The following is a 455,911-nucleotide window of genomic DNA, read 5'->3' as shown; positions in this document are numbered from 1 at the left end:
TCCAGTTTCAGGTCCGGTAATTTAGGGAGTTCTGGCTTCATGGTGGGGTGCTCCAAACGGTTTCGAGTGCAGCCTCGTTTAAGGATAGTTGTATTCCCCGGGGAATACCTCAGCACCCGGAAAAGAACCCTTGAGCAGGCTGTGGATTGGGCTAGTCTTTGAAGATCCCCTTTGCCTCGGAGCATCCCACCATGCCTATCACCGATTCTGCTGACTGCGATCTCATTTTCTACACCAACCCCATGTCTCGAGGGCGCATTGTGCGCTGGATGCTGGAAGAGGTCGGCGCCGACTATCGCCAGGTTTTGCTCGCCTATGAAACCGATATGAAAGCCGATGACTATCTCGCCATCAATCCCATGGGTAAAGTGCCTGCCTTGATGCACCGTGGCCAGGTGGTAACCGAATCTGCCGCCATTTGTGCCTATCTTGCCGATGCCTTCCCGAACGCGGGCCTGGCGCCTGACCTGGCTGATCGGGCGGCCTATTACCGGTGGCTGTTCTTTGCAGCAGGCCCTCTGGAGGCGGCGGTAATGGATCGGGTACTCAAGGCCGAAGTCACCAGCGACCTGGAGAAAATGGTGGGCTACGGCACCTACGATCACACCATTGATACCCTGGTGCAGGCGGTATCAAACAAACCCTACATCGCCGGCTCCCGGTTCACCGCGGCTGACGTCTATGTGGGCTCCCACATCATGTGGGGTATGGAGTTCGGCTCGATTCCCAAACGACCGGAATTCGAGGCCTATGTGGAAAAGCTGGCAAACCGGCCTGCACTGGCAGCGGCAAAGGCTTTGGACGACAATCTTATCCCCCAGTGATTGAGTACGGTCATTTAGTGTCCAAGAATCGTCAGCGCCCTGTTCTCGTGGGCTGGGGCGCTCTGTCCTTGCTCTGCTAACACAGTTATCCACAGTTTTTGTGGGTAATCATGGCGCTGTTGAAAAGGCCTCTTCGGGGAGTGGTCTCGGGCTCCGGAAACTGGCACAGTTCACCACTCCTATCGAACAATCACAGTAAGAGGAAAAGCCGGTGACAGATCTTGTCGATTACCAACTAAATGACGGCGTTGCGACCATTACCATTACCAATGGCAAGGCCAATGCCCTGAGCCATGAGGTGTTTGAAGCGCTGAATGCGGCCCTGGACCGGGCGGAATCGGACGAGGCCGTGGTTATCCTGACCGGTCAGCCGGGCATTTTCTCTGGTGGGTATGACCTGAAGGAGATGCAGAAGAGCGCCAGCGAGGCCTCTGCGCTGGTGACGGTGGGTTCCAAGCTGACCCGTCGGCTGTCGGCTTTCCCGTTTCCGGTGATTGGCGCCTGCAGCGGCCACGCCATTGCCAAGGGTGCCTTTATCCTGTTGTCAGTGGATCACCGCATCGGCGTTGAGGGAGACTTCAAGCTGGGCCTTAATGAAGTGGCCATTGGCATGACCATGCACCGCGCGGGCATCGAAATTGCCCGGCACCGCCTGACGCCTGCCCACTTCCAACGTTCCGTAGTGAACGCGGAAATATACGGGCCCCAGGGCGCGGTGGACGCAGGTTTCCTGGATGAGATTGTGGCCCCGTCTGAACTCAGTACTCGCGCCAATGAGCTGGCACAACAGTTCAAAAAGCTGAACATGCGGGCGCACAAGGAAACCAAGCGCAAAGCCAAGGCCGAGTACCTAGCGCTGATGGATCGCTGCATTGAGCAGGATTCCGAGCACCTTGGGCTGGCGGGCTAAGCTTTTTGCGGCCATTGATGATTGGAATCTGATCGGGCATGGAGACCCGCAATGCGCAGACTTGCAGATCATGTTGACTGGCAGTATGTCTTTCGGGAGTACTGGAACCTTTACCGTTTCGGATCGGCCGGCGGTAACAGTGTTATTCGTTCGCACCTGAAAGACGTCCGCAATCGCCTGAATGCGGAGCTTGAAATCAATCCTGAAGTTGCGTTTGATCAACCCAACAGTTTGCCGGTGTGTGCCTGGTTGGGAAGGGCCATGGATCAGGGGCTCAATGAACCCACAGCACCACTGGTGCGTTCACTTGCCCGGGTTATCGATCAACTGACCTGGCGCTATGGCTACGAACGCATGCGAAAGGGTCTGGCGCGCAAATACGCCTACTCGGAGCTGATGGGGCCAAATGGTCCCGTGATTAGCAAGAAGCTTATTCTCGGCCTTGTCCTTTTTGCCCCCCGATGCACCTATCCTGAGCACAGCCACGACGGTATCAGCGAATCGTATATCTGCCTCAGTGGGTCGGTGTCGGACAGCAACTACAGCGTGTTCACGCCGGGGTCGTTGCTGTTCAATCCACCGAAACGCGCCCATCGAATGACCACGGGTGATTTCGAGCCAACCTTGTTGGCTTATGCCTGGACCGGTGATGAAGACAAGTTGGCCCACCAGAAGATGGATTTCTCGATCAAAAAGTAAAGCAGTACATCGGGCAAACAGCCGGGTTCCGAGCGGGCCCTAGTAAGCACCTTCGCTGTAGATCAGCTCGTAGCTGTGGCTGTAGATCTCGAGGATGTTGCCGAACGGATCTTCCATGTAGATCATGCGGTACGGCTTCTCACCCGGGTAGTAGTAGCGCGGCTTTTCCATGCGTTTCTTACCACCTGCAGCAACGATACGCTCTGCCAGCCCTTCAACGTCCGGATCCTGAACGCAGAAGTGGAATACACCGGTCTTCCAGTACTCGAAGTTGTTCTCCGGATTTTCCTGGTTTTTGAACTGAAACAGCTCAACGCCGATCCGGTCGCCGGTGGACATGTGGGCAATGCGGAAGTTGCCCCAGCCCGGACCAAACACGTCGGTGCACATTTCGCCGATGGCACTGTCGTCTTCTTCGATGTCGGTCGGCTTCATGATCAGGTACCAACCCATGACTTCGGTGTAGAACTTCACCGCTGCTTCCAGGTCGGGTACGGAAATGCCAATGTGTGAAAAGTTTCTTGGGTAAACGTTGCTCATTTGCTGTTACCTCTTGCCTCTGTGACTGTGCAACTAGGTTACAAAGCCTGATTGATCACGTAAAATTATCATTTTTAATGTGTTCGAGTATGAATCGTAATGATGAATCCCGTCTGGTTACGTAGCTTCTGCACTCTGGTGGAGGTTGGCCATTTCACGCGCACCGCAGAGCGCCTGCACATGACGCAATCGGGTGTCAGTCAGCATGTGCGAAAGTTGGAAGAGCAGCTTGAACTGTCTCTGCTGGTTCGTCAGGGCAAGCAGTTCACCCTGACCGATGCCGGTGAGCGGCTGTACCGCGAGGCCAATGTGATAGTCGAGTCGCTGTCCGATCTTGAACGGCGGGTTGGCGCGGATCCGGCCTTCGAAGGCCTGGTCAGAATCATGTCGCCCGGCAGTGTGGGGCTGAAGCTGTATCCGCACCTGCTGACTTTGCAAACGCAGCATCCGGGTCTGGTCATCGATTACCGCTTTGCGCCCAACTCTGACGTTGAGCGGGCCATTGCCGAATACCGGGTGGATGTGGGTATCATGACAAAGCCCGCAGCCCTGGATGAGGTTGGTTTCAAGCCAGTGGGCGAAGAGGCCTTGTTGCTGGTGACACCTGAGGGGATGGATGAACCCAGCTGGGACCAGTTAATGGCGCTCGGGTTCATCAATCATCCGGACGGGGCTCACCATGCGGGCTTGCTGCTGGGGGCTAACTACAGCGAGTTCCATCATAGCAATCAGTTCCCGTCGGCCGGTTTTTCCAACCAGATCAGCCTGATTCTCGAGCCGGTCAGCCGGGGCTTGGGGTTTACCGTATTGCCGGCTTACGCCATCGAAGCGTTCCAGCAGCCAGAGACAGTAAAAACCCACCGGTTGGCAACACCAGCCAGTGAAACCCTGTTTCTGGGCTTTCGTCGCAACCAGCCTCTGCCCAATCGGGTCAGCACCGTTATCGATGCTATGCGCGAAGGGCTGGATCTGAGTGCTGGCGATTCGCCCGGAATGGTGTAGTTTGGAAAGATTCAGAAGGTGTGCAGTTTTCAGAAAGTAATCAGTTCTTTATTACAAAATCCGGAGGTCCAGCGTGTCCCAGTACGAGCAGTTTGCCAGTGATAACTACAGCGGTGTATGTCCCGAAGCCTGGGAGGCTATGGCCGCGGCAAACCGCATGGACGAAGCCGCCTATGGTGAAGACAGCTGGACCCAGCGGGCCGCTGATGACATTCGGGCGCTGTTTGATACCGACTGCGATGTCTTTTTTGTGTTCAACGGCACCGCGGCCAACTCCTTGGCCCTGGCCTCTATTGGGCAATCCTTTCACAGTGTCATCTGCCACGAGCTGGCGCACATCGAGACCGACGAATGCGGAGGGCCGGAATACGCTTCCAACGGCGCGAAGCTGCTGTTGGGGCAGGGGCCGGATGGCAAGCTCACGCCTGAGAGTATCGAGCACCTGGTCACCAAGCGCACCGACATCCATTACCCGAAACCGAAAGCCCTGAGCCTGACTCAGGCCACAGAAGTTGGCACCCTCTACACCCCTGAAGAATTACGCGCGATCCGGGCCATGGCGGATAAGTACAACCTGAGCATCCATATGGATGGCGCCCGGTTTGCCAACGCAGTGGCGGCGCTGGACGTGCACCCATCGGAGATCACCTGGAAAGCCGGCGTGGATGTTCTGTGTTTCTCTGGCACCAAGAATGGCCTGGCTCTCGGTGAGGCCGTGGTGTTTTTCAATCGACAGCTGGCCGAAGATTTCGAATGGCGTTGTAAGCAAGCCGGTCAGTTGGCGTCCAAGATGCGCTACATTTCGGCGCCCTGGTGTGGACTGCTGGACAACGATGTCTGGTTGCACAATGCCCGGCACGCCAACGCCTGCGCCGCACGGCTGGCCAGCGGGCTGGAAGGCCTGCCCGGCGTTTCGCTGCGCTATCCCCGGCAGGTGAATGGCGTGTTCGTGGAAATGCCCGAACCGGTGCAGGCGGCGCTGCGGGCCAAAGGCTGGCGGTTCTATAATTTCATCGGTGGCTCGGCCCGCCTGATGTGTTCCTGGGCAACCACAACCGAACGCGTGGATCAGTTTGTAGCTGATGTTCGTGAACTGGTGCGTTAACACAAACTTCCGCCGGCGATGACCTCGGGGACGGACAGCGCGGTTCTTTCTTTTGCCGGTGTCTGAGCTAGACTTTAATTAGGTTTTTGGCACCGGGGCTTTGCCCATGGAAACCGACCCAGACCGCGCCCATCAACCCAGTGTTGAGTTTCTGCCGCAACGCCTTTGTTGTCTCCTGTCTTTGTGCGTCGCTATTCTGCTGACGCCTTTTGCCCAACCCGTTTTCGCCGACTCGTCCACAGATCTCCATGCGGTTTTAGATGGGAAAACATTCCAAAGTCAGCTTGGTGTTAAAGGCGCGCCTGGGGACATTGACGACCTGCTGGTGTTCGATGACGGTGAATTCGTTTCGGAGGAGTGTGAGCGCAGGTGCGGTTACGCCAAGGTGGAGTACTGGGTCAGAGCAGAGGGTGATGCTGTCCAGATGCGGGCCGATGTTCCCTGTACCGAGTCTGGTGCGGTTATGTATTGGCGTGGCACTGTCAGGGGAGACGAAATCGAAGGGTCGATTATCTGGGTCAATAAACGCTGGTACTGGACCTTTGAAAAAGAGCTCTGGTTCAAGGGCCGGCTAGTCAAGGGACAGCAGCCATGATGTTGCCGACGGTGCCGGAACACCGGCGGTTGGTCGGTTTTCTGAAGCTCGGCGTGTTCGTCGCCATCGTTGTGGTTGGCAATCTGATGACGCGGGGTGTCATCGATGGGCTCGATCTCAATATTCGACCCTCCAACGAGCCGGCGTTGCACCGTATCATCATGATATCCATGGCAGCTTATATCTTGCTGATGGCGATTCCCTTCGTACCAGGGGTTGAGATAGGTCTGGCCTTGATGATGATTCTTGGCCCAAAAATTGTGCCTCTTGTGTTTATCTGCACGCTCACTTCGTTATGTCTGGCTTACCTGATTGGTCGACTGGTACCGGAGTCGAGCATTGCTCAGTTTCTTCGGGAGGTGCGGTTGGAAAGAGCGGCGAAATTTCTTGCCGGGTTTGAGGGGCTCACGCCCGAGCAGCGTATTGTCAGGTTGACGGAACGCACTCCCCGAAAGTGGTTACCCTGGCTGGTTCGGCATCGCTATGTCACGCTGCTGGTTGCGATCAATCTGCCCGGTAACATGGTCGTGGGCGGTGGGGGAGGGCTGGCGATGATGGCTGGTATGAGCCGGCTTTTTTCGCCGTTCGCTTTTGTGCTTCTGGTTGCCGTGGCTATTTCGCCGATCCCAATTTTACTGCTGTTGTTCGGAGATGCGATTGCCAGTTGGCCTATCTAGATTGCGTTGCTCCAAATTTTCCTCCGCCTGTTTCGTTTCACCCCGTTCCATCTGCAAGTTACGGTCGCTAGTTTTCGCTCTTCGTGGTATATCAGCTAACCTGTTTAGCTCAACATTTTTGGGAACCTAGCAATGCCAAGAGCAAGTGAAATCAAAAAGAATTCTGCAGTGGATTACGATGGCCGGGTGTATTTCGTGAAGGATATCGAGCGCTCGGTGCCTCAGGGGCGGGCTGGAGGCAGCCTGTATCGCATGCGCATGTACGACGTTGTAACCGGCAGCAAGATTGACGAAACCTTCAAGGATTCAGATATGCTGAATCTGGCGGATCTTACCCGCCGGCCGGCCACCTTCTCCTACGCCGACGGCGAAGAGGTCGTGTTCATGGACAACGAGGACTTCACCCAGTACAGCCTGAACCGTGAGGCCATCGCCGATGAGCTTCTGTTCATCAGCGAAGACACCCAGGGCCTGATGGTGGTTCTGGTCAGCGACGCGCCGGTATCCCTGGCCTTGCCGCCGACGGTGGAGTTAGACATCAGCGAGACCGATCCTTCGATCAAGGGCGGCTCCGCGACCGCGCGTACCAAGCCGGCCACCTTGTCGACCGGACTGGTAGTGCAGGTGCCGGAGCACATCTCCACGGGCGATCGGATCAAGGTGAATGTGGAGGAACGCAAATTCCTGAGCCGTGCCTGAGCTTGTTCTAGGAGGCTGAATGACCAATTCGAATGCCAAGCTGGTGGTTTTTTACGACGGCTCCTGCCCGGCCTGTATCAAGGACCGGCGCTGGTACGAAAAGCTGGCGGGTAAAACCGGCGAATCGGTTGAGTGGCTGGATATTACCGGTCGTGATGATGAGCTGCGCAGTGAAGGTATCGATCCCTACCGGGCCCTGAGAGAATTGCACGTGAAAGACGCCCAGGGCCGGATTCATCGCGAGATGGATGCCTACATTTTGTTGATGTCCCGCGTGCCGGTGCTGAGACCCCTGGCCTGGCTAATTGGCCTGCCTTTGATACGACCGGGCCTCGCCCGGCTCTACCACGCCTGGGTCAGCCGGCGGCTTGATGCCGGTGCCGACTAAGATCTAATCCCCTGCGGGTGCATAAGAGACTATCGTTACAGTGAAAATTAGAGAACGCCAGCTCATCCGCCCCGGCATTCGGGGTTGGGATCGGTTGGCGTTTTTGCGTTAACACCAATAACAATACCGCGAGGACATTCTATGTTGCAGAGACTGACCAACGGCTCAGTGAAACTGGTCGAGCGTTACCTGCCCGATCCCTACGTACTGGTCCTGCTGCTATCGCTAGTGGTGTTCGTAGCCGCTATCGTTTTTGAAGGCCAATCGCCGCTGCAAATGGTGCAGTACTGGGGCGATGGCTTCTGGAACCTGCTGACTTTCGCCATGCAGATGGTCCTGGTTCTGGTCACCGGCTTTGTTCTGGCCAGCACCCCATTTTTCCGCACAATCCTCAAGGCCCTGGCCCGGTTGGCTAAATCTCCCGGCCAGGCGGTTATCCTGGTCACACTGGTGTCGCTGGCGGCAGCCTGGATCAACTGGGGCTTTGGCCTGGTGATCGGGGCGCTGTTTGCTCGTCAGGTGGCGCGGACAGTGCCTAACGTGAACTATCCGCTGCTGATTGCCAGCGCGTACAGTGGCTTCATGGTGTGGCACGGCGGCCTGGCCGGTTCGGTGCCCCTGGTGATTGCCACCGAAGGCCACTTTACTGCCGACATGATCGGCGTGATTCCCACCAGTGAGACCATTTTTGCGCCGTTTAACCTGCTGCTGGTGCTGGCCATGTTCATTGTCATACCGGTGGTGAACCGGATGATGATGGGTAACGATGACAAGCACGTTGACGCCACCAAGCTGGGTGACGAAGCCCCACTGCCACCGCTGCAGAACGATCGCCCGGCCGAAAAGCTGGAAAACAGCCTCATCCTGGCCCAGGCCATTGGGGTAATGGGGGTGATTTTTGCTGGTTACTACTTCCTGGCGCGCAGTGGTTCCCTGAATCTGAACATCGTCAATTTCATGTTCCTGATCCTGGGTATCATCCTGCACGGTCGGCCGTCACGCTTCATCGCAAGTGCCAGCGAGGCGGTTAAAGGCTCTACCGGTATCATCATCCAGTTTCCGTTTTACGCGGGAATCATGGCGATGATGGTGGATTCCGGGCTGGCCAGCAGTCTGTCCAACTGGTTTGCCAGTGTTGCCAACCCGACCACCTTCCCGCTGTTTACCTTCCTGAGTGCCGGTATTGTGAATATCTTCGTGCCGTCTGGTGGTGGTCAGTGGGCGGTGCAAGCACCGATCATGCTGGAAGCTGGCGCCGCACTGGGTGTCGAGCCCGCCCGCACGGCCATGGCCGTGGCCTGGGGTGACGCCTGGACCAACATGATTCAGCCGTTCTGGGCATTGCCGGCGCTGGCGATTGCCGGTCTGTCTGCCAAGGATGTTATGGGCTACTGTCTGATCGTGTTGCTGGTTACCGGCGTGGTGCTGGGTTTCGGGCTGATGTTTTTGCCCTGATCACCGCCCACCAGAGCGGGCAGCCGGGCGTTGACGCGCCCGGATGCCCGCAAATGCGGTAAGGTGTGGGCTAGTCTCCGAAAGATCGTTCCCGATAGACAGGCCCAGCAAGAAGGAAGTACCTGAATGACCGCAAAGCACTCCCAAGGCTCGAAGCCCGTATCGGCCTCGGCCATCGAACAACACGTCTACAAAGTGTTCCCGAACGATATGAACGCCCACAACACGGTGTTCGGGGGCATGATCATGGCCAAATGTGATCGTCTCGCTCTGGTAGTTGCCGAAAGGCATTCTGCCCACGTGTGCGTGACCGCGGCGGTGGATTCCATTCATTTTCGTGCGCCTGCCAAAGGCAACGACACCCTGCTGTTCAGCCTGTCGTTGAATCGCAGCTGGGGCTCGTCCATGGAGATTGGTGCGCGGGTGGAGGCCGAGAACAGCTACACCGGCGATACCCGTCATATCCTGTCAGCGTTCTTTACCTTTGTAGCCCTGGATGAAAACGACAAGCCGGTGGATGTGCCCGAGGTGATGCCTGAGACGGATGAACAAACGCGGCGATTCGCGAACGCCCAAGTGCGTCGCGACGGTCGCCTGAAAACGCGTGAGAAACTCGCCAGCCGCTGATCCGGGCGCCAATCGCACATTTCCAGCTACTGGAATGCGGTCTACACTGATAACTGAAGTCGTAGTTATGAGCAGCCAGCAGGTTTCAGTTTGGATCAGATCAAGCCCCTGCCCATAGGCGCCCAACACTACATCCTCATGCTGATCCCGAGGCTAATCCGGGACATTGAGGAGTTGGGGTTGCCGCACATCATTCGGACTTCCAGCTTTACCGAGCGGGAAGTCACTACCCTCTACTTCGAATTCGTTTCCGTAAACCGGGTGCTCCCAACCGAGCCGAAAAACATTGCGCCTGGGCTGTGGCCGCACCTGATTTATTGCGTGCAGGTGATGACTGAGATGGTGAATTCCGCCTCCATGGAGGAGCTGGCGCAGGCCCGGGAACAGGCCATCCAGAAATTCCTCCCTCACGCCCGACAGTCGGTGGAGAAGGAATACCGGGATCAGTGCCGGGATGGAACTGTGGACCTGCACCTGGCGGGAGTGTTGCGACAAGACAGCTCGCCCGATCATTCTCGTGAACTGTGCATGGAGGCAATACGGCTGGAGCGCGAGCGGCGAATAGCGTCAGTAAAGGGGCTCTCCACCGCGCACCTGAATGTTCACTCGGCGTGTATCGTTGAAGCCGCTAAAGCCTTCGTTGAACAGGCCCGTGCGGACGCACCTGAGAACTTCGGGGTGTTGGACCTGGTGGTCCGGTTACTGGACCTGCTCCGCCTGGTGCACGTGCTTGAGACGTCGCCGTCGGCGCAGGCGGCCATTCCGGCTGATTTTTCCGTCGACAACATCGTGCTGGGCATTGGCAATGCGCTTTACCGCGAAGAGCTGGGTTTGCGCTTCACCCAGGTTAAAGCTCCGCGTCCTTAACGTTTTCCATCACCACAAAAGTACTGGTCTGCAGCACATGGGGCAGAGCAGAGATCTGCTCGCCCAGCACCTGCCGGTATTCCGCCATGTTCCGGGTGCGCACTTTCAGCAGGTAGTCGAAGTTGCCGGCAATCATGTGACATTGCTCCACCGCGGAAATCTGCTTAACTGAATGGTTGAAGGCGGCCAGGGCATTGCTGCTGGTGTCGTCGAGGGTAACCTGGGCAAAGGCGATGTGAGACAGGCCGAGTTTGGTCTGATTGACCAGCGCCGTGTAGCCGGTGATATAGCCCTGCTCCTCAAGCCGCCGCATGCGCACCTGACAGGGCGTCTTGGAGAGGCCTACGCGGGATGCCAGCTCAGTTACTGTTATCCGGGAGTTTTTCTGGAGTTCGCGAATAATGGAGTGATCGATTCTATCCAGTTCGACCATAGGGTCCGTTCCTGAGTGTGTAAATGGCCTGTTTTGCGCCTGAATATAATCAAAAAACCTGTGTATGGAAACTTCTTAGCCAATTCGGCTGTCTGGTTTTGTAGGCGAAATGATCTTCTGACGTTCTCAGGACGTAGGCGTGTTTATGGCACTGGAAATTTTCATCGGTAACAGCCTCAAGTCACAATCCATTGCGAACGTGACGTCATTCTGTACTGGCCAGGAACGCGTGGGCGAAGGAAGTTTGGCTAGAACATCGAAATCTTAAAGCAAATTAATAAATTTTTCCCGCGAAAAAAAGACAGAACGCCTCGTGAGTTTCGTTTTTAAAGAGAAAATGTCTTTGTCGTTCTCGGTAGAATGCCGGTAAGACAATTAATGAAGAGGGTGTAGCAATGAGACCGCAGCAATCAGAGACGCCGACATTGGTCGACAGCCGGCTGGCCATTCGTGATTACTACCTTGCTGACGAGCATAAGGTCGTCCATGAGATGATTGCGGGCGCACAGTTGTCGCCGAGTGAGCGCGAAGCGATTTCGGCCCGCGCCGCTGATCTGGTGCGTAGTGTGCGTAAAAACGCCAAGCCCACCATTATGGAAAAATTCCTCGCCGAGTATGGTCTGACTACCAAAGAAGGCGTAGCGCTGATGTGTCTGGCCGAAGCCCTGTTGCGGGTTCCCGACAGCATGACCATCAACGATCTGATCGAGGACAAGGTTACGTCCGGCGCTTGGGGCACCCACCTGGGTAAAGCTTCGTCCCAGTTGATCAACACCGCCACCATCGCCCTGTTGATGACCAGCAACCTGCTGAAGGAATCCGAGCGCAACAGCATCGGCGATACCCTGCGTAAGCTGCTCAAGCGTTTTGGCGAGCCGGTTATCCGCACCGTGGCTGGCCAGGCCATGAAGGAAATGGGTCGTCAGTTCGTGCTTGGTCGCGACATCGAAGAAGCCCAGGACGAAGCCAAAGAGTACATGGCCAAAGGCTACACCTATTCCTACGACATGCTGGGTGAAGCCGCGCGTACCGACGATGACGCCAAGCGCTATTTCGACTCCTATTCCAACGCGATCGACAGCATTGCCAAGGCGTGCAAGGGCGATGTGCGCAAGAACCCGGGCATTTCGGTGAAGCTGTCCGCGTTACTGGCCCGCTACGAGTTTGGCAACAAAGAGCGGGTGATGAATGAATTGCTGCCCCGCGCCCGTACCCTGGTCAAGAAAGCCGCCGCTGCCAACATGGGCTTTAACATCGATGCCGAGGAGCAGGACCGCCTGGATCTGTCCCTGGACGTCATTGAGGAGCTGGTGGCCGATCCTGAGCTGGCCGGCTGGGATGGCTTTGGCGTGGTGGTGCAGGCCTACGGCAAGCGCTCTTCCTTTACCCTGGACTGGCTCTACGGCCTGGCCGAGAAGTACGACCGCCGGTTCATGGTGCGTCTGGTTAAGGGCGCCTACTGGGATGCCGAGATCAAGCGTGCCCAGGTCATGGGTCTGGACGGCTTCCCGGTCTTTACCCGCAAAGCGTGCAGTGACGTGTCGTTCGTTTCCTGCGCGACCAAACTGATCAACATGACGGACCGGATTTACCCACAGTTCGCCACCCACAACGCCCACTCGGTGTCCACGATCCTGGAGCTGGCCAAGCTCAAGGGCGTGAGCAGTTACGAGTTCCAGCGTTTGCATGGCATGGGTGAGTCCCTGCACAACGAGGTCCTGAAGGCGAGCGGTGTTCCGTGCCGCATCTATGCCCCGGTCGGGCCGCACAAGGATCTGCTGGCGTACCTGGTTCGCCGTCTGCTGGAAAACGGTGCCAACAGCTCGTTCGTGAACCAGATCGTCGACAAGAGCATTACCCCGGAGGAAATCGCCAAGGACCCGATCGATGCGGTCCGTGAAATGGGCGATAACATCTCCAGCAAAGCCATCGTGCACCCGTTCAAGCTGTTCGGGGACCAGCGCCGCAATTCCAAGGGCTGGGACATCACCGATCCGGTCACCGTGCAGGAAATCGATGCCGGCCGCGACGCTTTCCGCAGTCACCGCTGGAAAGGCGGCCCGCTGATTGCAGGCGAGGTATCCGGTACCGAAGTTCAGGTGGTGCGTAACCCGGCCGATCCGGAAGATCTGGTAGGCCACGTTACCCAGGCAACCGATGCTGACGTTGATACTGCTGTATCGGCGGCCCAGGAAGGCTTCAAAGCCTGGTCTGCCAAGTCTGCGGAAGAGCGCGCTGCCTGCGTGCGCAGGGTCGGTGAGCTTTACGAGGAGCACGCCTACGAGTTGTTCGCGCTGACCACCCGCGAGGCGGGCAAGTCGCTGTTGGACGCAATTGCTGAGATTCGTGAGGCGGTGGACTTTGCCGAGTTCTACGCCAACGAAGCGGTCCGCTACAAAGACGCCGGCGATGCCCGTGGCGTTATGTGCTGCATCTCGCCGTGGAACTTCCCACTGGCCATCTTCACCGGTCAGATCCTGGCCAACCTGGCCGCCGGTAACACCGTGCTGGCCAAGCCGGCGGAGCAGACCTCCTTGCTGGCAATCCGCGCCGTGGAGCTGATGTACGAGGCCGGTATTCCTAAAGACGCGATGCAGCTGCTGCCGGGTACCGGCGCTACTGTCGGTGCCGCACTGACTTCCGACTCCCGGGTTTCCGGTGTCTGCTTCACCGGTTCCACCGCGACCGCGCAGCGCATCAACAAGGTGATGACCGAGAACATGGCGCCGGACGCTCCGCTGGTGGCGGAAACAGGCGGCATGAACGCCATGATCGTGGATTCCACGGCATTGCCGGAGCAGGTTGTCCGGGATGTGCTGGCGTCGTCGTTCCAGAGCGCCGGTCAGCGTTGTTCCGCCTTGCGCATGCTGTATGTGCAGAAGGACATCGCCGATCACCTGTTGGAAATGCTCTACGGAGCCATGGAAGAACTGGGCATTGGCAACCCCTGGTTGTTGTCCACCGATGTCGGTCCGGTCATCGATGAAACCGCCCGCAAGAAGATTGTCGATCATTGCGACAACTTCGAGCGCAACGGCAAGCTCTTGAAGAAACTGCCAGTGCCGGATAACGGTCTGTTCGTGTCTCCGGCGGTACTGAAGGTATCTGGTATCGAGGAAATGGAAGAGGAAATCTTCGGCCCGGTGCTGCATGTGGCGACGTTTGAAGCCAAGGACATCGACAAGGTGGTGGATAGTGTTAACGCCAAAGGCTACGGCCTGACCTTCGGTATCCACAGCCGGGTTGATCGCCGGGTGGATCGGATTGCCAGCCGTATCAAGGTGGGTAACACCTACGTGAACCGGAATCAGATTGGCGCCATTGTTGGCTCCCAGCCGTTTGGCGGTGAAGGGTTGTCGGGCACTGGTCCGAAGGCCGGTGGTCCGCAGTACGTGCGTCGCTTCATCAAAGGCAATACCGTCGAAGTGCCGGCGCAATCCGGTGGTAAGTCGGTGGATGCCAAGAAGCTGCAGAGCCTGATCGGCAAGCTGGATTCACTGAAAACCCAGAAGCCAGATGACCGCATGGCCCTGCTCAAGCCGATCTTCGGTGACCTTCCGGCGCCACTGGACGCCCACGCTGAGGAAATGCCGGGGCCAACCGGCGAGCTGAATCGCCTGACCAACCATGCCCGTGGCGTGGTGCTGTGTCTCGGGCCGGATCAGGCAACTGCGCTGGAGCAGGCCGGTGTGGCGCTGTCTCAGGGCAACAAGGTGGTCGTGGTTGCGCCAGGCGTTGAAGTCAAGGTCAACGAGGCGGCCAAGGCCGGTCTGCCGATCGTGGGTATCGACGGCCAGCTGGAGCCAGAAGCGCTGGCAACTGCCAATGGCTTTGAGGCCGTGGTCAGCTGTGCCCAGCAGGAGTTGCTGCGTGATTATCGCCTGGCCCTGGCCAAGCGCGAAGGCGCACTGCTGCCGCTGATCACCGAGCACAGGCTGGACCAGCGTTTCGTGATCGAGCGCCACCTGTGTGTGGATACTACTGCAGCCGGTGGTAACGCAAGCCTGATCGCGGCGTCTGAGTGACGCCCGATCCGGCACCGCGGGCTTATCAGCCGGTGGTGCCGGGTGCTCCCTGCCGTAACCGGTGATTGAAGATCATGCGTCGGGCTTCCGCCTCTGCCACATCGGTGAGGTAGAAGCTCACGGACGCACCGGGTGCCCGCTGGGCCAGTTGGCCTGCTCCCAGGGCGCTCAATGATCCGATCTTCGGATATCCGCCAATGGTCTGTCGATCCTTCATCAGGACGATGGGCTGGCCATCGGTGGGAATCTGGATAGAGCCATAGGCAATACCTTCCGAGATAATGCCGTCCAGGTCGCCGTGGATGGCTTCCCCCGACAATCGATACCCCATGCGGTCGATATTCTGACTGACCTGATATTCCGAAGTGAAAAAGCGGGCCCGGGCCGAGCGTGGAAAATGTCGGTACTGGTAGCCGGGAATCACGCCTACTCGTAAAGGTTTCCGGTAATCCGGAATTTCACTGTAGGGCACGCTCGCCTTGGCAACAGCCGATGGCGGCGCCAGCGGTATACGGTCACCCTTGGCTAGTTTGGCGCCGGTGCCATCCAGGCCGCCAAGCTGTTCCCGGCTGACGGTAGCCGCGCTACCCAGTCTGGCCGGCACGTCCAATCCACCGCTCACCGCCAGGTAGGCTCGTAAACCCACCACCGGCATACTGAAGCTGAGCCGGTCGCCCTGTTTGATTTCGTAGGTTTGCCAGGGGGCAATCGGGCGTTCGTTCAGGCGTGCCCCCAGGTCCGCCCCGGTCAGGGCAATGCTGGTATCGCTGTGGGCCAGCAGGCTCAGACGGCCGAAAGTGATTTCCAGCTGTGGCGCGTTCAGGGGATTGTTAAGCAGGCGGTTGGCCCACAGAAAGGCGTGCTCATCCATGGGACCACCAGTGGTGACACCAATGTGCTGGTAACCAAGCCGGCCCATATCCTGAACCTGCGTCAGCATGCCCGGATCCAATACTTCAAAGCTCATCGAATTGGCCCCCGAGGCTGATAAATTCTTCCCGGTCGATCGAGCGGAATTTGATCCGGTCGCCAATCTGCGCCAGGGCCAGCGACTCGCTGTCCCAATCCACCATCTTGCTGGGGGTGCGCCCGACGATCTGCCAGCCGCCCGGTGTCGCGCTGGGGTAAATGGCGGTTTGTGACCCGGCAATACCCACGCTGCCCACCGGCACTTTCAGCCGCGGTGTTGATTTTCGGGGCATGGCAATGCGCTGGTCGGTACTGCCGAGAAAGGCAAAGCCCGGGCTGAAACCAATGGCGTAAACCCGATAGGTCTGCTCGCTGTGAATGCGAATGACCTCGTCGGTGGACAGGCCGGAGAACTCGCAGACATCCTTGAGATCCAGGGCAACCTCGGGGCCATAGTAGACCGGCAGTTCGAGGGTCTGGGCTGCGGCGTCGTCCTGTGCTTTTTCGGCTCCGCCTTCCAGGGCCTGGCGCAGACGGGTGTGGATGCCAAACCGGTCGATGCGTTCGAGGTCGTAACAGACCATCACCGAGGTGTAAGAGGGCACCAGGTCGGTGATGACATCCGACAGCGCCGACCGGATGTTGTCGGTCGCCTGCTTCACCAGTCCCGCAGTCTCATCGCAGATGGTATCCCCGAAGTAGACGATGCAGGTGCTTTCGTTGATGCCCTCGATTCTCATAGCGCTTGTACGACCTGGCGCATATGGCGGGCGGCCTCAACGGCGTGGGTGCTGTCACCGTGGATGCAGATGGTGTCGGCCCGGATCGGGATACGCTTGCCGGAAATAGAGGTCACCGTGCCCTCCTTGATGATCTGCGTGACCTGTTTTTCGATGGCCTCGGTGGATTCGTGCACCGCACCCGGCACCGAGCGTTTCACCAGCCGGCCCTCGTCGCTGTATGCGCGATCGGAAAATGCCTCAAACCAGACATCGATACCGAATTCTTTGGCGCGGTCGAGCACATCGTCGGCGTCGGGTGTGGCCATGACTACCAGTGGGCAGTGAGGCGCATAGTCCCGGACTGCGGCCATCACCACCGATAGGGTGGTGTGGTCAACGGCCATCTTGTTGTATAGCGCACCGTGAGGTTTTACGTGCTGGATAGCAGTGCCGTGGGTGCGACAGATGCCATCCAGAGCCGCCATCTGATACACCAGAATGGCCTTGAGTTCGTCCGGGCGCAGGTCGATATCGCGTCGGCCAAAGCCGAGCAGATCCGGGTAGCCCGGGTGGGCACCGATGGTTACGTTTTCCGCGATGGCCATGCGCACGGTCTGGTCCATGGTAAGCGGATCAGACGCGTGAAAGCCGCAGGCAATGTTGGCCATGTCGATGAAGGGCATTACGTCGGCATCCATACCCTTGGTCCAGCTACCGAAGCTTTCGCCCATGTCACAGTTGAGTTTCATTGGAATCCTCCTGAAACGTGCGTGTCGTGCCCTAGCCCTGACTCATGGTTTGAGGCAGGTAGGTGACAATTTCCGGGAACCAGCCGATCAGGAACAGCGCCGCCATGATCAGCAGGAAGAAGGGCAGAGCCGCACGAGCGACGTACAGAATGTCTTTGCCGGTCAGAGCCTGGATAACAAACAGGTTAAAGCCGACCGGCGGTGTGATCTGCGCCATTTCCACCACCAGAACGATAAAGATACCGAACCAGAGCATGTCGATACCGGCCTGCTGCACCATCGGCATGACCACCGCCACCGTCAGAACCACCACGGAAATACCATCCAGGAAGCAGCCCAGCAGGACGAACAGCGCGGTCAGGCACACCAGCAGCTCAAACGAGGACAGGGACATGCCGCCGATCCATTCGGCCAGTTCCCGGGGGATGCCCAGGAAACCCATGGCGAGGGTGAGGAAGTGCGCACCCACCAGGATCAGGCCGATCATGCAGGAGCTCTTCACCGCACCGAGCAGGCTTTCCTTGAAGCTTGACGGGGTCAGGGAGCCCGTGGCCAAGGCCAGCAGCAGGGCACCAAAGACACCCAGGGCGGCCGCCTCGGTTGGGGTGGTAAAGCCACCGTAGATTGAACCCAGCACGAAGACGATCAGGCCGACAATTGGCAGCAGCATGCGCAAGGCTTTGATCTTGGCGGCGAAGGAGATTTGCTCCTTCTTGTGTACGGGCATCTCGTCTTTATTGAGCTTGGCCCATATCATGGTGTAACCCATGAACATGGCCACCAGCATCAGTCCGGGCAGGGCGCCGGCGATGAACAGACGGCCAATGGACACCTCGGCGGCAACCCCGTAGACGATCAGGATGATCGACGGCGGAATCAGCAGCCCCAGGGTGCCGGAGCCGGCCAGTGTGCCCACTGCCATGCGGTCGCTGTAACCCTGGGCTTTCAGCTCTGGTAGCGTCATGCGGCCGATGGTGGCGGCGGTGGCGGCAGAAGAGCCGGATACCGCCGCAAAAATGCCGCAGCTCAGAATGTTCACGTGCAGGAGTTTGCCCGGCAAGCCACCCATCCAAGGGGAAAGCCCCTTGAACAGGTCCTCAGACAGGCGGGTGCGGAACAGCACCTCACCCATCCAGATAAACATGGGCAGCGCGGTCAGTGACCAGCCAGTGCTGGCGCCCCAGCTGGAGGTGGCAAAGAGCAGGCCGATCTGGTCGTTGCCAGCCAGTAAAAGGCCCAGAACACCGATGCCAACCAGGGTCAGTGAGACCCAGACGCCCACGGCGAGCATCAGGATCATCGATACGGCGAGGATGATGGAAAGTAAAGTGGTATCCATCAGATTTCCTCCAGGTTGATGTCGCTTTCGTGCTGCTGGTAGGACGGTGTCTGCTTGCGTAGGACCGCAACCAGATCGTCCAGGATAGCGATGTTAAGGGCCAGCATGCCCAGCCCTACCGGGATCTGCGGGATCCAGATCGGGATCGGAATATAGCCGTGGGATACTTCCTCAAAAATGTAGGATTCGTACACCATGTGCCAGCAGTAGTAAGTCATGTAGCAGGCCAGACCGAGACCGAACAGAAGCACGAGCAGTTCCTGGATGAAGCGGGCCTTGGCAGGCCACTTCTGGATAACCAGGGTAACCCGGATGTGGCCACCCTCGTGGAAGGTATAGGCCAGGCCGAAGAAGGTGGAGGCGGCGAGCGCGTACCCGGACACGTCCTCGGCAGACGGAATGATAAAGCCGAAAATCCGGCCAACGATCTGCAGCAGTATGACCACCATGATCAGTGCGATGCAGAAGCCGGCGGCGTAACCGGATGCCAGATAAAACTTGTCGCGAATAGAGCTCATGTCAGGTGCCTCCCAAGTCGGCCCTCCCCGGAACAGACCGGCGGAGGGCGTCTTGTACGTCCAGCGTTAGCGGTAGTTTTCGAGAATGGCGCCTACTTCTTTGGGCGCTTCCTGTTCCCATTCCTTGATCATGACGTCGCCAATCTTCTGGAACTCTTGCATCAGCTCCTCAGAAGGCTCGGACACCGTGATGCCGTTTTCCGCCAGGATTGCGGTGTCTTCTGCGGCGGTGACGCGCACTCCGGTCCAACCCCGATCTTCAGCCTCGGCGGCAGCCTTCAGGATGACCTGGCGCTGCTCATCGCTGAGCCGACGGAAGGCGCGCTTGTTGGCAACCACAACGTTTTTGGGAATCCAGGCCTTGATGTCCGTGTAGTGGGACAGGTAGTCCCAGGCTTGGCCATTGGCACCGGTGGAGGGCGAGGTGATCATCGCGTCGATGATGCCGGTGCTGAATGCCTGCGGGATTTCCGGTACCTGCACCGTGGTCGGTGTGGTGTTCATGAGATCGGCAAGGCGTGAGGTGGACGGGCTGTAGGCACGCATCTTCAGACCTTCAAGGTCGCTCATGCTGTTGACCGGAGCCTTGGTATACAGACTCTGGGCCGGCCAGGGTACGGAATACAGCAGCACCATGCCCTCTTTATCGAGTTGCTTCTCAACTTCGGGCTTGGCCGCTTCCCACAATTTCCGGGCGTCGTCGAAGTTGGTCGCCAGGAACGGGATGTTGTCGTGTTTGAACACGGGGTGGGTGTTACCCATGATACCGATAAAGATCTCGCCCATCTGAACCTGGCCAGTGCGAACCGCGCGCGGAATCTCCGGGTGCTTGACCAGTGAGGCGCCGGAGTGGACGGTGACTTCGATGTCGCCATTGGTGCCGTCCTTGATGTTCTCAGCGAACTCATAGGCAATCTTGGTGGGCAGGTTGGCATCACCGTAAGGGGTCGGCATATGCCATTGATCAGCGCTAACTGCCGAGGTGAAGAACGCCCCGGTCAGGAGTGTGGCTGTTGCAAGTTGCTTGAACATAGTAATTCTCCCGTTCTTTCGTTCTTGTTGCTTTGGTCGTGGATGGGCGGCTGTTAAAGCACCGCCAATTCTTCATTTAACCGCTCAGTGAGCAGCATCTTGCCCGGTACGTGGGTGATCGCAATTGGAGGCCGAGCGTTTTCCAGGGCCACTTGAGGCGTCACGCCGCAGGCCCAGAACAGTGGTAATTCATCGCCTTTGACCGTCACCGGATCGCCAAAATCCGGAATGCTGATGTCGCTGATGCCGATCAGGCGCGGATCGCCGATGTGCACGGGGGCGCCATGGGCTTTTGGCAGTCGTGTGGTGACCTGAATGGCGCGTATGGCGTCAGCGGCATTGAAGGGGCGCATGGACACCACCATGTCACCGTGGAACCGGCCGGCTGGCCGGGTGGCGATGTTGGAGCGATACATGGAGACGTTTGCCTGTTGCTCAACGTTCCGGATCGATAGGCCGGCACGAGTCAGGGCGTCTTCAAAGGAAAAGGAGCAGCCGAGCACGAAGGTAACGAAGTCGCCTTGCCAGAGATCCCGGATGTCGGTCACGGTTTCGGCACGCTCGCCGTCCCGGAATACCTGGTATTCGGGGATGTCGGTGCGGATATCCAGATCATGGCCGAGGTCTGGCAGTGCCGGGTTGCCGGGTTCCGATACTGCGATCAGTGGCAGAGCCACCGGATTGCTCTGGCAATACATCAGGAAGTCGGCGGCCCAGTCCGCAGGCAGGATAACCACGTTGCCCTGAACCAGGCTGGGCGCCATGCCGCTGGTTGTGCCGGTGTGAGCTCCGGAACGAATGCTGGCGCGCAGCGGGGCCGCCTGATCAAGCAGGTTGATCTTGAACTCCGAATAATCACCTATGGGCATGGCGGGAACTCCCGATTGAATTATTAATTTAGTTGTTGTTCACAGGTTATGCCTCCTGTTGAAAAAATCTAATTATGGTTTTTTGGGTTTAGCTATAAAAATTAGTTATCAGGTGGCTCTGAGTAGGCCTTGGAGATGCCCACGGCCAGGTTGGCGGCCAGCTCTGCAACCGGGTTGAAGGGCACATTTGGGTAGGACGCAGTAAATTCCAGTTGGGACGGTGTCCACGCGGTATCCAGCCGAACCAGTTGGCCGTTTTTCAGCTCATCGGCGATAACACTCAGGGGCAGCGTCGACACGCCAATGCCGTCGATGGTCAGCCGGCGACAGGCGGCCAGCGAGCTGGAGGAGTAGAAACGGGCGGGGAGTTCATCAAGTTGGCTGAACTTCTGGCTGATCTCGGCGAACGGCTTGGTGTTGCGGGCGTAAGTCACAATGGGCCATTCTGCCAGCTCCTCCAGATCCAGCCGTCGATTCGGCAATTTCAGGTCCGGGCTCGCTACCCACATCAGCGGGAAACTGCACAGCTCGCGGTTTTCCATCTTCGGCTCAGACACCGGCCCCATCAGGAACGCCAGATCCAGGGAGCGGTCCATTAGTCCGGTCCGGAGATTGCTGGTAACGTCGACGGTGATTTCCACGTCCAGATTCGGCACCGCCTTGTGCAGCTCGCGGAAGAACTGTGGCAGCCAGGAATGGACGATGGTTTCGGATACACCCAGCCGGAGGATGCCCGACAGCAGCGCCACACGGTCCGCCCGTTTGCGCAGTTGTTCGGACATGAACACGATTTTCTCGGCGAAGGGCAGCAATTCCTGGCCCTTGCTGGTCAGCAGGGTCTTGCCGGACTCCCGCTCAAACAGTTGAACCCCGAGTTCTTCTTCCAGCGCGGCAATCCGGGTGGAGATGGCGGGTTGGGTGGTGTACAGCCGTTCGGCAGCCTTTCGGAAACTGCCAAGGGTAGCTACCCAGATAAAGGTTTCCAGTCGTTTAAAATTCATGGGCTCTCAGGTGGCCATGGGTTCGCGGGCGATGCGCGCGGGTGATAGATGCGCGATTGTATAGTGCCCGGTAAGACTCTGGGCACATTGGTATTTACAGGATAGCGCAGACTGGCGGCAGGAACCCCATCGCCAATGGGAGGGGGCGGCAAGCAATTACAGGGATCGGCGGGCCAGTTGGGGCCCGCCAGTATTACACGGCGTCTTTGTAGAGCGAGCGGACGGGTTTGGCGAAGACCTGACGGACCATGGGTTCGAAGTATGACAGCGGAAGGGTTTCGCCGTTCGGGTCGAACGCGGGCGAATCGTACTTGCTGACAAACTCAATGGTGCGCATGAAGTGCGGGTGGTCCTTGTAGTTGTCTCGCAAGTTGCGGTCCATGCCCAGGTAGTGGAAGAAATAGTAGCCCTGGAAAATGGCGTGGTGTTTTACCATCCAATGATTGGCTTCGCTGACGAACGGTTCTAACAAGACCGCCGCCACATCGGCGTGGTTGTAGGAGCCCAGGGTATCCCCGATGTCGTGCAGCAGGGCGCACACGACGTATTCGTCGTCCTTGCCATCCCGGTGGGCCAGGGTAGCGGTTTGCAGGCAGTGGGTCAGTCGGTCAATGGGGAAGCCGCCAAAATCGCCTTCCAGCAGCATCAGGTGGTCCATAATCCGATCCGGCAGGCCCTTGGCGAAGTTGCCAAAGGATCGTGCGATGGTTTGCCAGTCCTCGGCGGTGCCGTCTTTCATGTGAGTAAAGCTGGCCTGAGGGGCGGTTGTTTCGGTCATAGGGAATGCTCCTTTAATCGCGGAAACCGGTGTCGATGCGGTCGAGTTTGCGCAGCAGGCCCGGCCAGGCCAGTTGGCCACCCATGCCGCGGGTAACCTGCTCCGCCTGCTGGCGGATGGTGTCGACAATGCCAGCCGGAATCGGGGTCATCTCCCGGTTGCCCGACAACGCCTGAATCTGCACCTCACAGGCCCGTTGCAGGATGTACATGCCCAGGAACGCATCGGCGATACTGCCGCCGGTGGTGAGCAGGCCGTGGTTACGCAGTATCATGAAGTTGTTGTTGCCAAGATCCTTCTGCAGTCTTGCCTTTTCATCTTCGCGCAGGGCCACGCCCTCGTAATCGTGGTAAGCCAGGTTGGAGAGTGGGAACAGGCTTTGTTGTGACAGTGGCAGCAGCCCGTCTTTCTGGGCTGACACCGCAACACCGGCGGTGGTGTGGGTGTGCATCACGCAGGTGGCGTCGTCACGAACCGCATGGATGGCGCTGTGAATGGTGAATCCGGCCGGGTTAATGTCGAAATCGTCCGGATCGATCTTGTTACCTTCCTGATCGACCCGCACCAGGCTGGAGGCGGTGATTTCCTCGAACATCATGCCGTAGGGATTGATCAGGAAATGGTGCTCATCCCCGGGTATGCGGGCGGATACGTGGGTGAAAATCAGATCGTCCCAGCCGTACAGTGCTATCAGGCGATAGGCTGCAGCCAGGTCAACGCGAAGCTGCCATTCCTCGGCACTGACTTCGCCCTTCTTGGACGGGACCGCAATACGTTCAGACATCACTGGCCTCTTTATATGTCGTGTGATTGTTGTTGTGGTGTTTGTTTAAGTACTGGTCTCAGTGTAGGCAGTAGCACGAGCACAACACTGTCAAATCATTTACATTTGGAGGCATGTCGATGTGGGAATCCGGGTATGTCTGATCTGAAATCGGTGTTGCAAGCCTGCCCTTTGTTAGGGGGGCTGCCGGCCGCAGGCTTCAAGGAAGCCGAGGACCTTTCTCGCTGGCGTCAGTTTCGGGCCGGTGAATCAATCTATGACAAGGGCTCCATGCAGTCGTCGCTGTGTGTGATTGCCGAGGGCACCGTGCGGATCAGTTCGGTTAACTCGGAGGGCCGGGAGGCAACCCTGATCATTTTCGGCCCGACGGCCTGGTTCGGTGATACCGTGTTTTCACCAGGCACGCCAAGGGTCTATGGCGCCACCGCCCACGAAGATGCCCGCGTGGTCGAGTTGCCCGGTGAGGGCTTTCGCCAACTATTGGCCCGCTACCCCGAGGCCTACCCGCGGGCCTTGGATCTGGTGAGCCGGCGACTGTGGTCGGCGATGTCGATCATCGCCGATGACGCCTTAAGGGGAATTGACGCGCGCGTTGGTCGCCGATTACTGTTCCTGACTCAGATTCAGGGCCACGGTGACCGTTATACCCAGCCGATAACCTTCCGTCTCACCCGGGAGCACATTGGCAACATGATGGGCATGACCCGACAGGGTGTGCATCGGGTGATCAAGCGTTTTGAACGTGAGGGTTTGCTGAGACTGGAGTATGGCCGGATCACCATCACCAACCCGAAAGAGTTGCAGGCCTACCTAGCCGGGTTGCCAGATTAAGTCTGACTGGCCACTTGGCGAATTGAATAGCGCGAGCCTTGCCCGGGCCCGCAGTATCGCCGATTTCTGAGAGGGAACGTTGTTGTGCTGTCATTGAACTGGTCTTTGTTGTCAGTCTTTATCCCCACCTTTTTTGTGGTTTCGATCACTCCGGGCATGTGCATGACCCTGGCGCTGTCTATGGGCATTACGATTGGTGTACGCCGGGCCCTGTGGATGATGGCTGGGGAGTTGGTCGGTGTGGCCGTGGTGGCAACGTCTGCGGCTATTGGTGTGGCCACCTTCATGTTGAAATACCCGACTGCATTTGCCGTGTTCAAATACGCCGGCGGGGCCTACCTGGCGTGGTTGGGCATTCAGATGTGGCGTTCGCGGGGCAAGATGGCGATGCCGGAATCCGAGGAAGACGCGCCTGCGCAGGCCACCCGCGGCCAGCTTGCCACGCAGGGTTTCGTGACGGCCATCGCCAATCCGAAAGGCTGGGCGTTCTTCGTGGCCCTGTTGCCGCCGTTCATTGATAGCAAACTGCCAATGGCGCCCCAGTTAACGGCGCTAATCCTGATCATTCTGGCGCTGGAATTTCTGTGCCTGCAGCTCTATGCCCATGGCGGCCGCGGTTTGCGCAAGCTGCTCCGCCAGGGTGGTGGCGTGAAGACGGTGAACCGTGTGGCGGGTAGCCTGATGTTGCTGGTGGGAGGCTGGCTGGCCTTCGGCTAACAGGTCAATTAGTCCCGTAACGCTCATGCAGAATGCCGACCCGATGCACGTAGGCCTTGGTTTCGGCGTAGGGAGGCACGCCCTGGTAGCGGCTGACCGCGCCGGGGCCGGCATTGTAGGCCGCCGTCGCTAACCGAATATCGCCGTTGAAGCGCTGCAGCATCTTGGCCAGGTAATTCACCCCGCCTCGAATGTTCTGTTCGGCCACCAGGGCATTAACCACACCCAGTTCCTTGGCAGTTCCCGGCATCAGCTGCATCAGTCCCTGGGCACCGACCGGTGACAGGGCTTTCTCGTTAAACGCTGACTCGGCGTGAATCACCGCCCGGACCAGAGCCGGATCAACTCCGAATTCCCGAGCCGCAGTTTTAATCTCATTGTGATAGGGGCTGGTGAAGAGCGGCGTCTTGCGCCAGTCGACACTGGAATCGGGGTCACAGGCGTAGCAGTGGAAGCGAATCACATCGAACTCAGCCGTGGCCGGGCGGATACTGCTGTACGCAACCACCCCGTTGTCATCCTCGTAGCGATACACGGTATCGTTGCCGCTGGAGGGACGCGGCTCGGTTGCCTTGACGTTGGTGTACTCGACAGTGCCGTCCGGATGCACGATGCGCTTGACGCTGTCGGCATGTGCCGGAGCTACGCACAGCGAAGTCGCAATGGCGAGCAATAGGAGTAGGGCGGCTGGAGTCTGGCCTGGGCTCATTCAATATCCGTGCGGTTTTGTCCGGTTTTCCGAGGCCGATCCTGGCCCCTGCTACCGAAAGTATACGGTTTTATCGCCGCGATAAAACCGCACGAATTGTTTGTTAATCGTTACTGTTCGAGTACTGCTGGCCAGTTCTCATTGGCGAGCCGGACAAAGTTCTCGGTATCTGCCAGCCAGCGGTCCTGAATGTCCTGGTTGTAGTTCAGGTACAGCTTGCCATCCCGGACAGTCCAGTGCTTGGGATCACCTTTGGCAAGGTAGCCCTGGCTGACCGCCCAGGCGCAATACCCTCCGTACACCGGCGCATAGGCTTCCGGATTGGACTCGAACTTGGCCCGGTTCTCAGCACTGGCGAATCGCCAGGTGACACCCAGATACTCAGTGGTGTGGCTGGACGAGCCCTTTACCGCCTGCTCGGTGTCAAAGTAGCTGACCACATCGTAGCCGCCGGCCCCCGTGTTGGAGAGCAAGCCCGTGTACACCGGATCTTCTGCGGCAGTGGCGGGACCGGTGAGCATAACTAGCAGGAACGACAGTGTAAAAGCACGAAACATGGCAGTTTCCTCTCAAGGGACGGTATAGTCCTTAGACCAAAAGCCTGCGCGGTTGTTACAGTCGCGCGTCATCTTTTCTGGAGTATTAATGGCCCAACCTGATCCGCATCGCAACATAGTTCTCATTGGTATGCCCGGCAGCGGCAAGAGTACCGTCGGCGTGCTATTGGCCAAGCGACTGGGGATGGGGTTTGTGGATACTGACTTGCTGATCCAGGAACAAGCCGGGCGCACGCTACAGGCAATTGTGGATGAAGACGGGTATCAGGCGCTTCGGCACGTGGAAGAGCAGGTGTTGTTGGATCTCAATGTCAGCGCCAAGGTTATCAGCACCGGTGGCAGCGCCGTCTACAGTGATCAGGCGATGCAGCATCTCAAGTCCAATGGTGTGGTGGTGTTCCTTGATATCCCTTTGGAGTTGGTGATCCAGCGCATTGGCGATCACAGCGCCCGAGGTATTTCCCGGCGACCGGATCAGTCGCTGGAAGCCCTGTTCGAGGAACGGCTGGCGTTGTACCTCCGCTACGCAGACATCGTGATCGATGGTGAAGGGCAGGATCAGGAGCACACCTGTACCGCAGTGGTCAGCGCCCTCACGGGATGGTCAAGTTAGATGCTCTTGCGGGAAAAGTTGGCCAAATGGCGGGAAAATGGAGCACATTCTGACAATATCGTAGAATTAACTATGGCCAAACGAGTGTGTCGTCTATAGCATCACGCGCCCAATTTCCAAACTGGCTGTGTGAATGTCTTCCATAGATACTGCAATACCAACTGCCGATACCTCTGGTGTTCGACGTATTGGCGATCCTCTTGTTCTTGCCCTGACAATGGGCTTCATTTTTCTTTTCGTGGGCTGGTCCCTGACTGACGCAGAAGGCCTGTCTGCCGTCATCAATTCCGGTTTCACCTGGACCGCAAAGTACCTGGGTTCGTTTTTCCAGCTTCTGTTGCTGGCTACGTTCTTCATCGCCCTGGTGGTTGCCTTTGGTCGCGCTGGCGTTGCACGCCTGGGCGGTCTGGAGAAACCTGAGATCAGCACGTTTCGTTGGTTGTCGATGATTCTCTGCACCCTGCTGGCCGGTGGCGGTGTGTTCTTCGCCGCTGGCGAGCCCGTCTATCACTTTGTGGTAGCGCCGCCGGTGTCCACCGCTGAGGCGGGTACTGCTGAAGCTGTGGCGCCTGCCATGGCGCAATCATTTATGCATTGGGGCTTTCTCGCCTGGGCTGTTCTGGGCTCGCTGACCGCTCTCGTGCTGGCGCATGCCCACTACGTTAAAGGCAAGCCCCTGCAGCCGCGCACGCTTCTCTACCCGGTACTGGGCGAGCGAGTCATGCAAGGCTGGTTCGGTGGCGTGGTCGACGCCCTGTGTGTGATTGCCGTAGTGGCAGGCACCGTTGGCCCCATCGGGTTCCTGGCAACTCAGATGAGTTTTGGTCTCCATGAGCTGTTTGGCGTGGCCGATACCTTCACCACTCAGCTGGTGATCCTGACACTGCTGGCCGGCGTTTACATGACGTCCGCAATCACCGGTGTTCACAAGGGAATTCAGATCCTCAGCCGTTTCAACGTCATCCTCGCGTTGGTTATCGCGGCCGTGATCTTCGTGTTTGGTCCGACGCTGTTCCTCACCAACACCTACCTGGCGTCAATGGGCGAGTACGTGTCGTCGTTCTTCGCGATGTCGACAATGACCTCAGAAACCGCACCGGACTGGTGGATGAAGTGGTGGACGGTGTTCTTCTTCGCCTGGTTCATCGGCTACACGCCGCTGATGTCGATTTTCGTGGCGCGGATTTCCCGTGGTCGCAGCATTCGACAGACCATTCTGGCGGTCGCCATACTGGCACCTATCGCCACGTCGATCTGGTTCACGCTGCTGGGCGGTTCCGGCATTTATTATCAGCTTACGGGAGCCTTTGACCTGACATCGGCGTTGAACAACTTCTCCTTTGACGTGGCCACCCTGACCGTTGCCGAGGCTCTGCCGGGCGGCACGCTGATGGCTGCAGCAATCCTGTTGCTGACCACCATTTTCGTCGCCACGACTGGTGATTCCATGAGTTACGCCATTGCCACCGTAGGTGCTGGCCACGATGAGCCGCACTACCTGGTACGGGCGTTCTGGGGTGGTGCGATGGCACTGATGGCCGCGATTCTTCTGTATATGGGGGCGGGGCAAATTGGTGTGCTGCAGCAGTTCATAGTGATCACGGCGATTCCCGTGTCGCTGATCATCCTGCCGTCGCTGTGGACCGGGCCGAAAGCGGCCTATGCCATGGCCCGGTCACAGGGTATCGCGCTCTAACTGCTGCGCTGTAACTGTTGGCTGAGTCAGTACGACAATGTTTTTCCGGCTGGGGACCCTACTTGGGGCCCCGGCCGCGAAGAACATTGACGACGACGGAGACCACCAACAGCACAAGGAAGATGAAGAACAGGATCTGTGCGAACTCTGTTGCCGCACCGGCAATCCCACCAAATCCCAAAACGCCTGCAACTACGGCAATGATCAAACAAACAATCGCCCAATAAAGCATTTTCTCTCCTCCTTAAAAGAACGTATTGATCACTCTAGCACAGGGTGCTGACTGGCTATGGTTCCTGCGCAATTTCCCGCAACGCATCAATGAGCGTGTCGGGTTCCTGGGCACCTGAGATCAGGTACTTCTGGTTCACGATATAGGCGGGTACGGCCGACACACCAGCCTGTTGATACCGGGCTTCGTCTTCGCGCACCGAGTCGGCATAACGATCAGAGCTGAGTACCGCTCGCGCGTCCTCGGCATCCAGTCCTACGGATGTTGCGCAGCTTGTGAGAACCTCCGCATCGGTCACGTTCTCCGCACGGCCAAAATAGGCCTCGAACAACGCCATTTTCAATTCAGTTTGCTTTCCCTGCTCACCGGCCCACTTCACCAGCCGGTGACCATCGAAGGTATTGCGGGTATAGCGTTCCTGCAGCTTCTCGAAGTTCAGGCCGAGGTCTTTGGCAAGCTCCATCATCTGGGCCTGGTTCGCCCGCATCTCATCCTCACTACGTCCGTACTTGCGCGCCAGTGCCGGCAGGATGGGTTCACCATCACCGGCAGGGTCCGGGTTCAGCTCAAAGGCGTGCCATTTGACCTGAATGTCCATGTCGTCCTTCAGGGCCGCCATCGCTTTTTCCAGGCGAGCATAGCCAATGGCGCACCAGGGGCAGGCGATGTCGGAAACTATGTCAATTTGCAGTGTGGTCATGGGGGCTCCAGGCGTGTGGCTTTAAATCAGCCTACCTGAAACGGGGGAGGACTGTCTTGTGGTGGCTAAGTTACGGTAGTGAAAGAATTTCTGCGGTAGTCAGTGGCCGGTAATCGCCAGCGGCGAGATCTCTACTTAGGCGGATCTCCCCCATCCGCTCCCGATGCAACGCCGTTACCCGATTACCGACCCGATGGAACATGCGCTTGATCTGATGGTAGCGGCCTTCATAGATAGTCACTCGTGCCTCCCGCGCGCCCAGTTGCTCCAATTGCGCGGGCGAGGTGTGGAGCTGTTCGTATTCAAACCATAACCCTTCGGCGAAGCGTTCTGCGGTTTCTTCGCTGATCGGCTCTGCGGTGGTGACGCGGTAGACCTTGGGGATTTTGATCCTGGGTTCGGTCAGTTGGCGTGACCACTGGCCATCGTTGGTGAGGATCAGCAGGCCGGTGCTGGAACGGTCCAGCCGGCCGGCAATGTGCAGGTCCCGGTGCAGGTCTGGAGAGATCAGGTCCAGCGCAGTGGGGTGCTCGGAGTCGACGGTAGCGCTGAGATAGCCCGCGGGTTTGTGCAGCATCAGGTAGCAGGGTGTGTCGGCAGCCTGAATAACCTCGCCATCCACTGCCACGCTGGAGAAGCGATCCACTTCCTGGGCAGCAACCCGGCACGGTAAGTCATTCACCGTCACCCGGCCGGCGGCGATCAGGGCGTTGGCGCGCTTGCGACTGGTGCTGTCCTGGTTGCTAAGAATTCGGGAAAGCTTCATGGTGCTAATCGACTATGCTGAAAGAATCATTGAAAGATACGTTGAAAGAAACCCCGACAATACTACGAGGAACTGCCATGCCATTCTCCGCTGATCACCTTGCCGAACTCAATCTTCTGGCCCAGTTTGAATCCACCTCCAGCCAGGAAGGGATCAAGGTTCATGCTCATTCGGCAGCCCCGGAAACGGTCAAAGCCGCGGAAAACCTGTTTGCCCGAGGCTTGATCAGTCAGAAGGACGGCGGCTACCTCACTCCCCTGGGGGCCGAGGCGGTTGATCTGACCCAAAAACTTCAATCCATTCTCAGCAGCTGACTTGAGTGATGCGATGGGCGCAAGCTGATAAAGGCTTGGGCCCGCGCCCACCGGAGGCGGTGTCCATGGGTAGCTGGAAAACCTCTCCCATTCTCTGGATGGCGCTCAGTATCACCAGCGTTGTTACCGTCGTTGGTGTTCTATACGCCCTGGGCGTCCATCGTCAGGTGCTTGATCTGCTGCACTGGGTCGACCGTCAGGGAGCCTGGGCGGCCATCATGTTCACTGCCATCATGGCGCTGGCGATAGTGCTTTTGTTGCCGGGCGTGCTGCTTACCACCGGCGCAGGTTTTGTATTCGGCGTGGTGGAGGGCACCACCTACGTTGTTTTGGGCACCACCCTGGGTGCTGCCATCGCCTTCCTCATTGCCCGGTACTTTCTTGGTGATCGGGCTCACGTCTATATCCAGAACCGTGTCGGGCTGCTGGCGGTCAGTCGGGAAATGGCTCCCCACGGCTGGAAGATCGTGCTGTTGACCCGGCTGATTCCTTTCTTTCCCGGCAAGCTTTCCAATTTTCTGTTCGGTCTGACCAACTTTTCCTTCAGCGGCTTTGTTGCCGGGACCTTCATTGGCGTGATTCCGTTTTCGCTGCACAACGTGTACCTGGGGTCGCTGACGGCGGACCTGTCGACTCTTGGAGCCCGCGAAACCGCCAGGACGCCCCTTGAATGGGGCATCTACGGTGCCGGCTTTGTCGGCACGGTGGCGGCGGTGGTGTTTTTTAACCGGCTCGCCCGCCGGGCATTGGCGCGCTATCGGGTGGAGGCCCAGGCAACCGACCTGAGGGAGGAGTGAATGAGCTGGATGAAATGGTTGCCGTGGCGCTACCTGGTCAAACGCATGGCGCACCAGCACGGATTTCTGGATCCGATCGCGCTCCTGAGCAAACTGCACAGCTTTGCCCAGCCCTCGGAGGTGGGCGAGCCGATTGAATTGCTGCGCGCGGGTGTGGTGTTTCACGCCCGAGGACTGATCAATAGCCGCGTTATCCAACACAATCTAGACTGGGTTTGGCCGTACTGGATCGAGCGCCAATTCGACCCTAATGACCCTGCCTTCATTCCTCGGGCCTTCTCCATCACCCACATTAACCTGAGTAACCGTAACTGGACGGCAATCGGCCTGCCCGATGTCGATGACTTGCCGGTGGTGGACCCCAGAGGGCTGGTGACACCGCTTTACGATGGCTGGTCACTGGACGGCTGGTTGCTGGCAGACGATGGCCGTTGCCTGTTGCCATCGCGATGCAAAATCAGTCGGCAATGGCTGGAACTGGAAGACAACCCCTGCGTGGTGACTGAATCGGAGATGGATGGTTTGCGTCTGGTCAGCCGCGCCCAGGTGGTGATGGAGCAAGGCCGGCCGGTTTGTCAGTTAGAGCTGCAGGGTCATTCGGATGTGCCGGGGTCACTGGTGGTGTCGCTGCGCCCGGCCAATCCCGAGGGGGTGTCGTTTATCCGCCGGGTGAAATTGTCGCCCCAACGGAATGCCTGGAAAGTGGATGGCCGGCACTCAGTGCAGTTCAGCCGACCGGCGCAAAGTCATCATGTGTCGGATTATCGGCAGGGTGATGTCCACATTCATCTGGCCGACATTGCCGATCAGAACGAAGGTCGCTGCGATGTTGGTCTGGTGACCGCGGCGGCACTGTTTCCGGTCAGGGCCGGCAAGGCCACAACTCTCACAATTACCGTGCCGATGGGAAAAGAGACCGCGTCCAGGGCCACGCCGGAATCCTGGCCTGAAGCATTGGATGGGCATGCGCGCCTGGAGTGCCCGGATCCAACCTGGCAGTTCCTGTATGAGGCAGCAATGCGCTCATTGGTGCTGCATTCCCCGGATGACGTTTACCCCGGCCCCTACACCTACAAGCGTTTCTGGTTTCGGGATGCGGCCTTTATCGTCCATGCGCTCCTGTGCGCAGGGCTGACCCAACGAGCCGAACGGGCCCTGAGCCAGTTTCCGGAACGGCAGTTGAAAAACGGCTATTTCCGTTCTCAGGAAGGGGAATGGGATGCGAACGGTGAGGTGCTGTGGATTGTGCAGCGATTCCACGCCATCACCGGCCGTAAATTGGCCATGGATTGGTTTGAACCCGTCAGCAAGGGCGCGCACTGGATACAGAAAAAGCGGGTCAGCGGAAACATCGACAAACCCCATGCCGGGCTCCTGCCCGCCGGTTTCAGCGCCGAGCACCTGGGGCCCAACGACTATTATTACTGGGATGATTTCTGGGGCATTGCTGGCCTCAAAGCCGCATCCAAACTGTTGGCCAAAGATGATCCGGAATCCAGCGAGGCGTTTGCCGCCGGTGCCGAGGAGTTCTCCCGAACCGTGGACCGGAGTCTGGCCAGTTGCCAGCGTCGGCTAAAGCGCCGGGCTATGCCGGCCTCGCCCTATCGGCGCCTCGATGCCGGCGCTATTGGTTCCCTCGCCGTGGGCTATCCCACCCAGCTGTGCGAACCAGATGATCCGCGTTTATTGGACAGCGTCGAGTTCCTGCTTGAGAACTGTTTCGTGAATGGCGCCTTCTATCAGGACATGATCCACTCGGGTCTGAATGCCTACCTGACCCTGCATGTGGCTCAGGTGCTTTTGCGTGCGGGTGATGCACGGTTTCTGGCGTTGATGGATGCGGTGGCGGAGTTGGCATCGCCAACCGGGCAGTGGCCGGAGGCGATTCACCCGGGCACTGGCGGTGGCTGCATGGGCGATGGTCACCACGTCTGGGCGTCCGCCGAGTGGGTGTTGATGGTGCGCAACTGCTTTGTCCGGGAAGAGGGCGATCGGCTGATTCTGTGTGCCGGCGTTCCCGAGCGCTGGCTCGAACAGGAGGCGCCGATCCGGTTCGGGCCGGCACCCACCGGTTTTGGCACGATTACCGTCACTATTCAGCCCCACCCCGGTGCACCGCCGGAGGTTACCTGGACTGGCAGTTGGCACCGAGAAGAACCCACTGTTGAGGTGCGGTTGCCGGGCTGGAAATCCTGATCATCTGTACTGGTTTCTAAAGCAGTTTTCTGTATCTGTTTTGTTTGCCTGCTAACTTCTAGAGTACTGTATCTAAAGTACAGTGACCGAATAATTCACGTAATCCGGCTGCCACGCATGCGTTCATTCTTTTTCTCGTTTTTTGTTCCCGCCCTGTTTGTCTGGCTCTGGAGCACGGGCTTTATTGGCGCCAAATACGGCCTGCCGTTTGCCGAGCCGTTTACGCTCCTGCTGATCCGCATGCTGCTGACTCTGGTGTTGCTGATCGGCCTGGCCTGGCTAATGAAAACCCGCTGGCCCGGTTGGCGTGGCGCCGGACATCTGGCTGTCACCGGGATTCTGGTGCACGGCTGTTATCTGGGTGGGGTGTACTACGCCATTCAGGACGGTATGGCCTCCGGCATCGTGTCGCTGATTGTCGGGCTCCAGCCCCTGGTCACCGCGGCTGCGGCGGTGGTGTTCCTGAAAGAAGCGGTCAGCGGCCGGCAGTGGCTGGGCCTGGCGTTGGGCTTGATCGGCGTGTCGTTGGTGTTGGTTGAGAAGTTCGGCGGCACCGGCGTTGAATCGGGCATCTCACCATGGGCGCTTGCCTGGACCCTGGTGGCGCTGGCGGGTATTTCCATGGGCACGGTGTATCAGAAGCGCCACGGCACGGGTGCTGATCTGGTCGCCGGCACGATCATCCAGTATGCAGCCGCCGCGACCCTGTTTGCCATCGGCGCTTTCGCGCTGGAGTCCCGCGAGGTTGAGTGGAGCCTGCAGTTGCAGCTGTCCATGGCCTGGCTGGTACTGGGCGTGTCCATCGGCGCTATTTTGCTGTTGATGTGGCTGATTCGTCAGGGCGCCGCGTCGCAGGTGGCGAGCCTGTTTTATCTGGTGCCGCCGGTGACGGCCCTGGAAGCCTACCTGTTGTTCGATGAACGCCTGGGCGGCCTGGCCATGGTGGGTGGTCTGGTCGCCATTACCGGTGTGGCGCTCGTGGTCACCCAGAAGAAAAGCGCATGAGTGATGTAACCCGAGGCGTCTGGTTCGGCCTGTCTGCCTACACCATTTGGGGCTGCTTTCCGCTGTTCTTCGCCCTGTTCGAGGGCGTGCCCGCGTTTGAAATCCTGGTGCACCGGATTGTCTGGTCCTGTGTTTTCCTGGCGCTGGTGATCAGCGGCTTGCGGCGCTGGTCTGCGGTTCGTTCGGCCCTTAGTAATCCGCGCCAGCTGTGGCGGGTACTGGGCTGTGCGCTATTGATTGCGGCCAACTGGGGAATTTATATCTACTCGGTGGAAACCCGCCATGTTCTGCAAGCCAGTCTTGGCTACTTCCTGACACCGCTGGTGAACGTGGCACTGGGCATGCTGGTGCTGCGCGAGCGCATGGGGCCCTGGCAACTGGCGGCAGTGGTGCTGGCGGGCATCGGCATACTGATCCAGCTGGTTATGCTGGGGGAAGTACCCTGGATTACGTTGGTGCTCGCGCTGACCTTCGGTACCTATGGCCTGCTGCGCAAGCAGGTGCTGCTGGATGGTTTGTCGGGGCTGTTTGTCGAGACCTTGTTGTTGCTACCGGTGGGGTTGATGACATTCGGCTGGCTGGGCTACGCCGGTACGTCCCATTATGGCGACAGTGTTTCCGTGAGTGCCTTGCTGATGGCCAGCGGCATCGTGACTGCCATCCCACTGCTGCTGTTTGCCGGCGCGGCCCGGCGGTTGCGCCTGTCCACCGTGGGCTTCCTGATGTACATCAATCCCACCTTGCAGTTCTTCATCGCGTTGCTGATCTTCGACGAGCCGCTGAGTCAGGTGCAACTGACTAGCTTCATCGTCATCTGGGTAGCGCTGGGTCTGTACAGCTGGTCGTCCTGGCACTACCGGCCGCGGGTGCCGGCAGGCCAGAACTGAACCCGGTTCAGGCGAGACGTGCCAGCAGGCTGTTGATGGCCTGAGCAAAGGGCACAGGCGAGTCCTCCTGCAGGAAGTGACCACCCTTGAGAGTGACATGGGGCTGGCCCTTGGCGCCGGGAATCCGATCCTGCATGTAGCGGTCACCGCCACGGGTGATCGGATCGCCATTGCTGAACGTGGTCAGGAACGGTTTGTCCCACTGCTCCAGTACCTTCCACGCCGCGCGGTTGGCCTCGGTAGCTGGGTCATTGGGTGTCATCGGCACGAGGCGCGGAAAGGCGCGGGCGCCGGCTTTGTACTTCTTGCCCGGGAAGGGTGCGTCGTAGGCCCTTAGTTCGTCCGGCCCGAGTTTACGGAACGAGCCGGTGTTGATGATCCGGCCAATCGGAAACCAGGGGCTGTGTAGGGCGAAATTCTTCCAGATCTTGAACGCCGACGGTGCCTTCTGATCACCGGTGGGCAGCATGCCATTACCCACCACTATGGCCCGGAATCGGTCCGGATTCTCCGCCGCCAGCCGCAACCCCAACAGCGAACCCCAATCCTGGCAGACCAGGGTGATGTCTTTCAGGTCCAGTTTGTCGATGAAGCTTTGCATCCAGTCCATGTGCTGCTGGTAGCTGTAGTCGTTGATCGATGTGGGCTTGTCGGATTTGCCAAAGCCGATCAGGTCGGGCGCCAGCACCCGATGGCCGGCGGCAGCGCAAACCGGGATCATGTGACGGTACAGGTAGGACCACGACGGCTCGCCGTGCATCATCAGAATTGGCTTGGCGTCACCAGGCCCCTCATCGACGTAATGCATGCGCAACCCGTCCAGATCGACGTAGTGGGGCTCGAAGGGGTAATCGAGCAATCGCTCAAATTGATTCTCGGGAGTTCTGACGAAATCCATGGCAGCCGCCTTGTGGTTGATTATGCTTCTTTTAGGAGGCCGAAGGGCCGTAGTGAATGAGTCTGCCCAGTCCGTTCGGAGCCGTCAATTTGCCGGTCTGACACTGGCCCCGAAAACATCGGCATCATCACTGCGGGTGTGGCCACCCTAACCAACGTCGTAAGGCGGCTTAGACGCTCATGGGGTATGGTTGACTCAAATTTGTTGCCGCGCAATTGGCGCGTTGAAGCAGAGAGCAACATGGACGCATTCGAATGACCCATTGGCTGATTGCAAATCCCAAAGCCGGCAGCGGCGAGCGAGGGCGTGAGTTCTGGCTCGAGTTACTTTTGGCCGCCGGTATCCCGGAACCGCAATGCCGCGATTTTAATGACGATGCCTGGGAAGATCAGGTGCAGGCGGGCGACGTGGTGATGGTGGCCGGGGGCGATGGTTCGGTGAACATGGGTGCACGTCTTTGCCGAAGCAGGCAGGCGATCCTGGCGGTGCTGCCATCCGGCACCGCAAACGACTTTGCCCGCAACCTGGGCTTGCCGGAGGAGCCGAAGCGGTTGTGTGCGCTCATCGCTGAGGGCGCCACTCAAAACGTGGATGTTGCCGAAGTGGGGCAGACGCTGTTTCTGAACGTCGCTCATATTGGCCTCGGAACGCTTCCCGCGCGGGAAGCGGAGGGTGCTCATAAGAAACTGTTCGGTCGGTTCAGTTATGGCCTGGGGCTGTTGCGCCGGGTCAGTGCCAGCCGTGGTTTCAAAGCCGAGATCCGCTGCGACAACGGGGTGGTCAAAGGCCGTTGGCTGTCGATAGCCGTTGCCAGCGGCGCCTTCTTTGGTGGTGGTAATGAGATTCCCGAGGCCTCTGCCAACGATGGTCAGCTGGATGTGATCGCGGTCAAACCCCGGCCGTTGCTTCAGTTACTGCTGACGTTTGTAATGGTTCGTCTCAACAAGCGCTCCCCCCAGCGTACCAGCACCATCGTTCACCTGAAGGGCACTCGCTGTTCTGTCGACACCGGTAAGCCGAAAACCATCACTGCCGATGGCGATGTGATGGGGCAAACACCCCTGGAGGTGAAATGCCGGCCGAACTGTCTCTCGGTGATCGCACCGACCATTGTCAGTACCGCAAAAGCGCCTCCGGAGGACACCGTTATCGGTTAAGCCGATCCCCATCAGATACGTTTTGTCACTGACTTTTCGAGTGGATCCAGTGATCATGGCCGCCGCCAAAGTTGATCAATCCGATTGATCGGAAAGCCTTTTTAAACCCGTACCGTCACTAAGGAACAATAATGCCGAGAGAATCTGCCCTGGCTCTGCCCAAGCTATTGCACACGCTCAAGATCACCCTGGGAGCCCTGGCCTTGATGGCTGCGGGCAGTGTGGCATCAGCGGCAGAACGGCTGTACATCTTCACCGAGAACTATCCTCCTTATAACGCGTCGGCTTCGGGCAAGGGCTTTGCCCACGGCGAGGAAGACATCACTGGCATCTGTAGCGATATGGTCAAGGCCATGCTGGCCCGGGTCGACTACGACTACGTCATGAAAATGCGCGCCTGGAGCTACGCCTATGACTGGGTTCAGGGGCGCGAGAATCACGGGCTTTTCTGTACCGCACGAACCGATGAACGTGAAGATCTGTTCCAGTGGGTTGGCCCCCTGGCTTCCATCAAATGGACCCTGTTTGCGGCGCCGGACTCGGACCTGTCGCTGACCAGCCTGGAAGACGCACGCGAGCTGCAGATTGCAGGCTATAAAGGCGATGTGATGTCCGAATTCCTGGTGAAGGAAGGCTTCAACGTAGCCATGGGGTTGTCCGGTGATGTGAACACGCGCCGGTTGATGTTGGGTCAGGCCGACCTTTGGGTTACTGATGGCCTTGTCGGCCCGCTGGTTGCCGAGGAGGAGCATGGCATTACCGGGCTCAAGCCGGTACTGGTGTTCCGTGAAACGCCCATGTATCTGGCGCTGAGTAACAACACCGATCCTAAGGTGGTTGCCGATCTCCAGCGGGCTATAGATGCTGCTCGGGCAGACGGTGAGCTAGAGGCTATTGCCCAACGTTACGCTCAGTGAGCGCGCTCTGAGTCTGCAGAAATAGCCACGGACGGCTTGCTGCGCTGCGGTGTCACATAGCTGAACCGGCGGCGATACTCTTCCATGGTGCACCCGACATTGCGCTTGAACAGTCGCCGGAACGAGCTGGCGTCTTCGTAACCCACGTCCCAGATAATCTGGGCGGTTTGGCGTCGGGTCGCTTCAAGTCCGTGCTTTGCGGCTTCAATTCGCAAATGCTGCAGGTAGCTCAGCGGGGTTTCGCCGGTGGCTTCCTTGAACCGGCGCTTGAAGGTACGGGGCCCCAGGTGCGCTCGTTCCGCCAACTCATCAATGACGATGGCGTCGGCGTAGTGTTGCTCCAGCCAGCCCTGTACTTCGCCAATCTTCTCGTCCTGGTGGGCCCGGCTGCCATAAAAGCTCATGTAGGGCGTCTGTTCCGAACGCCGGGCATCAAGAATCAGTAGCTTGCTGCAAGCGACAGCCAGCGCCGGCGAACCCAACCGTTCAACCAGATACAGGCACAGATCCATGAACGAGGTAGCGCCACCGGCACAGAGAATCTGGCCGTTATCCACCAGCAGCTGATCGCTCTCAAGCCGCAGCTGGGGGTAGCGTCGGCGAAACGCCGGTGCCGCTCGCCAGTGGGTGGTGGCCACATGCTGCTCCAGCAGTCCGGCCTCAGCCAGCACAAAACTGCCGGTGCAGACGCTGGCTACAATGGCACCCCTTTCAACCGCTGCATGCAACCAGGGATGGAGCGGTCGTGACATATCGAGCGCCGCATCGATATGGCGGTCACCCAGGACCGCTTCCATGGCCGAGCCAATGATGATCACATCGGCCGGGTAGTCCTGCCAGTTCACTGTCGGCACGATGGGTACGCCGCTGTAGGAGTGCACCGGCTCGCCATTCACGGTGACAATCTGGCATTCGAACCGGGGATCATCACGATTCACCCAGCGGTCGCAGTAATTGGCGGCGGCAAAGAAATCCATCACGCCGATAACACCACTACCGTGGCAAAAGGGCAGGGCCACAATGGCGATTTTGATCATGATGAATGTCCTTTTTGGCATCTACAGTGTCAAATATGACACTCCGGCGCAGGGTTGGCAAGCCGTAATCTGACACTGTCAATCAGGTCGGCCCCTTGGCCGACAGCGAAGGAGGAAGGGTCATGACTGCTCAATTCACAACCAACACAGGCTCAGCAACACGTGTTCCTCTTGACCGCGTTCCGGCCCGGAACTCTGGTGTCGCCGCGGTAGGGAAAGCCCTGCAAATGCTGTATCGGGTAGCGCCGAACACTGCCGGCAATATTGCTGAGACGTTGTTCTTCTCGCCGCGACGGCTGCCGTTACCCATTCGGTACGAGCATCTGCTGGATGAGGCTGACAGCTACACCCAGATTCAGCTCGGTGCCGTCACGATTCCGGTTTACAGCTGGGGCTATGGCCCGGTGGTGCTGATGGTCCACGGCTGGTCAAGCGGCGGAATCCAGTTTGGTGCCTTCGTGCAGCCGCTGGTCAGCGCCGGCTATCGGGTGGTGGTGTTCGATGCACCGGGCCATGGCCGGGCCCAGGGCAGACGGTCGAGCCTGTATGAGATGACCGAGGCTGTCACCAAGGTGGCCGCCAGTGTCGGCGCCATCGACACCATCATTGCCCATTCCCTGGGCAGCCTGGCCGCGGCTCGTGCGGTGGTGGATGGGGTGCAGGCCCAGCGGCTGGTGTTGCTGGCCCCGCCCAGGGACCTTGATTCAGTGGTCGCAAGTTTTGGTGGTGAGCTTGGGTTCTCACAAGCCATGGTGACCGAGCATCGCCGGCGCATGGAACAGGCATTTGGGGCACAGGTGTGGCAGCAGTTCTCATTCGACACCCTGGCACCCGATCTGATGCCCCGGGGTTTGGTGGTGATCGACCGGGACGACAAGTCGGTGCCGGCCAGTCACAGCGATGAGGTTCATTTGCAGTGGGCCGGTTCTGAACGGATGCAAACCCAGGGGCTGGGGCACAACAAGTTACTCTGGCACCCAAGTGTACTGGAACGGATCCAGCAATTCATGACAACAGCTGCCTAGAACCACAGCCCGATCTTCGGATCGGGCGTTTTTCGTTCAATGGCAATGCCCCGGGATTCGAGTAGCTGAATCAGTCTCTCGGTATCGTCGACATTGAGAAAACTGCCCAGCGAGATTGCGGTATTGCGATGAATCAGCGCCAGCTTCGGTGGTGCAAACGGGTGGACAGGAGCGTCCAGGTGAACTCTCACGTAGGGCCGAGGCAGGGTCCACTCCGTCAGTTTTCGGGTGCGGCCTTTTTCCAGGTGGATGTTGCTCTCGTCAATGGTCAGAACCTCACGTCGCTGGCAGGCCCGGGAGGTCAGGTAAATGCCGGCGGCCAGGGCAGCGAGTTCCAGCCCGGCAAAGGGCACGATAACCCAGGCGCCGGCCAAGGCCATGCCAGTGGCAATCAGAGCGGACAGAACCAGCAATGCCAGCCAGATCTGGACGTTGCCACGCCAGCTCAATGAGCGGTTGGGCGTCAGCAGAAGCCGAACGCCGTCCTGGGAGTTGAGATGCTCGACCATCTTTCAATGCCTATGGAATCGGCCTTCTCGGTATACGACGGGTGGTGCCACTCCGATGATCGCTCGCGTCTGAAGGATCGGTAATTCAAATGGGGGGCAAACCACGACATACTGGCGGCCTGATATTAATGATAGTCAACACGGCCTGGTAGCGAATCTGTGGCGCGAAAATCCCTCATCCGAAGATCTCTGAGCAAACTGGCGTGGATGCTGGCGGGCTTACTGCTGTTGCTGCTGGCCGTGATTGTGTTGCTGCGGTTCGTCAATCCGCCCACCTCCAGTTTCATGCTGGGCCACCGGTTGTCGCAGCCCGACCAGGCCCTGCATCAGTACTGGGTGCCGTTGTCGGAAATTTCGCCGTGGATGCCGCTGGCCGTGGTTGCCAGTGAGGATCAGCGGTTCCCCGACCATTGGGGCGTGGATTTCGCTGCCATCCGTAAGGCGCTGGCCGAGTACCAGGCGGGTGAGGGCCTGCGGGGCGCCAGCACAATCACCCAGCAGACCGCCAAGAACCTGTTTCTGTGGAATGGCCGAAGCTTTGTGCGCAAGGCGCTGGAGGCCGGACTGGCGCTGGGCATTGAGGGGTTGTGGCCGAAGAGGCGAATTATGGAGGTCTATCTCAATATCGCCGAGTTTGGCCCCGGGATTTACGGCGTGGAGGCGGCAAGCCGGCGTTATTTTGGCATTTCAGCCAGCCAGCTATCGCCGATCGAGGCCGCGCGACTGGCGGCAGTGCTGCCCAATCCCAAGTCTCTGAGTGCGGTATCGCCGTCGGCTTATGTCTGGGAGCGGGTATCCTGGATTCGCGGTCAGATGGCCCAGTTGTCGGGCCTGAACTATTTGCGCGATACGCTGCAATAGCGCCGTTCCGGTCGCCCGACGTTACCGTAGCTGACCTCTGCCGCTGCTTCGCCCCGGCCTACGAGAAATTCCAGGTAGCGCCGGGCCGTGGTTCGGGAGGCGCCCATGGCGGCCCCGACTTCCTCGGCACTCCATTCGTCTCCGGTTGTCAGTACCTCACGGATTTTATCCAGGGTAATGCCATCAATGCCCTTGGGCAGCCTGTTGGTGTCCGCCGGTTCCGCAGGGCCTTCGTCCTGGCCGCTACGGGGCAGCAGTGCATCCACTTCTTTCTGGGCAACCTGGTCCAGGCCGGACAAGCGGTTCAGGTGCTCCCGATAGCGGTTTACTGCTTCTTCCAGACGTTCAAACACCAATGGCTTCAGGATGTAGTCGAAAACCCCGCCGCGCAACGCGCTGCGCAGGGTGTCCACTTCCTTGGCGGCGGTGATCAGAATGACATCGCTGGCGCTGTCCGAGGCCCGCAGCTCACGCAGCAGGTCCAGGCCGTTGCCATCGGGAAAGTAGACGTCAAGCAGGATCAGGTCAGGGCTAAGCACATCGATCAGGTCCCGGGCATCGGCCAGCGTGTGGGCAATGCCGCAGAGCTCGACATTGTCCAGACGTTCAACAAAACGTCGCTGAATTTCCGCAATTTTACGGTCATCTTCGATGATCAGCAGGCGTATGGTGGTCAATGACTGGTCCCCCTATGGGCTCGTTTGGGTAGATACAGAGTAAAGCGGCTGCCGCCGGTGGTGAGATTCTCGACCGTGATCGAGCCACCCCACCGAGTCAGGAACTGGCTGACCAGGTGTAGGCCATAGCCACGAGCGGTGCCGGCTTTGGTGCTGACACCTTTCTCAAAGATTCGCTCCCGGTCCGCCTCCGGAACGCCGGCGCCCTGATCTTCCACCTCGAAAATCAGGTCGTCGCCAAGATCCGTCATCGACAGGGCGACCTGTCCGCCTTCGCCAATCGCCAGGCGTGTGGCTTCCAGCGCGTTATCAATCAGGTTGCCAAGCACGCTCACCAACTGCTCCCTGGGCAGGTCGTCGGGCATGTCGGCCATCTGGCTGCCGGGGTCGATGTTCAGCGCCAGGCCCATTTCCCGGGCCCGGTTGTATTTGCCGAGCAGGCAGCCGGCGATGACCGGGTCGGGAACCGCTTCCAGCAACAGCTGAATTAGTGCCTGGTGATCGCTGACTTCACTGCCGATCAGGTTCAGTGCCTCGTCGGTAGCGCCAATCTGGATCAGGCCGGCGATGGTGTGCAGCTTGTTGGAGTATTCGTGGGTCTGGCTGCGCAGGGTATCGGCGTATTGCTGGATTCGGGTCAGTTGGCGGCTGACCTGGTCCACCTCGTCCCGCAGCCGGAAGCTGGCCACCACACCGATAATGTCGTCGCCCTCGCGCACCGGCAGCCGGTTAACGATCATTTGGCGGTTTCTGAGCCAGACTTCCCGGTCAAAATCCGGTTGCCCGGTTTTTAGAACCGACATCAGGTCGCTCTCTGGCAGCACCTCGAGAATCGGTTTGCCGGCCAGGGCCATATCCGGTTCCAGGCCCAGGGTGTTCAGGGCAGTGCGGTTCACTGTGGTGATGATACCGTCACGATTGATGGCAATGATGCCCTCGCGCACCGATTGCAGGGTGGCGTCCCGCTCCTGGAACAGCCGGGCGATTTCCTCCGGTTCCAGCCCGAAGATGGCCCGCTTGAAGCGACTGGCGATGATAATGGCGGCGAGGATACTGACCAGCAGCATCACCCCGACCACCCCATAAAGCACGAAATTGTAGCGTTGGATGGTGGTTTCAACCTGGTCGACGCCGTAGCCCACCGACACGATGCCGACTATGTCACCACTGGCCGGGTTGATCACCGGTGCCTTGCCGCGCATGGATTCGCCAAGACTGCCGACGGCCCGGGCAATGTAGGCCTGGCCGTCGATCAGGGCCTGACGACCGGTGTCACCGTCATCATCTGCCATGGAATAACCCAGGCGTGACGGATCCGGATGGGCTAGGCGCACCGCCTGGTCGTCACCAATCACAATAAACAGGGCTTCGTTGGTCTCGGCCAGTCGGTTGGCCAGCCGATTCAGGCTGCCGGTTTCACGTTGCTCTACGCCCTCGATCACTGCCGGTGTGGCGGCCACGGTCTTGGCGACCATCAATGCCCGCTGACCGATTTCCTCATACAGGGATTCGCTCAGATAGTACCCGGCAAAGACACCAATCAACGCTGTCTGCAGGGCGCTGACCAGGCCGAGGGTCAGAATCATTCGGGTTTTGAGTTTGGTTTTTCGAAGCACTTCTCGAAACACCGTGCTGGGGTTTGTTGTCATTTTGATTCAGGTTAAAGCACCGGGGCTGTTTTTGCCCGTGAACTTTATGCACAAAAAAGCCTTTAGGTTCTTTATAGGTATTTACGCGCACAAACTTTAGGCATTCGGTGTTCGCTTCTAGTCTATGGCTGAATGGCTCCCACAGCACGTTTATCGAGCGGCGAAACAGAGGAGCCATCACAACAACAAACCAGAGGTGAACCCAATGATGATCAAGCGAACCCTGTCTTTTGTAGCCATGGCTGCCTTTAGTGTTTCCGCGCTGGCCTGGCAACCCTCCGGCAAAGTGGAATGTATTGCACCGGCTGATCCGGGCGGTGGCTGGGATTTTACCTGCCGTAGCGTCGGCAACGTCATGCAGGACCTTGGCCTGGTGGAAGGCAGCGTCCAGACAATCAATATGGCGGGTGCTGGCGGTGGTGTTGCCTACGCCCACACTGTCAGCAAGCGCGCCGACGATGACAAGCTGATTGTTGCTGCTTCCACCGCTACCACTACCCGCCTGGCCCAGAAGCAGTTTCCGGGCATGGACGCCGGTATGGTGAAGTGGGTCGGCGCCCTGGGTGCTGACTACGGCATCATCGCCGTGTCCAAGGACTCCGAGTACCAGAACCTGAATCAGCTCTTCGAAGCCGTGAAAGCCAATCCCAAGTCGGTCAAGTTTTCCGGCGGCAGCGCCCGCGGCGGCTGGGACCACCTGAAAGTCCTGATCGCTGCCAAGGCGGCCGGTGTTGAAAAGCTCCCGTCCATTCCGTACCTGTCGTACAACAACGGTGGTGAGGCCATGACCCAGGTCGTGGGTGGCCAGGTTGATGCCTTCACCGGTGACGTGTCCGAAGCAACCGGCTTCATGGACTCGGGTGACCTTCGAGTGCTGGCGGTGCTGTCTGAAGAACGCCTGCCCGGCAAGTTCAGCCACATTCCGACTGCCCGTGAGCAGGGTATCGATGCCCTGGGCCCGAACTGGCGTGGCTTTTACATGCCGGAAGGTGCCTCCGAGGAATCCAAGGAATACTGGGTAGCCGCTGTGGACAAGCTGTACGCCAGCGAAGAGTGGAAAAAGGTGATGAAGAGCAACGGCCTGATCCCGTTCCACCCGCCAGCGAACGAGTTTGAAAGCTTCGTGCGCCAGCAGGTGCAGGACATCGAAACCCTGTCTCGTGAAATCGGGCTGCTGAAATGACAGGTTTTGGTGATCGAATCCTCGGCTTGGGCCTTCTGGTCCTCGCCGTTGCCTACGGCTGGGCTGCGCAGCAGTGGCCCGAGCCGTTTGGCGGCGCCGAGGGCGTGGGCCCGGAAACGTTTCCTACCATCCTAGCCTTTGTGTTGGTCATCGGCAGCCTGTACCTGATGGTCAAGCCCGATCCCGACGCCCAGTGGCCCGTGCGCAAGACCGCACTGGAACTGGTTACCTCGGTGGTGGTGCTGATTATCTATGCGCTGCTGATGGAACCCCTGGGCTTCATTATTTCGACCACGATGGCGGTTGGTACGCTCAGCTGGCGCATGGGCGCAAGGCCACGCATGGCGTTTATTACTGGCCTGATCAGTGCGGTGGTTGTGTTTATCCTGTTTAACTACGGCCTGGACCTGAGTCTGCCTGCCGGCCTGCTGGAGGTGGAGTGATGGAAACCCTTGGCTTTTTGATGGAAGGGTTTGCCGTCGCGCTTACCCCCTATAACCTGATGTTCGCGCTGTTCGGGGCCTTCGTGGGTACCCTGATCGGCTGTCTGCCTGGCCTGGGCCCGGCCAACGGTGTTGCCATCCTGATCCCGCTGGCCTTTACCCTCGGGCTGCCGCCGGAAACCGCCATGATCCTGCTGACCGCGGTCTACGCCGGTGCCATGTACGGTGGTCGGATATCCTCGATTCTGCTCAATATTCCCGGTGACGAACCGGCGATGATGACTTGTCTCGACGGCTACCCCATGGCCCAGAAAGGCCGTGCCGCCGATGCCCTGGCCATTTCCGCCGTGGCGTCGTTTGCTGGTGGTCTTATCGGCACCATTGGTCTGATCATGCTGGCGCCAATCCTGGCCAAGTTTGCCCTGACCTTTGGCCCGGCCGAGTACTTTGCGCTGTTCCTGCTGGCCTTTGCGACCCTTGGCGGCATTACCGGCAAGAACCCGATGAAGACGGTCATTGCCGCCACCATCGGCATCATGATCTCCACCGTGGGTATCGACATCTCCACCGGCACCCAGCGCTACACCTTTGGTGTGCTGGAGCTGTACGAGGGCATCGACTTCATCCTGGCGATCGTGGGTCTGTTTGCGATTTCCGAGCTGCTGTTCTTTGTGGAATCCCGAGTGGGCGGTGGCCGCGAGAAGATCAACGTGGGCAAGCTGACCCTGAGCTTCAAGGAACTGGTCAGCACCATCCCGACCCAGTTGCGCGGCGGTGTGCTCGGCTTTATTGCCGGGGTCTTGCCAGGCGCCGGGGCTTCCCTGGGTAGCTTCATCAGCTACACCCTGGAAAAGCAGGTACTGGGCAAGAAGGGCAAGTTTGGCGAAGGCGACATTCGCGGTGTGGTCGCACCGGAAGCCGGTAACAACGGTGCCTCTTCTGGTGCGCTGGTGCCCATGCTGACCCTGGGTGTACCGGGCAGTGGCACCACGGCGGTTCTGCTGGCGATGCTGATCTCCCTGAATATCACGCCGGGCCCGCTGATGTTCACCCAGAACGCCGACATTGTCTGGGGCGTCATCGCGGCACTGCTGATCGGTAACGTCATGCTGTTGCTGCTTAACATCCCGCTGGTGGGCTTTTTCGTGAAGCTGCTGTCGGTGCCGCCGATGTACCTGTTGCCAATCGTGACCATGGTCGCCTTCGTTGGCATCTACTCCATCAGCCACAGCACCTTTGATCTCTACTTCATGGTGGCCTTCGGTATTGCGGGTTACTTCCTGCGCAAGCTTGAAATTCCGCTGGTGCCGATCATCCTTGGCCTGTTGTTGGGGCCGGAAATGGAGAAGAACCTGGGCCACGCGCTGATCCTGTCCGACGGTTCCTGGAGCATTCTCTGGGGTAGCTCGTTGGCCGTGGGGCTCTGGGTGGTTGCCGGTCTTGGCCTAATACTGCCGTATGTGGTCGGGCCACTGCTGCGCCGGCGCATGAATGCGGCCATGAAAGAAAGCCCGGTCAGCGACTGACCGGGTAGTGAAGATCACGCCTTAGGCGATCTGTTGTCAGCTTTGCACCGGGCTTCCCCTTTGGGATGCCCGGTGTTTTTTTTATCCCCTCAGTCATTTTTTCCATTCGAGCCGATCAGGGCGGCGAGTTCGTCGGTCTGAAGGCAGTCGCCCCGGTCCCAGGTGGTTTCCAGTTTGTTACGCAGCGCCAGCATGGTTTTGTGGGTTTGCTGCAGCGCCGCGATCATGGTCTCGGATTCGGCAATCTTCTGGTTCAGGCGGTCCATCACGTCGTCGTGGTCCCAGCCCTCGGTCTGGCTAAAAAGGGATTGCATGTCGTCCAGGGTGAAGCCCAGGCGCTGGCCAAACTGGATTAACTGCAATCGTTGAGAAGCCGCCTGATCGAACAGGCGATAGCCACCCGCTGAGCGGGTCGTCGCAGTGAGCAGGCCCAGATCTTCGTAGTAGCGGATGGCGCTGCTATTAACGCCAGCGGCTTTCGCCAGCTCGCCAATTCGCATCATGTCACGGCCCTCCAAAAACACTTGAGCTTAAAGTTGACTTGAATGTTAGTCTGCCGTAAATCCCGAATTAAGGCCAGTCACTCATGATCAGCAAGGTTTTCCAGCCCTATACATTGCCATCCGGCCGCAGTCTCAAGAATCGATTGGTGAAAGCGGCGATGGAGGAGAATATGGCGGCGCCGGGACAGTTGCCCGGTGACGATCTGTTTAACCTCTACGATCAGTGGGCCGCCGGCGGCACCGGGTTGCTGATTACCGGCAATGTAATGGTGGATCGGCTGGCAATGACGGGCCCGGGTGGAGTGGCCCTTGAGCGAGACACGGAACTGGCGCCGTTTCAGGAGTGGGCGGCGGTCGTCCAGGGTAAGGGGGCGGCGATCTGGATGCAGATCAATCATCCGGGCCGTCAGGTATTTCGGCGTATGGGCGGCCGTAACCTGGCGCCGTCGGCGTTTGGCTTGAATCTGGGCAAGCATTCGTCGCTGTTTGATGTGCCCAAGGCGATGTCTGAAGACGACATCGAAGACGTGATCCAGCGTTTCACAGACACCGCGATGCAGGCCGAGAAAGCCGGTTTTGACGGCGTTGAAATTCATGCTGCCCATGGCTACTTGCTAGCCCAGTTTCTGTCACCGCTGACCAACAAACGCTCAGATCGCTGGGGTGGTCGCCTGGAGAATCGGGCGCGGTTATTGCGGGAAGTTGTGATTCGGATTCGAGCTGCGGTTAAGCCGGGATTTGCCGTGGCAGTGAAGCTTAACTCGGCGGATTTCCAGCGTGGCGGATTTGAGCTGAGCGATGCCCGGGAAGTGCTGGCATCGCTGGAGGGGCTGGGTGTTGATCTGGTGGAGTTGTCCGGTGGCAGTTACGAATCACCGGCGATGCAGGGGCGCACCGCCGATGGCCGCACCCTGGCCCGGGAGGCGTATTTCCTGGAGTTCGCCCAGGCGCTCACCGATGCCTCATCGATCCCATTGATGGTCACCGGCGGTGTGCGCAGGTTGTCCGTGGCGCAGGAAGTATTGGATTCCGGTGTGGCCCTGGTGGGCATGGCCACGGCGCTGGCGCAGACCCCCGATTTGCCACGGCAATGGTCCACTGATGCCGATGCCAGCAGCGAGATTTTGCAGGTGCGCTGGAAAGACAAGACCCTGTCGGGTCTGGCCAATATGGCCATGGTTCGGCGTCAGTTGCGCCGGATGGGCGACGGGCTCCCGCCGGCTCGCCGATTATCAGCCATACTGTCGGTGGTTCTCGATCAGTATCGGCTGGCCAAGCTGACCCGTTCGTATCGCAAGGCGCTTGGTCTGGACCAGTAAGTTACCAGTTGAATGGGTTTCACCGATTTAAAGAGCCCCGACCAGAAAGGCAATCCACGAGAGTGAGTTAAGGAGGCAATGCGTTGAACGTCATGGTACTGGGAGCCACCGGACTGACCGGGGCGGCAGTGGTCGAGAAACTGCTGGAACGGCCAGAGGTGACTTCGGTGGTAGCGCCGGTGCGTCGCCGGGTTGGCCCTGAACACCGCAAGCTGAACCAGCATCAGGTGGATTTTGACGATCTGCAAGCCAGTGCCGATCTGTTCGCCGTGGATGCAATCGTTTGCTGCCTGGGCACCACCATCAAGAAGGCGGGTTCTCGCGAGCAGTTCCGTAAGGTGGATTTCGGCTACAGTCTGGAGGCTGCGCGCCTGGGCCGGGCGGCCGGAGCACGGGCGTTCATTCTGATGTCCGCCATTGGCGCATCCTCAGATTCCACCATTTTCTACAACCGGGTTAAGGGCGAACTAGAAGACGCAGTGCGTGAGCTCGGCTATCCCTATCTCTCGGTCTATCATCCCAGCCTGTTGCTCGGTGACCGACAGGAGCAACGCACCGCCGAAGGCCTGGGTATCAAGCTGATGCCCCTGGTGAACCGGGTCTTGCTCGGCCCGCTGGAAAAATACCGCGGCGTGCAGGCATCCACCGTGGCCCAGGCCATGGTTAATGAAGTCTGTGCGCTGGACATGGACGCCCCTACGGAACCTGTCCAGCACCTGCGGGATTATCCCGAGATCCAGAAGCTGGCAGGCTAGCCAGCCTCACTTGCCGGCCAAAATCCAGCCCGCAGCCTTTTCGGCAATCATCAGGGTCGGGGAGTTGGTGTTGCCACTGGTGATGGTCGGCATCACGCCAGCATCCACTACCCGAAGTCCGGTTACACCCCGCACTTTCAGGTGCGGGTCCACTACCGCCATAGTGTCGTCCGCTCGCCCCATACGCGTGGTGCCCACCGGGTGAAAAATGGTGGTGCCAATGTCGCCGGCCAGCTTCGCCAACTCCTCATCGGTCTGGTACTGCAGTCCCGGTTTGAACTCCTCCGGCTGGTACTTGGCAAAGGCCTGCTGTTCGGCAATCCGACGGGTGACCCGCAGGGAATCGGCCGCCACCTTCCGGTCCTCCTCGGTACTTAAATAGTTGGGCGCGATCGCAGGTGGAGTCTTCGAGTCCCGGCTGCGAATCCGCACCGATCCGCGGCTGCTCGGGTTGAGGTTGCAGACGCTGGCGGTGATGGCCGGGAAATCGTGCAGCGGCTGTCCAAAAGCGTCCAGGCTCAGGGGCTGAACGTGGTACTCAATGTTGGCGTAGTCATAGTCCTCTGAGCTGCGGGTAAACAGGCACAGTTGCGACGGCGCCATGCTCATGGGGCCGGAGCGTTTGACCAGGTATTCCAGACCAATGCGCGCCTTGCCCAGCAGCGAGTTGGCCATGGTGTTCAGGGTGATTGCGCCCTGAACCTTGTACACCGAACGAATCTGCAGGTGATCCTGCAGATTCTCGCCGACTCCGGGCAGATCCTTGATCACCGGGATATCGTGCTCCCGCAGCAGGTCGGCAGGCCCGATGCCTGACAGTTGCAGTAGCTGGGGTGAGCCAATGGCGCCGGCAGACAGAATGACTTCCCGGCGCGCCTGGGCCCTGATCTCGCCCTGTCCGGGCCGCTCCACGCGAACGCCAGTACACCGGGGCTGCTCACCCGATGCCATCTCCAGGCCAAGTACGTGGGTTGAGTGCCAGAGGGTCAGGTTAGGGCGCTTCTCGGCGGTGCGCAGGAAGGCCTTGGAGGTATTCCAGCGCCAGCCGGAGCGTTGGTTAACCTCGAAATAGTCGACGCCTTCGTTGTCGCCGCGATTGAAGTCGCGGGTGCGGGGAATGCCGGCCTCTACACAGGCTTCGGCAAAGTCCTCCAGAATCTTCCACTTCAGGCGCTGGTGCTCAATCCGCCATTCGCCACCGTGGCCGTGGTAGTTCTTGTGCTCCGGGTCGGCGTCGCCGCCGTCATCCAGACGATAGTGATCTTCGTGGCGCATGAAGTCGGGCAGGCAGTTGTCCCAGTTCCAGGCCTGCTCCCCGGTGACATCAGCCCAGTGGTTGTAGTCCCGGGCCTGGCCGCGAATGTAGAGCATGCCATTGATGCTGGAGCAGCCGCCCAGGGTCTTGCCCCGGGGATAGATCAGTGACCGGCCGTTCAGGCCGGGATCCGGTTCGGTGCGAAAACGCCAGTCGGTGCGCGGATTGTCGATGCAGTACAGGTATCCCACCGGAATGTGAATCCAGTGGTAGTTATCCCGGCCGCCGGCTTCGATGAGCAGTACCCGGTTATCCGGATTTGCGCTCAGCCGGTTGGCCAGCAGGCAGCCGGCTGAACCGGCGCCCACGACGATGTAATCAAATTCGAGCTGTCCCTGGGCATTGTTGTTTTCGGACATAGCTATCTCCCGGACCTGGGGCGAGTTACTTGGCGGTAGGCATGACAAATTCGGCACCGGCATCAATGGAGTCAGACCAGCGCTGCATGATCGACTTCTGCCGGGTGTAGAACTTCACGCCTTCTTCACCGTAGGCGTGGGTGTCGCCGAACATGGAGCGCTTCCAGCCGCCAAAGCCGTGCCACGCCATGGGCACCGGGATAGGCACGTTGATGCCGACCATACCGACCTGAATGCGGCGGCCAAACTCACGGGCCACGGTGCCGCTTTCGGTGAAGCAGCTGACGCCATTGCCAAACTCGTGCTCATTGATCAGCCGGATGGCGGTGGCGATGTCGGGAACCCTTACACAGGCCAGTACCGGGCCGAAGATTTCTTCTTTGTAGATGGTCATGTCCGGTGTTACATGGTCGAACAGGCTGCCGCCCATCCAGAATCCTTCATTGCAGCCTTCGCCGGTGGTACCGGCGTCAAACTCTCGTCCGTCCACAACCAGTTCGGCGCCTTCTGCCACACCCTTGTCAATGTAGCCGGTAATGCGCTGGTGTGCTGCGGCGCTGACGATCGGGCCCATCTCGGCGTCCAGTTTCATGCCGTTTTTCACCTTCAGGCTACGGGCACGTTCGGCCAGCTGGGGGATGATCTTGTCGGCCACGTCTCCCACGAGCACCGCCACGCTGATGGCCATGCAGCGTTCGCCCGCGCTGCCATAACCGGCACCGATGAGGGCGTCCACGGCCTTGTCCAGATCCGCATCGGGCATGACCACCATGTGGTTCTTGGCACCGCCCAAGGCCTGAATGCGCTTGCCGTGGCGGGCGCCGTTTTCGTAGATCAGGTTGGCAATCGGGGTGGAGCCGACAAAGCTCAGGGCCATGACATCCGGATGCTCGATCAGTGCTTCCACCGCGCCCTTGTCGCCCTGGATCACGTTAAACACGCCGTCGGGCAGACCGGCCTGCTTGAGCAGGTCGGCGATCATCAGCGAGGCGCTCGGATCAATGGGGCTGGGCTTAAGCACAAAGGTGTTGCCGGCGGCGATCGCCACCGGGAACATCCACATCGGCACCATCACCGGGAAGTTGAAGGGAGTGATGCCGGCAACAACGCCCAGAGGCTGGCGCATGGTCCAGTTGTCGATACCGGTGCTGACCTGGTCGGTGTAATCGCCTTTCAGCAACTGCGGAATACCGCAGGCAAACTCGACAATGTCGATGCCCCGGGCTACTTCGCCCTGCGCATCGGTAAAGACCTTCCCGTGCTCACGGGTGATGGCTTCGGCCAGTTCGTCTTTGTGCTGGTTGAGCAATTCGAGAAATCTGAACATGACCCGGGCACGGCGAATCGGCGGGGTGTCGGCCCAGCTTGGAAACGCTGCAGAAGCGGCGGCTACGGCCTGATCGACGTCGTCATGGTTGGCCAGAACAACCTGGCCCGAAACTTGGCCGGTTGCCGGGTTGAACACATCCTGTTGGTGGCCGGAGCTGCCCTCTGAAATTTGCCCATTGATATAATGCTGGATCGTTGGATTGCTCATGCTAGCCCCTTTGATGTGTGCGAATGGCTGTACTGGATGCCGATTCAGAAGCCTTGAATAAGGGATCTGATAAAGTTTGTACAAGAACTGAGCAGATAATTTACGGTGGCTTCGGGGCTTGGGCAATTGAAAGTTTCTAAAGCATGATATAAGTAATGCTTATATTGAGAGTTGCTGAGGAGGGGGTATGCAACACCTGCAAGGGTTACGAGCGTTCGTGGCGGTTGCCCGTGAGGGCAGTGTGTCCAGGGCGGCGGTTCGTCTGCACCTGACTCAGCCGGCGGTGAGTCTGAAACTGAAGCAGTTGCAGGATGATCTGGACCTGAAATTGTTCCGGCGCAAACCCCAGGGCCTGGTGCTCACCGCCGATGGCCAAAGCTTGCTGCCGGTGGCGGAAAAGGCCCTGGCCGGGCTGGCCGCGTTTGAACAGAGTGCCCGCGCCCTGCACAGCACAGTACGGGGGCGGCTCAAGATCGGCACCATTGTGGACCCGGAATTTATCCGGCTCGGGGCTTTTCTGCATCGGTTGGTGGCCCGGGCGCCGCAGCTTGAAACCGAGTTGCACCAGGGGATGAGTGGTCGGGTACTGGAGCAGGTGCGCAATGGCAATCTCGATGTCGGCTACTTCCTGGCCCCGCCGGGCGCAGGTCCGGTTCTGCCCGAGCTGATGCATCGGGAACTGACCCGGTTTGATTACCACGTGATTGCGCCAGCCGGGTGGGCTACACGGCTTTCAGATACCCGCTGGTCCAGCCTGGCGGCGCTGCCCTGGATCGTGACGCCGGAGGATTCGGTACACAACCGATTGCTGGCCAGTGTCATGGAGCCGCAGGGGCTGGTGCCCCAGGGCGTGGCCCAGGTGGATCAGGAGGCCTGCATGCTCGACCTGGTTCGGGCCGGAGTAGGGCTCAGTCTCGCCCGCGACGCCCTGGCCATGGCCGAACGTCAGGAGCGGGGCCTGGTGGTTGCGGAAGGAGTGCGCATACCCTGCGCCCTTAGCTTTATCTGGCGCAGGGATCGCGAGCATGAACCGGTCATCGCCGAGGCCCTGGAGGCATTGGCCGGGGTCTGGCTGCTTGAGGGCCTCGGCTCGCCGGGTCTAGCCGAGCGTGGCGTCCAGAAACATCATGATCACAAAACCGACCAGTAGCGAGAAGGTAGCCAAGGTTTTGTAAGAGTTCCGGTGGGTTTCGGGAATGATCTCGTTGCTGATGATGAACAGCATGGCACCGGCGGCAAAACCCAGGGTCCAGGGCATGATTGGCTCCGCCAGCCACACCAGTGCCGCTCCGAAAAGACCGCCTATCGGCTCGGCCAGCCCCGTGAGCAGGGCAATACCGAAGGCTTTCGCCCGGGAATAGTTGATCGCCAACAGGGAAAAGGCCACCGCCAGACCCTCCGGAATATTCTGGATGCCGATCCCTGTGGCCAGCACATAACCGTTGCTGACATCACCACCGGCAAAACCGACGCCGACCGCCATGCCCTCGGGAAAGTTGTGCAGGGTGATGGCGATGATGAACAGCCAGATGCGCCGGATGTGTGCGGTATTTGGGCCTTCGCGGCCCAAGCCAAAGTGCTCGTGGGGCAGCTTCTGGTGAATAAAGAACAGTGCGCCGGCGCCTGACAGCACACCGAAGATAACGATCAGCGCGGCTCCGCTGGTCGTGCCTACCAGGGACTCGCCGTAATCCAGCCCGGGCAATAGCAGCGAGAAGAACGAGGCCGCCAACATAACGCCGGCTGCGGCCGCCAGCATGCTGTCCTGCAACCGGTCGGTCAGGGTTCGAAGGAAAAATACCGCCAGCGCACCGACGCCACTGGCCAGGCCGGCCAACAGGCTCGCCAATGCACCTAGCCAGACAATGCTGATGTCGGAAGTCATGGAGTCTCCGGTTGGGGTCTTATCAAACAAAGAAAACCCCCGGAGCTCTCGCTCTGGGGGTTTGTCGACAGCAGCGCGTGCCGGTTAGGCCGCCTGCTTACGACGCCAGGCCAGTTCATTCTCAATGGTTGCCTTGGGCTGGAGCATGGCAAAGTCGATGTCGTCGATCTCCTTGCCATCCTTCAGGCGCTGTACGAAATCCGGATTGGCCAGCGCTTTTTTGCCCACGGCCAACAACGCTCCCGGGTACGCCTCTGCGCGGTCCTGATGGTTGGTTTCGTCAATACCGCCGTTGATGATCAGCTCAATGCCGTCGATTTCGGCGACCACGTCGGCCAGCGACTTGTCACCCTCGACGAAGGGCGCCCGGTGGACATCACCGTCAGTGGTATGGATAAAGTCAGCACCGGCGTCCCGGACCGCTTCGGTAATCTGGCGGAATCCGACTTCGCCTTCAGGCAGCTGATAGTCGGGATCAGTTACTGCGACCTGCGACAGGCGAATGCCCACTGCGAAGTCGTTACCGACCGCCGCTCGTACCGCTTTGATGGTTTCCACCACTACGCGCAGACGATTCTCCAGGCTGCCACCGTAGGAATCTTCGCGACGGTTGAAATGGCTGCTCAGGAACTGATTCAACAGGTAGCCGTTGGCTCCGTGCAGTTCGACACCGTCGAAACCGGCGGTTTTGGCGTTAACCGCGGTCTTCACGAATCCTTCGATCGCGAATTTAATGTCGGCCTCAGTCATCGCTTGCGGCGTTTGCCACTCAGACTGGTCGCCGTAAAAGCCAAGGGGTGCGCCTTTTGGCTGTACGGCACTGGGCGCCAGCGGCTGATCGGTGTAATGGTTGGCCTGGAACTGGGCACCAGCGTGCATGAGCTGCGCAATCGCCTTGCTGCCCGCGGCGTGAATGCGGTCCACAATGGTTTTCCAACCTTCAATGTGCGCGTCGCTGATCAGGCCAGGCTGATTGGCGTAGCCCTGGCTGGCACGGTCATCGGTGTAAGTGCCTTCGGTAATCAACAGGCCAAACCCGCCTTTGGCGTAGGCTTCGTAGTGGTCAGCCATCAGCTCATTGGGGGTGCCGTCGGCCTCGGCGCTGGTCCGGGTCATGGGCGCAAGCGCAAAGCGATTGGCCATGGTCAGGTTGGTAAATCGGGTGTTTTGCATCACGTCGGTCATCTGGTTCCTCCCATTCTTGATCGATTGTTCAATTACGGATCATCCGCGCCAGCAGTTCAGGTTTAAAGCGATATGATCCGATGAAGCCGGTCAGATTTTTTGAGCAAGATGGGGAAAATGCAGACAAATCAACGGTCAGAATGGCCCAGCGACCGCTCCGGATCGATTTCATCCCGAACCAGCTGTTTGAGCTTGGTGATTTCAGGGAACCCCTGTTGTTCTTTGCGGGACCAGATGCGAGTGCCGTTTACCCACACCTCGAAGATTCCCCCGTCGCCCGGGTGGAGCGTGAGTTCGTCGAGCTGGCCTTCAAAGGTGGTGAGCAGTTCCTGCGCCATCCAGGCTGAGCGCAGCAGCCAGCGGCAACCGGTGCAGTAGTGAATGTCGACGCGGTTGGTCATGGATGGGAACTCCTGAAGTTAGGGCGCTGGTTGAAAATGAGGCGCATGCCGACGATTCAGTCGGTTTTGTAGGTCGGGTAGATGGAGCGCGACAGCGTCGGCTCGCAGCCGACGACATTCCGGGCCTGCTTGTGGGCATGAAGATACCAGCGCTCTCCCGGTTTGGAAAAGGTCTGGTCGGTGATTTTAAACTCCACCGTTTCCATGGTCTGGGGGATCGGCGAACCATCGGCATGGCGATAGACACAGCTGGTACTGACAGTCAGAGGTGTGGCAATCGGCAGCTCGATAAAGCCCTCGTCGGTGATCGCGGGCGGCGTGCCGGCCACAGAGAGTACCTTAAGGCAGGGCCCGTAATGGTTCTTCTCGAGTTCTTTCAGGTATTCGCTCAGACAATGTTGGGCGCTCAGGAAAACGGTATTGCGCTCAGTGCCTTGCCGGGTGTCGGGCAGCGATTGGCACCCGGACACGATCAGGATCAACGTCAGAATAGCGAAGGCGCGTGTCATGGTTGCTCCTTGTTATCGTTGGCTTGGGACTCCTGATAGGAGACCGCAGCAGGTGTCAGGCCATGGCTGCCGCCTGACGCGTCCTCCCGAAGGCGCGCCAGCAAGCGGCTATCACGATTATAGATGTCATTGCGGAACTGTAGCTGCCCGCGGTTGTCGACCCAAGCCGTCCAATACTGAATGTAGACGGGAACCGGCTCAGGTAACAGGATGGTTTTGGGTTGGTTGGAACCGACTGTGTCGTGGATGCGCTCCCGGTTCCAGTTCGGGTCGCCCAAGAGTAATTGTTCTGCCAGTGCGAACGGTTGCTCCACCCGGATACAGCCCGAACTGAAGGAGCGGTCTACCCGACCAAACAGATCCCGTGATGGGGTGTCGTGGAGGTAGACATCGTACCGGTTTGGAAACATGAACTTGATCTGGCCCAGTGCGTTGTTGGGGCCCGGGTCCTGCACCAGCTGGTATGGGAAGTTGTTCGGTGACAGTGAGCCCCAGTTGATGGCAGCGGGGTCGACCTGTTGCCGGTCGGCGCCCCAGCCGCGGTATACCTTCATATTCAGACGCTGCAGGTAATCCGGATCACGGATGATCCGGGGTAGCTGATCCTCAATCATCAGTCGGCGCGGCACGGTCCAGGTCGGGTTTAGCACCAGGTAGCGGATCCGATCACTGAACACCGGGGTCTGTCGGAAAGGCTGGCCGACAATCACCCGTTGGCGCAGCAGCTCGACGCCCTGATCCATCATTTTCAATTCGTAGCCGGCAATATTGACCAACACGAATCGCTCACCCAGTGACTCCGGCAGCCAGCGCCAGCGCTCCAGACTGGCATCGATTTGATGCACTCGTTCGATCGGCAGCAGGTTGATCGCGGCCAGGGTGGCCGGGCCAATGATGCCGTCGGGTTCCAGGCCATGGCGGGCCTGGAACAGGGGTAGTGCGGTCTCAAGTTCGCCGCCGTACAGGCTGGGGTCAGGCGCACCTGATCCCGAGAGGTCGCCAAGGGCGGTCAGCCGCCGCCGGATTTCGATCAGTCGGTGGTCCCGGTCGCCGGGGCGAATGGTTGCCCCAGTGGGAATGGGCAGCCAGGGCCGGCCCAGCAGTCCGGTCATGGTCTGACGGGCCTGCACCAGCCTGTGGTAGTCGGAATGGGTCGGCCGCAGGGCGTCGACGGCTGCGCTAATATCCCCATTGACCAGTGCCGCCGCCAGAACCTGGCCCATGTTGCGTTGCCGCCGGTTCGCAGTCCATTCGGCGTGAATCGTGTATGGGCTGACCTTGCCCTCGAGCAGATGCGAGCCGAGCATCAAAAAAGCATCGGAATACAACAGGTCCAGATCGGCCTGTAGGTCGTCAGGAAGGTCCTGCATCGGGCGATTCGAGAGTTCCGCCAGGACATCGGCGTGATAATCCCTCGGGTCCAGGCCGTCACGGCTGGCCGATTCGATGGCCTCAAGCAGCTGGTGGCGTTGGTCTGCACTGCGCCAGGCCCGCTCGTAGCTATTGGCGGCGTAGAAGTTGGAGAGTGCCTGCCGGGCCAGCAGGCGATTACCCAACACTTCCACGGTAAAGCCCGCGTCCAGTGCCTCAATCCGGGCAACAAGGGATTCATTGGCTTTGGCTGAGGAAGAAAACCAGGGGAAAAGGGTTACAACAAGCACCAACGCCAGTGCGCTGGCGACGGTTTTCGATCCGGGCATGGGGCCCCTCCGATTCTTCCCTGAACAACATCAGATGACTACAAGTGACCTGGGTATTGGACGTTACCAGAGCCCCATTTGTTCCCCCGCCGGGCGGCGGAACAGGTCATTTCGCAGGGGTTCGGCCTGGTGAAGGTTCAGTCCAAGCCGTTTCGCCTTGTTCGAGAAGCGCTGGCGGATCAGGTCGGCGTAAGGGCCGATACCGGTCATCCGGCGCCCGAAGGCAGAATCGTAGCTCTTGCCGCCCCGTAAATCACGGATTCGATTCATCACGTGCTCGGCCCGCTGCGGAAAGTGCCGTTGCAGCCATTCCTGGAACAGCTCGTCGAGCTCCAGGGGCAGGCGCAGCATGATCCAGCTGGCACGGCTTGCACCGGCTGAGGCGGCGGCCTCCAGTATCGCCTCAATCTCCTGGTCGTTGATAAAAGGAATCACTGGGCCGAGGATGATGCCGGTGGGGATCCCGGCGCTGGCGAGTTTTTCAATCATCTTTAGCCGGGTGGCCGGTGCCGCAGTGCGTGGCTCCATCCGCCGTTTCAGGTCATTGCTCAGGGTGGTCAGGCTGATGCGCACGGAACAGAGGCCCTGTTCGGCCAGTTCGGTCAGCAGATCAAGGTCTCTTAGGATCAGCGCGCCCTTGGTGATGATCGACACCGGGTGGCGGTACTCAAGCATGATTTCCAACAGCTCGCGAGTGATGCGCCGCTCCCGCTCCAGCGGCTGGTAAGCGTCGGTATTCACGCCCAGGGCAATGGGGGAGACGGTATAGCCCGGCTTATCGAGTTCTTCCCGGAGCTTGCTGGCAGCGTTGGGTTTGGCGATCAGCCGGGTCTCGAAATCCAGCCCCGGCGACATGTCCCAATAGACGTGTGTAGGGCGGGCAAAGCAGTAGATGCAGGCGTGCTCGCAGCCCCGGTAAGGATTGATGGATTGATCAAAGGGTACATCCGGGGAGGTGTTCCGGCTGATGATGGATTTAACCGACTCGTTGACCACTTCGGTTGCTACCGAATCGGGGTTCAAGTCGTCCTCGGGCGCCTGGTACCAGCCGTCATCCTGATCGCGGTCGGTGACGATAGGCTGGAAACGATTGTGAGGGTTGAGGCCGGTAGCTCGGGTTTTCATGGCAAATCCAGATACTGTTTATTTATACAGTTATTGCCATGCTACGCCTGCGATCTGAGCTGTGCAACTTTGCCTGACGTGTGTTTTGGTGATCGGCGAATTCGGCCCAGGTTGGGTATACTCTGAGCCCGCGCATTCACCCAGCCTTAAGGACCTTATGTCGGACCTCAGTCTTGTTCAGTACGTTTTGATTGCAATGATCTTTGTCTGGAGCGGTTTTGTCCGTTCCGGGCTGGGATTTGGCGGGGCGGTGTTGTCGCTGCCGTTCCTGTTGCTGGTGTTGGATGAGCCTTTGGTGTTCTTGCCGATCATTGCGGTGCATCTGTTGGTGTTCTCCTCGCTGACCATCTGGCTGAACAACCGCAAGCGGAAGCCTGTTGATCCCTCTGAGTCGGCAACGGAAGCCAAGTCCAGGGGGGCTGCGGAGAGCACGGTGGATTGGCGCTACTTATGGCGCATTCTGGGCATCATGATCGTGCCCAAACTAATTGGCGTGTTTGGCCTCATCACCATGCCCGGTAACGTGCTCAGCGCCATCATTTTCGTGATTGTGGCGCTGTATTCTGTCTCCTACATCATCAACAAGCCGTTCCGCAGTGGCAGCAAAACGGTGGATGCGGTGTTCCTGATGGTCGGTGGCTATATCAGTGGCACCTCGCTGATCGGTGCGCCCCTGATCATCGCGGTTGTGGCCCAGCACCTGCCCAAAGAGAAACTGCGGGACACCCTGTTTGCGCTCTGGTTCATCCTGGTGCTGATCAAGATGGCCGCGTTTGTGTGGGTTGGGGTGGATCTGCAGTTGATCCACCATCTATGGCTCTTGCCTTGTGCTGCGGTCGGTCACGTCATTGGCCTGAAAGTGCACGATCGGATGTTGCGGGCAGAAACGCCGGTGTTCTTTCAGGTGCTGGGTGCCGTGCTGCTGGTTGTCAGCAGCATCGGCATGGTCAGCGTGCTGGGTTAACTGGCCCGTCCGAACACCCGCTCAAAGAACCCGGCCGGCTTTACGTCGGCAACGGGCAGGTCGTCGACTTCGTCCATCGCCCGACGCCAGAATCGCTCGGGATCGTCCAGATCAGTTGCCAGTGCCCGTTCATCCTGGCTGTAGTGGTTGTGGTCGCCGCTCAGCCCCCTCGCCATCAACTCCTGGGTCCACAGATAAACAGTACCGCGTATGGTTCGCAGGAGCCGGCTGTAGACATCGCGGCTCAGGTTGATCGCAAGCTCGGCACTCAGGTTGATCTGTTGTTGCAGCTCTACCATGTCGTCCTGGGTCAGCAGCACCCGGTTACCATCGCCTTTACGGCTGGTCAGACAAATTTTTTCCATCGACTTGGCGTCGTCAAGCACGTCGAGGTGGCCAAATTCCTTCCTTTGTGCATCGTTTACCGGTGCCGGAATCCAGCCATACTGAGGTGAGCGGGCAACAATATGGCCGGGAAGATCTCGGCGGTAGGGCGGTGCTTGTTCCCGGTCCTGATAGCCCTCGAATTCGGCTCGCAGCCAGGCCGCCATCTTTTTGTGACGGAGCATCAGCGCCAATGCAATGGCCGAGGGCAGGATGCGTCCAAGCAGTTCGGATGCGTCTTTGGTGCGTTCCTCAAGGTGGTTCACAGATGCAGACATAGGGTCCTCCGTGGCAGCGGAAACGAGTCGTGGCCAGCCCCGTCTCCCGGCGTTATTGTTGTTGTAAGGCAGCCCACCGGAATGTGCCCGGTTGGGTGTGACTAAAAAGTAGACAGCTCTGGTAGCACCTGCCGTTGTAGATACGTTACTGCTTTGTAACGAAGCGTAAGCGAACGGGCTGAGGAGGGTGGCATGAACCAGCATCAGGACTTTGCGTCACGTCGCGCCTGGATGGTGGAGAACCAGATTCTTGGTCGCGGTATAACCGCAGCTCCGGTGGTGACGGCGATGAGGCGGGTGCCGAGGGAGAAATTTGTCAGCCCAAGCCTGATTGATGAAGCCTACGATGATGGCCCTTTGCCCATTGGTTTCGGACAAACCATTTCCCAACCCTACATTGTGGCTTTGATGGCGGACGCGATGGATTTGACCGGTGGGGAAGTGGTGCTCGATATCGGCACCGGTTCGGGTTATGCGGCCGCGGTGATCGCCTCGATTGCCGCCCGGGTGTTCAGCATCGAGCGGGTGCCGGAATTGGCCGAATCAGCGGCGCAGACACTGGCGGCCGAAGGGTATGATCACGTGGTGGTGCGTTGCGGCGATGGTACCTTGGGCTGGCCTGAACAGGCGCCCTTCGATGGTATTTGTGTGGCGGCGGGAGCGCCGGTGGTGCCCGAGGCGTTGAAGCAGCAGTTGCGGGTGGGCTGCCATCTGGTCATTCCGGTCGGGTCCGCGCACACGGTGCAGCGCTTGCGCCGCATCACCCGACTATCGGAGACGGAGTTTCGCGACCAGAGCCTGGGTGATGTCCGCTTTGTGCCGCTGCTCGGCGAGCAGGGATGGTCCTGAGCCATCCCGCCGCTGGAGCAGGCGAGCTTAGCCGCTGGCGTTGGTGCTTTCGAAGATCTTGTCGGCCGAGGCGGCAACAAAACCGCTGTACAGCTCACCGTCGGCTTTCGGGTATCGCCGTGCGAACTCGTAAAAGCAGCTTGGAATGGTTTCTTCCCGATCCGAGAATTGTACCGGTATCCGGTCGGCCATGGTGGAGGATTGCTCCAGCAATTCAGCCGGGGAGCCTTTCACTTCGCCACCCGAGGCATTCACCGCGTAACCGTTGTCTTTCAGTAACTGGTTAATTTCCAGCACGGTCTCGAACTGGTTGAGGTGGTTGATACTCACGGTGAAATGGTTGGCGCGATAGCCCCAGGCTGCCATCCAGGCCGCATACTCGCTCTCTTCCAGCAGGGTGCGGTAGGTTTGATAGTCTACGTCCCAGTGACGACCGGAATACAGGAAGTCGTCTGCCTTGACCCGGCCCGGGTCAACCTGCGCCACCAGATCCTTGACGATGGCCTGAAGCTCTGGCGAACACTGCTCTACCAATAACTCCGATATGAACACTTTGGGCGCGTCCGGATCCGGATGTTCGTAATGCCGGGCGTAGAGTTTCTTGGCTTCAAAATGGTACTCGCCACCCTGAACGTAGCCGAGGCTCAGGAAATGTTCGGCCAGGGCATCCAGCCCGACCGGGGCCAGATTGAAGGTGCGCAGGGCGATGTGATCGTTAATGATGGCCTGCCCCTCTTCGGCGCCCAGGATGCGGTGAATCTCCTCGGCTGAGGGAGTGACCTCCTGGTAGTTGCGCCAGAGCTGCTGGAACAGGGCATTGCGATCAGTGTGCATGAACAATCTCCGGACGAAGGTGATGAGTGTTGGGTGCCGCGTCGCGCTGACTGCTTGCCAGGGGCAGGGCGCGGCAGGTTTGGCCTGGTTCGAGGCCCATCTGGTCGGCCAGGGCCGGGCTCAGGCACAGGGTGTTAGAGCCTGGCCGGGTGTCTGCCCCGGTCAGCACCGTGGCCCTGAATTCTGCGGTTCCAGTATTGGTGATCAGCAACGGCATGGCAATGCGCTCGCGGCTCCGTTTCTGGAATTCGGTGGCCGGCACGGCATCCACTTCAACCTGCCAGGCTTGGGACTCCCGCACGCTACGGATCGATGCCAGCGGGCATTCAACCGTCGGGCCCGCGTCGAACAGGTCCACCAATCCCTTGTGCTGGAAACCTTCGGTTTCGAGCAGGCGCAGCGCTGGCCGGGTGCGCTCATGCACCTGACTGATCACCGCCCTGGCTTCAGCGCTCATCAGGCAGGTGTACAGCGGGTGCGACGGCATCAGCTCGTCAATGAAATGGGTGTAGCCGGAGCCAACTAAACGGGTGGCCGAGGCAAAATCCATATCGACAAAATGGGTCTTCAGCCAGGACCAGAACGGAGACTGGCCGGCGTCGTCAGACACCCCGCGCATCTCAGCGATCACGGTATCGGAGAACCGCTCCGGGTGGAGTGCCATAAACAGGAACCGGACCCGAGACAGCAGTTTGCCCGCGTTGGCGCGTCGGAATTCCGGGCGCAGGTACAAGGAACAAATCTCGGTGCAGCCAGTGTAGTGGTTGCAGCGGGTCAGGGTTTCCACATTGCGTCGCAGGCCCAGATCCCGGGAATGGTGAGTTACGGTGCTGCGGCGGAAATGGTGAAGCGGGCGGGTGCGACCGGCGGCGGCTTCGATGCCGGTGGTGCCCATGATCTCACCGGTGGTCTCATCCTCCAGTACAAACAGATAATGCTCGTCACCGGGCTGAGTCACCTCGCGCTCAAAACTGGCAATGGAATGCTCGATCTTGCGAGCCAGAGCGTCGCGATCGGGCATCAGGGACGTAAATCCGGGGCCGGATTCAACGGCAATCTGATACAGGGTATCCAGATCCGTGACTGCAATCGGGCGAATGAACATGGCCAGCATCCTGAAGTGGTTTGGCACAGTATGAACAGTAGAACTGCCAGATTGCAGATGCAGTTTGAGCGAAATGATCTATGATAATGGCAAATTGATTAAATGGGTCGCCAAAATGATAGGAAAACAGGATCAGAAGCTACTGATGCTGCTGCGCCACAACGCCCGGGCCAGTATTACCGAACTCGCCCGAACCCTGCATGTGTCCCGGTCAACGGTGCAAAATCGCATTGCGCGTCTGGAAGCCAGCGGTGTTATCCGGGGCTATTCGGTGCTGTTGGGTGGAGAGTTTTCAGCCAACCAGGTGGAGGCGCACGTGTCGATAAAGGTGCTACAGAAACTGACGGCCCGAACCAACACCGCGCTGGAGGGTATTGCCCAGGTCTCGCAGCTGTTTTCAGTCAGCGGTGAGTACGACCTGATTGCCATCGTGCAGGCCCAGTCGCTGGAAGAACTGAGTGCAGTGCTTGACGATATTGGCAACCTGGAAGGGGTGGAACGCACTAACTCGGCGGTGGTGTTGGAGACACGCTTTAGGCGCTAGTTTGCAAAGACGGGCAGGAATCCACCTGCAGGGCCGCTCTGTTTTGCTCAGGCGCCCAGCAGGCCAACCGCGGCGCAATAGATAAAAGCACCAGAGCCCATCAGGATGAGGCCCCAGGCGGGGAAAATCAGAGCTGAACGAGACGATGTTTTCATGCGCACCTTCTGTTGTTGAGAAAGGGTTGGGCCAGTGTTGAGCAAGCTGATACGCCTGCCCTGACACTCTAGACCATTGCCCCGGTCTGTCACGGGGTGTTTGTGACCAAGTGCTCAATTGTGAACGCATTTGTTACACAGGAAGACTGTGCTGGATATTGAGCGGTGGCGAATTCCGACTACTATAAATAAGTCCGAATACGTCCAACCTCAACTAAAAAGAATGATAACAACAACAAGGAGCCGTAAATGGCCATTGATCCGCGAAAGCAGACGTCGTTGCACTGTCTCTATTTCTGGGCCGAAACTACCCCCGATGCGATTTATCTGACCCAGCCCTACCCGGACGGACGGGTGGAAGAACTGACGTGGAAAGAGGCGGCCGATCAGGTCTCCCGGATGGCTACCTATCTCGCAGGACTTGATCTGCCAGCGCACAGCAACATCGCGCTCCTGGGCAAGAACAGCGCTCACTGGATCCTGGCCGATCTGGCCATCTGGGCCGCCGGCCATGCCTCGGTACCGCTGTACCCGACCCTGAATGGAGAAACCGCCGCCTACGTGCTCGAGCACAGCGAGGCCAAACTGCTGTTCCTGGGCAAGATGGACGGAACGGCGGACGGCTGGAACGATATCAAGGGACGTATCCCGGCCGACCTGCCGGTAATTTCGTTGCCAATGTCGCCTCGGGACGACACGCCCAATTGGCTTGAACTGGTGGCCCAGAATGAGCCAGCGGAGCCCAGGCTGCCCGACCGCGATTCCCTGGCGACATTGATCTACACCTCAGGCAGTACGGGGCGGCCAAAAGGAGTCATGCACAGTTTCCGCACCATGATTTCTGTTGCCGACGGCTTGCAGCAGATATTCCCGGTGTCGTCCGATGAACGCATGTTGTCCTATTTGCCGCTGGCCCATGTGGCCGAGCGGGCCGCGGTAGAGACCCAGTCGTTGTATTACGGGTTTCATCTGTACTTTGCCAACTCCCTGGATACTTTTCAGGAAGACCTGCAACGAGCACGCCCAACCCTGTTCTTCTCGGTGCCCCGATTGTGGATGAAGTTCTATCTGGGGGTGAATGCCAAGTTGCCGCCCAAGAAACAGAAGCTGCTGTTCAATATTCCGGTGGTCAAATCACTGGTGAAAAAGAAGGTGCTGAAGCAGCTCGGCCTGGACCATTGCCGTGCCGCACTCACCGGTGCCGCGCCGCTGTCCGGGGAGATCATCGCCTGGTATCGGAACCTTGGGCTGGAATTGCTGGAGGTGTACGGAATGTCCGAGAACTTCGGCTATTCCCACGCCAACCGGCCCGGGCTGGCCAAGGTAGGCACGGTCGGCAACGCCAATCCAGGTGTTGAACATCGCATCGCCGAAGGTGGCGAGGTGGAGGTCAAGAGTCCGGGGCAGATGCTCGGCTACTTCAAGAACGAAGAGAAAACCCGGGAGGATGTCACTGATGATGGTTTCCTGAAAACCGGTGACATGGGCGAAATCGACAGCGATGGCTGTCTGCGGATCACCGGCCGGGTCAAGGATCTGTTCAAGACCTCAAAGGGCAAGTACGTGGTGCCGGTGCCCATTGAAAGCCGTTTTAATCATCCGCAGGCGGAAGTGGTGTGCGTGGCCGGTGCTAACCAGCCGCAGCCGTGCCTGATGGTATTGCTGTCCGAGGAGGCGCGGGATCAGCTGGAAGCGGGTGGTGACCGCGTCGAACTTGAGCAGGAACTGGCACAGCAACTGGATGCGGTGAATGCCGAATGCGAAGCCCACGAAAAGCTGGCTTTCGTGGTGGTGGTCAAGGAACCGTGGACCATGGAGAACGGCATGCTGACACCCACCATGAAGATCAAGCGGAACGTGATTGAAGACTTCTACACCCGAAAGATGGACGACTGGTTTGGGCAGAAAAAGAAAGTGGTCTGGGAATTCTGAGCCCTGAAAACAAAAACGCCGGTGCTTCCTAACGGGAACACCGGCGTTTACAAATCCTTTTGCGCTGTTACCAGCCCTGTGGCACCCACGCCTTTCCAGATCGGGTTCAGTGACCGCCCTGCATCTGAGTCATATCTGGCGCAACGGCTCCTGCCTTGCGCTTCCACGACCGAATCTTTCGGCTGATGAACTGAACCGCCTGCTTGGAAGCAGCACGGGTGTACTGGCGCCTGACCTCTTCACTATTGTGGAGGATACTTGACGGCAGTGGTTGTACGGTTGCGATATGGTTCTGAGTCATAGCGCCTTCCTCCCTTTGTCAGGTGTATTAATTAGCGATCTACCTTTAACTTGGACCAAAGTATAAGGGTTCTTTTTTGCAGTAGTAATACGTTAAAATCCGTACTCACGTTGCAAATATGCAGTCATTATGGATTGGGATTATCTTCGATATATACGCGCCTTGGCAATAGGCGGAACCCTCGCCAAAGCTGGCGAATTGCTGGGTGTGCATCAAACCACGGTGCTACGTCGACTGGACCAGATGGAAGAGTCGTTGGGAGTGCAGTTTTTCGAACGGAACCGCGATGGTTTGCAGCTGACCCCAGTGGGCGAAACCGCCTTCCGTGAGGCTGATCGGCTGGCGGTCGCCATGGAAAACCTGGAGCGCAAGCTGGTGGGCCAGGATTCCGCGCCGGTGGGTAAAGTCAGGCTGGCCGCGGAAGACGCCACTCTGAATGCCTTGCTCAGTCCGATCCTGGCGGACCTGGTCCGGGAGTTTCCGGATATTGAGCTGGAGGTGCTGACTGACAACGACGTCGCCAACCTCAGCCACCGGGAAGCCGACCTGACCCTGCGCTGCGACAACAAGCCCCAGGCTACCCTGGACGGCGAGCGCATCGCCGCCGTCGAATCGGCGGTCTACGGCGCGGCCCGCTATTGTCGTCGCAACCGGCAAATGGACATCGAGAATGATCCGGAGGCCTGTGTCTGGATCGTGCCCGATGAAACCTTCAGCCATCTGGCCACCGGGCGCTGGTATCGCAAGCATCTGAAAAACGCCCAGTCGCTGATCCGGTGTAACAGCCTGCAGTCCATGCACTCACTGGCCTGCGCCGGTGCCGGGTTGGCGGTATTGCCGTGTTACCTGGGCGAAGGCGCGAAGGAATTGCGCCGGCTGAGCGATCCACTGGAAGGCGAGAGCGTTGACCTCTGGCTACACGTCAGCCAGGACACCCAGCAGATGGCCCGGGTGCGGATCGTGATGGAGTTTCTGGTGGACCGGCTTCAGGGGCTGGAATCGACCATCGAAATCAGCGGCTCGCTATAAAACCAGTCAGCCACAAAAAGGCCAGAATTGGTACCAGCGCCAGCATTGGAATTCCTGCTCGCACACCTGAAGCTGATTGTCGTAGCGGAAGGCCCGGGTCTGTACCCGGCCGGCCAGGGCGGTGATGTCCGGTTTCTGGTCAAAGGTTCGGCGCTGGTAGCCACCCCGACCCTCGTGGTAGGCCAGGTAGAGCTGGCGAGGATTGTAGAACTCGATGCCCAACTGCCGGTGGCTCAGATGGTTGTACCAGCCCACAAAGTCCAGGGCGTATTCCATATCGGTGCGAACGGTAAACCAGCCGTCGCCGTTGGCGGCCAGGTATTCACGCCAGGCTGGATCCAGCGCCTGGGCATAGCCGTAGGCCGAAGTTGGCCGGGCCCATGGAATCAGGCCCCAGAGCAGGGTTCTTGGCGGGCGGGCATGGCTGCGAAACGACGACTCGTAGTACACAAAGGCCATCTGGGTGGCAATGGGAGTACCCCAGCGGTGTTCGGATTCGCGGGCGTAGTCGTACCACACCGGGTGTTCCCGGAAGATTTCGCACAGGTCTTCGGGATTGGCGGGCGGGTCCGGCGCCAGCAGGCTAAACCTCAACGTGGCCCATACCCCCATCAGCAAGCCGAGCACTGGCAATCCGTACCACTTTACCCGTGACCGCCAGTCATTAACTCGGCGTGGTCGGCGTCCCTTGCGTCGGCGCCCGGGTTGTCGGATTTTCCCTACCAAACTGTCATCTCCAATGCCCATGGATTGCTTGATGCCTGAGCGGAACACATGTCATAAACAGGGCCTGCACATAACGAGATGGTAGATAAATGAAGCTTGGCACCCTAGTTAAACCTGTTTTAGTTGCCGCCCTGCTGGTTTCCGGCAGCGCCACAGCAGCGCCGTCGGCGCAGCAGGTCCTGGCCGCGTCACCGGTGGACGACATCGTTGCCCAATACCCGGCCATGATGAGCCAGGGTATCCGCGAGGGCCTGAAACGCTCCAACCAGATACCGCCGATGGTGGCCGAAACCATTGGCTACGTGGTCAGTGGCAGTTTTCGCGCCGCTGATATTGAACAGCAAATCGTAAAGGACCTGGAAGCCGGTTTGACCGATCGGCAACTGGAAGCCGTCGCGGACTGGTACCAATCGCCGGTGGCCAGAAAAATTTCCGCTGCAGAAATCGTGGCGTCGGATCCGGCCATGTGGAAAGAGATCAAGGCCAGGGCGCCGGCGCTCAACGAGAAGTACCAGGGCAGTGATCGTGCCCGCCTGTTCGACCGGTTCGACAGTGCCGCCCGCGCCACGGAAAGCGCCGTGGATACGTCCATTGCGGTTCAGCTCGGTCTGGCCACTGCCATGGCCGCGTTCAGCAGCGACTCGGTCAACTACGATCAGCTCAAGCAGCGCATTGAAAGCCAGCGTGGCGCCATCCGGGGTATCGTGGAGCAACAGGTGTACGAGAGCTATCTGTTTACCTACGAAACCATCAACAACGAGGAAATGAATCAATACGTGGCGTTCCTCGAAAGTGGTCCGGGTTCGGCGTTTTCCCGGGTGGTCACCGACAGCATCCAGCAAGCCATTACCGATCCGATTGAGTCGGTTGGCAAGCAGATGGCACGGTTTCTTTCTCCGGAACAATCAAGCGATCAGTGAAGCGGCAAAGCTCGGCATAGACCTGCTCCCGGCGCCTTGCGTATCGGTGCGAGAAGTGGAACGCCACCAGTTGCCGCACGCCCGCGGCGTTGGCGATGCGGGCGGTGGCCTCGGTGGTCAGGTGACCGGTTCGTTTGGCCTGGTCCACGTCTGACACCATGAACGAGGCCTCGCAGAACAGCGTGTGGGCACCGCGCGCCAGATCGGTCATGCGAACAATGTTCTCCGGGGTGTCGGCAAAGTCCGTGGCGTAAACCACCGGTTCGCCGGCGGTCTGGATCAATATTCGGGCCGCCAGATCCTCGGCCCGGTAGCTGGCACCGTTACCGGGTGAAATCAGTTCATCCGGGCGCTTTCTCAGCACCGCCAGCTTGAGGTCGTGCAGCCAGGCCCCGGCCTGGGCACCGATCTCCTGCAATGCATTCTTCCGCACGTTCAGCTTGCCAAACGGCTCCCAGGCATAGGCCATTACGGGTGTGCCATGGTCCAGCATCGCGGCTCTTATCCGGAATTCCGTTTCCCGATGGATCACGCCTCCGGGCGTGGGCAGGTCCTCCAGGGCTTCCGGCGTGCCCGCACCGGCGTTCAGTTGCCAGCGTTTCAGGTGGTCGCCGTGCCACTCGTGCACGATGAATCTGGGGCCGCGGTCTTCCACCCGATCCCACAGCAGCCCCCGAACCATGCCGGCAATATGGCCCAGCAGCCCGGGCGGGCCAAACAGCCGGCAGGAAGGGAAGTGGCCGATTCGGCTGCGCAGGAACCACAGAAATCCGCCAATGTGGTCGGCATGGCAGTGGGTGATGAAGACATCGGTGACTTGGTGTGCCGACCGGAGCGCCATGCGTCCGCTGTCACCCATATCGAACAGCAGACTGCGGGATTCGTGCAGCAGGCGTAACTGCATCAGTGGATCGCCACCAATTCCGTTGACCAGGGAGGCCACGGCGGGCCCTACCCGCACGACTATCTGAGGATCGTGACCATTGCTGGTGAGTGCGCCCAGTTCAACGCTTATCTCGAATGCGCCCCTGCCATTGTGGTTCTGCTGCATTAGGTCCGCCTCCCATTGCCGCCGAGCATCGCCCGGTGTGCTCGAAATTTGTACAACCGGCGATTTGGGTCCAATCTCATAAGTATATGCGAACAGGGAGTTACTCCCATGGATTTCAATGCTTATCAGAAAGCGTTGTCGGTTCAGTCGAGGGGGACTGAGTGCCCGTTTGCACCCGCGGAGTACGAACAACGCCTCATGTGCGTCCGTCAGCGCATGGCTGATGACGATATCGATGCGCTGTTACTGACCGACTGTTCCGACATCTTCTATCTAACCGGCTACAGCACCTTCGAGGTGTCGGTTCATGTTGCCCTGGTGGTTACTGGCTCGTCTCTGCTACTACAGGTTCCCTCCATCGAAATGGGACCGGCGATGGTGACGACCCGGGTGCCAAACGTGTCCGGCTATCGCTGGGAAGGTATTGGTGAGGTGTTGTTACCCTTGATTGATGCTCTAAACGATTCGGCTGACACCGTGGGCATCGATGCCTGGCATGGCTCACTGCGACAGGGGGTGTTGGAAGGCCTGAAGGAAAGGCTCTCAGGTGTGCGCTTTGTGGATGCTGGCGGCTTGGTGAAGAAGGTCCGGATCGTCAAGTCCGGGGCCGAGATCGAGTTCCTGCGCGAAAGCGCCAGGATCACCACGGCCGGGCTTCAGGCCGCGGTGGCAAGCGTGCGCCCAGGGGTTACCGACAACGACATTGCCGCGGTTGGCGCCAGGGCACTGCTTGAAGGTGGCAGCGAATTCATGAGCATGCAGCCGATTGTCACCACCGGCCGGCGCAGCAGTGTGATTCACACCAATCACAATCGGGTACGGGTGGAGCCGGGCGAGCCGGTATTTCTTGAGTTTGGTGCGGCCTGGCATCGCTACACTGCGCCGATGATGCAAACGGTGGTCGCCGGAGAGCCTTCTGCAGAAATGCGCCGGGTATTCGATGGCTGCCGGCGGGTGGTGGACGCCTTGCTGGAGGCGATCAAACCAGGTGCAACCTTTGATTTCGCAGCGCAAGAGGCTGAAAGGGCGTTGGCTCCTCTGGCCAGGAAGGTCTTTTTCTCTGGGGTGTTCGGCTACACAGTCGGGGCCCAGTTTCCGCCGTCTTGGGTGGAGGGCTCGGGCTTCATTGCCCGCGGTGGCAATACCGAGTTCATGCCGGGCATGGTGTTCCACTTGCCGATCTGCCTCAGGGTGCCGGGTCAGTGGGGGATTGGCTGCAGTGAAACCGTTCTGGTAACGGAACACGGCGCCGAAACCCTGACCGCCAATCCGTGGTCGCTTATTCCAGTCTAAGTTCCTGCAGGAAAACCGTCCGCGGCTCCGACAGTCCGTTTGCAAATAGGGTCAGGCGGCGCACCTGGCGCAGATTCATGGTTCTGGTAGCCGGTGCCTGCTCAATATCCTCAAGTGCGATGGTGTGGCTTGAAGCCCCCGTTGTCAGGGTTAGCCGGGTGTTGTATCGGTCACTGAGGGCATTGCTTCCCCGTTCGTGCTGGATGTCATTTATTCGCAGGATCAGGGTGAGAGGCTCGGGCGCCGGGTTGTGCAGGCGCAGAGTCAGGGTGTCGAAGTCCCGCCAGTCGGATGGCACCCGGTACAGAGAGGCACCGGAGTAGCGTTCTGTGCCCAGTTCGATTTTCAGACTCTGGTCGTGTGTATCGTTATGCCGGGGAGAGGGTTCAACCGACCCGCGCCAGTAGAGCGACGGATTACTGTGGTCAAAGTCGTAAACCTGAGGCAGTTGGTGCTCAAGCTTGAAGTAACGGGCCGCTTGCACGCCGGTGGTGCTCAGTTCGTAAAGCAGCAGCAGGGAGCTCGATAGAGCCAGGACAGCGGTGATTGCACGGTTGCGCACCCGGAAGGTTAGCACTGGCTGCCAGGCCAGAACGAACCAGAGGCCGATCAGGTTGCGCAGAAGATCCCGCAAGTCGAAATCGCGGCCCATACCTGCTTGCACGGTTTCAACCGCAATACCAAACACCAGCACGGCGGCCGTCGAAGCCAGCCACAGACGCCAGCCTCTGAACCAGCGCCGGGGATTCACGGCGAGGGTCAGCAGGGCAAACAACAGAACATGACCCAGATTCCAGGCCGCGAAGTTGAAGCCACCGGGGAGCCAGTCGGGTCTGCCGATAAACAGGAGAGGGGTGATCAAGACAACACCCACAAGGGCCAGCGAACGAAGTCGCTGCCCCTTGGGCGTGTTGGCTGGGATACTGCCTGAAGCCATTAGCTGCGGCTGGTAACTTCCAGCAGGTGATAGCCGAACTGGGTCTTGATCGGGCCAAGCACGGTGTGCAGTTCGCTGTTGAAGACTGCCTTGTCGAACTCAGGCACCATCTGGCCCGGGCCGAATGATCCCAGGTCGCCGCCATTGCGGCCAGACGGGCAGGATGAATGCTGCTTGGCGACTTCGGCGAAATCCTGGCCACCTTCGATGGCTTTCTTCAGTTCTTCACACTTCGCTTCGCTGTCTACCAGAATGTGGCGTGCAGTTGCCTGTGCCATGGTTTAACTCCTTACGTGGGTTATTGAAAACGTCAGAACCGGAATGCTGCCCGTACCCAACGTTTGAGGCAAGGGCTTTTTATCCGTGTTTCTGCGGTCTCACGATTGATCCTGCAAACCTGTACAATGCCGGCTTTCTTTTGCCGGCGCCAGCCACTCTGGGCTGTACCGGCCTCACGTCTATAGGTTTCTGATTGATTTCCACCGCCAATATCACCATGCAATTCGGGGCCAAGCCCCTGTTCGAAAACGTCTCGGCTAAATTCAACAACGGTAATCGCTACGGCCTGATCGGCGCCAACGGTTGCGGTAAGTCGACCCTGATGAAGATTCTTGGCGGTGACCTTGAGCCCAGTGCCGGCCAGGTTATGCTGGAGCCCAACGTCCGCTTGGGTAAGCTGCGCCAGGACCAGTTCGCCTATGAAGAGTGGACGGTGATGGACACCGTGATCATGGGCCACGAAGAGCTCTGGAACGTGAAGAAAGAGCGCGACCGGATTTATTCCCAGGCCGAGATGAGCGAAGAGGACGGCATGGCCGTGGCGGACCTGGAAGTACAGTTCGCCGAGATGGACGGCTACACCGCCGAAGCCCGTGCTGGCGAGCTGCTGCTGGGCCTGGAAATTCCCCTGGAAGAACACGAAGGCCCCATGAGCGCCCTGGCTCCCGGCTGGAAGCTGCGGGTGCTGCTGGCCCAGGCGCTGTTCTCCGATCCGGACGTACTGCTGCTGGACGAGCCCACTAACCACCTGGATATCAATACCATCCGCTGGTTGGAAAACATCCTGGTGGCACGTAACAGCACCATGATCATCATTTCCCACGACCGCCACTTCCTGAACAGTGTGTGCACCCACATGGCGGATCTGGATTATGGCGAGCTGCGCCTGTTCCCGGGCAACTACGACGAATACATGACCGCCGCCACCCAGGCCCGCGAGCGCATGCAGGCGGACAACGCCAAGAAGAAGGCCCAGATTGCCGAACTGCAGCAATTCGTGAGCCGCTTCTCGGCCAACGCCTCCAAGGCCAAGCAGGCCACCTCCCGCGCCCGTCAGATTGACAAGATTCAGCTCGAAGAGGTGAAGCCTTCAAGCCGGGTGAGCCCGTTCATCCGCTTTGAGCAGGGCAAGAAACTGCACCGTCAGGCTGTGACCCTGCATAAGCTGAGCAAGGGCTTCGATGGCGAAACCCTGTTCAACAAGCTGGACCTGCAGGTGGAAGCCGGCGAACGCGTGGCCATCATCGGCCCGAACGGCATCGGTAAAACCACGCTGCTGCAGTGCATGGCAGGCGCTTATGAGCCCGACGCCGGCGAGGTAAAATGGACCGACAGTGCCGAGGTTGGTTACTACGCCCAGGACCACACGGCCGACTTCGCTTCAGATGACACCCTCAGCGACTGGATGGCCCAGTGGACCACCGGCGGCGAACAGCTGGTTCGAGGAACGTTAGGGCGGATGCTGTTCTCCGGTGATGACATTGGCAAGTCGGTTAAAGTGATCTCTGGTGGTGAGCAGGGCCGGATGCTGTTCGGCAAGTTAATCCTGCAAAAGCCCAACGTGATGCTGATGGACGAGCCCACCAACCACCTGGACATGGAATCCATCGAGGCGTTGAACCTGGCGCTGGAGAATTATCCGGGTACGCTGATCTTTGTCAGTCATGATCGGGAGTTTGTTTCTTCTTTGGCAACGCGCATTATCGAATTGAGTGCCGATGGGGTTACTGATTTCAGTGGTTCTTATGATGATTATCTTAAGAGTCAGGGTTACGTTTGATTCTTTGAGTCTGGGGGCTGGGCATCCGGGAAACGCTGCCCAAAACCCGCTCCTTCGGCACGTCCATGTGGCGCTTGAGCTTCGCCATCCATGGCTTCGCACAGTTTTGGGCAGCGTTCCCCGGCTGCCCGATCAAACTTTTGTGTGGCCTTCAAACACCTAAAAGAGATTCGCATGTCTGAGACAGAAGTTATAAGCGCAACCCGCAAGTGGGTCGAGAACGTGGTCGTCGGCTACAACCTCTGTCCATTTGCAAAGAAGGAGCTGATTCGGGATCGCGTACGGTTCGTGGTCTCTGACGCCGCCGACGAAGATAGCTTGCTGCAAGCGTTGCATTCAGAGCTTCAGCACCTGGACGAAGAGCCCGAGGTTGAAACCACGGTTTTGATCCATCCGGGTGTATTGCAGGACTTCGAAGCCTACAATGAGTTTCTTGATGCGGCCGATGGTTTGCTGGCCTATCTGGATATGGAAGGCGTATATCAGATTGCGAGCTTTCACCCGGACTACCAGTTTGCGGGTACCGACCCGGAGTCGGCGGAGAACTACACCAATCGTTCTCCATACCCGATGCTTCACCTGTTGCGTGAAGCGAGCCTGGAAGCCGCGATTGAAAGCCATCCGGACGTGGACGGAATTCCCGGTCGAAACATCAAGCTGACTGAAGAACTGGGCGTTGAAACAATGCGCGAAGCTCTCTTAAATTGCATCAAGAGCGCTAAGACTCCCGGGGAGTAGAACGAAGAGCAGGTGGAGCCTCCTTTCCAAAACTGTGCGAAGCCATGGATGGCGTAGCTCAAGCGTCACATGGGTGAGGCAGAGCGTTAATGAAGCGAAGCTTCATGCGACAGCCGAACGACCGCAATCTGTGATTGCGGGCAGGACCCCATAGGGGTGCCGAAGGAGCGGGTTTTGGAAAGGGGGCTTCACCTGCGAAAGCACGGACTAGACGTTAAAAGGCCGAAGCCAGCTAACCCGCAAGACCAAGAGGCAACGAGTGGGACTTCTTTTCGAGCAAATTGACAGTCAACCGTCGGAAATCGGCGAGATCACCCTTAGGCGCCGGAAGATTCCGGCCATTGGCGACCGCGATATCTTCGAGGTAAAGCTCGGAGAAGAATTCCTGATGTCCAGCATGTTCGTGGACGCTGAGATTGCCCTGTCAGACCTTGGCTTGAACGAAACCGAAGGCGACAACCTCAGTGTTGTCGTTGGCGGGCTGGGGCTTGGCTACACCGCCGTGGCAGCACTCAAGCATGAGCGGGTTGGCGAGTTGCTGATTGTGGAATACCTGGAGCCGGTCATTGGCTGGCACCAGCAGGAATTGGTGCCGCTCGGAGCGGACATCAATACCGACGGCCGCAGCCGTTATGTCCATGGCAGCTTTTTTGATCTGGCGGTTGCTGAGCCCAGTGAGGGTGGATTTGATCCCGCATCACCGGGCAGAACCTTTGATGCCATCCTGCTGGATATCGACCATTCGCCCAGGGCCCTGCTGCACGATTCCAATGCCAGCTTCTACACCACCGAGAATATCGGCAAGATGGCACAGCAGCTGAAACCGCGAGGCATCTTTGCCATGTGGTCGAACGAAGGGGAAGACGAGGAATTCATGGCCGTGCTGCGGGACGTGTTTACCGACGTTGCCTGCCATTACGTGCGCTTTTTTAATCCGTTTCAGAACAGGGAATCGTTTAACACCGTATACGTAGCCCGCAAACCGGGCTGAACTTTCCGGAGTCTGTATGCCTGTGACGACCCACCGAACCCGACCCTTCAGTTCCAGCCAGCGCCTGCCGGAAACTGACGATGCGCCAATTCTGCACGAGCCGGAGCATGCCGGTGGCCTGCTGGCGGACTTTATTCGCCGTCATCCCCGGTTGCTGATCCTGACCGGCGCAGGCGTCAGTACCGATTCCGGCATTCCCGATTACCGGGACGGCGAGGGCGCCTGGAAGCGCAAGCAACCGGTGCAGCATCAGGCCTTCATGGACAGTTACGAAACCCGGCAGCGCTACTGGGGCCGAAGCCTGATTGGCTGGCCGGTGATGCGAAATGCCGCGCCGAACCCATCCCATCACCATATCTCCGACCTGGAGCTGCTTAATCACAGCAGTCTGGTGGTCACCCAGAACGTTGATCGGCTGCACCAGAAAGCAGGCACCCGGGCCGTGACTGACCTGCATGGCCGGGCCGATGAAGTTATCTGCATGAGCTGCGATTACCGCTGCCTGCGGGACGAGGTGCACGATCGCTGTGCCGATCTAAATCCGGGTTTTCAACATTACAAGGCGGAGACGGCGCCGGATGGCGACGCGGATCTGGAAGTGGATTTCTCGGATTTCCGCCCAGCGGGTTGCCCCAAGTGTGATGGCATCCTGAAGCCAGACGTGGTGTTTTTTGGGGATTACGTGCCCAAGGACCGGGTGTATTCGGCGCTGGATGTGCTCAAGGCCAGCGATGGCCTGCTGGTGATTGGCTCGTCGCTGATGGTGTATTCCGGGTTTCGTTTCTGCCGCTACGCCAAGGAGTGGAACAAGCCCATTGCCACGCTGAACCTTGGGCGTACCCGGGCCGAGGACTTGGTGGATCTGAAACTGAATGCGCGGATTGGCGAGACGCTGGAATCGGCTATTTATAGCCTTTGAATCGGTTGTGAATCCTGGCAAAAAAAGAGCCCACCAATTGGTGGGCTCTTTGCATTAGGCCGCAGGCCGGCGGGTCCAGGAACCGACTGCCACCTGTTGCGCTTACATCAGGTTGTAGATGAACACGGCTGCTACTGCCACGGGGGTGAAGTAGCGGATGGTGAAATACCACAACCGGAACATCGGGCCGGACAACGCCAGCTCTTTTTCCACCGCTTCGCGGGACATCACCCAGCCGGCAAACACAGCAACCAGCAGGCCGCCCAATGGCAGCAGGATGTTGGCGGTAAAGAAGTCCAGCAAGTCGAAGATGGTCTTGCCTTCGAACATCGCAATGGCGCCCAGCGGTGCAAAATCCGACCACAGGTTCAGGGACAGGATGGAGGCAATACCAAGGGCCCAGCACACCACACCGGCGCCCAGGGTGCTCGCGGTACGGTTCATGCCTTTACGCTCTTCCAGCCACTCGACAATGGGCTCCAGCAGGGAGATCCCAGACGTCCAGGCCGCGAAGATCAGCAGCACAAAGAACAGGGTGCCGAACAGGCTGCCCATGGGCATCTGGCCAAAGGCCAGCGGCAGAGTCTGGAAGATCAGGCCAGGGCCGGCGCCAGGCTCAAGGCCGTTGGCGAACACGATCGGGAAAATGGCCAGGCCGGCCAGCAGCGCAACACCGGTGTCGATCACCGAAACAGCAATAGAGGTCTTGGCGATGGATACGTTCTTCGGCAGGTAGGAGCCGTAGGCCATCATGACCGCCATACCCAGACTGAGAGTGAAGAAGGCGTGGCCCAGGGCGACCAGAATGCCGGAGGTTGAAAGCTTGGAGAAGTCCGGCTGGAACAGGAAGCTCACGGCGCGACCAAATTCGCCGCTGGTCATGGCGTAGCCCACGGCAATCAGCAGCAGCACGAACAGGCCAGGCATCAGAATGCTGACGGCACGCTCAAGGCCAGCGCGAACGCCCTTGGCGACAACGAACATAACCAGTGCCATGAACAGGGTGTGCCACATCAGCAGGGTCAGCGGGTCGCCCAGCAGGTTGGAGAAGATAGCGCCAATGGCTTCAGCCGACTGGCCTACCAGTTGGCCGCTGGCGGCGGTACCCACATAAGACACAGCCCAGCCGCCAATCACGGAATAGAACGACAGGATCAGGAAGCCGGCCAGTACACCGACCGCGCCGACCATGCGCCACGCCGGCTTGAGCCGGTCGCGCTCGGCAATCATGCGCAGACTGTTAACGGGGCTGTGGCCACCGCGGCGGCCGATCAGCACTTCCGCCATCATGATTGGCAGACCCACTGCCGCAATACACAACAGATACACCAGGACAAAGGCGCCGCCGCCGTTTTCACCGGTGATGTAGGGGAACTTCCAGATGTTGCCCAGGCCGACGGCCGAGCCGGTTGCCGCCAGGATGAACGCCAGTCGGGAGGACCAGAGCCCCCGCTTGGCGTTGGAGCCTTCCAGTGCCTCCGAGTGGGCGGCACTACCTGAATCTGATACAGACATAACTGTCTCCTGCTTGGTACTTGTTTTTGTTTGGGAAAGCAGGGGCCAAAGCGAACTCCGGCCCCAAAGAAATCGATGCCAGGGGTTATCCGACCCGCGCCAGGCGCTCGGTCAGGGAGTCCACTTTGGCAACGTGTTTGCGAAACCGTTCTTCCGCCAGCTCATTGGCAATGGTGCCGGTTGGCAGGCCGCTCCGGTCAGAACGGGTAAAGATTTCCTTGAGCGTGTCGCCGATGCCATTGACGTGTTCGCGCACGGTGTCGGGAGAGGCCCCGGTACGCTCGTAGAACACGTCGATGATGCCGCCGGCATTGATAGCGAAATCCGGTGCGTACAGGATTCCGCGGTCTTTCAGGGCCTGATCGTGGTCCGCGTGCTCAAGCAGATTGTTGGCGGCGCCGGCCACGATCCGGGCTTTCAGTTTCGGAATGCTAGTGTCATTCAGCACCGCGCCCATGGCACAGGGTGCGACCACATCCACGGGCAGGTACAGGATGTCTTCAGCGGACGCTGGTGTTGCGCCCAGCTCATCCACGGCGCGCTGCATGTTCTCGGCAAAAATGTCGTAGACCCACAATTGCGCGCCGGCCTCTTTCAAGTGCTTGGCCAGGCGAAAGCCGACATTGCCGATACCCTGGATCGCAACCTTCAGGCCTGTCAGGTCGTCCCGATCCAGCTGATGCTTAACCGCCGCCTTTAGACCGACGAAAGTGCCCCAGGCCGTTGCCGGTGAGGGGTCACCGTTGCTGGGCTTGCCATCAAAACCCATACGCTCGGCAACGCCGGCGACGTTTTGGGTGTGGCGGCCCATGATCTTCAGGTCGGGTACGCTGGTGCCGGAATCTTCCGCCGCGATGTATTGGCCACCCAGACTCTCCAGGTGTTTACCCATGGCTTCGAGCAGGGCTTCGGATTTCTGCTTGCGTGGGTCACCAATGATCACGGACTTGCCACCACCAAGGTCCAGATTGGCCAGGGCCGATTTGTAGGTCATACCCTTGGACAGACGCAGCACATCACGCAGCGCTTCTTCGTCGGTGGCATAGGGATACATCCGGCAGCCGCCAAGCGCGGGTCCGCGAGAAGTGTTGTGGATCGCAACGATGGCCTTCAGTCCGGTTTCCGGGTCGCAGAAAAAGGACAGATGTTCGTGGTTGTCGAATTCGGGGTGGCTGAATACGTTCATGGCGTTTCACCTATCTTTCTTGGCTGGAACTACCCTTGTGGGGCCTGAACAGCCGGTGTTTTGTTGTTAGACCGCGGCACTCGCGATTCGTTGGTGGTGCTGACTCCAGGTGCCTGTGCTCAGGATGGCGCAAGCCCGGATGCCGGAATGCCGATCGATGTCAGGTGAGAACGTCTGTTTGATGCAGAGGGGCATACGTGCGCGTAACGCAGTCTGCCTGGGTGGCGTACTGAATGTGGCATGTTGAAATCCCCTCCACCTCACCGGATCGCGGCAATGGCGGCAGTCTTGTTGTTGTCGACCGGCTTTTGGCCGGCGTTGCGATTTCAGTTGTCCGATTCGCGCGGGAAAGTACCGTTTGAAAGTGCCCTTTTGGGGCCGGACAGAAAACAAACTAATTTCTTTTTACGTGAACGTCAACTTGCAAAAGCTAATCAATTTTCCCGGTCGCTTCGAAATCACGGCAAGCACTTGTGACCCCAGCAATTTTTATAAAAAAGGGGTATATCTCAGCGGCCATTAGCGCGAATCGTTTTGAGAGTCATCACCGTCACCTAGGGTGGCTGCGGTATAATAAGGATTGTGGTTGCCCGCTCTGATTGAGCGAAGGAGGGAATCATGAAACGATTGTTTTATATCGTCGATGCTATCGACAATGTGGAAAGCATCTCCGACGACCTGCACCGCGACGGCGTCTCCAACTGGCGGTTTCATGTGGTCAGTAAGGACGAAGCCGGTCTGTATTCGCACCATGTTCATAGCGCCAGTGTGCTGGATCGCACTGATCTGCCAAGGTTTGTGGAACGGGGGCTGATCATCGGCGGTCTGTTTGCACTGTTCTTCATTCTGCCCCTGGCACTCTGGGGCGACCTGGCCTGGCCAACGTCGGCGTTTGTGGCCATGGGTGTGTTTGCAGTGCTGGCGGGTGGCTGGCTTGGAGGCTTCGGCGGAATTGGCACGGAAAACTACCGGATTCGGCGGTTTCACAAGGACATCGAAGCCGGCAAGTACCTGATCATGGTGGATGTGCCTAAGGCGGATGCTGCGCGTGTTGAAATGCTCATGCACCGATTGCATCCCGAAGCGGCCCTTGGCGGCGAAGGCAGCAGTATCAACAATCCCTTTGCGGCAGCGGATGGGCGAGTGCATATCATGCATTGAGCCGGTCGTGAATTGAGCCTCGATTAAGGGGGGGGTTCGGTATTTACCTATACGCGGTCAGAGGAAACTAACTTAGCTTCCTCTGATGTCCGTCGCTTCCTACGCATACCAGATCCAGCCGCACAAAGTCCGTCAGGAATTTTTCCGGCTCTTTCCCATCTCCCTGTTCGTGGTGGCGTTTGGTGCTGCCTTTGGTTTGGCGGCTACCCAGCAAGGCCTGCTCCCACTGGAAGCGATGTTGATGAGCACCACGGTATTCGCTGGTGCTTCCCAGTTCGCGGCCACCGATATGTGGGGCACCGAGGTCTCGGTGCTGCCGCTGATTGCAGTAGTGTTTGCGATCAATTCCCGGCATCTGTTGATGGGTGCGTCCCTGTACCCGATGCTCAAAGACGTGGCGCCATTGAAGCGCTACGGCCTGCTGTTGTTCCTGACCGACGCCAATTGGGCGGTATCTGCCCAGGAATACCAGAACGGCCGACGTAACCTGGAAGTCATCCTCGGGGGCGGGCTGGTGCTCTGGCTGGCATGGCTCGTAGGTACCTGGCTGGGCGTGTACTTCGGTGGTGTGCTGCAGAACCCCAAGAGCCTCGGGCTGGATATGGTGCTGGGTTGTTTCCTGCTGGCGATGGCGCTGGGTGGCAAGAAATCCCCCAGAGTTCTGGTAGCCTGGGGCGTGGCCGCCCTGGCGTCACTGGCTGCGTGGAAGTGGCTTCCGCCGCATACCCACGTGGTCGCCGGCGCATTGGCCGGTGGTCTGATCGGCTACTTCTGGCTGGATCAGCCGCAGCATGCGGAACAGGAAGAGGGGCCGGCATGACCATCGAAACCACCACTACGGGTGTTCTCGCCCTGATTGCCATCATGGCGTTGGTTACTCTGATTACCCGGTTTGGCGGCGTGTTCGCCATGTCGTTTGTCCGGATTAGTCCGCGCATCGAGAGCTTCATCAACACCATGGCCAGTTCGGTGTTGATTGCCATCGTCGTGCCTATGGCGTTCTCCGGCGATGCCGGTGCGGTTGCAGCGCTTTCGGTAACAGCTGTGACTATGCTGGCGCTGAGGAAGCCGCTGCCGGCCATTGGTGCCGGTATTGCCGCCGCAGGCCTGGTGCGCTACCTGTTCTAGACGAGTGCGCTACTGGCCTGCTGAGGCAGCCTCTGACATCGGGTTGGGATTGCGCAATGCCAGCTCGCCGATGCCGGGCAGCTTGATACCCAGGGCCATGGGGTTCACACCCAGAGACAGGCCCAGAATGTTCAGCTCCAAACCCTCTCGCACCCCCGCGAGGATCCCAAGATATCCTCCCATTGAAAGCTGGTAGCCGGTGCCGCCCGGCACCTCCGCTACTATGCGATTGCCCAGATAATCCTTGCCGATGGCGTTGCTCGGCAGTGCCACATCCAGTCCCGGTACTTCCCGAATTACCCAGGCGGTAAAGGTGTTGCTGTTGGGTCCGGGCCAGGCTTCGTATTCAGTGACATAGGGATAGGCGTCCACGGCCTGATAGATGGTCGGGATTAACGCTTGTGCTTCCGCGCCGCGAATGTCGGCGTACAGTTCGGGCCTGGCGCCGTACCAATGGCGATCGGGTTCGCTCAGGCGGGAGCTGACCACGTAGCGACGCCAACCAGTGACTTCATGAACCCGATACTGCTCGGCGCCCGCCTCCTTGGTGGCAATCCAGGTGTGCACGGCAAAGTAACCACGCCAGCTCCAGGCGCGGGCTCCGTAAATCTGAACCACCGCTTCCGGATGCTGTTCCGGGCGCGGCGCGATCCCGGCGCTGGCGCGGGTTGCGGTTCGCCAGCTTTCGGCACCCTGCAGGCTGCTGTTTGTGGCCAGGAGCAACGGGCCTGTCAGCAACATGAGCAGGGCGCCGAGGAACCAGGCGGAGTATTTCAGCGTTCGCTTCATATCGGTGTCCGGGGTGGGGTATTAATTATGTTGGCACTGATATCCGATACGCGCCAATGCCTTCGCCAGATTGCATGACACCGGCGCTGTTTGCCGGCGATGGGGTTGTCTTCTAGGCTGAATATACACGTCAAAAAGCGAAGGCTAAGGAGTGGTGCCATGTCCGACCATCATGTGTACAAGAAGGTGGAAATCATCGGTTCCTCGCGCAAGAGCATCGAAAACGCGATTGAGAATGGTCTCGAGGAATGCAGCAAGAGCATTCGCAATATGGAGTGGTTTGAAGTGATGGAAACCCGGGGCCACATCGAGGATGGCAAGGTTGGCCATTATCAGGTGGTGATGAAAGTGGGCTTCCGCATCAAGGATAGCTGACGTTGATCACCCGGGCCCGGATGGCCACGGTCAGGCGATTCATCAGGTCCCGGGCCTCGCCCTCATAGAGGGTGTGACATTTGTCCCGCAATACCCGGCGTTCGTGATCCGACGGTGAACCGGCGGTCTCTTTCAGCAGGTCCAGGTGCTGGCAGGCAGTCAGATGAACCTTGATTTGGGTATCGATGAGTCGGGTAATCAACTCATCCACCGCCTCGCTGCAGTAGGGCCGATTGCGATTGAGCATGGTACGGGCGTCCAGGGCAGCATTCCTGGCCTCCAGCCTGAGGTCACCTGCCGACTCTCCATTCTCGACAGCGCGCAGGAACATCCCTAGCCGGTCGTGCAGGAACCAGAGTTGCGGCCAGATCTGATCGTAGGCGCTCTTTTCGGCGCGATATTTCGCGATGCTGGCCTCAACACCCTGTAATGCTGAGGCTTCCCGTTCTGGCGCGTTGAACTGGCTGACCCGGATCTCGTCCACCTCCCGACCCATACTGCCGATCTTCTGACGCAGGTTGTCAATGTCCCGGCTGGCGGAGCGTTTGGCACCTGCGCCCAGCCAGAGTGCCAGCAACCCCAGCAAAAGCGCCGCACCGGCCAACAGAACAGCTAGTTGGCCGCCATTGGTGATACTCAGCAGTGACTCAGAGTCCATGGCGCGTATTCCTATACACAAACGTGCTTTGAATGTTCAGTATAGAAGCTAATCGTTGTCTTCGTGACGAAAAGGCAGCAGAGTCAGGGACTCCTGGAAGTAGCCTTCAACCTGTTCCGCCTCGTCCTGCACGAACGCCGCGATGGCGTCCCGGAAGCCCGGGTGGCGGACACCGTGCCAGGAGTGGGTGAGTACCGGTTCGAAGCCCCGAACCAGTTTGTGCTCACCTTGTGCGCCGGCATCAAAGCATTGCAGGCCCAGTTCGATCGCGAGCTCTATGCCCTGGTAGTAGCAGGTTTCGAAATGCAGGTGGTTGTATTCGTCCAGGCAGCCCCAGTAACGCCCATACAGGGTGTCCTCTCCCCGCAGGAACAAGGCGCCGGCGATCATCTCCCCGTCGCGCACCGCGATAACCAGGAACAGATGCTCGGACAGGTTCGCACGCACATGCTTGAAGAACGACGGGTTCAGGTACGGACGCTGGCCGCGCTTGAGGTAGGTGGCCTGGTAGAACACGTGAAAGGCGGCCAGCACGTGGTCAGGAATGTCGCGGCCATGAAAGCGGCGAAAGCTGATGCCCTGTTCTGCGACCTGCCGGCGTTCCCTGCGAATGGATTTGCGCTTGCGGGATGTAAGTTGCCCCAGGAAATCCCCAAAGTTGCCGTACTCCCGGTTGTGCCAATGGAACTGACAGCCAATGCGGTGCAGTCCACCGGCATGGCCTAGCAAAGCCTGGTCTGCAGCATCAGGAAACAACAGGTGCCAGGAATGGGCGTCGAGGTGGGTGATCAGCGTGTCCAGCAGATCCCGAAGTCTGCCCTCCCCAAGTCGGTTTCGAAGCAAGGGATCGAGCAGCAGGCGCGGACCCTGGGAGGGGGTGAATGGAATGGCGATCAACAGCTTGGGGTAGTAGTTCAGGCCATGGCGCTGATAAGCATCGGCCCAGGCCCAATCAAACACGTACTCGCCCATGGAGTGGGTTTTCAGATAGGCGGGGGCAAACCCGGCGATCTGGCCATCAACACGAAACACCAGGTGGCAGGGCTGCCAGCCGGTTGCAGCGGTGGTGCAGCCGGACTGTTCCAGCGCCTTGAAAAACTCATACCGCAGGAACGGATTGGCCTGGCCGGCCAGGCGATCCCAGTCTGCCTGGGGAATCTCATCAATAGAGGTGCAGGTGTCGACAGTGAGGGACTGAAATCCGGGTTCGGGCATGGCCAGTTTAGCTCCAGCGGGGTGGCTCCTTATGAGTCTCCCGATACCATACGCCAGAACCCGGGGTTTGATCACTGTCCGGTGTTGTTACTTCTCAAGGGCGTCGCAGCGCTCCTGGAATTTTTCCTTCATCTTTTCGCGACGCTGTTCGTGCTTCTCCCGGTGCTCCTCGTGGATGTCCTCCCAGATATCGAGCTGCTCATCGGTCAGTTGCAGGCGTTCTGCCATGTCGGCCCGACGTTCCTTCATTTTTTCGTGACGCTTGTCCTGATCGAAGCGACCCTTGCCCTCGCGAAAGTCCTCGCACATCTCGGCCATATCCCGCTTGCCATGATGGCCTTTGCGGTCGCCGTGGTGGTCGGCCAGGGCAAACGGGCTTGTGGCCAGAAGCGCGGAAGCGAGCAGGCCGGCGGTGATGATGGAACTGTTACGTTTTTTCATAGTGCTGTCCTCGTTGTTTCGCCGCTTGTGCGGCCATGGCTGTGATGAGTGGCCATCGTAGCCCTGTGCCCCGTCAACGAGCGTCAGCGCGCTGTAAAGGTTCTGTAAAGGAAAATGCCGGGAATCAGCCGCTTGGGCCATGCGTGTTAGACTTTCGGCAGTAGGAATGGAGATGACGAATGCAAAATCGGGTATTGCTGGTAGAAGACGACGATGAACTGCGGCAGCTGCTGGCCCGCTATCTGACCAATCAGGGATTTACCGTGCGGGAGGCCGCCAACGGCCGGGACGGTCTGGCCCTGGCCATGGGCCAGGATTGCGATGTGGTGGTGCTCGACATCATGCTGCCGGACATCAGTGGCCTGGAAGTGTTGCGTGAGTTGAGGGCCAGCACCCACATTCCGGTTGCGCTGCTGACCGCCCGGGGCGATGAAACCGATCGCATTGTCGGATTTGAAGTTGGCGCCGACGACTACATCCCCAAACCCTGTAATCCCCGGGAATTGGTAGCCCGCCTGCAGGCCCTGTTGCGTCGGATCGCCTGGGATCAGAAGGCCGACGTGAGCGCGACGCGGGAGTACGGTGACCTGCGGGTAGAGCCGGACCAGCGTCGGATTTTCCAGCAGGACACCGCGCTGGATCTGACCGCCACCGAGTACGAAGTTCTGAATGTACTACTGGCCCATGCCGGCAGTGTGGTACGCAAGACCGACCTGATGCAGTGGGCGCTAGGCCGACGTCTGGAGGCGTTTGATCGAACCCTGGATATGCACATCAGCAATCTGCGACGGAAGCTGGGCAATGACGATCCGCCCCGCATCGAAACTGTTCGGGGGCTGGGTTACAGCTATCGGGTGCCGGTGTGAAGAAAGCCATGATGTTCCCACTGTTCTGGCGGATTTTCCTGGCCATCTGGCTGGCGATGGCGATCACTGTAGTGGTCAGCAACCTGGCGACCCGAACGCTGCTGGATCGGGAACGCCAGGCCATTGAGCGCCAGGTCGGCTTAAGGGATCTGGCCCAGGAAGCGATCCAGATCCGTGAGCAGCGGGGCCGGGGAGAAGCCTGGCGATTCCTGCGCGGTCAGGGTAAACAGCTGGAATTGCACCTGATGCTGATCGAGCACGGCGGCGGTGAGCAGCGCCTGCCGTCGCAGGTCCGGGAACGGATGAAATCCGGCTGGTACCCCCAGAAACCGGCGGTCATTGAGTTGGATGCGGGCTATCAGCTGGTAGCCTGGCCGCGGATGCATGGCGAAGGCTGGCTGGATCCCAAGTTCTTCCGGTTCATTGAACTGGGGCTGGCGTTTGTACTGATTACCCTGGCGTGCTGGCTGATTGCGCGGTACGTCTCCCGGCCTTTAGGTCACATGGAGAACACGGCCCAGCGCATCGCCGGGGGCAATACCGGACTGCGTGTTAGCGAGAAGATTGCTGGCCGCCGGGACGAAGTGGGCCAGCTTGCCACGGCGTTCAACGCCATGACCGAGCAACTGTGCACCCTGCTGGAACGACAGAAACACCTGCTGCGGGATATCTCCCACGACCTGCGTACGCCATTGACCCGTCAGCGCATCGCCATTGAGCTGGCCAGCGACGGCGGCGCCGACGAACAATTAATTGCCAGTATCCTGCGCCAGAACGAACGGCTGGAGGCGATGACGGCGCAGATTCTGACCCTTTACCGGGTAGCGGAGCAGGGCGCCGACATCGAACGGGAGCCGGTACAGCCGGTCAAGTTGATGAATCAGGTGCTGCGCGATGCGGCAGACTACGCTGAGCATCAGGGTGTGGATTGCCGGCTGGCGGCGAGCGACGAGGTTGCCGGCATGTCGGTGCTGGGTGATGCCGGGCTATTGCATCGCGCGTTCGACAACATCCTGCAGAATGCCCTGGACCATACCCCGCCGGAGCACCGGGTACGGGTGGATGTCGGGGGGATCGAAGGTTGGGTGCGGATCACTATCGAGGACGAGGGCACGGGGGTTGAAGTCGATCTCCTGCCGCATTTGTTCGAGCCCTTCTTCCGCGCGGACAAGTCCCGGGGTGGTCAGGGCTGGGGCCTTGGACTGGCAATCGCCCGGGACATCGTCACCGCTCACGATGGTCGGATTGCAGCTGCCGGGGGCGAAGCCGGAGGCTTGCGGGTGACGGTGGAGTTACCGGTCTTCACTCGGGCCTGATTCCGACGACGTGCCCAGGGCGTCGTCCGCCAAGAGCGTGGCAGCGCCGGAGAAATCAATACCCTCGCGCAGTTCGTCGTCGCCGAACCGAATGCCGCAGCCGGCTTTTTGCAATTGGGCTGGCGCGACCGTGCCGGGGCTGGGGCCTTCGATGTCTTCTGAGCCTTCGAACTTTTTTGACATAGGATTGACCGTTCAATGAACAAAGATTATCCGGTCCCTGCAGGATACCTCGAGCGCGAAACGGAAGTGAAGAAAAGCCGGTTTATTGCTCGGGTAGCGCCGGTCGGCTCCCGTGACGAGGTCAAAGCCTGGCTGGAACAGGCCCAGCAAGACCACCCGGATGCCCGCCATATCTGCTGGGCCTATCAGATTGGTCGTCCGGGCGCGGCCGCTGAGGCGGCCATGAACGATGACGGCGAACCCTCCGGCACGGCAGGTAAACCCATCCTCAATGTCATCCAGCACAAGGATATGGGAGATGTTCTGGTGATGGTGATTCGTTACTTCGGAGGCATTAAACTGGGCGCCGGTGGTCTGGTGCGGGCCTATGCGGGCGCCGCCGAAAGTGTCCTGTCGGCGGTGGAGCGGGTGGTACAAAAGCCCATGTTAGTTGCCGAAGTCACCATGGGGTTTGCCGACGAGCAGCCGGTTCGGCACTGGTGTGGGCTGCACGGTGCGACGCTGGAGTCGGTTGAATACGGCGCAGTGGTTTCAGCCCGGGTGTCCTTGCCAGAGCAGGTCGTGGATGAGTTCACGGCCTTCTGCGACGCCCAGAAACTGGATTACGGTTTCGACACGTGAGGAACCTTAAGGGCATCGAGGTCCGTGTCCTAAGCGTATACTGAGTGTAAATCACCATTACAGATGGAGAGCAGTACTATGCGGTTACTGATGATTGCAGCGATGGCGTTGGTCCTGTCGGGCTGCGCCGGTAATGTTGTGACGGATTACAACCCGTCGGCAGTGTTTGGCAATTACTCGACCTGGTCTTTTGCCCAGGAAGCGGGTAGTGAAGCCTTTGTGTCCCTTGATGGCAGCCGCATCCAGATGGCGGTTGAGCGGGAATTGAAGCGCAAGGCCATGCGCAAGGTGCCGAAAACGGAAGCAGACCTGCTGGCCAACTGGCAGATCGTTGAGGAAGAGCGACTGGAGCAGACTGGCGTAGGCCTTGGGTTTGGCTTCGGCCGGGGCAATTTTGGCTGGGGCCTTTCAGCACCGCCACCGGTGCGTGAAGTTACTGAGGGCAAGCTGGTGGTCGAACTGATCGATACCGAAACCAAGGAAGTCGTCTGGCGCGCTGCCAGCCGTCGTTACCTCAATGAAAGCCAGTCCCCGGAGACACGGCGCGAGCTGATCGATGAGGTCGTGTCGGAAATGTTTTCCAAGTACCCACCGGGCGTTGGCTAAGGGAGTAAGAATCCGACATGAAGAAACGAGCTGAAGGTGGACTGGTCTTTTCCACCGAACAGGGCCGAATGTGTCCCGATTGCCGCAACCCGGTCTCGGAATGCACCTGCGGCCAGTCAGCACGGCCTGAGGGTGATGGCGTTGTCCGGGTTAGCCGGGAAACCAAGGGCAGGAAAGGCAAGGGCGTAACCCTGGTGACGGGCATCCCGCTGGATGACAAAGCACTAAAGGCGTTTGCTAAGGTGCTGAAGGCAAAGTGTGGCACCGGCGGTACCGTGAAAGACGGTGTCGTCGAAATTCAGGGCGACCAGCGGGACATTCTGGTTCCGCTTTTGCAAGCGGAGGGCTGGACTGTGAAGCGGTCCGGTGGCTGATGAAACACAATCTTACCGGAGGGGAGCATGCACATAGCGGTTTTGGGCGCGGGTGTCGTAGGAACGACCACAGCCTGGTACCTGCAGAGGCAGGGGCATCAGGTGACAGTGATCGACCGACAGAGCAATGCCGGGCTTGAAACCAGTTTTGCCAACGGTGGTCAGGTGTCAGTCTCTCATGCCGAACCCTGGGCCAACCCGTCGGCGCCCCTCAAGGTACTGAAGTGGCTGTTTCGCGCTGATGCGCCGTTGTTGTTCCGGCCAAGACTCGACCTTGCCCAGTGGCGTTGGGCACTGGCTTTCCTGCGGGAATGCACGTCGGCCCGGGCCGCTTTCAACATTCGCCAGATGGTCAATCTGGGCACTTATAGCCGCGCCCAGTTGCAGGCCCTGCGCCGGGAAGCCGGCATTGAGTACGACGCCCTGAGCAAAGGAATCCTGCACTTCTACACCAATCCGCAAGAGTTTGACGGTGCCCTCAAGCCGACCCGCATCATGCAGGACCTGGGCTGTGACCGGCAGATTATTGATGCTGAGCGGGCCGTTGAACTTGAACCGGCACTGAAACCAATCCGCGATCGGATCGCTGGGGCCACCTACACCTCAGAGGATGAATCTGGTGATGCGCGCAAGTTCACCCAGAACCTGGCTAAGAAGTGTGCGGAGGCCGGTGTTGAGTTCCTCTACGGCACCGACGTTCTGGATTTCGAGCGGGCCGGGGACCGGATTCTCGGCGTCCAGGTCCTCAAAGACGGTGTTCATAACACGTTCCGGGCTGATGCCTACGTATTGAGCCTGGGCAGCTATAGTGCGCCAATGGCCAGAAAGATCGGCTTAACACTGGATATCTACCCGACCAAGGGTTATTCGATTACGGTGCCGGTGAAAAACGAGAAAGCTGCGTTTAAGGTAAGCTTGACCGATGACGAGTACAAACTGGTCTATTCACGATTGGGAGATCGGATGCGGGTGGCCGGTACGGCCGAACTCAATGGCTATTCCCGGGACCTGAACTACACCCGCTGCCGTGCCATCGTGCGCCGTACCGCCGAGATCATGCCGGAGGCCGGGCACTGGGATCAGGCCCAGTTCTGGACTGGGTTACGCCCCGCCACGCCATCCAACGTGCCTTATATCGGCAAGAGCCATTTTGCCAACCTGTACCTGAACACCGGTCACGGCACCCTGGGCTGGACCCATTCCTGCGGCTCCGCCGCGGCACTGGCGGACATAGTGGCGGGCCGAAAACCCGAGGTGGATTTTTCCTTTAGCGGTTTTTGATTTTCCCTAGTGCCACAAAAAAGCCAGCTACGATAGCTGGCTTTTTTGCAGGAGCTGTTGCTCAGCTTAACTGATCCCGGATCAGCTTCTTGTTGATCTTGCCAACACTGGTCTTCGGGATGTCCTCGACAAAATCAATCTGTGCCGGGATGGCCCATTTGTTGATTTCGCCGGAGTCGACGAACTGGCGGAGATGGCTCTGGATGTCCTCCAGAGTGGCCGTTTCGCCCGGCTTCAGAGTGACAAGAGCATGGGGGCGTTCGCCCCATTTCTCATCAGGCACGCCAACCACGGCGGTAGCGGCGACCGAAGGATGCTGACTGATCAGGTTTTCCAGGTCTAGAGACGACAGCCATTCGCCGCCGGTTTTGATGACGTCCTTGATGCGATCTTTGATCACCAACGTACCGTCCGGGTCCATGGAGGCTACGTCACCGGTGTGCAGCCAGCCGCCCTTCCAGAGTTCTTCGCCTTTCTCTTTTTCCTTGAAGTAGCTCTGGGTCAGCCAGGGTGCGCGGGCAACCACTTCGCCCTTTGCTTCGCCGTCGTGGGGAACCGGATAGCCCTCTGGATCGAAGATCTCCATGTCAACCAGGGCAGTGGCGATGCCGGTCTTTATCCGTTTGGCGGTCTGCTGCTCCAGCGGCAGTTCCAGATCCTCCGGTTTCATGTGCGTCGCACACAGCAATGGGCAGGTTTCAGACATGCCGTAGGCGGTGTACATGTGGATGCCGAGCTTGGCGCTGGCATCGCACAGGCTCTTGGTAAGGGCGCTGCCGCCGATCAACACGTGCCAGTTGCTGAGATCAGCTGTTTTGATAGATTCGGTGCCCATCATCATCTGCATGATGGTCGGTACACAGTGCGAGAAGGTGACCTTGTGTTCCTTCAGCAGGTCCACCAGCATTTCTGGCTCATAGCGGCCAGGATAAACCTGCTTGATGCCCAGCATGGTGGCCGCATAGGGAACGCCCCACGCGTGTACGTGGAACATCGGGGTCACCGGCATGTACACCGACGAGGAACGCAGCAGCGGCATTTCGTCGTAGCCGGAGAGGGCGCCGGTCATGGCAAGAGTGTGGAGAACCAGCTGGCGATGGCTGAAGAACACACCTTTCGGGTTGCCGGTGGTGCCGGTGGTGTAGAAGGTGGTGGCGATGCTGTTTTCATCAAAGTCCGGGAAGTCGAAAGAGGTTCCGGCTTTGGCCAGCAGGGCTTCGTATTCGCCAGCGCTGGGCAGCTCGGTTGATTTCGCGGAGGCTTCGTCGGTCAGCTGAATGTAGTTGCGAACAGTTTTAATGTCGCCTTTGACCGACTCAATCACCGGCAGGAAGTCGTCGTGCACCAGTACCACGGCGTCGTCGGCGTGGTTCATGGTGTACACGATCTGGTCCGGTGACAGGCGAACGTTAATGGTGTGCAGGACGGCGCCAATCATCGGAATGGCAAAGAAGCATTCCAGATAGCGAGGGGTATCCCAGTCCATGACCGCGACGGTATCTCCGGGTTTTACCCCAGCATCGGTCAGCGCGTTGGCCAGACGGTGAATGCGCTCAACCAGGTCGGTGTAGGTGTACTTGCTGCGGTTGCCGTAACAGATCTCCTGCTCCGGTCGCAGGCGCGGGCCTGACAGCAGCAGCTGTTTGATCAGCAGGGGGTACTGGTAGGCGTTGTCGGCCGGGGGCAATATTCGGGTCTGAACCATTTGTCCGTGTCCTCTTTCTCATTTATTGATGTTGTCGAGAGAAGCAGGACTAAATCTGACACAGATTGACGCAAACGAAAACCGGCGGGGATGAAAAAAGCCGAACGGACCCGGCCTTTATCTCAGGCTGCGGGTACGTTCGGCGATAACGCTACTTACTTTTGACAGCGGGTGCTGGCCGTCGAAGAAGCGACTTATTCGTAGGTGCAGAGATAGGCAGTATCGATGTCGGTTTTTGCCTTGAAGCTGGCCTGGCCGGCTACATCGAAGCTTTCACCCGAACCGTAGGTCATCCACTCGTCTACGCCAGGCAGCAGGACCGTCAGGGCACCGCTGATCACGGTCATGGTTTCCTTTTTGCTGGTGCCAAATTCGTACTCACCCGGGCTGATAACGCCAACCGTGGCCGGCAGGGTGGACGTCTGGAAGGCAATGGACTTGGCTTTGCCATCGAAGTATTCGTTAACTTTGAGCATATGCTGGCTCCTCATAAATAGTTGGGGCGCCTACTATACGTCAAATTTCTTCAAGTCCAATGACTAATTTTTACGCGGGGCGCTTACTGATCCCAGTGCTTTCCTTCGGTATTGTCCACCGTTTGGACGTCGATGTGCATGGCGGCCTTGGCCAGGATATTGGCGCTGACTGGGGCGGTCATGAACAGGAACACGGTAACCAGAATTTCTGATATGCCAATGCTGCCGTCACGGCTGCTGAAATAAATCACCGAACTCAGCATGATGGCGCCCACGCCTACGGTCGTGGCCTTGGTGGGGCCATGCAGTCGGGTGTAGAAATCCGGGAGCTGGGCCAGGCCGATGGCTCCAATCAGGGTAAAGGCACCACCGGTCAGCAACAGCAGGCAGATGGCGTATTCAGCGAACTGGCTCATGACAGGCATCCTCGATTCGCAAGGTTGTTCGGGCTGATGTTATTCAATGACGCTGCCTCGCTTCAGGTACTTCGCCATGGCCACGGTGCCAACAAAGCCCATCACTGCGATCAGCAGCGCCGACTCCAGGTACATGCGCGTGCCGAGCGTGATGCCCAGCAGAATGATCAGGGCAATGGCATTGATGTACAGCGTATCCAGCGCCAGTACCCGGTCCGGGGCGTCCGGGCCCTTGATCAGCCGGTACACGTTGAGTACGGCTGCCAGCGTTACCATCCCGATGGTCAGGTAGAGTGCGATGGTGATCATTCGAACATCTCCAGCAGCGGTTTTTCGTAGCGGGTGCGGATAGTGTCGATCACTTCGTCGCAATTCTCCGCGTCCAGGGCGTGCACCAGCAGGATCTTGTTGTCGTCACTGACGTCGACGCTGACGGTGCCGGGCGTCAGCGAAATGGTGCTCGCCAGAATGGTGATGGCCAGCGGTTGCTCCAGCTCCAGCGGGTAGGAAACAAACATGGGTCTTGGCTTACGCCGGCTGAGAATCAGCTTGGCGACCTGAAAACTGGCGACAACGATGTCGAAGAGGAGTCGTGTCAGGTAGGCCGGCATTCGCCAGGACTTGAAAAAGGTGGGGCGCTCCGGCCAGAACGCCTGGGTCATCTGGGGAATGCCCCAGGCCAGGATCAGGCCCAGTACCACACTGGCACCGGAAACCCCGTCGCTGAGAAATTGCCAGATCACGAACAGAGTCAGGCTGAGCCAGGGCTGGGGGAAACTCAGGCGATCGAACATTAGTTGTCCCCCTTGACCATGGGTGTCTTCAGGATCTCGAGATAATCCCCGGGATTCAGCAGCTGGGCGGCCGTGGCGTCGGTAAACTCGCTGATGGGGCCTGCCAGGGCCACCAACACCAGACTGAGGCCTGCCAGTGCACCGGCGGCGACGGATACATTGCCTCCCAAGGGTCTGGGTTCTTCAATATGACCGTCCACGGTGCGCCAGAAGACGATGCTACCGGCGCGGCTGTAGGCGATCACGGTAAAGAAACTGCCAATCAGCACCACCGACCACAGCCAAGCCATTTCCGAGCCCGACAGCACAGACTGGAGAATCAGTAGCTTGGCAAAGAAACCGCTCAGCGGTGGCAGGCCAGCGGCAGCCACTGCGCCGATCAGGAATAATACACTCAGGAAAGTGCGGTTGCGCATACGCGGCGCGGTGACGATTTTGTCCCTGGCGCTGCCGCGCTGATTGGCGATCATTTCTGCCACCAGGAAAAGACCACCAACGGTCCAGGTACTGCTGAGCAGGTAGAATAGTGCAGCGGAAATGCCGGCAGCCGAGCCCAGGGCAATGGGGGCCAGCAGGGTGCCAACGGAAATGATGACCTGCCAGGCCACCAGAGTCTTCAGGTTGTCTGCGCCCAAGGCACCAATGACCCCCATGGTCAGGGTGATCAGCGCCAGCGGGAACAGCCAGTCCATGCCCAGGTTGGCCAGGGCGCCGGCGTCGTCGCCGAACACCAGCAGGTATACCCGCAAGATGGCGTAGATGCCCACCTTGGTCATGACCGCAAACAGCGCAGCAACCGGGGCGGTGGCGTTGGCGTAGGCCTTGGGCAGCCAGAAACACAGCGGAATCAACGCGGCTTTCAGTGCGAAGACCACCAGCAGCATCATGCCGCCGGCTTTGACGATGCTCATTTTTTCGCCCGTCAGTTCCGGAATCTTCAGTGCCAGGTCGGCCATGTTCAGGGTGCCGGTGACGCTGTAGATCATGCCGACACTGATCAGGAAGACCGCGGAGCCGGCCAGGTTCAGAACCACGTAATGCACTCCGGGTATACTGCGGGCGCGCCCGCCGCCGTGCATCAGCAATCCGTAGGAGGCAATCAGCAGAACCTCGAACGCCACGAACAGATTGAACAGATCGCCGGTGAGGAAGGCGATGTTCAGGCCCATCAGCTGGAACAGGAAAAGGCCATGGAACTGGCGATTGCCCTCGTCCGCGCCGCCAATGGCAAAGATGTGACAGAAGATGGCCAGGATAGCGGTCAGCACCAGCATCAGTGCCGCCAGGCGATCCAGCACCAGGACAATGCCAAACGGCGGTTGCCAGTTGCCAAAGGCGTACAGGCGGTAGCTGTCGTCACTGGCCAGCACGACCAGGACGATGGTGGAAACCAGCAAGAGCACGGTGGTAGCGATGGCCAGGGTTCGGCGCAGGCTGATCGGGGCATAGCCCATGAAGACCTGGAGGATGCCGCCCAGCAGGGGGATCAGGATTGGTGCAGTCAGCCAGTGGTTCATTTGCCGGTCTCCTCCGGCTTCTGGTAAGAACTGGTGGCATGGACGTCCTGATGACCGTCGACATGATCGTCCTCGTGGTCGGCCAGGCTGCGCAACGCCAACACCACCAAAAATGCGGTCATCGCGAAACCGATCACGATTGCGGTCAGCACCAGGGCCTGTGGCAGGGGATCGGTGTAGCTGCTGGTCGTGCCCAGGATGGGCTGGGCTCCGGTCGCCAACCGGCCACTGGAGAACAGGAACAGGTTAACGCCGTAGGAAATCAGGGTCAGCCCGACGACCACCGGGAAGGTGCGCGCCCGCAACAGCAGGTAAACGCCAGAAGCGGTCAAAGCGCCGATGACCAGTGCGAAGACAAGCTCCATTACACGCCCCCCTTAGGACTCTTGATGGCCGAATGCGGTGATAGCCGTCCAATACTGACCAGGGCCAGCAGTGTGGCGCCAATAACAGTCAGGTACACACCCAGATCGAAGACCAGAGCGGACGCCACCTCGAACTTGCCGACCACCGGCCAGGTGATGTAGCCAAAGGTGGAGGTCAGGAACGGGTAGCTGAAGGCGAGACTGCCGGCGCCGGCAATGACGGCAAACAGCAGGCCAATACCGATCACAGTGTGGTATTTGAACGGCACCCGATCCTGGGTCCAGGTCATGCCACTGGCAACGTACTGGAGGATCAGTGCAACTGACGTGATCAGTCCGGCGATGAAGCCACCGCCCGGCAGGTTGTGACCACGCAGGAAGATATAGGCCGAAATCATCAGTGCCAATGGCAGCATCGGCCGGGCAATCAGTTTCAGCATCAGCGGGTGAGCGTCGCGGGTCCAGCCATGGCCCTGGCCGTCGCCCGGTGGTGGGGTCAGGGCGGTGTTCTTGAGCATCGCGTAGATACCAAGTGCGGCAATGGCCAGCACGGTGATCTCACCCAGGGTATCGAAGCCCCGGAAGTCCACCAGAATGACGTTCACTACGTTGGTGCCACCGCCGCCGGGTTTGCTGTTGTCCAGGAAGAACTCGGAGATGGAGCTGAACGGCTGGGTCAGCATGGCCAGGGTGACCAGGGTCATCCCGGTGCCGGCAATCAGCGCGATCACAACGTCGCGAATGCGCCGTGGTGTGGCGGTTTCCAGTGGTGTCCAGGACGGCATGTAATACAACGCCAGCATCAGTAGCACGATGGTGACTACTTCTACCGAAAGCTGGGTCATGGCCAGATCCGGCGCAGAGAAGCGGGCAAACGCCAGTGCGACCATCAGGCCGACCACGCTCAGCAGCACCAGGGCAGTAAAGCGGTCACGATGGAAGACTGCGGTCAGGATTGCACACAGAATCAACACGGCGGCGCCAATGGCGGTAGCAGCGTCCACCGGGCTCAGGCCATTCTCGCCAATGAACACGCCCAAGTCGGCCAGCGGTGCGGCCGCAACCGCAATGACACTCAGCACCAGCAGCACGCCATAGCGCTGGAGCGATCCGTTCTCAATGCGGGCGGTGAGGCGGTTGGCGAATTTTTCTACCCGCAAAACAGCAGCCTCAAACACCGCTTTTTCGTCCACTTCCTTGAAACGGGCGTGGAAATCAAAGAAGCGCTGGCGCTGGCTGTACATCAGAAGGCCGCCGAAGAAGGCCAGGAAACTCATCAACAGCGGCAGGTTGAAGCCGTGGGCGATGGTCAGGTGATACTCCGGCACGTTGCCGCCCAGAGTGGCCGAGGCCGCGGCGTATAGCAGCGGACCCACGGACAGCGCCGGAAAGATGCCCACCATGATGCAGGCAAACACCAGGATCTCCACCGGAATCTTCATATACCGGGGCGGCTCATGGGGCGGATACACCGGTAGGTCCACCGGTTTGCCATTGAAGAACACGTCGTGAATGAAGCGGGCGGAGTAGGCGACCGCAAAGATCCCGGCCAGGGTAGCCACCAGCGGCGGCAACCAGGCCCAATAGCCCGGCAGGTTCAGCTGCAGGGATTCGGCAAAAAACATTTCCTTACTCAGGAAACCGTTCAGCAGCGGCACCCCGGCCATGGAAGAGGCGGCTACCATGGCCAGTGTGGCCGTATGGGGCATATAGCGCCACAGGCCGTTGATCCTGCGCATGTCCCGGGTGCCGGTTTCATGGTCAATGATGCCTGCCGCCATAAACAAGGAGGCCTTGAAGATGGCGTGGTTAATGACATGGAAGACCGCTGCCACGGCCGCCAGTTTGGTGCCCATGCCGAACAGCAGTGTGATCAGCCCCAGATGGCTGACGGTGGAATAGGCCAACAGGCCCTTCAGGTCGTGCTTGAACATGGCCACGTAAGCGCCCAGTAGCAAGGTGGCCATGCCGGTGAAGCTCACCATGTAGAACCACTGCTCGGTACCGGCCAGCGCCGGGTACAGACGTGCCATCAGGAAAATGCCGGCTTTCACCATGGTTGCGGAGTGCAGGTACGCCGACACCGGTGTTGGGGCCTGCATGGCGTGGGGAAGCCAGAAATGGAACGGGAATTGGGCAGATTTGGTAAAGGCGCCCAGGAGCACCAGAGTCAGGGCGACCGGGTACATGGCATGGGCCTTGATCTGGTCGCCGGCGGCCAGAACGTCGTCGAGCTCGAAGCTGCCAACGATGTTACCCAGGATCAGGATGCCCGCTAGCAGTGCCAGGCCACCGCCACCGGTAACCGCCAGTGCCATTCGGGCGCCGCGACGGGCGTCCTGCTTGTGAGTCCAGAAGCTGATCAGCAGGAACGAGGTCAGACTGGTCAGTTCCCAGAAAATCATCATCAGCAACAGGTTGCTGGAGAGCACGATGCCCAGCATCGAGCCCTTGAAGCACAGCAAGAGCGCGTAGAACTTGCCGGCGTTCTCCTTTGCCTTCAGGTAATAGCGGGCGTAGAGAATGATCAGCAGCCCGATCACCAGAATCAACAGGGCAAACAGCAGCGACAGCCCGTCCAGACGGAAGCTCAGGGAGAGACCAATGGCCGGCAACCATTCATAGGTATGCAGCACCATGCCGCCGTCAGCCAGAGTTTCCCAATGTGGAAACAGGGCGGCCAAAGCGATCAGCGCCGGTACCGACGATGCGACAGCAATTGCCGTACGCCCACCCTGGGCAAACAGGGGCGCGGCTATGGCGCCCAAGAACGGCAGTAATACAACCAGCGGTAGCGACATCGCAACCTCGTTAGAGTTTTTCTTTTCCGTGAATGGAGAAGGGTATCCGCGTGAGTCTAGTCTTCGACCGGCCTCCCTGCACAACGATTACTCGGGGGCAGTGCCAGGGCTCGGCGGCGTCAATCAAGCAGTTGCGGGCGGGTCAGGGAAGTAGGGTAAACGGCCCCGGTGCCGCGCGATGTCGGCGGTAACGGGTGGGCGCTGGGTATACATGCAGCCGAAGGACCTTGCGGTCATGGTTGCTCCGTCAGTCAAACTTGAACGCTGATGATACGTGGACGGTCTCGCAGGTCAAGTCAACATGTACTCGTTCGAGTGTATACTCAGTGCAAAATTTGCCGAGGTCAGACCATGAACGCCGCCTACCCAAACTTACTGAAACCACTGGATCTTGGATTTACCGAACTGAAAAACCGTGTGCTGATGGGGTCCATGCACACAGGCCTGGAAGACCGGTTCTGGAATATTCACAAGTTCGCCCGCTATTTCGCGGAACGCGCTGACGGTGGGGTAGGGCTCATGGTGACCGGTGGTTATTCACCCAACGTGGCCGGTCAGCTGGCGCCGTTGGCTTCGACCATGAACAACCGTGCGACCGCGCTGCTGCATCGCCACGTCACCGGTGCCGTGCACGAGGCTGACGGAAAAATCTGCCTGCAGTTGCTGCACGCCGGGCGCTACGGCTACCAGCCATTGATCGTATCCGCCTCGGCCACCAAGGCGCCGATCAGCCCGTTCAAAGCGCGGGCACTGTCCACCAAAGGTGTAGAGCGGCAGATCAACGATTTTGTCAGCGCCGCCAAACTGGCCCGCTTTGCCGGTTACGATGGCGTCGAGGTGATGGGCTCGGAAGGCTATTTTATCAACCAGTTCCTGTGTGAGCGTACCAACAAGCGTACCGACAAGTGGGGCGGCCCCTACGAGAACCGCATGCGTCTGCCGGTGGAAATCGTCCGCCGTATTCGCGAGGCTGTCGGGCCTGAATTCATCATTATCTATCGGTTGTCGATGCTCGACCTGGTAGAAGGTGGCCAGACCTGGGATCAGATCGTCACTCTGGGCAAAGCCATCGAGAAAGCCGGTGCCACCATTATCAATACCGGTATCGGCTGGCACGAAGCCCGGGTGCCAACCATCGTGACGTCGGTGCCAAGGGGTGGATTCGCCGATGTAACCGCGAAGTTTTACGGCGAGGTGGATATCCCGCTGTGTACCACCAACCGGATCAATACCCCGGAGAAAGGTGAGGAGATCCTCGCTGCTGGCAAGGCCGATATGGTGTCCATGGCCCGGCCGTTGCTCGCCGACAGCGAATTTGTCCGCAAGGCCGAGCAGAATCGCGCCGACGAAATTAACACCTGCATCGCCTGCAACCAGGCCTGCCTGGATCACGCCTTTCAGGCCAAGCGGGCCAGTTGTCTGGTTAACCCGCGAGCCTGTCATGAAACCGAACTGGTACTCACCGTCGCCCCGGTGGCCCGGCGCGTGGCGGTGGTCGGAGCCGGTCCCGCCGGTCTGGCGGCGGCCACCACGGCCGCCAAGCGTGGCCACAAGGTAACCCTTTTTGAAGCGGATGATCAGATTGGCGGCCAGTTCAATTACGCCAAACGCATACCGGGCAAGGAAGAGTTCTACGAGACCCTGCGCTACTTCAAGCGCCAGATCGAGCTGCTGGGTGTGGATCTGCAGCTGAACACCCGGGTCGACAGCGACCAACTGGCCAGGGCGGGCTTTGATGACGTGATCATCGCCACGGGCGTGAAACCGCGAACGCCGACCATTGAGGGGATCGATCATCCCAAGGTTCTGGGCTATCTCGACGTGCTGCGTCACAACAAGCCAGTGGGCAAGAGTGTCGCGGTGATCGGTGCCGGCGGTATTGGCTTCGATGTTAGCGAATTTCTGACTCACGATTTCGGTCAGCATCCCGAGGGTGAGCAAGTCAGCGTGCAGGCCTGGCAGGCGGAATGGGGTGTGAACCCGGACTATGAAGGGCCCGGTGGGCTGGCGGAGCGACAGCCAACGGCGTCACCGCGCAAGATCTACCTGATGCAGCGCAAAACCGGCAAGGTTGGCGCCGGCCTGGGCAAAACCTCAGGCTGGGTCCACCGCAACAGCCTCAAGCACCGGGATGTGGAAATGCTGCGGGGCTGTCGCTACGACCGGATAGACGACGATGGCCTGCACATCACCATCACCGACAAAGACGGCAAGGCGGCGGAAACCCGCGTGCTGGATGTGGATCATGTGGTGTTGTGTGCCGGACAGGAGCCGTTCCGGGAGTTGTATGACCAGATCGTTGACAGTGGCGCCAGGGCGCATCTGATTGGCGGTGCGGATGTGGCTGAAGAGCTGGATGCGAAGCGGGCGATTCGCCAGGGAACCGAGGTTGCGGCGAAACTCTGAAGCTCTCCATTCGGGGCTTGTTTGGCCCCGAATTGGCTGATTGTGACGCACTGCGTCAGTCAGATTACCGGACGGATTTCAGCGCGTTGGATATTGCTTCGGCCTCTGCCTCCAGCACCAGGCAACGCAGGCTGCTGTTGCCCTGCTGCAGCGCTTGTGCCAGCTGCTTCTGCTTCATGTCATAGAGTCGGCTGAGAATATCGGCCTGGCTTTGTTTCATCGGTGTGTCCATGGCTACCTCCCCCACTTAAACACCTGTGTCAAAAACTTTTACGAGTGGCGCCAAAAATCGGCCTTCCACTTATAAAGATGCATAACGTGGGCCATGTGTTACAAAGCCTAGCGGCCGAATCGTGAACGGTAGGCGCCGGGCGCCAAGCCAGTGTGCTTCCGGAACAGACGGCTGAACGAGCTGACATCCTCATAACCGACGGTGTTAATTATTTCGTCAATCGGTCGCCGCGATGTCTCCAGGTGGTGGCGAGCGTGCTCCACCCGCAGCAGTTGCAAATAGGTATTCGGGGTGTCGCCAGTAGCTGCCTTGAAGCGCCGCAACAGAGAGCGTTCGCTAAGCCCGGCCTGAACGGCGAGTTCCGATAACGCAATGGTTTGGGTGAAGTGACTGTCCAGCCAGTCCTGCAGCTGCAGGACCGTGGCGTCGGCGTGGTAGCGTTTTGCCTGGAGGGCGCTGTACGGCGCCTGGCTGGTACGCCCGGCGTCAATCACAAACGCCTTGGCCAGCTGCCGGGACGCATCCGGTCCGGCGTAACGCTCCACCAGGTACACCCCAAGATCCCACCAGGCCATACCACCGCCGGCACAGGCAATGTCGCCATCAACCGTTACCAGCTTTTCTGGCCGGCAGATTACCTCCGGATAACGCTGACGGAACTGATTGCTGAAGCCCCAGTGGGTGGTTGCCTCGCGGCCATTCAGCAGGCCCGCCTCCGCCAATAGAAACGCCCCGGTGCAATTACTCGCCAACAGCTTCGGAGCGCTGCCCTGTTGCGACAGCCAGTCCACCAGCTGCCGGTTGTGTGCGAGCACATCGGTGATGGGTGCACCGATGGTCGGCACGATAATGATGTCCGCCGGCGATAGCTCACCATCATTCCAGCTGCCATCGGCCAGCAGGGTGATGCCGTTAATGCAGCGGCAGGGATCGCCCTTCTCGGTGAGAAGACGAGTTCGGAACAGCGGTTCGGGCGGTTCGCCGTGGATTCTGGCCCAGGTCACACCGGCCAGACGGAACAGGTCAATAATCCCCGTTATGGCGCTGGCAAGAGCGCCGTCAAAACCGATGATTGAAACCGTATGCATAGCAAACTCCCGAGCCAGGGCCGCGGTGGGTAGAAGTATCCGGGACTGTGTGCAGCATGGATGCTGCACACAAGCGTACAGGGACGTATTCACAGCGAGTCCCGGATACTTCTACCCACTGCGAACCGTCTTCCAGATTCCGATGGCGATATTGGCCAATATTATGTCATAAATGCCGGTTTTCTAACCCTTGTCGCTGTGACACTCTGTGTGCCATCAAAAGGAGAAGCACAATGACCGACACCCTGATCGATCGCCGCGACCTGGCGTTCCAGCTCTACGAAGTCCTCGATACAGAGACCCTGACCGAACGCGAGCGTTTCAGTGAGCACAGCCGTGACACCTTCGATGCCGTGGTTGAAACCGCCGACCGCATCGCCCGGGACAAGTTCGCCACCCATAACAGCGCCGCCGACAAAGACGAGCCAAAATTCGTGGATGGTGCCGTGGAAATGCTCCCGGCGGTCAAAGAGGCCTTCGACGCCTACGCCGAGGCCGGCTTTATTGCCGGGCGCTACGACTACGATCTGGGCGGCATGCAGCTGCCGGAATCAGTCATGGCGGCCTGCAACGGCTTCTTCACCGCAGCCAACCCAGGCACGGCCGGTTATCCGTTCCTGACCACCGCTGCGGCCAACCTCATTCGGGTGTTCGGTAACGAACAACAGCAGCAAACTTTCCTGCCGCACATGCTGTCCGGTCGCTTTAGCGGCACCATGGCACTGACTGAGCCCCACGCCGGTTCGTCGCTGGCGGACATCCGTACCTCGGCGACACCGACCGACGACGGCGACTATCTGATCAAAGGCGCGAAGATCTACATCTCCGGTGGCGAACAGTCGCTGACGGAGAACATCGTGCACATGGTGTTGGCCAAGATTAAGGGTGCACCGGCCGGGGTAAAAGGCATCTCGCTGTTCATCGTGCCCAAGTTCGTCGTGGACGAGGACGGTAACGCCACCGAGCGCAACGGGGTGAACCTGGCCGGGTTGATCCACAAGCTGGGATACCGCGGCACCACCTCCACCGCATTGAGCTTTGGAGATGACGCTCCGTGCCACGGCTATCTGGTGGGCGAGCCGCACCAGGGCCTGAAGTACATGTTCCAGATGATGAACGAGGCCCGTGTGGGCGTTGGCTTCGGTGCGGCCGTGATCGGCTACCGTGGCTACATGCACAGCCTGGAGTATGCCAAGGATCGACTGCAGGGCCGCAAGCCGTCGGAAAAGAACCCGGAAGCGCCGCAGGTGCCGATCATCGAGCACGCCGATGTGCGCCGCATGTTGCTGGCCCAGAAGGCCTACAGCGAAGGTGGCCTGGCGCTGTGCCTGTATGGCGCGCGGCTGATGGACGACCAGCACACTCACCCGGATGAGCAGAAGCGACAGGAAGCAGGCAAACTGTTGGATCTGCTGACCCCAGTGATCAAAGCCTGGCCGTCCGAGTACGGGCCAAAAGCCAATGATCTGGCGATCCAGGTCTATGGTGGTGCCGGTTATACCCGGGAGTATCCGGTGGAGCAATGCTGGCGTGACAACCGCCTGAACCCGATCCATGAAGGCACCAACGGCATTCAGGCTCTGGACCTGCTCGGTCGCAAAATCTGGCAGGACCAGAGTCACGGCCTGCAGCTGCTGATGCAGCAAATGCAGCTGGACCTGGAGGCCGCCACATCAGATCGTTGCCAGCAGTGGGCGCTGTCCCTGAGCGAAACCTTGCAGCAGGCGGTGAAAGTCACCCAGAGCCTGGGTAAGTCACTGATGAGCGAGAATCCGGACCGGGTGTTGGCCAACGCCTCGTGCTACCTGCACCTGTTTGGCCACATCATCGTGTCCTGGATGTGGCTGCGCCAGGCCAATGCCGCGGAAAAGGCGCTGGCTAATCTCAGCACTGACGATGAGCAGAATTTCTATCAGGGCAAGATGCAGGCGGCCCAGTACTTCTTCCATTGGGAGTTGCCCACTGTGGCCCAGGACCTGGTGTTGCTCAAGAACCAGGACGACACTTGCCTGGCGATGAAGACGGAGTGGTTCTGAGGCAATAGCGTATGCGGCGCTGATAAGACCGGCCGTCAACCTGACGGCTGGTAGGTGGCGAAATTCATCACTGTGAGCCAGACTTTACGGGTCCGCCGCTGCGGATGTGTCTCGGCATGTTGAGTACCAATAAAAAGAATCACTCAACCACAAGGATTGATTAGCCATGACAACACCCAATGCGTCTTCGGCCGCCGTGCACTGGAGCGTGCAGGGCATGCTGGTGGAGTACCTTACCTCTGGACGGCTGGCGGAGGTGGTCTATCGCGACAGCGCTGGCCAGATCCGCATGGTTCACGATGTCATCAGGGACCTGTTCAGCCGGGCTGGCCATGAATACATTCTGCTGGGGCGGGGCATTATGGTTAGTCTTGACCACATCATCACCCTGGATGGTCGAACCCTTGCCGTAAGTCGTTAGTAACCAAACGGTAATCCCCGAGTAATTGTATGTGACGGTGTGTAACCGTAACCTGATGTTGTTTTATCACGGACCAACAGAGGGACATGGTTATGAACAAGTTCACACTGAGCGCGCTGGCATTTGCCATGACACTGGGTCTTGCCGCCTGCAGCTCCGAGGACGAAGGCGTCGATATGGATCAGGCTGCCGATAACGCCGAAGAGATGATGGACGACGCCGGCGATGCGGCCGAGAACACCTACGAGGATGCGACTGGTCAAAGTGCCTGGGAGCAGACCGAGGACGCCGCTGAAGATACGGCCGAAGAAGTGGGAGAAGCTGCTGAAGAAGCAGGTGAAGCCATGGAAGAAGGCTACGATGAAGCTACCCAGTAATTGGGTGGTAGAAACCGGCACAGGTCTCCTGTGCCGGTTTTTTTGTGCCTTGAGAAAAGAGCTGTGCAAGAACCAGCGTGCAAAGACCCTTGTCAAAAAACAGTAACGGTTTCGACTTGTTCCTGTTTCTCCGTTGTCACAATTTCTGTCGAAACTGATCCCTCAATAACGAACGTCTGTTCTGATAAGAGAGGGAATCATGGCCAAGCACGATTTTGATCCAAACTACCTGGATCCGAATTACGAACCCGTCGTCAACCAGACCGGCAACTACCCGTTTCATGAAGTGCTGGCTGCCCGGCTGCAGCGTCGTGCCGTCATGAAAGGCACCGTCGGCGCGGCGCTCGCCAGTATCATGGGGATGACGCTGGTCGGTTGTGACAGTGATGACGACGATAACGACACGGGTTCAGCGGCTGGTGTACAGACGGACCTGGGCTTCAAGGCCATCCCTGTGTCCAATGCCAATCAGGTTGTTGTTCCCGAGGGCTATTCTGCCCAGGCATTCCTGCCCTGGGGTACACCGATTACCGGGTCTTACCCGGAATTCCGAGCCGATGCCTCCAACACGGGCGCCGAACAGGAACAACAGGTGGGCATGCACCACGATGGCCTACATTTCTTCCCGATCGATCAGAAGGCCGGCGGTAACAGCTCCACCGAAGGCTTGCTGGTGATGAATCACGAGTACATTAATCAGGATGCCCTGCATCCAACTGGCGCGACCGCGGCGGCCGACAATGGTGGCGTGCGCCCGGAGGACGAAGTGCGCAAGGAAATCGCTGCCCATGGTGTGTCCGTGGTACACATCAAGCAGGACAGCGAAGGCACCTGGGACGTGGTGTTTGGCAGCCCATTTAATCGCCGTATTACCGGTGGCACCGAGATGGACATTCGTGGCCCGGTTCGCGGCAACTCGAAACTGGTCACCAAGTTCAGCCCGAACGGCACCGAGACCCGGGGCACTCTGAATAACTGCGCCATGGGGCCGACGCCGTGGGGCACCTACCTGGCCGCCGAGGAAAACTGGCACGGCTACTTTGCCAATAGCAATCCTGGCCAGCCGCGTGAACAGACTCGTCATGGTGTTGGCGATTCCAGCCGTTACGATTGGGAGCTGGCTGACGGTGGTGCCGACGACTACATACGTTTTGACGTGACGCCGGGTCTTGGAGATCCAGACACTGACTACCGCAATGAAGCCAACACCTACGGTTACATGGTGGAAATTGATCCGTTCACACCGGAAGCCAAGCCGCAGAAGCGTACCGCCCTGGGCCGATTCGGCCACGAGGGAGTGATCTTCGCGCCGGTGACCGAAGGCAAGCCGGTGGTGTGTTATTCCGGTGACGATTCCCGCTTCGAATATATCTACAAATTTGTATCGGCTAATAACTACTCGGCAGCAACGGCTGGCGGCTATCTGCTGGACGAAGGCACGCTTTACGTTGCCAGGTTCAATGATGATGGTACCGGCGAATGGCTGTCCTTATCACTCGACGATGGCGACTTCGCCGCCAAGGTGGCTGCTGCCGACGGAACCATGGTGGGCGACATCAATTTCACCGGCTTTGATGATCAGGCCGATGTGCTACTGAACACCCGCCTAGCCGCCGACATTGCCGGTGCCACGCCGATGGATCGCCCGGAATGGGGCGCTGTGGATCCTAACACCGGCGAGGTCTACTTCACCCTGACCAACAACTCCAACCGGACTGAAGAGCAGACCGATGCCGCCAACCCCCAGGCGGAAAACCGCACCGGCCATATTATTCGGTGGACCGAAGAGAGCAGCGACCATGCAGCGACCAGCTTCGACTGGGATATCTTTGTCTTTGGCGGCGAGCAGGGCACCGAAACGGTTGTCGACGGTGAGGCAGTTGTCACCCTGGATGACGACAACATCTTCAACAGCCCGGATGGACTGTGGTTCGACTACAACGGCCGCCTGTGGATCCAGACCGATGGTTCCGACGCCGAGCCGTACCAGAACAACATGATGCTGGCGGCCAATCCGGTTACCCGTGAGATCAAGCGCTTCTTCGTGGGGCCGGTGGGTTGTGAAGTCACCGGTGTGGTGACCACGCCCGATGTGAAAACCATGTTTGTGAATATCCAGCATCCGGATGCCAACTGGCCCTTTGGCACCGAGGGCGACCATCCCCGAGATGCCACGGTGATCGTGACTCGCACCGATGGAGGCGTGATCGGGGCGTAAGTTCAAATCCAAGCGGGTAACTTTTCAAACCGCCGCAAAGCGAGCTGGTGCTTCCAAGGGGCCAGTCCGCCTTGCGGTTTTTTTACTTTGGGCGGGTGGGAATGAATGAAACGTAACGGCCAGAGCGCGCCTGCTCGGGTACTCTGGGCACGTGTTAGACTGCCAGCAGAGTTCATTTAAGGAGGCAATGTCTTGGCCGAACCAGAGCACGTTCCTGCAAATCCCGATCCCGTAGCGCGCCGTTCCGACCCGGTCCGTAATCTGGCCGTAGTGGTTTACATACTTCAGGCGTTATCGTTTTTTGTTGGAGGCATCACCGGGTTGGTGGGCGTGATCATCAATTACGTCAAGCTGGATGATGTCCGCAATACCTGGATCGAATCTCACTTCCGGTGGCAGATCCGGACCTTCTGGATCGGGCTGTTGTGGACCGTTGTTGGAATCGTGACCATGCCGCTGGTCATTGGCTGGTTTATTCTGCTGGGTATCTCAATCTGGATTATTTATCGCATCGTCAAAGGCGCCCTGGCTTTGAACGAAGGCAAGACCCTTTAGCGGACAGTGCTGTGGCTAAGGGTACGGTTAGCTGAGCTGGTCGATTAGAGGGTACTGACGTAACTCAGCAAACACAGACCCAGCGAGAAAGTCAGAAACGCGAATGCGACTCTAGCTTTGCGGTGCGGGGGCACCAGGCTGGGCTCGGGCTCCGGGCCGCGTTCGGGGGTCATACCGCAACCAGCATCATAGAGTGCTGGGCCACTTTGGCCTCGACACACAGAGCGCAGTTGTTTCTCTCGCAGTGCTCGGTGTCGTGAAGGTGCATGCGTGCCTGATCCTCCGGGTTACGGTTGTTCAGGCCTCTGTAGATATGAATGTGCCGGGTGAGCGCACGGGAAGCTTTTTCGGCTGTGTCGAAGGGGCCGAGGTCTGCCTGTTCACGGGTAAGGGCGTACCAGCCATATACGGTATGCAGTAAACGACCACGATGTTCGCTGGGAATTGATGTACCTGTTCGCATTTCTCTGCCTCTCTGTAGCTGATGTGTGTGGCTACGCAGTGGAACAACCGGTCCTTTATGTTTTAGCCCGTTACCCAGCTCCGTGGCAGCGGATGTGTTACATCACGTAAGATGACGCACTTTGGTTCCAAAAACATTGATAAATGTGACATCTGTCACAAAAATAAAGGTCAATCGTCCGTTACCTCCTCTAATTTTATGGCGCTGACCATGCCTGCAAACCCCATCAGACCGAGCACCAGAATCACCGCCACCTCTGACACAAGCGATACGACGGCGGTGAGGCCTCCAGTCACCAGCAAAAGAACGCCTATGACGGAATTGCTGACCGAAGTGTAGTCGGTGCGCTTGTTACCACCAGCCATGTCCACCAGGTAGGTTTTCCGGCCCAGCCGGACACCGGCGTGGGCAATGCTCAGGCAGAAGAAAGCGATGGGATAGAACCAGACACCGGCGAAGTCGGTTCCAAGGACGAGCGTGCTGATGCCGACCGCCAGGCACACGCCACTGGCCATGGCCGCGCCCCGGATCATCACCCGCCGGCTTGAGGTGTCGGCCATCCAGCCCCAGAAGCTCGCACTCACTGAGCTGGCCAGGCTGCTCGCCAGCAGGAAAACACCCAGCATCCAGCCAATATCGGATTCCTTCTGGGCGAGCACGACAAAATAGGGGGCCGCCAGGGCTGAACACAGCAACAGGGCCCGGGTGATTACAAAGTGGCGGAAGGGCGCGTCATCGCGCAGCAGAGAGAGGCTTCGCACTGCATCCTTGAGGGCGTTGCCACCGCCACCGGTTTCACCTGCGTATTCGTCCACACCGGCAAACAGGAATCCGGCGATGACCCACAGGCTGGCAGCGAGCATGAGCAGTGTGCTGTAGAAGGTCAGGCTGGGGTCGCCCCGATCCCAGAACAGTAGCACCGTCATGATCACCGTTGCCGTACCCCCGAGGGTGGTTGCCAACCCTGAAAGACGGCCCCGACGGGTTTTGGGGATGCACTTGCCCTGAACATCTTTCATGGATACCGAACAGAAACCGCGGGCAAGGGAGAAGACAATCAGGCAGGCTACGATGCCACCCCCAGCGGCGTAGCCCTCGAGGAACCAGACGCTGGCAGCCATGCCTAAGACACTGAGGGCCTGGCCAAAACTGCCGAGTGTCCAGAACCACTTGCGAACCGCCTTTTGCCGGACCCAGGCCCCGATCACCATCTGCGGAACCATGGAGCCGGATTCCCGAATGGGGACCAGCCAAGCCACCAACGCCGGCGCGCCGACGGCACTCATTAACCAGGCAAGCACGGTTTTGGGGCTGGTCAGCAGATCACCGAGCTTGGTCAGCACATTGCTCGCAAGAATCAGAAAGAAGTTACGGGGTACTTCCCGACAGGCTTCGGCGGGGATGTCTTTACAAACCCGTGCCTCTTCCTCATTGGCAATCAGGCTGTAAAGTTGGTCAAGAGTGTCAGAGTTCTGCTTGGGCAAACCGATGTCCTCGGGGCAAGTGAGCGGCAAGGATACCAGTACTTAAAATACCCCTGAACCTCGATGTACGTTGTGGTGGCGTGCACAGACCAAAAGTAGCCAGGTTCATCCCAGGGCTACTCGCTTGCCTGACGTTTTTGCTTGGTGCCTAATGGGCGCCTGAAACAGGGAACCGATCTATGCTCAGTTATCTTCATGCCTTTCACGCTGGCAATTTTGCCGACGTTCAGAAGCACTCGGCTTTGGCGCTCGCCGTCACCATGATGCAATCCAAGAAGTCCGGGATTGCCTTCATGGATACCCACGCTGGCAGTGCAGTCTATGATCTTGGTAGCGAGCGGGCCCGAAAAACCGGTGAAGCGGATAGCGGTATACAAAAGCTCTGGGCAGCGCGTGAACGCCTCAATTCATCGGACTGGCAACCAGTGCTCAATGTTCTGGCCGGCCTGAACGGAACGACAGGCCAGCTCAGGCATTACCCCGGATCGCCGGCCTGGTTTCGTCATTTTTTGCGGGACGATGATTCACTGGTTACCTTTGAACTGCACCCAACGGAAAGTGAGCGACTGTCTGACTGGGCATCGTCTCCGAAAATTCGGGTGGTGAAGTCCGATGGCCTGTCAGGCATGCTCAATCAACTTCCTCCCCGGCAGCCACGGTTGCTGGTTCTGATCGATCCGTCTTATGAGATTAAATCCGATTACGCGGATGTCGCGACAGCATTGCAAAAGGCTTGGCAGAAATGCCGTCACGGCGTCTATCTTATCTGGTACCCCATTCTGACCAGTGGGCTCCAGCAGGAATTGCTCGATGCAGTGCGACAGGGTTCAGTCCGGAAAGTGTTGCGAAGTGAGGTTCATCTCGAACAGCCGCCGGAGCGCGGCATGACCGGCTCCGGTATGTTGGTGGTTAACCCGCCCTGGGGCTTCGATGAGCGCCTGATGGCGATGATCGGCGACGTAAATGAGGGCCGGGAAGGCCTCGGTGTCAGTCACCAAATGGACTGGCTGGTGCCCGAGTAGTGTTAGCCCCCGTTCTTGCTCACTGACTCGGATGCCTGGTTCTCCAGAGTCTCGATCAACTGCCGGACGCGTTTCAGGATCTCGGTGCCCCGCTCGCCGGTTGCGTTGATGTAGGCTTGGCGGACAGGCTGGCTGGCTTGCGCAAAGACCGCCCGTTCTTCTTCGGAAAGCTCAACCACCTTGAGCTGACGACCTTCCAGCATGGTTTTCAGGCGTGCCTGGTTCAGGTGTTCCTGGGTGCGCCAGGCAATTTCGGCGACCTCTTTCAGGGCTCGGTCGAGCCACTGCTGCTGCTTTTCCGGCAATGCCTGGTACCAATCCCGATTGGTGACCAGTGACGCAATGAACTGGGTCGGGCGGGCAATGGTCAGGGTACTCTGCACCTCGTAGAACTCCATTTCCTCAATCGCGAAAACAGGGTTGGCCTGAGCGTCAATTTTGCGCAGCTGAAGATCGGTGTAGACCTGGGAGAATGGGGTTTGCTCGGGTTGCGCGCCATAGGCGCGGTAGCTGGCTGCAGCCATATCAGAGGTCATGGTTCGGATGCGCAGGTCCTGGAAGTCCGCCGGTGACCGCAGGGGTTTGTTGGCGGTCCAGGCCATCCAGCCTTCCGGCACGAACGCCAGCAGTTTCAGGTTGCGGCTGGCGTAGGGTGTTTCGAACATGGCCAGAAGCTCAGGGCTGGCCAGTAGCTGGCGATTCACGTTGCCATCGTCGGACAGCAGGTAGTGCAGGGTGAAGACACCCACTTCAGGAATCTGGTTAGCCAGGTGCCCGGGGGAGGCGAACGCCAGTTGTACCGAGCCGTTCTTGGCCAGCTCAGTCAGCTGTGCCGAGGTACCCAGGGAGCCGTAAGGAAAGATATCCAGCAGGATTCTGCCATCCGAGCGTTCTTCAATACTCTCTTTTAGTGCACGGGCGTAGGCGTGTTGTACACTGCCCTCAATTTCTTCCAGGGCGAAGCGCCAGGTGACCGGGTATTCTGGAGGCGCGGTTTCCGGTGTCATATTACCCGATGACGTGGGCTCACTCTCAGAACAGCCGGCCATGGAGAGCAGCACGATTGCCAGGAAGGGAAGCCAGTGGCCGGTGATGCGCATATCCCGTTCTCCAGAGCCGGGGTGAATGTTTAATTGCCGCTAAAGTAACACATTTGGACTGGAGCCTTCCTGTCCACTGCCGTCGGAGTGAGAGTATGACAAACCAGAAGCAGGCGATGCTATATGGGCTCGCGACTGTCCTGCTTTGGTCCACCGTTGCTACGGCCTTTAAGCTGGCGCTGCGGGAGTTGGCGCCGGTTGAGATGCTGTTGATTGCCTGTACTTCGTCGGTGCTGGTGATCGGAATTATCCTGATGATTCAGGGCCGTTGGCATCTGGTCTTCTCACTCAGCCGACGGCAATACGCCCAGTCGTTTGGCATGGGGCTGATCAATCCCTGCCTGTATTATTTCGTGTTGTTCGGAGCGTTCGATCGCCTGCCAGCCCAGGAGGCGCAGCCGCTGAACTACACTTGGGCCCTGGTGCTGGCGTACCTGTCCGTGCCCTTCCTGGGGCAGCGGCTAAGAAAGACCGACATCCTTGCCGGACTGGTGTGTTACGCCGGGGTGGTGGTGATCGCGACTCGGGGTGCAGTGGCATCACTCAGTTTTTCGGACCCGTTGGGCGTCTCACTGGCCATTGGCAGCACAGTGATCTGGGCCTCCTATTGGATAATCGCAACCCGGGACACCCGGGATCCGGTGGTGGGCCTGTTCCTCAATTTCTTGTTCGGGTTGCCGGTGATTGTCCTTATTTGCGGGTTGACCGTGGGCTTTAACCTACCGGGTCCCGGTGCTTTTGCCGCGGCCGTGTATGTCGGGGTCTTCGAAATGGGGATCGCGTTCGTGCTCTGGTCCTACGCCATGAAGAAGGCGGAAAACACGTCCCGGGTCAGCAACCTGATTTTCATTTCGCCGTTCCTGTCCCTGGTCTTTATCTACTTTATTTTGGGTGAACAGATCCTGCCTTCTACTTACATTGGGCTGGTGCTTATCGTCGCGGGTCTTTGGCTGCAGCAGAAAAAAGTGCGGGTTCGGGAGCAGGCACTGGCCCATGGCTCCTGAGTGGTTTGTCTACATGGTCCGGACGGCCCGGGGTGCACTGTATACCGGCATCACTACCGATGTGGAGCGCCGGTTTTCCGAACACCAGGCCGGCGCACCGAAAGGCGCGCGCAGTCTGCGGGGTAAGGGACCACTCATCCTGGTATTCCACGCACCGGTTGGTGATCGCAGCCGGGCATCCCGCCTGGAATGGCACATCAAGCAGTGGACGCGGGCGCGCAAGGAGGCGTTGGTTAATGGCCGGCTCAAACTGCCAGATGACGTTTGATGTGCGCCCCGGCACCGGCCACCGCGTCGGTCGCCCGGTCGAGTTGGCCACTGTGGATCTGGAACACGTGCCAGAGGCTGTTGAAGATTTCCAGGGTTGTCGGCACGTCGTCCCGTTGTGCTGCTGCGGCAAGTCGCTCGGCATCGTTGAGCAGCATTTCCTCGCTACCGGCCTGGATCAGAAGCGGTGGCAGGCCTGACAGGTCACCGTAAACCGGTGAGATCAGCGGGTTGGTCAGGGCCTCACTCCCGCTGTACAGTTTGGCCGCTTTTCCGGTCCAGCGGGGCTGCAGTACGGGTTCGATTTCCGGGGCATACAGGTGTTGCTGGGTCAGGTCGACCCAGGGCGAGAACACGGTCAGTGATGACGGCAATGGCAGCTGCCGGTCTCTGAGCCGCATGGCCAGTGCAACGGTTAGCCCGCCGCCTGCGGAATCCCCGGCTACGGCAACCTGCTCCGGGGGGACGCCCTGTTCCAGCAGGGCCGAGTACACCGCCTCGGCGTCGTCGAGAGCGGCCGGGAAGGGGTGTTCCGGCGCTAGCCGGTAGTCGGGCGTGATTACGCTGCAGCCGCTGGCCTTGGCCAGGTGGCCGGTAAGGCCACGGTGGGTGGCAGCAGAACCGATAATAAATCCACCGCCGTGCAGATACAGTAAGACGCCCTGGCTGGTGTCACCAAACAGGGTCCGGGTGACGGGCAGGCCGCCGATGGAGTCTTGTTCAAAGCGGCAACCTCGCGGTGGCACGGAGCTGCGATAGGCCTGACGGGTGAGGGTGCGTTGAAGCTGCACTGGCACCGCCGGGTGAAGCACCGGGCGTACCAATCGGCGCATGGTCTGGCGCAGGCCCGTCTCAAGAAGGTGTTGCAGCATCTGTGTTCTACCCCCGCTATGCGTTAGGATTGCAGATCAAACAGCTTATTAATCAATCATGACAGGCGTTTAACTCTACGTGTACTGGAAAACAGATACCATAGAAATTCCGGATTGGGACAGGCATTCGCTGCTAGATCGGCTGGAAGCTTTTGATCCTGCGACTCCAAGGAAGTTGAGCGACCAGATGGTCGCCTACTGCCGCTTTTACGGTCTGGACCTGTGGGTCGAACACCCCGAAGTGGTCTACCACCAGGGGTACGTAGAGGCGGGACGCCATCAGGTCATGGTGCACTATTACCAGTTGCCTGAGTCGTTTAGCCCGCGGGGCACGGTGTTCATTCTGCATGGTTACTTTGACCATGTCGGGCTGTACAGCCAGCTCATCGATCGGTGCCTGGGTGCCGGATTTGACGTGCTGGCGTATGATCAGCCGGGCCATGGGTTGTCCAGTGGGACGCCAGCCGCCATTGGCAGCTTCATCGAATACCAGGGTGTGCTGTCGGATGTAATGGCTCATGTGCAGCCGAGAATCCGCCAACCCTGGTTTGCGGTTGGGCAGAGTACCGGTGGGGCGATCCTTATCGATTACTTGCTGTCTAATGGTCATAGTCAGGGAACGTCTGCCTTCCGGAAGGTGGTATTGCTGGCACCGCTGGTGCGTCCCGTGGGCTGGCTGGGAGCGAAGGTGCTGCACAGCCTGATGAAGCCTTTCCTCACGCGCTGGCGGAGGGCCTTTTCCGCGAACAGCGGAAACTCGCGGTTCCTGCGGTTCCTGCGTGAGCACGACCCACTGCAGGCGCGGGCGGTGCATGTAGACTGGGTGGGCGCTTTGCGCAGCTGGGTGCCCCATATCGAATCTGCACGACCGGTGGATTTTCCGGTGACCGTGGTGCAGGGAGAGAAGGATCTGACAGTGGATTGGGAGCACAATCTGCGGATTATCCGCAATAAATTCTCGTCGGTAGAGGAGCTGAGAATCCCGGACGGACGCCATCACCTGGTGAATGAAGCCCAGGATCTGCAAGCGACCGTATTCAATACCATCATTGACACATTTTCGAACCCGTCGGTGCAGACTGCTGGCAAAAACGCAGCTGGCCGCAAATGAAAGAGCACAGGAGATAGTTGTGAAAAAAACGATTCTTGCTTTCGCGGTGGCAACCGTAGGACTTGGCGGTTGCATGACTTACGACCCGTACACCGGTGAAGAAAAGACCTCCAGTGCCACCAAGGGTAGTATTATTGGTGCTCTGGGCGGTGCGGCTGTTGGCGCGGCGACCTCTAGCAAAAGCGACCGTGGTAAGGGCGCGCTGATCGGTGCAGCCAGTGGCGCGGCCATTGGCGGTGGTATCGGTTACTACATGGACAAGCAGGAAGCACAGCTGCGCCGGAAGCTGGAAGGTTCGGGTGTCCGCGTTGTCCGTAATGGTGACCAGATTGAACTGATCATGCCTGGCAACATCACCTTTGATCTCAACCAGTCGTCCATCAAGCCGTCGTTCAGCGGCACGCTGGAATCGGTTGGCCTGGTCCTGAAGGAATTCGACAAGACCATCATCCAGATTGAAGGTCATACCGACAGTTCCGGTTCCCAGAGCTATAACCAGCTGCTGAGTGAGCAGCGCGCAGGTTCCGTTCGCGATTTCCTGTTGAATCAGAACATTGCACCCAAGCGTACCCGCGCCGTGGGTTATGGTGAGCGCTACCCGCTGGCTTCCAATGACAGTGCCGCCGGGCGTGAGCAGAACCGCCGGGTTGAGCTGACGCTGGTGCCGATGCAGTAAATAGTCAGTGATCGGACAGTAGATGTTCGGTTAACCAAAAAAAGGCTTCGGTATTAAACCGAAGCCTTTTTTAATGCCTTTCGCTTAAACCTGAGGGCTCGGGGCATCAGTTCTTGCCGGGCAGCCAGTCGTCGATACGCTGCTTCAGGCTGTCCAGCTGGTCAGCACTGGACTCTTTTACTTCATTCAGTTTGCTCTTGGCGGTATCGATCTGAGCTTCAAGGGCTTGGATTTTCTCCGAGAATTCCCGCTGTACTTCCGCCTCGGATTGTTCATCTTTGGCTTTGGCCATCTTTTCTTCAGCTTGTGCCCTTAGACTCTCAACCTGTTTGCTCCAGTGATCGGTCTGGGTTTCCAGTTTGTGCTGCAGTGATTCCTTCAAAGACATAAATAACTCCTTTTCGATGAACGTTCAGACGCGCTCGGCGCCTGACTATTACATGGTGGGAGGTGTCCAATTCTCAAGGGCGACTTCATGAACAGCCGATTAAATTATTGAAATATGGAACTAATTTAAGGCGATTTCCGTGATTTTCGTAACCTGGGGTGCCAACGTGGATGCACAGTCGCGTGCAAAACGCGCACTGGTGACCCTAATGACAAGAATCAACGAGTAAGGAGTTTGCCCCGTGACTAAAACCTTATGGATTGCCGCTCCGTTCGCAATCACGCTTGCCGCCGCGCCACTTGCCCATGCTGGGCCATTGTCTGATCTGGCCGGACCGCTCCTCGGCCAAACTGAAGCACCGGGCGCTGCTGCGTCCGCTGGCGACGTGATTCCCGGGCGCTTCATCCTGACCCTGGACCCGGCTTTGCCGACACTACTCAATACCTCCAGCCTCGAAACCGCCGTACAGCAATTACTGACTGCAACCGGTGGCGGGGAGTTGCTGCACCTTTACGATACCGCCATGACCGGCGCCGCTGTTGCGTTGTCTGAAAGCCAGGCGGCATTGCTGACCTCAATGCCGGGCGTTCAAGCGGTTGAGCCGGACCGCGTGATTCTGGCGTCCGAAACCCAGCAGGGTGCCACCTGGGGACTGGATCGCGTAGACCAGGCCTTCCTGCCACTGAATGATCGCTACGCCTATCCCGCTAATGCGGGTGACGGCGTGACCGTGTACGTGATTGATACTGGTCTGAGAGACTCGCACACAGAATTTACCGGGCGCGTGAGCGAGGGCCGCAACTTCGCCGGTGCCGGTGGCCTGGGGCTGCCCCTGTTCGGTTTGTTGGGCGCTGAGGCCAGCGATCCGGAGGATACGTCTGACTGCAATGGCCACGGCACCCACGTGTCCAGTACCGCTGTGGGCACCGAGTACGGTATTGCCAAGAACGCTGCTGTCGCCCCAGTCCGGGTACTGAACTGTGCCGGCGCCGGCAGTAACTCTGACGTGATTGCTGGTGTGGACTGGGTTGCCGAAAACCATGAAGCCCCAGCCGTTGCCAACATGTCCCTGGGTGGTGGCAATTCGGATGCGCTGGACAACGCCGTGCGTGGCGCCATTGAAAGCGGCGTGACCTTCGTGGTCGCCGCCGGTAACGATGATGCGGACGCCTGCAGCGGTTCTCCGAACCGGGTCGCTGCGGCCGTCACGGTGGGCAGCACCACTGCCAATGACGAGCGCTCCTCGTTTTCCAACCACGGCAGCTGCCTGGACCTGTTCGCCCCGGGCTCTAACATTACGGCGGCCTGGTATCAGAGTGACAACCAGACGAACACCATCAGTGGCACCTCAATGGCGTCGCCCCATGTTGCCGGTAACGCCGCCTTGCTGCTGGCCGCGGATGGCCAGCTGACTCCGGCTGCCGTTCACGAGGCGCTGGTGCAGAAAACCACGTCCAACGTGCTGTCGGGCATCAAGGCCGGTTCTCCGAACCTGCTGTTGCGCGTTCAACAATAAACTGCAAGCCAAAAAAAACCGGGGCCTCGGCCCCGGTTTTTACTACCCGTTCATTGCTGCTTGCGTTAGAACAGTACGCGGCAGCGGATAGTGCCCTTCACCTGGAGTAGCTTCTCCAGCGCCAGCTCACCGTAGGCCTTGTCCACGTCGACGACCACGTAACCAATGTCTTCCTTGGTTTGCAGGTACTGGCCGCACACGTTGATGCCATTCTCGGAGAACACCTGGTTGATCTCGGACATTACGCCCGGCACGTTCTCGTGAATGTGCAGCAGACGGTGCTGGTTCGGGTGTGACGGCAGGGCTACTTCCGGGAAGTTTACTGAAGATACCGAGGTGCCGTTGTCGCTGTACATGGCCAGCTTCTCAGCCACTTCGCGGCCGATGTTTTCCTGTGCCTCAATGGTGGAGCCGCCCACGTGCGGAGTCAGGATCACGTTATCGAACTCGCGCAGCGGTGATACAAACTCTTCGGTGTTGGACTTGGGCTCAACCGGGAATACGTCGATGGCCGCACCCAGGAGCTTGCCGCTCTTCAGGGCATCGGCGCAGGCGTCGATGTCGACCACGGTGCCGCGGGACGCGTTCATCAGGATGGAGCCCGGCTTCATCTGCGCGAACTGCTCGGCCTTGAACATGTACTTGGTAGCCGGAGTTTCCGGAACGTGCAGACTCACCACATCGGAAATATTCAGCAGTTCCTGAAGGGTGCCGACTTGGGTGGCGTTACCAATCGACAGTTTGGAAACTACGTCGTAGAAATAGACGTCCATGCCCAGGCCCTCGGCCAGGACACTGAACTGGGTACCGATGTTGCCGTAGCCGATGATGCCCAGCTTCTTGCCGCGAATTTCATAGCTGTCTTTGGCGGATTTCAGCCATTCACCGCGGTGCGCCTTGGCGTTTTTCTCAGGTACGCCACGCAGCAGCAGAATCGCTTGGGCAAGAACCAGCTCGGCAACACTACGGGTGTTGGAGAACGGCGCGTTAAACACGGCGATGCCGCGGCGGGTAGCCGCCTGCAGGTTCACCTGGTTGGTACCGATACAGAAACATCCCACTGCTACCAGCTTATTGGCAGCGTCAAATACTTTCTCAGTCAGTTGGGTGCGCGAACGAATCCCAACGAAGTGCGCATCGGCAATCTTCTCAATCAGGTCTTCCTCGGCCAGCGAGTGAGTCAGATATTCGATGTTGGTGTAGCCTGCGGCATTCAGGGTATCAATCGCAGATTGATGCACGCCTTCCAGCAGCAGGATCCGGATTTTGCTCTTTTCGAGAGACGTATTTGACATGGGCTTGCTTCCGAACCTTTCGTCACGTGAAATGACCTGTGGCCAGTGATCGTCAGGGCTGGCTCACAGAACAGGGGCGGTATGATACCATAAACGCAGAATTTCACAGCGCGCCGGATTGCCTGAATAAAAGGCTTTGGTAACCGCAGGGTTACCGGTCCCCGGACCAACCTCGACGAGACTGACTTATCCATGAATTCCGAACAAATCATCGCCTCCCTGAAAGAGTTGATTGCCACCGGTGACCATGCCGGCAAGGTGCTGACCGATCCTGACGATCTTCAGGCTTATGGTAAGGATTGGACCAAGATCTACCCACCCAAGCCCACCGCCATTGTGCTGCCGAAAACCACCGAGCAGGTGCAGGCGCTGGTGCGGTTTGCCAATGAAAATCAGGTGGCGCTGGTGCCGTCGGGTGGTCGTACAGGTTTGAGCGCCGGCGCGGTGGCGGCCAATGGCGAAGTGGTTGTGGCATTCGACAACATGAACCAGGTCCTGGAATTCAACGCCAGCGATCGCACCGTGCACTGCCAGGCGGGCGTGGTCACCGAACAGCTGCAGAATCTGGCCGAAGAGAACGGTTTGTATTATCCGGTGGACTTCGCCTCGGCAGGTTCCAGTCAGCTCGGTGGCAACCTGTCCACCAACGCCGGTGGTATCAAGGTGATCCGCTACGGCATGAGCCGCGACTGGGTGGCGGGGCTGAAAGTGGTGACCGGTAAGGGCGATATCCTGGAACTGAACAAGGATCTGGAAAAGAACAATACCGGTTACGATCTGCGCCACCTGTTCATTGGTGCGGAAGGCACCCTGGGCTTCATTACCGAAGCCACCATGAAGCTGACCCGTCAGCCGGACAACCTGACCGTGCTGGTGCTGGGCCTCAACGACCTCACCAACACCATGGACGTGTTGCAGACCTTCCAGAAGCAGATCGATCTGACCGCTTATGAATTCTTCTCGCACCAGGCCATGCAGCATGTGCTGGCCCACGGCCAGGTGCAGGCGCCGTTCGAGACCGAGGCGCCGTACTACGCACTGCTGGAGTTCGAGGCCGTTTCCGACCAGGTAATGGACGATGCCATGGCCCTGTTCGAGCAATGCGTGGAGCAGGGCTGGGTGCTGGATGGCGTTATCAGCCAGAGCGAAACCCAGGCCCAGAACCTGTGGCAGCTGCGGGAGCGGATCTCCGAGTCCATCGCGCCGCGCACGCCCTATAAAAACGACATCTCCGTGGTGGTGTCCAAGGTGCCGGGCTTCCTGACCGAAATCGACGAGGTGGTGACCAAGCATTACCCGGATTTCGAAATCATCTGGTTTGGCCACATTGGCGACGGCAATCTACACCTGAACATCCTGAAACCCGAGGACATGGCCAATGAGGACTTTTTCGAGAAGTGCCAGCAGGTCAACAAGTGGGTGTTTGAGATTGTTGAGCGTTATGAGGGCAGTGTTTCCGCCGAACACGGCGTGGGCATGACCAAGAAGCCGTATTTGCATTACACCCGCAGCGAGGCCGAAATTGCCTACATGAAGGCGATCAAGCAGGTCTTTGACCCTAATGGCGTTATCAACCCTGGCAAGATCTTCGACTGATGCGCGATCACGTCGTGGTCCTGACCGGCGCAGGCATCAGCGCCGAAAGTGGTCTCTCCACCTTCCGGGATAACGGGGGCTTGTGGGAGGAGCACAGTGTCTACGATGTGGCGACACCGGAGGCATTTGCCCGTAACCAGGAGCTGGTGCTGCGGTTCTACAACGACCGCCGCCGGCAGTTGGAATCTGCCCAGCCCAACCAGGCCCACCGGTTGCTGGCGGAACTGGAGTCACGCTACCGGGTAACCATCGTCACCCAGAACGTTGATGACCTGCACGAGCGCGGTGGCTCGAGCAATGTTATTCACCTCCACGGCGAACTCACCAAAGCCCGCAGCTCCCAGCACCCGGAACTGGTTTACGACATCGGCTATCGCGACATCCAGCCGGGCGAAATCTGCGAGCGCGGTGCCCAGCTGCGGCCTCACATTGTCTGGTTCGGTGAAGAAGTGCCGATGCTGGATGCTGCGGCCGAAATGGTTCGTACCGCCGATCATCTGCTGATTGTCGGCACTTCGCTTCAGGTTTATCCGGCCGCCGGCCTGGTCTATGAAGTGGAGCCGGGAGTTCCCGTCACTGTTGTGGACCCGGCCGAGCCTCCGTCCGTGTCCCGGGCCCGCTTTATCCAGAAGGGTGCCTGTGAAGGTGTTGCCGAGTGGGTTGCCAATCTCGACTGAACCCGTTTTCGGTCGAGCTGTCCCATCAGCAGTGCCTGTACTAATCTCAGGCAAAGGCTGAATGCGAGGGGCGCATCATGTGGTCTTCAACACGTTCGATTCTGTGGTTTTTACTTCCTCTTATCCTGATCCTGAGTTCAGTTCCGGCAATGGCGCACCATGGCTGGGGCTGGGCTACGGATCAGGAGTTTGAAATCACCGGCATTATTGTCGCTAAACGCCTGGGTAACCCCCACGGTGAGGTAACGCTGAGTGTCGATGGCAAGGAGTGGCTGATTGAAGTGGGGCAGCCGTGGCGCAATCAGCGTGCGGGACTCACCGACGAGCTGCTGTCCGAGGGGCGCGAAATCACCGTTCATGGCCACAAGTCCGCCAAAGCGGACGAACGCCTGGTCAAGGCGGAGCGCATCGTCATTGATGGCAAAGATTACAATCTATACCCAGATCGTTCGTCCTGAGACTGCTGATTGTCCATGGCAGAGGAAGTGGCAGAGTTTGCGGTTATCCTGGAGCAGAGTGCGCTGGCGCAAGCCCTTGCCGGGTCGGTTTGGTGGTACCCGCTGATCAATGCCGGGCACATTCTTGGTATTGCGTTGTTGGTGGGCGGCATTATTCCCCTGGATCTGAAGTTGCTGGGGCTCTGGTCGAGCCTGCCGCTGCAGCCATTCTGGCGGGTACTGAGGATGACGGCGGCCGTCGGCCTGGCATTGGCAGTGACCACCGGCAGCCTGATGTTCATCACCCGGGCCACCGAGTATCTGGAGTCGATCTGGTTTCGTGCCAAGCTGCTGGTGCTGCTGCTTGGACTGGTGAATATCTTGGTGATTATGGCCCGGTACGCCCCGGGTGCGGTCGAAGGGCCTGTCAGTCCGGCGCTGCGGGCCGGTGCGCTGGTGTCCCTCGCGGTGTGGCTGCTGGTGCTTGTGCTGGGGCGCTTCGTTGGCTATTTCTGATTGTGGCTCAGTCGAGCGTAGTTTCCAGGTACTTTTCCAGCTCGGAGCGGAACGCTGCCTGCACGCCCAGCCGCTTCAGCATCCAGTAATGCCCGGCAATCATCCGGTCAATGAAGATGCTCTCCACTGGCGGTTTGAAATACTCCAGGTATTTGAACACCGTGCTGGTCTTGGCGGCCACGCGCTGGTGCAGGTCCGCTTCCGCGAAGTCGTAGGGTTCTTCCTGCTCGAACGGAACAATGAGAATGTCCCGCCACATGGCGTAATAGGCTTCGTCCACCGCTGGCTGGCTTTCCACCCGGGCGCCCAAGGCAATCAGGTGGCGGTCCAGGGCCTGATAGTCTTCCTGCAAAGCGGCGACTAGGGCCTGACGGTAGGATTTGATGATTTCGGGTTTTAGCTTCTTAACGCAGCCGAAATCGTACAGGATGATCGAGCCGTCCGGCCGGTAGGCAAAGTTGCCGGCGTGGGGGTCACCGTGGATGCACTGGAAGCGAAACAACTGGTCGGCCATGGTGGTAAAGATGCGGTGGCCAATCAGGTTGATGGTGTCCTGATCGTAGCGCGCGGGTGTCACTTCACTAACGTGATCTCCCTCCACCAGTTCCAGTGTCAGAACCCGGCGGCTGGAATGACTGTCGATCACATCGGGGATAATGATCCAGTCGTCTTTCTCATGGAATTTCCGGAACAGCCGCAGATTGTCCGCTTCGTTGACGTAATCCAGCTCTTCCTTCAGCCGCTCACGAATCTCTCCGAATAGCTGGTCGACTGCTTCCTTGGGCATTTTCAGCAGGCCGCCCAGTTTCAATGCCAGGCGCAATTGCTTCAGGTCGGAATCGCAGGAATCGTCCACGCCGGGGTACTGCACTTTAACGATAACGTCGGTGCCGTCGTGCAGGCGGGCGCGATGGACCTGTCCGATGGACGCCGCAGCGTAGGGCTTCTCCTGAAGGTATTCGAACAACTCGGCAATGGACTTGCCCAGTTCGGTTTCGATCTGCTCGACGATCACCGGGAACGGCATCGGCGGCGCTTCTTTCTGCAGGGTTTGCAGGGCGTCGGAAAATTCCTTGGGCAGGAAATCCTGGGTCTGTGAGGCGATCTGGCCCACTTTCATGACCGCGCCCTTGAGCTCACCCAGCGTGTCGGCTATATGCCCGGCCATGCGGGTATAGCTTTCGCTTTGCGCGCCGTCGTCGTTCTCGCTCCGGAATATGCGGCGCGCCCGCTGACCGGCGTATTGCCCAGCCACGGAAGCCGTCATGCCTGCGAGTTTCAGAAATCGACCACTACGGGAAGTTACCGGTTTTTTTGCCATGCAGGTTGTACGTCCTCAACCGGAGATAAGTTTGCTCACGCCAAACGTTAAACCACTTTGGTTTCGACGAACAGCAGGTCTTCCAGTTCGAGAGACAGGGTTTGGCCGATTTGCAGCGGGCCGACGCCCTTGGGGGTTCCGGTCAGTACGATGTCACCCGGTAGCAGGCTGAACTGGCTGCTGATGTGGGCAATCAGAGGCACGATGGGGTTGAGCATTTCGCGGCTGTCGCCGGTCTGGCGCCGCTCGCCGTCGATATCCAGGGTGAACTGGATATGGTCTTTATGCAGCTTGTCGGCAGCGACGAACGGAGAGAGCGGGCACGCTCCGTCAAAGGATTTGGCCCGTTCCCAGGGGTGGCCTTTCTCTTTCAGTTTGCTCTGGATATCTCGCAGCGTCAGATCCAGGGCCATGCCGTAGCCAAGGATGGCCGTTTCCGCTTCGCTGGCGGAGGCGTTGGTCAGTGGCCGGCCAATCAGAACGGCCAGCTCGGCCTCGTAATGAACCTCGCCACGATCGTGGGGCACGGCCAACGGCCGGGTGATGTGTACCGCTGCTGTCGAGGGTTTGATAAACAGCAACGGCTCATCCGGAACTGGGTTGTTCAGTTCCCGGGCGTGTTCAGCGTAGTTGCGGCCGATGCAGACAATCTTGCCCAGAGGCAAGTGCACGGGTGTGCCATCTTTCCAGTGATGTTGGTAGTCCTGCATAACCGCCTCCCGTGCGCTGTCAGTTTATTCTCCGTCGAATGAGCAGACAGTATAAACCTGAAGCCCATCTTCCTGCAGCTTTCGGGAGCCGCCGAGGTCGGGCAGGTCTATCATCGCCGCCACTTCCACGATCTCCGCGCCAATCCGGCGAATCAGGCGGGTGGCGGCCAGCATGGTACCGCCGGTGGCGATCAGGTCGTCAACGAGGACCACCTTGTCACCGGGTTTGAAGGCGTCTTTATGCAGCTCAACGGAGGCGTTGCCGTATTCAAGCTCGTAGTCTTCGACCAGGGTGTCGAACGGCAGCTTGCCCTTCTTCCGCACCAGGACCAGGGAGGCGTTCAGCTCGTAGGCCAGGGCCGAACCAATGATAAAGCCGCGGGCATCGACAGCAGCCACGGCATCGATTTCATGGCCGTGATAGCGGTGGACAAAGGCATCAATCAGCTTACGAAACGCGGTCTTGTCCTGCAGGACCGTGGTGATGTCGCGAAACGCTACGCCGGGCTTGGGCCAGTCCGGCACAGTGCGAATCGCCTTTTTGATGCTTTCAGAGAAGTAATCCATGACAGATCCGGTGATGACTCAGGATGCGGCTTACGCCGCATCCAGGAAAATGAATTTCAGGACGAATACCACGGCAATGGTAATGACGCTGGCGTTCAGGTCAGACCAGCGGCCACTCAGGGCTTTCACGATGGCATAGGTGATGAAACCCATGGCGATGCCATTTGCGATGGAGAAGGTCAGCGGCATCATCAGTGCCGTCACGACAGCCGGTGCGGCATCGGTGATGTCGTCCCAGTCCACGAGCTTCAGACCGCTGGTCATGAGCACGGCTACGTACATCAATGCCGGTGCTGTGGCGTAAGCCGGGATAATGCTGGCAATCGGTGACAACAGCAGGCAGGCCAGGAACAGGGCAGCGACGACCACGGCAGTCAGGCCGGTGCGGCCACCGGCGGAGATCCCGGCCGTGGATTCAATGTAGCTGGTGGTGGTGGAGGTGCCCATGGCGGCGCCGGACATGGTGGCGACCGAATCGGACATCAGGGCGCGGCCCAGGCGTGGCAATTTGCCGTTTTTGTCCAGCAGACCACCGCGCTGAGCGGCACCGATCAGTGTGCCCGAGGTGTCGAACAGGTCAACAAACAGGAACGCGAAGACAATGCTGATCATGCCAACGTTCAGGGCACCGGCGATGTCCAGCTGCATGAATGTCGGTGCCAGGCTCGGCGGGGCGGACACAAACCCGTTGTACTCAACCATACCGAGCATCATGGAAATACCGGTGATGGCAATGATGCCGATCATAACGGCACCGGTAACACGCCGGAACGACAACGCACAGATCAGGACAAAGCCACCGAAGAACAGCAGGCTTTCAGCAACCTTGATGTCACCCATGCCGACCAGTGTGGCTGGGTTATCCACCACGATGCCGGCGTTTTTCAGGGCGATTAGCGCCAGGAAGAAGCCGATACCGGCAGAAATACCGAAACGCAGGGACATCGGAATGCTGTTGATGATCCACTCGCGCACCTTCAGGATGCTGAGCAGGAAGAAGATGACACCTGAGAGGAAAACCGCACCAAGCGCGACCTGCCAGCTGTAACCCATGCTGCCGACCACGGTGAATGAGAAAAAGGCGTTCAGGCCCATGCCGGGAGCCAGGGCGATGGGGTAGTTGGCCCAAAGGCCCATGATCAGGGTTCCGATGGTGGCCGCCAGGCAGGTGGCGACAAACACAGCACCAAAATCCATGCCGGTCGACGACAGGATGCTGGGGTTGACCACAATGATGTAGGCCATGGTCAGGAAAGTGGTTACGCCCGCAACCAGTTCTTTACGAACAGTGGTGCCGTGGGCCTGGAGTTGGAACAGTCGTTCAAGCATGACGGGAGTCTGCCTCTCAGGATGCCAAAAGTTAGGAGTTGGGAATCGGTTTCGAATGGGAAACGCAGATTGCGCGAAAAAACGGCAATCTTACCGGCTGAAGGCTCTCAGGCCAAGGGATGATTGACAGTGTGCTAAAGATGAGCCGACGAATTAGTGCTGGGTTGAATCCCGTTGCAGGCGAATATCGAAGCGCACAGCCGCCATTCGGACGATGACGATAAAAAACAGACCTATCGTCAGTGCCAGGGCTTCATTTTCCAGCAACCACTGACACAGGAAGTAGACCCAGCAGCCTGCGAAGGATATCGACGCGTAGATCTGGTCCTTGCGGAAAATGGACGGCACTTCGTTGCACAGGGTGTCACGCAATGCGCCGCCAAAGGTGCCGGTCATCACGCCAAGCAGCGAAGCGATGAACCAGGAATGCCCGAGGTCCAGGGCCAGCTGCGCACCGAGAATGGAAAACACGCCCAGCCCAACAGCATCCGGCAGCACGATCTTCGAGGTCGGAAGCCGTCCGGCGCGCTGCCAGTAGCTGAACACGATGGCCAGCACCAGGATCAACATAGGCAGTTCCTGGTGCTGAATCCAGTACACCGGGTGGTTGTCCAGAATGAGATCTCGCAGGGTGCCGCCGCCCATCGCCGTGATAAAGCCGATGGTAAAGACGCCTACCGGGTCCATATTTTTGGCGCGCGCCACCAGCATGCCGGAGATGGCAAAGGCGACGATTCCGGTCATTTCGAGCAGGTAGACGATATCGAACATGGTTGGTCCTGATGGCGAAATACAGGTGGTAGAGGCACACGCAAAGGTCGCGAAAGAATAGCGAAGAATACCTCTCGATCCATCTTTGCGGCTAGCCTGATTCCGGTTTCAGTGATCCGTGATGACCAATGTGCGCGTAACGTTCACCGAATTGTCTTAATTTCCTTTTTGGAGTAGTGAAAATGTCACTCATGCGCCTGGCCTATGCAAGCGAAGCTACCTTCGAGGCTCAACCCGTTGATAAAGGTGTGGAGCCTCACGTTGCGCGGATTTTGATGACTTCGCGACTTCACAATGGCCAGAGTGAGCTGGTGGGTGGTCTCTACTACGGTAATGGCCAATTCTTCCAATACCTGGAGGGTGAGGAGGGCGAAGTTTTAAAAACCTATCGTCGTATTCAGAACGATAGGAGGCATAGGAACATCATTACATTGATAGAGGAACCTCTGGAGGGGCGGACTTTTTCCAGTTGGTCCATGAAATATGTACCGCTTTCCAAGGACGTACACCAGTTCTTGGAAAACCACGGTTTGGAAAACTTCAATCCGGCGTCCTTCAGTGCGCGCCAATGCGAAGAAATGATTGAACTGATTCGCAACTCCAGACATGACCAGAAATTGAGTCATCAGGAAGACGCTTCCAATGGGGGCAAGGCCGAAATCCCCAAAGCCTTCTCGTCAAGTTTGCGAGCAGGCTTGATCATTGCGGCCCTGGGATTGCTGGGGGCGCTGATTTACGCCGGGTCTTTGTTATAGGCTTCATCAGTTTGATTTATAAAATCGGATAAGAGCTCTTCATTTGCTTCATGGAGTGACACTGGTTAGCTTGAAGGGTAGTTGCAACCAGGCAGGTCCCAAGCTTGGTGTATGCCTAACAACAATGCCACTACAGGAGATTCCATGAAAGCCATCCTCTGCAAGGAATACGGCCCAGCCGACACACTCGTTATCGAAGAGGTTACAAGCCCGGACGTGAAGGGGCGCGGAGTGAAGGTGCGGGTCAAAGCCGCCGGTCTGAACTTCCCGGATACCCTGATCATCGAGAACAAGTACCAGCTGAAGCCGAACCTGCCGTTTTCCCCAGGTGGTGAAATGGCCGGTGAAGTGATTGAGGTGGGCGAGAAGGTGACACGCTTCAAACCAGGCGACCGCGTTGCCGGTTTGACCGGTTACGGTGCTTTTGCTGAGGAAGTCGTTGTGCCGGAACAGAATCTTCTGCCAGTGCCCGATGGCATGTCCGATGAAAAAGCCGCAGCCTTCACCATGGTGTACGGCACCTCATACTACGCCCTGAAGCAGCGCGCTAACCTGCAACCCGGCGAGAGCCTGCTGGTGCTGGGCGCCAGCGGCGGCGTTGGTCTTGCCACGGTGGAGCTGGGCAAAGCCATGGGCGCCCGAGTCATCGCGGCGGCAAGCTCCGCGGAGAAACTGGCCATTGCCAAGGAAGCTGGTGCTGATGAGCTGATCAACTACAGCGAAGAGCCCCTGAAGGAGGCGGTGAAGAACCTGACCAAGGGCAAGGGCGTAGATGTCATCTACGATCCGGTCGGCGGTGATTTCACCGAGCAGGCCCTGCGCGCCATGGGCTGGAACGGCCGCCACCTGATCATCGGCTTCGCCGCCGGTGACATTCCCAAGGTCCCGGCCAACCTGACACTGCTGAAAGGCTGCTCCGTGGTTGGTGTTTTCTGGGGCAGCTTCACCCAGCGCGAGCCCGAGGCCAGTGCCCAGAACATGATGGAGCTGATGAAGCTCTACTCCGAGGGAAAGATCGACCCAAAGATCAGCGAAGTGTTCGAATTTGAGGATTACGCCAAGGCGCTGGGCGCTCTGACTGAGCGTCGTGCTACTGGGAAGGTGGTGCTTAAGGTCGGCTCTTAATATTCTGGATCTGCCCCCGCTCCTAGCCTGGATGGCTTGGGGTGGGGCAGAGAGGGCCAATCCTCCCAAAAACCGCTACGAGCACGTCCATGTGCGCTTGTCTCCGGCCATCCTTGGCCTACGACATTTTTGGGAGGATTGGCCCTCTCTGCCTTTCGAACTTCACGGTTATTCCAATCCTGAAAGGCTAGAGCCCGAGACAAGTCCCCAAACTAATCGTCAGAAGCTAACCTTCCCGGCATCAATGTCAGCAACCAGCTCAGACGTCAGCTGCTTATAACCCTCTGTTCTGGGTAACCAGGCAAACACCTCATCGTTATCCCGTTCCAGTGAATAGCCAGCTTTCTGAATATCCACTTTGCGGTATTTGAAGGTACCCGTTTTCTCAATAGCGCGGGTGACCCGCACAAAGACCGGAATCGCGTACGGAGGCAGGTTGGCTTTGAGGTAGGCGAACAGTTTATTGACGTCGAACTCGCTGCCGTTTGAGTGAGGCACCAGCGTGACCATGCCGGCCTTGCCGTTGGTGTTCGGGATCTCTACGCCGTAAACGATCGCTTCTTCGACCATGCCAGAGCCGTCGATGATGTTCTCCACCTCGTTGGTGGAGACGTTCTCGCCTTTCCAGCGGTAGGTGTCGCCCATGCGATCCACGAATTGTAGGTGTCGGCATCCGATTTCTTTCAGTACATCTCCGGTGTTGAACCAGGCGTCGCCTTTCTTGAAGGCATCCCGAAGGATGGATTTCTCGGTTGCCTCTTTCTGGGTGTAGCCCTCGAATGACCACTTCTTTGTGATCTCACCGATCAACAACCCCGCCTCGCCTTTGCCAACTTCCTGCATGAAGCCTTTCTTGTCGCGGACCGGGTCCCGGGTGCCGTCGTGGAACTTCACCAGCTTGTACGGGGCGGTGGAGAAGCCGACGGTGTTGTCCATGTTGAAGAAGTTGCTGAAGCCGATGTTGCCCTCGCTGGAGGCGTAAAGTTCGGCCACGGTGTCGATACCAAAGCGCTCTTTGAACTCCCGCCAGATAGAAGGCCGCAGGCCGTTGCCGATCATCTTGGTCAGACTGTGGTTCCGGTCCTGTTCGCTGGCTGGATGGTTCAACAGGTAGCGGCAGAGTTCGCCAACATAGCCGAAGGTGGTGGCTCGGTATCGGCGGACGTCGTCCCAGAAGGCGCTGGCGGAGAATTTGCGGCGTATCGCAATCGCGGAACCACCGGCAAGCACCGAGCCCCAGCACACCAGCAGGGCCGTGCCGTGATACAGCGGCAGGGTGCAATACAGGACGTCTTCCGGTTCCATGGCCAGAGACATCATGCCGAAGCCGCCGTAGGCTTTGACGAACTTGCGGTGTGAGCCGGGGGCGGCCTTAGGCAGGCCGGTGGTGCCGGAGGTGAACAGATAGATGGCGGTGTCGCCCATGCGTGGCGGGTCGAGCAGCGCCGGGTTGCTGCTGTTAAAAGTACTGACTCGCTCGGCCATGTTGGTGAAGCCGTCTGGAGCTTCGCCAAAGGCGTTCAGGGTGTTGATGTCGGCCATGAACAGGAACGGGTCGGGATGGCCGGTTTTCAGGCCACCTTTCACTCCCTCGAACGAGGCAAGCAGCTCCTCACCGACAACTACCATCTTGGGCTCGATCAGATTGATGCTGTGTTCCAGCACCTTGCCTTTCTGAGAGGTGTTAAGCATGGCGCAGGCCACGCCCAGCTTGGCCGCGCCCGCGACAACGGCCAGCAGCTCTGGGCGGTTCTCCAGGAACACGGCAATGGCGTCGCCCTTGGTCAGGCCCTGGTTCTGGAGAAAATGAGCAATGCGGTTGGCCCAGCCATTAAACTCGCTCCAGCTGATCGCCCGGTCATCATACAACACCGCCGGCCGATCGCCGTGTCGCTCGGCATTGCGTTCGATCAGGGTGCCGAGGGTTAGCTCCCGGTTCTGGTCCTTTACCGCGTAGTAGTAATAGCCCCGGGCGATAGAGGGGAACTTTCGGACGATGCCGGGCAGGCTTCGTACGATGTCCCGGGCTCTGACTTGATCATTGCTCATGCTGTTTTCCTAGTCCAGGAACAGGTCCGGTAGCAGGGGCTTGTCGCCCGCGGCGTATCGGTAGTGTTCGAAATCAGTCACGCCATCCTGGCGCAGCAGGTCTTCGTCGATCAGGTTCTGGCCTGAAAGCTCATCTGCAGACCGGTTCAGAATGCTCACTGTGGCATCGGCCATGATATCCGGCTTGCGGCCCTGAGCCATCATGGCCGGCCCGCCCACTTCAAACTCGATGGCGGCGGTGGCAATCAGGGTCTTGGGCCAGAGTGTGTTCACGGCAATGCCGTAGCGCCGGAATTCTTCGGCCATGCCGATGCTCAGCATGGTCATGGCGTATTTGGTGGTGGTGTAGGGGCCGTACTGGGCGAACCACTTGTTGTTCAGGTTTAGCGGTGGCGACAGGCTCAGAATGTGGCCGCGGTCGGATTTCTTCAGGTAGGGCAGTGCGGCCTGGCTACAGGTGAACACCGCCCGGGCGTTGACCTGGTGCATCAGGTCGTAGCGACTGGCTTTGAGGTTCTCCACGCCGGTCAGCCGAATGGCGCCGGCGTTGTTAACCAGGGCGTCTATGCCGCCAAAGTGGTCGGCAGCTTCGTCCATGCGCTGTTTGACCAGTTGATCATCGCGCACGTCCAGCACCAGGGGCAGTGCCTGACCACCGGCCGCCCGCACTTCCTCGGCAACCGTGTGGATGGTGCCCGGCAATTTGGGGTGCGGGGTGTCCGATTTGGCGGCGATCACCACGTTGGCACCCTGGCGGGCGCAGGCTAGGGCAATGGCCCGGCCGATGCCGCGGCTGCCGCCAGTGATAAAGACGGTACGTCCTTTCAGTGTGTTCATGACTCGGCCTCCTGTTGGGCTGTTTCTTCAGTCGTTATCTCGACCAGTAGCTGATTGCGTTTAACCTGGTCGCCCGCACCTGCCAGCACTTGGCTGACGACACCGTCACGGTCGGCCTTGACCGGATGTTCCATTTTCATGGCCTCGAGAATAACCAGTGTATCCCCCTGACTGACTCTTTGCCCGGACCTGGCCAGCACTTCGATGATGGCGCCGTCCATGGATGCCTGCACCCGGCCACTGCCGGCTCCCAGGCTGCCTGCGGGAGGCTGGTGGGTCACATCACGCACCGACCATGTCTGGCCGAAGGCCTGGAAATATAGGGAATCGCCGTCGCGGTGATATTGGCACCTTTGACGGACGCCGTTGTCGATCGTGCACAGGGAGTCGCTTTCGAGTGCTTCGATGACCAGTTCGTACTGGTTGTCGCCAATGGCGACGTTCAGCCGGTTACCCGCCCGGGACACCAGCAGCTCCTGGTTTTTACCATCCAGTTCAAGGGTGATGGGGGTGCGGGTCGCCGGTGCATTGCTCCAGGCGCTTTGGCCCGTTTGGCTATGGTCGAGTATGCCGGCGGCCAGGGCCAGTTCCCGCAGTGACGGTTCTTGGGGCTGAAGTGACGGATCGTCCCGGAATGCTTGCTGCAAGAAGGCGGTGGTGGCTTCACCGGCGCCAAAGGTGTCGTCGGCAAGGATGCGGCTAAGGAAGTAACGGTTGGTGGTGACGCCAAATATGACCGTGTCTTCCAGGGCCCGGATCAGGCGCCGGCGGGCATCGTCCCGGGTCTGGCCCCAGGCGATGACTTTGGCCAGCATCGGATCATAGTGAGGCGTGACCGTATCGCCGGAACGGACCCCGGTGTCGAAGCGAATGCCTTCGCCCTCGGCCGGTTGGAATTTCAGCAGGGGGCCGGTCTGGGGTGTAAAACCGTTGGCTGGGTCTTCGGCGTACAGTCGGACTTCGATGGCGTGGCCGTTCAGCTCGATCTCGTGCTGGGCCAGTGGCAGCGGGCGGCCTTCGGCCACAGCCAGTTGCCAGGCCACCAGGTCCTGGCCGGTGATCAGTTCGGTGACCGGGTGTTCCACCTGCAGGCGGGTGTTCATTTCCAGGAAGTAGAAATTACGGTCTTTGTCCACCAGAAACTCGACGGTGCCTGCGCCCTCGTAACCACAAGCCAGCGCTGCCTTGACGGCGGCTTCGCCCATGGCTGAACGAAGTTCGGGTGTCACAAATGGGGAAGGGGCCTCTTCGACCACTTTCTGGTGTCGGCGTTGTACCGAGCAGTCCCGCTCGCCCAGGTACACGGCGTTGCCATGACTGTCGGCGAACACCTGGATTTCAACATGCCGGGGTTCGAGTACGGCTTTTTCGAGTATCAGTTCGTCGTCGCCGAAGGCCTGCTTGGCTTCGGAGCGGGCCCGTTTGATGTTATCGGCCAGTTCCGGTTCGGCATTCACCAGCCGCATGCCGCGGCCACCGCCGCCGGCAGAGGCTTTGATCATGAGTGGGTAGCCGATGTCGGCGGCCGCAGCGATCAGTTCTTCGTCGGTGGCGTTGTTGCCCTCGTAGCCGGGCACTACCGGTACGCCGGCGTCTTGCATGGCCAGTTTGGAGCGGCGCTTGCTGCCCATCAATTCGATAGCATCCGACGGTGGGCCGACGAATACCAATCCGGCGGCTTTGCAGGCGTTGGCAAAACTAGAGTTCTCAGACAGGAAGCCGTAGCCGGGGTGAATGCAGTCGGCACCGGTCTTGTGGGCGGCTTCGAGAATGGCTTCGGCATTGAGGTAGGAGGCCGTTACCTGTGCGGGGCCAATGCAGACTGCCTCGTCGGCTTCGTGCACGTGCAGGGCGTTGGCGTCTGCCTCGGAATAGACGGCCACGGTGCGGTAGCCCAGATCCCTGGCGGTGCGGATGACGCGGACGGCGATTTCACCTCGGTTGGCGATCAGCAGTTTGGTCAGCATGTTGTTGTTCTCTTCCTTGGGTGCAGGTCCGCGGGCGGGCAGAAAGGTCGGGCCAGAAAACCGCTACGAGCACATCCATGTGCGCTTGTTTCCGGCCATCCTTGGCCTTCAACATTTTCTGGCCCGACCTTCCTGCCCACCCGCTCCGCGATCATTCGGATTCCGTGGCCCATTTAGGTGGTCTTTTCTGCATGAATGCGACAGTGCCCTCGGCACCCTCACTACCCCGGATAGCCTTGGCAAATTTCTCGGCGGCGTCGTCGAGCAGGCCGCTCATATTTTCGTGGCCAACCCGGTGCAGGAGGGCTTTGGTCTCAGTCGTCGCTCCTGGCGCGCACAATTGGACTCGGTCCAGGGTATGGCTGAGCATTTCCTCCAGTTGCTCATCTGAATTGGCTGCCTGATGAACGATGCCCAGGGTGCAGGCTTCTTCCGCATTAATCCGTAAACCAAGCAGTGCCAGGCGCCGGGCCTGGGTGAGGCCGATGCGTTCCACCACAAACGGGGCTATCTGGGCCGGGATTATTCCGAGTGAGGTTTCCGGCATGCCGAAGGTGGCAGTAGGGCCGGCGATGGCTACATCGGAGACGCAGGCGAGTCCGAATCCGCCGCCCATGACAGCGCCTTCGGTGACCGCAATAACCACCTTGGAGGATTCGTTGACCTGCTGGATCATCTGGCCAAAGGCCCGGTTCAGCCGGTAAAACGGATCGGCCTCGCCCTCAGCCGCGGGCTGGTTGCGGGCGCCGGCCATGTCTGTAATGTCGCCACCGGCGCAGAAATGGCCACCGGTGCCGCGAATAACTGCGGCGCGGATGCTCGAGTCTGATTCGATCTGGGAAAACACCGCGGACAGCTCGGCCACCATTTGCAGGCTCATGGCGTTGCGAACATCCGGACGATTGATGGTGACCACCAGGGTCGGGCCCTGTTTTTCCAGCAGCAGTGTTTCGCAATGAGGTAAAGATTCCATCCCAACCAACTCCACTAAGGTTGCTTAATTGCGTTGTTTGCCCGGTAGTGTGCCCATCATTTTGCAGATGATGCCCAGCATGATTTCGTCGGCGCCGCCGCCAATGGAGACCAGGCGAACGTCCCGGAAGGCCCGCGACAGCGGGTTGTCCCACATGTAGCCCATGCCGCCCCAGTACTGCAGGCAGCTGTCGGTAACCTCGCGGCCCAGTCGGCCGGCTTTTAGCTTGGCCATGGAGGCCAGCTTGGTGACGTCCTTGCCTTCGATGTGCAGTTCGCAGGCCTGGTAGGTGAGGGCGCGCAGGGCTTCGATTTCGGTCTGCAGCTCAGCCAGTCGGAAGTGAATCACCTGGTTGTCGAGCAGTGACTGGCCGAAGGTTTTGCGTTCCCGGCAGTAGTCGATGGTTTTGTCGACGCAGTTTTCCAGGGACTTGATGACGTTAGCCGCGCCCCACATGCGTTCTTCCTGGAACTGCAGCATCTGCATCATGAAGCCGGTGCCTTCGGCGCCGATGCGGTAGCGTCGGGGCACGCGCACATCGTCGAAGAAGATCTGGGCGGTTTCCGAGGAGCGCATGCCCAGTTTGTTCAGGTGCGGGCTAAAGGAAATGCCCGGGCTGTTCATTGGCACCACGATCAGGGATTTGTTCTTGTGGGGCTTGTCGTCGCTGGTGTTGGCCAGCAGGCAAATGAAGTCGGCTTTCGGGCTGTTGGTGATCCACATCTTCGAGCCGTTGATGATGTAGTCGTCGCCGTCTGCCCGGGCAACCGTTTTGGTGTTGGCAACATCGGAGCCTGCGCCCACTTCGCTGACGCCGATACAGCCGACCATGTCACCGGTGATGGCGGGAGCAAGGAAGGTGCGTTTGAGTTCATCGGAGCCAAACCGGGCGATGGCCGGGGTGCACATGTCGGTTTGTACACCGACAGCCAGGGGCACACCACCGCAATGGGCCATGCCCAGTTCTTCAGCGGCCACCAGGTTGTAGCTGTAGTCGAGACCCATGCCGCCGTATTCTTCCGGCTTCTGGATGCCCAGAATGCCGAGCTTGCCCAGTTTCTTGAACACGTCGTGAATCGGGAACTCGCCGGCTTCTTCCCACTCGTCGCAGTGCGGATTGATCTCTTTCTCGACGAAGTCCCGAACTGTTTTTCGCAGCGCTTCGTGCTCTTCGGTGAATTTCATTTTGTTGTTCTCCTTGTCTGAAATCGGTTCTTAATTGTTGTGTCTGTGCCGCCGGATTACAGCCGGGCGACACCGAACGAATTGGGGCGTAATGGACGGGCGTCGGCTTCGCGACAGACCGACAGCACCAGCGCCAGTACCCGGCGGGTATCCCGCGGGTCTATCAGGCCGTCGTCCCACAGCCGGGCCGTGCCGTAAAGGGCCGTGGAGCCGTCTTCGAGTTTCTTGGCGGTAGCCTGCTCGAGAAAATCGAGGGTCTTCGGGTCCGGTTCCATGCCGCTGCGTCTTTGCTTGTCTTCGGCCACGATGCGCATCACCTTGCCGGCCTGGGCCGGGCCCATAACCGCGGTGCGGCTGTTGGGCCAGGCAAAGATGAAACGCGGGTCCAGGCCGCGGCCGCACATGGCGTAGTTACCTGCACCATAGGAGCCGCCGATCACGATGGCGATCTTTGGTACCCGGCAGTTGGCGACCGCCTGGATCATCTTGGAGCCGTGCTTGATGATGCCGTTCTGCTCGGAGTGGGTGCCCACCATGAAGCCGGTGGTGTTGTGCAGGAACAGCAGCGGCGTACCGGCCTGATCGCACAGCTGGATGAACTGGGCCGCCTTGGCGCTGCCAGCCGGGGTGATCGGGCCGTTGTTGCCGATGATGCCGACCGCATGGCCCTCGATGCGGATGGTGCCGCATACGGTCTGGTCATCGAACTCATTCTTGAAATCCATGAATTTCGAGCTGTCGGCAATTCGGGCGAGGATTTCACGAACGTCGTAGGGTTTCTTGGAATCGGACGGGATCACCCCCAGCAGTTCCTCCGCTGGTAAACACGGCTCGTCCCAGGTCAGCTCGCGCTGAGGTGGTAGCTGCTCGTTCCAGGACAAGGCTTCGAGGATATTGCGGGCCTGGCGGATACCGTCGGCGTCGTCCTCGGCCAGGTATTCGGCGGTGCCGGCGACCTGTGCGTGCATTTCCGCTCCACCCAGTTCTTCATCGGTGGCTACTTCGCCGGTGGCGGCTTTCAGCAGCGGTGGCCCGGCCAGGAACATCTTGGCCTTGCCGCGCACCGCCACCACGTAGTCAGACAGGCCCGGCTGATAGGCGCCGCCGGCGGTGGCGTTGCCGTGCACCACGGTTACCTGGGGAATGCCGGCGGCAGACATGCGGGCCTGGTTGGCAAAGCTTCTTGCCCCCTGCACGAAAATATCGGTGGCGTAGTTAAGGTTGGCGCCGCCACTTTCGGACAGCGAGACCACCGGCAGTTTATTTTCCATGGCGATCTGGTGCAGGCGCAGGGTCTTGTCCAGACCGGCTGGAGTGATGGTGCCGCCTTTGATGGCACTGTTGCTGGCCACGACCAGGCAGCGGATGCCACTGACCGTGCCAATGCCGGCAATGATGCCGCCACCAGCGAGGCTGCCGTCTTTGTCATCATGCATCTGGTAACCCGCCAGGGAGCAGAGTTCCAGAAACGGTGTACCCCGATCCAGCAGCCGGTTAATGCGATCCCGGGGCAGCAGCTTGCCCCGCTTGGTGAACTTTTCCCGCGCCGCTTCTGCCAGGTCCAGCACCTTTTGCTCCACCTCCCGGAAGGTCTGGATGTGTGCTTCCATAGCCTCGGCGTTGGCCTGGAATTCCTCCGACTGGGGAGTGACCGTGGTTTCCAGAACTTGCATGGCGTTCTCCTCAGTCGTCGCTCAGCACTTTCGGGGTGGTGGCGCGGTGGAAGCCATTGAACGGCTCGTTGTTTTTGGCCTTGGGGAAGGGCCACATCCGGCCACCCTGAGAGGCACCGCCGTCGATGCGCAGGCAGTCGCCGCTGATGAACGCAGCTCCGGGGCTGAGCAGGAAGCAGATGGCGGCGCTGACTTCCGATTCGGTGCCCATGCGCTTGATGGGCACGTTGTCGCTGAGGCTGCGGATCCATTCCTTCATCTGTTCGGGGTAGTTATCCATGCCGCTGGAGGCAATCCAGCCCGGTGCAACCGCGTTGACGCGCACGCCGGAAGTACCCCATTCCACGGCCGCTGTCTGAGTGAAGTTGACCATGCCCGCCCGCGCCGCACCTGAGTGCCCCATGCCGGGCATGCCGCCCCACATGTCTGCGACGATGTTAACGATGGCGCCGCCAGTGTTGGCCAGGGCCTGGGTGTAGGCCTCCCGCGCCATCAGGAAACCGCCGGTCAGGTTGGTCCGGACCACGGTTTCCCAGCCTTTCTGGTTGATGCCGGTCAGCGGTGACGGAAATTGGCCGCCTGCGTTGTTGACTACACCGTTCAGCCCGCCGTGTTCTTCAAGGATGGCGGCCACGGTGGCCTTGACCGATTCTTCCTCGCGGATGTCGCAGACGTGGGCGGAGGCAATGCCGCCGTCTTCGAGGATCTCGGCCTTTACGGTTTCAACCTTCTCGGCCTTGCGACCGACCAGAGCGACCTGGGCGCCGAGGGCGGCCAGTTCGTGGGCGGTACAGCGGCCAATGCCGGAGCCGCCTCCGGTCACGATGAAGGTCTGGCCCTTGAACAGCTCGGGATGAAAAATGGATTGATAGCTCATGTACGGTGTCCTTTTTCCATGGCAGCCCGGCTAACCGGAACCGGAAATTCGAGAAGTTGCTGGGCAAAGGCCTTGCCTTGAGGGTCGATGCGCAGGCTGGCAACGCCGCCTCCGCCCAGGCTGTGCTCCAGCAGGAAGTTAAAGGCGTTCAGCCCCGGCATGGCCCAGCGGGTGACTTTGCCGGTGTCGGGGTTGAGGGTGTGTTGCATCCACTCGGCAACGGCGGTTTCAGTCAGCGCGGCATCGATGAAAGGCAGGAAATCGGGATGGCGGGCAGCAACGCCGATGTTGCTGTGATCGCCTTTGTCGCCACTGCGGGCCCAGGCCAGTTCGATCAGGGGGACAGTGGTGTCGGTTTCCGGGGCGGTCTGGTTTGCCGGTTCTTCGGTCAGCTGGCAGGAGTCGAAGCCGCCGTCGGTGGCGACCGGTACCTGCTGGCGGTCACCGTCGAGGTCCACTGAAACTGAGGTCATACTCTTGGGCACCAGGCAGGAGAACAGCCGGATTTTCGGCCATACCGCCGGGCGACCTCCAACAATGCCGGTCAGGCCGGGTGCCATGCCGGTAGCGGCCTGGGCAATTTCCCGTGAGAACAGCACCAGTGCTTCTTTCTTCGGGTGTGCGGTGCTGATCTTCACCACGACTTCCCGGCTTTCACCGCCGCGACCGTGAGCGCCGTATGTGGCCTCGGTGCCCAGTAGTTCCACGCTGGTTTCCGTATAGTCCGGCAGGTCCCGCTCCCAGAACAGGCGCGAGGTTTTTGTCAGGATAGCGTCGGCCACTTTTTGGGCCTTGGCCGGTGCGTTAAGGCCCGCCATCAGGAAGGTAACCGTGCATTTGAAGCCGTCGGGCCAGGTGCCGGACACCTTGTAGCTGTCGGTAGGGGGGAGGCCGATAGCACCGTTTACGGTGACCTGGTCTGGCCCGGTTTCTTTCAGGCTCACTCGGGTGAAATCGCAGGTTACATCGGGCAGCAGGTAGGCCCGTGGGTCACCAATCTCGTACACCAGTTGTTCCGCCACCGTGCCCAGGCTCACCTGGCCGCCAGTGCCTTCGGGTTTGGTGATGACGAACTCGCCGCCGGCATTGACCTCGGCAATCGGAAAGCCCATGTCCGCGTAACCATCGGCCACCTGTTCCCAGTCGGTAAAATTGCCGCCTGTCACCTGTGCGCCGCACTCCAGCAGGTGGCCGGCCAGGCTGCCCTGGGCCAGTTTGTCGTAGTCGGACCAGTCCCATCCGAATTCGTACACCAGAGGCGCCAGTACCAAAGCGCTGTCGGCAACGCGGCCGGTGATCACAATGTCTGCACCTTGGTCCAGCGCCGCCACCAGGCCGGGCGCGCCCAGATAGGCGTTCAGGCTCACCATCATCGGTGGCATCGGCTGGCCGGTGGTCATTTCGGTAATGCCGGCCTCAGCCAGGGTTCTCTTTTCTGGCAGCAGATCATCGCCCAGGACCAGGGCGATCTTCATTTCAACGCCGGCCTGTTCGCACAGTGCCTGCAAGGCATCCCGGCAGGCCACCGGATTAACACCGCCGGCATTGGCCAGAACCCGGATGCCTTTCTCGCGAATCTCACCCAGCAGCGGACCCATAACCGTTTGCACAAAGTCCCGGGCATAGCCCTGAGACGGGTCCTTCATCTTCTGCCCGGCCATGATCGACATGGTGATTTCAGCCAGGTAATCCGCCACCAGATAATCAATCCGACCGCCGCGAACGAGCTGTGCAGCGGCGGTTTCGGTATCCCCCCAGAACGCAGCCGAACAGCCGATGCGGATGGTTTTTCCGGTGTCTTTGGCGGTGTCTGTCATGCGTCAAAACCTTTTGAGTCGGAGGCGGTCAGGCCGTGGAGAGCAGCCTGCGTCTTTCGATAGTGTCCTTGGATGGCTTTGACGATACCAAGCAAGCGCTTGGTTTGTAAACAGGGAAATGTCGGGTAGAATCATTGGCCTGTTTCGACTGCCGGAAAGCCATTGTGAACCAAAGCAAAATCCTGAAAGACCTGATCTCGGACAATCTTGTCTCCGACCCCAATGGCGCCCGCGGTCGCCTGTTGAAGGAGGCGGCTCGCCTGTTCCGGGACAAGGGCTATGAGCGCACCACGGTCAGGGATTTGGCCGCCGCGGTTGGCATCCAGTCCGGCAGTCTGTTCCACCATTTCCGCACCAAAGAGGAAATCCTCAAGGCGGTGATGGTGGAGACTATTCGGCTGAACACCGCGCTGATGCAGGCAGCGGTGGATGCAGCGCCGACCAGTCAGGAAAAGTTGAGGGCGCTGGTCCGCGCCGAGCTGGAATCGGTCAACGGTCAGACCGGAGAGGCCATGGCGGTGTTGGTGTTTGAGTGGCGCAGCCTGGCTGAGGAGTCCCAGGCGGATGTGCTGGAGTTGCGGGACATCTACGAAAAGCTCTGGCTGGATACCCTTGAGTCCCTGAGGCAGGAAGAACGCCTGCTGGCGGATCCGTTCGTGGTTCGCCGCATGCTTACCGGTGCCCTGAGCTGGACGGTCACCTGGTACCGTCCTGAGCGTGGCGGATTAACCCTGGACGGGCTGACCGATCAGACCATGGCCATGATGGGCTTCGCCCCGGGGACCTGATCGCGCCTGCGTCTCTGCTCGCAAGCATCGCCATAGAAAAAGGACCCTCGAGAGGGTCCTTTTGTTTTTGTGAGGGTTCGGCGGACGGTTAGTCGTCATTTTTCTTCTGCACGGTGCAAAAGAGGCCATTGGCCTGATCGGCATTTGGTATCGGCATTCAAGCCATTTTTGTAGGACAAGAATGGCAGCATGCTTATCGCCGTTCATAACAAAAACGCACGACAGGACGGACTATGAATTCCTCGCAGGTGTATCTCCTCACGCGCTCCGGTGGCGTGGTAAAGCTCATCGCGACCGCAGTTATCTTTTTGTTGCTGGCCGGTTGTTCTGCCAATCCCATTTACAGCACCACCGGCGCCGTGTTGTCCGGCTACTCTGAAGGCGAAGCCACGCCCTACGTGCTGCAGATGTCCGATCCGCACATGGCCTGCTCGCTGGGTGAGGGCATTGATCCTTTGTTGTATTCGTTTTCACGGGTTACCGATGCGCCGGATGCCACCGGTTCGTTGCTGATGCTGCTTGCGGGTAATTGCATGGAATACCGGGCCTGGGAAGCCGAGCTTGCCTACCTCCGTGCCGATTTCGAGGGCAATGTCCCGGCGGCCAAAGACGCCCGTGAAGAAGCCAAGCGCCTGAATGCCAAGACTGCCGAACGTCGCCTAACAGCCTTCAATCGCGCCATGGCGGCCTATGAATTTGATCCCGCGGAAGAACCGCTGGAGTGCCCATTCCTGTTCAGCGAGCAGGATGAACTGACCTTCCTGCTCGGGTTGCTGACCGGGATGCAGGCGATCGTAAACGACGCCAACTCCGGCGCCCTGGCCGGTATTCCTCGTAACATCGCGCCCCAGGCTGAGCGTGCTGCGATTTGTGTCGACAACGAGAAATGGGGCGGCCTGCCCAACTCGATTCGGGCCCTGGTCTGGTTGCTGCTGCCGGATACCAAGCCGCCGATGTCACCGGATCCCTGGGCGGTTCTGGACCACAGCTCCGAGCTTGGTGTGAAGAAGGGCCTGCGGGCATCCTTGGCACTGGAAGCCGTGGCGGCGGAAACGTTTGGCCGGCCGGAGGTGCTGGCCGAGACCATCGCGCAGTTTGCAGCCTCTGAAGACAAGGTTGAGGTATGGGACGACTACCAGTTGGTCGATGAAGTGGCGGCCGCCGTTATCCGGTTTTCTTCCGATAAGCACTGGACTGCAAATTACGGGCACCGGACGCCCCAGAGTTACTTCGGCAAGATGAGCCCGAAACGAGACACCGACAGCGTCGAAACCATGAGTCTGGACGACCTGCTCTGACACGCCCAGTTACCACTATCCGACTACCAACAAACATAAAAATGCCCCGGAGGTCGTTATGATCCGCAAATCCGTCGCCGCAGTCGCCCTTGCTGCTGTTGTTCCCGTAGCTTCTGCCAAAACCGTGTCCATGTGCGTGTTTGACGTAATAGGCGTCAACGGTGATCTCTACAACATGGTCAAGGACTATGCGCTGGAGATGAAGGCCCACGGTGTCGATTTTGAGCTCAAACCCTACACTGATGAAGGCGTGGCCGTGGGTGATTTCAATGCTGGCCAGTGCGATGCAGTGGCGGCAACAGACATTCGCACTCGTCCGTTCAACCGTTTTACTGGCAGCATCAGTGCCGTGGGTGCATTGCCAACTTACGATGATCTGAAAACCTTGCTGGCGACCCTGGCACAGCCGAAAGCGGCACCACTGATGAAGGAAAACGGTTATGAAGTGCTGGGCATTGTGCCGGTGGGCGCCGGGTACCTGTTCGTCAACGATCGTAGCATTGATACCGCTGGGGAACTGGCAGGTAAGCGTATGGCAACACTGGATTATCAGAAAGACGCCATTCACATGGTGAACTACATCAAAGCCACGGTGGTGCCTTCCGACATCACCAACTTTGCCGGCAAGTTTAACAATGGCTCGGTCGATACAGCCTATGCCCCGGCTTTCGCCTATGAGGCTCTGGAGCTCTATAAAGGCATTGGCAAAGAGGGAGGCGTTGTCGACTACCCTCTGGCCCAACTGACCATGCAAGTGATTGCCCGTGATGATGTGCTGCCTGACGCCAAAGCTCAAACCGCACGGGAAGTGGCCTGGGGCATGTTCCCGCAGGCGATGAACCTGATCTCCGGTCAGGAAGCGGCTATCCCGGATGAGAAGTGGGTGAAGATTCCGGAAAAGGACATTCAGGGCTATCAGGAGATGTTCCGCCAGAATCGCTTGGAGATGCGTGACGGACTGAATGGTGCGCCCGATGTCTACCATCCCAAGATGCTGGGCCTACTCAGCAAGATTCGTTGTGCCAGCAATCCGGCGTCTTCCGAGTGCACCGCAGGCAATCGTGAATAACAGGGAAGTACATTGATGAACTGGCGAGCCGTTACCGCGCCCGCAGCCAGAACCCTTTACCCCGTGCATCGTATGCACGGGGTAGTGTTGCTGCTGCTTCTGCTATTTACCCTGCTGCTTGGGATGGGCAATTCCCTGCATTCGCGCCTGTTGTGGGTGGGGGAACAAACCTGGCCCAACTACTATCTGTTGAATCCGGACGCGACTGAACCATCGTGCCAGCTCGAAATGGACGTGGACGCAGAGGTGCGCAAGCGCATCGATGCCTACCAGCCGGATCCGGATGACTTGTTCAGCTCGCCTCCCAATCCGGATGCGGTGCGCACCTCGCTCGAGCGCAACCTGGAGCTGTGCCAGGAGAAGTACAGCCTCTATGCGCAAAACCTGAAGCACGCCACGCCTGCACTGGGCGCGTTCAAAACTGTCGAGCAGGGACTGGCGGATTTCCTGCTGGATAACATTGAACTGACCAAGTACCTGTTCATTGCGATGTTTGCCCTGGCCGCATCGATTGCCGCAATGGACGCCGATCACATTGCCTTGCGCCTGCCCCGGAATCGCGCGGAGTGGCGGCTGAGCCAGGGTGCCCAGTTCACAGTCAATGGCCTGATGGTGGCAAGCCTGAATTCGTACCTGGGCAAACTGGCAAATTCGCCGGGAACCGAGGGCACGGTCAGTCTGCAGTACGCCTGGGCCGGGGTCTTCGGCTTGTTCATGGTGATCAATGCGGTTCGGTTTGTTAACGTCCCCGATCGCCTGAGGCGAGGTAGCCTGGCGCTGTCGTCAGGTCTGGTGACGCCCCTGTACTGCGGTATGGGGCTGATTGCCATGAGTTACTTCTTCTTCGTGGATGGCTACGCGTCGGGCCTGGCGATCTATTTCGGCATGATGTCCAACCTGTCGTCGATGTTCATCAACATTGGCTTGTACGTTCTGGTTGGGATGATTCTCAAGCAGACCCGGTTGCCGGAATTGCTCCTCAACACCATCAAACCGTTCAATCTGCCGGCGCCGATGCTGGCTTCAGTGATCATCTTTGCCACGGCGTTTCCGACCGCCTTCACCGGTGCGTCGGGTATTTTCATCCTGGCAGTTGGTGGTGTGGTTTATGACGAGCTCAGGCGAGCCGGGGCCGGTCGGCAGTTATCACTGGCCACCACTGCGATGTCCGGAAGCCTCGGTGTTGTGCTGAATCCGTGCCTGCTGATCGTAGTGATTGCTGCCTTGAACAAAGAAGTGACCACTACCGAAATGTACGGCTGGGGATTCTGGGTGTTCATCATGTCGGCGACGCTATTTTCCCTGATTGTCTGCAAGGCCCAAGGCAACTGGAAGCCGCGGCCGGCGCCGGGTGCGTTCCGCGCTGCCGCGCGGCAAACCCGGCCACTGCTGCCCTACGTCTTAGTGGCTGCGCTTGTGGTTCTGGCCATCTGGGTGATTCTTGGTCTGCAATTCAACGAGTACAGCGCGCCACTGATCCTGCCGCTGGTGATGCTTGCGCTGGTGCTGCTGGATGCCGGTAAAGATAGTCGGGAACAGGGTGAGTCCCGGTTCTTGGCATTCTGGAACCGCAGCATCGCTGCCGCCAGTGATTCGGCCGTGCATATCGGTGCGCTGTTGGCGCTGATCGGCTTCTCCATCTGCCTCGGTGGCATTCTGGAGCGCTCCGATATCGTCCATGCACTGTTTCCGGAGAGTCTTACCAGCCCGTGGATTGCCATGTTGGTGATTGTGGTGATGCTGACTTTGATCGGCATGGTGATGGATCCGTTCGGCGCGGTGATCCTGGTGTCTGCGACCATCGCCCAGCCAGCCATACAACTCGGCATAGATCCGCTGCACTTCTGGATTGTTTGCCTGGTGGCATTTGAGCTCGGTTACCTGAGCCCGCCGGTGGCGTTGAATCATCTGCTGACTCGCCAGGTTGTGGGCGAAACAGAGGTGCTGGCCTGTGAGCGCACCGGTAGTTTCTGGCACCGCTACGAGCGCTTGCTGTTGCCCCTGGCCGTCATGGCACCCACCTTGTTGCTGGTGGCGTTTGTGCCGATGATGTTCTACGCCCTGTAGACGGTTCAGATTAGTACCAAACCGCCTCCGGCCATCAGCCGCAGGCGGTTTTTTAGCATCTGAGCCTGGGCTCTTGGCGTATCGGTTAACACTCAGTAAATAAACGTCGCTCCGGGATACTGTATGCTGGAGCGTGTTCCAGGGAAAAACGCTATGGTCACTATGCTTCGTCCTTTATCGTTCGTGAAAAGTGCTTCGTCAGTCGCGATCTTGGCGACAATTGCCGGTTGCGGCGGTGGTTCAAGCTCCGATTCGGACTCCGATCTGGGCACGGTTAATGTGGCTCTGTCCGGTTTCATTGATATCGAATCTGGCACCCGGGTCGACTCTGATAACGCCGATGCCCTGATTCTGAACCCCACGCCCCGTAGCACCGCCCAAGACTTGCCGCCCGAGTACGTGCTGGCGGGTTATGTCAGTGAGTTCTCCGGTGATTATCCGGTTATAAGCGGTTTCCCATCGTTCTCCTACGCGGCCGACCCCGACGACGACTATACAATGACGCTGCGGGCTGACCAGTCGGTCGAGCTGCAGGTTTTCGGGACCCGGGAGGGCGCATCGGCATTGCGATTGTCGCTACTTGAGGGCGGTGTGGTTCGTGACACTGCAGTGACCAATAGCACCACCAATCAGATCCGCGTGACCAATAACACCAGCGCTGACGGAGCCTTTACGGTTCGAGTCGAGTCTGAGGGGCCAACGCCCATGTTGTACGTGCTGTCGACCGCGGTGAATGCGGCTGCACGGGCGCGATCGTTTGAGTGGCCGGCTTACGAATTCGTGGAAGGAGAAGCTATCGTCGCCATGGATGCCGGCATCGGGGCGCAATCGGCTCAGACCATGATGGCCCAGGCCACCATGTTGGCGGATCAGGAGCTGGCCCCGGGAGTCTGGAAAGTGAAGGCCCCAATGCAGCTGCAGCAGGGATCCAGTGGCAACACCAAGGCCGCGACTCTGGACTGGATTCAGGCTCTGAAGCAGCAGCCAGGGGTGGCTTCAGCTACTCCGAATTATCAGATGCGGACCATGATGGACACGCCCATTAATGAGCCTCTGTACGGCGCCCAGCAGTGGCACTATGGCCTGCTTAACGGGCCGACCGGTTGGCAGCTGGCTCAGAATTTTGGCTCTGGCGTAACCGTCGCGGTGATGGATACTGGGCTTTACCGGTCAGCCTCCCGCTGGCATCAGGACGTCGACGCCAATGTAATTTCGGCGTTGCCGCCGGGTACGGACTTTGTTTCCGAACAGTTCGATAACGACAGCCAGCCCGGTCGTGATGATAATCCGGCAGATCCCGGCAACAGCGTTGGCGGCAGTGTGTACCACGGTACTCATGTCGCCGGTACGGTCGCTGCTGCGGTTAATAGGCAGGGAGGTGGAGGTGTTGCATTTGAATCAACACTGTTACCAGTTAGGGTGCTGGGCGAGGGTGGCTCGGGTTCCTCGGCGGATCTGCTGGCCGCCTTGCAATGGGTGGCCGGGCCGACCACTGGCCAACGGCGTGCCGATATCGTCAATCTGAGTCTCGGCGGCCTGCCGTTTATTCAGTCGATGCAAAATGCCATCAGTGCCGCCGCCGACAAGGGTGTGATCTTTGTAGCGGCGGCCGGTAACTCCTCTACGTCCACTCGATCGTATCCGGCAGCGTTCGATAATGTGTTTTCCGTCAGTGCCGTGGATGGCGTTGGCGAGCTGGCGTCCTACTCCAATTTTGGCAGCTGGATCGACTTGGCCGCACCTGGCGGCGATGCCAGCCGTGACGGCAAATTAGTGTCCAGTACAAGTGTTATCAATGGCACCGAAGAAACGTACATCGGCCTCCAGGGTACCTCCATGGCAGCGCCTCATGTATCCGGTGTCTTCGCTTTAATGAAGGGGGAAAATGGCTTGCTGGATTACCAGGACATCAACAGGTTCTTGCTGGCCGGAGACCTGACCACGGCCGATTGCAGTAATCCCCCCTGTCGCACCGATGCCCTCGGCTATGGCCTGTTGGATGCAGGTAAAGCCGCTTCGGCCGCGCTTTCCTCCCCTCCAACTAATTTGCTGACGGCCACGCCGACCATTGTGTCTTTGTCCTCGGAGGGAACGAGGAGTTCAAATCTGGTGCTGGAGGTTTATGGTGATGATGCCGAAGATGTCACTATCGACCGAATTGTGCAGCCGCCGGCTTGGCTGTCCATTGATTCCGCCCCAGGTAGCCAACCTGCGAAGCGGTTCAATCTTGAATTGAGCCTGAATCTGGATGCGCTTGAGCCCGGAATATCAGAGCGAACCAACCTTGAAGTTCAATACAGCAGCGTGAGCGGAGGGCGCACGCTCCAAATTCCCGTCGTCGGCCAGCAGGTTACCGATCAACAGGCGCGCGACGCCGGCCGGCATTTTGTCCTGCTGGTCAGTCCGGAGCCGGAGGGCGGTTTCTTCACCACCGAGGCCCAGACCAATGTGGTGGCCGAAAATGGCCAGTATCGCTTTGTGTTCGAGCCGGATGATGGCGTGCCGCCAAAAGAACTGAATGAGGTGTCGCCGGGCAATTACATTCTGGTGGCCGGCTCTGATCTGGATAACGACGGTCTGATTTGTCACGGTGGTGAGGCCTGTGCCGAATACCCGGTTGCCGGATTGCGGCAGGAAATCACCATATCGGCAGGCAATCCAATCGAAGGTATTCGTATGACCACCAGTTATTCCCGGCCGTCAATTTCCGCGGCCTCTCCGGAGCAACTGCCCCGGCCTGATTTTCAGGGTTATCAGTTGCTGTCACCCAATCCGGACGCCACCAACGTGAAGGCGCTCTCTCAACCATGACCCAATCCATTCGCAAAGCGATGAGTGTGGCGGTGTGTGCCAGTGCCCTCGGTGCTGGTTGCGCCGTCAGCCAGACCGAAACCGAGTCAGGTGCGCCGCTGGCGCGCCAGATCGCGCAATCGGCCCAATGTGGCCTGGTTGCCCCCGGGCATATTCACCTGGCCCGCGCCGACGACGTCGACGGGCTGGAAGCCTTGCCGGGCCGCATGCTACCGCTGGCGTCCTTGAGATCTGTCCAGTTCGGCAGCGAACACGTGGTACTCGCTGCCCTGGGCCAAAAGCCCACCGGCGGATTCAGTATCACCCTGGCGGGTGCGGAAATTATCGACGACGAGCTGGTGCTCGCGGTAGACATCCAGAAGCCAGCGCCAGGAATGATGGTAAGTCAGGCGCTCACCACCCCATGCGCGGCCATTGCCGTTACGGCGTCCGGCTGGGACGATATCCGGATTGAACCGGTCGAAAACAACCGTTGATCTTTCCGGCCGAATCCCTAAGCTATGCCCCAGCTTTTCGTTCCAATCGCGGAGTTTCTTCCTGCTTATGAGCCAACAACAATACAACGCTGAAGCCATTGAAGTACTCAAGGGCCTTGATCCGGTGCGCAAGCGCCCGGGCATGTATACGGACACCAGTCGGCCCAACCATCTGGCGCAGGAAGTCATCGACAACAGCGTGGACGAGGCCCTGGCGGGGCATGCACGCCGCATTGATGTGGTCCTGTACAGCGATGGTTCCCTGAGTGTTGAGGACGACGGCCGGGGTATGCCGGTGGATTTGCATAAAGAGGAAGGACTGCCGGGTGTTGAACTGATCCTGACCCGGCTCCATGCCGGCGGCAAGTTCACCCAGGGTAACTACAATTTCTCCGGCGGTTTGCACGGGGTTGGTGTTTCTGTCGTTAACGCGCTGTCCAAGCATCTGGAAATCACCATCAAGCGTGATGGCCAGCTGCACCGCATGACCTTCGCCCACGGCGAGAAAGCCAGTGAACTGGAGGTGATCGACACCGTCGGCAAGCGCAACACCGGCACCCGGCTGAAGTTCACCCCAGACACCAGTTATTTCGACAGCCCGAATTTCTCCGTCAGTCGTCTGCGCCATAATCTGCGGGCAAAGGCGGTTCTATGTCCGGGACTCACGGTGACTTTCCTGCAGGAAAAAACGGGAGAGAAGGACGAGTGGTGTTACGAGGATGGCCTGCGGGATTACCTGCGGTCCACCCTGGCGGACATTGAGGCCGTTCCGCTTGAGCCGTTCACCGGCAGCTTTTCCGGCAACAAAGAGGCCGTGGACTGGGCCATCCAGTGGCTGCCGGAAGGCGGCGAGACGGTCATGGAAAGCTATGTAAACCTGATTCCCACCGCCCAGGGCGGCACCCACGTGAACGGGTTGCGGACGGGCTTGCTGGAAGCCATGCGCGAATTCTGTGAATTCCGCAATCTGCTGCCTCGCGGCGTTAAGCTGTCGCCCGAGGATATCTGGGAGCGTGCCGCTTACGTGCTCTCATTCAAGATGCAGGAGCCGCAGTTCTCCGGTCAGACCAAGGAGCGTTTGTCTTCCCGCGAAGCAGCAGCGTTCATTTCCGGTGTGGTCAAGGACGCCTTCAGCCTGTGGTTGAACCAGCACACTGACATTGCCGAAGTGCTTGCGGAGCTGTTCATCAGTAACGCCCAGCGTCGCCTGCGCGCCAGCAAGAAGGTGGCTCGTAAGAAAGTGACATCCGGCCCGGCGCTGCCAGGCAAGCTGGCGGACTGTTCCGGTGGCGACACCGCGCGCTCGGAGCTGTTCCTGGTTGAGGGTGACTCGGCCGGTGGTTCCGCCAAGCAGGCACGTGATCGCGAATTCCAGGCGGTGATGCCGCTGCGAGGCAAGATTCTGAATACCTGGGAAGTGGATCCGTCGGAAGTACTGGCGTCCCAGGAAGTGCACGATATTGCTGTCGCCATCGGGGTAGATCCCGGTTCCGACAAGCTGGATGGGCTGCGCTACAACAAGGTCTGCATCCTCGCGGACGCCGATTCCGACGGCTTGCACATCGCCACCTTGCTGTGCGCGCTGTTCGTTAAGCACTTCCGTCCGGTGGTAGCCGCGGGCCATGTGTTTGTGGCCATGCCGCCGCTGTACCGGGTGGACCTGGGCAAGGAAACTTTCTATGCCCTGGATGAGCACGAAAAGCAGGGCATTATCGACCGCCTGGCTGCTGAGAAGCGCAAGGGCAAGATCTCGGTCACCCGGTTCAAGGGCCTGGGTGAGATGAACCCGCTGCAGCTGCGTGAAACCACGATGGCACCGGATACTCGCCGCCTGGTGATGCTCACCATCGAAGAGAATGATGACACCGACAGCAGGATGGACATGCTGCTGGGCAAAAAGCGGGCATCCGATCGTCGGTCCTGGCTTGAAACCTACGGCAACATCGCCGACGTTGTGACCTGATATATCTAAGGGTGCTATAAAAAGCATCCTTTATTCTTTCTCTGTATTCTACAAAGTCGTTATCCTGCCAGTTTTCTTTTCGGGAAGAACCGTAAATGGACTGGCAAGGCTGGTTTGCGCTGGGCCTGGCGGGCACCTCGCTGATACTCATGAGTGTTGGACGCTTAGCACCCCACATGGTGATGATGGGGGTGTTGGTCGTGCTTAGCGCGACGGGTATCGTGACGGCCGATCAGGCGCTTTCCGGTTTCAGCAACTCGGGCCTGATCACCGTGGTGGCCATGTTTGTGGTAGCTGCGGGTATCCATCACTCTGGCGGTGTCGATCTTCTGGTCCACCACCTGCTCCGCAACCCCAGTACTGTTCGAAGCGCCCAGGCCCGGATTGCCTTGCCGGTGGCTTTGCTGAGTGGTTTCCTGAACAACACCCCGGTTGTGGCCACCATGATCCCTGCGGTGCATGCCTGGTCTCGCAAGATTGGCATTTCGCCTTCCAAGCTCATGATTCCCCTGAGCTACTCCGCCATTCTTGGCGGTACTCTCACGCTAATCGGTACCAGCACCAACCTGGTGGTCAATGGCCAGGTCCAGCAGCTTACCGGTGGTCCGGGCTTTTCCATTTTTACCATCACTGCGGTTGGGCTTCCGGTGGCCGTGATCGGCGTTGCGGTGATGCTGTTGGTCATGCCGCGGTTCCTGCCAGATCGCAAAGACCAGCAGAAGTTTGGTTCGATGCGGGAATTTACCCTGGAAGTTGCCGTGTCCTTTGATGGTCCGCTGGTGGGAAAGACCGTGGGCGAGGCCGGCTTGCGGGAACTGGAGCGGCTCTATCTGGTCGAGATCGAGCGTGACGGCAGCGTGGTTACCGCAGTGCCCTCGGAAGAGCGGCTCCGGGGTGGCGACCGCCTGGTGTTTGCCGGTGACACCCAGGCCATTTCCGATCTGTTGCGTATCAATGGCATTGTACCTTCTGTTCACGAGGATGAGCCCAGTCTGAGTAAAGACCGGGCTGAACGCCGGCTGGTAGAGGCTGCCTTGTCGCCCCAGTCTGATGTGCTCGGACAGACCATTCGTGATGCCCGCTTCCGTGATCGTTACGGTGCCGTGGTGCTGGCAGTCGCCCGGGGTGGTGAGCGGGTGTCTGGCAATCTCGGGAATATCCGCCTGAAACCGGGCGATGTGTTGCTGCTGGAAGCGCGTCCAGCCTTCGTCAGCCGGCAGCGCTACAACAAAGACTTCTTGCTGATTAACGATCTGGAGACCGAGACGCCCCGTCACGACCGTGCCTGGCTGTCCTGGGGTATCCTGCTGATCCTGGTCGGATTGGCAGCCTGCGGTTTTCTGAGCATGCTTAACGCGGCCCTGCTGGGCGCGAGCCTGATGATTATCTCCGGTTGCTGTTCGGTAGGACAGGCCCAGAAATCCGTGGATGTGCCGGTTATCCTCACCATCGCGGCATCTTTTGCCCTGGGGGCGGCATTGCAGGAGACCGGAGCCGCCAAGTTTGTCGCTGAGGGCATTCTCGGGCTCAGTCAGGGCAATATTCTGCTGGCGGTACTGCTGGTGTACATCACTGTGTCGGTGCTGACGGAGGTCATCACCAACAACGCGGCCGCTGTCCTGGTGATCCCCATTGTGCTGTCGATGACGACCACCATGGGCGTGGCAGCTGAGCCTTTTGTGATTGCAGTGATGATGGCCGCGTCAGCCAGTTTTGCAACGCCACTGGGTTATCAAACCAACATGATGGTGTTTGGTCCTGGCGGCTATCGATTCGGTGATTTCGTGCGGGTGGGATTGCCCATGAACCTGTTCATAGGCGCCTTGACGGTAACGGTGATAGCCCTGGTGTACGGGATCAGTCCCGGCTGACCCGCGGCTGCGTGGGATTGGCTAGAATGTCGCAGCACAGGACCCGGAGTTCACCATCCTGGGAGTAGCCCTGGGACAGGGTGATGCACATGTAGGCGCCGGTTACGCACAGGTAGGGTGTGGTGACATGCAAATTGCCGGGCCGTGCCAGGGCCTGGCGCAGGTACTCCTGACGGAACCAGTCAGCACTGCTGGTGCTTTCCAGAGGTTTGAATCGGGGATCCTGGTTGCGGGTGCCGGTTTCGGAGACAATGGTGTCGGCGATTTGAATGCCGCATTCGTTGACCAGGTAACAGCGAGAAACCGCCTGATGGTTGAGTAATCCGAGACACGCCTGGTACATATCTGAACCGTCGAGTAATTTATCAATCGCGTTAACGAAGTGGCCCCGGAAAAACTCAGTCAGTTGCCGGGTTGGGTCGAGGGTGACCTGGTTGCGCGACTTGTACTCATTCAGCAGTTCGTCAAAATTCGCGGGCGTGCGCGTCAGTTCTTCCAGATCGATACTTGGGGTTCTGAAATAAAAGCCCTGAACAAAATCGACCCCCGCATCTATCGAAATCAGCGCCTGCTCCCGTGTTTCCACTCCCTCCAGCAGTACCAGGCAGCCTGATTGATGGAGCAGCGAAACAATGCCGTTCAAAATCTGTCTGGCCTTTCGATCTTCCGTGGCCCGGGTGAGCAGGGTTCTGTCCAGCTTTACAATATCCGGTGACAGGTTCCAGATGCGTTCAAAATTCGAGTGGCCGGCACCAAAATCGTCGATGGCCGTGAGACAGCCCAGCTTCTTGTAATAGGCCACGGTCTCTTTGAGCTTCTCGGCGTCATCGGTGGGTTGCTCTACAATCTCAATGACGATTCGGTGTGGCGGCAGTCCGGTCTTTTCCAGCAGCTGACCAAAGAAGGAGTCGGCGTGGCGGCCACTGGTGACGGCCTGAGGCGAAACGTTCAAAAACAGCCAGTTCAGCTGGTCTTCAAGGCCGCTGTAGTTGCGTATGTGCAGATACCGGCATAAACGGTCCAGCAGAAGATTTTCAGAGTCTGAAGCGGGGAGCTGGAACAGGTGCAGCGGCAGCACGGCGGAATCGTCGTTATCAAAGGCCCGGATCAGGGCTTCGTAGCCGACAATCCGCTTATGCGAAATGCTGTAGATGGGCTGCAGAGCCGTGCGAAGGGTCAAGCCTTGGAAGTCGGCCGTCCACACATCACCCTCGTGGCTAAGCATCGGAGACAGAAGGTCGAGTTCCGGAACCGCCAGCTTTTCGGGGAGACTCTTCGACATGGTTCATTCTGATTGGTTGCATGACATTGCCCTTCGCCTCAAAGCGCAAGGCAGAACTGCTGAGCCGCAGTTGAAAAGGACCATGAGAAGGGTCAGCACAACTGGTGCACGTGCTGAGATTGCCAAAAAAAACAGATTATTACCACTGTTTCATGTCGAAAGTGGGAATCATTTACATATCGAGGGAGTCAGCTAGAGTTTAGGCAAGGGCTTGAGAGTGGCGGGCGTTTGCAGCTGGTGTGCAAATAAAGGGTGATAAAAGGGAGGCGACCCTTAGGGTCGCCGTGCAATCAGTTGTTGCTGGGTACAACTACGCTTTCGTCGAAATCAAATTCCATGTCCGTGTCCTCTCTTTCTATGAGCCCCAGTGACGGGGATAACAACTATGGGCTTAGTCTAACTTAGGTGACTTTTTGAACAATCCGTAAAACCCGTATACGACCAAAGGCATAGATGCATGCAAATGGTCAGAATTTCTGATGGTGGTTAGCAAAACATTTCGATAGTTTTAGTCGAAGGCCGTTTCTAAAATGCGTTAGGTTTGTGGAAACAGGGATAGAGGTCAGGCAAAACGATGCAAATCAGAAACTCTTCTGAGCGTTACGGGTTGGTTGCGGTGACTATCCACTGGCTGGTGGCGGTTGCTGTATTCGGCCTGTTTGCGCTCGGTTACTGGATGGTGGACCTGACCTACTACGATGATTGGTACAAACAGGCGCCAGACATCCACCGTAGCATAGGCATCCTGTTGTTCGGCCTGATGCTTGTGCGCGTGATTTGGCGTCTGGGTAATGCTGGTCCCAAGCCTCTGCCCAGTCACAAACGCTGGGAAGTGGCCAGTGCCCATGCTGCGCACGGCCTGCTTTACTTGCTGTTGTTTGTGGCAATGGTCAGCGGTTACCTGATTTCTACCGCCGACGGTTCTGCCATCGATGTGTTCGGCTGGTTCGAGGTTCCGTCTGTTACCGGCCAGATTAAAGGCCTGGAAGACACTGCTGGCATGGTGCACTACTGGTCGACCTGGGCAATCGTGGCCTTGGCTGCAGTGCACGCAGCTGGCGCCCTGAAGCACCATTTGATCGATCGAGACAACACACTCCGGCGTATGCTCGGCGGATAACCGGGTGCGCCCACAACAAGCTTCTCAGCCCATTTCGGGCACGGTTCATGAAAAGGAGAAAACTATGAAGAAGGTACTTCTCGCGTCTGCAGTTTCCATGGCTATGGCCGGGGCCGTCCAGGCCGATGGCCACAGCGCTACGTACGACTTCGACGACAAGGGTGCGCACCAGTTCGTCACCTTCAAGATTTCCCACCTGGGTTACAGCTGGTTGTATGGCCGTTTCAATGATTTCGACGGCCAGTTTGTCTACGATGCTGAGAATCCGGCTAACAGCTCGGTGAATGTGACCATCGACACCTCCAGTGTCGATTCGAACAACGCCGAGCGCGACAAGCACCTGCGTAGTGAGGATTTCCTGTACGTAGACGAGTATCCGCAGGCCAGCTTCAAGAGTAAGCAGGTGGTGGTCGATGGCGAGGGAGAGGCCGATATTATCGGCGATCTGACTTTGCGTGGCGTTACCAAAGAGGTGACTCTGGACGCTGAGTTGATCGGTCACGGCGAAGATCCGTGGGGCGGCTATCGCATGGGGTTTGAAGCTGAAACCGAACTGCGTCTGAAAGACTTCGGTATTCCAATGGAGCTTGGCGAGGCTTCAGAGACGGTGGAAATCATCATCTCTGTGGAAGGTATTCGCCAATAAAGCTGAAAGATTGACGGGTGCTGAGACGAGTGCTGACAGGCACCTGAGGAAAAGAGCCAGGGTTTGGCTATGAATGCCGGACCCTGGCTCGTTTTAAGCGGGCTATCCCCCGCCTGAATTGATTTACCATTCCCGCATTTCATGCCCGCAAGGGGCCTTTCTCATCACGCCTTGGAATGGCCAGACGTTTGGTCTGATCGACACAGATGCCGTTGCCGCCAGAACTGACCAGCAAAGATAACCAGCCAGATCAGCACACCCGCCCAAAGATACGGCTCGGGAATCTGGAAGGTTCCGCTGATTGTAAACTCCACCAGGAGCATCAGGGCCACTGCCAATAGCGCATTCACCATGGCCGTGACCATAGCTTGCCCGCAGGCTTTCAGGTTGGGTTTCATAGTGTTCCGCTTGTGAGGAAAGTGAAACGGTCTTCTATCCGATGTCGGCGAGCATACGGTGGGCATTACAGAGTCTCCATGCGGGGTTTCCGCTATTGGAAGTTGGAGTATCTGAGCGCGCGTCCATATAATGTGCCCTCACGTCGCGGCCCGTGATTATTTCGCGTGCAACGGGTAGCATCATCGGCGTCATTCACTTCAGGTAATACAGGCAGAAGAGGCATCCATGCCAGAGTTCCAGACTACGGATGAAGGCTTTGAGCGGGTTTCACTCAGGGACTACACGGAAAAGGCCTATCTCGACTACTCCATGTACGTCATCCTTGACCGGGCCTTGCCCAACGTGGGCGACGGTCTCAAGCCGGTTCAGCGGCGCATCGTATACGCGATGTCCGAACTGGGACTGAAGTCCACGTCCAAGTACAAGAAATCCGCGCGAACCGTCGGTGATGTGCTCGGTAAGTTCCATCCCCACGGTGACAGCGCCTGTTACGAAGCCATGGTGCTGATGGCGCAGCCGTTCTCCTACCGCTACCCGTTGGTGGATGGTCAGGGCAACTGGGGGTCGCCAGACGATCCCAAGTCTTTTGCCGCAATGCGTTACACCGAATCCCGCCTGGCGCCGTTTGCCGAGGTGCTGCTGGGTGAGCTGGGCCAGGGCACGGTGGGCTGGGTGCCGAATTTTGACGGCACCATGGACGAGCCCTCGGTTCTGCCGGCACGTTTGCCTCATGTGTTGCTGAATGGCACCACCGGCATCGCTGTGGGTATGGCGACCGACATCCCGCCCCACAATGTGCGTGAGGTGAGTGCCGCCTGTATACGGCTTCTGGATAGCCCGGAGGCCACGGTTGATGAGCTTTGTGAGCACATCAAGGGCCCGGATTTTCCCACCTACGCCGAGATCATTACCCCACGCAAAGACATCCGCCAGATGTACGAGACTGGCCGCGGCTCTTTGCGCATGCGGGCACGGTGGATTCGCGAAAACGGCGAAATTGTTATTACTGACCTGCCGCACCAGGTTTCTGGCGCCCGCGTTCTGGAACAGATTGCCCAGCAGATGCAGGCTAAGAAGCTGCCGATGGTTGCTGACCTGCGCGACGAGTCAGACCATGAAAATCCGACCCGCCTGGTGATCGTGCCGCGTTCCAACCGGGTTGATCTCGACGGTTTGATGGCGCACATATTCGCAAGTACCGATCTGGAGAAAACCTACCGGGTTAACATCAACGTCATCGGCAATGATGGCCGTCCCGGCGTTAAGGGCTTGCACACCATTCTGACCGAATGGCTGGCGTTCCGCCGAACCACCGTGACGCGCCGACTGCAGCACCGACTGGACAAAGTGCTGGCCCGGCTGCACCTGCTCGAAGGTTTGCTGATTGCCTACCTGAACATCGATGAGGTGATCGAAATTATCCGTACCGAGGACAAGCCCAAGCCGGTGCTGATGGAACGGTTCGGGTTGTCCGCGGATCAGGCTGAAGCAATTCTCGAGCTGAAACTGCGCCACTTGGCCAAGCTTGAGGAAATGAAAATCCGGGGCGAGCAGGATGAGCTGGCGGCCGAGCGTGATGAGCTTCAAACGATCCTCGGTTCTGAGGACCGCCTGCGTGAACTGATCAAGGCCGAAATTCAGGCCGATGCCGAAACCTACGGCGATGACCGTCGCTCACCGATTGTGGAGCGTGAGGAAGCCCGTGCCTTCAGTGAGATCGATCTGGTGTCCAGCGATCCGGTTACCGTGGTGCTGTCCGAGAAAGGCTGGGTGCGAGCCGCGAAGGGCCACGACATTGAGCCTGAGGGCCTGAGCTATAAAGCCGGTGACAGCTTTGCCCTGGCGGCACGAGGTCGCAACAACCAGCAGGCAATATTCCTGGATTCCACCGGCCGTGCCTACTCGCTTATGGCGCACAGCTTTCCGTCCGCGCGAGGGCAGGGCGAGCCGCTGACTGGTCGGATCAATCCCCCATCCGGGGCGAGTTTCTCTGGCCTGTTGATGGGCGACTCCGCTCGCAAGGCCCTGCTGGTAACCGACGGTGGTTATGGCTTTGTTACCTCGCTGAACGACATGATCAGCAAGAATCGTAACGGCAAGGCGGTGGTCAGTGTGCCCAAGGGTGCCCGGATCATGCCGCCGATCACCATTCCGGGCACAGAAAAGACCCTCTACCTCGGGGCAGTGTCCAATGAGGGTCGAATGCTGGTGTTTCCCCTGAGTGAATTGCCGGAGCTGGCCAAGGGTAAGGGTAACAAGATCATCAGCATCCCCTCCGCCCGGGTCCAGAATCGGGAAGAGTATGTGGTCGCCGTGGCGGTGTTTGCCGAAGACGATCAGCTGGAGATTCGTGCCGGCAAGCGCAAGATGGGCCTGCACTTTAGCGACCTTGAGCATTACTTGGGCGAGCGTGGCCGACGTGGGCACAAGCTGCCCCGGGGCCTGCAGCGCGTTGACGGCATTGATGTGATTCCTTCCGCCGCGCGGGCACAGGAAGAGGAGAGCACAGAGAGTGAGTGAGCTGGTACTGATTAATGTCTCCGGCCGGGACAAGCCCGGCCTGACCTCGGAAATTACCGGAATCATGGGCCAGTACGATGTCCGGATCCTCGACATTGGCCAGGCGGTGATTCATGACCACCTGACCTGGGGCATCCTGATTGAGATACCGGACGCCTCCAAGTCTTCGCCGGTGATCCGCGATCTACTGTTCCGACTGCACGCCCTGGACCTGCAGGTGCGGTTTGCACCGATTACCATCGAGGAGTACCAGAGCTGGGCGGAAGGTCGAAATCGAGCCTGCTACATCGTCACCCTGCTGGCCAGAGACATCCAGGCCGAGCAGATTGCACGGGTTTCGGCCATCACCGCTCGTCATGGTCTCAACATTGATAACATTTCCCGCTTGTCGGCCCGGCCCTCGCTGAATACTGCTGAGAACCGCATCGCCTGCGTGGAGTTTTCGGTGCGGGGAACGCCCTCGGATCCGGACGCACTGCGGGCCGATTTCCTGCACATTGCCGGTGAAATGAACGTCGACATCGCCTTCCAGGAAGACTCGATTTTCCGCCGGAATCGTCGGTTGGTGGTGTTCGATATGGATTCCACCCTGATTGAAGCCGAAGTTATTGATGAGCTGGCCCGGGAAGCCGGCGTCGGTGACCAGGTCGCTGAGATCACCGAGCGGGCAATGCAGGGTGAGCTGGACTTCAGTCAGAGTTTTGCGGAGCGCCTGGCGCTGTTGAAGGGGCTTGATGAGTCCGTGCTCGAGGGTATTGCGGCCCGCCTGCGGATGACCGAAGGCGCAGAGCACCTAATCCGCAGCCTGAAAGCACTGGGTTACCGAACTGCGATCCTGTCCGGTGGGTTTACCTATTTTGCCCGCCATCTTCAAGCCAAGCTGGGTATCGATTACGTCTACGCCAACGAGCTGGAAATTGTCGACGGCAAAGTCACCGGTCAGGTCTCCGGCCAGGTGGTGGATGGCAAGCGTAAGGCTGAGCTGCTGCTGGAGATAGCCGAGAAGGAGCACATTGCCCGTGAACAGGTGATTGCCGTGGGGGATGGTGCCAACGACCTGCCGATGCTGAGTCAGGCTGGTCTGGGCGTGGCATTCCGCGCCAAGCCGCTGGTCAAGGAATCGGCACGGCACTCGATCTCGACGCTGGGGCTGGACGCCATTCTCTATCTGATTGGTTTCCGTGAGAGCGAGACCAATCAGGGGCTGGAGCGGGCCGGTTTCTGATCGGTTTGAGTGTTTGCAGGAAATAAAAAAAGGCGTCCCTTGGGGCGCCTTTTTTTTGCCGTCTGCGTCCGGGTTAGTGATCCCCGAAATCGTAGTTCATCTCCGGCACAGGCGCTTGCAGGTAGTAACCCTGAATGTAGTTAACGCCGGCTTGCCAGAGCGTGGCCAGCACACCGGCGTTCTCCACCAGCGGGATGATGGTCAGCTTGCCGCTGTTCTGCAGGGTTTTGACCATTTCCTTGACCTGTTCCTTAGCGGTGTCGTTCTTCTGGATTTCCTCAGTGAACGAACCATCGATCTTCACGTAGTCGGTGTCGATGTGCTTCAGGGTATTGAACGGGTTGAGCGCACAACCGAACTGGCCAATGGACACCTTGCAGTGCAACTCGTGCACAGCCTTGCTGAACTCTTTCGCCTGTTTCATGTAGTTGTTGGCATCGCCTTCCCGGATCTGGAATACCAGGGAGTCACCGGGCAGGCGTGCCGCCTTCAGGGCCACACTGAGCCAGGCTGTGAAGGTCTGGTCCTGCAGGGTTTCGGCCGTGATGTTCAGGAACAGGCGGGTGTCGTGCCCGCGTGACCGGTGACTGGCCAGCTGCTTGATGGTCTGCAGGATAACCCAGCGGTCGATCTTGATGGCGGTGTCTGCAGGGCCCTTCGGCGGCAGGAAGTCGTAGGGTGAGACTTCTTCCTCATCCTTGTCGAGCATCCGGACAAACGCCTCGTAGTGCTCTTCGCCTTCGCCACGCAAATTGATAATAGGCTGGAACAGCAGCTTGAAGCGGTTGTCTTCCAGGGCTTTTATGATCGCTTCAACCGAATTGCCTTCTTCAAGACTTTCGTAATCGGTCGGGTTGTAGACCAAAACACCGTTACCCTGTTCGTGGCCATCCTGTTTGCGCACATCGGAGGAGGCGGTATGTGCTCTGGCCATCAGCTCCTCGGCCTTCGGGGAGTTTTCGGTGATGGCGGCAACCCCGATACTGACCGTGAACTGTACGGTTCGGCCATTGATATCAAACAAGTGGTCTTCGACCGCCTTGCGAACGCGTTCGGCGTGCTCGGCCATGGCCTTTTCGTCACAGGGCTGGCACATGAGGCAGAAGGCGTCATCACTCAGGCGGGCAAGGATGATCTCTTCATCCACCTGCTGTTTGAGCAGGCTGGCCAGGTCGCTCAGCAGAAGATCGGCGCCGGCAATGCCGACCTGACCCTTCATGCTCATGAAGTTGTCGAGCGCGACGTAGGCAAGGGCGCCGGTTTGGTTCTTTTTGCCGGCCTCGCCAATGTTTTCGGCCAGGGCGTCCATCAGGTATTGACGGTTGAACAGGCCGGTCATCAGATCCTGGCTACTGATCTGGCGCAGTTTCTCTTCCAACTCGGCGTCGCTGTGCTCGGGCTGCAGTACGATCTGGGTGCAGGCTTCGCCGTCGTACGTGGCGGCAGACACTGACATGGTCACGTTGAACTCGTGATCGTCGCTGCGGCGCGCGGTGCAGTTCATGGTCATGCCGTCTTCGCCCTTTTCGACAAAAGACTTCATGAACTCTTTGTATTTGCCCTGGCTCTCCGACGTTAGGGTGTCGAGCACCGGAATGCAGATAAGGTCGTCAATGTCGTCGTAGCCGAGGAATTCCATGTATGACTGGTTGGCATAGATGTGCATGCCGTCATTGATGTAGGCGATGGCGTCCTTGGAACTCTCCAGCAGCAGCTGGCAGCGCTGTTCTGCTTCGCGCAGTTGGGACTCCAGAACTCGCCGGCGGCGGCGATCTTCCAGGGCGGCAAGTTCGCGATTAACCGTCAGCACCAGCAAGTCGGTGTGCTCGAATTGAACTGTGTCCTGCGCGCCCGCTTTCATCACCGCAACTGTGCGCTCGCGGCTCTGTTCCTCAGTCAACAGGATGAATGGAATGTCTTTATCCATCCGGCGAATCATTCCCAGAGCGTCGTCGGCACTGAATTCCTGCTCCAGGTCCCTGGCCAGCAACAAGTCCCAGTTGCCGGCTTTCAGGGTTTCCTCCAGATCCTCTTCCGAAGTAATGCGGTGCGCGCGCGTGGCCTTGCCAGAGTTTCGGAGCAGGCTGACCAGCGATTCGGCATCATTTTGGTCGGGATCAAGGATTAGCAGGTGTACGGTCGCGTTCTTTTTCTGCATTCGTAAGGCGTCTCGTGATGCACGTTGGGATAGGCCGGTCCAGGTCTTTGTATCGGGCACAGGGATAACCACCGCCTTGCTTCCGGCATGGTTCGCCTGCTCCGGCTGGCCGGGCTGTCACTAAGCTGAATGATGCAGCGGATAGTCGCCAATAACAACCCTGTGGCCAATGGGTTCCCGGTGTTAAGCGTCTACAGCGACGGCCACAGTGAATCGAATTCATCCTCACTGGCGCCAGAGGGAGTGTCCGGGGCGCTTGCCGACGGAACTGAGGCGTTGTGAAGTTTCAGCTCGAACTGGCTGATGCTTCCGGTTGAAGACACCTTCTTGGAGAGCTGACCCTGGTCTTCCCGGCCGTCATGCAGCAGCGAAATACGGCTGCCTGACTGGAACGGCAGTCGTGGGGTAATCAGCGTCGCCGATTGGTTGACCACGCTGATTTCAGGCAGTAGCAAACCGCGCAGGTATTCGCTGCTGTTGCCGACCTTCTGGATCAGCTTTACGCCGCAGGGCGAGGCGCTGGGCGCCAGCAGTTCGATTCCGATTTGGGTTCCGTGATGCTTGATTTGCCGAATCCAGCGAACCACCGCGATGCTCCAGGGGTGGGAGCTTTGCTCGCGCACACCTAAAACCTCACCCGCTTGTAGAGATGCGGGGACATTGCTTTCCCAGGCCACGCAATAGCCGCCCGGGCTGGTGTTGATCAGCAGGGCATGGTGGGCGTTTGGCCGGTTTTTGTCAGCCACGTGCTTGGAAGCGGTGCCATAGCTGCCGCGGAAGGTAATGGGGGCGTCCGCGGAGTGCCTGGCGTCTTCGCTGGGGGCGACATCGTGGGCTCCCGCCCAGGCGTCTTTGCCTTGCTGGGCGGAGCGGATGAACATGTTCTCTTCGCTGTGGTGACCGTTTTCGTTGCCACTGACAAACTCGGTAAAGGTCTTTTCGCCAGCAACAAAATAGTGGGCGGCGGTGAGGCCCACACAGACTTCCAGCATGCCCTGACTGGCAATCCGGTTGAAGTTTCGCTTGGCCAGAATGCCCAAGGCCTGGCTCAGGTGAGTCAGCAGGGTGTCGCTGACTTTGGCGGGCACATGCAGAGCATTCTCGCCTTTGGTTTTGTTGCGGCGGGCGTTCAGGGTGTCCGAGACCATGGCCGACAGGTCCCGGGTGTCGAAATCAAAGCTGTCTTCGCCAGGGTTGTGATCCAGCAGACTACGATAGATTGGAGGGTTGTCGCCCTCCATGTTGATGACAAACAGGCTGTCGTCTCCGATATCGGGGGCGCAGCGGGTGTAATCGCTCCAGGCCTCGAACAGTTCGTAGACCTGCATCAGCTCTGGCTGGCGCAGCTGGTTCGGGCGGGCACTACCGAGCAGCAGTATCCGTTTGTAGGCATCGGCGATGGAGCTGGAGCGGCGGTGCAGTAGGTTGTTGTCTTCAACTTCGGTGTCTGCGAGCTTGCTCCTGACGGCAAACCGGTACAGCCGGTGGCACTCCAGCCAACTTCTCGAAGGGCTTGGACAATACAGCTGGTGAGAGCGAACGATGGTCGCTGCCAGCTCGGAAATGGCCCGATGCGTTGAGATGACGATGGGCTTGCGGTGGCGCTCTACGCCTCCGTTGTCGAGAAATTCCAGGACGCAGAGCTTGTAGCCTGCGGACAGGTGCAGCTGCAGCGCTTGGGACAGGTTAGCAATCTTGCGCTGTTTTTCCGGTAGTGCAACGGCCATGCCCAGATAATGCCGGGAAAGCTCATTGCACACGAACTGGATCTTGTCCCGGATCAACTCCAGAAACTGCAGCCGCTGCTGTGGGGGCGTGAACAGGTGGTTGAGTTCAATAATGGCATGGTAAAGCTGGCGCGAAACCTCGCCGATATTGGCCATAGGCAATTGATCGACCCACCCCCGAAATGCTTTTGGGGTGGTGTCGCAAAAAGACAGGCTGGCCGTTTTCTGTTCTGGGACTCGAAGATCTGGTTTCAGATTCATGCCTTCCATGAGTACACGCCACTGTTGAGAGTCACGGTGGAGTTCCTAAGGTGAAGCGGTGGGCATTTGACCAATGTGTTACTCGCCCGCAGCGTCACGGAAAAGCCGTGAATAATATTATTATGGTAATCGTTACATAACATTAAGATAGCAAGCCCGTTACAAAAAGCGAACGTGCAACGAGTTAACAATCTTTGACAAGCGCCTGTGGGCGTATTTTTGAGAATCCTATCACGTAAACAGATTGAGGGGCGTCTTGCCTTCCCGTCCTGGAACCTCTCGTACCAGCTTCGGCACCAGAAATCCCGGTAGTCGGCTTAGCAGATCCCGGACCAGTTCCCGAGCCTCGTCGTCAGACACATCGTAATGATGCGCGCCTTCAACCGGATCAAAGGCGTGCAGGTAATACGGCAGCACTCCGGCGTCAAACAGGGCTTCACTAAGTGCCTCGAGAACGTCGGCGTGGTCGTTGACGCCGCGCAGGATAACGCTCTGGTTCAACAGCGTGACGCCAGCGTCGCGCAATTGTTCCAGTGCAGTGCGAGTGGCTGTATCAATCTCGGCCGGATGGTTTATGTGCAGAACTATCACCACCTGGAGCCGCGTATTTTTCAGCCAGGCAAGCAGCGGCTCGCAAACGCGCTCGGGAATCACCACCGGCAGCCGAGTGTGCAGGCGCAGGCGCTTGAGGTGAGGAATAGCCCCTAGTTCGTGTGCCCATTGGGCCAATAGCTTATCGTTGACCGCCAGGGGGTCGCCGCCGCTGAGAATCACTTCGTTGATTTCCGGGCTCGCCGCCAGGGTCTCTATTATGTGCTGCCGGTCCTGAGGGCTCAGGCGCTGATCCTCGTACGGGAAGTGGCGCCGGAAACAGTAGCGGCAATTGACGGCACACTGACCAGTCACCATCAGCAGGGCACGGCTGCGGTATTTGCGGATCAGGCCGGTCGTCTGGATGGCGCCGTCTTCTTCCAGGGGATCGCGAACGAACCCCGGCACCCGCAGAGCCTCCTGGCTGACCGGCAGGACCTGTCTCAGCAAGGGATCATCGGGGTCGCCCTTACGCATTCGCGCCAGGAACGGCTCCGGAACCCTCACCGGGAACAGTTGGTGCCCGACCCGGGCACCCCGGAGCCAGCGCTCGGGCGAAAGGTCAAGCCTTGCCAGCAGTTCCTCCGGGCAGGTTATCGACCCAGAGAGCAGTTGCTGCCAGCTGCGTCGGTCCTCAACAAGGTGGGCTTCTATACGGGTGGGGGTTCGCTGTATCATAGCGACCTTCGAATTTTTAACTGCATTTTGTCAGGTGAACATTTCATGGCTTCATATTCTACCAACGAATTCCGCGGCGGTCTTAAGGTTTTGCTCGATGGCGACCCTTGTATCATGCTTGAAAACGAGTTCGTCAAGCCGGGGAAAGGTCAGGCCTTTAACCGCGTAAGACTGCGGAATCTTATGACCAACCGGGTCTGGGATCGCACGTTCAAGTCGGGTGAGAGCCTCGAAGCCGCTGACGTGATCGATCAGGACATGGAGTACCTCTACACCGATGGTGAATTCTGGCACTTCATGCTGACCGATGGCTCCTTCGAGCAGTACCCGGCAGACGCCAAGGCGGTCGGTGATACCGTGAAGTGGCTGAAAGAACAGGACGTGTATACGGTTACCTTGTACAACGGCGCGCCGTTGACGGTTACGCCGCCGAACTTTGTCGAGCTGGAAGTGGTCGACACCGACCCGGGCATGAAAGGTGACACCGCTCAGGGCGGCTCCAAGCCCGCTACCCTGTCGACCGGTGCGGTGGTCAACGTTCCGCTGTTCATCACCATCGGCGAAGTGCTGAAGGTCGACACCCGGTCGGGTGACTACGTTAGCCGCGTCAAAGGCGGCTGAGTCCGGAATGACTGAAGAATCTGCCTGGCGGCCTTCTGCCTCGCCGGCAGCTCTAAAAAGCCGTGCACAACAATTGGCGTTTGCGCGCGGCTTTTTTGCTGAACGGGAGGTTCTGGAGGTGGAAACGCCAGTGCTGGCCCAGCACGGCGTGACCGACGTGAACCTTGATGGCGTCGCGGCCGACGTGTCCGCGGCAGGGCGCGAGGGAGGTTGGCTCCAGACCTCTCCCGAATACCACATGAAGCGTCTGCTCGCAGCTGGATCCGGTTCGATCTATCAGGTTTCCAAGGTGTTCCGTAATGGCGAGCGCGGCCGTCGGCATAACCCCGAGTTCTCCATGCTGGAGTGGTATCGGGTCGGCTACGACGACACAGCACTGATGGCCGACGTGGCAGACCTGGTATGTGGCTGGCTGGATTGTGCCCGGCCGGTGCAGGTGTCCTACCGGGATGCAATGCTGGCCTGGGCAAAAGTGGATCCGTTTGAAATCAGCGATGAGGATTTGCGCCGATGCTGTGAGCAATGGCTGGAGCCGGATCAGATCGCGGAATTGGATCGGGACGGGTGCCTGGACCTGCTGATGAGCTTTTCGGTAGAGCCGAATCTTGGCCGGGATTCTCCGGAATTCATCGTCGGCTATCCCGCTTCCCAGGCGGCCCTGGCGCGCGTCTCAGTGGTGGATGGTCATCCGGTGGCGCATCGCTTTGAGCTGTATGTCGATGGTCTGGAATTGTGCAACGGCTACTGGGAATTGGTTGATGCCAGCGAACAGCGCCGGCGCTTTGAGGCCGATAATCGGCTCCGGCAGCAGTCGGGCAAGCCCGACATGGCGCTGGATGAGGCGTTCCTTGATGCTGTCGAGACCGGATTGCCCGATTGCGCCGGGGTGGCGCTCGGGCTGGATCGCTTGCTGATGCTCAAGCTGGGCACCCGGGATATCGCCGAGGTGCTGGCCTTTCCCTTCGAGCGCGCCTAAGCCGTTAGCCTCACTTAAGCCAGAGTGCCGAAGGCCTCGCCCATGCGCACTGTTTTGCCGGCAACCTGATCTTCGTTCCAGGTTGCTGCACCCTTGGGCATAACCATGACCACGGTGGAGCCCAGCCGGAAACGTCCCATTTCCTCGCCCTTGGCGAATGCCCGTGCCTCATCGCCTTCGTAGCGGGTGGTTGTGACCTCGCCATTGCCCGGTGCTACCACGCCAGACCACACAGTCTCAACGCTGCCGACGATCATGGCGCCGACCAATACCAGAGCCATGGGCCCGGCTTCGGTGTCGAATATACAGGCCACCCGTTCGTTGCGGGCGAACAGGTTGGGAACGTTCTCAGCGGTGACCGGGTTGACTGAGAAAAGCTTGCCCGGAATGTACACCATCTCACGCAAAGTGCCCGCCAGTGGCATGTGAATCCGGTGATAGTCCTTGGGCGAAAGGTAGATAGTTGAAAATTCACCATCCGCAAAGGTGTCGGCCCACTGCGGATCGCCGCCGAGCAGCTCGGTCAGGCTGAAGGACTGTCCTTTCGCCTGGAATACTCGGTCATTGCTCACCTGGCCCAACTGGCTGATGGCACCATCGACCGGGCTGACTAGCGTTTTCTCGCCTTCGGCAAGGGGGCGCAGGCCGGGCTTGAGTTCCCGGGTGAAAAACGCATTGAAACTGGGGTAGGCGGTGGGATCGGACTCGGCCGCCTCGCTCATGTTTACGCCATAGCGGCCGATAAACCATTTAATGACGCGGTTCTTTAGCGCGGGGGTACTATCGTTATCTGCCAGGCGGCCCGCGAGGCGGGACACCGTGAGTTGGGGTGTAACGTACTGACTCAGGACAAGCAGCTTGCTTAGCATTGAAAAAGTAACCCTTTGAGCGCAAAGGCGCGCATTCTACCAAAGTCTGGCCTCTGTATAGAAATTGTTTCCTGGCTTCTCGGGCAGCGTTAAGCCTTGCTATGATCGGAGCCCAAAACGGCGCGGATGCCACAGCGTCCGCCGATAACCAAAAACCAAGGCGTACATTCTTCCCATGTTATTGATCATTGGTGCAGTGGTTGTCCTCGCGAGTGTGCTGGGCGGTTACGTTCTGCATGGCGGCAATCTGGCAGTGCTCTGGCAGCCCACGGAAGTGCTGATTATCTTCGGCGCCGCGCTGGGTTCGTTCGTAATCGCCAACCCCTTGCACACCGTCAAGGAGGTTTTCCACGGCATTCTGCGTCAGTTGACCGGATCGCCGTACAACAAGTCCTATTACATGGATCTGTTGAGCCTGATGTACGAGATTTTTGATAAGTCTCGCAAACAGGGTGTCATGGCAATTGAGGAAGACATCGACAATCCCGAAGCGAGTCAGATCTTCAGCCGGTACCCGGCGATCATGAAGTCCGAGGAGTTGCTCGCGTTTATCACCGATTATCTCCGCATCATCAGTTCCGGCAACATGGCGACTCATGAGTTGGAAGGCATGATGGAGAATGAGATCGATAGTCGTCAGCACGAGCTGGAGGAGCCCTCCCATGCAGTCAATAAGACTGCTGATGCCTTGCCGGGCCTGGGGATCGTGGCTGCGGTGCTGGGTATCGTTATCACCATGAACTTCCTGTCCGAGGGGCCTGAGCGTATCGGCTTGAGTGTCGCCGCAGCCCTGGTTGGTACGTTTCTGGGCATCTTCATGGGGTACGGGTTTGTCGGCCCGCTCTCCATTGCCATGGAGCATTCTGCCAAGTACGAACTGAAGGCCTACAACTGCGTAAAATCCTCCATTGTGGCCACCCTTTCGGGCCAGGCGCCGCAGATGGCGATCGAGTTTGGTCGTAAGGCCTTGCCCACCGACAAGCGGCCCGGGTTCCAGGAATTGAACGATCACGTTAGGTCCAAGTGACCCATAGCCACATTCTGATCCGGAGCTGAGGCGTGGACGAACAACCGATCATCATCAAGCGAAAGAAGGTCGTCGCCGGCGGTCACCACGGTGGCTCCTGGAAGGTGGCGTTTGCCGATTTTGCCACCGCCATGATGGCGTTTTTCCTGGTGCTCTGGCTGACGGCTACGGCGTCACCGGAGCAGATCAAGGCGGTCGAGGGCTATTTTCGGGACCCGGTCGGTTTTACCGATGGTGGTTCGCCCAATCCTGTGGATCTCGGTGGCAGTGCGTCAGTCGTTAACGAGGCTAGTCCGGACGAGGCGTCCAGTCAGATTCAGATCAAGGATGAGGTGGTGGATCAGTTGTCCGAGACTCTTGAGCAGCGTCGCATGGAGGAGCTGTTTCAGGAGCTGAAGGATCGTATCGAGCAGAATCAGACGCTTCAGGAGTTCAAGGATCAGTTGCTGATCGACATCACCGATGAGGGCTTGCGTATTCAGATCGTCGATCGTTCTGGCCGGCCCATGTTCGACAGTGGTCGTGCCGAGCTGAAGTACTATTCCCAGGACATCCTGTTTGAGCTTGCCAAGACCCTTGGCTCAGTGGACAACAAGCTCAGCCTGACCGGGCACACCGATGCTACGCCCTTCAATGGGAGGCCTGGTTATACCAACTGGGAGCTGTCGGCAGACCGCGCCAACACCGCTCGCCGGGCACTGGTCGCCGGTGGCGTTGGTGAAAATCAGATTGGCCGGGTGGTGGGGTTGAGTGATTCGGTATTGTTTGAAGAGAGTGATCCGACCGCACCGGTCAACCGCCGGATCTCGATCATCGTGCTGAACAAGCGCACGGCCCAGGGCATTCAGGACAGCGCCGGCCAGGGTGACGAGCCCTTAATCGATCTCACCAAGCCGTCTGCGGAAGAAAAGCAGGCGGCCATGGACCGGCTGGAGGGTGGCGAATGGCTGGAAGAAAAGCCTGAGCCCGAACCCGGCGAACTGAACTGGTAAGGCGAGCAGCCGTCTGGTTCAGTCCAGTTTGAGGCCCCGGGCCTGTTGCTCTGCCATATCCAGCAGAATGCGGTGAAAGCTTCTCCGGCGTTCCGGGCTGATTCGGCCCGCTTCTGCCGCGGCGTCGATCGCGCATCCGGGGTCGCCCATGTGGCGGCAGTTCCGGAACTTGCAGTGACCCATCTCATCCCGAATCTCACGAAACCCGTACTCGATCTCCTGTGGTGTCATGTGCCAAAGGCCGAACTCCCGAATGCCCGGAGAGTCAATCAGGTCACCGCCAATGGGCAAATGGAACAGCCGGGCGGTGGTGGTGGTGTGTACGCCCTTGCCGGTGCTCTCGGACACTGCGCCAACCCGGATGGCTTCGTCCGGAATCAGGGTCTGGATAATCGATGACTTACCAACCCCCGATTGACCCACGAACACGCTGGTCTGGTTTTTAACCAGTGCCTCAACTTCCGGCGCCGGCCGATCGCCGGATTCCGCCGCCGAGGTGCGAACGACCTCATAGCCCAAGGCCTCATAGCGCGCCAGCAGCGCATCGATGTGCTCGCGGTTGCGGTCAGTGATGAGGTCGGTCTTGTTGAGCAGGATGACCGCCGGAATGTCGGTGATTTCAGAGGCCACCAGATACCGGTCGATCAGGTTGTCATGGGGTTCGGGCTCGGAGGCCAGTACCAGAATGATGTGATCAATATTGGCGGCAACTGGCTTCAGGGCGCCGAAATTGTCGGGACGTTGGAGCAGATTCTGGCGCTCACAGCGGGCAACGATGACCCCGGATTCGTTGCGCCCAGGCCGCCAGATAACCTTGTCACCGGTGACCAGGCTGTCGATGTTGGCGCGTACGAAGCAGCGAATTACCTTGCTCGTGTGTTCGCCTTCCAGGCCCTCGACATCCAGCTGTTGGCCATAGTGGGCGATGATCAGCCCTTCCTGTTCCTGGCCCAGCTCGCCGGCATCGGCTTGTTCCTGAACCGCTTTCTCCTTCCGTGCGGCGCGCGCAGCGCGCTCCTCCTGGACTTTTTTGATTCGGAATTGCTGCTGCTTGTTCAGTCGCCGTTTTGCCATTAAGGATCAGTTGCCAGTAATCGGTGGAGTGAGGTGTTACATCATACGTTAATCGGCCACAATACACAGGGGATGTCCCAACTCCACCACCAAGACACTGAACGTTAGGAACTGATAATGGCAGAAGGCGATCGCTTAGTTTGGATTGATCTGGAAATGACCGGCCTGGATCCGGAAAAGGAACGGATCATCGAAATGGCCACCATCATCACCGATTCGGAGCTGAATGTTGTGGCAGAAGGTCCGGTCATTGCCGTGCATCAGCCCGACAGTCTGTTGGATTCGATGGACGAATGGTGCACCAACACCCACGGTGCCAGTGGCCTGACCAAACGCGTCAAGGAAAGTACTATTGACGAGGCCCAGGCCGAGCAGCAAACGCTGGAATTTCTGCAGCAACACCTCGAAGCGGGCAAGTCACCCTTGTGTGGTAACAGTATCGGCCAGGATCGCCGCTTTCTGGTGAAGTACATGCCCCGTCTGGAAGAGTTTTTCCACTACCGCAATCTGGATGTATCTACCGTCAAGGAGCTGGCGCGACGCTGGCGGCCTGATGTGTTGGCGGGCGTGAAGAAACAGGGCAGCCATCTGGCCCTGGACGATATCCGCGACTCCATCAGCGAGCTACAGCACTATCGGGACACTTTTTTCAAGTTATAGGCCGTGCTGCTTCAAGGCCCACTGCACGTGCTCGCGGACCATGTCATCCGGATGGTCCGCGCGCTGTTTCAAAGCCTCAATGACCGGAATGGTTGAGGGCGCATTGCCAAGCCCAACGGCCAGGTTCCGAAGCCAGCCCCGATACCCTGTCCGACGGATAGCGGATCCTTCGGTCCGTTTCAGGAACTGCTCTTCAGTCCACAGAAACAACTCGGCCAGGGAGCTGTTGTCCAGACCGTGTCGGGGCTGGAAGTCATCCTCCCCGGTCGGTTTGCTGAATTTCTGCCACGGACAGACCAGCTGGCAATCATCGCAGCCGAAAACCCGGTTACCCATTAACGGTCTCAGTTCTTCCGGAATGCTGCCGCGCAATTCAATGGTGAGGTAGCTGATGCAGCGCCGGGCATCAAGCAGGTGCGCGTCTACGAAGGCATCGGTCGGGCAGAGGTCGAGGCAGGCTGTACAGCTGCCGCAATGGTCGGTTTCGAACGGGGCATCCACCGGCAGTGGTGCGCTGGTGAAGATCTCGCCCAGAAAGAAAAACGAGCCCGCTTTCGGGTGAATCAGCATGTTGTTTTTTCCGATCCAGCCCAGGCCCGCACGCTGGGCAAGTGCCCGCTCAAGCACCGGGGCGCTGTCCACAAAGGCGCGATACTCGTAACCGCTGAGAGCCTCGTCGATCCAGTTTGCCAGGGTCGCCAGCCGCTTTCGGATCAGCTTGTGATAGTCGCGACCAAGAGCGTAGCGGGTAACATAGGCGCCTTCCCGGTTAGTAAGCGCTTCTTTCGGACTGTCCGGGGCGGGCAGGTAGTCCATGCGCACCGAGATCACCCGGGCTGTGCCAGGCACAAGCGAGCTGGGCGTGTAGCGCTTGTCGCCGTGATAGCCCATGTACTCCATTTCGCCGTGGTAGCCTTGCGCCAGCCAGTCCTGCAGGTGTTGGCCATGTTCGCCAGTGTCGGGGAGGGTGATGCCCAGATCGGCAAATCCGAGCTTCTGGGCCCAGCCCCGGATGCGGGTGACCAGGTCGGAAAAATCCTCGGCGGTACTTGGTTGGTCAGATGCTGCGCTCATGGGGCCTGCTGCGACGTCGGCAACTCATTGAAAATCAGAATGCCAAACTTTAATTTGATTAAGTTATGACCTTTTTGCCCGTTTTGCTATGCTTTACAGGTATCTGGCCAATTTTCTTAAACCGGTTTCTGTAACGGGAGCAAAGGCTTATGCCGCCGTCCCAGGTTGGCAGTTTACCAGACACGCTGTTTTCCGCCGATGCTGTGCGGGAGATTGACCGCTATGTGATTGACCAGCAGGGCGTGGACGGGTTCGATTTGATGCAGCGTGCGGCCCATTCGGCGTTTCGGCGGCTGGTCCGGCAGTGGCCACAGGCGGAGTCGATTCTGGTGCTGTGTGGCGCTGGCAACAACGGCGGAGACGGCTATCTGGTGGCCGCCGATGCGGCGCGTCATGGTATGGCCGTCCAGTGTGTTGCTGTGGCGCCCACCAAGAAACTGACCGGTGACGCCCGCAAAGCCTGGCGGAAGGCCGTCGCTGACGGGGTCGAGGTGCAAGAAGTCGCAACCTTGACCGCCGAGACACGGGAAGCCCTGCTCAATGAGGCTGACGTGCTGGTTGATGCCATGTTGGGTACCGGGGTTTCCGGTGCCCCAAGGGAGCCCTTCGCCGGCCTGATTGCCCAGTGCAATCATGGGTCGGCACCTATTCTCGCAATCGACCTGCCTTCCGGGTTGAATGCAACCACCGGTGCCACCGAGGGCGATGCGGTGCGGGCTGATCTGACGGTAACCTTCATTGGTCTGAAGAGCGGCCTGTTCACCGGACAGGGGCCGGCTGTGTGCGGCACCGTAGTGTTCGAAGCACTGGATACGGAATCGGGCGTCAGCCGGAGCGGGCAGAGGCCGCTGGCATGCCGTCTTGACTGGCCTTCGACCATGGCTTGGTTGTCCAAGAGAGCGGCCAATGCCCACAAGGGGCGCTTCGGACATGTTCTGGTGGTGGCCGGTGAGCGAGGTTTTGGTGGTGCGGGCCTGATGGCGGCTGAGGCCGCGGCCCGCTCCGGTGCCGGGTTGGTATCGCTGGCCACAAGGCCGGAGCATGTGACCGCTGCCCTGGCGCGCTGCCCATCCATTATGGTGCACGGCCTTATTCACGGTTCTGAGCTGCCGCCCCTGCTGGAGGCGGCTACGGTGGTGGTGTGTGGCCCCGGTATGGGGCAGGGCGCCTGGGCCCAGCAGATGCTGGAGCAAGTTGTCGATAGCGGCAAGCCCCGAGTGCTCGATGCCGATGCTTTGAACCTGCTGTCAACGCGGGTGGCGGTTCCGGCGGAGAACCAGGTTCTGACGCCGCATCCGGGCGAGGCGGCTCGCTTGCTGGGTTGCCTGGTTCCGGAGGTGGAGGCTGACCGGATGGCGGCGGCGCGCACGCTTCAGTCGATGTACGGTGGCACGGTTTTACTCAAGGGTGCGGGTACAGTGATTGCGTCTGACCGGGAAACTGTTGATATTGTCAGCGGCAGTAACCCGGGAATGGCAACCGGTGGCATGGGAGATGTATTGGCCGGCATTATCGGTGCGCTATACGGCCAGCTGGATAATGCCCGGCAGGCGGCTGTATTGGCGGCGTCGGTGCACTTGGCTGCGGCCAACCTGGCGTCGGCGGAAAAAGGTTTTATGGGGTTGATTCCAACAGACGTGATCGATGCCTTGCCCACGGTATTGCGCCAGTCGGAAACCCTCAGCTCACAGGGTCGGGAGGAGTCATGAGTATTTTTGGAAATGAGCGCCGCCTGTTTCTGGAGGGCGAATCAGAGACCGAGCAGCTGGGCCAGGAGCTGGCGCGTTGCGTTGTTGCCTCCGGTGAGGGCTTGATCGTCTTCTTGGACGGTGATCTGGGCATGGGCAAGACCACCTTGAGTCGTGGGGTCATGCGCGGGCTCGGGCATCAGGGCGCGGTGAAAAGCCCGACCTATACCCTGGTGGAGCCCTATGAAGATTTGCAGCCGCCGGCGTATCACTTTGATCTTTATCGGGTCGGCGACCCGGATGAATTGGAGTACATGGGCATCCGGGATTACTTCTCGGGCCAGTACCTGTGTTTGATTGAGTGGCCTGAGCGTGGCAAGGGGCTGTTGCCGGAGCCGGATGTCGAGATCCACCTCGAACGCGAGCATGATGGCCGTTCGGTCGTGCTGCGGGCGGGTTCGGAGCGGGGTGCATCGCTGTTGAACCAATTGGAACTGATCGGGCCCGGGCATTGATGTATTCGGGCCGTGTCGTTTGTTAAGCAGGACAGCAGTATGAGTAAGATAAAGCCAACAATGAGCGTTTGGGCAGCCATGGTGGCAGTTTTGTTACTGTCTCTGTCCCTGACTGCCCAGGCCGCTACCCGGGTAGAGGGTGTGCGGGTGTGGCCGGCGCCGGATCACACGCGTCTGGTGCTGGATACTGAAGGTCAGGTCGCACACAACATTTTTTCACTGGAGAACCCGTCGCGCCTGGTCGTTGACTTGAAAAATACCGCCCTGAAAGCGGAATTTGACAAGCTGGATCTTTCCGGGAGCCCGATTCGCCGGATTCGCAGCGCACCCCGCAATGGCAGTGACCTGCGAGTGGTTCTGGATCTCAAGAGCAAGATCAAACCCCGGAGCTTCCAGCTGGAGCCCAACGATCAGTATGGTCATCGTCTGGTGATTGATCTGATCGACGAAGATGGCAGCCGACTGGAAAAGGCGAGCAAGCCAACAGTGACCCAGGAATCCGGCGGCAAGCGGGATGTGATCGTGGTGATCGATGCCGGTCACGGTGGTGAGGATCCTGGTGCCATCGGGCCCAGGGGCACCCGTGAGAAAGACGTGGTGCTGAAAATGGCGAAAAACCTCGCCAAACGGATCAATGACAAGCCGGGCTATACCGCCAAGCTGACCCGAACCGGTGATTATTACATCGGCCTGCGCAACCGAACCTTGCTGGCTCGGAAATACAACGCTGATCTGTTCGTGTCGATGCATGCCGATGCCTTCCGCACGCCGCAACCCAAAGGTGCCTCGGTTTTCGCGCTTTCCCAGCGCGGAGCTACCAGTGAAACCGCTCGCTGGCTGGCGCAAAGTGAAAATCGGTCGGACCTGACTGGCGGTGTGTCGCTGGATGGGCGGGATGACATGCTTGCTGGGGTGCTGCTGGATCTGTCCATGACGGCCAGTATCAACGCCAGCCTGGGTGTTGGCAGTTCGGTGCTGGGCAAGCTTGGGAGCGTGGCCAAGCTGCACAAGTCCGGGGTTGAGCAGGCTGCCTTCGTGGTACTGAAATCCCCGGATATTCCGTCGATTCTGGTTGAGGCCGGTTTTATCTCCAATCCCACGGAAGAGAAGAACCTTGCCACCGAGTGGTATCGGAACCGGCTGGCCAGTGCGATCATGAAAGGCATCGACGATTATTTTCGCAAGACACCACCGCCGGGCACTCTGCTGGCGTGGGAGAAGCAGCAGCGCCAGGGTGGCAGTTCTGTCAGTCACTACCGGATTCAGCGCGGGGATACGCTGTCGGGCGTGGCTCGAAGAAACCAGACCACCGTCAGCAAACTTATGCAGTTTAACGGCTTGCGGGATGACCGTGTTATGGTAGGGCAGACCATTCGAATTCCTGCATCCTGATCAAGAGGTTTCCCCGAAACATGCCCCCCATTCAATTGCTCTCGCCGCGGCTCGCGAACCAGATCGCTGCTGGCGAGGTGGTGGAGCGCCCCGCGTCTGTTGTCAAAGAACTGGTTGAAAATGCTCTCGACGCCGGTGCCGACCGGGTCGATGTGGAGATCGAGCAGGGTGGCGTCAAACTGATTCGGGTCCGGGATGACGGCAGTGGTATCGAAGAACAGGATTTGCCGCTGGCGCTCAGTCGCCACGCCACCAGCAAGATCGTCAGCCTGGATGATCTGGAGGCCGTGGCTTCCCTGGGTTTCCGGGGTGAAGCCCTGGCCAGTATCAGTTCCGTTTCCCGTCTTACCTTGACCTCGCGCACTGCGGCTCAAGAAGCGGCCTCGCGGGTTGAGGTGGAAGGGCGCGACATGGACGCCCGCATTTCACCGGCGGCGCACCCGGTGGGCACCACCGTGGAAGTGCGTGACCTGTTCTTCAATACCCCGGCCCGTCGGAAATTCCTGCGCACGGAAAAAACCGAATTCAATCATGTTGAAGAGTGTGTCCGTCGTCAGGCGCTGAGCCGCTTCGATGCCGGCTTCACCCTGCGCCACAATCAGCGCGTGGTGCAGAGCCTGCGCCCGGCCGAATCGCCACTCGACAAGGAGCGCCGTATCGGTGCCCTCTGTGGGCAGCAGTTCATCGACAATGCCGTGCTCATCGATGCCGAAGCGACAGGCCTGAGGTTGTGGGGCTGGGTGGCACTGCCTACGTTCTCCCGTAGCCAGGCAGACCTGCAGTACTTCTTCGTCAACGGCCGGGTTATCCGGGATCGCCTGGTGGCGCACGCCGTACGCCAGGCCTACCGGGATGTGCTCTACAACAACCGTCATCCGGCCTTCGTGCTGTACCTGGAAGTGGATCCGGCGACGGTGGACGTGAATGTTCACCCCACCAAGCATGAAGTCCGGTTCCGCGATGGCCGGCTGGTGCATGATTTCATCTTCCGCACTCTGCACAAGGCGCTGGCGGATGTCCGTCCGGACGATCACCTGCGGGGCGCCGTGGCCCAGTCCTTTGGCCGCGAGAATGCTCAGGCGTCGCCCGGCGTGGCTGGACATCCTGATCCCTCGACGCAGGCCTGGTCGGGCCAGCCGACTGGTTTCCAGTCCGCGCCGTCGCCGGGGCAGGGCATGCCGCAAGGTGGTGGTCAGGGCTACCCGTATTCCGGGCAGCCTCATTCAAACCCTCAGCCCCAACAGGAATGGCATGCCAGTGATCAGATGGCATTTTACAGTTCCCTGAATGCTGGTGGTGGTGTTGAATCCGACTCTCCGGCGGCGCCGGGCGTCGGGCCCGAGGCGATGCCGACGCCACCCATGGACGGAGACGAAGAGCCGCCCCTTGGTTATGCCATAGCCCAGCTGCACGGCATTTATATTCTGGCGCAGGGGCGCGCTGGCATGATTGTTGTGGACATGCACGCGGCGCATGAGCGCATTACCTACGAGCGCATGAAGCGAGCGTTGGCGGAGCAGGATCTCAAGAGCCAGCCCCTTCTGGTGCCGCTATCCATGGCGGTGAGCCAGAAAGAAGCCGCGTTGACTGAAACCCACGGCGATGATTTGCGCCAGCTGGGCCTGCAGATCGAGCGTATCGGCCCCGAGACGCTGGCCGTCCGGCAGGTGCCGGCGCTCCTTCGTGGCGCCGATAGTGAACAGCTGGTCCGGGATGTCCTGGCTGATCTGATTGAGCATGGCCAGAGCGACCGTGTTGAGGCGGTCACCCACGAGTTGCTGGGAACCATGGCATGTCATGGTTCGGTGCGAGCCAATCGCCAGCTGACTATACCGGAAATGAACTCACTGCTGCGGGACATGGAAGCCACGGAGCGCAGCGGCCAGTGCAACCATGGTCGTCCAACCTGGACCCTGGTTACTTTGTCGGAATTGGACAAGCTGTTCCTGCGGGGGCGCTAATCGGCCATGATCGTGCCAACGACTGACGCTGCGGAAAAACCGCCAGCCATTTTCCTGATGGGGCCGACGGCGTCGGGCAAGACCGATCTGGCCATTGAGCTATGCAAGCGCCTGCCCTGCGACATTATCAGTGTCGACTCGGCGATGATCTACCGGGGCATGGATATTGGCACCGCCAAGCCTTCCGCTGACGAACTGGCCCAAGCCCCGCACCGGCTAATCGATATTTGCGACCCCGCCGACACTTACTCGGCCGCAGATTTCCGGACCGATGCGCTGGCCGAAATGGCCAGGATTACCGAAGCTGGCCGGATTCCTTTGCTGGTCGGCGGCACCATGATGTACTTCAAGGCATTGATCCATGGCATGTCGGGACTGCCGGCTGCCAGCCCGGAGTTGCGGCGGGCACTGGAGCAGGAGGCTGAGCAGCGGGGCTGGCATGCCCTGCATCAGGAGCTGCAGGAGCAGGATGCTGTCGCCGCCGGGCTGATTCACCCCAATAACCGGCAGCGTTTATTGCGGGCGCTCGAGGTGATTCGGCTGACCGGGAAGCCGATCTCGTCATTCTGGAAGGCAGAAAGTGGAAGTTCGTCCCAAAAGCAAGGCGATGCAGTGGAGGATTACACCTATTTCACCCAATGGCAGGCAGACGAAGTGGGTTCCCTTCCGTATACTGTAGCCCAGCTTGCCGTGGCGCCGTCCGAGCGGCGGACGCTTCACGAGAGGATCCATCAGCGCTTTTTGAGCATGCTGGATGCCGGTTTCCTCGATGAAGTACGTGCGCTGATGAACCGGGGTGATTTGCGCCCTGATCTCCCTTCCATGCGCTGCGTCGGTTACCGTCAGGCCTGGGCCTATTTGTCCGGTGAAGACGAGTACGACGCCTTTGTCAGCAAGGGAGTCGCTGCGACGCGCCAGTTGGCGAAACGACAGTTAACCTGGTTGCGGAAATGGTCTGATGTGGATTGGCTTGATAGCGAGGAAAAAGATATCGCTGGGGCTGCCTTGAAAAAAATCATACTTCGCACCACATTTAACTCTGAAATTTGACGATCTGCATTTACTAAAAACAGGAGAACACACATGTCAAAAGGGCACTCGTTACAAGACCCTTACCTTAATGCCTTGCGTAAAGAACGCATCCCGGTTTCTATCTTTCTGGTTAACGGCATCAAGCTGCAGGGCCAGATTGAATCATTCGACCAGTTCGTGATTCTGCTGAAAAATACTGTCAGCCAGATGGTCTACAAGCACGCTATCTCTACTGTGGTACCTGCCCGCAATGTTCGCATTCCGCAGCAGAACCCGGCCGGTGAAGGTGAGTTGGAAGACTGATTTGCCCGGTTTGCCGGTGGTATCACCCGCGTTACTGAAAAACCCAAGGGTTTGGAAGGGCGCGGGTGTTTGTTTTTTTAAAGTAAGCCATTCTACCGTTTCGGAGTTGACACTACTTGTTTGAGCGTCCGGATGTTGGTGAGCGGGCGATTCTCGTCCACATCGATTTCACCTCCTATGAAGATGCCGAAGATCCCGGTGAATTTCGGGAACTGGTTACCTCGGCCGGTGTTGAGCCTGTTGCCACGATCAATGGCTCACGCAAACAGCCCAGCCCCCGCCTGTTCGTCGGTGAGGGTAAGCTGGAAGAAATTCGCGACGCCATCAGTGCCAACGGCGCCGACGTCGTGCTCTTCAATCACGCCCTGAGCCCCAGTCAGGAGCGCAATATTGAGCGGGACCTGAAGTGTCGGGTGCTGGATCGCACCGGCGTTATTCTGGATATCTTTGCCCAGCGGGCCCGAACCCACGAAGGCAAGCTTCAGGTTGAGCTCGCCCAGCTAGAGCATATGTCGACCAGGCTGGTACGGGGCTGGACCCACCTTGAGCGCCAGAAAGGTGGTATCGGGCTTAGGGGGCCGGGTGAGACCCAGCTTGAAACTGACCGACGGCTACTGCGCGAGCGCATCAAATCGATCCACAAGCGCTTGGAAAAAGTGCGCCGGCAGCGTAATCAGGGCCGTCGCGCACGAACTCGCGCTGACATTCCAACGGTTTCCCTGGTTGGTTACACCAACGCCGGCAAGTCGACCCTGTTCAACCGAATCACCACATCCAGCGTATATGCCGCTGACCAGTTGTTCGCAACCCTCGATCCGACGTTGCGCCGGCTGGAGCTGCCGGACATCGGCGCCGTAGTGATGGCAGACACCGTAGGCTTTATCCGCCATTTGCCGCACAAGCTGGTTGAGGCGTTTCGGGCCACGCTGGAAGAAACCACGGAAGCGTCTCTGTTGCTGCACATCATCGACTGCTACGACAGTCGTCGTGATGAGAACGTCGAGCAGGTGGAGGAGGTGCTGGCAGAGATCGGCGCCGACGAGATTCCGGTGCTTCAGGTGTACAACAAGATTGATATGCTTGAAAATTTCATACCTCGCGTTGAGCGAAACGAGGATGGGGTGCCGGTGCGGGCCTGGGTCTCTGCGGTGACTGGCGAGGGCCTGGATGGGTTGTACGATGCCATCGTTGAGCGTCTGGCCGAAGATGTGGTGCATCATTTTGTGCTGCTCGGGCCAACCGACGGCAAGTTACGGGCACTGCTGCATGAAGCCGGGTCCGTGTTGAGTGAAACGCATCGGGAGAGCGGTGATGCCGTGCTTGAGGTGCGATTGCAGAACCGGGACTGGTTACAGTTGCTGAGCCGTGCCGGTATGAACGAAGAATCGGTTCGTCTTGACGATGGTCATGCCTGAAACCGGGTATGCTATTGCCGGGACGACGATAAATCCCTAGTATTTGCAGCCATTCTACAAGTCAGGAACGGAGAGCACTATGGCCTGGAACGAACCGGGTGGAAACCGCAACGACAACGACCCCTGGGGTAACGGTGGTCGGCGCGGCGATGATCAGGGGCCGCCAGACCTCGACGAGGCGCTGAAAAAGGGCCTCGATAAACTGAATCGTATGCTGGGCGGTAAAGGTAAGAAGTCCGGCGGAAGCGGTGGCAGTACAGGAGGCGGTGCCGGTGGCTTTGGCGCCATTATCGCGTTGGCCGGCATTTTGGTTGTCGGTTACGTGGTCTTCCAGTCTTTCTATACAGTGGACGAGCAGGAACGTGCCGTCGTTCTGAGATTCGGTGAGTATAACCGTACCGAGAATCCGGGTCTGCGCTTTAAAGTCCCGCTAATCGACGACGTCACCAAGGTTCGCGTCACCAGCGTCCGTACCGCTGAATCCAGCGGCCAGATGCTGACCCAGGACGAGAACCTGGTCACCGTTGATCTTCAGGTTCAGTATCGGGTAGCGGACGCTCAGGCCTACGTGCTTAACGTTCGGGATTCGAATCAGGCGCTGGCCTTTGCGACCGACAGTGCACTGCGTCACGAGGTGGGCAGTTCGTCACTGGACGACGTGCTGACTGAAGGCCGGGCCGAACTGGCCGTGCGGGTAGAGCAGCGGTTGCAGCGCTTCCTGGGCGAGTACGGCACTGGCCTGGAAATTGTCCGTGTTAACGTCGAGAGCACCCAGCCGCCACCGGCTGTGCAGGACGCCTTCCGTGAGGTTCAACGGGCCCGGGAAGATGAGCAGCGTGTCAAAGAAGAAGCCGAAACCTACCGCAACAAGGTGGTTCCGGAGGCTCGCGGTCAAGCGCAGCGCATGATCGAAGAAGCCAACGCGTACAAGCAGGAAGTCATTGAGCGAGCCCGTGGTGAAACCGCACGTTTCCTCGAGTTGCTGGCGGTATACCAGAAAGCGCCAACGGTAACCCGTGATCGCTTGTACCTGCAGGCACTTGAATCTGTGTTGTCCAACAGCAGCAAGATACTGGTGGATACCGAGAGCAGTGGCAACATGATGTACCTGCCGCTGGATCGTTTGACTCAGGGCTCGCTGCCACGCAGCGGTGGACAGTCCTCGGGCAGCGGTAGCAGCCAGATGGATATCCAGGACCTGACCGATCAGGTGATCAAGGAACTGCGTACCAGACAGGATACTAACGTTCGGAGGAGCAGATAATCATGGGACCTAAAGGTGTAGTGGGTCTTGCAGGCGCCCTCATTGTTGTCCTGCTGGTGCTGTCCAGTGTTTACATCATTCCGGAAACCCACCGGGGTGTAATGCTGCGGTTCGGCGAACTGGTTGAAACTGACATCCAGGCTGGTATTCATTTCAAGGTGCCAGTGATTGATCAGGTCCGGGAGTTTGATATCCGGGTACTGACCATGGATCTGCCGTCACGCCAGTATCTGACCATCGAGAAGAAGCCGCTGGATGTGGATTCTTATATCGCCTGGAAGATTCTGAACGTCGACCAGTTCTACCGTGCGACCGGTGGCGATGAGTACCGTGCCCAGTCTCTGCTGTTGTCCCGCGTGGACAACGGCCTGCGGGACGAATTCGGTATCCGTACCATGCACGAAGTAGTGTCTGGTCAGCGAGACGAACTCATGCACACTCTACGTGACCGGGTGAATGAGACCTCGGTGAACGAGTTCGGTATCGAAGTCCTCGACGTACGGGTGAAGGCGATCGAATTCCCGGGCCAGGTCAGTGAAAACGTTTATCGTCGGATGGCGACCGAGCGTGAAAAGCTGGCTCAGGAATTCCGCTCTCGCGGCCGTGAGTTGGCTGAAGGTATTCGTGCCGATGCTGATCGTCAGCGCACGGTTACTCTGGCCGAAGCTTTTGCTGAATCTGAAGAAACCCGAGGTGAGGGTGACGGTCAGGCGGCGACGATCTACGCCGATGCCTATGGTGCGAATGCCGAGTTCTACAGCTTCTACCGTAGTCTCCAGGCGTACCAGAACACCTTCTCGAGTAAGGATGACATCATGGTCATTGATTCCGACAGTGACTTCATGAAGTTCCTTAAGGACCCTCAGGGCGGCCGCTGAAGTCGGGCACCCTGAGTTCGAAAAACCGGAATACCTCGGTATTCCGGTTTTTTTGTGTCGGCCAACCGTGTAAAATTCTGACGGTTTTGTTCCCGGTTTTCTCCTGCCGCGGAATTCGCCCTAAATCCTGTGTAATCCCCATGGCCTTTTGTGCCGTAGCGGGTCTGACGGACAACGTAATCTCATGACAGTATCTGATCGCTGGTTACTGCCGGACGGGGTAGAGGACATTCTGCCGCCGCTGGCCGGACGGATCGAATCCCTGCGCCGGGATGTAATGGATACCTGCCAACGCTGGGGCTACCAGCTTGTAATCCCTCCGCTGATTGAGTATCTCGAGTCGCTGTTTACCGGTACCGGGCATGATCTGGAACTCCAGACCTTCAAGCTGACCGATCAGCTGACTGGCCGGATGATGGGTGTGCGCGCGGACATGACGCCTCAGGCCGCCCGTATCGATGCCCATACCCTGGGTCAGGAGGGCATTACTCGCCTGTGCTACGCGGGCCATGTACTGCATACCCGCCCGAAGCACATGCTGACAGGCCGGACTCCGATCCAGGCCGGCTGCGAGCTGTTCGGCAGTGAGTCTGAGTCGGCTGATCTTGAAGTGATCAGTCTGATGCTTGAGGCCCTGCGGGTGTCGGGCCTGCCGCGTATTCACCTGGATCTGGCGCACGTGTCCATTTACCAGAGTCTGATTGGCGAAGCTGATTTCAGCCGGGATACCGAGGCCGCCATCTTTGACGCCATGGCTCGCAAATCGGTCCCCGAGCTGGACCAGCTTCTGGGCGATTGCCCGGCGGGAACGCCAGGTGCTCGCTTGCGTGAGCTGGCCCGGGTCAGCGGTGGTCCCGAGGCGCTGGACCAGGCACGTAGAATTCTGAGAGGCGCATCCGATGAGCTGGACTCGGCCCTGGATAAGCTGGGTCGGGTTTGCGACATGCTGGCGCGGGATTACCCCGAAGTGAGTGTCGGCTTCGATTTCTGTGAACTGCGTGGATACAACTATCATACCGGGTTGGTGTTTGCCGCCTACGTGCCGGGCCACGGTGATGCCGTCGCCAAGGGCGGCCGCTACGACGCCATTGGTAGCGATTTTGGTCGTGCCCGACCGGCAACCGGATTCAGCCTTGATATCCGTGCTCTGGTGGCTCTTGGAGAGCGGGTACAGAAACGCAGTGGAGCAGTTTGGGCGCCCGCTGACGAGGACCCTGCCCTGGAAGGTGTGATTTCAGGGCTCCGGTTGACGGAGACGGTGATCCGGGCACTGCCGGAAGATGCCAAGGTAAACCCGGCGGCCAGAGGCTGCGACCGGAAACTGGTCAAACAGGGCGGCCAGTGGGTCGTTGAAAAGCTGGACTAAGGCCCTCAGGGCCTTGGTGAACTTATTACAGGTTAATTTGCGAAACGCCTGTCCTTCGGGGCAGCCGTATTGAGAGAGAATCATGGGTAAAAACGTTGTTGTGCTGGGCACCCAATGGGGTGATGAAGGCAAGGGTAAAATCGTTGATCTGCTGACCGATAAGGTTGCGGCCGTCGTCCGTTTCCAGGGTGGCCATAACGCCGGTCACACACTGGTGATCGACGGCAAAAAGACTGCCCTGCACCTGATTCCATCCGGTATTCTGCGTCAGCACGTTTATTGCCTGATTGGTAACGGCGTGGTTCTGTCACCGGAAGCACTGTTGAAAGAAGTCCGTGAGCTGGAAGCCAACGGCGTTGCCGTGCGCGACCGCCTGCGCATCAGTCTGGCTTGCCCGATCATCCTGCGCACTCACGTCCGTATCGACCAGGCCCGCGAGCGAGCCCGTGGCAACGACAAGATCGGCACCACGGGTCGTGGTATCGGGCCTGCGTACGAAGACAAAGTGTCCCGTCGCGGTGTTCGTCTGGGCGACCTGTTCAATCCTGTGGATTTTGAGGCCAAGTTGCGGGAGATCATGTCTTACCACAACTTTGTACTGACCGAGTACTTCAAGGAAGAGGCCGAGGATATCGATGCGGCCCTGGCCGAGCTCATGGAAATGGGTGAGGAAATTCTTCCGATGGCGGCGGACGTTACCGACATGCTGCACGATTTCCGCAAGCGTGGTGAGCACATCCTGTTTGAAGGCGCCCAGGGCTCACTGCTGGACATCGACCTCGGTACCTATCCGTACGTGACCTCCTCAAACACCACGGCCGGGGGTACCGCCACCGGTTCCGGTGTTGGCCCGTTGTTCCTCGACTATGTGCTGGGAATCACCAAGGCCTACACCACTCGCGTTGGTTCTGGTCCGTTCCCGACCGAGCTGTTTTGCGACATGGGGCATCACCTGGCTGTTAAGGGCAATGAAATTGGCACCACCACCGGCCGTTCGCGCCGTTGTGGCTGGTTTGATGCAGTCGCCCTGCGTCACGCTATTCAGATCAACAGTGTGTCGGGCATCTGCCTGACTAAGCTGGATGTTCTGGACGGCATGGAAACCGTGAAGGTGTGTGTTGGCTACAAGACTCCGAAGGGCGAAATTACTCGTCCGCCGATCGGGTGTGGTACCTACGCCGACATCGAGCCGGTCTACGCGGAACTGCCGGGCTGGAGCGAGAGCACAGTCGGGCTGACCAGCGTTGAGCAGCTGCCCGAGAATGCCAAAGCCTACATCCGCTTCCTCGAGGAGCAGATTGAGGCGCCAATCGACATTATTTCGACGGGGCCAGATCGGATCGAAACCATCGTCTTGCGTCACCCGTTTGGTGAGTAATCCGCAAGGATAAGAAAAGCCGCCACACAGGAAACTGTCTGGCGGCTTTTTTGTGCCTTTCTTTAGCCGGGGTCGGCTGTCCGCGTTTAGGGCTTTTCGGCAATAATCGTGGCCCGACGTGGACCGGGGTAGCCCTCGATGGTTTTGGACGGGTCATTCGGGTCCAGGAAATCCTCTAGCGAGTTAAAGCGCATCCAGTCGGTACTGCGTTGCTCGTCGGCGGTGGTGTCTGTGACATCCACTACGCGGGCATTGCGGTAGCCGGTTCGGTCGAGCCAGCGCAAGAGGGTATCGCAGCTGGGCAGGAACCAGACGTTGCGCATCTGCCCGTAGCGGTCCTCGGGCATCAGGCTGTGGCCTTCGGGCCCTTCCACCACCAGGGTTTCCAGTACCAACTCGCCGCCGCGCCGAAGGGTCCCCTTGAGTTCCAGCAGATGGTCTAACGGGGACCGGCGGTGGTAAAGCACACCCATGGAAAAGGTGGTGTCGAACGCACCCAGATTTTCAGGCAGGTCTTCCATCCGAACCGGCAGGAGATCCACAGGCACCTCGCCCAGGTAGCTTTTGACGCTCAGGAACTGGAACATGAACAGTAGCCCCGGATCTATGCCGATGACTCTCCGGGCACCCTCGCCGAGCATGCGCCAGCAGTGATAACCGGATCCGCAGCCCACGTCCAGGATGCTCCGGCCCTCCAGGTCTGACAAATAGGGCTGCACCCGTTCCCATTTCCAGTCCGAGCGCCATTCGGTATCGATGTAGGTGCCGAAGAAGTCGAACGGGCCCTTGCGCCAGGGCATCAGACCCCGCAGCGCAGACTCCAGCTGCTGGTGCTGCTCCTGGCTCGGAGGCGTGTCGGTGCGCAGGGTGATCGCGGAGTCAGTCAGACTGGCGTCGACGTTCGACAAAGTCGGTAGCCCGTCCAAGGCGCCCAGCCAGCGCTCGAGGTCGCCGTGTGGGTTGTCATCAAAACGCTGGGTAAGTTGCGAGCGGAGTCGATCGGCCCATCGGTCGTGGCCGTCTTGCGCCAGCTCGGTTAATAACGGTCCGAAATGTGTCTGCCAGTCAAAAGTCGCCATGGGTCTCTGGATGAAGTCGGGTTGATGGGTGTCAGTGGCTCTTGATCGCGAGCATGGACACAAAATTAAAGCACTGGTACCAGACCAGCACCTGATTGAAGCCGGCGGCCAGCAGCCGTTTTTTGTGGGCGGCCAGGGTCTCAGGAATCAGCACCTGCTCAATGGCCGAACGTTTCTGGCTGATCTCCAGATCGGAGTAGCCGTTCGCGCGTTTAAATTCATGGTGCAGGCGGGTCTGGATGTCCTGTTCCTCGTCGGAATCAAAGCCGATCTTCTCGGACAGGATCAGCACGCCACCGGGGCGGGTCGCCTGGGCGATGCGCGTCAGCAGGTCGGTGCGTTGGTCCGGTGGAACAAACTGCAGGGTGAAGTTGAGCGTCGTGACGGAAGCGTCGCTGAGCTCGGTGTCGAGTATGTCCTCGCACCTCAGTGTTACCGGCAACTCACTGTCATCAAGCGCAATATAATGCTCACAGCGCTCAATCATCGCCTCGGAGTTGTCGACCCCGACCAGGGTGCAGTCCGCATGAGAGATGCCGTGGCGCATAGCCAGGGTCGAGGCGCCCAGCGAACAGCCCAGGTCGTAGCAGTGAGAGCCCGCCTGAACGTACTGCTCGGTGATCACCTCGATCATCGGGATGATGGTGGTGTAGCCGGGTACTGAGCGCCGGATCATATCCGGGAAGACCCGGGCGACAGAGGCGTCGAACCGGAAATCCTCAGGGCGACGTTCGGTGGCGAACAGCCGGTCGGTTTCCTGCTTCGGTGGCTGACCTGGTTTACTCATCGTCGTTCACCTTGCCCTGTTCGGCGCCGGCGTTGTCCTGAGTAGCAGGAGCCGTGTCGGAGTCTGGCACTGGCGCGGCGGTGGGCGCTGGCCGGCTGCACCGTACGCCGCGGTTCTTGTAGTCAACAAGTATGCCCCGGAACGACGGATCGACATCCGCGGCGATGGCCAGGAAACCGTTTTCACACACGGCGTGCAGTTCGGAGGCCTTCGGAGACATCCGGAACGGCTCTTCCGGTTTGATGTTGATGGCCTGGAAATCACCCACCGGTACGTGGTCTTTATTGTCGGAATGATCAATCCGGCCGCTACTCTCCAGCACCAGCACCGTGGCGATCACGGCGACGACCGCCGTGATGATTAAACTGCGAACGGTGTAACGGGCCTCGTTCTGGCTCATGCCAACCTCATGTCTGTGGTGTAAATGAAAGGTTCAGTACTGGCCGGGAAGTGAAATCGACGGCGATTGCAGGGCCGCGAGTTGTTCCCTGAGTGACAGCACTTGGTCTGACCAGAATCTGGGTTGGCCAAACCAGGGGAAGAAGCGGGGAAACGCCGGGTCATCCCAGCGTTTGGCCAGCCAGGCGCAGTGGCTGATCTGGCGGTAGCAGCGCAGGGGCTCTATCAGATGGCGTTCACGGCGATTGAAGTCCCGGAACATCTCATAGCCTTCCAGCAATTCGCCCAGCTGGGCGCCGCGCTCGGAATCCTCGCCGTTCAGCAGTAGCCACATGTCCTGAATGGCAGGCCCGGTGCGACAGTCATCAAGGTCGACAAACAGCATTTGTTCTTCCCGACACAGGATGTTGCCGGCGTGGCAGTCGCCGTGCAGCCGCAGCGTATCGACTGGGCCAGCTTCGTCAATTCGGGCACCACAGGCGCGGATCAGATCAGGAATCAGGCTGTCCCAGGCCGGGCGAAGGTCATCGGGAATCCAACCGCCGTCGAGCAGCAGTTGGTTGTGACGTTCAATGCCGTCGATCAGCGAGATTTCAGGGCGGTGCTCAAAGGGCTTTCGGGCGCCCGCGTTGTGCATCTGGCCCAGCCATTGACCGAGTCGGTACAGGGTGTCCGTCACACTGACATCCGGTGCCTGGCCGCCCCGTTGTGGAAACACCGCGAACAGGAATTCGCCGTGCTGACCAAGAGTGTCTCCCGAGGGCATAACCAGAGGTGCGACGACTGGGATGTCCGCTTCCAGGTATTCCAGGGTGATGGCGTGCTCTTCCCGGATGGCCGCTTCGGACCAGCGGCCGGGCCGGTAGAATTTGGCGATCACCGGGGCGCCTTCGTCGAGACCGATCTGGTAAACCCGGTTCTCGTAGCTGTTCAATGCAAACAGTCGTCCACTGACTGCAAATCCGGCCTCTTCCATGGCGTCCAGAATGGTATCGGGTGTCAGCGCATCGTAGGGGTGGGCTGATGTGGCCGTTGCGGAGTCATGGATCATAGGGAAATGTCAGAGACCTGTGTCGTAGTTGGATTTCATTGCCTGCAGGTGGTACCAGTTTTCGTCCAGCTCCCAGCGCACCCGGTTGATCCCGGAAGCGTTCAGAATGACGTTACCTGCTCGGGCCTGGATATGAGCGAGCTCACGTTCAGCTTTACGCCAGCCCCGATGGCTGTCATTCAGGTTGCGCATGGCTGGAAAAACCGCAGCCAGCGCTTGCTGCGTTGATGTGTTAAGGGAGTGCAACGAACTCATGATGGCGGTATCGCCTTCGATTCGAAGTACCCGGTGCTGATAAGGGTAACTGGCAATCCGGTCATCGCTCTTCAGTAGGTCGTTCAGGCTAATGATCTCGAACCCGCGCCAGCCCAGCCACCCTACAAATAGGGCGGCCACCAACATCACCACAACAAACTGCTTCCTGTCAGACATATTCGCCGGGCTCCATCCGCTTTGTACTGTGCCTCAGTATAACCTGTATGGCTTCTTGCGTAAGCAAAGTGACCGGCCTGTGGGCGCCAATTTCGGCAACTGTTTCGGGGACCGTTTCGGTGAGCAGGGTGCAATCGGTTATGCTTGCCCGAATCATTGACTGAACCCGGGAGAAGTGTCAGGTGTCGCAGGAGTGTCTCGAAGCGCAAACGGTTGTGATTGGTGCGGGTGTGGTCGGTCTTGCGGTTGCCCGGGCACTGGCTCGGAAGGGGCATGAGGTGATCGTGCTCGAATCGGGAAGCCATTTCGGCGAAGGCGTGTCGTCCCGAAACAGCGAGGTGATTCACGCTGGTATCTATTACCCCGAGAACAGCCTGAAGGCGCAGCTCTGTGTCGAGGGTCGTCGGCAGTTGTATGAGTACTGTGAGCGCCAGGCGGTCGGGCATCGCAAATGCGGCAAGTGGATTGTTGCAACGTCTGAGCAGCAAGCGGCGAAGCTGGACGATATTCGGCAAGGAGCGGCCAGAAACGGTGTCAGTCTGGAACCGGTGAGCGGGGCCGAGCTGGCCGCACGTTGCCCGGAACTCACGGCGGTGGCCGGGCTGTGGTCGCCGGAGACCGGTATTGTCGACAGCCACGCCCTGATGCTGTCCTTGCTGGGTGATCTGGAACGTGCCGGCGGACAATTAGTGTTGCGGGCACCGGTGCAAGCGGTGGCTACCGAGCAGGGTCGCCACCGCCTGACTGTGGCGGGGGATGCGCCGTGTACTCTTGAGGCGCAGAACGTGGTTAACGCCGCAGGCTTGGGAGCACCGGGCCTGGCCGGGCGTTGGCAAGGTTTGCCCGAAGACCAGAAACCGCGCCAGTGGTTGGCTCGTGGTGTGTATTTCAGTTATAGCGGGCGGCCGCCCTTCGACAGCCTGATTTATCCGGTACCGGAACCCGGAGGCCTGGGTATTCATCTGACCCTGGATTTGGCCGGCCAGGCGCGTTTCGGTCCGGATGTGGAGTGGGTTGATGAGGAGGATTACAGTGTCAGCTTGTCCCGTTTGGAGCCTTTCGTTCGCGGCATCAAGGCCTGGTGGCCCAGTCTAGACGAGACACGGTTGCAGCCGGCCTATGCCGGTATTCGACCCAAGCTGGCCGGTCCGGACGGCGGCTTTGCGGATTTCAGGATTGATGGTCCCGAACAGCATGGTGTTGGCGGCGTGGTGAATCTGTTCGGGATTGAATCCCCGGGCCTGACCTCGTGTCTGGCTATCGCAGACCTGGTCGCCGCCAAGCTGGCCTAGCCAGGCGTCCTGGCTAGCGCCCAGATCTGAATGTCCCGGGCGCCGTGCTGCGCCAGTAACGCTGCCAGTGTTCGAGCCGTTGCGCCCGTGGTCACCACATCGTCCACGATGGCGACGCGCAGTGGCACTTCCCCATGAAGCTGAAAAAGACCACGCAGGTTTTTCAGTCGCTCGTCCCGGTTAAGCTCCCGCTGGCTGGGCGCCTTCCGTGTTCGGCGGATCAGGCCGCTGGCAACCGGCACTCCGAGCCTGCTGCCAAGTTCCTCTGCAATCTCCTGCGCCTGATTAAAGCCGCGACTGCGTCGGCGTTGCGGGTGCATGGGCGCGGGTATCAACAGATCGGGGTGGGGCAGGTGGCCGGCGGCAAGCTGAGTTTCCAGTTGTTGTCCGAGCCCGGCGATCAGGGGACGGGCGAATTTGCGCTGGCGGTTGTACTTGTAGCGGCCAATCATGCTGTCGACCGGAAACTGGTAGCGCCAGGGGATAACGGCACGGGAAAATGGTGGGGCATCGGTCAGGCACTGCCCGCACAGTTGGTTATTGGTCGCCCATGGCAGTGGCAGTGCGCAGGCCTTACACGACCAATGGTTAACCGGAAGGTCACGCTGGCAGGCATCACATAAGCCATTGATTGCATTGGGATGCAGGCAAGCCACGCACACACCTGCCGCTTTGTCACTGTTAACCTTTAGTTCCATTAAGGTTGACAGCCAGTTCAGGCCCTTTATCATCTGTTTCATCCGTAAACCCAGAGACCGGAAAAGGTTAACAGGACTTACCCATGACCGCTACAGCACCCTCCACGGCAATCCGTCACGACTGGACGCTGCAAGAAGCACGCGACCTGTTCGAGCTTCCGTTCAACGATCTTCTGTTCCGTGCCCAGAGTGTACATCGCGAACACTTTGATCCTAACGAGGTCCAGGTCAGCACTTTGCTGTCGATCAAGACCGGTGCCTGCCCGGAGGATTGCAAGTATTGCCCGCAAAGCGGTCACTACAATACCGGGCTCGAGAAGGAAAAGTTGCTCGAAATCGAGAAGGTTGTTGCTGAAGCAAAGGCCGCGAAAGGCAAGGGCGCCTCGCGGTTCTGCATGGGCGCAGCCTGGCGCAGCCCGTCCAAAAAGGACATGCCCTATGTCCTCGATATGGTTAAGCAGGTGAAGTCTCTGGGCCTGGAAACCTGTATGACCCTGGGCATGCTGAAAGAGAGTCAGGCGAAAGAGCTGGCGGACGCCGGGTTGGATTACTACAACCACAATCTGGACACCTCCGAGAAGTTTTACAGCCACATCATCACGACCCGTACCTATAAAGATCGTCTGGACACGCTGGATAACGTTCGCAAGGCGGGCATGAAGGTGTGTTGTGGCGGCATTCTGGGTATGGGTGAAGACGAAGATGACCGGGTTGGCCTGTTGCTTCAGTTGGCGAATTTGCCGCAGCACCCCGAGAGTGTGCCGGTGAATATGCTGGTGAAGGTGAAGGGCACCCCCATGGAAAACGTGGAAGACCTGGACCCGTTCGAATTTGTTCGTATCATCGCGGTGGCCCGCATCATGATGCCGGCTTCCCATGTTCGCCTGTCTGCGGGTCGGGAAAACATGAACGAGCAGATGCAGGCACTGTGTTTCCTGGCAGGCGCAAACTCCATTTTCTATGGCGAGAAGCTGCTGACCACCGCCAATCCGGAAGCGGACGCGGACATGGAACTGTTCCGTCGCCTTGGTATTCGTCCAGAGCAGCGGGAGCAGTGCGCTTCCGAGGAGCAGGAGGAAGAGGCGATCACTGAGGCGGTGGAGTATGAGGCTACGCGCCACATGTTCTATGACGCCACGCGGGAATCTGCGTAACGCTCTGCCACGAATTGATCAGTCCTGGGGAAGCGACAAGCGGGTACTGCTCCCCGGGATACGCTACAAGCACCTCCCTGTGCGCTTGATTCGGGCCATCCCTGGCCCTCAACAATCCCGGGGAGCAGTACCCGCTCGTCGCCCATGCCTTTGAGCTAAACGTCAGGTGTTGCCGTGCGGGACTTTGCTCTAGAACTCGAACAGCGAAAACAGGCCGGGCTCTACCGAACCCGTCGCCAGATCTCAGGCCCCCAGCAGCCGGTTTTAACCTCCGACGGCAAACCCCTGCTGTCATTCTGCAGTAACGATTACCTGGGCTTGGCCAACCACCCGGCGAATATCGATGCACTCAGGGATGCGCTGCCCGAGACCGGACTCGGTGGCGCCGCGTCGCACCTGATTTGCGGTCATCACGATGCCCATCATCAGCTGGAAGAGCGGCTTGCCGAGTTCACCGGCCGCAGCTCAGCGTTGTTTTTCTCCACCGGCTATATGGCCAACATGGGCGTGATCTCAGCCTTGGCCGGGCGCGGTGATACCATCTTCTCCGACCGGCTCAATCACGCTTCGATTATCGACGGCTGCATCCTGAGTCGGGCAAGGGTTCGGCGCTATGCTCATGGTGATGTCGGAGCCCTTGAAACGATGCTGGCGCAAACCTCTGGCCATAAGTTGGTTGTAACGGATGGCGTGTTCAGCATGGATGGCGATGTCGCCCCGTTGAAGGATCTTGCGCAGGTATGTCGGACACACGATGCTTTGTTAGTGGTCGATGATGCCCATGGCATCGGTGTGCTTGGTCCCCAAGGTCGCGGCAGTATTGCTGCACAGGGGTTGTCCGAAGAGGATGTGCCAGTGCTTATCGGCACCCTGGGGAAAGCCGTGGGCACCAGTGGTGCCTTCGTCGCGGGGTCCTCGGTGTTGATGGATTATCTGGTCCAGAAGGCCCGGACCTATATCTACACCACGGCCATGCCGCCGGCCATTGCCGCCGCGACCTCTGCCAGTATTGACCTGATCGAACGCGACGACGAGCGCCGCCGGCATCTCGAGAAATTAATCGCAGTTTTTCGGCAGCAAGCGATGGCCATGGGTTATCAGCTGATGCCTTCCGAGACCCCGATTCAGCCCATTATGGTGGGCGATAACTGGACTGCCCTTGAGTTGAGCAAAGCTCTTGAGCAGCAGGGATTGCTGGTAACTGCCATTCGGCCACCTACGGTGCCCGAGGGTGAAGCTCGGCTGCGCGTAACCTTTAGCGCGGCACACAGTGAGGCAGACCTGAACCGCTTGTTGCAGGCCCTGTCCAGCTGCCGTCACTTGTTGCCCAGCCCCGGGGTGGCGGTGTGAGCGCAGTGGTTACCAGTGTCTCCGGGTCGGATCGGGCGCCGGAAGCATTGGCGACTTCGATTGCAGACAAATCCCTTATTGCCAGTCAGTTCGGTGGTGCCAGTAAAACTTATGACGGCGCCTCCCGGTTGCAGCAGATTATGGGTAACGAGATGTTGGGTGCGCTGAAGCGCGCCGGGGATGATCTCCGGCCACGGCGAATCCTGGATCTTGGTTGCGGCACCGGTTGGTTCACCCGCAGGATCGCGCAGAGCTGGCCGTGCCAGGTAACCGGTGTGGACTTATCCCCCGGGATGATCGGGCAGGCCAGTGAGCAGTCTGGCCCGGTAGTTGAGTGGTTGGTCGCTGACGCAGAGTCTCTGCCGTTCCCGTCCGACAGTTTTGATGTGGTGTTCAGTAACCTGATGGTGCAGTGGTGTGATGATCCGCGCACTGTGTTCGCCGAGTGTCGGCGGGTACTGAGACCGGGCGGGCGGTTGGTGCTGTCTACGCTTCTGGAAGGTACCCTTACTGAGCTCAAGCAGGCCTGGGCTGTGGCTGATCCGGGCCAGCCGCACATCAATCGGTTTGAGTCTGAATCTGATTTGCGGCAACGGATTGAGGCTCTTTTACCGGATGCCCGTGTGGACACCCGGACCATAGCGTTACCCTATGCGTCGCCGATGGCGCTTGCCGCTGAGTTGCGCCTGCTGGGTGCCGGTTTCAAGAGTGAAAATCGGCGCAAGACCCTGACCGCGCCTGGCCGCGTCCGCACTATGTGCCGGAATTATCCCAAACAATCCGATGGCACAGCCGTCGCCAGTTATGAAGCGGCGTGGGTGTATTGGCAGGCATCCTGAGTTTTGTTTACCTTCCCTCTTCAATAAACCTCGGAATTTCATAAGTTATGGCCAAGAAAACCTTTTTCGTTACTGGCACTGACACAGGCGTGGGCAAGACCATGGTGTCGGCGGCAATTCTCGAGGCGGCTCGAGCTGCTGGTCTGCGCACCCTGGCAATGAAGCCGATTGCATCCGGCTGTGACGAAACACCGGACGGCTTGCGCAATGAAGATGCCCTTGCCCTGCAGAGCGCCATGACCGAATCATTGGCCTATGAGGTAATCAATCCGGTCGCCCTGAAGCCGGCGATTGCACCCCATGTGGCTGCGGCTCAGGCCGGCAAGGCCGTCACCGCGCAGCGTTTGATCGGGTTCTGCCGCGGGCTCCAGCTTCGTTCGGCCGACTTGATGCTGATCGAGGGTGCGGGTGGCTGGCGGGTCCCGCTGAATGAGCGGGAAACCTATGCGTCATTGCCGCGCGAGCTGGGCACGCCGGTGATTCTGGTGGTTAGTCTGAAGCTCGGGTGTATAAACCATGCTCTGCTGACTGCCGAGGCAATCCGGGCGGATGGTCTTGTCGTGGCAGGCTGGGTGGCCAATCGGGCAGAAGCCGAAACGATGAGTTGCGAGCATGAGACGCTGGATTACCTGCGTTCGCACATGGCCGCGCCGTGTCTGGGGGAGCTGCCCTGGTTGGCAGACCCGGATCCCGTGGCCCTGGCATCGCATCTTGATCTCAAATATTTGATTGAAAATTGACCAGGAATGTGGCTAACTTGAGTCAATAATTGGTCAGTGGAAGCTGTAGCTATGATCAGTAATACACTTGCAATCGGTATTCAGGGTATCCAGGACGGCATGGTCGGTATGGACAATGCGGCCCGGAAAATTGCTCGTGGTGGTGTCGACGGTCCCCAAGGGACTGCAGAAGGCGCCGGTAGTCTGGTTGAGCCCATCATTGACCTGAATTTATACGAGCGCAGCGTCGAGGCCTCGGCCCAGGTCGTGAAGGCGGCCGACGAAACGCTCGGTACCCTCTTGGACATCATGGCTTGAATATCGCGGCCTGAGTACCAGTCTTGAACGCAATATCCCCAAATCTTCCAGTCTTTTCCCCGTCGGTCACCGGTCAGGTCTCGCCTCGGCCTGAAGCCGAACCCTCCCGAACGGATAGCAGTTCTGGTAAAGGCCAACCCAAGGCCCGTGCCAGCGGTGACTCCGCAACGCCTGAGCAGGGGCTGAGCCCGGAAGAGCTCAAGCAGCTTACTGAACTTAAAGCCCGAGATCGCGAAGTGCGTGCCCACGAAGCGGCGCACCAGGCGGTGGGCGGTCAGTACGCGGGTGCCATCTCCTATACCTTCCAGCGCGGTCCCGACGGTGCTCAGTACGCTGTGGGCGGGGAGGTGCCGATTGATGTGTCTTCGGTTCCAGGCGATCCGCAGGCAACCATTGAAAAAATGCGCGTGGTGCGCGCAGCGGCCATGGCGCCGGCGGAGCCCTCCGGTCAGGACCGGGCAGTCGCTGCAGAAGCCATGCAGGTGATGCTGAAAGCCCAGTCTGAGGTGATGTCCGGACAGGAAGAAACCGAAAACGCTAAGCTCAAGCCGGGGCAGGGCGGTGAAGACGACCCACAATCGCGCACCGCTCAACAGGCGACCGGCGCCTACCAAACTGTCTCTGCGATGACTGATGTCGCTGAGCAGCAGCGCCCAGGCTTTCGTCCGGTTGCTGCCTGACGGGCAGTCCTCTCTTTAATCCTGACTTCTTTCTTGCTCCAGGTGCGTTGCGCCCCTGCCTGCAACCTATTGTATTTCTTCGGGACCACGCTTGTAGCGCGCATTCCGGTCACGCATCGCAACACAAATTTTTAGATCGACTATTGACAATTCTGTGCCTCTAAACGTATGTTTCAAACAAGTGTTTAATTAAGGCTGCAGCGCGGTGCGTTGTGGTGTTTGAGAAAAAACCGAGGCTGAAAGCTGACAATCTGATTCAGCGAAGCCCGAAAACCGAGGTGGATTCCATGCCTGACTACAAAGCGCCCCTGCGTGACATCAAATTCGTAATGACCGAGCTGCTGGACAGCGAGAAGCACTACACCAACCTGGAAGGCGCAGAAGACGCCACTCCGGATATGGTGGACGCCATTATCGGAGAAGGTGCCAAGCTCTGTGAGCAGGTTCTGTCTCCGCTGAACCAGGTCGGTGACCAAGAGGGCTGTACCTGGAGCGAAGACGGCGTGAAGACGCCGACAGGCTTCAAGGAAGCTTACCAGCAGTATGTGGAAGGCGGCTGGCCGTCCATGACTGCCGATCCCAACTACGGTGGCCAGGGCCTGCCGAGTTCCCTGGGCATTGTGATCAGCGAAATGGTGGGTACCGCCAACTGGTCTTTCGGTATGTACCCGGGCCTGAGCCACGGTGCGACCAACACCATTGAAGAGCACGGTACCGAAGAGCAGAAACAGACCTACCTGACCAAGCTGATTAGCGGCGAGTGGACTGGCACCATGTGTCTGACCGAGCCGCACTGCGGTTCCGATCTGGGTACTCTGCGCACCAAGGCCGAGCCGAATGCCGACGGCACCTACGCCATTACCGGCACCAAGATCTTTATCTCAGCTGGCGAGCACGACATGGCTGAGAACATTGTTCACATCGTTCTGGCGCGCCTGCCGGGCGCTCCGGAAGGCACCAAGGGTATTTCCCTGTTCATCGTGCCCAAGAACCTGCCGAACGAAGACGGCTCTTCCGGTGAGCGCAATGCCGTTTCCTGTGGTTCCATCGAGCACAAGATGGGTATCCATGGTAACGCTACCTGCGTGATGAACTTTGACGGCGCGAAAGGCTGGTTGATCGGTCCTGAGAACCGTGGCCTGAACTGCATGTTTACGTTCATGAACACCGCCCGTATCGGTACTGCTCTCCAGGGTCTGGGTGCTGCCGAGCTGGGCTTCCAGGGCTCCCTGGCCTACGCCAAGGATCGCCTGGCCATGCGCTCCCTGAGCGGCCCGAAGAATCCGGAAGGCATTGCCGATCCGATCATCGTGCACCCGGACGTGCGCCGCATGCTGCTGACTCAGAAAGCCGTTGCCGAAGGCGCCCGTGCCTTGATCTACCTGACTGCACAGCAGGCTGATATCGTTCAGAGCGGCAAAACAGAAGAAGAGCGTAAGGCCGCTGACGAAGCCCTGGGCTTCCTGACACCGATCGCCAAGGCCTTCCTCACCGAAATCGGCTACGAATCCGCCAACCTGGGCATGCAGGTGTTTGGTGGCCACGGCTTCATCTCCGAGTGGGGTATGGAACAGAACGTACGTGATGCCCGTATCGGCATGATCTACGAAGGCACCACCGGCATTCAGGCGCTGGATTTGCTGGGCCGTAAGGTTCTGATGACCCAGGGTGAGTCCCTGAAGGGCTTTACCAAGCAGGTACACGTTTTCTGCAAGGAAAATGCCGACAACGAGCAGTTGAAGGAATTTGTTGAGCCGCTGGCGGCCATCAACAAGGAGTGGGGCGACCTGACCATGAAGGTTGGCATGACCGCCATGAAGAACCGTGAAGAAGTAGGTGCCGCGTCTGTGGACTACCTGATGTATTCCGGTTACGCGGTGTTTGCCTACCTCTGGGCCCGCATGGCCAAGGTCGCACTGGACACCATGGCAGATGGAACCTCTGAAGAGATGTTCTACACCGCCAAGGTGCAGACCGCACGCTTCTACTTCAAGCGTATGCTGCCGCGTTCCAAGGCTCACGCAGAAAGCATGCTGGCCGGCGCCGACAGTCTGATGGACATGCCTGAGGAAGCCTTCGCCCTGTAAGGCGCGGGCACCGAAGGACAGTCCGAGAGGACAAAAAGCCCGCGCTCCACGGACGCGGGCTTTTTCATGAGTTGAGGTTCGCTTTTAAGGTAGAATAGACACTCATAAAAACGAATTTGGAGCGGACATACCGCCCAGACAGGCGTGCCGGGCCCAGTTAAACAGCCGGCAGCGCCTGGACAGACTGACTGATTTTGGAGAGTTATAGATGGCTGATTACCAGGCACCTCTACGTGACATGCGTTTTGTTTTGAACGAAGTTTTCGATGCCCCCGCTCTGTGGGCGTCCCTGCCCAAGGTTGCAGAAAACGTCGACCCGGATACCGCGGACGCGATTCTGGAAGAGGCCGGCAAGATCACTAGCGGTGTGCTGGCGCCCCTGAACCGTGAGGGTGATGAGCAGGGCAGCAAGTGGAATAACGGTGAAGTCACTGCGCCGGAGGGCTTCAAGGAAGCCTACCAGACCATTGTGGAAGGTGGCTGGAACGGTCTCGGTGGTAACCCGGACTTCGGCGGCATGGGTATGCCCAAAACACTGGTCGCCCAGTTTGAGGAAATGATGCAGGGCGCCAACATGGCCTTTGGCCTGGCCCCGATGCTGACCGCCGGCGCGTGTCTGGCGCTGGATGCTCACGGTAGCCAGGAACTCAAGGAAAAATATCTGCCGAATATGTACTCCGGTGTCTGGTCCGGTGCCATGGACCTGACTGAGCCTCACGCCGGTACCGATCTGGGTATTATTCGCACCAAAGCCGAGCCGAACAGTGATGGCTCATTCAACGTCACAGGTACCAAGATTTTCATTACCTGGGGCGAGCACGACATGGCCGAGAATATTATTCACCTGGTACTCGCCAAGTTGCCGGATGCGCCCAAGGGGCCGAAGGGCATTTCCCTGTTCCTGGTGCCAAAGTTCATGGTGAACGACGACGGTTCCCTGGGAGAGCGCAACAGCTTCAGCTGTGGCTCCCTCGAGAAGAAGATGGGCATCAAGGGGTCTGCCACCTGCGTGATGAACTTCGACGGCGCCAGGGGCTGGCTTGTCGGCGAGGAAAACAAGGGTCTGGCGGCGATGTTTACCATGATGAACTACGAGCGCCTGGGTGTTGGCATTCAGGGTATTGGTGCCGCCGAAGCTTCTTTGCAGAGTGCCCGGGAATACGCGCTGGACCGCATTCAGAGCCGCGCACCTACCGGTGCTCAACAGCCAGAAAAGGCAGCCGATCCGATTCTGGTGCATCCGGACGTTCGCCGCATGCTGCTGACCATGAAAGGTTATGTTGAGGGCGGACGGGCATTCTCCACTTATGTTGCCCAATGGCTGGATATCTCCAAGTATGCGGACGCTGCAGAAGAAGAGCGTCGCAAACACGCTGAAGGCATGGTGGCATTGCTGACGCCGGTAGCCAAAGCCTTCCTCACTGACCGTGGCTTGGATGCCTGCATCATGGGCCAGCAGGTGTTTGGCGGCCATGGCTTCATTCGCGAGTGGGGACAGGAACAACTGGTTCGCGATTGCCGGATCACCCAGATTTACGAAGGTACCAATGGTATTCAGGCGCTGGATCTGATGGGCCGTAAAGTGGTTGGAAGCCAGGGCAAGCTTTATGAGCTGTTTGCCCAGGACGTGGCCGCATTCATCGAAGAGAACAGCGCTGATCAGAATTTGCGTCCATTCCTTGAGCCTCTGGCAGCCGCTTTCGAGCGTTTGTCCGATGTCACTGAGCACGTGATCCAGCAGGCTGGTGATAACCCCGATGCCGTTGGTGCGGCGTCTGTGGATTACCTCGACCTGTTCGGCCTGACTGCACTCGGCTACATGTGGGCGAGAATGGTCAAGGCGGCTGCGCCAAAGGCTGAGGGTGACAGCTCCGGTTTCTACTCCGGAAAGCTGAAAACTGCACGCTTCTATTTCGATCGCCTGCTGCCGAAGACAGTTTCCCTCGCCGAAGGCATCCGCAGTGGAAGCGATTCCATGATGGCACTGACTGCGGAAGAGTTTTGATCTGCAGCGGTTAGTGATATTGGGACAGAAAGCATAAAAAAGCAGGCCATCTGGCCTGCTTTTTTGTTTCGACGGGTATCGCGCTTTTTGCGGCTTCTTCCTGGCTAACTCAGAGCTGCTCGATGAGTTCCGGGTTAGTCACGAAAGGGTTTTTATTACCCTGGATTTCGCTAACGCGGCGGTGACGCGTCAACTCGGTGTCATCCGGTGGATCGTTTCGGCTCCAGTCCTGAAATATCGGGGTGGCGCCAATCCAGGGCAGGTCATAGGTGTCCACCATGTAGGCGACTGTGCGTGCGACGTCACCCTTGACCCGCTTGGGGGGGTCAAAGAACCCTGCGCTTTCGCGAATGCCACAGTCGCTGGGCTTCACTGTCGCTCCGAGGTCCTCGTAGCGCACATTACGACGCTGCATTTCGATCCGGGATTTAACCGGAACCATGTTGTGCAGATCTGAGGCAATCTGTCGGTACCGATTGTCTTTCTCGCATGAGCGGGAGGTGCCGCAGTCCAGTGCACTGCGAATGTCGGCCAGCGGGTAAATGTAGCCATCGGTTAGCAAGAAACCCTTGCTGGTAAATGTGGTGTCGCAGAAAAAGGAGTTGCCACCCTCAGCGTAAAGGTTACCCCAAAATTCACTCTTGATGACCGTGTCGGGATCGCTAAAACGGGTGTTTTGACCAATCACCAGGCTAGCGGACAGCAATAGTGACAGGGTGACGAGTGTCAGAGAGAAGTGTTTCATACGCCTGTGATGCCTCGCAGAGTCGGTAAGCGTCTGTACTGGTTGGGCCTCCTTTGCCCGGATGGTCAAAAATATGACGCTTTGACCACTTATACTGTGAAGTATGGCACAGTGACGAGAGCTGAATGCGGCTCTTTGTTTGCTATTTGTGGCATTTTGTTAACCAGTTAACGCTTCACTTCAGCTTATTGCGAATGTTCTGGTACCCGCTCTTCAGATCTTCCCCTAGCTTCTGAGCTGTTTGGCGGGCTTCCTTGGATGCGTCTTCGCTATCGTGCAGCACCTCCTCCAATCGGTTACGGAACCGTTCCCACTCATGCTCGAGATCGTCCCATTCATCCTTGACGTCTTCCTTGGCCAGGTGCATCTGGACACGGGCCTCATCGCGATACTGTTTTATCTTTTCCGAGAGTTTTTTCAGATCTTCTTGCAGGTTCATCTCAAACGCCTCCTTCAATTGCGGGTATTTGTTTAAGATGCGCCGACCAGCAAATTTCTGTCAAGCGCCGCGTCGGCCAGCAGGCATGGGAGTGGAGAGGGCTTGATCCGGGTCAGGATCGAGCTGACAACAGCAGCGAGAGGTCCCGCAGATAGTGCCATGGTGTCAGGCTGTCGAAGCCTTTGGCGGCGCGATCAATCTGGCTGCAGATCTCAATGGCCTGATGGAGTTGGGGGCGGGAAAGACGCCGCGAGGCCTGTTCAATTACCCGGGCACGCTGGGGCTGAAACACGCCCCGTTTTTTCAGAAAGGCGCTGGGATTTTCACCTTGGCTGGCTGCCCCCCTGAGTTCAAGGATCAGGTTCAGGTCGCGGGTAAGTACCGAAAGCAGTCCGAGAGGATTTTCTCCCTCCTGCTGCAGTACGCCGATCATTTTTCCAGCGTGGGGCGCGCGGCCGGCGAGCAGTTCCGTCACCAGCTCAAAACCATTGAACCGGGAACTGTCCTGAACGGCTTGCTCTACGGTTTTTTCGTCGATGGTGTCTGTACCACTGAGCAGCGACAGACGATCAAGTTCCTGGCTGGCGGCAAGCAGATTGCCCTCCAGACGCTCTGCCAGGATGGCCAAGGCGCCTCGGGTCAGACTCAGGCCCCGGCTTGAGGCCCGTTGCTGCAGCCAGCCGAGGAATTTGTCCGCGTCCACGGGCCAGACCGGCACATGAACGCCTTTGTTCTGAAGTTCCTTGTACCATTTTCGGCGCGTCTCCGCGGCATCCAGTCGGGCACTGATCAGCAAGAGGATGATGTCTTCCGGGGGCTCCTGCAGTACTCGTTCCAACACTGCCCGTCCGTCCCCCAGCTTGCCGGTAGGCAGATGGATCTCGATGCGCCGGCGTTCGGCAAACAGCGACATGGCGCTAAACTCGTCAGCCACGGCGTTCCAGTCCAGCTGATTGTCGGCGTGGAAGGTCAGTCGATCGACAAAACCGGCATCCAGCGCTGCCTTGCGGACCTGATCACAGCATTCCTGTACCAACAAGGGTTCATCGCCGGAGATGAGGTAGACCGGCGACAGGCCTTTTTTCAGCAGTTGGGGAAGCTGGCCTGGTTGTGTTTTCATGGCGCTGGCGCGTCGTTATCCGGCTGATCACCGGAGTCCGATTGGTGTTGATCCCGGATGCTGTCAATGCGGGCCTGTGTCAGCGGTGCTAACCGGAAAATGATCTGCTGGGCCAGGCGGCTGCTGAGCTGGGTCTGCAACTCCTCTTCCTCGCGCTGTTTGGCCAGCACGTTGGTTTCGTCATAGCGGTAACTTTCGCTGGAGGTCAGGCGGGTGTCGCCAATGATCGGCACCTGATCGGTGCTGATCAGCTCCAGGCTGACCGAGTTGCGCAGGGTGTATTCAGCGGCGGCAGCCTGAACCGTGATCGCCGAGGCCCGGCGGTCCTGCTGGAAGTCACTGAGTTTCATGACGTAAGCGGCATCGCCAGCTTCGGTAAGCTTCACATCGCCCAACTCCAGCTGATCACGCACGGATTCGCACAGCAACTCCGGCACGCCGCGCGCGCACTCAACCTTCAGAGGCTGCAGTGCTGCCGATACCGGCGGCGCACCGCGCAACTGGAAACCGCAACCGGCTATCGTGGTCATGACAATAGCCGCTATGACCGCGGGCAAGGCCGAAAAAGGTGCCGAGCGAAGGGGCATATCAGTTGGCCACCACGTTTACCAGTTTGCCTGGAACCACGATTACCTTGCGTATCGTAGCGCCCTCGGTAAACCGCACAACGTTCTCGTTTTCCAACGCCAGCTTTTCCAGGTCGGCCTTGCCAATGTCGGCAGGGACGTCCTGCTTTGCACGGACCTTGCCATTGACCTGCAGAACGACCTGGATCTGGCTACGAACCATGGCGTCCTTGTCGGCCGCCGGCCACTTGGCATCGACCACCGGCTCTTCGTGCCCCAGCGACTGCCACAGTGAGTGGCAGATATGGGGAACAATCGGTGACAACACCAGTACCGCGGTGTTAAGGGCTTCCTGGCGTACGGCACGGCTCTGGGGTTCGTTGTCCGACAGCTTGCCGGCCTCATTGAGGAGCTCCATGACGGCGGCAATAGCGGTGTTGAAAGTCAGACGGCGGCTGACGTCGTCACTGACCTTGGCAATAGTTTCGTGGGTCTTGCGACGCAGGTCTTTCTGGGCGTCGTTCAGTTCGTCCGCGTTCAGTGTCGGTGAAGGACCTTCAGCAGTGTGTTCATTTACCATCCGCCACAGGCGTTTAAGGAACCGGTGGGCCCCTTCGACGCCGCTGTCAGACCACTCCAGAGACTGCTCCGGGGGCGCGGCGAACATCATGAACAGGCGAACGGTATCGGCGCCGTGCTCATCGATGATGGCCTGGGGATCAATGCCGTTGTTTTTGGATTTGGACATCTTCGTGACACCACCGATTTCTACCGGTGCGCCATCTTGCTTATGGATGGCCCGGATGACCTGGCCCTTGCTGTCACGCTCCACGGTGACATCAGCAGGCGCGATCCAGGTGGTCTTGCCGGTGTCGTCAGTGCGGAAGTAGGTTTCGGCCAACACCATGCCCTGGCACAGCAGGCGGTTGAACGGCTCGGAGCTGTTCACCAGGCCAACGTCGCGCAGCATCTTGTGGAAGAAGCGGGCGTACAGCAGGTGCAGGATGGCGTGCTCGATGCCGCCAATGTACTGGTCCACCGGCAGCCAGTAGTTGGCTGCGGCCGGATCCAGCATGCCCTTGTCGTAGTTGGGGCTGCAGAACCGCGCGTAATACCACGACGACTCCATGAAGGTATCGAAGGTGTCCGTCTCCAGGGTGGCCGGCTGGCCTTCAAAACTGGTCTTGGCCCACTCGGGGTCGGCCTTGATCGGTGACTGAACGCCATCCATCTCAACGTCTTCCGGCAGGCGCACCGGCAGTTGGTCGTCGGGGACCGGACGCTCGGTGCCGTCTTCCAGGGTCATCATGGGGATGGGTGCGCCCCAATAGCGCTGGCGTGATACGCCCCAATCCCGCAGGCGATAGTTGACCGTGCGTTTGCCAATGCCCTGTGCTTCCAGGTGATCAGCAATCTCGCCGAAGGCTTCGTCACTGGTCAGGCCGCTGTACTTGCCGGACGAGACCAGGGTGCCTTTCTCGGTGAAGGCCTGTTCCTGGACATCGAGCTCGCGGCCATCTTTGGCTGCGATTACCTGCTTGATCGGCAGGCGGTACTTGAGGGCAAACTCGTGGTCGCGCTCATCGTGACCGGGAACGGCCATCAGCGCGCCGGTGCCGTAATCGGTCAGCACGAAGTTGGCGATCCAGACCGGGATCTCTTCCTGGGTCAGCGGATGGATGGCCTTGAAGCCAGTATCAATACCTTTCTTTTCCATAGTGGCCAGTTCGGCTTCGGCCACCTTGCTGTTCCGGCATTCGTCAACAAACTCGGCGACATCGCGGTGGCGCTTTGCGGCGGCCTTGGCCAGCGGGTGCTCGGCGGCCACGGCCATGTAACTCACGCCCATCAGGGTATCCGGGCGAGTGGTGTACACCGTCAGGCCGTCGTCGCCGTCTTTCAGCGGGAAGGTCAGTTCGGTACCCACGGATTTACCGATCCAGTTGCGCTGCATGGTCTTGACCTGTTCCGGCCAGTCTTCCAGCTGGTCCAGATCGTTCAGCAATTCCTCGGCGTAGTCGGTAATGCGGATGAACCACTGGGGAATCTTTTTCTGTTCGACCAGGGCGCCGGAACGCCAGCCGCGACCATCGACCACCTGCTCATTGGCCAGGACAGTCTGATCGATCGGATCCCAGTTGACGGTGGACATCTTCTTATACACCAGGCCTTTCTCGTACAGGCGCGCAAAGAACCATTGTTCCCAGCGGTAGTAATCAGGCTTGCAGGTAGCGAGTTCCCGGTTCCAGTCGTAACCGAAGCCCAGCTGCTTGAGCTGGTTCTTCATGTAATCGATGTTGGAATGCGTCCATTTTGCGGGCGCAGTCTTGTTGGCAATGGCGGCGTTTTCGGCCGGCAGACCGAAGGCGTCCCACCCCATGGGCTGCATGACATTTTTGCCCTGCATGCGCTGGTAACGGGAAATTACGTCGCCAATGGTGTAGTTGCGAACGTGGCCCATGTGCAGCTTGCCGCTGGGGTAGGGGAACATGGAGAGGCAGTAGTACTTGGGCTTGCCCGGTTCTTCCTTTACTTCGAAGGTCTTGTTCTCCTCCCAGAAGGTGCGGGCATTCTGTTCTACATTGCGTGGATTGTATTGCTCGTCCATTGCTGCCATTACCAAAGTTACCCTGTATCAAAATGATGTTCGGAGCGGCCGGACATTCTAACGCACAGAGGGCCTGACAGGTAGTCTGCCAAATTTCGGATCCTGTGCCAGACTGAACAGTATTGAAGGGAGAGCCAATATGACTGAACCAGAACGAAGCCATCTTTCCGGTAAGGCACTTGAGGTATACGACCGGATGCTGGAGCGGGTGCAGGGCCGGTTGAAGCTGGTACAGGAGACATCGCTCGATACCTTGGAGGAAGAGATCAAGAATGCGATCGAGTTCGAGTACGAGCTGGAGGAAATGACCCGGGAGGAGGCGGATTTGTTGGGCGCCTACCTCCAGCGCGATTTAGCCCATCTGATGCATTTCGTGGACGAAACCGGTGAGGGGCTGACCGAATGGCTGCAGCTGGATATCTCTCTGCTGGAGCATCAATTAGCCGACCGATTGCTTTCCGTGGCCGATCAGACCCGGGTGGATACCCTGGAGCTAAATCAGAAGCTGGAAAACGACAATGCCGGCCACTACATCTCCGGTGAAGTGGCCACCGCCGGCATGTTCCGATGCCTGAACTGCAGCCACATGCGCTGCCTGACCGCCACCAGTCATCTGGAACCCTGCGACGCCTGCGGCTCCCACTACTACGAGCGGGTTACGAGCCGCTGGCCGAGACGGGAGGAATAATCCGCTCTCGCACGAACACCACCAGGATCACGGCCAGAGTCAGTACCGGCCAGGAGCCGGTCTGCATGTAGGGGGTGCTGCCTGTCGCCGTGTACACCTCACCCTGCAGGGTGGCCTTTTCGAACTGGGGAATGGTCTCGGTGATCTGGCCCCGGTTATTGATGATTGCGGTGACGCCGTTGTTGGTGCCACGCAGCATGTAACGACCGGTTTCCAGTGCCCGCATGCGGGCGATCTGCAAGTGCTGCAGCGGACCAATGGAATCGCCGAACCAGCCGTCGTTGCTGATGGTCAGCAGCAGATCCGCGTTGCGACTGTTGAAAGCAACAAAGTCCGGGTAGGCCACCTCGTAGCAAATGAACGGCATGATACGCATGCCATTAGCCTGGAGCGGGCCCTGGTAGTCCGGGCCGCGGCTGAAGCTGCTCATGGGCAGATCAAAGAACCCAATCAATCCGCGCAACAGTCCCTGCAAGGGGACGTATTCGCCGAAAGGCACCAGTTTCTGCTTGTGGTAAATCCCTTCGCCGTTGCCGATGGCCATGATGCTGTTGTGGAACGTGAAGTCCTCTATACGGTCGCTGAAGCCGTACCAGGGGATGCCAGTGATCAGGGTGCTGTTATCGCCGAGCTCCTGATCAATGTGTTCAATGATCTTGCCGGCCTTGTCCTGTGGAATCGGGATGGCGGTTTCCGGCCACAGGATCAGATCGGCGTCCCAGTGCGGCTCCGTCATCCCCAGATAGGTCACGATCTGGTCTTTCAGGAAATCCGGATCCCACTTGATCTGCTGGGGGATATTGCCCTGCATGGCCACAAAGCTGGTCGGCTCAGAGTCGACGTCGGTCCAGGCTACCTGGTTGATCGCAGGGGCTACTACCCAGGGTATGAGTGCGCACAGCAGCGTGACTGCCGCGGCCGCGTGCCGCAGATGCGTGACCAGCCACCAGGCCGCGTAGAGCGCCGCGCCGGTCACCGTTATCCAGAAAGTCAGGCCATGGACACCGACCACAGGCGCCAGTCCTGCCAGTGGGCCATCGGTGTGTGCGGTACCAAGATACAACCAGGGGAAGCCCGTGAGCAGCCAACCTCGGAGCCAGTCGCCCAGAATCCAGATGGCCGGGAACAGGATCAGCCGGCGTACCTGGCTGTCCTTGGCAAGCTTGCCCCAGAACCAGAAGGCCAGGCCATGGAACAGGGCCAGGCCGGCGACGAATATGACGGTGAGCAGGACAGATACGGGAATGGAGGTGTTGCCGTACTGGCTGATGCTGATATAGACCCAGCTGGCACCACTGCCGAACAGGCCGAGGCCGGTGAACCAGCCGGCCTTGAACAGCTTGTCAGCCGCCAGGGGCACCGTAATCAGTAGAATCAGCAGGACTGAAACCGGGCCCAGCCACCAGAATTCAAACGGTGAGAAGGTCAGGGTCTGGATAGCGCCGGCCGCAACAAGCGTGACAATGCTCAGCCAGCGACTGGCGGAGAGCGGGGTACTCAGACCCCGGATTTCGGTAGCTTCACTGCTCACTTCGGGTTACCTGCAACAGACGGATGACTCGGTTATCGGCGTTGGCAATAGTAAAGCGCAAGCCACCGAATGCAACCGTTTCACCGCGTCTGGGCAGATGTCCAAACTCCTTGAGTACAAGACCGCCAATGGTGTCAAACTCTTCCTCATCAAGCTCTGTTTCAAAGAACTCGTTGAAATCGTCGACAGGTGTGACCGCTTTGACTGCGTAGGTACCATCACCGCGGGCCTTGATGTGCGTTTCCTCGTCAAAATCGTGTTCGTCTTCGATTTCGCCGACGATCTGCTCAAGCACGTCTTCAATGGTGATCAGTCCGGCCGTTCCACCGTACTCGTCCACCACAATGGCCATGTGGTTGCGGTTCTCCTTGAACTCCTTCAGCAGCTGGTTCAAGCGCTTGCTTTCCGGAACAAAAGTCGGTGGGCGCAGGATCTCGCGAATTTTCGACCAGTTCAGCTCGTTGTCCAGCGCCAGTGGCAGCAGGTCCTTGGCGAGCAGAACACCGATGACGTCGTCCTGGCTGTCACCAATAACGGGAAAACGGCTGTGAGCGGAAGAAATGATTTCGCCGAGGAACTCTTTGGGTTCTTGAGAAGCTTTGACGGTGACCATCTGGGAGCGCGGGATCATGATTTCATCCACGCGCATGTCGATCACCTGCATGGCACCTTCGATGATGCTCATCGCGTCGGCGTCGATGATGCTTTGGGACTCAGCGTCCCGGAGGATTTCCAGCACGTCCTCAACGGACTCAGGCCCGCTGGCAAAGGCCTGTGATATACGTTCCAGCCAGGACTTTCCGCCCTGACTGCGACTCGACTGATCGTCGTTCATGAGTCTTGTTCCGTTTCCTCTGCTTCGTAAGGGTTGCCAAATCCAAGTTGCGCAAGCAACCGAATCTCAAGGGCTTCCATGACCTCGGCATCTTCATCATCCACGTGATCGTAGCCCTGAAGATGCAGCATACCGTGAACAACCATGTGCGCCCAGTGGGCCGTCAACGTCTTTTTTTGCTCGGCGGCCTCGCGTTCGACAACCGGTGCGCAAATTACGAGATCTCCCGCCAATGGCACCGTTATACCGGCTGGCGCTTCAAATGGGAAGGACAACACATTGGTCGGTTTGTCCTTGCCGCGGAACTCGTTGTTCAGGGCTTGGCTCTCCAGCGTGTCGACGATACGAACCGTCACCTCAGACGGATGCTCGCCCAGCCAGGCGCTTTGTGCCCAGGTCTGAAGCTGGGTGTCGGCGGGTACCTTGCTACACTCGAAAACGTTCTGAATATCGACCGTCAGCTCGTTCACGACTGGCTTCCGCCTCCGTCATCGAACGAATCGTAGGCCTCCACAATGCGCTGAACCAGCGGGTGGCGGACCACGTCCTTCGCTTCGAAGCGGGTAAAGCCAATACCGGATACCTTGCCGAGCACGCCGGCGGCGTGAATCAGGCCCGAGTTCTGGCCGCGCGGCAGATCCACCTGGGTGGTGTCCCCGGTGATCACAGCGGTTGAGCCAAATCCGATGCGGGTCAGGAACATCTTCATCTGTTCCCGAGTGGTGTTTTGGCTCTCATCAAGAATGATGAAAGAGTTGTTCAAGGTACGGCCGCGCATGAACGCCAGCGGCGCAATTTCGATCACGCTCTTTTCAATCAGCCGGGTTACGTGATCGAAGCCAAGCATTTCGTACAGTGCGTCGTACAGCGGGCGCAGATACGGATCGACCTTTTGCGCCAGATCGCCGGGCAGGAATCCCAGTTTTTCACCGGCTTCCACGGCGGGGCGCACCAGCAGAATCCGCTTCACCTGCTCGTCTTTCAGTGCCTCAACGGCGCAGGCAACAGCGAGCCAGGTCTTGCCGGTGCCGGCGGGACCAATACCAAAATTAATGTCGTGGCTGCGGATGCTGTGCACGTACTTTTGCTGGTTCGCACCGCGCGGCTTGGCCTGAAGCTTTGGTGTCTTGATGACCGTAACGGCGCCGTCATAGGGCACGTCTTCCGGCAGGCGCTCGTAGCCTGTCTCACGAATGAAGAGGTGAACGGTATCTGGAGAAATGTCGTCGGTGGCCTCGGTTTCCCGATACAAGTGGCGGATGACCTCTACCGCCGCGGCGACGTGATCGGTCTCGCCCTCAACGCGAAAGTGGTGGCCGCGTCGACCGACTTTCACCTGTAGCCGGCGCTCGATGTGCTTGAGGTTCTCGTCAAACTGGCCGCAGAGAGAGGCGAGCCGGCGCTGATCCACCGGGTGCAGGTCGAATTGTCTGGAATCGTTGGTGTTCAATTAGGCTCCATGTGCAGTGACAGCCCCGCGTACGGGGCTTTTTAGGCATTCGTGTCTCGGCTGGTGTGCCTGACCCCGGCTTCAGTAAAGTTCCGCGTTCGCGGGGACACCGCGAAGGGAGTTGGGGTAGGCTTCAACAATCTCAACATCAACAAAGTGACCAACCACCTCCGGGTTATCGTGCCGGAAGTTCACGATGCGGTTGTTTTCAGTACGACCGGCAAACTCGCCTGGGTCTTTCTTGGACAGACCGGTCACCAGAATGCGCTGAGTAGTGCCAACCATCTTGCGGCTGATGTCCATGGCCTGCTGGTTAATCCGCTGCTGCAGGATGCTCAGGCGCTCTTTCTTGACGTCCATCGGGGTGTCATCCGGCAGATCGGACGCCGGCGTGCCCGGACGGGCGCTGTAGATGAAGCTGAAGGACACATCGAAGCCGATGTCGTTGATCAGCTTCATGGTGTCCTCGAAGTCCTTGTCGGTCTCTCCCGGGAAACCAATGATGAAATCGGAAGAGAAGCTGATGTCCGGGCGGATCTTGCGCAGGCGGCGCAGCTTGGACTTGTACTCCAGAGCGGTGTGGCCGCGCTTCATCGCTGCCAGCACCCGGTCAGAGCCGCTTTGCACCGGAAGGTGAAGGTGGCTCACCAGTTCCGGGACCTGCTCGTAGACGTCAATCATCGCGTCGGTGAACTCCACCGGATGCGAGGTGGTGTAACGGATACGGTCGATGCCATCGATGGTGGCAATCAGCGTGATCAGCTCCGCCAGGTCCATGGTGTCACCATCGTGGGTCTCGCCCCGGTAGGCGTTCACATTCTGGCCCAGCAGGTTCACCTCACGAACATCCTGGGAGGCCAGGTGTGCCACTTCCGCAATTACGTCGTCGGCCGGGCGGCTGACTTCCTCGCCCCGGGTGTAGGGCACCACGCAGAAAGTGCAGTATTTGCTGCAGCCTTCCATGATGGACACAAAAGCGGATGGGCCGTCGGCACCCGGCTCCGGAAGATTGTCGAACTTTTCGATCTCCGGGAAGCTGACGTCGACGACGCCTACGCCGTTACCTTTTGCCCGCACTTCCGTGATCATATCTGGCAGGCGGTGTAGGGTTTGCGGGCCGAACACCATATCGACGTACGGTGCCCGGTCAATGATGGCCTGGCCTTCCTGGCTGGCGACACAGCCACCGACGCCGATAATGAGATCCGGGTTGCTGTTTTTGAGGGCTTTCCAGCGGCCGAGCTGGTGGAACACTTTCTCCTGGGCCTTCTCACGGATAGAGCAGGTGTTCAGCAGCAGGATATCGGCGTTTTCGGGCGTGTCTGTCATTTCGACGGTTTCGCCGGTACGCAGAAGGTCCGCCATTCGTGATGAATCATATTCGTTCATCTGGCAGCCGTGGGTTTTGATGTACAGCTTCTTGGCCATGGTTCTCAACGTATTCTGGTGGATGGTGCGCCGTGGCTTGTGGTCGACAGAAAAACAGGCGCGAACAAAAAGGAACTGAGCATTATAACGGGGTGCTCATTCTTCAACCACCATTGTCTCGGCTTGTTGCTAGATTCGTGTGGTATTATTTTCGTCTTCCGAAGTTGTCGAACCTTATTTCAAATGACTCCCGAACGTCTCGCCCGTATCAAACAGACCCTGAATACCCGTCAGCCCGACCTGCGTGTGCTGACCGATCAGGTGCACAAACCCCGCAACCTGTCCGCCATTCTTCGCTCCTGCGATGCCTTTGGTCTGGCCAATATGCATGTCGTCTGGCCACGGGAAGGCTTTCGCGCCTTCCGCAAAACCGCCGGTGGCAGCTACAACTGGGTGACAACACACACCCACCGCACCATGGATGCCGCCATTACCGACCTGAAGGGGCAGGGGCACAAGCTTTACGCCGCCCAGCTGTCTGAGCGGGCGGTGGATTATCGTGAGGTGGACTTCACCGTGCCCTGTACATTGATCCTTGGGAACGAAGTGGACGGGGTCAGCTCCGGCGCCGCGGACCAGGCCGACGAACACATCGTGATTCCGATGATGGGGATGGTGGAATCCCTCAACGTTTCCGCCGCCTGCGCCATTATCCTTGCCGAGGCCCAGCGCCAGCGAAAAGCCGCCGGGCTTTTCGATTACCGCCGGTTGCCGGACGATGAATACGAGCGCCTGCTGTTCTGCTGGTGCCAGCCGACGGTGAAACGCTACTGTGACGACCGCAAACTGCCATACCCGCCGATCGATCCGGATACGGGGGAGTTGATTGATGGGGTTGGCTGGATGAAAGAGATCCGCAAGCTTCGGCATCCGCATTTGGAGTATGCGGAGTAAAACGAGACCTGATCGTTTTTCTGCCGTGGCAGAATTTATTACCTTTGATGCTAGGAGTCAGAGCCGCATCAGACCTGACGCGCGGACATGGATAGTCCGCTGAGAGCCTCGATTGACAAGGATTGTCATGCAAATAAAACCCATCGGTCGTTTGGAACCGAATGACCTTCCGTTTGCGGAATCGCCGGATTTGGCGGTTCGTTTTGTCGCTCGGCTAGTCGGCCAGGGCAGCAGTAAGTCCCTTCGCTTCGATTCCAACGACATCCCAGGATTTACCGCATACTCCAGAACACAGGTGACTCAGTCCTTGCTCATGTGCGGTCTCGAGCGAGGTGATCTGTTGTTGGTTTTTGATCCTGATGACTCTAGAGGGCCAATAGCGCCGCTAGCGGTGTGGCGAGGGGATTCGTTCTCCTCTGCCGAAGGTTCATGGAAGCCGGGTAATTTTGGCGACGCGATAGTAGTGCTTCCGTCCGCGGTTGATCGCCTCAACAAAGCCGGGTTGACGCCACATTCCCTGGTCGCAGATTGGCGAGGCGCCGGCGGCGACCACGGCCAGGGTGCTTCTGGTGGAACTCTCCCAATAGGGGGCAAGCAAAATCCAGCGGAAAGTAAGCTGGTTCTGCCGCTTGGGGTTGCTGCGAGCATTGCTCCCTTGGTAATGGGAGAGCGCCTGCCTGAGGCCTCAAGCGAGAAGCCCTTGCACATTAGGGTCGGTATCTTCCTGGATGGGACGCTCAATAACGTTCACAACATAGAAATTTTTAAGCGCAAGCTGGAGAGCGAGTGCGCCAGTGCGATGCTAAAGGGACCTGCGGCGCTCGAAGCCTGTCGCGATATGTTGAGGCTGGTGATGGGAGAGAGCTACGCCGGTGACTCAACTAATGTGATCAAGCTCTTTGATCTATACAAGGAAGATAGCAGAGAGGGCGTTGATGCCATCGAGCGCAGCCTCAAAGTGTATCAGGGCGGGGTAGGAACCATAGACGGAGCAAGCGATTCAAGGTGGGGTGTGGTGACAGGCCTCGGCGAAACAGGTATCGCTGAGCAGGTGGAGAAGGCCTTCTCGAGATTGACGGACAGGATATACGAGCTCGTATCTGGGGCACCTATTAAGCAGCTCACCATCGATATCTTCGGATTTAGTCGCGGCGCCGCGGCTTCGAGATATGCGGCCAAGGAAATAGTGAAAGCTAAAGATGGAGCGCTGGGTAAGCTCTTTCAGACCAAACAGGTTTCGTGGCCAAGCGACGTTTCGATCGAATTCATGGGACTGTTCGACACCGTGGCCGGGGTTGTGAATCCCTTGATGCTCGACGTGTCCGCAGGAAACGGTAGAAACTACCCGGTCAATCTTGATGTGGATCCCCCCGCTATTAATGCTCTAGTTCACTTGGTAGCGAAAGATGAAAGGCGTGCGAACTTTTCATTGAGTAGCGTACGCAGTGCAAACAAAAGCTTGCCTAGCAATTTTCGAGAGATCTCATTGCCTGGAGCCCACTCCGACATCGGGGGTGGTTATCCGCGGGCACAGGAAGAGACGCTCTTGCTCTATCCTACTGTTGATGTCACAGGCTCCGACACGGAGTGGCCCTACCAGACTCTTGATTGGGACAGCATTCAGGAAATTTTGCGGCAGAAGACTGATGAGGGTTGGCTTGGAGAGCACAGCCTTCCTCTGGGTGAAGGAAAGCCTCCCAGGCTTTTTGTAGAAGAAAAGCGCAGCGACCACCCGGTGCCTAATGGTCGGATTGAGTGGTCCCTGCGGATGAGACGGACGGTGCGCGGCGAGTATTCTTTGGTTAGTTTTCGGCTGATGCATCTCCTGTCCAGCCAAGCAGGTGTTCCGTTAGTCGAAATTCCGACAACGGAGGAGTACGCATTGCCAGTGGACCTGAAACCTATCCACGCCATTTTTGTTGACCAAGTGACTTCAGGAGAAAACGATCTGCATCTGGAAACCGGTGATCTCATGTTGCTTAAACAGAGATACCTCCACCATTCTGACCATTTCAATGCGATGGACTTCCTTTTGTTTAGTCTCAAGGTGAAGCACGATTTTCCATTTCAGTTGTTTCATCCGTTGAGATCTACAGGCTCCAAAAGTCGGGCCGTCTTTTACAATAGCGTAAAGGGATGACCAATGAAGTTCGTGTTCCTAGTAGTTTTGGTGTGCCTTTCTGGCTGCGTTCACTCCGTAACGCCTAAATCACCGGATTGGTACTTTCAGATTGCAAGCCCAAAGCACTATGGCGTTTGGGTAGAGCATATTGAGTTTGAACGGAGTGGAGTTGGGCACTGGTCACATCCCGCAGGGACTTTGAGCTGCTGTTGGCGCGGTAGATTTGGACCGACAGGCATTACAGGGTCGATGGAGTATTTTCCCGATTACATTGGGATTCAATGGTTCTCCCTCGCGGAAAAAAAATACTATCAGCGCCTAATAATGGTTGAGCCGGAATGGGAGCAGCTAATGTCTCAACTCGCCTGGACCAAAAGCTCTCAGGGGTCGCAGTTACGACCGAGAAACTTCTTGGTCCTCGGATTGGCGCCTGGCGGCGAGATCGTTATTTGGATGAAAGGCCAAATTGGTAATGAGGTCGAGTTGGCGCGATTGCAGGCGAATGAGTTGGAGGGTGACTCGGGCAAATATAGCGCGTTGTTGGAAGGCTACCGAGAAGAGCACGGGGAATACCTAAGACGGAACGGTGTTCCCCTGAGCGGTTGGTAGGGAGTCAGCCTTGCAGCGCCTTACTCCTCCCGAGCCTCCAAATACCGCTGCAACTGCTCCCGAAGTGCTTTCGGTAGCCGGGTAATGGTCAGAGCATCCTGGTCGCGGTCGTAGTACACGGCCTGGTTGACCAGGTCCGAGGAGAAAGAGACGCTCATACCGCCGCCAGAGCCGGCGATGCGAACCAGTTTTTTCACCTTGCGGTGGTCCGGGTGGAGAACGCCGCTTTCTGGGAGTTCGGTGGTCTTGGAGGCAAACTCCTTGAACCGCTGTGGTTCGCTCTCGTCGAGATAGCCGGAGAGCGCTTCGATTTCCACCGGCTCGCCCAGTGCGTGTTGTTCCTTGCAGAACTCGTACGCTTTGCTGCGGACTTCGCCGGCCTTTTCAGGCTCCGACGATTTCGCAAACGCTTCGACAGCGTCCAGGAAGGTTACGGTCTCTTTCTCAACATCCACTTGGTTAGTAAAGCCTGCCAGGCGGATAAACAGTTCGCCGGGTTCACCGGTACCGCGTCCGTGCACCAGAGTCAGGTAATTTTCGGCGCTGTTGTCGCTGCGCCAGTCGTCCAGCTCGATCCGCACGGCGAGATTCAGGCGTGACAGGCTCAGTACGTCGGTGGCGTCCAACGTCTGGTGGCCGTCGAAACGCAGGGCGCTGTCGCTTTCCAGAATCAGCAGGTAAACCACTTCTGAGTCTGCCAGTGCTTCGTGAACGATCATCAGATGGCCCTGGAATTCCTCCTGGCAACCGGTCAGCAATTCCTGCCATTGGCCAAACAGTCGGTCGGTCATGGAACCGAAGCTCTGTTTGTCCTCAAGGTAATCTTTCAGCCAGCTGCTGAACGGGCATTCGCCGATCTCGTCCGAAAAGCGGCCATACTTCTTGCCCGGCTTGCTGTTGAACAGCCGTTTCATCTGTTTATGAAGGGACTCGTAGTCGCCGCCGGGCTCTGAAAATGCCTCTCCTGACTGCAGGCGGGCCGGTTGCCCGGGCTGGTATTGACTGGCAAAAGCGGTGCGAAGGTGTCTGATAGCCATGCTGGTATTCTCATGCTGCGCGTGCAATAAAAAAGCCCCGGAGGCGACTCTGGCCTGCGGGGCTTGTGTGCTACCCGGGGGTCAGATGCGCTTGCTCCGGATCAACTGTTGAACCAGTTGGCCAACAGCGGCAGGAATTTCCTTGTCGCTGTCAGCGGAAACGGAGGCAGAGGCTACATCGGAACCGAGGTTGACCGCAACGGCGATCAGGCCGTGGGCGGACAGCAGCTGGGACGTCCGGCGACGATCGTCGGCGTCACCTGCGTTGTCCTCGGTAACCACCACCGCGGTCTTGCCCTGATCGAAGAGCGCACGCTCAACAGCCAGTGCCAGTGCTGGTGCCTGTTTGCCACTGCATCCGATGATCGCCGGCTTCTGGGCCAGGCGGCGCTCACGCTCCTCGATGCTGACCGGATCCAGCGACTCAACTCCGTCGGCCAGGCCGGCAACCATGCCGGCACCAATGGTGACGTTGGTGAGTCGGTCGATCACGATGAAGCTGCCCGTCGCGTGGTTGCGCTGATAGGCGTCGAACGCGATGGGCTGGTTGAGGGTCAGCTCGCACAGGCCAATTTCATTCAGCTGGAGGCTGGCCGGATTGGCTTGCTGCTCAAGCGTGTTGACGTCGGTCTGATGATGAATCTTCTTTACCGTGCCGGAAGTAAAGGTGGGGCCCAGCTTGATGTCGTAAAGCCGACCTGTTTCCAGCGGCGTATCCGTCATCCAGACGATGTTGGCGTTGAAGCGGTTGCCCACTTCCGGCTCGTCTTCCGGCTTGACCAGCATGTCGCCACGGCTGATGTCGATTTCGTCGGCCAGGGTCAGGGTGACCGCCTGGTCAATGTAGGCTTCTTCGAGGTTGCCGTCGAAAGTGACAATGTCTTTTACGGTGCTGGTCTTGCGGGACGGCAGTGCCATGACCTTGTCGCCCGGGCGAATCACGCCGGAGGCGATGGTGCCGCAGAAACCACGGAAGTTCAGGTTGGGGCGGGTCACGTACTGAACCGGGAACCGGAAATGCTCGAGATTTTTGTCCCGTGAAACCTCAACGGTCTCCAGGATTTGCATCAGCGGCTGGCCGGTGAACCACGGCGTGTTCTCACTCTTATTGACGACGTTGTCGCCTTCCAGAGCAGAAATTGGCACAAAGCGGATGTCTTTCAGGCCGAGCTTGGCGGCGAACGCCAGGTACTCGTCCTTGATTTCGTTGAAGCGTTCTTCGCTGTAATCCACCAGGTCCATCTTGTTGATGGCGACAACGATGTGTCGGATACCCTGGAGTGATGCGATAAACGAGTGGCGACGGGTCTGGGTCAGAACCCCCTGCCGGGCATCGATCATCAGGATAGCCAGCTGTGCCGTGGAGGCGCCGGTGGCCATGTTGCGGGTGTACTGTTCATGGCCCGGGGTGTCGGCAATAATGAACTTGCGCTTGTCAGTCGAGAAGAAGCGGTAGGCGACATCGATGGTGATGCCCTGTTCACGCTCCGCCTGCAGGCCGTCTACCAGTAGGGCAAGGTCGAGTTTTTCGCCGGTGGTGCCCATTTTGGCACTGTCGGTTTTCAGGCTCGCCATATGATCTTCGTAGATCATCTTGGTGTCGTGGAGCAGGCGGCCGATCAGGGTGCTCTTGCCATCGTCAACGCTGCCGCAGGTCAGCAGGCGCAGCAGTTCCTTGTTTTCGTGTTGCTTCAGGTAGGCCTGAATATCTTCTGCAATCAAATCAGACTGGTGTGCCATCTTAGAAATACCCTTCCCGCTTTTTCTGTTCCATGGAGCCGGCTGAATCGTGGTCAATGACCCGGCCCTGACGTTCTGAACTGGTGGCCAGCAGCATCTCCTGGATAATCTCCGGCAGGGTGTCTGCCTCGGATTCGATGGCGCCGGTCAGCGGGTAGCAGCCCAGAGTTCGGAAGCGGACCGATTTCATCATCGGCTTCTCGCCTTCTTTCAGTGGCATGCGATCGTCATCCACCATGATCAGGGTACCGTCGCGCTCAACCACAGGGCGCTTGGCGGAATAGTACAGCGGAACGATCTCGATGTTCTCAAGGTAGATGTACTGCCAGATGTCCAGCTCCGTCCAGTTGGACAGCGGGAACACGCGAATGCTTTCGCCCTTGTTGATCTTGCCGTTGTAGATGTTCCAGAGTTCCGGCCGCTGGTTTTTCGGATCCCAGCGGTGGTACTCGTCCCGGAACGAATAGACGCGTTCCTTGGCCCGGGATTTTTCCTCGTCCCGGCGTGCACCACCGAACGCGGCATCAAACTTGTACTTGTCCAGCGCCTGCTTCAGCGCCTGGGTCTTCATGACATCGGTATGCTTGGCACTGCCGTGGGTGAACGGACCAATACCCTGCTTTATGCCGTCTTCATTCTTGTGAACGATCAGGTCCAGACCGTATTCCTTCACCTTGCGGTCGCGGAAATCGATCATGTCCTTGAACTTCCACGTGGTGTCCACGTGCATCAGCGGGAACGGAGGCTTGCCGGGGTAGAATGCTTTGCGGGCAAGATGCAGCATCACGGCAGAATCCTTGCCGATGGAGTAGAGCATGACCGGGTTGTCAAACTCGGCTGCCACTTCCCGGATGATGTGGATGCTTTCCGCTTCCAGCTGTTTCAGGTGCGTGAGGTTGTATGTGGTCATGGTATTCCGATGCCGCGATGCGGACCCTGTTGGCTGTGCAAATTTGACCTGAAATGATACCAGAATTGGCGAGGGTATAAGAAGCGCCCCAACTAGAGTTTGGGGTTATAATAATATAGCGGCAAGGATGGCGATGTGGGCGTAAGCGCTCCGCTGCAGGACCTGGTATCAGGCCTTGTTGCAGGAGTCAGCCAACAGCTTGGCGACGTATCGATCCACGTATTCGAAACCGTTGTTTTCAAAGTCGGAGAACTGGATGCCAAGCTGGAATTCGTTCCTGGCGATCCGGCGCATATGCACAATATGGCCTTCAGCTATAATCGAGACGGGCTGTTTGGCAACCACTGGCACGGAAAAGCGAGTCTTCACAGAGATCCAGTTGCCAGGGGCAGGGCTTTGTTGATTTGGAATCAGAGATTTGACGGCTTCCTGACTGCAGGAAATCATGACGCCTGTGCGCGAAAGGTTTGCGACCGTGCATGTCAGACAGCAGCCATTCGGTCTTTCAATGGTGATTTCGGTTGAGACATCAACGCGCTGTTGGTTACGTAGATTTGTTTTTATGGCAGCTGGTTTCATGGTTACTCGTCTGACGTAACTGGTATTCGAAGCGGCTGCTTTTCCCAAAAATCCCTTCCAGAAAAAACACTTAAACTCAGGAAAGTTTAGTTGTTTACTTTGTGGTCGGCAAGAAGCGTGTCGTTCTTTGTGTCAGATTTGTTGCGGTTTTTTTGACAAGATCATCACAAAATAACAGCGTGTTTGAGTGTGCCCTGGTCCGGGGAAGATCGCTGTGATCTCCCCCGAGCCGGATCGGAAGCCTTTAGCCGCCGAGCTTTTTCACCAGGATTTCATTGAACAGTTTGGGATTGCCCTGTCCTTTTGAGGCTTTCATCAGCGGCCCCATGAAGCCACCCAGCATCTTCTTGCGTTTCTTCGGATCGTCCTCATTCTGGTACTGAGCGACCTGATCCGGCATGCCGGCAAGTACCTCGTCGACCATCTTTTCCAGTTCGCCGGTGTCGGAAACCTGTTTGAGGCCCTGGGCGTCGATGATGGCGTCCACCTTGTCGCTCTCGCCATTCCAGAGAGTCTCAAACACCTTTTTCGCGCCGGAGGACGATACGGTGTTGTCGGCAATCCTGACAATCAGATCGCCGAGTTGCGCACCGGTGATGGGCGATTCGGCCACGGTTTTTTCCTCGGCATTCAGGCGTGCGGAGAACTCACCCTGAATCCAGTTAGCCGTGAGCTTGGCGTCTTTGCCATGGCTGACCGCCTCTTCGAAGAATGCGGACAGCTTTGCATCGCCGCTCAGCAGGCCGGCATCGTAATCGTTCAGGCCGTACTGCTCCTTGAAGCGAGCTTTGCGGGCGTCTGGCAACTCAGGCAGGCGGCTGCGCGCGTGCTCGATAAACGCATCGTCGATCTCGACCGGAAGCAGGTCCGGGCATGGGAAGTAACGGTAGTCGTTGGCTTCCTCCTTGGTGCGCATGGAACGGGACACGTCCCGGTCGCCGTTGTACAGGCGGGTTTCCTGCACGATCACGCCGCCGTCTTCCAGAATGTCCATCTGCCGTTCGACTTCGTGGGCGATGGCCTGCTCCATGAACCGGAACGAGTTCAGGTTCTTGGTTTCAGTACGAGTGCCCAGGGTGTCCGAGCCTTTCGGCTTCAGGGAAATGTTCACGTCGAAGCGCATGGAGCCCTGGGACATATCGCCGTCGCAGATGCCCAGCGAGGTCACCAGGCTGTGCAGCTTCTTCGCGAACGCCACCGCTTCGTCGGCGTTGTTCATGTCTGGCTCGGTGACCACTTCAATCAGAGGCGTGCCGGCCCGGTTCAGGTCCACGCCGGTCATGCCATGGAAGTCCTCGTGCAGGGACTTGCCGGCATCTTCCTCCAGGTGGGCGTGGTGGATGCGGACCCGCTTGGTCTCGCCGTTGGCCAGATCGATATCGACATGGCCGGGGCCGACAATGGGGCGTTCCAGCTGGGTGGTCTGATAGCCCTTGGGCAGGTCCGGGTAGAAGTAGTTCTTGCGCTCAAACACCGAGCGGCGCTCGATCTCGGCGTTTACCGCCAGGCCGAACATGACGGCGTACCGGAAGGCCTGCTCATTGGGCACGGGCAGGGTGCCCGGCATAGCCAGGTCGACCGCGTTGGCCTGGGTGTTGGGCTCAGCGCCGTAAGCGGTGCTGGAGCCGGAAAAAATCTTGGTCTGGGTCGCGAGCTGAACGTGAATTTCCAGCCCGATCACAATGTCCCATTGCATGGCGTAACTCTCCTATCTCGGGCTTATTGCGGTTCACGCTGGTGCCAGTCGGTCACCTGCTGGAATTGATGAGCGGCGTTCAGAAGTCGCGCCTCGTCAAAGTAGTTGCCAATGATCTGCAGGCCAACTGGAAGCCCATCGACGAAACCGGCGGGTACCGACATCGCCGGCACGCCCGCCAGGTTCACGGCGATCGTAAAGATGTCTTCCAGGTACATGGTGACCGGGTCGCTAGTTTTCTCGCCCTGGGCGAAAGCCGGGGAGGGGGTGGTCGGGCTCATTAGCACGTCCACTTCCTTGAAGGCGTTGATGAAATCCTGCTGGATCAGTCGGCGTACCTTCTGAGCTTTGAGGTAATAAGCATCGAAGTAGCCGGCAGACAACGCGTAGGTGCCAACGAGAATGCGGCGCTTCACTTCAGTGCCAAAGCCTTCGGCCCGGGTGCGGGTGTAAAGATCCATCAGGTCTTTCGGATCTTCACAACGATAGCCGTAACGGACGCCGTCGAAGCGTGACAGGTTGGCCGATGCCTCAGCCGGGGCGATCACGTAGTAAGCGGCAATCGCCAGCTTGGCGTTGGGCAGGGACACCTCTTTCACCGTCGCGCCCAGCTTCTCGTATTCCGTTACCGCGGCACGGACCTGCTCTTCCATTGCCGGGCTCAGCTGGTCCGAGAAGTACTCCTTCGGCAAGCCAATACGGAGGCCTCTTAAAGGTTCGTTCAGCGTGGCGGTGTAGTCGGGAACGGCCCGGTCTACGGAAGTGGAATCTTTCGGGTCAAAGCCCGCCATGACATTCAGCATCAGGGCGTTGTCTTTGGCCGTGCGCGCCATGGCGCCGCCCTGATCCAGGCTGGAAGCGAACGCGATCATGCCGTACCGGGATACGCGTCCGTAAGTCGGCTTCAAGCCGGTAATGCCGCACAATGCCGCCGGCTGGCGAATCGAGCCGCCAGTATCGGTGGCAGTGGCTGCTGGAACCAGGCGCGCCGCAACGGCCGCTGCCGAGCCGCCGGAAGAGCCACCGGGAACCCGCTTTTCACCTTTGCTCAGGCCCCAGGGGTTAGTGACCGGGCCGAAATGGCTGGATTCGTTGGATGACCCCATGGCGAACTCGTCCATGTTGGTCTTGCCCAGGCACACGGCGCCCGCCTTTCGGAAGTTCTCGGTGACGGTAGCGTTATAGGGTGGTACAAAGTTTTCCAGCATCCGGGAGCCGCAGGTGGTCCGCACGCCGCTGGTGCAGAAAATATCCTTGTGGGCGAATGGGATGCCAGTCCAGGGTGTGGCGTTACCGGCGGCCCGTTGTTCGTCGGCGACCTTGGCATCGGCCAGTGCCTGGTCTTCGGTCACGCTGATGAAGCTGTTGAATTGACCGTCTTGCTGCTTGATTCGGTCGAGGAACTGCTGTGCCAGCTCCACGCTTGATACCTTGCCGCTCTCCAGTTCGCGGGAAAGCTCGGCTACGGATTTGTTATGCATGATGATTCCTGAATTCGCTGGTCGTCAGATCACTCGATGACACGAGGCACGAGATAAAGGCCGTTCTCGGTGGCCGGGGCGATGGCCTGGAAGGCCTCCCGCTGATTGGTCTCGGTTACTTCGTCCGGGCGCAGGCGCTGAACGGCGTCCAGTGGGTGGGCCAGGGGCTCAACTGCGTCGGTGTCTGCCGCGCTGAGCTGGTCAACCAGATCCAGAATGTTGCCCAGATCGTTCTCAAGCGCTGAGACTTGCTCGTCGTCCACACGAATGCGGGCGAGCACAGCGACTTTTTCAATGTCCTCACGGGAAATGGTCACGCGTTGTCTCCCAGGTAAATGAAAGCTCGTTAACAAAAGATTCTTGGTGAGGGCGGCTCTGGCCCGCTACAAGCCCACAAAAAGGGGCTCGTAGGGTGATTTGAAAGGGAATCTTCGAGCGGCCCGTCCCCAAAGCCAAAAATAAAGTGAGTATGGTAACAGATTCGAACAAAGGCGGGAGGCCCCAATCCATTGGGTAAATGGGTGAATCGTAAGGCTTGAGGCCCGTTCTCACCTTGCCTGTGGGGGTGCTCGCTGCTAAAGTTGCCGCATCTTTTTTGCGACTGCAACTCTCAGGTTGAAACTACACGAATGTTGATCAAAAGACTCCGAGGCTTATTCTCCAGCGACCTGTCCATCGACCTGGGCACCGCCAACACCCTTATTTATGTGCGTGAGCGCGGCATTGTGCTGAATGAGCCGTCGGTTGTGGCTATTCGCACGAACAACTCCCAGAAGATGGTGGCCGCCGTTGGTGCCGAAGCCAAGCGCATGCTGGGCCGGACGCCGGGCAACATTACCGCCATCCGCCCTATGAAGGATGGTGTGATCGCCGACTTCGTGGTTACCGAGAAAATGTTGCAGCACTTTATTCACAAGGTGCACGAAAACAGCTTTATCACACCGAGCCCGCGAGTACTGGTGTGTGTGCCGAGCAAATCGACCCAGGTTGAGCGCAAGGCCATCCGGGAATCGGCCCTGGGCGCTGGTGCGCGTGAAGTGTTCCTGATCGAAGAGCCGATGGCCGCCGCCATTGGTGCCGGTCTGCCGGTCGAGGAGGCCAGCGGTTCGATGATCGTTGATATTGGTGGCGGCACGACAGAAATCGCCATCATTTCGCTCAACGGTATTGTTTATGCCGAGTCGGTCCGGGTCGGCGGTGACAAGTTTGATGAAGCCATTGTGACTTACGTTCGTCGCAACTACGGCAGCCTGATCGGTGACTCCACCGCAGAGCGCATCAAACACGAAATCGGTTGTGCCTACGAAGGTCTCGAGATTCGTGAGATCGACGTGCGTGGCCGCAACCTGGCTGAGGGTGTGCCGCGGGCCTTCACCCTCAACAGTGAAGAGATTCTGGATGCGCTGCAGGAATCGCTGGCGCAGATAGTCCAGACCGTCAAAAGCGCGCTGGAACAGTCTCCGCCCGAGCTGGCCTCTGACATCGCCGAGCGCGGTATCGTGCTGACCGGTGGTGGTGCACTGCTGCGTGGCCTGGATAAGCTGATCAGCGAAGAAACCGGCCTGCCGGTTATCATCGCCGAAGATCCGCTCACCTGTGTCGCCCGTGGTGGCGGTAAGGCGTTGGAGGTTATTGATCGGGGTGGTATTGGAATGTTCTCCCAGGAGGGATAAGCCCGTAGGGAGGATTTGCCATTAAAACCATCTTCGTCCAGGGACCGGTTCCGGGCTTTAGACTCTTTCTCATTATTATTCTGTCGGCAGCCCTTGTGGTTGCCGATGCCCGTTTTGATAAGCTCTCCTCTGTCCGCAGTGCTATCGCCACCGGGCTCGCGCCCGTGTACTGGCTGGGCAACGCGCCCTCCGAGTTCGGTGACTGGTTCGCCGGCCTGTTTGAAAACAAGGAAGATCTGCAGCAGGAAAACGAAGACCTCAAGGCTCGTCTGCTCATCCTTGAACGCCGGGCGTTGAAATACGCCGCGCTGGCGTCCGAAAACAATGAACTCCGCCGACTGATGAATTCCTCCGAGGTGCTGGATGATCGCGTGATCGTTGGTGAGGTTGTCGGCGTTTCCCCCGATCCGTTCTCCCATGAAGTGATCATCAACAAAGGCCGCAGTGACGGCTTGCGGACAGGCCAAGCGGTGCTCGATGCCCAGGGGCTGATGGGGCAGGTGGTGCAGACCAGTCAGATTACTTCCCGAGTGCTGTTGGTGTCAGATAGCAGCCACGCGGTGCCCGTTGAAGTGGTGCGCAATGGCTTGCGGGCCATCTTGCTCGGGACGGGCGACACCTCAACTCTGGACCTGGTCCATGTGCCCGATACCGCCGATATTCGCGAAGGGGATTTGCTGGTCAGTTCCGGTCTGGGTGGGCGTTTCCCCCGAGGTTACCCGGTAGCTGAGGTCAGCCTGATCAATAAGGAGCCCGGCGAGCCGTTTGTGGCTATTGAGGCGGTTCCACGGGCCCAGCTGAATCAAAGTCGCCTGGTGTTGGTGGTGTTTCCGCCGGCAACCGCTGAGGTTGACGCTGAAAACGCCGATGTCGATGCTGCTGTCGAATCCGAGGCCAGCGCCGAAATGTCCGAAGAAGGGGAAGGCTGATGCTGTCCGTAATCAGTTATCCGGTATTCGCCCTGTCGGTCGCAGTGGCGCTGGTTCTGAGTATTTCGCTTTTTCCGGTTGGCTGGTTCGAGTTCCGTCCGGAGTGGCTTGGGCTGGTGGTGTTCTACTGGACTTTCCGGGCTCCCGCTCAGTTCGGCATTTTCCTGGCCTGGATTCTGGGGTTGCTGCTGGATGTGCTTGAAGCAACGCCGCTGGGTGTCAACGCGCTGGCCATGGGTCTGATCGCGTTTCTGGTGTTAACGATACATCAGCGCCTTCGGATGTATCCGATGCCGCAGCAGTGCCTGATGGTGTTCCTGCTGTTGGGTATCAATCAGATGCTCGTGCATTTCATCAAGCAGATGCTCGGCGCTGAAGATGCCGGGTTCAGTTACCTTTGGCCGGCCCTGACCAGCGCGCTGGCGTGGCCGGTATTCTGCGTACTTCTTGATAACATCAACCGTAAGTTGGGATGAGCATGTCCACCATCATTCTCGCGTCGGCTTCCCCCAGACGATCCGAGCTGTTGCGACAAATTGGCGTCACTTTTTCGGTGCAGCCAGCTGACGTTGACGAAACCCCTCTTGTGACTGAAACCGCTGAGCGCTACGTGAAGCGATTGGCCTGCGATAAGGCCATGGCGGTCGCCGCGTCCTCGCCAGGTGCTATGGTGCTGGGCTCGGATACCTCGGTGGTGCTGGATGGCGTCATCCTTGGCAAGCCGGCGGATGAAGAGGAGGCCGTTGCTACCCTTATGCGGCTGTCCGACGCCAGCCACCAGGTGATGACTGCGGTGGCACTGGCCCAGGGAGAACAGTGCGAATGCCGGGTAGTGGTCACAGACGTCCAGTTCCGAAAGCTGTCGCGGGCGGAGGTAGCAGCCTATGTTGCCAGCGGCGAACCAATGGACAAGGCGGGAAGCTATGGAATTCAGGGCCTTGGTGGTATTTTTGTCAGTGACCTGCGGGGCAGTTACAGTGCCGTAGTGGGTTTACCTTTGCAGGAAACCGCCGCCTTGTTGGCGGATGCCGGTCATCCGGTCTGGGAAAACTGGCCAAACAGTCTGGAGAACCGTACATGAGTGAAGAGATTCTGATCAACGTGACCCCCGTTGAAACCCGCGTAGCGCTGGTTGAGAACGGTATGTTGCAGGAAGCCTATATTGAGCGCACCAGCCGTAAGGGCATCGTCGGCAATATATACAAGGGCAAGGTGGTCAGAGTCCTCCCGGGCATGGAAGCGGCTTTTGTTGATATTGGCCTGGAGCGGGCGGCTTTTATCCACGCCTCGGATGTGATCTCCCAGTCCGGACCAGACGACTCTAACGATGGTCCGAAGACCGTTCCCGATATCCGGACATTGCTCCGTGAGGGCCAGTCTCTGGTAGTACAGGTCACCAAGGATCCGATCGGCACCAAAGGCGCACGTCTGACCACTCAACTGTCGATTCCATCGCGCTATCTGGTCTTCATGCCGGGTGTCAGCCATGTGGGTATCTCCCAGCGCATTGAGGACGACACCGAGCGTGCTCGTCTGAAGGGGCTGGTGGAAGGTGCAGCTGAAGAAGAGACCGAAGTGGATGGTGGCTACATCATCCGTACCGCAGCCGAAGCGGCGTCCCCGGATGAGCTGATCGGCGACATGACCTACCTGCATCGCCTTAGCCAGTCGATTCATGAGCGCATAACGAAAGTGCAGGCTCCGGCGGTGGTGTATCAGGATCTACCCCTGTTTATCCGCACCATTCGTGACCTGATCCGCCCCCAAACGGAAAAAGTGCGCATCGACAGCCGCGAAAGCCACCAGCGCGTGATGGAGTTCGTGGAGGAGTTTGTCACTGAATTTGCCGATAAGGTGGAGTACTACCCGGGCGAGCGTCCGATCTTCGATCTTTATTCGGTCGAGGACGAGATCCAGAAGGCCCTGAGTCGCAAAGTTCAGCTCAAGTCGGGCGGTTACGTGATCATCGATCAGACCGAAGCCATGACCACCATCGATATCAATACCGGTGGATTCGTTGGGCATCGGAACCTGGAAGAGACCATCTTCAAGACTAACCTGGAAGCGGCGCGGGCGATCAGCCGTCAGGTGCGACTGCGCAATCTCGGCGGCATCATCATCATCGACTTTATCGACATGGAAGATACCGAGCATCAGCGCCAGGTGCATCGGATGCTGGAAAAGATGCTCGAGCGGGACCACGCCAAGACCAAGATCACCGGTGTTTCCGAACTGGGGCTTGTGGAAATGACTCGTAAGCGCACCACCGAAAGCCTCGGTCAGGTATTGTGTGAACCCTGCCCAATCTGTGATGGTCGCGGCTTCCTGAAAACCAGTGAGACCGTGTGCTACGAGATTTTCCGTGAAATCTTGCGGGTTAATCGGGCCTATGAGGCCGAAAACTATCTGGTGATGGCGTCCCAGAGCGTGGTTGACCGATTGCTGGATGAAGAGTCCGACAATGTCGCCGATCTTGAAACCTTCATCAGCAAGACCATTCGATTCCAGGTAGAGCCGTTCTATAGCCAGGAGCAGTACGATGTGGTTCTGCTCTGATTTGATTTCAGCCTGCCAACATGGCGTATAGGGCTCGCTGATGTCCCACGACCACCGCGAGCAGCCATGGCCTGAACACATGGCAGAGAGCCCGCCGGTCAAAGTTGCCGCCAGGCTCTCCAGCCTGGTGTGGTGGTTTCTGCTGGTGGTGCTTCTGGTCTTTGCGTTATACGCAGGCGTAGGGCGGCAACTCACCGGCAATGTTGATGCCTTCGCCGACGATCTGGCCGAAGCGCTCTCCGCGCGCATTGGGCACGATGTTGCTATCGGCAGCCTGTCCTCGCGCTGGTTCTGGCTTGATCCCTCTTTTACCGCCCGGAATATCAGTATTTCCAATCCGGACTCCGACGTCACCGTAGCCCGGGTTGATCACCTTCAGGTCCGATTCGATTTCCTGTCGTCGCTGCTTCGCATGAGGGTGGTTTTTGAAGACTTCGAAGTGGATGGCGTTGAGCTTGCGCTGAACCAGTCCGAGTCGGGGCAGGTGGAAGTGCGCGGCGCCGAACTGCCCGAGCCCGTGAATCACCGCCTGAAAGATTGGCTCGATCTGGCCGGCAAGTGGCTGTCTGAGCCCTACGTCAAGATCACCCGGTTAAGTCTGGGCATCCGCGACAATCAGGGCAATGTGCGCACTGTCGATGTGCCTCAGCTGGACCTGGTGTACCGCAAGGGCCTGTTTCGGGCCTCCGGACGAGCCATCAAGTCTGGAACCACCGAACAGTTGGCCAGTTTCAGTCTGATCGGTAAGCACTTCTTCCGCGGTGATTTCACCGGTCAGCTCTATCTGGATGTGAATTCCGGTCGGCTGTTTGATGGCCTGATCGACGACTACCAATGGCGGTCCATTCGAGTGGAGGGTTTTGATCTCGGCGGCGAGGCCTGGCTGACCTTCCGCGATGGTGAACTCCTGCAGGTTACCGGAACGGTGCGGACACCTTATCTGCAGCTTGGCGTCGGCCAGGAATCCCTGGCCCCGATTGAAAATATCCGGGCCCGGTTCGGTTGGCGCCGTTCCGCTGCTGGGGCGCGTGAGCTAGGTTCCGGCCAGACAGATGGAGCCGTTAGACAATCTGCTGGCCCTGGGGAATGGCATCTCAAACAGTTGGAGTGGACCTGGAACGGTAACCAGGTGTCACCGTTCAGTCTTCGCCTGATGCCGGAAGAGGGTGGAGTTACTGTCATTGCTGATGCGTTGCCGCTGGGGCCTACTAGACGATTGCTTTCCCGCCTACCCATCTTGCCTGAACGGGGTGCCGATGCCCTTGAGAATTACCGGCCCAGGGGGTATCTGGACCGGGTGTCCCTGTGGTTGCCGGAGCGCGGCGACGACGACACCTTTGAGCTCACCGGACAGTTGCGTGACCTGAGTGTTGAAGCCTACCAGGGGGCTCCTGGTGTAAACGGGCTATCTGGAATGCTGTATGTCGCCCGTAACGCCGGCTATGTCCAGATCGACACGGCAGACACTCCGGCGCGTTTGTCCTTCCCTCAGCTGTACGAAAACGGGTGGGCCTTTTCGCAGTTGGACGGTCTGGTGGCTTGGCAGCTGGAGGATGGCATCACCCGGGTATTCTCCGACAACATTCGCATGACCCAGCTCGACGGCCCGGCGCTTACCGGCGCTTTCGACCTGAAATTGAATCGCGCTGGCGAGGACAATCTCGGCCTTAAGGTAGGATTGGAAGGGGCTGATGAAAGCGCGTTAGAAGACTTTATTCCGAGCAAGGTGGTGAGCACCGAGCTGTACGATTGGCTGACGACCTCAATTACCCGGGCTGACGTTACTTCCGGTGTTTATTACGGCCATGGCCAGATCGGCTCGGACGCACCACCGGGTTCATTCGTATCTTCCATGGAGTTCAATTTCGAGAACGCCAGCGTCCGATATGACTCGCGCTGGCCGGAAGTGACAGATGCCCGAGGCCAGGTGGTGGTCAATGGTCTCGATACTCGGGTGACCCTGGATCAGGCGCAAACCGGCGGCTTGAGCCTGGATTCCAGTAACGTGACGGTGGTGCCCGGTGAGCAGCATACGGTTGTGGTTGTCGATGCAGCCGCTGATGTGCCCGGCGAGGCGGTCAGGTTCTGGATGGATAACAGCCCGTTGGGCGAAATGGCAGGCTCAGAGGCCCAACGTCTTGAATTCGGCGGCCAGTATCGGCTGGGCCTTGGCATTTCACTACCGCTAGGTGGCGAGGGGGAGGTTTCGGTGGACGCCCGCGTGAGCGCGGACAAGGCAAGCGTCTCTTATCCGCCGGCAGGCCTGGTCTGGGAAGAGGTCAGTGGCGAGTTGGCTTACCAATCTGCCGAGGGTATCTCTGGTGCTCCGCTTACGGCCCGGTTCCTGGACGCACCGGTACGTATACACCTGTCCAGTAGCGCTTCTGCTGAGGCGCTTTCGATTCGACAGACTGGACAATACCCGATGGCCGAGTTACTTGCAGCGGCCGGGGTGGCGCCGGGACGCACGTTGGGGCTTAGCGGAACCCTGGACTATGCGGCCGGCCTGGAGGTCAGCGTTGATGCCAGCTCCAGGATCTGGGTGCGGTCAGACCTGCAAGGTGTCTCGGTTGCCTGGCCGCAACCGCTGGCGAAATCGGCCGAGGAGTCAGCCCCTCTTGAGGCGACGATTGATCCGCTGGCACCCGGTGGCCTTGCAGTCTCCGGCACCTGGGAAAACCGGGCATCGTTTGATGTGCTCTGGAAGCCCACGGGGCTGGAGGTCAATCTCGGGCATCTCTATCTGGGACGCCATACCCTCGACGACATTCAGATTGAAGCTCTGGACCTGGGTGACCGCTGGGTCGTGACCACCAAGTCCGAGCGGGCGCTGGGCCGCATAGCGGTGCCCGATGATGGCAGCACCGTGATGGCTGACTTCGAGCGGGTGCTGCTGACACGAGATGATTCAGCCGAGCAGGAAAAGCGGGAGCTGCTGACGTTCGAGGAGCAGCTGCAGGCCTTTCGAGATCTCGACATGGGCGAGTGGCCCGATGTAAATGTCTCGATTGCCGATCTTCAGCTGGACGATGAAACTCTCGGGACCTGGTCCTTCAAGCTGCGCCCCACACCTTACCGATTGGCGGTGGAGGGCATTGAGGGCCGGCTTAAATCATTGACCCTGGTCGGGGATATGAGCTGGAGTATCATTGATGACCGAGAGACCAGCCGGTTTGCTGGTTCGGTAAGTGGCGGCAAGGTGGCAGACCTGAACAGCCTGTTCGGAACCGAAATTCCGCTGACCAACGAAAGCACCAACATTGAACTCGATCTGGACTGGCCGGGCCGGCCGGATGAGTTTTCTCTCACTGACATGAACGGGTCGGTCAGCCTTCGGTTGGACGAAGGTATCATTCTCGAGCAGAACAACACGGCCCAGGTTTTCCGGGTATTCAATTTGTTGAATGCCGATACCCTCTGGCGCCGGTTGAAGCTGGATTTTTCTGACCTCTATGAGCGTGGTGTGGCCTTCGATGCGATTTCTGGCCGGGCACAGTTGGTGGATGGGCGGATTAACATGGATCCAGAGCTCCAAGTGGTGGGGCCGTCTGGCGCCTTCAAGCTCAGCGGATCAACCGACATTGCGACCGAAACCCTTGATATGCGTTTGGTGGTCGTCTTGCCGCTTACCCAGAACCTGCCGTTGGCAGCCTTGCTGATGGGCGCCGGCGCTCCCATCGGTGGGGCTTTGTTTGTTCTGGACAAGATTCTGGGCGATCCTTTAAGCAAACTCACCAGCGCGTCTTATGGAGTGACCGGTACCTGGGACGACCCGAAGGTGGATCTCCGGCGAGTATTCGACAATGGCGAATGACAGGAGCTGATTATGACCGCAATCGTTTCCGGCCGGGTGGCTGCCATCCAGATGGTGAGCACCCACGACATTGACGCCAATTTGCAGGAAGCCCGCAGATTGCTGAAGGAGGCTGCCGATCAGGGCGTGACGGTCGCGGTGCTGCCGGAAAATTTTGCCGTTCTGGCCACTCATCAGATGCTCGAGTGCGGCCGCACCGAAGCCGGTGATCAGCCTGTGATCCGGGCGTTCCTGGCGGAGCAGGCGAGAACCCTGGGGTTGTGGATCGTCGGCGGCTCCCTGCCTCTGGCGGAACGGCCGGATGGTACAGCCATCAGTGACCGGGTACGGGCCTGTTGTCTGGTCTTCGACGCTCAAGGGCAGGAGGTCGCTCGTTACGACAAGATCCACCTCTTCGATGCCATGGTGGAAGACGCCCATGGTCAATACCGGGAATCGGATACCTTCGAGCCGGGCGAGCAGTTGGTAACGGTTGATACTCCCGCCGGCAAGCTTGGTCTGGCGATCTGCTACGATCTCCGGTTTCCGGAGCTGTTTCGCGCTCTGCGAGCCGAGGGCGTGGACTGGGTTTGTTTGCCGAGCGCCTTCACCTGGCAAACCGGAGATGCCCACTGGCATGCGCTGATCCGCGCCCGGGCGATTGAAAATCAAGTTGCGGTTGTGGCACCCGGCCAGGGCGGACATAACAGCGAGCGGCGCCGAACCTATGGCCACTCGCTGATTTGCGATCCCTGGGGCAAAGTGGTGTCTGAGTTGGCCGAGGGCCCGGGTGTCGTGGTGGCAGATCTGGACGGAGATCAGCTGACGGAGCTGCGAAAACGGATGCCGGTATGGGAGCACCGCCGGCTCTAGGACCGGCGGTAAACAACTCAGTTGGTTGCTTCGGCGTCGTCGACGCATTCCCGGAGGTAGCGGAACAGTTTTCGTGCCTGCCCGGTATTTTTCTGTTTTTCGACGTCCTTGCGTGCATTTCGCGCCAGGTTACGCAAATGCTGCATGTCGGCGCTCGGGCAGTAGTTAAAGAATTCACCCACCACGGAGTCGCCTTCGGTGATCATCCGATCACGCCAGCGCTCAGCCAGGTGGTGCCGCCGGGTGTGCTCTTCACTGCCGGCATCAAACGCATCAATGGCCCGCTTCAGCGCATCGGGATCGTCTTCCTGGCGAATGATCTTGCCCACGTACTGCAGGTGGCGGCGCTTGGCCTCGTTCTGACGTATGCGACGTGATTCTTCAATTGCGGACCGAAGGGTCTCGCTGATAGGTAGGGTCTCGAGCTGGTCATTGCTCAGATCAAGCATGCGTTTACCGAGATCCTGTAGGGCGTGCATTTCCCGTTTGAGCTGAGATTTGCTCTTGCCAAATTCGTCTTCGTCGTCGTACTGGTCGTGCTGAGTCATGGTAAATCCAGTGATGTTCGGTAGTGCGTCGGTTACGCGTAAAATATCGTGGCGAGGCCAAGAAAAGACATAAAGCCAACCACATCGGTAACCGTTGTCAGAATAACGCTGCCTGCTAACGCCGGGTCAATGTTGCGTGATTTCAGGAACAGCGGTAACACCGTTCCCACCAGCGCCGCAGCCACCAGGTTAATGATCAATGCCGCTGCTATGATGGCGCCAATGAGTATGTCCTGGAACCAGGTAGCGGCTGCCGTAGCAACGACCAGTGCCCAGAATACACCATTGAGGGCGCCAGACATGAATTCCCGATTCAGCAGCCAGCCCACATTGGCTCCGCTTATCTGGCCTACGGCCATGCCTCGAATCACCAGAGTCAGGGTCTGACTACCGGCGATGCCACCCATGCTCGCCACAATAGGCATCAGAACGGCCAGTGCCACCACCTTGGTGATGGTTTCTTCAAACAGGCCAATAACCCCTGAGGCAATGAAAGCGGTGATCAGGTTAATGCCAAGCCATACTGCCCGACGACGCGTGGTTTTCCAGACCGGTGCAAAGGTGTCTTCGTCTTCATCGAGACCAGCCATACTCATCAGCGAGTGATCGGCGTCTTCACGAATAACATCGACCACGTCATCGATGGTGATCCGGCCCAGCAGTCTGCCGTCTTCGTTCACCACCGGTGCCGAGATCAGGTCGTAGCGCTCGAACAGGGTGGCTACCTTGGTGTCGGACAGGGTGACCGGGATGGGTTCGATGTCGGTGTCCATCACTTCCCGCACCGTGGATGCCGGGTTGGATACCAGCATCTTGGTGATCGGCAACATGCCGATAAACTCGTCCCGTCGGCTGACCACAATCAGACTGTCGGTCATGGGGGGCAGCGAACGGTGTCGGCGCAGGTAGCGCAGTACAACGTCGATACTGATGTCCGGACGCACCGTGATGGTGTCGGTGTTCATCAGGCCGCCGGCCGTGTCTTCCGGATAGGAAAGCACTTCCTCGACGCGCTGGCGATCCTGCTCGTCCATGGTGTCCAGGACTTCCTGGATCACTGTATCCGGCAGCTGCTGGAGCAAGTCAGCGAGATCGTCTGACTCAAAATCCTCGATAATATCCGCCAGTTCCTGGGCGTTTAGCTGGCTCAGGAAGTAGCCACGAATATCGTCGCTGAGATACTGGAGAACTTCCCCTTCCAGCTGCTTATCAACCAGATTCCAGAGCAGGGCGCGCTGACGGGGAGGGGAAGACTCCAGCAGGTGGGCGATATCACTGGGGCTAAGGCCGCCATTCAGAATTCGGGCAACCTGTTTCAGGGCACCACTGTCCAGGGCCTCGCTCAGGGAGCGGAGCCTTTGGCGGGCCTGGCTTTTTTCCAGAATATCGGTCATGGATCACCCACAGTCAGAAAACGCCTGTATTATAGCGGAGTTAGGGCGTATAGGTCAGGAAGAGTTGTAGGTGAATCCCGCAGAGAACAACGCAGAAGGGTAGAGGGAAGAATGAGACAACGGAAGGCTATTCGCCCTCGCCAAAATAGTCGTTGATCAACGTTGTCAGTGCTTCGATGGCGGCCTCTTCGTCCGGCCCGTCGGCAATCAGTTCCACGTCTGTGCCCTGGCTGGCCGCCAGCATCATTACCTGCATGATGTTCTTGGCGTCCACATCCCGACCCTTGCCGTTGATTCGTACGCTGCTGTCGAACTCTGAGGCCGTGGCAACCAGCTTGGCGGTTGCCCGGGCATGCAGTCCCAGTTTGTTGATGATGGTGATGGGGCGACGAATCATGATGGGCTCAGATCTCTCCGCGAGTTTGCAGATGCGGTAGTTCGGTGTGCCGGACCTGAACATTGGTGTAGCTGTTACGGAAATGCGCGCAAAGCTGTTCGCTGACGTATACCGAGCGGTGCTGGCCGCCGGTGCATCCGATGGAAATGGTCATGTAGCTGCGATTGCTGTCGGCGAAAGAGGGCAGCCAGGATTCCAGAAAGGCTATCAGGTCATCAATCATCTTGCGGCTGGCCGGTTCTTTCTCCAGAAAGTCGATTACCGGCTGGTCAGTGCCGACGAATTTGCGCAAGCTGGTGTCCCAGTAGGGGTTAGGCAAGCAGCGGACGTCGAAGACGTAGTCGGAATCCAGCGGAACCCCGTGCTTGAACCCGAACGACTGGAACAGTAGCGCCAACTCCTGGTCTTTCCGGCCAACCACGCGCTGCTTCACCATATCCCGCAACTCGTACATGGACATGCCGGTGGTGTTCACATATAGGTCGGACAGCTTGGACAAAGGCTCCAGCAGTTTCTTTTCGTTGGTGATGGCCTCACGAAGCGAGGTCTTGTCATCGCTCAGGGGGTGCTTGCGCCGGGTGGCGTGGAAGCGCTGGAGCAGTGACTGTTCGTCGGCATCGAGAAAAATGACCTCAACGGTGACACCGGTGTTCTGAAGCTGGCGGTAAATGTCTTCAAAGTTGGCCAGCTCGGCAGAGAGGTTGCGGGCGTCGATGCTGACTGCCATCTTACTGAGACGCCCAGGCGAGCTCTTGGTGGTTGCCTCATGGGTGAGCGGGAACAGCAGGCCAATGGGAAGATTATCGATGCAGTAGTAACCGAGGTCCTCAAGGACGTGCAGTGCCGTACTCTTACCGGAGCCGGACCTGCCACTTACGATAATCAGTTTCATACGCTCACACTCTCCAATACCGTCTCCAGAATTTGGCTTACTCGGTCGCCGCCGTCATACGCTTGTATAGTGTTGCGGCATCCTCGCACTGGCGAAGCCGGTCGCAGAATGCGCGTTCATTGAATTTTTCCGCCAACTGGCTCAGCAGTTCCAGATGCTCGCTGGTGGCCTCTTTGGGCACGACCAGGGCAAACACCAGATCGACAGGTTGGTTGTCGATGGCATCAAACTCAATGCTCTCTTCCAGCGTCAGCAAAACGCCCACCACATGATCAAGCCCTTCCAGCCGACAGTGGGGAATGGCAATGCCTTGGCCAATGCCGGTGCTGCCCAGACGCTCCCGCCCAATCAGATTATTGAAAATCTGAGTCTCGCTGAGAGTGCCGTTATGCTGGTGAATCTGTTCGGCGATGAATTCCAACACCCGCTTTTTACTGGAAGCGGGGACCCGGCACTGGGTCAGCTCTGGCGCAAGAATGTTATCGATGGTTAAGGATGTGTCGCTCATGAATCGACTGCAATTCCGTAAAAAAAAGGCTGCGGCAGGTTAACCTTGCCGCAGCGCGATGAGATGACATGCACGATAACTGGCGTCTAGCGACCGCCGTTGCCGTGCATCCGGTCTACATTCTTTTCCTTGTGCTTGAGGATCTGGCGGTCCAGTTTGTCAATCAGCCCGTCGATGGCCGCATACATGTCCTCGTTTTCTGCCTTTGCGTGTATATCACCACCAACCACGTGCAACGTCGCTTCTGCCATTTGACGAACTTTCTCCACTTGCAAAGTGACCTGGCAATTACTGATGTGGTCAAAGTGGCGTTCAAGTTTCTCAAATTTTTCCGAGACGTAATCCTTCAGTGCGGGAGTCAGTTCTACGTGGTGGCCTGAAATGTTGAGTTGCATAGGCGTCTCCTGTTGTCATCGTGCCGGCCCAGACGGGTCGGGCTGAGGGCTGGCGCGCACTGCGCCGCCAAAGTTTGGTCTGGGGGAGCCCCCTGTGAGGGCAGGGCTCTCCTAAACCAGTCTTTTTCGCTCATTCGAGGGTGGAATATGCATGGCCTCCCGGTACTTGGCTACCGTCCGCCGCGCCACCTTGATTCCTTGATCCCCTAGCATGGCCGCAATTTTGCTATCGCTCAACGGCTTTTTCGGCGTTTCCGCTGCGATCAGTTTCTTGATCATTGCACGGATAGCGGTCGATGAACATTCCCCGCCTTCATCCGTACTGACATGACTCGAGAAAAAATACTTCAGCTCAAAGATGCCCCGGGGCGTATGCATGTATTTTTGTGTCGTGACCCGGGAAATGGTCGACTCGTGCATCTCCACCGCCTGCGCAATATCCGACAGGATCAAGGGTTTCATGGCTTCTTCACCGTGATCCAGAAAGCCCTGCTGGTGTTCAACGATTCGGGTAGCCACCTTAAGCAAGGTTTCGTTACGGCTTTGCAGGCTCTTGATAAACCATTTGGCTTCCTGCAGCTGATCACGCAGGTAGGTGTTGTCGGCACTGCTGTCTGCGCGCCTTATAAGAGAAGCATAGCCTGCATTGACGCGGATGCGTGGTGCAATTTCAGGATTTAACTCAACTCGCCACCGGCCGTTGTGTTTGCGCACGATGACATCCGGAATCACGTAATCAGGCTCGGCGCGATCGATCACGTCTCCGGGCCGTGGGTTCAGGCCAGTGATGAGGGCCAGAACCTCCCGCAATTGATCTTCTTTGAGCCGGCTGCGCCGCAGTAATTGCGCGTAGTCGCGGTTACCCAGCAGATTGATGTAGTGGGTGATCACCAGTCGGGCCTGGGACAGCCAGGGTGTTTCTGGCGGTAACTGGTTCAGCTGGATCAGCAGGCATTCCTGCAAGTCACGGGCAAAAACGCCGGGGGGGTCGAAATGCTGCAGGCGGTGCAGCACCGCTTCAACCTCGTCCAGTTCAACCGGGTCTTCATCCGCATCATCTTGCAGCCCGGCGTGGATGTCCTCAGGTGGGCTGGTCAGGTAACCCCGTTCGTCCACGGCATCCATCAGGGCATGGGCAATGGCCTGGTCCCGCTCGCTCAACGGAGTCAGGTTCAGCTGCCACTCAAGGTGGTCCTGCAGGGTTTCCGTGGGTGAGTTGCGGGTCTCGAAATCGTGATCGTTTTCGTCGTCATTGCGCGCGGAGGTCGCCGGCGCTGACTGATAGATATCGTCCCACGCGGTGTCGACCGGCAGATCGTCGGGGATGGTATCCGGAATCTCATTCTCCGATGACCAGTCGGGCCCGTTTTCGGACTCGTCCCAGTCCGGGGTGGTCTCTGGAGCCGGTTCCGAGGCTGTTTCGCTGGCTGGCTCGTCGTGACTGTTGCTGTCGTCGGTCGACTGGGATTCCGCCTGGTCGTCGTCCTCGGAGGTTTCCAGCATGGGATTGGATTCCAGCGCCTGCTGAATTTCCTGCTGAAGATCCAGGGTGGATAGCTGCAGAAGCCGGATCGCCTGTTGCAGCTGGGGTGTCATGGTCAGACTTTGACCCAGCTTTAACTGTAAGGAGGCTTTCATAACCATGGTTCAGGATCCGTCACTCGTCAGCACTCTGCGTTGCGGTCTGTTCAATAAAAAAGTCGTTATGTGGCCGTCACTTGCCGACATCCCAAAAGAGCCTAGCAAGTTCTTTGCCGAGTTTACTTGCTCAAAGTCACCAACACAATCGGATGCTTGGCGTCACAGTCTGAATTCATTGCCCAGGTAGACTTCTTTCACCTGCTGGTTGGCCAGGATGGTTTCAGAATTTCCGGACGCAATAATGTGACCACCGGAGACAATGTAGGCGGTCTCACAAATGTCCAGGGTTTCCCGCACGTTGTGGTCGGTGATCAGCACACCGATGCCCTTGTCCCGGAGGTGGCGGATGATGTGCTTGATATCGCTCACCGAGATCGGGTCGACCCCGGCAAAGGGTTCGTCCAGCAGGATAAACGCGGGCTCCATGGCCAGGGCGCGGGCGATCTCGACACGACGGCGTTCACCGCCGGACAGGGCCATACCCACGCTGTCGCGAATGTGGGTAATGTGAAACTCTTCAAGAAGCTCTTCCAGCTTGTTTACCCGTTCGGTCCGGCTCAAGCCCTTGCGGGTCTCCAGGATGGCCATGATGTTGTCACGAACGGTCAGTTTGCGAAACACCGAGGCTTCCTGGGGCAGGTATCCGATACCCTTGCGGGCGCGGCCATGCATCGGCAGTGGTGTGATGTCCTGGCTGTCGATAGTGATGCGGCCCCGATCAGCAGGCACCAGCCCGACAATCATGTAAAAGCAGGTGGTCTTGCCGGCCCCGTTGGGACCGAGAAGACCAACGATTTCGCCGCTGCGGATCTCCAGCGAAACGTCAATCACCACCTTTTTGTGTTTGTAGCTTTTTGCCAGGTTACTGGCTCTGAGAACTGCCATCGGATCCCTGTTTGCTTTTGGTACTGCGTGGCTGGATGACCATTTCGACACGGCCGCTACCAGTATTCGTGTCGCCACCCTGCGCGGTTACAACCCGGCGGACGGTATCATAATGAATGACGTCGCCCCGGAACAGGTTGCCATTCTGCTCAATGATGGCATCCCTTTCAAAGGTCAGTTGGTCTTCGCTGGCGGACCAGGTGATGTTGAGGGCACGGGCGTCGGTTTCACCCTCGCCGTCCCGGGTTGGCTGCTGGTAGCGGGCCGGCTGGCCGGAGGCCTCAATGCGGCTCAGGCCATTGGCATCCCGGAACAGCACCACGCGCTCTGCGTCGAGCCGGGTTTTTCCCTGCACTAGCTGGACGTCTCCGGTGTAGGTGGCTATGCCCTTGGTGTCGTCCAATCGGGCGTTATCGGCGCTCACGGTGATCGGGGCGTCGGAATCCAGGTTGAACGCGGTGGCAGGCCCGCTGACGGTCAGTGCCAGCGTGACAGCCAGCAGCGTGAGACATCGGTTATTGACCAGTTTCATAGCGTCCTTCCACCTGAGATTTAAGTTCGAGGGTTCGGTCGTCAATCCAGGCTTTCATGCCTTTCGCCCGGGTGACGCCAATTTGATCGGTGATGGTAACCGGTGCGTCGGTGTACACGGTGCCCTGGTCGTTATCCAGGGTCAGGCTGGTGGTTGTCATCGTGGCTTTGCGTTCGCCAATGGTCCGGATAACCCGCACGTGGTCGGTCAGATAAAGCACACCTTCATTTTGCAACAGGCTGCCATTCTCCGACTCGACAATCCAGGGTTCCGTTTCTGGCTGACCGAAGAGCTTGGCGCGGGGTTCTTTCATGGTGGCTACATTGCCTTCCTCGAACTGTTCGATTCGAGGGCTGGTGAACTGGATTTTCAGGTCGCCGTTTTCGTCATAGGACGTGTACTGGCCATTGACGACAAAGCCATCGGGTTCGGCCTTGCCTCGAAGTTTCGCTGCATCGTCTTGAATCCTGGTGGGTTCGTCACTGCGCCATAACAGAAACAGTGTTGCGGCAATCGTGCCGCCGAGGGCCAGGGTGCGCAGCCACGGACGGTCTGATAGCGTAAGCAGCGCGATCAGGCCGTCTTTGGTCTCGCCATTGTTGTTGCTGCGCTGATCCTTGGAACTGGCACTCATGTGTCGGGCTCCAGATAGCTCGCTAGGGCGGCGCCGAGCTTACCCTGAGCCGTCAGCAACAAATCACTGACTTCACGCACGGCGCCGCTGCCACCGGCGGCCTGGGTGCAATAGTCGGCGTGTTCGCGTACCAGCCAATAGCCGTTGGGCACGGTCAAGCCAAGCCCGGCAAAACGGATGGCCGGCAGGTCTGGCAGGTCGTCGCCCATGTAGGCGATTGCATCGGCGGGCAGGTCCATGGCGCTGAGCAGTTCCTGCAGCGCGACGCGTTTATCCTCGCGACCCTGCATCAGGTGGGGAATGCCCAGATCCCGCATCCGTTTTTCGGTGAGGGGCGACTTTCGGCCGGTGATCACGGCGACATCGATGCCCGCCGCCATTAGCTGTTTCATGCCCAGGCCGTCGAGGATGTTGAAGGCTTTGAGCTCATCGCCATTGGCGCTGAAATAGAGTCTGCCATCACTCATGATGCCGTCGACATCAAACGCAATCAGGCGGATCCCGGCGGCTTTGGTCAGGAGTTCCCGTGGCCAGTTCGCGGCTAGCGGGCTGATCGGGTCTGACATCAGATCACTCCAGCCCGAAGCAGATCGTGCATGTTGATAGCGCCCACCAAGCTGCCGCTCTGGTCGGTCACCGGCAGCGCGTTGATTTTCATTTCTTCCATGATGTTCAGGGCTTCCGCCGCCAGGTGTTCGGCCTGAATGGTTTTGCCGTTGGGGGTCATGACGTGTTCGATTGCGGTGGTGTGTACGTCGACATTCTTATCAAGCGTGCGACGCAGGTCGCCGTCGGTAAAGACGCCGGTCAGCTTGCCGGATGCATCCAGTACCGTGGTCATGCCCAGTCCTTTGCGAGAAATTTCCAGCAGGGCGCCGCTGAGGGTGGTGCCTTCAGGGACTTTTGGAATGCGGTCCCCGGTGTGCATGATGTCGGAGACTCTAAGCAGAAGCCTACGCCCGAGCGTGCCGCCGGGGTGCGAGAATGCAAAATCTTCTTTACTGAAGCCGCGCGCCTCCAGCAGGGCGACCGCGAGAGCGTCTCCCATGACCAGCGTGGCTGTGGTGCTAGAGGTGGGCGCCAGGCCTAGCGGGCAGGCCTCGGTTTCAACGCTCACGTCCAGGTTGGCCACCGCTTCCCTGGCCAATACCGAATCCGGGTTGCCGGTCATGCTGATCAGCGGAGCGTCCATACGCTTGATCAGCGGCAGAATGGTAACCACCTCGCTGGTGTTGCCGCTGTTGGATATGGCAATGACTACGTCCTGGCTGGTAATCATGCCCAGGTCACCGTGGCTGGCTTCGCCGGGATGCACGAAAAACGACGGGGTGCCGGTACTCGCCAGGGTTGCCGCAATCTTGTTACCAATGTGCCCGGATTTGCCCATGCCGGTGACCACGACCCGGCCCTTGCAGGCCATGATTACCTCGCACGCCTTGATGAAATGGTGATCAATGCGTCCTTCCAGGGCATCAATAGCATCACGTTCGATACGGATGGCTTGAAGCGCGGAAGTGCGAAAGTCCTTTGAGCTCTGTTCAGTCATCGGGATTAGGGCCTGGTCTGCTTGGGTGAACATGGTTATCAATGCATTGCACAGTGCCTGATTCTGGGGCAATGCCGCTGAAGTTACAGCGGAGTATATCATTTTCAATCAGAGACGCCGTGGGTTACAGGATGCGTTACAGAAAGTTCAGTGAAACTGATCAACGTGTTCATGCTTTTTCGGCTTGGACCGATTGAGCTTCAAGCTTCCTTGGCATAATGTAGCCGCACTTTTTAGTCGCACTTTCACAGGGTGGGGTTACGCACAAAGGGTAGGGTTATGGACAGTCCCGCATACATATCATTGAGAGATGTTGTATTTTCCCGTTCAGGGCGTCGAGTTCTGGATGGCGTAACTCTGGACATACCGCGCGGTAAAATCACCGCCATCATGGGGCCCAGTGGCACCGGTAAGACCACGGTGTTGCGGCTGATAGGTGGTCAGCTGCGACCTGATTCCGGCAGCGTCAGTCTTGATGGTCACGACGTGCCAAACCTGAAGCGCGGCGCGCTGTACAAGCTGCGGGAAAAGATTGGCATGTTGTTCCAGAGCGGGGCCCTGTTTACTGATCTCAATGTGTACGAGAACGTGGCGTTCCCTCTGCGAGTGCACACCTCGCTGCCTGAAGACATGATTCACGATATCGTGCTGATGAAACTGGAAGCGGTGGGCCTGCGCGGCGCTCGGGCATTAATGCCGTCAGAGTTGTCCGGCGGGATGACCCGGCGAGTTGCGCTGGCACGCAGTATTGCCCTGGACCCGGAGCTGATCATGTACGACGAGCCTTTCGCCGGTCAGGATCCGATCACCATGGGCGTATTGGTAAAGCTGATCCGGGACCTTAACAGTTCTATGGGCCTGACCAGTGTGCTGGTGTCCCATGATGTGCCGGAATCCCTCAGCATCTGTCATCACGCCTGCATCATTGCTGATGGCAAGGTGATCGGCGAGGGCACGCCGGACGAAATCCGGGCTCATCCGTCCGAGCAGATCCAGCAGTTCCTGCGCGGTCAACCCGATGGACCGGTGCCGTTTCACTATCCTGCCGGTCCCGCTGGCGCTGATTATGGGCTCCCCGGGGAGGCTTCTTGATCGATCGAATTGTGGCGTTGGGCCGTTGGGGGCTGACAACCATGTCGGCACTCGGTCGCTCAGGGCAGTTCCTGGCGGGCGTTGTGGTGGGTGTCCCGAGACCGAGCATCGGGTTTCCGCTGTTGATCAAGCAGCTATACGCCGTGGGTGTTCTGTCGCTGGCGATTATTATCGTGTCCGGTCTTTTCATTGGCATGGTGTTGGGGTTGCAGGGCTACACCATCCTTAGCGACTACGGCTCCGAGGCGGCCATTGGCCAGATGATTGCTCTGACACTGGTGCGTGAGCTGGGACCGGTGGTAACAGCACTGCTTTTTGCGGGGCGCGCCGGGTCTGCCCTGACAGCCGAAATCGGTCTGATGAAAGCGACTGAACAATTGTCGAGCATGGAGATGATGGGGGTCGACCCATTACGGAGGGTCATTGCGCCGAGGCTTTGGGCCGGTTTCATTGCCATGCCGGTGCTGGCCATTATCTTTTCGGCGGTGGGAATATGGGGCGGAATGCTCGTAGGTGTCGATTGGCTCGGCGTTTTTGAGGGTTCGTTCTGGGGTAATATGCAGTCATCTGTGGACTTCGTGGATGACGTGCTCAACGGCGTGATCAAAAGCGTGGTGTTCGGTTTCGTCTGCACCTGGATTGCGGTCTACCAGGGTTACGACTGTGTACCGACTTCCGCAGGTATCAGCTCGGCGACGACGAAAACCGTGGTGTATTCGTCGCTGGCAGTTCTGGCGCTGGATTTTGTGTTGACCGCCGTGATGTTTGGCGACTTTTGAACGTACGACTGACAGAAAGGTAGGTGGAGCGGTGATAACCCAGAGAACAACGGAAGTCATAGTCGGAGTGTTTATGGTTGCCGGACTGGCGGCGCTGCTGTTTCTCGCTCTGCAGGTCAGTGGCCTGACGCCCAAATCGGCTGAAGGTACGTATACGGTGTATGCCAACTTCAATGATACCGGAGGGCTGGCACCCAGAGGGCGGGTTTCAATGGCCGGGGTTACGGTCGGCACTATCGAGTCTATCAGCCTGAATAAAAAGACGTTTCAGGCAAAAGTGACGATGTCGATCAGTGCGGATATTGATACCATTCCGTCAGACAGTTCGGCAGTAATACGTACATCGGGCCTGCTCGGTGAACAGTACATTGATATATCCGTTGGGGGAGAGATGGAGTCGTTGGCAGACGGCGACACCTTTTACTCCACTCAGTCGGCCATGAATCTGGAGCGGCTGATCAGTAATTTTGCTTCCGGCCGATGACGGGCCGATGAGTAGGACCGCAGGGAACTGGTTTTCAAAGGAGATTGTAATGCTTTTGGTGAAACAACGTTTGTTTTTGCTGTTTGTATTGGCCGCCTTCGTGGTGGGATCCGCTCATGCCGGAGCCGCTGAGGACCTTAAGGCCTACGTAGATCAGAATACCCAGCGTCTGGTTGAAAAGCTGAATGCCGAGCGCGGTCTGTACGATGAAGATCCCGAAGCGTTTTACGCCAGTATGGACGAGTCTTTGCGGGACTTTGTCGATTTTCGCCGGATCGCTGCCCGGGTGATGGGTAGGTACGCTCGCCAGACCACTCCGGAGCAGCGTAATGAATTCGTGGTCAAGTTTAAGCGCAGCTTGTTTGATAGTTACGCTAAAGCTCTGGTGGAAGCTGATAAGTTCAGCATCGAGGTTAAGGAAGCGGTTATTAACCCGCAGGATGCAGGTCGCGCCTCGGTTCAGATGGAGGTGATCAGTGCGTCAGGTACCCGCTACCCGGTGACCTACTCCATGTACAAGAACGGCGATGGTCAGTGGATGATGGAGAATGTCATTGTCGAAGGTGTGAACATCGGTCTTGCCTTCCGCGATCGGTTTGCCCAGGAAATGGAAGAACACCGCGGCCAGGTTCAAGTTGTAATTGACGGCTGGGGTGACGCGGTGAAATCCCTGAACCTGGATAAGGAAGTCGACAAGTCGTGACCGCTGTCGTGGCCTCAACGGAGCCCCGTGTCGAGAGGACGAATGACATTCTCGCAGTGACCGGCGAGGTGGATGCAGAATCCGTCGTGGCGCTGAGATCAAAGGGGGAAGCTGTCATTCGTTCTGCTGCGGTTAATCTGACCGTGGATCTTGAGGGGCTGGAGACGGCGCACAGTGTTGTGTTGTCAATGCTCCTTTGCTGGCAGCGGCTGGCGGCCAGCCAGGGTGTGGTTCTGACCTATCAAGGCGTGAGTGAGCGTCTGCTGTCGCTGGCAGCTCTTAGTCATCTCGATGACCAACTGCCCGGATTTTCTCGCAAATAATTTTGCACTACCACCAGGTGAGGTTAGCGGTATCTTTGTTACCCAATGGTAAAGCTGACCCAGCCTCTGTAATTGGTTACAATCTCGCCCCTGATTTTCTAATGCCCGAGGTTTTTTTATGGATGCCACCGAAGTCGCCGCGTTGGTCAAAGACGCATTGCCCGGCTGCGAAGTTGAGGTACAGGTCGACGGTACCCATTACATGGTTGTTGTGGTTGGTGATGTGTTTGAAGGCTTGCCAACGATCAAGCGGCAGCAGCTGATTAACAAGGCGCTGTTCCAACAGGTTATGGATGGAACGATTCACGCGCTGCATCCGAAAGCATTTACGCCGGCTGAATGGGCTGAGCGCCAGGGCTGATAGGCCCCGACAAGACAGGATATTGACTGTGGATAAACTTCTGATCCGGGGGCGGAAGCCTCTCGACGGCGAAATACGCATTTCCGGCGCCAAGAACGCGGCTCTGCCAATTCTTGCGGCCACGCTGCTGGCGGACGAGCCGGTAACCGTTGGTAATCTGCCGCACCTGCACGACGTTACCACCATGATCGAACTGCTCGGTCGCATGGGTGTGGAGCTGATGATTGATGAGAAAATGAGCGTGGAGGTTCACGCCAATACCATCAAGCATTTCCACGCGCCCTATGAGCTGGTTAAGACCATGCGGGCTTCGATCCTGGTGCTGGGGCCTCTGGTGGCGCACTTCGGTGAAGCCGAAGTATCCCTGCCCGGCGGCTGTGCCATCGGTAGTCGGCCGGTGAACCTGCACATCCAGGGCCTGGAGCAGATGGGCGCTGAGATCAAGGTTGAGAATGGGTACATCAAGGCCAAGACCAACGGTCGCCTTAAGGGCGCGCACATTTTCATGGATACCGTCACCGTGACCGGTACGGAAAACCTGATGATGGCTGCGGCACTGGCAGACGGCAAAACCATTCTGGAAAACGCAGCACGTGAGCCGGAAGTGGTGGATCTGGCGGAATGCCTGATTGCCATGGGTGCCGATATCAGAGGTCATGGCACGGCTACTATCGAGATTCACGGTGTGAAGCGTCTGCATGGTTGTCACTACGACGTACTGCCGGACCGCGTGGAAACCGGAACCTATCTTGTGGCAGCTGCTGCCACCGGTGGACGGGTCAAGCTCAAGGACACTCGGGAAGATCTGCTCGAGTCGGTTCTGCTAAAGCTGAATGAGGCCGGCGCCCACATCAGCACCGGTCCGGATTGGATCGAGCTGGATATGAAGGGCAACCGACCCAAGGCTGTGAGTATTCGAACTGCACCTTACCCGGCGTTTCCAACGGACATGCAGGCGCAGTTTGCAGCCATGAATGTCGTGGCTGAAGGTAGCGGCACCATTGTGGAAACGGTGTTCGAGAACCGCTTCATGCATTTGCAGGAACTGATCCGGATGGGTGCGGATATCACGCTTGAAGGCAATGCCGCCATCATCAAAGGTGTTGAACGCCTCGCTGGTGCACCGGTAATGGCTACCGATCTGCGCGCTTCTGCCAGTCTCGTGATTGCTGGCCTGGTGGCTGATGGCGATACCATCGTCGATCGCATCTATCACATCGATCGTGGTTACGAGTGCATCGAAGAAAAACTTCAGCTGCTGGGTGCCAGCATCCGCCGCTTGCCGGCGTGACGGAAACAAACGGGAAACCGGAAGGACGCATGACAGATTCCATCACCATCGCATTGTCGAAGGGGCGCATCCTCGAAGAGACGCTGCCACTGCTGGCGGAAGCCGGCATTGAGCTGGTCGACGACATCAAGAAATCCCGCAAGCTGGTTTTCCCGACAACGGATCCTAGCGTTCGGGTGCTTATCATCCGCGCCACCGATGTACCGACCTACGTTCAGTACGGCGGCGCTGATCTTGGCGTTACCGGCAAGGATGTGTTGATGGAGCATGGTGGTGAGGGATTGTATGAGCCGCTGGATCTGAACATTTCCCGTTGCCGGCTGATGACCGCGGGTCCCAAGGACCAGACACCGCCGAATGGTCGGATCAAGGTCGCGACCAAGTTTGTGAATCTGGCGCGCAGCTACTATTCGGCCCAAGGCCGGCAGGCAGACATCATCAAGTTGTATGGTGCCATGGAACTGGCGCCGATTCTTGGGCTGGCGGATGAGATTGTCGATATCGTGGATACTGGCAACACGCTGAAGGCCAATGGTCTTGAGGCTCGGGAGCTGATTGAGCACATCAGTAGCCGATTGGTGGTGAACCGGGCGTCCATGAAGATGAAACACGAAAAAATTAACCCCATAATCGAAAAGATGTCCGTTGCCGTAGATAAGCGACGTACTTCGGATTAAGAAGCGCTCGCCCAAGAGGTTTTAAAACCCGCTCAAGCACATCCCTGTGGCGCTTGAGCTCCGCCATCCATGGCTCCGCACAGTTTTGAAACCTCTTGATCGATCACTTCCCTTGACCCTGTGCGGTAGTCAGTCCGAGTAAGTCTTTAACTCCCTGAAGGATTTGATACATGACCGTTAACATCACACGATTAAATGCCTCCCAAAGTGACTTCGACAGTTCACTGGCCAAGCTGTTGGCCTGGGACGACAGCGTTGATCATCAGGTGAATGAATCGGTACGTCATATCCTGCATCAGGTGAAAACCCGCGGTGACGCTGCGGTGCTCGAGTTCACCGAGAAGTTTGATCGCCTGAAGGCCGGCACTGTTGCTGAGCTTGAGATTGGTCAGGACCGGCTGCAGAAGGCGCTCGAGGCAATTCCTGAAGAGCAGCGAGTTGCTCTGGAGCAAGCGGCGCAGCGGGTTCGTTCTTATCACGAGCGGCAGAATCAGAAGTCCTGGCAGTACGAGGAAGAAGACGGCACGGTGTTGGGCCAGAAGGTCACACCGCTGGATCGTGCTGGCTTGTACGTGCCGGGCGGCAAGGCTGCTTACCCGTCATCCGTATTGATGAACGCCATTCCGGCGAAAGTGGCCGGCGTCGGCGAAGTCATTATGGTGGTGCCGACTCCCGATGGCGTTGTTAACGACATGGTGTTGGCGGCCGCGGCGATTGCGGGTGTGGACCGTGTATTTACCCTTGGTGGTGCTCAGGCCGTTGGTGCTCTGGCGTATGGCACGGAAACGGTGCCGTCTGTCGATAAGATTGTTGGGCCTGGGAATATCTTTGTGGCTACTGCCAAGCGTGAGGTATTCGGCACGGTTGGTATCGATATGATCGCCGGTCCGTCTGAAATTCTGGTGATCTGCGATGGGCAGACTGATCCTGACTGGATCGCTATGGATCTGTTTTCGCAGGCTGAGCACGATGAGCAGGCGCAGTCGATTCTGATCAGTCCGGACGCGAAGTTTTTGGATGCGGTGGAAGCCAGTATCAAAAAGTTGCTGCCTACCATGGAGCGCGCCGAGATCATCGAGGCGTCTATGGGTACTCGGGCGGCAATGATTCAGGTGGTCGACCTCAGTCAGGCGGCAGAAGTTTCCAATCGAATTGCTCCGGAGCATCTGGAGTTGTCAGTGGAAGACCCTGAGGCGTTGTGCGAAGAGATTCGTCATGCTGGTGCTATCTTTATGGGGCGTTACACCGCCGAAGCGCTTGGCGACTACTGTGCGGGTCCGAACCACGTGCTGCCCACCAGCGGGACTGCCCGGTTCTCGTCACCTCTGGGTGTCTACGATTTCCAGAAGCGTTCCTCCCTCATTGGTTTCAGTGCCTCTGGAGCGGATCGCATGGGGCGGGTGGCCTCAGTGCTGGCGCGCGGTGAGGGTCTGACAGCTCACGCCCGTTCCGCCGAGTATCGCATCAAGGAAGACTGACACATCTATGTTCGCGCGCAGGGCCCTCCTGCGCAGCGACAGCACGGAGTTCATCTCAGTATGAGTAAGTTCTGGAGCCCGCTGGTTAATGACCTGGTCCCGTATGTGCCAGGCGAGCAGCCGAAAATGGCCAACTTGGTCAAACTAAATACCAATGAAAACCCTTTTGGTCCGTCACCTAAGGTCGTTGAAGCAATCAAGGCCGAGCTGAATGACAACCTTCGCCTGTACCCGGACCCGGAAGGCGAAAGTCTGCGCCAGACCATTGCCAACTATCACTCCCTGAAGCCTGAGCAGGTCTTCCTCGGTAATGGGTCTGACGAAGTCCTGGCGCATATCTTCTATGGCCTGTTTCAGCACGGCGAGCCGATTCTGTTTCCGGATATCACCTACAGCTTCTACCCGGTGTACTGTGGTCTGTATAACATCGAGGGCGTTAAAGTCCCGTTGACTGACAGCTTCGAGATCAATCCCGAAGACTACAAACAGGCCAACGGCGGGGTAATTTTCCCGAACCCCAATGCGCCCACAGGCCGGTATCTCGGTTTAAAGCACGTAGAAGAAATTCTGCAGGCCAATCCTGATCGGGTCGTTGTCGTGGACGAGGCTTACATCGACTTCGGTGGCGAGAGCGCCATTGCCCTGGTGAATGATTATCCGAACCTGTTGGTCTGCCAAACCCTTTCCAAAGCCCGTTCCTTGGCGGGGCTGCGCGTTGGCTTTGCGGTGGGGCATCCGGATTTGATCGAGGCACTGAATCGGGTCAAGAACAGCTTTAATAGCTATCCGCTAGATCGACTCGCTCAAGCTGGTGCCCAAGCGGCCTATGAAGACGAGGCCTGGTTCCAGAAATGCTGCGCTGGCGTCATCAGCGAGCGTGAGCGTTTAACGGAATCGCTTGAAGCGCTCGATTTTGAAGTGCTGCCGTCCAAGGCCAACTTCGTGCTGGCTCGCCACAAGACGAAGTCCGGCGAATCTCTGGCGCAGGATCTGAGAGAGCAGGGCATCATCGTTCGTCACTTCAACAAGCCGCGGATTGAGCAATTCCTCCGGATTACCATTGGTACTCCGGAGCAGAATGATGCTCTGATCAAAGGCCTTAAGTCGCTGTAAACTGGAAAGATCGGAGAAGGTAGGTGGGGAGGACGTTCCGGGAATGTCGGAGGCCATGGATGGCCGGAGTCAAGCGCACATGGATGTGCTCGTAGCGGTTCCCGGAACGTCCTCCCTGCCTGCCGACCACTCACAAGCCAGAAATTGCACTTGGAGAGTTTCATGGCCAGTCGCAATGCTATCGTTCAAAAAATCGCCGAATGGCTCCAGCCAGAGAACTTTCAGGACTATTGTCCGAACGGTCTGCAGGTTGAAGGTAAGGAAGAAGTTCTCACCCTAGTTACCGGCGTTACCGCTTCGCAAGCGCTGATTGATGCAGCTATCGAAGCAGATGCCGACATGATCCTGGTGCACCACGGCTATTTCTGGAAAGGGGAAGACCAGCGCATTCGCGGCATGAAGCGCGAGCGGCTGAAAACCTTGCTTCAAAAGGACATCAATCTGGCTGCGTATCACCTGCCCCTGGATGATCACCCCGAGTATGGCAACAATCGGCAGCTAGCGAATGTTCTGGGTATCGAGAATCCCAAGCCGCTCGGTGGTTTGGTATGGGAAGGTGAGCTTTCCGAGCCTATGACGCCGGAGCAGTTTGGTCGCCATATTGCTGAGCACCTTCACCGGGAGCCGCTTCTGGTTGGAGAAGGCAAGCCCCAAATCAGCCGGGTAGGTTGGTGTACTGGCGCTGCACAGGGTTTTATTGGCACCGCACTGGATGCCGGTCTGGATGCTTTTGTCAGTGGGGAAATTTCAGAGCCGACAACTCACACGGCGCGTGAATGTGGCATTTACTATTATGCTGCGGGCCATCACGCTACGGAGCGATATGGCGTGCGGGCGTTGGGCGAGGCGCTGGCAAAGGAATTCGGGCTGACGCATCGATTTATCGACTGCGACAACCCGGTGTAATCGCTCAGGCCTTCTCTTTCTTGGGGAGGCCGAAACCTTCTGCCAGCGTTCCCGAAGCATCAGGGTCGGTCTTGGGGGCATAGTCCCGCGGCGGCTCGACGCCGTCGTCGCTGACTTCTTCCAATCGCTTCCGCGAGGTTTCCTGCGCCAGCTCCTCCATCCACTCTTCATCGTTGCACAGCCGGTTGGCTCCGCGCGCCATGTGTTGGTTCACGTCGCGATAGGCGTCGTTAAATCGGCGCAAAAGGTGGGAGGACTCCATGAAGTGCTCATTCACCTGAGCCTGATAGCGCGTATATTCGCTTCTCAGCTCTTCAATTTGTTGTTCTGCCCGACGCTGTCGCAGCGTGGTTCCCTGCCCGGAGCGGCCAACAACTACCCCGATGACGATGCCAACAATCAATGCGGCAATCGCTGCCAGAATCAGGTTTGTCATATGCTGTGTCGTCCTTTTACCTGGAAATTAGCCTCGCACGATAGTCGAGTATAACGCTCGACGCGTGCTCAGCCCATGATTCTATCCTGCGCCAATCGTCGTATTGCTATGCAAGCGTCCAACGTGGCGAATAATGACGAAATGCGCGACAATACGCCGCCCCAAATTTCACGACAGATCTCCGGGAACAGCTTAATGACAGACTCCAAGTCCTCCGATACCAGTGTGAACTTGACCCCTTGGGAACGTTACCAGAAGGATCTCGAACGCGCGGATTTTCAGAAGGACGCTGCTCAGGAAGATGCTGTCAGCCGTCTGCAGTCACTGTACGACAAACTGGTCGATGCGGAAAGTGATCGCAATAAGGCGATGACCAAGCTGCGCCGAAAACTGAAGAAGGGCAAGGAAGATCCGGTTACCGGGCTGTATTTCTGGGGCGGCGTTGGTCGCGGTAAGACTTACCTGATGGATACCTTCTACGAATCCCTGCCTTTTGATCGCAAGATGCGGGTTCATTTTCACCGTTTCATGCAGCGGGTTCATACCGAGCTGAAGTCTCTCAAGGGCGAGAAAAACCCACTGGAGTTGGTGTCCAAGAAGTTCGCTGACGAAGCCCGTGTGATCTGTTTTGACGAGTTTTTTGTTTCCGACATTGGTGACGCCATGATCCTCGCCACCCTGATGGACGGTCTGTTTAGCCGTGGCGTGACTCTGGTGTGCACCTCCAACATTGTTCCGGATGGACTGTATAAGGACGGCCTGCAGCGGGCGCGTTTCCTGCCTGCGATCGCCCTGGTGAAAAAGCATACTCAGGTTGTGAATGTTGATGGTGGTATCGATTACCGCCTCAGGACTCTGGAACAGGCGGAGCTGTTTCATTCTCCGCTGGATGCCGACGCCGATGTCAGCCTGCGGGCGAGTTTCGATGCCCTGGCGGTGGAGGCCGGCAAGCACAGCAAGACCATGGAGATAAATGGTCGGAAGATTCCGGCCCAGGCTCATGCTGATGACGTGGTCTGGTTTGATTTCGTGGATGTGTGTGACGGCCCCCGTAGCCAGAACGACTACATAGAGTTGGCTCGGCAGTTTCACGCGATCATTATCAGTAATGTCCCTGTGCTGGGGCGCGAGAATGATGACCAGGCCCGTCGGTTCATCAACATGGTGGACGAGTTTTACGATCGTAATGTGAAGGTGATCATGTCCGCCGCGGCTCCTATAACCGAGCTTTATTCAGGTGGCCGGCTCAGTTTCGAGTTTGAAAGAACCGAATCACGACTGCTGGAAATGCAGTCCCATGAGTATCTGGAAGCACCGCACAAGCCGTAAATAATCCCATAAGAATTCAGTAGAACTGAATCAGAACGATAGGCAGAGCGAGAGCTTGGCCATCAATAACACAGAGAGATCGATCTATGAGCAACGATAACGTAGTAATTGTCAGTGGGGTTCGTACCCCAATGGGTGGTTTTCAGGGCAGCCTGTCGGCTGTTAGCGCGCCTGACCTTGGCGCTCTCACCATTGCCGAGGCGGTAAAACGCGCTGGTTTGCAGCCGGCTGATGTCCAGGAAGTGATCATGGGCAATGTGCTGCCCGCCGGACTTAAGCAAGGTCCGGCTCGCCAGGCCATGCGCAAGGCTGGTCTGCCAGACAACACCGGTGCCACCACCATCAACAAGCTTTGCGGTTCCGGTATGAAAGCGGCGATGTTTGCCCATGACCTGATCAAGGCGGGTAGCAACGACATCATGGTCGCCGGTGGCATGGAAAGCATGTCCAACGCGCCCTACATTCTGCCCACCGCGCGGAAAGGCTATCGCATGGGACCTGGCGACACAGCGCAGGATCACATGTTCCTCGACGGCCTGGAAGATGCGGAAACGGGTCGCCTGATGGGGGCTTTCGCCCAGGAAATGGCAGACAAGAAGGGATACACCCGTGAGGAGATGGATGACTATGCCATCAACTCGCTCAGGCGAGCCCAGCGTGCGATCACCGAAGGGCTGTTAAAGGGTGAAATCGTTCCCGTGACGGTCAAATCCCGTAAGGGCGACACCGTTGTTGAAGACGATGAGCAGCCGTTCAACGCCAACATCGAAAAGATCCCAAGCCTGCGTCCGGCGTTCAGCAAAGACGGTACCGTGACTGCTGCGAACGCATCGTCTATCTCCGACGGCGCTTCGGCCCTGGTGCTGATGCGGGAATCAGAAGCGGAAAAGCGTGGCTTGAAGCCGCTGGCAAGAATTGTGGGTCACAGCACCCAGTCTCAGCATCCTGCAGAATTCACCTGTGCACCGGTTGGTGCCATCGAGACTCTGCTCGGTAAAACTGGCTGGAGTAAAGAAGAGGTCGACCTGTTTGAAATCAACGAGGCCTTTGCCATGGTGGCCATGATGCCTATCCGCGAGCTGGGGCTCGATCCGGAAAAGGTGAATGTTCATGGTGGTGCCTGTGCCCAGGGGCACCCGGTTGGCTCTACGGGCTCCCGTCTGCTCGTTACCCTGATGTACGCGCTGCAGCGTTATGGCAAGAAGAAGGGCATTGCGGCTCTTTGCATCGGCGGTGGTGAGGCCACGGCCATGGCTATTGAATTGCTGTAAGCTCCTGCAAAAGGGCCCAGGGATGGGCCCGAATCTCCCTCCTGTTCGCCCAAGAAAACCCCGTCAAACCAAAGTGGTTGCATCCAGATTTGTTGTCTATAGTGAAGCGGTGCGAGTAAACCCGCTGGTAAATGGGGTATGAAGGCAAAATCATACTTTTGACTGATCAAAGCGCTCGACAGCGTTAGCTATAGTGCCAACATCACGAGCACTGTGCATGAAGCCTCCTATACATCGTGAATACCAATAATCAGAGCAGCGACTCAGAACAACAATGGAGTAGCCTTCCAATGACAAGAAAAACACAACAATGGCAGCGTTGGACAAAATTGCCGCTAGCCGTAGCAGTTGCGGCCGGCGTGTCCGGTCAAGCCGCAGCCTATTCATTCTATATGGGGGATGTCGAAGCCCAGATTAACACCACGCTTTCCGCGGGTGTCGGTTGGCGGTTGGCCGACCAGGACAAGCGTCTGATCGCGCCTGGTAACCTGGGTCCCGAGTATGCGCCAGGTCAACCTTTGGCCAATACAGGCTCGTCATCAAACAACTTTGATGACGGCAACCTGAATTTCGAGAAAGGCGACACTTACTCCAAGGTTGTTAAGGGTAACAGTGAGCTGTTCCTGAACTACGACGTCGACAGCGATACGCTGACTCGCGTCGGTGCCCTGGTTCGTGGTCGCTACTACTATGACTTTGAGCTCAAAGACGAACAGCGTGCGGTTGACCCGGTTGGTCAGCGTCGTGAGCTGAACGATAAAGCCAAGGATAACGCCTCCGGCGGAGAGCTCCTGGATGCCTACGTGTTCTCTGATTGGTACTTCGGCAATACGCCGGTAAGTCTGCGTTATGGTCGTCAGGTTCTGAGCTGGGGTGAAAGCACCTTTATTCAGGGCGGTATCAACGTCATCAACCCTGTTGACGTGCCCGCGTTCCGTGCGCCGGGCGCCGAATTGAAAGACGCTCTGCTGCCGGTGGAAATGTTCTACGCCTCCGCCGGTGTGACCGAAAATATCACCTTGGAGACATTCGTCCAGGCGGATTGGGAGCCGGTCAAGCCAGACGATTGCGGTACCTTCTTCTCGACAAACGATTTTGCCGCCGATGGCTGTGGCCCCGTACTACTGGCGGGTCAGTTGTCCGATTCGCAGGCATTGGCTCAAGGCCTGGTTGCTCCGCGACTCGGTGATGAAGAAGCCGATTCCAAGGATCAGTTTGGTGTTGCCATGCGCTGGTACGTTCCAGCACTGAACGATTCAGAGCTTGGCTTCTACTACATCAAGTACAACAGTCGTCTGCCGTACGTTAGTGGTCAGGTTAATGACCCAGACAATGGTGTTAGCTTCCCGTCATACTTCATCGAGTATCCCGAGAATATTGATCTGTACGGCATCAGCATCAACACCACGACGCCTGGCGGTTGGTCGTTGGGCGCGGAATATAGCTTCCGTCCGAACATGCCCATCCAGTGGAGCGCGTTTGAGCTGATCTACGGCGGTCTCCAGCTGGAGAATCCGGAAACCGGCGGCAACGCCAGTCTGCTGCAGGATGCTCGGGAAGCTGAGAATGGCGGAGCTAGCCTGAGTGGTCAGAAGGTGGACGGTTACGATCGGTTCAAGGTCTCCCAGGCCCAGTTTACCCTGATCAAGTTCTTCGATCAGGTCATGGGCGCCAGCCGCTTGTCCCTGATCACCGAATTCGGTGCTACCTATATCCACGATCTGCCTGACAACGACGAAGGTCGTTTCGGACGCTCCGGTAACTTCGGTATTGGTACTTTGCCGGGTGGTGCCTGTGACGGTTCTGGTTCAACCGGTGCAGCACTCAACATCAACGCCAATTACTGCACCAATGACGGCTTTACCACCGACTTCTCCTGGGGTTACCGTGCACGCTTCGTTTGGGATTACCCGAACGTGTTCGCAGGCATAAACTTGCGTCCTCAGCTGGCGTGGTCGCATGATGTTGAGGGTTATAGCCCGCAACCAGGCGGTGCGTTCAGCGAAGGCAGTAAAGCGGTAGGTCTCTCACTTGAGGCTGTCTACCAGAACAAGATTACCGGTAATATCGGTTACACCAACTTCTTTGACGGCAAGCCGTACAACGAACTGACTGACCGTGATTTCGCAACAGTGAGTGTTTCCTACTCATTCTGATACCGGCAAGAATTCGGTTAACGAGGTACTTTAAATGAAACTGAACAAGAAACTACTGGCCACGGGTGTATTGGCTGCAAGTGTGTTTGCGGGTCAAGCCTATGGTGCGGTTTCTGCCGAAGAGGCGGCTAAGCTGGGCAATTCTCTGACGCCGATTGGCGCAGAGAAAGCAGGCAACGGCGGCGACATCCCTGCTTGGGATGGTGGGCTGAGCACGCCGCCGGCAGGTTACAAAGGTGATGGTCGCTACGTTGACCCGTTCGAGGGCGAAGAGCCGAAGTTTGTCATTGATCAGAGCAACGTAGACCAGTACGCAGACAACCTGTCGACTGGCCAGATCGCCATGATCAAGCGCTATGACGATTACTTCATGCCGGTCTATGAGACGCATCGCACGGCGACATACCCGAAAGAGGTTAACGACCAGACCACGGCGAATGCCACCAAGGTTGAGCTGATCAAGAATGGTAACGGTCTCGGTAATTACACCGAAGCCACTCCGTTCCCGATTCCTCAGAACGGTCTAGAAGCCATTTGGAACCACATTACCCGTTACCGGGGTGGCTCCGTTGCACGTAACGTTGGACAGGTGACGCCGACGGAAGGTGGCGCCTACTCAGTGGTCAAGTTCCAGGATGAGTTCACTTGGCGTACCGCGCTTGAAGACTTTGAGCCGGGCGAAGATCCCAACGTTCTGTTCTACTTCAAGCAGGCGATTACAGGACCAGCTCGTTTGGCCGGTAACGTACTTCTAGTGCACGAGACCATCGACCAGGTAGCTGAGCCGCGTCGTGCTTGGGTATACAACGCCGGTCAGCGTCGAGTTCGTCGCGCACCTCAGGTGGCCTATGACGGACCGGGTACAGCGGCTGACGGCATGCGTACCTCTGACAACTTCGACATGTACAACGGTGCACCGGATCGATACAACTGGGAGCTGGTTGGCAAGAAGGAGATGTACATTCCCTACAACTCCTACAAGCTGGTCGATCCGAGCCTTAAGTATGACGAGATCATCAAGGCTGGTCATATTAACCAGGACCTGACCCGTTACGAGTTGCACCGTGTCTGGCATGTGCGCGCTACACTGAAGGATGGTGAGCGTCACATCTACGCACAGCGTGATTTCTTTATTGACGAAGACTCCTGGCAGGCTTCTGTGATCGATCACTACGATGGCCGTGGCGAGCTTTGGCGCGTCGCTGAAGCACATGCCATGCAGTTCTACGATCAGGACGTGCCCTGGTACGCCATCGAGGTTCTGTATGACCTGCTGTCGGGTCGCTACCTGGCGCTGGGCCTGACCAACGAGGAAGAAGATCCTTACGAGTTTGGTGCTGATCGCCAGTCTCGGGACTACACGCCGGCGGCACTTCGCCGGGCGGGTACTCGATAAGTGTCAGATAAGAAGTGAAAAAAAACGGCGGGCCTCAGGTCCGCCGTTTTTGTTTGTGGCAACGCTTGTGCGACCATGCGAGTGTTCCGCCAAAGAAAGAGCCACCTCGGAAAACCCTTTCACGTCAAAATTTTGCAGCCCGCCCCTGAATTGGTTTAACCTCCTATCATACTAAAGGCGTACCCGGAGTCGGTCGCCATTGGAAGTTCAGTGCAGAGATCCATTTTCCGGTCAAAAATTGCCATGCATTTTGGCCGGTTTTGCAGCGGGGCAGTGCGTGAAACCATTCAATGATGGCTGTGCAGCCAACGACGAATTTCAGTCAGCTAACAGTAATCTTCAGCGGGGTGAGCTCGTTCGGGATCTGCTGAGGCAAAGGCTTCAGATCCCGCTGTTGCCGGTCGATACACTGGCGCGGCCGGCCCTGGATCAACTGATTGCCGAAGCGCTTATTCCTCGGGGGGTGCTGTTTGTTGAGGCGCCCTGCGGCTACGGTAAATCTCATGCCGTGACGGCGGGCCTACATGCTGCCGATGTTCATCCAGACAGGTTTCGCTGGGTAGCGCTGAGTGAGCAGGATAATTCGCCTTCCCGATTTCTGACGCTTATTGCCATTGCACTCGACTTGCCGGAGGCCTCCGAGAGTAGCCTGCAGGGTGGGGCAACGTTTTCAGATGCGCTGGCGATGATGCTGGTCACGCTGGACCGGGAGCTAGAGTCGCCTTCACGGACACTCATTCTCGACAATGTTCAAAACCTTGGTAACCCCGCCGTTGTTGCGTTGCTGCAACAGCTGATGTCCGATCTTCCGGCGTGCCTGTCGATGGTGCTGCTTTCACGGCGCGCGTTGCCATTTGAGACCCACGGTCTTGAGCTTGAAAGCCGCTTCAGCCGGCTGTCCAGTGAGACCCTGGAATTTAGTCGGTCCGAAACTTTCGAGTTCTACGGCCAGTTGCTGGAATCAAACCAGCTCACCAGTGTGGCCATCGACAATCTGTATGACATGACCGAAGGCTGGCCGACGCCCCTTGCCCTGTACCGGCGCGAGCTGATCCGCCACAGTGAGCTCAAGCCAGTGCAGGAAACCAATAGCGTAGAGTGTTTTCTGAAAGAGTCGGTTCTGGGCAACCTCACCTCTGCTCAACGACGTTCTGTTCGTGTCATGGCAGAACTTGAGCTGTGTTCTGATGAGTTCTTCCTTGCATTGGCTCCGGTGATGCCCGAAATAGGTTTTGTGCCCTCCCAGGCAATGGAGCATGGTTTACCGTTAAAGGCCATGCCCGGTCGAGGACGCTGGTACAGGATGAATCCTTTGCTGCAGGAATGGCTGAAAGCGCCTGTTATGGCTGGGCACGTAGACCGGATGAGTTATGCCTGCCATTGGTTCGAAGAGCGGGAACAGTTTCCTGAAGCTTTGAAATACGCTTTGCTGGCTGGCGACTCGGATGCGGTGGTGGCGATCGCTTCAGAGGGTTCAGAGGCTTTGCTGCTGGGGCAGGACACTGCCTCCCTGTTGCGGTTACGAAAGAGCCTGCCGAATCAGCTTCTGGAGCGCAGTGCCCGGCTCAGAATTGTTTACGGATGGGTTCATGCCATAGGCGGACAGTTTCGTCAGGCCAGATCCCTGATCGATGGGCTCGAAGCGTCCGATGCTAAGGAGCATGCAGCACGCATCTGCGCGTTGAGAGCCTTTATCCTCCGGGGAGAAGGCAAGGTAGTGCCGGCATTGGAAATGGCTGATCAGGCCCTGAGTGCAGGTGATTTGTCCACTCAGGGACAGCTGGTTACCCAGATGGTGAGATCAAGCGCATTGTGTGCATGTGGCCGCTTCACGGAGGCGAGGGATGCCAATCGCGCCGCAGCAAGGCTTGCTCGGGAAGCGGGCGATGCAGGCTCGGAGGCACTGGCGGTATACGCCCATGCCAGAATTGAGCTCGGTAAGGGGTCGTTAAAGCATGCGGAGCAGCTACTGCGTACCGGGCTGGATACCGCGATGCATGAACTGGCACGGCCGGCCAAGATCGGTGAAACCCGTCTGCAGCTGAATCTGGTGCTGGTGTTGTGGCATCAGGGCCGAGACACAGAGGCTGACCGTCTTCTGGTCACCTGTGGTCGTCATGCCGAGCGTACTCGCGACCTTGGGTTGCTGTTGGCAATGTCTGTTCGCGTTCTGATGTGTCGAGCGGCAGGCCGGCTGGATGATGCGTTCGTCTGGATTGGCCGTGCCGAACGCACCATGCACGCCTGGCAGGTGGATGAAACCCTGTTCGTTCCTGTGCTGGAAGCACTCAAGGCCAGCTGCTGGTTGGCCCAGAACCAGGTGGATAGTGCCGCTCAGGCGGTTGCCAAGCTGGAGCCTTATCGTCTGGCGGGCTGTGTGCCGGAGCTTTTCCCGATGATGCCAGGGTTGTTGGACTGCATGGACGTCCGGGTGGCTCTGGCGCGCGGCGACAGTGTACGTGCACGCGAAACCCTGACGGGCATTCGGGAGCGTTATGAGGCGGTGATTCCGTGGGGGGTAGAGCTGCACATTCGTTTGCTGGAGGCAGTGCTCGTGCAGGAAGAGAAGGGGCTGAGTGCAGCGCAAAAGATCCTGGCTTCGGTGGTCGCCGAAGCATCGCGGGAGCATTTCATCAGTCCGTTTGCGGAGCTTCAGAATGAACTTCGGGATCTGATGACGAAAGGGTTCGCCCAGATCGCGAATGGACCGTTCAAGGATTCCTTGGGGCGCTTGTACCGCATTCAGCCTGAAACTGAGTCAGCTGAGGCACTGGCGGAGCCGATCAGTGATCGGGAGCAAGGTGTCCTGGAGTTGATTGCGAAAGGGCTGTCGAACCAGGAAATTGCTGACAAACTTCATATCTCATTGCACACGGTCAAAACCCACGCGCGCCGAATTAACGCCAAGCTGGCAGTGAGGTCGCGTACTCAGGCTATTGTCCGTGCACGGGAATTGGGGCTGCTTTAACTCTGCCTAGCCGGCTTTCAAGGCTTCGATACGGGCATCTTTGTCGGCCCAGAGTTCACTGATCCATTGCTGAAAATCTTTGCGCATTTCGCGGTCGTTCTCGTAATCCATGCCCAAAAAACGAGGCGGAATTTCCCGTGTGCGAACATCGATAACGATGCGACGGATGCGTCCGCATAGATAATCCCAGAAGCCTGCTTTGCCATCCGGATAGACGATGGTGACGTCCAGCATGGTGTGAATGATCTCGCCCATCGCCTGCAGGACGAACGCGGTACCCCCTGCACGTGGTTTCAGAAGATGCTTGTACGGTGAGTTCTGGTGCTGGTGTTTTTCCGGGGTGAAGCGCGTCCCCTCCATGAAATTGAATACTGTTACCGGCGTGTAGCGGAACTTTTCACAGGCGGCCTGCGTTGCTGCAACGTCCTTGCCTTTAAGTTCCGGCCGCTGGGCAATTTGCTCTTTGGTATGGCGATGCATGAACGGAAAATCCAGCGCCCACCAGGCAATCCCCAAAAACGGCACCCAGATCAGCTCCTTTTTTAGAAAAAACTTCAATAACGGGATACGACTGTTCAATACGTACTGAATGGCGGGTATGTCCGCCCAGCTTTGATGGTTGCAGGTGACAAAATACCAGTGTTCAGAGCTTAGCTTTTCCACTCCCCGCACATCCCACTCAACCTGATGCAGCGTGTCCATCAGCAGATTGTTAAATCCGATCCAGATCCTGGCAATTCGGTTGAGCACAACCGTACAGGCTTTTCTTACTGGTACGACGGGTAAAACCAGCTTGCCTATAGCAAACAGCAATAGAACTGGAAAGAGCACCAGGGTATTGCACAGGATGAGTAGCGCCGCCAGGGTTCCTTTCAGCGGCGCGGGCAAAAAGTGAAGCATTAGAGGCCGTCTCTGCTGTCAGATTTGTCAGTCGTGGGCTCAGCCGTCACTCGGCTCCGTGGCAGCGGCTTGCTGGTTGGGCAGGAGCGCAGTTTCCGGGGTCGACGTTGCCAGCTTCTGTAACCGGTCCGGGGTTACGTTGCGGACCACGCCCCTAAAGTCGTCATCATAGTAGGACAGGTTGTTGTACTGGATCATCGCCCGGATTTCTTCAACGTAGTCCTGGCCACGTTCGGAATATCCGAGTAACCCTCCAGCCAGTTCAGGCCCGGAAAGGGGATCGTTGCCTCGACGATCCTGAAGCCGAATATCCCGGAGCTCCTGATACGTCGGGTGCCGGTTCAGGTTCTGGATGTACGCCCGTACCGACCGGAACGGCGAAGAAAACTTGGCAACCTCATGGTTGGCGCCTTCCACCCGACTCTTGGGGACCAGGCCACAACCTTTTGAAAAGCACCATTGGCCAAACAGGTTGTAGCCCTTGGTGGCAAAGCGGGACGTGCCCCAGGCAGACTCATTGGCAGCCTGGGCCAGAATCAGGGATGGTGGAATTACGTCCAGACGTTTACGCAGTAGCGCAAACTGTTCCTTGCTGCCTGGCTTGGCGTCGATTCGTAGCCGATCTGCGTGACTATTCAGCCACTGCAGTTCATCTTGAGACAATTCGGATTTCTGGGCCAGGCTCTGCAGGTAATCGCGTTCAATTAGAATCCGGGAATTAGCAAGAACAATGCGCGGATACAAAAACGAGAAAAAGGCGGCTTTTTTCTCGGTTGTGTCGTTGTAGCTGGTGAAGTCGGGCAGGCCCTGATGCGCCCACTTTGGTAGTGCGGGCAAGGATGACAGCGGGAGTTCCGAGCCTGAACGCCCGTCGTCCATTGTGGAAGGTGGCACATAGAAACCACCGCCCACGGCGAATGCAATTAGTGGAAGGATGAGCAAAAGACTACGTTTGGCGGCAGACATAAAACCTCTCGTCACGAACGATATGCCAACGATTATAACAGGTTATACGCTGCCGTCTGCCAATCGGGTCAGTGCCTGCCAGGTCAGGGCTTTTCAGCTTACGAGGGCTCTGGAATTCGGGTTGCCAGCACTAGACCTATCTGTTCTTCACCCGCCTGGGTAGCCCTGAGGCGCAGGTAGAACTGAGTCTGGTCGTCGGTGAAGAAACCGTCCAGGTTGAGATTGGCGTTGGTGAACAGGACTTGACCATCATTCAGGTCGGAGTAGGTCAGGGCAATGTCTGCGGACTCCTGGAGCTCAGGCGCAGAGACCGTTTCACCGCTCACCGAGTGCGAAACCTTTAAAGTGCGAGGTGTCAGAGTAGCTGTGCTTCCTGATGTGATGGTGAGGATTGAGTTCTCAAAGTGGGCCAGGGTGTTACTGCCGCTCCCCAACCCAAGGCGAACACCTTGCAGTCTGAAACGGCCGCTGGCCGGTGCGGGCGAATCGGTTTCGGCGGCTGCGATGAGCAGGCCGTCTCCTCCGGGGCTTCCGTTCAGGTTGAATGCCAGCATGTCACCCTCAGGATTGCTGGCGCCGACACCGATATCCGGCTGCTCAAAAGATCCCGAGGCATCGTCTACGTCCAGATTCAGGCGGCCAATGTTTTTGTCACCGTCACTGAGCCGGGAGGTGCGCGAACTCAGCGTCCAAGGCGTGAGCAGAGTATCAACGCTTGAGGACACGGTCCCGCTGGAGCCTCTTTGGATCTGTAGGATAGTTTGGTTTTGGGTGATGGTTGCGGTAGCCCGGCCATCTTCTGCTGCGCCGTCCACTGCAATGTTCCAGGTACCCAGGCCGGATTCAAAGGCAACTGGCACAGTGCCCTCGCCGAATTGCAGTGCAAGGTACACGACATTGAGTTCCCTGCCATTGAGCGTGTCCAGTTCGAAGTCTGGCTCCCGCAACAGATCAATCTCCAGTACCGACAGGTAATGATCTTCAACAGTTTCTTTGCGTTTTAGTTCGTCTCCCGCTTCTTCGAGTTCGATGGCTTTACCGGCGCTGAAGTAGCCGCTGATAATCCGGTCCGGGCCGACGGTCTCGGACACCGGGGTAGACGTGTAGGCGTCAAGGTAATAGGGGTTGCGGGTCCAGCCGATTGTTTTCGACGTGCCTCGCCCGGTGATGCTCTGGTAAAGCGCTCGACCTGCCAACAGCCGGGAATCGTCCAGTAGCGTGGCGGCACCGGGGGATGAAGCGTGGGTGTTGAGTGACCATTGATCTGAGCCGCGCAGAAAGAAGTTGTTGCCAACCTGATGAATAAGCGCTTCACGCTCGTAGGGGATGTCGCTGGCGAGCGATGTCACCTTTATGTTGAAGGCATCGAAACTGGTCAGCGTTAGTGCCGGATAGACGTACCCGACGCCGTTGATGTCGTCCAACCGTTCTTCTTTGGCAAGGCGAACACCCCATTGCCCTGAGTTCGTCAGTGAGCTTTCGAGGGACGTCTGGCCCAACTCAACGCCAAAAAACACGGCATTGTAATCCGCCGAGCTGGCGCTGATCTTGCCCGAGGAAGTTTCATCAAGCAGGGCATAGTCGGCCATGGCCGCGACGTAGTTGGAAAAATCACCACGATCAGAGAGTGTCGTAAGAGCAAGTTCCAGGTCTGCGTCGGATGAGATGTCGATTTCGAAATCGTGCACCTGGTCAGCAAGGGTCGACCACACGTATTTATTCAGGCAAAGCTGACCGCCGGCGTCTGCTACACAGTCCAGAATGCCCTGTAGCTGGCTTTCGCTGTACTCGGCGAGGGTGTTGCGAACCAGGTATTCGGAAAAAGGGTTGATCTTCACGTCGCGGTCAGCGTCGGCGGCCAACGCCCGCATCACAGTGTTGTTGTAACTGGCCTCAATGATGACATCGGGACCGAGGTGCTGCCCTCCGTCAAAGCCAATAACGGTAAAGCCATTGTCATCGGTGCGCATGGATACCGGAACTGCCCCCAGGTTCTGGAGGGACGTGTTGGTGGTGTACACCTGCACCCGATCAGGCTGAACAATTCTTAAATTGCGCCGGGTGAGTTCGGCGTCCGGCGCCACGCCACCGGGGACTTCCATGGTAATCCGGACTTCATTGGCGGCCAGGCCATTGCTGTTGCTGGAATCGCCAGTGCTGGCGGAACTGAAATCGTTGACAGGATTTTGTCCGCCGGCAAAATCATTGGGGTTGCCCCTTACATCTCGGATGGCATCGTCGCCACCGCCGCAGCCAATAAGAGCCGTAAATGCTGCGTAAAAAGCGAGCCTCGATTTCAGTCGCATACCTGACGATCCCCACCGAAAATTCAGGCGTTCAGTCTATCAGCGGGGGAGCCGGCAAAGCGTGAGGGATGGCACGAAAAAGGCGCCCAAGTAGGCGCCTTTTCTATTTCCGTGACCCTGGTGCTGGGTCAGATCCGAACATCAGAAGAAGATCTTCATGCCTGCCATAACGCCTTCATCGAGATTGACGTCGCCACGGTAGGGGCGGTCAAGATCGGTGTTCAGGTAGCGATAACCGGCAAAAACCTCGGCGTTGCGAATCACTCGATAGCTGCCTCGCAGTTCAAGGCTGGTCAGGTCATCGGAATCACCAAAGGCCAGGATGCTCGGCGCGTAGTGCAGACCGCCAGTGAAGGACAGGCCTGGCACCTTGGGGATGTTCAGGGTTGCAAAGCCACCCAGTGCAACGGCGCCGCCGTCCAGCTCATCGGCATCCCAGCCGAAGGCACGCATGCCAATGCCGGCGGTAGTGGGCAGGTTGCCAATGGCGGTCCGGCCTTGGGCATGAAAATCCAGGTTCAGGATGTCCAAGCCACCTTCACGGTAGGTGTAGCCTGTTCCCAGTTGCAGTTCGTCGTTGCTGCCCAGGAAGTTCACCTGGCCTTTTACTGAGTCGTTAGTGAGACTCAGGTCGACATCGCCGGCAAACGCCGGAGCTGCAGCGAGAGACAGAACCATCAGGGAAATACGGGACGCTTTCATGCATGCACCTTTCGTAAGTGATTAAAAAAGTTGGGGTATGGTAACGGGCCGACCTTGGGCACTCAACTTAAAAGGTGGTAAGCCACGTTTAATCTGGTGCTAGATCGACTATTCAGTGACGGGTTTCTTCGCCGCCCTGGTCGAGATCGTCCGGCGAGACGTTCTCGGCGGGAACCCGGTATTCTTCATTGGCCCAGGCGCCGAGGTCGATGAGCTTGCAGCGCTCGGAGCAGAACGGGCGGAACGGGTTGGATTCGGTCCATTCCACGGTTTTTTTGCAGGTGGGGCATTCAACGTTCATGGTTGCCTTTGACGCTCGTATAACTGTATCTGTTGCCCGCAATCTGCTCAGGAGACTGCGGACGCCTTACAGTATTGTTCCAGTACTGCCCTCAACATTTCAATATTGACAGGCTTGGCTACGAACGAATCCATGCCGGCGCGTCGGCATTTTTCCTCGTCTTCTTCCATGGCACTGGCTGTGAGTGCCACCACAGGGGTGCGATCACGCTGATTGGTGGCCTCCCATTGTCGCAGCCGCCGTGTGGCTTCAAACCCGTCCACCCGGGGCATCAAACAATCCATGAATACCAGATCAAATGGATTGATCTGCCAGAGGCTGGCGGCTGCTTCGCCATCGTTGGCCGTCATCACATCACAGCCCAGTTTTTCCAGCAGCCTGCGGGTGAGTGTGCGGTTGACAGGGTTGTCTTCAACCAGCAGCACTTTCATGCGTCCACAGGGCAGTTCCCGACGGCAAGAGGAATCGCTGACGGCCTGCAGCGAGAACCGGGTCAGGAATCGCCGTTCCTTTTTCGCCGCGTCTGCGAAGAGCTGATTCAGGATAGGCATCAGGCAGGACTCGCGCAGCGACTTGCTCAGGAACGCATCGGCGCCGGCTTGGCGGAAGTGCTCAGCATCGCCGCGCTGGGGGTTAGACGACAGCATCAGCAGGCGCATGTCGGCCCACAACGGGTTGCCGCGAATCTGCCGGCACAGGAGGTCGCTGTCCATGTCTGGAACAAAGCCGTCCAGAACAATGGCGTCGAATGGCTGCTGGCTATCAAATGCCTGGCGAAGGGACGTCAATGCCTCGCCGGCAGATTTAACAGCCTCAATGTGAACGTCATGCCGGGAGAGCATTTCCAGGGTAATCTTGCGGGAAAGCTCGTAAGAGTCCACCACCAGAATACGGCGGTTTTTAACCATCCGGTCATCTGGCCTTACCCGGGTTGAGCTTTCCGGTGCGACCGGTAGTTTGAGCTCGATCCAGAAGGTGGAGCCTTCGCCAGGACGACTCTCCAGATCCAGTGAACCCTCCATCAGGTTGACCAGCTGTCGGCAAATGGTCAGGCCAAGGCCGGCACCGGGCAGCTGGCGCTGGAAGCGTTGTTCAAGCTGAACGTAGGGTTCACACACCAGGGGAATATCTTCCGGGTTGATACCAACACCGGTGTCTTCCACCGCCAGGCGAAGCCTGAGCTCTCCGTCGCGTCGGCCCAGAACCTCGATACTGATCAAAACGTGCCCAGAATCGGTGAACTTGATGGCGTTGGAGGTCAGGTTGAGAAGGATTTGGCGAACCCGAACCGGGTCACCCTTCAGAACCCAGGGCAGGTTTTCATCAATGCGCAGCTCAAGAGCGAGGCCTTTTTCTCGCGCCCTGGGCCCAAGCATGTGCACCAGATCGTTCAGGGTCTCCCGTAGATCAAAGGGAATATCATCCAGTACCAGTTTGCCCGCTTCCATTGCTGAAATATCAAGCAGATCATTGATAATTGCCGACAGACCTTCGGATGCGTTTAGCAGGGTGGCAACGTATTCGCTCTGCTCCTGGTCCAGGGGGGTGTCGGTGAGCAGGTTGGCGTAGCCGAGTACTGATTGCAGGGGAATGCGGAGTTCGTGGCTGACGTTGGCGAGAAACTGGTTCTTGGCGTGATTGGCCCTTACCGCTTGATCCCGTTCGCCCTGGGATTGAATCGTAGTCTGGCGCAGGGACTGGGTGTCTTCGAGGATCTGGAGTCGCATCTTGTTCAGCGCCTGCTCCAGTTCGGTCAGCTCATCCGGCGTTTTGGGTGGAGAGCGTTTGAGCTTTAGCGGATCAACCAGAGCATCGAGATTGAGTCTGGCGGCGTAGTCGGCCATGGCCTCAAGGTGCCGCGAAAGCGTCAGGCGAACAATGATCAGCAAGCCAAAGGTGCCCAGCATTACCACAATTGATTGAAACAGCAGGTTCAGCAACGCCCGATCCCTGAGGTCGTCGTAGATGCGCTCCACTGAGGAAGTGAGGGTGAGCTTGCCAACATCTTCGGGACTGCGAAAAGTGGACCGGTCGAAAATCAGAGGGAAGGTTTGTGAGATTACCCGGCCTTCGGGAAAGGTGCCGGTGGTGAACTCGTCACCGGTCGAGGTACTTACCCGTGCGTGTTGGATAGCATTGACGGCTTTCATGTCATCGAGGCTGTTGGCAACCTCGCTGTAATTCATCAACCAGATGTTGTTGCTCATACTGCCGGACACCAATTCGGCAGCACGGGCCTGGGTGTTTTGCAGGTCTTCTTTCCGGCGTTCAAATTCGCCGATCATCTGGATGCCGGTCGCAACCAGCGAAAACACCAGGCTGAACAGCAACACATACGCAAGCAGACGGGCCGCGAGCGGCCGGATTCCCAAGCGTTTTAAAAACCGGTTTGAAGGCAATGCACGAGTTCCCTGTGTCGACTACTAACTCACCTGCCGGAGTTTAACAGACAGTTAGGACTTCGACACGTTCCTGTGAATCAAGGTTCACGAAGCGGAAGCGAACGTTCAAATCGTAAAGGTGCGCCCCGTAAATTCGCTCTTCCTCCCGACCCCGGCGGAATGAGGGCCGTGGGTCGTAACTGACCACATCTTTGATCAGGTTTCGCAGATCAGGGTATTCCTCTGGCGGGAGGGTCTGGAGCTGCTGTTCGGCTTCTGGCAGAAAAGAGACTGACAGCTGCTCGGTGGGCGGGCTGTCGGCCCATCCCAGAGAAGCTTCGGGCACCGCGTCGGCAAATGGCAGGTAGGGCTTGATGTCGAGAATAGGGGTGCCGTCGATCAGGTCGTGATCGCTGATGTTCAGGATCAGTCGGCCGTCTTTGCGACTGATTCCCCGGTTCCTGACGACAGACAGGCCCAGACTGTTGGGCCGAAATGGCGACCGGCTGGCAAAGACCCCTATCTTCCGGTTACCGCCAAGACGAGGAGGCCGGACCACCGGGCGCCACTCGGCACGAACCGCTTCGTGGAACTGAAAGGTGAGCCAGAGATGGGTAGCCGATTCCAACCCCCGGAACGCATCCTCACGATCGTAAGGTGGTTCGATGACAAGTTCCGCGTGGGCGTAGCGGGTCAGTCCCGGTTGCCGGGGCACGCCGAATTTGTCGCGAAAACACGACCGGGTAAGAGCGATTGGCGAAAGTGTCAGGGCGTCCAGCGCCGGACGGGAGGGGTGTCTTGGCATCGTTAATCCAGGTAAGGGCGTTCAAGGCTGCCGGAAAAATACAATTCTATCCTGAAAAGCACCGACGCCCGATCCTTGAAACTCTCTTCCCGCGGAAATTCCAGGGCAGGTATTACTTCCGCGTAAACCCAGTCGCTGTGCAGGCGGTACCGCCAGGTCAAGTCCGCAAAGGCTGTGGTAGGGCGCCAGGAGGGCTGGCTTTCCCCCAGAACCCCCAGTCGGGGCGTCAGGGTTGAGCGGTTGTTCAGCCGCTTATCGACACTGAAGATCTGGGCCGCCACGAACTTCCGATCCCTGTGCACCCACTCCAGTTCTGAAGAAGACTGAAAATACCAGCCATTACCGACCGAGCGGCCAAAGCCAAGCCAGGTGCGTTCGCCCCAGCCATCACTGTGGTAGTAATAGAAACGTTGCTGGACATTCATCAGCCAGTTATCGTCCAGCCGCCATTTCTTCTGGGCCGTGGCACGCCAGAATGCATCGGGCGGAAATCTCAGGCGCGCACCCACGTCATTGGATAAGTTGATGGCATCGCCGATCTGGGTCAGATAACGCAGGGCACCGGTGGTGTCGGTGTCGGTACGATCGGTTTCTGTTAATTGACGGTCTCGCTGCCGCTCTTCCAGCGGGATCAACTCTTCGCTCTCACTCTCAATGACCAGGCGAAGTTTGCGACGGGTAGTGGGAACATCGAGACGGAATCGGGCCTCCGGCTCGAATTGAAACGGATCGCCGTACTCTGATTCGGTAGCAAATCCAACGCGAAGGTAACTGGCGTTGTTGGGAAGGTCGTGCTGACTGCCTGACAGCGTGCGATCTGCCCATTGACCGAGCCTTTGAATCTTGGGGTTTTGAGTTCGCCCCTGCAGCAATACCCAGTTGCTGAATTCGAACCAGTAGGAATCCCTGGGCTCGTCCCAGTACTCCTCGGGCGAGAAAGTATAGAAGGACTCAGGCAAGGAATCGGGCGACAGTACACCGGGCACCGGGCGCTCCTGAATCTGGAATACAGGTTCAGCTGCCTGAGCGGGTGCATGGGACAAGAAAAAGCATGCGGCAGTGATGCCGGTCAGCAGGGAACGAGAGTAGCGGTCAGGCAAAGTCCACCAACATCTTTTTATGCAATTCATGAACCTGACGCTCCACGTCAACGTGTGGACGGTTGTTATCAATTATAGCGTCGGCCTTCGCACGCCGCTGATCCCTGGGCATCTGCGCAGCAACAATTCGGTTAACTTGATCGTGAGAGTTGGCATCCCGCGCCACGGTACGCTCGATCTGAACCTCAACTGGGACATCCACCACCAGGGCGTAATCCACAAGTTGGTGTTGGTCGGTTTCGAACAACAGGGGAGTGACCAGAAGCACGTACGGCAGTGAGTAATGTTCCGGCTTCAGCTGGCGGATCAGCTCTTCCCGGATGACTGGGTGCAGCAGCGCTTCCAGCCACTCGCGCTCCTCCGGTGTTTCAAACACAATGGTCCGAAGCTTTGCGCGGTCAAGGGCACCGGCGGCATCCAGGATGTCTGCACCAAAATGTTCGGCAATAGCTTTGAGTGCAGGTGTGCCCGGCTCAACCACTTCGCGGGCAACATCGTCCGCGTCGACCCAGTGGACGCCAAGATCCCCGAACATGCGGACAACAGTCGATTTGCCGGAGCCGATTCCGCCGGTAAGGCCTACGATCGCCATCAGTTACACACCCAGAAAGCCAAACCAGAAACGCTGGATCTCGGTTCCAAACCAGAGGCACAGTAGGCCCGCAGCCGCCAGGTAGGGCCCGAAAGGAATTGGTACCTCGCGGCCATGCTTCTTGAAAATCATCAGGCTGATGCCCACCACCGCACCAACCACGGAAGACAGCAGGATTACCGCCGGCAGCAGCTGCCAGCCCAGCCACGCGCCTAGTGCGGCCAGTAGTTTGAAGTCACCATGCCCCATGCCTTCCTTGCCAGTGACCAGTTTGAACAGCCAGTACACTGACCACAGGGACAGGTAGCCCCAGACTGCGCCCCAGAAAGCGCTGGTGAAGTCGGTCAGCACGCCAAAGTAATTCAGGACCAGGCCGAGCCAGAGCAGGGGCAAGGTAATGCTGTCCGGTAACAGTTGGGTGTCGAAATCGATCACCGTCAAAGCTACCAGAGACCATACTAGCAACAACGACCAAAGCGTGGCCTCGGTGGGGCCAAGCAGTGCAATGGTCACAATGGAGAGCAGGGCGGTGATTGCTTCGATGATCGGGTAGCGGGGTGAAATACCCGTCTTGCAGGAGGCGCACTTGCCGCCAAGTACCAGGTAACTGACCACCGGAATGTTTTCCCAGGCTCGAATAGTGTGGCCACAGGAAGGGCAGGTCGATGCCGGTTTGGACAGGGTGATCTGCTCTTCCGGCTTTCTCTGGTTTTCAGGCAGTTCCAGGAATTCCTCGCATTGGCAGCGCCAGTCCTGATGCATCATCTTGGGCAGGCGCAGGATGACTACGTTGAGAAAGCTGCCGATGCAGAGGGATAGCAGGGTGACGGACAGGAACAAAAGCCAGGGCGTCGCCAGAAGTGTGTCTAGTGTGAGCATTGGGCGTCCATTAAAACGAGAAAGGCCGGGTTACGGTGAGTAGCCCGGCCATGGTAGCTAGGGGTGATTAACCGACGACCTGGCCCATCTGGAAGATGGGGAGGTACATGGCGATGATGAGGCCGCCAACGAGAACACCCAGAACCGACATGATCATGGGTTCCATGAGAGCAGTCAGGTTATCGACCATGTCATCAACAACGGCCTCGTAGTGCTCAGCAACCTTCTGAAGCATCTCATCCAGATTACCGGATTCTTCACCAATGGCCGTGAGCTGCACCGCCATAACCGGAAAGATATCCTGCTGGCGCATGGAAGCCTGGAGCTGTGTACCGCTGGAGACATCGTTTTTTATTCGCATGATGGCGTCCCGGTACACGGCGTTACCTGTCGCTCCAGCAACGGAATCAAGCGCGTCGACGAGAGGAACGCCGGCTGCGAAGGTTGTCGACAGTACACGGCCGAACTTGGCAACGGCAGACTTATCAAGAATTTCACCGACAACCGGCAATTTTAAAACGTACTTGTCGATAAAGTCAGAGAACTTCTGGGACCTGCGTACGGCTTCCTTAAATAAGAAAATGGTGCCGACAATCCCGAGTAACACGACAAACCACCAGGTTTGCATCCATTCCGATAATCGGACGACAAACTGAGTAAAGACCGGAAGCTCGGCACCAAAGCCCTTGAACAGGCTTTCAAATTGAGGGACTACCTTCACGAGAAGAATCGCGGTCACAATGATGGCTACAACAACGACCGCAATAGGATAGGTCATTGCCTTTTTAACTTTCTTCTTCAGCAGTTCAGTCTTTTCAAGGTAGGTGGCGATCCGGTCCAGCATCTGTTCCAGTGCACCGGCTTTTTCGCCGGAATCAACCAGGTTGCAGTAAAGATCATCAAAATGTTTTGGGTGCTTGCTAAGCGCACCGGCGAAACTGGTTCCTGATGAGATGTCATTGCGAATGCTCATCACCAGTTCTTGCAAGCCCTTGTTTTCAAGACCGTCGGCAACGATGTCAAAGCTCTGCACCAGCGGCACGCCCGCTTTCATCATGGTCGCGAGCTGTCGGGTCAGCATCGCAATGTCGAAAGGCGATATTTTTTTGCTGCCACCACCAAACAGTGGCTTGGGCTTCTTTTTGACCTTGTCTGGAATGATGCCCTGTTTGCGAAGCTGGGCCTTTACCAAGGCCAGGTTCGAACCGGTCAGCTCTCCCTTGGACTTGTTGCCTTTGCGGTCCTTGCCTTCCCAAACGTACGATTCCAGCTTTTGCGCTTTCTCTGCCATGCTTAATCCTTCGTGACCCGGTTGGCTTCTTCGAGGCTCGTGACACCCTCAATCACTTTCAAAAGTGCCGACTGACGCAAGTTTCTGAAGCCTTCGGCCTGAGCCTGCTGTGCGATTTTAATGGAGCTGGCCTCTTCCATAATCATGTTCGCCAGCTCGTCGGTGATCTTGACCACTTCGTAGATACCGACGCGGCCTTTGTATCCACCATTGCATTTATCACAGCCTTTTGGACGGTACAACGTGAAGCCTGTATCAATTTGTTCTTGTGTGAACCCTTCCTTCAAAAGCAAGTCGTTGGGAACGTCTGCCGCCTGCTTGCAGCTACAAAGGCGCCGGCCAAGGCGCTGGGCAATGATCAGGCTCACTGACGTCGCAATATTGAATGACGGTACACCCATGTTCATCATTCGTGTCAGTGTTTCGGCGGCACTGTTGGTGTGAAGGGTTGAGAGAACTAAGTGGCCGGTTTGGGCGGCCTTGATCGCAATGTTCGCGGTTTCGAGGTCTCGAATCTCACCAACCATGATGACATCGGGGTCTTGGCGCAGAAATGCTCGCAGGGCTTCGGCAAAACCAAGCCCGACACGCGTATTCACGTTAACCTGGTTAATACCTTCAAGGTTTATTTCCGCAGGGTCTTCAGCGGTAGAAATGTTCCGCTCATGGGTATTTAGGATGTTAAGGCCTGTATAGAGAGAGACGGTCTTGCCCGAACCGGTCGGGCCGGTCACGAGAATCATGCCCTGTGGTTGCTCAAGGGCAGTCATGTACATCTCTTTCTGGTCTTCTTCGTAACCGAGAACATCAATGCCGAGTTTTGCCTGGCTAGGATCAAGAATCCGCAGAACGATCTTCTCGCCCCAAAGGGTCGGCAGTGTGTTTACCCGGAAATCGATGGCTTTGGTCTTGGACAGCTTCATTTTAATTCGGCCGTCCTGGGGCACCCGGCGCTCCGAAATGTCCAGCTGTGCCATGATTTTCACGCGCGCCGAAATCTTGGGGGCCAGTTTGATGGACGGCCGGGATACTTCCTTAAGGATACCGTCAGTGCGATAACGTACCCGGTAGGTTTTCTCGTAAGGCTCAAAGTGAACATCGGAGGCGCCGCCACGAATGGCGTCAAGCAGCATCTTGTTTACATATTTAACGATGGGGGCGTCATCGACCTCAGTTGCAGAGACTGCGCCATCGTCTTCCTGTTCGCCTCCCTCAGTCTCGACGCCTTCCAGATCGGCATCGTCGAGATCGCCCATTGTGGTGTCTTGAGACTCAAGGTACTTGTCGATAGCCGCACGAAGTTTGGCGTCGTCAACCAGGACCGCATCTGTACTCAGGCCGGTATTAAACTTTATTTCGTCAAGGGCCTGAATATTAGTGGGATCAGAGACGGCAATAAACAGACGATTGCCCCTCTTATATAGGGGAAGAGCGTTGTGCTTCCGGATCAGTTTCTCGTCGACAGCCTTCTCGGGCATCATTTCTGGCAAAAAGGAGCTCAGGTCCAAAACCGAAACGCCAAACTCCATCGCCGCAGAAAACGCCAATCCGCTGCTGTTCGCAAGGTTGTTTTGCACCAGATAGGTGATCAACGGAATGCGATTCTGGGAGGCCTGAAGAAACGCGTCTTTTGCGGTCGCTTCATCCAGCAGTCCGTCGTCCACGAAACGTCTTGCCAGACCGGTGAGCGTTACATTGCTGTTGTTAGTAGCCATAAATAGAGTAAGAAGTGCTGCCTAAGTTATTGAAACCGATGTTTCGTCTGTTGAACTGAGTTTAGATGGCTACCAGTATTTTGGGAAGGCATTCGCGGCATTCATCTCTTCAATGTGGCAATATCCGGTGCCACTTGAGGTCGGAGAGATGGTCTGAGTGACGTTTAGCGTCACCTAGTGACGTGTTCAGGCGATCATTAAAGGCGTTAAAAAGTGCAATTCACATGAGGTTTAATAGTAGGTGTTTGAATTTAATGGGTTTAAAAGAGGGCTCTTTAAGTTGGCACGCTGGGTGCTTTCGCTTAAGCAGGCTCACCAAGCCGGCCATGGGGCAGGGCTCCATCGGTCCCGGGCCGTCAAGAGTTGATAACCGACAAACACAGAGGTCGACCATGAAAAATATGAACATCAACCACGCCCAGAAGGGTTTTACACTGATCGAATTGATGATCGTTGTTGCGATCATCGGTATCCTGGCGGCAGTAGCTATTCCGCAATATCAAGATTACACCGCTCGCGCCCAGATATCTCGGGTAGTTGGTGAAGTAAACGCACTCAAATCCAGCGCTGAAAGCCTCTTCAATAGCGGAGCCGAAGTTGTTGCGACTGCAGATAACCTGGCTGCAGACCCTCGCCAAATCAACATCGGTTGGACCGGTTCTAATCTTGTCGATGACGCTTATGGCGATGCTGCGGGTCTTCAAGTGACTAATGGCGAATTGCCAACTATGACTTGGTCTGTGCGGATGGGTGAAGACGCGTCCGGCTCGGTCCGGGGTGTAATCATTACTATCTCTCGCAGCCTTGCTGGCGCTTATACATGCGCAATGACAGGTGGAACAGCTGCTCAAGGTTGGAAGGATTCGTACGCACCGGCCAGCTGTGAGCATAGCTAAGAAAGCGTAGCGCTTCAGACCGTCAGAAGGTCGAGCGCTAATGAAATTCGAAAGCCCTGCCGATAGGCGGGGCTTTTGTTGTTAGTCGTGGTGTTGATTGTAGGGCTTACATGTGGCGCGGAAAGGGTATGGCGATTCTCTAGTTTCTCTGAAATTTTGCCGGTCCAACTCTCTTTACACGGGATTTCTCTTAGCCGTTTTTATCTCGGTTATTTTCGTTTCGCTGTTTTCGGATTTCCTGCCGGTTTGGATTGGCAGCTTCGCGGGCCAGCGCTTTTTTCAGATATTTCTTCTTGTTTTTGTAGTGTTTTTCGTCCTTATAGTTCCTTCCAGTGATGCCCGCGCTAATCTGTGGGTCGACAACTGGCCTGCGTTTTTGGTTTCTATCGCGTTTCTCATTTTTGCTGCACCGCTCACTGTAAGTGATTACCGCTGGGTTGAAGCGGGGCTGTTTGCATTTTTCTTTCTGGCGTTTTCAGTTTTGGGGTGGGGCATTCGCGCACGATGCTGTACTGAAAAAGTCGCTAGCACATTGGTCAGTGTTGTTGTGGTTGGTTGCTTTTTCTATGCGGCCATGAGCCTCACAGCGTATTCGTTCGCGATCGCCGATGACTTCTCTAAGCTCATTGATATCATTCCTTGGGGCTTCGTAAACATGCGGTACTGGAGCCATCTGGCTACCTGGTTCCTGCCGTTGTTTCCACTGGCGCTATTATGTGGGCGGCTCAGGAATAGCGGGCTTTGGAGGGTCGGGGTCTTTTTCACGGCGGGGATCTGGTGGTGGGTAGCGTTACTCACTATGTCGCGAGGGTCAGTGATCAGCCTGGGGCTTGCTGCGTTGATCGTGCTGACGATTTTCGGTCGGGCAGTATTACCGTGGTTGGCGGTTTCGATAAAGTTCCTTTTGTTGGGTGTCTTCCTATGGTGCTTGCTTTCCTGGGCAATACCGGAGCTGGTTTTTGGCGAAACGGTGATCCGTTCACTGCATGCTGGGGCCTCCGGGCGGTTCCCACTTTGGTGGGAGGCGTGGCAAATGAGTCTGCGAAATTTCCCATTAGGTATGGGTGTTCAATCATGGCTTACTCACCCTACAATTACGCCGGAATACTCGTCTGTGCAGAACTTCGGGCACCCACACAATATGTATTTGATGTGGGCGGCCGAGTATGGCTGGGCCCTGATGGCGTTTGTGGCGATTCTTCTAGGAGTAACCTTCAAAAGGCTTCTTTCGTTGCGTGGGCCGATTGTTTCTGGGGCGCGGGAGCATGCTTCCGTGATAGTCGCTTTTTCTGCATCCTGCATAGCGGGACTTGCTCACTCCGGAGTTTCTGCGGTCTTTATGGTTCCCGCCTCAATGTCAGCTGCCTTGGTGGTGCTGGCAGTCTTTTGGGCTTTGACTTTGCAGCCTAATGAGGGCGCCTCCGCTTCGAAAGGTTGGAGTGAAGCTAAATCAGGTCGAGCCGGTTCAAAACCGATGCTTGCGTGTGCCGTGCTGATTCTGGGCGTTGTCTGGGGCCAAGAGGTATGGCGTTACCATGGAGCAATGGAAGCGGACCTGGGCATCTATGCCGAAAGCCCCAGTGCTCCCTTTTTACCGCGCTTCTGGCTACATGGGTACTTTCCCCGCCCTGACAGTCAATGATGTTGGTCTGAACATTGCAAATGGTAGGTATGTGTTTTTTGTTGGAATGAAACTCATGCTTGGAAAAAACAGCGGTTTTACCCTTATTGAAGTCATGATCGTTGTTGTGATCGTCGGCATCATAGCTTCCATTGCCATACCAACGTACCAAGGCTATGTAATGCAATCCCAGATAAATCGGGCACTTGGGGAGCTGTCGGCCTATAGGTCGGCGGTGGAGGAGCGCTTGGTCCAGAATGGAGGCCTCGTTAATTCCGACATTGGCTATTCCCCCTCCCGCCTAACCACAGGTGCCGCTGCAACTGATATTGCAGTGTTCAATCCTGACGGTTCTGGTCACCTTCAGGTGACCATGGGGGGCAATGCTCACGGCGACCTCAGCGGGGTTGTATTGAGGTTTGAGCGGACAGTATCAGGTAACTGGAGTTGTGTTGTCGACACGAGCGGGGCAGCAAACTGGACGGACAGGTACAGTCCGGCAGGTTGCGCGGTCATTTAAATGTCCTTCTCTGAAAACATCTCCGGTACTTCAGTGTCCCAGCCAAACTTGTCACGAATCCGCTTGCGCATCACGTCACTTGCAACTACTTCCCCGTGAGTGACATACACTTTCCTAGGTCTGAGTGCGCCTTGCTCCAGCCAAGAAAGTATTTCGTCGAAATCGCCGTGCGCTGAGAGCGCATCCAAATTTTGGATGTCTGCTTTTACTGGCCAGTACTCACCGTGGATCTTTATTGAATCTGCCCCGTTGACCAGTGCATCTCCTCGAGTTCCGGGCGCCTGAAAACCCGCAAACACGACACTGTTCCGCTCATTTGGCACAAGTGTTTTCAAATGATGAAGCACCCGTCCACCACTCGCCATGCCACTAGCTGAAATAATCACGCAAGGGTAGTGGGTGGAATCCAGCTTTATAGATTCCTCCACCGTGCGGACAAATTTGGTATTGCTGTCGATAATCTCGCAGCGTGCTGGATCTAGCTTGTGCTCTTTGTGATGTTTACAGAAAATCTCGGTGGCTCGAATCGCCATCGGGCTATTTAAAAAGACCGGTAGCTCGGGAATGCGGCCCTCACCCATGATCTTGTGAATGACATAGAGCAGCATTTGGGCGCGGCCAACAGCAAAGGCAGGGATTAGTACGATTCCGCCGCGGCCGGCGGTGCGTTTGATAATGTTCGTCAGTTCTGTTTCGGGATCTGTTTCGGCATGCTTGCGGTCGCCGTAGGTTGATTCGCAGATTAGTACGTCTGCCTTCTGAATAGGTTCCGGCGGGCGCATGATGATGTCGTTCTGTCGTCCGACATCGCCGCTGAATACGACTGTCCTGTCAGTTTTCTTGTGATGAACATGCACGCAGGAAGATCCGAGGATGTGTCCGGCTGGGGTGAAAGTCACCTCCATACCTTTCACCGGTTCGAAGGCTTCGTGGTAATGAAGCGATTCAAAGTGCTTGAGTGCTTCCCGGGCATCTTTTTCCGTAAACAGAGGTTCAGGTTTTTCGTGTTTCGAGAACTTCTTCCTGAAGGCGTACTTGGCGTCTTCTTCCTGAAGAAATCCGGCATCGGGTAGCAGGACTTTGCACAGGTCATGGGTCGCCCTGGTGCAGTATATCTTACCTTTAAAGCCTTTCTTGACTAGCGCTGGCAGGTAGCCGCTGTGGTCGATATGAGCGTGGGTTAGAACGACCGCGTTTATGATTGAGGGATCTACAGGGAATTCGGCCCAGTTTCGACGGCGGAGTGTTTTCACCCCCTGATACATGCCGCAGTCTACGAGCAGTCGATGCTTGTCGGCCGAAAGCAAATACCTTGAGCCGGTAACTGTACCTGTAGCACCAAGAAATTGAAGTTTCATGCGGACACCTTTCTGACTATTTGCCGTGAGATGTTATTATCGTCCGGTTATGTGCCAGAAGTTTTGATCTGAAGCAGGAAGCGTGGTCTATGGAATACAGCTCTGTTCTCCGGGATGTCATCAAAGTTGCAGATAAGGCGAGCAAGCGCGTCCTCCATATCTACCAGTCCGACTTCAAGGTTGGCTACAAAGACGACAGCTCACCTATAACTGCAGCGGATCTGGCGAGCCATGAGGAGATCGAGAAAGGCCTGCGAACTATCAGTCATGACATCCCCATTTTGTCAGAAGAAGGTCGGTCGATTGACTGGCGTTACCGCAAACATTGGCGCCGTTTCTGGTTGATCGATCCGATTGATGGCACCAAGGATTTCACCCAGCGTACCGGTGAGTTCACGGTCAATATCGCTCTCATAGAAGATGGAGAGCCCGTTATGGGTGTAGTGACTGCGCCGGCGACGATGGAAGCCTATTGGGGACTTAAAGGTCAGGGCGCTCATAAGCGTGACCGGAGTGGAGCGGTCCACCGCATCAGTGTTTCTGAACCGAAGGCCGTTAAAAGGGTGGTTGCCAGCAAGAACCACCTGAATGAAGAAACAAGAGCTTACATAGCTGCGTTAGGCGACCATGAATTGGTTCAGGCCGGTAGCTCCCTGAAACTTTGCCGTATAGCTGAAGGTCGGGCGGATATATATCCTCGCCTCGGGCCAACCTGTGAGTGGGATACGGCTGCGGCTCATGCAGTGCTTGTTGCAGCTGGGGGCAGAGTTGAGAGACTCGATGGTGAGCCACTCCTCTACGGGAAGGAGGACGTGCTCAACCCTCACTTTATCGCTTTGGGTCGACGTTAAACATGGGGTGGTATGCAGTGCAGTACAAGCCGGCGCAGGGTGATCGCGCTCTGGCTCATCTGAAGAACCAGGAGATTCCCTGCTTCTACCCAAAGGTGCCGGTAGAAAAGATAAAGGGTGGTAAAAGAACACAAAAGCTGGAACCGCTGTTTCCCGGATATCTCTTTGTGAACCTTGAGCAAACAGACTCTGCGTGGTCCAAATTGCGCTCAACCCGTGGCGTTCTGAGAGTGGTTGGTTTTGCGCACAAGCCTGCAAAAATCTCTGATGAAGTGATTCAGCACATCAGGGACAGCTTGGATAAGGTGGCTGCACAGGGGGGGATCCAGTCAGGGAGTCAAGTGCAGTTGATGGAGGGCCCGTTTGAGGGCCTCAACGCAATTTTTCAGGCCTACGACGGAGAGGAGCGTGCCATAGTGTTTATCAACTTTATGCAGAAGCCGCAGCGCATAAGTGTTCCGGTAGCAGCGATAAAGCGATAAAGCGATAAACGCGAGCCCTCTGTAGCGGGAAATTCGTGCCCCTCAGATCAAAAGAACGATCTTTACTTAAACGCAACATGGTGGATTTGGAATGACGCAAAGTGAAAACACTAGCCGAGCCCGTTACGACGACGAGATTAGCCTGGTCGAACTCGCGTCTACATTTTTGCGGCGTCGGCGGGTTTTTTATGTTGTTTTCGTGGTAACGATGCTGGCTGGTCTCGTCTATGCCATTTTGGCACCCGCGAAATACGAATATGTCAGTCTGGTGAAAGTCGCTGAAAAGGGTTCCGGTGAGTATTTAGACGAACCCTCAAGTGTTATGGCGCAGCTTGAAAATCATTGGGTGCCTGAGCTCGAAGCGGCCTACCGCGCGGAACATGAGAAAAAGCTTCAGTTTGGAGTGGCTTTTGCAAATCCTAAGGATACAGGGTTGATTCGATTGGTGACGGAGGCAACGGCAGCTCAAGCGGAAACAGTTGATAGAATCCATGGCGAGTTAATGGGGCGGTTAGAGAAAACGCAAATCGTCGGAGTATCTAACCTTCGGGCAAAGCTCAACAAGCGAATCGAGTCATTGGATGCCACGGTAGAGATGCTTCAGGGGGCTGAAGATACAGGAGCTTCGATGGCTTTGGCGATTGAGCAGCTAGCTTCACTCGAAAATGAACTGGCATCGATTGAGTCTGTTGAGCTGTTAGTTGTTAGTCGGCAAAGTGCTGATCCAATAGGGCCGGCGAAAGTTCTGATCGTTACCCTGGCTGGTGTGCTGGGGTTGCTGGCAGGGATCTTTCTAGCGTTTTTTGCCGAATTTGCTGCTCTCGTGAGGGATCAAATGACTGATGCCTGATTCACTGGCAACGCTATCCGAGCTTTAACAAGATTTCACGCGTATAGGCCCGCCTGTAGTGTTTTTACGCCCGCTGTAACTTGTTCTGCGAACTGAATGCCGTAGAATCGGCGCCGCTCAACACAGCTCAGAAGGCTAACCCGTCGGAGGGGTTAGCCTTCTTTATCCGTCTATTGCAAAATTTCTGTCCGTTCGGAACTACATAATATTTATGGCCATAAAGCACTGGACGCTGGTCGGTGGGGCGGTAGCGTGCCTGGTATCTCTTTCAATTTCAGCCGCCCCATGGCTTGCGCCCGGTGATGCCAGGGCGCGATTTTCTGCTCAAAAATTATCTGATCGAGGGCACCTCAATCGCACGGTGACCACCTGGCCTCTGATGTGGAGCACCGTCCATAATGGCCTTGAGGTCAGCGTAGGATTCGACCAGTCCTCGGTGGGCTCAGCTGCAGCTTATCTCCGATTCGAGCAGGAACAGCAGGCAGAGAAAAGTTTCCGGGGCGAGTACAGTCTTTTCGGCAGTACCGAAATCTCGGCAACTCGCGGGTTTGATCAGAATTCCCTTGCAAAAGCTGGGACATCAGTTGATCTGCAATGGCAATATTTCACTCCAGAGTCGAGATAGAATTCTAATCAAATCCATACCGAATTTTGCCACAACCAGCACTATCGAGTTGAAGGGTGAAGTGCGGTACCCGGGCGAATACACTTTTCGAGATGGTGAGACTCTCAGGCAAGTGATTGAGAGGGGAGGCGGCTTGACTGAGAACGCGTTCCCGACGGGCGCTATCTTTACACGGGCCAAGCTGCGCCAACTGGAGGCGCAGCGTTTGCGGGAAGCGAAAGAACGTCTACAAGGCGATCTCCTTGGCGTGCAGCTTGAGGGGGATGGGTTCGGTGGTCAAAGCGGAGACCGGGTTCAACAAGTAGAGAGTCTTTTGGAAGAGGTTCAAGGTAGCCGTCCAGTTGGCCGAATGGTTGTCGACTTACCCGCCGTGTTAAACGACGAAGATTACCAATCGATTCGCCTTCAAGATGGCGACACCCTAACTGTTCCGGCAATTCCGCAGGCTGTTACCGTATTCGGCGAGGTTCAGTTCCCGACAAGTCATCTGCATCAGGCTGGTTTAACTTTAGATGATTATCTGGAGCGCTCCGGCGGACCCACTCGCCAAGCAGATGAAAGCAGGGTGTATGTTGTAAAAGCAGACGGCTCAGTAATGCTGCCAGAAAAAAGTCGTTGGTTTGGCGGCAGAAGCCAGCAGTTGGATCCGGGTGACACCATTATAATGCCCATCAATGTTGACCGGCTTAACCAACTTGAGTTGTGGACGAACGTAAGTCAGATCGTTTACCAGATGGCGCTTGGTGCAGCGGCAGTGGGGAATCTGTAGTGACCCAATATGAAAAATTACCAGATATTCTCGGAATATCTTGAAGATGATGAAATAGATCTACGCCAGTTGTTCGGCATCCTATGGTCTGGCAAATGGGTGATTGTTGTCGTCACCCTCTTGTTTGCTGTTGGCGGAGTGGCATACGCTTTTTCTCAACCGAATATCTATCAATCCACAGTTCTTTTGGCTCCCGCCAATGAAGATAGTGGTGTGGGAGGTATTTCTGGTCAGCTTGGTGGTTTGGCCAGTCTCGCAGGTGTCAGTCTTGGTAGTGGCCGCTCAAATCAAACAGTTATCGCCAAGGAAGTGCTTCGCTCCCGTGCATTCCTGGCAGATTTCATTAATCGCCACGATCTGGCGGTTCCTCTAGTGGCGGTGGAGGGCTGGAGCCACAATACAGGCAAGTGGCAATTCAACCGAAATATCTATAATCACGAAAGCGGGCAATGGTTGCGGAATAAAGAAGGAAAAAGTCTGCAACCTACAGATTGGGATCTGGTGAAGGTCTTCAAAAGCAAACACATTCGTATTAGCGAAAACCAGCACAGTGGCCTCTTTACGCTGAACGTTAAAAGCCTTTCTCCGGAGGCTGCCAGACAATGGGCCGACTGATTGGTGAACGACATTAACGATCACATGCGCAGAGAGGATGTGGCAAGTGCCGAGGCCCGGATTGCCTATCTGGAAAAAAAGCTGAACGACACCAACATTGCAGGTATGCAACAGGTGTTTTTTGAGCTTATCGAAAGTGAAACCCGTACCGTAATGCTTGCAAATGCCCAGCGAGAATATGTGTTTAGATCGATCGATCCGGCAGTTGTTCCGCAGGAGCCAAGTGAACCTAAGCGAGTTTTAATCGCCATGATTGCCACTTTGCTTGGCGGTATGCTCGGTGTTTTCATTGTGTTCATCCGGGCCGCTTCGAAAGATAGCCCCATATTAGTAACAGAGACTAATCCAGAGGCTTTAGCCTCATAGCTTCAACCCTATTCCCCTCAAATCCTTTGGTGAAAAAGTCAGCAACAACTATGCAAACAGATAATCTAAACCTTGCGGTAATAGGTCTAGGCTATGTTGGCCTGCCGTTGGCCGTTGAATTTGGAAAAAAACGCCCTGTTATCGGTTTTGATATTAACCAGAAGCGGGTCACCGAACTCCAGAATGGCCAAGACCACACCCTGGAAGTAAGCAGCAAGGAACTGGAACAGGCGGCCCAGCTTAGCTATACCTCGAGCGTTGAAGATCTCAAATCCGCCAACGTCTACATCGTAACGGTGCCGACTCCGATCGACGAACACAAACGCCCGGACCTGACCCCGTTGATCAAGGCCAGTGAAACCATCGGTAAAACTCTCAAACAGGGCGATATCGTAATATATGAGTCCACAGTTTACCCAGGGGCGACCGAGGAAGACTGTGTCCCGGTACTGGAGCGGGTATCCGGTCTAGTGTTCAACCGGGATTTCTATGCTGGCTACAGTCCGGAGCGGATTAACCCCGGTGACAAGGAGCACCGGGTCACCAACATCAAAAAGGTCACTGCGGGCTCCACTCCTGAAATCGCCGACTTGGTGGATGCGCTGTACAACGAAATTATTACAGTAGGCACCCACAAGGCGAGTAGTATCAAAGTCGCGGAAGCTGCCAAGGTCATCGAAAACACTCAGCGAGACCTGAATATTGCCCTGATCAACGAACTGGCGATGATCTTCAATAAGATGGGCATAGATACCGAGGCTGTCCTGCAAGCTGCAGGTTCCAAATGGAACTTCCTTCCTTTCCGTCCAGGCCTGGTGGGTGGCCACTGTATTGGCGTGGACCCGTACTATCTGACTCATAAAGCGCAGACCATTGGCTACCATCCCGAAATCATCCTCGCCGGCCGTCGACTTAACGATGGCATGGGTGCCTACGTGGTCTCGCAGCTCGTAAAGGCCATGCTCAAAAAGCGTATCCATGTTGAAGGAGCCCGGGTTCTCGTGATGGGGCTCACTTTCAAGGAGAACTGCCCGGATCTGCGTAATACCCGGGTGATCGATATCGTAAAAGAGCTGGGCGAATACAATATTGAAGTGGATGTATACGATCCTTGGGTAAGCAATGCCGAGGCTAAGAATGAATACGACATTGATCCCATTCCAGAGCCCAAGGACGGGCAGTACGACGGCGTGATCCTTGCTGTGGGGCATGATCAATTCAAGGCCCTTGGGGCAACTGGTATTAGGTCGCTGGTAAAGTCAGGCGGAGTGGTTTACGACCTGAAGTACATTCTTTCCGCACACGAATCCGACATCAGGCTGTAAACCATGACCCAATACGAAGAGTTGCAGAACACGCTAAACACCGTCCCGAAAACATGGCTGGTAACTGGCGTAGCCGGTTTTATCGGTTCGAATCTGCTGGAACACTTGCTCAAGCTAAACCAAACCGTAGTTGGACTGGATAACTTCGCGACGGGCCACCAGCATAACCTGGAAGAGGTAAAAGCCCAGGTCAGCCCTGGGCAATGGCAGCGTTTCTCATTTGTCGAAGGTGACATCCGCTCACTGGAGGATTGCCACCAAGCGTGCAGAGGTGTGGACTACGTACTGCACCAGGCCGCCCTGGGATCTGTTCCACGAAGCATTAACGACCCGATAACGACCGATGGCACCAATATTGGTGGCTTCCTGAATATGCTTGTGGCCGCCCGTGATGCTGGAGTCGCTAGTTTCACCTACGCTGCCAGCAGCTCCACATACGGTGACCATGCTGCGCTACCGAAAGTGGAAGAGAATATCGGTAAGCCGCTATCCCCCTACGCTGTTACCAAATACGTCAATGAACTGTATGCCGACGTCTTTGCCAAAACCTATGGTTTCAATACCATTGGCCTGCGCTACTTCAATGTGTTCGGCAAGCGACAAGATCCGAACGGGGCCTACGCTGCTGTTATTCCGAAATGGGCCGCAGGGATGATTCAAGGCGAGGATATCTTTATCAACGGTGATGGCGAAACCAGTCGGGATTTCTGCTTTATCGAGAATGCCGTACAGGCCAACCTGCTTGCCGCAACCGCAGAGCAAAGCGCCAAAAATGAAGTCTACAATGTTGCCGTGGGCGATCGGACCACGCTGAACGACCTGTTTAACGCGCTACAATCGGCGTTAGCAGAAAACGGAAATCCCTACGCTAAGCCACCGGTTTACCGGGAATTTCGGGCCGGCGACGTTCGCCACTCTCAGGCTGGTATCAGCAAGGCGGAGAGCCAGCTCGGTTACGAGCCGGAATACAGAATTAACGCAGGTATCGTCAAAGCTATGCCCTGGTATATTGAGAACGTAGGTTAAGCACCCATGAAATTACTGGTCACCGGCGGCGCCGGCTTCATTGGCTCCGCCGTTATCCGCCACATTATCTGGAACACTCGGGATGAAGTGGTTAATCTTGATAAGCTCACTTACGCTGGTAATCTCGAAAGCCTAGCAGCGGTGAGCGACAGCAGCCGCTACGCTTTTGAACAGGTTGATATCTGCAACCGCACCGAGGTCGACCGGGTGCTGAAAGACCATCAGCCGGACGCCATCATGCACCTGGCTGCCGAAAGCCACGTAGACCGCTCCATTGATGGCCCCGCCGAATTCATAGAAACCAACATCGTCGGCACCTACACCCTGCTGGAAGCGGTCCGCCAATATTGGCAAACACTCGAGTCCGAGCGCCGCGAGAACTTTCGCTTCCACCACATCAGCACAGACGAAGTCTACGGCGACCTGGATGGCCCGGAAAACTTGTTCACTGAACAAACACCGTATGCCCCGAGCAGCCCCTACAGCGCCAGCAAGGCTAGCTCAGACCATCTTGTTCGAGCTTGGTGCAGGACATATGGCCTGCCGGTATTGGTCACCAACTGCTCCAACAATTACGGTCCCTTCCATTTTCCGGAAAAACTCATACCGCTAGTTATCCTCAACGCTTTGGAAGGAAAGCCGCTGCCTGTTTACGGTAAAGGCGAGCAAATCCGCGACTGGCTGTATGTAGAGGATCATGCCCAAGCATTGTATGAAGTGGTGGCTGAAGGCAAAGTGGGCGAAACCTACAACATCGGTGGCCACAATGAGAAACGCAATATCGACGTGGTTCAGGCCATTTGCGGCCTATTGGAAGAGTTGGCCCCTGAAAAACCCTCTGGTCTGGTAAACTACCGTGATCTGATCACCTTCGTAACCGACCGCCCCGGCCACGACCTGCGCTACGCCATAGACGCCAGCAAAATTCAGAAAGAATTGGGTTGGGTGCCAAAAGAAAGCTTCGAGACCGGCCTCCGCAAAACCGTACTGTGGTACCTCAACAATCTGGAATGGTGCCATCGGGTACAAGACGGCAGCTATCAACGGGAACGCATTGGAGTTGGCGCATGAAAGGCATTATTCTCGCCGGCGGCTCGGGTACGCGGCTTTACCCAATTACCCTTGGAACTTCTAAACAGCTTTTGCCGGTTTACGACAAACCGATGATCTATTATCCGCTTTCCGTCCTTATGCTGGCCGGTATAAGGGATATTCTGATCATCACCACCCCGGAAGACGAGCCGAGTTTCAAGCGGAGCCTGGGCAGCGGTGAGCAGTTTGGCATCAAGCTTAGTTATGCGACGCAACCTAGCCCCGATGGCCTAGCCCAAGCGTTTATGATCGGCGAGGATTTTATAGGCAAAAGCAGCGTATGCTTGGTACTGGGCGACAACATTTTTTACGGCCAAGGCTTTACCCCAAAGCTGCGTGAAGCTGTAAAACGCACCGAGCAAGGGCAGGGTGCTACTGTCTTCGGCTACCAGGTAAAAGACCCGGAACGTTTTGGTGTAGTAGCGTTTGACGAAAACCACAAAGCGCTTTCTATTGAAGAAAAACCCGCCAAACCTCAATCCCACTATGCGGTGACTGGCCTGTATTTCTACGACAATCGCGTAATTGATATCGCCAAGTCCGTTGCACCCTCGCACCGTGGCGAACTAGAAATTACGGACGTAAACAAAGTCTACCTAGAGGCGGGTGAACTGAACGTCGAGCGATTAGGGCGCGGTTTCGCCTGGCTGGATACCGGTACCCACGAAAGCCTGCTGGAGGCGGCGCAGTTTGTGGAAACCATAGAGAAACGCCAAGGTTACAAGATCGCGTGTTTGGAGGAGATTGCTTTCAATAATGGCTGGTTGAGCAAGGCCCAGCTGCTTGCCCAGGCAAACGAGCTTAAGAAAAACAGCTACGGAACTTACCTGCAGGAGTTGGTTGATGAGCGATAAGGATACCAGCTTAGTCCAAGTGGTCGAATTCCCCTCACTCGGTGACGACCGTGGCTCGTTGGTCGCGCTGGAAGGCAAACAATCGATACCCTTCGACATAAAGCGTGTCTACTACATTTTTGGGACCCAGCCTGGTGTGGCGCGTGGTTTTCATGCTCATAAGGCTCTGAAGCAAATTGCGGTATGCGTCGTAGGCAAGTGCAGAATAATGCTGGATAACGGTGAGGAAAAAGAGGAAGTCTGGTTGGATTCTCCGACCAAAGGTCTGTTAATAGAAGATATGGTCTGGCGGGAAATGCACGACTTTAGCGACGATTGTGTCTTGATGGTGTTGGCCAGTGAGCATTATGACGAAAGTGATTATATCCGGGATTACGACGATTTTATCCGTCAGGTGAAATCATGAGTTTCATTCACCCGACGGCTGACGTCGCAAGCTCACAGATCGGAGAGGGGACCCGAATTTGGCAATTTGTTGTAATTCTTGAAGGCGCTTGTATAGGTAAGGATTGCAATATCTGCGCACAGACTCTGATCGAGGGTGATGTGGTTGTAGGGGACAACGTAACCGTCAAATCTGGGGTGCAGCTATGGGATGGAACCCTTATCGAAAACGATGTGTTTGTTGGGCCCAATGCAACGTTCACAAATGATTCGTACCCCCGTTCCAAAGTCTATCCAGATGCGTTTTCAGGTATAACGGTAAAAAGAGGGGCTAGTATTGGAGCGAATGCAACCTTGCTGCCCGGGATCTGTATCGGTGAGGAGGCAATGGTTGGTGCGGGTGCGGTGGTAACTAAAGATGTCCCCCCTCGTGCTCTGGTTGTTGGTAATCCCGCCCGAATTGTCAGGTATATTGAAACATGATTCCTTTTCTAGATCTGAAATCTATAAACAGCCAATATCGTGAAGAATTGGTGGAGGCTGCTACGAGAGTGATCGATTCAGGGTGGTATATACAAGGTACCGAACTTGGCGCTTTCGAAAAAGAATTTGCTGAATACTGTGGCACGGAATACTGTGTGGGCGTTGCCAACGGCCTTGATGCGCTTACCCTCACTCTCCGAGCCTGGAAAGAGATGGGCAAGATCAAAGAGGGCGATGAAGTTATTGTGCCAGCAAATACCTACGTTGCCAGCATCTTAGCGATTACTGAAAATGGCCTTACGCCCGTGTTGGTCGAGCCGGACGAGCTCACACTTAACCTCTTTGCTGACGGTATTGAGGCGGCTTTAAGTCCTAGGACAAGAGTTGTTCTTGTTGTGCACCTTTATGGCCGTCTAGCTCCCATGTCAGACATCATGGCGCTAGCTAAAGCCCATGATTTACTAGTGCTGGAAGACTCAGCTCAGGCACACGGGGCTGGCATCAACGGGAAAAAGGCAGGTAATTGGGGCAACGCCTCAGGTTTTAGCTTCTACCCTGGTAAAAACCTCGGCGCACTGGGTGATGCGGGCGCGGTTACCACTAATGATGGCGATCTGGCACATGCCGTCCGCGCACTTGGTAACTACGGTAGCCATAAAAAATACGAAAACGTCTACCAAGGTGTAAACAGCCGTCTGGATGAAATGCAGGCGGCTCTGCTGCGGATAAAGCTTCGCTATCTTGACGTCGAAACCCTGCGTCGTCGGCAAATTGCCTTGGCCTATGCTCAAGGAATTGGCAACCGCGCTGTCCAGCAGCCAATTAGCGCAGACGAAACCATGGAGCGCCTAAAATGCCATGCGTTTCATCTCTATGTAGTACGCTCGGAGCAGCGAAACGCACTTCAACAGCACCTACAAAATGCTGGAGTGCAGACGATGATTCACTACCCGATACCACCGCACCAGCAGAAAGCTTATGCCAACTGGAACCAGCACCGTTTTCCGCTTACCGAAGCGGTTCACGGAAAAGTGCTGAGTCTTCCGATTAGTCCGGTGATGACGGATGCGGAGGTCAATGTGGTGATCGAAGCTGTCAACTCATTTGTTAATTCAAACTGTACTATTTGATGTGGTCAATATGAAGCTACTCGATTGCACGCTCCGTGATGGCGGATATTACAACGCGTGGGACTTCTCCACGGATTTGATCCACCAGTACCTCGATGCCATGCAGGCCTCCGGCGTAGACGTTGTGGAATTGGGCTTCCGTACCCTGAGGAACGATGGATTTCAAGGACCTTGCGCCTTCACTACGGATGACTTTATCCGTAGCCTCGCGATCCCTTCTGGTTTAGCCATTGGAGTGATGGTAAACGGCAGTGAGCTAGTGGGAGAGCTTTCACCGAGAGATGCATTGGAACGTCTCTTTCCCAAGCCGGCAGCTGAGTCGCGGGTCGATCTGGTTCGCATTGCCTGTCATGCTCATGAGTTCGAAAAGGCCTTGTCAGCTGTTAGCTGGTTGAAGGAGCGAGGCTATAAAGTCGGGTTTAATCTGATGCAGGTGGCGGATCGCACCGAAGAAGAAGTGAAAGCACTCGCCTGCCAAGCCAAGACCTACTCGATTGATGTGCTCTATTTCGCAGATAGCATGGGCAGCATGAACCCTGAGAAAGTTGGGCAAATCATTAAGTGGTTTCGTAGCGAGTGGAACGGCGCCATGGGGATCCATACGCATGACAACCTTGGGCTGGCGCTTTCCAATACACTGCGCGGTATAGATGAGGGAGTAATGTGGGTCGATTCCACTGTTACCGGGATGGGGCGTGGACCAGGCAATGCCCGAACAGAGGAATTGGCCGTAGAGATTGCAGAGCGTCGTGGCAAACAAGTCAACCTAGTGCCATTAATGACGTTGCTGCGCGAACATTTTAAACCGATGCAGGCAAACTACGGTTGGGGCACCAACCCATACTACTACCTCGCCGGTAAGTACGGCATTCATCCCACCTATATCCAAGAAATGCTCAGTGACTCGCGCTACAGCGAGGAAGATTTGCTAGCGGTAATTGAGCATCTCCGCTTAGGAGGAGGAAAGAGATTTAATCTCAACGCTCTGGACACCGCTCGGCATTTTTACCGTGGGGAGCCCAAAGGGCACTGGTCTCCGAAGGCACAGTTTGAAGGACGTGAGGTGTTGTTGCTAGGCACCGGCCCTGGCGTTGCCCGCCATCGTGAGGCGCTGGAGCGCTATATCCGGGCCTATGAGCCTTTAGTCCTGGCGCTCAATACACAAACATCGATTGATGCTCAGCTGATCGATGTTCGGGTGGCTTGCCACCCAGTTCGTTTGCTCGCTGATTGTGAAAGTCATGTCAGATTACCGCAGCCGCTGATCACGCCTTATTCCATGTTGCCTGATGATGTGAAAGTTGCACTGGCAGATAAGGAAGTACTGGACTTCGGTCTAGAGGTGAAGGAAGAAACGTTTGCGTTTTCGGAGACTTATTGCACCGCGCCAACCTCTCTAGTGATGGCTTATGCGTTTGCCATTGCAGCGAGTGGAAAGTGTCGCTGCCTTTTTTTGGCTGGTTTTGATGGCTATCCTGCAGAAGATCCGCGTAATACCGAAATGAACCGTGTCGTTAAGCAATTTCAAGTTTCTAGCGCCAATTTGCCGCTGATTGCGGTAACACCGTCGCGTTATGATGTCGATAAAGCAAGCGTTTACGGAATGATCAAATGACAGAAAAAGTGACCTGTTTTTTGCCTTGTCGGGCAGGAAGTCAACGTGTTGCGCGCAAAAATATCAAGCCTTTTGCAGGTTTTAATTTTGGTTTGATTCAAGTGAAGCTGCGCCAACTTTTGTCAGCTGAGTTAATTGATGAAGTAGTGCTGAGCACCAACGACGCAGACATTTTGGCTTTTGCGGAATCGCTAAATGAACCCCGACTACGTTTGCACAAACGAGTTGAGACCTTGGCAACGAGCGAAACGAGTACCGACGAACTCGTGGCACATGCACTTTCGCTGATAGACAGCGGACATATTCTTTGGACCCACGTGACATCGCCCTTTATTACCGAAAAGCACTATGACCTAGCGGTTCGAACCTATTTCGATAAGCTCAAGAAAGGATATGACTCTTTAATGACCACCACCAAGATTCATGCTTTTCTTTGGCAAGATGAAGAGCCTATCAATTATGACCGAAACTCCGAAAAATGGCCGCGTACTCAAACCTTGAAGGCGGTACATGAGGTTAATAGTGGTGCTTTTATTGCACCCAGCTCAACATACCGTGAACTAGAGGACCGGATAGGCCATCGCCCTTATCTCTATGAGCTGGACAAGCTTACCGGCTACGATATTGATTGGCCCGAAGATTTTATGATTGCGGAGTGCATGGTGGAGAAGGGGCTGGCCGGGGTATGAGTCTCCCCATCGCTATTAGTAATTATCTAACGCTAGTCTTCGACTGCGACGGTGTAGTCCTTGACTCCAACAAGGTCAAGACCAACGCTTTCTACCGGGCTACTTTGCCCTATGGCGAGGCCGCCGCACAAGCCATGGTGGAATACCACGTAGCCAACGGCGGCGTCTCGCGTTATAAGAAGTTTGCGTACTTTTTGGAGCAGATCGTTCCGGGTCAAGCTGACTCCGATCTCGCTGCATTATTGGAGGCGTATTCTGTAAACGTCCGTGAAGGCCTCCTAAGCTGCACCATTACTCCTGGCCTTGAAGCGTTGCGCCAATGCACGCCCAACGCCCGCTGGCTGATGGCTTCTGGAGGAGATCAGGCCGAGCTGCGGGATGTGCTTTCCAAACGCGGCTTAGCCGACCTATTCGACGGTGGAATATTCGGCAGCCCCGATGAAAAATACGAAATTATAAAACGTGAAATTTCTGCTGAGAATATACTGAAGCCCGCTTTGTTTATTGGCGATAGCAAGTACGATTATGAGGTTTCTGTATCTGCAGCTATAGATTTTGTTTTTCTTTCCGATTGGACAGAAGTTGAACAATGGAGTCGTTGGGCTCAGCAGAATAAAATAGTGTGTAAGCAAAGGGTAAGGGACCTATTAGATGTTTAGGCAGGCATTGAGAAGGATATATAAAGCGTTCCCTTTTATATTAAGGTTTTTGGGCAGGGATCTATATTTATATTTAAAGGCTCGGATAAAAGGTGCAGTCCCAGTCTCAGAATTAAAGATAGAAAAAAATTTCAATGACGTAGCCGTAGTAGGAAATGGTCCAAGCTTAAGATTGGATAAAAATAATTTCAGTATTTTAAAGGATAGCCACGATTTTATATGCGTAAATAATTTTTGTGACGATAGACTATATACTGTCATTAAGCCCAAGGTATATGTTTTCTTGGATGCATATTTTTTTTCAGAAAATGCGCATTCAGATTGGATTGAAAGGCGTGAAAAAACTTTTTCCATAATCAATGAAAAAACTGAGTGGCCTATGAAAATAATAGTGCCTCATTACGCGGATGAAAAAATACTGACAAAATCGATTCAAAATGAAAATGTGAAGATAATTAAGATTGCTACGCAGGGGCTTCCTTGTAAAGAATATAATGACTTGCTCGGCAAGGTATTTGATATGGGGATATATGGTCCACCCCAAATAAATGTTTTAATATATGGGATATACATCGGTATTATTTTGGGCTATGAAAAGGTTAATGTCTATGGCGCTGATCTTAGCTTCCACAAGGATATAAGTGTCGACCAAAATACCAATGACTTATATATAACATTTAAGCATTTTAATGAAAAAGACAATATTGAGGTGTTGAGAAAAAATCCAGATAAGGTTATGAAATGGAGGATGGCAGAATTGCTTCAACTTAGCGCTGACACATTTTCTGCGCATGAGTTGATGTCTGATTATGCAAAGTACAAGGGCGTTTCTATATTAAATAAGTCTAGCCAATCGTTGATTGATGCATACCCAAGAAATGAATAATTTTTCCGAAATAGTCCTATTTGAATCTGGGAAGAATTTGTGTCGTTAAAAAATAAGGCAATTCGTGGAGTTGCGTGGAGTGTTTTAGATAAGCTGATTAACCAGCTTGGTTTTATTTGTGTCACGTTGTATTTGGCTAAAGTAATTGGGCCTGAAGCGTTCGGCTTAGTAGGTATGCTGACAATTTTTATGTTATTGGCTGAGAGTGTAGTCAATAATGGGTTTTCTCAGGCCTTGGTTCAGCGTAGCCACTCTTTAACGGAAGCTGACTCTTCTACTATTTTCTATGTGAGCCTGCTATGGAGCGTCGCAATCTATGCTGTATTGTATACAGCTGCGCCTTTGATAGCTAATTTTTATCAAGAACCTGAATTGGTTCAGATTTCTCGACTTCTGTTCGTTATTATTATTATTAACTCACTTACAGTTGTAGCCCGCGCGAAGCTCATAATCAGGGTAGATTTCAAAAGCCAAGGAATAGCTACCTTCGTCGCGACATTGATAAGCTCGGCAGTAGCAATATATTTAGCATCGAAAAGTTATGGTTATTGGGCGTTTGTATGGTTGCTGTTGATAAAGGCCCTATTACAAAATATCGGGTTCTGGTTTTTTTGCCGGTGGCTCCCCAAGCTTAGGTTTAGCCGCGATTCTTTTAAGAGTTTATTCAAATTCGGTTCTAATTTAATGTTGGCAGGGTTTATCTCGACCTTGGTAAACAATCTCTATGTAGCTATGATCGGTAGATACTTCAATGCGACCAGTGTTGGATATTTTACCCAAGCGACTAATTTGACGAATCTTCTAGTCCAGCTAATTTCCTCGACCTTGCAAGGTGTGACCTATCCGCTTCTGACCTCTATCAAAGAACAGCAGGATAGGCTCGTAAGCCTTTACAGACAGCTGATAGCAGTCACCATGCTAGTTTCTCTGCCCGCTCTCGTAGGTTTTTCGGCCGTAGCAGATTCCTTTGTTTTGTTTTTTATGGGCGAAGAGTGGGGCCCTGCAATACCGATAATTCAGGTGCTTTGTTTTGCGCGCGCGATTACTCCTATCAGTTCAATCAACATGAATATTCTGAATGCAGTAGGCCGATCAGATCTTTTTCTTAAGGTTGATCTAAGTAAGCTGCCAATGACGGTTTTTGCGCTTTTCATATCAATTCCTTACGGTATTCAAGCCGTAGCCTGGGCTATGCTGACAACTAGCTGCATCGCTTATTTTATAAATTCATATTACCCGGGAAAACTATACGGTTTTGGTGCCTGGAGTCAGCTTAAGGTTGCGAAGAACTACATTTTTTCTGCGACTATAATGTTTTTGGTGGTGCATCATGTTGACTTCGATAAAGTTTTGGTAGATTTAATTTTAAGCACGCTTTTAGGTATGGTGATTTATTTTGGTCTCTTGGCGATTCTAAAAGATGCTATGTTTCGAAAAATTTTTTTGGAAATCAAGGGTGAGCTAAAAGTTAGATGTTAAAACCTTCTATAAATTAGGGAGTAGGCGAAGTTTTTCGTTGACAAATAGTAATCGGTGCGATTTTAACCCTTCTTTTAGCAATTAATATTTTTGGTTGTTTTTTAAAATGGTTAATTTTAAATGGGGTGGGTAAGATGCTATCAGAGAATCTTTGTGTAGCTTTTCTAATATAACGTTCATTGTGTTTGTAAAATTGGAGGCCTTGATGAAAGTGACTAAACGTATGGTTGATTGCCTAAGAATTTGTTCCATGTTAAAAAGCGTTATGGAAAAATAATCCCTTGTTTGTGCGGGTTTTTTTAATTGAGGTGGTGATGAATTCTACCCTGGGGTTATATAGTGACTGATAAGAAGCTGCCTTTGGTGAGCGTTGCTGTGATTACATACAACCAAAAAATATTATTACAAGAGTGCATTGAATCTATTCTTTCACAGGATTATCCCAGCATCGAGATTGTTGTCGCGGATGATGGCTCAACTGATGGGACTCATGAGCTCTTAAAAAAATACTCTGATGAGAATCCTGGCAAGTTCAGACTGAGGCTTTCGCACGATAATCAGGGTATCACAGCAAATTCCAATGCCGCGCATTTTGCTTGTAGTGGCAAATACATCGCTTGGATGGGCGGCGACGATGTAATGTTGCCCGGGAAGCTCAGCAAGCAAGTTGATTATATGGAAAGACACCCTGATTGCACTATTTGTTATCATGATTTGGACGTATTTGAAAGTTCGACCAATGAATCTCTTTATCTTTTCTCAAGAAAGAGCAAGCCAAGAGAAGGGGATATAAGAGCTTCAATAAAATATGGTTGTTTTAATGGCGCTTGCGCGACAATGATTCGATCGCAAGATGCGCCAAAGTCTGGCTTCAACCTGATGATTCCAGTTGCATCAGACTGGTGTTATTGGGTGGACGCACTGGCTAGTGGTGGAACAATTAGATACATTCCAGAGGTTCTCGGGCGTTATCGTCGCCATGGAAATAATGTTACCAATAAGGTTTTGGGTATCGGTCAAAATGCGATGGATCATCTAAATACATGTAATTATTTTTTTTCGAAGTATCCCGAGCATTTCGATGAAATTATGTATTGCTATGCAGTGAACGTTCGATCTCTTCGTCATAGTTTGCCATATTTTAAGGCACTTCTTTTCTCTGTGAAAGTTTCATTCGATGTTAAGTCGATTTCTGCGTTGATAGTATTTTTGGCATCTTTCGGTAAAATTAAAATTTAATCCTCGTATTTCTTGTATGATTCAATAAATGCCCTGATTTCAAAATAAAAGTTTTAATTTTCAAAGTAATTTTTTAAATATTGCCGGTGACTTTTTGTGAAATTAATTTTTAAATTTATAATATGAAAAATAAATCATTCCGGGTAAGAAAGCTCACACTAAGCTCTTTGCTTCTTCTTTTCATCCTTAATCCTTATACCATTTATGGTCCACTCGGGTTGGCTGTGCTGCCTGTTATATTTGTTTGCTTTTTTTCTAAATATAGCCGACCAAGCGTGGATTTAGTTTTAATTTGTTTTGCGCTGATCCTTATTAGCATGATAGGGGTTTTTTCTTCGTATATTCACGGTATTGGTCAGTTTTTGCACTTCAAGGTTGCTGCATCTTTGGCGATGTATGTTTTAATTTCTCATGCTTTGTTTTTTTTGTTTTTAAAGGATGGTTTTCGTTTCAATGATTTTTTACATTGCGCGCTATTGATTTCCGTTTTAAATAGTTTGGTGGTGATACTTGAAGTTTTCTTTCCTGTTTTTCGTCAGGCCGTAGAGACTTTTTTGTTACCTAGCGGAAACGTAGACTGGACTGAGGGGTTTCGATACCGTGGAATTGCATCGGGAGGAGGTGCTTCGCTTTCACTTCTGATCCCGGTCTCAATTGTTCTTTGTCTTCACCTCTACTCTGAAAAATATCTTGGTGTATTTAGTCTGATTGCGTATGTTTTTATTCTTATTTTTTCTGTTTTTTTTATTGGAAGAACTGGTCTGATCTTGTTGCCTCTGGTAATAATTTTCTACGTTTCTTTCAATCTCAAACGGTACCTTTTTAAGACTGCTTTTTCTTTTTTTGTTATTTCTCTATTTTTGTTCTTTTATTTTGATGAGCTTAAGCAAGTTCTGATAAATCAGTATGGCGCTAGTTTTTATCATTATTCATTGGGTTTTCTTTTGTCCGGTACCGATGGGATTGAGGGCGAGGGAACTGTGGGAATTGTTATTGAGTTTCTTTCGATTATGCCCAAAACCTTCCCAGAAGTACTAATTGGGTATGGTTTTTACGGAGGTAGTGAGTTCGAACCCTGGACTGACTCTGGTTACAGTCGTATGTTTTTATCAGTCGGTTATCTATTTGGCGCTATGTTTTATTTTCTATTTTTCCTAATGTTCAGAGGGGTGTTTTTTTATAAACCGTTTCTTTTCACAACTATTGGCGCACTATTATTGATCGCGGAAGCAAAAGAACCGTTGCTCTTTACTGGTTATTCTGCGCGATTATATGTTTTAGTTTTAGTTTTAGGGTTATTGGATAAAAAACGGATGAAGCAGGATAACATAAGAACGAGAAGGTCCGCGGTAGAAGTGCCATCAGCCAAGGTGGCTTCATAAATGTGTGGTTTTGGAGGTTTTTGGGCCGTTTCCGAGTTACATCATGATTTCGATCGAGTGCTAGGCAAGATGGCGAACACTATCACCCATCGTGGCCCAGACGCTGCAGGCACCTGGCATGACGCGCCAGCTGGAATCGGACTAGCACATACCCGACTATCGATCGTTGATTTATCTCCTGCAGGCCACCAGCCGATGCACTCTGCCTGTGACAGGTATGTGACTGCCTTTAACGGTGAGATATACAATCATATGGCGTTGCGCCGTCAGTTGGAAGTTGGGGGAGTGGCCCCTGAATGGCGAGGCCATTCCGATACCGAAACCCTGCTTGCATGTTTTTCGGCATGGGGGCTAGAGAAAACGCTTCAAGCGACGGTGGGAATGTTTTCACTTGCTCTGTGGGATGAGCAGGAGCAGCTGCTGACCCTCGCGCGAGATCGTTTGGGCGAGAAGCCGCTGTATTGGGGTTGGTGCAATCAAACCCTGTTGTTCGGTTCGGAAGTTAAGGCTTTGAAAGCCCATCCAGCGTTTAATGCGGAGGTTAACAGGGATTCTCTAGCATTGCTTTTGAGATATAACTCGATTCCGGCGCCCTACAGTATTTATCAGGGCATCCATAAACTGCCTCCAGGTCATATGGTTCAGATACGTCAGGGAGATGATGCTGGCGAAGCTATCCCAAAGGCGTACTGGGCTCTGAATGATGTTATTGAATCCGGTTTGGCGAACCCGTTCGTGGGGTCGGATGGTGAAGCGGTGTCTGCGCTGGAGCAACGTATCACTCAGAGTGTAAAGGGGCAGATGCTGGCGGATGTTCCTCTGGGAGCGTTTTTAAGCGGCGGTGTCGATAGCAGCACTGTCGTTGCGCTGATGCAGCAACAAAGCAGTCAGCCGGTACGTACCTTCGCCATAGGGTTTAACGAGCCAGGTTACAATGAGGCGCAATACGCAAAAGAAGTAGCTGAGCATCTTGGTACCAACCATACAGAACTCTACGTTGGCACCCAAGACGCGCTTTCGGTGATCCCTGATTTGCCGGGTATATATTGTGAACCCTTCGCAGACAGTTCCCAGATTCCGACCTTTTTGGTCAGTAAAATGGCCAAGCAGCAGGTGACAGTGGCGTTGAGCGGTGATGGCGGTGATGAGTTGTTTGGAGGTTACAACCCTTACCAGTTCGCACCGAAAGTTTGGCGATTGGTACGGCGTCTGCCCCTGAAGCTACGCAAATTGGCTGTTGCCGTGCTGGAGGATGCGCCCGTACCGGATAAGCTATACAAGCTACTTCGGGTACTGCCAAGCGCGGATCGGGAGGCCTTTTACGAAGCGCTAATGAGTCATTGGCAAGAGCCGGAGCATGCAGTAATCGGGGCGGGGGTTGTTCCGACGGCGATGAATAGCCCCTCTCTTTGGCCGAAAACTGATTGCTTCGAACACTGGATGATGGCTATAGACTCCAAACAGTACATGAGCGATGACATTCTCACAAAAGTTGACCGTGCTGCGATGGCGAGCAGCCTTGAATCCCGTGTTCCTCTGCTCGATCACCGGGTAGTTGAGTTTGCCTGGCAGTTACCTATCCATCAGAAAATACGTAATGGAACTGGAAAGTGGGCGTTACGAGAGGTGCTATACCGCCACGTGCCACGTGAGATGATTGAGCGTCCGAAGAAGGGCTTCTCCATCCCGTTGGCGGAATGGTTACGGGGCCCACTAAGTGATTGGGCTGAGGCACTTCTGGATGAAGTTCGACTAAAAAGAGAGGGCTATTTCCGTGCCGCTCCTATCCGCAAGCTATGGAACGAACATCGGAATGGTCGTCGCGATAACGCATTAAAACTTTGGAGTGTTTTGATGTTTCAGGCATGGCTGGAGCATCAGCATGACTAAGAAAGTTGTACATATCATCACCGGCCTGAGCGATGGAGGTGCAGAGGGTGTACTGACGCGATTGTGCCTGCATAGCAAAAAAGCGAGGCATGTTGTTATTTCGTTGATGGACGAGGGCAAGTATGGACCTTTGCTGGAACGCTCTGGTGTGGCGGTGCACTGTCTCTCAATGAATCCCGGGATGCCCAGCATTGCCCGGCTGTTTCGGTTAGTCAGGTTGATTCGTGCGGAGCAGCCTGATGCTGTACAGACCTGGATGTACCATGCCGATTTATTTGGCGGAATTGCGGCAAGACTGGCTGGTGTGCGGCGTGTGTTTTGGGGGGTTCGTATGTCAAGCCTCGAGCAAGGAAAGTCTTCGCGCTTAACGCGCTGGATCGCCCATTTGTCTGCTTTGCTTTCCAGATGGGTACCAGAAAAAATCATTTGTTGTGCCAATAAAGCAGTGTCTGTTCATTCAGAGCTTGGTTACCAAAGTAACAAGCTCATTATGATTCCGAATGGCTACGATTTGTCGCGTTTCAAGGCTGATCCTTCAATGGGTAGTAAGGTCAGGAAAGAGTTGGGGTTAGGTTCTGGAGTTTTTGTAATGGGCATGGTCGGGCGGTTCGATCCGCTCAAAGATCATTTTAATTTGTTGGATGCTCTAGTTAAGGTGGCCGAAAGAGAGATTGACTTTCAATGCCTTTTAGTTGGTAGAGGGTTGGGTGCGGAAAACCCCACCCTCAAAGAGCGGATTGATGATTTAGGCTTGCAGGATAGAGTGCAGCTGTTGGGCCAGCGCACTGACATTCCGGCAGTTATGAACGCATTGGATCTGCATGTACTTTCAAGCTGCTCGGAGGGCTTCCCGAATGTCATTGCCGAGGCCATGGCCTGCGGGGTGCCCTGTGTTTCTACCAATGTAGGCGATGCACTCGAAATCTTAGGGGACGAACGCGCGATCTGCCCAGCCGAAGACTCGACCGCGCTAGCCGAACTGATCATAACTACGGCGCACGAGTGGCAACGAAATCCAGCAATTTGGCAAGTCCGAAAGAGCACAAGCTCCCAACGAATAGAGGAACGTTACTCGATTGATAACATGGTTTCAGCTTATGAGGCCTGTTGGTTTGGTACTGGCGATAGAGGAAGTCGATTATGTGCGGGCTGATAGGATTCACGCGTCAGAGCGCAGGTGGCGTTCCAGATGCGGCTGTCATAGCAAACTCCATGACTAGCTTAATCACCCATCGAGGCCCGGACAGCGAAGGCATTTGGTTGGAGCAGGATCAGCCATTGGTGCTTGGTCATCGTCGCCTTGCTATCCTCGATTTGTCTCCTGCAGGCGATCAGCCTATGCACTCTAATTGCGGACGCTACGTAATCGCGTTTAACGGAGAGATATACAATCATTTAGAGCTCCGATCGCAGGTAGAAGAGGAACATTCAGGCACTCCCTGGCGTGGCCACTCCGATACAGAAACTCTACTGGCTTGTTTCGCGGCCTGGGGTATAGAGCGAACGTTACAAGCCACCGCCGGAATGTTTGCTATCGCCTTGTGGGATAAGAAGGAGCAGGTACTGACGCTGGCTCGCGATCGGATGGGCGAGAAGCCCTTGTATTGGGGTTGGTGTGACGATGTATTGCTATTCGGCTCTGAGCTTAAAGCGCTGAAGGCTCACCCAGCATTTAGTTCAGAGATTGACCGCAATGCCCTGGCGTTGCTGTTGCGACATTGTTATATCCCGGCGCCGTACAGCATATATAAGGGCATCGAAAAGCTGATGCCGGGGTATTTCGTGAGGGTTCCGCTTCGGGGGGATCTGATGCGCTCGAAAAATGCACAGCCTGAAGCGTATTGGCAGCTGAATCACGCTGTGGAAAAGGGGCTGGCGAATCCTTTTACCGGTAGCCCAGAGGCGGCTGTGGACCTCGTAGAATCTCGGCTTTCGGACAGTATCGGTGAGCAGATGCTGTCTGATGTGCCGCTTGGGGCATTTTTAAGTGGCGGCGTGGACAGCAGTACCACCGTTGCGTTGATGCAGGCACAGAGCAAGCAACCGGTTCGTACCTTTACCATAGGTTTCGATCAGGGTGGGTATAATGAAGCGGCCCACGCAGAGGCCGTGGCCAAACACTTGGGAACGCATCACACTGAGCTGTATGTTCGTCCGGAAGATGCCCAGGCTGTCATCCCGAAACTTCCAAGTATGTATTGTGAACCATTCAGTGACAGCTCGCAGATACCGACGTTCCTTGTTAGCCAAATGGCCAAACAGCACGTTACGGTTGCCTTGAGCGGTGATGGGGGCGATGAATTATTCGGCGGCTATAATCGTTATTTGGCCGCGAAAAAGGTGTGGGGGCCCGTGCAACGATTGCCGCTATTCGCCCGTCAGGCCACTGCAGGGCTGTTGCGCGGCGTGTCGCCCGCCACATGGGACAAACTGTTTGACTGGGCAAGGCCGGTGTTGCCCAGGGGTATGCAACTTTCAATTCCTGGCGAAAAAGCCCGCAAATTGGCCGATGTGCTGGCGCTCTCCGATGGGCATGCTTTTTATCGACAGCTTACCAGCCACTGGACAGATCCGGCCAAAGTGGTTATTGGTGCATCGGAGCCCAAAACGCAGCTAACCACTTCCTCTGCCTGGCCTGAAACCGACTGCCTAGAACATGCGATGATGGCGATGGACGCCAAAACGTATATGGCGGATGACATCCTCACCAAGGTGGACCGTGCGGCCATGGCAACTAGTCTGGAAACGCGTGTCCCTATGCTGGATCATCGTGTGGTTGAACTCGCGTGGCGCATGCCGCTTGACCTGAAAATCCGAGATGGGCAAGGCAAGTGGCTTTTGCGTCAGGTGCTATATAAACATGTGCCTAAGGAGCTAATTGAGCGACCTAAAATGGGCTTTGGGATTCCGCTGGACAGCTGGTTGCGTGGGCCGTTACGGGAGTGGGCAGAAGCTTTGCTGGATGCAAGCCGCCTCCGATCGGAAGGCTTCTTTCACCCCGAGGCAATCCGGACTATGTGGTTAGAGCACCTTAGTGGCAAGCAGAACTGGCAGTACCATCTATGGAGTGTCTTGATGTTTCAGGCATGGCTAGAAGTAAATTGAAAGCTAAGAAAGTTCTCTTTGTTGTTAATGCGCCCGAATTCTTTTTGTCACACCGGTTGCCGATCGCCCTTGCCGCCTGTGATGCAGGATATGAAGTGCATGTTGCAACGGCCGAAGGAGTAGCCGCTCGCGAAATCCGAAGCTTGGGTCTGGAGCACCACACCGTTGCCATTGCCAGAAGTGGCCAAAATCCGCTTGCGGAGTTTGGCTCCATTCTTAGTTTGTATCGGCTATTACGAGGGTTAAAGCCGGATCTGGTGCATTTGATTACCATAAAGCCGGTGCTTTATGGCGGCTTAGCTGCGCGGCTCGCGGGAGGTTCAGGTGTAGTCGCTGCAGTTTCTGGCTTGGGGACCGTTTTTGTGGCGCAATCGCTGGCCGCAAGAATTCGAAGGGTTCTAGTGTCTTGGCTTTACCGGTTGGCGTTTAGCCAAAAGCGTCTTGCTGTTATTTTCCAGAACCCGGATGACCGCGATGGGTTGTTGGCGATTGGCGCGCTAAAAAAAGAACAGGTGCGAATGATTCGTGGTTCGGGTGTGAATCTCGCCAATTATTCGTTTGTGCCGGAGCCGAAAGGTATACCGGTTGTTGTAATGGCCGCCCGATTGTTACGGGATAAGGGCGTCTATGAGTTTGTTGAAGCCGCCCAGCTATTGAAGGCGCGTGGTGTTGAGGTGGTGATGCGCCTCATTGGAGCACCGGATCCAGGCAACCCTACCAGCGTCGCGCAGGTGGAGCTGGATAGGTGGGCTGCCGAAGGTGTTGTTGAGTTGCCCGGCTATCGCTCTGACATAGCAAGGCAGTATGCTGCAGCCAGTGTTGTGTGCTTACCGTCCTATCGGGAAGGGTTGCCAAAAGGCTTGGTTGAGGCGGCAGCCTGCGGGCGGCCGGTAGTAACAACGGATGTGCCCGGTTGCCGAGATGCGATAGAGCCGGGTGTGACTGGCGTTCTGGTGCCGGTGAGAAATGCGGTGGCATTGGCCGATCGCGTACAAGCTCTTATTGAGGCGCCGGAAGAGCGGATGCTCATGGGCAAGGCAGGCCGAGAATTGGCTGAGCGCGCCTTTTCTATAGATCGAATCGTGAATCAGCACTTGGCGATATATAAGGAGTTATTGGAGGATGCCTGAGAGAGTTCTGGTCACGGGCGCATCCGGTTTTGTCGGCGGCCACCTGATGACGAGGTTGGCTGCTGAGCCGTCCGTAGCTGTTCGAGGTGCCGTGCGGAAAAAGTTGCAGGGTGATGACTCCCGGCGTATCGCTGTGGGTGAGATAAATGGCGATACGGATTGGTCCGAAGCATTGAAGGGGCAGCATGCCATTGTTCACACCGCCGCCCGCGCCCACATTATGGATGACGAGGCCGCTGATCCGCTTACCGAGTTTCGAAGCGTGAACGTGGCGGGAACCCTCAATCTCGCCCGCCAAGCCGCTGCGGCTGGTGTCGAGCGATTTGTCTTTATCAGCTCAATAAAAGTGAATGGTGAGCATACGACGTCAGGCCAGTGTTTCACGGCTGATGATGTTCCTGCCCCTGAAGACCCTTATGGAATCTCGAAAAGAGAAGCAGAGGAGGGGTTACAGCATATTGCAGAAGAAACAGGTCTAGAAGTGGTGATCATTCGCCCGCCGTTGGTCTACGGCCAGGGTGTGAAAGGAAACTTCGCCAACATGACCAAGCTTATTGTTAAAGGCATTCCGCTACCCTTGGGCGCTATCCACAACAATCGCTCTCTGGTCGCCTTGGATAATTTGATGGATCTTATTATCAACTGCATTGATAATCCTGCCGCCGCAAATCAGGTGTTCCTGGTCAGTGATGGGGAGGACCTTTCCACGTCGGAGCTATTGCGTTGCGTGGGCAAAGCCATGGGCCAACCAGCTAGGCTGTTGCCGGTACCTGCCGAACTGTTGCAGTTCGGTGCTATGGTTTTGGGTAAGAAAGCCATGGCGCAAAGGTTACTGGGGTCTTTGCAGGTGGATATATCCAAAACCCGTGAGTTGCTGGGGTGGGAACCGCCAGTATCGGTGGATGAGGGGCTGAGACGCTGTTTCAAGATTAATCAGGATGGGTAATGTGATTCGTTTTCTAGATGTTGTTTTTTCATTGATTGGTCTGATCTTTGGTTTTCCCGTGTTGGTGATGCTTTATGTACTAGGTCTGTTTGATACCGGCGCCCCGATATTTCGCCAGGAGCGGGTAGGTCGGGGCAAACAGCCGTTCACATTGGTGAAGTTTCGTACCATGAAAGTGGATACCGCCTCCGTCGCAAGCCATTTGGCGCCTACGGCATCCATTACCCGCTTTGGTCGCTTCCTGCGGCGTACCAAGCTAGACGAGTTACCCCAGTTGTGGAACGTGCTGAAAGGGGAGATGAGCTTGGTGGGCCCAAGGCCGTGCTTGTTTAATCAGGAAGAACTGATATCTGAGCGGGAAAGCAGGGGAGTGTTAAAGGCACGGCCGGGAATAACCGGGCTGGCGCAGGTAAATGAGATTGACATGTCGACACCACGATTGCTCGCCGAAACCGACGCCAAAATGCTGGCGGAGCTCAACGCTATCGCTTATTTTCGCTATATTTTGTTGACTGTTAGGGGCAAGGGAGCCGGGGACAGGGTGAAGGACGCACAATGATCAACACCTTTCTGAATTTACCCAGGGTGCAAAAACGGTTGATCTCCGTGGCATCTGATTCGGTTGTTCTGTTTTTTGCGATATGGGCCGCGTTCGCGCTTCGACTAGAGCAACAGTTGTGGGTACCGGACCGAGGCCATGTCATCGTAGCTGCCATTACTGTGGTATTTACGATTAGCGTGTTCATTCGGTTAGGGCTTTACCGTGCGGTTATTCGGTTTCTAGGCGATAAGGCATTTCTCACTATCATTTACGGGGTGTTTGCTTCGGCCTTAGCTTTAATTATCTCCGGTTATTTGCTCCAGGTGCCTATCCCTCGCTCTGTGCCGATCATATACGGATCCTTGGCATTTGTGTTCGTCAGTGGCACTCGCCTCGGTGTGCGCATGCTGGTAAATCACCCTCATCAGCGTAACAAAGAGGCGGTAGCGATTATTGGCGCTGGCGAAACAGGTATGGCTCTTGCGTCTGCCTTGCGCCAGGGTCCCGAATACAAACCTGTTGTATTCGTTACCTTCGATCGTGCAAATCATAAATCGATGATTGACGGCTTACCGGTGGTCAGAATTGATCTGATCGCCAAAAACATGGCGAAGTACCGTGTTCAGCGCATCCTTCTAGCCTTGGATCCTGATTCTAAAGTAGATCGAAAAAAGCTTCTTAAACAACTAGAACCGCTTTCAATTCCCGTACAAACAGTGCCATCGGTATCAGAGTTGGTCGCAGGTCAGGCCCGAATCAACGATATCCGTGATCTCGAAATTGAAGATCTGCTAGGCAGAGATCCGGTTCGTCCGGATACCGCAATCGTTGCAAAAAGCCTGTTTGAGAAATCTGTGATGGTGACTGGGGCAGGGGGCTCTATTGGCTCCGAACTGTGTCGTCAAATCATCCGGCACAAACCGAAAACCCTGGTGCTTTTTGAACAATCCGAATTTTCACTTTATGCCATTGAACGTGAATTGCAGGCTATAAATCGGGTTGAAGGTTTAGGTGTGGAGTTGCATCCGTTGCTAGGTAGCGTTGTGCACCGGCGCCGCTGTGAAGTAATTATGCGGACCTTTGGTGTTCAAACGGTCTATCACGCAGCGGCCTATAAGCATGTTCCGTTAGTAGAGCACAATGTGATTGAAGGGGTTCAGAACAATGTCTTCGGCACTGCTCATGCTGCGGAAGCGGCGATTGCGGCCGGTGTTGAGCGCTTTGTTCTGATTTCTACTGACAAGGCGGTGCGGCCAACCAATGTAATGGGGGCCAGCAAGCGAATGGCAGAGCTGGTGCTTCAGGGCCTTGCGGATCGGCAGGACAAAACTGTGTTCTCGATGGTTCGATTTGGCAACGTGCTTGGCTCCTCTGGTTCAGTTGTGCCGTTGTTTCGAGACCAGATTCGTGATGGTGGACCGGTTACGGTTACCCATCCGGATATCATCCGATATTTCATGACGATCCCGGAGGCGAGTCAGCTGGTTTTGCAGGCGGGCAGCATGGGTGTTGGTGGAGAGGTCTTCGTATTGGATATGGGGGAGCCGGTCAAAATTGCTGACCTGGCCCGCAAGATGATTCACCTGATGGGCTTGGCTGAAAAGACCAAAGATGAGCCTAGTGGGGACATTGAAGTCGTTTTCAGTGGCCTGCGGCCAGGTGAAAAACTCTATGAAGAGCTGTTGATTGGCGACAATCCCCAAGGTACCTCGCACCCGAGGATTATGATGGCTCGGGAGGTCTCGATGTCACCTGAGGATCTGGATGTCGCGCTTCAAGAGTTGCTTAACGCTAGTCAGGAGTTCAATTGCAGTAGAGTCGTTGAAATCCTCACCGATGCTCCTACTGGATTCACACCTAGCGAGAAGGTTGCGGATCTGGTTTGGCAGAATCATGCGCAGAGGCCAAATGGCGCTATTTCAGAATCGGATAAAATTCGCCGTTTTCCTGTTTGAATAGCAAGATTCGCAATTACGGTTAGAATGAGAGCTAAGGATAGCTCCTCTAGAAACGAAAGGAATTCGAATGAAAAGGATTGCGGTGATTGGGCTTGGCTATGTCGGCTTGCCATTGGCAGCGGCTTTTGGCGAGCGACGAGACGTCAAGGGTTTTGATATAGATGTTGAGCGCATTGCTCAGCTAAAAGATGGCATAGATTTTACGCGAGAAGTATCACAGGAGGAGCTGCTAGCGTCGCCGGGACTCTCTTTTACCAGCTCGCTGGAAGAAATCGAAGATTGTCAGATTTACATCGTCACTGTGCCCACGCCCATAAACGACTCGAAAGCTCCTGATCTAACTCCTCTGCTATCAGCCAGCGAAACGGTTGGCCGTGTATTGAGGCAGGGCGACATCGTTATCTACGAATCTACCGTGTTTCCTGGCGCTACTGAAGAAGTTTGCGTCCCGGTCTTGGAGCGAGTTTCGGGGCTTATTTTTAACAAAGATTTTTTTGCGGGTTATAGTCCAGAGCGTATAAATCCCGGCGATAAAGAGCATCGAGTCAAAACAATAAAAAAGGTAACCTCAGGGTCTACTCCCGAAATTGCTGAAGAGATTGATCAGTTGTACTCCGAAATTATTGTAGCGGGTACTCACAAGGCCAGCTCTATAAAGGTTGCTGAAGCAGCGAAGGTCATCGAAAACACCCAGCGCGATTTAAATATTGCGTTGATTAATGAGCTATCAATGATTTTTGCGCGATTGAAAATTGATACTCATGAAGTTTTGGCCGCAGCTGGAACGAAATGGAACTTTTTGCCTTTTAAGCCCGGCTTGGTGGGCGGTCATTGTATTGGTGTAGATCCGTATTACCTCACCTACAAAGCTCAGTCCATTGGCTATCACCCGGAGATCATCCTTGCGGGCCGTCGAGTTAACGACAATATGGGCCCCTATGTCGCGGCTGAGTTGGTGAAGGCTATGATTAAGACCAATCACACGGTGGCTACTTCACGTGTATTGATAATGGGCTTTGCATTTAAGGAAAACTGTCCAGATCTTCGCAATACTCATGTTATTGATGTCGTGAGAGAGCTACAGGAGTTCGGTTGTTCAGTAGACATCACAGATTGCTGGGCTGATTCGGAAGAGGCTGAGCATGAGTATGCTGTATCACTTATTGAATCACCTAAGCAGGGTGGTTATGACGCTCTGTTATTGGCGGTTCCACATCGCGAATACGCTCTGAAGCCCTCAGATGAGCTGCGTTCTTATTTGAAGGAAGATGGAGTGTTGTTTGATTTGAAGGGTGTATTACCACTCGGCGAAGCTGATTTGCGATTGTAGATTTAGCTCGTTGATTCGAATATTCGATAAAAAGCCGATCAATAAGGTCGGCTTTTTAATTAAGATACGACAATAAACTTTGCCAAATTCTTTTAAATTACTTATTATCTTTTACGACTTACAGTCAACTCCGAAGTATTTTAAAACCATTTTTTGATTAAGGTTTTATTTCCATGGCAAAGATCAACGACTACTACCAGAAAAAGCAGCTTATGGAAAAGCTTGCCGCAGAGCTGGAAAAGCTTGAAGAAGATCAGGCTCTGAAAGGTGAACTGGAGTTCGAAAACAAGGTTCGCGACTTGATGAAGGAATATGACAAGTCACCGAAAGATGTCCTGCAGATCTTGTCTGCCATTGATCCGTCTGTTGGCGGTGCAAAGGGTGAGGCGGCTGCCGGTGGTCGTGCCAAGCGCCCCATGAAGACTTATAAGAACCCGCATACTGGTGAAGTGGTTAAGACCCGTGGTGGTAACCACAAGACGCTTAATGAGTGGCGTAAAAAGTACGGTAAAGAAGCGGTTCAGGGCTGGCAGGAAAACTAAGTTTAGTTTGTCAGATTGATAAAAAAGCCCGGTCATTGCCGGGCTTTTTTATGTCTCTTCGCTTTCAATGTCCCTTCACTTACCGGATAGCATCACTCGATTTCTCCCGCCTTCCTTCGCTGCATAGAGCGCTTCATCGGCTAATTGCATCCATTGCATATAATTCTCAGGCGCTTCGGTTAATTGAGCAATGCCCATGCTGATGGTGTATTGAATCGGCGCTACGCTGGTTTCAACCACACTCTGAGCGATACTTTCCCGAATCCTCTCACAAATAATGCGTGCACCTTCGGCGTCGGTCTCTGGCAGGATTATGCCGAATTCTTCGCCGCCGTAGCGGCCCGAGGTGTCCGATTGCCGTAAGTTGCCTTTGGTGACCGCTGCTGTGTGTTTGATGACCTCATCGCCCGCCAGGTGGCCATAGCTGTCGTTCACCTTTTTGAAGTGATCAATGTCGAACATCACCAGGGAGGTAGCCTGTCCATAGCGGCGAAAGCGTTCGTACTCTGCATCTACCAGGTTTTCCCAGGTACCGCGGTTAAGCAGGCCGGTGAGGCGGTCGGTCATGCTGAGTTTAGCCAGCTGTTCGTTGGCTCGCTCTAAGGCCCGCTTGCTACTGGCGATGTCGGTGACGTCGTACACCATCAGGCAGACCTTCTCGACCTGTCCGGTCGTGCCGGAGAGGGGGCTGATGGTGAGGTTCTGGAACATGAACTCTTCGGTGCCGGTAATTGGGCGGGTATTGCGGAACTTGAACAGGTAGGGGCGCTGTTCCCAGGAGGTAAATGCCCGGGTGTTCAGTAGCGCAACGGCATCCACTTTCCGCGCCAGCCAGGCCTTCGGGATGTCCGGGAAGGCATCGAAGATGACCTTGTCGCGAATTTTGCTGGCGGTGATGCCGCTGTGATTCTCCATGAACCCGTTCCAGGCCTGCACCCGGAAATCGAGGTCCAGAACCACAAGCCCGACTTCAACGGACTCGAGCATATCCACCAGCCAGTGAAACGAGTTGGCTTCTACTTCATTAAAGGCCATTGATCAGTCCACCAGGTATTCAAGGCGTTGTTCGAGGAAGGGTATGGAATCCTCGGTAAGCAGTACCAGCACATCGCACTGTATCTCGCGATTCTCCAGGGCATAGCTGATTTCAATGCACAGTAGGCGTTCGTCACGAGCGCTGTGATGTTCGAGGAGTTCAGTGATTTGCCGGTGTTGGCCCAGAACCGTTGGGTGCCCCAGCCCGAGTTTCAGGTCTAGTTGATCACCAATGCCCTTAAGGAAGGCACCAAACAGGATACTGGACATGTCCATCAATACTTCGACATTCACCGCTTCGCCGTCGAGCTCTTCGTAATGAAGCATCTCGGCCATTTCCTTGAAGCTGGCATCGGCAAACAGCAGCAGTGCTTCGCCAGCAATGCCGGCACCGGTGAAGCCTTGGCAGACGGCGGAATAGGTATCGCTGTGTTGGGCCGCCGATATCGCCATGTGCAGCTCAGAATTGGCGATAAAGGCCACTTTGGGGATAGGTTGCTTGACGAAGACTTTGAGCAGGCGAGCCAGCAGATCCGAGGAGCGGCCCATCGCGACGTTGGCAATTTCTTGCAGGTAATCGTTGAGCGACACCGAAATGTCGCCGCCGGTGGCACTGGATGAGTCCGATTTCAGAGCGCTGTCGTTGAGGGCGGTGTCTTCGAGTTCACTGGGGCTGTAAAAGCCGTAGTCTTTGAGCAAGCTCAGAATCAGGGCGGATTCCGTCGGCTTCTTGATGAAATCGATGGCACCCAACTTGCGCACCCGTTCCCGGGCTTCCGGCTGGATGTCGCCGGAAACCACGATAGTCAGTACCGGGAGGTCTTCTTTGAGAACGTGTTCCAGAACCTCATACCCGTCCATTTCAGGCATGTTGAGGTCGAGAAACATCAGCTCAGCCTGATGGCCGCGCAAAAGCTCCAGAGCTTCTTTCCCGTTGCTGGCGAATACGATGTCGGCACCGAGGCCTTCAGGGAGCGCGCGGGCCATCTGTTTTCTGGCGAGCGCGGAATCGTCGCAGACGAGGATGCGGGTGGTCATGGATGTTGTCATAGCGCCAGTGAAAATTTGATCGAGTATATCAGGCCGTTACGTTGTGTACACATTTGCTACAGCCGCGTAATGTTTTGTGAAGCCGGTCATACTTGATGCTTACCAGGCCGGTCGGTCACCAGCGATTGTGATGAAGCTCACTCAATTGGCGAACTTGCCTCAGCTATAGTGCATTTGCGGCCTACAAGAAAGCAAACCGCGAAATTAGCCGCCTGTTGGGCCTCATCGCTAGCGAATTACGGCGCAACAGCTGAGTCGGGTGTCGAAGCTGACTCTTGAATACTAATCAGAGGCACACGTTATGAAGCATCATGCCTATCGATGCGCTGCTTTGGCCATAGTTTGTCTGGGTGTTGTGCCGGTTACCCAGGCTGAGCTGAAACCTATTTCTGACCAAACCATGGGCGAGGTTACCGGGCAGGCATTTATGCAGGTCGAGAATCTTGCCGATGGCATTCATGACTTCACACGTATGACGCTAGGCGTAGACGTGGAAACCCGGGTAAACATCGACGATGTCAAAGTGGGGGAGATAGATGGCGGTTCCGACTTTGCCGCCACCCATCTGGCGCTGGGCCATATTGCTCGTCAGGACGGTGTGCAGTACAACGGTCAGAGCTACACCCAAGGCGAGACCGTGCCATTTGAAGCCTCAAAGCCGTTCATTGAGCTGGCAGAAGACGCCAGCGGCTTGGCAGGCTTCCGAATGGGTTTCGGTCAGGCTCGAGGGTCTGTGTCCTCATTGACTACCAGTCTGAGCGGGAATATCGGCCTTAAATTGCGAGACTCGGCGGGTGTTGTTCACGACGCGGCTCTGTTCGACGCCAGTAATCAGGCAACCAACTATCGTGCGACGCAGATTGGCATTGCCGATAGCGCAAACCCGGCTACCTGCAGTGAGTGTGCATCGCTGAGCAAAGTGCAGTCCCTGTTCGTGGGCACGGCGCAAGATGACGGGGCTGATGGCACAGTCACGGGCTTTACCGAAGACTTCTTTATCGGTTTTCAGCGGGACGACGCGGGCGTTAAATGGCAGAGCCCGGACGGCGCCAACGTCATTAATGCCGGAAAAGGCGTCTTCATTAATCTCCCCACCAGTATGACAGTCGACATGAGCCAACTGACCGGCCCTTCAGGCTTGTCCAGACTGCAGACTCACCAGACCGATATGGGGACTCAGCTGTTTTAAATGCTAAACTCCTGCCCAATTGACCCATCACCGGCAGGAGTTTTCCCTTGATTCGCTCGTTCTACTGGCACGACTACGAAACCTTTGGCGTAGACCCGGTCCATGACCGCCCCTCGCAGTTTGCCGGCGTCAGAACGGATGAAAATCTCAACATCATTGAGGACCCGTTGGTCATTTACTGCAAGCCAGCGGACGACTACCTGCCTTCCCCGGAAGCCTGCCTGATTACCGGAATCACGCCACAAAAAGCCCTGCAGGATGGTTACCCCGAGGCCGAATTCATCGCTCAGATCAATGAAGCTTTCAGTCAGCCCGGCACCTGCGTGGTGGGGTACAACAGCCTGCGCTTTGATGATGAAGTCACCCGCCATACCCTGTACCGGAACCTCCGGGACCCTTACGCCCGCGAATGGCAGAACGGCAATTCCCGGTGGGACATCATCGACATGGTTCGGCTGACCTACGCCCTGCGCCCCGAGGGCATCAACTGGCCGAAAAAGGAAGATGGCAGCCCCAGCTTCCGGCTGGAAGAGCTGACCGTGGCCAACGGCATTGCCCATGAAAGCGCGCACGACGCCATGTCGGATGTTGAGGCAACCATCGCCGTCGCCAAGCTGATTAAAGAGAAACAGCCCAAACTGTTCGATTTTGTTCTGAAGAACAAGGACAAGCATTCTGCGCGGGCGATGCTGGATACCGGCACCATGAAACCGGTGTTTCACATCTCCGCCAAGTACCCGGCCTCTCGAGGTTGTTGCGCAATGGTGGCGCCGGTGGCAGAGCACCCGACCAACAAAAACCTGGTTATTGTGTATGACCTCCGTGAGGATCCCTCGGAGCTGATCAACGCCACGCCTGAGCAGATTCGTGAGCGGGTATTTACTTCCCAGGCGGAACTGGGCGAGGGCGTTAGCCGGTTCCCGCTCAAGGGTGTGCAGCTGAACAAGTGCCCGGTACTGGCGCCCGGCACCATGCTCAAGAGCCTGACCAAGGAACGCTTGGGCGAGCTAGAACTCGACGGTGATACGCTGCGGGCCAACCTTGCATTGCTGAAGCAGGCATCCGATTTGCCGGCGCGAATTGCGCAGGCGTTCGACCAGGCCCACGAAAGCGATCTGACCGACCCGGATGAACAACTCTACGCCGGTGGCTTTATCGGCAAGGCCGATCGGGAGAAGTTGAACTGGGTGCTGGAGCAACCGGTGGAAACTCTGGGCGAGCAGGACGTGCAGTTTGCTGATGAGCGGCTGACGGAATTGCTGTTTCGCTATCGGGCCCGGAATTACCCGGGTTCCTTGCTGGGGGAAGAAATGGAGCGTTGGGAAGAGTTCCGTTCCCAGCGACTGATGCATCCGAAGAAGGGCTGGCGGTCGCTTGAAGCCTTTGCTCATGAGCTTCAACGGCTGGCCGCCGATCCGGATCTTACCCCGGAGCGACGGCACGTGCTTGAGGACCTGCATTTATACGGCGAATCGTTGATGCCGTACGTGTGAGCGACTGGTTGAGGCGGCCTTAGCGGCGCTTGCTGAAGTAAACGCTCAGCCCCTGGCCGACCAGGCTCTGGACTTCGCTACCCAGAGCCTCGGCCTGAATCTGCCGCTGCACCGGTTGGGTTGCCAGGCTGTGACCATCGGCATCCCGCGCTTTTACCAGTTTCCAGTCCACTTCATTGCTGACCATGGCCATCAGCTGCTTCAGCTGAGTGCCATCCTGGGGCCGGAACCAGCGATCGCGACAACCGCCCAGGCTGAAGAAATCATCTTCCTGAGTCAGTTCCTTCCAGTTTGCATCCAGAGGGTTGGCGAGCACCATGCGACGCAACTGACGCAGCACCGTGCGGGTAGCCGGCAGCTTGTGCTCGGCAATCAGGTTGCGGATGTGCCGGTCGCCGGAAGTCTGCTCGCCAATGGCAGTGTGCATATGCACTACCGCACCGGCCGAGCTGGCGTCGTTCACCAGTGATGCCAGAGATACATCAGTCATCGCGGGTGAGGGCAGGCGCCCAACCTCGATCCAATGTACCTGATGACCATCGGCAATGAAGCGCTGGGCAATGGACCAGGGCCAAAACACAATATTCTCAATGCCCATGTCACTGGCCATGCGAGTGCCCTTGGTGACATTGGCCAGGGACTCGTCGACCGCAATCACCTCGACATCACTGAGGTAGCGTGCCAGTTCCATGGCGCGCTGGCCGGACTGGGCGCCACACACCAGGATGCGAAGCATATCCGGCAGGTTGTCAGTAGCAATGCCCAGCTCCGATGCCATGACATTCTTCAGGCTGCTCTCGGCACGGAAGGCAAGTTGAGACCAGGCCGGCCAGGCTTGAGGAACGTCCACCTTCTCCATGCAGAGTTCGGCGGACTTTTCATCAAAGTTTTGTTTGATCGCTTCTTCATTGGCACGATCGTAATAGCTGGCGGCCATGACCGGCTGCAGCGCCAGTGGCCAATCGGTCAGGCTCCACTGCCCGAGCTGAACAGCAAAACGCTGGTGAAACAGGGCACCGTACATAGCGCTGATGATCAGGGAGCCGATCATTCCGTCTTGCGGCTCGCCCATCGTAAGCTGGGCCTGAATGCTCTCGTTGATGGTGGCAATCAGGCGTTCTTCGTCATCGTCGGCGGCCAGGGCGTAACCGGTGCGGTCGGCATACTGGCCAACGGCCAAGGCCAGCTGCTGCAATTCATCACGCAGCTCCACGGTTTGTGCCACTTCCGCGATGATGGCGCGGCGCAGCATGACCACCAGATTCTCAACAGCCGGGTTCGGCATCAGTGTCTTCTGCAGGCCAAGAATCAACAGTTCATCTTCGCTGGCGGCATCGAGGAAGATTTCGGCATTGGGGTTATCCAGATCGTACTGCTGGTGCACGATGGCAGCCACAAAGCGACCCAGTTCCTGATGGGGAAGTCCATCGCGGCTTAGCAAGGCAATGGCGTCCCGCGCCAGCTCGCCGTCGGCTCGGTCCACCTGAAGATGCTGGGCACAGCTCAACATACCGCTGTAGACAGAATCCCAGTCCTTGCCCGTTTCCAATAGCTTGCGATAGTGCAGGTAAGCCACATCAAACTGGCCCTGCAAGCGCTTGGCATGCGCCACCCCGCAGAAAGCGGCGGCGGATTGCCGGTCGCAGTCCAGGGCTTCCAGGAAATGCTGCTCGGCCAAAGCCGGGCGTTCGGATTTCAGAGCCCAGTAACCCAGGTTGGCGTGCTGCTGGGCTTGCCCGGGCTGAGCCTGCAAGCTGGCGCTGAACAGTTGATGAGCTTCGGCGAGGCGCCCCTCATCAAACTCAATGCGTCCCAGAAGGCCAAGAGCACCGGCGTTTTCGGGTTCCAGCTGGAAGGCATCTGCCAGGCAATCACGGCATTCCTGTCTGGCCCGCAGGCGTTGAATATGGCTCAGCCCGTTGCTGTTGGATTCTCCGTAAGCCAGGTTGGCTTGCAGTAGGAGGCGGGCCGCCTGCGCCTGATTGGAGCCAGAATTCTGAACGTGATGCTGTGATTGCATGGGACACCTCAACCTATTAATTGAACACCATTAACCCTGAAGTAGCTGAAGCACCTGCTGCGGACGAGCGTTGGCCTGAGCCAGAACCGATAGGCCGGCCTGCTGCAGTACCTGAGTACGAGCCAGCTCTGCGGATTCGGCGGCGAAGTCGGCGTCTCGAATGCGAGACCGGGCAGCAGTCAGGTTCTCAGAGGTGGTGCTCAGGTTGGCGATGGTGGATTCCAGACGGTTTTGGGCGGCACCGAGATCCGCGCGGATACCGCTGATGGTCTCAAGGGCTGCATCGACAATCGCCAGTGCGTCAGTGGCGCCATCCACTGTGCTGATGTCGATACCGGCGACGTCCTCAGGCGATGAACCTGCTGAAGTATTAGCAGCGACGCTTAGGACGCTTCCTCCAGCTGCGGCTGGGGCCGCGTCAGACTCAACAGCAAAACTAACGGATGAGTCGAACGTCAGCTCGCCGGCAACCCTGACACTATCGAGAGCGGCGGTTGGGCCGCTTTGAAGTTCCTCAGGTGCCGGGTCGGCGCTGCCCTGGACGTCAAGCTGTTGCCCGTCAACAGCGGTAAAGTCCTCAATAACAACGTCCTTGCCTGTGGGATGGACCAGCTTAATGCTGCCGTCGTTATTCACTTCGGCGGAGATGCCGGTGCGGCCAGAGGCAGAATTGATTTCTCTGGCGAGCGGAGACAAATCGGATGCGTCGGTAATTTGCGCCGAAATGGTCGCTGAGCTGCTTCCGTTACCCACCGCCATGCTTATCGTCTGCGGCACGGTAAGGGCCGTTGTTGCTGTGTTGCTCAGGGTGACTTCGGTTCGAGCCGTTGCCGAGACACCTGTGGTTTCTGCGGATTTATTGACGTTGGCGGCAATTTCTTCGGCAGTGTCGCCGGCGCCGATACTTACCGTCTGACTATCTAGCGAACTGGAGACGGTTAATGTTTGGGCGCCAATCGTGTTCGCGGCTGCAACTGTATCCGCAGGGTCAGTGGTGGAACCGGTTCCCGAATTCTGGGTGGCGTTAGCCGCGGTGAAAGTATTGTTTGCCAGATCCTGGGTGCGCGCACCTTCGATCGATACGGCAATGGTCTGGTTCTCATTGGCGCCGGCCTGGAACTGTTGAGCTTGGAAGGTGCCATCAAGAAGTTTCAGCCCGTTGAACTCAGTGGTGGTGGCAATTCTCTCCAGCTCTTCCTTTAACTGATTCACTTCAGATTGCAGGGCCTTTCGGTCGCCAGCGGAGTTGGTGGCGTTGGCAGACTGAACGGCTAGTTCCCGGATGCGCTGCAGGATGTTGCCGGATTCGCCCAGTGCGCCTTCAGCAACCTGCGATAAAGAAATCCCATCGTTGGCATTCCGAATCGCCTGGTTTAGACCTCTAATCTGTGATGTGAAGCGCTCAGAAATCGCGAGGCCAGCTGCGTCATCCTTGGCGGAGTTGATGCGAAGGCCAGAGGACAGGCGTTGTAGCGTCGTATCGGCATCGCGTTGGGATGCGTTCAAGTTACGCTGTGCATTGAGCGAAGCGGTGTTGGTGTTGATGATCTGGGGCATATCTATTCTCCCTGCTCACAGATGCCGGTACCTTAGCGCTCGAACAATCCTGAGCCTCGCGCCGGCGAACTATTCATTAAATTGCCGTTTCCATACGGTAATGCGAAGGGTATGCCATCTTTTTGAAAGCGTTCTTACGTGTTTGAAAAATATCTATTTAATTGGATTGTGGCATCCTCGGCGGGTGTGGTTTTGCCGGTATTCCGGCGCTGGAGACAGGAAGGGAATTGCCGCTAATTACATTCTTTTACAAAAACAGGGGATTTTTTTCTAAAGGGTTTGCAAGGGGCGCCGTTAAGGAAAGCAACAGGGAGGCGCTTTAAAACAAACTGGGCGCCAAACCTTTTCCACAAGATGACTAAATAGGTCGAAGGAGAAGCATCATGGCTCTCGGTATTAACACTAACGTCGCGTCACTGTCTGCTCAGAACCAGCTCAACAAGTCTCAGGAGCTGTCCAACCAAGCGCTGGAGCGTCTGTCTTCAGGTCTGCGTATCAACTCCGCCAAGGATGATGCTGCTGGCCTGTCAATTTCTACTCGTTTCGAAGCGCAGATTCGCGGTTTGAATCAGGCTCAGCGTAACGCCAACGACGGTATCTCTCTGGCTCAGACAGCCGAAGGTGCTCTTGGCGAGGTTACGTCTTCGCTTCAACGAATCCGTGAACTGGCTATTCAGTCTGCGAATGACACTAACTCCGTAAGCGATCGTGTTTCCCTCCAGGAAGAAGTGGATCAGCTGGTTAGCGAAATTAACCGTATTTCCTCAACCACCCAGTTCAACGGCAGTAACATCCTTGATGGCTCTTTCAGCTCCGGAAAGTTTCAGGTGGGAGCAAACGCGAACCAAACTATCGATGTTTCCATCGGTAGCGCTGCCGCTAGCTCCATTGGTAGCCAGACTCAAGATTCACAAGGTACGGTCGGTGGAGCGCTAACTGCCGCGACCGATGCCACGGGAGGCAACAATGTTGTTGCGCAGAATCTGACCATTTCTGGCGATCTTGGTGCTGCATCAGTCTCTGTCGGTGCGGATGCTTCTGCATCTGAAATCGCTGCACTGGTAAATGCGCAAACGAAAAATACTGGTGTTACCGCTGCGGCGAGCACAGAGGCTACTCTGGCGGGTTTGACAGAGACCGGACAAGTAAGCTTCGATCTAACTGGTTCAGGAACGGCTTCAATCACAGCCAACGTTGCTGACACCGGTAACCTGTCTACTATCGCCGACGCAGTTAATGCCCAGACTGCAACAACCGGCATCACAGCAGAGCTGTCGGCTGATAAAGCGTCAGTAAAGTTTTTGAATTCTGCTGGTGATGACATTGCACTTGAAAACCTCTCCATTGGAGCGGCGAACACAAGCGCTAACGTTGCAACGTTTGAAGGGGTAAATATCAGTGAGGGTGATAACGGCGGTGCTGGAGTTGGCACTGACAGTCTGGTCGTAGGTGGTAAGGTCTCATTTTCCTCCGATAAGGCTTTCACGACCTCTAGCGACGATGGCACTGATACCGTTCTTACCGGTGCCAGTGTGCCTAGTAGTCTTTCTTCGGTCGCCTCAATCAACATTGGTGATCAAGACGGTTCAAACAGCGCGATTAGTGTGGTTGATGGAGCACTGCAATCGATTAACAGTCTGAGAGCGGAGCTTGGTGCTGTTCAGTCACGCTTCGAGTCCACGATCTCGAACCTGTCCACCACTGCCGAAAACCTATCCGCTGCCAACAGCCGGATCCTGGACGCTGACTTCGCTTCTGAAACTGCCAAGCTGTCCAAGGCCCAGGTACTGCAGCAGGCTGGCATCTCTGTTTTGGCACAGGCTAACGCCCGTCCGCAGCAGGTTCTGTCCCTCCTCCAGTAATCGGGACATAGCGGTACAAGCCGGATCCTTTGGGGTCCGGCTTAAGTCCGTCCAAGGATAGCGAGGTGAGCTATGAATGGCGTTAACCTGAACAGCCCGGAACTGAAGTTGGTTCGTACCAGTGAACAAGCTCCGGCTCGGGCAATTTCGTCATCTCAGGCCGAAGGCAGGAATGCCTCCGACTCAGTGGTTACATCAGCAGGGCGTGTTGCACCGAATAAGTCAGTTTCTCAGGCTCAGGAAGTTTCCAAGGCAGAGCAGCTGGAGAAGCGGAATGAGGCCCAGAGAGAGAATCTTGATGATGCGGTTTCACAGCTGAACGACTACGTTCAGAATGTTCAGCGGGATCTGCAGTTTGAGGTGAATAATGACCTTGGGCAAACGGTGGTCCGCGTTGTTGACCAGCAGACCCAGGAAGTCATTCGCCAGATCCCGGATGACGTTGCATTGAGGTTGGCAGAAAAATTGCAGCAAGAAGAACCGCTGACATTGTTCAATATCGAAGTCTAGGTTTTTCAGCCTTAACTTTCGGCATTGTCGATGGTATTTCAGCACCGCCGCGCCTCTGAGGGTCCGGCGGTGTTTTGCGTTTTACCGGGCACACTTTGTTACAAAAAATTGGCCGGTCTAAGGCAAAGTTTTGCCGCCTTCGGCCGTTAAGAGAGTAATTGAACAGATGGCCTTCTTGAGGAGGCAGTTTTATGGCAGGTATATCATCGCTGGGTATTGGTTCCGGGGTTCTTAATTCTGACCTCGTTGATCAGTTGGTGTCGGCGGAGCGGACGCCCACCGAATCTCGATTGGATTTTAACACCCAACGTACCGAGGCTCTGTTGTCGGCATACGGGACGTTGCGCAGTGCCGTCACGGAACTGCGTCTCCCAATGAGGCAACTCAGCGCAGCCGATAACCTGACGGCGTTTTCTGCTTCCTCGTCTAATGATGATGTGGCCGTTACGGTGGATGACGCCAAGGCAAGCCGCGGTACCTACACTGTCCAGGTAGATAGCCTTGCTCAGTCCCAGTCACTTGCCTCGGGGGTATTCTCGGACAAGGACAGCACGGCCATCGGTACCGGTGTGCTGACATTGCGAGCCGGAGCAGAGACCAAGTCTTTAACCATTGATGGTTCGAACAATACGCTTCAGGGGCTGGCTAATGAGATTAACGACGCTGGGCTAGGGGTGACAGCGGGTGTGATCGATACCGGCTCCGGCTTTAGGCTGGTTATGTCTGCAGAGGAGACAGGGACGGCTAACGCGATTAGCGTGACCGTGTCTGATGACGACGGCAACAGTTCCGATAGCGCCGGCTTGTCGCAATTCGCGTTCGACACCGGTACTCAGAATCTGACTGAAACCATTGCTGCCAAGGATGCGGTTGTCCAGATTAATGGCATCCAGATCACTCGATCGACGAACAGTATAGAAAATGTCATTGACGGCCTCAGTTTCGACATCGCTGCCGAAGGTGTTACCTCCACAATAAAGGTGGAGCAGGATTTTGGCGCTGTCGCAGACCGGGTTCAGGGCTTCGTGGACAAATTCAATAATCTTCAGTCCACCATCTCTGGTCTTGCGGGCTTTAATGCCGAAACCGGGCAGGGCGGTTTGCTTTCTGGCGACAGCACGGTGCGTGGCATTCAGAACCAGATGCGGAGCTTGTTGACGGGGGTTGTTCCAGGACTCGAAAACGCATCGGTCCGCAGTCTCGCTGATGTGGGGATTACCACCAATTTTGAAACGGGCGGGCTTGAGTTTGATCGTGCCAAGCTTGAAGAGCAGCTAAAAAACAACCCAGACGATGTGACTGCTTTGTTTGCTGAGCAGGGGCGGGCTACCGATTCTCAGGTTGAATTTGTTCGAAGCGGACTGAACACTAAGCCTGGCACGTACGCCATTGATGTAACCCAGGCGGCTACCCGTGGTGCGGTTGCTGGATCTGCGCCTCTTGGTAATAACGTCACCATCGACGGTTCGAATGACCAGCTTACGCTTCAGGTGGATGGCGAAACGTCGGTAAGTCTGACTCTGACAGCAGGAACCTATGCGACCGCCCAAGATTTGGCGGATGAGATTCAAGCACAAATCAGTGCCAACACCGGCCTCAGTGCTGCGGGGCGCTCGGTGCAGGTTTCGCTGGATGGGAGTGGTGCGCTTAATTTCACGTCCAGTAAGTATGGCAGCGAATCCAACGTGGCCATTACGTCGGTCGAGGATGGGGCAGCTCTTGGTCTTTCCGTCTCCAGTGGCGTGGCCGGGCTGGATGTGGCTGGTTCCATTGGAGGGCAGGCAGCCAAGGGTGATGGTCAGGTATTGTTTCTCGACAGTGGTGCAGGCGGAGCCGATGGTCTCCAGGTAAAGGTTTCCGGAGATCAGACTGGCAGCCGCGGAAATATCACCTTTATTGAAGGCGTCGCGGAAAAAGCTGTGAATCTGGTCACCAGTGTTGTTGGCGCTGACGGCTCGATTAGTGCTCGCACCGAGGGGCTCAATAATGAACTGGCCCGAATTGAGGAAGATCGTGCTCGGTTGGACGAGCGGATTGCGGCCTATCGTGAACGCCTCGTAAAGCAGTTTACCGCGGCAGATTCATTGATTTCTCAGCTTAACAGCACTCAGGATTTTGTCAGCCAACAGCTAGCGGCTTTGGCTCCCCAGAATAATCGGGATAACTGATCGGCTGAATCCGGTCGGAAACTAAGAGGTTAATTATGAACGGTTTGCAGGCGTACCAGCGCGTAAATACCCAGACCAGCATCACTGATGCCGATCCACACAAGCTGATACAGCTTTTGTACAATGGTGCTATCGAGCGCATCAATATGGCCAAGGCCCGGATGCAGGCGAAGGACTTTGAAGGAAAAGGTAAGCTGATTACCAAGGCCATCGAAATCATTGGCGGCCTGCGTAGTTTCCTAGACTTTGAGAAGGGTGGCGATCTCGCTGAGCGCCTTGAGGGGCTGTATGACTACATGGAACGGGTTCTGTTCGAAGCGAATGCCAAGAATGATGTGGCTAAGCTCGACGAGGTTGCGGATTTACTCCGCTCTATCAAAGAAGGCTGGGACGGCATCCGCGAAGAGGCGATTTCCCAGCAAAGGGTAGGCTGATTAACCGGATCGATTACCGTTCGTAGCCTTTCTCTCCACCGTGGTTCAACGCCAGCGCGGTGGGGAGGGCCTCCTGCTGTACCTCTCCCTAATACCCCAGCCCAATAGCCATTCCCCCCGCTCTCCCGTACAATATGCGCCTTATTTTCGATACATCCATACTGTTCAGTCTGGAGCAAGGGCATGTCTGATATTAAGAAGGTGGTGCTGGCCTATTCTGGTGGCCTGGATACCTCCGTCATCGTTCGGTGGTTGCAGGATACCTATAACTGTGAGGTGGTGACCTTCACCGCCGACATCGGCCAAGGTGAGGAAGTGGAGCCAGCGCGGGCGAAAGCTGAAGCGCTGGGAGTGAAGGAAATCTACATCGAGGACCTGCGCGAAGAGTTTGTGCGCGATTACGTGTTCCCGATGTTCCGCGCGAACACCATCTACGAAGGGGAGTACCTGCTGGGTACCTCCATCGCCCGTCCATTGATCTCTCGCCGTTTGATTGAAATCGCCAACGAGACCGGTGCGGATGCTATCTCCCACGGTGCGACCGGCAAGGGTAACGATCAGGTTCGCTTCGAGCTGGGTGCCTACGCACTGAAGCCTGGCGTAAAGGTGATTGCACCCTGGCGTGAGTGGGATCTGAACTCCCGCGAGAAGCTGCTGGCCTACTGCGATGAGCGCAACATTCCGGTGGAGAAGAAGAAGGGCAAATCCCCTTACTCCATGGATGCCAACCTGCTGCACATCTCCTACGAAGGCATGAACCTGGAAGATCCCTGGGCTGAGGCCGAGGAAGACATGTGGCGCTGGAGCGTGTCTCCGGAAGCCGCTCCGGACAAGCCGACTTACGTTGAGCTGACGTACAGCAAGGGCGACATCGTGGCCATCGACGGTCAGGACATGAAGCCCCACGTGGTGCTGGAAACCCTGAACAAGATGGCGGGTGACAACGGCATTGGTCGCTTGGACATCGTTGAGAACCGTTACGTGGGCATGAAGTCCCGTGGCTGTTACGAAACACCCGGCGGTACCATCATGCTGCGCGCCCACCGCGCCATTGAGTCGATCACGCTGGACCGCGAAGTGGCCCACCTGAAAGACAGCATCATGCCGCGCTACGCCGAGGTGATTTACAACGGTTACTGGTGGTCTCCTGAGCGTGAAGCGCTGCAGGCGCTGATTGATCAGACTCAAACCTACGTGAACGGCACCGTTCGCCTCAAGCTCTACAAGGGCAATGTTGAGGTTGTTGGCCGGAAGTCGGATGACTCGCTGTTCGACGAGAAGATTGCCACCTTCGAGGAAGATCAGGGTGCGTACGATCAAAAAGATGCGGAAGGCTTTATCAAGCTGAACGCGCTGCGTCTGCGCATTGCGGCAGGCAAAGGCCGCAAGCTCTGACTTTCGCCTTCAGTTAGCTTTTGGACGCCCGGAACTCTCCGGGCGTCTTTCCTTTGATTGCCTTGAATTTCCGGTGAAACGAAGTGGTTTCACTAAATCCCAGCCGTAACGCAATATCCGGAATCGCCAACTCGCTGTTGAGCAGATAGTCCTCGGCCATGATCTGGCGAACCTCATCCAGTAATTTCTGATACGACACGCCTTCCTGGCTCAGCCTGCGTTGCAGGGTCCGGCTGTTCATGCCGAGCTCGTCCGCTACCACATCCTGCCTTGTGACTCCTTGCATCAGCTGCTGCTGAATACTGTGCTTTACCTGTGCGGCCAGATTGCTGTTGGTGTCGGTGTTGGTTTCGAGCGATGCCAGCTGGGTGAGAGCGTGCGCCTCCAGGGTTTTACGCAGCATGGGATCGGGCTGGCGCAGCCGAGTGCTCAGCAGTACCTTGCGGAAAGTCAGGCTGTCCTCATCGGCAGAGAAGTGCACGGGACAGTTCCAGCGTGACTGGTACGCCTGCTCCAGCTCCTTGCCCGGCGATGGCCGTTTCAGTTTTACCAGGGTGGGCGCGGCGGCCTCGTCATCGGCCAGCCAGCGGGCGTAATTGACCCAGGATGAGAATACGTTATCCACCAGGTGTGGTCGTACTGAGGGATTGTCGTAGTTGCAGTGCCACAGCAGCTTGATGTTGTTGCCAGCCATGGCAAGGCGGGTAGTCCCCATATCGCCCACCAGCTTTTCGTAAGGCGCAATGCGGGCCACGGCTTCGCCCAGGGTGGCGCAGCTCATGGTGATGTAACCCAGCACGCTGTAGGAGCCGGGTTGCACGAACTCGCCCGTTTCCAACCCGAGAATCGGATTGCCCGTTTGATTCACCAATTGCTCGATGAATACCTGGAATTGCTCGCCGTCGATGCGGCCGTCGTCGCTGTCCAGGATGGCGGGATCCAGTTCGGCCTTGCTGAACAGTGGTGCGGTATCAACGCCGGCAGATTCGGCGGCGCGAACATACTGGCGAAGTGCGGCAACGGAGGTGGTTCCGAGGGATTTCATGGTAACGACACAGCTTCTTGGAGTAATTGTTGCCGAGAGTATAACGGATCTGTGCCGTTAGAACTTCGGCGGTTCGAAGTGTTCGCGGTAACAACTTGATGCAGCAGCAGTGAGAGCAGGGCGGTGGGGCCAAAAAACAAAAAGGCCAGCTAAAATGCTGGCCCAAAGATAAGGAAAGAACGAAAGTGCCTGAAAAATTCGTTAATCCGGTGGACCTCTCTCAGTAACCTGGCCCATATGGCGGCGGAGGTACTACACGGCTCCTCCGCCATGGGGGATACTGCTTAAATCCACAATCTCAGAATAGGGCTTTCGCTTCTTAGTGTCTGTGGGTTATGTGTGTCGCACTGTTACGGAGTGTTCGAAAACTGATCAGCTGAGTATCACGCCTCAGTTTCCAGCCCCGGTGCCGTTTCCGTGAATCGTCGGGTTTCGTAGGCGTCCACCAGGCCTTGAACGGCGGTGCGCTCCACGTCCTGCACCGAGGGCGTGCCGTGCTCGGCGTCCGCCTTGCACAGCACCATGCCCGCTTCCACAGAGATATAACCGGCGGTGGTTTTCAGGGCCTTGTGGTTGATGCCATCAAACACCCGCCGAAATGCCGTGGTGGTGCAGTGATCGCTGTTCGGGAAATGGGCAATCAGGGCATACTGGTTATCGCCAACCCGGCATAGGGAGTCGATAGGACGCACCAGGGTGGTCAGACGTCGGCTGATACCCACTGCCAGTTCGCTCATCACCGCGGGGGAATGTTTGCGCTTTAGATCCTGCCAGTTGCGAATGCCGCACAGTACATAGGCGCAGGCACCACCACGGGATTCGGCATAGCGCAGCACTTTCCCCAGGCGATCCCGACTGTACAGGCTGTTGCCGAGGCCGGTTTCCAGATCAATGATGTGGGTGGCTTCCAGCTCGCGATTGTTCTCCACCAGCAGGGCATTGGCCCTGAGCAGCGTATTCTGCCGATCTGCCATGCGATCCGCCGCGAAGATCCGCGGGATCAGTTGCTTGGTCATGTCGGATTTGTAGATGAAGTCGTCCACGCCCCGGTCGAAGGCTTCTGCCAGTGCATCGATGCTTTCCCGGGCGGTCAGCAGAATCACATAGGTGTAGTGATTGTTCTGCTCGTCCTGCTGTCGGACCTGATCCGTGAGCTGTAAGCCGTCCATCTCGGGCATCAGCCAGTCGGCAATCAGGACGCTGACGGGCCGCTGCTCCATCAGTTCCAGCGCGGTGGAGGCATTGTTGACCACGCGTACGTCGCGATATCCGGCCTTTCGCAGCGTTCGGCCAACCACCATGCTGCTGAATTTGGCGTCGTCGACGACGAGGATCGGGAGGTCCAGGTTTGGCATTGGTATCGACTTCTCATCAGTCCATTGTCAGGTGCTGCAACCTTTGCCGGGTGCGGTCCGGCGTGGGTCTTGGTATGCTTTGGCACCTTGAACATTCGGGAATAAATTTAGGCCACAGTATACCCTCAGTGGCCGCTGGAGAATAACGACCATGCCTTCTTTTGACATAGTTTCTGAGATTGATCTGCACGAAGTGACGAACGCGGTGGACCAGGCCAAGCGTGAGCTGGGTAATCGCTGGGACTTCAAGAACGTTGAAGCCGACATCGAACAGGACGACAAGGGCCTGACCATCAGTGCCGAGCAGGAATTCCAGCTGGAACAACTGATGGACATGCTGCGGATGGCCTTTGCCAAGCGCAACATTGATGGCCGCGCCATCAGCGAAGACGGCGAAAGCAAAGCCGGCAAGCTGGTGAAGCAGCATCTGTTGCTGAAGCAGGGCATCGAGACCGACATGGCGAAAAAGATCGTGAAGATGATCAAAGACGCCAAGCTAAAAGTGCAGGCCAGCATCCAGGGCGACAAAGTCCGTGTAACCGGCAAGAAGCGGGACGACCTGCAGGCCGCAATGGCGATGCTGCGCGAGGCCGAGCTCGATATTCCTCTGCAGTTCAACAATTTCCGCGACTGAGTCGGAGGTTTTACCATCTTCTCCAGCGACCGCCGCGCCCTAATCCGGGAAGCGATTTACACCTACACGCGATGGCAGGTTGTTGCCCTGCTGTTTCTCGGGTTCTCGGCGGGGCTGCCGTTCCTGCTGGTGTTTTCCACCCTGAATGCCCGGTTGGCGGATGTGGGCGTGGAAACGGCCACCATCGGCTTTTTCAGCTGGCTGGGGATTACCTATTCTATCAAGGTGTTCTGGGCACCGGTGGTCGACCGGCTGAAACTGCCGCTGCTCGATCGCCTGCTGGGTAAGCGGCGCAGCTGGATCATCCTGGCCCAGGCGGGCATCGCCACCGGGCTGTATCTGATGGCCCAGGTGGACGCCACTACGGCGCCGGAAATGATGGCCCTATGTGGGCTGCTGGTGGCCTTTTCCTCTGCGACCCAGGACGTGGCCATCGATGCCTACCGCATAGAAATCGCCGAAGAGCGGCTGCAGGCCGCGTTGGCGGCCACCTACATCTTCGGCTATCGCCTGGCGTTACTGGTGGCTGGTGCGGGTGCGCTTTACCTGGCCGAGTTCTGGTCCTGGCAGGTTTCCTATGAAGTGATGGCCGCACTGGTGGGTGTGGGTATGCTCACGGTGCTGATCGTGCGCGAACCCACCGTCAATCATTTCGCCGCGGCTCAGGATATCGCCCACAAAATCGAACAGGAAGCCGCCAAACGCGCTCATCTCAATCCCCGTGTGGCACGAGCCGTTGGCTGGTTCTACGCCGCGGTCGCCGGCCCCTTCGTGGATTTCTTCCGGCGCTACCGGGAGCTGGCCGTTCTAATTCTGGTGATGGTGGCGGTCTATCGCATCTCCGACATCGCCATGGGCGTGATGGCCAACCCGTTCTATCTGGATTTCATGGGCTTCAGCAAAACCCAGGTGGCAGACGTCACCAAGATCTTTGGCTTCTTCATGACCATCGCCGGCTCCCTGGCCGGTGGTGTGATGGTGGTCCGTTACGGCGTGCGAAAAATCCTGTTGCTGGGCGCCATCATGACAGCGGCAACAAACTTGCTGTTCGTGCTGCTGGCCCAGTATCCGCCCGACATCTTCACTCTGGCGGTGGTGGTCAGTGCCGATAACCTCAGCGGAGGCATCGCCAACGTCGCCCTCATTGCCTGGCTCAGCAGCATGACCAGCGCTTCATTTACCGCTACCCAGTACGCCTTATTCAGCTCATTGATGACTTTGCCGGGCAAATTTCTCGGCGGCTTCTCCGGCATCGTTGTGGCCGATTTCGGTTACGCCCAGTTCTTCCTGGTTGCCGGAGTCATGGGCGTACCCGCCATCCTGCTGGCCATCTTCATGATGCGCCAAGGCGAAAGACTGGACGCGCTGGCGCCAAGAAAGAAGGAAGAAATAGAGCCCGGGTCAGAACCCGCACTCAGGGAGTCCTGAGCTATGGAAGCTACAAAAGATCAGAAAATCTGGCAGGTTGTACTCGCAATTCCCGAGGGGAAAGTCGCCAGCTACGGCCAAGTAGCCAGCATGGCCGGATTAGGCCGACAAGCCCGCTACATCGGCCGAGCCCTGGGCAAACTCCCGGCCGGCCACACCGTACCCTGGTACCGAGTAATCCGCAGCAACGGCCAAATAGCCTTCCCAGAAGGCACCGAAACGTTCGCCAGGCAAAAAAAGCTGCTAGAGCAGGAGGGAGTAGAAGTAAAAAACGGCAAAATTCCCATGCGCATTTACCAATGGCAGCCCTGACCAGCCCCCAAAACCAACAGGCTAGGAACTCACAAGAGAAGGCTAAAGCCGAAGCGCCCCATCCACCTCAATCATCCGCCCCGACATATAATCGTTCTCAAAAATAAACGCCGCCGCCGAAGCAATCTCCTCCGGCTTGCCCATCCGCTTCAACGGAATCCCAGCCGCCATCTTCTCCAAAGCCTCCGGCTTCATCGACGCCGTCATCTCCGTCTCAATAAAGCCCGGCGCAATCCCCATGCAGCGAATGCCGTAACGAGCCAGCTCCTTCGCCCACACCGGCACTAACGCCGACACGCCCGCTTTCGCCGCCGAGTAGTTGCTTTGGCCCATGTTGCCGGCCCGGGAGATCGAAGCAATATTAATGATCACACCCTGATCGCCATTCTTGATCATCTGGGTAGACGCTTCCCGGCCGCACAGGAAAACCCCGGTCAGATTCACATCAATCACCGCCTGCCACTGGGCAAGCTCCATGCGCCTCTCCACCTGACCGTCCTTGCCTTTCACCATCAGACCGTCACGGAGAATGCCGGCGTTATTGATCAGGCCATTCAACTGGCCGAAGTCGCCCACGATACCTTCGAAGGTGTGAACAACGTCCTCTTCCTTCGCCACATTGCAGACGTAGGTTTTGGCATCGCCGCCGGCCTGCTTGCAGGCCTCGGCCGCTTCGGCCAGTTTCTCCGGCATCAAATCAATCAGCGCCAGTCGCGCACCCTTGGCCGCCAGATACTCGGCCATGGCACGGCCAAGGCCCTGGCCGCCGCCGGTAATTGCAATCACAGAATCTTGAAGTTTCATGTTTCGCCCTAATCAACAAATCAGATGGTGTTGCGTGTACTGAGTGCGCGGAGTATACCAGACCTTCTCAAACCCACTTCAGACCCTGAGGTTCTGATGTCCGTGTTCCTTTTTCTTTTTATCGTTATGCCAGTGGCCGAAATGGCGGTGCTCATCAAGGTGGGCGGCATCATCGGCGTGCTGAATACTATCGGGCTGGTGTTGTTGACCGCAGTCATTGGTGCCTGGTTATTGCGGCAGCAGGGCATGGCCACGTTGCTGAAGGCCAATCAGCGCCTGAACAGCGGCGAGCTGCCCGCGAAAGAAGTCGCCGAAGGGTTGATCCTGGCGGTCGGCGGTGCACTGCTGCTTACCCCCGGTTTTATCACCGACACCATCGGTTTTTTGTGCCTGCTGCCAGGCTCTCGTCACTGGCTGGCGTCGCAAGCCCTGAAGCGCATGGTGGTTTCCGGCCAGAGCCGCGGCTTCCATTTCCGCGCCGGTGGGGGCACCGGTCCGTTTGGTCAGGATCCCTTCGGTGGAGCCGGTGAAAACCCGTTCGGCCGGCAGCGTCCGTTTGACCGTGACAGCGAGGGCAACATCATCGAAGGCGAGTATCAGGATCAGACCGAAAGCGACCATGATCGCATCGAAAAAAAGTGAAAAATTTTGAGTCAGGGGTGTTGAAAACCCCTACGCGAACCCCACATAAGTTGCACAAGTTCGCTGCAGGCTGATAACGGCTGGAAAACAGCAAGTTAGGCAGCCGGGCAATTTGGCCGGATGACGCTTTGCAAGTCCGACCTTTTTAACAGCAAATGTCATTGCCACATTAATCTGACTATTGGAGAAGCCGAGCAATGAAAATTCGTCCGCTACACGATCGTGTTGTCGTGCGCCGTAAGGAAGAAGAAGAGAAAACTGCAGGTGGCATCGTGCTGCCGGGTAACGCCAAAGAGAAGCCGTCCCAGGGCGAAGTCGTTGCCGTAGGCAACGGTCGCATCCTGGACAACGGTGAAACGCGCGCCTTGTCAGTAAAGGTAGGTGATACCGTGGTTTTCGAGCAGTTTGGCAGGACTTCTACCGTAGAGATTGATGGTGAGGAGTTGCTCATCATGAGCGAGGAAAACATTCAAGGCGTGCTTGAGTGATCGCTTAGGCGACTCGCACGAACCCTCATTAATCCGATTTATTCAGTAACTTCGGTTTAACGAACAGGAATAGAAGACATGGCAGCAAAAGACGTTAAATTCGGTGATAGCGCTCGCAAGCGCATGGTCGCAGGCGTCAACGTACTGGCAGACGCAGTAAAAGTGACCCTCGGCCCGAAAGGCCGCAACGTGGTTCTGGAAAAATCTTTCGGTGCGCCGACCATCACTAAAGACGGTGTGTCTGTAGCGAAAGAAATCGAGCTGCACGACAAGTTCGAGAACATGGGCGCCCAGATGGTCAAGGAAGTCGCTTCCCAGGCCAACGACACCGCCGGTGACGGTACCACCACCGCAACCGTTCTGGCCCAGGCCATTGTCAACGAGGGCGTGAAGGCAGTGACTGCCGGCATGAACCCGATGGACCTGAAGCGCGGTATCGACAAAGCCACTACCGAAGCGGTCAAGGCAATCCGTGACATGGCCAAGCCGTGCGACGACAGCCGCAACATCGCCCAGGTAGGCACCATCTCTGCCAACGGCGACGAGACCATCGGTAAGCTGATTGCCGACGCCATGGAGCGCGTAGGTAAAGAAGGCGTCATTACCGTTGAAGAAGGCCGCGGCCTGGAAGACGAGCTCGACGTAGTCGAAGGTATGCAGTTCGATCGCGGCTTCCTGTCTCCGTACTTCATCAACAACCAGGACAACATGTCTGCCGAGCTGGATGACCCGTACATCCTGCTGGTCGACAAGAAGATCTCCAACATCCGCGAACTGCTGCCGGTGCTGGAATCTGTCGCCAAGGCTGGCAAGCCGCTGATGATCATCGCCGAAGATATCGAAGGCGAAGCGCTGGCTACCCTGGTAGTGAACAACATGCGTGGCATCGTTAAAGTCGCTGCCGTTAAGGCGCCTGGCTTTGGTGATCGTCGTAAAGAGATGCTGCAGGACATCGCCATTCTGACCGGCGGTACTGTGATCTCTGAAGAAGTGGGTCTGAGCCTGGAAAACACCACCCTGGATGATCTGGGCACCGCTAAGCGTGTCAACATTACCAAGGAAAACACCACCATCATCGGCGGTGTGGGTGCGCAGGCGGATATCGAAGCTCGCGTTGAGCAGATCCGCAAGCAGATTGAAGACAGCTCCTCTGATTACGACAAAGAGAAGCTGCAAGAGCGTGTTGCCAAGCTGGCTGGCGGTGTTGCCGTCATCAAGGTAGGCGCAGGCTCTGAAGTAGAAATGAAAGAGAAGAAGGCCCGCGTTGAAGACGCGCTGCACTCCACCCGCGCTGCGGTTGAAGAGGGCATTGTTCCCGGCGGTGGCGTTACCCTGATCCGTGCTATCGCAGCACTGGATGCCGTGGATGCGATCAACGAAGAGCAGAAAGCTGGCGTGAACATCCTGCGTCGCGCTATGGAAGCTCCGCTGCGTCAGATCGTATACAACGCCGGTGGCGAGTCCTCCGTAGTTGTTGCCAAGGTTCGTGAAGGCGAAGGCTCATTCGGCTACAACGCCTCTACCGAGCAATATGGCGACATGCTGGAAATGGGTATCCTGGATCCCGCCAAGGTAACCCGTTCGGCACTGCAGGCAGCCGCTTCTGTTGCGTCTCTGATCATCACCACTGAGGCGATGGTTGCAGACGAGCCGCAGGACGAAGGCGCCGGCGGTGGTATGCCGGACATGGGTGGAATGGGCGGAATGGGAGGCATGGGCGGCATGATGTAATGCCGGCCTGATCCCAGTCACGTTCGGAGCGATCCGGGCGTGGCCCGATCGACCCAAAAAACCCCGCGTCAGTTCGCACTGGCGCGGGGTTTTTGTTTTTTCTCATGAACTTGCCTCAGGCCTTTGCTAGACTCGGCTACCGGTCAATTGTCTGTGTGTAACCGAATGAGCAACGCTGAATCCAAATCCTTTCTCCGCCCTGGCAGGCTGGTTCTGTTGGGCTTGCTGGCGCTGGTAGTAGTCAAGTCAGCGTTGCGCCCATACTTAACTAGAAGAGCTTAAATGCGAAGAAGTAACTACCTACCCCATGTTGATGGTCTCAGGGCACTTGCAGTTCTAGTCGTTATTTTTTTTCACCTTGATATCCCCTCTTTTCAAGGAGGCTATGTCGGGGTAGATGTGTTCTTTGTCATCAGTGGTTTTTTGATTACGGGAATTTTAAGGGAAGAGCTGGAGAAAAGCGGCAGACTAGACCTCAGGAAATTCTACTTTCGGAGAATGAGAAGGCTGATTCCAGCTCTGTTAGTGACCTTATCAGTGACGTTCTTATTTTCAGCGCTGATTTTCTCTCCGGTCCATTTTCAGAGAATAGGTGGCGCGTTATCGGCCTCCCTATTGAGTGTTTCTAATTTTTACTTTTGGCTTGAGGCTGACTATTTTGACGTCGGGGCGAACTTAAAGCCCTTTTTGCATACATGGAGCCTAAGTGTTGAAGAACAGTTTTATTTGTTCTGGCCGTTAATGTTAGTGGTATGTCATAAGTACGGCGGTAAAATGTTAACTCTAATATTTTTGGTGTTAATGTTTTTTGTGAGTATTGCTTTAAACCTAATTTTTTATGATGGACAGAGTCAGTTCGTCAGCGATAATATTCCTGCTCTAGCCGATTTAATCGCCGATGGTAAAAGCACGCTTTTCTTTATGCTTCCGTTTCGCCTCTTCGAATTTTCAGTGGGTGCCTTACTTGTTTGGGTCGTTTCTCATAGTTTTAACTATAGAATTATAAATGAAACATTTTTTCTGGTTGGCCTAGGGTTAATCTTATATTCAGTATTCTATTTTGATGAATCACTTATTTTTCCGTATTGGAATGCTCTGATCCCTTGTGTAGGGGCGGCGCTTGTAATTCTTTCGGGACCAAGTACTGTCTCGGGCGCTGTCTTGCGTACCTCTGGAGTAGTGGGTATTGGTTTGATAAGTTATTCTTTATATCTTGTGCACTGGCCAATCATAGTGTTTTTGCATTATTTAAATGGTGAGCTTGTTTGGCTTTCTAAATTATTGATCTTGGTTTTAACTTTTATTCTCGCGTTCTTGCTCTATCGATTTGTTGAGAAGCCATTTAGAGCTGCCGCTGCCCCCCCAAAGCAGTCAGTTATTTCAGCTGGGGTTGCATTGGTTTCAGTTATTCTTTTTTTGTCAGGTTTGCACTCCTATCATACGAGCGGGTGGAAATGGAGAATTGACGATTCAGTCGTAAATTTAGACCACGTCGAGAATTCCTCAGCATTTCATCGACAATATTATGGTGGAAGTGGGTACCCCTACTATGGGCCTGTTGCGACAGACTCCCCTGCGGACATTGTTGTGGTAGGGGATAGCCATGGCCGTCACTATGCCGAGGGGGTCAGCAAGGTTCTTTCGGAGCCAAATGATTATGGTTTATTTATTGCTGCGGGAACCTCGTGCTTTCATTTACCCAATTTTACAAGAACAACCGACGGGCAAAATTGGGATCAAATTTGTCCTGCTAGTCTCGATAAGGCTCTAGAGTACATTGAAAATTCGAATCAGGCGCCGTTGGTCATTCTTTCTCATAACTGGAATTTTCAGATGTCGGTGGCGGGGCGCCTAAAAAATGGTAGCCTTAATGACGCTACGGTAGAGCCGGATCAGGTGGTTTCCGGGGTAATTGAACTGGCAAAATTAATTGGCGACGCGAAGTTAGTTGTCATTGGAAATGTTCCAGGTTCTGGGCATAATTTGTACGATGTTTTTACTCGGCCCCGTCCGCTGATTTTTTCCGATTTTGATCCAGACGGTTTCCTATTTCATAGCCGCAATGCTGAGCTTGAAAGGACTAATTTAAAACTGAAAGAAGCGGCCTTGAAAACGGGTGAATTCTCGTTCATTGATCCTTTCAATTACCTGTGTATTGAAAATCACTGTCGGAATGTGGACGGGCAACGACGGCTTCTCTATTCGGATACAAGTCACTTATCCAAATACGGTTCAATCTATTTGATCGAGGCAATTAAAAGTGAACTGTTACAGCTGCTGGACCGCCCTTGATGTCTTATGGAGAGTGATAGCATGGTAAATTTCTTCCTTGCGACGGAAGACCGAGGCATGCGGGTTTGCTCCCCTGAGGCTTCTTGTCATATGCCTAGTCGCTCTGAGTCAAATTGGTTGTGTGGTACCCCATGAGCGATGCTGCCCCTAATCCCTTCTTAAGCCTCGGCAAACTGGTTTTATTGACGCTATTGACGTTGGCGATATACGCGGTGGCCTTAATAGTCTGGGTGCCGGCAGGATGGGTGTGGCAGCAGGTCTCCGGCCAGGTTTCCATGCCCCAGCAGGTGGAGGTCCGCCAGGTATCCGGGCGCGTTTGGGACGGCGCCGCCGGGTTGATGGTGGCGGGTTACCCAGTTCGCGTGGACTGGCAGCTCGACTGGCCCTCACTGACTGAACTGTCACTTCCGGTCGACCTCTCTATTGCCTCATCCCAATCTGAAATTGAGGGCGACATCACCGTCGCCTGGCCCCAGCGGGCCGAAATCAATGCCAATGGCCAGGTGGTGGTCAGCGAGTTTAAAGACCTCATTCGTCGCGCAGGCGGTGCAATGATCGAGGGCAATGTTTCCATCGATCGCCTGAATGTGGTGTGGGAAGATAACCGCGTTACCCTGGCTGAAGGCCTTGGCCGTTGGGCTGGTGGCCAGGTTTCCTGGCCAATGGGTAATCGGACCGGGCAGGCCCGGTTCCCGCCCATGCAGGCCGAGCTTGATACCACCCAGGGCGGCGTTGCCTTGTCGGTAGCGGAGCAGGGCGGTGATGGCCCGGCGGCGGATGCGCAACTCCTGTGGAACGGCATGATGGAACTTCGGGTCTATAAACGCATGGTGGACCTGGCCGGTCAGCCCTGGTCGGATTCGGCAAGTCCCGGCGATGTGGTGTTCCGGGTCCGACAGCCACTGCTGCCAGGAGCACGCTGATATGCCCGCTCTGAGTGTACAGACTCAATCACGATTGTCCCGAGCACTGGCTAACCTCTTGCTGGTGGGGCTCGTCATCTATCTCGGCGTAGCGCTGGCCAAAGTGACCTGGCTGGCGGCCTGGGACGACAGGCCGGTTCCGGTCGCGCCGCTGGCCGGCAGTGGTCAAGGCGTGGACGGCTCGGGGTTGTCGTTCCCGATGGCCAGCTTCGAATTTTTCGGTCGGCCGCCAAAGCAGGCGGGAGTGGCCGAGGTGGTCAAGCGATCAGCGCCTGAAACAGGCCTGCGGCTGCGCCTTGAGGGGGTGCTTGTAGGACAGCGCCCGGAAGACTCCGGTGCTATAGTTGCAGGAAGCAACGGAGAAACGTCGTACTTCCGGGTCGGCGACATGCTGCCGGGCAATGCTGAGCTGGCCGAGGTGGAGCCGAGCCGCATCCTGATTCGCCGCGGCGGTCGCTACGAGTCACTGACCTTTGAGGAATTCGAATCGGGCGGGCTGGTTGCAGAGGCCGCGGAGCAGCCGGCAGAATCGTCACCGGATGCCTTTCTGGAGAGTGCCCGATCACAGTTGGATAGCCAGGGCGTGGCAGCACTTAATGCCTATGGCCTGAGCCCGGTGGATGACAGTGGAGCGTCCGGATATGTTTACAACGGTTCCAATGCCATGCTCAATGCCGTTAACCTTCAGGCCGGTGATGTGATCACCGCCATCAATGGCCAGCGTCTGGGCGACATAGAACAGGACAAATCCCTGCTTGAGAGCTGGCGTGGCCAGGCTCAGGTGGATATAGAAATCGAGCGTGACGGGTCCATCCTCACCATCAGTTATGCCATACCCGAGCAGTGGCGCTGACCGGGTTCATTGATACAGGACGAAATCGCCACATGTATAACCACAAGACCAATATTCTGCGGGCGTTTGCCCTGCTTATTCTTCTCCCTCTCATGTCTGTGGCCCACGGGCAGGAAGAAACCTGGCGACTAAACCTGAAGGATGCTGATATCCGGGCCTTCGTCACCCAGGTGGCGGACATCACCGGATACAGTTTTGTGGTGGACCCCCGGGTCAAAGGCAAGGTAACGGTGCTGTCCAGCGCCCCGATGAACAAAGATGAAATCTACGATCTGTTCCTGGCGGTGTTGAATGTCCACGGCTTTACCGCCATTCCCGGTGAAGAAGTGATCAAAGTGGTGCAGCAGGTGGACGCCAAGCAGTCGGCTGAATCCATGTCCCGGTTTGAAGAGATTCCTTCCGAACAGCTTATTACCCGAGTGATCCAGATCGACAATGCCAACGCCCTCGAGCTGGTGCCGATCCTGCGTCCGCTGGTGGCCAAGTATGGGCACCTTGCCGGTGTCGCTGCGGCCAATGCCCTGATCGTCAGTGACCATTCCTCCAACATCCAGCGCATCGAACAGATCGTTCGTGAACTCGACAGCCCGTCCAAGTATGAGGTGGAGGTGATCCAGCTGGATGAAGCCTGGGTTGGCGATATGGTGACCCTGCTGCAGGAACTGGCGCCTGATGAATTGGGTCGTGCCGGCGGTGAGAATGCGGCACGCAAGTACAGTGTAACCGCCGATGAGCGCAGCAACCGCCTGATCCTGCGCGGCGACCAGAATTTCCGTGACAAGATGCGCGGACTGATCCGTCAGCTCGACCAGCCTTCCGCCACCGGCGGTACCACCAAGGTGCTGCGCCTGAAACACGCAGATGCCAAGAAGCTGGCAGAGATCCTGAAAGGCGTCATGGGTGAACTGGCCAAAGAGGGTTCCGGGGGCGCCAGCAGCGGATCTGGCGGCACCAAGCCGAGCAGCAATTTCGCGGTGTTTGCTGATGAGGGGCTGAACGCTCTGGTAGTTCGGGGTGAGCCTTCACTGATGCAGGAAGCCGAGCAGATCGTTGCGCATCTGGACGTGCGCCGGGCCCAGGTATTGATTGAAGCAGCCATCGTGGAGATCAGTGACGACCTTGGCCAGGATCTCGGTGTCCAGTTTGCCGTGGGCGACGAGTCTGGTGAGTCGACGCCGGTCCTTGGAACCAATTTCAGCAACGTTGGCCGCAGCCTCAGCGAAGTAATCGGTGCATTGGCCTCCGATTCGATTATTGGTCCGGCTGCGGGTGGTATTACTGTTGGCGCGGGTGAGCGCAATGAGGACGGTATTACCTGGGGTATTCTGCTTCAGGCTCTTTCTACCTCAGCGGCCGCCAACCTGCTGTCCACGCCGAGCATCATTACCCTGGATAACCAGGAATCAGAAATTATCGTGGGTCAGAACGTGCCGTTCCGGACCGGTGAGTCGACAGTGACCGGCGACGGCACTACCAATCCGTTCACCACCATCGAGCGTCGTGATATTGGTCTGACGCTGAAGGTAACCCCCACCATCAGTGCCGATGGGCTGGTGCGGCTGGTGGTTGAGCAAACCACGGAAAACGTTGCTGACAGCATTGAGAACGCCTCTGACATCGTTACCAACAAGCGGGAGATCAAGACCACCGTGCTGGCGGACGACGGCGAGACCATCGTTCTGGGCGGTCTGATTCGTGATGACTACCAGATCAACAAGAGCAAGGTGCCCCTCCTGGGTGACATTCCGTTCATTGGCCGCCTCTTCTCGTCTGAGTCCGAGCGTCGGGTCAAGCGCAACCTGCTGGTGTTCCTGCGCCCGACCATCATGCTGGGCAAGACTGAAGCGGTCGCTGTCACCGACGACAAGTTCCAGGAACTGTGGGAAGTAAATCTCGATATCCGCAAGAAGCTGGATCTGCCGCCGGTAGACGCCAGCCCGGATATCGAAGTGCTGTTCGATGGCCGCAAGCGCCAGGAGATGGGTGAAACAATAAACCCTTAAGCTGTGAGTGGTGGCATCGGGCAGTCGATCTGGTCGGCCACCAGTCTCATCAGTTCGTATTCACGGACGTCGACATGACCATCGTGGGTGATGCAGTGCCCACAGGCATCAATAATAGCGGGCTTGAGCAATGGCGAGAGCCCGTTCAGTGCGGTCAACGCCTCCCGTAACTGGCGCATGGTTACTTTCTCAAGAACCGCTTGATCCTCCCCCTTTGTATTCTGCCTCTTGGTATTAGCAAAGCCTGCCATCGCTTCCCGGTATAACGACTCGGCATCCGAGGCGCTCTTGGTGCCGGCGCGCGCAAACAGGCTCAGCAGCTTCTGGATTGCCGGCATTACCGGCCGGTATTTCCGGTACCGAACCGGCATTACCTGACCGGCGGTGGCGCCCAGGTGGCGCGACAGGAAACTGGTCAGGGCCAGTTCGAACAGCGACATCCGGTTGTCCGCCGCGACCAGCTTCTGGACGTTGGTGATCAAACCTTCCCGTTCCTCCGGGTCCAGTTTCCGCAATGCCGGCATGGCCAGTTCAAGGGCGGGGAATCGCACTTCCTCGCCGATGGATTTCAGGGCGGGAGTCAGCTTGTTCAGCAGTTCCTGTTGGCCGCCCAGCACCGGGTGCTCGGGGATCATTGCCAGCATTCGATGTTGTTCCTCCCGGGATACGTCAGCGATCACCATTGCATAGCAGAGCTGGATAGCGCCGGCGCGGGTATACAGCAGGCTGCGAAACGTAGCGGGTAGCCTTGCTAACAGGCGAGTGGCGAAGGCCTCGCCCTGGGGAGAAACGGTGCCAACCCGTTCCGACAGCTTGCCAGTTGCCGAAGAAGCGGTAGCCTCATCGCTTGAGGCCAGAGGTGACGTACTGGTGCGTCGGAGCGGTGCCACCACCTCTGCCCCAAGATCGGCAAAACCTGTGGCCTGGGCCGGGCCCTGAGAGCTGGTAGCGGCGCGCAGATCAGCTCCGGGTTGGGTATCCCGGAGCCGGCTTCGCAGGCGGGCTAGCATGCCGGGCTGAATCTGGTTGATGCGCTCCTCGATGGGCGGGTGTGAGGCCAGTAGTGAGGCGAACTTCATCCGCGCACTTTCCCCGAAGCACATGTGGTTCATGTCGCTGGCGTGGCTGGTGGTGTCCAGGTAGCCGCCTCTTAGGCCGATCTTGAACAGGGCTCCGGCTATGCCTTCCGGGTTACGAGTAAATTGCACCGAAGAGGCATCGGCCAGCAATTCCCGTTGTCTGGACACTGCCGCCTGAATCAGTCGGCCAAAGAACACGCCCACGTAGCCAATGATCAGCAGCGCGATGCCAATCACGCCAATGGCGGCCTGGCCGCGATTATCGCCCGATGAGCGCACAGACCGATGGCGGCTGTAGAACGACATCCGCATCAGGAAACCGCCGATCTGGCCAATCATCAGAATGCCGGACAGCAGGGCGATCAGGCGAACGTTCAGGCGCATATCACCGTTAAAAATATGGCTGAATTCATGACCGACCACGCCCTGGAGTTCATCACGGTTAAGTTGAGTCAGGGTGCCATGGGTTACCACCATGACGGCTTCCCCCGGCGTGTAGCCGGCAACAAAGGCATTGATGCCGGTTTCCTGATCCATCACGTACAGCTCGGGTACGGGCACGCCACTGGCGATGGCCATTTCCTCGACCACATTCCGGAGCTGGCGCTCGTCCTGGTCCCGGGTGTCAGGATCAATGGGACGGGCACCAACCATCTTGGCAACCCGCTCACCGCCCCCGGCCAGATCAACCCAGCGAATCAGGGACGTGACGCCGATCAGGGTGACTACTGTCGCAGCAGTGAGTAAGCCATGGCGGGACAGCAGCCAATCGAGGAAGGCCAGGCCGGAGGACTCACTGCGAGTGACAAAGTAACCGACCAGGGAAACGGCAAGCGTGATCAGTACCACCGCCGTCAGGAACAGCACGACCAGCACGCTGGTATTGCGCCGGGCACTGGCCTGGCGCTGGAAAAAACCGGAATGAGCCATGGGTCAGGGCGTCAGAAAGCGACTTTTGGCGCCTGGCGGGCCTCGGGTGTTTCAAGCTCCAGTTGGGCGGTCTCTTTGAACGCACACATGCCGGCGAGAATGTTATTGGGGAACTGCTCGCGGAAAATGTTGTAGCTCATAACGCCATCGTTGTAGGCCTGGCGCGCGAAGGCGACGCGATTTTCAGTACTGGAGAGCTCTTCCATCAATTGCTGGATGGTTTCGTTGGCCTTCAGCTCCGGGTAATCCTCGGCCACCGCATAGAAGTTGGCCAGGGCCTTGTTCAGCAGATTCTCTGCACTGCCAAGACGTTGTATCTTGGTACCGTCCCCGGGATCGCGGGCCGCGTCTTTCTGGGCGCTGACAGCATTGTTACGGGCTTCCATGACCTGGGTAAGGGTGGTCTGCTCATGGCTCAGGTAGGCCTTGGCGGCCTCAACCAGATTAGGGATCAGGTCGTGTCGACGTTGAAGCTGCACGTCGATCTGGGCGAAACCGTTTTTGAACTGGTTTCTCAGGGATACCAGTCGGTTGTAGATGAACACCAGGTAGATGACTACGACGGCGATAACAATCAGGCCAATAACAGTTGTTCCCATGTTAACTCCTTGGGGGGTTCAAATGGTTAAATGTTGTTCTCGACCAGCTGCTCATGAAAGCCTTCCACGAACCGTTCGAAGTCATTGGGTAGCAGTGGCTTACTGAAGAAATAACCCTGTGCGAGCTTACAACCGCGCTGAGTCAGATAATATTCCTGCTCGGCAGTTTCCACGCCCTCGGCCACCACCGAGAGATTCAGACTCTTGCCCAGATCAATGATGGTATTGGCAATTCGGGTGTCATCTTCGTTTACCAAAAGGTCGCGAATGAACTGTTTGTCGATTTTCAGGTGCTGGACCGGCATCTGCTTCAGGTAAGTCAGCGATGAATAGCCGGTACCAAAATCGTCAACGGCAATGCTGATACCGGCCTTGTTCAGGCGGTGTAGTTTCGCGACCGCATCCGACAGGTTGGTCATGAAGCTGGTTTCGGTGACTTCCAGCTCAAGTCGGCCAGCGGGGATGTCGTGCCGGTGCAGGGTGTCCAGAATATCGGCGACAATGCTGGCCTGGCGCAGCTGGACGGCAGACAGGTTGACGGCAATGCGCAGGGGTGTGCCTTGGTCGGCCCAGCGTGCGGCCTGGGCGCAGGCCTGGTCCAGAACCCATTGGCCAATTTCAACAATGATGCCGTTGGCTTCGGAAATAGGAATGAAGTCGTCTGGCGGCACCAGACCTCGTACCGGGTGTTCCCAACGGATCAGCGCTTCAGCGCCGATAACACGGCGGGTCTCAAGGCTGATCTGGGGCTGATAGACCAGGTGGAATTCTTTGTTGGCCAGGGCCTGGGACAGATCCTTTTCCATCTGCCGGCGATCACGAATTTCCTGATCAATGCTGGCAACGTAGAACTGGAAGTGATCATTGCCGCTCTGCTTGGCCAGGGTCATGGTTTGCTCGGCGCTCTGCAGCAAGCGGTCGGCCTTATCGGCGTCTGAGGGGAACAGGGCCACACCCACGGTGGCCGTCATCGCCACATGCTGGTTTTCAACCATCATCGGGCGGCCGATGCAGGCAAGAATCCGTTCGGCAGTGTCAGCCGCCTGAAAACCATCTCGCAGGTTTTTTTCGACGATCACGAACTGGTCACTTCCCAGGCGGGCAATGGTGAAGCGGGAGCTGCCGAGCTGGCCTGTGAGGCGGTCAGCGACGGTTTGCAGAATCAGGTCGCCACTGCGGAAACCACACTGCTCGTTCACGGATTTGAAGTCATCAATACCGCACACCATCAACGATAACAGCCCTTTGCGGGTTTCCGCTTCCTGAATATCCCGGGCGAGCAGCTCCATGAAAGTGTCGCGGCTTGGCAGTCCGGTCAGTTGGTCGTACCGGGAAAGTCGACTGACCCGATCTTCGGCCTCGCGATGGCGTTTCTGGGTGTCTGCGATGGCCACCAGCAGGTTGTTGGTGGCATTCACCCACAGCCCCAATTCATCCCGATCGTGGCCGGCCGGGATAGTCACCAGGCGGTCGTCCGGGTGTTCCGGATCTACCGCTTTCACGGAGTGCACGATGCGTAGCAGAGGCCGGGTCAGGAGCAGGTGGAAAACAAGATAAAGCACCACGCCGAGTATGAGTGCGGTCGCGACCCCGGAGGCAAAGGTGACGGTCGCCCGATTAAGCCAGGTTCTGGCAGTGGGGACGGTGTCGTAATGAACTTCGAGATAGCCATAGACCGTATCCGGTGCTTCATCGCGAACCAGGGGTACCCGGTAGCTTCGGTCGGCATCAAAGATTGGATCGGTCATCGGTCGGAACGAAATTTGGTGCAAGGGGCGGTTGCGGGCGCCAAGAGCCTCGCCATCAGGATGGACAATGGCGGCCAGGTGAACGGCATCCATGGCGAAGAGCCCATCCACCACTTGCTGGGCCAGCTCTGAATCAATGCTGAAAACTGCCTGGGTAGCTGCGTCCCTGACCATGGAGATGGTCTGTGCAGCCTGGCTATCAAGGTCCTTGGAAACACGCCCGGCGTCCAGGATCACCTGCACGGTGCTGATAATGACACCACTGATAAGGGCTATGGCGAGAATGCGCCCGAAGATGCGGTAGCCCAGGCGATGCTCAACCTTGAAGGAGTTTTTCATTCAGGTCTGTCTGTAATCGTGTTTATCAAAGATTCATGGTCGCACATGAATCGCTGTCTTCGCGACGACTGGTCCACGTTTCGCCGAGGAGGCTGTCACGGTCGCTTAACCTGACTGAGTATCGGCGATTTTTTCAGATAATGCAGGACGAGGGTGTATCAATTTGTAAGGCTTTTGTTCAGCCGGATACACAAACGCCCGCACAAGGCGGGCGTTTGAGCTTGTACAGCCTATGGCTGCGGCCTTTTGGCCAATCTGGCTAGGTAATCAGGCCAGGTTTTCGTTCACGAAATCCCAGTTTACCAGGTTCCAGAACGCTTCCAGGTAGTTCGGGCGGGAGTTGCGGTAATCGATGTAGTACGCGTGCTCCCAAACGTCTACGGTCAGTACCGGCTTGTCGGCACCGGTCAGCGGAGTTTCGGCGTTACTGGTGTTGGCGATGGCAACGCTGCCGTCGGCCTTCTTCACCAGCCAGGTCCAGCCAGAACCGAAGTTATTGGCGGCCTTGTCGTTGAACTCTTTCTTGAAGGCATCGAAGGAACCGAAGGCTTTCTCGATCGCGTCCTTGGCTGCACCTGTGGGCTCACCACCGCCGTTCGGGCTCAGGCAGTTCCAGTAGAAAGTGTGGTTCCAGACCTGCGCGGCGTTGTTGAACAACGGACCGCTGGCGCTCTTGATGATGTCCTCAAGCGACTTGTTGGCGTTGTCCGTACCTTCGACCAGGCCGTTCAGCTTGGTAACGTAGGTGTTGTGGTGCTTGCCGTAATGGTACTCAAGGGTTTCCTGAGAGATGTGCGGTTCCAGAGCGTTCTTTTCGTAAGGTAGTGCGGGAAGTTCAAATGCCATGAGGTCGTTCTCCCTGTCTCTCTGTTATGTGAGTGTACAACTCGTCAATATAGGGGCGATCTAATGTATATCAACCCCTTGGTGTTAAAGAGCTTTTAAACTCCGGGCTTCCGGGCAGGAACTGGGCGCAGTTGCGCACGCGCCAAACCAGCTCTTCGTAACTGTCTGCCAGAACGTTCACGTGGCCCAGCTTACGCCCCGGACGTTCGCCTTTGTTGTACAGGTGCAGGTGGGCATAGGGCAGTTCTAGAATGCGTTCCGTCTCGCCATGTTCGCCGATGATGTTGATCATGCAGCTCAGGCCTCGTGCTTCAACGCTGCCCAGATGATGACCACTCACCGCTCGGATATGGTTTTCAAACTGGCTGGTCATGGCGCCTTCGATCGTCCAGTGTCCGGAGTTGTGCACCCGGGGTGCCATCTCGTTGGCGACCAGGCCATCTTCAGTTTCGAACAGCTCCAAGGTCAATACGCCGACATAGTTCAATTCGTTCAGTAGGGCCCGGATATACCGCTCGGCATCCTCCTGAATGGAGACTTGAAGGTCCGGCGCTGGTGCAATGGAGTAGCGCAGAATGCCTTCGTAATGGCTGTTTTCAGCCATTGGGTAGAAGGCCAGGTCGCCGTCTTCTGCCCGTACCGCGATGATCGACACTTCGCGCTTGAAGTCGACAAATTTCTCCACGATCAGACGCGGGTGCCCAATGTCCGCCCAGGCTTGTTCGGCGTCGTCGGGGCTGCGCAGTACCGCCTGACCTTTGCCGTCATAACCTTCGGTATTGGACTTGGCCACAACCGGACAGCCCAACTCTTCGGCAGCCGCTTTCAGTGACTCGGCGCTGTCCGCAATTTTCCATTCCGGGGTTGGTATGCCCAATTGGCCAAACAGGGTCTTTTCAAGCTCGCGGTTCTGGCAAACCTGCAGAGCTCTCGGGCAGGGGTGGACCGGCTTTTCTTTCGCCAGTTTTTCCGCGACGTGGACCGGCAGGTGCTCGAACTCATAAGTCACGCGATCAACCCGGGACAGGAAATCGTCCTGGTATTCGCCTTCCCGGTCGATAATTACTTCGCCGAGTCCGGCGCTGGGGCTGCCAGACATGTCGTAGAAAACAAAGGTCTTGGCCAGCGGATAGCCGGCCAAGGCTAGCATACGTCCCAGTTGGCCTGCGCCTAAAACACCAATTCTCATCTGTAGTCTCCTGCCGGTTTCTGGCTGCTGAATCGTCGGCGTGTGCGGGTTGAAATGCACGTGTTGCAACCCGCTCAGCAGGGCTTAGCGTGGAAGTTACTGCTCTCGCGGGTCCGGATTGTCCAGAATGGTCTGGGTCTGGGTGCTTCTGAACTCATCCACGGCCTGGCGAACATCGGCGTCGCTGGTGCCGACAATCTGAGCCGCCAACAGGCCGGCATTAGTGGCACCCGCATTGCCGATTGCCAGTGTGCCCACGGCGATACCACCAGGCATCTGAACAATGGATAGCAGTGAATCGAGACCGTTCAGGGCCTTGGATTGCACCGGAACACCCAATACTGGCAGTGACGTCTGCGAGGCAACCATGCCGGGCAGGTGAGCGGCACCGCCGGCGCCGGCGATGATCACTTTCAGGCCGCGCTCGGCTGCGGTTTTTGCGTAATCAAACAGCAGATCGGGGGTACGATGCGCTGACACCACTTTGGTTTCGTAATCGACGCCCAGCTTTTCAAGCATCTTGGCGGCGTGTTCCATGGTGGGCCAGTCGGATTTGGAACCCATTATGAGTCCAACAAGCGGCTGCATAAGCAACTGTCCTGTGATAATTGGAAAGCCGGCCATTGTATGTTTTGGCTACGGGCCATGCAACAAAGCCCCGTCAGCGTTTCGGCTGCGACAGCGATGCCATTTCACCCCCTTTATAACTGCATGTATTATCCGCTGTTAAGATTCAGTCCGTCCATAGCCAGGAGAAGTAATGGAACCCATCTGTCCAGACGACGATGAACTACGAGCCGAGGCACCGTTCGGTGGTGCTGACAGCCGTGAACCCCAAGCCAGCAAAGCGAAGAGCGACAGCGGCAAAGCGCGAAAGGTGCCTGGTGGGGGAGGCGGAAATGGCAGTGGCCGCGGCAATGTGTCCTTGCTCTGGCTTCTGATCATTGGCCTTGCTGGTCTGGCCGCTGCCGGCTGGTATTCCCAGAATCAAAGGATTGTGGTCCTGGAAAGCCAAGTGGAGGAGGCCGACTACTGGGCCCGGCAAAGCAAGTTGGCGCTGGCCCGGTTCGAAGGTGAACTGACGGAAACCGGGGAAAATCTGCAGGAGCGTGGGGCCTCCTTGGCCGAGCAGATTGCTGCCAATGACAAGGCCGTGAAAACGGCCAACAGTGAGATTCGTAAGCTCTGGGTAGTGGCCAATGAGCGCAATAAAGAGCGTTTGAACAAGCACCAATCCCGATTAGAGGATCTGGAAAGCACTCAAGCTGAGAGTGTCGAGTCTCTGGCGGCGGTAAAAGTTTCGGTCGATAAGGTCCGGTCCTCGCTGGCGGCAGACATCGCTGCTATGGAAGAGCAGATGAAAACCTCCATTGTGGCCTTGCAAGATGCCAATCGTCAGGCAACGGAACAGCTCACTTCTTTAAGTCAGCAGATGGCGGACGTGGATCAAGTGGTCGAAAATCGTATCCGCCGGTTCGAGCAGGAGCAGAAACTGGGTATACGGGGTATGGAGGGCCGGATTTCGGCGCTTGAAAAAGAGTCTGGCCGACTCGCCGGTGCCGGCAGTGTCCAGTCCCTCAAGAACGAGGTAACCAGTCTGAAGCGCACCATCGATGCGGTGGATGCGTCCCGATCCCAGCTCACGTCACGCCTGGTTCGGCTTTCAGAAGAGGTTAACGAACTCCGGTCCCGGATGTCCGCGCAGTAACCGGTTTTTTTGGCGGTGGGGTGGCGCGAGCTCGTGAAGGCCGGTTTGTAACGGTTTGTAGTCATCCCTTTGCGGTAGCTCTCATTTCTGTCGGCGAGCAGTTGTTATCATCAGGCAACTCGCGGACAAGTGAAGAGTGAACAACCATGAAAAGCCCTACGCCCCCCGCTGTCCGGCTGCCTGTCCTGGCGAGCCGGGTCATGCTGATGGCCGCATTGCTGCTCAGCTCCGGCTGCACCATCTACCAGTCCATTGGCAAGAGTGTGGGAGGTTTCCTGCATCCCGTGTCCGGTCCCGATTTTGTCCATATCCCCAATGACCAGTGGGACCGAAAGAATGCTCTGGTGTACTTCTATCGAACCCATTCCCAATGGGCCGCCGAAGAGATCGAATCGCCCAGCGTCTACATCGACGACAAGCACTACTTCAATATCCGAAATGACAGCTACACCTGGTTGGAGGTGAGCCCGGGTGAGCGCCACATTGCCATGCGGCGACCGCTGCTGGGGCTGGAGGGGATGAACTCCTTCAGTTTGAGTCTGATCGCCGATGCCACGCTGACCACCGAGCCGGGGCGCATCTATTACCTGCGGTATAACGAGCTGACCGAGCCCGAGCAACCTCATCCGGATCTTGATCCGGAGCACCCGCTGGCTCAGGGTGATCTTCAGCTGGTCACTCGCTCCTACGCCATGCAGGCGGATCAGATAGTCAGTACACGCTTCCTCAACAGCGATCTTCTCGCGCCCAATCATGCCGCCACCTCCATCGTCGAGATCAACGAAGATATGGACTACGAGCGCCGCATGGTGCTGCTTGAGGAGGAGCGCGAACTGGAAATCGAGCGACTGAAAGAGGAGGGGCAATATCAATCCACGTCCTGGTTCTGGCCATTCGGTGGCGGCCCTACCGTGCCGCTTGAGGCCGACCGCAAAATCAAGAAGCTTGAAGAGGACTACGCGCAGCTGGAGCTGGAGCGTGAACGTAAAGCCGAGGCGGAGTCTGGCGGTGGCTGGTGGATCTTTTAGTTGATTGGTAAATAGCCGATTGCGCAATTGTCGGATTGGCATCCCGTTACTACACTGAGGGCGGTTGTAACCACTGTCACGTCAGAACCGGAACGTCATCGCCATGTCATTCAAGGATTCGTTAAAGGGTAGATTCGATAAGCTGACCGAAGACATAGTGCCGCCGTTGGTCAGCAGCTGGAAAGAGGTTCAGCGGCGTCTGGATGAGCTTAACTGCTCGCTGGCGAATCGCTCGGTACCGGAGGGTCGGCGCTCCAGGGTCAGTGAACTGGCGTTGGAGGAGAAAGCTCAGCAGGCAGGGCAGGGGCGTGCGCCAGCCAGGAAGCGACGGACCAAGGCAGGCAAGTCCTAGAAATTGATCGAAAAATGTCCGGTTTTGAATGGCTTGGAAGTTTTTATCAGTTTTTTGGGCAAAACGTTTGACACCGCCAGCGAAATGCTTAAAATGCGCGTCTCACTTGGTTGAGACAGAAACTCTGAATCAACAAACAGCGCTCAGCGTTGCAAGTGAATGCCCCTTAGCGGGTATGGTAGTGAGTCGAAAGTTGGGTGGTTAGCTCAGCTGGGAGAGCATCGCCCTTACAAGGCGAGGGTCACTGGTTCGATCCCAGTACCACCCACCATTTTTCGACGCGCAGCACCGGATCACCCCATCCGGTAGCAGATTCAGGGCTCAAGTCCGAATCGATGCGGAGCGGTAGTTCAGTTGGTTAGAATACCGGCCTGTCACGCCGGGGGTCGCGGGTTCGAGTCCCGTCCGCTCCGCCATTTTTTCTTTTCCCGGGTGGTTAGCTCAGCTGGGAGAGCATCGCCCTTACAAGGCGAGGGTCACTGGTTCGATCCCAGTACCACCCACCAGATTTCGAAAAAGGCAGGCCTCAGGGCCTGCCTTTTTTATTGCCTATTTGCCAATCAGCGATTGGCCACATACCCGCACTACATTGCCATTCACCCCGTTAGACGCAGGACTGCAATACCACGCGATGGCCTCGGCCACATCAATGGGCAAGCCACCTTGAGACAGGCTGTTCATTCGGCGCCCGGCTTCGCGAATCGTTATCGGCATGGCTGCCGTCATCTGGGTTTCGATGAAGCCCGGCGCGATGGCGTTAATGGTTACACCATTTTTCAGTTGCTTTGCCATGGCCTCGACATAGCCGATAACGCCACTCTTGGCAGTGGAGTAATTGGTCTGGCCAAAGTTGCCGGCAATGCCGCTGATGGATGAAATGCAGACGATTCGGCCGTTCTCCCGCATCAGTTCGCGGTGCATCAATTCCTCATCAATCAGTTCTTCGGCGCTCAGGTTTACTGCAATGGTCATGTCCCAGAAATGCTCGGGCATGTTGCCGAGGGTCTTGTCCCGGGTAATGCCGGCGTTATGGATAACCAGGTCGATGCCGCCGAAGTGTTCCTGCACAAAGTCGGCGATCAGCTTGGGGGCTGCCTTGTCGGTAATGTCGCACGCCAGCGCCTTGCCGTTAATAGCGTCGGTCACTTTCTCCAGCTCGGCCATGGCCGGTGGGATGTCCAGGCCGATCACCGTGGCGCCGTCCCGGGCCAGGGTTTCAGCGATGGCCGCGCCAATGCCGCGGGATGCACCGGTAACCAGGGCCACCTTGCCGGTGAGGGGAGCGACCGGGCTGGTGGTCGGTGCTGAGGCGCTCTTGCCAATACGCACAACCTGGCCGGATACATAGGCGGAACGGGGCGACAGGAAAAAGCGCAGGGTGGAATCCAGCTGTTTCTCGGCGCCCGGCGCCATCCACACCAGATTGGCGGTGGCGCCTTTCTTGCCGATTTCCTTGCCAACACTGCGAACAAATCCCTCCAGCGCCTGTTGTGCTGCTGCCTGCGGTGCTTTGCGGCAGGTCGAGGGATTCTGACCAACCACCACTACCCGGGCATTACGGCCGAGCTTTTTGATGGTCGGATGGAAAAAGTCGTAAAGTGCCCTGAGGTCATCCGGATTCTTCAGGCCGGTGGCATCAAAGACCAAGCCGGAAAAAGTCGGCTTGTTGTCCGCGCCAAGCTCCAGAGCCTTGGCTTTGTTGCCCGCCTTGGCGGAGTCTACGAGGGAATCGATGCCGCTGGCATGGTGCACGGTAGCGGCACTTGCGTTCAGAATGCCGGCCAGGGTGGCAATGGCTTTGGCGCCCTTGCCTGCACCCACCAGGACGTCACCCTCGATAAAGGGCTGGTCCGGACGTCTCAAGCGGTTCAGGGGGATGGGCGCGGGCAAACCCAGCGACTGCGCCGCGGTTTTGCCAACCGGGGTGTTCACAAATTTCAGGTACAGGTCAGGCATAGAATCTTCCTTGTGGTTGCTATAGTGCATCTCGAATGCATAAAGACTGCGGGTCGACCTACAGGGTAAAGAATCGGTCAGTTTTTGTATTGACTCAATGCCGCTGGCTTATTGTCAGGCATGCCAATGAGCGGCTAGCCTGTCAGGTTAGACTGCTTGCCAGTTAACCATTTTCTGAAAGGACATCATCATGGCACAGGCATCGAAAACCACCCAGTCAAAGGCGCCGGCGCGCTCCGAAACGCCAGCGGCACAGCCCAGTGGTGTGCGCCGTGTGGCGGTCCTCGGTGGCAACCGGATTCCGTTCGCCAAGTCGAACACGGCGTACAGCAAGATCGGTAACCAGGAGTTGCTGACGTCCGCGCTGCGCGGGCTTGTGGATCGTTATGGTCTTCAAGGTCAGCGTTTGGGTGAAGTTGTCGCCGGGGCGGTGATCAAACACTCCCGGGATTTTAACCTGACCCGGGAAGCCGCACTAAGCTCGGGGCTGGCCGCGGAAACGCCGGCGTACGATATTCAACAGGCCTGTGGCACCGGGCTTGAAGCGGCCATCCTGGTGGCCAACAAGATTGCCCTGGGCCAGATCGAGTGCGGCATTGCTGGCGGTACTGATACCACCTCGGACGCACCCATTGGCGTCAGTGAGGGCCTGCGGGAAATCCTGTTGGATCTGAACCGTGCCAAGACTCTGGGGCAGCGCCTCAAGATTATCAGTCGTTTCCGGCCTGGACATCTGGCACCGCAGGTACCTGAGAATGGCGAGCCGCGCACGGGTATGTCCATGGGCGATCATGCTCAGGTCACTGCCCATGAGTGGAGCATTGCCCGGGAAGACCAGGATCAGTTGGCGCTGGAGAGCCACCAGAAACTGGGGAAAGCCTACGAGGACGGATTCTTTAGCGACCTGATAACGCCGTTAGCGGGACTGGAGCGTGACAACATCCTGCGCGCCGATACTTCACTGGACAAACTGGCGTCGCTCAAGCCCTGCTTTGATCGCGAGAACGGCACCATGACCGCGGCCAACAGTACCGCGCTGACCGACGGTGCCTCCTGCGTGCTACTGGCGAGTGAGGAGTGGGCAAAAGCCAACAATCTTGAGGTGAAGGCGTGGCTGACGTTCTCGGAAGTGGCAGCGGTGGACTTTGTCGACAAAAAAGAAGGCCTGCTGATGGCGCCGGCTTATGCTGTGCCGCGCATGCTTGAGAAGGCGGGTCTGAGTCTGCAGGACTTCGACTATTACGAGATTCACGAAGCCTTTGCCTCGCAAGTGCTGTCGACGCTCAAGGCCTGGGAAGATCCGGAATTCTGCAAGACCCGTCTCGGGCTGGACCAGCCACTGGGCAGCATCGATCGCAGCAAGCTGAACGTGAAAGGCAGCAGTCTGGCAGCCGGGCATCCGTTTGCCGCCACTGGCGGTCGCATTGTAGCGACCCTGGCAAAACTGCTGGAGCAGAAGGGCAGTGGCCGTGGCCTGATCTCGATCTGTGCCGCCGGTGGCCAGGGCGTTACCGCAATTCTGGAGCGCTAAATTTCGAGAAAAGCGAAATTGGCTTTGACAGACACTGCTTCACCCCTTAATATGCGCGCCACGTTGATCGGGGATGACCCGAAAGACAGGTAGTATTGATGCGGGGTGGAGCAGTCTGGTAGCTCGTCGGGCTCATAACCCGAAGGTCGTAGGTTCGAATCCTGCCCCCGCTACCATTTCCAAAAGTTTGGGTGAAGGCTTACCGATATAGTAGCCTTGAGCATATTCAACGCCCAGTTCCTCTAGTTTCTTCAGCGTTATCTCATCTTCTACAAACTCTGCAATCGTTCGCATGCCGAAGGCATTGACCATCTTGTTCAGGCTTTCCACGAACACTTGATTGTCCGGGTTATTCTCCAGATCCAGAATGTATGAGCCGTCCAGCTTTACGTAGCTCAATGGCAGCTTTTTCAGATAGCTGAACGATGAGAAACCTACCCCGAAGTCGTCCAGGGCAACCAGTACGCCCGATTCGCTGATGCGCTCAAGGTTGGTCAGCACCATCTGGAAGTTCTCGATGTAAGCGGTTTCTGTCAGCTCAATGATGATGTGGCTGGGATCCACCCGATACTTACGAATCAGGTTGTTCAGAATTTCCGGGAAGGTGTTCGACTGCAGGGTGGGCGCCGAGATGTTAATCGACAGGCTGAAAGTGTGCCCTGCCTGCCAGGTGGTGGCGAGCTTGCTGATGGAGTGATCCAGTACCCACTCATCCACCAGCCCGATTAAGCCCATGCGTTCTGCGGCTGGAATGAACTCATTGGGGAAGACCGGGTTGCCGTTCAGGTCTTTCAGCCTTAGCAACACCTCGTAATGGCTGACCGTTTCGCTCTTGATGGAGTAGATCGGCTGATAGTTCAGTTCAAACAGGTCCGTGCGCTTCAGTGCCTGTTTCAGCAGTGATATCAGATCGTGGTCCCGGCGGATATCGGCAAGGTCATTCGTGGCCGGATCGAAAATCTGCCACTGCTCGCCGCCTTTCTTTTTCGCCTGATACATGGCCATGTCCGCATGGACAATAAGCTCCTGCTCGACAGTGCCATGTTGGGGAATCAGGGCCGCGCCCACGCTGACACTGTATTCTACCCAGCGCCCATCATTATTCAGGAAAAGCTGTCCGTTAAGCTTTGACGAAAGTTTGTGCAGCAGCTTCTCAAGTTGTTCTGCAGTGATGTTAGGCAGCACCACGGTAAATTCATCGCCCGCCAGGCGACTGATGGAGTCGGTGGAGCGGACGCTGGCGCGCAGAGACTCGGCAATCTGGATCAGGACGTTGTCGCCGACGGTGTGACCGTAAAGGTCATTGATCTGTTTGAATCGATTGACGTCGATGAAGACCACTGCACCGTTGCGCTGTGTATCCAGGACCTTCTGCAGGTCATGCTGGAATCCGCGACGATTGCCGATGCCGGTCAGTGGATCATTATTGGCGAGCCATTCGAGGGCTTCTTCATCGCGCTTGCGCTGGGTAAGGTCGATGCCGATGGCCAGAATTATGTTACGGCCCTTCTCGTCGTCGACAATGGAGCAGGTCCAGTCCAGATAAATTGGCAGTCCCTGGTCGTTGGCAAATTCCGCATCCAGCTGGATGACCTCGCAGTGACCGCCTTTCAGTAGATCAACTCGATCCTGGAACAGCTTTCGGCTTTCGTCAGACATGAACAGGTCGGTGAAATTCGCCGTCGGCCGTTTGAACTCATTTTCGAAGCGGGTGTTGCAGGTAAGGATCGTGCCATCAAAATTCTGGGTAACGATGAACAGGTGCGAGCTGTCGATGAGTCGTTCCAGGAAGGCCCGTGATCGGGTGATCACCGCAATCTGCTCCTGCAAGGAGTGGTTCTTGTCCTCAACTTCAATGTGCAGGGCTTCGAGTTCCTGGGTTACAAACCGAGTGCTTTTCTCCAGCAACGAGAGTTCGTCCTGCAATACTCCTGGCTGTCTGTTGAGCTTTTGCTTGGCTTCCTTATATTCGTGCCTGGGTAGCAGGTTCAGAGCCTCGACCACAGAAAACAGCCGGCGAAGTGGGTTGAGCATGATCGTGATCAGAACCAGTTCCGACACCACCAGTGCCAGGGCACCAATCAGAATGCTGATTTTGACTGAGTTGACAAGGTTGTGGTGTTGCTGAGTCTCATCGCTGATGGCAATCAATTCCGGTGTTTCGCCGTAGGTCTCGTAGCCAAATAGCTTGAGTGGGTTTAACAGAAGACGCTGACCCTTGAACTCGGATGGGTCGGTGTTGCCCAGACTGTCATAGCTGGTGGATTGCTGGATGTGCCGAAGCTGGCCGAGGGTTTCCTGAAAACGGCTGGCAGCCCACAGCCTTCGGTCCCATTCAGTCAGTGATCGCTCGGTTTTCAGGGCGAACTCAACGTCGGGCAGGGCCGGCAACAGAATCGCCAGATCGTTGTTAGAGACTTGTTGGTAGCGTTGAATAATGTCGGAGATGTTCTGGCCGGTGACCACCAGGGCCTCAGAGCCATCCTCCAGCACGAAGGGTTCGATGACAAACTGTGAGCAACCAAAATCACAGAACAGGAATGAGCGAGGAATCTGGGCGCCATCGACGTGCATGGCGTTAGCGATGGCGTCACCTAATGCTTGTTTATTCTGGAACAGCAGTGGGCTGAAGGCAGAACCTTTCTCAGTGCCGTTAATGGCATAAAGGCCGATATAGTCGATGCCGGTGTTGATGTTGAGCTTTATCCACTCTTTCTGGAGATAGCCCTGCAGTGTCTCGTCGGCGCCGGGTTTATTGGCGCTCTGGATTTTCGGCATTTCAGCAATCAACTGCGACAGTTGTGACAGCCGCAGGAAGTTGTCGTCCAGTAATTGATCGAGCACGGATTGCTGGCGGAGCTGAAGGTCAGCGATGCGGTTATCGTAAGTATTGATTGCCTTGTAGATATGCTGACTGACCCAGACTCCGGTCAGGGTGATAAGCACGAGGCTAAGGAAGGCAACCGCTTTCCATTTCAGGCTCAGGTACATAGTTCAGTAACCGACGGATCAGAATTGGTAGTTCAGCGACAGGACATAGTAGTTCCAGTACTTGTCGAGATCCTCGTCCTCCCTGCCGTCGTAGTTAGGCAGCCAGGCTGTCCCTTCATTGAAGCTGGCCTGGCCCATCACGGACCAGTCTTTTGCAAACCGCCATTGGCCGCCCACTGTCCAGCCCTTGCCGAATCCGCGATAGCGGTTGTTGGGTCTGGCTGTAATCTTGCCCGAGCGATCATCCTTATCCAGGTAGAGCTCTTCGTAGCGAGTGAACCAGGAGGTTTGAGCGGTTGCCAGCCATTCGAGCTGAAGGTAATAGCCCTCGGTGGTGGTGCTGCCGGTAGTTCGGCGACCAACGATATCAGCGCGAAAATCGCTACCCAGATTCAGGTACTCGGCGGTCAGGATCCAGTTCTCAAGGCTGTATTGAGCCGAAAAGATCGCGAGCAGGCCTTCGAATTTCGCATCCGTCACATAGTTCAATGAGTTGGCAATGATATCGCCCGGTGGGGCGCTTACCAGCGCTGCCTGTGCCTCAGCCATCGATTGGGTCTCATCGAGGTCAATGGTCAGGTCGACCAGGCTTAAGCCGAGGCGTAAATCCCTGTCGAAGGCGGGCACCAGATTTACGTTTAACAACCACAGTGGAATGTCTTCCGATCCGCCCTCGGATACGCGCTGCCCAAAGGCAAACTTTTCAAAATCGTCAAGATCGACTTTGCGCTGGCCACCGGACAGCTCCCAGGTGATCAGGTTGTCGCTGAGAAGGGCCGAGCCATAGAGATTTACGCCATCGATGGATAACAAAGTGTCTCGGAATGCATCGAAATAAATGGAGTCCGGCACGTTGTAGCCAGGACGGGCCGACGGAATGTCCCGGATCGCATTGTAGAAGCCGATATTGTTTTTTACCCGGCCAGCGCGAATGCCGAAGGATGCGCTCTGGCCGCTGAAAACCAGATAGTCGGCGAGCAGAAAGTCGACCCGGACGTCGCCGTCGTCGGCTTCATCCTGTTGTCGGCTGAGCACCTGAGCGGCAAGCCGGAACTCGGGCGTGAGCTCAGTAAAGCCATTGACGCCGAGTTCGCGAAACTTCAGCGACCCGTTTTTAGAATCCGTGCCCGCATAAGGGTTGTCAGGGCTGTACAGAAACGCCTGGTTCACAAACCCGTGAATCTGGGAGGAATCGTTGATATCGATCGCCATGGCGGGTGAGGAAGCAGCCAGTAATACGGCAAAAAGGTTCTTTGCAAGAAGTCCCCTTGAAAGTGTCTTCATGGCTGAACTCCTTGCAACACCTTAACGCCTTCCGTGGGATAGTCTTTCGAGACGTAGCCGACGGCTCCTTGTGTTGTCTGGATCACTTTCAACATTTCGTCCTCTGACTCAACGACGGTAGGTGCCTTGCCGGTGCCGGTGAACAGCATCCGATTCCAGATCCGGTCAAGCTGGTGGGCCTGGATCTGCAAACGGTCGATCACAAATTTTCGGTGGAGTTTGCTGTCACTGGGCATGATAAAGACTTGAATGGCCAGGCCGTCTGGCCATTTTCTGGTTTGCATGGCGAATATCTGATTCAGGTAAGCGGAGTCGAGCCAAGTGGGGTCGATACTCTCATGGAGCAGGATCTTGGGCGTGGCGTGTGCCGCCGAGGATAGCGTTAGCAAGACGCCTAGAAGCAGCCTGCGGATTCTGCGGGAGCGGACCAGCGGTTGGTTCATGTCATCCTTGTAGAGGCATCGTGTTTTCGAACTTATGCTCATGTGTAGTTGAGTATTGCCGAAAATGCATTGATTTAGTGTGACTTTTCCCGCTTATTTTGTTTGTTCTTGTAGCATTTTCAGTCATGTTCCGGTGGCTGCCTGAATGCCGCCAGTCCCGCTGCCTCCAGCAGCTGGGAAAATTTCAGGGTGGTCAGATCCCGGCCCGGTGCACCAATCACCTGGATGTTGTAGGGCAGTCCGTGGGCGGAAACACCCACGGGTACCGATGTCGCGGGCAGACCGAGCAGAGTGGCCAGGGCAATCCAGCAGAACTGGTCCATGTATGCCCGGGGTTGCCCCGCCACCATGATTCGACGCTTGAACACCGGCTGGCTGTGATCGTGCCGGATCGCCGTGGTGGGGGTAACCGGCGTAAGCAGAACGTCAAATTCTTCGAACAGGGATTCAATCTCGACTCGCATTTTCTCGCGCAGTTCGTTCCAGGAGGCCCACTGATGCGCAGCCTGGTTCACGCCACGGGCGTATTCGCCAATAAACGGAGTGACCGGGCCAAAGAACTTTAACCAGGGCTCCAGATGGGCAATCCATTTCATCTGGCGGCGCTGTGAGGGTTTCAATGAAGTGGCGAGCAAACTGCCCAGCAGATTGAAGTAGGCGGGCAGTATGTGTTCGAGATTGAGTAGGCGATGGTTTGGTTCTGCCACCAGCGCTCCCAGGCCTTCGAGTTTGCCAGCCAGGTCCCGGTAGCCGACGCTGAGTTCAGTCTCAATGGGGCACAGGGGATCGTCCAGCCAAAGCCCGACCCTGGCCTGAGCCAGTGTTTCCAATTTGGCGGGCTCCATTGCCAGCGCCCAGCTGCGGGCGTCGGCCGGGCGGGGGGCCGCAATAACGTCCAACAGCAGTTCCAGATCTTGGCTGCAGCGGGCCATTGGCCCGCCTACCGCCAGATCCGGGCGCGACTGGGTCCCGGGCGGCCCGGGGATATGGCCCCGCAAAGAAACCAGGTCCCGGGTCGGTTTGTGGCCGAACACCCCGCAGAAATGCGCCGGCGTGCGAATAGAGCCGGCCAGGTCACTGCCCACTTCCAGTGTTGTCATGCCACTGGCCAGGGCAGCGGCGGCACCGCCGGACGAGCCACCGGGGGAGTGGTCGGTATTGTAGGGGTTGTTGGTTACGCCAAAGAGCTTGTTGTAGCTCTGCAGATCGGTGGCGTAGATCGGCACATTGGTCTTGCCGATGATAATGGCCCCAGCCGCTTCCAGACGTTGGGCAATGTCGGCGTGCTTTTCCGGCACGTGGGTTTGCAGTGCCGGAGCCCCGGCGGTGGTGGTCATGCCAGTCACTTCCCAGGTGTCCTTAAGGGTCATCGGAAGACCATGCAATGGCCCGGTGGCCTGACCGGCTGCCCGCTGCTGATCGGATTCCCGGGCCCGGCTCAGCGCCCGTTCCTCGTCCAGAGTCACTACGGCGTTGATGCTGCCGTTTTGCTGGTGAATGCGCTCGAGCAACGCCGTGGTCAGGCTCTCACTGGTAATGCGCCCGGCTTCCAATTCAGACAGCAGCTCATGTGCGGGTTGGTAATGCATCGAATTCATGGCAGGTCCTCGCGCCAATATTTCACTCTAACCTGGGCTTTGACCGCATCGATGATTTCGACGATCAGGTTGATCAGGGCCTCGTTCTCGGTCTCGTCCGATTCCAGCTGGTCCGGGCTGGGCAGGAAAACGTTGACGATGTCTTCAATGAAGGCATGGTTGGAGGCTGAGGCAAGATCCTCAAGAATCTGATGGATAACATTGGCAACAATATCGCCAACCGCCTCTTCAAGGGTTTCCTGGATGGTCGGGCCGACGACCGGCAGGAACTTCAGGCGTGATAGCTCAAGGTTCTGCTTCAGGGCGCTGTCAACCCGGTCCTCAAGGTAGCTGCGCAAGGCGCCACGGTTTGGCACATAGCCTTCCTGTGCAGCTTCGGCGACACGGCTGGAGATCCAGTCTGTCAGCATGTCTCGGCGCGGATAAAGGATGTCCTGCTGGATCTTGTCGAACAGCGGCGAGCCCCGCTTAACTTCCTGCTGAACGCCGCTGAGCACCTTCAGAACGATGCGGTCGGACAGCTCCTCCATGAAGGCCTCGTAGTAGAAGTTGACGAAGCGGTAGAGCTTGGTGTTGGTGACATCAATGATTTTGTATTGATGCAGGCGGTAGATAATCGAGATGACGCGCAGAACCCGCAGGAAGCGCAGGCTGCCGACCGGGATACAGCCCACCAGATCGTACCAGTGAATGAACGGATAGAAGTACCAGCGGTCATAGATCTTTGCTTTCACCGCATAGCCCCAGCGCAGAAAAAATTCGCTCAGGAAAATCGACACGAAAATCATGTCGTAGAAGATGAAGCGATCGTGGATCGGGTGATAAAGGCTTTGCAGGCCAGGGGCGTATTGCTTGAGCAGATCCTGCACCGCCACAAAATTGTAGATGGAGTCCCAGATAATGAAGGCCAGGTTTATGATCAGCAGCCCCAGCATGAGGAAGTCGACGATAAACCAGATCAGTTGGTGGCTGGATTTGAGATTTTCTCGGTTGATGCGCAGCATTCAGGGCTTCCAGTTACCTGCCAGGACGTTATAAGCTCCTGACAGATTAGCGTATTTCCGCTCTGACGACGACCAGGGGCGGATTAACTTGACCACCTGTCGTTAAACTCGCAGGCTTGAATGAACCTTCGCTCACGATTCCAACTCTGAAACCGCCGGATGCTTTCTAGAAACCATGTTGTGACAACAGGCCGGCGCCGGCTCCTCGCACTTCTGATCCTGTGGTTGCCACTGTCCGGTTGGGCCCAACAGGTCGAGGTCAAGGTCGAGGGCGACTATCCGGCACTCAAAACCAATGCTGAAGCCTTTATCGGCGAGGTTGAGGGGCGTAACGCTACGAACCTGCGGCGTTATGCGTCGACGGCGGTCGACCAGGCGAGCAAGGCCTTGCGGGCCCTGGGTTACTACGAGCCGCAGATCACCTGGCGTGTGGAGGAGGGCGATTCCGATGACGGCGCTAGACTGATCCTGACCATCCGGCCCGGCGAACCCGTGCGGGTGACGTCGCGAACCGTGGAAATCCGCGGCGCAGCCTCGAGTGACAGCCAGTTCACCGACAATCTGCCCAAACAGCCGGCCGAGGGCGATGTCCTCAATCACGGCGAGTACAATAGTCTGCGCGATACCATCCAGACTCGTGCCCGTCAGCGGGGTTATTTCGATGGCAGCTTCGTTGAAAAACGCCTGACGGTAAATCCCGAAGATCGCACCGCTGAGGTAACTCTGGTGTACGAAAGTGGTGAGCGATACCAGTTGGGCGAGGTCACCTTTACCGAAGGCCATTATTTCGAGTCCGACCTGCTCCATGATTTCGTTACCTTCGAGCCTGGCACTTCCTACCACACTGACAAAGTTGCCGAGCTGAACCGGGATCTCTCCAGCAGCGGGTATTTTTCTGGGGTCGATATTGATGCCGTTCCAAGCCAGGCCGTGGATGGCGTGATTCCCGTGTCTGTTACGGTAACTCGGCGCCCGCCGCGCTCAGTCGGGGTAGGGGTGGGTTTCTCGACCGATGTCGGGCCCCGGTTCCGGGCCAACTGGCGCGAACATTGGATCAACCCCATGGGTCACAAGCGTGGCGCAGACACCGAGCTGTCTGTACCGCGCCAGAACGTGAGTGCCTGGTACGAACTGCCGCTGGAGCCCCCCATGACCGATCTGATCCGGCTGACCGCCGGTTATCAGCGGGAAGATATTGAGAACGTGGAGTCGGAACTGCTGACGTTTGGCCAGCAGTGGCAACATGAGCTGGACAACGGCTGGCTTCAGGTGCTGTCCCTGCGCTGGGAGGGTGAGCGCTTCAACATTGGCGATGAGGAGTCCGGCACCAGTAGCCTGTTTTTGCCCGGGGCAGGCTATTCCAGGCGTTACGCCGACACGGCACTGGACCCGTCGAAGGGTTACCGCCTGCAGTTTGATGTCACAGGCGCCCATCGGGCGGTGTTGTCGACTGTGGATGTGCTGCACGCGAGCGCGTTGGCCAAGGGGCTGTATACCATCTTCGATAATCACCGATTCCTGGGGCGCCTTCAGGCCGGTGGCGTTGCCACCAACAGTTTTGAAGATGTGCCGCCGTCGCTCCGGTTCTTCGCGGGTGGCGACCAGAGTGTGCGCGGCTATGGTTATGAAACCCTGTCGCCTGAAAACGAAAACGGGGTTCCGGTCGGTGGTCGTTTCCTGCTGGTGGGCAGTGTCGAATATCAGTACCAGTTTGCCGACCAATGGCGAGCGGCGCTGTTCGTGGATCACGGCAACGCTGTCAACGATTTGTTCGATCCACTGGCTACCGGTGCCGGCATTGGTGTGCGTTGGATCAGTCCCGTGGGGCCACTGCGCCTGGATGTGGCGAAAGGCCTGAATCCGGAATTTGGCGGCGGCTGGCGTATCCACTTTTCCATGGGGCCTGAATTGTGACCGAACAGCGCGAACCGGGTGGCCCCGACCAGCAGGGTCAGGACACCAACACAGAGGATAAGGCTCGCCGATCCGGCTGGTTTTGGCTGCTGGTGGCCCTGGCCGTTCTGATTCTGTTGCCCGTGGTGCTTATGGCCGTGATTTTGCTGGCGCTCAGATCAGAAACCGGCACCGCGTGGGTGATTGATCAGATCCCTGGCCTGGAGGTGACAGACGGCCGCGGCTCACTGCTGGGCCAGTGGCAGGCGTCGGAGGTGGTCTGGCAAGGCTTTGGCGTGAATGTGGAAGTGGAGTCGGCGCTGATTGACTGGTCCCCTTCCTGTCTGCTGCAAGCACAAATTTGTCTCGATACTCTCCGGGCCAAGCATCTGGACGTTCGGGTTCAACCCTCGTCCGAGACTGAAGAGCCCACCCAAGAGATAGAGTTGCCGGCGCTGGAGTTGCCGGTGGGGGTCCGCGTAGGGGACGTTAATCTGGGACCGTTCAGCCTGAATGGCAGCCGGGTCTGGGATCGTCTGGAGTTGTCGGCCGGCGGCTCAGGCGCGGACTGGCAACTGGAAAGCGGGCTTTACCAACTCGGTGACTATAAGGTCACTGCCTCCGGCCGGGTGACTACACGTCGAGACTGGCCTGTAGACCTCAATGTGCAAGCGACCCTGCCGCCACCATCCGGTGATCGCTGGGCGGTCGACCTGAATCTGAGCGGCAGTGCTCGGGATCTCAGGATCTCGGGACAAAGCCGTGGCTATCTGGATGCCACGCTGGAAGGTGAGGTTGCACCGCTGGATACAACCCTGCCGGCCCGCCTCCGCATCACGTCAAAACAGTTCAGGGCCATGGATTCGGTGCCCGATACCCTGGTGCTGAAGGACTGGTTTGTGGCGGCCGATGGCAGTCTGGCTTCAGGATTCCAGACCCGAGGTGAGGCGACCCTGCCAGGCTCTGAAGGGCCGATCTCGCTTTCTCTGTCCGGCAAAGTCGACACCGAATCCGCCACCGACGTGAATCTGGTGCTATCCACCCGCACTTCGGAAGGAGAAGGGCAGGCGAGTGTGCGCGGACAGGTGAGCTGGCGGGACGGACTGGAGGCCAGAGCTGAACTGGCACTTAGCCGTTTCCCCTGGTACTCGTTGCTGCCCGATATCGAGAAACCCGCTGTTGCGCTGAATCGGGTGGATGGCTCGGTGAGCTGGTCGAATGGCCAGTATCAGGCCAGTGTCGAGGCGGATGTGGACGGTCCTCAAGGCAAGGCAACACTGTCGTCGGACGTGGACGGTGACCTGGAAAAGGTCACACTGACCGACCTCCAGGTAAAGACGGAGGCGGGATCGGTGGCCGGCAAGGGTAAGGTGGCATTCGCTGGCCCGGTGTCCTGGCAGGCGGCGCTGAAACTTGACGATTTCAACCCCGGTTATTGGCTCCCGGCCCTCAGTGCTAGCCTCAGCGGCGATATCAAAACTGAGGGTCAGGTCCGGGAAGGCACCATTCCGCTGATTGAGGCCCGCTGGGATCTAGGCGGGCAATGGCAGGACAAGCCGGCAAGTGCCAGCGGTACCCTGGATACCTCATCCGGGAATTGGGAGGTCTCTGCGCTTCAGGTGTCGGTTGGCGAGAACGAACTGGTGGGTTCCGGGGCCTGGGGCGATCGGTTGCGTGGCGAGTTTAACCTGGCGTTGCCGGCTCCCGGCGACCTTCTGGACGGCCTGGCCGGCCAGTTGAATGCGGAGCTGAATGTTGCCGGTACGCCTGACGATCCCTCCGGAACCTTAACCGCCAGCGCGAAAAAGCTGGCCTGGCAAGACACTGTGACCGTCGCCAATCTGGACGTCGATGCCGCGGTGAAACCCGGTCTCCGGATCAATACGACCATTCGGGCGAAAGAAGTCGCGGCCTCTGGGCAGACTCTGGAGTCGCTGGATATTGCCGTCTCGGGAACCCGGGACGAGCATCGGTTGGAAGCCCTGCTTGAGCATGCCGATGCGTCGGTTCGCGTGCTGTTTAGGGGTGGTTTTGACGGTGACACCTGGACCGCCTGGCAGGGTGCGCTCGCAGAGGGGCTGATCGAAATTCCAGATCATGATCAGCGCTGGACTCTGCAAAGCCCGGCGGCCTTGGCCTACAAGGCGGCAGGAAAAGGTGAGCTTACGGTGGGTCAGCATTGCTGGCGTTGGCAGCAAAGTACTGTTTGCGCCGACGATCAGACCCTTCTTCCGACGCCTGACCTGGCCTATCGGATTAACAATTTCCCCGCTACGGCCCTGGATCCCCTGCTGCCAGAGCGTCTGCGCTGGCAAGGTCGGCTGAATGGCGAAATTGACGTTACCCTGCCTGACAGTGGCCCAGCCGGTCAGATCAGGATCGATGCCGGCAGTGGGGAGTTTGAGGTTCAGGTCGAAGAGCAGTGGGAGCCTCTCAGTTACGATCGTTTTGTTACTGTTTTAACGCTGAAGCCGGACCGGGCTGATCTCGACGTTCAGCTCGCCGGGCCGAAACTGGGGGAGTTGTCAGCACAGGTAGCTGTCGATCCCAGATCGGCGAAGCGGGAGTTGGTAGGACAGTACAGTCTGACAGGACTGGATATTTCCCTGGCCGGTATTTTTGCCGGCCTGGAAGAGGTGTCCGGCCAGATTGATGGCCAGGGCACCTTGTCCGGACCGCTAATGAAGCCGGCGGTGAACGGCCAGCTAGATCTGACCAATGGGCGTGTCGTCGACCCGACCTTGCCAATTCCGCTTGAGGACGTGGCGATCAGTCTGGCATTGAACGGATACTCAGCGGACATCAGTGGCAAAATTCGCAGTAATGACCGCAGTGAGATCACCCTGGAAGGGTCGGTGGACTGGGCGGATGCTCCGGAAGGGCAGGTGAGGATATCCGGTGATCGGATTCCGTTCAGCCTCGAGCCCTATGCCCAGGTTGAGTTGGCGCCCGATCTCACCATTGGATTCCAGCGCGGCGAACTCCGGGTTGCCGGTGAAGTGGGCGTGCCCCGCGGCAGCATTGAAATCAGAGGGCTGCCGGAGCAGGCGATTACCGTCTCCGAGGACGAAGTGATCGTCGGGGTGGAGCGGGAAGAGCCGGTTATCAAGAACCTGGATATGAATGTCACTGTAGTCGTCGGCGAAGACCGGGTCACCTTTGATGCCTTTGGCGTAACTGGCGATCTTGAGGGCACGCTGCGGATTGGCAACAACCTGGACACCCGGGGCACCCTGAGGCTGGTTAACGGCACGTACGAGAAGTTTGGCCAGGAACTGGAGCTGCGTACCGCCCGCATCCTGTTTGTCGGCAATCTGACCCAGCCTTATCTGAACATTGAAGCTGTGCGCACCGTGGACACGGTGGTGGCGGGTATTCGATTGAGCGGACCGGTGCAGTCGCCCACTACCGAGGTGTTTTCGACGCCGGATATGCCCCAGACCGACGCTCTGTCCTACATCATTCTCGGACGCGCACCGGAAAGTCGGGGCGATGAAGGTCAGATGAGTGGTGCCGCCATTTCTCTGGGGCTGACTCAGGCGAATAAAGTGACCGGGAAGCTGGGGGAAGAGTTTGGTATTGATCGGCTGACACTTGAGGCGGAGGGCAGCGGCGAGCAGACCTCAGTGGTGGCCAGTGGCTACCTGACCGAGGAACTCAGTGTCCGTTACGGGGTCGGGGTGTTCGAGCCGATCACCACCGTGGCTCTGCGTTATGATCTGGGCCGGTATTTTTATCTGGAGGCGGCCAGTGGCCTGGCCGCCTCCCTGGATATCTTCTACACCCGGGATTTCTGAATTCAGTTCAGCTTGAAGGTGGCGTTGACCGTGGCGGTGACCTCCCGGACACCCACGTTGGTCACGGTGTCGGCGCTACCCTTGGCCTCTGCCATCCTCATGGGCATGGGCCGGAAACCGCCATCCACGTTGATCGAAACCACCTCGCCGCAGCTCTGTTGCAGCTGTTCGGCCACGAAGTCGCAGCGCGAACGAGCATCGGCGATGGCATTGGCCAGGGCCTGGCGCTCCAGCCCGTCTTCGTCTGAGTGGAAAAACTGGTTCGGTCCGAGGTGATAGGTCAGGCCGATGGATTGGGCCTGTTCAAGTAGGGGGTTGAGCAGGGCAAGATCGTTGATCTGGAACGAGACCGTCTGTGAGGCCACGGCACGGGTCCGGGGCTCTTCATCGCGGTCTCTGGGCGGCAGGGTTCGGCTGTACAGATTCACATTCGCGTCGGAATAGTCCTGAAGCCGGGCCTGGTATTCGTCGATGGCCTCGCGCCACTGACCCATGAGCGTGGCGACCTGTTCGGTGGCCTTCTGCGGCAGTTCATGTTCAGCGCTGGCGGTAAATTGCAGTCGGGCGCTGTCGGGCTGATAGCGTACGCTGCCTTCTCCTTTCAGTGACACTTCGCCGGCCAGGGCGAGTGCCGGTAAAAAGACCGGTATAAAGGCCAGTGGGGTGCAGAGCAGTCGTAGGCAGGTCTTTGGGTTCATCGATTATCCCTCCTGTGAACGCAATTCGAGCCCGGACTCTTCGGTTTCCGGTTCCAGGCGACTCAGCTTGAAGTTCAGGGCGGCCTGAACAAACTCCTGAAAAATACGACGATGGCCGCTGTGGTAAAGCAGGTACTCCGGATGCCACTGCACACCCATCAGCCACTGCTGGTGGGTGTTTTCAATGGCCTGCACAAAATGATCGTTGTCGAGGGCAACCACCTGGAGATTTTTGCCCAGCCGTTTGATGGCCTGACTGTGGATGCGATTGGCTCCGATTACCGAGGACTGCATCAGGCGCCCAAGCCGGCTAGGGGTAACCAGGCGCACCGTCTGCATGGGCAACAGCAGTGGTCGATGCCGCGTATTTACCCGCAGAGGAGTGACGTTCTGGCATAGGGAACCACCGTGGAACACGTTGATAAACTGGGCGCCGCGACAGATGCCCAGTACCGGAATACCAATGCGTTCAGCCTCTTCCAGCAGCCGCCGGTCGGTGGCGTCGCGCTGCTGGTCGTAGTGGGCCGTTACCTGTGGCTGCTGGCCGTAGCGTTCCGGATGCACGTGGGTACCGCCGGACAGAACCAGACCATCCAGCAGCGTTACGTTGGTGTTGGAGCCCGGACGAATGTAATGGGTGCGGGCCCCATGCATGCGCAAACCCAGGCTGATCAGGCGCTGGGCAGTTCCTTTCCGAGCCGGGCCGCTGATGCCAATGGTAAGTCCTGGAATTTCGCTGTCCATTTCCTTGCGCTCAGACATAACCTCTGCTTTCCAACCACTCGGTAGTGGTCTCTAGCCAGCTGTGAGTCAGGTTGTGCAGGTTGATCTTGCCGCTCTCCCGGTAGAGCGCACGCAGCTCGGCCAGATGGGAGGCGTTGCCGGCGATCTGTTCCAGGACCACCCAGTCGTTCCAGACACTGGAAAAGTGCCACGACGGGTTATCGATGTCGCAGTCGGGCAGCCGGTAATGCAGTGTGGGGCGGCTCTTGATCCGCGGATCGACCACGTACTCACTGAGCAACTCATCGTCCAGGTGGGCGAACAGCGGCAACAGGTCAAGCGCCCGGTTCCGGGTCGGATTGGAATCCAGATAATCCCGCATCAACTGCGCCTGATCCGGGTTGTAGTCGTCCTTCATCAACAGCTCGACGTATTTGCTGCTCCAGGGTTCAATGTAGGTGGTGAACTTCCGGCTGATATCCAGCTGGTGGCGAGATTTTAGCCAGTCATACAGAACCGCAAAGGCCTGGAAATAGCGCACCAGCGTATTCGGCTCCAGGTCCGGAAGCTCCGGATTCAGCTGCAGGCCGAAAGCGTAATAGATTGCTTCCCGACTACCCAGTGCACCTTCCTCGCGCAGTGTCTCCATCAGCGCTTCCACCCGGGTCACGTGGGAAAATGGCACCGGTGGGCTGATGATCTCAAGTGGCACGATGCGCTCGGCGGCGGCGTCGATCACTTCCATGGCCTGGCCGCCCAGCTCGCGGATGGAATCAGGCAGGCGCTGATCGGCCAGATCCAGATCCTTGATCGGGTCGGAATCCAGTTCAATGGTGAAGTCACCCAGGTCTGTTGCCAGCTTGGTTACATAGCGGGAATCAAGCTTGGGTTCAGTGTCGAGGCAGCGTGCCACCAGTTTTACCAGTGCATCGTAGCCGAGCCCGGACAATTCGATCTCAATCCCGACGCGGCGTTCGTCGCCGCCCTCGGTGTTCATAATGTCTGGCATCTTGCAGTCACTGGATTGAGTCATAGCGCTCCCTAGCACGGTAGTATTGGTGGAATTACCATACCACACTCGCCATTACGTTAAGGGTTCCGCACGCGATAGAAAATCCGATGTCAGGCTTTACACTGGATAAAACACTGTATATAGTCATTTTACTGTATATAAAAACAGGGCTGGCAGAAGGTCGCCAGTTCCGGGATCCATGTAATGGACGTGCAATGGAGTAGCTCAATGAAGCTAACAGCAAGGCAATCTCAGGTGCTGGACATTATCCGGCGCTATCTGGACGAAACGGGTTATCCGCCGACCCGTGCGGAAATTGCCGCAGAGCTCGGGTTTCGCTCGGCTAACGCCGCCGAAGAGCATTTGCGTGCCCTGGCCCGCAAGGGGGCCATCGAAATGGTACCCGGTGCCAGTCGCGGTATCCGGTTGCCGGAAGCAGAGGAAGATCTGGGTTTGCCGGTTATTGGTCAGGTGGCTGCGGGTAGTCCAATCCTTGCCCAGGAGCACATTGAAGATCACGTCACGCTCCAACCCAGCTTCTTTTCACCATCGGCTGATTACCTGCTGCGGGTGCGGGGCATGAGCATGAAGGACATCGGTATTCTCGATGGCGATTTGCTGGCGGTGCACCGGACTCAGGATGTGCATAACGGCCAGGTAGTGGTGGCCCGGGTAGGAGAAGAAGAAGTGACGGTCAAGCGCTTCCGTAAGGAAGGGTCGAAGGTCTACCTAATTGCGGAAAACGATGAGTTTGCGCCCATTGAGGTGGATCTTACCGAGCAGCAGCTGTTTATCGAAGGGTTGGGAGTGGGTGTGATCCGCAAGTCGGATCTGCACTGATCCTGTCGGATTGCCACAGAAAGTCGGAAAGCGGGTGAATCATGGAACAATTGAGCTTCAATCAGAATATGGCTTATCAGCACGGTGCTCTGTCTCGTGCGGTCCCGCCCTCTGCGGCCGCTGAGCGACGTTCTGTGATACGCGCCCGTCGCCGAACCGAGAAAGCCGAGCCTGCGGTGACTGGGAATGTGACCGAGATCATTCTGCCGGAAGGGCAGGTTGAAAACTTCCAGCTCTTGCTGCCGATGTTGACCCAACTCAATCAGGAGCGCCGTTGGCTGGCCTGGATCGATCCACCGCAGGCGTTGGTGAGCAAGTGGCAAACCATGCACGGTATTGTAACCGGTGAGTTGCTGGTACTGAGATCCACTGCTGACCACTCAGCGCAAGAGCTGGCCGAGCGGGCACTCAGTGCCGGAACCTGTCACGCGGTGGTGCTGTGGAGCCGGAAGCTTGCAAAGCCTGCGTTTGAGGCCCTGCAAAGGGCGTCAGCGACTGGTAACAGTCATGGTGTGGTGCTTCGGCAGCGCTGAAGCCACGCTGTTCGGGAGATGTAGCCGGCCTCGGATTACGAGGCCGGCCAAAGCGGCGTAGCAGGAGCTGAATAGCTACGCCTGAAAAGAAGTTTCAGTGCAGGGTGTAGGAAGGTTGAGGCTCGGCCGCCTCAAGTTCATCGTCTTCCCAGTCAATGTCGTGGGCGACGTTGCCAACCGCTTCAATACCGGCTGCGATCATTGCCTTGGCTACGTTCATATCCCGGTCTTCCATCATTTCCCGTGCTTCGTCGGAAAAAGAGATCTTCACAAGCGGTGCGCTATCGTCGTCAATGCGGCGCAATGCATAGTCGCCGTTGCTCAGTTGTACGATTTCAAAAAATGACGGTGACATTCGTTAAACCTTTCAATTAGTGAGGCCTGGGGTGCCAGCGGTTGGTTACCACTCGCTGTGCTGTTCTTCCAGGGCATCGGCAAAAATTTTCATGTCGTTCAGAGTCTGGCGCAGGGCGTCAGTGGAACGGTCGGGCCCGGTATCGGCAGACACCGCAATAATGTTGTCCGCAGACACCGATTTGCGGGTGGCCGGTGGCCGACTCTGAGATGCTGTCAGTTGGTCAAGATGGTTCCACCAGCTGTTGGCCTGACCTGCCAGTTGTCTTAACTGCGAGACCTCGTTGGACTCATCTCCGATCAATGCCGCCAACTCATCAAGAGTTGCCGGTTCCTCCGCACGATGCTGATAGAGGCGGGCAGCCATCACCAGCAAAAGTCCGCGAGCACGCAAAAGCAGTTCAATGGAACCCTGTTTCACCGCTTCACGGCCAAGGGCTTGCGCCGCCTCAGAATCAGATTGCGGGTCGCCGGAAGTTGCCTGGCTCAACAGAACCCGCGCAAGTACCAATTTCTGCGACACCAGTGAATGCCATTGTGAGGCCATGCGTTACCTGCGATCCGGATGCGTCGTTTTAACCCGTTTAGTCAGTCGGCCAGCGTAACATTTTTGGCTGAAAAATTCTTCCCCCCTTCGGTTTCCAACTACGGCGGCAGTTTGGTTTCACAAGAAAACACAATTGTTGACTTGAAACGGGCGTTTGAATTTGGCAAAAGATGCTCCGTCGTGAGTGGTGCGGGGTAAGCGGCGCTCATGCCGTTTTGACCGGTAGTGGCGGCAGCCATCGAATTGTATGAATTTGGAGAGATAGGGATGCGGGAATTTGTGGTCGCGGGTATGGCGGCGGTTTTGCTGGGCGTATCCGGGGCAGCTTTGGGAAAAGTTGCTGCGGAAGAGGCCAAAGCATTGGGGCAGGAGCTGACGCCAGTGGGTGCCGAGCGGAGCGCTAACAGTGCCGGTACGATTCCGGCGTGGACGGGCGGGCTGAAAACGCCGCCGGATGGTTGGCACAAGGGCGAGGTTGAAGCCAACCCGTTCCCTGAAGATGAACCCCTGTTTATCATCTCCGCCGAGAATCTGCATTTGTACCGAGATAAGTTGTCTGACGGTCATGCCCGGATGCTGGAGCAATACGGGGCGGATTTTTTCATGCCGGTGTACCAGACCCGTCGCACTGCCGCTTTTCCGGAGCACGTTTACGAAAAATCCCGGGAAAATGCGGTAACAGCCGAACTGCTGGACAATGGTAATGGGGTTCGGAATACCATCATGACCAGCCCGTTCCCGATTCCGGCCAATGGTCTCGAGGCGATCTGGAATCACATTCTTCGGTATCGTGGCACCGAAGTGGCCTTCCGCAGTGCGTCAGCGACTCCCCAGAGAGACGGTTCCTACAACCCCGTGGTCAATGACTACGAATATTTTATTGGCTACAGCAAGAAAGGCGCTGAACTGGAAGAGATCGACAATAAGATTTTCTACCTGAAGACCGATACCATTTCGCCATCATCCCTGGCTGGCACCATTACCCTGGTACACGAGACACTGGATCAGATCCGTTCACCGCGCCTGGCCTGGCGTTACGATGCCGGCTCCCGTCGATTGCGGCGGTCGCCTAATCTGGCTTACGAGACTGACCTGCCAAATTCCTCGTCCCTTCGTTCGGTGGATCAGAAGGACATGTACAACGGCGCTCCCAATCAGTATGACTGGACCCTGAAGGGCAAGCGCGAGCTGTTCGTGCCGTACAACGCTTATGTGTTGCACGACAGCGATGTGAAGCCCGACGACGTGATCCGGGCACGGCATATCAATCAGAGCCTGACTCGTTATGAGTTGCATCGGGTCTGGGTGGTAGAGGCGAAGCGACGGACCGGCATTGGTCACATCTACGATCGTCGGGTCTTCTACCTCGACGAAGACAGTTGGCAGATCCTTGCATCGGAGGAATACGACCAGAACGGCAATCTGTGGCGAGTGTCCGAAGCTCACAATATTAGCTATTACAGTGAACCGGTGTTCTGGACTACCATGGAAATGACGTACGATCTGAACGCTGAACGTTATTACATTGATGGGTTGGATGACGGTTTTCCGGCATATGACTTCAACCCGGGATTCCGCGGCGGTGATTTCACCGCGTCTGCCGCCCGTCGCGACGCGCGTCGCTGATCGATGGTTATCAAAAGCACCTGACAGGAGAGCGCACCATGGCCGAAGCCCAAGAACACCTGGATCAGTTTGACCAGTTGATGGCAGACCTCGGACGTGCGCTGAGCGAGCAGGACTGGGATCGGCTTGCGGAACTGAATCGTCAGGTGCAGCCTGCGGCCGAGCCTTTGATTGTGGCGCTGGAAGCCCAGGAATTGAGTGCGGATGAGGTGCGGACCCGACTCGAGGAGATGCAGCAGCTGGTTGACGCGATGGATCAGGGAGCCGTTCGGGCTCGGCAGGAAGCGCAGAATGCACTGAAGGGTGTAAACCAAAATCGCAATGCTGCGAAGATGTACCAAAACGTCTCTTCCAACCGTCCAAAATAGCGTCATAAAATTGACTCTGAGGTCTGTAGAGTCTTAAATAGCGCTCAAATCCATCAAGAGATTCTGGTGAATGTCCAAAAATAACAAGGTGCTCGTGCTGAGTGACGATGATGCTAGACGCAGGGACATGGTCACGATTCTTGAGTTCATTGGCGAAGAGCAGGTCGTTGACGGGGCGGACGCGTTAGAGCTTTTGAAGTCTGCCGATGCTGACAGCCTTGATGACGTTGGAGTGGCCGTCATCAATGGCGAGGACGATAACGTTGTCGATACCGTTGCTGCCATCTGTGCCAGCACCAAGGGTGTTCCACTGCTGATGGTTGGCGATCCGGCGCTCAAGGGATTGTCCGCTGAGGACTCCGCCCGGGTCATCGCGCGAATGGAATGGCCGCTGAATTACACCAAGTTTGTTGATTCGCTGTACCGGGCCCAGATCTATCGGGACCAGTTCAGTCGTTCCCGGGAGCGTGGCCAGCAGCGCGGGCTGCAGTTATTTCGGAGTCTGGTCGGCACCTCTCGCAAGGTCCACCAGGTGCGCCAGCTGATGGAGCAGGTCGCCGATAAGGACGTCAGTGTGCTGATCACCGGCGAGTCCGGTACCGGCAAGGAAGTGGTCGCCCGCAATCTGCATTATCACTCCGCACGCCGCGACAAGCCGTTTGTGCCGGTGAACTGTGGTGCTATTCCGGCGGAGTTGTTGGAGAGCGAGCTGTTCGGTCATGAAAAAGGCGCATTTACGGGCGCCATCACCGCGCGGGTCGGCCGCTTCGAAATGGCCGAGGGTGGCACGTTGTTCCTGGACGAAATCGGCGATATGCCGTTGAACATGCAGGTCAAGATCCTGCGTGTGCTCCAGGAGCGAACCTTTGAGCGAGTTGGCAGCAACCGAACCTTGTCTGCGGATGTGCGGATCATTGCCGCGACCCACAAGCATCTGGAAGACATGATCGAGTCTGGTAATTTCCGGGAGGATCTGTACTACCGCCTGAACGTCTTCCCCATCGAAATGCCAGCCCTGCGTGAGCGGGTGGAAGACATCCCGCTGCTTATTAACGAGTTGATCGCGCGCATGGAAAAAGAAAAGCGTGGCTCGCTACGGATGAACTCAGCGGCCATCATGAGTCTGTGCCGCCACAATTGGCCGGGAAATGTGCGGGAGCTGGCGAACCTGGTTGAGCGGCTGGCCATCATGCACCCCTACGGTGTTATTGGCGTTCAGGAGTTGCCGAAGAAGTTCCGCTACGTGGACGACTACGACGAGAACCGCCCGGTGGAGGACACCGGTATGCCATCTGCAATTCCGGGCCTGGTGGGGCTGGATGCACCAGCGCTGCTGCCGGTCAATGGCATTGATCTGAAGGATTACCTGTCGAATCTGGAAAAGCAGCTGATCCAGCAGGCACTGGATGAAGCCGGCGGCGTAGTGGCTCGGGCAGCCGAGAAGCTCCGGATCCGGCGAACCACCCTGGTGGAGAAGGTTCGAAAGTACGGGCTCAGAGAAGAAGAGCCGGAAGAATCCTGAGTATGAGTTTGGGCATTTTCTGGCGACAGAAAGTCCCGGGTCCCTCCTGAATGACGGCGTCAAAGGTTTGTAACCGATGGCGCCGTTCGCGTTTCTGGCCGACATAAAACCGTCACGGCCTGTCATTTGAATTTTCTTTCTTGCTGATAATTAAGGAAAAATTAGACTTGGCACGGTGCTGGCTTACTACTCCTGCAAACGAATAATCCGAATGGTGCGGCCTAAGGGTTGGGCCGGTCAGGGGGCGAAGGTATGAGTCAGGCACATTTTGTTATCCAGTCCGAGGCACAGAAAGCCGGGGCGAATGCGGCGGCAGACGTCAACGACAAGGTCACGGCCCTATTCCCGGAGCAGGACGACGAGGCGGTGGATTCGGCATTGGAGCTGTTTAACCGCATGTCCCGGCAGATTACCGATTCCTACCGCACTCTCGAATCCCGGGTGAATCAGCTATCCGGTGAGCTGTCCCAGGAAACGTTGCAGCGTCAGCAGGAACTGGAAGAAAAAGAGCAGCTTGCTGATCGCCTGTCGACACTGTTGAAGGCACTGCCAGCGGGCGTGGTGGTACTGGACAGTCAGGGTGTAGTGACCCAGACCAACCCGGCGGCCATTTCGCTGTTGGGAGAGCCTCTCGACGGAGAGCGCTGGGTAGATGTTATCCGTCGGTGTTTCGCGCCGCGTCGGGACGACGGCCACGAAGTCTCCCTGAAAGACGGTCGCCGGGTGAGCATTGAAATCCGGACCATGGAAAACCAGCCCGGCCAGCTGATCCTGCTGACGGACCTGACGGAAACTCGCCAGCTTCAGTCGCAGCTTTCTCATGCCCAGCGTCTGTCGGCCATGGGCAAAATGGTCGCTTCGCTGGCGCACCAGATCCGTACTCCGCTGTCAGCAGCCATTTTGTATGGCGGCCATCTGAGCCAGGAAGATCTTGATGAAGAGATGCGCCAGCGCTGCGCGTCACGCTTGATGTCCCGTCTCACGCACCTGGAACAGCAGGTGCGCGACATGCTGATTTTCGCCCGCGGTGAGACCCGGCTGGCGGAGGAGTTGTCCGCTGAGACCTTGGTATCGGCGCTGGACTCTGCGCTAGAGGGACTGAAAGTTAATGCAGGAACCACGGTATCGATTGTGGACGAGGTTTCTGGCGATTGCCGATTAATGTGTAACCGCGATGCGCTGGTCGGAGCTTGCACCAACCTGGTCAATAACAGCCTGGAAGCCGGCGCTACTGCGGTTGCCGTACAGGTGGTGGCCGAGGGCAGTGAGCTGGTCATCCGGGTGGTCGACAATGGTCCGGGATTCCCGTCCGCGGAGGCCGGGCGTTTGCTGGAAGCGTTCTACACCACCAAGTCCCACGGTACCGGTCTCGGCCTGGCGGTTGTCCAGGCTGTGGTAAAGGCCCATCAGGGCCAGTTCCATATTGAAGCGCTGGCGTAGGGTGGCGCGGTTGCCACCCTACGCCTGCCGCAACTGAAGAATAACTTTTAATCGGAGGCAACCATGGCCAAGGCCCAGATTCTGATCGTTGAGGATGACCATGACCTGCGCGAGGCATTGGTAACCACATTGGAGCTGTCCAAGTTCCGGGTGCGCGAGGCGGCCAATGCCCAAGAGGCTCTGGCCCGCCTGGCAGAAGCGCCGGTGGACATGGTGGTCAGCGACGTCAACATGCCGGGGTTGTCTGGCCATGAACTCCTGGCCGAAGTGCAGCGGTTGTACCCGGGCCTGCCGATGATGCTGATTACCGCCTATGGTCAGATCAGTCATGCGGTCTCCGCCATGCAGGCTGGTGCCATCGATTATCTGGTCAAGCCGTTTGAGCCTCAGGTGCTGGTCCAGGCGGTGAGCAAAATTGTCGGTGGCGTGCGTCAAAAGTCTTCGGATGCGCCCGTGGCCGAAGATCCGATCAGCAAGCGCATGTTCCAGTTGGCTACCAAGGTGGCCGGCAGCGACTCGACGGTGATGATCTCCGGTGAAAGTGGCACCGGCAAGGAAGTACTGGCCCGCTTTATTCATCAGCAGTCTCCCCGGGCTGAACAGCCGTTTGTTGCCATCAACTGTGCGGCCATTCCCGAGAACATGCTGGAAGCGATCCTGTTCGGCCACGAGAAAGGCGCGTTCACCGGCGCGGTTGCAGCCTCACCGGGTAAATTTGAGCAGGCCAATGGCGGTACGATTCTGCTGGATGAAATTTCGGAAATGGACCTTGGCCTGCAGTCCAAGTTGCTGCGTGTGCTGCAGGAGCGAGAGGTTGAGCGCGTCGGTGGTCGTAAGACCATCGCCCTGGATGTCCGGGTAGTTGCGACCACCAACCGCGATCTCGGCGATTACGTTCGCGAAGGCAAATTCCGGGAAGATCTGTATTACCGGCTGACCGTGTTCCCGATGCACTGGCAGCCCCTGCGCGAACGTCCGTTGGACATTATGCCGCTGGCCACGTCGCTGCTGAAAAAGCACTGCAGCAAGATGAAGCTGACTGGCATCACCTTCGCTTCCGATGCCAAAAACGCATTGATGAGTCATCCCTGGCCCGGCAACGTGCGGGAACTGGATAACGCGATTCAGCGGGCGCTGGTTCTGCAGCAGGGCAATGTCATTCATACCGGTGACCTGTGCCTGGAGCTCGGGATCACTGGTCGGCCCGTCTCGCCGGCACCCGTTGCAGCGAGGCCAGCATCTGAGGACGGTGTCGGGCAGCCCGGCCCATCGCAGGATTACCTGCGCGGTCAGCCGGCGGACGATGAACCGTCAACATTCGGTGCCGATGAGCCCTCGGCGGCCAGCTCCTTGGGCAGTGATCTGCGCCAACAGGAGTTCCGTATCATTATTCAGACACTCAAGCAGGAGCGTGGGCGTCGAAATCGCGCAGCGGAGCAGCTCGGTATCAGTCCGCGGACACTTCGTTACAAACTGGCTCAAATGCGCGATGCGGGTATCGATCTGGATACCGAATTGGCCATGGCCTGACCTCTGTTAAAGACTCCTTCATTGGGCACTCACCTGAGTGCCCTTTTTTATGGCTCTTAAAGTCGCTTTCCGAGAGCTTCCTGTAAGCGCTTCAACGCTGTCAAAACTCCGTCGCACGTCGATCCCCGCTTTCTGAATTTATCATTAACTTTCTGATATATATCGTTAAAGTTTAGTTGGCCCGCCGATTGCTTTTAATGCGTTAATAGATTTCCATGAGTCACTCCGCCATGGCTAGCGGCGGAATTGGGAGAGAGTTATGGTCCAGCGTGCCGACATCAACAGCGTCCTGTCAGACATTCGCTCACTGCGTTCCCAGATGATGCAGAATCAGCAAATCCAGCAGGATCAGTCGGTGCGAGGTCGAATTGACGGCCCGCGCCAGGTTCAGGAAACACAGGAACCATCGAGCTTCAGCGACATGCTGGGGAAAGCGGTGAATAATGTGAATGACCTGCAGCAGACCACCGGCGAACTCCGGACCGCCTATGACATGGGCGATCCCAATGTGGACATCACCAAAGTGATGATTGCGGCCCAGAAATCCTCTGTCTCCTTCGAAGCACTGACCCAGGTTCGTAACCGGGTGGTTCGCGCTTACGAAGACATCATGAACATGCCGATCTGATAACGGAGCAGAGCAATGGCCAGCGTTCCTGCACAAACCACATCTTCCAATGTTCCGGCATCCCAGGCATCCGATGGCCCTGAGAGCGGCAGCGATATGTTCCTGGGCTTCAATCGCCTGCACCTTTTGCGTCAGATCGGTCTTATGGTCGGCCTGGCGGCCAGTGTGGCGCTGGGCGTTGCCGTGGTGTTGTGGGCGCAGGAGCCGAATTACCAGCCGGTCGTGGGTGACCTGTCCTCGTACAACCCCCAGGACGTCACCACTATCCTCGAAAGCAACGGTATCGACTACAAAATGGATCCCAGAAGCGGTGCACTGCTGGTTCCGTCCGATCAGGTCTACAGTGCACGCCTCAAGCTGGCCGCCGAGGGTGTCACGGATCAGCAAACCATGGGCTACGAGCTGCTGGATCAGGATCGTGGTCTGGGTACCTCGCAGTTCATGGAAACAATCAGCTATCGGCGCGGCCTGGAGGGTGAACTGGCCCGCACCATCAGTGCCATGCGCGGTGTCCGCAGTGCCCGGGTGCACCTGGCCATTCCTGAGCGTTCGGTGTTTGTCCGGGATGCCCGCGAGCCATCCGCCTCTGTATTCCTGGAGGTGTTTGCCGGTCGTCGCCCGGAGCAGGAGCAGATCAATGCGGTGGTGAACCTGGTCGCCGGCAGCATCCCGATGATGAAGAAAGGCAACGTCACGGTCGTCGACCAGAATGGCAACCTGCTCACAGGCCAGGAAGGTGGCGGTGAAACTGACCGCATGCAGGATCAGTACGAGTACACCTCGAAGGTCGAAGAACGACTGAGCCGGCGAGTGACATCGCTGATTTCACCCATAGTGGGTGAAGGCCGGTATCGGGCCGAAGTTTCCGCGGACCTGGATTTCTCCTCGGTGGAGCAGGCAGAAGAGTTGTTCAATCCGGAACAGCAGGCGGTCCGCAGCGAGCGGGAAATGACCGAGCAGAGGGTTTCCGGTGCAGGACCGCTGGGTATTCCGGGCGCGCTGTCCAATCAGCCGCCGGCCGATGCCACTGTGCCTGAGCAAGCCGCCGCCGGCGACGGCGAAGAGGCCGCGCCCGCCAAGCCTATGGATGTCCGGCGCGAAGCAACACGCAACTATGAGATGGACCGTACCGTCAGCTATGTCCGCCAGGAGTTGGGGCGTATCAAGCGAGTGACCGTAGCTCTGGCGGTGGACGACATGAAGGTGGTGGATCCGCAAACCGGTGAAGTCAGCTTCCAGCCCTGGCCTGAGCAGGAGCTTCAGCGCCTGAGCATGTTGGTGCGGGATGCGGTCGGCTATTCGGCGGCTCGTGGTGACAGTGTTACGGTGATGAACACAGCCTTTGCGCCGGAAGAATCCATTGAATTCGAGGCCCCGGGATTCTGGGAGCAACCCTGGTTCTGGGACTTGATGAAGCAGGTGCTGGCCGGCCTGGTGATCCTGGTCCTGGTGTTGGGTTTGCTGCGCCCGACCCTGAAGAGCCTGTCTGGCAGCGGTCAGCGTGAGCGCAGTGGCTCCGACGGCGATCGTGGCTACGGCGACCTGGACAGCATCGAGGGTGGCCAGGAATTGCGCCAAGCTATGTCGGGTCAGGATGATCTGCTTTTGCCCGGCGCCACTGACAGCTATGATAGGCAACTGAATTCTCTGAAAGGCCTGATAGCAGAAGACCCGGCCCGGGTTGCCCAGGTCATGCGCCAGTGGGTGAACGTTGATGACTGATCAAGATAACCAGCCAGGAGCCGGCGCGCCCCAGAAGCCGCAGCGAAAAATCTCGCGGGTTGAGCAGGCCGCCATCCTGCTGATGTCCCTGGGCGAGGCTGATGCAGCACAGGTGCTAAAACACATGGGTCCGAAAGAGGTCCAGCGTGTGGGTGTGGCCATGGCCCAGATGAAGGACGTCAGCAAGGATGACGTCAGCTTCGTGCTGAGCCAGTTCGTTGACGCCGTGGGCGGCCAGACCGGTCTCGGTGTGGGCAACGACGACTATATCCGCGCCATGCTGACCCAGGCCCTGGGAGACGATAAGGCTGCCAGCCTGATTGATCGCATCCTGATTGGGGGCAACACCACCGGTCTGGATACTCTCAAGTGGATGGAGCCCCGTGCCGTGGGCGACATCATCCGTTACGAGCACCCTCAGATTCAGGCCATCGTTATCTCTTATCTGGACCCGGATCAGGCCGCTGAAATTCTTGCCACCCTGGACGACAAGGTTCGGCTGGATGTGATGATGCGCGTGGCCTCCCTGGAAAGTATCCAGCCCCAGGCCCTGCAGGAGTTGAATGACATTCTGGAGAAACAGTTCTCCGGTGGCTCGGCCGCTCAGACCAGCCGGATTGGCGGTATCAAGCGTGCGGCCGACATCATGAACTTTATGGATCGCAGCATCGAAGGCAACCTGATGGATTCCATCAAGGATATGGATCCGGATCTGGCCTCGACCATCGAGGACCTGATGTTTGTCTTCGACAACCTCAAGGATATCGACGATCGCGGCATCCAGGCGCTGCTGCGGGAAGTGTCTTCGGAAGTGCTGGTGGTGGCTCTTAAAGGCGCCGACGATGCGGTCCAGGAGAAGATCTTCAAGAACATGTCCAAGCGGGCTGCCGAGCTGCTGCAGGATGACCTGGAGGCCAAGGGCCCGGTTAAGGTCAGCGAGGTTGAGGGGGCTCAGAAAGACATTATCACCGTGGCCCGACGGATGGCCGAAGCGGGTGAAATCTCACTCGGCGGTGCCGGCGAAGAAATGATGTGATGAAAGATTCCTCCAAGGATCTCAACCGCATACCGAAGGAACAGCTGACCGCGTACGAGCGCTGGGAGTTGCCCCTGCTGGACGCCCGTGGCAATGAAATTGCCCGGGAAGAGGAGCGGGACGTCAAACCTTTGACTGCCGCCGACCTGGGAGAGATCCGCAAGGCGGCGCGCGAGGACGGTTACAACGAGGGCCGGGAAGCGGGCTATCAGGCCGGGCTGGCCGAGGGTAAGGCTGAGGGCCACGCGGAAGGGCTACAGACTGGCATTACCGAAGGTCGGGAACAGGGCGAAAAACAGGGCTACGAAGACAGCCGCAAGGACATCGACACCAAGCTCGATCGCCTTGAACATCTCATGGGCGAATTGCTGCTGCCAATTCGCCGTCATGAAGACGAGGTGGAAACAGCGCTGGTAAATCTCACCACGGTCCTGGCACGGGCGGTGGTGTTCCGGGAACTGTCCCTGGATTCGTCCCAGATTCAGAGCGTTGTGCGGAAGGCCCTGGCGGCCTTGCCATCAACCGCGGAAAACCTGCGCATTCATATTCACCCTGACGACGAAACCTTCGTGCGCGAAGTGACCGCACGGCTGGATTCGTCCGCCTCGATCATTGCCGACGACACCGTTCTGCCCGGTGGCTGCACCATCCAAACCCGCCACAGCCTGGTGGACTTCACCGTTGAAAAGCGGTTCCAGCGTGCCGTCCAGAGCATGCTGGCGCAGCAAGCCGAGGACGGCGAGGCTGGCGACGTGGAAGAGCTGGATGCCCTGATGGGCGATCTCACTGATTTTCAGCGGGACGTACTGAGCACCCCCGAACCGCAAGACCTGTCTCCGCAGGATGAGCCGAACGACGACAAGGACGCGGGCGATGACCTCACGTCTGGCTGATCGGCTGAATAAGTTTCAGGATTTTCTCGGTGACGAACCAACTCCGGAGTTATCCGGCCGGCTAACCCGCATGGTCGGACTGACCCTGGAATGTGTTGGTTGCCCCATGGTGGTAGGCGATCGTTGTGTTATCGAGAGCCAGGGTGCCGGCACCATTGAAGCGGAAGTGGTGGGTTTTGAGGACGACCGGGTTTATCTGATGCCGCTCACCGCCATTGACGGTCTCAAACCCGGTGCCCGGGTGGTGCCGGTGTCGGCCGCCAGTCGGGTTCCGGTCGGGCCGCAGATGCTCGGGCGGGTGGTGGACGGCAGTGGCGAGCCGCTGGACGGCAAGGGACCGCTGCAGGCCGAGGCCCGGGTGGCGCTCGCCGGCGATATCATCAACCCCCTGAATCGTGCGCCGGTGCGGCAGTCCATGGATGTCGGTATTCGAGCCATCAACTCCCTGCTGACCGTAGGGCAGGGCCAACGCCTGGGCCTGTTTGCCGGCAGTGGTGTGGGTAAGAGTATGCTGCTGGGCATGATGACCCGGTTCACCGATGCCGATATTACCGTGGTGGGCCTGATTGGCGAGCGTGGCCGGGAGGTCAAGGAATTCATCGAGGACATCCTGGGAGAGGAAGGCCTGTCCCGATCCGTGGTGGTGGCGTCGCCCGCCGACGATTCCCCGCTCATGCGCTTGCGTGCGGCCATGCTGACCACACGAATCGCCGAGTACTACCGGGATCAGGGCAAGCGGGTGTTGCTGTTGATGGATTCGCTCACCCGTTACGCCCAGGCCCAGCGTGAAATCGCCCTGGCAGTCGGCGAGCCCCCGGCAACCAAGGGCTATCCGCCCTCTGTCTTCGCAAAATTGCCCCAGCTGGTTGAGCGTACCGGTAATGGCCGGCCCGGTGGTGGTTCGATCACCGCGTTCTACACCGTGCTAACCGAGGGAGATGACCAGCAGGACCCCATTGCCGATGCCGCCCGGGCGATCCTGGATGGCCACATTGTGTTGTCGCGCCGCCTGGCGGAAGAGGGTCATTATCCGGCCATTGATGTTGAGGCTTCCATCAGCCGGGTGATGCCCCAGGTCACCGAAACTGACCACTTTGCCCGCGCCCAACGGTTCAAACAGGTTTATTCCCGCTATCAGCAGGCCCGGGATCTGATCAGTGTTGGCGCCTACGTAAAGGGCTCGGATCCGGAAACGGATTTTGCCATCGCCCACATCGCCAATATGCGCCAGTTCCTTCAGCAAGGGCTGAATGAGAGTGCTCCGCTGAAAGACAGCATTGAGCAGTTACTGGCGGTGGTGCCGGAGCGGCGGTCACCGGATCGCATCAAGTCGGCGGCGGTGAATTCTCCGCCCGGCGGCTCTGGGGCTAGAGGCTGATGCTTCGTTCCCGGCGCCTGGAAGTCGTGTTAACCCTGGAAGAGCGTAAGGAGCAGGAGGCGCTCGAGCGCATGGGGGAGGCCCGCAAACTGGTAGAGCAGCAGCGGGAGCAGATCAACAATCTGAACCAGTACCAGCAGGAATATCGGGATCAGATTCGTAACAGCCAACAGGGTGTCGTTGACGTGCGCCGCCTGCAGTCCTGGCAGGCTTTTATCGCCCAGCTCGATCAGGTCATTGGCCAGCAGCAGAAACAGCTCGACCAGGCCGAGAAAGTCTTTGGCGCCAGGCGTGCCGAATGGCAGCAAGCCTACGAGCGCAAACGAGGAATGGAGAAATACATCGAGACCTGTCGCCAGCAGGAGCAGCGTGAGCAGGACCTGAGTGAGCAGAAGCTGGCCGACGAAGCAGCCGGTCGGGCCTTTGTTCGCCGGCGTCGATAAAGGCGGCTCAGCGCCGGATTCTGACCAGTGCAATTTAGTCGTGTTGGGCTATCCTTATCCCAAGAAGATTCGCCCGTTAAGGGATGGTTCATGCTCCAACGAAATCATTCGGAGGTTTGGGAATGCCGATTCAGACACGTCGTGGTGAAGACAGCCAGACTCTGATCATCAGTATTGTGGGGCGGTTCGACTTCAGCACCCATCAGGCCTTCCGTGATGCCTACGAGCACGGTGATGAAAGCATTCGCTACTACATCGTCGACTTGTCGGATACCACCTATCTGGATAGTTCCGCGCTTGGTATGTTGCTCCTGCTCCGGGATTACGCCGGCGGGGATGGCGCAAGCATTTCCATTGAAAACTGCAATAACGACGTCCGTCGGATCCTGTCCATCTCCAATTTCGAGCAGTTGTTCGCCATCCGTTGAATCATGCGCACTGCCCGGAGCCCCTCGTGGAAGAATCCATTGCGGAACCCAAACCGCTCACCATCCTGATTGCCGATGACAGCGACACTGATCGTCTTATTTTGACGGCGTTGGTGCGCCGGTTGGGGCATCGTGTTTTCGAGGCGAAGAATGGCCAGGAAGCGGTTCAGCTGTTCCAGGACTGTGATCCCGATATCGTGTTGCTGGACGCCCTGATGCCAGTGATGGACGGCATGGAGGCGGCCCGGCAAATCAAGATCCTGGCGGGCGAACGGATGGTTCCGCTGATTTTCCTAACGTCGCTGTCTGAGGCAGAGGAGCTGGCCAAGTGTCTGGATGCCGGCGGCGATGACTTCCTGAGCAAGCCCTACAACCGGGTTATCCTTGAGGCCAAGATCAACGCCTTCAATCGCATGCGGCTGATGCACCGGGCCTTGTCGAGCCAGCGGGATCTGACCCGGGAGCGTAACGAGCAGTTGTTGCAGGAGCAGGAGATCGCGAAAAGGGTCTTCGATAACGTGGCCCACACCGGTTGCCTGGACGCCTTCAATATTCGTCACCACGCCTCACCGCTGGCCCTGTTCAACGGCGATGTCCTGTTTGCGGCGCCGTTTCCGGCCGGGGGCATGCTGGTCTTCATCGGTGATTTTACCGGTCATGGCCTGCCTGCAGCCATCGGTGCCATGCCCTTGGCAGAGATTTTCTATGGCATGGTCACCAAGGGATTCAAGGGGGCAGATGTGCTGCGGGAGTTTAATCAAAAGCTCAAACAGATCCTGCCGCCGGGCATGTTCTGCTGCGGCGGCATGATCGAGGCCGATTTCAAGCACAACCAACTGCAGGTTTGGAATGGTGGTCTGCCTGATGGTTGGCTGGTGCGGGCCAACGGCGACCTTGAGCTTGTGCCCTCCCGGCATTTGCCGCTCGGCATTCTGTCATCAGACCGCTTTGACGACAGCATGGATAACCTGCCCACTGGGCCAGGCGACCGCTTACTGATGCTGACCGATGGCTTTCTGGAGTCCCGCAACACCGAGGGCCGTTTGTTTGGGGACTCAGGCATTCGGTGGGCGCTGGAATCACGGACGGCGAGTCAACATCCATTTGATGCCGTGCTGGAAGCCGTACAGCATTTTTCCGCGAGCGCCGCCGATACCGACGATCTGACCATGTGCAGTGTCGAGATGGTCGACGAGGTTGGCATCTCCATCATACAGGATCGCACCGAGCCGTCGCCGCTGCCCGGGCCGATGGAGTGGCATTGTGAGTACGAAGTCCGCGAACGCACCCTCGGGGATTTCAGCCCCTTGCCGTTGCTGCTGCACATTTGCATGGAAGTGCCAGGCTTGAGGCGCAAGAGCGGCGAGATCTACACCTTGCTGGCGGAGCTCTACAGCAATGCACTGGAGCACGGTGTGTTGGAGCTGCCATCGCACTGGAAACAGTCGGCCGAGGGTTTTGACCAATACTATGAAGAGCGTCGCCGCCGGTTGAGCCGGGTTGAGGGGCATTTTATCCGGTTCAGTCTCAGTCACTCCATGACACCATCGGGGGGTCGGCTGCGCATTGTCTGTGAGGACAGTGGCTCGGGCTTTGATTTCCACAACCATCCCATCCTTGAGGCGGATCTGAGACCTGGAAGGGCCGGCCGCTACGCCGGTCGCGGTCTTTTGCTATTGAAACGGCTGGCTGAATCCGTCACGTTTCACCAGCAGGGAAATCAGGTTGAAATCATTTTTGATTGGGAAGTCGTCGGAAGCTTATCGAATCCGGCGTCATCACACCGGCAGTGACCGGTTTACGAACAGGGGGTAGGTATGACTGAAAAACCGCACCTTGACGACGAGGCACTGGCTGAGCTTCAGGATGTCATGGAAGATGAATTCGACGTGTTGATGCGCACATTCTTGTACGATTCCCGTGAGCGAATCGCCAGCCTGAAACAGGCGGTCAGTGAGCAGGATGCCGAGGCATTGGCGCACACCGCCCACAGCTTCAAAGGCAGCTGCATCAACATTGGCGCGCCACAATTGGGCGAGCTGTGCCGGGCAGCCGAAAGCGCCGGTAAAGAGCGGCAGCTGGCGGACGTGCCCGCCATCATTGAGACCATTGAGGCGGAATTTCGCAAAGTGACCGAACTGATCGAGGAGTTCATGGTTCGCTGAGAAGCGATTGTTTGTTTGGCATCGCTTTTGCAGATCTCAAGGAAACGGCCCCCAAGCTAGCTCTAAGCCGGCAAGATTTGGGTGTCCCAGAGACGAAAGCGGCAAGAGGTTGCCATGGCCCAGATGGTTCTCCCCCAGACTCCCGCACCAGGGATGAAAACTGACGTTAACCCCGCGAAGTCCGGTTCCGCCAGGGAGCCGGATGGCGAAAGCCGTTACGAATCGGTATCTCGCGCGGAGCAAAAGCGCCTGGACCGGCAGGAATCCGATCGGCGGTCGGAGCAGGCTACAAACGATGCCCGTAAGGCCGACAATGATCGATCTTCGGAGCCGGCGGGACAGCAGGCCGCGGGCGATAGCAAAACAGCAGACAATGCCGACAAAGCCAGCGCCGATAACAGCGCTCCGGACGAATCTGCTGCTGGCTCCACCGGTAAGGTTGAGGTCAGTGAAGGATCCGGTAACGCTGCGGGTGAGGCCCTTGAAGGCCTGGAAGAAACTGTTGTTCCCCCTACGTTTGCCGAACTCCAGGCCCTGCTGACCCCGGCGTCAGGAATGGCGGGCATGGCCGTCAGCGGCAAGGCCGCTGAGGTGAGTGGTACCACGGGGCCGCTGCCCACACTGATGCCGGTCGCCGGTGCCCTGAACGCGGGTTCGGGTGTCAAACCGGGGCAGATCGGTCAGGTGGGGCAGAGTTCGCCCGGATTGACCGCTGGGTTGCAGCTGACCGAGGCGTTGGCTGCTACCGTTGGCTCCGAAACCAGTCGGCCGGCTGACCCTGCCAGTCTGATTGCCTCTGGCCGTTTTCAGTCCAGTCTGGAAGTAGCTGGTCAGCAGGTTGCGAATGCTGCTGCAGTTAAGGTTCCGGCGGAGGCTGCCGTGCCATTGAAAAGCTACGCCACCTCCATCGACACGCCAGTTGGCCAAGCCGACTGGGGTGACAAACTGGTGGGTAAGCTCAGCTGGTTGACCGCCAGAAATATGTCGGTGGCGGAAATCCACCTGACACCGGCGGACCTGGGGCCGATGGAGGTGAAAGTGCGGGTGCAGAACGAGCAGGCCAACATCACCGTGCACTCAGCCAACCCAATTGTCCGGGAGCAGCTGGAACAGCAATCCCATCGACTCCGCGACATGCTGGGTGAGCAGGGTCTGAACCTGGCTCGGTTCGATGTTTCCGATTCGCCTCAGCAGCGCAGTGGTGAACAGTCATCGGGCGAGGAGCAGGGCAGTGGCAAGGGTGGCCACTCGGGTGATTCCCTATTGTCTGACGCCGATGAAGCCGACATTCAAGCCGGTAGTCTGGATCTGAGCTGGAAGGGCGAAGTCGACGTCTTCGCCTGATGGCGAAGGGGGCGCTTTCCGTCCTGATCTGTAAGTGGTTCCTTCTTTTAAGAATTCTCTCCAATCTATTTTGCCCATCCTCCCGTGCAACGCTAAACTGCTGTTCTTAACGGGAGGAGTGGGTTTTCTGGCCCACCCTTTGCATCGGATTCATAAAAGTCGCGGAAAAACCCTCCGTCTGACGAATTTCTGGCAAAGCGAAGACTATGGCTGAAAATAACGAACCTGCAGCGGAACCGGCCCAGAAAGGCAAACTGAAAATGATCATCATGCTGGTGATCATTGTTGTCCTGGCTATTGCGCTGTCGATCGTGGGCACGCTCTGGTTCCTCGGCGGCAGTCTGCCGGGCACGTCCAGCGACGAGGGCGAGGCCACCGAAGAGGCAGTGGAAGAGACCTTCGTGCCCAGCACTTACGTTGAGCTGAACAAGGCGGTGGTGACCACAGTGCAGACCGGCGGGGGCCGCCAGCGATATGCACAGGTTTACCTGGCCCTTGAGGCAACGGACCCGCAGGCCCTGGCCGCAGCGGAATTGCACATGCCGTTGATCCGGAGCCAGCTGGTGACGGTTCTGGGCAGCAGTAAGTTTGAGGATTTACAGACGCCGGAAGGGCGTCAGGGCCTGGCCGAGCGGATGTCGACAACGGTTAACCAGGTGCTGGAACAGGAAGGCGAGCCTGCTATCGAGCGGGTATTGTTCAGAAATTTTGTGGTGCAATAGGACCCCAAGCGGGTAAGGCATTTCAGGGGCAGGACTACGTATGCAGGACTTGTTGTCACAGGATGAAATCGATGCCCTTCTCCATGGTGTGGACGATGGGGATATCGATACCTATGAAGAGGCCGACGAAACCGGCGTAAAGTCCTACGACCTTGCCAGCCAGGATCGCATCGTCCGTGGCCGGATGCCGACACTGGAGATGATCAACGAGCGTTTCGCCCGTTATACCCGGATCAGCCTGTTTAATCTCATGCGCCGCAACGCCGATGTCTCCACCGGTGGCGTGCAGATCATGAAGTTCGGTGAGTACATCCATACCCTGTACGTGCCCACCAGTCTCAACCTGGTCAAGGTTCGTCCGCTGCGTGGCGCTGGGCTGTTCGTACTCGACGCCAAACTGGTGTTCAAGCTGGTCGACAACTTCTTTGGTGGTGAAGGCCGGCACGCCAAGATCGAAGGCCGGGAATTTACTCCGACCGAAACCCGAATTGTGCAGATGGTGCTGGATCAGGTTTTCACCGACATGAAAGAGGCCTGGCAGGCGGTCCTTAAAGTCGATTTTGAGTACCTCAGTTCCGAAGTGAATCCGGCTATGGCCAACATCGTCAGCCCCAGTGAAGTGGTGGTGGTCAGCACCTTCCACATCGAATTGGACGGTGGCGGTGGTGAGCTGCATTTCGCGCTGCCATATTCCATGATCGAGCCCATTCGTGATGTGCTGGATGCCGGTGTGCAAAGCGACATCGACGACGTGGACGAACGTTGGGTTAATGCCCTGCAGGAAGACATCCAGGAGGTAAACGTGCCGGTGAACACCACCGTGTGCCGGCGCCGGATTTCACTGCGGGACATTGCCAAGATGAAGGCGGGCGACATCATCCCGGTGGAGATCCCCGACCATCTGACGGTGACCGCGAACGGTATTCCGATTTACAAGGCCACTATGGGCACGAGGGATGGCAAGCTGGCCCTTCGAATTCAAGAGAGGGCATCGCTGCCCAAGGTCAAGAAACAACTGAAGGTGGGACGCAATGGCTGACGACAGCAAAGGCGAGCAGCAGCTCAGCGAAGACGAAAAGCTGGCCGCGGAGTGGGAAGCGGCCATGGAAGAGTCCGGTGACGACGCCGATTCTGGCGAGGACGAGTGGGCGGCGGCCATGGCCGAAGCTGGCGAAACCGGAAAGGACGACGATGTGCAGGCCGCGCCGATGGAGGAGTTTGATCACGTGAGCCAGCCGTCCCAGGGCACTGGACCGGCCCCGGACATGGACGTGATTCTGGACATTCCGGTGACCATTTCCATGGAAGTCGGCAACACCCAGATTCCGATCCGCAACCTGCTGCAACTCAACCAGGGCTCGGTGATTGAGCTGGACCGGCTGGCGGGCGAACCGCTGGACGTGCTGGTGAACGGTACCCTGATTGCCCACGGTGAAGTGGTCATGGTGAACGAAAAATTCGGTATTCGCCTGACTGACGTCATCAGTCCGGGCGAGCGCATCAAGCGGTTGCAGAAATAACATGTGGTCGAAGCTGTTCGGTCTGACTGCGCTCGCGCTTGCGAGTCCGCTTTGGGCAGAGGAGGCCGGAAAAGCAGCCCAGGAACTGCCGACCCGCGCCCCGGATACCATGGGTACGATGGTGAGCCTGGGCCTTGGCCTCATCGCCGTCATTGCGCTCATCTACGGCTGTGCCTGGATTATCCGTCGCATGAATGGCATGACCGGGATGAACAACAACGCCATCAAGGTGGTGTCGGTCATGGCCCTCGGCGCCCGCGAGCGCCTGGCGCTGATAGAAGTGGGTGGCCAGCAGATCCTGTTGGGCATCACACCGTCTGCCATTCGCACGCTGCATGTGTTTGATGAGCCGGTGGTTGATGCCAGCAATCCGCCTTCCGGTGAGTTCGCTCGCCGGCTTCAGGGCATGATTGGTAAATCCTGGACTTCGCCCGCAAGGAAAGACTGACTCCATGCCTGCTTTGCTTCTCAAACGGTTTGCTCCGGTACTGGTGCTTTTGCTCGGCGTTATCTGGGCGCCTTTGTCCATGGCCCAGGAATCCGGCGGTATTCCCGGCATTCCGGCCTTTACGGTTGAGCCTGGTGAAGGTGAGGGCGTTCAGGAATACTCGGTAACGCTGCAGATTCTGGCGCTGATGACGGCGCTGACCTTTCTGCCGGCGATGCTGATGATGATGACGTCTTTCACCCGGATCATCGTGGTGTTCGCCATTCTGCGCCAGGCCCTTGGCCTGCAGGCAACGCCGTCCAACCAGATTCTGCTCGGGCTGGCGCTGTTCCTGAGTATCTTCATCATGAAGCCGGTACTGGAAGAGGCCAACCGCGTCGGCTTGCAACCCTACCTGCAGGAAGAGGTAACCTCCCTGGAGGCGGTGGAACTGGCGAGCGTCCCGTTTAAGAAGTTCATGCTGGAGCAGACCCGGGAAAGCGATCTGGCGCTGTTCATGCGGATGGCCGATGTGCAGTATCAGACCCCCGACGACGTATCGTTCTGGGTATTGATGCCGGCTTTCGTCACCAGTGAGCTGAAGACCGCGTTCCAGATCGGGTTTATCCTGTTTATCCCGTTCCTGATCATCGACATGGTGGTCGCCAGTGTCCTGATGGCCATGGGTATGATGATGCTGTCACCGATCATCATCTCGCTGCCGTTCAAGATCATGTTGTTTGTGCTGGTGGATGGCTGGGCCCTGATCATGGGCACGCTGGCCGCCAGTTACGGAATATAGGGGGCGCAATGACTCCGGAAACCGTTATCGATATTCTTCGTGAGGCGCTGTGGATGATCGTGCTGCTGGCGTCGGTCATTATCGTGCCGGGTTTGCTGATCGGTCTGGTGGTGAGTACCTTCCAGGCCGCAACCCAGATCAACGAGCAGACCCTCAGTTTCCTGCCGCGGCTGCTGGTGACGCTGATCGTTATCATTGTCATGGGTCCCTGGATGCTGACCCAGTTGCTGGACCACGCCAACCGGCTGATATCCAGCATTCCCTACCTGATTGGCTGACGGATGATACCAGCGGAATTCAGTGCGGATCTGCTGGGGCAGTGGGTAGGCCAGCACCTGTGGCCGCTGTTCCGGCTGGCCAGTTTCCTGATGGTGATCCCCATCTTCGGCACCCAGCTGGTGCCGGCCCGGGTTCGTCTGGGCCTGGCGCTGCTGATGACCATCCTGATTGTTCCGCTCATTCCGCCAGTCCCACAAGTTGAAGCGCTCAGTGCCGATGCTGTGGTGATCACGCTGCAGCAGATCCTGATCGGTGTCGGCCTGGGCTTCGCCTTAACGGCCCTGTGGCAGTTATTTGTCGTCGCCGGCCAGATGATCGCCATGCAGATGGGTCTGGGGTTCGCGTCCATGGTGGACCCGGCCAACGGCGTTAATGTCCCGGTGCTGTCGCAGATTTACACCATCACTATCACGTTGCTGTTCCTGGCCATGAACGGTCATCTGGCCGTCTTCGAGGTATTCATTGAAAGTTTCCGGACCTTACCCATCGGCCTGGAAGGCCTGGGGCAGGGAGGCGTCTGGGATCTGGCCCATCGCATCAGCTGGATGTTTGCCTCCGCCATGCTGCTGGCACTGCCGGCAGTCACTGCGGTGCTTATCGTAAGCATCTCATTTGGCGTGATGACCCGTGCGGCGCCCCAAATGAACATCTTCGCCCTGGGTTTCCCGATTGGCCTGATTTTTGGATTATTTTCCATCTGGGTACTGCACGCCAACTTTCTGCCGCACTTTGATCAGTACACGCGGGAGACCTTTGAATTCATGAGGCAGTTGCAGGGACGGCCGTAAAGGCCTTTCTCCTTTAGCTTCCGAAGACGCTGAACCATGGCCGAAGAGAACGACAACAGTCAGGAAAAAACGGAAGAGGCCACGCCCCGAAGGCTTGAAAAAGCCAAGGACGAGGGCCAGACCGCCCGTTCCCGTGAGCTGGCCACCATGGCTGTGCTGATGGCGGGCGCTGGCGGCCTGCTGATGTTCGGCTCCAGCTTGGGTGCCAGCCTGGAAGGCATCATGCGCGACAGTTTTGTGCTGGAGCGCTCGGCGATCTTCGATACCCGTCACATGAGTGTTCAGCTCATTGCCTCCGCGAAAGAGGCCGCCTGGGCGTTATCTCCGATTCTCGTGGTCTTGCTGATTGCCGCAATCTTCGGCTCCATCGGCATTGGCGGCCTGCTGTTTAGCGGCAAAGCGATTGCGCCCAAGCTGAACCGTATGAACCCCATCAAGGGCCTGGGCCGCATGTTCTCCGCCCGCTCGTTGATCGAGTTGGTAAAGGCCATCGCCAAAGTCGGTTTGGTGATGTCGGTGGCCGTTCTCATCCTGAACCTCAGAACTGAAGACCTGCTCAGCATCGCCGAGGAGCCGGCTGTTCCGGCCATGGAGCACGTTTTGTGGACGCTGGGCTGGAGTTTCTTCCTGTTGTCCTGCGCCACCATCATCATTGCGCTGATCGACGTACCGTTCCAGATTTACGATCACCAGAAAAAACTGCGAATGACCAAGCAGGAGGTGAAGGACGAGTACAAGGACACCGAGGGCAAGCCGGAAGTCAAAGGCAAGATCCGGCAGCTCCAGCGCGAGATGGCCCAGCGTCGCATGATGCAGGACGTACCGACTGCCGACGTGGTGATCACCAACCCGACTCACTATGCGGTGGCACTGAAGTACGATCAGAAATCCATGGCGGCGCCGATAGTGGTGGCCAAGGGGGCCGACGAGGTGGCCTTCAAGATCATGGAAATCGCCCGCGAGCACAAGGTGGAAGTGCTGCGCACGCCTCCGCTCACCCGAGCGACCTACCACAACGCCGACATCGGCGACGAGATCCCCGACGGCCTCTACATGGCCATCGCCCAGGTTCTGGCCTACGTGTTCCAGCTCCGGCAGTTCCGCAAGGGGCGTGGGGAGAAACCTGGCATGCCTAAGTTCCCGATTCCTTCGGACTTGCGGCGCGATGTTTAGCTCTTGAGCGCCTAGCCTTCAAAGTTGGTGCCAGTGGACGTGCGGGAAGGCTTTCCAAAACCCGCTCAAGCACGTCCATGTGACGCTTGAGCTCCGCCATCCATGGCTCCGCACAGTTTTGGAAAGCCTTCCCGCACCTCCACGTCGGACTTACTGCGTTATATCAACAAGACTCCCGCCGGTGAATCGATCTGTCTTTTTGGCGATATCGATGGTGCTGAAAGGTGTTTGTGGGCCGCGCTCCCAAAAATGTTGGAGGCCAAGGATGGCCGGAAACAAGCGCACATGGACGTGCTCGTAGCGGTTTTTGGGAGCGCGGCCCACAAACGCCATACTCCCCAGCTATCAGGCTAGGGTATCAGTGTGACGGTTCTGCTCCGGAGCTACAGGCAATAACCCGAACCATAGGCTCCCCGCGACTCTTGGGTATCGGTAGTGTGCCGTACCAGGCCCGTGGATCGTGGACGGTGGCTGAGTCGAAACCACAGGACAGAAAATGGCGCTGGGCTTCGTCGTCAGTTTGGAAGTGGAACGATACCTGACTGCGAGTGGCGGTGCCGAGGAGGGCGCCCAGTGCCTTGAGGGTGCCGTTCAGCAAGGGTTGCGTGGGGCGGTAGTAGCTTTCGGTAAGGTAGAGCGAACCGGGGCGATCAGCCATGACCTTCGCCAGGCGGCGCCAGAAGTCGCTGATGACATCCAGTGAGAAGTAGCTGGTCAGGCCCTCGGTGACGATGATCACCGGTTTGGCGTTGTCGAACACGCGATCAATGACTTTTTCGATCTGGTATTCGCCGTGGTCGGCCAGGATATCGATGGGCGTAACCTGATGATGGTCGCCCAGGCGGCCCGCCGCCAGAAGCCGCATCGCTTTTCGTCCGGCCATGTCGGGAAGGTCGGCTTCCACCATGTGCATCAGGGGATGCCGTTGCCGCAATCTAAGTCCTCTGGGGGACATGCCGCAGGCTATTTCCAGAACCTGAGTTGTGCCGGTGTCGTGAATTGCCTGATCAATCAGGTGGTCCATGATTAAATGGCGTTGCAGCAGGAAGGTTCGGATATTGCCGCCGATGGCCGCCTTGCTGGCGGATTCGAACGGGGTCATCAGGTGGAAGAGCCAGCGGCCCTGTTCAGTGGCGAGGATGTCGTCGGAGAGACCATACCGGTGCCAGACGGCACCGGTATAGAGGGCGGTGAAACTGATGCCGGAGCTATCAGTCGGCTTGCTGCTCATACACCGCTTTGCCCCAAGCCTCGCGGCTGCCGGGCAGGATCAGGTTCAGGATGATGGCTGCGACCGCACAAAGGGCAATGCCTTCCAGGTGGCCCAGCACCATGCCGCCAATACCGAATACCAGGGTCACGCCCACGATCACCAGGTTACGGGACTGGGACAGATCCACCTGGTGGCGGATCAGGGTGTTCAGGCCGACCACCGCGATGGAGCCGAACAGCAGGCACAGGATGCCGCCCATAACCGGCACCGGAATGGTTTGCAGGGCGGCGCCAAACTTGCCAACGAACGCCAGCACGATGGCAACTACGGCGGCCCACCACATAACCCGCGGGTTGAAGTTCTTGGTCAGCATGACTGCACCGGTAACTTCCGAGTAGGTGGTGTTGGGTGGTCCACCCAGGGCCGCTGCGGCGCTGGTGGCCAGGCCGTCGCCCAGAAGTGTGCGGTGCAGGCCCGGCTTTTCCAGGAAGTTCTTGCGGGTGACGTTGCCAATGGCCAGAACGTCGCCGATGTGCTCAATGGCCGGGGCGATGGCCACCGGAATCATGAACAGGATGGCACCCCAGCTGAATTCAGGCGCAACGAAGTTCGGTACCGCCAGCCAGGGCGCTTCCTGGATGGGCGTAGTGTCGACGATGCCAGCAAAGGCAGACAGTACGTAGCCGGTGATGACACCAAACATGATCGGGATCAGGCGGAAGATGCCCTTCGCCCAAACAGACATGATGATGGTCACGCCCAGGGAAATCATCGCGATCCAGATAGCGGTATCGTAAGGGATCAGCTGGCTGGAACCGTCGCCGGTGCGGCCGGAAGCCATGTGTACGGCAACCGGCGCCAAGCCGAGGCCGATGGTCATGATAACCGGGCCGATGACTACGGGCGGCAGCAAAGCGCGTACAAAGCCGGTGCCGCGCAGGCGAACCAAGCCGCTCAGGAAGATGTACAGAATGCCGGCTGCCATCAAGCCGCCCAGGGTCTCTTCCATGCCGAATCGGCCCTTGGAGGCAATGACCGGCGCAATGAAGGCAAAGGACGACGCCAGGAAGATCGGAATCTGGCCGCCAGTGACAATATGAAACACGATGGTGCCCATGCCGGCGGTGAACAGGGCGACGTTCGGGTCCAGCCCTGTGATCAGTGGCATCAGCACCAGGGCGCCGAAAGCCACCAGCAGCATCTGGGAACCGGCTAGTGCCTGTTTCCAGGCCGGTTCGTTAGTGTGTTCTTGCATGCTCAGACGTCCTTCTGCTTGGTGCCGAAGATCTTGTCACCGGCATCGCCCAGACCCGGCAGGATGTAGCCTTTCTCGTTCAGGCGCTCGTCCACAGATGCGGTGTAGATGGATACGTCCGGGTGCGCTTCCAGTACCTTCTCAACACCCTCAGGCGCCGCAACCAGGATCAGGGCACGGATTTCGGTGCTGCCGGCTTTCTTCAGCAGGTCGATGGTCGAAATCATTGAGCCACCGGTGGCGAGCATCGGGTCCACGATCAGGGCCATACGCTGGTCCAGTTCGCCGACCAGCTTTTCCAGGTAGGTGCTGGCTTCCAGGGTTTCCTCGTTACGGATCTGGCCGACCACACTCACCCGCGCGACCGGGATCAGGCTCAGAACACCGTCCAGCATGCCGAGGCCAGCACGCAGGATCGGAACAATGGTGATCTTCTTGCCGTGGATCTGCTCAACCTTGACCGGTCCGGCCCAGCCTTCGATGGTCTTTTCCTGCAGATTGAAATCTTTTGTCGCTTCGTAAGTCAGCAGGGCGCCAACTTCTTGTGCCAGCTCACGGAAATTCTTGGTGCTGATGTCCGACCGGCGCATAAGGCCGAGTTTGTGCTGGATCAGGGGATGTTTAACCTCGTGAATTGGCATGGGTCACCTGTGAGTCTGGTTTGTCTTAAATGGATTTGCGGCGCGTTCAAATGGCGCAAGGATACCGCATCTGGGCGGGTACGTCAGGCGACACTCTCGGAAAGCTCATGGAAATTGAGTAAGGAGTGGTACGGATCTTGCCACACCTCTCTGAAACGACGCCTTTGCGTCAGGTTTTCGACCCTGAGCACGCGGTCACGCACAGCCAATCGGAGAAGTATCCGGCATGGACAGAGCTTTAGTCCTTAATAACGTCAAATCCCTGACGCGGGGAAACCTCGGTGTCCCGGTCATGCTGATGGGGCTGCTGGGCATGATGATCCTGCCCATGCCGGCATTCCTTCTGGACGTCTTCTTTACCTTCAACATCACCCTGTCCATTGTGATCCTGCTGGTGTGTGTCTACGCGATGCGTCCAATGGAGTTCGCGTCTTTCCCGACCGTACTGCTGGTAGCAACACTGTTGCGGCTGGCCCTGAACGTGGCCTCAACCCGGATCGTACTGTTGGAAGGGCACGAGGGTGGCGACGCTGCCGGTAAGGTCATCGAGTCCTTTGGTGAAGTGCTGATCGGCGGCAACTACGCGGTCGGTCTGGTGGTGTTCGCCATCCTGATGATCATCAACTTCCTGGTGGTGACCAAAGGTGCCGGCCGGGTCTCGGAAGTCAGCGCCCGCTTTACTCTGGACGCCATGCCCGGCAAGCAGATGGCGATCGATGCCGACCTGAACGCCGGCCTGATCAATCAGGACGAAGCCAAGCACCGCCGCTCGGAAATTGCTCAGGAAGCCGACTTCTACGGTTCCATGGACGGTGCTTCCAAATTCGTGAAAGGCGATGCGGTTGCCGGCCTGCTGATTCTGGCCATCAACATCATCGGTGGTGTTGCCATCGGTATGCTGCAACACGATCTGACCTTCGGGTTGGCAGTGGAGCGTTACGCCCTGCTGACCATCGGTGATGGCCTGGTCGCCCAGATCCCGTCGCTGCTGCTCTCTACCTCCGCTGCCATCATGGTGACCCGGGTAACCTCCAGCCAGGACATGGGTGGGCAAATCCTGAGTCAGATGTTCAGTGCGCCCAAGGCCCTGGCCATTGCCGCTACAATCCTGATTATCCTGGGCCTGATTCCAGGTATGCCCCACGTTGCCTTCCTGGGTCTCGGCAGTCTTGCCGCCGGCGCAGCCTGGTATATCTGGAAGCACGATCGCCAAACCGTCGAGGAAGACGGAGCCTTCCCGGTGCGTGGTGGTTCCGGTGGCATGCCTCGGCCAGCCGGCGGCGAACTGCCCTCGGGCGGGGATGGTGATCATGGCCGCGAGTTGCCAGCGCCAAGTGAGACCAAAGAGCTGGGCTGGGACGACGTGGCCACGGTCGACATTGTTGGTTTGGAAGTCGGCTACCGGCTGATCCCCCTGGTCGACAAATCCCAGGGTGGTCAGCTGCTGAGCCGGATCAAGGGCGTGCGCAAAAAGCTGTCCCAGGATCTGGGCTTCCTGATGCCGTCGGTTCACATTCGCGACAACCTGGACCTGATGCCCAACGTTTATCGAATCACCTTGATGGGCGTCACCATTGCCGAGGCCGAAATCCACCCGGAGCGGGAGTTGGCCATCGACCCGGGTCAGGTGTTCGGCAAGATCGAAGGCATTGAAGGTAAAGATCCCGCCTTTGGTCTGGATGCCAGCTGGATCGAGTCGGACAAGAAAGACCAGGCCCAGACTCTGGGTTATACCGTGGTGGATGCCAGCACTGTGGTGGCAACCCATCTCAATCAGGTGCTGCAGAAACACGCCCATGAACTGCTGGGTCACGAGGAAGTTCAGAAGTGGCTGGACCAGTTGGAGAAAGTGTCGCCCAAGCTGGCCGAGGAACTGGTGCCGACTACGATGTCCATCAGTCTGTTGCTGAAAGTGCTGCAAAACCTGCTGAAAGAAGAGGTGCCGATCCGGGACATGCGCTCCATTGCCGAGGCCATGGTCAACGTGCATCCGAAGAGCCAGGACCCGAAACTGCTGACCACAGCAGCCCGACAGTCCCTGCGTCGCATGATCGTTCAGAGCATCTGTGGCAACGAGGCAGAGATACCGGTTATTACCCTGGATCCAGATCTGGAACAGTTATTGCTGAAGTCTGTTCAACAGAGTCAACAATCCGGCGGTCAGGATGACATTGGGTTGGTTCTCGAGCCGAACATGGTGGAAAAACTGCAGCGCTCCCTCCAGGAAAGCGTGCAGCGCCAGGAAATGCTTGGGAAGCCCGCCATCCTGCTGGTCTCAGGGCCGCTTCGGCCGGTTCTGGCGCGGTTTGCGAGTTACGGAGTCGAGCGTTTGCACGTGCTTTCGTACCAGGAAATCCCGGATAACAAACAGATCACTATCGTGGCGTCCGTTGGCCAGTAAGCACACGGACCCCAATACGGACAACGCCCAGGCGGCGGTGCCGGTGGAGGATGAGGCAGCATGAAAGTAAAACGGTTTTTTGCGCAAAGCATGTCAGAGGCGCTGAAGCAGGTCAGTGAGCAGATGGGCCCGGATGCCGTGATTCTTTCCAATCGCCGTGTCGATGGCGGCGTCGAAATCGTGACGGCACTGGACTACGACGAGAATATGGCGCGCCAGCGTCTGGGCGAGCAGGCCGAAACCGCCACCAACGGATCGCGGTTGGCGGAAATGCAGGCCGACCAGCACCGTCGCCTGGAAGACGAGCTGGGGCGGTCTCGGGATCGCATTCGTGACGTCCGCGAGAAACGGGCGCAGGCGGGTGCCGGCTATGCTGGCGCATCGTTCGCCGAGCTGAGCGACGCGGCCATGGCCGATTCCGAGGAGCCGATTGCCCGGTCAAACGGCGGCACTTCCGGCTATTCAGATGAACTGGCCCAGATGCGAGCCGAAATCAGCTCCTTACGGGATTTGATGCATGGTCGGGCGGCTGAGCCTGCCAAACCTGCCAGCAATGCCGTTCAGCAGCGACTGGCGGAACGTTTGCAGGAGTTTGGGTTGAGCAGCGATCTGGCGGCGTCTCTGTCACGTCGGCATAAAGGCGGCCGGCTCGACGAGGGCTGGAAGCAGTCCCTGAAGATGCTCGTCACCGGCGTGCGCACGGCCCGTGAGGAATGGTTGGACGAGGGCGGCGCCTACGCTCTGGTAGGTCCCACCGGCTCCGGCAAGACCACAACCATTGGTAAGCTGGCGGCACGCTACGTGCTTCGTCACGGCGCCGATTCACTGGCGCTGGTGACCACTGATCGTTACCGGGTGGCGGCCCACGAGCAGCTGTTCGTGTTCGGGCGCATCCTCAATGTACCGGTGCGGGTCGTTGACGAAAGCCACTCGCTGGATTCCATTCTCGACGAATTGTCCGACCGCCACATGGTGCTGATCGATACCGCAGGACTGACCAGCTCAGATAAAGGCTACGAAGAGCAGCTGTCGGAGTTGGCGCAAAGCCATCACAACATTCGCACTCATCTGGTGGTATCCGCCACCAGTCAGCCACGCATCATGAAATCCGTTTGGCATTGCTATAAGATGGCAAATCTTGCGGGCTGCGTGATGACCAAGATTGACGAAGCCCTTACCCTGGGCGAGTCTCTGGGGTTTGTCATGGAAACCGGGTTGCCGGTGGCCTATTACACGGATGGTCAAAAAATCCCTGAGGACCTGCATCACGCAGAGGCCGTTCCGCTGGTTCGGTTGGGTGTGGAGCGGTTAAAAAGCATTCAGCAAGAGCAATCGGTGGCTGAAGGGGCTTGAGTATTGTGACACCTGTATCGGATGATGGAGTATCCGGCGTGCAAAACGGGCGCTGTTTAGTAAGACGAGCCTTCGACGAAACTGGCGAGAGACAAGATTCAACATGAGCAGAGCAAATCCGGTACAGGTGATTGCGGTATCTGGTGGAAAGGGTGGGGTCGGCAAGAGTAACGTGTCGGTCAACCTCGGTATCGCCCTCGCACAGAAAGGCCGTCGCGTGGTGATTCTGGATGCCGACCTGGGTTTGGCCAACATCGACGTGCTGCTCGGCATTACCTCCAATCGCAATATCTCGGATGTGCTCTCAGGCGAATGTGACCTGAAGGACGTACTGGTGAACGGCCCTGGTGGCATCAAAATCGTCCCGGCCTCATCCGGCACCCAGCGTATGACCCACCTGAGCCCCATGGAACACGCGGGCCTGATCAACGCTTTCAGTGAATTGAGTGATCAGATTGACGTGTTGATCGTTGATACCGCCGCCGGCATTTCCGAGTCAGTCGTCAGCTTCCTCCGCGCGTCCCAGGAGTTGCTGTTCGTGGTATGCGACGAACCTACCTCTATTACGGATGCTTACGCTCTCATCAAGCTGATGAACCGGGAGTACGGCACCAACCGTTTCCGCATTCTGGCGAACCAGGTGCGCAACGAACAGGAAGGACGTCACCTGTTCGATAAACTGACCCGGGTCACCGAACGTTTCCTTGATGTTGCCCTGCAGTACGTGGGCATGGTGCCCTACGACGAGGCCGTCAAGAAATCGGTGCAGCGCCAGCGCGCTGTGCTGGACGCCTACCCCCGCGCCAAGGCCTCACTGGCAATCAAGGCCCTGGCGGATAAAGTAGACAGCTGGCCGCTACCTTCCTCTCCTCGGGGACATCTCGAGTTTTTTGTGGAGCGGCTCGTCGAAGTCTGAATCTGATCCAGTCAAAACAACACCGGATGCATGACATTGACGAATAACCTGGGAATCTACCAGCAGGCCGGCGCCTCGGGTCAGGCCCGTCTCATTGAAGAGCAGGCCCCGCTGGTCAAGAAAATAGCGCTGCACCTGATGGCCCGACTGCCGGCCTCAGTGCAGTTGGAAGACCTTATGCAGGCCGGCATGATTGGCCTGCTTGAGGCTGCCCAACGCTATAGTTCCGCAAAAGGCGCTACCTTCGAAACCTATGCCGGAATCCGCATCCGTGGCGCCATGGTGGATGAAATCCGTAAGGGCGACTGGGTGCCCCGGTCCGTTCACCGTAACGCCCGCCGTATCTCTCAAGCGATCAAGGCCGTGGAAGACCGCAAAGGCCGGGAAGCTCAGGACCCTGAAGTCGCTGAAGAGCTGGGAATGGAGCTGTCGGAATATCATGCCTCGCTATCGGACGCTAACAGCGGACGACTTTTTAGCCTCGATGAGCTCAATGAATCCGGAGATCTGCCGATAGAAGAAGCAGAGACCAGTGATAATCCTCTGGATGGACTGGCTTCCGACGCTTTCCGGCGCAACCTGGCGCACGCCATTGAGGAGTTACCGGAGCGCGAAAAGCTGGTTCTGAGCCTGTATTACCAGGAAGAGCTGAACCTGAAAGAGATCGGCGCCGTCCTCGGGGTAAGCGAAAGCAGGGTCAGTCAGATTCACAGCCAGGCCGCACTGCGATTGCGCGGTCGGCTGTCCGACTGGCAGCGAGACGCCAACGAATGATGACAAATAACGTGTGTCCGGTTCATGGCGCTGTGTAGTTTTTGGTAACCAGCGCTTTACATGGTCATCAAAGATCAGACAATACGTGGTTAAAAAAGACGGCCCGTTAGGTTTAGAGCTCAACGGTCAAACGAATTCCGGGTGTGACTAACTGGAGGTCCCTTTGGACAAGAACATGAAAATCCTGATCGTGGATGATTTTTCCACGATGCGACGGATCATCAAGAACCTGCTGCGCGATCTTGGGTTCAGCAACACCGATGAAGCTGACGACGGCAATTCTGCGCTGCCAATGCTGAAAAGCGGCAAGTACGACTTTCTGGTGACGGACTGGAACATGCCGGGCATGTCGGGTTTTGACCTGCTGAAAGCCGTGCGCGCGGACGAAAGCCTGAAGACCCTGCCGGTGCTGATGGTGACCGCGGAAGCCAAGCGCGACCAGATTGTCGCAGCCGCCCAGGCTGGTGTGAATGGCTACGTGGTCAAGCCATTTACGGCCGCGGTGCTTAAAGAAAAGATTGAGAAAATCTTCGAACGTATTCAGTAACCAGAGGTCGGATGGCTCTTATGAGCGATAGCAATACGAACCATCGGAGCCTCGATCCGGAGGTGACTGAAAAGCTCCAGCGTCAGAGTGAGGAGTTGGCCAAGAGTGTGCAGGCCGGCGATTTTGCTCAAGCAATGACTGTGATTAACGAGCTCAGCGAGGTCAGGGACCAAAGCCTGTACCGTGAGGTTGGACGCCTCACCCGGAGTCTTCACGAGGCAATTCGTAATTTCCAGATAGATCCGCGCAGTTTGGAGCAGCAGGAAGCACTGTCGAAGATGACCGACGCCTCCGATCGCCTGGAATATGTCGTGCAGATGACCAGCCAGGCTGCCAATCGCACCATGGACCTGGTTGAAGAAACCATGCCAGTGGCAAACGCGGTCCGCAATGAAGCGACGGAACTCCGGGACGAGTGGCAGCGCCTGCGTCGGCGTGAGATGCAGCCAGCGGAATTCCGCGAGCTGTACGGTCGGATTGACCGCTTCTTCGTCAGCCTGACTGCCGACGCCGACAGCATGTATAACAGCCTGTCTGAAATCCTGCTGGCCCAGGATTTCCAGGATCTGACCGGTCAGGTGATTCAGAAGGTCACTGCGCTGGTGAAAGAAGTCGAAGAACAGATGCTAAGCCTCGTGGTGATGGCCAGCCATGTAGATCAGCTGACTGGCACCGTGCACAAGATTGATGAAACTGAGGTTTCGGCAGAGCAGGGTGTAGGGCCGCAGATCAAGGCCGAAGAACGTGAAGATGTAGTGTCGGGACAGGACGACGTTGATGATCTGCTGTCCAGTCTCGGTTTCTGAACTAATGAGGATTACCCATGGCGTTTGATGCCGATGATGAGATTCTCCAGGACTTCCTGGTGGAAGCCGGTGAGATTCTCGAAAAACTGTCAGAGCAGTTGGTAGATCTTGAGCGAAATCCTGATGACAGTGATCTGCTCAACGCCATATTCCGTGGCTTTCACACGGTAAAGGGTGGTGCCGGCTTCCTGCAGCTTGAGGCTCTGGTTAATTGCTGTCACTCGGCTGAAAACGTTTTCGACATCTTGCGTAACCATAAGCGCAAGGTGGACTCCGAACTCATGGATGTGGTGCTTGAAACCCTCGACCACGTCAACGCAATGTTCGACCAGGTCCGAAACGGCGAAACGCTGACGCCAGCCCCAGACCAGCTCATTGCGTCCCTCGACGCCTTTGCTGAACCCGCAGGCGAATCGCCTGCACAGGAAGAAGCTCCCGCTGTCACGCCGCAATCGGCGGAAGACGGTGGCGATATTACCGATGAAGAATTCGAGCAGTTGCTGGACGCGTTGCAGGATGGCAGTGCCGCTCAAGAATCTCCCGCGACTGTTGATGATCCGGTCAAGGCCGAGCCGGCTGCGGGCGGTGGATCCGGCGATGACGACATCACCGATGATGAATTCGAAGCCCTGCTGGATCAGCTCCACGGCAAAGGCCAGTTTGCCGGTGCCGTTGCCGCGGATGAGCCCGCGCCTGCAGCTGATACCAGTGCTGCGGCCAGCGCCAGCCAATCGAACGCCGCCGGTGACGATCTGATTACTGACGATGAGTTCGAAAAACTGCTGGACGATTTGCATGGCAAAGGCGGCGCGCCAACTGCAGCGGGCACCGGTGAAACCGGAACGCCGGCCGCGGAACCTGCCAAGGCAAAGCCGGTTGCTTCGAAGAGTGAACCAAAGAAAACAGGGCCCAAGAAAGCCGAGCCGAAGAAGGCTGAAGCCAAGGCAGCGGCCTCAGCAGCCCCTGCGCCAGCCCGAGATACGTCCCCGGTCGCAGAGACTACCGTGCGCGTGGACACCAAGCGCCTGGACGACATCATGAACATGGTGGGTGAGCTGGTGCTGGTACGTAATCGCTTGCAGCGCCTGGGTGCGTCCAGTGAAGACGAGCATATGCACAAAGCCGTCTCAAATCTCGATGTCGTCACCACCGATCTGCAGGCGGCGGTCATGCAAACCCGCATGCAGCCAATCAAGAAAGTGTTTGGCCGTTTCCCGCGTGTGGTTCGGGACCTGGCCCGTAGCCTGAAAAAAGAAGTGAACCTCGTCATGCACGGCGAAGACACGGATCTGGACAAGAACCTGGTAGAAGCCCTGTCCGATCCGCTGGTCCACTTGGTACGAAACTCGGTGGACCACGGTATCGAAGCGCCCGACATTCGTGAAAAGGCCGGTAAACCACGCCAGGGCACCGTCACTCTGTCCGCCGAGCAGGAGGGTGACCATATCCTGCTGTCCATCGAGGACGATGGTGCCGGTATGGATCCTGAAGTGCTGCGTCGAAAGGCGGTTGAGAAGGGTGTTTACGAACAGGATGCCGCCGATCGCCTGACCGAGAACGAGTGCTTCAATCTGATTTTCGCTGCCGGCTTTTCCACCAAAGAGCAGATTTCGGATGTCTCTGGTCGTGGTGTTGGCATGGACGTGGTCAAGACCAAAATCGGCCAGCTCAACGGCCAGATCAGTATTGTCTCGGAATTGGGCAAGGGCTCCCGGATCATCATCAAGGTGCCGCTGACCCTCGCGATCATGCCGACCCTGATGATCATGCTCGGCGACCAGTCGTTCGCGCTGCCGCTGGTCAACGTGGTGGAAATCTTCCATCTGGATCTTACCAAGACCAACATCGTCGACGGACGCGAATGCATCGTCGTGCGGGACAAGGTGTTCCCGCTGTTCCACATCAAACGCTGGTTGGTGGGCAAGGGCAAAGGGCAGGAAGAGCCGGCCAATGCCCATGTGGTCATCGTTGCCATGGGAACCAAGCAAGTGGGCTTTGTGGTGGATCAGCTGGTGGGCCAGGAGGAAGTGGTCATCAAGCCGCTGGGCAGGGCGCTTCAGGGCACCCCGGGTATGGCGGGCGCCACCATTACGGGCGATGGCCGTATTGCTCTGATTATTGACGTTCCCAGCCTGCTGCAACACTACAGTTGAGGTCAGTCCGGCTAGGACGTGGAAGCGGACTTCGTTAGGAGAAATGGATGACAGTTTCTGTCCTGGTCGTGGATGATTCAGGTTTCTTTCGCAAACGGCTGACGGAAATTCTGACAGGCTCCGGCCAGATCAAGGTAGTAGGCGCGGCCACCAATGGCCGCGAAGGTGTCGAACTGGCAGCAAAATTGCGGCCGGATGTCATCACCATGGATTACGAGATGCCGGTAATGGATGGCATTTCGGCAGTCCGGGAAATCATGAAAAAGCACCCGACACCGGTGCTGATGTTCTCGTCGCTCACCTACGAAGGCGCCCGGGTAACCCTGGACGCACTGGAAGCCGGGGCGGTGGATTTCCTACCGAAGAATTTCGAGGAAATTGCCCGCGACGGCAGTCAGCTCCAGCGTATCCTGATTGATCGTATTCTCGACGTTGCCCGCAGCCAGCCCGGTGCCCGGCCTCCGTCAGCGCCGGTTAGTAAGCCCGCCGCCGGAGTTGCTCGGGACAACACCGCAGCGCACACTCGCACACCGTCATCTTCAACACCCCGCTCAGCATCGGCTCAGCGTCCACCAGAGGCGGCGGTCGAGGCAGAGGTCAGCCGTCGCTCGTATCGGCGTGGCCCGGCCAAGCACTACACGGTGGTCGGCATCGGAACTTCCACCGGCGGACCGGTAGCGCTGCAGCGGGTGTTGACGACTCTGCCCGCATCCTTCCCGGCGCCTATTGTGCTGGTTCAGCACATGCCTGCCAGTTTTACCCCGGCCTTTGCCGAGCGTCTGAACAAGTTGTGCCAGATTGAGGTTCGCCAGGCCGAAGACGGCGACATGCTCAAGCCGGGCCTGGCGTTATTGGCACCCGGTGGCAAGCAGATGATGATTGAAAATCGCGGTGGCCGCGGTCGGGTCCGTATCCTGCCTGGCGATGAACGCCTGAACTACAAACCCTGTGTCGACGTCACCTTTGGCTCACTGGCGCGCAGTTTCCCTGGAAAGACTTTGGGCGTAATCCTCACAGGCATGGGTGCGGACGGTAAGGATGGCTGCCGGATGATGAAGCAGAGTGGCTCTGACGTCTGGTCCCAGGATGAAAAATCCTCGGTTATCTACGGAATGCCCATGGCGGTGGCGAAAGCCGGTCTCAGTGATGAAATTCTGTCGCTCGACGAGATCGGGCCGCGGCTGGTAGAAGGCGTTTCCTGATGGATATTTTGAGTCTCCTCGGCATAGTACTGGCGTTTGCCGCCATTCTGGGGGGGAATCTGCTTGAGGGTGGGGCGCTCAGTTCCCTGTTTAATGCGCCGGCGGCGCTGATCGTGATTGGCGGAACGTTTGCAGCAACCATTTTGCAAACTTCCTGGCCGATTTTGAAACGGGCTTTCCAGCAGGTGCGCTGGGTGCTGGTGCCGCCGTTCATCAGCTTGGAAGACGGCATCGGCAAAGTCATTGATTGGAGCGTAAAGGCCCGCAAACAGGGTCTGCTCGGGCTGGAAGGCCTGGCTGAGCGCGAGCCTGAACTGTTTGCCCGCAAGGGCTTGCAGTTGCTGGTGGACGGCGCTGAAACCGAGACTATTCGCGGCATCATGGAAGTGGATCTGGAATCCCGGGAACAGCGCGATCTGGAGTCCGCCCAGGTGTTCGAAGCCATGGGTGGGTATTCACCGACTATCGGAATCATCGGTGCGGTCATGGGCCTGATTCAGGTGATGACCAATCTGGAAGATCCACAATCCCTGGGTAGTGGTATCGCCACCGCCTTTGTTGCCACTATTTACGGGGTGGCGCTGGCTAACCTCCTGTTCTTCCCGGTTGCCAACAAGCTTCGCGGCATCGTCCGGGAGCGAACCCGTTACCAGGACATGATGATCGACGGCATCATTGCCATCGCCGAGGGGGAAAACCCCAAATCCATCGAAATGCGACTGCGGGGCTTCCTGCAGTAGTCATGGTCGGGGCATCGTATGCGACGCCGTAGGCAATCCCAGCAAGATCTTCACAACAAGGAGCGGTGGCTGATTTCCTATGCGGATTTCATCACACTGCTGTTCGCTTTTTTTGTGGTGATGTATTCGGTGTCCTCGGTGAACCAGGGTAAGTACAAGGTGCTCTCGGAAACCTTGACCGGGGTGTTCAATGCGCCTCAGCGTTCCTTCCAGCCGATTGAAGTGGGCGATCAGCCCCAGCAGCCGGCCAGCGATGTCGTCATTCCTCCCCCCGTCACCGAAGCGCCCCGGAACCCTGAGCGTGAGGCCGAGCTGCGCAGCAGGGCGCTCAGTGCCATGGCCGATCAGCTGGCCGTGGAATTTGAAGAGTTGATCAGCCAGGGGGTTATCACCCTGGAATCCAGTGATCGCTGGCTGGAACTGAACCTTCCCAATAGCTTGCTGTTTGGAAGCGGCGATGCCGAACCGCACTACGATGCCTTTGCCGTGATCGAGAAAATCGCCAAGGTGCTGCGCAATCGTGATAACGCGGTAAAGGTCGAAGGGTTCACCGATGACCGGCCCATCAGTAGCCAGCGTTTTCCCTCCAACTGGGAGCTGTCCGCAGCACGGGCTGCGGCGGTGGTGCGCATGTTATCGATGGAGGGCATTGAGCCCGAACGGTTGGCCGCAGTCGGTTACGGTCGGTTCCAGCCGGTTGCTCGCAACGACACCGACGAAGGGCGTCGCCGTAATCGCCGGGTCGTCCTGTTGATTTCCCGTGATGCCAGTGTCCGTGGCGCCATGCGCTGACAGCGCGGATCGGCGGCACATGCGTATGGCAGCGTTGGCACGGTTCCTGTATTTAATCATGGCAGTAATCTTTCCCGGCAACCGATTGCCGCTGCAGTCTGTTTGCGGTCAGTCATCGGTATTCAAGTTGCCGGGAAAGTGGCCGATAAACCGGAATGCAGCAGCGTTCACCGCCGCTGCCATGGCGTTTTCTTTGGAGAAACATTCGTGCGAATCTGGGCAGTAGCCAATCAGAAAGGTGGTGTTGGCAAAACCACATCCGTGGTGGCGTTGGGCGGCATGCTCGCCGAGCGCGGCAAGCGGGTGCTGGTCGTCGATCTGGATCCGCACGGGTCTCTGACGAGCTGGTTTGGTTACGATCCCGATACCATCGCGCACAGCGTGTTTGATTTGTTCCAGCATCAGGGCAAGGTGCCCGAAGGCCTGCCGGCCCAGCTCATCACCGAAACCAGCTGCCGTGGCCTGTCGCTGCTGCCCGCGAGTACCGCGCTGGCGACGCTGGAGCGTCGGATGGTGGGTGTTGAAGGCATGGGGCTGATTATCTCCCGGGCCCTGGCCCAGTTGTGGGACGATTTCGACTACGTCATTCTCGACAATACCCCGTCACTGGGTGTGCTGATGGTCAATGCCCTGGCTGCGGCTCAACACCTGGTCATTCCGGTACAGACTGAGTTTCTCGCCATCAAGGGTCTGGAGCGTATGTTGCATACCCTGAAGATGATCATGCGGTCGCAGAAGAACGAATTGGCCTACACCATTGTTCCGACTCTGTACGATCGCCGTACCCAGGCGTCGGTGAAGAGTCTGAACCTGTTGCGGAAAACTTACCCGGACACGCTGTGGCGCTTTGCGATACCGGTCGACACCAAATTCCGGGACGCCAGCCAGGCTGGCATGGTTCCCTCGGCCGTGGATGCCAACACCCACGGCGTCCGAGCCTACACCAAACTGCTTGACGATCTTTTGACGCGGACAGGGTCGATCAAGGAGCGTCAGCATGGCTGACGAAAAAATGACAAAACTGGCGGATCCGGCCAGCGCCATCGCCAGTTACCTGGACGATCTGCTGCACACGGCGACGGACTCGGCGCTGCGCGAAGAAGTCACTGTCGAGGTGCCCGCACCGGAGCAAGAGGTGAAAGCCCAGCCGATCGAGCGGCCGGTGGCAGCATCGGAGCCAGAACCAGAACCAGAACCGCCCACACCGGTGGTGGCGGAGCCCGCACCTCCGGAGCCTGTAACGGCTGAGCCCGAGGTGGACGTCCGTCTTGCACCGGAGCCTAAGCCTGCAGAGCAGGCGCCATTGGCTCGCCCCGATTGGTCAGAGGCGCCGTTCGAGTGCCTGATTTTTACCGTTGCCGGGCTGCAGCTAGCGGTGCCACTGATTTTGTTGGGCGCCATTCATCGGGTTGAGGACGACAGCGAGATCCGGCCAATTCCGGGCAGTCCGCGCTGGTACATGGGTATGCGCCCAGAGCGAGATCAGAACCTGAGGGTGGTGGACACGGCGGAATGGATCATGGCCGGACGAGTCCCGGAGAATGCCCGGGACAACTACCGGTTTGTCATTCGTCTGGATAACAGCGAGTGGGGCCTGGCCTGCGACGACGTAGCCCAGTCGTTCACGCTGCGGCCCGACGAAGTGCGCTGGCGCAGCGCGCGCAGCAAGCGGCCCTGGTTGGCCGGAACTGTGATTGATCATATGTGTGCGCTCATTGATGTGCGCACCATGGCCGACCTTCTGGTGCGGGCCGAACGCGAACAACATCTGGATCTGAGCTGACGAAAACGTCGGTTACTGATTGAAACCGTGCCACGCTGGCACGGTTTGTGCCCTTAACTATAGTATTGGGCACTGATGATGACTTTTTGACGATCAGGTTGCCCGCCGGGCAGCCACAGAGGAGATACAGTGCTATGGCATCCCCGAGCGGACAACACAATCAGGTCCAGGACGATCAGGTACTGCAGTACGTGACCTTTCGATTGGATGACGAGACCTACGGTCTGGACGTCATGCAGATTCAGGAGGTGCTGAGGTACACGGAAATTGCCCCGGTTCCCGGTGCGCCCGATTACGTGCTCGGCATCATCAATCTGCGGGGTAACGTGGTCACGGTCATCGACACCCGTCGCCGGTTTGGTCTGGCGGATGCCGAAGTGACCGACGCAACGCGGATTGTGGTGATGGAATCGGCCAATCAGGTCATGGGAATCCTGGTGGATTCGGTGGCTGAAGTGGTCTACCTGAAGTCCAGCGAGATTGAGACTGCACCGAACGTGGGTAACGAGGAAAGTGCCAAGTTTATCCAGGGCGTGTGCAACAAGGATGGTGAGCTGATCATCCTGGTTGAGTTCGACAAAATGTTGTCAGAGAACGAATGGGCGGAAATCTCCGCACTGTAAGAGCGGACTTTCGGGTCCACAGTGCCAAAGATGGACGCCTTTCGAGTTAAATCACGGGAGACGTCCGTCATGTTTGCAGAAATTCCTTCCTACTTGCCTTGGGTAATGACCGCAGGTGTTGGTGCGTTGTTGGTCATTCAGGGCTTTGTTCATGGTCGCCAGATTCGGCAACTGAAAGCGTCACTCAAAGATCGCTGCGATACCCTGGGTCGAGAGCTGCATGCCACCACGAGTGGCAGTGTGGGCATCGGCCAGCGGCTGGTGGGCTGTGAGCGCCATTTGCACGAACTTCGCACTACACTCGATGAAATGCGCCAGAACGACCCGCTGCGGATTTCCTACGACGAGGCCTCGCGCCTGGTGGATCTGGGAGCTGACATCGAGGACCTGATGAACACCTGTGGTATCTCACGCCCGGAAGCGGAGCTGGTCTCCGCTCTGAAGAAGCGGCAGGCGGCGTAAGCGTCAAACGGACGGAAGTCCCGTCGCCGGTTAAGTGGCGGCGGGATCGTCTTTACGGCTGGCGTCTTCGGGCGTGCGGCCGCGGATGTGAAAGGCAAACGCCAGAATTTCGGCAATCACCCGATACAGACTCTCCGGGATCTCCTCATTCAGCGAGAGCCGGGCCAGGATGCTGGCCAATTCTGCATTTTCGTACAGGGGCACGCCGTGCTCCCGCGCTATCCTGACAATCTCCTGTGCCAGTTCCTCGGTCCCGGTGGCCGCAATTGTGGGCGCCTGCTCACCATCGTATTTCAATGCCACAGCCGCGTGAGTGGGCTGGTGTGACGAACGTTCGCTCATGCTCGGGTATCCACCAATCTGTGCTCAAGCCGGGTGACCGAGCCTTCGGGACTGCCGCGCCGGCATTCCAGGTCGGTCACCTCCAGGCCGAGGTCGGTCAGGCTCTGTCGTAACAAGGGTAGTTCCTCGTTCACCTGGCGCAGAGTACTTTGTTTCTCCGCCCAGACCCTGGCACTGACCGAGTGCTGACGCAACGCCACGTCGAAGTGCAGGGGGCCGGCATCGTCCAGGTCCATGGCCAGCGCCAGTCGCCACTCGCTGGTCGCCGCTTTCTTGGGATCCCGTTTGTCATTGCGTTCGTCCGGATGCTGGTCGATGCGCAGCTGCGCCACTTTGGGCTCGTTCTGCGGGGTGACCCAGGGCAGTTCCAGCAGCACCGTGGTCAGTGGCGCCGGTGCATCACCGCCACCTCGGGCCGCCAGTACCTGGCTGTGCAACTGGTTCACGGTGATTCGATTTAGCATGCCGGCCAGCAGCCGCAGCATCTGGCCCACGGTAGTGGGTTCGCTGGCAGCCGGGGCAGGCGAGGGCGAGGGCGTCATGGCCTGGGGGAATTGCAGCGGGGCCTGAACCAGCTCCGGGCTGGCCAGCGGGGTAATGCGGGTGAACTGTTCCGGACCCTGGCCCTGTTGGGCCAGCAGGGCGGTAATGACACGGCCAATGGCCAGTTTCAGGTCGGGCACCGTGGCCGAGGGGTTCTGGGCCAGCCGGGACTCGGCAAACACACCACTCTCGGCGATCCATTGTTTGACCTGCTGCAGTGGCTGCTCCTGCCCTCCGCTGCCAGGTTTCAGACTGGTGGCCGTGGGCAGATTGGCCAGCACCTGCTGAATGCTCTGGCGGGCAGCTTCAGGAAGCGGTTGCGCCACGCGAGCAGAAGGTAGTTGGCCGGGGCTCGGGTCCGGCTTCAGACCCTGGTTCAGGCTGGCCATCATCCGGCTCAGGCCGCTCTCCAGGTTTTGTTGCCAGGGCAGGTGTTGGGCCAATGCCTTGGCGACCACGGTGGCCTGGGCCGGAGCCAGCTTGCCCATTAGCTGAAGTTCGTTGCCGGCTCGCATGATCTTTACCCAGTCGCCTGGCTCCAGCGAGGTTTTGCCGATGGCAGCGTCCACCGTCAAGGATTTGCCACGCACATCGAGCAACAGTTCCGAGCGTTCCCCGGCCTGGCGATTGATCACTTCTGCGACCCTGGCCAGGGTGGTTTGACGGTTGGCGAGCTGCAGCGCATCGAGTTGCTGGCGGGCGGAAGCCGGTAGATCGGCGACGGCCTTCTGGCTCGCTGCCGTGCTGGAAGGCTGCGAGCTGGAAGAGGGCACAGTAGGCTGGGGCGGCTGTGGGCCAGTCGGTAGTTTCATCGCAATTGGTTTGGTGTCGGGCGATTTGGTATCGGGCAAGAGTAATCCGCCCGGGGTTTCGTTATAATACGCCGCGCCGGTGGGTCTTGCCGTGAAAAAATGTCTGCACCCGCCTTGTCCGTGTTGAATGCATCCGATGCCGCGTGCGCGCGCATCGTCCTGGTTACGGGGCCCTGATGTCTGAGCCGATCCTACAGGCTACCAATCTGCAGTGTGAACGAGATGAGCGGATGCTGTTCCGTGACCTTTCATTTTCCATACTGCCCGGTACGGTTACCCGTGTCGAGGGGGCAAACGGAACCGGCAAAACCACCTTGCTGAGAATCCTGGCCGGCCTCAACGATGCCTGGTCCGGCGAGCTATTGTGGTGCGGTAAGTCCCGGAGCTGGCACCGCGAGGAATTTCTGCGCAATGTGCTGTACCTCGGGCACCGCCCAGGCATAAAGGCGCTGCTGACTCCGATGGAGAATTTGCGCGCCCTCGTGGCCGCCCGTCGCCCGGTCGCCGATTCCGTTCTGCGCCAGGCGCTGTCTGGAACCGGGCTCGATGGCTTTCACGATGTACCCTGCCGCCGCCTGTCCGCTGGCCAGCAGCGCCGTGTCGCCCTGGCTCGTTTGCTGATCGCCGATGAGCCCCTGTGGTTGCTTGATGAAGTGTTCACCGCCATCGACGCCAAGGGCGTCAGCGCCATTGAGGCATTGCTACAGCAGCGTGCCGCCGAGGGCGGGGCCGTGGTGGTGACCACACACCATGACTTGCAGTTGCCGGGAATGCGCAGCATCAAGCTGGGTGAGGTGGCGCCGCAATGAATGCTGAAACCCGTCCACTGATCAAACATCAGGAATCTGCCGTAAGTACAGTTGCTGCCATGAGGGCGGTCTTCAGCCGGGATATGAAAGTGGCCTTCCGGCAGCGCCAGGATCTGCTCAATCCCCTGCTGTTTTTCGTCATGGTGGTGACCCTGTTCCCACTGGGGGTGAGCCCGGAAGTGTCATTTCTGCGCGAGGCGGGCGCCGGCATTCTGTGGGTGGCAGCGCTGTTGTCCGTGCTGCTGTCGCTGGACCACCTGTTTCGCCACGATTTTGATGACGGCACTCTTGAGCAGTTGGTACTGCAGCCGCAGCCACTGTTCCTGCTGGTGCTGGCGAAAACCCTGGCGCATTGGGTGCTGACCGGCCTGCCGCTGGTGCTGTTAGCGCCGGTACTGGGCGTGATGGTGCACCTGGACGGGAACTCCATCGCAGTTTTGTGTCTAACGCTGCTGATCGGAACACCGGTGCTGAGCCTGATTGGCTCCATTGGCGCGGCATTGACCCTGGGCCTGCGCTCAGCCGGTGTGCTCTTGTCTCTGCTGATCATCCCACTGTACATTCCGGTGCTGATCTTTGGCACCGGCACAGTGGCCGCAGCAACGGAGGGCGCTCCGGTCGGGGCATACGTGGCCCTGATGGGAGCGTTTCTGGTCCTGGCGATAACACTGGCACCATTTGCAGCCGCGGCAGCGCTGAAAATCAGCCTGTCGAACAGCTAGGAATAATTGATGATGTTTAGGGTATCCGTCTGATGTGGCAGATTTTTCATAAACTGGGTTCGCCCAAATGGTTCTTCGGGATCGCAACCCGGTTGATGCCGTGGTTGCTGGCAGGTGCACTGGCCTTGCTGGCCGTGGGCCTGGTCTGGGGCCTGGCCTTTGCACCCAAGGACTACCTCCAGGGCAACAGTTATCGGATCATCTTTATTCACGTTCCCTCGGCGTTCCTGGCGCAGTCGGTGTACATCATGATGGCGACGGCCGCGGTGGTGACCCTGGTCTGGCGGATGAAACTGGCCGATGTCTTCGTCAAGGCGGTTGCTCCGGTTGGCCTGGTGCTGACCTTTCTGGCCCTGTTCACGGGTGCGGTCTGGGGCAAACCGACCTGGGGTACCTGGTGGATCTGGGATGCCCGGCTTACCTCAATGCTGATCCTGCTGTTTCTTTATGGCGGAGCAATCGCCCTGGATCGGGCCATCAATGATGAGAAATCGGCGGCCCGGGCGGTCGCGGTACTGGTATTGGTCGGGGTGGTAAATATCCCTATCATCAAATACTCCGTGGAATGGTGGAATACCCTGCACCAGCCTGCGACGTTCAAGCTGACTGAAAAGCCGTCGATGCCGGCAGAAATGTGGGTGCCACTATTGCTGTCGGTCCTGGGCCTGTACCTGCTGTTCGGCTGGCTTGCCTGCCTGCGTATGCAAACAGAAATCCTGGTTCGTGAGCAGCGCACGCGCTGGGTCAAAGAGCATGTACTGGCGCGGAGGGCTGGTTAAATGGCATTCGACTCGTTAACCGCCTTCATCGCCATGGAAGGCCACGGCCCCTATGTTTGGGCCTGTTACGGCGTCTTTTTTCTGCTCGTGACGGCGATGATGGTCTGGTCATGGCGTCGACACCGGTCGGTGCTGAATTCCTGTCGCCGGGTGCACGAAACCGCAGACGACAGCGGACGCGGCTCGGCGCAACCGACACCGGCGACGTTTACCCGGGTAAAAGTTTCCCAAGACTGAATGGCAGATACTGAATGCATCCTATCCGAAAAAAACGACTGACCATCGTACTGTTCCTGATCGCAGGTATCGCGGTGGCGGTCGGTTTGACCACCTACGCATTGCGTCAGAACATCAACCTGTTCTATGACCCGAGCCAGATCTCTGCCGGAGAAGCACCGGTGGATGTCCGCATTCGCGCCGGTGGCATGGTCGAAGAAGGCTCGGTGGTGCGTGATCCGGAGAGCCTTGAGGTGGAGTTCCGGGTGACCGATTTCAGTGCCTCGGTGCCGGTGATTTATGTCGGTATTCTGCCGGACCTGTTTGCTGAAGGTCAGGGCGTTGTTGCCATGGGTAAGCTGAATGGCGAGGGCCGCTTTGTCGCCGATCAGGTGCTGGCGAAACACGACGAGAATTACATGCCACCTGAGGTGGCGGATGCGTTGGCGAAATCTGCCAAGGAGCGGGCGGAATACGGCGCCGAATATGGAGCCGAATATGGAGCCAAAGACGCTGAAGGCTCCAGCAACGCACCCACGTACTGATTTTTTAACTACAAACGGCCATAGGGCCAGAGGGCTTTGATGTATCCGGAACTCGGACAGCTCGCACTAATTCTCTCGCTGTTGCTGGCAGTGCTCCTTTCTGTGGTTCCCCTGGTGGGATCGATCGCTGGACGGGATAACCTGCAGGCGTTTGCTCGCCCGCTAGCCTCGGGCATGTTCGTCTTCGTCGCCCTGGCGTTCGCGGTGCTGACCCACGCCTTTCTTACCGATGACTTTTCCGTGGCCTACGTGGCGAACAACAGTAATAGCCTGTTGCCCTGGTACTTCAAATTCAGCGCTGTTTGGGGTGGCCACGAAGGCTCGCTGCTGCTGTGGATTCTGATGCTGGCGGGCTGGACCTTGGCGGTGGCGGTGTTCAGTCGACGCTTGCCTTCTGTGGTGGTGTCCCAGGTGCTGTCCATCCTCGGCATGGTCACCGTTGGCTTCCTGCTGTTTATCCTGATCACCTCCAATCCCTTTGATCGTCTGCTGCCCAATGTGCCCGCAGACGGCTCTGACCTGAATCCGCTGCTGCAGGATTTCGGCCTGATCGTGCACCCGCCCATGTTGTATATGGGGTACGTCGGCTTCGCTGTGGCCTTTGCATTTGCTATTGCCGCGCTGATTAATGGTCGGCTCGATGCCGCCTGGGCCCGATGGTCACGGCCCTGGACCACTGTGGCTTGGTCATTCCTTTCCATCGGCATTGCACTCGGAAGCTGGTGGGCTTATTACGAGCTGGGCTGGGGCGGCTGGTGGTTCTGGGACCCGGTCGAGAATGCCTCGCTGCTGCCCTGGTTGTCGGGCACCGCACTGATGCATTCCCTGGCGGTGACCGAAAAGCGCGGTGTCTTCAAGAGCTGGACCGTTCTGCTGGCTATTGTCACCTTCGCACTCAGCCTGCTGGGAACCTTCCTGGTGCGTTCTGGTGTGCTCACCTCGGTGCATGCCTTCGCCTCCGATCCCGAGCGCGGTGTGTTCCTGCTGGCGTTGCTGGCGGTGACGGTGATTGCCAGCCTGACCCTGTACGCATTCCGGGCACCGGTGGTGCATGTCCGTGCCAGGTACGGGTCAATGTCCCGGGAAATCTTCCTGTTGCTTAACAACGTGATGTTGGTGTCCGCCACACTGTTGGTGGCCGTCGGCACCCTGTATCCGTTGGTGCTTGATTATCTGGAGATGGGCAAGCTGTCCATTGGTGAGCCCTTCTTCAATATCACCTTTAGTCCACTGGCGGTTGCAACCGGGTTGCTGATGGGCGCTGGTATCTTCTCCCGCTGGAAAAAGACTGACGGCGGCTGGCTTGGGCGCAAGTTGCTGTGGCCGCTGGCTATAAGCCTGGTGGTCACTGCGGCGGTTCTGGTTGGCTATGGTGGCTTTACGCCTTGGGCTTGTGCCGGAGTGTTTACGTCCGTGTGGGTGGCCGTGGCGACCTTCTGGGACTTGTGGGAAAAATCCGCATCACGCAAAGGCCGGCTGCACGGCCTGAAGCGCCAGTCGCGCAGCTACTACGGCATGGTTCTTGGTCATCTGGGCCTGGCCATCACCATGGCCGGCGCCACCGTTGTATCCAACTACGGCATCGAGCGGGACGTTCGCATGGTGCCGGGTGATGTGGCCACGGTGGGTGATTACCAGTTTGTGTTCCGGGACATCGGTGAGCGCCAGGGTGCCAACTTCACCGCCCAGTACGGCAGCTTCGATGTGCTGGTGGACGGCGAGAAGATTGCTGACCTGCATCCGGAGAAGCGTCAGTACTCCGTGGGCATGAGTGTAATGACCGAAGCCGATATCGATGCTGGCCTGTTCCGCGACATCTTCGTGGCCGTTGGCGAGCGGATTTCCGACAACGCCTGGGCTATTCGGCTGCAGTACAAGCCCCTGGTGCGCTGGCTGTGGCTGGGTGCCATCTTCATGGCGGCTGGTGGTTTTCTGGCCATTTCCGATCGTCGCTACCGGGTGCGTGAACGCTCGGCCCAGAAAAGCAACGCCGGTGTCCCTTCCGGCAACGCCACCGAATCCGCCGGAGCAGTATCATGAAGCGCTTTTTATTGTTTCTGCCGTTGCTGATTGCCGTGGTCTTGGGCGTGGTGCTGTTCGCAGGCATTGGTAAAGATCCCACCAAACTGGAATCGGCGCTGATCGGCAAGCCTGTGCCAGCGTTCAATCTGGAGGATCTGAACACTCCGGAGACCCAGCTCAACGAGACCCTGTTTAAGGGCAAGGTACAGCTGCTGAACGTGTGGGGCACCTGGTGTCCGGCCTGTCGCGACGAGCACGACGACCTGATGTGGCTGGCCGAGGAACAAGGTGTCTCCATCGTTGGCCTGAACTACAAGGACAACCGGGACGATGCGTTGGTTTGGCTGGACCGGCTCGGCAATCCCTACAGCACATCAATCTACGATCCCCGGGGTACCCTGGGGTTTGATCTGGGCGTCTACGGCGCGCCGGAGACCTTCGTAATAGATGAGCAGGGTGTGGTGCGCTATCGCCACGTTGGCGTGGTCAACGAGAAGATCTGGCAGGAAACCCTGCTGCCGGTGATCAACGATATCCGGGAGAATGGCTGATGGTCCGCTTCGCCCTTGTTGCCGTACTGCTGTTGCTGGCCCCCATGGCCAGCGCGCAGGTGGCGGATGTCTATAACTTTGAGACCACACAGCAAGAGCAGCGGTTTCAGGACCTGATCGCGGAACTGCGTTGCCCGAAATGTCAGAACCAGAACATTGCCGACTCCAACTCGCCCATCTCCAAAGACATGCGCGCCGAGGTATACCGCCGGATGCGCGCGGGCGAGAGCAATGACGAAATTGTCGATGCCCTGGTAAACCGCTTTGGCGAATTCATTCTGTACCGGCCCCAGGTAGAGAAACGCACCATCCTGCTTTGGGCAACCCCGGCCATTGCTGTTCTTGGCGGGTTGCTGGTGGTGATCGGTGTCATCGTGCGCTCCCGTCGCCAGACCGACGAGACACCGGAACTGACCGCCGAAGAGAAGGCTCGCGTGGCCAAGATTCTTGCAGAAGACGATCAGGACAATCGAGCCTGATCGCTTCCTCTGCGCTGCACTCATGACTGAACCTGTGACGATATCTCCATGACTGAAACCTTCTGGATTGCCGCAACGGTACTCATTATTCTGGCTCTTGCGTTTGTATTGTATCCGGTGCTTTTTCACAGCTCAGCGGCGAGAGAACGCGCTGACTTCAGAAACCAGAACCTGATGGCCTACCGCAGCCGGATGAAGGAACTGGACGCCGAGTACGAGGCGGGAGTGCTGGACGACGACAACTACCGGCAGCTGAAAGAAGAGCTTGCCGGCGCCATGCTCGACGATGTCCCGGATGAGACGGTGATGGGGCCCGCTCTGAGTGGCCGAAAAAGCGCCATCGCGGTGGGCCTGGTGGCCATTCTGCTGGTGCCGGTCGCGACCTATTTCCTGTATCAGGAGTGGGGTGCCATGGACGACGTGGAACAGCTTATTACCATGCAGGCCATGGGGCAGACTGACAGCGCTCGCCAGAACCAGATGGCCGAATTGGCCGAACAGCTGCGGGAAAAGCTCGAAGCCAGCCCTGACAACCCCGATGGCTGGGCCATGCTGGGACAGAGCTACATGCGCCTGGAGCGGTATCCGGCTGCGGCCTCGGCCTTCCGCCGTCTGTCGGAATACGCGCCCAATGAAAACGCCCGCGCGGTTGCGCTTGGCCTGGCAGCACAGGCTCAGTTTTTCGACAGCCGGGGGGCTTTGACCGCTGAGGTGAGGGCGGCCATTGAAGCGGCCCGCGACGTGAATCCCGACGAGGTGAACGCCTTGGGCCTGCTGGGCATTCACGCCTTCAGCCAGGAAAACTACCGGGAAGCGATCAAGTACTGGGAACGCATTGTCGCGGTGGCGCCGGATCATCCCCAACTGGCTTCGATTCAGGGTGGTATTCAGGAAGCTTACGGCCGTCTGGGTGAAACGCCACCCAGTTTCGAGACTGCTGAGGCCGAGGGCCCAGGTGTGACCGTCCGGGTGAGCTTGTCCGAAGCGTTTCGGGATCAGGTTCCGGCGGACACCGTGCTGTTTGTGTTCGCCCGTGGTCAAGGTGGCGCCGGGGGCCCGCCCCTGGCGATCACGCGCCTGACCGCCGATGCGCTGCCAGCCGAAGTAAGGTTGGATGACACCAAGTCGATGTCGCCGGAGGCGAAAATCTCCAGCGCGGAGGCGGTCATGGTGACGGCCCGGCTGAGCCGCTCAGGAAACGCCATCGCCCAGCCTGGAGACTGGCAGGGTAGCCTGGAAGTACCGGTCGTGGTCAGTGAAGAGGAGGGCCAACCGGTCGAGTTGGTGATCGATCAGCAGCTCACTCAGTAGCGGGTGGACTCTCTAGAGAGTCTCTCTAAAAGGCGCCCCGGATAACCGGCTCCGCCACACTTACGCCGACAGGCTGTCGGGGTACAGGGGCGGCAGTTCGGAACCCTGGGGCTCTTCCGACTTGCGCTGCTCACGCACCTGTTGCAGTGCCTTCGCCAGGGCACGGCCGTCCCAATTCTCGGCAGTATCACCGCCCGGCGCGAACAGCCGCGCCTGCAGGCGTCGCAGTTCGGCGCTCAGGGTGGCGTTATTCAACCCCACCATAACGTCCGACGCGGTCTTGAAGTTTTTCCCGGCAAAGCGTTGATTCGCCCACTGCACGAGCAGCGCCGGGGTTGAGGCCGATCCTTTGCGGGCGCTTTGAATCAGTTGCTCGAATAGGGCGCTTTCGTCACGGTCCGGCTCCACCGGCTCTGAATTGCGCCCGTTGCTCGTGTTTCTGGCTCGCCACCACAACACCAGAGTGGCCAGCCAGAGTACCGCCAGAGCCAGACTCAGCCATTGCCAACCGGAACCATCATTGCGGGAAGTTCCGGACTCCGATGTGTCTGGGGCGCCCGTGTCGTTATCAGTGTCCGAAGGTGCTGTTGAGTTATTAACCTGCGCCGTAGCACCGCCCACCTGCAAAGTTTTAGCCGGAATGACGGCGACCTGCTCGCTGTCGGTGGTGGTATCCCACCAGGTGATCCGCATTTCGGGTAGGGTCAGCGGGCCGGATTGCACTGGTACCAGCGCACGGGTCTGGCTCAGGCTCGAGGCCAGCCCGGCCGGTGTTATGTCGGTTTTCCGTTCCGGTGCCTCGGGGTAGCTGCGCAGGCCCTCCGGAGCAAGTTCCGGTAGCGGTGGCAAAGCTTCGGCCGGTAGTCCGGCCGCCCGCAGAGTGATGTTGCGGGTCAGGTTTTCGCCGGTTTCCACCTGCAGGGATTCGGGCAGCCCGGTCTCTTCCAGGGTCAGGCCGCTGGCGGGCAGCCAGGTATCACCGGTGTAGCCGGCAGGGACATCGTTCACCGGAACGGGGTAGAGTTGCTCGCTGTCGCGCAGGAAAATCAGTTTGCCGCTGGCATCGCGGGCCTGTCCTTCAAATTCGATCGGAGGCAGGGTCAGTTCGCCCGGTTGTTGCGGAAACAGCGCATAGCGGCGTTCCACCACCCGGTAACGTACACCATCGCGGTAGCGGGAGTATTCCCGCTGTTTGCCCAGCGGCTCGATGATTGCATCCGGGTGTTCCGGTTCCGACAATTCGCCGCGCACCAGGTTGCCGCTGAAGAACAGGCGGATAGTCATGGTCAACTGTTCCTGCACATAGACCTCCGCCTTGTCTGCCGACAACTCGATAAAGCTGTCCCGGCTGGCGGCTACTTTCTGGTCCGGTGGGCTTCCGCTTACCACCTGGATGCTGACCGGTTTCGAAGTCGAGTCCTTGAAGCTGAGTGACGGAATGGTCAGCTTGCCGCTGCGCTGGGGCGCCAGCTGATAGGTCCAGGTAATCTCACCCACCATGTCATTGTTCACGGTGCGAATGTTGTAGCGCTGGTTTTTACCCAGTACCTCGAACGCCGGTTCCACCTTTTCGATGTCGGGCGAGGGCAGGTTGGACAGATCGAGATTGAAGAGATTGCTCAGGTCGATGTCCAGTTTCATCGACCCGGTTACGGTCAGGGTCAGCACCTCGCCTTCATAAAGCCGAGTGCGGTCCGGTTCGACCTTGAGTTCCCCGGCGTGGAGAAAGGTGGCCATCGCCATCAGAACCAATACGCGAATGGCAGAGATCACTAGCCGGTTTACCATGGTGTATCGCCCTCATCGGATGGTGTCTGGCGTTCCTGATACTGTTGCAGGAATTTGCGCTTCAGCAGGCCGCCGGGATTATCCGGAACCCGTCGTAGCCATTGTTCCTGGCCCTGGGACAGGGGCTGCTCGGAAATCCGGGCCGGTGCTTCAGTCTGCCCGCTGCCGTCCGTGCCGTCACGGGATTGCGCCTGCTGCTGTTGTTCGGCCCCAGTGTTGTCCTGGGAGTCGCTGGCATTGCTGTCGGTCTCGTTGGTGCCGTTGTTGGAGGATTGCTCCGACGGCTGGCCCTGGTTCTGGCTGTTCTCCGATTGGCCGGATTCCTGGGATTGCTCCTGGCCCTGGTTGCCGGGGGACTGATCGGACGAGCCGCTCTGCGAATCACCATTCTCTTGCTGCTGCGATTGCTGCGTCTGGTCTTGGCCCTGGCCTTGTTGCTGGTCCTGCTGTTGCTGTTGATCGAGTAGCTGCCTGACCAGTTCCCGATTCTCGCGGGCGTCGGTCATGCCGGGGGCTTGCTCAAGGGCCTGGTCGTAGGCGGCCAGCGCCTGTTCCAACTGGCCGGCCCGGGCCAGGGCATTGCCCCGGTTGTAATATGCTCGTGCGCCCTCGGCGGCGGCAAAGGCTTCTGCGGCCTGTTCAAACTGCTCCGAACGGTACAGCGCACTACCGCGCCATTCCGGATCGTCCAGGCGGCTGGCGGCGTCGGCCGGGTTCTCACGAATCAGCTCCGGCGCCCGCTGGTCTTCCCGTTGCCAGAGTTCTCCCCACTGTTCTCCCCAGTCCATGGCCTGGGCCGGCTGGGGTGTGAGCGGTAGCACGGTGAGGGCGAGGACGGTAAAGGCGCCACGGCGCCAGCCCAGCAGCAATAGCGGCAGCACCAGCCAGAGCAGCCAGTAGCCGTCGTCCTGCCAGCGGTTCACCGTCAGGCCAGAGTCGGTTTCCTGCCAATCGCCGTTCTCGGTGGGTTCCAGCTTCAGGGCCCGGATATCACCTTCATCCAGGGTCAGTTGCTCGCTTGCGCCACCGTTCTGCTGGGCCAGACTGGCCAGGGATTCGGGATTGGCACGGGTAATGACAATGTCGCCGTTGTCGCGGATAAAGCCGCGCTTGGCCAGGGGAATAGGGCCACCCTGTTCGGTGCCCACCACCAGGGTATCCAGGGACAGGTCGGTGCCCTCCAGGGTTTGCGAAATGGCGGTGTGGTAGCGTGTGGGCACATCGTCGGTGATCAGCAAGATCCGGCCCTGGCCTGGCGCGCCCTGTTGCAGCAGATCACGGGCGCGGGCAATGGCAAGATCAGCCCGGTTGCCCGGGGCTGGCATAATCACCGGTTCCAGGACATCCAGCATGCCTTCGATGGTTTTGCTGTCGTCGGTCAGCGGTGCAACCACATGGGCGTCGGCGGCGAACACGATCAGGCCGTTCAGACTGCCCTCTCGGGCGTCCAGAATATCGCGGATCTTGCGTTTGGCCAGGATCAGTCGATTTGGTTCAAGGTCGGTGGCGAGCATCGACAACGACAGATCCAGCACGATAACCAGGCTATCTCCGGGCTGTTTTAGCGGCGTGGGCGCCTCTCGCCAGGCAGGTCCGGCAAGGGCAATGGATAGCGCGATCACCGCCAGGGACACCGGGAGCATCGGCGATCGCTGCTGTCTGCCGGAGCTGCCGTCGTGGCGAATAACGGGCGCCAGCAATCGTTCCGGAATGATCCGGGCCCAGCCGCTGTCGCCAAGACGCAGGTGCCTGAGTGTGAACACCAGGATGGGCAGGCTCAGTGCCAGCAGCAGCCAGAACGGACGGAGAAAGTGGAAATCAGCCATCGGTTTCCCTCTTCACTGCCGGCTGGCGGGATGACACCAGCGAGGAGCCGTGGCGGAGCAGTAGCAGGACCAGCCAAAGCAGTGCTGCCAGGCCCGCCGGCCAGGCAAAGAGCTCGGTCACCGGTCGGTAGAATTTGCCCTCCAGTTCAATCGGCTCGAGCTGGTTGATGCTTTCGTAGATCAGTTCCAGTTCCGGCAGGCTGCGGGCCCGGAAGTAGCGGCCGCCCGTCTGCTCGGCCATGCGGGTCAAGAGCGCCTCGTCCAGATCTCGCGACGGGTTCACCCGCCGGGAGCCCAGAAAGCCGCGCTGAACCATGGATTCGGCGCCGATGCCGATAGTGTAGAGCCGGACACTGGCGGCCTTGGCTATCTCGGTGGCTTTGTCCGGGGTGATTTCGCCAGCGGTGTTGGCACCGTCGGTCAGCAGGATAACCACGCGCTGGTCCTGTGGCCGGTCCCGCAGCCGCTTGATCGATAAGCCCACCGCGTCGCCGATGGCGGTGGCGCGACCCGCCATGCCCAGGCCCGATTCCCGCATCAGGGTCTTTACGGTGGCCAGGTCAAAGGTCAGGGGTACCTGCACATAGGGTTGGGTGCCAAACAGGATCAGCCCGAGGCGGTCGCCTTTGCGCTGGCTGATAAAATCGTCCAGCACTACCTTTACCGCCTGCAACCGGTTGATGCTGCGGCCCTGAATGACCATGTCCTGTTCGTCCATACTCGGGGAGATGTCCACCACCAGCATCAGATCGCGACCGGATACCGGCAGTTGCACCTGTTCGCCAACATGCTGTGGCCGCGCCAGCGCCACCACCAACAGACACCAGATCACGAACAACAGGAGTTTCTGCCACAGTGGGGTGGCGCTGCCATGACGGCTGACGCCGGGCAGGTCTGACAACCAGTGGCCAACCGGCAGCATGGGGGCATCCACCGACTGTCCCGCCGGTCGCCGCCACTGCAATAGCAACGGTACCAGCACAAGGAGCATCAGCCAGGGATAAGCGAGACTCACCATGCCTGACCTCCCAGCCAGGAGCGAGCAAAATCGGCGGCCTGTCGGGGATCGGCATTGGTCTTGGGCAGCCAGCTGCTGTGCACGATCGCTTCCACGATTGGCCGCGAAGCAATTCGGTCGTTTGGCGCCGTCGAAAGCAAAAACGCTACCCAGGCCTCGCCACTCAGAGATTCGGGGTGTTTGTCCGGATACCGCTGGCGCGCCGCGCGTTTCAGTAGGCTGTTCAGATGGGCAAACCACTGGGGTTCATGGCTGGCCTGATGTTCCAGTCCGGACAGTTCAGCCTTAGCCAGGCGCAGCCACCGATTGCGACGGTGCCTCCGATGCAAAAGCCAGCACAACCCGGCCAGCGACAGCAGCAGAATCAAGGCCAGTAGCCACCAACCCGGTGCCGGTGGCCAGAAGCCTCCGGTTGCCGGCAGATGAATGTCTCTCAGTTGGCTCAGCGGATCTTGCGGGTTCATCCGATCCGGCCTCCCGGCCCCAGTAGTGCTTTTAGCGCCACCGCCGGGTCATCACCGGTGGACACCATCGCAGAGGCCACGCCTGAGGTGCGGAAACAATGTTCCAGACGGGCCTCATGGCTATCCACCTTGCGTCGCCAGGCTTGCTGGAACCGCGTGTTGGCGGCATCAAACCAGACCGGGCCGCCGGGACCTGCGACGGCAAACCGACCGCTACTAGGCAACTCGCGCTCCAAGGGATCGACGATGCGGATGGCACTGACCGAATTGTGACGGGCCAGGGCACCGAGCAGGGTTGGAGTGTCTTCCGTAATGCCAAGGAAGTCGCTGATCACAAAAATGCGGCTGCCGGTGTGGGCTACCCGGCGGGCTTCGGCCAGCGCTTGATCGAGACCATTGGTGTTGTCGTCTTCGGCGGGCGTGTTGGCTTTGGCTCCCGGCTGTTGCTGGTGGTCCGCCAGTGTATCCAGCAGGCGCAGCACCGATTTTTTGCGCCGGGCCGGACGCAGGACGCTCAGTGAGTGCTCGTTGAAGACAATGCCACCAACCTGGTCACCGGCCCAGAGCGCCAGCCAGGCCAGCAGGCCGGCAACCTGCGCGGACCGCACCTGTTTGTAGGCCCCGATGCTGGCGAAGAACAGAGTAGGACCCAGATCACACAGGAGCAGCACCGGGCGTTCCCGTTCTTCCTCATACAGCTTGGTGTGGGGCGCTTGCCGCCGCGCAGTTACACGCCAGTCGATGCTGCGGATGTCGTCACCCGGCTGATACTGGCGAACCTCCGCGAATGCCATGCCCCGGCCCCGCTGCGGTGACTGCTGCAAACCGGCCTGCCGGGTTTTCACCGGACGGGCCGACGGCAGCTTCAACGCACGGGCATCCGCCTGCAGGCGGATCAGGTCCGGCAGACTGATGTGGGTTAGAGCGTCGGAGTCAGCCATAGTGGCGGTGTCAGTCTGTCGCATCGGTGAAGATCATCAGGCAGTAACCGGTACTCGCTCAATCAGGCGTTCGATAACCGCGTCGGCGGTCATGCCCTCGGCCTCGGCTTCAAAGGTCAGCAGAATCCGGTGCCGGAGCACATCATAGGCCATGGCCCGGACATCGTCCGGGGTCACGTAGTCACGGCCGTCGAGCCAGGCCAGGGCACGAGCGCAGCGGTCCAGAGCAATCGTGCCCCGCGGGCTGGCGCCAAAGGCGGTCCAGCGTGCCAGCTCAGGGTCCAGGCTGCCGGCATCCCGGCTGGCCAGTACCAGCGCCAGCAGGTACTGCTCTACCGGCTCTGCCATGTAAATATCAGCAACCTCGTTGCGGGCGTCAAAGACCTGTTCTGCGGTCACGCGAACACTGGTTTCGGCCTGGCCCTGGCGATAGTCATTGCGCGCCAGGTGCAGGATGGCTTTTTCGGCCTCGGCTGAGGGGTAATCAATCACCACATGCATCAGGAAGCGGTCGAGCTGGGCTTCGGGTAAAGGATAGGTGCCTTCCTGCTCAATGGGGTTCTGGGTGGCCATCACCATGAACAGGCGATCGAGCGGGAAGGTACGCAGGCCAACACTGACCTGACGCTCGCCCATGGCTTCGAGCAGGGCGGACTGGACCTTGGCCGGCGCCCGGTTGATTTCATCGGCCAACACCAGATTGTGGAAAATAGGCCCACGCTGGAATTCAAAGGTACCGGTTTCCGCCCGGTAGATTTCACTGCCGGTGACGTCCGAGGGCAGCAAGTCCGGGGTGAACTGAATTCGGTGGAAATCGCCGTCCAGGTGATCGGCCAGAGCCTTGATCGCCGTAGTCTTGGCCAAGCCGGGAGCACCCTCAACCAACAAGTGGCCATCGGCGAGGAGGGCAATGAGTAATCGGTCCACCAATTTTTCCTGTCCGATTATCCTTTTTGCCAACTGCGATCTGAGTTCACCGAACGTATGCTGTAGCGACATTGAGAGGAACTGCTCCGATTCTCTAGGGTTCATCTTAGAACGTCTTTGATGCGTAAGTAGTTGCCGCAGTTTTGGCGTCTGCCCGGCAAAAATCAAGGGTTTGACTATGCTTATGTGACAATAAGACGATTACGTTTACTTCACACTAACCGAGGTCGATCATGAATGCGCTGACAGTAGCCAGCAAGGATCAGTTTTTTGAACAACTGGCTGATGCGTTCGCTCAGAAAATTGCCAAGACAGAGGCAAAAAAGATCTGCGATTTCGCGAAGCAGCATTACGCTCACATTCCTCTTGAGGAGCTGGTCAGTCGACGATTTTCGGACACCTACGGTGCTGTTCTCGCGGCCTGGCAGTTTCTTCAGAAGCGGACCGCCGACGAAACACCTGTATCGGTGTTCAACCCTGACCTCGAAAGCGATGGCTGGCAGTCGACCCACACGGTCATTTTCATACTGCACCCGAACATTCCCTTTCTGATCGATTCCCTGCGAATTGCCATCAACCAGCGCGAGATCGGCACCCACTCCATTCAGCACTCTATCCTGCAGGTTGAACGCACTGAAGACGGCAAGCTGAGCAAGTTGCTGCCCAATAAGCGCTCCAACAAAGATACCCAGTTCGAGGCCTTTATCGTGCTGGAAATCGATCGCCACAGCGATCCGGCCGACCTGAACGAGTTAGAGGAAGCCCTGCAAACGGTGCTGCACGAAGTGCGCATCGCCGTTTCCGATTTCCCGATTGTCACCAACAAGGTTCGCGAGATCCTGGACGAGCTGGATACTACTGCCGCTGGCATCGATGATGAGCAGAAGGAGGAGGCAAGGGCTTTCCTGAACTGGCTGATGCAGGACCACTTCACGTTCCTGGGCTACGACGAATACGACTTCGCCAAGGACAAGAGCGGCATGGTGGTGCGTCGGGTCGAGAACTCGGAGCTGGGCATCCTGCGAGTTAATAACGAGCGTCCGGATCGGGTTCGGCTGAACGAGTTGCCTCAGCGTACGCGTCATGAAATGACGCGCACTGACGATATCTTTATTTTTGCCAAATCCGCCCAGCGCTCACGGGTGCACCGTCCGGCCTACCCGGACTACATCGCGGTCAAGAAGTTCAACAGCAAGGGTGAAGTGGTTGGCGAGCGCCGCTTCCTGGGCCTGTATACCTCCCGTGTGTATAACGAGCGTCCGGACGAAATCCCGCTGCTGCGCCGGAAATTCCAGAATGTCATCAAGCGCTCGGGTTTCCTGCGCGACGACTACGCGGGCAAAGAGCTGGACCAGATTCTCACCGTTTATCCCCGGGACGAGCTGTTCCAGATCGAAAGCAAGGACCTGTTGAAGGTGGCGAAGAACATCCTGTACATCCAGGAGCGCCGCCGCATCGAGCTGTTCATGCGCGAAGACGTGTACGGCCAGTTTGTCACCTGTCTGGCGTTCTTCCCCCGGGATATCTACAACACCGAGCTGCGGCAAAAGGTCGAGCAGGTGCTGTTGGACCGACTGGAAGCGGAAGACATCGAATTTGTCACCCACTTCTCCGAATCGGTGCTGGCCCGTGTCCAGTTCACCATTCGGGTACCCCAGGTGGAGAACCGGCAGCTGCCCATTGCCGAGATTCGTGAAAAAGTCATCGAGATGGCGCAGTCCTGGCGTGATGGTCTTTACGATTCCTTGAGCGAAGCCTATGGCGAAGAGCAGGGCAACGAGCTGTCGCGGCTGTGGTCCGGTGGTTTCCCGGCCAGCTACACCGATATGTTCTCGCCGCGCCGGGCCGCGATCGATCTGGAGCACATCTCTGGCGCCGCCCAACGCAGTGACTTGACCATGAGCTTCTACCGGGCCCTGGAAGAGGATGAAAGCACCCTGCATTTCAAACTCTTTTATCCGGATCAGCCACTGCCGTTGTCCGACGTGATGCCGATTTTCGATAATCTGGGCTTCCGGGTACTGGGCGAGCATCCGTTTGAAGTCACCGACCGTCACGGCAAGTCGGTGTGGATTCACGACTTCACGCTGCAGGCCCACACTGGCCGCGTGGTGGATATCCATCGCATCCGCCCGATTTTCGAGGATCTGTTCCGCCGGGTCTGGTACGGCGATGCCGAAAACGACGCCTTCAACCGAATGCTGCTGACCTCGTACATGAGCTGGCGCGAGATTGCGCTGTTGCGGACCTTCGCCCGGTACATGCGCCAGATCAGGTTCTCCAACAGTCAGACCTTCATTTCCAACACGCTGGTCAACCATATGGATTTGGCCAGGCTGCTGCTCGAGTACTTCGAGGTGCGTTTCAACCCGGACCGTTTCCAGAGCGACGGCAAGAGCAAGGCGGCCCAGCAGAAACTGGAGATTGAGTTCAACGCCGGTCTGGACGGGGTTGATAACCTCAGTGAGGACCGGGTCCTGCGGCTGTATATGGAGCTGATGCAGGCGACCCTGCGCACTAACTTCTATCAGCACGATGAGGATGGCGGTCCCAAGCCGTACATCAGCGTTAAGTTTGATCCGTCGCGCATTCCGGATGTGCCGCTGCCATTGCCCATGTTCGAGATCTTTGTCTACTCGCCGCGGGTGGAAGGTGTGCACCTGCGTGGCGGAAAGGTTGCCCGTGGCGGTCTGCGCTGGTCTGACCGGTTCGAGGACTACCGCACTGAGATCCTGGGCCTGGTGAAGGCGCAACAGGTCAAGAATGCGGTCATCGTGCCGGTGGGCGCCAAGGGTGGTTTTGTCGCCAAGCGCCTGCCTGATCCGTCCGACCGTGAGGCCTTCCAGGCCGAGGGTATTGCAGCCTACAAGACCTTCATTCGTGGCCTGCTGGATATCACCGACAATCTGGTGGATGCCGGCATCCAGCCGCCCGAGCGGGTGGTGCGCCACGACGAAGACGATCACTACCTGGTTGTGGCAGCTGACAAGGGCACCGCCACCTTCTCGGACATCGCCAACGGCCTGTCTGCCGATTATGGCTTCTGGATGGGCGATGCCTTCGCCTCCGGCGGCAGTAACGGATACGACCACAAAAAGATGGGTATTACCGCCCGGGGTGCCTGGGTATCGGTAGAGCGCCACTTCCGGGAAATGGGTATCAACCCGGCCCTGGATGAGTTCACCGCCATCGGCATCGGCGACATGGGCGGCGATGTGTTTGGCAACGGCATGCTCTGTTCTGAAAAGACCAAGTTGGTGGCAGCCTTCAACCATATTCATATCTTCATCGATCCGACACCGGATCCGGACAAGAGCTTCAAGGAGCGTAAGCGGCTGTTTGAGCTGCCCCGTTCGGCCTGGACCGATTACGACACCAAGCTGATCTCCAAGGGCGGTGGCGTGTTCAGTCGCAACGCCAAGTCCATTCCGGTCAGTGCGGAAATGAAGAAGCTGCTGGGTATCAAGTCTGATCGGGTACCTCCGAACATGCTGATTTCCCACATCCTCAAGGCTCAGGTAGATCTGCTCTGGGTTGGCGGCATTGGCACCTATGTGAAGTCCGCGGGCGAGTCCCATAGCGACGTTGGCGACAAGGCCAACGATGGTCTGCGGGTTAACGGGTCCGAGCTGCGCTGCAAGGTGGTGGGCGAGGGCGGTAACCTCGGTCTCACCCAGCTCGGACGGATTGAGTTCGCACTTCGGGGCGGACGCATGAACACCGACTTCATCGATAACTCCGGTGGCGTTGACTGTTCGGACCACGAAGTGAATATGAAAATCCTGCTGAACCAGGCCGTCGCCGTGGGCGATCTGACCGGCAAGCAGCGCAACGTTATGCTGGAAGAAATGACCGATGACGTTGCCGACCTGGTGTTGAAGAACAACTACCGGCAGACCCAGGCCATCAGTATTGCCAGCGAGGACGCTGCCATCCGGCTCGAGGAATACCGTCGGCTGATGAACACCATGGAGAGCGAAGGCAAACTCAACCGGTCGCTGGAATTCCTGCCCGACGATGAAACCCTGTCGGAGCGCAAGCTCGACAAGAAGGGCCTGACTCGTCCGGAGCTGTCGGTGCTGATCTCCTACGTGAAAGGCGATCTGAAGCAGACACTGATCAACAGCTCGCTGCCGGATGAGCCGTTGCTGGCCGGTGAGATGTACAAGGTGTTTCCGCGCGGGTTGACCCAGAAATTCTCCAAGGAGCTGGGCGAGCACCAGCTGCGGCGTGAAATTATCGCTACCCAGATTGCCAACGACATGGTCAATCACATGGGGATCACCTTTGTTGAACGGCTGAATCAGTCCACCGGTGCTGACGCGGCATCCATTGCCCTGGCCTGGATCATCGCCCGTGATGTGTTCCGCATCGATAACTGGTGGGACAAGATTGAGGATCAGGATTTCAACGTACCGGCGCAGCTGCAGATGGAGCTGATGCAGGACCTGATGCGGCTGATGCGTCGTTCAGTACGGTGGTTGTTGCGCAATCGTCGGGCCGAACTCAGTATCCAAAACCACATCGAGCGCTTCGCTGACAGCGTCTGGGCCATCACGGCCAGCCTGCCGGATTACCTCGGTGACCACGCGCGCACGGCCTGGCAGAAACGCCACGAAGGACTGGTTGAGGCCGGTCTGCCGGCAGAGCTGGCATCGGTGGTGTCGGGGACCGACTACCTGTACTCATCCCTGGGCATTATCGAGGCTCAGGAAGCGTCCGGCATGCCGCTGAAAACAGTTGCCAATCTCTACTATGAGCTGGGTGACAAGCTGGATCTGAACTGGTTTGCCCGGGCCATTGCCTCACTGGCACCGGCCTCGCATTGGCAGGCCCTGGCCCGGGAAAGTTTCCGGGAGGATCTGGAGTGGCAGCAGCGGGCGCTTACGACTGGGGTACTGAGGTTGGCAGGCAAGCCAGAAGACGTGCCGGACTGTGTCGATGCCTGGCTGGCGCGCCATGTTGGAATGATCAAACGCTGGAAATCCATGCTGGCGGAGCTGAAGAGCGTGCGTGAGCCGGAATACGCCATGTTCTCCGTGGCCCTGCGGGAGCTTCTGGATCTGGCCCAGAGCACCATGCACTCGGGTCAGCTTGAGGCTGACAGTGAAACCGAGAGTGGCAGTGCGAACGGGATACAACCGGCAGCCGCAACAGCAAGTGCCACCACTTGAGTATTGCTTTGGCAAACCAGATGCCTTTCAATTTAAAGGGCCTATAGCTTAAGAGGGAGAGTGTCGATGGGTCAGCTTGACCGTCTACTAGAGAAAAATCAGGCCTGGGCGGCCGGGATTAAAGCGGAAGATCCGCAGTTCTTCGACCGCCTGTCCAGCCAGCAGGCGCCGGAGTACTTATGGATCGGCTGTGCGGACAGCCGAGTGCCGGCGAACCAGATTGTTGATCTGATGCCAGGGGAATTGTTTGTGCACCGGAACGTTGCCAACGTGGTGGTGCACACTGATTTCAACTGCTTGTCGGTGCTACAGTTTGCGGTCGAGGTGTTGAAGGTCAAGCACATCATGGTGGTCGGCCATTATGGCTGTGGCGGTGTACGTGCGGCGCTGCTGAACGAAGGTTCCGGTCTGATCACCAACTGGCTGCGTCATATCCAGGACGTGCGTGACCTCCATCAGCCTATCCTTGATAAGGTCACCGACGTTCAGGATAGGGTGGACCGGCTGTGCGAGCTTAACGTGGTTGAACAGGTTGATCATGTGACCCAAAACAGCATCGTTCAGGATGCCTGGAAGCGCGGTCAGCCTCTGACGGTGCATGGCTTTGTTTACGCACTCCATGATGGCGTTCTGCGGGATATGGGGCTTTCCATTTCCAGCAACGACGAGCGCGAGCCGGTCAAGAGCCGAGCTATCGAAGAGCTGGCGGCAAGGCCGGTTCGGTCTGGACGCCAGGAAAAGGCCTGACGCCAAGTAGTCGCATCGGCCCGCAAGGTACGCCAGTTCTGGCGGGACTTGCGGGCCGATTCCAGTTAGAGTAGCCCGTTTCCAGAACCAGTAACGGGGTCCCCCTGCCGATGTCCGAAATGCCAAAATCCCATGAAGCCCTGCTTCGAAATCGTTCCCTGCTGAAAGGTCGTGTGGCCTTGCTGGGGGCGAGCTCCGGCGCCTTGCTGCCAGAACTGCCTTCCGGTGGCTTGGCAATGAGCGAGCATGCGGGCTACGCCGAGGAGCTGGCAGGGCCGCCAAACTGGCAGGTGTGTTTTGGCTATGACAATCCCGCGCTGACTGAGTCCAGCTTCGACACGGTTGTGGTGTTCCTGCCCAAGGCCCGGGCCGAGCTTGACCTCAGATTAGCACTGGCGCGCTGGATAGCGGCACCGGATGCTGCCTTGATACTGATCGGTGAGAAGAAGGAAGGCATTTCCGGGGCGGTGAAGCAGCTCAAGAGCATCGATCCGGAGGCAGCCAAGGTTGATAGTGCCCGGCATTGCCAGGTTTGGGTGGCCATTGGCCTGGCGCCCCTGTCGCGCTTTGACGTTGCAGACTGGATGGAATGGCACTCGATAACCAATGCCGGTAGTGCTGTTGATGTCTGTGGCTTGCCCGGTATTTTCAGTCAGGGCGAGTTGGATGCTGGCACGTCTATGTTGCTGGACACTCTGGTCAGTACGCCTCTGAAAGCCAATCGGGTTCTGGACTTCGCCTGTGGCGCAGGTGTGATCGGTTCCTGGCACCAAACCTGGCAACGGGATCAAGGCCGGCCGGTGGCACCGGTGGATGGGCTAGACGTGCAATCTCAGGCGGTAATGTGTGCCCGTTCCACCTACGAGCGGGCAGGGGCAACCGGCGAGATCATCGCCTCGGATGGTCTGGCCGGGGTCGAGGGCGTCTGGCCGGCGATCGTGACCAACCCGCCTTTCCACGCGGGTGTCAAAACCGACATTTCGATGACTGAAGATTTCCTTCGCTCCGTGGCCCGCCATCTCAAAACCCGGGGTGAGCTGAGGCTTGTGGCCAATAGCTTCCTGCCCTATGAAAACCTGATTAAACGCTTCGTGGGGCCGGTAGAGCGCCTGACCGAAGATCGCCGCTTCACGGTGTACCGCGCTACCCGTCGTTGAGTGCCAGCGACGATCTGAGGGTAAACGCCAGGCAAAAAAAAGCCCCTGGGGTGAGGGGCAAAGGGTTTGCGTCCACAACAACGGAGCCAACCGGAAAAAGAATAATGCGTGAACACCCCTTAACTTAGGCTTAATTTCTAGAATAAACAGCCTAAAATAGCGCTTTTGTGATAAATCCCCCTTTTGGAAGCCAATATGATCACTGCAGTGATGGACACGCCGGACGGCGCCCTGACCCTATCCCGTCCCGGTGGCGGTGAGGCCTCGCTGCGAGCGTGGGATGCGGCCGACGAGTTGCTGCTGGCTGAGGCGCACCAGCGCCTGGCCATGCTGCCGTCTTCTCGGGTACTCATTATTGATGACCAATTCGGTGCGCTGACCCTGGGGTTGCGCGCCTTCAACCCGGCCGTGGTGGCCGACAGTGCAACCTTGCCTGCGGCAGTGGCGCACAATGCTGGCCTGAATTCTGCCGTCGACGCACCGTCAGCGGTATTCAGTTGGCTGAACCCGCCGCAAGGCGAGTACGACGTCGTTATTCTGAGAGTGCCGCGCCAGGCGGAATACCTGGCCTGGCTGCTGCGTTGGATCAATGGTGTGCTGGCTGAAGACGGCCTGTTGCTGGCGGGCGGGATGATCAAGCACCTGCCGGACCGTGGTGTGGAGGTTTTTGCTCAGGCCGTGCCGACCGAGGCTGTCCTGCCTGCTCGCAAGAAGGCCCGGGTAGTGGTGTGTCGCCGGGGCACTGCTGATCTCGATAGTTGGTCCGGTAGCTGGAAAAGCTATGACGTAGACGGGAGCCCGCTACGGGTAGGCGCCATGCCTGCCGTGTTTGCCCGGGAAAAGCTGGACATCGGCACCCGCCTGTTTTTGTCTCATGTGAAAATCGCTGTGTCTGAGCTGGCGGCCCGTACCCGGGTTCTGGATCTGGCGTGTGGCAATGGCGTTGTGGGGCTGGTGGCTCTGGAGCAGCGGCCGGATCTGGATATGACCTTTGCGGATGTTTCCAGCCAAGCGGTGTTCAGTGCTCGGGATAATGTGTCTCGGCTGTTTCCGGAAAGTCGGGCCCGCTTCGATCACGCCGATGGCATCGACGGTTCCGCTGGGCAATTCGATTTGATTCTGCTTAATCCGCCGTTTCATGAAGGTGGGGTGGTGGGCGATCACATCGCCCTTCGTCTGTTCAAGGCTGCGGCCCGGCACCTGGCACCGGGCGGTTCGCTGCTGATCGTTGGTAATCGCCACCTCGGCTATCACCGCAGTCTGCGGAAATTCTTCTCCGCCGTTCGTCAGCTCGACGCCAACCCCAAGTTTGTGGTCCTTGAGGCCAGTCAGCGCTGAGGTATGAGCGTTTGAGGTAGGGCAGTGGTGCCCGGTTACTGCGCCTTGGGCGGCTGGTCGTAGCCGAGATGGGCCAGGGTATCCACGATGGTCTGGGTCTGGCTGTCGATCTCAATGTTAACGCGCTGGCCTTCGCTGGCGGTGCCAAAGGTAGTGGCCCGAAGGGTTTCCGGAATCAGGTGCACATTGAAGCGATTGCCCTCCACCTCACCAATGGTCAGGCTGGCGCCGTTGATGGCGATATAGCCTTTGGTGAAGATGTACTTGGTCCAGGCCTCTGGAACTTCAAACCACAGCGTCACATTGTTTTCGGTTTTCACGATCTTGGGGATGGTGGCCGTGGTGTGAATGTGGCCAGACAGTAAATGCCCTCCAATCTCGTCGCCAATGCGCGCTGCCCTCTCAAAGTTGATCTCGTGTCCCGGCCGAAGATCACCCAGGGTGGTGCATTGCAATGTTTCCTGCATGGCATCGAAGTACAGGTCGTTGTCTTCCTGGCGGGTGACGGTCAGGCAGGTGCCATTGATGGCCACCGAGGCACCAATAGTGATGCCGGCCGCCTTGTTGTCGGGCAGGCGAATGACCAGGGTGCTTAACCCGGGTGCTGCGGTTACCTCTTGGACAGTTGCAATGCCTTGAACAATACCTGTGAACATAGCCAGACCTCTTGGAAAAGACTCGGATGCGGTTGCGGCAGGGCGCCAAGGATAGCGGTGGAGTCGGCCGATGCCAAGTTGGCCCGGTGGTCACGTAGGCTTTCTTAGATCAAGCTTAAGCTCAAGATAGTCGCTACCCGGTCGATACCTGTATTACGTAGTCTGATTAATATCGATTCACTGCCCGTTCCGGAACCTAAAACATGGCTGAAAATCAGCGGACAGCGTCGCCAAAGACCGACCCGACCCAAGGTGCGGTGCTGCGCCAGGGGCGTGCCGCTGACCCGCTTCCGTCGGTGGCGCAGCCTCAGTCTGGGCCGACTGTAAATCCTCCGCCGTCGACCTCTCCTGCTCCGGCACCAGCGCCGGGAGCGGAAGCTGTGGGCGACCCGAAGGCGCCCGTGGGGCTTTCCGAAGCCGCCGAGGCCCCGGAATCGACGCCCGCTGTTGAGAAAGAAGAGGGAGAGGCAGAAGAGCAGGAGTCAGCCCCGAGCGAATCTGAGCAGGCCAGGGCGCAATTCAAGCAACGCGAGCTTCGGCTGATCTTGCGCCAATGTGATCGGGTTCTGCTGCTGGATTTCAATCGCCTGGCCATGAGCGATTGGCCAGACGACTACACCCTGGCGACCGCGCGTCGCAATCGTGACCTCTGGTTGTTCAGCGCCTTTGCCGCTGCCGTGGTGTTTGTCAGCGGCCTGACCGGGTTTGTACCGGCCTGGGTGGCGGGTACCGGTTTTGGTGCATTCATGATCATCCTGATGCTGGGGATTCCTGCGGTACGGCGCATCTACACGTCCAGTCCTTCCTACCTCGATGTCATCATGAAGCGCCAGCGCCTGCTGCGCGAGGCCCGCGCTTACGCCGCCCATCTTGAGGGCAACGAAGGGTTGATCTGGCAGTGCGCGCGAATGGCCGACTTTAATATTGCCTTGAAGAATACTCGTTTCAGTTCGCTGCTCAGGCTTTCAGAGCGGCGGATACTGCCTCGCCATCTAGCTCGCCGCGAGCACGTGCGGCTGTATCTGATATATCTGCTGGAAGCTGAGAAAGCCTATGCGCGGGTGCAGGCCGCCTTTTTTGAGGGTAATCGGCGGGCTATCGATCGGGGCTGGCAGGGTGTAGCGGCGGAGCCAGAGCCCAGAACTTGACAGCTCGGCCCTTCAAACGTATGTTTCAAACAGACGTTTGCTAGAGGCTTTGAAAATAAAATGGCGCAGTCTGATACGGTAGATCGGATTCTTGATGCAGCGGAAGAGCTGTTTGCCGAACGTGGTTTTTCGGAAACCTCGCTCCGAATGATTACCAGTAAGGCTAAAGTAAATCTGGCCGCTGTCAATTACCACTTTGGTTCCAAGAACGCGCTGATCCACGCTGTGTTCGCCCGATTCCTCACGCCGTTCTCCGCCACACTGGAAACGGCCTTTGATGAATTGGAAGAGCGCTGTGACGGCAAGCCGCCAACGCTGAACCAAACACTGTGGGCGCTGACAGAAAGCGCCGTGCGAATGCCCCAGCGCAATGAGAAGGGTATTTCCATCTTCATGCGCCTGCTGGGTCTTGCCTATACCCAATCCCAGGGCCATTTGCGTAAGTTCCTGGAGCAGGAATACGGCGATCCGTTCAGCCGTTTCATGCGCCTGCTCAAGGAAGCGACTCCCCAGTTGTCATCGGTTGATCGCTACTGGCGTATTCAGTTCATGCTGGGGGCGACCGCGTTCACCATGTCCAGCAGCGATGCCCTGCGCGATATCCTGCAGAACAAACTGGGTGTTGAAACCACCATCCAGGAAATCGCCGCGCGCCTGGTGCCCTTCCTTGCCGCCGGTATGCAGGCGGAAGACAAGATGCTGATTCCGCTCCCCGACGCCCAGGCGCCGGTTGCCTGAGATTAGCGCTCTCGGTTAGGCTTCGACTTGGCACCAGCCCCAAGGGAGCTTAACCGGCTTGAGTAACGACAGCAGTTCTGACCAGAACATCCACATCAGTCTTGAGCACCAGTGTCTGACTCTGGTTGATGGCAATGGCTCGATACTGGCCGAATACCCGATTTCAACCGCCCTTAATGGGCCCGGAGAGCAGGACGGCAGCGGCTGCACGCCACGGGGCAGCCATTATGTCCGCGCCATGATCGGCGATGGCCAGCCCATGTACACTGTCTATCGTGGCCGTCGGCCCACCGGCGAAATCCACTCCCCCGAACTTGCCGCCCAGCACCCCGCCCGCGATTGGATACTAACCCGCATTCTCTGGCTTTGTGGCCGCGAAACCGGCAAAAACCGGGGTCCCGGGGTCGATACTTTTCGCCGCTTCATATACATTCACGGCACACCTGACACAGAGCCCATGGGCGTGCCGCTTTCCCATGGCTGCGTTCGTATGCGCAACGACGATGTGATTGACCTGTTCAACCGGGTCAGCACCGGTATTGCCGTCTCTATCTACTAACTCCGATTGGTCCGAGGAAATCGATGATCGAAAAAGCAACTGCCATGGTGGATGGCTGGATCGAAAGTTTTGATTTGCTGCCCCAGGAGTGGCGGGTAGGCCTTGTCGTCTTCGCCCTGGTATTCGGCACCGCGACAGTCGCTTACCTGGCCAGCTATTTCATAGGTGCGCTTGAGCGTAAATTCAGCAATACCCGGAACCTGTGGGACGACGCCCTTTTGCACGCAGCCCGCAAGCCCCTCGTTGGCTTTGTCTGGCTGCAGGGCGTTTACTGGGCGGCGGAAGTGGCCCACAAATATTCCGATGCTACGATCTTCGAGGCCAACGAAACCGTCCTGAAGATGGGCTTTATCTGGATTCTGGTGTGGTCGCTGCTGCGTCTGATTAAGCAAAGCGAGAAGATTTTGGTCTCGCCTATGAAGATGAAGACGCCCATGGACTACACCACCGTGAACGCGGTGAGTAAGCTCTCCCGGGCGGTGGTCATCATTACCGCTGTGCTGATTGCCATGCAGTCTCTCGGCTACAGTATTTCCGGTGTGCTGGCGTTTGGTGGTGTCGGTGGTATTGCCGTCGGCTTTGCCGCCAAGGATCTCCTGGCCAACTTCTTTGGTGGCTTCATCATCCATCTCGACCGTCCGTTCAAGGTCGGTGACTGGGTGCGTTCGCCTGATCGCGATATAGAAGGGGTGGTTGAACACATCGGCTGGCGCCTGACCACTCTGAGAACCTTTGATCTTCGCCCACTTTATGTCCCCAATGCGGCCTTCACCACCATAGCCGTTGAGAACCCGTCCCGGATGCGGAACCGTCGGATCAGCGAAACCATCGGTATTCGCTACGCCGATGTCAGTCAGATGGGCGATATCGTCGGCGACATCCGTTCGATGCTGGAGAACCACGAGGAGATCGATCAGGATCAAACCCTGATCGTAAACTTTGTTGCCTTTAACGCCTCCTCCCTGGATATCATGGTGTACACGTTCACCAAGACCACCAAGTGGGTAGAGTTCCATGAGGTGAAGCAGGACGTGCTGTTGCAGATCAGCAATATCATTGAGGGTTACGGCGCTGAAGTTGCCTTCCCGACTCGCACCTTGCACCTGCCAGAGGGTGTTCGGTTGGCCAACGGCAAGGCCGGCAAGAAGGATGACTCAGACCAGTCAGACGAATCCGAAGCGGCGGACCATCGTAAGTCCAAAACTACTGCCAGCGAGTCCGGTCAATCGACCCGCTACGGCGATGCCGAAGCTGAAGGAGAAGGCGAATGAGCGCAACGGCTGGACGCAGCCCCGTCGGTATCATCGGTGGTACCGGCCTGACTACCTTGTCAGGCCTGGAAATCACCGGCGAACGAGCGCTGGAAACATCCTGGGGCGCGCCATCAGGGCCGCTGGTTGACGGTCGGCTGGGTGAGCAGGAAGTGGTGTTCCTGTCCCGCCACGGCAACCCGCACCGGATTCCGCCGCATCAAGTGAACTACCGGGCGAACCTGCGCGCGCTTTACGATGCCGGTGTTCGCACTGTGGTTGGGGTGAACGCCGTGGGTGGCATTCATTCAGAGATGGGGCCTGCCCACATTGTCGTGCCCGATCAGATCATCGATTACACCTGGGGCCGCCCCAGCACCTTCTTTGAGGGTGAGCTGGATGAAGTGACCCACATTGATTTCACCTGGCCGTACGATGAAGAGGCTCGTAGGATCCTGATCGACGCGGCCCGCGCGCAGGGCACGCCGTGTTCCGATTTTGGTGTCTACGGAGCAACCCAGGGGCCGCGGCTGGAAACCGCCGCTGAGATCGCTCGCATGGAGCGGGATGGTTGTGATCTTGTGGGGATGACGGGCATGCCCGAGGCCGTTTTAGCCGCTGAACTGGGCATGCGCTATGTCTGCCTGGGGCTGGTAGTGAACTGGGCCGCGGGTAAGTCGGACCACATCATTTCCATGGAAGAGATCCATGAGGCCATCGACAAGGGCATGTCCGGAGTGAAGGGCATGCTGGAAGTGTCGATGGCCGGCCTCGGCGGTCTTACTCCGAAGCCTCAATCTTCTTGAAGAATACCAGCACGCCGATCGTCGGCGAGTCCAGGAAGTGAATTTCCTCGCTGCGCATTCTCCGGTTTTCACGAATCCAGGTCAGTAGCTCCAGCGGTGCTGCCGCAGGAGCCTGCTGAGCCTCAAGGCCGGTGGGCTGCGCCGTGAGTTCATTGGCCTCGGCATCCGGATTTCCGGCGCCGCCCAGGTCGGCAGTGGCGGTATCGCTCTGGCCTTGTTCCGCTGGTACGGCTGCTGCCATCGCGCCTTCCACTTGCTGCCAGTGATTCAGATTTACGTCAACGTGCAGGTAACGCTGGCGATCAATTGTAATATTGCCTTCAATCTCACGGGTGTCGCCACCGGAAAGCCAGTCGCCCACGGCAACCCGCAGAGGTGCGCCTTCGTAGCCCGGAGGGAAAGCCTCGTACCAGCCTGCGGCGACCAGCACCCGATAGCGCCCGCTGCGCTCAAGTCGCTGTACCGCACCGTTCAGATGCAATTCGCCGCGCGGGGCAAGGTCGAGGGTGGTTTCTGTCACGCCGCCCCGGTCGACCGTCTTCAGGATCTCACCTGACTCCAGCGTGGGTTCAACCTTCCGGTTCGCCATCTGCTCATTGACCGCTTCGGGTTCAATGATCCGCTCAAGAATCACCAACTCCGCACGGTAATAGTTATCCGGAATGGGCTGGCCATTGGCGCCCGAATCCTGAGCCTGTGTGGTCAGTGACAATGTCAGCAGCAGCGCTGTCCATACAGTGCGTGCCGTCCATCGGCCGCCACGATTACCATCAATCTGCAAGGGTATTACTCCATGTGTGAATCGGGCTTTCATCAGGCGCTGGCGGTCGCTTTTTCCGGCCCCAGTTCGCCCAGCATGTTGGAAATGCCGTCGAGTTTACCACCGGTCGACGCGTCCTTCAGCCGAAAACGGAAGCTGTTGGCACCCTCGAGTCGATACTGGTCCGGCGCGGATTGCACCTTTTTAACCAGCACCAGCGGATCAACCGGTGTCGAGCTGCCAAATTCCAGTCGGGTCCATTCCTTGCCAGCGTCGATCTGGACAATGCCCAGGGCTTCCGCGTGCAGCCGAAGTTCGGTTTGCCGAACCAGGTTCTTTGCCGGCTCCGGTAATAATCCGAAGCGGTCGATCATCTCAACCTGAAGTTCTTTTAATTCAGCCTTGCTGCTCACGCTGGCAATGCGTTTGTACAGCATCAGGCGGTTATGAACATCCGGCAGGTAATCGTCCGGGATCAGCGCCGGAATCCGCAGGTTCATTTCGGTGCCGTGGCTGAGGGGCAGATCGGCGTTGGGCGTGCGGCCTTCGCGAATGGCTTCCACCGCTTCATCAAGCAGCTGCATGTACAGGGTAAAGCCGATGCTCTCGATCTGGCCGCTCTGTTCCTCGCCCAACAGCTCGCCGGCGCCCCGGATCTCCAGATCGTGGGTGGCGAGCATGAAGCCGGCGCCCAGATCCTGGGATTCTGAGATGGCGTCCAGACGCTTCTTGGCGTCTGCGCTGATCGAGCGCGGTGGCGGTGTCAGCAGGTAGGCGTAGGCCTGGTGGTGCGAACGACCAACCCGCCCACGCAGCTGGTGCAGCTGGGCCAGGCCAAACTTGTCGGCCCGCTCGATAATAATGGTGTTGGCGCTGGGGATGTCGATACCGGTTTCGATGATGGTACTGCACACCAGCACATTGAAACGCTTGTGGTAGAAGTCCGACATGATCTGTTCCAGCTCGCGCTCACGCATCTGGCCATGGGCGACGCCCACGCGGGCCTCAGGAATGAGCTGGCGCAGGTCCTCGGCGGCTTTTTCAATGCTGGCGACGTCGTTGTGCAGGAAGTACACCTGGCCACCCCGGAGGATTTCCCGCAGGATCGCTTCCTTTACCATGGCGTCGTCGCGCTGGCGCACGAAGGTCTTTACCGAAAGCCGCCGGGCCGGTGGCGTGGCGATGATCGACAGATCACGCAGGTGGCCCATGGCCATGTTCAAGGTTCGCGGGATCGGCGTCGCGGTCAGGGTCAGCATGTCCACTTCTGCCCGCAGAGCCTTGAATCTCTCCTTCTGCTGAACCCCGAACCGGTGCTCCTCATCAATGATCACCAGGCCCAGATTCTTGAACTTGATATCGCCCTGAAGCAGCTTGTGGGTGCCGATTACGATGTCGGCCTTTCCGGTCTCGATGGCGTCCAGAGCTTTACTGGTCTGGCTGCCGCTGCGGAAACGGCTGAGCAGTTCCACGTTAACCGCGGTATCCGAGAACCGGTCCCGGAAAGATTCATAGTGCTGTTGTGCAAGCAGGGTAGTGGGTACCAGTACTGCTACCTGTTTGCCGGAATAGGTCGCCATGAAGGCGGCGCGCATGGCCACCTCGGTTTTACCGAAGCCGACATCGCCGCACACCAGCCGATCCATCGGGCGCTCGCCGGTCATGTCCTCGATCACCGCCTGAATGGCCACTTCCTGGTCCGGGGTTTCCTCAAACGGGAAACCTGCGGCGAAGGATCGGTAGGCCTCTTTCGGGTTATCGAAGATAAAGCCCTTGCGCGCCTCGCGGCGGGCGTAGACATCCAGCAGCTCGGCCGCAGTATCCCGGATTTTCTCCAGGGCCTTCTGTTTGGCCTGGCTCCAGCGCTCGGTGCCCAGTTTGTGCAGGGGCGCGTGGTCGCTGTCGTTGCCGGCGTAACGTGAGATCAGGTGCAGGCTGGAGACCGGCACATAGAGTTTGGAGCCGCCGGCGTATTCCAGCATCAGGAATTCGTTCGATTCGCCCCCGGCGTCGATAGTCTCCAGGCCTTTGTAGCGGCCCACGCCGTGGTCAATGTGCACGACTGGCGCGCCAATACGCAGTTCGGAAAGGTCGCGGTAGCCAGCATCGTCGGTTTCGGTTGGCTTCTGGCGGCGCCGACGCTGCAGTACCCGCTCGCCAAACAGAGCAGTCTCGGTAACCAGGGCAATCTGTTGTTCCGGCAGGGCCAGGCCCTGTTCCATCGGCGCGATGGTGATGCCGAGTGTGCACTTGTTGTCGTCCAGGAAGGCTTGCCAGCCGTCCTGGGTTTTCAGCTTCAGGGATTGTTCGCCCAGGTTCTCGATCAGGGCTTCCCGGCGACCGGAGGATTCCGCACAGATCAGCACACGGCCAGTGAATTCATTGAGGAACCGCTTGAGCCGGCCCGCCGGGTCGGCAGCGCGGCCGTCCATGGCAATGTCCGGCAGGCTTTCCGCCGGGCAATTCACTGCGCCGGAGCCGGAGGCTTCCTCGGCCTGGGTGGTTACCCGCGGAAAGTCTTTCAGGTGGCCAAAGAGTTCATCGGTCTGCAGGAATAGCCGGGTTGGCGGCAGAATAGGGCGCAGCCGGTCGTGTCGGCGGTCTTCATAACGATTGCGGGTTTCCGAATCGAACAGGCTGACCGCCTCGTTCAGGCCTTCGGCAGTAAAGACCTGAGTCTGGCCCGGCAGGTAATCGAACAGGGTGGCGGTGTGATCGAAAAACAGCGGCAGGTAGTACTCAATGCCCGGTGGCGTGATGGCGTGAGTGACGTCCTTATAGATAGGTGCGTCTTTGTCGGCGTCGGGGAATTGCTCGAACCAGCGGCCTCGGAAACCGGAGCGCGCCTCTTTGTGCCAGGGGAATTCGAACGCCGGTAACAGTTCAATGCGCTCGATCCGGTCAATGGAGCGCTGGGTTTCCGGATCGAAGGTGCGCAGGGTTTCTATTTCATCGTCAAACAGGTCGATCCGGTAGGGCAGGTTGGAGCCCATCGGGAAAATATCCAGAATCGCACCCCGTACCGCGTACTCGCCATGCTCATACACATTCTCCGCGTGCCGGTAGCCGGCTGAATCCAGCTGCATGCGCCAGGTATCGATGTCCAGCGACTGGCCCACTTCCAGTAGCAGGGTGTTGCCCTGCAGGTAGTCCGCTGGCGGCAACCGGTGCATCAAGGTTCGCGCCGGCACAACCAGCACGCCGTGGCGGGTGGAGGGCAGCCGGTGCAGGGTGCGGATACGCCGGGACGTAATGTCCTGGTGTGGCGAGAACAGATCGTAGGGCAGGGTTTCCCAGTCCGGCAGTGACAGCAGTTCCAGGCCGTCGTCGGTAATGGCGGCGCCGTCTTCATCTGCCGGCAGTCCCAGGAAAAAGCGCATGGCCTGTTCCAGGCGAATGGCATCACTGGTGCTGCGGGTAATCACCAGGGTCAGGCCGTGGTGGACTCGTGCGCTCTCGCAAATAGCCAGGGCATCGCTGCTGCCATGGAGTTGGCCCCAGGTGCGGTGATCAGCCTTTTTTTCCGGAAAAGCCGGGGCGATCAGCGAAAGGGGCGTTCGGGGTGTGGATGCACCTTTACTCATGGGCAGTCTTGTTCTCCTGCTGTGGGTGACCGGGAGACGGCGAGGCGCGTATTCTACCGCTCGCACCTGCGGGTGTCATGGTTATGGCCGGGTGTTTACGAAATCATGAACTGACTGTATTTGCCGTGGGCGCGTTTAAATTGGATAATGTGCGCCGCAATTTCTTACCAGTGCTAACCAGAGGTCCCAACTGTGAGCCACGAACAGATCAATCAGCACCTGTCTAACTGGACGGAAAGAGAGTCCACCGCGGAAGCCATGATTCCGCTGATCGGCCGTCTCTACCGCAAGAACAATGTGGTCACGTCCGTGTACGGTCGTGCCATCATCAACCAGTCGGTGATCGACATCATCCGTGCCCACCGGTTTGTTCGCCAGGTGGAAGACAGCGAACTGTCTGTTCATGACACACTGCCGATCCTGCAGGCCATGGACTCTATGGAGCTGGGCCGCGCGCACATTGATATCGGCAAGTTGGCCGTTAAATTCAAGGAAGCCGGCGGTGATCTGAATGAATTCCTGACGCGCGAAATCGGCCAGATTGTTGGTCAGTACGCTGCCCAGTCAGAAGAAGAAGCCAACAACGACACCAAAGACGTTGTACTTTACGGCTTCGGTCGTATCGGCCGGCTGCTGGCCCGGATCATGATCGAGAAAGCCGGCGGCGGTAACAACCTCCGCCTGCGCGCTATCGTTGTCCGTAACGGCGGTGCTGAAAACGACCTGGAAAAGCGTGCCAGCCTGCTGCGTCGTGACTCCGTGCACGGTCCGTTTGACGGCACCATCACCGTGGATGAAGAGAACTCCGCCCTGATCGCTAACGGCAACTTCATCAAGGTGATCTACTCCGATGGTCCGGACAAGGTGGATTACACCGATTACGGCATCAACAACGCCATCGTGGTGGACAACACTGGTAAGTGGCGCGATGAGGAAGGCCTGGGTCTGCACCTGAAGTCCAAGGGCGTTAGCCGCGTTATCCTGACAGCACCGGGTAAGGGCGACATCAAGAACATCGTTTATGGCATCAACAACGACTGGATCACCGAAGACGACAAGATCCTGTCAGCCGCCTCCTGTACCACCAACGCCATTACTCCGGTACTGAAGGCGATTGATGACGAGTACGGCATTGAAGACGGCCACGTTGAAACCGTTCACTCCTACACCAACGACCAGAACCTGATCGACAACTACCACAAAGGTAGCCGTCGTGGTCGCAGTGCGCCCCTGAACATGGTTATCACCGAGACCGGTGCTGCCAAGGCCGTTGCCAAGGCGCTGCCGGAGCTGAAAGGCAAGCTGACCGGCAACGCGATCCGGGTTCCGACCCCGAACGTGTCCATGGCGATCCTGAACCTGAACCTGAAGAAGGACGTGGACGTAGAGGGTGTTAACGAGTATCTGCGCGATATGGCGTTGCACTCCGAGCTGCAGAAGCAGATCGATTTCGTGAACTCACCGGAAGTGGTTTCCACTGACTTCGTTGGCTCACGCCACGCCGGTGTCGTCGATGCCCAGGCCACCATCGCTGGTGGCAAGCGCCTTATCCTGTACGTGTGGTACGACAATGAGTTCGGCTACAGCGCCCAGGTGGTTCGTGTTGTGAACCAGATGGCAGGGGTAACTTACCCGATCTTCCCGAAACGTGCACGGGACTGATCCAAACACGCCGTAACGGTTGTGTACTACCCTTAAAACCCCGGTAACGAAAGTTGCCGGGGTTTTTCTTTGCCAAATCTGTGGCGTGCTCGGTTTACGATCAGGCACAAAGCCGTTCTGCTTTCTGGTGGAAATAGGTTTCCTTAATCTCTATAATTGGCGCGATTTTGGGTATGTCTGGCTTTCAGTTTCTCATCATTTCCAGCGTCGGAGGATAAGCCGCATTCGAACGGCTTCCGCTTTCGCTACTTGGGGCAACCATCTGGTGTAATCCTGAGAGGAAACCTGGGCCGCAGAAGCCGGACGTGAATAATCCATAAACTAGTTTCTGATGACTGGATGAGGCTAATGATCAAGATCAAGAAAGGCCTGGATCTTCCCATCAGCGGCGCTCCCGAACAGACCATTACAGAGGGCAAACCCGTTCGCCACGTGGCGTTGATCGGTTTTGACTACAACGGCATGAAGCCGACGATGGCTGTGAAAGAAGGGGACCGCGTCAAGCGCGGCACGCTGCTGTTCACGGACAAGAAGACCGAAGGCGTTCGTTATACGTCACCCGCCGCGGGCGTGGTGAAAGAAATCAACCGTGGTGACCGTCGCGTTTTTCAGTCGATCGTTATCGAGATCGATGGTGACGAAGCGGAAACCTACGCTCGTTACAACGACGCGGATCTTGCCGGCCTTGAGCGCCAGCAGGTTGTCGACAATCTGGTGGAGTCCGGTCTGTGGACGGCGTTTAGAACCCGCCCCTACAGCAAAGTCCCAACCATCGACAGCGCGCCCCATTCCATTTTCGTGTCTGTAATGGATACCAACCCGCTGGCCGCTGACCCGACTGTCATCATCGGCGAGAACAGCGCAGCGTTCGAGAAAGGCCTGGAGATTCTGACCAAGCTGACTCAGGGCAAGGTATTTGTTACTGGCAAGCCAGGCTCCAACGTGCCTGTGCCCAAGAACGATGCCGTTGAAGTGCATCAGTTCGACGGCGTGCACCCGGCCGGCAATGTTGGCACCCACATCCACTATCTGGATTCGGTGTCTGGCAGCAAGACCGTCTGGTCGATCAACTACCAGGACGTTATCGACATCGCACAGCTGTTCATCACCGGTGAAGTGCCGGTTGAGCGCATTGTAGCGATTGGTGGCCCCAAGGCGCTGAAGCCGCGTCTGGTTCGCACCCGTATCGGTGCCAGCCTGCCGGAGCTGCTTGAAGGCGAAGTCAGCAACGATGCGGAAGTGCGCGCCATTTCCGGTTCGGTGTTCGGCGGACGTCGTGGCGATGGCCCCTGTGCCTACCTCGGCCGTTTTGCCAACCAGGTTTCGCTGCTGGAAGAAGGCACCAAGCGCGAGTTCATGGGCTGGTTGTCTCCGGGTCCCAATAAGTTCTCCATCCTGAATATCTATCTGTCGAAACTGGCGAGTGGCAAGCTGTTCAACTTTACCACCACCACCAACGGCAGTGAGCGGGCCATGGTTCCGGTAGGCGCGTATGAGCAAATCATGCCGCTGGATATCCTGCCGACCCAGCTGCTGCGCTCCATCATCGTTGGCGACACTGAGATGGCACAGAAACTCGGTGCCCTGGAGCTGGATGAAGAAGATCTGGCGCTGTGCACGTTCGTGTGCCCGGGTAAATATGAATACGGTCCGATTCTCCGCGAGAACCTGACCCGAATCGAGATCGAGGGCTAAAACGATGGCTATCAGACAGTTTCTCGATGGAATCGAGCATCACTTTGAAAAAGGTGGCAAGTACGAGCGCTGGTATTCGCTGTACGAAGCCGTCGATACGATCTTCTACACACCGGGCAAGGTAACCTCTACCACTGCCCACGTGCGTGACGGCGTTGATCTTAAGCGCATCATGATCACGGTATGGATGTGTACCTTCCCGGCCATGTTCTTCGGTATGTGGAACATCGGCTTCCAGGCCAACAGCTACCTCGCAACCACTCCGGATGCCATGGTCGGCGACGGCGGCCTGCGCACGGCCTTCATCAACGCACTGGCAGTGACCGGTGCCGGTGCAGGCTGGCTGGATAACTTCATCTACGGCATGGCCTACTTTATTCCCATCTACGCGGTGACGTTCATCGTCGGCGGTTTCTGGGAAGTATTGTTCGCCACGGTTCGTCGTCACGAAGTGAACGAAGGCTTCTTCGTTACCTCCGTACTGTTCGCACTGGTCTGCCCGCCCTCCATCCCGCTGTGGCAGGTGGCTCTGGGCATCACCTTCGGTGTGGTAATCGGTAAGGAAGTGTTCGGCGGTACTGGCAAGAACTTCCTGAACCCGGCCCTGACCGGTCGTGCTTTCCTGTACTTCGCTTATCCGGCGCAGATCTCCGGTGACACCGTATGGACCGCGGTTGACGGTTTCAGTGGCGCTACCGCCCTGAGCTGGGCTGCCAGTGGTGGTCTGGAAGCACTGGAAGCGCAGATCGGCTGGATGAGCGCATTCATGGGCACCATTCAGGGCTCCATGGGTGAGACCTCTACGCTGGCCGTACTTCTTGGCGGTATCATCCTGCTGATTATGAAGATCGCCAACTTCCGCATTGTCGGGGGTGTGCTGATCGGCATGATTGCCACGTCGCTGCTGTTTAACATCGTCGGCTCCGAGACCAATCCCATGTTCGCCGTTCCGGCACATTGGCATCTGGTGATGGGTGGTTTCGCGTTCGGCATGATGTTCATGGCCACTGACCCGGTATCCTCGGCGATGACCGACACTGGTCGCTGGAGCTTCGGTATCCTGGTTGGTGTGATGACCGTGCTGATCCGGGTAGTCAACCCGGCGTTCCCGGAAGGCATCATGCTGGCCATCCTGTTTGCAAACCTGTTCGCGCCGCTGATGGATCACTACGTGGTTCAGGCCAACATCAAACGGAGGCTCGCACGTGGCTAAAGCTAAAGAAACTGTCTCCAGAACGCTGATTGTTGCTCTGGTCCTGAGTATTGTGTTTTCCGTGGTGGTATCTGGTGCCGCGGTAATGCTCCGCCCAGCGCAGATTCAGAACCAGAATCTGGACATCAAGACCAACATCCTGTCCGCTGCCGGCCTGCTTGAAAAGGGCGCCAGCGCCGATGAAATCGAATCGCAGTTTGAGCAGTTCGAAGTTCGTCTGGTCGATCTGGACACCGGTCAGTACGTTGAAGCGTCTGACGTGGGTGTACAGGATCCGATGAAGTACGACATGTACAAAGCCGCTTCCGACCCGCAGATGTCTACCAACATCCCGTCGTCTGAAGACAAGGCCGGTATCAAGCGTCGTCCGAACGTTGCCAAGGTCTACACCATGAGCGAGAACGGCGAAGTTACCCGCGTGGTGCTGCCGATTCACGGTTACGGTCTGTGGTCCACCCTTTACGGCTTCATTTCCCTGGAAGGCGATCTGAACACCGTTGAAGGTCTCGGTTTTTACGCGCACGCTGAAACTCCGGGCCTGGGTGGCGAAGTCGACAACCCGCGCTGGAAAAAGCAGTGGGTGGGCAAGGAAGTCTACGACGGCGAGCGCGCCGATCCGAAGATTCGTCTGGTTAAAGGTGGCGTGAGTGCCGATGCTGCTGACAAAGAGCACAAGGTAGATGCCCTGTCCGGCGCGACTCTGACAAGCCGTGGTGTCGAGCAACTGGTTAACTACTGGATGAGCGAGCGCGGCTACGCACCATTCCTACAAAAACTGCGTGAAGGGGAGGTCTGATCATGGCAGATGCATCGGCCAAACAGGTTCTCTTCGAACCGATTTTTAGCAACAACCCGATCGCGCTGCAGATCCTTGGTATCTGCTCCGCGTTGGCGGTAACCACCAGCATGAACGTGACTATCGTCATGTGTCTGGCGGTCATCGCGGTAACGGCATTCTCTAACCTGGCGGTATCGCTGGTTCGGGCTCAAATCCCGGGCAGCATCCGTATCATCGTGCAGATGACCATCATTGCCTCTCTGGTAATCGTGGTTGACCAGATCCTCAAGGCCTACGCCTACGAGATCAGCAAGCAGCTGTCCGTATTCGTTGGTCTGATCATTACCAACTGCATCGTGATGGGTCGTGCCGAAGGCTTCGCCATGAAGAATGGCCCCTACCTGAGCTTCCTGGACGGTATCGGTAACGGTCTCGGTTATTCCGTGCTGCTGCTGTTCGTAGCGTTCTTCCGGGAACTGCTGGGTGCGGGCTCACTGTTTGGCGTGACACTGCTGCCGACTGTCAACGAGGGTGGCTGGTACATCCCGAACGGTCTGTTGCTGCTGCCGCCGAGCGCGTTCTTCATCATCGGTCTGGCAATCTGGGGCCTGCGGGTCTGGAAGCCAGAGCAGGTTGAAGAGGCGGATTACAAAATGTCTCGCCACACCGCCAAGGAGGCCTTCTGATGGAACATTATATCAGCCTGATTGTTAAGGCCATTTTCGTTGAGAACATGGCTCTGGCTTTCTTCCTGGGTATGTGTACCTTCCTGGCGATCTCCAAGAAGATCGAGGCGGCTACCGGTCTGGGTATCGCGGTAGTGGTTGTTCTGACCGTCACCGTGCCGGTGAATAACCTGCTGTACAACAGCATCCTGCGTGAAGGCGCCCTTGATTGGGCTGGTCTGCCAAACGTAGACCTGAGCTTTTTGGGCTTGCTTACGTACATTGGTGTAATCGCAGCGCTCGTACAGATCATGGAAATGGTACTCGACAAGTACATTCCAGCGCTCTATGCGGCCCTCGGTGTGTTCCTGCCACTGATTACAGTGAACTGCGCCATCCTGGGTGCGTCACTGTTCATGGTTGAGCGGGACTACACCTTCGGTGAGAGTGTGGTGTACGGATTCGGTGCCGGCGTGGGCTGGGCCCTGGCCATCATTGCGCTGGCCGGCATTCGCGAGAAGCTGAAGTACAGTGACGTTCCGGAAGGCCTGCGTGGCCTGGGTATCACCTTCATCACTGTGGGTCTGATGTCCCTGGGCTTTATGTCCTTTTCCGGCATCTCTCTGTAACTCACCCGGTGATTCGGTTTAACGAAAAGGCGAGACCATGAATACAGAAATTATTCTCGGCGTGGTCATGTTCACCGTTATCGTTCTGGCTCTGGTCGCAGTGATTCTTGCGGCCCGCTCCAGGCTGGTAAGCACCGGTGACGTGACAATTGAGATCAACGACGATCCCGAACACACCATGAAGACCGGTGCGGGCGGGAAATTGCTGGGCACCCTGGCGAACCAGGGTATCTTCCTGTCCTCCGCGTGCGGCGGCGGTGGTACCTGTGCCCAGTGCAAATGTAAGGTGTTCGAAGGCGGCGGCGCCATGCTGCCGACCGAGAAGACCCACTTCACCAACCGGGAAGAAAAGGAAGGCTGGCGCCTGTCCTGCCAGGTTCCGGTGAAGCAGGACATGAAGATCGAAGTACCTGAAGAGTTCTTCGGCGTGAAGAAGTGGGAATGCGAAGTGGTGTCCAACCACAACGTGGCCACCTTCATCAAAGAACTGGTGCTGAAGCTTCCGGAAGGCGAAGAAGTAGACTTCCGCGCTGGTGGCTACGTGCAGCTGGAGTGCCCTCCGTACGAAATCGATTTCAAGGATTTCGACATCGAGGAAGAGTTCCACGAAGACTGGGACAAGCACAACATCTGGCGCTACAAGGCGATCAATAAGGAAGAGACCATCCGTGCGTACTCCATGGCGAACTACCCGGAAGAGAAGGGCGTCCTGAAGTTCAACATCCGGATCGCGACTCCGCCTCCAGGTACCGACCACAACCCAGGTATCATGTCGAGCTACGTGTTCAAGATGAAGCCGGGTGACAAGGTGACCGTGATGGGGCCGTTCGGTGAGTTCTTCGCCAAGAAGACCGATGCCGAAATGGTATTCATCGGCGGTGGTGCTGGCATGGCACCGATGCGCTCGCACATCTTTGACCAGCTCAAGCGTCTGAACTCGAAGCGTAAGATCAGCTTCTGGTACGGCGCGCGGAGTGTCCGCGAGATGTTCTACGTGGAAGACTTCGACGGCCTGCAGGAAGAGAATGAGAACTTCGAGTGGCACGTGGCGCTGTCTGACGCACTGCCTGAGGACAACTGGCAAGGCGAGACCGGCTTTATCCACAACGTGCTCTACGAGAAGTACCTGAAGGACCATCCGGCTCCGGAAGACTGCGAGTTCTACATGTGTGGGCCGCCCATCATGAACGCATCCTGCATCAAGATGCTGAAGGATCTGGGTGTTGAGGATGAAAACATCATGCTGGATGACTTTGGGGGTTAATTAGCTCCAATGACATCCCGCATGCTTCAACCCGTCAGGGTGGGTTTTGTCGGCACCATGTTGGCGCTGGCAGGGCTCGCTCTGGCGGGTTGTTCGTTTGAGCCAGAGGAAAAAGTCTGGGAAATCTCGGGGCCGGTGTTTGGCACCGAGTATCACATCAACGTGGTACTGCCGGGCGATCAGGCCCGGCTGGAAGCCCTGGCGGCCGGCATTGAGGGCGAGCTGGAGAAAGTGGATGCGTCCATGTCCACCTGGCGCGCGGATTCCGAGCTGTCGCAGCTGAACCAGGCCGACGATCAATCCCAGTGGATGCCGCTGTCGGAACCGCTGTATGAAGTGCTGCAGCGCGCTGGGGCGATCTCAGAGCTGACCAGCGGTGCTTTCGACGTCACCATCGGCCCGGTAGTGAACCTCTGGGGCTTCGGCCCCCAGGCACGCCCGGAGCAGGTGCCGTCGGATCAGGAACTGGCAGAGGTACTTGCTGTCACGGGGTACGACAAGCTGGAGCTGCGGGAGCAGCCACCGGCAGTGCGGGCCGAGCAGCCCCAGTACATTGATCTCTCCGCCATCGCCAAGGGTTACGGGGTTGACGCCGTTGCCCGATACCTCGACAGTGAGGGCATTGAGGCGTATCTGGTAGAGATTGGTGGCGAAGTCCGTGTAAATGGGCGCAAACCCGGGGGAGATGCCTGGCGTTTGGCGATTGAGGAACCAACCTCCGATGCCCGCCAGGTGAATCGTATTGTCGCGTTGGAAAGCAGCGCTATGGCGACATCCGGCGACTATCGTAACTATTACGAATCGGAAGGGCGCCGGTTTTCCCATACCATAGACCCTGTAACCGGGCGTCCCATTAAGCACAATCTGGCTTCGGTCACGGTGATTGCCGAAGACTGTATGTCGGCGGATGCGCTGGCCACAGGTTTTAACGTGATGGGCTTTGAGAAAGCGCACGCCCTCGCGACCCGGGAGAATATCCCGGCCTATTTTATTATTCGGACGGAAAACGGCTTCGAAACACATCAGACGCCGGCCTTTTCGTCTTACGTCACTCAGTAATGTCGCTCAATAACGGGAGGGCAACATGGGTATCTTTCTTCTAGTTTTGTTCATCGTGGTTCTGCTTGTTGCAGCCATGTCCATCGGCGTGATCCTCGGACGCAAGCCGATCAGCGGTACCTGCGGCGGCATTGGCGCACTGGGTATCAGCCAGTCCTGTGATATCTGCGGTGGCAGCCCCCAAAAGTGTGAGGAAGAGAGCGAGCGCCAGACCCAGGACAGCAGGCAGGCTGAGGCCCTCACCTACGACGCCACCAAGGCCGACAAGCACTGACACGCAATTAATAATAACGATCCAATTTTCACGACGTAGATAAGGAGTCACTGCGCGCATGGCAGAACATCATTACGACGTCGTCGTTATCGGCGCTGGGCCTTCCGGTGAAGGCGCGGCGATGAATGCGACGAAGCACGGTAAACGTGTCGCGATCATCGAAGACAAGGCCACCGTCGGCGGTAACTGCACCCACTGGGGGACCATTCCCTCCAAGGCGTTGCGTCATTCGGTGAAGCAGATCATCACGTTCAACACTAATCAGATGTTCCGCGATATCGGTGAGCCGCGCTGGTTCTCCTTTCCCCGTGTGCTGCAGAACGCGCAGAAGGTTATCGGCAAGCAGGTTAAGCTGAGAACCCAGTTCTACGCCCGCAACCGGGTAGATCTGATCAACGGCCGTGCCTCGTTCGTTGACAAGAACCGGCTGGAAATCCGTGGCAGCAAGGCGGTTGAGCACATCCACTTCAAGCAGGCGATCATTGCTACCGGCTCACGCCCGTACCTGCCGCCCGATGTGGATTTCCGCCATCACCGCATCTACAACTCAGACACCATCCTGAACCTGTCCCACACCCCGCGCACGCTGATCATCTACGGCGCCGGTGTCATCGGTTCAGAGTACGCTTCAATCTTTGCCGGCCTGGGTGTGAAGGTAGACCTGATCAACCCGACCAGCCGCCTGCTGTCGTTCCTGGACGACGAGATCTCCGACGCGCTCAGTTACCACCTGCGCAACAACGGGGTTCTGGTACGTCACAACGAGCAGTATGAAAAGGTGGAAGGCGACGACCACGGCGTAGTGCTGTCGCTGGCGTCGGGCAAGAAAATCCGCGCCGATGCGTTTCTGTGGTGCAACGGCCGTACCGGCAACACCGACTCTCTAGACCTCGACAACATTGGCCTGGTGCCCAATGGCCGTGGCCAGCTGTCGGTGGATGAGCATTACCGCACGGAAGTGGAGAACGTCTACGCCGCCGGTGACGTTATCGGTTGGCCGAGCCTGGCCAGTGCCGCTTACGATCAGGGCCGTTCTGCGTCGTCTGACATCGTGAAGGATGAGTATTTCCGCTACGTCTCGGATGTGCCGACCGGTATTTACACCATTCCCGAGATCAGTTCCGTCGGTAAAACCGAGCGTGAATTGACCGAAGCGAAGGTGCCTTACGAAGTAGGCCAGGCCTTCTTCAAGGACCTCGCCCGCGCTCAGATCACCGGCGATGCGGTGGGCATGCTGAAGATTCTGTTCCACCGTGAAAGCCGCGAGATTCTGGGTATTCACTGCTTCGGGGACCAGGCGGCCGAGATCGTTCACATCGGACAGGCAATCATGAACCAGAAAGGGGAAGCCAATTCCCTGAACTACTTCATCAACACCACCTTCAACTACCCGACCATGGCGGAAGCCTACCGGGTAGCCGCCCTGAACGGCCTGAACCGGATCTTCTGATCCGGCCTCAGCCGCCGGTGGAAACTGCCGCGCCATCGCTCGGCAACGGCTCGGATTGCGATTGGGGCAGGGGCAACAGGGCCCTGGCCCGGTTGTCGAAAAAGATGTGGGTACTGGTTGGGTAGTCGGTGATGATACTGTTTACCCCCATTTCCTCCAGCTGCAACATGTCGTGAATG

430 protein-coding genes, 4 tRNA genes and 1 pseudogene (2 of these 435 cut by a window edge) are annotated in these 455,911 nt (G+C 57.6%); 263 read left to right on the top strand and 172 right to left on the bottom strand.

From position 1 onward, the window contains the following. Positions 1-41, bottom strand: the beginning of a protein-coding gene (locus QUE89_RS13255) for a M17 family metallopeptidase (protein ID WP_286220547.1). 1,447 nt of this gene lie to the left of the window's left edge; 41 of the gene's 1,488 nt are visible here — the first part of the coding sequence; it begins with the start codon at positions 39-41; its stop codon lies off the left edge, out of view. 150 nt (positions 42-191) lie between these two features. Between QUE89_RS13255 and QUE89_RS13250 the strand changes: the two genes are divergently transcribed. From QUE89_RS13250 to QUE89_RS13240, 3 genes are all read left to right on the top strand, one after another. Next, on the top strand, positions 192-824 hold the full coding sequence (locus QUE89_RS13250; RefSeq protein WP_286220546.1) for a glutathione S-transferase family protein: 633 nt from the start codon (positions 192-194) through the stop codon (positions 822-824). A gap of 211 nt (positions 825-1,035) precedes the next feature. Further along, positions 1,036-1,734: a crotonase/enoyl-CoA hydratase family protein gene (locus QUE89_RS13245; protein WP_286220545.1), complete on the top strand. Its 699-nt coding sequence runs from the start codon at positions 1,036-1,038 to the stop codon at positions 1,732-1,734. Positions 1,735-1,785: 51 nt separating this feature from the next. Beyond that, complete coding sequence (locus QUE89_RS13240) at positions 1,786-2,433, top strand: dimethylsulfonioproprionate lyase family protein (RefSeq protein ID WP_286220544.1); 648 nt, start codon at positions 1,786-1,788, stop codon at positions 2,431-2,433. 39 nt (positions 2,434-2,472) lie between these two features. On the opposite strand, the gene QUE89_RS13235 is transcribed toward QUE89_RS13240, so the two are convergent. Then, positions 2,473-2,973, bottom strand: a complete 501-nt coding sequence (locus QUE89_RS13235) for a lactoylglutathione lyase family protein (protein ID WP_286220543.1) — start codon at positions 2,971-2,973, stop codon at positions 2,473-2,475. A gap of 99 nt (positions 2,974-3,072) precedes the next feature. Here QUE89_RS13235 and QUE89_RS13230 point away from each other — a divergent pair, with 99 nt between their 5' ends. The 9 genes from QUE89_RS13230 (at position 3,073) to QUE89_RS13190 (ending at position 10,388) form a co-directional block, all read left to right on the top strand. Further along, positions 3,073-3,975: a LysR family transcriptional regulator gene (locus QUE89_RS13230; RefSeq protein ID WP_286220542.1), complete on the top strand. Its 903-nt coding sequence runs from the start codon at positions 3,073-3,075 to the stop codon at positions 3,973-3,975. Positions 3,976-4,048: 73 nt separating this feature from the next. Next, positions 4,049-5,080, top strand: a complete 1,032-nt coding sequence (locus tag QUE89_RS13225) for a threonine aldolase family protein (protein WP_286220541.1) — start codon at positions 4,049-4,051, stop codon at positions 5,078-5,080. Positions 5,081-5,186: 106 nt separating this feature from the next. After that, the gene (locus tag QUE89_RS13220; protein WP_286220540.1) at positions 5,187-5,675 is read left to right on the top strand and encodes a hypothetical protein; all 489 of its coding nucleotides are present in this window, start codon (positions 5,187-5,189) and stop codon (positions 5,673-5,675) included. Continuing rightward, a complete protein-coding gene (locus QUE89_RS13215; protein ID WP_286220539.1) occupies positions 5,672-6,352 on the top strand; it encodes a hypothetical protein in 681 nt (226 codons plus the stop codon). The genes QUE89_RS13220 and QUE89_RS13215 overlap by 4 nt, the downstream gene beginning before the upstream one ends. A 132-nt stretch (positions 6,353-6,484) precedes the next feature. Next, positions 6,485-7,051: an elongation factor P-like protein EfpL gene (gene efpL, locus QUE89_RS13210; protein WP_286220538.1), complete on the top strand. Its 567-nt coding sequence runs from the start codon at positions 6,485-6,487 to the stop codon at positions 7,049-7,051. A 19-nt stretch (positions 7,052-7,070) separates the two neighbouring features. After that, positions 7,071-7,439: a thiol-disulfide oxidoreductase DCC family protein gene (locus tag QUE89_RS13205; protein WP_286220537.1), complete on the top strand. Its 369-nt coding sequence runs from the start codon at positions 7,071-7,073 to the stop codon at positions 7,437-7,439. A 141-nt stretch (positions 7,440-7,580) separates the two neighbouring features. Beyond that, on the top strand, positions 7,581-8,894 hold the full coding sequence (locus QUE89_RS13200) for a short-chain fatty acid transporter (RefSeq protein ID WP_286220536.1): 1,314 nt from the start codon (positions 7,581-7,583) through the stop codon (positions 8,892-8,894). 126 nt (positions 8,895-9,020) lie between these two features. After that, on the top strand, positions 9,021-9,521 hold the full coding sequence (locus QUE89_RS13195) for an acyl-CoA thioesterase (protein ID WP_286220535.1): 501 nt from the start codon (positions 9,021-9,023) through the stop codon (positions 9,519-9,521). A gap of 90 nt (positions 9,522-9,611) precedes the next feature. After that, positions 9,612-10,388: a hypothetical protein gene (locus tag QUE89_RS13190; RefSeq protein WP_286220534.1), complete on the top strand. Its 777-nt coding sequence runs from the start codon at positions 9,612-9,614 to the stop codon at positions 10,386-10,388. Here the strand turns inward: QUE89_RS13190 and QUE89_RS13185 are convergent. After that, entirely contained in the window at positions 10,369-10,821 is a 453-nt protein-coding gene (locus QUE89_RS13185) for an Lrp/AsnC ligand binding domain-containing protein (RefSeq protein ID WP_041339584.1), read from the bottom strand. The genes QUE89_RS13190 and QUE89_RS13185 overlap by 20 nt on opposite strands. A gap of 395 nt (positions 10,822-11,216) precedes the next feature. On the opposite strand from QUE89_RS13185, the gene putA reads away from it, so the two are divergent. Further along, a complete protein-coding gene (putA, locus tag QUE89_RS13180; protein WP_286220533.1) occupies positions 11,217-14,846 on the top strand; it encodes a bifunctional proline dehydrogenase/L-glutamate gamma-semialdehyde dehydrogenase PutA in 3,630 nt (1,209 codons plus the stop codon). A 25-nt stretch (positions 14,847-14,871) separates the two neighbouring features. Here putA and QUE89_RS13175 read toward each other — a convergent pair whose 3' ends face one another. From QUE89_RS13175 to QUE89_RS13130, 10 genes are all read right to left on the bottom strand, one after another. Beyond that, entirely contained in the window at positions 14,872-15,813 is a 942-nt protein-coding gene (locus QUE89_RS13175) for a 5-oxoprolinase subunit C family protein (RefSeq protein WP_286220532.1), read from the bottom strand. Further along, positions 15,803-16,495, bottom strand: coding sequence for a 5-oxoprolinase subunit PxpB (pxpB, locus tag QUE89_RS13170; RefSeq protein ID WP_286220531.1), 693 nt, complete (start codon positions 16,493-16,495; stop codon positions 15,803-15,805). The genes QUE89_RS13175 and pxpB overlap by 11 nt, the downstream gene beginning before the upstream one ends. After that, positions 16,492-17,226, bottom strand: coding sequence for a 5-oxoprolinase subunit PxpA (locus QUE89_RS13165; RefSeq protein WP_286220530.1), 735 nt, complete (start codon positions 17,224-17,226; stop codon positions 16,492-16,494). Before QUE89_RS13165 ends, pxpB begins: the two co-directional genes overlap by 4 nt. A 31-nt stretch (positions 17,227-17,257) precedes the next feature. Beyond that, on the bottom strand, positions 17,258-18,565 hold the full coding sequence (locus tag QUE89_RS13160; protein WP_286220529.1) for a TRAP transporter large permease: 1,308 nt from the start codon (positions 18,563-18,565) through the stop codon (positions 17,258-17,260). After that, the gene (locus QUE89_RS13155; protein WP_286220528.1) at positions 18,565-19,083 is read right to left on the bottom strand and encodes a TRAP transporter small permease; all 519 of its coding nucleotides are present in this window, start codon (positions 19,081-19,083) and stop codon (positions 18,565-18,567) included. Before QUE89_RS13155 ends, QUE89_RS13160 begins: the two co-directional genes overlap by 1 nt. 66 nt (positions 19,084-19,149) lie before the next feature. Next, complete coding sequence (locus QUE89_RS13150; protein WP_286220526.1) at positions 19,150-20,115, bottom strand: TRAP transporter substrate-binding protein; 966 nt, start codon at positions 20,113-20,115, stop codon at positions 19,150-19,152. Positions 20,116-20,168: 53 nt separating this feature from the next. Beyond that, positions 20,169-20,984 carry a putative hydro-lyase gene (locus tag QUE89_RS13145; protein ID WP_286220525.1) on the bottom strand — a complete coding sequence of 272 codons (816 nt, stop codon included), beginning with the start codon at positions 20,982-20,984 and terminating at the stop codon, positions 20,169-20,171. Positions 20,985-21,085: 101 nt separating this feature from the next. Further along, positions 21,086-21,985, bottom strand: a complete 900-nt coding sequence (locus QUE89_RS13140) for a LysR family transcriptional regulator (RefSeq protein WP_286220524.1) — start codon at positions 21,983-21,985, stop codon at positions 21,086-21,088. Between the two features lie 193 nt (positions 21,986-22,178). Beyond that, entirely contained in the window at positions 22,179-22,763 is a 585-nt protein-coding gene (locus QUE89_RS13135; RefSeq protein WP_286220523.1) for an HD domain-containing protein, read from the bottom strand. A gap of 13 nt (positions 22,764-22,776) precedes the next feature. Then, positions 22,777-23,547, bottom strand: coding sequence for a class II aldolase/adducin family protein (locus QUE89_RS13130; RefSeq protein ID WP_286220522.1), 771 nt, complete (start codon positions 23,545-23,547; stop codon positions 22,777-22,779). 135 nt (positions 23,548-23,682) lie between these two features. Here QUE89_RS13130 and QUE89_RS13125 point away from each other — a divergent pair, with 135 nt between their 5' ends. Together QUE89_RS13125 and QUE89_RS13120 are read left to right on the top strand one after the other, a co-directional pair. Further along, complete coding sequence (locus QUE89_RS13125) at positions 23,683-24,378, top strand: Crp/Fnr family transcriptional regulator (protein ID WP_286220521.1); 696 nt, start codon at positions 23,683-23,685, stop codon at positions 24,376-24,378. Between the two features lie 84 nt (positions 24,379-24,462). Continuing rightward, positions 24,463-25,095 carry a LysE family translocator gene (locus QUE89_RS13120; protein WP_286220520.1) on the top strand — a complete coding sequence of 211 codons (633 nt, stop codon included), beginning with the start codon at positions 24,463-24,465 and terminating at the stop codon, positions 25,093-25,095. Positions 25,096-25,099: 4 nt separating this feature from the next. Here the strand turns inward: QUE89_RS13120 and QUE89_RS13115 are convergent, their stop codons facing one another. Next, on the bottom strand, positions 25,100-25,804 hold the full coding sequence (locus tag QUE89_RS13115; protein ID WP_286220519.1) for a lytic transglycosylase domain-containing protein: 705 nt from the start codon (positions 25,802-25,804) through the stop codon (positions 25,100-25,102). Positions 25,805-25,914: 110 nt separating this feature from the next. Beyond that, positions 25,915-26,361 (bottom strand): YHS domain-containing (seleno)protein, encoded by a 447-nt coding sequence (locus QUE89_RS13110; RefSeq protein WP_286220518.1) that lies wholly within the window; start codon positions 26,359-26,361, stop codon positions 25,915-25,917. A gap of 88 nt (positions 26,362-26,449) precedes the next feature. On the opposite strand from QUE89_RS13110, the gene QUE89_RS13105 reads away from it, so the two are divergent. Further along, positions 26,450-26,974: a shikimate kinase gene (locus QUE89_RS13105; RefSeq protein ID WP_286220517.1), complete on the top strand. Its 525-nt coding sequence runs from the start codon at positions 26,450-26,452 to the stop codon at positions 26,972-26,974. Between the two features lie 133 nt (positions 26,975-27,107). Continuing rightward, complete coding sequence (locus QUE89_RS13100; protein ID WP_286220515.1) at positions 27,108-28,670, top strand: BCCT family transporter; 1,563 nt, start codon at positions 27,108-27,110, stop codon at positions 28,668-28,670. 58 nt (positions 28,671-28,728) lie between these two features. Here QUE89_RS13100 and QUE89_RS13095 read toward each other — a convergent pair whose 3' ends face one another. The 3 genes from QUE89_RS13095 to QUE89_RS13085 all read right to left on the bottom strand — a co-directional run bounded on the left by QUE89_RS13095 (position 28,729) and on the right by QUE89_RS13085 (position 30,368). Beyond that, complete coding sequence (locus QUE89_RS13095) at positions 28,729-28,902, bottom strand: DUF1328 domain-containing protein (RefSeq protein WP_286220514.1); 174 nt, start codon at positions 28,900-28,902, stop codon at positions 28,729-28,731. Between the two features lie 55 nt (positions 28,903-28,957). Continuing rightward, positions 28,958-29,602: a DsbA family oxidoreductase gene (locus QUE89_RS13090; RefSeq protein ID WP_286220513.1), complete on the bottom strand. Its 645-nt coding sequence runs from the start codon at positions 29,600-29,602 to the stop codon at positions 28,958-28,960. A 70-nt stretch (positions 29,603-29,672) separates the two neighbouring features. After that, positions 29,673-30,368: a pseudouridine synthase gene (locus QUE89_RS13085; RefSeq protein ID WP_286220512.1), complete on the bottom strand. Its 696-nt coding sequence runs from the start codon at positions 30,366-30,368 to the stop codon at positions 29,673-29,675. A gap of 77 nt (positions 30,369-30,445) precedes the next feature. Between QUE89_RS13085 and QUE89_RS13080 the strand changes: the two genes are divergently transcribed. From QUE89_RS13080 to rarD, 5 genes are all read left to right on the top strand, one after another. After that, positions 30,446-30,682: a TIGR02647 family protein gene (locus QUE89_RS13080; RefSeq protein WP_138439119.1), complete on the top strand. Its 237-nt coding sequence runs from the start codon at positions 30,446-30,448 to the stop codon at positions 30,680-30,682. 65 nt (positions 30,683-30,747) lie between these two features. Beyond that, positions 30,748-31,479 carry a TVP38/TMEM64 family protein gene (locus QUE89_RS13075; RefSeq protein WP_286220511.1) on the top strand — a complete coding sequence of 244 codons (732 nt, stop codon included), beginning with the start codon at positions 30,748-30,750 and terminating at the stop codon, positions 31,477-31,479. Continuing rightward, positions 31,480-33,675, top strand: coding sequence for a hypothetical protein (locus QUE89_RS13070; protein WP_286220510.1), 2,196 nt, complete (start codon positions 31,480-31,482; stop codon positions 33,673-33,675). A 117-nt stretch (positions 33,676-33,792) separates the two neighbouring features. Further along, a complete protein-coding gene (locus QUE89_RS13065) occupies positions 33,793-34,680 on the top strand; it encodes a DMT family transporter (protein ID WP_286220509.1) in 888 nt (295 codons plus the stop codon). After that, positions 34,677-35,567 carry an EamA family transporter RarD gene (rarD, locus tag QUE89_RS13060; protein WP_286220508.1) on the top strand — a complete coding sequence of 297 codons (891 nt, stop codon included), beginning with the start codon at positions 34,677-34,679 and terminating at the stop codon, positions 35,565-35,567. The genes QUE89_RS13065 and rarD overlap by 4 nt, the downstream gene beginning before the upstream one ends. Positions 35,568-35,574: 7 nt before the next feature. On the opposite strand, the gene QUE89_RS13055 is transcribed toward rarD, so the two are convergent. Then, positions 35,575-36,465 carry a haloalkane dehalogenase gene (locus QUE89_RS13055; RefSeq protein ID WP_286220507.1) on the bottom strand — a complete coding sequence of 297 codons (891 nt, stop codon included), beginning with the start codon at positions 36,463-36,465 and terminating at the stop codon, positions 35,575-35,577. Positions 36,466-36,719: 254 nt separating this feature from the next. Here QUE89_RS13055 and QUE89_RS13050 point away from each other — a divergent pair, with 254 nt between their 5' ends. Both QUE89_RS13050 and QUE89_RS13045 read left to right on the top strand, forming a co-directional pair. Next, positions 36,720-37,622, top strand: coding sequence for a diacylglycerol/lipid kinase family protein (locus tag QUE89_RS13050; protein ID WP_286220506.1), 903 nt, complete (start codon positions 36,720-36,722; stop codon positions 37,620-37,622). A gap of 131 nt (positions 37,623-37,753) precedes the next feature. After that, entirely contained in the window at positions 37,754-38,539 is a 786-nt protein-coding gene (locus tag QUE89_RS13045) for a substrate-binding periplasmic protein (protein WP_286220505.1), read from the top strand. Here the strand turns inward: QUE89_RS13045 and QUE89_RS13040 are convergent. Beyond that, a complete protein-coding gene (locus tag QUE89_RS13040; RefSeq protein WP_286220504.1) occupies positions 38,533-39,576 on the bottom strand; it encodes a GlxA family transcriptional regulator in 1,044 nt (347 codons plus the stop codon). The two genes, QUE89_RS13045 and QUE89_RS13040, sit on opposite strands and share 7 nt — an antisense overlap. A 122-nt stretch (positions 39,577-39,698) precedes the next feature. Between QUE89_RS13040 and QUE89_RS13035 the strand changes: the two genes are divergently transcribed. Then, positions 39,699-40,601 (top strand): alpha/beta hydrolase, encoded by a 903-nt coding sequence (locus QUE89_RS13035; RefSeq protein ID WP_286220502.1) that lies wholly within the window; start codon positions 39,699-39,701, stop codon positions 40,599-40,601. On the opposite strand, the gene QUE89_RS13030 is transcribed toward QUE89_RS13035, so the two are convergent. Continuing rightward, positions 40,598-41,110 carry a DUF2244 domain-containing protein gene (locus QUE89_RS13030; RefSeq protein WP_286220500.1) on the bottom strand — a complete coding sequence of 171 codons (513 nt, stop codon included), beginning with the start codon at positions 41,108-41,110 and terminating at the stop codon, positions 40,598-40,600. The two genes, QUE89_RS13035 and QUE89_RS13030, sit on opposite strands and share 4 nt — an antisense overlap. A 207-nt stretch (positions 41,111-41,317) precedes the next feature. Here QUE89_RS13030 and mtgA point away from each other — a divergent pair, with 207 nt between their 5' ends. Further along, positions 41,318-41,971 carry a monofunctional biosynthetic peptidoglycan transglycosylase gene (gene mtgA, locus QUE89_RS13025; protein ID WP_286222891.1) on the top strand — a complete coding sequence of 218 codons (654 nt, stop codon included), beginning with the start codon at positions 41,318-41,320 and terminating at the stop codon, positions 41,969-41,971. Here mtgA and QUE89_RS13020 read toward each other — a convergent pair. Both QUE89_RS13020 and QUE89_RS13015 read right to left on the bottom strand, forming a co-directional pair. Continuing rightward, positions 41,947-42,648, bottom strand: coding sequence for a response regulator (locus QUE89_RS13020; protein ID WP_286220499.1), 702 nt, complete (start codon positions 42,646-42,648; stop codon positions 41,947-41,949). The genes mtgA and QUE89_RS13020 overlap by 25 nt on opposite strands. Beyond that, a complete protein-coding gene (locus tag QUE89_RS13015; RefSeq protein ID WP_286220498.1) occupies positions 42,645-44,297 on the bottom strand; it encodes an ATP-binding protein in 1,653 nt (550 codons plus the stop codon). Before QUE89_RS13015 ends, QUE89_RS13020 begins: the two co-directional genes overlap by 4 nt. Positions 44,298-44,502: 205 nt before the next feature. Here QUE89_RS13015 and QUE89_RS13010 point away from each other — a divergent pair, with 205 nt between their 5' ends. Genes QUE89_RS13010 through QUE89_RS13000 form a run of 3 tightly spaced genes read left to right on the top strand, consistent with a single transcriptional unit; the run spans position 44,503 to position 47,449 of the window. After that, positions 44,503-45,480 (top strand): Bug family tripartite tricarboxylate transporter substrate binding protein, encoded by a 978-nt coding sequence (locus QUE89_RS13010; RefSeq protein WP_286220497.1) that lies wholly within the window; start codon positions 44,503-44,505, stop codon positions 45,478-45,480. Further along, the gene (locus tag QUE89_RS13005; protein WP_286220496.1) at positions 45,477-45,923 is read left to right on the top strand and encodes a tripartite tricarboxylate transporter TctB family protein; all 447 of its coding nucleotides are present in this window, start codon (positions 45,477-45,479) and stop codon (positions 45,921-45,923) included. Before QUE89_RS13010 ends, QUE89_RS13005 begins: the two co-directional genes overlap by 4 nt. After that, positions 45,923-47,449 (top strand): tripartite tricarboxylate transporter permease, encoded by a 1,527-nt coding sequence (locus tag QUE89_RS13000; protein WP_286222890.1) that lies wholly within the window; start codon positions 45,923-45,925, stop codon positions 47,447-47,449. Before QUE89_RS13005 ends, QUE89_RS13000 begins: the two co-directional genes overlap by 1 nt. A gap of 89 nt (positions 47,450-47,538) precedes the next feature. On the opposite strand, the gene QUE89_RS12995 is transcribed toward QUE89_RS13000, so the two are convergent. After that, complete coding sequence (locus tag QUE89_RS12995) at positions 47,539-47,952, bottom strand: MerR family transcriptional regulator (RefSeq protein WP_286220495.1); 414 nt, start codon at positions 47,950-47,952, stop codon at positions 47,539-47,541. Between the two features lie 83 nt (positions 47,953-48,035). Here QUE89_RS12995 and QUE89_RS12990 point away from each other — a divergent pair, with 83 nt between their 5' ends. Continuing rightward, positions 48,036-49,271, top strand: coding sequence for an NADH:flavin oxidoreductase/NADH oxidase family protein (locus tag QUE89_RS12990; RefSeq protein ID WP_286220494.1), 1,236 nt, complete (start codon positions 48,036-48,038; stop codon positions 49,269-49,271). Between the two features lie 92 nt (positions 49,272-49,363). Further along, complete coding sequence (locus tag QUE89_RS12985) at positions 49,364-50,026, top strand: NAD-dependent epimerase/dehydratase family protein (protein WP_286222889.1); 663 nt, start codon at positions 49,364-49,366, stop codon at positions 50,024-50,026. A gap of 6 nt (positions 50,027-50,032) precedes the next feature. Here the strand turns inward: QUE89_RS12985 and QUE89_RS12980 are convergent, their stop codons facing one another. Together QUE89_RS12980 and QUE89_RS12975 are read right to left on the bottom strand one after the other, a co-directional pair. After that, the gene (locus tag QUE89_RS12980; RefSeq protein ID WP_286220493.1) at positions 50,033-51,700 is read right to left on the bottom strand and encodes a GMC family oxidoreductase; all 1,668 of its coding nucleotides are present in this window, start codon (positions 51,698-51,700) and stop codon (positions 50,033-50,035) included. 25 nt (positions 51,701-51,725) lie between these two features. Beyond that, entirely contained in the window at positions 51,726-53,237 is a 1,512-nt protein-coding gene (locus QUE89_RS12975; RefSeq protein WP_286220492.1) for a CoA-acylating methylmalonate-semialdehyde dehydrogenase, read from the bottom strand. 187 nt (positions 53,238-53,424) lie between these two features. Here QUE89_RS12975 and QUE89_RS12970 point away from each other — a divergent pair, with 187 nt between their 5' ends. Then, on the top strand, positions 53,425-54,387 hold the full coding sequence (locus QUE89_RS12970; RefSeq protein ID WP_286220491.1) for a LysR family transcriptional regulator: 963 nt from the start codon (positions 53,425-53,427) through the stop codon (positions 54,385-54,387). On the opposite strand, the gene QUE89_RS12965 is transcribed toward QUE89_RS12970, so the two are convergent. The 6 genes from QUE89_RS12965 to QUE89_RS12940 form a co-directional block, all read right to left on the bottom strand. After that, complete coding sequence (locus QUE89_RS12965; protein ID WP_286220490.1) at positions 54,337-55,122, bottom strand: ZIP family metal transporter; 786 nt, start codon at positions 55,120-55,122, stop codon at positions 54,337-54,339. The two genes, QUE89_RS12970 and QUE89_RS12965, sit on opposite strands and share 51 nt — an antisense overlap. Before the next feature lie 84 nt (positions 55,123-55,206). After that, a complete protein-coding gene (locus tag QUE89_RS12960; RefSeq protein ID WP_286220489.1) occupies positions 55,207-56,307 on the bottom strand; it encodes an NADH:flavin oxidoreductase in 1,101 nt (366 codons plus the stop codon). 128 nt (positions 56,308-56,435) lie between these two features. Next, positions 56,436-56,708 carry an Rdx family protein gene (locus QUE89_RS12955; RefSeq protein WP_041339634.1) on the bottom strand — a complete coding sequence of 91 codons (273 nt, stop codon included), beginning with the start codon at positions 56,706-56,708 and terminating at the stop codon, positions 56,436-56,438. Positions 56,709-56,764: 56 nt separating this feature from the next. Beyond that, positions 56,765-57,217 (bottom strand): hypothetical protein, encoded by a 453-nt coding sequence (locus QUE89_RS12950; RefSeq protein WP_286220488.1) that lies wholly within the window; start codon positions 57,215-57,217, stop codon positions 56,765-56,767. Then, a complete protein-coding gene (locus QUE89_RS12945) occupies positions 57,214-58,917 on the bottom strand; it encodes a L,D-transpeptidase family protein (protein ID WP_286220487.1) in 1,704 nt (567 codons plus the stop codon). Before QUE89_RS12945 ends, QUE89_RS12950 begins: the two co-directional genes overlap by 4 nt. Before the next feature lie 63 nt (positions 58,918-58,980). Further along, positions 58,981-60,042, bottom strand: coding sequence for a PA0069 family radical SAM protein (locus QUE89_RS12940; RefSeq protein WP_286220486.1), 1,062 nt, complete (start codon positions 60,040-60,042; stop codon positions 58,981-58,983). Positions 60,043-60,199: 157 nt separating this feature from the next. On the opposite strand from QUE89_RS12940, the gene QUE89_RS12935 reads away from it, so the two are divergent. Further along, positions 60,200-61,006, top strand: coding sequence for a TSUP family transporter (locus tag QUE89_RS12935; RefSeq protein WP_286220485.1), 807 nt, complete (start codon positions 60,200-60,202; stop codon positions 61,004-61,006). Here the strand turns inward: QUE89_RS12935 and QUE89_RS12930 are convergent. After that, positions 61,003-61,668, bottom strand: coding sequence for an AbiTii domain-containing protein (locus QUE89_RS12930; protein WP_286220484.1), 666 nt, complete (start codon positions 61,666-61,668; stop codon positions 61,003-61,005). The genes QUE89_RS12935 and QUE89_RS12930 overlap by 4 nt on opposite strands. A gap of 192 nt (positions 61,669-61,860) precedes the next feature. Here QUE89_RS12930 and QUE89_RS12925 point away from each other — a divergent pair, with 192 nt between their 5' ends. Then, positions 61,861-62,517 (top strand): protein-L-isoaspartate(D-aspartate) O-methyltransferase, encoded by a 657-nt coding sequence (locus QUE89_RS12925; RefSeq protein WP_286220483.1) that lies wholly within the window; start codon positions 61,861-61,863, stop codon positions 62,515-62,517. 27 nt (positions 62,518-62,544) lie between these two features. Here the strand turns inward: QUE89_RS12925 and QUE89_RS12920 are convergent, their stop codons facing one another. Further along, positions 62,545-63,351 carry a DUF1338 domain-containing protein gene (locus QUE89_RS12920; protein ID WP_286220481.1) on the bottom strand — a complete coding sequence of 269 codons (807 nt, stop codon included), beginning with the start codon at positions 63,349-63,351 and terminating at the stop codon, positions 62,545-62,547. Then, on the bottom strand, positions 63,341-64,456 hold the full coding sequence (locus tag QUE89_RS12915) for an arginine N-succinyltransferase (protein ID WP_286220480.1): 1,116 nt from the start codon (positions 64,454-64,456) through the stop codon (positions 63,341-63,343). Before QUE89_RS12915 ends, QUE89_RS12920 begins: the two co-directional genes overlap by 11 nt. A 115-nt stretch (positions 64,457-64,571) precedes the next feature. Here QUE89_RS12915 and QUE89_RS12910 point away from each other — a divergent pair, with 115 nt between their 5' ends. Together QUE89_RS12910 and QUE89_RS12905 are read left to right on the top strand one after the other, a co-directional pair. Next, positions 64,572-65,000 carry an Lrp/AsnC family transcriptional regulator gene (locus QUE89_RS12910; RefSeq protein ID WP_286220479.1) on the top strand — a complete coding sequence of 143 codons (429 nt, stop codon included), beginning with the start codon at positions 64,572-64,574 and terminating at the stop codon, positions 64,998-65,000. A 404-nt stretch (positions 65,001-65,404) separates the two neighbouring features. Beyond that, entirely contained in the window at positions 65,405-67,087 is a 1,683-nt protein-coding gene (locus tag QUE89_RS12905; RefSeq protein WP_286220478.1) for an AMP-binding protein, read from the top strand. A 106-nt stretch (positions 67,088-67,193) separates the two neighbouring features. Here QUE89_RS12905 and QUE89_RS12900 read toward each other — a convergent pair whose 3' ends face one another. Beyond that, positions 67,194-67,388, bottom strand: a complete 195-nt coding sequence (locus QUE89_RS12900) for a hypothetical protein (protein WP_286220477.1) — start codon at positions 67,386-67,388, stop codon at positions 67,194-67,196. A 129-nt stretch (positions 67,389-67,517) separates the two neighbouring features. On the opposite strand from QUE89_RS12900, the gene QUE89_RS12895 reads away from it, so the two are divergent. Further along, positions 67,518-68,417 carry a LysR family transcriptional regulator gene (locus tag QUE89_RS12895; RefSeq protein WP_286220476.1) on the top strand — a complete coding sequence of 300 codons (900 nt, stop codon included), beginning with the start codon at positions 67,518-67,520 and terminating at the stop codon, positions 68,415-68,417. Positions 68,418-68,423: 6 nt separating this feature from the next. On the opposite strand, the gene QUE89_RS12890 is transcribed toward QUE89_RS12895, so the two are convergent. Further along, on the bottom strand, positions 68,424-69,143 hold the full coding sequence (locus QUE89_RS12890) for a transglycosylase SLT domain-containing protein (RefSeq protein ID WP_491844567.1): 720 nt from the start codon (positions 69,141-69,143) through the stop codon (positions 68,424-68,426). Between the two features lie 89 nt (positions 69,144-69,232). Between QUE89_RS12890 and QUE89_RS12885 the strand changes: the two genes are divergently transcribed. After that, the gene (locus tag QUE89_RS12885; RefSeq protein ID WP_286220475.1) at positions 69,233-70,063 is read left to right on the top strand and encodes a DUF2059 domain-containing protein; all 831 of its coding nucleotides are present in this window, start codon (positions 69,233-69,235) and stop codon (positions 70,061-70,063) included. Here the strand turns inward: QUE89_RS12885 and QUE89_RS12880 are convergent. Next, positions 69,990-71,114 carry an MBL fold metallo-hydrolase gene (locus QUE89_RS12880; protein ID WP_286220474.1) on the bottom strand — a complete coding sequence of 375 codons (1,125 nt, stop codon included), beginning with the start codon at positions 71,112-71,114 and terminating at the stop codon, positions 69,990-69,992. The two genes, QUE89_RS12885 and QUE89_RS12880, sit on opposite strands and share 74 nt — an antisense overlap. Positions 71,115-71,222: 108 nt before the next feature. On the opposite strand from QUE89_RS12880, the gene QUE89_RS12875 reads away from it, so the two are divergent. Further along, on the top strand, positions 71,223-72,407 hold the full coding sequence (locus QUE89_RS12875; protein ID WP_286220473.1) for a M24 family metallopeptidase: 1,185 nt from the start codon (positions 71,223-71,225) through the stop codon (positions 72,405-72,407). Here the strand turns inward: QUE89_RS12875 and QUE89_RS12870 are convergent. Beyond that, positions 72,394-73,269, bottom strand: coding sequence for a VanZ family protein (locus QUE89_RS12870; RefSeq protein ID WP_286220472.1), 876 nt, complete (start codon positions 73,267-73,269; stop codon positions 72,394-72,396). The two genes, QUE89_RS12875 and QUE89_RS12870, sit on opposite strands and share 14 nt — an antisense overlap. Before the next feature lie 74 nt (positions 73,270-73,343). Further along, a complete protein-coding gene (locus tag QUE89_RS12865) occupies positions 73,344-73,622 on the bottom strand; it encodes a peptidylprolyl isomerase (RefSeq protein ID WP_041339657.1) in 279 nt (92 codons plus the stop codon). Between the two features lie 194 nt (positions 73,623-73,816). On the opposite strand from QUE89_RS12865, the gene QUE89_RS12860 reads away from it, so the two are divergent. The 4 genes from QUE89_RS12860 to QUE89_RS12845 all read left to right on the top strand — a co-directional run bounded on the left by QUE89_RS12860 (position 73,817) and on the right by QUE89_RS12845 (position 78,051). Next, positions 73,817-75,403 (top strand): ABC-F family ATPase, encoded by a 1,587-nt coding sequence (locus tag QUE89_RS12860; RefSeq protein WP_286220471.1) that lies wholly within the window; start codon positions 73,817-73,819, stop codon positions 75,401-75,403. A gap of 174 nt (positions 75,404-75,577) precedes the next feature. Then, a complete protein-coding gene (locus QUE89_RS12855) occupies positions 75,578-76,141 on the top strand; it encodes a DUF1415 domain-containing protein (RefSeq protein ID WP_286220470.1) in 564 nt (187 codons plus the stop codon). A 259-nt stretch (positions 76,142-76,400) separates the two neighbouring features. Next, positions 76,401-77,132 carry a polyamine aminopropyltransferase gene (locus QUE89_RS12850; RefSeq protein WP_286220469.1) on the top strand — a complete coding sequence of 244 codons (732 nt, stop codon included), beginning with the start codon at positions 76,401-76,403 and terminating at the stop codon, positions 77,130-77,132. A gap of 16 nt (positions 77,133-77,148) precedes the next feature. Continuing rightward, on the top strand, positions 77,149-78,051 hold the full coding sequence (locus tag QUE89_RS12845; protein ID WP_286220468.1) for an NAD-dependent protein deacetylase: 903 nt from the start codon (positions 77,149-77,151) through the stop codon (positions 78,049-78,051). A 102-nt stretch (positions 78,052-78,153) separates the two neighbouring features. Here QUE89_RS12845 and QUE89_RS12840 read toward each other — a convergent pair whose 3' ends face one another. Further along, positions 78,154-79,566, bottom strand: coding sequence for a sodium-dependent transporter (locus QUE89_RS12840; protein ID WP_286220467.1), 1,413 nt, complete (start codon positions 79,564-79,566; stop codon positions 78,154-78,156). An 85-nt stretch (positions 79,567-79,651) separates the two neighbouring features. Beyond that, positions 79,652-80,752, bottom strand: coding sequence for a Glu/Leu/Phe/Val family dehydrogenase (locus QUE89_RS12835; protein ID WP_286220466.1), 1,101 nt, complete (start codon positions 80,750-80,752; stop codon positions 79,652-79,654). A gap of 618 nt (positions 80,753-81,370) precedes the next feature. Between QUE89_RS12835 and QUE89_RS12830 the strand changes: the two genes are divergently transcribed. The 3 genes from QUE89_RS12830 to QUE89_RS12820 all read left to right on the top strand — a co-directional run bounded on the left by QUE89_RS12830 (position 81,371) and on the right by QUE89_RS12820 (position 83,041). After that, the gene (locus QUE89_RS12830) at positions 81,371-81,913 is read left to right on the top strand and encodes a hypothetical protein (RefSeq protein WP_286220465.1); all 543 of its coding nucleotides are present in this window, start codon (positions 81,371-81,373) and stop codon (positions 81,911-81,913) included. 85 nt (positions 81,914-81,998) lie between these two features. Further along, a complete protein-coding gene (locus QUE89_RS12825) occupies positions 81,999-82,733 on the top strand; it encodes an AzlC family ABC transporter permease (protein WP_286220463.1) in 735 nt (244 codons plus the stop codon). Next, positions 82,730-83,041 (top strand): AzlD family protein, encoded by a 312-nt coding sequence (locus tag QUE89_RS12820; RefSeq protein ID WP_286220462.1) that lies wholly within the window; start codon positions 82,730-82,732, stop codon positions 83,039-83,041. The genes QUE89_RS12825 and QUE89_RS12820 overlap by 4 nt, the downstream gene beginning before the upstream one ends. A 9-nt stretch (positions 83,042-83,050) precedes the next feature. Here the strand turns inward: QUE89_RS12820 and QUE89_RS12815 are convergent, their stop codons facing one another. After that, positions 83,051-83,830: a DUF3750 domain-containing protein gene (locus QUE89_RS12815; RefSeq protein ID WP_286220461.1), complete on the bottom strand. Its 780-nt coding sequence runs from the start codon at positions 83,828-83,830 to the stop codon at positions 83,051-83,053. Positions 83,831-83,989: 159 nt separating this feature from the next. On the opposite strand from QUE89_RS12815, the gene QUE89_RS12810 reads away from it, so the two are divergent. After that, the gene (locus QUE89_RS12810; protein WP_286220460.1) at positions 83,990-84,205 is read left to right on the top strand and encodes a dodecin; all 216 of its coding nucleotides are present in this window, start codon (positions 83,990-83,992) and stop codon (positions 84,203-84,205) included. On the opposite strand, the gene QUE89_RS12805 is transcribed toward QUE89_RS12810, so the two are convergent. The 3 genes from QUE89_RS12805 to QUE89_RS12795 form a co-directional block, all read right to left on the bottom strand. After that, a complete protein-coding gene (locus QUE89_RS12805; protein ID WP_286220459.1) occupies positions 84,192-84,863 on the bottom strand; it encodes a hypothetical protein in 672 nt (223 codons plus the stop codon). The two genes, QUE89_RS12810 and QUE89_RS12805, sit on opposite strands and share 14 nt — an antisense overlap. Before the next feature lie 48 nt (positions 84,864-84,911). After that, positions 84,912-86,078, bottom strand: a complete 1,167-nt coding sequence (locus QUE89_RS12800; RefSeq protein ID WP_286220458.1) for a GNAT family N-acetyltransferase — start codon at positions 86,076-86,078, stop codon at positions 84,912-84,914. 87 nt (positions 86,079-86,165) lie between these two features. Further along, on the bottom strand, positions 86,166-86,519 hold the full coding sequence (locus QUE89_RS12795; protein ID WP_286220457.1) for a hypothetical protein: 354 nt from the start codon (positions 86,517-86,519) through the stop codon (positions 86,166-86,168). A gap of 179 nt (positions 86,520-86,698) precedes the next feature. On the opposite strand from QUE89_RS12795, the gene QUE89_RS12790 reads away from it, so the two are divergent. Both QUE89_RS12790 and QUE89_RS12785 read left to right on the top strand, forming a co-directional pair. After that, the gene (locus QUE89_RS12790) at positions 86,699-87,385 is read left to right on the top strand and encodes a response regulator transcription factor (protein WP_286220456.1); all 687 of its coding nucleotides are present in this window, start codon (positions 86,699-86,701) and stop codon (positions 87,383-87,385) included. After that, positions 87,382-88,701 carry a sensor histidine kinase gene (locus QUE89_RS12785; protein ID WP_286220455.1) on the top strand — a complete coding sequence of 440 codons (1,320 nt, stop codon included), beginning with the start codon at positions 87,382-87,384 and terminating at the stop codon, positions 88,699-88,701. The genes QUE89_RS12790 and QUE89_RS12785 overlap by 4 nt, the downstream gene beginning before the upstream one ends. Here the strand turns inward: QUE89_RS12785 and QUE89_RS12780 are convergent. Further along, positions 88,678-88,884 (bottom strand): hypothetical protein, encoded by a 207-nt coding sequence (locus QUE89_RS12780; RefSeq protein ID WP_286220454.1) that lies wholly within the window; start codon positions 88,882-88,884, stop codon positions 88,678-88,680. The genes QUE89_RS12785 and QUE89_RS12780 overlap by 24 nt on opposite strands. 15 nt (positions 88,885-88,899) lie before the next feature. On the opposite strand from QUE89_RS12780, the gene QUE89_RS12775 reads away from it, so the two are divergent. The 4 genes from QUE89_RS12775 (at position 88,900) to QUE89_RS12760 (ending at position 91,766) form a co-directional block, all read left to right on the top strand. Then, the gene (locus QUE89_RS12775) at positions 88,900-89,505 is read left to right on the top strand and encodes a YigZ family protein (protein WP_286220453.1); all 606 of its coding nucleotides are present in this window, start codon (positions 88,900-88,902) and stop codon (positions 89,503-89,505) included. A gap of 78 nt (positions 89,506-89,583) precedes the next feature. Continuing rightward, positions 89,584-90,111 carry a DUF4136 domain-containing protein gene (locus QUE89_RS12770; RefSeq protein WP_286220452.1) on the top strand — a complete coding sequence of 176 codons (528 nt, stop codon included), beginning with the start codon at positions 89,584-89,586 and terminating at the stop codon, positions 90,109-90,111. Between the two features lie 17 nt (positions 90,112-90,128). Further along, positions 90,129-90,485: a translation initiation factor Sui1 gene (locus QUE89_RS12765; protein ID WP_286220451.1), complete on the top strand. Its 357-nt coding sequence runs from the start codon at positions 90,129-90,131 to the stop codon at positions 90,483-90,485. 27 nt (positions 90,486-90,512) lie between these two features. Further along, positions 90,513-91,766: a D-amino acid dehydrogenase gene (locus QUE89_RS12760; protein WP_286220450.1), complete on the top strand. Its 1,254-nt coding sequence runs from the start codon at positions 90,513-90,515 to the stop codon at positions 91,764-91,766. Positions 91,767-91,827: 61 nt separating this feature from the next. Here QUE89_RS12760 and QUE89_RS12755 read toward each other — a convergent pair whose 3' ends face one another. From QUE89_RS12755 to QUE89_RS12720, 8 genes are all read right to left on the bottom strand, one after another. Beyond that, positions 91,828-93,471 carry a fatty acid--CoA ligase gene (locus tag QUE89_RS12755; RefSeq protein WP_286220449.1) on the bottom strand — a complete coding sequence of 548 codons (1,644 nt, stop codon included), beginning with the start codon at positions 93,469-93,471 and terminating at the stop codon, positions 91,828-91,830. Positions 93,472-93,665: 194 nt separating this feature from the next. Then, positions 93,666-93,947, bottom strand: coding sequence for a pyrimidine/purine nucleoside phosphorylase (gene ppnP / locus QUE89_RS12750; RefSeq protein WP_286220448.1), 282 nt, complete (start codon positions 93,945-93,947; stop codon positions 93,666-93,668). A gap of 83 nt (positions 93,948-94,030) precedes the next feature. After that, positions 94,031-94,363 carry a Na+/H+ antiporter subunit G gene (locus QUE89_RS12745; RefSeq protein WP_286220447.1) on the bottom strand — a complete coding sequence of 111 codons (333 nt, stop codon included), beginning with the start codon at positions 94,361-94,363 and terminating at the stop codon, positions 94,031-94,033. A gap of 39 nt (positions 94,364-94,402) precedes the next feature. Continuing rightward, on the bottom strand, positions 94,403-94,672 hold the full coding sequence (locus QUE89_RS12740; RefSeq protein WP_286220446.1) for a K+/H+ antiporter subunit F: 270 nt from the start codon (positions 94,670-94,672) through the stop codon (positions 94,403-94,405). Next, on the bottom strand, positions 94,669-95,157 hold the full coding sequence (locus QUE89_RS12735) for a Na+/H+ antiporter subunit E (RefSeq protein ID WP_286220445.1): 489 nt from the start codon (positions 95,155-95,157) through the stop codon (positions 94,669-94,671). Before QUE89_RS12735 ends, QUE89_RS12740 begins: the two co-directional genes overlap by 4 nt. After that, a complete protein-coding gene (locus QUE89_RS12730; protein WP_286220444.1) occupies positions 95,157-96,674 on the bottom strand; it encodes a monovalent cation/H+ antiporter subunit D in 1,518 nt (505 codons plus the stop codon). Before QUE89_RS12730 ends, QUE89_RS12735 begins: the two co-directional genes overlap by 1 nt. Then, positions 96,671-97,039: a Na+/H+ antiporter subunit C gene (locus tag QUE89_RS12725; protein WP_286220443.1), complete on the bottom strand. Its 369-nt coding sequence runs from the start codon at positions 97,037-97,039 to the stop codon at positions 96,671-96,673. The genes QUE89_RS12730 and QUE89_RS12725 overlap by 4 nt, the downstream gene beginning before the upstream one ends. Then, entirely contained in the window at positions 97,039-99,840 is a 2,802-nt protein-coding gene (locus QUE89_RS12720; RefSeq protein WP_286220442.1) for a monovalent cation/H+ antiporter subunit A, read from the bottom strand. The genes QUE89_RS12725 and QUE89_RS12720 overlap by 1 nt, the downstream gene beginning before the upstream one ends. 351 nt (positions 99,841-100,191) lie before the next feature. Between QUE89_RS12720 and QUE89_RS12715 the strand changes: the two genes are divergently transcribed. Further along, a complete protein-coding gene (locus tag QUE89_RS12715; protein WP_286220441.1) occupies positions 100,192-102,246 on the top strand; it encodes an NADPH-dependent 2,4-dienoyl-CoA reductase in 2,055 nt (684 codons plus the stop codon). Positions 102,247-102,310: 64 nt separating this feature from the next. Here QUE89_RS12715 and QUE89_RS12710 read toward each other — a convergent pair whose 3' ends face one another. Then, positions 102,311-102,478, bottom strand: a complete 168-nt coding sequence (locus QUE89_RS12710; protein ID WP_247845550.1) for a hypothetical protein — start codon at positions 102,476-102,478, stop codon at positions 102,311-102,313. A 107-nt stretch (positions 102,479-102,585) separates the two neighbouring features. Then, positions 102,586-103,566 carry a GlxA family transcriptional regulator gene (locus tag QUE89_RS12705; protein ID WP_286220440.1) on the bottom strand — a complete coding sequence of 327 codons (981 nt, stop codon included), beginning with the start codon at positions 103,564-103,566 and terminating at the stop codon, positions 102,586-102,588. A 233-nt stretch (positions 103,567-103,799) separates the two neighbouring features. Here QUE89_RS12705 and QUE89_RS12700 point away from each other — a divergent pair, with 233 nt between their 5' ends. The 5 genes from QUE89_RS12700 to QUE89_RS12680 all read left to right on the top strand — a co-directional run bounded on the left by QUE89_RS12700 (position 103,800) and on the right by QUE89_RS12680 (position 109,173). Then, a complete protein-coding gene (locus QUE89_RS12700) occupies positions 103,800-105,602 on the top strand; it encodes an acyl-CoA dehydrogenase (protein ID WP_286220439.1) in 1,803 nt (600 codons plus the stop codon). Between the two features lie 166 nt (positions 105,603-105,768). Continuing rightward, positions 105,769-106,023, top strand: a complete 255-nt coding sequence (locus QUE89_RS12695; protein WP_286220438.1) for a hypothetical protein — start codon at positions 105,769-105,771, stop codon at positions 106,021-106,023. A gap of 92 nt (positions 106,024-106,115) precedes the next feature. Next, on the top strand, positions 106,116-106,400 hold the full coding sequence (locus QUE89_RS12690; protein WP_286220437.1) for a hypothetical protein: 285 nt from the start codon (positions 106,116-106,118) through the stop codon (positions 106,398-106,400). A gap of 199 nt (positions 106,401-106,599) precedes the next feature. Next, positions 106,600-108,618, top strand: a complete 2,019-nt coding sequence (locus tag QUE89_RS12685; protein WP_286220436.1) for a PhoX family protein — start codon at positions 106,600-106,602, stop codon at positions 108,616-108,618. A gap of 192 nt (positions 108,619-108,810) precedes the next feature. Then, a complete protein-coding gene (locus QUE89_RS12680) occupies positions 108,811-109,173 on the top strand; it encodes a DUF4870 family protein (RefSeq protein ID WP_286220435.1) in 363 nt (120 codons plus the stop codon). Positions 109,174-109,342: 169 nt separating this feature from the next. Here QUE89_RS12680 and QUE89_RS12675 read toward each other — a convergent pair whose 3' ends face one another. Together QUE89_RS12675 and QUE89_RS12670 are read right to left on the bottom strand one after the other, a co-directional pair. Next, positions 109,343-109,636: a DUF6316 family protein gene (locus QUE89_RS12675; protein WP_286220434.1), complete on the bottom strand. Its 294-nt coding sequence runs from the start codon at positions 109,634-109,636 to the stop codon at positions 109,343-109,345. Between the two features lie 170 nt (positions 109,637-109,806). Further along, a complete protein-coding gene (locus QUE89_RS12670; RefSeq protein WP_286220433.1) occupies positions 109,807-111,120 on the bottom strand; it encodes an MFS transporter in 1,314 nt (437 codons plus the stop codon). A 179-nt stretch (positions 111,121-111,299) separates the two neighbouring features. Here QUE89_RS12670 and QUE89_RS12665 point away from each other — a divergent pair, with 179 nt between their 5' ends. After that, a complete protein-coding gene (locus QUE89_RS12665; protein WP_286220432.1) occupies positions 111,300-112,142 on the top strand; it encodes a 23S rRNA (adenine(2030)-N(6))-methyltransferase RlmJ in 843 nt (280 codons plus the stop codon). A gap of 2 nt (positions 112,143-112,144) precedes the next feature. Here the strand turns inward: QUE89_RS12665 and dctP are convergent, their stop codons facing one another. After that, complete coding sequence (gene dctP, locus QUE89_RS12660) at positions 112,145-113,242, bottom strand: TRAP transporter substrate-binding protein DctP (protein ID WP_286220431.1); 1,098 nt, start codon at positions 113,240-113,242, stop codon at positions 112,145-112,147. A gap of 95 nt (positions 113,243-113,337) precedes the next feature. On the opposite strand from dctP, the gene QUE89_RS12655 reads away from it, so the two are divergent. Continuing rightward, positions 113,338-114,246 (top strand): DMT family transporter, encoded by a 909-nt coding sequence (locus QUE89_RS12655; protein ID WP_286220430.1) that lies wholly within the window; start codon positions 113,338-113,340, stop codon positions 114,244-114,246. Then, positions 114,236-114,514, top strand: coding sequence for a GIY-YIG nuclease family protein (locus QUE89_RS12650; RefSeq protein WP_286220429.1), 279 nt, complete (start codon positions 114,236-114,238; stop codon positions 114,512-114,514). Before QUE89_RS12655 ends, QUE89_RS12650 begins: the two co-directional genes overlap by 11 nt. Here QUE89_RS12650 and QUE89_RS12645 read toward each other — a convergent pair. After that, positions 114,492-115,385 carry an alpha/beta hydrolase gene (locus tag QUE89_RS12645; RefSeq protein ID WP_286220428.1) on the bottom strand — a complete coding sequence of 298 codons (894 nt, stop codon included), beginning with the start codon at positions 115,383-115,385 and terminating at the stop codon, positions 114,492-114,494. The two genes, QUE89_RS12650 and QUE89_RS12645, sit on opposite strands and share 23 nt — an antisense overlap. 79 nt (positions 115,386-115,464) lie before the next feature. Here QUE89_RS12645 and QUE89_RS12640 point away from each other — a divergent pair, with 79 nt between their 5' ends. Continuing rightward, the gene (locus QUE89_RS12640) at positions 115,465-116,496 is read left to right on the top strand and encodes an alpha/beta hydrolase (RefSeq protein ID WP_286220427.1); all 1,032 of its coding nucleotides are present in this window, start codon (positions 115,465-115,467) and stop codon (positions 116,494-116,496) included. A 19-nt stretch (positions 116,497-116,515) separates the two neighbouring features. Continuing rightward, positions 116,516-117,172, top strand: coding sequence for a YiaD family glycine zipper/OmpA-like lipoprotein (locus QUE89_RS12635; RefSeq protein ID WP_286220426.1), 657 nt, complete (start codon positions 116,516-116,518; stop codon positions 117,170-117,172). A 106-nt stretch (positions 117,173-117,278) separates the two neighbouring features. Here the strand turns inward: QUE89_RS12635 and QUE89_RS12630 are convergent, their stop codons facing one another. Next, the gene (locus tag QUE89_RS12630) at positions 117,279-117,560 is read right to left on the bottom strand and encodes a hypothetical protein (RefSeq protein WP_138439212.1); all 282 of its coding nucleotides are present in this window, start codon (positions 117,558-117,560) and stop codon (positions 117,279-117,281) included. Between the two features lie 241 nt (positions 117,561-117,801). Between QUE89_RS12630 and QUE89_RS12625 the strand changes: the two genes are divergently transcribed. Further along, positions 117,802-119,076: a S8 family peptidase gene (locus QUE89_RS12625; protein WP_286220425.1), complete on the top strand. Its 1,275-nt coding sequence runs from the start codon at positions 117,802-117,804 to the stop codon at positions 119,074-119,076. A 65-nt stretch (positions 119,077-119,141) separates the two neighbouring features. On the opposite strand, the gene serA is transcribed toward QUE89_RS12625, so the two are convergent. Beyond that, positions 119,142-120,371 (bottom strand): phosphoglycerate dehydrogenase, encoded by a 1,230-nt coding sequence (serA, locus tag QUE89_RS12620; RefSeq protein ID WP_286220424.1) that lies wholly within the window; start codon positions 120,369-120,371, stop codon positions 119,142-119,144. A 192-nt stretch (positions 120,372-120,563) separates the two neighbouring features. Between serA and QUE89_RS12615 the strand changes: the two genes are divergently transcribed. From QUE89_RS12615 to QUE89_RS12600, 4 genes are all read left to right on the top strand, one after another. Continuing rightward, positions 120,564-121,967 (top strand): FAD-binding oxidoreductase, encoded by a 1,404-nt coding sequence (locus tag QUE89_RS12615; RefSeq protein ID WP_286220423.1) that lies wholly within the window; start codon positions 120,564-120,566, stop codon positions 121,965-121,967. Beyond that, on the top strand, positions 121,967-122,644 hold the full coding sequence (locus QUE89_RS12610) for an SIR2 family NAD-dependent protein deacylase (protein WP_286220422.1): 678 nt from the start codon (positions 121,967-121,969) through the stop codon (positions 122,642-122,644). The genes QUE89_RS12615 and QUE89_RS12610 overlap by 1 nt, the downstream gene beginning before the upstream one ends. 77 nt (positions 122,645-122,721) lie before the next feature. After that, a complete protein-coding gene (locus QUE89_RS12605; RefSeq protein ID WP_286220421.1) occupies positions 122,722-123,102 on the top strand; it encodes a DUF6152 family protein in 381 nt (126 codons plus the stop codon). A gap of 15 nt (positions 123,103-123,117) precedes the next feature. Continuing rightward, positions 123,118-123,597, top strand: a complete 480-nt coding sequence (locus QUE89_RS12600) for a hypothetical protein (RefSeq protein WP_286220420.1) — start codon at positions 123,118-123,120, stop codon at positions 123,595-123,597. Between the two features lie 7 nt (positions 123,598-123,604). On the opposite strand, the gene QUE89_RS12595 is transcribed toward QUE89_RS12600, so the two are convergent. The 5 genes from QUE89_RS12595 to QUE89_RS12575 form a co-directional block, all read right to left on the bottom strand. Continuing rightward, positions 123,605-124,918 (bottom strand): ABC1 kinase family protein, encoded by a 1,314-nt coding sequence (locus tag QUE89_RS12595; protein WP_286220419.1) that lies wholly within the window; start codon positions 124,916-124,918, stop codon positions 123,605-123,607. A 47-nt stretch (positions 124,919-124,965) separates the two neighbouring features. After that, positions 124,966-125,628: a fumarylacetoacetate hydrolase family protein gene (locus tag QUE89_RS12590; RefSeq protein WP_286220418.1), complete on the bottom strand. Its 663-nt coding sequence runs from the start codon at positions 125,626-125,628 to the stop codon at positions 124,966-124,968. Between the two features lie 24 nt (positions 125,629-125,652). Further along, on the bottom strand, positions 125,653-126,195 hold the full coding sequence (locus tag QUE89_RS12585; RefSeq protein ID WP_286220417.1) for an adenine phosphoribosyltransferase: 543 nt from the start codon (positions 126,193-126,195) through the stop codon (positions 125,653-125,655). 30 nt (positions 126,196-126,225) lie between these two features. Continuing rightward, the gene (locus tag QUE89_RS12580) at positions 126,226-127,524 is read right to left on the bottom strand and encodes an NCS2 family permease (RefSeq protein WP_286220416.1); all 1,299 of its coding nucleotides are present in this window, start codon (positions 127,522-127,524) and stop codon (positions 126,226-126,228) included. A gap of 153 nt (positions 127,525-127,677) precedes the next feature. Then, on the bottom strand, positions 127,678-128,295 hold the full coding sequence (locus QUE89_RS12575) for a trimeric intracellular cation channel family protein (RefSeq protein ID WP_286220415.1): 618 nt from the start codon (positions 128,293-128,295) through the stop codon (positions 127,678-127,680). A 182-nt stretch (positions 128,296-128,477) separates the two neighbouring features. On the opposite strand from QUE89_RS12575, the gene QUE89_RS12570 reads away from it, so the two are divergent. Then, the gene (locus QUE89_RS12570) at positions 128,478-129,050 is read left to right on the top strand and encodes a BLUF domain-containing protein (protein WP_286220414.1); all 573 of its coding nucleotides are present in this window, start codon (positions 128,478-128,480) and stop codon (positions 129,048-129,050) included. A 144-nt stretch (positions 129,051-129,194) separates the two neighbouring features. Continuing rightward, the gene (locus tag QUE89_RS12565; RefSeq protein ID WP_286220413.1) at positions 129,195-130,175 is read left to right on the top strand and encodes an NADPH:quinone oxidoreductase family protein; all 981 of its coding nucleotides are present in this window, start codon (positions 129,195-129,197) and stop codon (positions 130,173-130,175) included. 219 nt (positions 130,176-130,394) lie between these two features. On the opposite strand, the gene QUE89_RS12560 is transcribed toward QUE89_RS12565, so the two are convergent. The 8 genes from QUE89_RS12560 to QUE89_RS12525 all read right to left on the bottom strand — a co-directional run bounded on the left by QUE89_RS12560 (position 130,395) and on the right by QUE89_RS12525 (position 141,553). Then, entirely contained in the window at positions 130,395-132,224 is a 1,830-nt protein-coding gene (locus QUE89_RS12560; protein ID WP_286220412.1) for a long-chain-acyl-CoA synthetase, read from the bottom strand. A gap of 9 nt (positions 132,225-132,233) precedes the next feature. After that, positions 132,234-133,061, bottom strand: a complete 828-nt coding sequence (locus QUE89_RS12555; RefSeq protein ID WP_286220411.1) for an SDR family oxidoreductase — start codon at positions 133,059-133,061, stop codon at positions 132,234-132,236. After that, positions 133,058-135,028, bottom strand: a complete 1,971-nt coding sequence (locus tag QUE89_RS12550) for an acetyl-CoA carboxylase biotin carboxylase subunit (protein WP_286220410.1) — start codon at positions 135,026-135,028, stop codon at positions 133,058-133,060. Before QUE89_RS12550 ends, QUE89_RS12555 begins: the two co-directional genes overlap by 4 nt. A 151-nt stretch (positions 135,029-135,179) precedes the next feature. Next, positions 135,180-136,001 (bottom strand): enoyl-CoA hydratase/isomerase family protein, encoded by an 822-nt coding sequence (locus QUE89_RS12545; protein WP_286220409.1) that lies wholly within the window; start codon positions 135,999-136,001, stop codon positions 135,180-135,182. A gap of 24 nt (positions 136,002-136,025) precedes the next feature. Beyond that, complete coding sequence (locus tag QUE89_RS12540) at positions 136,026-137,186, bottom strand: acyl-CoA dehydrogenase family protein (protein WP_286220408.1); 1,161 nt, start codon at positions 137,184-137,186, stop codon at positions 136,026-136,028. 56 nt (positions 137,187-137,242) lie between these two features. Continuing rightward, entirely contained in the window at positions 137,243-138,859 is a 1,617-nt protein-coding gene (locus QUE89_RS12535) for an acyl-CoA carboxylase subunit beta (RefSeq protein ID WP_286220407.1), read from the bottom strand. Positions 138,860-138,869: 10 nt separating this feature from the next. Beyond that, positions 138,870-139,736 (bottom strand): SDR family oxidoreductase, encoded by an 867-nt coding sequence (locus tag QUE89_RS12530; protein ID WP_286220406.1) that lies wholly within the window; start codon positions 139,734-139,736, stop codon positions 138,870-138,872. Beyond that, positions 139,733-141,553 carry an acyclic terpene utilization AtuA family protein gene (locus QUE89_RS12525; protein ID WP_286220405.1) on the bottom strand — a complete coding sequence of 607 codons (1,821 nt, stop codon included), beginning with the start codon at positions 141,551-141,553 and terminating at the stop codon, positions 139,733-139,735. Before QUE89_RS12525 ends, QUE89_RS12530 begins: the two co-directional genes overlap by 4 nt. A gap of 164 nt (positions 141,554-141,717) precedes the next feature. Between QUE89_RS12525 and QUE89_RS12520 the strand changes: the two genes are divergently transcribed. From QUE89_RS12520 to QUE89_RS12485, 8 genes are all read left to right on the top strand, one after another. After that, positions 141,718-142,341 carry a TetR/AcrR family transcriptional regulator gene (locus QUE89_RS12520; RefSeq protein ID WP_286220404.1) on the top strand — a complete coding sequence of 208 codons (624 nt, stop codon included), beginning with the start codon at positions 141,718-141,720 and terminating at the stop codon, positions 142,339-142,341. A 233-nt stretch (positions 142,342-142,574) separates the two neighbouring features. Continuing rightward, complete coding sequence (locus QUE89_RS12515) at positions 142,575-143,639, top strand: hypothetical protein (RefSeq protein WP_286220403.1); 1,065 nt, start codon at positions 142,575-142,577, stop codon at positions 143,637-143,639. A gap of 58 nt (positions 143,640-143,697) precedes the next feature. Further along, the gene (locus QUE89_RS12510; RefSeq protein WP_286220402.1) at positions 143,698-144,708 is read left to right on the top strand and encodes a putative solute-binding protein; all 1,011 of its coding nucleotides are present in this window, start codon (positions 143,698-143,700) and stop codon (positions 144,706-144,708) included. Positions 144,709-144,723: 15 nt separating this feature from the next. Further along, positions 144,724-146,775: a TRAP transporter large permease subunit gene (locus QUE89_RS12505; RefSeq protein WP_286220401.1), complete on the top strand. Its 2,052-nt coding sequence runs from the start codon at positions 144,724-144,726 to the stop codon at positions 146,773-146,775. A 153-nt stretch (positions 146,776-146,928) separates the two neighbouring features. Continuing rightward, a complete protein-coding gene (locus tag QUE89_RS12500; RefSeq protein ID WP_286220400.1) occupies positions 146,929-149,586 on the top strand; it encodes a S8 family serine peptidase in 2,658 nt (885 codons plus the stop codon). Then, on the top strand, positions 149,583-150,062 hold the full coding sequence (locus tag QUE89_RS12495; protein WP_286220399.1) for a protease complex subunit PrcB family protein: 480 nt from the start codon (positions 149,583-149,585) through the stop codon (positions 150,060-150,062). The genes QUE89_RS12500 and QUE89_RS12495 overlap by 4 nt, the downstream gene beginning before the upstream one ends. 67 nt (positions 150,063-150,129) lie before the next feature. Continuing rightward, the gene (gene parE / locus QUE89_RS12490; RefSeq protein WP_286220398.1) at positions 150,130-152,025 is read left to right on the top strand and encodes a DNA topoisomerase IV subunit B; all 1,896 of its coding nucleotides are present in this window, start codon (positions 150,130-150,132) and stop codon (positions 152,023-152,025) included. Between the two features lie 95 nt (positions 152,026-152,120). Then, complete coding sequence (locus QUE89_RS12485; RefSeq protein WP_286220397.1) at positions 152,121-153,896, top strand: SLC13 family permease; 1,776 nt, start codon at positions 152,121-152,123, stop codon at positions 153,894-153,896. Here QUE89_RS12485 and QUE89_RS12480 read toward each other — a convergent pair. Continuing rightward, positions 153,883-155,178 carry an EAL domain-containing protein gene (locus QUE89_RS12480; protein ID WP_286220396.1) on the bottom strand — a complete coding sequence of 432 codons (1,296 nt, stop codon included), beginning with the start codon at positions 155,176-155,178 and terminating at the stop codon, positions 153,883-153,885. The genes QUE89_RS12485 and QUE89_RS12480 overlap by 14 nt on opposite strands. Positions 155,179-155,752: 574 nt before the next feature. On the opposite strand from QUE89_RS12480, the gene QUE89_RS12475 reads away from it, so the two are divergent. Next, positions 155,753-156,298, top strand: coding sequence for a cytochrome b (locus tag QUE89_RS12475; RefSeq protein ID WP_286220395.1), 546 nt, complete (start codon positions 155,753-155,755; stop codon positions 156,296-156,298). Between the two features lie 64 nt (positions 156,299-156,362). Next, positions 156,363-156,944 (top strand): YceI family protein, encoded by a 582-nt coding sequence (locus tag QUE89_RS12470; RefSeq protein ID WP_286220394.1) that lies wholly within the window; start codon positions 156,363-156,365, stop codon positions 156,942-156,944. Between the two features lie 164 nt (positions 156,945-157,108). Here the strand turns inward: QUE89_RS12470 and QUE89_RS12465 are convergent, their stop codons facing one another. After that, on the bottom strand, positions 157,109-157,342 hold the full coding sequence (locus tag QUE89_RS12465) for a hypothetical protein (protein WP_286220393.1): 234 nt from the start codon (positions 157,340-157,342) through the stop codon (positions 157,109-157,111). A gap of 226 nt (positions 157,343-157,568) precedes the next feature. Here QUE89_RS12465 and parC point away from each other — a divergent pair, with 226 nt between their 5' ends. Then, positions 157,569-159,863, top strand: coding sequence for a DNA topoisomerase IV subunit A (parC, locus tag QUE89_RS12460; RefSeq protein ID WP_286220392.1), 2,295 nt, complete (start codon positions 157,569-157,571; stop codon positions 159,861-159,863). Further along, a complete protein-coding gene (gene serB, locus QUE89_RS12455; RefSeq protein ID WP_286220391.1) occupies positions 159,856-161,088 on the top strand; it encodes a phosphoserine phosphatase SerB in 1,233 nt (410 codons plus the stop codon). Before parC ends, serB begins: the two co-directional genes overlap by 8 nt. Before the next feature lie 73 nt (positions 161,089-161,161). Here serB and QUE89_RS12450 read toward each other — a convergent pair whose 3' ends face one another. The 3 genes from QUE89_RS12450 to epmB form a co-directional block, all read right to left on the bottom strand. Continuing rightward, the gene (locus QUE89_RS12450) at positions 161,162-163,246 is read right to left on the bottom strand and encodes an EAL domain-containing response regulator (RefSeq protein WP_286220390.1); all 2,085 of its coding nucleotides are present in this window, start codon (positions 163,244-163,246) and stop codon (positions 161,162-161,164) included. Positions 163,247-163,437: 191 nt separating this feature from the next. Then, the gene (locus QUE89_RS12445; RefSeq protein ID WP_286220389.1) at positions 163,438-165,243 is read right to left on the bottom strand and encodes a cyclic-di-GMP receptor FimW-related protein; all 1,806 of its coding nucleotides are present in this window, start codon (positions 165,241-165,243) and stop codon (positions 163,438-163,440) included. Positions 165,244-165,465: 222 nt separating this feature from the next. After that, positions 165,466-166,503: an EF-P beta-lysylation protein EpmB gene (gene epmB / locus QUE89_RS12440; RefSeq protein ID WP_286220388.1), complete on the bottom strand. Its 1,038-nt coding sequence runs from the start codon at positions 166,501-166,503 to the stop codon at positions 165,466-165,468. Positions 166,504-166,548: 45 nt separating this feature from the next. Between epmB and efp the strand changes: the two genes are divergently transcribed. After that, on the top strand, positions 166,549-167,124 hold the full coding sequence (gene efp, locus QUE89_RS12435; protein WP_041339752.1) for an elongation factor P: 576 nt from the start codon (positions 166,549-166,551) through the stop codon (positions 167,122-167,124). Positions 167,125-167,131: 7 nt separating this feature from the next. Next, positions 167,132-168,100, top strand: coding sequence for an EF-P lysine aminoacylase EpmA (gene epmA / locus QUE89_RS12430; RefSeq protein WP_286220387.1), 969 nt, complete (start codon positions 167,132-167,134; stop codon positions 168,098-168,100). Positions 168,101-168,114: 14 nt separating this feature from the next. Here the strand turns inward: epmA and asd are convergent, their stop codons facing one another. Then, the gene (gene asd / locus QUE89_RS12425; RefSeq protein ID WP_286220386.1) at positions 168,115-168,969 is read right to left on the bottom strand and encodes an archaetidylserine decarboxylase; all 855 of its coding nucleotides are present in this window, start codon (positions 168,967-168,969) and stop codon (positions 168,115-168,117) included. A 175-nt stretch (positions 168,970-169,144) separates the two neighbouring features. On the opposite strand from asd, the gene motA reads away from it, so the two are divergent. Then, the gene (gene motA, locus QUE89_RS12420; protein WP_286220385.1) at positions 169,145-169,996 is read left to right on the top strand and encodes a flagellar motor stator protein MotA; all 852 of its coding nucleotides are present in this window, start codon (positions 169,145-169,147) and stop codon (positions 169,994-169,996) included. A gap of 32 nt (positions 169,997-170,028) precedes the next feature. After that, a complete protein-coding gene (gene motB, locus QUE89_RS12415) occupies positions 170,029-170,988 on the top strand; it encodes a flagellar motor protein MotB (protein ID WP_286220384.1) in 960 nt (319 codons plus the stop codon). 18 nt (positions 170,989-171,006) lie between these two features. Here the strand turns inward: motB and rsgA are convergent, their stop codons facing one another. Then, positions 171,007-172,062: a small ribosomal subunit biogenesis GTPase RsgA gene (gene rsgA / locus QUE89_RS12410; protein WP_286220383.1), complete on the bottom strand. Its 1,056-nt coding sequence runs from the start codon at positions 172,060-172,062 to the stop codon at positions 171,007-171,009. A gap of 117 nt (positions 172,063-172,179) precedes the next feature. Here rsgA and orn point away from each other — a divergent pair, with 117 nt between their 5' ends. Then, the gene (gene orn / locus QUE89_RS12405; protein ID WP_286220382.1) at positions 172,180-172,722 is read left to right on the top strand and encodes an oligoribonuclease; all 543 of its coding nucleotides are present in this window, start codon (positions 172,180-172,182) and stop codon (positions 172,720-172,722) included. Here orn and queG read toward each other — a convergent pair. After that, on the bottom strand, positions 172,717-173,796 hold the full coding sequence (gene queG, locus QUE89_RS12400) for a tRNA epoxyqueuosine(34) reductase QueG (protein ID WP_286220381.1): 1,080 nt from the start codon (positions 173,794-173,796) through the stop codon (positions 172,717-172,719). The two genes, orn and queG, sit on opposite strands and share 6 nt — an antisense overlap. Before the next feature lie 149 nt (positions 173,797-173,945). Here queG and QUE89_RS12395 point away from each other — a divergent pair, with 149 nt between their 5' ends. The 11 genes from QUE89_RS12395 to QUE89_RS12345 all read left to right on the top strand — a co-directional run bounded on the left by QUE89_RS12395 (position 173,946) and on the right by QUE89_RS12345 (position 186,988). After that, positions 173,946-175,505: an NAD(P)H-hydrate dehydratase gene (locus tag QUE89_RS12395; RefSeq protein ID WP_286220379.1), complete on the top strand. Its 1,560-nt coding sequence runs from the start codon at positions 173,946-173,948 to the stop codon at positions 175,503-175,505. After that, entirely contained in the window at positions 175,502-175,999 is a 498-nt protein-coding gene (tsaE, locus tag QUE89_RS12390; RefSeq protein ID WP_286220378.1) for a tRNA (adenosine(37)-N6)-threonylcarbamoyltransferase complex ATPase subunit type 1 TsaE, read from the top strand. Before QUE89_RS12395 ends, tsaE begins: the two co-directional genes overlap by 4 nt. Before the next feature lie 60 nt (positions 176,000-176,059). Continuing rightward, positions 176,060-177,391, top strand: a complete 1,332-nt coding sequence (locus QUE89_RS12385; protein ID WP_286222887.1) for an N-acetylmuramoyl-L-alanine amidase — start codon at positions 176,060-176,062, stop codon at positions 177,389-177,391. A 20-nt stretch (positions 177,392-177,411) separates the two neighbouring features. Beyond that, positions 177,412-179,352, top strand: coding sequence for a DNA mismatch repair endonuclease MutL (gene mutL / locus QUE89_RS12380; protein WP_286220377.1), 1,941 nt, complete (start codon positions 177,412-177,414; stop codon positions 179,350-179,352). A gap of 6 nt (positions 179,353-179,358) precedes the next feature. Continuing rightward, positions 179,359-180,402, top strand: a complete 1,044-nt coding sequence (miaA, locus tag QUE89_RS12375; RefSeq protein WP_286220376.1) for a tRNA (adenosine(37)-N6)-dimethylallyltransferase MiaA — start codon at positions 179,359-179,361, stop codon at positions 180,400-180,402. 33 nt (positions 180,403-180,435) lie between these two features. Further along, positions 180,436-180,687, top strand: coding sequence for an RNA chaperone Hfq (gene hfq, locus QUE89_RS12370; protein ID WP_041340987.1), 252 nt, complete (start codon positions 180,436-180,438; stop codon positions 180,685-180,687). A 116-nt stretch (positions 180,688-180,803) separates the two neighbouring features. Then, entirely contained in the window at positions 180,804-182,102 is a 1,299-nt protein-coding gene (hflX, locus tag QUE89_RS12365) for a ribosome rescue GTPase HflX (RefSeq protein ID WP_286220375.1), read from the top strand. A gap of 79 nt (positions 182,103-182,181) precedes the next feature. Next, positions 182,182-183,366, top strand: a complete 1,185-nt coding sequence (gene hflK / locus QUE89_RS12360; RefSeq protein ID WP_286220373.1) for an FtsH protease activity modulator HflK — start codon at positions 182,182-182,184, stop codon at positions 183,364-183,366. Positions 183,367-183,368: 2 nt separating this feature from the next. Continuing rightward, positions 183,369-184,244, top strand: a complete 876-nt coding sequence (gene hflC, locus QUE89_RS12355; RefSeq protein ID WP_286220372.1) for a protease modulator HflC — start codon at positions 183,369-183,371, stop codon at positions 184,242-184,244. Between the two features lie 184 nt (positions 184,245-184,428). Next, complete coding sequence (locus tag QUE89_RS12350) at positions 184,429-185,610, top strand: ATP phosphoribosyltransferase regulatory subunit (protein ID WP_286220371.1); 1,182 nt, start codon at positions 184,429-184,431, stop codon at positions 185,608-185,610. An 82-nt stretch (positions 185,611-185,692) separates the two neighbouring features. Next, positions 185,693-186,988: an adenylosuccinate synthase gene (locus QUE89_RS12345; RefSeq protein ID WP_286220370.1), complete on the top strand. Its 1,296-nt coding sequence runs from the start codon at positions 185,693-185,695 to the stop codon at positions 186,986-186,988. 86 nt (positions 186,989-187,074) lie between these two features. Here the strand turns inward: QUE89_RS12345 and cmoB are convergent, their stop codons facing one another. The 5 genes from cmoB to QUE89_RS12320 are packed head-to-tail and all read right to left on the bottom strand — an operon-like array spanning position 187,075 to position 190,736. After that, positions 187,075-188,067, bottom strand: coding sequence for a tRNA 5-methoxyuridine(34)/uridine 5-oxyacetic acid(34) synthase CmoB (cmoB, locus tag QUE89_RS12340; protein ID WP_286220369.1), 993 nt, complete (start codon positions 188,065-188,067; stop codon positions 187,075-187,077). Positions 188,068-188,098: 31 nt separating this feature from the next. After that, complete coding sequence (gene cmoA, locus QUE89_RS12335) at positions 188,099-188,854, bottom strand: carboxy-S-adenosyl-L-methionine synthase CmoA (RefSeq protein WP_286220368.1); 756 nt, start codon at positions 188,852-188,854, stop codon at positions 188,099-188,101. Beyond that, on the bottom strand, positions 188,847-189,254 hold the full coding sequence (locus tag QUE89_RS12330; protein WP_286220367.1) for a PA3694 family proteiin: 408 nt from the start codon (positions 189,252-189,254) through the stop codon (positions 188,847-188,849). Before QUE89_RS12330 ends, cmoA begins: the two co-directional genes overlap by 8 nt. Before the next feature lie 33 nt (positions 189,255-189,287). Next, positions 189,288-190,304: a serine/threonine protein kinase gene (locus QUE89_RS12325; RefSeq protein ID WP_286220366.1), complete on the bottom strand. Its 1,017-nt coding sequence runs from the start codon at positions 190,302-190,304 to the stop codon at positions 189,288-189,290. Positions 190,305-190,313: 9 nt separating this feature from the next. Continuing rightward, positions 190,314-190,736 carry a hypothetical protein gene (locus QUE89_RS12320; RefSeq protein WP_286220365.1) on the bottom strand — a complete coding sequence of 141 codons (423 nt, stop codon included), beginning with the start codon at positions 190,734-190,736 and terminating at the stop codon, positions 190,314-190,316. Between the two features lie 182 nt (positions 190,737-190,918). Between QUE89_RS12320 and QUE89_RS12315 the strand changes: the two genes are divergently transcribed. Next, on the top strand, positions 190,919-192,028 hold the full coding sequence (locus QUE89_RS12315) for an NAD(P)/FAD-dependent oxidoreductase (RefSeq protein WP_286220364.1): 1,110 nt from the start codon (positions 190,919-190,921) through the stop codon (positions 192,026-192,028). Here the strand turns inward: QUE89_RS12315 and QUE89_RS12310 are convergent. Next, positions 192,025-192,768, bottom strand: coding sequence for a ComF family protein (locus QUE89_RS12310; protein ID WP_286220363.1), 744 nt, complete (start codon positions 192,766-192,768; stop codon positions 192,025-192,027). The genes QUE89_RS12315 and QUE89_RS12310 overlap by 4 nt on opposite strands. Before the next feature lie 41 nt (positions 192,769-192,809). Here QUE89_RS12310 and bioB point away from each other — a divergent pair, with 41 nt between their 5' ends. The 8 genes from bioB (at position 192,810) to QUE89_RS12270 (ending at position 201,878) form a co-directional block, all read left to right on the top strand. Further along, positions 192,810-193,880 (top strand): biotin synthase BioB, encoded by a 1,071-nt coding sequence (gene bioB, locus QUE89_RS12305; protein WP_286220362.1) that lies wholly within the window; start codon positions 192,810-192,812, stop codon positions 193,878-193,880. A 174-nt stretch (positions 193,881-194,054) separates the two neighbouring features. Further along, complete coding sequence (gene bioF / locus QUE89_RS12300) at positions 194,055-195,230, top strand: 8-amino-7-oxononanoate synthase (protein WP_286220361.1); 1,176 nt, start codon at positions 194,055-194,057, stop codon at positions 195,228-195,230. Then, positions 195,227-196,069 (top strand): malonyl-ACP O-methyltransferase BioC, encoded by an 843-nt coding sequence (gene bioC, locus QUE89_RS12295; RefSeq protein ID WP_286220360.1) that lies wholly within the window; start codon positions 195,227-195,229, stop codon positions 196,067-196,069. The genes bioF and bioC overlap by 4 nt, the downstream gene beginning before the upstream one ends. A gap of 47 nt (positions 196,070-196,116) precedes the next feature. After that, complete coding sequence (gene bioD / locus QUE89_RS12290) at positions 196,117-196,809, top strand: dethiobiotin synthase (RefSeq protein WP_286220359.1); 693 nt, start codon at positions 196,117-196,119, stop codon at positions 196,807-196,809. Positions 196,810-196,860: 51 nt separating this feature from the next. Beyond that, on the top strand, positions 196,861-197,106 hold the full coding sequence (locus QUE89_RS12285; RefSeq protein ID WP_286220358.1) for a flagellar biosynthesis protein FlgE: 246 nt from the start codon (positions 196,861-196,863) through the stop codon (positions 197,104-197,106). 23 nt (positions 197,107-197,129) lie between these two features. Beyond that, positions 197,130-197,786, top strand: coding sequence for a putative metalloprotease CJM1_0395 family protein (locus QUE89_RS12280; protein ID WP_434784071.1), 657 nt, complete (start codon positions 197,130-197,132; stop codon positions 197,784-197,786). Between the two features lie 287 nt (positions 197,787-198,073). Further along, positions 198,074-199,873 carry an acyl-CoA dehydrogenase C-terminal domain-containing protein gene (locus QUE89_RS12275; protein ID WP_286220357.1) on the top strand — a complete coding sequence of 600 codons (1,800 nt, stop codon included), beginning with the start codon at positions 198,074-198,076 and terminating at the stop codon, positions 199,871-199,873. Between the two features lie 208 nt (positions 199,874-200,081). Further along, a complete protein-coding gene (locus tag QUE89_RS12270) occupies positions 200,082-201,878 on the top strand; it encodes an acyl-CoA dehydrogenase C-terminal domain-containing protein (protein WP_286220356.1) in 1,797 nt (598 codons plus the stop codon). 109 nt (positions 201,879-201,987) lie between these two features. Here QUE89_RS12270 and QUE89_RS12265 read toward each other — a convergent pair whose 3' ends face one another. The 5 genes from QUE89_RS12265 to leuS all read right to left on the bottom strand — a co-directional run bounded on the left by QUE89_RS12265 (position 201,988) and on the right by leuS (position 207,356). Beyond that, positions 201,988-202,623, bottom strand: coding sequence for an endonuclease (locus tag QUE89_RS12265; protein ID WP_286220355.1), 636 nt, complete (start codon positions 202,621-202,623; stop codon positions 201,988-201,990). A gap of 175 nt (positions 202,624-202,798) precedes the next feature. Beyond that, positions 202,799-203,062 (bottom strand): hypothetical protein, encoded by a 264-nt coding sequence (locus QUE89_RS12260; protein WP_286220354.1) that lies wholly within the window; start codon positions 203,060-203,062, stop codon positions 202,799-202,801. A gap of 112 nt (positions 203,063-203,174) precedes the next feature. Next, complete coding sequence (gene holA, locus QUE89_RS12255) at positions 203,175-204,182, bottom strand: DNA polymerase III subunit delta (protein WP_286220353.1); 1,008 nt, start codon at positions 204,180-204,182, stop codon at positions 203,175-203,177. Further along, positions 204,179-204,712, bottom strand: coding sequence for an LPS-assembly lipoprotein LptE (locus tag QUE89_RS12250; RefSeq protein WP_286220352.1), 534 nt, complete (start codon positions 204,710-204,712; stop codon positions 204,179-204,181). Before QUE89_RS12250 ends, holA begins: the two co-directional genes overlap by 4 nt. 58 nt (positions 204,713-204,770) lie before the next feature. Next, the gene (leuS, locus tag QUE89_RS12245; RefSeq protein WP_286222885.1) at positions 204,771-207,356 is read right to left on the bottom strand and encodes a leucine--tRNA ligase; all 2,586 of its coding nucleotides are present in this window, start codon (positions 207,354-207,356) and stop codon (positions 204,771-204,773) included. A gap of 139 nt (positions 207,357-207,495) precedes the next feature. On the opposite strand from leuS, the gene QUE89_RS12240 reads away from it, so the two are divergent. After that, positions 207,496-208,044, top strand: a complete 549-nt coding sequence (locus tag QUE89_RS12240) for a zinc ribbon-containing protein (protein WP_286220351.1) — start codon at positions 207,496-207,498, stop codon at positions 208,042-208,044. On the opposite strand, the gene lnt is transcribed toward QUE89_RS12240, so the two are convergent. From lnt to miaB, 5 genes are all read right to left on the bottom strand, one after another. Further along, positions 208,013-209,575 (bottom strand): apolipoprotein N-acyltransferase, encoded by a 1,563-nt coding sequence (gene lnt / locus QUE89_RS12235; RefSeq protein ID WP_286220350.1) that lies wholly within the window; start codon positions 209,573-209,575, stop codon positions 208,013-208,015. The genes QUE89_RS12240 and lnt overlap by 32 nt on opposite strands. After that, positions 209,565-210,410 carry a CorC family transporter gene (locus tag QUE89_RS12230; RefSeq protein ID WP_286220349.1) on the bottom strand — a complete coding sequence of 282 codons (846 nt, stop codon included), beginning with the start codon at positions 210,408-210,410 and terminating at the stop codon, positions 209,565-209,567. Before QUE89_RS12230 ends, lnt begins: the two co-directional genes overlap by 11 nt. Then, positions 210,407-210,880 carry an rRNA maturation RNase YbeY gene (gene ybeY, locus QUE89_RS12225; protein WP_286220348.1) on the bottom strand — a complete coding sequence of 158 codons (474 nt, stop codon included), beginning with the start codon at positions 210,878-210,880 and terminating at the stop codon, positions 210,407-210,409. The genes QUE89_RS12230 and ybeY overlap by 4 nt, the downstream gene beginning before the upstream one ends. After that, complete coding sequence (locus tag QUE89_RS12220) at positions 210,877-211,860, bottom strand: PhoH family protein (RefSeq protein ID WP_138439286.1); 984 nt, start codon at positions 211,858-211,860, stop codon at positions 210,877-210,879. Before QUE89_RS12220 ends, ybeY begins: the two co-directional genes overlap by 4 nt. Positions 211,861-211,941: 81 nt before the next feature. Further along, a complete protein-coding gene (miaB, locus tag QUE89_RS12215) occupies positions 211,942-213,288 on the bottom strand; it encodes a tRNA (N6-isopentenyl adenosine(37)-C2)-methylthiotransferase MiaB (protein ID WP_286220346.1) in 1,347 nt (448 codons plus the stop codon). Between the two features lie 183 nt (positions 213,289-213,471). Here miaB and trmH point away from each other — a divergent pair, with 183 nt between their 5' ends. From trmH to QUE89_RS17375, 3 genes are all read left to right on the top strand, one after another. After that, positions 213,472-214,182, top strand: coding sequence for a tRNA (guanosine(18)-2'-O)-methyltransferase TrmH (gene trmH / locus QUE89_RS12210; RefSeq protein WP_286220345.1), 711 nt, complete (start codon positions 213,472-213,474; stop codon positions 214,180-214,182). 127 nt (positions 214,183-214,309) lie between these two features. Continuing rightward, positions 214,310-216,322: a T6SS phospholipase effector Tle1-like catalytic domain-containing protein gene (locus tag QUE89_RS12205; RefSeq protein ID WP_286220344.1), complete on the top strand. Its 2,013-nt coding sequence runs from the start codon at positions 214,310-214,312 to the stop codon at positions 216,320-216,322. 3 nt (positions 216,323-216,325) lie between these two features. Then, on the top strand, positions 216,326-216,913 hold the full coding sequence (locus QUE89_RS17375) for a DUF2931 family protein (protein WP_353506790.1): 588 nt from the start codon (positions 216,326-216,328) through the stop codon (positions 216,911-216,913). A 20-nt stretch (positions 216,914-216,933) separates the two neighbouring features. Here QUE89_RS17375 and QUE89_RS12200 read toward each other — a convergent pair whose 3' ends face one another. The 7 genes from QUE89_RS12200 to gatC form a co-directional block, all read right to left on the bottom strand. Then, positions 216,934-217,950, bottom strand: a complete 1,017-nt coding sequence (locus QUE89_RS12200) for a nucleoid-associated protein (protein WP_286220343.1) — start codon at positions 217,948-217,950, stop codon at positions 216,934-216,936. Between the two features lie 81 nt (positions 217,951-218,031). Next, positions 218,032-219,690, bottom strand: a complete 1,659-nt coding sequence (cysN, locus tag QUE89_RS12195; RefSeq protein ID WP_286220342.1) for a sulfate adenylyltransferase subunit CysN — start codon at positions 219,688-219,690, stop codon at positions 218,032-218,034. Between the two features lies 1 nt (position 219,691). Continuing rightward, positions 219,692-220,600, bottom strand: a complete 909-nt coding sequence (gene cysD, locus QUE89_RS12190; protein WP_286220341.1) for a sulfate adenylyltransferase subunit CysD — start codon at positions 220,598-220,600, stop codon at positions 219,692-219,694. A gap of 168 nt (positions 220,601-220,768) precedes the next feature. Next, positions 220,769-221,179, bottom strand: a complete 411-nt coding sequence (locus QUE89_RS12185) for a PilZ domain-containing protein (protein WP_286220340.1) — start codon at positions 221,177-221,179, stop codon at positions 220,769-220,771. A gap of 244 nt (positions 221,180-221,423) precedes the next feature. Next, positions 221,424-222,875, bottom strand: a complete 1,452-nt coding sequence (gene gatB, locus QUE89_RS12180) for an Asp-tRNA(Asn)/Glu-tRNA(Gln) amidotransferase subunit GatB (RefSeq protein ID WP_286220339.1) — start codon at positions 222,873-222,875, stop codon at positions 221,424-221,426. A 23-nt stretch (positions 222,876-222,898) separates the two neighbouring features. Beyond that, complete coding sequence (gene gatA, locus QUE89_RS12175; RefSeq protein WP_286220338.1) at positions 222,899-224,356, bottom strand: Asp-tRNA(Asn)/Glu-tRNA(Gln) amidotransferase subunit GatA; 1,458 nt, start codon at positions 224,354-224,356, stop codon at positions 222,899-222,901. Between the two features lie 29 nt (positions 224,357-224,385). Further along, complete coding sequence (gene gatC / locus QUE89_RS12170; RefSeq protein ID WP_041341056.1) at positions 224,386-224,673, bottom strand: Asp-tRNA(Asn)/Glu-tRNA(Gln) amidotransferase subunit GatC; 288 nt, start codon at positions 224,671-224,673, stop codon at positions 224,386-224,388. A 315-nt stretch (positions 224,674-224,988) separates the two neighbouring features. Here gatC and QUE89_RS12165 point away from each other — a divergent pair, with 315 nt between their 5' ends. The 7 genes from QUE89_RS12165 (at position 224,989) to QUE89_RS12135 (ending at position 234,180) form a co-directional block, all read left to right on the top strand. Continuing rightward, positions 224,989-226,029 (top strand): rod shape-determining protein, encoded by a 1,041-nt coding sequence (locus QUE89_RS12165; protein WP_041343930.1) that lies wholly within the window; start codon positions 224,989-224,991, stop codon positions 226,027-226,029. 80 nt (positions 226,030-226,109) lie between these two features. Then, positions 226,110-226,958 carry a rod shape-determining protein MreC gene (gene mreC / locus QUE89_RS12160; RefSeq protein ID WP_353506808.1) on the top strand — a complete coding sequence of 283 codons (849 nt, stop codon included), beginning with the start codon at positions 226,110-226,112 and terminating at the stop codon, positions 226,956-226,958. Then, positions 226,958-227,434, top strand: coding sequence for a rod shape-determining protein MreD (gene mreD, locus QUE89_RS12155; protein WP_286220337.1), 477 nt, complete (start codon positions 226,958-226,960; stop codon positions 227,432-227,434). The genes mreC and mreD overlap by 1 nt, the downstream gene beginning before the upstream one ends. Before the next feature lie 2 nt (positions 227,435-227,436). Continuing rightward, on the top strand, positions 227,437-228,039 hold the full coding sequence (locus QUE89_RS12150) for a Maf family protein (RefSeq protein ID WP_286220336.1): 603 nt from the start codon (positions 227,437-227,439) through the stop codon (positions 228,037-228,039). Then, a complete protein-coding gene (gene rng, locus QUE89_RS12145; protein ID WP_286220335.1) occupies positions 228,036-229,514 on the top strand; it encodes a ribonuclease G in 1,479 nt (492 codons plus the stop codon). The genes QUE89_RS12150 and rng overlap by 4 nt, the downstream gene beginning before the upstream one ends. A gap of 40 nt (positions 229,515-229,554) precedes the next feature. Then, on the top strand, positions 229,555-233,328 hold the full coding sequence (locus tag QUE89_RS12140; protein ID WP_286220334.1) for a YhdP family phospholipid transporter: 3,774 nt from the start codon (positions 229,555-229,557) through the stop codon (positions 233,326-233,328). Positions 233,329-233,340: 12 nt separating this feature from the next. Further along, positions 233,341-234,180 (top strand): carbon-nitrogen hydrolase family protein, encoded by an 840-nt coding sequence (locus QUE89_RS12135; protein ID WP_286220333.1) that lies wholly within the window; start codon positions 233,341-233,343, stop codon positions 234,178-234,180. A 17-nt stretch (positions 234,181-234,197) separates the two neighbouring features. On the opposite strand, the gene yjgA is transcribed toward QUE89_RS12135, so the two are convergent. The 12 genes from yjgA to QUE89_RS12075 form a co-directional block, all read right to left on the bottom strand. Beyond that, on the bottom strand, positions 234,198-234,728 hold the full coding sequence (gene yjgA, locus QUE89_RS12130) for a ribosome biogenesis factor YjgA (protein ID WP_286220332.1): 531 nt from the start codon (positions 234,726-234,728) through the stop codon (positions 234,198-234,200). A 32-nt stretch (positions 234,729-234,760) separates the two neighbouring features. Then, entirely contained in the window at positions 234,761-236,122 is a 1,362-nt protein-coding gene (mgtE, locus tag QUE89_RS12125) for a magnesium transporter (protein WP_286220331.1), read from the bottom strand. Between the two features lie 127 nt (positions 236,123-236,249). After that, the gene (locus QUE89_RS12120; RefSeq protein WP_286220330.1) at positions 236,250-236,519 is read right to left on the bottom strand and encodes an HPr family phosphocarrier protein; all 270 of its coding nucleotides are present in this window, start codon (positions 236,517-236,519) and stop codon (positions 236,250-236,252) included. Between the two features lie 7 nt (positions 236,520-236,526). Then, positions 236,527-237,411 (bottom strand): RNase adapter RapZ, encoded by an 885-nt coding sequence (gene rapZ / locus QUE89_RS12115; RefSeq protein ID WP_286220329.1) that lies wholly within the window; start codon positions 237,409-237,411, stop codon positions 236,527-236,529. Between the two features lie 37 nt (positions 237,412-237,448). Continuing rightward, a complete protein-coding gene (ptsN, locus tag QUE89_RS12110) occupies positions 237,449-237,919 on the bottom strand; it encodes a PTS IIA-like nitrogen regulatory protein PtsN (RefSeq protein WP_286220328.1) in 471 nt (156 codons plus the stop codon). 86 nt (positions 237,920-238,005) lie between these two features. Continuing rightward, positions 238,006-238,314 carry a ribosome hibernation promoting factor gene (gene hpf / locus QUE89_RS12105; RefSeq protein ID WP_138439308.1) on the bottom strand — a complete coding sequence of 103 codons (309 nt, stop codon included), beginning with the start codon at positions 238,312-238,314 and terminating at the stop codon, positions 238,006-238,008. Positions 238,315-238,425: 111 nt separating this feature from the next. Continuing rightward, positions 238,426-239,952 (bottom strand): RNA polymerase factor sigma-54, encoded by a 1,527-nt coding sequence (locus QUE89_RS12100; protein WP_286220327.1) that lies wholly within the window; start codon positions 239,950-239,952, stop codon positions 238,426-238,428. A gap of 162 nt (positions 239,953-240,114) precedes the next feature. Then, positions 240,115-240,840: an LPS export ABC transporter ATP-binding protein gene (gene lptB, locus QUE89_RS12095; RefSeq protein WP_286220326.1), complete on the bottom strand. Its 726-nt coding sequence runs from the start codon at positions 240,838-240,840 to the stop codon at positions 240,115-240,117. Beyond that, positions 240,818-241,372: a lipopolysaccharide transport periplasmic protein LptA gene (gene lptA, locus QUE89_RS12090; RefSeq protein WP_286220325.1), complete on the bottom strand. Its 555-nt coding sequence runs from the start codon at positions 241,370-241,372 to the stop codon at positions 240,818-240,820. The genes lptB and lptA overlap by 23 nt, the downstream gene beginning before the upstream one ends. After that, positions 241,356-242,006 carry an LPS export ABC transporter periplasmic protein LptC gene (gene lptC, locus QUE89_RS12085; RefSeq protein WP_353506789.1) on the bottom strand — a complete coding sequence of 217 codons (651 nt, stop codon included), beginning with the start codon at positions 242,004-242,006 and terminating at the stop codon, positions 241,356-241,358. The genes lptA and lptC overlap by 17 nt, the downstream gene beginning before the upstream one ends. Then, complete coding sequence (locus QUE89_RS12080) at positions 242,003-242,572, bottom strand: KdsC family phosphatase (RefSeq protein WP_286220324.1); 570 nt, start codon at positions 242,570-242,572, stop codon at positions 242,003-242,005. The genes lptC and QUE89_RS12080 overlap by 4 nt, the downstream gene beginning before the upstream one ends. Continuing rightward, positions 242,572-243,552, bottom strand: coding sequence for a KpsF/GutQ family sugar-phosphate isomerase (locus QUE89_RS12075; RefSeq protein WP_286220323.1), 981 nt, complete (start codon positions 243,550-243,552; stop codon positions 242,572-242,574). The genes QUE89_RS12080 and QUE89_RS12075 overlap by 1 nt, the downstream gene beginning before the upstream one ends. A gap of 279 nt (positions 243,553-243,831) precedes the next feature. Between QUE89_RS12075 and QUE89_RS12070 the strand changes: the two genes are divergently transcribed. The 11 genes from QUE89_RS12070 (at position 243,832) to QUE89_RS12020 (ending at position 252,759) form a co-directional block, all read left to right on the top strand. Further along, positions 243,832-244,644 carry an ABC transporter ATP-binding protein gene (locus QUE89_RS12070; protein WP_286220322.1) on the top strand — a complete coding sequence of 271 codons (813 nt, stop codon included), beginning with the start codon at positions 243,832-243,834 and terminating at the stop codon, positions 244,642-244,644. A gap of 41 nt (positions 244,645-244,685) precedes the next feature. Beyond that, the gene (gene mlaE / locus QUE89_RS12065) at positions 244,686-245,423 is read left to right on the top strand and encodes a lipid asymmetry maintenance ABC transporter permease subunit MlaE (protein ID WP_286222882.1); all 738 of its coding nucleotides are present in this window, start codon (positions 244,686-244,688) and stop codon (positions 245,421-245,423) included. A gap of 34 nt (positions 245,424-245,457) precedes the next feature. Beyond that, positions 245,458-245,907: an outer membrane lipid asymmetry maintenance protein MlaD gene (gene mlaD, locus QUE89_RS12060; RefSeq protein ID WP_286222881.1), complete on the top strand. Its 450-nt coding sequence runs from the start codon at positions 245,458-245,460 to the stop codon at positions 245,905-245,907. 49 nt (positions 245,908-245,956) lie between these two features. Further along, on the top strand, positions 245,957-246,610 hold the full coding sequence (locus QUE89_RS12055; RefSeq protein WP_286220321.1) for an MlaC/ttg2D family ABC transporter substrate-binding protein: 654 nt from the start codon (positions 245,957-245,959) through the stop codon (positions 246,608-246,610). Further along, the gene (locus QUE89_RS12050; protein WP_286220320.1) at positions 246,607-246,933 is read left to right on the top strand and encodes an STAS domain-containing protein; all 327 of its coding nucleotides are present in this window, start codon (positions 246,607-246,609) and stop codon (positions 246,931-246,933) included. The genes QUE89_RS12055 and QUE89_RS12050 overlap by 4 nt, the downstream gene beginning before the upstream one ends. Positions 246,934-247,051: 118 nt before the next feature. Further along, a complete protein-coding gene (locus tag QUE89_RS12045; protein ID WP_138439317.1) occupies positions 247,052-247,294 on the top strand; it encodes a BolA family protein in 243 nt (80 codons plus the stop codon). A 28-nt stretch (positions 247,295-247,322) separates the two neighbouring features. Beyond that, positions 247,323-248,585, top strand: coding sequence for a UDP-N-acetylglucosamine 1-carboxyvinyltransferase (murA, locus tag QUE89_RS12040; RefSeq protein WP_286220319.1), 1,263 nt, complete (start codon positions 247,323-247,325; stop codon positions 248,583-248,585). Between the two features lie 29 nt (positions 248,586-248,614). Beyond that, on the top strand, positions 248,615-249,262 hold the full coding sequence (gene hisG / locus QUE89_RS12035) for an ATP phosphoribosyltransferase (protein WP_138439319.1): 648 nt from the start codon (positions 248,615-248,617) through the stop codon (positions 249,260-249,262). A 170-nt stretch (positions 249,263-249,432) separates the two neighbouring features. Beyond that, the gene (gene hisD / locus QUE89_RS12030) at positions 249,433-250,740 is read left to right on the top strand and encodes a histidinol dehydrogenase (RefSeq protein ID WP_286220318.1); all 1,308 of its coding nucleotides are present in this window, start codon (positions 249,433-249,435) and stop codon (positions 250,738-250,740) included. 60 nt (positions 250,741-250,800) lie between these two features. Then, on the top strand, positions 250,801-251,853 hold the full coding sequence (gene hisC / locus QUE89_RS12025) for a histidinol-phosphate transaminase (protein WP_286220317.1): 1,053 nt from the start codon (positions 250,801-250,803) through the stop codon (positions 251,851-251,853). A 162-nt stretch (positions 251,854-252,015) separates the two neighbouring features. Beyond that, positions 252,016-252,759, top strand: coding sequence for a Nif3-like dinuclear metal center hexameric protein (locus QUE89_RS12020; protein ID WP_286220316.1), 744 nt, complete (start codon positions 252,016-252,018; stop codon positions 252,757-252,759). A 4-nt stretch (positions 252,760-252,763) separates the two neighbouring features. On the opposite strand, the gene QUE89_RS12015 is transcribed toward QUE89_RS12020, so the two are convergent. Then, the gene (locus QUE89_RS12015) at positions 252,764-253,195 is read right to left on the bottom strand and encodes a Z-ring associated ZapG family protein (RefSeq protein ID WP_041341091.1); all 432 of its coding nucleotides are present in this window, start codon (positions 253,193-253,195) and stop codon (positions 252,764-252,766) included. Between the two features lie 231 nt (positions 253,196-253,426). Here QUE89_RS12015 and zapE point away from each other — a divergent pair, with 231 nt between their 5' ends. The 5 genes from zapE to QUE89_RS11990 all read left to right on the top strand — a co-directional run bounded on the left by zapE (position 253,427) and on the right by QUE89_RS11990 (position 262,315). After that, positions 253,427-254,524, top strand: a complete 1,098-nt coding sequence (zapE, locus tag QUE89_RS12010) for a cell division protein ZapE (RefSeq protein ID WP_286222880.1) — start codon at positions 253,427-253,429, stop codon at positions 254,522-254,524. Positions 254,525-254,610: 86 nt separating this feature from the next. Continuing rightward, positions 254,611-255,795 carry a thiolase family protein gene (locus tag QUE89_RS12005; RefSeq protein WP_286220314.1) on the top strand — a complete coding sequence of 395 codons (1,185 nt, stop codon included), beginning with the start codon at positions 254,611-254,613 and terminating at the stop codon, positions 255,793-255,795. A gap of 290 nt (positions 255,796-256,085) precedes the next feature. After that, entirely contained in the window at positions 256,086-257,951 is a 1,866-nt protein-coding gene (locus QUE89_RS12000) for a DUF1302 domain-containing protein (protein WP_286220313.1), read from the top strand. Between the two features lie 34 nt (positions 257,952-257,985). Next, positions 257,986-259,347 (top strand): DUF1329 domain-containing protein, encoded by a 1,362-nt coding sequence (locus QUE89_RS11995; protein WP_286220312.1) that lies wholly within the window; start codon positions 257,986-257,988, stop codon positions 259,345-259,347. Positions 259,348-259,624: 277 nt separating this feature from the next. Further along, positions 259,625-262,315, top strand: a complete 2,691-nt coding sequence (locus QUE89_RS11990; RefSeq protein ID WP_286220311.1) for a helix-turn-helix transcriptional regulator — start codon at positions 259,625-259,627, stop codon at positions 262,313-262,315. 6 nt (positions 262,316-262,321) lie between these two features. On the opposite strand, the gene yihG is transcribed toward QUE89_RS11990, so the two are convergent. The 12 genes from yihG to pilB form a co-directional block, all read right to left on the bottom strand. Further along, on the bottom strand, positions 262,322-263,215 hold the full coding sequence (gene yihG / locus QUE89_RS11985) for a 1-acylglycerol-3-phosphate O-acyltransferase, YihG family (protein WP_286220310.1): 894 nt from the start codon (positions 263,213-263,215) through the stop codon (positions 262,322-262,324). A 39-nt stretch (positions 263,216-263,254) separates the two neighbouring features. After that, entirely contained in the window at positions 263,255-264,181 is a 927-nt protein-coding gene (locus tag QUE89_RS11980) for a glucosaminidase domain-containing protein (protein WP_286220309.1), read from the bottom strand. A gap of 98 nt (positions 264,182-264,279) precedes the next feature. After that, entirely contained in the window at positions 264,280-266,487 is a 2,208-nt protein-coding gene (locus tag QUE89_RS11975) for a hypothetical protein (RefSeq protein ID WP_286220307.1), read from the bottom strand. Positions 266,488-266,628: 141 nt separating this feature from the next. Then, the gene (locus QUE89_RS11970; protein WP_286220306.1) at positions 266,629-267,189 is read right to left on the bottom strand and encodes a YfaZ family outer membrane protein; all 561 of its coding nucleotides are present in this window, start codon (positions 267,187-267,189) and stop codon (positions 266,629-266,631) included. Positions 267,190-267,301: 112 nt separating this feature from the next. Continuing rightward, a complete protein-coding gene (gene yacG, locus QUE89_RS11965; RefSeq protein WP_041341109.1) occupies positions 267,302-267,490 on the bottom strand; it encodes a DNA gyrase inhibitor YacG in 189 nt (62 codons plus the stop codon). Positions 267,491-267,537: 47 nt separating this feature from the next. After that, entirely contained in the window at positions 267,538-269,775 is a 2,238-nt protein-coding gene (locus QUE89_RS11960; protein ID WP_286222879.1) for a response regulator, read from the bottom strand. Positions 269,776-269,932: 157 nt separating this feature from the next. Further along, on the bottom strand, positions 269,933-270,676 hold the full coding sequence (gene tsaA / locus QUE89_RS11955; protein ID WP_286220305.1) for a tRNA (N6-threonylcarbamoyladenosine(37)-N6)-methyltransferase TrmO: 744 nt from the start codon (positions 270,674-270,676) through the stop codon (positions 269,933-269,935). 2 nt (positions 270,677-270,678) lie between these two features. Continuing rightward, positions 270,679-271,776 carry a hypothetical protein gene (locus tag QUE89_RS11950; RefSeq protein WP_286220304.1) on the bottom strand — a complete coding sequence of 366 codons (1,098 nt, stop codon included), beginning with the start codon at positions 271,774-271,776 and terminating at the stop codon, positions 270,679-270,681. Continuing rightward, on the bottom strand, positions 271,769-272,368 hold the full coding sequence (coaE, locus tag QUE89_RS11945) for a dephospho-CoA kinase (RefSeq protein WP_286220303.1): 600 nt from the start codon (positions 272,366-272,368) through the stop codon (positions 271,769-271,771). The genes QUE89_RS11950 and coaE overlap by 8 nt, the downstream gene beginning before the upstream one ends. Before the next feature lie 3 nt (positions 272,369-272,371). Beyond that, complete coding sequence (locus QUE89_RS11940) at positions 272,372-273,247, bottom strand: prepilin peptidase (protein ID WP_286220302.1); 876 nt, start codon at positions 273,245-273,247, stop codon at positions 272,372-272,374. Between the two features lie 67 nt (positions 273,248-273,314). Next, entirely contained in the window at positions 273,315-274,538 is a 1,224-nt protein-coding gene (locus tag QUE89_RS11935) for a type II secretion system F family protein (protein WP_286220301.1), read from the bottom strand. Positions 274,539-274,540: 2 nt separating this feature from the next. Beyond that, a complete protein-coding gene (gene pilB, locus QUE89_RS11930) occupies positions 274,541-276,253 on the bottom strand; it encodes a type IV-A pilus assembly ATPase PilB (RefSeq protein ID WP_286220300.1) in 1,713 nt (570 codons plus the stop codon). 401 nt (positions 276,254-276,654) lie between these two features. Between pilB and QUE89_RS11925 the strand changes: the two genes are divergently transcribed. The 3 genes from QUE89_RS11925 (at position 276,655) to QUE89_RS11915 (ending at position 279,290) form a co-directional block, all read left to right on the top strand. Next, positions 276,655-277,149 carry a pilin gene (locus QUE89_RS11925; RefSeq protein ID WP_434784111.1) on the top strand — a complete coding sequence of 165 codons (495 nt, stop codon included), beginning with the start codon at positions 276,655-276,657 and terminating at the stop codon, positions 277,147-277,149. Positions 277,150-277,261: 112 nt separating this feature from the next. Next, a complete protein-coding gene (locus QUE89_RS11920; protein ID WP_286220298.1) occupies positions 277,262-278,791 on the top strand; it encodes an O-antigen ligase family protein in 1,530 nt (509 codons plus the stop codon). After that, the gene (locus tag QUE89_RS11915; protein ID WP_286220297.1) at positions 278,715-279,290 is read left to right on the top strand and encodes a pilin; all 576 of its coding nucleotides are present in this window, start codon (positions 278,715-278,717) and stop codon (positions 279,288-279,290) included. Before QUE89_RS11920 ends, QUE89_RS11915 begins: the two co-directional genes overlap by 77 nt. On the opposite strand, the gene QUE89_RS11910 is transcribed toward QUE89_RS11915, so the two are convergent. Then, positions 279,287-280,648 carry an MBL fold metallo-hydrolase RNA specificity domain-containing protein gene (locus tag QUE89_RS11910; protein WP_286220296.1) on the bottom strand — a complete coding sequence of 454 codons (1,362 nt, stop codon included), beginning with the start codon at positions 280,646-280,648 and terminating at the stop codon, positions 279,287-279,289. The two genes, QUE89_RS11915 and QUE89_RS11910, sit on opposite strands and share 4 nt — an antisense overlap. A gap of 89 nt (positions 280,649-280,737) precedes the next feature. Between QUE89_RS11910 and cysQ the strand changes: the two genes are divergently transcribed. The 30 genes and pseudogenes from cysQ to QUE89_RS11760 all read left to right on the top strand — a co-directional run bounded on the left by cysQ (position 280,738) and on the right by QUE89_RS11760 (position 310,891). Next, positions 280,738-281,499, top strand: coding sequence for a 3'(2'),5'-bisphosphate nucleotidase CysQ (cysQ, locus tag QUE89_RS11905; protein WP_286220295.1), 762 nt, complete (start codon positions 280,738-280,740; stop codon positions 281,497-281,499). Positions 281,500-281,501: 2 nt separating this feature from the next. Continuing rightward, complete coding sequence (rfaH, locus tag QUE89_RS11900; RefSeq protein WP_286220294.1) at positions 281,502-281,981, top strand: transcription/translation regulatory transformer protein RfaH; 480 nt, start codon at positions 281,502-281,504, stop codon at positions 281,979-281,981. A 91-nt stretch (positions 281,982-282,072) separates the two neighbouring features. Beyond that, positions 282,073-282,831, top strand: coding sequence for a Wzz/FepE/Etk N-terminal domain-containing protein (locus QUE89_RS11895; protein WP_286220293.1), 759 nt, complete (start codon positions 282,073-282,075; stop codon positions 282,829-282,831). A 211-nt stretch (positions 282,832-283,042) separates the two neighbouring features. Next, positions 283,043-283,456 carry a hypothetical protein gene (locus QUE89_RS11890; protein WP_286222945.1) on the top strand — a complete coding sequence of 138 codons (414 nt, stop codon included), beginning with the start codon at positions 283,043-283,045 and terminating at the stop codon, positions 283,454-283,456. Further along, positions 283,431-284,225: pseudogene (locus QUE89_RS11885) on the top strand (SLBB domain-containing protein); the annotation flags it as partial. The gene QUE89_RS11890 and the pseudogene QUE89_RS11885, both read left to right, overlap by 26 nt. 9 nt (positions 284,226-284,234) lie before the next feature. Continuing rightward, positions 284,235-284,840 carry a Wzz/FepE/Etk N-terminal domain-containing protein gene (locus tag QUE89_RS11880; protein WP_286220292.1) on the top strand — a complete coding sequence of 202 codons (606 nt, stop codon included), beginning with the start codon at positions 284,235-284,237 and terminating at the stop codon, positions 284,838-284,840. Positions 284,841-284,843: 3 nt separating this feature from the next. Continuing rightward, positions 284,844-285,206: a GNVR domain-containing protein gene (locus QUE89_RS11875; protein ID WP_286220290.1), complete on the top strand. Its 363-nt coding sequence runs from the start codon at positions 284,844-284,846 to the stop codon at positions 285,204-285,206. A 50-nt stretch (positions 285,207-285,256) separates the two neighbouring features. Beyond that, complete coding sequence (gene tviB, locus QUE89_RS11870; RefSeq protein ID WP_286220289.1) at positions 285,257-286,531, top strand: Vi polysaccharide biosynthesis UDP-N-acetylglucosamine C-6 dehydrogenase TviB; 1,275 nt, start codon at positions 285,257-285,259, stop codon at positions 286,529-286,531. Positions 286,532-286,534: 3 nt separating this feature from the next. Beyond that, positions 286,535-287,557 carry an NAD-dependent epimerase/dehydratase family protein gene (locus QUE89_RS11865; RefSeq protein WP_286220288.1) on the top strand — a complete coding sequence of 341 codons (1,023 nt, stop codon included), beginning with the start codon at positions 286,535-286,537 and terminating at the stop codon, positions 287,555-287,557. Positions 287,558-287,563: 6 nt separating this feature from the next. Next, positions 287,564-288,628: a dTDP-glucose 4,6-dehydratase gene (gene rfbB / locus QUE89_RS11860; protein ID WP_286220287.1), complete on the top strand. Its 1,065-nt coding sequence runs from the start codon at positions 287,564-287,566 to the stop codon at positions 288,626-288,628. Then, on the top strand, positions 288,625-289,503 hold the full coding sequence (rfbA, locus tag QUE89_RS11855) for a glucose-1-phosphate thymidylyltransferase RfbA (RefSeq protein ID WP_286220286.1): 879 nt from the start codon (positions 288,625-288,627) through the stop codon (positions 289,501-289,503). Before rfbB ends, rfbA begins: the two co-directional genes overlap by 4 nt. Continuing rightward, a complete protein-coding gene (locus QUE89_RS11850) occupies positions 289,493-289,909 on the top strand; it encodes a sugar 3,4-ketoisomerase (RefSeq protein ID WP_286220285.1) in 417 nt (138 codons plus the stop codon). Before rfbA ends, QUE89_RS11850 begins: the two co-directional genes overlap by 11 nt. Next, positions 289,906-290,370 (top strand): acyltransferase, encoded by a 465-nt coding sequence (locus QUE89_RS11845; RefSeq protein WP_286220284.1) that lies wholly within the window; start codon positions 289,906-289,908, stop codon positions 290,368-290,370. Before QUE89_RS11850 ends, QUE89_RS11845 begins: the two co-directional genes overlap by 4 nt. Further along, positions 290,367-291,500 carry a DegT/DnrJ/EryC1/StrS family aminotransferase gene (locus tag QUE89_RS11840; protein ID WP_286220283.1) on the top strand — a complete coding sequence of 378 codons (1,134 nt, stop codon included), beginning with the start codon at positions 290,367-290,369 and terminating at the stop codon, positions 291,498-291,500. Before QUE89_RS11845 ends, QUE89_RS11840 begins: the two co-directional genes overlap by 4 nt. 10 nt (positions 291,501-291,510) lie before the next feature. Beyond that, positions 291,511-293,115: an aldolase catalytic domain-containing protein gene (locus tag QUE89_RS11835; RefSeq protein WP_286220282.1), complete on the top strand. Its 1,605-nt coding sequence runs from the start codon at positions 291,511-291,513 to the stop codon at positions 293,113-293,115. Continuing rightward, positions 293,112-293,804 (top strand): acylneuraminate cytidylyltransferase family protein, encoded by a 693-nt coding sequence (locus tag QUE89_RS11830; RefSeq protein ID WP_286220281.1) that lies wholly within the window; start codon positions 293,112-293,114, stop codon positions 293,802-293,804. The genes QUE89_RS11835 and QUE89_RS11830 overlap by 4 nt, the downstream gene beginning before the upstream one ends. Next, positions 293,801-294,463 carry an HAD family hydrolase gene (locus QUE89_RS11825; RefSeq protein ID WP_286220280.1) on the top strand — a complete coding sequence of 221 codons (663 nt, stop codon included), beginning with the start codon at positions 293,801-293,803 and terminating at the stop codon, positions 294,461-294,463. Before QUE89_RS11830 ends, QUE89_RS11825 begins: the two co-directional genes overlap by 4 nt. Next, positions 294,456-295,349 (top strand): hypothetical protein, encoded by an 894-nt coding sequence (locus QUE89_RS11820; protein WP_286220279.1) that lies wholly within the window; start codon positions 294,456-294,458, stop codon positions 295,347-295,349. The genes QUE89_RS11825 and QUE89_RS11820 overlap by 8 nt, the downstream gene beginning before the upstream one ends. A 39-nt stretch (positions 295,350-295,388) precedes the next feature. Continuing rightward, positions 295,389-296,828, top strand: a complete 1,440-nt coding sequence (locus tag QUE89_RS11815) for a lipopolysaccharide biosynthesis protein (RefSeq protein WP_286220278.1) — start codon at positions 295,389-295,391, stop codon at positions 296,826-296,828. A 339-nt stretch (positions 296,829-297,167) separates the two neighbouring features. Next, on the top strand, positions 297,168-298,067 hold the full coding sequence (locus QUE89_RS11810; protein WP_286220277.1) for a glycosyltransferase: 900 nt from the start codon (positions 297,168-297,170) through the stop codon (positions 298,065-298,067). A 122-nt stretch (positions 298,068-298,189) separates the two neighbouring features. After that, positions 298,190-299,449 carry a hypothetical protein gene (locus tag QUE89_RS11805; RefSeq protein ID WP_286220276.1) on the top strand — a complete coding sequence of 420 codons (1,260 nt, stop codon included), beginning with the start codon at positions 298,190-298,192 and terminating at the stop codon, positions 299,447-299,449. Continuing rightward, entirely contained in the window at positions 299,450-301,339 is a 1,890-nt protein-coding gene (gene asnB, locus QUE89_RS11800; protein WP_286220275.1) for an asparagine synthase (glutamine-hydrolyzing), read from the top strand. It abuts the gene before it with no gap. Further along, a complete protein-coding gene (locus QUE89_RS11795; protein WP_286220274.1) occupies positions 301,332-302,492 on the top strand; it encodes a glycosyltransferase family 4 protein in 1,161 nt (386 codons plus the stop codon). The genes asnB (QUE89_RS11800) and QUE89_RS11795 overlap by 8 nt, the downstream gene beginning before the upstream one ends. After that, positions 302,480-304,444 carry an asparagine synthase (glutamine-hydrolyzing) gene (gene asnB / locus QUE89_RS11790; protein ID WP_286220273.1) on the top strand — a complete coding sequence of 655 codons (1,965 nt, stop codon included), beginning with the start codon at positions 302,480-302,482 and terminating at the stop codon, positions 304,442-304,444. Before QUE89_RS11795 ends, asnB (QUE89_RS11790) begins: the two co-directional genes overlap by 13 nt. Continuing rightward, positions 304,426-305,574 (top strand): glycosyltransferase family 4 protein, encoded by a 1,149-nt coding sequence (locus tag QUE89_RS11785; RefSeq protein ID WP_286220272.1) that lies wholly within the window; start codon positions 304,426-304,428, stop codon positions 305,572-305,574. Before asnB (QUE89_RS11790) ends, QUE89_RS11785 begins: the two co-directional genes overlap by 19 nt. Further along, the gene (locus QUE89_RS11780) at positions 305,567-306,520 is read left to right on the top strand and encodes a UDP-glucose 4-epimerase family protein (RefSeq protein ID WP_286220271.1); all 954 of its coding nucleotides are present in this window, start codon (positions 305,567-305,569) and stop codon (positions 306,518-306,520) included. The genes QUE89_RS11785 and QUE89_RS11780 overlap by 8 nt, the downstream gene beginning before the upstream one ends. A gap of 1 nt (position 306,521) precedes the next feature. Further along, entirely contained in the window at positions 306,522-307,079 is a 558-nt protein-coding gene (locus QUE89_RS11775; protein WP_286222877.1) for a sugar transferase, read from the top strand. Beyond that, a complete protein-coding gene (locus QUE89_RS11770) occupies positions 307,076-309,016 on the top strand; it encodes a polysaccharide biosynthesis protein (protein ID WP_286220270.1) in 1,941 nt (646 codons plus the stop codon). The genes QUE89_RS11775 and QUE89_RS11770 overlap by 4 nt, the downstream gene beginning before the upstream one ends. Before the next feature lie 70 nt (positions 309,017-309,086). Beyond that, complete coding sequence (gene tviB / locus QUE89_RS11765) at positions 309,087-310,349, top strand: Vi polysaccharide biosynthesis UDP-N-acetylglucosamine C-6 dehydrogenase TviB (RefSeq protein ID WP_286220269.1); 1,263 nt, start codon at positions 309,087-309,089, stop codon at positions 310,347-310,349. A gap of 173 nt (positions 310,350-310,522) precedes the next feature. Beyond that, positions 310,523-310,891 carry a histone-like nucleoid-structuring protein, MvaT/MvaU family gene (locus tag QUE89_RS11760; RefSeq protein ID WP_041341212.1) on the top strand — a complete coding sequence of 123 codons (369 nt, stop codon included), beginning with the start codon at positions 310,523-310,525 and terminating at the stop codon, positions 310,889-310,891. A gap of 75 nt (positions 310,892-310,966) precedes the next feature. On the opposite strand, the gene QUE89_RS11755 is transcribed toward QUE89_RS11760, so the two are convergent. Both QUE89_RS11755 and QUE89_RS11750 read right to left on the bottom strand, forming a co-directional pair. Continuing rightward, positions 310,967-311,926 (bottom strand): GGDEF domain-containing protein, encoded by a 960-nt coding sequence (locus tag QUE89_RS11755; protein WP_286220268.1) that lies wholly within the window; start codon positions 311,924-311,926, stop codon positions 310,967-310,969. A gap of 3 nt (positions 311,927-311,929) precedes the next feature. Beyond that, positions 311,930-312,964 carry a response regulator gene (locus tag QUE89_RS11750; RefSeq protein ID WP_286220267.1) on the bottom strand — a complete coding sequence of 345 codons (1,035 nt, stop codon included), beginning with the start codon at positions 312,962-312,964 and terminating at the stop codon, positions 311,930-311,932. Between the two features lie 313 nt (positions 312,965-313,277). On the opposite strand from QUE89_RS11750, the gene QUE89_RS11745 reads away from it, so the two are divergent. Further along, positions 313,278-314,165, top strand: a complete 888-nt coding sequence (locus QUE89_RS11745; RefSeq protein WP_286220266.1) for a hypothetical protein — start codon at positions 313,278-313,280, stop codon at positions 314,163-314,165. A gap of 47 nt (positions 314,166-314,212) precedes the next feature. Continuing rightward, a complete protein-coding gene (gene sbcB, locus QUE89_RS11740; protein WP_286220265.1) occupies positions 314,213-315,658 on the top strand; it encodes an exodeoxyribonuclease I in 1,446 nt (481 codons plus the stop codon). A gap of 19 nt (positions 315,659-315,677) precedes the next feature. Here the strand turns inward: sbcB and QUE89_RS11735 are convergent, their stop codons facing one another. After that, positions 315,678-317,678 (bottom strand): tetratricopeptide repeat protein, encoded by a 2,001-nt coding sequence (locus tag QUE89_RS11735; protein ID WP_286220264.1) that lies wholly within the window; start codon positions 317,676-317,678, stop codon positions 315,678-315,680. A 30-nt stretch (positions 317,679-317,708) separates the two neighbouring features. Next, positions 317,709-319,235 (bottom strand): flagellin N-terminal helical domain-containing protein, encoded by a 1,527-nt coding sequence (locus QUE89_RS11730; protein WP_286220262.1) that lies wholly within the window; start codon positions 319,233-319,235, stop codon positions 317,709-317,711. A 383-nt stretch (positions 319,236-319,618) separates the two neighbouring features. Here QUE89_RS11730 and QUE89_RS11725 point away from each other — a divergent pair, with 383 nt between their 5' ends. From QUE89_RS11725 to QUE89_RS11705, 5 genes are all read left to right on the top strand, one after another. Continuing rightward, complete coding sequence (locus QUE89_RS11725; RefSeq protein ID WP_286220261.1) at positions 319,619-321,097, top strand: flagellin N-terminal helical domain-containing protein; 1,479 nt, start codon at positions 319,619-319,621, stop codon at positions 321,095-321,097. A 72-nt stretch (positions 321,098-321,169) separates the two neighbouring features. Then, the gene (locus QUE89_RS11720; RefSeq protein ID WP_286220260.1) at positions 321,170-321,607 is read left to right on the top strand and encodes a flagellar protein FlaG; all 438 of its coding nucleotides are present in this window, start codon (positions 321,170-321,172) and stop codon (positions 321,605-321,607) included. 191 nt (positions 321,608-321,798) lie between these two features. Then, the gene (gene fliD, locus QUE89_RS11715) at positions 321,799-323,775 is read left to right on the top strand and encodes a flagellar filament capping protein FliD (protein ID WP_286220258.1); all 1,977 of its coding nucleotides are present in this window, start codon (positions 321,799-321,801) and stop codon (positions 323,773-323,775) included. Positions 323,776-323,810: 35 nt separating this feature from the next. Continuing rightward, a complete protein-coding gene (gene fliS, locus QUE89_RS11710; RefSeq protein ID WP_286220257.1) occupies positions 323,811-324,209 on the top strand; it encodes a flagellar export chaperone FliS in 399 nt (132 codons plus the stop codon). A gap of 183 nt (positions 324,210-324,392) precedes the next feature. Next, positions 324,393-325,604, top strand: a complete 1,212-nt coding sequence (locus QUE89_RS11705; protein ID WP_286220256.1) for an argininosuccinate synthase — start codon at positions 324,393-324,395, stop codon at positions 325,602-325,604. A 13-nt stretch (positions 325,605-325,617) separates the two neighbouring features. Here the strand turns inward: QUE89_RS11705 and QUE89_RS11700 are convergent, their stop codons facing one another. Both QUE89_RS11700 and QUE89_RS11695 read right to left on the bottom strand, forming a co-directional pair. Further along, positions 325,618-326,649 carry an AraC family transcriptional regulator gene (locus tag QUE89_RS11700; protein WP_286220255.1) on the bottom strand — a complete coding sequence of 344 codons (1,032 nt, stop codon included), beginning with the start codon at positions 326,647-326,649 and terminating at the stop codon, positions 325,618-325,620. A 383-nt stretch (positions 326,650-327,032) separates the two neighbouring features. Next, positions 327,033-328,004, bottom strand: coding sequence for a response regulator (locus QUE89_RS11695; protein ID WP_286220254.1), 972 nt, complete (start codon positions 328,002-328,004; stop codon positions 327,033-327,035). Between the two features lie 151 nt (positions 328,005-328,155). Between QUE89_RS11695 and QUE89_RS11690 the strand changes: the two genes are divergently transcribed. The 3 genes from QUE89_RS11690 to QUE89_RS11680 are packed head-to-tail and all read left to right on the top strand — an operon-like array spanning position 328,156 to position 330,378. Then, positions 328,156-328,638, top strand: coding sequence for a YajQ family cyclic di-GMP-binding protein (locus tag QUE89_RS11690; protein ID WP_203300293.1), 483 nt, complete (start codon positions 328,156-328,158; stop codon positions 328,636-328,638). A gap of 15 nt (positions 328,639-328,653) precedes the next feature. Further along, entirely contained in the window at positions 328,654-330,066 is a 1,413-nt protein-coding gene (locus QUE89_RS11685) for an AmpG family muropeptide MFS transporter (protein WP_434784110.1), read from the top strand. A 3-nt stretch (positions 330,067-330,069) separates the two neighbouring features. Continuing rightward, positions 330,070-330,378 carry an MGMT family protein gene (locus tag QUE89_RS11680; protein WP_286220253.1) on the top strand — a complete coding sequence of 103 codons (309 nt, stop codon included), beginning with the start codon at positions 330,070-330,072 and terminating at the stop codon, positions 330,376-330,378. Positions 330,379-330,420: 42 nt separating this feature from the next. On the opposite strand, the gene QUE89_RS11675 is transcribed toward QUE89_RS11680, so the two are convergent. Beyond that, positions 330,421-331,182: an SDR family oxidoreductase gene (locus QUE89_RS11675; RefSeq protein WP_286220252.1), complete on the bottom strand. Its 762-nt coding sequence runs from the start codon at positions 331,180-331,182 to the stop codon at positions 330,421-330,423. A gap of 96 nt (positions 331,183-331,278) precedes the next feature. Between QUE89_RS11675 and QUE89_RS11670 the strand changes: the two genes are divergently transcribed. From QUE89_RS11670 to gspD, 7 genes are all read left to right on the top strand, one after another. Further along, complete coding sequence (locus tag QUE89_RS11670) at positions 331,279-331,824, top strand: FxsA family protein (protein WP_286220251.1); 546 nt, start codon at positions 331,279-331,281, stop codon at positions 331,822-331,824. A gap of 197 nt (positions 331,825-332,021) precedes the next feature. Beyond that, positions 332,022-332,312, top strand: coding sequence for a co-chaperone GroES (locus tag QUE89_RS11665; protein WP_286220250.1), 291 nt, complete (start codon positions 332,022-332,024; stop codon positions 332,310-332,312). Between the two features lie 78 nt (positions 332,313-332,390). Further along, entirely contained in the window at positions 332,391-334,043 is a 1,653-nt protein-coding gene (gene groL / locus QUE89_RS11660; RefSeq protein WP_286220249.1) for a chaperonin GroEL, read from the top strand. 282 nt (positions 334,044-334,325) lie between these two features. After that, complete coding sequence (locus QUE89_RS11655) at positions 334,326-336,335, top strand: acyltransferase family protein (protein ID WP_286220248.1); 2,010 nt, start codon at positions 334,326-334,328, stop codon at positions 336,333-336,335. A 131-nt stretch (positions 336,336-336,466) separates the two neighbouring features. Continuing rightward, positions 336,467-337,258, top strand: coding sequence for a type II secretion system protein N (gene gspN, locus QUE89_RS11650; protein ID WP_286220247.1), 792 nt, complete (start codon positions 336,467-336,469; stop codon positions 337,256-337,258). Position 337,259: 1 nt separating this feature from the next. Next, entirely contained in the window at positions 337,260-338,111 is an 852-nt protein-coding gene (locus tag QUE89_RS11645) for a type II secretion system protein N (RefSeq protein ID WP_286220246.1), read from the top strand. A 32-nt stretch (positions 338,112-338,143) separates the two neighbouring features. Beyond that, complete coding sequence (gene gspD / locus QUE89_RS11640; protein ID WP_286220245.1) at positions 338,144-340,114, top strand: type II secretion system secretin GspD; 1,971 nt, start codon at positions 338,144-338,146, stop codon at positions 340,112-340,114. On the opposite strand, the gene QUE89_RS11635 is transcribed toward gspD, so the two are convergent. The 6 genes from QUE89_RS11635 to purE form a co-directional block, all read right to left on the bottom strand. Beyond that, on the bottom strand, positions 340,111-342,123 hold the full coding sequence (locus QUE89_RS11635; RefSeq protein ID WP_286220244.1) for a M48 family metallopeptidase: 2,013 nt from the start codon (positions 342,121-342,123) through the stop codon (positions 340,111-340,113). The genes gspD and QUE89_RS11635 overlap by 4 nt on opposite strands. Positions 342,124-342,134: 11 nt before the next feature. Beyond that, a complete protein-coding gene (locus tag QUE89_RS11630) occupies positions 342,135-342,722 on the bottom strand; it encodes a LemA family protein (protein ID WP_203300302.1) in 588 nt (195 codons plus the stop codon). 26 nt (positions 342,723-342,748) lie between these two features. Then, a complete protein-coding gene (locus tag QUE89_RS11625; RefSeq protein WP_286220243.1) occupies positions 342,749-344,809 on the bottom strand; it encodes a putative bifunctional diguanylate cyclase/phosphodiesterase in 2,061 nt (686 codons plus the stop codon). 267 nt (positions 344,810-345,076) lie between these two features. Continuing rightward, entirely contained in the window at positions 345,077-345,655 is a 579-nt protein-coding gene (gene sodB, locus QUE89_RS11620) for a superoxide dismutase [Fe] (RefSeq protein ID WP_041341261.1), read from the bottom strand. A 70-nt stretch (positions 345,656-345,725) separates the two neighbouring features. Then, positions 345,726-346,844: a 5-(carboxyamino)imidazole ribonucleotide synthase gene (locus tag QUE89_RS11615; RefSeq protein WP_286220242.1), complete on the bottom strand. Its 1,119-nt coding sequence runs from the start codon at positions 346,842-346,844 to the stop codon at positions 345,726-345,728. A 96-nt stretch (positions 346,845-346,940) separates the two neighbouring features. Next, entirely contained in the window at positions 346,941-347,432 is a 492-nt protein-coding gene (gene purE / locus QUE89_RS11610) for a 5-(carboxyamino)imidazole ribonucleotide mutase (RefSeq protein WP_286220241.1), read from the bottom strand. 172 nt (positions 347,433-347,604) lie between these two features. Here purE and QUE89_RS11605 point away from each other — a divergent pair, with 172 nt between their 5' ends. The 6 genes from QUE89_RS11605 (at position 347,605) to QUE89_RS11580 (ending at position 350,438) form a co-directional block, all read left to right on the top strand. Then, positions 347,605-348,552 carry a hypothetical protein gene (locus tag QUE89_RS11605; RefSeq protein WP_286220240.1) on the top strand — a complete coding sequence of 316 codons (948 nt, stop codon included), beginning with the start codon at positions 347,605-347,607 and terminating at the stop codon, positions 348,550-348,552. Positions 348,553-348,698: 146 nt separating this feature from the next. Continuing rightward, positions 348,699-349,580, top strand: coding sequence for a DUF2846 domain-containing protein (locus QUE89_RS11600; protein WP_286220239.1), 882 nt, complete (start codon positions 348,699-348,701; stop codon positions 349,578-349,580). 103 nt (positions 349,581-349,683) lie between these two features. After that, positions 349,684-349,932 (top strand): hypothetical protein, encoded by a 249-nt coding sequence (locus QUE89_RS11595; RefSeq protein WP_286220238.1) that lies wholly within the window; start codon positions 349,684-349,686, stop codon positions 349,930-349,932. Between the two features lie 195 nt (positions 349,933-350,127). Next, positions 350,128-350,203 (top strand) — tRNA-Val (locus QUE89_RS11590). A 68-nt stretch (positions 350,204-350,271) separates the two neighbouring features. Continuing rightward, positions 350,272-350,348, top strand: a tRNA-Asp gene (locus QUE89_RS11585). A 14-nt stretch (positions 350,349-350,362) separates the two neighbouring features. Continuing rightward, positions 350,363-350,438 (top strand) — tRNA-Val (locus QUE89_RS11580). 43 nt (positions 350,439-350,481) lie between these two features. Here QUE89_RS11580 and QUE89_RS11575 read toward each other — a convergent pair. Continuing rightward, complete coding sequence (locus QUE89_RS11575; RefSeq protein ID WP_286220237.1) at positions 350,482-351,888, bottom strand: 3-oxoacyl-ACP reductase; 1,407 nt, start codon at positions 351,886-351,888, stop codon at positions 350,482-350,484. A gap of 190 nt (positions 351,889-352,078) precedes the next feature. Here QUE89_RS11575 and QUE89_RS11570 point away from each other — a divergent pair, with 190 nt between their 5' ends. Beyond that, positions 352,079-353,419 carry an acetyl-CoA C-acetyltransferase gene (locus QUE89_RS11570; RefSeq protein WP_286220236.1) on the top strand — a complete coding sequence of 447 codons (1,341 nt, stop codon included), beginning with the start codon at positions 352,079-352,081 and terminating at the stop codon, positions 353,417-353,419. A gap of 99 nt (positions 353,420-353,518) precedes the next feature. Further along, positions 353,519-353,595, top strand: a tRNA-Met gene (locus tag QUE89_RS11565). Here the strand turns inward: QUE89_RS11565 and QUE89_RS17370 are convergent. Next, entirely contained in the window at positions 353,552-355,453 is a 1,902-nt protein-coding gene (locus QUE89_RS17370) for a putative bifunctional diguanylate cyclase/phosphodiesterase (RefSeq protein ID WP_353506807.1), read from the bottom strand. The genes QUE89_RS11565 and QUE89_RS17370 overlap by 44 nt on opposite strands. Positions 355,454-356,020: 567 nt before the next feature. Here QUE89_RS17370 and QUE89_RS11550 point away from each other — a divergent pair. Beyond that, entirely contained in the window at positions 356,021-356,224 is a 204-nt protein-coding gene (locus QUE89_RS11550; RefSeq protein ID WP_286220232.1) for a hypothetical protein, read from the top strand. Positions 356,225-356,428: 204 nt separating this feature from the next. On the opposite strand, the gene QUE89_RS11545 is transcribed toward QUE89_RS11550, so the two are convergent. From QUE89_RS11545 to QUE89_RS11530, 4 genes are all read right to left on the bottom strand, one after another. Further along, positions 356,429-357,694: a hypothetical protein gene (locus QUE89_RS11545; protein ID WP_286220231.1), complete on the bottom strand. Its 1,266-nt coding sequence runs from the start codon at positions 357,692-357,694 to the stop codon at positions 356,429-356,431. After that, complete coding sequence (locus QUE89_RS11540; protein ID WP_286220230.1) at positions 357,691-358,137, bottom strand: hypothetical protein; 447 nt, start codon at positions 358,135-358,137, stop codon at positions 357,691-357,693. Before QUE89_RS11540 ends, QUE89_RS11545 begins: the two co-directional genes overlap by 4 nt. A 119-nt stretch (positions 358,138-358,256) precedes the next feature. Continuing rightward, a complete protein-coding gene (locus QUE89_RS11535; protein WP_286220229.1) occupies positions 358,257-359,735 on the bottom strand; it encodes an amidase in 1,479 nt (492 codons plus the stop codon). After that, complete coding sequence (locus QUE89_RS11530) at positions 359,732-360,739, bottom strand: hypothetical protein (protein ID WP_286220228.1); 1,008 nt, start codon at positions 360,737-360,739, stop codon at positions 359,732-359,734. Before QUE89_RS11530 ends, QUE89_RS11535 begins: the two co-directional genes overlap by 4 nt. Before the next feature lie 159 nt (positions 360,740-360,898). Between QUE89_RS11530 and QUE89_RS11525 the strand changes: the two genes are divergently transcribed. Together QUE89_RS11525 and QUE89_RS11520 are read left to right on the top strand one after the other, a co-directional pair. Then, positions 360,899-362,653 carry an autotransporter assembly complex protein TamA gene (locus tag QUE89_RS11525; RefSeq protein ID WP_286220227.1) on the top strand — a complete coding sequence of 585 codons (1,755 nt, stop codon included), beginning with the start codon at positions 360,899-360,901 and terminating at the stop codon, positions 362,651-362,653. Continuing rightward, entirely contained in the window at positions 362,650-366,429 is a 3,780-nt protein-coding gene (locus QUE89_RS11520) for a translocation/assembly module TamB domain-containing protein (RefSeq protein ID WP_286220225.1), read from the top strand. Before QUE89_RS11525 ends, QUE89_RS11520 begins: the two co-directional genes overlap by 4 nt. 2 nt (positions 366,430-366,431) lie before the next feature. Here the strand turns inward: QUE89_RS11520 and QUE89_RS11515 are convergent, their stop codons facing one another. The 3 genes from QUE89_RS11515 to QUE89_RS11505 are packed head-to-tail and all read right to left on the bottom strand — an operon-like array spanning position 366,432 to position 368,883. After that, positions 366,432-367,127, bottom strand: a complete 696-nt coding sequence (locus QUE89_RS11515; RefSeq protein ID WP_286220224.1) for an SIMPL domain-containing protein — start codon at positions 367,125-367,127, stop codon at positions 366,432-366,434. A 3-nt stretch (positions 367,128-367,130) separates the two neighbouring features. After that, positions 367,131-367,889: a gamma-glutamyl-gamma-aminobutyrate hydrolase family protein gene (locus QUE89_RS11510; protein WP_286220223.1), complete on the bottom strand. Its 759-nt coding sequence runs from the start codon at positions 367,887-367,889 to the stop codon at positions 367,131-367,133. After that, positions 367,882-368,883: an amidoligase family protein gene (locus QUE89_RS11505; protein ID WP_286220222.1), complete on the bottom strand. Its 1,002-nt coding sequence runs from the start codon at positions 368,881-368,883 to the stop codon at positions 367,882-367,884. The genes QUE89_RS11510 and QUE89_RS11505 overlap by 8 nt, the downstream gene beginning before the upstream one ends. 207 nt (positions 368,884-369,090) lie before the next feature. Between QUE89_RS11505 and lexA the strand changes: the two genes are divergently transcribed. Further along, positions 369,091-369,702: a transcriptional repressor LexA gene (gene lexA, locus QUE89_RS11500; RefSeq protein ID WP_286220221.1), complete on the top strand. Its 612-nt coding sequence runs from the start codon at positions 369,091-369,093 to the stop codon at positions 369,700-369,702. Positions 369,703-369,743: 41 nt separating this feature from the next. Then, a complete protein-coding gene (locus tag QUE89_RS11495) occupies positions 369,744-370,235 on the top strand; it encodes a cell division inhibitor SulA (protein WP_286220220.1) in 492 nt (163 codons plus the stop codon). Positions 370,236-370,329: 94 nt separating this feature from the next. Here the strand turns inward: QUE89_RS11495 and QUE89_RS11490 are convergent, their stop codons facing one another. Further along, positions 370,330-370,590 carry a hypothetical protein gene (locus QUE89_RS11490; RefSeq protein ID WP_041341306.1) on the bottom strand — a complete coding sequence of 87 codons (261 nt, stop codon included), beginning with the start codon at positions 370,588-370,590 and terminating at the stop codon, positions 370,330-370,332. 45 nt (positions 370,591-370,635) lie between these two features. Next, positions 370,636-371,136, bottom strand: coding sequence for a DUF6586 family protein (locus QUE89_RS11485; RefSeq protein WP_286220219.1), 501 nt, complete (start codon positions 371,134-371,136; stop codon positions 370,636-370,638). Between the two features lie 267 nt (positions 371,137-371,403). Between QUE89_RS11485 and QUE89_RS11480 the strand changes: the two genes are divergently transcribed. From QUE89_RS11480 to flhB, 23 genes are all read left to right on the top strand, one after another. Next, positions 371,404-372,762, top strand: coding sequence for a DUF1329 domain-containing protein (locus QUE89_RS11480; protein WP_286220218.1), 1,359 nt, complete (start codon positions 371,404-371,406; stop codon positions 372,760-372,762). Between the two features lie 38 nt (positions 372,763-372,800). Further along, a complete protein-coding gene (locus tag QUE89_RS11475; RefSeq protein WP_286220217.1) occupies positions 372,801-373,130 on the top strand; it encodes an SOS cell division inhibitor in 330 nt (109 codons plus the stop codon). A gap of 70 nt (positions 373,131-373,200) precedes the next feature. Beyond that, positions 373,201-374,652, top strand: coding sequence for a sigma-54 dependent transcriptional regulator (locus tag QUE89_RS11470; RefSeq protein WP_286220216.1), 1,452 nt, complete (start codon positions 373,201-373,203; stop codon positions 374,650-374,652). A 252-nt stretch (positions 374,653-374,904) separates the two neighbouring features. Beyond that, on the top strand, positions 374,905-376,092 hold the full coding sequence (locus QUE89_RS11465) for a sensor histidine kinase (protein WP_286220215.1): 1,188 nt from the start codon (positions 374,905-374,907) through the stop codon (positions 376,090-376,092). Between the two features lie 63 nt (positions 376,093-376,155). Beyond that, positions 376,156-377,622: a sigma-54-dependent transcriptional regulator gene (locus QUE89_RS11460; protein ID WP_286220214.1), complete on the top strand. Its 1,467-nt coding sequence runs from the start codon at positions 376,156-376,158 to the stop codon at positions 377,620-377,622. 259 nt (positions 377,623-377,881) lie between these two features. After that, positions 377,882-378,250 carry a flagellar hook-basal body complex protein FliE gene (gene fliE, locus QUE89_RS11455; protein ID WP_286220213.1) on the top strand — a complete coding sequence of 123 codons (369 nt, stop codon included), beginning with the start codon at positions 377,882-377,884 and terminating at the stop codon, positions 378,248-378,250. 15 nt (positions 378,251-378,265) lie between these two features. Beyond that, positions 378,266-379,972 (top strand): flagellar basal-body MS-ring/collar protein FliF, encoded by a 1,707-nt coding sequence (gene fliF / locus QUE89_RS11450; RefSeq protein ID WP_286220212.1) that lies wholly within the window; start codon positions 378,266-378,268, stop codon positions 379,970-379,972. A gap of 82 nt (positions 379,973-380,054) precedes the next feature. Next, entirely contained in the window at positions 380,055-381,008 is a 954-nt protein-coding gene (gene fliG / locus QUE89_RS11445) for a flagellar motor switch protein FliG (protein WP_434784109.1), read from the top strand. Further along, entirely contained in the window at positions 381,008-381,901 is an 894-nt protein-coding gene (locus QUE89_RS11440; RefSeq protein WP_286220210.1) for a flagellar assembly protein FliH, read from the top strand. The genes fliG and QUE89_RS11440 overlap by 1 nt, the downstream gene beginning before the upstream one ends. Beyond that, positions 381,882-383,279, top strand: coding sequence for a flagellar protein export ATPase FliI (gene fliI / locus QUE89_RS11435; RefSeq protein ID WP_286220209.1), 1,398 nt, complete (start codon positions 381,882-381,884; stop codon positions 383,277-383,279). Before QUE89_RS11440 ends, fliI begins: the two co-directional genes overlap by 20 nt. Next, positions 383,279-383,722: a flagellar export protein FliJ gene (gene fliJ, locus QUE89_RS11430; RefSeq protein WP_286220208.1), complete on the top strand. Its 444-nt coding sequence runs from the start codon at positions 383,279-383,281 to the stop codon at positions 383,720-383,722. The genes fliI and fliJ overlap by 1 nt, the downstream gene beginning before the upstream one ends. 122 nt (positions 383,723-383,844) lie before the next feature. Next, on the top strand, positions 383,845-384,150 hold the full coding sequence (locus QUE89_RS11425) for an STAS domain-containing protein (RefSeq protein ID WP_041341335.1): 306 nt from the start codon (positions 383,845-383,847) through the stop codon (positions 384,148-384,150). Between the two features lie 26 nt (positions 384,151-384,176). Further along, positions 384,177-385,943: a PP2C family protein-serine/threonine phosphatase gene (locus QUE89_RS11420; protein WP_286220207.1), complete on the top strand. Its 1,767-nt coding sequence runs from the start codon at positions 384,177-384,179 to the stop codon at positions 385,941-385,943. Positions 385,944-385,967: 24 nt separating this feature from the next. Beyond that, positions 385,968-386,315, top strand: a complete 348-nt coding sequence (locus QUE89_RS11415) for an Hpt domain-containing protein (RefSeq protein WP_286220206.1) — start codon at positions 385,968-385,970, stop codon at positions 386,313-386,315. A 114-nt stretch (positions 386,316-386,429) separates the two neighbouring features. Beyond that, positions 386,430-387,659: a flagellar hook-length control protein FliK gene (locus tag QUE89_RS11410; protein ID WP_286220205.1), complete on the top strand. Its 1,230-nt coding sequence runs from the start codon at positions 386,430-386,432 to the stop codon at positions 387,657-387,659. Positions 387,660-387,865: 206 nt separating this feature from the next. After that, positions 387,866-388,381, top strand: a complete 516-nt coding sequence (locus QUE89_RS11405) for a flagellar basal body-associated FliL family protein (protein ID WP_286220203.1) — start codon at positions 387,866-387,868, stop codon at positions 388,379-388,381. Positions 388,382-388,421: 40 nt separating this feature from the next. Then, entirely contained in the window at positions 388,422-389,420 is a 999-nt protein-coding gene (gene fliM / locus QUE89_RS11400) for a flagellar motor switch protein FliM (protein ID WP_286220202.1), read from the top strand. Beyond that, positions 389,413-389,901, top strand: a complete 489-nt coding sequence (fliN, locus tag QUE89_RS11395) for a flagellar motor switch protein FliN (protein ID WP_286220201.1) — start codon at positions 389,413-389,415, stop codon at positions 389,899-389,901. The genes fliM and fliN overlap by 8 nt, the downstream gene beginning before the upstream one ends. Before the next feature lies 1 nt (position 389,902). After that, a complete protein-coding gene (gene fliO / locus QUE89_RS11390) occupies positions 389,903-390,349 on the top strand; it encodes a flagellar biosynthetic protein FliO (protein ID WP_286220200.1) in 447 nt (148 codons plus the stop codon). Between the two features lie 4 nt (positions 390,350-390,353). Further along, complete coding sequence (gene fliP, locus QUE89_RS11385) at positions 390,354-391,130, top strand: flagellar type III secretion system pore protein FliP (protein ID WP_286220199.1); 777 nt, start codon at positions 390,354-390,356, stop codon at positions 391,128-391,130. Positions 391,131-391,138: 8 nt separating this feature from the next. Next, positions 391,139-391,408 carry a flagellar biosynthesis protein FliQ gene (gene fliQ, locus QUE89_RS11380; protein WP_286220198.1) on the top strand — a complete coding sequence of 90 codons (270 nt, stop codon included), beginning with the start codon at positions 391,139-391,141 and terminating at the stop codon, positions 391,406-391,408. A gap of 3 nt (positions 391,409-391,411) precedes the next feature. Then, on the top strand, positions 391,412-392,197 hold the full coding sequence (fliR, locus tag QUE89_RS11375; protein WP_041341357.1) for a flagellar biosynthetic protein FliR: 786 nt from the start codon (positions 391,412-391,414) through the stop codon (positions 392,195-392,197). A gap of 36 nt (positions 392,198-392,233) precedes the next feature. Next, a complete protein-coding gene (gene flhB, locus QUE89_RS11370) occupies positions 392,234-393,370 on the top strand; it encodes a flagellar biosynthesis protein FlhB (protein ID WP_286220197.1) in 1,137 nt (378 codons plus the stop codon). A gap of 358 nt (positions 393,371-393,728) precedes the next feature. Here the strand turns inward: flhB and QUE89_RS11365 are convergent, their stop codons facing one another. The 3 genes from QUE89_RS11365 to upp are packed head-to-tail and all read right to left on the bottom strand — an operon-like array spanning position 393,729 to position 396,479. Next, complete coding sequence (locus tag QUE89_RS11365; protein WP_286220196.1) at positions 393,729-394,601, bottom strand: class I SAM-dependent methyltransferase; 873 nt, start codon at positions 394,599-394,601, stop codon at positions 393,729-393,731. Then, entirely contained in the window at positions 394,582-395,838 is a 1,257-nt protein-coding gene (locus QUE89_RS11360; RefSeq protein WP_286220195.1) for a uracil-xanthine permease family protein, read from the bottom strand. Before QUE89_RS11360 ends, QUE89_RS11365 begins: the two co-directional genes overlap by 20 nt. A gap of 2 nt (positions 395,839-395,840) precedes the next feature. Next, on the bottom strand, positions 395,841-396,479 hold the full coding sequence (gene upp, locus QUE89_RS11355) for a uracil phosphoribosyltransferase (protein WP_286220194.1): 639 nt from the start codon (positions 396,477-396,479) through the stop codon (positions 395,841-395,843). A gap of 226 nt (positions 396,480-396,705) precedes the next feature. Here upp and flhA point away from each other — a divergent pair, with 226 nt between their 5' ends. The 14 genes from flhA (at position 396,706) to QUE89_RS11285 (ending at position 411,031) form a co-directional block, all read left to right on the top strand. Further along, positions 396,706-398,880, top strand: coding sequence for a flagellar biosynthesis protein FlhA (gene flhA, locus QUE89_RS11350; RefSeq protein ID WP_286220193.1), 2,175 nt, complete (start codon positions 396,706-396,708; stop codon positions 398,878-398,880). A 60-nt stretch (positions 398,881-398,940) separates the two neighbouring features. Beyond that, a complete protein-coding gene (flhF, locus tag QUE89_RS11345; RefSeq protein WP_286220192.1) occupies positions 398,941-400,233 on the top strand; it encodes a flagellar biosynthesis GTPase FlhF in 1,293 nt (430 codons plus the stop codon). A gap of 103 nt (positions 400,234-400,336) precedes the next feature. After that, positions 400,337-401,149, top strand: coding sequence for a MinD/ParA family protein (locus QUE89_RS11340; RefSeq protein WP_286220191.1), 813 nt, complete (start codon positions 400,337-400,339; stop codon positions 401,147-401,149). A 30-nt stretch (positions 401,150-401,179) separates the two neighbouring features. Beyond that, positions 401,180-401,923, top strand: coding sequence for an RNA polymerase sigma factor FliA (locus tag QUE89_RS11335; protein WP_286220190.1), 744 nt, complete (start codon positions 401,180-401,182; stop codon positions 401,921-401,923). Positions 401,924-402,086: 163 nt separating this feature from the next. Next, the gene (gene cheY / locus QUE89_RS11330; protein ID WP_041341381.1) at positions 402,087-402,470 is read left to right on the top strand and encodes a chemotaxis response regulator CheY; all 384 of its coding nucleotides are present in this window, start codon (positions 402,087-402,089) and stop codon (positions 402,468-402,470) included. Positions 402,471-402,490: 20 nt separating this feature from the next. Beyond that, complete coding sequence (locus QUE89_RS11325; RefSeq protein WP_286220189.1) at positions 402,491-403,276, top strand: protein phosphatase CheZ; 786 nt, start codon at positions 402,491-402,493, stop codon at positions 403,274-403,276. 17 nt (positions 403,277-403,293) lie between these two features. Further along, complete coding sequence (locus QUE89_RS11320) at positions 403,294-405,429, top strand: chemotaxis protein CheA (protein WP_286220188.1); 2,136 nt, start codon at positions 403,294-403,296, stop codon at positions 405,427-405,429. 47 nt (positions 405,430-405,476) lie between these two features. Next, positions 405,477-406,631 (top strand): protein-glutamate methylesterase/protein-glutamine glutaminase, encoded by a 1,155-nt coding sequence (locus QUE89_RS11315; protein WP_286220187.1) that lies wholly within the window; start codon positions 405,477-405,479, stop codon positions 406,629-406,631. Beyond that, complete coding sequence (locus QUE89_RS11310) at positions 406,631-407,371, top strand: flagellar motor protein (RefSeq protein ID WP_286220186.1); 741 nt, start codon at positions 406,631-406,633, stop codon at positions 407,369-407,371. The genes QUE89_RS11315 and QUE89_RS11310 overlap by 1 nt, the downstream gene beginning before the upstream one ends. Positions 407,372-407,389: 18 nt before the next feature. After that, positions 407,390-408,163 (top strand): flagellar motor protein MotD, encoded by a 774-nt coding sequence (gene motD, locus QUE89_RS11305; RefSeq protein ID WP_286220185.1) that lies wholly within the window; start codon positions 407,390-407,392, stop codon positions 408,161-408,163. A gap of 207 nt (positions 408,164-408,370) precedes the next feature. Beyond that, positions 408,371-409,168, top strand: coding sequence for a ParA family protein (locus tag QUE89_RS11300; RefSeq protein WP_286220184.1), 798 nt, complete (start codon positions 408,371-408,373; stop codon positions 409,166-409,168). Then, positions 409,161-409,946: a chemotaxis protein CheW gene (locus tag QUE89_RS11295; RefSeq protein WP_286220183.1), complete on the top strand. Its 786-nt coding sequence runs from the start codon at positions 409,161-409,163 to the stop codon at positions 409,944-409,946. Before QUE89_RS11300 ends, QUE89_RS11295 begins: the two co-directional genes overlap by 8 nt. A 134-nt stretch (positions 409,947-410,080) precedes the next feature. After that, positions 410,081-410,569, top strand: a complete 489-nt coding sequence (locus tag QUE89_RS11290) for a chemotaxis protein CheW (protein WP_041341406.1) — start codon at positions 410,081-410,083, stop codon at positions 410,567-410,569. A gap of 69 nt (positions 410,570-410,638) precedes the next feature. After that, positions 410,639-411,031 (top strand): DUF2802 domain-containing protein, encoded by a 393-nt coding sequence (locus tag QUE89_RS11285; RefSeq protein ID WP_286220182.1) that lies wholly within the window; start codon positions 410,639-410,641, stop codon positions 411,029-411,031. A gap of 30 nt (positions 411,032-411,061) precedes the next feature. Here the strand turns inward: QUE89_RS11285 and QUE89_RS11280 are convergent, their stop codons facing one another. Together QUE89_RS11280 and fliK are read right to left on the bottom strand one after the other, a co-directional pair. Beyond that, on the bottom strand, positions 411,062-411,373 hold the full coding sequence (locus QUE89_RS11280; protein WP_286220181.1) for an EscU/YscU/HrcU family type III secretion system export apparatus switch protein: 312 nt from the start codon (positions 411,371-411,373) through the stop codon (positions 411,062-411,064). Further along, a complete protein-coding gene (gene fliK / locus QUE89_RS11275; protein WP_286220180.1) occupies positions 411,370-412,767 on the bottom strand; it encodes a flagellar hook-length control protein FliK in 1,398 nt (465 codons plus the stop codon). The genes QUE89_RS11280 and fliK overlap by 4 nt, the downstream gene beginning before the upstream one ends. A gap of 137 nt (positions 412,768-412,904) precedes the next feature. Here fliK and ccmA point away from each other — a divergent pair, with 137 nt between their 5' ends. From ccmA to ccmI, 9 genes are read left to right on the top strand one after another with little or no spacing between them, the layout of a single operon-like run. Then, the gene (ccmA, locus tag QUE89_RS11270; RefSeq protein ID WP_286220179.1) at positions 412,905-413,537 is read left to right on the top strand and encodes a cytochrome c biogenesis heme-transporting ATPase CcmA; all 633 of its coding nucleotides are present in this window, start codon (positions 412,905-412,907) and stop codon (positions 413,535-413,537) included. Beyond that, positions 413,534-414,259 (top strand): heme exporter protein CcmB, encoded by a 726-nt coding sequence (ccmB, locus tag QUE89_RS11265; RefSeq protein ID WP_286220178.1) that lies wholly within the window; start codon positions 413,534-413,536, stop codon positions 414,257-414,259. Before ccmA ends, ccmB begins: the two co-directional genes overlap by 4 nt. Before the next feature lie 32 nt (positions 414,260-414,291). Further along, entirely contained in the window at positions 414,292-415,038 is a 747-nt protein-coding gene (gene ccmC, locus QUE89_RS11260; protein ID WP_286220177.1) for a heme ABC transporter permease CcmC, read from the top strand. Continuing rightward, positions 415,039-415,275, top strand: a complete 237-nt coding sequence (ccmD, locus tag QUE89_RS11255; protein ID WP_286220176.1) for a heme exporter protein CcmD — start codon at positions 415,039-415,041, stop codon at positions 415,273-415,275. A gap of 14 nt (positions 415,276-415,289) precedes the next feature. Then, positions 415,290-415,799 carry a cytochrome c maturation protein CcmE gene (gene ccmE, locus QUE89_RS11250; protein ID WP_286220175.1) on the top strand — a complete coding sequence of 170 codons (510 nt, stop codon included), beginning with the start codon at positions 415,290-415,292 and terminating at the stop codon, positions 415,797-415,799. 39 nt (positions 415,800-415,838) lie between these two features. Further along, positions 415,839-417,839, top strand: coding sequence for a heme lyase CcmF/NrfE family subunit (locus tag QUE89_RS11245; RefSeq protein ID WP_286220174.1), 2,001 nt, complete (start codon positions 415,839-415,841; stop codon positions 417,837-417,839). Continuing rightward, positions 417,836-418,372 (top strand): DsbE family thiol:disulfide interchange protein, encoded by a 537-nt coding sequence (locus tag QUE89_RS11240; protein WP_286220173.1) that lies wholly within the window; start codon positions 417,836-417,838, stop codon positions 418,370-418,372. Before QUE89_RS11245 ends, QUE89_RS11240 begins: the two co-directional genes overlap by 4 nt. After that, a complete protein-coding gene (locus QUE89_RS11235; protein ID WP_286220172.1) occupies positions 418,372-418,851 on the top strand; it encodes a cytochrome c-type biogenesis protein in 480 nt (159 codons plus the stop codon). Before QUE89_RS11240 ends, QUE89_RS11235 begins: the two co-directional genes overlap by 1 nt. Positions 418,852-418,899: 48 nt before the next feature. Continuing rightward, positions 418,900-420,162, top strand: coding sequence for a c-type cytochrome biogenesis protein CcmI (gene ccmI, locus QUE89_RS11230; protein WP_286220170.1), 1,263 nt, complete (start codon positions 418,900-418,902; stop codon positions 420,160-420,162). 60 nt (positions 420,163-420,222) lie between these two features. Here ccmI and QUE89_RS11225 read toward each other — a convergent pair whose 3' ends face one another. Genes QUE89_RS11225 through QUE89_RS11200 form a run of 6 tightly spaced genes read right to left on the bottom strand, consistent with a single transcriptional unit; the run spans position 420,223 to position 427,198 of the window. Beyond that, entirely contained in the window at positions 420,223-421,950 is a 1,728-nt protein-coding gene (locus QUE89_RS11225; protein ID WP_286220169.1) for a BatD family protein, read from the bottom strand. Then, positions 421,944-423,776, bottom strand: coding sequence for a VWA domain-containing protein (locus tag QUE89_RS11220; RefSeq protein ID WP_286220168.1), 1,833 nt, complete (start codon positions 423,774-423,776; stop codon positions 421,944-421,946). The genes QUE89_RS11225 and QUE89_RS11220 overlap by 7 nt, the downstream gene beginning before the upstream one ends. Then, entirely contained in the window at positions 423,769-424,794 is a 1,026-nt protein-coding gene (locus QUE89_RS11215) for a vWA domain-containing protein (protein WP_286220167.1), read from the bottom strand. The genes QUE89_RS11220 and QUE89_RS11215 overlap by 8 nt, the downstream gene beginning before the upstream one ends. Next, entirely contained in the window at positions 424,788-425,258 is a 471-nt protein-coding gene (locus QUE89_RS11210) for a DUF4381 domain-containing protein (RefSeq protein ID WP_286220166.1), read from the bottom strand. The genes QUE89_RS11215 and QUE89_RS11210 overlap by 7 nt, the downstream gene beginning before the upstream one ends. Then, the gene (locus QUE89_RS11205) at positions 425,255-426,199 is read right to left on the bottom strand and encodes a DUF58 domain-containing protein (protein WP_286222875.1); all 945 of its coding nucleotides are present in this window, start codon (positions 426,197-426,199) and stop codon (positions 425,255-425,257) included. Before QUE89_RS11205 ends, QUE89_RS11210 begins: the two co-directional genes overlap by 4 nt. A gap of 36 nt (positions 426,200-426,235) precedes the next feature. After that, a complete protein-coding gene (locus QUE89_RS11200) occupies positions 426,236-427,198 on the bottom strand; it encodes an AAA family ATPase (RefSeq protein WP_286220165.1) in 963 nt (320 codons plus the stop codon). Positions 427,199-427,359: 161 nt separating this feature from the next. Here QUE89_RS11200 and QUE89_RS11195 point away from each other — a divergent pair, with 161 nt between their 5' ends. From QUE89_RS11195 to QUE89_RS11180, 4 genes are all read left to right on the top strand, one after another. Next, positions 427,360-432,300: an NAD-glutamate dehydrogenase gene (locus QUE89_RS11195; protein ID WP_286220164.1), complete on the top strand. Its 4,941-nt coding sequence runs from the start codon at positions 427,360-427,362 to the stop codon at positions 432,298-432,300. 66 nt (positions 432,301-432,366) lie between these two features. Next, on the top strand, positions 432,367-433,047 hold the full coding sequence (gene can, locus QUE89_RS11190) for a carbonate dehydratase (RefSeq protein ID WP_286220163.1): 681 nt from the start codon (positions 432,367-432,369) through the stop codon (positions 433,045-433,047). 110 nt (positions 433,048-433,157) lie between these two features. Continuing rightward, positions 433,158-434,204, top strand: a complete 1,047-nt coding sequence (locus QUE89_RS11185; protein ID WP_286220162.1) for a class I SAM-dependent methyltransferase — start codon at positions 433,158-433,160, stop codon at positions 434,202-434,204. 195 nt (positions 434,205-434,399) lie between these two features. Next, positions 434,400-435,542 carry a class I SAM-dependent methyltransferase gene (locus tag QUE89_RS11180; protein WP_286220161.1) on the top strand — a complete coding sequence of 381 codons (1,143 nt, stop codon included), beginning with the start codon at positions 434,400-434,402 and terminating at the stop codon, positions 435,540-435,542. A gap of 35 nt (positions 435,543-435,577) precedes the next feature. Here the strand turns inward: QUE89_RS11180 and QUE89_RS11175 are convergent, their stop codons facing one another. After that, on the bottom strand, positions 435,578-436,198 hold the full coding sequence (locus QUE89_RS11175) for a riboflavin synthase subunit alpha (protein WP_286220160.1): 621 nt from the start codon (positions 436,196-436,198) through the stop codon (positions 435,578-435,580). Between the two features lie 203 nt (positions 436,199-436,401). Here QUE89_RS11175 and QUE89_RS11170 point away from each other — a divergent pair, with 203 nt between their 5' ends. From QUE89_RS11170 to QUE89_RS11150, 5 genes are read left to right on the top strand one after another with little or no spacing between them, the layout of a single operon-like run. After that, entirely contained in the window at positions 436,402-437,346 is a 945-nt protein-coding gene (locus QUE89_RS11170) for a hypothetical protein (protein WP_286220159.1), read from the top strand. Between the two features lie 60 nt (positions 437,347-437,406). Continuing rightward, on the top strand, positions 437,407-438,084 hold the full coding sequence (locus QUE89_RS11165) for a TetR/AcrR family transcriptional regulator (protein ID WP_286220158.1): 678 nt from the start codon (positions 437,407-437,409) through the stop codon (positions 438,082-438,084). A gap of 58 nt (positions 438,085-438,142) precedes the next feature. After that, complete coding sequence (locus tag QUE89_RS11160; RefSeq protein ID WP_434784070.1) at positions 438,143-438,643, top strand: L,D-transpeptidase family protein; 501 nt, start codon at positions 438,143-438,145, stop codon at positions 438,641-438,643. 23 nt (positions 438,644-438,666) lie between these two features. After that, a complete protein-coding gene (locus tag QUE89_RS11155) occupies positions 438,667-439,914 on the top strand; it encodes a mechanosensitive ion channel family protein (protein WP_286220157.1) in 1,248 nt (415 codons plus the stop codon). After that, positions 439,911-440,699 carry an S-methyl-5'-thioinosine phosphorylase gene (locus QUE89_RS11150; protein ID WP_286220156.1) on the top strand — a complete coding sequence of 263 codons (789 nt, stop codon included), beginning with the start codon at positions 439,911-439,913 and terminating at the stop codon, positions 440,697-440,699. Before QUE89_RS11155 ends, QUE89_RS11150 begins: the two co-directional genes overlap by 4 nt. Here the strand turns inward: QUE89_RS11150 and QUE89_RS11145 are convergent. Beyond that, a complete protein-coding gene (locus QUE89_RS11145) occupies positions 440,674-441,480 on the bottom strand; it encodes a CsiV family protein (RefSeq protein WP_286220155.1) in 807 nt (268 codons plus the stop codon). The two genes, QUE89_RS11150 and QUE89_RS11145, sit on opposite strands and share 26 nt — an antisense overlap. A 32-nt stretch (positions 441,481-441,512) precedes the next feature. After that, entirely contained in the window at positions 441,513-445,043 is a 3,531-nt protein-coding gene (gene mfd, locus QUE89_RS11140) for a transcription-repair coupling factor (protein ID WP_286220154.1), read from the bottom strand. 258 nt (positions 445,044-445,301) lie between these two features. On the opposite strand from mfd, the gene QUE89_RS11135 reads away from it, so the two are divergent. The 10 genes from QUE89_RS11135 to sthA all read left to right on the top strand — a co-directional run bounded on the left by QUE89_RS11135 (position 445,302) and on the right by sthA (position 455,732). After that, on the top strand, positions 445,302-446,705 hold the full coding sequence (locus tag QUE89_RS11135) for a glyceraldehyde-3-phosphate dehydrogenase (RefSeq protein WP_434784108.1): 1,404 nt from the start codon (positions 445,302-445,304) through the stop codon (positions 446,703-446,705). A 348-nt stretch (positions 446,706-447,053) separates the two neighbouring features. Next, the gene (locus QUE89_RS11130; RefSeq protein ID WP_286220152.1) at positions 447,054-448,400 is read left to right on the top strand and encodes a Na(+)-translocating NADH-quinone reductase subunit A; all 1,347 of its coding nucleotides are present in this window, start codon (positions 447,054-447,056) and stop codon (positions 448,398-448,400) included. Between the two features lie 4 nt (positions 448,401-448,404). Further along, complete coding sequence (locus QUE89_RS11125; RefSeq protein ID WP_286220151.1) at positions 448,405-449,613, top strand: NADH:ubiquinone reductase (Na(+)-transporting) subunit B; 1,209 nt, start codon at positions 448,405-448,407, stop codon at positions 449,611-449,613. After that, a complete protein-coding gene (locus QUE89_RS11120) occupies positions 449,606-450,409 on the top strand; it encodes a Na(+)-translocating NADH-quinone reductase subunit C (protein WP_203300392.1) in 804 nt (267 codons plus the stop codon). The genes QUE89_RS11125 and QUE89_RS11120 overlap by 8 nt, the downstream gene beginning before the upstream one ends. A 2-nt stretch (positions 450,410-450,411) precedes the next feature. Next, positions 450,412-451,077, top strand: coding sequence for an NADH:ubiquinone reductase (Na(+)-transporting) subunit D (locus tag QUE89_RS11115; protein WP_041341889.1), 666 nt, complete (start codon positions 450,412-450,414; stop codon positions 451,075-451,077). Further along, a complete protein-coding gene (gene nqrE / locus QUE89_RS11110; protein ID WP_138439551.1) occupies positions 451,077-451,685 on the top strand; it encodes an NADH:ubiquinone reductase (Na(+)-transporting) subunit E in 609 nt (202 codons plus the stop codon). Before QUE89_RS11115 ends, nqrE begins: the two co-directional genes overlap by 1 nt. Before the next feature lie 37 nt (positions 451,686-451,722). Next, entirely contained in the window at positions 451,723-452,949 is a 1,227-nt protein-coding gene (nqrF, locus tag QUE89_RS11105; protein WP_286220149.1) for an NADH:ubiquinone reductase (Na(+)-transporting) subunit F, read from the top strand. A gap of 9 nt (positions 452,950-452,958) precedes the next feature. Next, positions 452,959-454,008 (top strand): FAD:protein FMN transferase, encoded by a 1,050-nt coding sequence (locus QUE89_RS11100; protein ID WP_434784069.1) that lies wholly within the window; start codon positions 452,959-452,961, stop codon positions 454,006-454,008. Between the two features lie 25 nt (positions 454,009-454,033). Then, on the top strand, positions 454,034-454,282 hold the full coding sequence (gene nqrM / locus QUE89_RS11095) for a (Na+)-NQR maturation NqrM (protein ID WP_286220147.1): 249 nt from the start codon (positions 454,034-454,036) through the stop codon (positions 454,280-454,282). Between the two features lie 58 nt (positions 454,283-454,340). Continuing rightward, entirely contained in the window at positions 454,341-455,732 is a 1,392-nt protein-coding gene (sthA, locus tag QUE89_RS11090; protein WP_286220146.1) for a Si-specific NAD(P)(+) transhydrogenase, read from the top strand. A 7-nt stretch (positions 455,733-455,739) separates the two neighbouring features. Here the strand turns inward: sthA and QUE89_RS11085 are convergent, their stop codons facing one another. Continuing rightward, positions 455,740-455,911, bottom strand: partial view of a glycerophosphodiester phosphodiesterase gene (locus QUE89_RS11085; RefSeq protein ID WP_286220145.1) — the end only. 629 nt of this gene lie beyond the right edge of the window; the window shows 172 of its 801 coding nt (coding positions 630-801); the start codon falls outside the window, past its right edge — the gene reads right to left on this strand; the stop codon is at positions 455,740-455,742.

Source organism: Marinobacter sp. LA51 (genome assembly GCF_030297175.1).
Taxonomy (GTDB): Bacteria; Pseudomonadota; Gammaproteobacteria; order Pseudomonadales; family Oleiphilaceae; genus Marinobacter; species Marinobacter apostichopi.
Note: the sequence above shows the minus strand (reverse complement) of the source record. Positions and strands in the feature narration are given on the sequence as shown.

Bases quoted from the DNA above. Each gene is read 5' to 3' on its own strand.
- QUE89_RS11310 (WP_286220186.1), top strand. From the start codon at position 406,631: ATGGATATTTTGAGTCTCCTCGGCATAGTACTGGCGTTTGCCGCCATT.
- epmB (WP_286220388.1), bottom strand. From the start codon at position 166,503: ATGATACAGCGAACCCCCACCCGTATAGAAGCCCACCTTGTTGAGGAC.
- QUE89_RS12020 (WP_286220316.1), top strand. From the start codon at position 252,016: ATGGCCAGTCGCAATGCTATCGTTCAAAAAATCGCCGAATGGCTCCAG.
- QUE89_RS12990 (WP_286220494.1), top strand. From the start codon at position 48,036: ATGATCAGCAAGGTTTTCCAGCCCTATACATTGCCATCCGGCCGCAGT.
- QUE89_RS12970 (WP_286220491.1), top strand. From the start codon at position 53,425: ATGCAACACCTGCAAGGGTTACGAGCGTTCGTGGCGGTTGCCCGTGAG.
- QUE89_RS11240 (WP_286220173.1), top strand. From the start codon at position 417,836: ATGAAGCGCTTTTTATTGTTTCTGCCGTTGCTGATTGCCGTGGTCTTG.
- hfq (WP_041340987.1), top strand. From the start codon at position 180,436: ATGTCAAAAGGGCACTCGTTACAAGACCCTTACCTTAATGCCTTGCGT.
- sodB (WP_041341261.1), bottom strand. From the start codon at position 345,655: ATGGCATTTGAACTTCCCGCACTACCTTACGAAAAGAACGCTCTGGAA.
- QUE89_RS12075 (WP_286220323.1), bottom strand. From the start codon at position 243,552: ATGACTGAACAGAGCTCAAAGGACTTTCGCACTTCCGCGCTTCAAGCC.
- QUE89_RS11155 (WP_286220157.1), top strand. From the start codon at position 438,667: ATGATCGAAAAAGCAACTGCCATGGTGGATGGCTGGATCGAAAGTTTT.
- QUE89_RS12945 (WP_286220487.1), bottom strand. From the start codon at position 58,917: ATGCCCGGATCGAAAACCGTCGCCAGCGCACTGGCGTTGGTGCTTGTT.
- miaB (WP_286220346.1), bottom strand. From the start codon at position 213,288: ATGGCCAAGAAGCTGTACATCAAAACCCACGGCTGCCAGATGAACGAA.
- QUE89_RS12580 (WP_286220416.1), bottom strand. From the start codon at position 127,524: ATGCTTGAACGACTGTTCCAACTCCAGGCCCACGGCACCACTGTTCGT.
- QUE89_RS11115 (WP_041341889.1), top strand. From the start codon at position 450,412: ATGGCAGATGCATCGGCCAAACAGGTTCTCTTCGAACCGATTTTTAGC.
- QUE89_RS13080 (WP_138439119.1), top strand. From the start codon at position 30,446: ATGCCATTCTCCGCTGATCACCTTGCCGAACTCAATCTTCTGGCCCAG.
- QUE89_RS12395 (WP_286220379.1), top strand. From the start codon at position 173,946: ATGCCGCCGTCCCAGGTTGGCAGTTTACCAGACACGCTGTTTTCCGCC.
- QUE89_RS11760 (WP_041341212.1), top strand. From the start codon at position 310,523: ATGGCAAAGATCAACGACTACTACCAGAAAAAGCAGCTTATGGAAAAG.
- QUE89_RS11835 (WP_286220282.1), top strand. From the start codon at position 291,511: ATGAAGCTACTCGATTGCACGCTCCGTGATGGCGGATATTACAACGCG.
- QUE89_RS12955 (WP_041339634.1), bottom strand. From the start codon at position 56,708: ATGACCAACCGCGTCGACATTCACTACTGCACCGGTTGCCGCTGGCTG.
- QUE89_RS11225 (WP_286220169.1), bottom strand. From the start codon at position 421,950: ATGGTAAACCGGCTAGTGATCTCTGCCATTCGCGTATTGGTTCTGATG.
- QUE89_RS12795 (WP_286220457.1), bottom strand. From the start codon at position 86,519: ATGAAAAAACGTAACAGTTCCATCATCACCGCCGGCCTGCTCGCTTCC.
- tsaA (WP_286220305.1), bottom strand. From the start codon at position 270,676: ATGCCAAGACACCCCTCCCGTCCGGCGCTGGACGCCCTGACACTTTCG.
- QUE89_RS12550 (WP_286220410.1), bottom strand. From the start codon at position 135,028: ATGCTGACCAAACTGCTGATCGCCAACCGAGGTGAAATCGCCGTCCGC.
- QUE89_RS12140 (WP_286220334.1), top strand. From the start codon at position 229,555: ATGTCCCACGACCACCGCGAGCAGCCATGGCCTGAACACATGGCAGAG.
- gspD (WP_286220245.1), top strand. From the start codon at position 338,144: ATGTATAACCACAAGACCAATATTCTGCGGGCGTTTGCCCTGCTTATT.
- QUE89_RS11600 (WP_286220239.1), top strand. From the start codon at position 348,699: ATGAAAAGCCCTACGCCCCCCGCTGTCCGGCTGCCTGTCCTGGCGAGC.
- QUE89_RS11535 (WP_286220229.1), bottom strand. From the start codon at position 359,735: ATGAATTCGATGCATTACCAACCCGCACATGAGCTGCTGTCTGAATTG.
- QUE89_RS11865 (WP_286220288.1), top strand. From the start codon at position 286,535: ATGACCCAATACGAAGAGTTGCAGAACACGCTAAACACCGTCCCGAAA.
- QUE89_RS11830 (WP_286220281.1), top strand. From the start codon at position 293,112: ATGACAGAAAAAGTGACCTGTTTTTTGCCTTGTCGGGCAGGAAGTCAA.
- hisC (WP_286220317.1), top strand. From the start codon at position 250,801: ATGAGTAAGTTCTGGAGCCCGCTGGTTAATGACCTGGTCCCGTATGTG.
- QUE89_RS12700 (WP_286220439.1), top strand. From the start codon at position 103,800: ATGACCGACACCCTGATCGATCGCCGCGACCTGGCGTTCCAGCTCTAC.
- QUE89_RS11165 (WP_286220158.1), top strand. From the start codon at position 437,407: ATGGCGCAGTCTGATACGGTAGATCGGATTCTTGATGCAGCGGAAGAG.
- QUE89_RS12920 (WP_286220481.1), bottom strand. From the start codon at position 63,351: ATGCACACTGATCGCAATGCCCTGTTCCAGCAGCTCTGGCGCAACTAC.
- QUE89_RS11605 (WP_286220240.1), top strand. From the start codon at position 347,605: ATGGAACCCATCTGTCCAGACGACGATGAACTACGAGCCGAGGCACCG.
- QUE89_RS12445 (WP_286220389.1), bottom strand. From the start codon at position 165,243: ATGGAAGGCATGAATCTGAAACCAGATCTTCGAGTCCCAGAACAGAAA.
- QUE89_RS12805 (WP_286220459.1), bottom strand. From the start codon at position 84,863: ATGGACTCTGAGTCACTGCTGAGTATCACCAATGGCGGCCAACTAGCT.
- QUE89_RS17375 (WP_353506790.1), top strand. From the start codon at position 216,326: ATGAAGTTCGTGTTCCTAGTAGTTTTGGTGTGCCTTTCTGGCTGCGTT.
- QUE89_RS13105 (WP_286220517.1), top strand. From the start codon at position 26,450: ATGGCCCAACCTGATCCGCATCGCAACATAGTTCTCATTGGTATGCCC.
- QUE89_RS11245 (WP_286220174.1), top strand. From the start codon at position 415,839: ATGTATCCGGAACTCGGACAGCTCGCACTAATTCTCTCGCTGTTGCTG.
- QUE89_RS13235 (WP_286220543.1), bottom strand. From the start codon at position 2,973: ATGAGCAACGTTTACCCAAGAAACTTTTCACACATTGGCATTTCCGTA.
- cysD (WP_286220341.1), bottom strand. From the start codon at position 220,600: ATGACCACATACAACCTCACGCACCTGAAACAGCTGGAAGCGGAAAGC.
- QUE89_RS13030 (WP_286220500.1), bottom strand. From the start codon at position 41,110: ATGGTCGAGCATCTCAACTCCCAGGACGGCGTTCGGCTTCTGCTGACG.
- QUE89_RS12120 (WP_286220330.1), bottom strand. From the start codon at position 236,519: ATGATTCGTCGCCCCATCACCATCATCAACAAACTGGGACTGCATGCC.
- QUE89_RS11615 (WP_286220242.1), bottom strand. From the start codon at position 346,844: ATGAGAATTGGTGTTTTAGGCGCAGGCCAACTGGGACGTATGCTAGCC.
- hisG (WP_138439319.1), top strand. From the start codon at position 248,615: ATGACAGATTCCATCACCATCGCATTGTCGAAGGGGCGCATCCTCGAA.
- QUE89_RS12780 (WP_286220454.1), bottom strand. From the start codon at position 88,884: ATGTCAAAAAAGTTCGAAGGCTCAGAAGACATCGAAGGCCCCAGCCCC.
- QUE89_RS12495 (WP_286220399.1), top strand. From the start codon at position 149,583: ATGACCCAATCCATTCGCAAAGCGATGAGTGTGGCGGTGTGTGCCAGT.
- bioB (WP_286220362.1), top strand. From the start codon at position 192,810: ATGACCGCTACAGCACCCTCCACGGCAATCCGTCACGACTGGACGCTG.
- fliQ (WP_286220198.1), top strand. From the start codon at position 391,139: ATGACTCCGGAAACCGTTATCGATATTCTTCGTGAGGCGCTGTGGATG.
- rapZ (WP_286220329.1), bottom strand. From the start codon at position 237,411: ATGAAACTGATTATCGTAAGTGGCAGGTCCGGCTCCGGTAAGAGTACG.
- QUE89_RS12515 (WP_286220403.1), top strand. From the start codon at position 142,575: ATGAATTCCTCGCAGGTGTATCTCCTCACGCGCTCCGGTGGCGTGGTA.
- QUE89_RS12015 (WP_041341091.1), bottom strand. From the start codon at position 253,195: ATGACAAACCTGATTCTGGCAGCGATTGCCGCATTGATTGTTGGCATC.
- QUE89_RS12710 (WP_247845550.1), bottom strand. From the start codon at position 102,478: ATGGACACACCGATGAAACAAAGCCAGGCCGATATTCTCAGCCGACTC.
- QUE89_RS11315 (WP_286220187.1), top strand. From the start codon at position 405,477: ATGACAGTTTCTGTCCTGGTCGTGGATGATTCAGGTTTCTTTCGCAAA.
- QUE89_RS11405 (WP_286220203.1), top strand. From the start codon at position 387,866: ATGGCTGAAAATAACGAACCTGCAGCGGAACCGGCCCAGAAAGGCAAA.
- QUE89_RS12510 (WP_286220402.1), top strand. From the start codon at position 143,698: ATGATCCGCAAATCCGTCGCCGCAGTCGCCCTTGCTGCTGTTGTTCCC.
- ccmD (WP_286220176.1), top strand. From the start codon at position 415,039: ATGGCATTCGACTCGTTAACCGCCTTCATCGCCATGGAAGGCCACGGC.
- QUE89_RS11670 (WP_286220251.1), top strand. From the start codon at position 331,279: ATGTCCGTGTTCCTTTTTCTTTTTATCGTTATGCCAGTGGCCGAAATG.
- QUE89_RS11485 (WP_286220219.1), bottom strand. From the start codon at position 371,136: ATGGCCTCACAATGGCATTCACTGGTGTCGCAGAAATTGGTACTTGCG.
- rfbB (WP_286220287.1), top strand. From the start codon at position 287,564: ATGAAATTACTGGTCACCGGCGGCGCCGGCTTCATTGGCTCCGCCGTT.
- QUE89_RS13100 (WP_286220515.1), top strand. From the start codon at position 27,108: ATGTCTTCCATAGATACTGCAATACCAACTGCCGATACCTCTGGTGTT.
- QUE89_RS12150 (WP_286220336.1), top strand. From the start codon at position 227,437: ATGTCCACCATCATTCTCGCGTCGGCTTCCCCCAGACGATCCGAGCTG.
- QUE89_RS13145 (WP_286220525.1), bottom strand. From the start codon at position 20,984: ATGCCCATAGGTGATTATTCGGAGTTCAAGATCAACCTGCTTGATCAG.
- QUE89_RS12470 (WP_286220394.1), top strand. From the start codon at position 156,363: ATGAAGAAGGTACTTCTCGCGTCTGCAGTTTCCATGGCTATGGCCGGG.
- QUE89_RS12045 (WP_138439317.1), top strand. From the start codon at position 247,052: ATGGATGCCACCGAAGTCGCCGCGTTGGTCAAAGACGCATTGCCCGGC.
- fliR (WP_041341357.1), top strand. From the start codon at position 391,412: ATGATACCAGCGGAATTCAGTGCGGATCTGCTGGGGCAGTGGGTAGGC.
- QUE89_RS12715 (WP_286220441.1), top strand. From the start codon at position 100,192: ATGAACGCCGCCTACCCAAACTTACTGAAACCACTGGATCTTGGATTT.
- ccmB (WP_286220178.1), top strand. From the start codon at position 413,534: ATGAATGCTGAAACCCGTCCACTGATCAAACATCAGGAATCTGCCGTA.
- QUE89_RS12275 (WP_286220357.1), top strand. From the start codon at position 198,074: ATGCCTGACTACAAAGCGCCCCTGCGTGACATCAAATTCGTAATGACC.
- QUE89_RS11290 (WP_041341406.1), top strand. From the start codon at position 410,081: ATGGCATCCCCGAGCGGACAACACAATCAGGTCCAGGACGATCAGGTA.
- QUE89_RS11720 (WP_286220260.1), top strand. From the start codon at position 321,170: ATGAATGGCGTTAACCTGAACAGCCCGGAACTGAAGTTGGTTCGTACC.
- cmoA (WP_286220368.1), bottom strand. From the start codon at position 188,854: ATGAGTAAACCAGGTCAGCCACCGAAGCAGGAAACCGACCGGCTGTTC.
- QUE89_RS12135 (WP_286220333.1), top strand. From the start codon at position 233,341: ATGACCGCAATCGTTTCCGGCCGGGTGGCTGCCATCCAGATGGTGAGC.
- asnB (WP_286220275.1), top strand. From the start codon at position 299,450: ATGTGTGGTTTTGGAGGTTTTTGGGCCGTTTCCGAGTTACATCATGAT.
- QUE89_RS12285 (WP_286220358.1), top strand. From the start codon at position 196,861: ATGATCAGTAATACACTTGCAATCGGTATTCAGGGTATCCAGGACGGC.
- QUE89_RS12585 (WP_286220417.1), bottom strand. From the start codon at position 126,195: ATGGATTACTTCTCTGAAAGCATCAAAAAGGCGATTCGCACTGTGCCG.
- QUE89_RS11695 (WP_286220254.1), bottom strand. From the start codon at position 328,004: ATGCCAAACCTGGACCTCCCGATCCTCGTCGTCGACGACGCCAAATTC.
- QUE89_RS12905 (WP_286220478.1), top strand. From the start codon at position 65,405: ATGGCCATTGATCCGCGAAAGCAGACGTCGTTGCACTGTCTCTATTTC.
- QUE89_RS13165 (WP_286220530.1), bottom strand. From the start codon at position 17,226: ATGAAACTCAACTGTGACATGGGCGAAAGCTTCGGTAGCTGGACCAAG.
- QUE89_RS12250 (WP_286220352.1), bottom strand. From the start codon at position 204,712: ATGACCACGATAGCCGGTTGCGGTTTCCAGTTGCGCGGTGCGCCGCCG.
- QUE89_RS12545 (WP_286220409.1), bottom strand. From the start codon at position 136,001: ATGGAATCTTTACCTCATTGCGAAACACTGCTGCTGGAAAAACAGGGC.
- QUE89_RS12815 (WP_286220461.1), bottom strand. From the start codon at position 83,830: ATGAAGCGAACGCTGAAATACTCCGCCTGGTTCCTCGGCGCCCTGCTC.
- QUE89_RS12345 (WP_286220370.1), top strand. From the start codon at position 185,693: ATGGGTAAAAACGTTGTTGTGCTGGGCACCCAATGGGGTGATGAAGGC.
- QUE89_RS11100 (WP_434784069.1), top strand. From the start codon at position 452,959: ATGACATCCCGCATGCTTCAACCCGTCAGGGTGGGTTTTGTCGGCACC.
- QUE89_RS13065 (WP_286220509.1), top strand. From the start codon at position 33,793: ATGCGTTCATTCTTTTTCTCGTTTTTTGTTCCCGCCCTGTTTGTCTGG.
- QUE89_RS12760 (WP_286220450.1), top strand. From the start codon at position 90,513: ATGCACATAGCGGTTTTGGGCGCGGGTGTCGTAGGAACGACCACAGCC.
- QUE89_RS11210 (WP_286220166.1), bottom strand. From the start codon at position 425,258: ATGAACCCGCAAGATCCGCTGAGCCAACTGAGAGACATTCATCTGCCG.
- QUE89_RS12705 (WP_286220440.1), bottom strand. From the start codon at position 103,566: ATGCATACGGTTTCAATCATCGGTTTTGACGGCGCTCTTGCCAGCGCC.
- QUE89_RS13040 (WP_286220504.1), bottom strand. From the start codon at position 39,576: ATGATCAAAATCGCCATTGTGGCCCTGCCCTTTTGCCACGGTAGTGGT.
- QUE89_RS12320 (WP_286220365.1), bottom strand. From the start codon at position 190,736: ATGTCTGACAGGAAGCAGTTTGTTGTGGTGATGTTGGTGGCCGCCCTA.
- QUE89_RS12900 (WP_286220477.1), bottom strand. From the start codon at position 67,388: ATGACTCAGAACCATATCGCAACCGTACAACCACTGCCGTCAAGTATC.
- flhB (WP_286220197.1), top strand. From the start codon at position 392,234: ATGGCCGAAGAGAACGACAACAGTCAGGAAAAAACGGAAGAGGCCACG.
- ccmA (WP_286220179.1), top strand. From the start codon at position 412,905: ATGTCTGAGCCGATCCTACAGGCTACCAATCTGCAGTGTGAACGAGAT.
- gatB (WP_286220339.1), bottom strand. From the start codon at position 222,875: ATGCAATGGGACATTGTGATCGGGCTGGAAATTCACGTTCAGCTCGCG.
- QUE89_RS11630 (WP_203300302.1), bottom strand. From the start codon at position 342,722: ATGGGAACAACTGTTATTGGCCTGATTGTTATCGCCGTCGTAGTCATC.
- QUE89_RS11360 (WP_286220195.1), bottom strand. From the start codon at position 395,838: ATGCAAGAACACACTAACGAACCGGCCTGGAAACAGGCACTAGCCGGT.
- QUE89_RS11545 (WP_286220231.1), bottom strand. From the start codon at position 357,694: ATGAAGACACTTTCAAGGGGACTTCTTGCAAAGAACCTTTTTGCCGTA.
- mtgA (WP_286222891.1), top strand. From the start codon at position 41,318: ATGCTGGCGGGCTTACTGCTGTTGCTGCTGGCCGTGATTGTGTTGCTG.
- QUE89_RS11825 (WP_286220280.1), top strand. From the start codon at position 293,801: ATGAGTCTCCCCATCGCTATTAGTAATTATCTAACGCTAGTCTTCGAC.
- QUE89_RS11425 (WP_041341335.1), top strand. From the start codon at position 383,845: ATGCCGATTCAGACACGTCGTGGTGAAGACAGCCAGACTCTGATCATC.
- QUE89_RS12745 (WP_286220447.1), bottom strand. From the start codon at position 94,363: ATGAGCCAGTTCGCTGAATACGCCATCTGCCTGCTGTTGCTGACCGGT.
- QUE89_RS12265 (WP_286220355.1), bottom strand. From the start codon at position 202,623: ATGAAACACTTCTCTCTGACACTCGTCACCCTGTCACTATTGCTGTCC.
- rfaH (WP_286220294.1), top strand. From the start codon at position 281,502: ATGGGGTGGTATGCAGTGCAGTACAAGCCGGCGCAGGGTGATCGCGCT.
- QUE89_RS12600 (WP_286220420.1), top strand. From the start codon at position 123,118: ATGGCAGAGGAAGTGGCAGAGTTTGCGGTTATCCTGGAGCAGAGTGCG.
- QUE89_RS12560 (WP_286220412.1), bottom strand. From the start codon at position 132,224: ATGAGCAATGATCAAGTCAGAGCCCGGGACATCGTACGAAGCCTGCCC.
- QUE89_RS13155 (WP_286220528.1), bottom strand. From the start codon at position 19,083: ATGAGCTCTATTCGCGACAAGTTTTATCTGGCATCCGGTTACGCCGCC.
- QUE89_RS11540 (WP_286220230.1), bottom strand. From the start codon at position 358,137: ATGAACCAACCGCTGGTCCGCTCCCGCAGAATCCGCAGGCTGCTTCTA.
- hpf (WP_138439308.1), bottom strand. From the start codon at position 238,314: ATGCAACTCAACATTTCAGGCCACCACGTAGAACTGACTCCCGCACTG.
- QUE89_RS12605 (WP_286220421.1), top strand. From the start codon at position 122,722: ATGTGGTCTTCAACACGTTCGATTCTGTGGTTTTTACTTCCTCTTATC.
- QUE89_RS11510 (WP_286220223.1), bottom strand. From the start codon at position 367,889: ATGTCTGAGCGCAAGGAAATGGACAGCGAAATTCCAGGACTTACCATT.
- QUE89_RS11960 (WP_286222879.1), bottom strand. From the start codon at position 269,775: ATGATCGGCGAATTTGAACGCCGGAAAGAAGACCTGCAAAACACCCAG.
- QUE89_RS12655 (WP_286220430.1), top strand. From the start codon at position 113,338: ATGACAAACCAGAAGCAGGCGATGCTATATGGGCTCGCGACTGTCCTG.
- orn (WP_286220382.1), top strand. From the start codon at position 172,180: ATGGCAGAAGGCGATCGCTTAGTTTGGATTGATCTGGAAATGACCGGC.
- QUE89_RS12935 (WP_286220485.1), top strand. From the start codon at position 60,200: ATGTCGGACCTCAGTCTTGTTCAGTACGTTTTGATTGCAATGATCTTT.
- QUE89_RS12895 (WP_286220476.1), top strand. From the start codon at position 67,518: ATGGATTGGGATTATCTTCGATATATACGCGCCTTGGCAATAGGCGGA.
- QUE89_RS12475 (WP_286220395.1), top strand. From the start codon at position 155,753: ATGCAAATCAGAAACTCTTCTGAGCGTTACGGGTTGGTTGCGGTGACT.
- QUE89_RS11200 (WP_286220165.1), bottom strand. From the start codon at position 427,198: ATGTCGCTACAGCATACGTTCGGTGAACTCAGATCGCAGTTGGCAAAA.
- ccmC (WP_286220177.1), top strand. From the start codon at position 414,292: ATGTGGCAGATTTTTCATAAACTGGGTTCGCCCAAATGGTTCTTCGGG.
- QUE89_RS13045 (WP_286220505.1), top strand. From the start codon at position 37,754: ATGCCGAGAGAATCTGCCCTGGCTCTGCCCAAGCTATTGCACACGCTC.
- QUE89_RS13250 (WP_286220546.1), top strand. From the start codon at position 192: ATGCCTATCACCGATTCTGCTGACTGCGATCTCATTTTCTACACCAAC.
- epmA (WP_286220387.1), top strand. From the start codon at position 167,132: ATGACTGAAGAATCTGCCTGGCGGCCTTCTGCCTCGCCGGCAGCTCTA.
- QUE89_RS13150 (WP_286220526.1), bottom strand. From the start codon at position 20,115: ATGTTCAAGCAACTTGCAACAGCCACACTCCTGACCGGGGCGTTCTTC.
- QUE89_RS11325 (WP_286220189.1), top strand. From the start codon at position 402,491: ATGAGCGATAGCAATACGAACCATCGGAGCCTCGATCCGGAGGTGACT.
- fliN (WP_286220201.1), top strand. From the start codon at position 389,413: ATGGCTGACGACAGCAAAGGCGAGCAGCAGCTCAGCGAAGACGAAAAG.
- QUE89_RS12855 (WP_286220470.1), top strand. From the start codon at position 75,578: ATGTCTGAGACAGAAGTTATAAGCGCAACCCGCAAGTGGGTCGAGAAC.
- QUE89_RS11935 (WP_286220301.1), bottom strand. From the start codon at position 274,538: ATGGCAGAGAAAGCGCAAAAGCTGGAATCGTACGTTTGGGAAGGCAAG.
- QUE89_RS11700 (WP_286220255.1), bottom strand. From the start codon at position 326,649: ATGAAATCCCTCGGAACCACCTCCGTTGCCGCACTTCGCCAGTATGTT.
- hflK (WP_286220373.1), top strand. From the start codon at position 182,182: ATGGCCTGGAACGAACCGGGTGGAAACCGCAACGACAACGACCCCTGG.
- QUE89_RS12720 (WP_286220442.1), bottom strand. From the start codon at position 99,840: ATGTCGCTACCGCTGGTTGTATTACTGCCGTTCTTGGGCGCCATAGCC.
- QUE89_RS11730 (WP_286220262.1), bottom strand. From the start codon at position 319,235: ATGCCCCAGATCATCAACACCAACACCGCTTCGCTCAATGCACAGCGT.
- mfd (WP_286220154.1), bottom strand. From the start codon at position 445,043: ATGAGTAAAGGTGCATCCACACCCCGAACGCCCCTTTCGCTGATCGCC.
- QUE89_RS12595 (WP_286220419.1), bottom strand. From the start codon at position 124,918: ATGGCAAAAAAACCGGTAACTTCCCGTAGTGGTCGATTTCTGAAACTC.
- hflC (WP_286220372.1), top strand. From the start codon at position 183,369: ATGGGACCTAAAGGTGTAGTGGGTCTTGCAGGCGCCCTCATTGTTGTC.
- QUE89_RS11785 (WP_286220272.1), top strand. From the start codon at position 304,426: ATGGCTAGAAGTAAATTGAAAGCTAAGAAAGTTCTCTTTGTTGTTAAT.
- QUE89_RS11890 (WP_286222945.1), top strand. From the start codon at position 283,043: ATGGCCATAAAGCACTGGACGCTGGTCGGTGGGGCGGTAGCGTGCCTG.
- QUE89_RS12450 (WP_286220390.1), bottom strand. From the start codon at position 163,246: ATGCAGAAAAAGAACGCGACCGTACACCTGCTAATCCTTGATCCCGAC.
- QUE89_RS12005 (WP_286220314.1), top strand. From the start codon at position 254,611: ATGAGCAACGATAACGTAGTAATTGTCAGTGGGGTTCGTACCCCAATG.
- ccmI (WP_286220170.1), top strand. From the start codon at position 418,900: ATGACTGAAACCTTCTGGATTGCCGCAACGGTACTCATTATTCTGGCT.
- hisD (WP_286220318.1), top strand. From the start codon at position 249,433: ATGACCGTTAACATCACACGATTAAATGCCTCCCAAAGTGACTTCGAC.
- QUE89_RS11780 (WP_286220271.1), top strand. From the start codon at position 305,567: ATGCCTGAGAGAGTTCTGGTCACGGGCGCATCCGGTTTTGTCGGCGGC.
- QUE89_RS13085 (WP_286220512.1), bottom strand. From the start codon at position 30,368: ATGAAGCTTTCCCGAATTCTTAGCAACCAGGACAGCACCAGTCGCAAG.
- QUE89_RS12525 (WP_286220405.1), bottom strand. From the start codon at position 141,553: ATGACAGACACCGCCAAAGACACCGGAAAAACCATCCGCATCGGCTGT.
- queG (WP_286220381.1), bottom strand. From the start codon at position 173,796: ATGAGCGCAGCATCTGACCAACCAAGTACCGCCGAGGATTTTTCCGAC.
- lptC (WP_353506789.1), bottom strand. From the start codon at position 242,006: ATGAGTGCCAGTTCCAAGGATCAGCGCAGCAACAACAATGGCGAGACC.
- yacG (WP_041341109.1), bottom strand. From the start codon at position 267,490: ATGAACGTTGAATGCCCCACCTGCAAAAAAACCGTGGAATGGACCGAA.
- QUE89_RS11675 (WP_286220252.1), bottom strand. From the start codon at position 331,182: ATGAAACTTCAAGATTCTGTGATTGCAATTACCGGCGGCGGCCAGGGC.
- QUE89_RS11645 (WP_286220246.1), top strand. From the start codon at position 337,260: ATGCCCGCTCTGAGTGTACAGACTCAATCACGATTGTCCCGAGCACTG.
- QUE89_RS12685 (WP_286220436.1), top strand. From the start codon at position 106,600: ATGGCCAAGCACGATTTTGATCCAAACTACCTGGATCCGAATTACGAA.
- QUE89_RS11845 (WP_286220284.1), top strand. From the start codon at position 289,906: ATGAGTTTCATTCACCCGACGGCTGACGTCGCAAGCTCACAGATCGGA.
- QUE89_RS12800 (WP_286220458.1), bottom strand. From the start codon at position 86,078: ATGCCCGAACCCGGATTTCAGTCCCTCACTGTCGACACCTGCACCTCT.
- QUE89_RS12880 (WP_286220474.1), bottom strand. From the start codon at position 71,114: ATGCAGCAGAACCACAATGGCAGGGGCGCATTCGAGATAAGCGTTGAA.
- trmH (WP_286220345.1), top strand. From the start codon at position 213,472: ATGACTCCCGAACGTCTCGCCCGTATCAAACAGACCCTGAATACCCGT.
- holA (WP_286220353.1), bottom strand. From the start codon at position 204,182: ATGAAAACACAACCAGGCCAGCTTCCCCAACTGCTGAAAAAAGGCCTG.
- QUE89_RS13240 (WP_286220544.1), top strand. From the start codon at position 1,786: ATGCGCAGACTTGCAGATCATGTTGACTGGCAGTATGTCTTTCGGGAG.
- QUE89_RS13090 (WP_286220513.1), bottom strand. From the start codon at position 29,602: ATGACCACACTGCAAATTGACATAGTTTCCGACATCGCCTGCCCCTGG.
- tsaE (WP_286220378.1), top strand. From the start codon at position 175,502: ATGAGTATTTTTGGAAATGAGCGCCGCCTGTTTCTGGAGGGCGAATCA.
- QUE89_RS12310 (WP_286220363.1), bottom strand. From the start codon at position 192,768: ATGAAACAGATGATAAAGGGCCTGAACTGGCTGTCAACCTTAATGGAA.
- QUE89_RS12790 (WP_286220456.1), top strand. From the start codon at position 86,699: ATGCAAAATCGGGTATTGCTGGTAGAAGACGACGATGAACTGCGGCAG.
- QUE89_RS11320 (WP_286220188.1), top strand. From the start codon at position 403,294: ATGGCGTTTGATGCCGATGATGAGATTCTCCAGGACTTCCTGGTGGAA.
- QUE89_RS12630 (WP_138439212.1), bottom strand. From the start codon at position 117,560: ATGTCTTTGAAGGAATCACTGCAGCACAAACTGGAAACCCAGACCGAT.
- QUE89_RS11470 (WP_286220216.1), top strand. From the start codon at position 373,201: ATGTCCAAAAATAACAAGGTGCTCGTGCTGAGTGACGATGATGCTAGA.
- QUE89_RS13200 (WP_286220536.1), top strand. From the start codon at position 7,581: ATGTTGCAGAGACTGACCAACGGCTCAGTGAAACTGGTCGAGCGTTAC.
- QUE89_RS13230 (WP_286220542.1), top strand. From the start codon at position 3,073: ATGATGAATCCCGTCTGGTTACGTAGCTTCTGCACTCTGGTGGAGGTT.
- ppnP (WP_286220448.1), bottom strand. From the start codon at position 93,947: ATGCTCAAAGTTAACGAATACTTCGATGGCAAAGCCAAGTCCATTGCC.
- QUE89_RS13010 (WP_286220497.1), top strand. From the start codon at position 44,503: ATGATGATCAAGCGAACCCTGTCTTTTGTAGCCATGGCTGCCTTTAGT.
- nqrF (WP_286220149.1), top strand. From the start codon at position 451,723: ATGAATACAGAAATTATTCTCGGCGTGGTCATGTTCACCGTTATCGTT.
- fliD (WP_286220258.1), top strand. From the start codon at position 321,799: ATGGCAGGTATATCATCGCTGGGTATTGGTTCCGGGGTTCTTAATTCT.
- QUE89_RS11465 (WP_286220215.1), top strand. From the start codon at position 374,905: ATGAGTCAGGCACATTTTGTTATCCAGTCCGAGGCACAGAAAGCCGGG.
- QUE89_RS11725 (WP_286220261.1), top strand. From the start codon at position 319,619: ATGGCTCTCGGTATTAACACTAACGTCGCGTCACTGTCTGCTCAGAAC.
- QUE89_RS11625 (WP_286220243.1), bottom strand. From the start codon at position 344,809: ATGAAAAACTCCTTCAAGGTTGAGCATCGCCTGGGCTACCGCATCTTC.
- QUE89_RS13000 (WP_286222890.1), top strand. From the start codon at position 45,923: ATGGAAACCCTTGGCTTTTTGATGGAAGGGTTTGCCGTCGCGCTTACC.
- QUE89_RS11840 (WP_286220283.1), top strand. From the start codon at position 290,367: ATGATTCCTTTTCTAGATCTGAAATCTATAAACAGCCAATATCGTGAA.
- QUE89_RS12725 (WP_286220443.1), bottom strand. From the start codon at position 97,039: ATGGAGCTTGTCTTCGCACTGGTCATCGGCGCTTTGACCGCTTCTGGC.
- QUE89_RS11880 (WP_286220292.1), top strand. From the start codon at position 284,235: ATGAAAAATTACCAGATATTCTCGGAATATCTTGAAGATGATGAAATA.
- QUE89_RS12590 (WP_286220418.1), bottom strand. From the start codon at position 125,628: ATGCAGGACTACCAACATCACTGGAAAGATGGCACACCCGTGCACTTG.
- QUE89_RS12825 (WP_286220463.1), top strand. From the start codon at position 81,999: ATGTCCGTCGCTTCCTACGCATACCAGATCCAGCCGCACAAAGTCCGT.
- QUE89_RS11925 (WP_434784111.1), top strand. From the start codon at position 276,655: ATGAACATCAACCACGCCCAGAAGGGTTTTACACTGATCGAATTGATG.
- QUE89_RS12965 (WP_286220490.1), bottom strand. From the start codon at position 55,122: ATGACTTCCGACATCAGCATTGTCTGGCTAGGTGCATTGGCGAGCCTG.
- QUE89_RS12730 (WP_286220444.1), bottom strand. From the start codon at position 96,674: ATGAACCACTGGCTGACTGCACCAATCCTGATCCCCCTGCTGGGCGGC.
- miaA (WP_286220376.1), top strand. From the start codon at position 179,359: ATGATCGTGCCAACGACTGACGCTGCGGAAAAACCGCCAGCCATTTTC.
- QUE89_RS13005 (WP_286220496.1), top strand. From the start codon at position 45,477: ATGACAGGTTTTGGTGATCGAATCCTCGGCTTGGGCCTTCTGGTCCTC.
- QUE89_RS13035 (WP_286220502.1), top strand. From the start codon at position 39,699: ATGACTGCTCAATTCACAACCAACACAGGCTCAGCAACACGTGTTCCT.
- cysN (WP_286220342.1), bottom strand. From the start codon at position 219,690: ATGGCACACCAGTCTGATTTGATTGCAGAAGATATTCAGGCCTACCTG.
- QUE89_RS12100 (WP_286220327.1), bottom strand. From the start codon at position 239,952: ATGAAAGCCTCCTTACAGTTAAAGCTGGGTCAAAGTCTGACCATGACA.
- QUE89_RS11970 (WP_286220306.1), bottom strand. From the start codon at position 267,189: ATGAAAGCGTCCCGTATTTCCCTGATGGTTCTGTCTCTCGCTGCAGCT.
- QUE89_RS13135 (WP_286220523.1), bottom strand. From the start codon at position 22,763: ATGACCGAAACAACCGCCCCTCAGGCCAGCTTTACTCACATGAAAGAC.
- motD (WP_286220185.1), top strand. From the start codon at position 407,390: ATGCGACGCCGTAGGCAATCCCAGCAAGATCTTCACAACAAGGAGCGG.
- QUE89_RS12610 (WP_286220422.1), top strand. From the start codon at position 121,967: ATGCGCGATCACGTCGTGGTCCTGACCGGCGCAGGCATCAGCGCCGAA.
- fliI (WP_286220209.1), top strand. From the start codon at position 381,882: ATGACCTCACGTCTGGCTGATCGGCTGAATAAGTTTCAGGATTTTCTC.
- QUE89_RS12230 (WP_286220349.1), bottom strand. From the start codon at position 210,410: ATGAACGACGATCAGTCGAGTCGCAGTCAGGGCGGAAAGTCCTGGCTG.
- QUE89_RS13220 (WP_286220540.1), top strand. From the start codon at position 5,187: ATGGAAACCGACCCAGACCGCGCCCATCAACCCAGTGTTGAGTTTCTG.
- QUE89_RS12350 (WP_286220371.1), top strand. From the start codon at position 184,429: ATGACAGTATCTGATCGCTGGTTACTGCCGGACGGGGTAGAGGACATT.
- upp (WP_286220194.1), bottom strand. From the start codon at position 396,479: ATGCCAATTCACGAGGTTAAACATCCCCTGATCCAGCACAAACTCGGC.
- QUE89_RS13050 (WP_286220506.1), top strand. From the start codon at position 36,720: ATGACCCATTGGCTGATTGCAAATCCCAAAGCCGGCAGCGGCGAGCGA.
- QUE89_RS11570 (WP_286220236.1), top strand. From the start codon at position 352,079: ATGGCACAGGCATCGAAAACCACCCAGTCAAAGGCGCCGGCGCGCTCC.
- QUE89_RS13205 (WP_286220537.1), top strand. From the start codon at position 7,071: ATGACCAATTCGAATGCCAAGCTGGTGGTTTTTTACGACGGCTCCTGC.
- QUE89_RS11635 (WP_286220244.1), bottom strand. From the start codon at position 342,123: ATGGCTCATTCCGGTTTTTTCCAGCGCCAGGCCAGTGCCCGGCGCAAT.
- QUE89_RS11820 (WP_286220279.1), top strand. From the start codon at position 294,456: ATGTTTAGGCAGGCATTGAGAAGGATATATAAAGCGTTCCCTTTTATA.
- QUE89_RS12480 (WP_286220396.1), bottom strand. From the start codon at position 155,178: ATGTCGAAGAGTCTCCCCGAAAAGCTGGCGGTTCCGGAACTCGACCTT.
- QUE89_RS11135 (WP_434784108.1), top strand. From the start codon at position 445,302: ATGATTCCGCTGATCGGCCGTCTCTACCGCAAGAACAATGTGGTCACG.
- QUE89_RS11215 (WP_286220167.1), bottom strand. From the start codon at position 424,794: ATGGTGAGTCTCGCTTATCCCTGGCTGATGCTCCTTGTGCTGGTACCG.
- motA (WP_286220385.1), top strand. From the start codon at position 169,145: ATGTTATTGATCATTGGTGCAGTGGTTGTCCTCGCGAGTGTGCTGGGC.
- parE (WP_286220398.1), top strand. From the start codon at position 150,130: ATGAGCCAACAACAATACAACGCTGAAGCCATTGAAGTACTCAAGGGC.
- QUE89_RS13070 (WP_286220510.1), top strand. From the start codon at position 31,480: ATGAGCTGGATGAAATGGTTGCCGTGGCGCTACCTGGTCAAACGCATG.
- QUE89_RS11980 (WP_286220309.1), bottom strand. From the start codon at position 264,181: ATGTCTGCCGCCAAACGTAGTCTTTTGCTCATCCTTCCACTAATTGCA.
- QUE89_RS12000 (WP_286220313.1), top strand. From the start codon at position 256,086: ATGACAAGAAAAACACAACAATGGCAGCGTTGGACAAAATTGCCGCTA.
- pxpB (WP_286220531.1), bottom strand. From the start codon at position 16,495: ATGAGAATCGAGGGCATCAACGAAAGCACCTGCATCGTCTACTTCGGG.
- fliF (WP_286220212.1), top strand. From the start codon at position 378,266: ATGGCCAGCGTTCCTGCACAAACCACATCTTCCAATGTTCCGGCATCC.
- rarD (WP_286220508.1), top strand. From the start codon at position 34,677: ATGAGTGATGTAACCCGAGGCGTCTGGTTCGGCCTGTCTGCCTACACC.
- QUE89_RS12615 (WP_286220423.1), top strand. From the start codon at position 120,564: ATGAATTCCGAACAAATCATCGCCTCCCTGAAAGAGTTGATTGCCACC.
- QUE89_RS11195 (WP_286220164.1), top strand. From the start codon at position 427,360: ATGAATGCGCTGACAGTAGCCAGCAAGGATCAGTTTTTTGAACAACTG.
- cmoB (WP_286220369.1), bottom strand. From the start codon at position 188,067: ATGGCGACTTTTGACTGGCAGACACATTTCGGACCGTTATTAACCGAG.
- fliS (WP_286220257.1), top strand. From the start codon at position 323,811: ATGAACGGTTTGCAGGCGTACCAGCGCGTAAATACCCAGACCAGCATC.
- QUE89_RS12555 (WP_286220411.1), bottom strand. From the start codon at position 133,061: ATGAACACACTGAAAGGACGTACCGTCTTTATCACTGGCGGCAGCCGC.
- QUE89_RS11480 (WP_286220218.1), top strand. From the start codon at position 371,404: ATGCGGGAATTTGTGGTCGCGGGTATGGCGGCGGTTTTGCTGGGCGTA.
- QUE89_RS11170 (WP_286220159.1), top strand. From the start codon at position 436,402: ATGGCTGAAAATCAGCGGACAGCGTCGCCAAAGACCGACCCGACCCAA.
- QUE89_RS11125 (WP_286220151.1), top strand. From the start codon at position 448,405: ATGGCTATCAGACAGTTTCTCGATGGAATCGAGCATCACTTTGAAAAA.
- QUE89_RS12975 (WP_286220492.1), bottom strand. From the start codon at position 53,237: ATGAGCAATCCAACGATCCAGCATTATATCAATGGGCAAATTTCAGAG.
- QUE89_RS12205 (WP_286220344.1), top strand. From the start codon at position 214,310: ATGCAAATAAAACCCATCGGTCGTTTGGAACCGAATGACCTTCCGTTT.
- QUE89_RS12200 (WP_286220343.1), bottom strand. From the start codon at position 217,950: ATGGCTATCAGACACCTTCGCACCGCTTTTGCCAGTCAATACCAGCCC.
- QUE89_RS12535 (WP_286220407.1), bottom strand. From the start codon at position 138,859: ATGCAAGTTCTGGAAACCACGGTCACTCCCCAGTCGGAGGAATTCCAG.
- QUE89_RS11460 (WP_286220214.1), top strand. From the start codon at position 376,156: ATGGCCAAGGCCCAGATTCTGATCGTTGAGGATGACCATGACCTGCGC.
- fliJ (WP_286220208.1), top strand. From the start codon at position 383,279: ATGCTTCGTTCCCGGCGCCTGGAAGTCGTGTTAACCCTGGAAGAGCGT.
- QUE89_RS11735 (WP_286220264.1), bottom strand. From the start codon at position 317,678: ATGCAATCACAGCATCACGTTCAGAATTCTGGCTCCAATCAGGCGCAG.
- QUE89_RS11850 (WP_286220285.1), top strand. From the start codon at position 289,493: ATGAGCGATAAGGATACCAGCTTAGTCCAAGTGGTCGAATTCCCCTCA.
- QUE89_RS12465 (WP_286220393.1), bottom strand. From the start codon at position 157,342: ATGAAACCCAACCTGAAAGCCTGCGGGCAAGCTATGGTCACGGCCATG.
- dctP (WP_286220431.1), bottom strand. From the start codon at position 113,242: ATGCGCATCACCGGCCACTGGCTTCCCTTCCTGGCAATCGTGCTGCTC.
- QUE89_RS12260 (WP_286220354.1), bottom strand. From the start codon at position 203,062: ATGAACCTGCAAGAAGATCTGAAAAAACTCTCGGAAAAGATAAAACAG.
- QUE89_RS11805 (WP_286220276.1), top strand. From the start codon at position 298,190: ATGAAAAATAAATCATTCCGGGTAAGAAAGCTCACACTAAGCTCTTTG.
- QUE89_RS12385 (WP_286222887.1), top strand. From the start codon at position 176,060: ATGAGCGTTTGGGCAGCCATGGTGGCAGTTTTGTTACTGTCTCTGTCC.
- QUE89_RS12505 (WP_286220401.1), top strand. From the start codon at position 144,724: ATGAACTGGCGAGCCGTTACCGCGCCCGCAGCCAGAACCCTTTACCCC.
- QUE89_RS11220 (WP_286220168.1), bottom strand. From the start codon at position 423,776: ATGGCTGATTTCCACTTTCTCCGTCCGTTCTGGCTGCTGCTGGCACTG.
- QUE89_RS12080 (WP_286220324.1), bottom strand. From the start codon at position 242,572: ATGTCAGACCCGATCAGCCCGCTAGCCGCGAACTGGCCACGGGAACTC.
- QUE89_RS11755 (WP_286220268.1), bottom strand. From the start codon at position 311,926: ATGGCCTTTAATGAAGTAGAAGCCAACTCGTTTCACTGGCTGGTGGAT.
- lptB (WP_286220326.1), bottom strand. From the start codon at position 240,840: ATGGCAGTTCTCAGAGCCAGTAACCTGGCAAAAAGCTACAAACACAAA.
- nqrE (WP_138439551.1), top strand. From the start codon at position 451,077: ATGGAACATTATATCAGCCTGATTGTTAAGGCCATTTTCGTTGAGAAC.
- QUE89_RS12985 (WP_286222889.1), top strand. From the start codon at position 49,364: ATGGTACTGGGAGCCACCGGACTGACCGGGGCGGCAGTGGTCGAGAAA.
- QUE89_RS12925 (WP_286220483.1), top strand. From the start codon at position 61,861: ATGAACCAGCATCAGGACTTTGCGTCACGTCGCGCCTGGATGGTGGAG.
- QUE89_RS12940 (WP_286220486.1), bottom strand. From the start codon at position 60,042: ATGAAAACCCGAGCTACCGGCCTCAACCCTCACAATCGTTTCCAGCCT.
- QUE89_RS11665 (WP_286220250.1), top strand. From the start codon at position 332,022: ATGAAAATTCGTCCGCTACACGATCGTGTTGTCGTGCGCCGTAAGGAA.
- QUE89_RS11440 (WP_286220210.1), top strand. From the start codon at position 381,008: ATGAAAGATTCCTCCAAGGATCTCAACCGCATACCGAAGGAACAGCTG.
- QUE89_RS12740 (WP_286220446.1), bottom strand. From the start codon at position 94,672: ATGATCACCATCGCACTCTACCTGACCATCGGGATGGTAACGCTGGCA.
- coaE (WP_286220303.1), bottom strand. From the start codon at position 272,368: ATGGCGATCGTAGGCCTTACCGGCGGAATCGGCTCCGGCAAATCGACT.
- QUE89_RS12915 (WP_286220480.1), bottom strand. From the start codon at position 64,456: ATGTTCATTCGCCCGATTGCAGTCACGGATCTGGATACCCTGTATCAG.
- QUE89_RS13215 (WP_286220539.1), top strand. From the start codon at position 5,672: ATGATGTTGCCGACGGTGCCGGAACACCGGCGGTTGGTCGGTTTTCTG.
- QUE89_RS12070 (WP_286220322.1), top strand. From the start codon at position 243,832: ATGGACAGTCCCGCATACATATCATTGAGAGATGTTGTATTTTCCCGT.
- QUE89_RS11910 (WP_286220296.1), bottom strand. From the start codon at position 280,648: ATGAAACTTCAATTTCTTGGTGCTACAGGTACAGTTACCGGCTCAAGG.
- groL (WP_286220249.1), top strand. From the start codon at position 332,391: ATGGCAGCAAAAGACGTTAAATTCGGTGATAGCGCTCGCAAGCGCATG.
- QUE89_RS12330 (WP_286220367.1), bottom strand. From the start codon at position 189,254: ATGAGCCAGAACGAGGCCCGTTACACCGTTCGCAGTTTAATCATCACG.
- QUE89_RS13140 (WP_286220524.1), bottom strand. From the start codon at position 21,985: ATGAATTTTAAACGACTGGAAACCTTTATCTGGGTAGCTACCCTTGGC.
- QUE89_RS11185 (WP_286220162.1), top strand. From the start codon at position 433,158: ATGTCCGAAATGCCAAAATCCCATGAAGCCCTGCTTCGAAATCGTTCC.
- QUE89_RS11410 (WP_286220205.1), top strand. From the start codon at position 386,430: ATGGCCCAGATGGTTCTCCCCCAGACTCCCGCACCAGGGATGAAAACT.
- rfbA (WP_286220286.1), top strand. From the start codon at position 288,625: ATGAAAGGCATTATTCTCGCCGGCGGCTCGGGTACGCGGCTTTACCCA.
- efpL (WP_286220538.1), top strand. From the start codon at position 6,485: ATGCCAAGAGCAAGTGAAATCAAAAAGAATTCTGCAGTGGATTACGAT.
- flhA (WP_286220193.1), top strand. From the start codon at position 396,706: ATGGACAGAGCTTTAGTCCTTAATAACGTCAAATCCCTGACGCGGGGA.
- fliM (WP_286220202.1), top strand. From the start codon at position 388,422: ATGCAGGACTTGTTGTCACAGGATGAAATCGATGCCCTTCTCCATGGT.
- QUE89_RS12565 (WP_286220413.1), top strand. From the start codon at position 129,195: ATGAAAGCCATCCTCTGCAAGGAATACGGCCCAGCCGACACACTCGTT.
- QUE89_RS12980 (WP_286220493.1), bottom strand. From the start codon at position 51,700: ATGTCCGAAAACAACAATGCCCAGGGACAGCTCGAATTTGATTACATC.
- QUE89_RS12735 (WP_286220445.1), bottom strand. From the start codon at position 95,157: ATGTTCGATCGCCTGAGTTTCCCCCAGCCCTGGCTCAGCCTGACTCTG.
- QUE89_RS11205 (WP_286222875.1), bottom strand. From the start codon at position 426,199: ATGGCTGACTCCGACGCTCTAACCCACATCAGTCTGCCGGACCTGATC.
- QUE89_RS11340 (WP_286220191.1), top strand. From the start codon at position 400,337: ATGAGCAGAGCAAATCCGGTACAGGTGATTGCGGTATCTGGTGGAAAG.
- fliP (WP_286220199.1), top strand. From the start codon at position 390,354: ATGCCTGCTTTGCTTCTCAAACGGTTTGCTCCGGTACTGGTGCTTTTG.
- QUE89_RS13175 (WP_286220532.1), bottom strand. From the start codon at position 15,813: ATGAGCTTTGAAGTATTGGATCCGGGCATGCTGACGCAGGTTCAGGAT.
- bioD (WP_286220359.1), top strand. From the start codon at position 196,117: ATGGCCAAGAAAACCTTTTTCGTTACTGGCACTGACACAGGCGTGGGC.
- mlaE (WP_286222882.1), top strand. From the start codon at position 244,686: ATGTCGGCACTCGGTCGCTCAGGGCAGTTCCTGGCGGGCGTTGTGGTG.
- lptA (WP_286220325.1), bottom strand. From the start codon at position 241,372: ATGAAACTGGTCAATAACCGATGTCTCACGCTGCTGGCTGTCACGCTG.
- QUE89_RS12240 (WP_286220351.1), top strand. From the start codon at position 207,496: ATGACTGAACCAGAACGAAGCCATCTTTCCGGTAAGGCACTTGAGGTA.
- QUE89_RS11705 (WP_286220256.1), top strand. From the start codon at position 324,393: ATGTCTGATATTAAGAAGGTGGTGCTGGCCTATTCTGGTGGCCTGGAT.
- QUE89_RS12865 (WP_041339657.1), bottom strand. From the start codon at position 73,622: ATGGCACAGGCAACTGCACGCCACATTCTGGTAGACAGCGAAGCGAAG.
- QUE89_RS12960 (WP_286220489.1), bottom strand. From the start codon at position 56,307: ATGACCGACGTGATGCAAAACACCCGATTTACCAACCTGACCATGGCC.
- QUE89_RS11940 (WP_286220302.1), bottom strand. From the start codon at position 273,247: ATGCTCACACTAGACACACTTCTGGCGACGCCCTGGCTTTTGTTCCTG.
- tviB (WP_286220269.1), top strand. From the start codon at position 309,087: ATGAAAAGGATTGCGGTGATTGGGCTTGGCTATGTCGGCTTGCCATTG.
- gspN (WP_286220247.1), top strand. From the start codon at position 336,467: ATGAGCGATGCTGCCCCTAATCCCTTCTTAAGCCTCGGCAAACTGGTT.
- fliO (WP_286220200.1), top strand. From the start codon at position 389,903: ATGTGGTCGAAGCTGTTCGGTCTGACTGCGCTCGCGCTTGCGAGTCCG.
- QUE89_RS11750 (WP_286220267.1), bottom strand. From the start codon at position 312,964: ATGACCACCCGCATCCTCGTCTGCGACGATTCCGCGCTCGCCAGAAAA.
- QUE89_RS11365 (WP_286220196.1), bottom strand. From the start codon at position 394,601: ATGAGCAGCAAGCCGACTGATAGCTCCGGCATCAGTTTCACCGCCCTC.
- QUE89_RS11295 (WP_286220183.1), top strand. From the start codon at position 409,161: ATGGCTGACGAAAAAATGACAAAACTGGCGGATCCGGCCAGCGCCATC.
- cysQ (WP_286220295.1), top strand. From the start codon at position 280,738: ATGGAATACAGCTCTGTTCTCCGGGATGTCATCAAAGTTGCAGATAAG.
- QUE89_RS12485 (WP_286220397.1), top strand. From the start codon at position 152,121: ATGGACTGGCAAGGCTGGTTTGCGCTGGGCCTGGCGGGCACCTCGCTG.
- sthA (WP_286220146.1), top strand. From the start codon at position 454,341: ATGGCAGAACATCATTACGACGTCGTCGTTATCGGCGCTGGGCCTTCC.
- QUE89_RS12810 (WP_286220460.1), top strand. From the start codon at position 83,990: ATGTCCGACCATCATGTGTACAAGAAGGTGGAAATCATCGGTTCCTCG.
- QUE89_RS12755 (WP_286220449.1), bottom strand. From the start codon at position 93,471: ATGGTTCAGACCCGAATATTGCCCCCGGCCGACAACGCCTACCAGTAC.
- QUE89_RS12695 (WP_286220438.1), top strand. From the start codon at position 105,769: ATGACAACACCCAATGCGTCTTCGGCCGCCGTGCACTGGAGCGTGCAG.
- QUE89_RS12995 (WP_286220495.1), bottom strand. From the start codon at position 47,952: ATGATGCGAATTGGCGAGCTGGCGAAAGCCGCTGGCGTTAATAGCAGC.
- QUE89_RS12885 (WP_286220475.1), top strand. From the start codon at position 69,233: ATGAAGCTTGGCACCCTAGTTAAACCTGTTTTAGTTGCCGCCCTGCTG.
- asnB (WP_286220273.1), top strand. From the start codon at position 302,480: ATGTGCGGGCTGATAGGATTCACGCGTCAGAGCGCAGGTGGCGTTCCA.
- QUE89_RS13055 (WP_286220507.1), bottom strand. From the start codon at position 36,465: ATGGATTTCGTCAGAACTCCCGAGAATCAATTTGAGCGATTGCTCGAT.
- QUE89_RS13130 (WP_286220522.1), bottom strand. From the start codon at position 23,547: ATGTCTGAACGTATTGCGGTCCCGTCCAAGAAGGGCGAAGTCAGTGCC.
- QUE89_RS12690 (WP_286220437.1), top strand. From the start codon at position 106,116: ATGAACAAGTTCACACTGAGCGCGCTGGCATTTGCCATGACACTGGGT.
- QUE89_RS11680 (WP_286220253.1), top strand. From the start codon at position 330,070: ATGGAAGCTACAAAAGATCAGAAAATCTGGCAGGTTGTACTCGCAATT.
- QUE89_RS11285 (WP_286220182.1), top strand. From the start codon at position 410,639: ATGTTTGCAGAAATTCCTTCCTACTTGCCTTGGGTAATGACCGCAGGT.
- QUE89_RS11150 (WP_286220156.1), top strand. From the start codon at position 439,911: ATGAGCGCAACGGCTGGACGCAGCCCCGTCGGTATCATCGGTGGTACC.
- QUE89_RS11130 (WP_286220152.1), top strand. From the start codon at position 447,054: ATGATCAAGATCAAGAAAGGCCTGGATCTTCCCATCAGCGGCGCTCCC.
- QUE89_RS12570 (WP_286220414.1), top strand. From the start codon at position 128,478: ATGTCACTCATGCGCCTGGCCTATGCAAGCGAAGCTACCTTCGAGGCT.
- QUE89_RS11745 (WP_286220266.1), top strand. From the start codon at position 313,278: ATGAAGCATCATGCCTATCGATGCGCTGCTTTGGCCATAGTTTGTCTG.
- QUE89_RS12055 (WP_286220321.1), top strand. From the start codon at position 245,957: ATGCTTTTGGTGAAACAACGTTTGTTTTTGCTGTTTGTATTGGCCGCC.
- QUE89_RS11495 (WP_286220220.1), top strand. From the start codon at position 369,744: ATGGAACAATTGAGCTTCAATCAGAATATGGCTTATCAGCACGGTGCT.
- putA (WP_286220533.1), top strand. From the start codon at position 11,217: ATGAGACCGCAGCAATCAGAGACGCCGACATTGGTCGACAGCCGGCTG.
- QUE89_RS11490 (WP_041341306.1), bottom strand. From the start codon at position 370,590: ATGTCACCGTCATTTTTTGAAATCGTACAACTGAGCAACGGCGACTAT.
- QUE89_RS11655 (WP_286220248.1), top strand. From the start codon at position 334,326: ATGCGAAGAAGTAACTACCTACCCCATGTTGATGGTCTCAGGGCACTT.
- QUE89_RS12835 (WP_286220466.1), bottom strand. From the start codon at position 80,752: ATGAACGTATTCAGCCACCCCGAATTCGACAACCACGAACATCTGTCC.
- QUE89_RS11690 (WP_203300293.1), top strand. From the start codon at position 328,156: ATGCCTTCTTTTGACATAGTTTCTGAGATTGATCTGCACGAAGTGACG.
- QUE89_RS12650 (WP_286220429.1), top strand. From the start codon at position 114,236: ATGGCTCCTGAGTGGTTTGTCTACATGGTCCGGACGGCCCGGGGTGCA.
- QUE89_RS12950 (WP_286220488.1), bottom strand. From the start codon at position 57,217: ATGACACGCGCCTTCGCTATTCTGACGTTGATCCTGATCGTGTCCGGG.
- QUE89_RS11415 (WP_286220206.1), top strand. From the start codon at position 385,968: ATGACTGAAAAACCGCACCTTGACGACGAGGCACTGGCTGAGCTTCAG.
- asd (WP_286220386.1), bottom strand. From the start codon at position 168,969: ATGCTAAGCAAGCTGCTTGTCCTGAGTCAGTACGTTACACCCCAACTC.
- flhF (WP_286220192.1), top strand. From the start codon at position 398,941: ATGAAAGTAAAACGGTTTTTTGCGCAAAGCATGTCAGAGGCGCTGAAG.
- QUE89_RS12540 (WP_286220408.1), bottom strand. From the start codon at position 137,186: ATGAAATTCACCGAAGAGCACGAAGCGCTGCGAAAAACAGTTCGGGAC.
- QUE89_RS11895 (WP_286220293.1), top strand. From the start codon at position 282,073: ATGACGCAAAGTGAAAACACTAGCCGAGCCCGTTACGACGACGAGATT.
- QUE89_RS11595 (WP_286220238.1), top strand. From the start codon at position 349,684: ATGTCATTCAAGGATTCGTTAAAGGGTAGATTCGATAAGCTGACCGAA.
- efp (WP_041339752.1), top strand. From the start codon at position 166,549: ATGGCTTCATATTCTACCAACGAATTCCGCGGCGGTCTTAAGGTTTTG.
- QUE89_RS13185 (WP_041339584.1), bottom strand. From the start codon at position 10,821: ATGGTCGAACTGGATAGAATCGATCACTCCATTATTCGCGAACTCCAG.
- QUE89_RS13095 (WP_286220514.1), bottom strand. From the start codon at position 28,902: ATGCTTTATTGGGCGATTGTTTGTTTGATCATTGCCGTAGTTGCAGGC.
- parC (WP_286220392.1), top strand. From the start codon at position 157,569: ATGCCAGAGTTCCAGACTACGGATGAAGGCTTTGAGCGGGTTTCACTC.
- QUE89_RS12830 (WP_286220465.1), top strand. From the start codon at position 81,371: ATGAAACGATTGTTTTATATCGTCGATGCTATCGACAATGTGGAAAGC.
- QUE89_RS11515 (WP_286220224.1), bottom strand. From the start codon at position 367,127: ATGAACCCAAAGACCTGCCTACGACTGCTCTGCACCCCACTGGCCTTT.
- QUE89_RS13015 (WP_286220498.1), bottom strand. From the start codon at position 44,297: ATGACAACAAACCCCAGCACGGTGTTTCGAGAAGTGCTTCGAAAAACC.
- fliE (WP_286220213.1), top strand. From the start codon at position 377,882: ATGGTCCAGCGTGCCGACATCAACAGCGTCCTGTCAGACATTCGCTCA.
- QUE89_RS12875 (WP_286220473.1), top strand. From the start codon at position 71,223: ATGGATTTCAATGCTTATCAGAAAGCGTTGTCGGTTCAGTCGAGGGGG.
- QUE89_RS11175 (WP_286220160.1), bottom strand. From the start codon at position 436,198: ATGTTCACAGGTATTGTTCAAGGCATTGCAACTGTCCAAGAGGTAACC.
- serA (WP_286220424.1), bottom strand. From the start codon at position 120,371: ATGTCAAATACGTCTCTCGAAAAGAGCAAAATCCGGATCCTGCTGCTG.
- rsgA (WP_286220383.1), bottom strand. From the start codon at position 172,062: ATGGCAAAACGGCGACTGAACAAGCAGCAGCAATTCCGAATCAAAAAA.
- QUE89_RS12775 (WP_286220453.1), top strand. From the start codon at position 88,900: ATGAACAAAGATTATCCGGTCCCTGCAGGATACCTCGAGCGCGAAACG.
- QUE89_RS12575 (WP_286220415.1), bottom strand. From the start codon at position 128,295: ATGTTCGATATCGTCTACCTGCTCGAAATGACCGGAATCGTCGCCTTT.
- QUE89_RS11280 (WP_286220181.1), bottom strand. From the start codon at position 411,373: ATGAGCGAACGTTCGTCACACCAGCCCACTCACGCGGCTGTGGCATTG.
- QUE89_RS12665 (WP_286220432.1), top strand. From the start codon at position 111,300: ATGCTCAGTTATCTTCATGCCTTTCACGCTGGCAATTTTGCCGACGTT.
- QUE89_RS12910 (WP_286220479.1), top strand. From the start codon at position 64,572: ATGATAGGAAAACAGGATCAGAAGCTACTGATGCTGCTGCGCCACAAC.
- QUE89_RS12845 (WP_286220468.1), top strand. From the start codon at position 77,149: ATGCCTGTGACGACCCACCGAACCCGACCCTTCAGTTCCAGCCAGCGC.
- QUE89_RS12770 (WP_286220452.1), top strand. From the start codon at position 89,584: ATGCGGTTACTGATGATTGCAGCGATGGCGTTGGTCCTGTCGGGCTGC.
- QUE89_RS13110 (WP_286220518.1), bottom strand. From the start codon at position 26,361: ATGTTTCGTGCTTTTACACTGTCGTTCCTGCTAGTTATGCTCACCGGT.
- QUE89_RS11530 (WP_286220228.1), bottom strand. From the start codon at position 360,739: ATGCTGCGCATCAACCGAGAAAATCTCAAATCCAGCCACCAACTGATC.
- QUE89_RS13160 (WP_286220529.1), bottom strand. From the start codon at position 18,565: ATGGATACCACTTTACTTTCCATCATCCTCGCCGTATCGATGATCCTG.
- QUE89_RS13115 (WP_286220519.1), bottom strand. From the start codon at position 25,804: ATGAGCCCAGGCCAGACTCCAGCCGCCCTACTCCTATTGCTCGCCATT.
- QUE89_RS17370 (WP_353506807.1), bottom strand. From the start codon at position 355,453: ATGCTCAACCCACTTCGCCGGCTGTTTTCTGTGGTCGAGGCTCTGAAC.
- ptsN (WP_286220328.1), bottom strand. From the start codon at position 237,919: ATGAGCGACACATCCTTAACCATCGATAACATTCTTGCGCCAGAGCTG.
- QUE89_RS11915 (WP_286220297.1), top strand. From the start codon at position 278,715: ATGCCGAAAGCCCCAGTGCTCCCTTTTTACCGCGCTTCTGGCTACATG.
- QUE89_RS11575 (WP_286220237.1), bottom strand. From the start codon at position 351,888: ATGCCTGACCTGTACCTGAAATTTGTGAACACCCCGGTTGGCAAAACC.
- QUE89_RS11795 (WP_286220274.1), top strand. From the start codon at position 301,332: ATGACTAAGAAAGTTGTACATATCATCACCGGCCTGAGCGATGGAGGT.
- QUE89_RS12840 (WP_286220467.1), bottom strand. From the start codon at position 79,566: ATGTCTGTATCAGATTCAGGTAGTGCCGCCCACTCGGAGGCACTGGAA.
- yjgA (WP_286220332.1), bottom strand. From the start codon at position 234,728: ATGACTCAGCACGACCAGTACGACGACGAAGACGAATTTGGCAAGAGC.
- QUE89_RS11505 (WP_286220222.1), bottom strand. From the start codon at position 368,883: ATGACTCAATCCAGTGACTGCAAGATGCCAGACATTATGAACACCGAG.
- leuS (WP_286222885.1), bottom strand. From the start codon at position 207,356: ATGGACGAGCAATACAATCCACGCAATGTAGAACAGAATGCCCGCACC.
- mreD (WP_286220337.1), top strand. From the start codon at position 226,958: ATGCTGTCCGTAATCAGTTATCCGGTATTCGCCCTGTCGGTCGCAGTG.
- QUE89_RS12820 (WP_286220462.1), top strand. From the start codon at position 82,730: ATGACCATCGAAACCACCACTACGGGTGTTCTCGCCCTGATTGCCATC.
- nqrM (WP_286220147.1), top strand. From the start codon at position 454,034: ATGGGTATCTTTCTTCTAGTTTTGTTCATCGTGGTTCTGCTTGTTGCA.
- purE (WP_286220241.1), bottom strand. From the start codon at position 347,432: ATGCAGCCGCTTGTTGGACTCATAATGGGTTCCAAATCCGACTGGCCC.
- QUE89_RS12530 (WP_286220406.1), bottom strand. From the start codon at position 139,736: ATGAGCTATCAATCCATTTTTCATCCCGAGCTGTTCAAGGGCCAGACC.
- QUE89_RS11975 (WP_286220307.1), bottom strand. From the start codon at position 266,487: ATGCGACTGAAATCGAGGCTCGCTTTTTACGCAGCATTTACGGCTCTT.
- ccmE (WP_286220175.1), top strand. From the start codon at position 415,290: ATGCATCCTATCCGAAAAAAACGACTGACCATCGTACTGTTCCTGATC.
- lexA (WP_286220221.1), top strand. From the start codon at position 369,091: ATGAAGCTAACAGCAAGGCAATCTCAGGTGCTGGACATTATCCGGCGC.
- QUE89_RS12930 (WP_286220484.1), bottom strand. From the start codon at position 61,668: ATGTCTGCATCTGTGAACCACCTTGAGGAACGCACCAAAGACGCATCC.
- tviB (WP_286220289.1), top strand. From the start codon at position 285,257: ATGCAAACAGATAATCTAAACCTTGCGGTAATAGGTCTAGGCTATGTT.
- QUE89_RS11475 (WP_286220217.1), top strand. From the start codon at position 372,801: ATGGCCGAAGCCCAAGAACACCTGGATCAGTTTGACCAGTTGATGGCA.
- QUE89_RS13125 (WP_286220521.1), top strand. From the start codon at position 23,683: ATGTCTGATCTGAAATCGGTGTTGCAAGCCTGCCCTTTGTTAGGGGGG.
- QUE89_RS12185 (WP_286220340.1), bottom strand. From the start codon at position 221,179: ATGAAACCAGCTGCCATAAAAACAAATCTACGTAACCAACAGCGCGTT.
- QUE89_RS12325 (WP_286220366.1), bottom strand. From the start codon at position 190,304: ATGATCCATGACTCCGCAACGGCCACATCAGCCCACCCCTACGATGCG.
- pilB (WP_286220300.1), bottom strand. From the start codon at position 276,253: ATGGCTACTAACAACAGCAATGTAACGCTCACCGGTCTGGCAAGACGT.
- fliG (WP_434784109.1), top strand. From the start codon at position 380,055: ATGTCCCTGGGCGAGGCTGATGCAGCACAGGTGCTAAAACACATGGGT.
- rng (WP_286220335.1), top strand. From the start codon at position 228,036: ATGAGTGAAGAGATTCTGATCAACGTGACCCCCGTTGAAACCCGCGTA.
- QUE89_RS12270 (WP_286220356.1), top strand. From the start codon at position 200,082: ATGGCTGATTACCAGGCACCTCTACGTGACATGCGTTTTGTTTTGAAC.
- mutL (WP_286220377.1), top strand. From the start codon at position 177,412: ATGCCCCCCATTCAATTGCTCTCGCCGCGGCTCGCGAACCAGATCGCT.
- QUE89_RS13075 (WP_286220511.1), top strand. From the start codon at position 30,748: ATGGGTAGCTGGAAAACCTCTCCCATTCTCTGGATGGCGCTCAGTATC.
- QUE89_RS13195 (WP_286220535.1), top strand. From the start codon at position 9,021: ATGACCGCAAAGCACTCCCAAGGCTCGAAGCCCGTATCGGCCTCGGCC.
- QUE89_RS11770 (WP_286220270.1), top strand. From the start codon at position 307,076: ATGATCAACACCTTTCTGAATTTACCCAGGGTGCAAAAACGGTTGATC.
- QUE89_RS11180 (WP_286220161.1), top strand. From the start codon at position 434,400: ATGATCACTGCAGTGATGGACACGCCGGACGGCGCCCTGACCCTATCC.
- QUE89_RS11235 (WP_286220172.1), top strand. From the start codon at position 418,372: ATGGTCCGCTTCGCCCTTGTTGCCGTACTGCTGTTGCTGGCCCCCATG.
- can (WP_286220163.1), top strand. From the start codon at position 432,367: ATGGGTCAGCTTGACCGTCTACTAGAGAAAAATCAGGCCTGGGCGGCC.
- QUE89_RS11995 (WP_286220312.1), top strand. From the start codon at position 257,986: ATGAAACTGAACAAGAAACTACTGGCCACGGGTGTATTGGCTGCAAGT.
- mgtE (WP_286220331.1), bottom strand. From the start codon at position 236,122: ATGACCGATATTCTGGAAAAAAGCCAGGCCCGCCAAAGGCTCCGCTCC.
- gatA (WP_286220338.1), bottom strand. From the start codon at position 224,356: ATGCATAACAAATCCGTAGCCGAGCTTTCCCGCGAACTGGAGAGCGGC.
- QUE89_RS11525 (WP_286220227.1), top strand. From the start codon at position 360,899: ATGCTTTCTAGAAACCATGTTGTGACAACAGGCCGGCGCCGGCTCCTC.
- QUE89_RS12765 (WP_286220451.1), top strand. From the start codon at position 90,129: ATGAAGAAACGAGCTGAAGGTGGACTGGTCTTTTCCACCGAACAGGGC.
- QUE89_RS12645 (WP_286220428.1), bottom strand. From the start codon at position 115,385: ATGCTGCAACACCTTCTTGAGACGGGCCTGCGCCAGACCATGCGCCGA.
- QUE89_RS11335 (WP_286220190.1), top strand. From the start codon at position 401,180: ATGACATTGACGAATAACCTGGGAATCTACCAGCAGGCCGGCGCCTCG.
- QUE89_RS12675 (WP_286220434.1), bottom strand. From the start codon at position 109,636: ATGCGAACAGGTACATCAATTCCCAGCGAACATCGTGGTCGTTTACTG.
- yihG (WP_286220310.1), bottom strand. From the start codon at position 263,215: ATGCTTCACTTTTTGCCCGCGCCGCTGAAAGGAACCCTGGCGGCGCTA.
- QUE89_RS12500 (WP_286220400.1), top strand. From the start codon at position 146,929: ATGGTCACTATGCTTCGTCCTTTATCGTTCGTGAAAAGTGCTTCGTCA.